Raw genomic sequence first — 454,140 nt, forward strand, 5'->3', positions numbered from 1 at the left:
CGCTATCGCGAGCAGGCTCGCTCCCACAGTTTTGATTTGTGTCTGACTCCCTATTTTCGCGAGGTTTCACCGGATGAGAATCCTCGGCATCATTTGCCTGCTCCTGACCCTCGGCGGTTGCAGTTCGCTGTTGTTCTACCCTGAGCCGGGCCAGATATTCACCCCGGAAAAAGCCAAGCTCGAATACCGCACCGTCACCCTGGTCACGGCGGATGGCTTGAAGCTCAACGCCTGGTGGCTGCCGGCCAAACCCGGCGTAGAGGTCAAAGGCACCGTCCTGCACCTGCACGGCAATGGCGGCAATCTGCCTATGCATTTGGGCGGGAGCTGGTGGCTGCCAAAAAACGGCTATCAAGTGCTGCTGGTCGACTATCGCGGTTATGGCTTGTCCGAAGGCAAACCGAGCCTGCCGGCGATCTATCAGGACATCGACGCCGCGTTCGCATGGCTGGACAAGGCGCCTGAAGTCAAAGGCAAGCCGCTGATCCTGCTCGGCCAAAGCCTCGGCGGTTCGATGGCGGTGCATTGGCTGGTGCAGCATCCCGAGCGGCAAAAACAGCTGAAAGCGCTGGTCCTCGACGGCGTGCCCGCGAGCTATCGCAGCGTCGGCCAATACGCGCTCAGCACTTCGTGGCTGACCTGGCCATTTCAGGTGCCGTTGTCGTGGCTGGTGCCGGACAGCGACAGTGCGATCAACTCGATGCCGCAACTCAACGGCGTGCCGAAACTGATCTTCCACAGCATCGACGATCCACTGGTGCCGCTGTCCAACGGCATCCGTCTGTATCAAACAGCGCCGCCACCGCGCGTGCTGCAACTGACCCGCGGCGGTCATGTGCAGACCTTCGGTGACCCGGTGTGGCGCCAGGTCATGCTGCGCTACCTCGACGATCCCGAGCACTTCAACGGCCTGCGCCGCCTCGGCGAAATCCCCAATTATCCGACACCCCCGAATTCTGAAGACGAGAGTCCGCAATGACTGAAGAACGTAACGCCATCCCGCTGATCATCACCGGTATCTGCAGCATCCTCGGCACCGTCGGGGCGCTGTGGTACTACGGCTATCTGCACTTCGCCAAACCCGAGGATGCGTTGCTGCTCAACGAATTCACCATGCTCAAGACTGTTCCGGGTGAGGATTACAAGGTTTCGCTGGACCCCGCGCCGCAAGTGGCGCAGTGCATTGATGGGGTGCTGGTGTTGTTCGATACCGAGCAGAAAGGTCTGACCGGTGTGTTGATCAACGCACAGAAAAAAGCCGTGCGCTGCATGGGCGAAGAAACCCCGCAGAAGCTTGAGCAGTGATTCTGCAGGACCAGCCCTCACCCTAACCCTCCCGAAACGTCGGACCGCCCAGAGGGAGAGGGGACTGACCGAGGTGTTCTTTCGCTATACGCCGACCTGATCCATCGCGTCGAACACAAACTCTGAAAGCGCCATAAATCGGCTCCCTCTCCCTCGGGAGAGGGCTGGGGTGAGGGGCCACCATTTCAGCCCGCACAAAAAAGCCCCGCCTGACTCAGTCAGGCGGGGCTTTCGCGTTACAGCAGTGCGCTTAGTTCGAGCTGACCGCCGAACGTGGCATCACTGGCTGGTTGTCGTTGGAAATGGTCACTTCCACACGACGGTTCATCGCACGGCCGGAAGCGCTGCCGTTCTCGGCAACCGGGTATTCCTTGCCGTAGCCTTGGGTGACGATGCGCGCTGGATCAACGCCCATTTTCACCAGTGCGGTGCGCACGGAGTTGGCGCGACGCTCGGACAGCGACTGGTTGTGGCTGGCGGTCCCGGTGCTGTCGGTGTAACCCTCGACGATCACTTTGCGATCCGGGTTTTCCTGAAGGAACTGCGCCAGTTTGTTGATGTTGACCAAACCGCTGGACTTGAGGTCAGCACGGTCGGTGGCGAACAGTACGTCACCGAAAGTCACCAGCGTACCGCGATCGGTCTGCTTGGCGTTCAGGCTGTCCTGCAGTTGTTTGATCTGCTGATCGCGAGCATCCAGACGCGCCTGGGCACGTTGGGCGGCGGCGTTCTTCAGGTTATTTTCCGCAGTGCGCAGGGCGATGGTCTGCTTGGCCACTTCCACACGCTGGTTGGTGAGGTAGGCCAGTTGGTCAACCTTGGCAGCGTCTTGCTTGTCCAGATAAGCCTTGTCGGCCTTGTCCAGGTAGTCGCTGGCGTCTTTGGTTTCCAGTGCTGCGACTTTGCTCGCCTGTGGGTTGGCTTGCAGGCCGGCGTAGTTGGTGCGCGCGTTTTCCAGATTCGGGTTAGGCGGAGTCGAGCAGGCAGCCAAGGCAACGCTTGCGGCGAGGAGAGCGGGGATCATCAGTTGCTTACGCATAATTTTCTTCCTTTCTATCGATAAGAGATTCAGCTTTGCGGTCGGGATGCGCGCTTACTGCACGGTGCGCTGACTTTCCTGACGCAGTTCCTGAACACCTTTCTGGGAATCCTTCACAGCCTGTTCGGCTTTAGCGGCCTGAGCCTTGCGTTCGGCGACGCGAGCGTCCCACTCGGCTTGCTCGGACAGGATGCGAGCTTCGTCATACTTCTTGTCGTGCATGGCGATTTCGGCTTGTTTCAGTTTGTCCTGTGCTTGCTTCATCTCAACGGCAGCGAACTCGGTACCGCCAGCGCTGACGGCGCTGTTCACCGCCGACTGGGTCACGGCGTATTGCTCGGTCGGTGGGTTACCGGCGCAACCGGCCAGTACGAAGCTGGTGCCGATGGCCAGAGCCGCCAGTTTCAGACCGCGCAGGTGGGTAAACGAGGTTTGGTTTTTCATGGTCTTCAACTCCATTAGGCATCTCCTGAAAACAACTGAATCCATCCTGGTCGAGGAGCCGAAAGCGTCGTGTGAAAGGCGTTTTTGAAACGCTCGTTCCAGGCGTGGTTACAGGTTCCGACCGGAGGCGTTTTTCAAAAGTTCAGAAAAGATGGCCTATCGCCAAAATAATTTTTGACCGAATGGACAAGGCTCTAGAGCGGGAACTTTGGCGGGATGAAGCGGTACGCGCGGAGTTTTCGGATCCCGAAAACACACTGATTTTGAACTGGAATACGATCTTTGTAGGAGTGAGCCTGCTCGCGATAGCGGTGTATCAGACAACAAAAATGTCGACTGAAAATCCGCCATCGCGAGCAGGCTCACTCCTACAGTTTGATCTGTGGAATGTCAGTGTTTTTGCTTGCCTGCTGCGGCCGAGAGGTCATGCAAATGCCGGCGCGAAAGGGCCAGAAAACGCGGCGTAGGCCCGACGTCTTCATACAGCGGATCACCTTCCTCATCGGTCGCCACCACCGTCGAACCCTTCACATACGGCAGGCTCGCTTCAAACTCTTCAAGCGCCGCGCCGATCAGTTCGCCAAGCAATTCTTCGACATGACGTTTGGGGTACATCTCGGTAATCGCTGCCAGACGCGCAGCAGCTTCAACGTCCAGATGAATCGCGTAGCCAGTGTCGGTCAGGCGACCCTTGGCGTTTTCTTCCCAATGCTGGGCGAGTTCACGAATTTTCATGATGACCTCATTTCGCGCCTGCTCATGGCAGGCCTGGGTGAGTGTCCGGCAGCGCCGGCGGCAAGCCGTTGTGCGGCTTACTGTTGAGACTAGCTTTCGCCCACAAGGTTTAACGTCCCTTGGTCGGATGCTTGTAAGAAGCGTCGTAGAGCGGCACTCTCTAGGTCATGCACTCGTTTCTAAGCCGTCCGGATTACTGCTGGGGAATTGCTGATGACCGATATTGATGCACGCTTGCGCGAAGACGTTCACCTGCTCGGAGAGCTGCTGGGCAACACCATTCGAGATCAGTACGGCGAGGCTTTCCTCGACAAGATCGAGCAGATTCGTAAGGGCGCCAAGGCCGATCGGCGTGGTTCTATGGACGCCGAACTGAGCGCCAGCCTCAATCAATTGAGCGAAGACGAATTGCTCCCCGTGGCGCGCGCGTTCAACCAGTTTCTCAACCTGGCGAACATCGCCGAGCAGTATCAGTTGATTCATCGTCGCGAGGAATCGCAGCCGGCGCCGTTCGAATCCCGCGTGCTGCCGGAATTGCTCGCGCGTTTGCGCAGTGAAGGCCACAGCGCCGAATCGCTGGCGCGGCAACTGGCGCGGCTGGAAATCGAACTTGTGTTGACCGCGCACCCGACCGAAGTGGCGCGGCGCACGCTGATCCAGAAGTACGACGCGATCGCCGGGCAACTCGCCGCGCAGGATCATCGCGACCTGACCAGCGCCGAACGCGAACAGATTCAAAACACCCTGCAACGGCTGATTGCAGAAGCCTGGCACACCGAAGAAATCCGCCGCACGCGCCCGACGCCAGTCGATGAAGCCAAATGGGGTTTCGCGGTCATCGAGCACTCACTGTGGCAGGCGATTCCCAACCATATGCGCAAGGCCGACAAGGCGTTGTATGAAGCGACCGGCCTGCGTCTGCCATTGGAAGCCGCGCCGATTCGCTTCGCCTCATGGATGGGTGGCGACCGTGATGGCAACCCCAACGTTACCGCTGCGGTGACTCGCGAAGTGTTGCTGCTGGCGCGCTGGATGGCCGCCGATTTGTACCTGCGTGATGTCGATCATTTGGCAGCCGAGCTGTCAATGCAACAGGCCAGCGACGCCCTCAAAGCCAAGGCCGGCGACAGCGCCGAACCGTATCGTGCGGTGCTCAAGCAACTGCGCGAACGCCTGCGCGCCACGCGCAATTGGGCACACGCTGCGCTGACTGCACCGACGCCAGCGCCGATAGACGTGCTGCACAACAACCGCGATCTGCTCGATCCGCTGGAGCTGTGCTTCAACTCGCTGCACGAGTGCGGCATGGGCGTGATCGCTGATGGTCCGTTGCTCGACTGCCTGCGTCGGGCGGTGACCTTCGGCCTGTTCCTTGTGCGTCTGGATGTGCGCCAGGACTCGTCACGCCATAGCTCGGCGATGACTGAAATCACCGATTACCTCGGCCTCGGTCGCTACGAAGACTGGGACGAAGAGCAGCGCATCACCTTTCTGACCCGCGAACTGAGCAATCGTCGGCCACTGCTGCCAGCGCATTTCAAACCGTCCGCTGACACCGCCGAAGTGCTCAACACCTGCAAGGAAATTGCCGCGGCGCCGGGCGCTTCGCTCGGTTCCTACGTGATCTCCATGGCCGGTGCAGCTTCCGATGTGCTCGCCGTGCAACTGCTGCTCAAAGAGTCTGGCGTGCTGCGGCCGATGCGCGTGGTGCCGTTGTTCGAAACCCTTGCCGACCTCGACAACGCCGGGCCGGTGATGGAGCGGCTGTTGCTGCTGCCGGGTTACCGTGCACGGCTGCAAGGCCCGCAGGAAGTGATGATCGGTTATTCCGACTCGGCCAAGGACGCTGGCACCACGGCGGCGGCCTGGGCGCAATATCGTGCGCAGGAACGCTTGGTGGAAATCTGCCGCGAGCAACAAGTCGAACTGCTGCTGTTCCACGGTCGCGGCGGCACCGTGGGCCGTGGCGGTGGTCCGGCGCATGCGGCGATTCTGTCGCAACCGCCGGGCTCGGTGGCCGGGCGTTTCCGCACCACTGAGCAGGGGGAAATGATTCGATTCAAATTCGGCCTGCCGGACATCGCCGAGCAAAACCTCAATCTGTATCTGGCGGCGGTGCTTGAAGCAACGCTGCTGCCTCCGCCGCCGCCGACACCAGAGTGGCGTCACTTGATGGACGAATTGGCCGCCGATGGCGTCAGCGCTTATCGCCAGGTCGTGCGGGAAAATCCGCAATTCGTCGAGTACTTCCGTCAGTCCACGCCAGAGCAGGAGTTGGGTCGCTTGCCACTGGGCAGTCGTCCGGCCAAACGCCGCGCCGGCGGGATCGAAAGTCTGCGGGCGATTCCGTGGATCTTCGGCTGGACACAAACGCGGCTAATGCTGCCGGCGTGGCTGGGGTGGGAGTCGGCGCTGAGCAAGGCGCTGGAGCGCGGTGAGGGCGAGTTGCTCGGGCAGATGCGCGAACAATGGCCGTTCTTCCGTACGCGTATCGACATGCTGGAAATGGTCCTGGCCAAGGCTGATGCGGATATTGCGCTGTCCTACGATCAGCGTCTGGTCGAGCCTGATCTGCTGCCGTTGGGCGCGCAGTTACGCGACCTATTGTCGCAGGCGTGCGCGGTGGTGCTCGGCCTGACTGGCCAGTCGCAACTGCTGGCACATAGCCCTGACACCCTTGAATTCATCCGCCTGCGCAACACCTACCTCGACCCGCTGCATCTATTGCAGGCCGAACTGCTGGCCCGTTCGCGGCAGCAGGATGTCGAGCAGGGCAGCCCGGTGGAACAGGCGTTGCTGGTGTCTGTGGCGGGGATTGCCGCTGGTTTGCGAAATACCGGCTAAGGTTTTTGTCGGGTGCGCGGTAGCCGGACGAAGACTTGGCTGTCGCGTTGCCTGACCGGCGAAAGTGCCGCGAGGCGACAGTTAATGATGGGGTTGCGACTTGGGTTACCGCGTCGCGAGGTCGCGGGGGGCGTCGGTTTCTCCGACTTTTGGCGTCTTGTGTGGGCGCAGCCTGCTGTGTATCTTGATCAGCCTTTGGCCGTTTATGCGGCCACGACCCGTATTTTCAGGATTCGTCCCAAGAGGCGAATCCTTTGTTTTGTAAAAGCTTTTTATAAAAAAATTGAGGAGCACATCTAATGCGCGTCATTCTGCTGGGAGCTCCCGGGGCCGGTAAAGGTACTCAGGCTAAGTTCATCACCGAAAAATTCGGCATTCCACAAATTTCCACCGGCGACATGCTGCGTGCAGCGGTCAAGGCCGGTACTCCACTGGGCGTTCAAGCCAAGAGCATCATGGATGCCGGCGGCCTGGTGTCGGATGACCTGATCATCGCACTGGTTCAGGACCGCATCGCTCAGCCAGACTGCGCCAACGGTTTCCTGTTCGACGGCTTCCCGCGCACCATTCCGCAGGCTGAAGCTCTGGTTTCTGCCGGCGTCGAACTGGATGCAGTGGTTGAAATCGCTGTTGAAGACGAAGAAATCGTTCAACGCATCGCCGGCCGTCGTGTTCACGAAGCCAGCGGCCGCGTTTACCACATCGTCTACAACCCGCCGAAAATCGCAGGCAAAGACGACATCACCGGCGAAGAGCTGGTACAGCGCAAGGACGACACCGAAGAAACCGTGCGTCATCGCCTGTCGGTCTACCATTCGCAGACCAAGCCGCTGGTGGATTTCTACCAGAAGCTGTCGGCTGCCAACGGCAAGCCAAAGTACAGCCACATCGAAGGCGTTGGTTCGGTTGATGCAATCACCACCAAGGTGCTGGCAGCGCTGAGCTGAAAAGTCTGATCGGCTGCATCATCCACGGCCCGCTTGCGGGCCGTAGTTGTTTATACTGACGCCCTTTTTCCCACACCTGTTTTGGAAACATCGATGAGCACCTTGCTGGCCCTGGACACCGCGACTGAAGCTTGCTCCGTTGCCTTGCTGCATGACGGCAAGGTCACGAGCCATTACGAGGTGATCCCGCGCCTGCACGCGCAGAAACTGCTGCCGATGATCCAGCAACTGCTGGCCGACGCCGGCACCACGTTGCAAGCGGTCGATGCGATTGCTTTTGGTCGCGGGCCTGGCGCGTTCACTGGTGTGCGGATTGCCATCGGTGTGGTGCAGGGTCTGGCGTTTGCGCTGGATCGTCCGGTATTGCCAGTGTCCAACCTGGCCGTGCTGGCGCAGCGGGCGTTGCGTGAGCACGGTGTGAGCCAGGTCGCGGCGGCCATCGATGCGCGGATGGATGAAGTGTATTGGGGCTGCTACCGCGAGACGGCGGGGGAGATGCGTCTGGTTGGTGCCGAAGCGGTGTTGCCGCCGGAAGTCGCGGCGCTGCCGGCCGATGCCAGTGGTGAGTGGTTCGGTGCTGGCACGGGTTGGAGTTATGCCGAGCGCATCGCGGTCAATCTGACCGGTTCCGATGCCGCCATGCTGCCCCACGCCGAAGACTTGCTGACCCTGGCGCGCTTCGCCTGGGAGCGCGGCGAGTCGATCCCGGCTGACGATGCGCAACCGGTTTACCTGCGCGATAAAGTCGCCACCCCGAAAGCCCGCTAACTCGTCACGAACCCTGTGGGAGCGAGCTTGCTCGCGAAGGCTTCTGGTCAGCCAATATCAATGTTGAATGTGCTGAACTCTTCGCGAGCAAGCTCGCTCCCACAGGGAATTAAGTCGCCCGCGAATCCGCCAATCGTCAGTTTCTAATCCCTCGCTTTAAACCTTTTGCGCTTTATGTGTTCTAGTTATCACTCGGCAGTTTGCTAAGTCGGTCAAGTGCCGCTAAATTGCCATCATCGATACCGAGCATGAAATTATGCGTATAGACGGCCTTTCCTCTCAGTCCTACCCCATCAAGCGCAAGCCTCGCAAAGGCCATGTGACTGTGGATGAGTCCGTCGATGACATCGACGGTGAGCTGGAATTTCCGACTGAAGAGCAACTGGCTGCCCGTGCTGCCGCCAAAGCCGCCGCGCAACGCCTGAGCAATCTGCCCGCCCGCCAACAAGACATGATTTACCACCGCGCCATGAGCAAAAGCGTAGCGATGGCCCTCGCCAGCTACCTGAGCACCGCCGGTTTTGTCGATTGGGATGCAGACGTGCTGGGCCTCGATCTGTATATCTGATGGGTCTGCCTTACTACCTCGGTTGTCCGTCCTGGAGCGAAAACGCCTGGCGCGAGTATCTGTACCCGGTAGACGCCAAAACCTCCGATTTCCTCGGTCTCTATTCCCAAGTGTTCAACGCCGTTGAAGGCAACACGACCTTCTACGCCAGCCCGTCGCCCGCCACGGTGCAGCGTTGGGCCGAGGTCATGCCCGAGCACTTCCGCTTCACCGCCAAATTCCCCGGCGACATCAGCCACAGTGGTGACCTGCGCGAGCAACTGACCGCCGCCGAAACATTTCTGCAATTACTCAAACCCCTCGGTGAGCGCGTCTCGCCGATGTGGTTGCAACTGTCGAAAAGCTTCACGCCGCAGCGGCTGCCGGAACTGGCGGCGTTTATTGATGCGCTGGATTGCCCGTTGGCGGTGGAAGTGCGCCATGAACAGTTCTTCGCCAAGGGCGAGAGCGAACGTCTGCTCAATCGCCTGCTGCTGGATCGTGGCGTTGAGCGCATCTGCCTCGACCCGCGTGCGCTGTTCAGTTGCCTGTCGACTGAATCTTCGGTAATCCACGCGCAATCGAAAAAGCCACGCGTGCCGACGCGCCCGGCGGCGTTCACCCAGTTCCCGCAAGTGCGTTTTATCGGCCATCCGGAACTGGAAGCCAACGACCCGTTCCTAGTGCCGTGGGTGGCGAAAATCGCCGAGTGGATCGAAGAGGGCCGCACGCCGTACATCTTCCTGCACACCGCCGATAACCTGCTGGCGGCGAAACTGGCGCAACGTTTTCACGCACAACTGATGCAACGTTTGCCTGGCCTGCCAGCGCTGCCTGCGCTATACAGAGAACCCGCCGCGGAGCAACTTGGCCTGCTCTGAAGCGGATTTTTTTCTGCCCAGGAGTCTGCCGATGGATGCCCAAGCCCGTAAAGCCCACGCCTTCAAAGCCCTGCATGACCAATCGGGGATTTTCGTGATTCCTAATCCGTGGGATGCGGGGTCGGCAAAAATGCTCGCCAGTCTTGGCTATCAGGCTTTGGCGACCACCAGTGCCGGTTATGCGTTTTCCCAAGGCAAGGCCGATGGCGCGTTGAGCCTTGATGAGACCTTGGCCAATGTCCGCGCGATTGTCGCTGCCACCGATTTGCCGGTAGCGGTGGATCTGGAAAACGGTTTCGCTGATGACCCGGCTGAATGCGCCAAGAGTCTGCTGCGTGCTGCCGAGGCCGGCGCTGTTGGTGGTTCGATTGAAGACGCCACGGGCCGCGCGGATGCGCCAATCTACTGCTTCGAACACGCTGTGGCGCGCATCGAGGCCGCTGTCGCTGCGGTGCGCACGCTACCTTTTCCCTTCATCCTCACCGCGCGGGCGGAAAACTACCTGCACGGTAATCCCGATCTCAACGACACCATTCGCCGCCTGCAGGCCTTCGCCGAGGCAGGGGCCGACGTGTTGTATGCGCCAGGTTTGCGCAGCGCCGAAGAAGTGCTGGCAGTGGTGCGTGCGGTGGCGCCGAAACCGGTCAATGTGCTGATGTCCGGCGGTTTGAAACTGACCGTGCAGGAGCTGCAAGAAATGGGCGTGCGGCGCATCAGTACTGGTTCGGCACTGGCGTTGGCGGCGTTCGGCGAATTCTTCCGTGCCGCTGAAGAAATCCAGCAATCCGGCACCTTCGGGTTTACCTCGCAGTCGATGCCGTACGCCAAAGCCAATCAATTCTTCAAAGGCTGAGCATGGGGCGGTGGATCGCGCTAACCGTGTTGCTGATCACTGGCGGCGCGTTGATCAGTGTGTGGCGCGGTTGGCTGGACGTGCCGCCGTCATGGAATCCATGGGCGCCACTGGACGTAAAAGCCGCGCCCAACTGGCTGACCGGCTACAAGCTGATGCGTTTGCGCAGTGATCCTGAACTCTGTGCCCAGGCGTTGAACAGCTCTGATCTGCGGGTCACGCGACAAGCCGATAGCCCGGACGCCAAGTGCCCGCTGATCGGTGCCTTGCGCGTACAGGGCGGTGAGGTGGCGTTGAGCAGCAGTTTCCTCGCCAGTTGTCCGCTGGCGGTGGCCTACGCGATGTTTGAACAGCACACGCTGCAACCTGCTGCACAATCCGTGTACGGGCAGAAGGTCGCACGCCTTGATCACCTCGGCAGCTTCGCCTGTCGCAATATCTACAATCGCGAAAGCGGCGCGCTCAGCCGCCATGCCAGTGCCGATGCGCTGGACATCGCCGGGTTTCGTCTCGCCGACGGCCGCAGCATCAGTGTGCTCAAGGACTGGCCGAAGCAAAATCAAGACGCACAATTTCTGCGTCAGGTGCGCGATGGCGCCTGCGAGGCGTTCAGTGTGGTCTTGGGGCCGGATTACAACACCGCCCACCGCAATCACTTTCATGTCGATGTCGGACGCTGGAGCGTGTGTCGCTGAGGCTTAGGCGGCGAGGCGCAGGTTCTGCAGAACGATCGGGCGGGCCCAGCCGTTATCAAAATCCAGTGCTTTCTGTTGCTCGACGATTTCTTCCGGCGGGAACGGCGGGTAAGGCTTCTGCAGCAGATCCAGATCGAACTCGGCAATCGGCAAGTACAGCGGCTTCTTCTGCGGGGCCGGGCCAGGCTCTGGAACGGGCTGACCATTGTTGATCACCACCGGGCGAACCCAACTGCTGTCGAAATCCTGCTGCGCCTGCTGAGCTTGCAGTTCTTCTGGCGGGAATGGCGGGAACGGCTTGTCCAGCAGTTCCATTTCGAATTCGGCGATCGGCAGGAACAGCGGCTCTGGCGGACGCACTTCGGTTTCCACCACATCGCACTCGCGCTGGCTGACGATGTGCGCGTGCAGCTCGCTGCCGATGGTCGGTTCTTCCGGGCTGCTCAGGTCAACCGGCGGAAATGTACCGCAGGCAGGCACCACTTCACTCGTCTGTTCGGCCATCGCTTGGGCAAAGAAATCCTGCCACAGGTGACTGACGCCGCTCAGTGCTTGAGTGTTGTGACGGCTAAAGTCGCCATGGGGCGAGATGTAGCCAATCGATGTGGGAAGAATGCCTGACATTTTTTTCGGTTGACGCTCAGCTCTGGCAAAATGCGCGTTGAATGAATTATCGGCGGTTTTTGCCGATCCTTGAATTTTTGAGCGTGTTTTCCATGATCGAGCAACCCGCGGCCTGCCGCATCCATGTCCAGGCCCTCGGCCCGACGTTTGAAGCGCAAGCCGAGCAGTGGGCCGAACGCCTCGGTCTGCCGCTTGCAGTGGCGGACGGCGAGTTCGCCTTGCAGGTCGGCGAGCAGGGTTTGCAGTTGCAACAGCTCGGCCCGGACGCACCGGGGCCGGTGCGGGTCGACTTTGTTGAGGGCGGCGCTGCGCATCGTCGGCTATACGGCGGCGGCAGCGGGCAGATGATCGCCAAGGCTGTCGGCATCGCCCAAGGCGTGCGCCCGCGGGTGCTGGATGCCACGGCGGGATTGGGCAAGGATGCGTTCGTGCTGGCCAGCCTCGGTTGCGAGATGAGCCTGATCGAGCGCCAGCCGCTGATTGGCGCGCTGCTGGAGGATGGCCTGGCGCGGGGCGCGGAAGATTTCGATGTCGCGCCGATCGTGGCGCGGATGAAATTGCTCAAGGGCAACTCCATCGAGGTCATGCAGAACTGGGAGGGTGAGGCGCCGCAGGTGATTTATCTCGATCCGATGTTTCCGCATCGCGAGAAGACTGCGTTGGTGAAGAAGGAAATGCGCCTGTTCCGGCCGTTGGTGGGCGATGATCCGGACGCGCCGGCGTTGCTCGAAGCCGCATTGGCGCTGGCGACGCACCGGGTGGTGGTCAAGCGACCGCGCAAGGCGCCGTGCATTGCGGGGCCGAAGCCGAGTCATGCGCTGGATGGCAAGTCCAGTCGATACGATATCTACCCGAAGAAAGCGCTCAAGCCTTAAACCGAGTTGCCCCCATTCGCGAGCAAGCTCGCTCCCACATTTGAAATGCATTCCAATGTGGGAGCGAGCTTGCTCGCGAAGGCGTCCCCTCAGACACCTTAAAAGTCAGGGCCTGTAAGCACGCATAAACAAAGCCACCACTTCCTGAATATGGCTCTCCGAAGCCTCTTCGCTCAATGGTTCACCACAGCCATATAACAAACGAAAATTCCCCGCGCCCTTGATCAGGCAGAAGAAATGCTCAGCAGCATTGCGCGGCAGATCGATGCTCAGCGCGCCGGTCTCGTGGATGCGCGTCAACAGCCGTTCCATGCCCTGCACCATGCGCTGCGGACCCGCCTCGAAGAAGATCAGCGACAGCTTCGGATCCTGACTGCCGAGCGCCATGATCAAACGGTGCAGATTCACCGATTCATCGCTGTTGATCAGGTGATGAAAGCCTCGCGCAATGTTCAGCAACACATTTTCGACGGCGATGCCTTCGGGCAATTCGAAGAACAGCGGCGGTAATTGCTCCTCGCATTTGGCCACCACGGCGGCGGAGAACAGCGTCTCCTTGTCGTTGAAATGGCTGTAGACCGTCAGCTTCGACACGCCGGCCTCGCTGGCGACCGCGTCCATGCTGGTGTTGGCGTAGCCATGACTCAGAAACAGAATTTTCGCCGCGTCGAGGATCGCTTGGCGCTTGGCCAGATCCTTGGGGCGGCCTGGGCCGTTTGGAGCTGAAAGATTGTTCGACATTCTTCGCTTTTAATACTGGACTGGTGAGTTTGCTATTAATAACATACCCGCCAGTATAATTATTCCAAGCACCATTAGCGAAAGGTCCGTCACCATGTTCCGCCATGCGTTGTCCCTCGCGTTGCCAGTGAGTCTGGCGTTCCTTTTGTCAGCATGCGGTCAGGAAGAGGCGACGCAAGTCGCCGTGCGACCAGCCATGGTGGTGCAGCCAGAGCCTTCGGCACAGGCGATGGAAAGTTATCCGGGCGAAGTGCGCGCCCGCTACGAACCGGATCTGGCATTCCGCATTGGCGGCAAAGTCAGCCGACGACTGGTCGATGAAGGTCAGCGCGTGAAGGCTGATCAGCCACTCGCCGAACTCGATCCGCAGGACGTGCGCCTGCAACTGGAAGCCACTCGCGCCCAGGTGGCTGCCGCCGAAGCCAATCTCAATCTGGTCCGCGCCGAACGTGATCGCTACAAGACCCTGATGGATCGGCAGATGGTCAGCCGCTCGGCCTACGACAATGCCGAAAACCTTTACCGCTCCGGTGAAGCCCGCCTTAAACAGATCAAAGCCGAATTCAACGTGTCGACCAATCAGGCCAGTTACGCGGTGCTGCGTGCGCCGCAGGATGGCGTGGTGGCTAAACGCTCGGTGGAAGTCGGCCAAGTGGTTGCCGCCGGACAGACTGTTTTCACTCTTGCCACTGATGGCGAGCGCGAAGTACTGATCAGCCTGCCGGAGCAGAGCTTCGGCCGCTTCAAGGTCGGTCAGCCTGTGACCGTCGAACTGTGGACACAGCAGAACCAGCGCTTCGCCGGGCAGATCCGCGAACTGTCGCCCTCCGCCGATCCACGCTCGCGCACTTTCGCTGCGCGCATTTCTTTCGTGAGCGGCAAAGTCCCGTCCGAACTGGGGCAGAGCGCCCGGGTGTTTGTGCAATCGGCCGATAGCGTTTCCCTCTCGGTGCCGCTCTCGGCACTCACCGCCGAAAACGGTGCGACCTACGTCTGGGTCGTCAGCGCCAACAACACCTTGAAGAAAACCCCGGTGCGCATCGGCCCGTTCGGCGAGAAAACCGTGCCGGTGCTCGAAGGCTTGAACGCCAGTGACTGGGTGGTGGCTGCTGGCGTGCATGTGTTGCTCGAAGGGCAGCAGGTGCGTCCGGTGGATCGCTCCAATCGCGTGGTCAATCTGGCGAACAAGGAGTAAGCCCCGATGCGCTTCAACCTTTCCGAATGGGCGCTGCGTAATCGCCAGATCGTACTGTTCCTGATGCTTTTGCTGGCCATCGTCGGTGCGTTGTCCTACACCAAACTCGGCCAGAGTGAAGACCCGCCGTTCACGTTCAAAGCCATGGTGATTCAGACCCGCTGGCCGGGGGCGACCGCGCAGGAAGTCTCGCGGCAGGTCACCGAGCGTATTGAAAAGAAACTGATGGAAACCGGTGAGTACGAGCGCATCGTGTCGTTCTCGCGCCCCGGCGAATCGCAGGTCACGTTCATTGCCCGCGACTCGATGCATTCCAAGCAAATCCCCGACCTCTGGTATCAGGTGCGCAAGAAGGTCAGTGATATTCGCCAGACCTTGCCGCCGGATATTCAGGGGCCGTTTTTCAACGATGAGTTCGGCACCACGTTCGGCAATATCTATGCGCTGACCGGGGACGGTTTCGATTACGCGGTGCTCAAGGATTACGCCGACCGCATCCAGATCCAGCTGCAACGGGTCAAGGATGTCGGCAAGGTCGACTTGCTCGGTTTGCAGGACGAGAAAATCTGGGTCGAACTGTCCAACGTCAAACTGGCGACCCTCGGCTTGCCGCTGGCGGCAGTGCAACAGGCGCTGCAAGAGCAGAACGCGGTCTCGACCGCCGGGTTCTTCGAAACCGGTAGCGAGCGCTTGCAGCTACGGGTCTCGGGGAATTTTCAGACGGTCGAGGAGATAAAGAACTTCCCGATCCGCGTCGGTGATCGCACGTTCCGCATCTCCGATGTCGCCGATGTGCGTCGCGGGTTCAACGATCCACCGGCGCCGCGCATGCGCTTCATGGGCGAAGATGCGATTGGTCTCGCGGTGGCGATGAAGGATGGCGGCGACATTCTGGTGCTGGGTAAAGCGCTGGAAGGCGAGTTCTCGCGCATCCAGAAAAACCTCCCGGCCGGCATGCAATTGCGCAAGGTTTCCGATCAGCCGGCGGCGGTGAAAACCGGAGTCGGCGAGTTCGTCCAGGTGCTGGTCGAGGCGCTGGCGATTGTCTTGCTGGTGAGCTTCTTCTCCCTCGGCGTGCGCACTGGCATGGTCGTGGCACTGACCATTCCACTGGTGCTGGCGATGACCTTCGCCTGCATGTATTACCTCGGCATCGGCCTGCACAAGATCTCCCTTGGCGCGTTGGTGCTGGCGCTGGGCTTGCTGGTGGATGACGCGATCATCGCCGTGGAAATGATGGCGATCAAAATGGAGCAGGGCTTTGACCGTATCCGCGCGGCGAGCTATGCCTGGACCAGTACCGCGTTCCCTATGCTCACCGGTACGTTGATCACCGCCGCCGGGTTTCTGCCGATTGCCACGGCGCAATCCGGCACTGGCGAATACACCCGTTCGATCTTCCAGGTGGTGACCATCGCCTTGCTCGCGTCCTGGGTGGCGGCGGTGATGTTCGTGCCGTATCTGGGGGAAAAACTCCTGCCGGATCTGGCGAAAATTCATGCGGCCAAACATGGTACCGCCGATGGTCAGGCTGATCCGTACGGCACGCCGTTTTATCAGCGCGTTCGGCGCTTGGTGGAGTGGTGCGTGGCGCACCGCAAGACCGTGATCGTGCTGACGGTGGGGCTGTTTATCGCCTCGGTGATGTTGTTCCGTTTCGTCCCGCAGCAGTTTTTCCCGGCTTCCAATCGACTGGAGTTGATGGTTGATCTGAAACTGGCTGAAGGCGCGTCGTTGGCCAATACCACTGGCGAGGTGAAACGTCTGGAGGCGATGCTCAAGGATCACGCCGGTATTGATAATTATGTGGCGTATGTCGGCACCGGATCGCCGCGCTTTTATCTGCCTTTGGATCAACAGTTGCCGGCGGCCAGTTTTGCGCAGTTTGTGGTGTTGGCGAAAACCATTGAGGAACGTGAAGCGCTGCGCAGTTGGTTGATCGAGACGCTTAACGAGCAATTCCCGGCCCTGCGTTCGCGGGTGACGCGTCTGGAGAACGGTCCTCCGGTTGGCTACCCGGTGCAGTTCCGCGTCACCGGTGAGCACATCGAAGAGGTTCGTGCGTTGGCGCGCAAGGTCGCGGCCAAGGTTCGCGAGAATCCGCATGTGGTCAATGTGCATCTGGATTGGGAAGAACCGAGCAAGGTCGTGTACCTGAACATCGATCAGGATCGCGCGCGAGCATTGGGTGTAAGCACGGCCAATCTGGCGAAATTCCTGCAGAGTTCGTTGACCGGGTCGAGTGTCAGTCAGTATCGCGAAGACAACGAATTGATCGAGATTCTGTTGCGCGGCACGGTGCATGAACGCACTGAATTGTCCTTGTTGCCGAGTCTGGCGGTGCCGACGGATAACGGCCGCAGTGTGGCGTTGTCGCAGATTGCCACGCTGGAATATGGCTTTGAGGAAGGGATTATCTGGCATCGCAATCGTCTGCCGAACGTGACCGTGCGTGCGGATATTTATGGCAAGGAGCAGCCGGCGACATTGGTGAAGCAGATCATGCCGACGCTGGATTCGATTCGCGCCGAGTTGCCCGATGGTTATCTGCTGGATGTCGGCGGTACGGTGGAGGATTCCGAGCGTGGGCAGAAGTCGGTGAATGCCGGGGTGCCGATGTTCATCGTGGTGGTGCTGACCTTGCTGATGGTGCAGTTGCGCAGTTTTTCGCGCACGGTGATGGTGTTTTTGACGGCGCCGCTGGGGTTGATCGGGGTGACGTTGTTTTTGATGGTGTTCCGTCAGCCGTTCGGGTTTGTGGCGATGCTGGGGACGATTGCGTTGTCCGGGATGATCATGCGCAATTCGGTGATTCTGGTGGATCAGATCGAGCAGGACATTGCTTCGGGGCTTAAGCCTTGGCAGGCGATTATCGAGGCTACGGTTCGACGCTTCAGGCCGATTGTGTTGACGGCGCTGGCGGCGGTGCTGGCGATGATTCCGTTGTCACGTAGTGTGTTTTTTGGGCCGATGGCGGTGGCGATCATGGGTGGGTTGATTGTTGCGACTGCGCTGACGCTGTTGTTTTTGCCGGCGTTGTATGCGGCTTGGTTCCGGGTGCGTAAGGGCGCTTGATTCTTTTGTGACGTGGCGGCCTTTGGGCCGACCATGTTCTTGGGGTTTTGGGTGTATATCCGTTTCTGCGGGTGCTGCCGCTGGCGGTTTCGCTCTTACAGCGAGTCCCTTTGGCAAACGCCCCAAAGGAACCAAAGGTCTTTGCCCTGACGTTCGGCCCGCTCGCTGGGGCTCGGGGTTCCTTCGCTCCGGGATCGATCCGGGCGCATCGCCTACGGTTTGCTTCGCTGCACCTCCTCTCGATGTGTTCGACTTCGTCGAACGGTCGCTGCGCTCCCACCCCCGGATCAATCCCTCCACTCAGCCTGCCGACGGGCCTTAAGATCAAAGGCTGCAGCCGAGCTAACGCTCATCCTGTTGAGTGGTGGGGAGCAGAAGCGATCTGCTCTCGCTTTTCTGTGGGAGTGAGCTTGCTCGCGAAGGCGGCCTGATAGCCGACCTGTTTTTGCAGATGTACGCAATCCAACTGTAGGAGCGAGCTTGCTCGCGAAGGCGGCCTGACAGCCGACCTGTTTTTTGCAGATGTACGCAATTCAACTGTAGGAGTGAGCCTGCTCGCGAAGGCGGCCTGACAGCCGACCAGGTTTTTGCAGATGTACGCAATCCAACTGTGGGAGCGAGCTTGCTCGCGAAGGCGGCCTGACAGCTGACCTGTTTTTTGCAGATGTACGCAATCCAACTGTGGGAGCGAGCCTGCTCGCGAAGGCGGCCTGATAGCCGACCTGTTTTCCGCAGATGTACCCCATCCGACTGTAGGAGTGAGCCTGCTCGCGAAAGCGGCCCGACATCCGACCTGTTTTCCGCAGGTGTACTCAATCCAAATGTAGGAGCGAGCCTGCTCGCGAAGGCGGCCTGATAGCCGACCTGTTTTTTGCAGATGTACGCAATTCAACTGTAGGAGTGAGCCTGCTCGCGATGGCGGCCTGACAGCCGACCTGTTTTTTGCAGATGTACGCAATCCAACTGTGGGAGCGAGCCTGCTCGCGAAGGCGGCCTGATAGCCGACCTGTTTTCCGCAGATGTACGCAATCCAACTGTAGGAGTGAGCCCGCTCGCGAAGGCGGCCTGACAGCCGACCAGGTTTTTGCAGATGTACGCAATCCAACTGTGGGAGCGAGCCTGCTCGCGAAGGCGGCCTGACAGCCGACCAGGTTTTTGCAGATGTACGCAATCCAACTGTGGGAGCGAGCCTGCTCGCGAAAGCGGCCCGACATCCGACCTGTTTTCCGCAGGTGTACTCAATCCAAATGTAGGAGCGAGCTTGCTCGCGAAGGCGGCCTGACAGCCGACCAGGTTTTTGCAGATGTACGCAATCCAACTGTAGGAGTGAGCCTGCTCGCGAAGGCGGCCTGACAGCCGACCAGGTTTTTGCAGATGTACGCAATCCAACTGTGGGAGCGAGCTTGCTCGCGAAGGCGGCCTGACAGCCGACCTGTTTTTTGCAGATGTACGCAATCCAACTGTGGGAGCGAGCTTGCTCGCGAAGGCGGCCTGACAGCTGACCTGTTTTTTGCAGATGTACGCAATCCAACTGTCGGAGTGAGCCTGCTCGCGAAGGCGGCCTGACAGCCGACCAGGTTTTTGCAGATGTACGCAATCCAACTGTGGGAGCGAGCTTGCTCGCGAAGGCGTTCTGAAATCCAACGATCCTCTGCCTGAATGCACCCAGTTCAAATTGTGGGAGCTGGCTTGCCAGCGATGACAGCACGTCAGTCGCTACCTGTCTGTCTGAATATCCATTGCTCGCTCTGCTCCCGCGACTTCCTACATCTTTTTCAGAAACCTCTGATATTGAGCCAGGGTGCCGCTAATGCTGTACTCAAGCCTCTGCTTTTCCAGAGTCCTTGAGTCCGCCTTGATGAAAAAGCCTCCATCCTTGAAGGGCCGATCCGACCCGGTGTTCGATTTGCTGGTGCGCCCGCCCCACAAGCATCGTCTGGCGGATTATCTTGCGCTGCTCAAGCCGCTCGATGATCAAGGGCGTTATCTGCCATTTGAAGCGTTGCGTTATCGCTGGGCGGCGGGGCTGGATGCCAAACTGTGTTGGGCGTTGGTCAAGAAGGCGCGGGCGGCCCAGTACATCGACCTTCTGCCGCTGGGCGAGCCGGTGCAGTGGGGCAAGTATCTGTTGACCCCTTTGGCACAGAAAACCATCTCCATCGTCGATCGGCAGGCCAGTACGGCCGCGCTGGAATTCATGACCAGCCAGATCGGCGAGCGGGCGCATTTCAGTTATCTGCTGAACGATCTGATCGAAGACGAGGCCATCGCCAGTAGTCAGTTGGAGGGCGCGGCGACCACCACGCGCGTAGCCAAGGACATGCTCAAGCAGCAGCGTCTGCCCCGTACTCCGGATGAACGCATGGTGATGGGTAATTACCGGATGATGAATTTTGCCTGGGAGAGACGTTACGAACCCATGAGCGTGGATCTGATCGCAGCGATTCATCGGGTGGGGGTCGAGGGCATTGATGACGAGCAGTATTCCCCCGGGGTGTTCAGGATCAATGACGAAGTGGTCGTTCAGGACGGGGCGGGCAACACCGTGCACCGACCACCACCTGCAGCAGGATTGGTATTGCGGCTGGAGCGACTGTCGCAGTGGGTCAACCTGCCCGACGGCTCACCGCAAGAGAAGAGCTATCTGCATCCGCTGATCAAGGCAATTACGCTGCACTTTGCCTTGGGTTACGAACATCCCTTTCGTGACGGCAACGGGCGGGTCGCAAGGGCGTTGTTTTACTGGTTCATGTTCAAGAACGAGTTTGCGGCGTTTCGCTACGTTGCGATCAGTTTGTTACTGCGTAATGCGCCGGTGAAATACGGGCGCTCATATCTGCATACAGAGGCGGATGAGCTGGATCTGACTTATTTCATCGAGTTCCAGTGTTCGGTCATTCAGCGAGCGGTGCTCGGGTTTACGGATGTTTATCGCGAGAGCGTGGCCTACGCCGAAGAGTTCGAGCGCTGGCTGACGAATTCTGGCTGCTTCGATCAGATGACGAAAAAACAACACGCGGTGTATCAGGCGGCAAAAAACGGGGTGGCGAAGGAGTTCACAGCGAGCAATGTGGCGGAAAATTTTGTTTGCTCGCACCGCGAGGCGGCTTTGGTTCTGAAGGGGCTGGACCAGTTACAGGTTTTTGAGAAAAAGAGGATGGGACGAGAGTGGGTGTTCTTTTTACGTAGTCCCTTACGTGGAGTGAAGCACGGGAGCGAGTGGATTCGCCCCCGTGCTCTGACTGCTTAGAGCGTGCCGAATACCTTCTTCGCCAAACTGGTCGCCGCAGCAGCCGGGTTCTGGCGAATGGTTTCTTCCTGTTTGCCGATCATCTCGAACAAGCCATTCAGCGCCTGCTCGGTCACGTAATTCTCAACGTTGGCACTCTTCGCATCGACAACGCCAAACGCAGCAGCCTGACCAGCGAACGAGTTGTACTTCTGTGCTACGCCAACCTTGTCGGTCGCCTGTTTGACGATCGGCAGGAACTTGGCGCGGATCTGTTCGCGGCTGGATTTGTCGAGGTATTGCGTGGCCGAGTCCTTGCCGCCGCTGAGGATGCCTTTGGCGTCTGCCACGCTCATTTTCTTCACGGCGTCGACGAGGATGGGCTGGGCTTGAGTTACAGCGCTTTCCGCCGCTTTGTTCATCGCGGTTTCCAGTTCTTCAACCTGAGCACCCATGCCGAAGGCTTTCATTTTGCTCGCGGCTTTGCCGAGTTTGCCCGGCAGTTCGATCTTCACGTCCGGGTTGTTGCTGAAGCCGCCGGGGGTGCCCAGTTGCTTGACGGCGATTTGTGCGCCTTGGGTCAGGGCATCCTTGAGGCCGCCGGTGGCGTCTGTTTGCGACAGGTCACTGAGCGACAGGGCCAGCGCGCTGGCGGAGATCATCAGGCCTGCGCACAGGCCGGCGAAGCGAAGGGTAGGGCGGAACATGGCGGCTTCCTTGTTGCAGAAAGTGAATTAACGAACGGCGTCGACGCGGATTTTCAGCGGCTGCGGGTCGTTGCCGTCGAGTTGCACGGCATGGTTTTCGGTGGTGATGAACATCAACTCACCGTTGACTTCAATGCGCGCGCTGACCGAGTAACGGTGGCCAGGTTTGATCTGCGCTGGATCGTAGCTCAAGTGGAAGGGCAGCGGCACCTGGCCTTTGACCGGACCTTTTTGCTCGTCCAGTACCACGGCTGGCGCATCTGCCAGCGAGACGTCTTGCAGGCTCACGCTGAGGGTCGCGCTCGGAGGCAGAGCGATGCGCTGCAGGTAGAACACTTCACCGTCGAGGCCGACCTTGCCGGCAGGTGTGGTCGACTGGCAGGCGCTGAGCAGTGTTGCGGCGGCGAGCAGAGTCAGTTTTTTCATGATGTTCTCCATTCAATTGTAGGAGCGAGCCTGCTCGCGATAGCGGTTTAGCATTCAACATTTCAGTTGTCTGACACTCCGTCTTCGCGAGCAAGCTCACTCCCACCAGGTTTGCATCAGGTCTCGGGTTGAGTGATGACCTGATCGGCAGCATCTTCACTGCGATGCAGCGCAACCTGGCGGATCGACAGTCGAATTTCCGCCGGCAACACGCGTTTGGCTGCACCTTCGGCAAGCTCGCCAAGCAGTTCGTGATAACTCAGTTTGCCGGCCTCGTCGCGGCGCAGCACGTCGAGGTCGAGCATTGTCTGGATGAAGTGACGGAACAGGCTCTTGTCGAAGAACTCCGGGGCATTCAAGCCATGGAGGATCGACAGGCGCTGGGCCATGACCGTGCAGAGGTCTTCCAGTTCTTCGGCGCTGATGCTGTTCTGGCCGCTGTTGAGCAGCAAGGACACGGTCATGTAGAAGCGCTGCAAGGTCTGGGCGATGCTCTTCGACAGCAGCGTCAGCAGCACGAAATGCCGCGAACTTGGTGCCGGACGCAGATAGACGTCTTTCTCGAAACGCAACAGGCCTTGTTCGACGAACGCTTCCAGCCACTGATCGACCACACCGTCCAGTTCGTCCAGCGTCCAGCGAATGAACAGCTCAGATTGCAGGTACGGATACAGCGCGCGGGTGTAGCGCAGGATCTGTTCGCGGCTCATGCGCGAAGCGCTCTGGAAGAAGCTCGCCAGCAGTGCAGGCAACGCGAAGATGTGCAGCACGTTGTTGCGGTAGTAGGTCATCAGGACGGCATTCTGCTCGTCCAGATAGAGAATCTTGCCCAGCGCATCGTTCTGCTCGGCGAGCAGGTCCATGTCTTTCACATGCTCGATCAGCGCACGGCCGTCGCCTTCCGGCAGCGTGGTGTGCGGCGAGTACGGGACTTTGCGCAGCAGCGCCAGATACAGATCCAGCACTCGCGCCATGGCGCGATCATCCAGCGCCAGACGCGTAGTCGACAGCAGTGCCAGCGCCACCAGGTTGACCGGGTTGATCGCCGCCGCTTCGTTCAAATGCTGCGCAACTTTTTCGCCGAGGCGATTGGTGGTCTCGTTGAGCCATGCCGGTTTGTACTGCGGGCCGAGTTCCTGCTGGCGCCAGTCCGGTTGCTCGGCGTCGAGGAACTCCGCCAGTTTGATCGGCTCACCGAAGTTCACCGCAACCTGACCGAAACGCTGCTTGAGCGCGCCGATGACTTTAAAAATGTCGAAGATCGATTCTTTCTTCTTGCTCGCGCCACGCAATTCGCCGAGGTAGGTGCGACCCTCCAGCACGCGCTCATAGCCGATGTACACCGGCACAAACACGATCGGCATCCGCGACGAACGCAGGAAGCTGCGCATCGTAATGGCGAGCATGCCGGTTTTCGGTTGCAGCATGCGGCCGGTGCGCGAGCGGCCACCCTCGACGAAGTATTCGACCGGGAAGCCTTTGGTGAACAGCGTGTGTAGATATTCGTTGAACACCGAGGTGTACAGCGGATTGCCCTTGAACGTGCGGCGCATGAAGAACGCACCGCCACGGCGCAGCAGGCTGCCGATCACCGGCATGTTCAGGTTGATCCCGGCGGCGATGTGCGGCGGGGTCAGGCCGTTGCGGAACAGCAGATATGAGAGCAGCAGGTAGTCGATGTGGCTGCGATGGCACGGCACGTAGATCACTTCGTGACCTTGCGCGACCTTCTGCACGCCTTCGATGTGGTTGACCTTGATGCCGTCGTAGATCTTGTTCCAGAACCAGCTCAGCACCACTTCGAGGAAGCGGATCGCGGTGTAGGTGTAGTCCGAGGCGATCTCGTTGCCATAGCGCAGGGCCTGAGCCTTGGCTTTTTCCGCGGAGATGTTTTCGCGCTCGGCTTCGTCGAGGATCGCTTGCTTGACCAGCGGCTGGTTGAGCAGGCCTTTGACGAGATTGCGGCGGTGGGAAATGTCCGGGCCGATCACCGCCGCTTTCAGATTGCGGAAGTGCACGCGCAGGATGCGCTGGGCCATGCGCACGGTGCGCTCGTGGCCCTTGTTGTGCTCGATCAATTCGCGCAGATGAATCGGCGCGGAGAACTGCACGCGAGTTTTACGCCCGAGGACGATGATGCTCAACAGGCGCCGCAGGCGCCCGGTAACCGCCCAGCTGTCGGCGAACAACAATTTCCAAGGACTGTTTTCGCTGTCCGGCGACTGGCCCCAGAACACGCTGACCGGAATGATCTGCGCGTCTTCGGCGGCGTTCTGCGTCAGGGCACTGACCAGTCGGGTCAGGGTCGGCGGTGCGCCGCGCTTGTCCTGGCGACCGAGCCAGTCCGGATCCGGCGTCAGGTAGAAAAACGCCGCCGGTTCGATCAGCGAACCCACCGACACCGGCAGCACCGGACGTGGCAGGCCGGCCTTGGTGCACTCGGTATCGACCACGGCCAGATCGGTCAGCGAAGGGTTTTGCAGGACGTAGAACACCGGACGACTGCGGTCGAGGTTGAGGGTGAGCGACGACTGGTTGATCGTTTCCGAGCGAACCCAGAGGTACAACAGTCGGCGCAAGGTGCCAAACACTAGACGGCGGAACGGGGAACGGGTCATACGGCTTCTGCGTGAGTGGATAAACCGAGCGGTTGCTCGGGAGGGCGACAGTTTGCCGTATTGGGCGAAAATCGGCAAAAAAGCGGCGAACTAATCTCCTGTTGAGACTTTCCGCACCTGTCATATACTCGGCGGTCTGTCGCCGGGGGCCTTTTATGGACGTCGGACGCAGGCTGACGTTCCGCAAAGGCTTTCCTGCGAAAAGCCTGTCCAATAATAAAAAAGGAGTATGAACAGATGGCAACACGTGAAACCGGCAACGTGAAGTGGTTCAACGACGCCAAGGGCTACGGCTTTATCCAGCGCGAAGACGGGGTGGACGTGTTCGTGCACTACCGCGCGATTCGCGGCGAAGGGCATCGGTCGCTGACTGAAGGCCAGCAGGTTGAATACGCAGTGATTACTGGCGAGAAGGGTTTGCAGGCTGAGGATGTTGTAGGCCTGTAACCTTGAAGATCAAAAGATCGCAGTCTACGGGTGTGCACATGACCCTGAAGGCGCTGCCGCAGGCTGCGATCTTTTTTGGGGCGAGAAAGTCCTGAACTCAATGCTGTATAAACAATCACCCTGTCAGTTATGACAGTAGACGTCTTTTTTCTCACGCTTACCTTCGCGGAACAAAATCCCTGTGAATCAGAGTTTCCAGGGCGTTGTCTGTTCGAGAGGAAAGCGGCCATGTGGAAGAGTGTTTCGATTTTTCTGATAATGGGAGTTGTTGGATGCTCGGTGCAACCCACTCCCTCAGAGGTTGCGCAACCCGGCTTCCGGGCAATGACGGTTCAGTCATCACCATCACAGAACGAAACTCAGAATACGTTTGACGCGCAATCTTCGATATTCAAAGTGGTTGAAGCGCCAGTCGGTGAGTTGAACGTCGACACGCTCGGCAGCGAAGCCAACGTCCAGGTCAGTTATCCGAGCCTGGCAGCGAAGGATACTGTCGGCGTGCGCCTGACCGGTGTGGCGTTGCGTGATGCGCCGATCCAGACCGTGTCCACCGCAGGCACGCTGACCTTCAAGTTGCCCAAAGCCTGGATCAGCGAAAACAAGGGTCGTACGTTCAACCTCACTTATACCTACAAGGTAGGTGGCGCGGGCAGTCTGATTACCTCGTCGCCACTGAGCATTCGCGTGGTCAGTGCTCAGGGCCAGAACGTATTCAAGGTGGTCGAAGCACCGACGGGTGAGTTGAACGTCGACACGCTCGGTACCGAAGCCAACGTCCAGGTCAGTTATCCGAGCCTGGCAGCGAAGGACACCGTCGGTGTACGCCTGACCGGTGTGGCGTTGCGTGATGCGCCGATCCAGACCGTGTCCACCGCAGGCACGCTGACCTTCAAGTTGCCCAAAGCCTGGATCAGCGAAAACAAGGGTCGTACGTTCAACCTCACTTATACCTACAAGGTAGGTGGCGCGGGCAGTCTGATTACCTCGTCGCCACTGAGCATTCGCGTGGTCAGTGCTCAGGGCCAGAACGTATTCAAAGTGGTCGAAGCACCGACGGGTGAGTTGAACGTCGACACGCTCGGCACCGAAGCCAACGTTCAGGTCAGTTATCCTAGCCTGGCAGCGAAAGATACTGTCGGCGTGCGCCTGACCGGTGTGGCGTTGCGTGATGCACCGATCCAGACCGTATCCACCGCAGGCACGCTGACCTTCAAGTTGCCCAAAGCCTGGATCACCGAAAACAAGGGTCGTACGTTTAACCTCACTTACACCTACAAGGTGGGTGGCGCGGGCAATCTGATTACCTCGTCAGCGCTGCCCGTGCGGGTAATCGGTACGGAGCCGGGAGGAGATGGGCAACGCGTTGCCAATGATCTCAATGCACAGTACGCCGATACGCGACAAAATTGCGGCAGTGCTTCGCTACCAGCGGCGTTGTGCTCGGGTGTCATATTGCGGGCGACGATCAACGGTACGGCTTATCGCGCCTGGAACCCCAGTCCGCTTTCGCAGCAGAATGGAGGAGTTTCATTTTTTTACTTGCGTAAAGATGCGCACTTCAAAGGATTTCCCTCCAACTATCCAAACACCAGTGGTTTCGTCTTTTTCCACTTCAGCAGCGCCCGGCGGGGAGTGTGGAAGTTCAGGTTCTATGCATTTTTCCCATAGACGGAGGCAGTGATATAAGGGGCGATCAGGGCTGTGGTGTATCCAGTAATTATCCGACGGTCAGTCGCTCATGCGAGCAGCAGGGAATTACCACTGCTGCAGGATGGCTCACCCATTACAACCAAGGACCCACAGGCTGGAAATACCAGCGGCAGTGTGGGTTCAATGTCCGACCCGGCCAGGGAACGCTTGCAGCCAATGCGTTTTATCAGGGAATACTGGCCATGAAGTTAATGGGGGCCGAGTCGTTCAACTCGTGGAATGAAATCCGTCTGGCGACATGGCCACAGAACATCCATACGACCATTCCAATCAAGGCATTCTTTTATACGAGTAATGGTTTGGCGGCTGCCCGGTTCAACCAGGAGGATTTTTACAAGTATTCCAGCAAGGCAATACCGATTATCAAGCTGACGATGCCCCGAACAACTGCCGATTCCGCACGGTTTGAATTCATAAAAGCCGATCAAGCGGTGGGCAACTGGAACTGAGGGAGCTATTCAGGGTGTAACTTGTAATTTCAAGGTCGAAAGATCGCTGTCCGAGACAGCGATCTTTTGCTTTCAGGCGGTTTTCCAGGTGATTTCTTCTTCACCGTCTGCGCTGATACGCATCCAGCGGTCCGCCGTCTCTTCACCTTCCTCTTCAACCCACGTCCCCGGCGCGCAACGCACTTCGACGTTTAGCGCAGCAAAGGCGGCGCGGGCGCAGGCGATGTCGTCGTCCCATGGGGTCTGGTCGCTTTCGAGGTACAGGCTGTTCCACTTGCCCACGGCTTTCGGCAGCCAGGTCACCGGCACGTTGCCGGCCGTGCATTTGTAAGTCTGGCCTTTCTGTACCCAGTCACTGCACGGGCCCAACGCTTCGCCCAGCCAGGCCGAAATGGCCTTGTGGTCGACGTCGGCGTCTTTCAGGTAAATCTCGATGTCCGGTTGGCGCATGGATGTCCTCACTGCGGGTCTGAAAAATCCATTCGCGGATTTAGCCGGCCCCGGGCACTCGCCCGAGACCAAAAGTTATTGAAGAACGAAATAATCGTAGCGCATCGACACGGTGGTCACGAACGGCTCGGCCTGTTCGATCACCGCCGCACGACGCTCGGCACTGGCGCGCCAGCCGTGAGGTGTCATCGCCAACAGGTTGGCGCGATCCTCAGGCTTGTCCAGCGTCAGCTTGAATTCCAGGGTTTCGCTGTGCGCCAGCGCCATGCCTTCCGGCACCAGGGCCAGATGCTTGTCGTCGGCGTATTCACGCACTTCGTCATAAAGACGTTCGCGCAACTCCATCAGGTGGCCGCTGGTCGGGCCGACTTTCATCAGACCGCCGCCGACACTGAGCAGACGCTTGGCTTCTTCCCAGTCCAGAGGACTGAAAACGCTGGCGAGAAACTGGCAACTGCCCGACGCCAACGGCACGCGGGCCATGCTGGCGATCAACCAGCTGATCGCCGGATTACGTTTGCAGGCACGTTTGACCGCTTCGCGGGAAATATCCAGTGCGTAGCCATCCGCGTTCGGCAAGGCCTCGGCGATCTGCGCGGTGTAGTAACCCTCGCCACAACCGATATCGACCCAGCGATCCGGCGCATAACTCGCCGCCAGCTCGGCCAGACGCTTGGCCACCGGCGCGTAATGCCCTGCGTTCAAGAAGTCCCGGCGTGCTTCGACCATGGCCTGGTTGTCGCCAGGATCACGGCTGTTCTTGTGCTGTACCGGCAACAGGTTCAGATAACCCTGTCGCGCACGGTCGAAGCGATGGCCGGCGGGGCAGACCACGCCGTTGTCCACTGTGTTCAGCGGTTCACTGCAGATGGGGCAAGCGAGCATCAGGCGAGCAACTTGATCAGGGTCTGGTAGTAGATCTCGGTCAGCACATCGAGATCGGCGGCCAGAACGCGTTCGTTGACCTGGTGAATGGTCGCGTTGACCGGGCCCAGTTCAACCACTTGCGTGCCCATGGTCGCGATGAAACGGCCGTCGGACGTTCCGCCGCTGGTGGACGCTTTAGTCTCACGACCGGTGATGTCCTTGATGCTCGCCGACACCGCGTCGAGCAGCGCGCCCGGTTCGGTGAGGAACGGCAGGCCGGACAGTGCCCAGTCGATGTGCCAGTCCAGATCGTGCTTGTCGAGAATATCGGCCACGCGTTTCTGCAGGCCTTCGACGGTCGATTCGGTGGAGAAGCGGAAGTTGAACACCGCCACCAGATCACCCGGAATCACGTTGGTCGCGCCAGTGCCGGAATTGACGTTGGAGATCTGGAAACTGGTCGGCGGGAAGAAATCGTTGCCATGATCCCAGTGCTCGGCGGCCAGTTCGGCCAGCGCCGGAGCAGCGAGGTGGATCGGATTCTTCGCCAGATGCGGATAGGCCACGTGACCCTGAATGCCTTTGACGGTGAGCTTGGCACCGAGCGAGCCGCGACGGCCGTTCTTCACCACGTCGCCAACCAAAGTGGTGCTCGATGGTTCCCCAACGATGCACCAGTCCAGACGCTCGTTACGCGCAGCAAGACGCTCGACCACAGCCTTGGTGCCGTGGTGCGCCGGGCCTTCTTCGTCGCTGGTGATCAGGAACGCGACCTTGCCCTTGTGGTTCGGGTAGTCAGCGACAAAGCGCTCGGCGGCGACGGTCATCGACGCCAGGCTGCCTTTCATGTCCGCCGCGCCACGGCCGCAGAGCATGCCGTGTTCGTCGATCAGCGCGTTGAACGGGTCGATCTGCCAAGCCGTGACCGGGCCGGTCGGCACCACGTCGGTGTGGCCGGCGAAGCACAGCACCGGGCCGTCGTTGTTGCCGTGGGTGGCCCAGAAGTTATCCACATCTTCGATGCGCATCGGCTCGAGATTGAAACCGGCATCGCCCAGGCGCTGCATCATCTGCTTCTGGCAATCGGCGTCGACCGGCGTCACGGACGGACGGCGGATCAGGTCGATGGCGAGTTGGAGGGTCGGCGAAAGGTCGGCGTGGGCCGTCATGGAAAACTCCGAAGATCATGAATGTGGGCGCGGACTAACCTACAGGAATTGGGTTCGGCCAATGAGCCGAACGCCGCCAAGCCCCGCAAAATGGCGGTTATCTTAAAGCAAAACGGCGACCATTGGCCGCCGTTTAGTGCTTCGATGAGGATTTAGACGACCGGCGCCGGTTCCGCTGCAGCCGCCGGTTTCGGCAGCGACGACAGGAACGCCATGATCAGCGCCGCCAGATACGGCAGCGACTGCACCAGCAACATCACCACCCAGAAACGCATGTCGTTGCTCGGCATGCCGTTGACCAGGAAGATCCCCAGCGCCGCGCCCCACAACAGCAGCATGATGAACAGCTCTTCGCGCGCTTCGGAAATCGCCACCCAGAAACCATGGTTGTCGGCGTTTTTCGGCGTGCGGAAGAACGGAATGCTGCTGGTGAAGAAGCCGTACAACACCGCTTTGGCGATGGTGTGCGATAACGCCAGCCCGGCCAGTGCCGCGCAAAACGCATCTTTCAGGTTCACGCCGACCGCGCGACGGTAGAGGAAGATGATCTTGCCGACCTTGAACACGAACAGCGCCAGTGGCGGGATCGCGAAGATCAGCAACGGCGGATCGACCCGCTGCGGCACGATGATCATCGCCGCCGACCACAACAGCGCGCCGACGGTGAAGAAGATGTTCATGCCGTCCGCGACCCACGGCAACCAGCCCGCGAGGAAGTGGTAACGCTGGCCACGGGTCAGCTCGGTGTCCTTGCCGCGCAACAGGCTGCCGGTGTGGCGCTTGATGATCTGAATCGCACCGTAGGCCCAGCGGAAACGCTGCTTCTTGAAGTCGATAAACGTATCCGGCATCAGGCCCTTGCCGTAGCTGTCGTGGTAATACGCCGCTGACAGGCCTTTCTCGAACACGCGCAGACCGAGTTCGGCGTCTTCACAGATGCACCAGTCAGCCCAGCCCAATTCTTCCAGCACCGAGCGGCGGGTCATGGTCATGGTGCCATGCTGGATGATCGCGTCACGGTCGTTACGAGTGACCATGCCGATATGGAAGAAGCCTTTGTATTCGGCGTAGCAGAGCTTCTTGAAGGTGCTTTCGTTCTGATCGCGATAATCCTGCGGCGACTGCACCACGGCGATTTTCGGGTCAGCGAAGTGCGGCACCATGTGCTTGAGCCAGTTCGGGTGCACGCAGTAATCGGAGTCGATTACCGCGATGACTTCGGCGTCCTTGGCCGTGTGCGGAATCAGGTAGTTCAGCGCGCCACCCTTGAAACCGGCCAGCGGCGAGACGTGGAAGAACTTGAAGCGTGGGCCGAGGGTTTCGCAGTAATCGCGCACCGGCTCCCACACCGCCGGATCCTTGGTGTTGTTGTCGATGATCAGGACTTCGTAGTCCGGATAATCGAGCGCGGCGAGGGCGTCGAGGGTCTGTTTGACCATGTCCGGCGGCTCGTTGTAGCACGGCACATGGATCGAGACTTTCGGGCGATAGCTGGAGTCGCCCTCGACCGGCAGGAACTCACGCCGCCGCTTGTGAATCCACACCGCTTCGGCCAGTTCATGCGCTTCGGTGAGCAAAACGATAAACACCCCGAGTGCACCCAGCGCCAAGAGGAAGCCGACGGTCAAACTGAACCACGTGCTGTATTGCAGGCTGTAGTCGTAACCGATCCACACCAGCACCGAACCACAGAGGAAGGCGATAAAGGTCAGGAAGATCCGCCCACGCTGACGCAATGCTGAGCCGTCGATCATCAGCAGGGTCAGCGACAACAGCGCCAGCACCACCGAACCGATCGCCAGTACGCGCCACTGCGGGATCGCGACCACCGGGCCTTCGAAGTTGAATTTCTGCTGACGCGCAGCGTTGAACACGCCCCAGTACGCGCCGACCGAGCCTTCGTCGCTGGCCTTCCATGGCTGGTCAAACGCCTCGATCACGAAGTAGTTGAAGCCTTGGCGGTTGAGCTTGTTGACCAGTGTGCGCAAGTAGATCGCCTGATCCGCCGGCGACGCATCGGCACCGCCACGCATGCGACCGTTGCTCGGCCAGCCGACCTCGGAGAGCAGCAGCGGTTTTTTCGGGAAGAGCTTTTTCAGATCGCGAGCGCGATCAAAAACGAACTGGCCGGCCTTGTCGACCGGAATGAACTCCCAGTACGGCAAAACGTGCGCAGCGATCAGGTCAACGTGTTTGGCCAGTTCCGGGTGTTCTTCCCAGACGTGCCATTGCTCGGAGGTGGTCACCGGCACTTTCACCGCTGCGCGCACGCGATCGAGCAGCACGCTCAGCTCTTGGGCGGTGATTTCCTTGCGGAAGATCGCTTCGTTACCGACCACCACGCGAACCACGCTGCGCGAGGTGTTGGCCAGTTCGATGGCACGGGTGATTTCCCGTTCGTTGCGTTCCTGATCCGGGCTGATCCAGATCCCCAGCGTCACGCGCAGGCCGAATTCTTCAGCCAGTTTCGGGATGTCTTGCAGCGAACCGTCGACCGAGTAGATGCGGATGTTATCCGTCAGCTTGCTCATGATCTCCAGGTCGCGGCGCATTTCGTCGTCAGTCGGGTACTGATCTTTTTGCGGATATTGTCCCTGCTGGAACGGCGAATAGGAGAAACCGGAGATCTGCTCCGGCCAGTTCGGCGCGGAAACCGGGCGATTGATCAGCGCCCAGAAACCGGTGAACAGGGCGGCGATTGCCAGAACCACCACCAGGTTGAGTCCAAATTTACGCGATGACATAGCTATTTCGGGTTCCAAAGGCTGTGGAACGGAGGATCGGTCGGCTATACGCCCGAGGGGCGCGCATCCTACACCGGCAGTTCGTAAGTCGTACATCAGACAGGGAAATGCCCGACATTGGGCAGCCGACTTTGACTTAAGTTCTTACACTTGTAGTTCGAAGCTTAAAACTTGTCGCTGTGTAGCCCTATAATGCGCGCCGGTTTTTGGGGTAATGGTCATGAGTACAGAAGATCCGCGGTTTGCAGGCATCGCCCGTTTGTATGGCATCGAAGGCATGGAGCGCTTGCGCGCGGCCCATGTGGCGATCGTCGGCGTCGGTGGCGTCGGTTCCTGGGCGGCGGAAGCCATGGCCCGTTGTGGCGTCGGCGAGATTTCGCTGTTCGACCTTGATGACGTTTGCGTCAGCAACGCCAACCGCCAGTTGCACGCACTGGACAGCACCGTCGGCAAGCCCAAGGTCGAAGTGATGGCCGAGCGTCTGCGCGGGATCAACCCGGATTGCACGGTGCACGCCGTGGCGGATTTCGTCACCCGCGACACCATGGCCGAATACATCACGCCGAACATCGACTGCGTGATCGACTGCATCGACGCGGTCAACGCCAAGGCTGCGCTGATTGCCTGGTGCAAGCGCCGCAAGATCCAGATCATCACTACCGGCGGTGCGGGCGGGCAGATCGATCCGACGCTGATTCAGGTGTGCGATCTCAACCGCACGTTCAACGACCCGTTGGCCTCGAAAGTGCGTTCGACGTTGCGTCGTGATTATGGTTTTTCGCGCACCGTGACCCGCCATTACAGCGTGCCGTGTGTGTTCTCCACGGAACAACTGCGCTACCCGAAACCGGATGGCAGCATTTGTTTGCAGAAGAGTTTTGTCGGTGACGGTGTGAAGCTCGACTGCGCCGGCGGATTTGGTGCGGTGATGATGGTGACGGCAACGTTCGGCATGGTTGCGGCGACCAAGGCTGTGGACAAGATTGTCGCAGGTGTGCGGCGCCCGGCTGACCGAGTCAAACCTCAGGTTTGATCGGTGAGGCCTTGATCGTTCCCACGCTCCGCGTGGGAATGCAGCCCGGGACGCTCCGCGTCCCATCCAGAGCCGAACGCGGAGCGTCCGATGAGGCATTCCCACGCAGAGCATGGGAACGATCAGTTAGCGCGCCAGATCATTCATCCGCTGGAGCACAGCATTGAGGCCATTACTGCGCGATGGCGATAGTTGTCGCGAAAGCCCTAGCTGATTGAACCAGTCTGGTAAGTCAACCTGCTGCAATTCAGCGGCCGACAAACCGTTAACCCGCAACAGCAACAACGCCACCAACCCACGAATCATCCGCGCATCGCTGCTGGCGCTGAATTGCCAGTGACCGTCGTGCAGTTCACCAACCAGCCAGACCTGACTCTCACAGCCATGCACCCGGTTAGCCTCGCACTTGTCGGCGTCACTTAGTGACGGCAAACGGTCACCAAACTGCATCAACAACCGCGCCCGTTGTTCCCAGCCCGCAGCATTCTGAAAAGTCTGCAGCGCCTCGGCGGCCTCGACCGGCAAACTCATCGCAACAACTCCAGCGCCTGATCCAGCGCTTCAAAGAAGCGTTCCAGATCCTCGGAATCGTTGTACAGCGCCAGCGACACCCGAATCGCCCCAGCCAGTTCGAAGCTTTTCAGCAGCGGCATCGCGCAGTGATGCCCGGCGCGCACCGCGATCCCTTGCTCGGTCAAAAGATGCGCGAGATCGGCGTTATGCACACCCTCGACAACAAAACTCGCCAGCGCCAATTGCGGCTTGCCGAGCAAACGAATGCCGTTACGGGCGGCGAGGCCACGCAGCAGATAGTCATGCAGCGCAGCCTCGTGGGCGGACACCGCGTCCTGATCCAGACCGGCCAGATAATCCAGCGTCGCGCCAAGGCCGATCACACTGGCAATCGGCGGCGTGCCCGCCTCGAAGCCCAGCGGCGCCGGGCGGAAACGCGCGTCGTGATAGTTGGCTTCCAGCACCATCTCACCGCCGAACTGCCAGGGCTTCAGTTGTTCAAGCGCAGCGTTGCGTCCGAACAGCACGCCGAGGCCATCGGGGCCGTACAGCTTGTGGCTGGAAAACACGTAGAAGTCGCAACCCAGCGCCTGCACGTCATGCCGACCATGCACCACGCCTTGCGCGCCATCGACCACGGTCAGCGCGTTGTGCGCCTTGGCCATGCCCAGCAACGCCGGCAATGGCTGCCACGAACCGAGCACGTTGGACAACTGACTGACCGCCAGCAAGCGCGTGCGCGGGCCGATCAGGTGCACAGCGGCAGCAAGGTCGATCAGACCGTCGGCATCCAGCGGCAGGATCACCAGTTTGAGACTTCGCCGTTGGGCCAGTTGCTGCCACGGCAGCAGGTTGGCGTGATGCTCCAGGGCGCTGATGACAATTTCATCGCCCGGGTGGAAAAGAGGTTCCAGGCCATACGCCAGGAGGTTCAGCGCACTGGTGGCGCCGTGGGTAAAGATGATTTGCCCACTGTCACCGGCATTCAGCCACTGGGCAACCTTCAGTCGACTGTCCTCGAACGCCTGCGTGGCATGAGCGCCGGGCAGGTGTTGCGCACGATGCACATTGGCCGCGCCGTTGGCGTAGTAATGCGTCAGTGCGTCGAGCAGGGCTTGGGGTTTTTGCGTGGTGGCGGCGTTGTCCAGATAGGTCTGGTCTTGCCGTTGCAGCGCGGCGATGGCCGGAAAATCGGCACGCCACGGGGAGGGAATCATCATGTGTATACGCCTGACCCTGTGGGAGCGAGCTTGCTCGCGAAGGCGTCCTTGAGGACGCCAAAAGCTTCGCGAGCAAGCTCGCTCCCGCAGGTTATCAATGTGCTGCTTAGTTGTGAGCGTGCAGCGCTTCGTTCAGTTCGATCGCCGATTTGTGGGTTTTGCACTCCACAGCACCGGTTTCCGAATTGCGACGGAACAGCAGGTCAGTCTGACCGGCCAGCTCACGCGCTTTCACAACTTTAACCAGATTGTTGTGTTCGTCCAGCAGGGCAACCTTGGTGCCGGCCGTCACGTACAGGCCCGACTCAACGGTGTTGCGGTCGCCCAACGGGATACCGATACCGGCGTTGGCGCCGATCAGGCAGCCTTCGCCGACCTTGATCACGATGTTGCCGCCGCCCGACAGGGTGCCCATGGTCGAGCAGCCGCCGCCCAGGTCCGAGCCCTTGCCAACGAATACGCCAGCGGAAACGCGGCCTTCGATCATGCCCGGGCCTTCGGTGCCGGCGTTGAAGTTGATGAAGCCTTCGTGCATCACGGTGGTGCCTTCGCCCACGTAAGCACCCAGACGCAGACGCGCGGCGTCGGCGATGCGCACGCCAGCCGGTACCACGTAGTCGGTCATTTTCGGGAACTTGTCTACCGAGAACACTTCCAGCAGCTCGCCACGCAGACGGGCCTCCAGTTGCATTTCCGCCAGTTCGCTCAGGTCGATGGCGCCTTGGCTGGTCCACGCGACGTTTGGCAGCAGCGGGAAGATCCCGGCCAGGCTCACGCCGTGCGGCTTGACCAGACGGTGCGACAGCAGATGCAGCTTGAGGTAAGCCTCAGGTGTCGAGGTCAGTTGCGCGTCTTCGGCCAGCAGGGTGGCGACCAGCGGCTTGTGGCTCTCGGCCAGACGGGTCAGCAGCTTGCCTTGTACGGCGTCGATGCCTTTCACGGCTTCAGCCAGTTGCGCAGCCTGTGCGGTGGTGAAGGTGATGGCCTGATTGCCTTCGGTGTAACCGAGGATCGGCGCAACGGCAGCGACCAGTTCGGCCGACGGATTGAGCAGTGGCTGGGCGTAGAACACTTCCAGCCAGGCGCCTTGACGGTTCTGAGTGCCGACACCAAAGGCGATGCTGAACAGGGAATTGGACATGTGAATACCTCTAGCAATAAGTGACGGGCTGCTTATTTGAGTGCGGCCGCGTAGATGTCTGGCTTGAAGCCAATCAGGGTTCGGTCACCGAGATCGAGCACCGGGCGCTTGATCATCGAGGGTTGAGCGAGCATCAGTTCGATGGCTTTCGACTGGTCGAGATCGGCTTTGCGTTCGTCGTCGAGTTTGCGAAAGGTCGTGCCTGCGCGGTTCAACACCGTTTGCCAGCCGTGTTCGTCACACCATTGGGTCAGGTGTTCACGGTCGATGCCGGCGGTTTTGTAATCGTGAAAGTCGTAGCTGACAGCGTGTTCATCGAGCCAGGTGCGCGCCTTCTTCATGGTGTCGCAGGCTTTGATGCCGAAAAGGTGCAACGTTTTACTTGAAACGGTCAAGGAATCGCCCCCTTTACAGGTGCTGGAGAAAAATGGTGTCGGATTATGCCATGACCGAACCGGTTCGCGGCGCCTCAGGTCGATTTGGTAATGCAAAACCCTGTGGGAGCGAGCTTGCTCGCGAAGAGGCCCTGTCAGTCAATATCTCTGTTCGATGAACGACCGCATTCGCGAGCAGGCTCGCTCCCACAATGGGCGTTGTTCCAGGCTGCGACATAGGTGCAACGGTCAGACGCATCCTAAGCGGCTAATATGGCAGTTCAACGCTGTCGATTGTCTGAGATTTCCGCTATATGCAAACTGCTTACACCGTCCTGATCCTGCTGATGCTGGTCAGCGTCTCGCGGCTGGTCGGACGGGTCATCCCGTTGCCGCTGCCATTGGTGCAGATCGCCGCCGGCGCCTTGCTCGCCTGGCCGACCCTGGGTCTGCACGTGGCCCTCGATCCCGAATTATTCCTGTTTCTGTTCCTGCCGCCCTTGTTGTTTTCCGATGGCTGGCGCATGCCCAAGCGTGAGTTCTGGCAACTGCGCGGGCCGATTCTGACACTGGCCGTCGGGCTGGTACTGTTTACCGTGGTCGGCGCCGGCTACTTCATTCATTGGCTGTTGCCGTCAATTCCGCTGCCGGTGGCCTTCGCCCTGGCGGCAGTGTTGTCGCCGACGGACGCTGTGGCGGTGTCGGCCATTTCACAAAACCGCTTGCCGACCCCGTTGATGCATATATTGCAGGGCGAGGCGCTGATGAACGATGCCTCCGGTCTGGTGACGTTCAAGTTCGCCCTGGTGGCGGCCATCACAGGCGTGTTCTCGCTGACCAATGCCAGCCTGACTTTCGTCCTGGTGGCGCTCGGCGGGTTGGCGGTCGGTGTGGCCTTGAGCTGGCTGGTCGGGCGCTTGCGGGCGTGGATGATTGCCTGTGGCTGGGATGATCCGGCGACGCACGTGGTGTTCATGTTGTTGCTGCCGTTCGCGGCTTATGTGTTGGCCGAGCGTCTTGGCGTCTCGGGCATTCTCTCGGCCGTGGCGGCGGGGATGATGCAGAGCTGGCTTGATCTGTTGCCTCGGCAGACCAGCACCCGCTTGCTCAATCGCAGCGTCTGGTCGCTGCTGGAGTTCGCTTTCAACGGTTTGATTTTCCTCCTGCTCGGCCTGCAGTTGCCGGACATCATCAAAGCCGTGGTCAATCACGAGCCGACGTTGTGGCCGACGTTGTTCTATCGCTGCCTCGATGTCGTGGCGATTTTTCTTGCGCTGGTGTTGTTGCGGTTTGTCTGGGTGCAGAGCATCTGGCGTCTATCGGTGCTGTTGCGACGCTTGCGCGGCAAGGGCGAGCTGACGCAAGTCCCGACCGCGCGCTCCTGCTGGCTGCTGACTGTCGGCGGTGTGCGCGGTGCAGTAACGCTGGCCGGCGTGATGTCGGTGCCGATGTTGATGGGGACGGACGCGTTTCCCGAGCGTGATCTGCTGATCTTCATCGCCGCCGGGGTGATTCTGCTGTCGCTGATTTCGGCATGCATCGCGCTGCCTCTGCTGTTGCGCGGCATCGAAAAAAGCCCGGACGACAAGCGGCGCCAGGAAGTGCGCGATGCCTGGCGCAAAACCGCGGAAGCGGCGATTCATGCGCTCGAGACAGAGGAAACCACTCCGCAGGACGCTGCTCAGGCCGCTTTGTCCGCCGAGTTGAAGGCGCGGATCATGTCCGAATATCGTCATCAACTGGATGTCTTCAACGATTCCGCCGAAGCGCAGGCCCTCGCGTTTCAGATGGATTTACTCGAGCGGCGCATGCGCCTGAAAGCGCTCAGGGCACAGCGTCTGGAACTCTATAGCCTCAGTCGTCATCACCAGATAGGTGATGACGTCCTCAGAGAAGTGTTGGCCGATCTGGATTTGAGTGAGGCCAATCTGGGGAAGGTCAAATAACCCAGCAAGAGTCCGCACCAGATGGCTGGTGCGGACTCTTGATGATTACTGCTGGCGAGTGATGAAGGCGCGAATCCGTTCGGCGGCTTCGACGCATTCGGCCAGGGGGGCAACCAGCGCCATGCGTACACGGCCTGCGCCCGGGTTGACGCCATCGACATCACGGGACAGATACGAACCCGGCACCACGGTCACGTGCTCTTGCTCAAACAGGTCGCGGCAGAATGCGGCGTCATCACCTTGCACGTTCGGCCACAGATAGAAGCTGCCATCCGGACGCTGCACGTCCATTACCGGGCTGAGGATCTCCAGCACCGCATCGAATTTCTCGCGGTACAGCGCACGGTTGGCGCGCACATGCACTTCGTCATTCCACGCGGCAACGCTGGCCAATTGCGTTTGTACCGGCATCGCGCAGCCGTGGTAGGTGCGATACAGCAGGAAGCCTTTGAGGATGTCGGCATCGCCGGCAACAAAGCCAGAGCGCAGGCCCGGCAGGTTGGAACGCTTGGAGAGGCTGTGGAATACCACGCAACGCTTGAAGTCCTTGCGACCCAGTTCGACACAAGCCGTCAGCAGGCCTGGCGGAGGGGTTTGTTCGTCGAAGTACAACTCGCTGTAGCACTCGTCGGCGGCGATCACGAAGTCGTATTCGTCGGCCAGGGCGATCAGTTTTTTCAGGGTGTCGACCGGGATCAGCGCGCCGGTCGGGTTGCCCGGCGAGCAGAGGAACAGGATCTGGCAACGTTTCCAGATGTCCGGCGAAACGGCATCGAAATCCGGGTTGAAGCCGTTCTCGTCCAGGCACGGCAAGTAATGCGGCTTGGCCCCGGCGAGGAACGCGGCGCCTTCGTAGATCTGGTAGAACGGGTTCGGGCTGACCACCAACGCATCATCGCCACGGTTGACCACGGTCTGGGTGAACGCGAACAGCGCTTCACGGGTGCCATTGACCGGCAACACGTTGCGCGCCGGATCGATCCAGCCGCTTGGTACGCCGAAACGACGCTCGCACCAGCCGGCGATGGCTTCGCGCAGGGCGGGGATACCGAGGGTGGTCGGGTAGACGGCCATCTGATCCAGACTGTTGGCCAGCGCTTCGGCGACAAAGCTTGGCGAGCGATGTTTCGGCTCGCCGATCGACAGGGCGATCGGGCGTTTGTCCGGGTTCGGGGTCACGGTGCCGAGCAGGGCGCGGAGCTTTTCGAACGGGTACGGCTGGAGCTGGTTCAGAGCGTTGTTCATTGGGGCTGGGTCTCGTGCAAAGCCATTTGAATCCGGGGCGCCATCAAATACTGAGGCGCGACAGTTTGATATCGGGTTCCTGATTGACGCTCAGTTGCTCAACGATCGCATCCTGCAAACGGCTGCACAGCAACGGGTCGGACAAGGGCTGGTTGTGGGCGTCGGTGATGAAGAAGACGTCCTCCACGCGCTCGCCGAGGGTCGCAATCTTGGCGTTCTGCAGCGACAGGTCGAACTCGAGGAAAATCCCGCCGATCCGTGCCAGCAGGCCCGGGCGATCAGGGGCGGTCAATTCCAGCACGGTCACCGGACGCTGCGCATCGTTGTGGATGGTGACCTGCGGCGCAAAGGCGAAATGCTTGAGCTGACGCGGCACGCGGCGCTGGATGATCGTCGGGTAATCGTCCGGGTTGCGCAGGGCTTCGGTCAGGCCTTCGCGGATCTGCTTGACCCGTGCCGGGTTGTCGCCGATGGATTCGCCTTCGTTGTCGAGCACAATGTAGGTGTCGAGGGTGAACTGGCTGCTCGAGGTGATGACCCGGGCGTCGTGAATGTTCAGGTTGAGCTGATCCATCGCCGCCACGGTCACGGCGAAAAAATCATGCTGGTCCGGTGCATAAATGAAGATCTGCGTGCCACCCTCGAACTCGCGCTGGGTGGTTTCCTTGATCAGTACGAGCGGCCCGCCATCGACCGGTTGCTGCAGGATCGCATCGCTGTGCCAGGCCACGTCGCCGGCGGTGTGGCGCAGGAAATAGTCATCGCCCAATTGCGCCCACAACTGCTCGACGTCGTCCGGGTCGGTGCCACCACGCACCAGAATATCCAGCGCGGCGCTTTGGGTCTGGCGGATCTGCTCTTCGCGGTCCACCGGGTTTTCCAGGCCACGGCGCAAGGCGCGCTTGGTCTCGGTGTAGAGCTGGCGCAACAGGCTGGCGCGCCACGAGTTCCACAGTGTCGGGTTGGTCGCGTTGATGTCGGCCACGGTCAGCACGTAGAGATAGTCGAGGCGGGTTTCATCGCCAACGGCCAGGGCAAAGTCGTGAATCACTTGCGGGTCGGACAAGTCCTTGCGCTGCGCGGTGGTCGACATCACCAGATGGTTCTGCACCAGCCAGACAATCAGACGGCTATCCCACACCGGCAACTGATGACGCTGGCAGAACGCCTCGGCATCGACTGCGCCGATCTCCGAGTGATCGCCATGCCGGCCTTTACCGATGTCGTGGTACAGGCCCGCCATGTAGATCAGTTCGGGCTTAGGCAGTTTGGCCATGAGTTTGGCGGCCAGCGGAAATTTCTCCGAGACCTGGGTGTACTGCAATTTGCGCAGGTGCTTGATCAGGTTAAGCGTGTGCGCATCGACCGTATAGATGTGGAACAGGTCGTGCTGCATCTGCCCGACGATAAAACCGAACTCTGGCAGATAACGCCCGAGAATGCCGTAACGGTTCATCCGGCGCAGGTTGCGGTGGATGCCGATCTTGCACTTGAACAGCTCGATGAACAGGCTGGTGTTACGGATATCGTTGCGGAAGTTGTCGTCGATCAGGTGACGGTTTTCCCGCAGCAGACGAATGGTATCGGCGCGCACACCTTTGATTTCCGGCTGCTGGGCCATCAGCACGAAGATCTCGAGCATGGCGAATGGCGTGCGGCGGAACACGTTGTCGTTGCGTGCCTCGATATAACCGTCGTGCAACTGGAAGCGTGAGTTGATCGGCTGCGGCGCAGCTTCGTCTTCCGGCGCGAGAATGACTTCCTCGAAGTGCTGGATGATCAGGTCGCTGAGCTGGGCAATGCTCATCACCACACGGAAATATTGCTGCATGAAGTTTTCGACGGCCTGTTTGGCGTCGTCGCCTTCAAAGCCGAGCAATCCGGCGATGGTGCGCTGATGATCGAACAGCAAGCGGTCTTCTGAGCGGCCCGCCAGCATGTGCAGGGCGTAGCGCACTTTCCAGAGGAATTCCTGAGAGGAGGCGAGCAGGGCGTTTTCGCTTTCGACCAGGAAGCCTTCGCCGGCGAGGGCGCGCAGGTTCAGGGTGCCGTATTGACGCCGGGCCACCCACAGAATCGTCTGGATATCCCGCAGGCCACCGGGCGAGCCTTTGACGTTGGGTTCCAGGTTGTATTCGGTGTCGTTGTATTTGTGGTGACGGGCTTTTTGCTCGGCGCGTTTGGCCAGGAAGAACTCTTTGGCCGGCCACATGTGCGCGGTGCTGGTGACATCGAGCATGCGCTGACGCAGACGCTCGGGACCGCAGATGGTGCGGCTCTCCATCAGGTTGGTGACGACGGTCAGGTCAGCACGGGCCTCTTCGGCGCATTCATCGACCGAGCGTACGCTCTGACCGACTTCCAGGCCGATGTCCCACAGCAGCGTCAGAAAACGCTCGATGGAGTCGCGGAAAACTTCGTGGTCGGCGCTGTCCAGCAGGATCAGCAGATCGATATCGGAATAAGGGTGCAGCTCACCGCGACCGTAGCCGCCGACCGCGACCAGCGCGATGTCGGCGTCTTCGCTCCAGTTGAACTGCTCCCAGGCCTTTTGCAGGATGTTGTCGACGAACCAGGCGCGGTCTTCGATCAGGCGGCGGATGTCGCGGCCATTGCGAAAACGCGTGTCGAGCACCTCGCGAGCCTGGCGGATCGCCTTCTTGAACGCCGCGATAGGACTCGCTTTCAGGGCCAGTTCAGCCTGGAACTGGCCGCGGTCGAAGAGTTCGGGATCCACCTGCGGCATCGATTGGCTTTCCTTCTATAAGGCTGGGAGCGTTGTGTGGATCAGGCCGAGACGCGCGGGATGGTGTCATCGGCGCGCAGGGTGAAGATCTCGTAGCCGGTGTCGGTGACCAGCAGGGTGTGTTCCCACTGTGCCGAGAGCTTGCGATCCTTGGTGATCGCGGTCCAGCCGTCGCCCAGTACTTTGGTGTCGGCCTTGCCTTGGTTGATCATCGGCTCGATGGTGAAGGTCATGCCGGCCTTCAGTTCCATGCCGGTGCCCGCGCGGCCGTAGTGGAGGATCTGCGGCTCTTCGTGGAAGACCTTGCCGATGCCGTGACCGCAGAACTCGCGAACCACGGAGAAGCCGTTCTTCTCGGCGTGCTTCTGGATCACTTCGCCGATGTCGCCGAGGCGGCAGCCGGGTTTGACGATCTCGATCGCCTTGTACATGCATTCCTGGGTGATCTGCGACAGACGCTCGGCCCAGACCGGCACTTCGCCGACGTGGAACATGCGGCTGGTGTCGCCGTGGTAACCGTCCTTGATCACGGTGACGTCGATATTCAGGGTGTCACCGTTTTTCAGCGGCTTGTCGTTCGGGATGCCATGGCAGACCACATGGTTGATCGAGGTGCAGATCGACTTCGGGTAGCCCTTGTAGTTGAGCGGGGCAGGGATGGCTTGCTGCACGTTGACGATGTAGTCGTGGCAGATCTGGTTCAGCTCATCGGTGGTGACGCCCGGTTTGACATGTTCGGCAATCATTTCCAGCACATCGGCGGCCAGTTTGCCGGCGACGCGCATGCCAGCGATGTCCTCGGGAGTTTTGAGGTTGACGGTCATACAGGCTCTCTCTGCGCTCGGCGGCGCTTGCTGATACGAATAGGGTGGCGAGTGTTCGATTGGCGACCCTGAAAAACGCGATTCTAACAGACGCACGGCGCAATTCAGCGCCCGCGTGCATCGCTTCTCTCTATACAATGGTGCGTTCGGGGCCGATTCCAAGGGGGCTGCGCCCATGTCCTTGGTGCGAATACAGATTCCGGGTTCCGTTTCTGCGCACCCTGTGGTATAAAATGCGCCGCTTTCCGGGGATACCCCGAAAAGCTTAAATCCACACACGTGTCGACACGATGACCTGGGTGCTTTTGGCTTTATGCCACTGGTTGGTCATTGGGATACGTGGAGGCCAAACCCGACTTATTAAGGAACTATCATGTCCCAAGTCAACATGCGCGATATGCTGAAGGCCGGTGTGCACTTCGGTCACCAAACCCGTTACTGGAATCCGAAAATGGGTAAGTACATTTTCGGCGCGCGTAACAAGATTCACATCATCAACCTTGAAAAAACCCTGCCAATGTTCAACGAAGCTCTGACTTTCGTAGAGCGTCTGGCCCAGGGCAAAAACAAGATTCTGTTCGTCGGCACCAAGCGTTCCGCTGGCAAGATCGTTGCTGAAGAAGCAGCACGTTGCGGTTCGCCGTACGTCGATCACCGCTGGTTGGGCGGCATGCTGACCAACTTCAAAACCATTCGTGCTTCCATCAAGCGTCTGCGTGACCTTGAAGTTCAAGCCGAAGACGGTACTTTCGCCAAGCTGACCAAGAAAGAAGCGCTGATGCGCTCCCGTGACTTGGAAAAGCTGGATCGTTCGCTGGGCGGCATCAAGGACATGGGCGGTCTGCCAGACGCACTGTTCGTGATCGACGTTGACCACGAGCGCATCGCGATCACCGAAGCCAACAAGCTGGGCATCCCGGTAATCGGCGTTGTCGACACCAACAGCAGCCCGGAAGGCGTTGACTACATCATCCCAGGCAACGATGACGCAATCCGCGCTATCCAGCTGTACATGGGTTCGATGGCTGACGCGGTGATCCGTGGTCGCAACAATGTTGCTGGCGGCACTGTAGAATTCGCAGCTGAAGAAACTCAGGCTGCAGCTGAGTAATTAACGCCCTGGCGTTGACTCAGTAAGCAAAAAGGGGGCTTGGCCCCCTTTTTGCCACCTCGAAAACCATTTGTCGGCGGCGCAGCTACAGCTCCTGTAACGTGCAGCAGCTACAAGGTGGGGCTCGGGACGAATTGAACGCCCGTTCGATCGGGTGGAATGGTTGAAAACCTATCCAAGAGGAATTTGAAAATGGCAGCAATTACTGCAGCGTTGGTTAAAGAACTGCGCGAGCGTACCGGCGAAGGCATGATGGACTGCAAGAAAGCCCTGGAAAAGGCTGACGGCGACATCGAAAAAGCCATTGATGACATGCGTGCTTCGGGCGCGATCAAGGCTGCGAAAAAGGCTGGCAACGTTGCCGCTGAAGGCGCAATCGCAATCAAGGACGACGGTAAAGCTGCCGTTATCCTGGAAGTGAACTCGCAGACCGACTTCCTGGCCCTGCAAGACGACTTCAAAAACTTCGTTGCTGCCAGCGTTGAAAAAGCCTTCGCTGACAAGCTGACCGACGCTGCTCCGCTGATCGCTTCGCAAGAAGCTGCTCGTGAAGCACTGGTTGCCAAAGTAGGCGAGAACGTCAACATCCGTCGTCTGACCCGTATCGAAGGCGACGTTGTAGGTTCGTACCTGCACGGCAACAAGATCGGTGTTGTTGTGGCTCTGAAAGGCGGTGACGTCGAGCTGGCCAAAGACATCGCGATGCACGTTGCTGCCAGCAACCCTGAGTTCCTGCTGCCTTCGCAAGTTTCGGCTGAAGCGATCGAGCGTGAAAAAGCTGTGTTCCTGCAGCTGAACGAAGAGAAGATCAAAGGCAAGCCAGAAAACATTGTTGAGAACATGGTCAAAGGCCGTATCAGCAAGTTCCTGGCAGAAGCAAGCCTGGTTGAGCAGGCGTTCGTCAAGAACCCTGAAATCAAGGTTGGCGAGCTGGCCAAGAAAGGCGGCGCAGAAATCGTTTCCTTCACTTACTACAAAGTAGGCGAAGGCATCGAGAAGCCGGTCGACAACTTCGCTGAAGAAGTTGCTGCCCAGCTGGCTGCCGCCAAGCAATAAGACGGTTTTTCAACTGTCGCCCGAAAGAGGCTGCCCGCTTACGCGCGCAGCCTCTTTTCAGATGGGGTTGCCAATTTTTAATTGGTTTCCACTTGGAACTGACTTACAAAGCCATGTTCCGATGGCGCTGAAGCAGCGCCAAGCTAGAGTGAACGCCAGCTGTAAACAGCTCGCAAAGAATTTTTAAATACGCCGCAGGAGAGATTCGCAATGGCTCAGCAGGGCAGTGGTTATCAGGCTCGCTATAAACGCATTCTACTCAAGCTTAGCGGCGAGGCCCTGATGGGCTCGGAAGAGTTCGGGATCGATCCAAAAGTGCTGGATCGGATGGCGCTGGAAGTCGGCCAACTGGTCGGCATCGGCGTGCAGGTCGGTCTGGTGATCGGTGGTGGCAACCTGTTCCGTGGCGAAGCGTTGAGCAAAGCCGGTATGGATCGGGTCACAGGCGACCACATGGGCATGCTGGCCACTGTGATGAACGCCCTGGCCATGCGCGATGCGCTGGAACGTGCCAATATCTCGGCCATCGTGATGTCGGCCATTTCCATGGTGGGCGTGACCGATCACTATGATCGCCGCAAAGCCATGCGTCACCTGAACTCCAAAGACGTCGTGATCTTCGCAGCCGGTACCGGTAATCCGTTCTTCACCACGGATTCCGCCGCCTGCCTGCGCGCAATCGAAATCGATGCCGACGTCGTGCTGAAAGCGACCAAGGTTGATGGCGTCTATACCGCAGACCCGTTCAAAGACCCGCATGCCGAGAAGTTCGATCATCTGACTTATGATGAAGTGCTGGATCGCAAGCTGGGCGTGATGGATCTGACCGCTATTTGCCTGTGCCGCGACCACAAGATGCCGCTGCGCGTATTCAACATGAACAAGCCCGGTGCCCTGCTGAACATCGTCCATGGCGGCGCTGAAGGCACCCTGATCGAGGAAGGTCAACAATGATCAACGAAATCAAAAAAGACGCTCAAGAGCGCATGCAGAAATCCCTGGACTCTCTGACCCACGCCTTTGGTCAGATTCGTACCGGCAAGGCTCACCCAAGCATTCTGGGTAGCGTGATGGTGCCGTACTACGGCGCAGACACCTCCATCACTCAAGTGGCGAACATCACCGTTAAGGACTCGCGTACCCTGCAAGTCGTTGCGTTCGAGCGCAACATGCTCGCCGCAGTCGACAAGGCAATCCAGAGCGCTGGCCTGAACCTCAACCCGACCAACCTGGGCGAGTTGTTGCTGATCTCCATGCCGGCCCTGACTGAAGAAACCCGCAAGGGCTTCACCAAGCAGGCGCGCAGTGCTGCCGAAGACGCGCGAGTTGCCGTGCGCAACATTCGTCGTGATGCCTTGGGTGAGCTGAAGAAGCTGGTCAAAGACAAAGAAATCAGCGAAGACGAAGAGCGTCGTGCTGCTGCCGATATTCAGAAAATCACCGACAAGGCTGAAGCTGATATCGACGCGGCTACCAAGCAAAAAGAAGCGGATCTGATGGCCGTATAAGGTTCGAGCTTTTAATGGACAAGACCAAGCAGACTGCGCCGTCCGCGGTGCCGCGCCATGTCGCGATCATCATGGATGGCAACAATCGCTGGGCGAAAAAACGCTTTATGCCGGGTGTCGCCGGGCATAAAGCGGGCGTGGATGCTGTGCGGGCCGTCATCGAGGTGTGCGCCGAGGCCAAGGTCGAGGTGCTCACCCTGTTCGCGTTTTCCAGTGAAAACTGGCAGCGCCCGGCCGATGAAGTCAGTGCCTTGATGGATCTGTTCTTCAAGGCATTGCGTCGTGAGGCCAAGCGCCTCAACGACAACAACATCAGCCTGCGCATCATCGGCGATCGTTCACGCTTTCATCCGGAGCTTCAGGCAGCAATGCGTGAAGCTGAAGCGATGACGGCCGGTGCCAACCGTTTCATCCTGCAGATCGCCGCCAATTATGGCGGTCAGTGGGATATTGCACAGGCTGCCCAGCGTCTGGCGCGTGAAGTCCAGGCCGGGCACCTGCGCCCGGAAGACATCACCCCGGATCTGTTGCAAACCTGTCTGGCGACCGGCGATCTGCCATTGCCGGACCTGTGCATCCGTACCGGTGGCGAACACCGCATCAGCAACTTCTTGCTGTGGCAACTGGCTTACGCCGAGTTGTACTTCTCCGACCTGTTCTGGCCGGACTTCAAACACGATGCCATGCGTAATGCGCTGGCCGATTTCGCTTCGCGCCAGCGTCGCTTCGGTAAAACGAGCGAACAGGTCGAAGCTGGAGCCCGGGTTTAATGCTTAAACAACGAATCATCACTGCGCTGATCCTGCTGCCGATCGCCTTGTGCGGTTTTTTCCTGCTCGAAGGTTCGGGTTTTGCCCTGTTCATCGGTCTGGTCGTGAGTCTGGGCGCCTGGGAATGGGCGCGTCTGGCGGGCTTTACCGCTCAATCGTTCCGCGTCGGGTATGCCGCGGTCGTCGCATTGATGTTGTTCGTCATGTATGTGCTGCCGGGCCTGGCACCTTGGGTGCTGGGGGCTTCGGTGCTCTGGTGGGCGGTGGCGACTTATCTGGTGCTGACATATCCGCGTTCCAGCGAGCATTGGTCCACGGCTGCCACCAAACTGGTCATTGGCTTGCTGATTCTGTTGCCGGCCTGGCAAGGTCTGGTGCAGATCAAGCAGTACCCGCTGGGTAACTGGCTGATCATGGCGGTGATGGTCTTGGTCTGGGGTGCCGATATTGGTGCTTACTTCTCCGGGCGCAAATTCGGCAAGCGCAAGCTCGCCCCGCAAGTCAGTCCGGGGAAAAGCTGGGAAGGCGTGTACGGTGGTCTGGTGCTGAGTCTGCTGATTACCGCCATTGTCGCGTTTGTCCGCGACTGGACCGTCGCCGAGTTGCTTAAAGGCTTGATTGGCGCTGCGCTGATCGTCTTCATCTCCGTGGTTGGCGATCTGACCGAAAGCATGTTCAAGCGTCAGTCCGGTATCAAGGACAGCAGTAATCTGCTGCCCGGTCATGGCGGCGTGCTTGATCGTATCGACAGTCTGACCGCGGCCATTCCGGTATTCGCCGTGCTGCTCTGGATGGCTGCACCGTGAGTCGCCCACAACAGATTACCGTTTTGGGTGCGACGGGCTCGATCGGCCTGAGCACGCTTGATGTCATTGCCCGTCATCCTGAGCGTTATCAGGTTTTCGCGTTGAGTGGTTTCACGCGTTTGAGCGAGCTTTTCGCCTTGTGCGTGCGCCACGTGCCGCAATTCGCTGTGGTGCCCGAGGCAGCTGCCGCGCGCAGTTTGCAGGACGATTTGCGTGCCGCCGGTTTGCCGACCCGCGTATTGGTAGGGGAAGAGGGCCTGTGTCAGGTTGCTGCTGCTCCGGAAGTCGATGCGGTGATGGCAGCAATCGTGGGTGCAGCAGGGCTGCGTCCGACCTTGGCGGCCGTTGAAGCAGGCAAGAAGATTCTTCTGGCCAATAAAGAGGCGCTGGTGATGTCCGGCGCCTTGTTCATGCAAGCGGTGCGCAAGAGCGGTTCAGTGCTGCTGCCGATCGACAGCGAACACAACGCGATTTTCCAGTGCATGCCACCGGATTTTGCTCGTGGATTGAGCTCGGTCGGTGTCCGTCGGATTTTACTCACAGCCTCTGGTGGTCCGTTCCGACAGACGCCCATGAGTGAATTGGCGCATGTTTCACCTGATCAGGCGTGTGCGCACCCGAACTGGTCCATGGGGCGCAAGATTTCGGTCGATTCGGCCAGCATGATGAATAAAGGTCTTGAGCTGATCGAGGCTTGTTGGTTGTTCGATGCAAAGCCTTCGCAGGTCGAGGTGGTGATTCACCCGCAGAGCGTGATTCACTCGCTGGTCGATTATGTCGACGGTTCGGTACTGGCGCAGTTGGGCAATCCCGATATGCGTACGCCGATTGCCAATGCCCTGGCCTGGCCGGAGCGCATTGATTCCGGTGTAGCACCACTGGATCTGTTCGCCGTCGCGCGTCTGGATTTCGAGGCGCCGGATGAAGAACGCTTCCCTTGCCTGCGTCTGGCGCGGCAAGCTGCCGAGGCTGGCGACAGCGCTCCGGCGATGCTCAATGCGGCCAATGAAGTGGCGGTGGCGGCGTTTCTCGACGGACGGGTCCGTTACCTGGAAATCGCGAGTATCATCGAGGAAGTCTTGAGCCTCGAGCCGGTTGTTGCATTGGCAGATCTCGAGGCCGTGTTTACGGCTGATGCCAAGGCGCGAGTCCTGGCTGAGCAATGGTTGAAGCGTCACGCTCGATAAAATTTGCAACACAATGGCTACACGCGGCACTGAACAGGATTGCGGAGAAAGTAGATGAGCGCGCTCTATATGATTGCCGGCACCCTGATCGCCTTGGGTGTGCTGGTCACCTTTCACGAATTCGGCCATTTCTGGGTCGCGCGTCGCTGTGGCGTCAAGGTTCTGCGCTTTTCCGTAGGCTTCGGCATGCCGTTGCTGCGCTGGCATGACAAGCAAGGCACCGAATTTGTAATCGCGGCGATACCGTTGGGTGGCTACGTCAAGATGCTCGATGAGCGCGAAGGCGAAGTGCCAGTCGATCAGCTTGACCAGTCATTCAACCGCAAATCCGTGCGTCAGCGTATCGCCATTGTTGCCGCCGGCCCGATTGCCAACTTCCTGTTGGCGTTGGTGTTCTTTTGGGTATTGGCCATGCTCGGCAGCGAGCAGATTCGCCCGGTCATTGGTGCAGTTGAATCCGGCAGTATCGCCGCCAGTGCCGGTTTGAACGCTGGTCAGGAAATTGTTGCTGTCGATGGTGAGCCGACTACCGGTTGGGCTGCCGTCAATCTGCAATTGGTCCGGCGCCTTGGTGAAAGCGGTTCCCTGCAGTTGCTGGTGCGCGAACAGGGCACGACTGTCGATTCGCCGCGTGAGCTGAAGCTGGATAACTGGCTCAAAGGCGCAGATGAGCCGGATCCGATCCGCTCCCTGGGGATTCGCCCGTGGCGCCCGGCCTTGCCGCCGGTACTCGCCGAACTTGATCCGAAAGGTCCGGCCCAGGCGGCCGGCCTGAAGACCGGCGATCGTCTGTTGGCGCTCGACGGTCAGGTGCTCAATGACTGGCAGCAAGTGGTTGATACGGTGCGTACGCGCCCTGATACCAAAATCATGCTGCGTATCGAGCGCGACAATGCTCAAATCGACGTCCCTGTGACCCTTGCAGCGCGCGGTGAAAGCAAATCGCCCAGCGGATATCTGGGGGCGGGCGTAAAAGCTGTCGACTGGCCACCGGAGATGATCCGCGAGGTCAGTTACGGGCCGTTGGCTGCAATTGGCGAGGGTGCCCGTCGCACTTGGACCATGAGCATTCTGACGCTCGATTCACTGAAGAAAATGCTGTTCGGCGAGCTCTCGGTAAAAAACTTGAGTGGACCGATAACCATTGCTAAAGTGGCGGGCGCTTCTGCCCAGTCGGGCGTCGCTGATTTCCTGAATTTCCTTGCTTATCTGAGTATTAGCCTGGGCGTTCTGAATTTGCTGCCCATTCCTGTACTGGATGGGGGGCATTTGTTGTTTTATCTGATCGAGTGGGCGCGTGGTCGCCCCTTGTCGGATCGGGTGCAAGGTTGGGGGATACAGATCGGTATCAGTTTGGTGGTCGGGGTGATGTTGCTTGCTCTGGTCAACGATCTGGGTCGTCTGTAACGCTTCGCTGAATTGCGAATCTGCCGCATTTTGCGGCAGTTTGTTTATTGCCAGTTGGAATAAGAAAGGACTTCATGAAACGTCTGCTGCTAACTGCGGTTCTCACCGTATTGATGATCGCCGAAGTTCACGCCGAGTCCTTCACTATCTCTGATATTCGCGTCAATGGCCTCCAGCGGGTCTCCGCGGGTAGCGTCTTTGGTGCCTTGCCGTTGAACGTCGGTGAGCAGGCGGATGATCGTCGCCTGGTGGAATCCACTCGTGCGTTGTTCAAAACCGGTTTCTTTCAAGATATCCAGCTGGGCCGCGAAGGCAACGTTCTGGTAATCACGGTCGTTGAACGCCCGTCGGTCGCCAGTATCGAGATCGAAGGCAACAAGGCGATCTCCACTGAAGACTTGATGAAAGGTCTCAAACAGTCCGGTCTGGCCGAAGGCGAGATCTTCCAGCGTGCCACCCTTGAGGGAGTGCGTAACGAACTGCAACGTCAGTACGTCGCGCAAGGTCGCTACTCGGCTACCGTTGATACCGAAGTGGTATCGCAGCCGCGTAACCGCGTGGGCCTGAAGGTGAAGATCAACGAAGGCACCGTTGCGGCCATTCAGCACATCAACGTGGTAGGCAACACGGTTTTCCCCGAGGAAGACCTGACCGACCTGTTCGAGTTGAAAACCACCAACTGGCTGTCGTTCTTCAAGAACGATGACAAGTACGCCCGTGAAAAACTGTCCGGTGACCTGGAGCGTCTGCGTTCCTACTACCTGGACCGTGGCTATATCAACATGGATATCGCTTCGACCCAGGTGTCCATCACCCCGGACAAGAAGCACGTCTACATCACTGTCAACGTCACTGAGGGCGAGAAGTACACCGTTCGTGACGTCAAGCTCAGTGGTGATCTGAAAGTCCCTGAAGATCAGGTCAAGTCCCTGCTGTTGGTGCAGAAGGGGCAGGTGTTCTCGCGCAAGCTGATGACTACCACATCCGAGCTGATCACCCGTCGTCTGGGTAATGAGGGTTACACCTTCGCCAACGTCAACGGCGTACCTCAGCCACACGATGATGATCACACTGTAGACATCCTGTTCGCTGTTGATCCGGGCAAGCGTGCCTACGTCAACCGCATCAACTTCCGTGGCAACACCAAGTCCGAAGACGAAGTGCTGCGTCGTGAAATGCGTCAGATGGAAGGCGGCTGGGCTTCGACTTACCTGATCGACCAGTCTAAAACCCGTCTTGAGCGTCTGGGCTTCTTTAAAGAAGTCAACGTTGAAACCCCGGCTGTTCCGGGTGTCGACGATCAGGTTGACGTGAACTACGCCGTCGAAGAACAGGCTTCCGGTTCGATTACCGCCAGCGTCGGTTTCGCCCAGAGTGCCGGTCTCATCCTTGGTGGTTCGATCACCCAGAACAACTTCCTCGGTACCGGTAACCGCGTCAGCGTTGGCCTGACCCGAAGCGAATACCAGAGCCGCTACAACTTCGGCTACGTTGACCCGTACTGGACCGCCGATGGCGTCAGCCTGGGTTACAACGCGTTCTATCGCACCACTGACTACAAAGACCTCGACGTCGACGTAGCAAGCTATGCGGTAGACAGCCTGGGTGCCGGCGTGAACGTTGGTTACCCGATCAGCGAAACTTCGCGTCTGACCTTCGGCCTGTCCGCTCAACAAGACACGATCAAGACCGGTACCTATACCGTTGACGAAATTTTCGACTTCGTTAACAAGGAAGGCGACAAGTACCTGAACTTCAAGGCGTCGGCCGGCTGGTCCGAATCGACCCTGAACAAAGGCGTGTTGCCGACCCGTGGCCGTTCCCAGAGCCTGACTCTGGAATCCACCATTCCTGGCAGTGACCTGTCGTTCTACAAACTTGATTACCGCGGTCAGCTGTTCCAGCCGATCAGCGAGAACTACACCCTGCGTCTGCACACCGAATTGGGTTATGGCGACGGTTACGGTTCGACCGACGGCTTGCCGTTCTATGAAAACTACTATGCTGGTGGTTTCAACTCGGTTCGTGGCTTCAAGGACAGTACCCTCGGCCCGCGCAGTACGCCGAGCCGTGGTACCAACCCGGGCACGCTGGCTGACCCGGACCAGGATCCACTGCCGTTCGGTGGTAACGTCCTGATCCAGGGTGGTGTCGAGGTTCTGTTCCCGCTGCCATTCGTAAAAGACCAGCGTTCCCTGCGCACTTCGGTATTCTGGGATGTGGGTAACGTATTTGACTCGCAGTGCAAGGACACTACCAATGCGAATGGCTCGACGTCGAACACCAAGTGTAACGACATCAGCCTGAGCAACATGGCCAGTTCCGTGGGTGTTGGCGTGACCTGGGTCACCGCACTGGGTCCTCTGAGCTTCGCGCTGGCCATGCCGGTCAAGAAGCCGGATGACGCTGATACTCAAGTGTTCCAATTCTCCCTCGGCCAGACGTTCTAAGCGTCTGACCCAAGATAACGACAATGGATTTTGTAGGAGTGCATCGTGCGTAAGTTGACTCAATTGGTTCTCCTGGCCTCCTTGATGGTGGCAGGCCCGGCATTTGCCGACATGAAAATTGCCGTTCTGAACTATCAGATGGCCTTGCTGGAATCCGACGCGGCGAAGAAATACGCCGTTGATGCCGAGAAGAAGTTCGGTCCGCAACTGACCAAGCTGAAGACGCTGGAAAGCAGCGCCAAGGGCATTCAGGACCGTCTGATGGCCGGTGGCGACAAAATGCAGCAAGGTGAGCGCGAGCGCCTGGAGCTGGAATTCAAGCAAAAGGCCCGTGACTTTCAGTTCCAGTCCAAGGAACTGAACGAAGCCAAAGCCGTTGCCGACCGCGAAATGCTCAAGCAACTGAAGCCGAAACTGGATAGCGCAGTGGAAGAAGTCATCAAGAAAGGTGGTTTTGACCTGGTGTTCGAGCGTGGCGCAGTGATCGATGTCAAGCCTCAGTACGACATCACGCGCCAGGTAATCGAGCGCATGAATCAGCTGAAGTAACCCATGACCGTGACTATCAAGCTCGGCCAGTTGGCCGAGTTCCTCGGCGCCACCCTGCGTGGCGACCCTGAGAAGCAAATTACTGGGCTAGCCACTTTGCAAGAGGCTGGCCCAGCTCAGTTGAGCTTTCTGGCAAATCCTCAATATCGCAAATACCTGACGGGCTCGCAGGCGGCAGCACTGTTGCTCAAAGAGGCCGACGCCGAAGGTTTTGCCGGTAATGCGTTGGTGGTGCCTGATCCTTACCTGGCGTACGCGCGCATCTCCCACCTGTTCGATCCGAAGCCAAAAGCCTCTGCGGGTATCCATCCGTCAGCGGTGATTGCGCCGGACGCGGTGGTTGATCCAAGCGTCAGCATCGGCCCCTTTGTGGTGATCGAAGCCGGTGCGCGAATTGGCGCGCAGGTGACACTGGGCGCACATTGCGTTGTTGGTGCCCGCAGCGAAATCGGTGAAGGCGGCTGGCTCGCCCCACGCGTGACGCTGTATCACGATGTGCGTATCGGCAAGCGTGTGGTGATCCAGTCCGGTGCCGTGCTTGGTGGTGAAGGCTTCGGCTTCGCCAACGAAAAAGGTATCTGGCAGAAGATCGCCCAGATCGGTGGCGTGACCATCGGCGACGATGTCGAGATTGGCGTGAATACCGCCATCGACCGCGGCGCGCTGGCCGATACCGTCATTGGCAATGGCGTGAAGCTCGACAACCAGATCCAGATCGCCCACAACGTTCAGGTCGGTGATCACACTGCTATGGCGGCCTGCGTCGGGATCTCCGGCAGCACCAAAATCGGCAAGCATTGCATGCTGGCCGGCGGTGTTGGCCTGGTGGGCCATATTGATATTTGCGACAACGTTTTCCTGACCGGGATGACCATGGTGACTCACTCGATTACCGAGCCGGGTGCCTATTCTTCCGGCACAGCCATGCAACCGGCGGCCGAATGGCGCAAAAGCGCGGCCCGCATCCGTCAGCTCGATGACATCGCGCGACGTTTGAAACAGCTGGAAAAGCGCGTAGGGGAAGTGACCCCTGACGGCAATGCTTCATCAGATGGCTGATACCATTTCCATATCAAGTGTGCACAGCCTCTAGACTGCCTCCTTGATTTGCTAGAGGAGTGCGCGTCAGTCGCGCTCCCAATCTTTACATAGGCTTCCCCCCGAAATGATGGACATCAACGAGATTCGCGAATACCTGCCTCACCGTTACCCGTTCCTGCTGGTGGATCGGGTGGTGGAACTGGACACTGAAGGCAAGCGCATTCGCGCCTACAAGAATGTCAGCATCAATGAGCCGTTCTTCAATGGTCACTTCCCGGCGCACCCGATCATGCCGGGCGTGCTGATCATCGAAGCGATGGCTCAGGCTGCCGGGATCCTCGGTTTCAAAATGCTTGATGTGAAGCCTGCCGACGGCACGCTGTATTACTTCGTCGGTTCCGACAAGCTGCGCTTCCGCCAGCCAGTATTGCCGGGCGACCAGTTGATCCTCGAAGCCAAGTTCATCAGCTGCAAGCGTCAGATCTGGAAGTTCGAATGCCAGGCTTCGGTCGATGGCAAGCCGGTCTGCTCGGCTGAAATCATCTGTGCGGAACGCAAGCTATGAGTTTGATTGACCCTCGCGCAATCATCGATCCGTCGGCCGTTCTGGCTGATGGCGTCGAGGTCGGCCCGTGGTCGATCATCGGCGCAGGTGTGGAAATCGGCGAGGGTACCGTGATCGGGCCGCATGTAATCCTCAAAGGCCCGACCCGCATCGGCAAGCACAATCGCATCTACCAGTTTTCCTCGGTAGGCGAAGACACGCCTGATCTGAAGTACAAGGGTGAAGAAACCCGCTTGGTGATCGGTGACCACAACGTCATCCGTGAAGGCGTGACCATTCACCGTGGCACCGTGCAAGACCGTTCGGAAACCACGCTGGGCGATCACAACCTGATCATGGCTTATGCCCACATCGGGCATGACAGCGTCATCGGCAATCACTGCATTCTGGTCAACAACACCGCGTTGGCCGGGCATGTGCACGTGGATGACTGGGCGATCCTTTCCGGATTCACCTTGGTTCACCAGTATTGCCACATCGGCGCTCACAGCTTTTCCGGTATGGGCACTGCGATCGGCAAGGACGTTCCTGCGTTCGTCACCGTGTTCGGCAACCCTGCCGAAGCGCGCAGCATGAACTTCGAAGGCATGCGCCGTCGCGGTTTCAGCGAAGACGCGATTCATACCCTGCGTCGCGCTTACAAAACCGTCTATCGCCAAGGTCTGACGGTTGAGCAGGCGCTGGCCGAACTGGCTGAACCTGCTGCGCAATACCCGGAAGTTGCGATATTCCGCGACTCCATCCAGTCGTCGACTCGCGGCATCACGCGCTGATCATGGCCAATCTGCGTATTGCGCTGGTGGCGGGTGAAGCTTCCGGTGACATTCTCGGTGCCGGCCTCATGCGCGCGCTCAAGGCTCAGCATCCGGCGGTCGATTTCATCGGCGTCGGTGGCCCGTTGATGCAGGCTGAAGGCCTGACTTCCTACTTTCCCATGGAGCGCTTGTCGGTCATGGGCCTGGTGGAAGTCCTCGGTCGTTTGCGCGAATTGCTCAAGCGCCGCAAAGACCTGATCGCGACGCTGATCGCCGAGAAGCCGGATGTGTTCATCGGCATCGACGCGCCGGACTTCAACCTCAATATCGAACTCAAGCTGCGTCAGGCCGGGATCAAGACCGTGCATTACGTCAGCCCGTCGGTGTGGGCGTGGCGGCAGAAGCGTGTGCTGAAGATTCGCGAAGGCTGCGACCTGATGCTGACGCTGCTGCCGTTCGAAGCAAAATTTTACGAAGAAAAGGGCGTGCCGGTGCGGTTCGTCGGCCACACGCTGGCCGATACCATTCCGCTGGAAGCTGATCGCGCTGCGGCGCGTGCCGAGCTGGGCCTGCCCGACGGCCCGCTGGTGGCGTTGATGCCCGGCAGTCGCGGCGGCGAAGTCTCCCGTCTGGGCGCGCTGTTCCTCGACACCGCCGAACGTCTGCGTGCGATGCACCCGGGTTTGCGCTTTGTCATCCCGTGCGCCAACCCTGAACGCCGCGCGCAACTTGAAGAGCTGCTCGCCGGGCGTGATCTGCCGGTGACCTTGCTCGACGGCAAATCCCATCTGGCCCTGGCAGCGTGCAATGCCGTGTTGATTGCCTCCGGCACCGCGACCCTCGAAGCGCTGTTGTACAAGCGGCCGATGGTGGTGGCGTACCGCTTGGCGCCGTTGACGTTCTGGATTCTCAAACGCATGGTCAAGAGCCCGTACGTGTCCTTGCCGAACCTGCTGGCCCAGCGCCTGCTGGTCCCGGAATTGTTGCAGGATGATGCGACAGTCGATGCGCTGGCACAGACCCTGTCGCCACTGATCGAAGGTGGCGAAGAACAGACCCGTGGTTTCGACGAGATCCACCGCACGTTGCGGCTGGATGCCTCCAATCAGGCGGCGGACGCCGTCCTTAACCTGATCGGTCAAACGCGATGAGCAAGACAAGCATGCAGATGGGCCTGGATTTCACCCTGGTCGCCGAAGTTGAAGAGCTGGTGGCCGGCGTTGATGAAGTCGGTCGTGGCCCGTTGTGCGGTGCGGTGGTGACGGCGGCGGTGATCCTCGATCCGAACCGGCCGATCCTCGGTCTCAACGACTCGAAGAAACTCACTGAGGCCAAGCGCGAAAAGCTTTACGACGAAATCATCGAAAAGTCCTTGAGCTGGTGTATTGCGCGCGCCGAAGTGGAAGAAATCGACGAGCTGAACATCTTGCACGCGACCATGCTGGCCATGCAGCGCGCCGTCGCCGGCCTGCACATTCAGCCGAAACTGGCGATGATCGACGGCAACCGCTGCCCGCAACTGCCGATGCGTGCCGAAGCGGTGGTGCAGGGCGACGGCAAGGTGCCGGCGATTGCTGCTGCGTCGATTCTGGCCAAAGTCAGTCGCGACCGCGAAATGGCTGCATTCGAATTGATCTATCCGGGTTACGGCATCGGCGGCCATAAAGGCTACCCGACGCCCGTTCATCTGGAAGCCTTGTCGCGTCTTGGCCCGACGCCGATTCACCGGCGCTCGTTCGCCCCGGTGCGTCTGGCTTACGAAGCGCTGGAAGGTCTGACGCAGGTTTAGTCGCAAGGCTGATGTTTTGTTCGAGGCCCGGTACAATCCGGGCCTTGTTGTCTCTATGTAACTGGACAGGATCACTATGCCGGCTTCATTCGTTCATCTACGCCTGCACACTGAATACTCCCTGGTCGACGGGCTGGTGCGGATCAAGCCGCTGGTCAAGGCACTGACGGCCATGAACATGCCGGCGGTCGCGGTCACCGACCAGAACAACATGTGTTCCCTGGTCAAATTCTACAAAAACACCATGGGCGCGGGCATCAAGCCGATCTGCGGCGCCGACCTGTGGCTGTCGAACAAGGACCCGGACGCACCGCTGAGCCGGCTCAGCCTGTTGGTGATGAACGCCAAGGGCTATCGCAACCTCACCGAGTTGATCTCGCGCGGCTTCATCGAAGGCCAGCGCAACGGAATGATCATCGTCGAGCGCGAGTGGGTTGCTGAAGCCAACGAAGGCCTGATCATGCTGTCCGCCGCCAAAGAAGGCGAGATCGGCATGGCCATGATCGGCGGCAACCCGGCTGAAGCTGAAGCCTTGGCGCGCGAATGGATGGCGGTATTCCCGGATCGTTTCTATCTGGAAATCCAGCGCACCAATCGCCCTAACGATGAAGAACAGCTGCACGGTGCCGTTGCACTCGCCGACAAGCTCGGCGCGCCGCTGGTGGCGACCAACGATGTGCGTTTCATCAAGCAGGAAGACTTCGCCGCCCACGAAACCCGCGTGTGCATCGGTGAGGGCCGTGCCCTCGACGATCCGCGGCGCTCGAAGAATTATAGCGATCAGCAATACCTGAAAAGCGCCGAGGAAATGATCGAGCTGTTCAGCGATATTCCCGACGCCATCGAAAACACCGTCGAAATCGCCAAGCGCTGCAATATCGAAGTGAAGCTGGGCACTCACTTCCTGCCTAACTTCCCGATTCCCGATGGCATGACCATCGACGAGTATTTCCGCAAAGTCTCCTTCGACGGTCTGGAAGAACGCTTGTCGGTGCTGCTGCCCAAGGACACCACCGAAGACTACGAAGCCAAGCGTCAGGTCTACGTCGACCGGCTGAATTTCGAGCTGGATATCATTATCCAGATGGGTTTCCCCGGTTACTTCCTGATCGTGATGGACTTTATCCAGTGGGCCAAGAACAACGGCGTGCCGGTAGGTCCGGGCCGTGGGTCGGGTGCCGGTTCATTGGTGGCTTATGTACAGAAGATCACCGACCTCGATCCGCTGGAATACGACCTGCTGTTCGAACGATTCCTTAACCCGGAACGGGTCTCCATGCCCGACTTCGACGTCGACTTCTGCATGGATGGTCGCGACCGCGTTATCGATTATGTGGCCGAAAAATACGGTCGCAACGCGGTAAGCCAGATCATCACCTTCGGTTCCATGGCGGCCAAGGCTGTGGTGCGTGACGTGGCGCGGGTGCAGGGCAAGTCCTACGGCCTGGCGGATCGTCTGTCGAAGATGATTCCGTTCGAAGTCGGCATGACCCTGGAAAAAGCCTACGAGCAGGAAGAAATCCTCCGTGACTTCATCAAGGTTGATGAAGAAGCTGCGGAAATCTGGGAAATGGCTCGCAAGCTCGAAGGCGTTGTGCGTAACGTTGGTAAACACGCCGGTGGTGTGGTTATTGCGCCGACCAAACTGACGGACTTCTCGCCAATCTATTGCGATGAAGCCGGTGACGGTCTGGTGACCCAGTTCGACAAGGACGACGTTGAAGCGGCTGGTCTGGTGAAGTTCGACTTCCTCGGTCTGCGGACCCTGACGATCATCGACTGGGCGCTGAAAACCATTAACCGCGACCGTGCCAAGGTCAACGAGCCGCCGCTGGATATCGCGTTTATCCCGCTGGACGACAAACCGACCTACTCGTTGTTGCAGAAAGCTGAAACCACCGCGGTGTTCCAGCTTGAATCGCGCGGCATGAAAGAGCTGATCAAAAAGCTCAAGCCCGACTGCCTGGAAGATCTGATCGCACTGGTGGCCCTGTTCCGTCCGGGCCCGCTGCAGTCCGGCATGGTGGACGACTTCATCAACCGTAAGCACGGCCGCGCCGAACTGGCGTATCCGCACTCGGATTACCAGTACGAGGGTTTGAAGCCGGTTCTGGCACCGACTTACGGCATCATTCTGTATCAGGAACAGGTGATGCAGATTGCTCAGGTCATGGCCGGTTACACCCTTGGCGGTGCAGACATGCTCCGTCGGGCGATGGGTAAGAAAAAACCCGAGGAAATGGCCAAGCAGCGCGGCGGTTTCATTGAAGGTTGCGCGACCAACAACATCGACGCCGACCTTGCCGGTAACATTTTCGACCTGGTAGAAAAATTCGCCGGTTACGGCTTCAACAAATCCCACTCCGCCGCCTACGGCCTGGTCTCGTACCAGACTGCGTGGCTGAAAGCCCACTACCCGGCGCCGTTCATGGCTGCGGTACTGTCGGCGGACATGCACAACACCGACAAGGTCGTGACCTTGATCGAGGAAGTGCGCACGATGAAGCTGCGCCTCGATGCGCCGGACGTGAACACTTCGGAGTTCAAGTTCACGGTGAACGACGACGGCCGCATCGTCTACGGCCTGGGCGCGATCAAAGGTGTTGGTGAAGGCCCGGTTGAGGCGATCACCGAGGCGCGTCAGGAAGGTCCGTTCAAGGATCTGTTCGACTTCTGCGCGCGGGTCGACCTCAAGCGCATCAACAAACGTACCCTCGACGGCTTGATCCGCAGCGGTGCGCTGGATCGTCTGGGGCCGTACTTCCATGACGAACAGAAGGCTTATCAGGCCAACATCGACCGCAACCGCGCCGTGCTGCTGGCAGCGATGGAAGAGGCGATCAAGGCGGCCGAGCAGACCGCGCGTACCCACGACTCTGGTCACGCCGACCTGTTTGGCGGGCTGTTTGTCGAGGAAGACGCCGACGTGTATGCGTCGCACCGCAAGGCCAAGGAGCTGACGCTTAAGGAGCGCCTCAAAGGTGAGAAAGACACCTTGGGCCTGTACCTGACCGGTCACCCGATCGACGAATACGAAGGCGAGATCCGCCGTTTCGCCCGTCAGCGCATCATCGACCTGAAGCCGGCGCGCGATACGCAAACCGTGGCGGGGATGATCATTGCCCTGCGGGTGATGAAGAACAAGAAGGGCGACAAGATGGGTTTCATCACCCTCGACGACCGTTCGGGGCGGATTGAGGCGTCGCTGTTTGCCGATGCGTTCCACTCTGCGCAGTCGTTGTTGCAGACCGACGCGATGGTGGTGGTCGAAGGCGAAGTCAGCAACGATGACTTCTCCGGTGGCCTGCGCCTGCGCGTCAAGCGGGTGATGAGCATGGAAGACGCGCGCACCAATCTCGCCGAAAGCCTGCGCCTGAAGCTGCAAACCCAGGATCTGAAAGGCGATCAGCTACGCTGGTTGGGGGATTTGCTCAAGCGTCATCGCGGCGCGTGCCCGATCACCATGGAGTACACCAGTCCGGATGCGAAGACCTTGCTGCAGTTCGGCGAGACCTGGCGGATTGATCCGGCGGATGCGTTGATTCAAGCCCTGCGTGACCAGTTCGGGCGAGACAACGTCTTCCTCCAATACCGTTGACCGGCAAGTGCCATCATGGCGCTTGCCCGCAACCTGAATTTTTAATCTCGACCTCAGCGCGCCTCTCCCTTAAGGTAGGGCGCGAATAGACAACCGGCCGGCCCAAGCTCATTTGGGACACGACCCAAGACGGACGCCTATGAACCCGAATTTTCTAGATTTCGAACAGCCGATCGCCGACCTGCAAGCCAAGATCGAAGAGTTGCGCTTGGTCGGTAATGACAATTCGCTGAATATCGGCGATGAGATCTCCCGCCTGCAGGACAAGAGCAAAACGCTGACCGAAGACATCTTCGGCAAGCTGACCAGCTGGCAGATCGCACGCCTGGCGCGTCACCCGAAACGCCCGTACACCCTCGACTACATCGAGCACATCTTCACCGAGTTCGACGAACTGCACGGCGACCGTCACTTCTCTGACGACGCGGCCATCGTTGGCGGTATCGCCCGTCTGGAAGACCAGCCGGTGATGATCATCGGTCACCAGAAGGGTCGTGAAGTCCGCGAGAAGGTGCGCCGTAACTTCGGCATGCCGCGTCCGGAAGGCTACCGCAAGGCTTGCCGTCTGATGGAGATGGCCGAGCGTTTCAAAATGCCGATCCTGACCTTCATCGACACCCCGGGTGCCTATCCTGGCATCGACGCTGAAGAGCGTAACCAGAGCGAAGCGATCGCCTGGAACCTGCGCGTGATGTCGCGCCTGAAGACCCCGATCATCGCCACCGTTATCGGTGAGGGTGGTTCCGGTGGTGCACTGGCCATTGGCGTCTGCGACCAGCTGAACATGCTGCAGTACTCGACCTACGCGGTAATCTCGCCGGAAGGTTGCGCTTCGATTCTGTGGAAAACCGCCGAAAAAGCGCCGGATGCTGCTGAAGCAATGGGCATCACTGCCGAGCGTCTGAAAGGCCTCGGCATTGTCGACAAGGTGATCAGCGAGCCTCTGGGCGGCGCCCACCGTGATCCGGCAGCTGCCGCTGCGTCGATCCGTGCCGAGCTGAGCTCGCAACTGGCGATGCTGAAGAAGTTCGATAACGAAGCGTTGCTGAAGCGCCGTTATGATCGACTGATGAGCTACGGTCTCTGATCGAACGCCGATTCAGCTGACAATGCAAAACACTGTGGGAGCGAGCTTGCTCGCGAAGGCGTTATAACAGGCAACGAAAATGTTGAATGTTGAACCGCTTTCGCGAGCAAGCTCGCTCCCACATTGGTTTCGGTGAAGGTGAAAAAATGAGTCAGCTCTCGATTGATTTGCCTTCCCGGTTATTACTGAGCCTTGAGCCTTGGCGCAACGCCACTCATTGGCGTATTGCATTCTCCGGTGGTCTCGATTCCACTGTTCTGCTGCATCTGCTCGCCTATCTCGCAAAATCCGAATCCCTCCCTCCACTCAGCGCTATTCATATTCACCACGGCCTCCAGGCTGCGGCTGACGCGTGGCCGCAGCATTGCCAGTCCGTGTGTGATGCGCTGGGAGTGCCGTTGCTGATCGAGCATGTGACGGTGCAACCAGGCGCGAGTCTGGAGCGGGCGGCGCGGGATGCGCGTTACGCCGTGTTCAGTGCGCTGACCCAAGCTAATGAGGCGTTAATCACTGGTCAGCACCGTGATGATCAGGCGGAAACACTGCTGTTCCGGCTGCTGCGTGGAGCGGGAGTGCGCGGATTGTCGGGAATGCCGCAGCAAAGGCCAGTGGGGCAGGGCATGTTGATTCGCCCGTTGCTGGATGTCACTCGAGCCGAGCTGGAACGTTACGCACAGGCTCACTCGTTAAGCTGGATCGAAGACCCGTCAAATCAGGATCGACAGTTCTCGCGCAATTACCTGCGCCATCAGGTTATGCCGGTGCTGAGCGAGCGCTGGCCGCAAGCGCAGGCGAACATGACCCGCAGCGCCGCGCATCTGCGTGAAGCTCAGGGGCTGCTCGATGAGTTGGCGCAGATCGATTTGGCGCAAGCCGCGACTGCTCATGATTATGAATGGCTGGTTTTACCGTCGCTGGAACTGGCGCCGCTCGCCGCACTGTCTGCTGCCCGGCAACGAAACGCGATCAGCCATTGGCTCGAACGCTTCACGCAACTGCCAGATACCGACCACTGGTCGGGTTGGAAAAATCTGTGCGATGCCGCTCACGATGCTTCACCGATATGGCGTCTGGCCGATGGCGAGCTTCATCGCAGTGCCGGTCGTCTGTGGTGGCTCAGCGGTCACTGGCTACGCACGCCGATGATCGGAGTCGAGTGGCAGAGCCCGGCGTCAGCGCTACGCTTGGCCGATAACGGACATGTCACGTTCAGCGGGCAGACTCCCGTCGGGCCTTTGCGCATTGCCTATCGTCAGGGCGGTGAAGTCATGCAGCTGGCGGATCGCGGCCACCGTGACCTCAAGCGCCTGCTCAATGAGCGCGCGGTCCCGGGCTTCATGCGTGGCAGATTGCCGCTGCTGTTTCGCGGCGATGAATTGCTCGCGGTGGCGAATCTGCCGGGACTTGATGGTCATGCACAGGATGGCTGGAAATTGCATTGGCTGCCAACAGACGAAGATCAAGGTTTGAGCTGAAAGGAGCATTCCGGTAGACTACGCTCCCTTCTTGATACAACTTCTGTGGATTCGCCTGAATTGCAGGAGTTGCCGATTACCAAGCAGTCTTTGCTGGGCGATTCCAAAAAATGTGTAGCGAGCAACGTACCGGTGTTTCACCTGCCGGTCTGTCCCAACGCGGCGGTTTTTTTGAAAGGTGCACTGTGATTAATGCAGGTGATCGGGGGCTTCGGCCTTCCTTCGCTTTCCCCGGCGGCTCGTACCGCTTTAACGCAGACTTCTAGGGTTTTTCATGACGCGCTACATATTCGTCACGGGCGGTGTTGTTTCTTCATTGGGGAAAGGCATTGCATCGGCTTCATTGGCAGCCATCCTGGAGGCGCGGGGACTTAAGGTCACCATGCTGAAGCTGGATCCGTACATCAACGTCGATCCGGGCACCATGAGCCCGTTCCAGCACGGTGAAGTGTTCGTCACCCACGACGGCGCCGAAACCGACCTGGACCTGGGGCACTACGAGCGGTTCATCCGCACGACCATGACCCAGAACAATAACTTCACCACCGGCCGTGTCTACGAGCACGTGCTGCGCAAAGAGCGCCGTGGTGACTACCTGGGTGCAACCATCCAGGTGATTCCGCACATCACCGACGAAATCAAGCGCCGCATCATCAAGGGTGCCGGTGACGCTGACGTGGCGATGGTTGAAATCGGTGGCACCGTCGGTGACATCGAGTCGCAACCGTTCCTCGAAGCCATCCGTCAACTGCGTTTCGAAGTCGGCGCCAAGCGCGCGATGCTGATGCACCTGACACTGGTGCCGTACATCGCCACCGCTGGCGAGACCAAAACCAAGCCAACCCAGCACTCGGTCAAAGAACTGCGTTCGATCGGCCTGCAGCCAGACGTGCTGGTCTGCCGTTCCGATCACCCGATCGACATCTCGTCGCGTCGCAAGATCGCTCAGTTCACCAACGTTGAAGAACGTGCGGTGATCGCGCTGGAAGACGCCGACACCATCTACAAGATCCCGGGCATCCTGCACTCGCAGGGTCTGGACGATTTCGTCGTTGAGCGTTTCGGTCTGCAATGCGGCAGCGCGGATCTGTCCGAGTGGGACGCAGTGGTTGACGCCAAGCTGAACCCGGAACACGAAGTGACCATCGCCATGGTCGGCAAGTACATGGAGCTGCTGGACGCCTACAAGTCGCTGATCGAAGCGATGAGTCACGCCGGCATCAGCAACCGCACCAAGGTCAACCTGCGTTACATCGATTCCGAAGACATCGAAAACCAGGGCACTGCGCTGCTCGAAGGTGTCGACGCGATCCTCGTACCGGGCGGCTTCGGTCTGCGCGGCGTGGAAGGCAAGATCACTGCCGTTCAGTACGCTCGCGAAAACAAGGTTCCATACCTGGGTATCTGCCTGGGCATGCAAGTGGCGGTCATCGAGTTCGCCCGTAACGTGATGGGCTGGAAAGACGCCAACTCCACCGAGTTCGATCGCGCCAGCGGTCATCCGGTGGTCGGTTTGATCACCGAGTGGGAAGACGCGACCGGTGCCGTTGAAGTACGTACCGAATCGTCCGATCTGGGCGGCACCATGCGCCTTGGCGCTCAGGACTGCCTGCTTGAAGCCGGTTCCAAGGTCCACGACTGCTACGGCAAGGACGTGATCGTCGAGCGTCACCGTCACCGTTACGAAGTGAACAACAACCTGCTGCCACAGCTGATCGAAGCGGGCCTGAAAATCTCCGGTCGCTCCGCTGATGCGGCGCTGGTTGAAGTGGTTGAAGCGGCCGATCACCCATGGTTCGTCGCTTGCCAGTTCCACCCTGAGTTCACCTCGACACCACGTGATGGCCATCCGCTGTTCAGCGGTTTTGTCAAAGCAGCGTTGGCTCAACACCAGAAGAAGGCGTAACCCCGATGGCACAGAAGATCATCCGCGTCGGCGACATCGAAATTGCCAACGACAAACCCATGGTGCTGTTCGGCGGCATGAACGTGCTGGAAAGCCGTGACATGGCCATGCAGGTTTGCGAAGAGTACGTAAAGGTCACCGAAAAACTCGGTATCCCTTACGTGTTCAAGGCCAGTTTCGACAAGGCTAACCGTTCTTCTGTGACCTCTTATCGCGGTCCTGGCCTGGAAGAGGGCATGCGCATCTTCCAGGACATCAAACAAGCCTTTGGCGTGCCGATCATCACCGACGTCCACGAGCCTGATCAGGCCGCGGTCGTCTCTGAGGTCTGCGACATCATTCAACTGCCGGCCTTCCTGTCGCGCCAGACCGATCTGGTCGTCGCGATGGCCAAGACCAATGCAGTGATCAACATCAAGAAAGCCCAGTTCCTCGCGCCTCAGGAAATGAAACACATCCTGAACAAGTGCGTGGAAGCGGGTAACGATCAATTGATCCTCTGCGAGCGTGGTTCGAGCTTCGGCTACAACAACCTCGTGGTCGACATGCTCGGCTTCGGCATCATGAAGCAGTTCGAGTACCCGGTATTCTTCGACGTGACCCATGCGCTGCAAATGCCGGGTGGTCGTGCCGACTCCGCCGGCGGTCGCCGTGCCCAGGTTCTGGATCTGGCCAAGGCGGGCATGAGCCAGTCGTTGGCAGGTCTGTTCCTCGAAGCGCATCCGGATCCGGACAACGCCAAATGCGATGGCCCTTGCGCCTTGCGTCTGGACAAACTGGAGCCATTTCTGGCCCAGCTCAAGGCTTTGGACGAACTGGTGAAGAGTTTTCCGACGGTAGAAACCGCGTAAACCTCAATTCTCCGGTAAAGTACCGCACGATTTGTCGCTCATGCCCTCGGGCATGAGCGTTATCGTCTGCAAGCCTGCCCGCTGCACACCCCTTGCCGACGGTAAAAAGATTTCCTCTAGCTGCGTCGTTTTCGTCAACTTTGGAGTGTTTACAACAATGGCAAAAATCGTCGACATCAAAGGTCGTGAAGTTCTCGACTCCCGTGGCAATCCCACCGTGGAAGCGGACGTGCTTCTCGACAACGGCATCATCGGCAGCGCTTGCGCGCCGTCCGGTGCATCCACTGGCTCGCGTGAAGCACTCGAGCTGCGTGATGGCGACAAGAGCCGTTACCTGGGCAAGGGCGTGCTCAAAGCGGTAGCCAACATCAACGGTCCGATCCGCGATCTGCTGCTGGGCACCGACCCAAGCGACCAGAAAGCCCTGGATCACGCGATGATCAAGCTCGACGGTACCGAAAACAAGGCAACCCTGGGCGCCAACGCCATCCTCGCCGTGTCCCTGGCTGCGGCCAAGGCTGCTGCGCAGGACCAGGACCTGCCGCTGTACGCACACATCGCTAACCTCAACGGTACTCCGGGTGTCTACTCGATGCCGGTGCCGATGATGAACATCATCAACGGTGGCGAGCACGCTGATAACAACGTCGACATCCAGGAATTCATGGTACAGCCGGTTGGCGCCAAGTCTTTCTCGGAAGGTCTGCGCATGGGCACCGAGATTTTCCATCACCTCAAAGCTGTGCTGAAGGCCCGTGGCCTGAGCACTGCCGTTGGCGACGAAGGCGGTTTCGCACCGAACCTGGCCTCCAACGAAGACGCGCTGAAAGTGATCTCCGAAGCAGTAGCCAACGCTGGTTACAAGCTGGGCACCGACGTGACCCTGGCCCTGGACTGCGCGGCCAGCGAATTCTACGAAGACGGCAAGTACAACCTGTCCGGCGAAGGTCAGGTGTTCACCGCTGAAGGTTTCGCCGATTACCTCAAAGGCCTGACCGAACGTTATCCGATCATCTCGATCGAAGACGGTCTGGACGAGTCCGACTGGGCTGGCTGGAAGATCCTCACCGACAAGATCGGCGAGAAGACTCAGCTGGTGGGCGACGACTTGTTCGTAACCAACACCAAGATCCTGAAAGAAGGCATCGATAAAAAGATCGCCAACTCGATCCTGATCAAGTTCAACCAGATCGGCACCCTGACCGAAACCCTGGAAGCCATCCAGATGGCCAAGGCTGCCGGTTACACCGCAGTGATCTCGCACCGTTCGGGCGAAACCGAAGATTCGACCATTGCCGACCTGGCTGTGGGCACCTCGGCTGGCCAGATCAAGACCGGTTCCCTGTGCCGTTCCGACCGCGTTTCCAAGTACAACCAACTGCTGCGTATCGAAGAGCAGTTGAATGGCAAGGCCAAGTACAACGGTCGCAGCGAGTTCCGCGGCTAAGTACAAATCGATGGAAGGACACCGGATTGTGTCGAAAAAGTCGTGACAGCGATGGATTTGCCACTAATCTGATGCCTTAACAGCACAAGCCTGGGTCTTCCAGGCTTCGTGCTATCAGATGCTTCAAAGTTTTGGCGTGGCTGTCTTTTTTCACTGGATACCTGATATTCGATGCGCAGTCCTTACTGGTTGTTTCTCGTTTTGCTCTTGCTACTGGCCGGTTTGCAGTACCGCCTGTGGGTGGGCAATGGCAGTCTGGCGCAAGTCGCCGAGCTGAATCAGCAGATAGCTGATCAACACGCCGAGAACGAAGGTTTGCTGGAGCGCAATCGCGTGATGGACGCTGAAGTCAGCGAGTTGAAAAAGGGCATGGAGACCGTTGAAGAGCGGGCTCGTCACGAACTGGGCATGGTCAAGGACGGCGAAACCCTTTACCAGTTGGCCCAATGATCAATTCCCTGCCGGCCTTCTGGGCCGTGATTCCTGCTGCGGGCATTGGTGCCCGAATGGCCGCGGACCGTCCCAAGCAATACCTGCAACTGGGCGGGCGCACAATTCTCGAACACAGCCTCGGCTGTTTCCTCGACCATCCAAGCCTCAAGGGGCTGGTGGTCAGTCTTGCTGTTGATGATCCTTATTGGCCGAACCTGGCGTGCGCGGGCGACTCGCGCATTCAGCGCGTTGAAGGCGGCGCGGAGCGTTCCGGCTCGGTGCTCAATGCTTTGCTGCACCTGCACGCGCAAGGTGCCGACGATGAAGATTGGGTGCTGGTGCACGATGCGGCACGGCCGAATCTGAGTCGCGAAGATCTCGACCAGTTACTCGATGAACTGGCGGATGATCCGGTCGGTGGTTTGCTCGCGGTGCCTGCGCGCGACACGTTGAAGCGGGTCGACAAGCACGGGCGCGTGGTTGAAACCGTGGATCGCAGCGTGATCTGGCAGGCGTACACCCCGCAGATGTTCCGCCTCGGTGCGTTGCATCGGGCGTTGGCCGACAGTCTGGTCGCGGATGCGCTGGTTACCGATGAAGCTTCGGCGATGGAGTGGGCTGGCCTGGCGCCGCGACTGATTGAAGGGCGGGCGGATAACCTCAAGGTGACCCGGCCGGAAGATCTGGAGTGGTTGCGTCAGCGTTGGGCTAACCGCCGCTGATTGCTGTGGCGCCTATTCCGCAGCCTTCGCGAGCAAGCTCGCTCCCACATTTGATTTGCGCCTGACACCAGATTTGCAGTCACTGCAGGTCCACTGTGGGAGCGAGCTTGCTCGCGAAGGCGGACGCATGAGCAACCCATCACTCAGCTTCGATACTCCGGCCGCTCAGCCAATCCTTCCTTGAGAAACTCCACCAACTTGCGCACCTTCGGCGACAAGTGCCGCTGTTGCGGGTACAGCGCCCACACCGCCGTATTTGGTGGCTGATGCGCCTCCAGCAACGAAATTAGCGCGCCGCTGTGCAAATGCTCCAGCACGTAATAATCCGGCAACTGACACAACCCCACCCCCTGTAACGCCGCATCCAGCACCGCTTGCCCGCTGTTGCAGCGCCAGTTGCCCTGCACCCGCTGGGAAAACTCCCGCCCGTTTTGCTCAAGCTGCCAGATGTCCGAGCTGCCAATCAGGCAATTGTGCCGACTCAATTCCGACAGGCTATGCGGGCGACCGTACCGCTCGACGTAGGACGGTGACGCGCACAGATACATTCGCCGTGGCGCCAGGCGTGTCGCGACCAACCGCGAGTCCTGCAAACGACCCAGGCGAATCGCCAGATCCAGACCTTCATGCACCAGATCAAGCTGGTGATTGCTCAATTCGATATCGATGCGCAGCTGTGGATAAAGGCCCATAAATCGCGTCACCAGCGGCACGATAAAACGTTCGCCGTACGCGACGGCGCAGGTCATGCGCAGCATGCCTTTCGGTTCACTGGTCAGATCGCCGACCGCTCGCAGGGCTTCTTCGCGACCGTCCTGCAAGCGCTGGCAGTGTTGCAGGAACGTCTGACCGGCTTCGGTCAGTGTCACTCGCCGCGTGCTGCGATAAAGCAGGCGCGTCTGAAGTCGCTCCTCTAACCGTACGATTTGGCGACTGATGTGCGAGGACGATACCCCGAGACGCTCAGCAGCGGCAGTGAACTGGCTGCATTCGGCAACGGCGACGAACTCGTCGATGCCTTCCCAGCGATTTTCGGACATCAGGATTATCCCTGTATGGCAATAATGTTTTGCTTTTGTCCGGATTATTCATCAGTTGGCGTTGAACTACACTGGTCGTCTGGTTTTTTATTCAATGGATTCACTGGAGAGTCAGCATGATCAAGTCGCGCGCCGCCGTTGCCTTCGAGGCCAAGAAGCCGCTGGAAATCGTAGAAGTCGATGTCGCCATGCCCAAGGCCGGTGAAGTGTTGTTGCGCGTGGTGGCTTCCGGGGTTTGCCACACGGATGCCTACACCCTGTCCGGTGCAGACCCGGAAGGCATCTTCCCGTCGATCCTCGGCCACGAAGGCGGCGCCATCGTCGAAGCGATCGGCGAAGGCGTGACCTCGGTTGCGGTGGGCGATCACGTCATTCCGCTGTACACCCCGGAATGCGGCCAGTGCAAATTCTGCAAGTCGGGCAAGACCAACCTGTGTCAAGCGATTCGCGCGACTCAGGGCAAGGGTTTGATGCCGGACGGCACTTCGCGTTTTTCCTACAAGGGCGAAACCATTTTCCACTACATGGGTACTTCGACGTTCTCGGAATACACCGTGTTACCGGAAATCTCCGTGGCCAAGATCTCCAAGGATGCGCCGCTCGAGAAGGTTTGCCTGCTGGGTTGCGGCGTGACCACCGGTATTGGCGCGGTGCTCAACACCGCCAAGGTCAAACCCGGTGACACCGTGGCCATCTTCGGTCTGGGCGGCATTGGTTTGTCCGCAGTCATTGGCGCGGTGAAAGCCAAGGCTGCGCGAATCATCGCCATTGACATCAACCCGGCCAAGTTCGAGATCGCCAAACAACTCGGCGCTACCGACTGCGTAAACCCGAAAGATTTCGATCGTCCGATTCAGGAAGTGATTGTCGACATGACCGATGGCGGCGTCGACTTCTCCTTCGAATGCATCGGCAACGTGCAACTGATGCGCGCCGCCCTTGAGTGCTGCCACAAAGGTTGGGGCGAGTCGGTGATCATCGGTGTGGCCGGTGCCGGCCAGGAAATCGCTACCCGTCCATTCCAGCTGGTGACTGGTCGCGTCTGGCGCGGTTCGGCATTCGGCGGCGTGCGCGGTCGTACCGAGTTGCCAAGCTATGTCGACATGGCTCAGAGCGGCGAGATTCCGCTGGATACTTTCATCACCCACACCATGGGCCTGGAAGACATCAACAAGGCCTTCGACCTGATGCACGAAGGCAAGAGCATCCGTACCGTCATTCATTTCTGATCAATCGTGGCGACATGGGCGCAAGTCTTGAAGGCTTGCGCTCATGACCGCGTAGGAGTCTTTACATGAGTCTGGAAAACATCTCCTGTCAGAAGAGTTTCGGCGGTTGGCACAAGCGTTATCGCCATCGCTCAGACTTGCTCGGTTGCGACATGGTGTTCGCCGTGTACCTGCCACCGCAGGCGGAGCAGGGCGGCAAGTTGCCGGTGCTGTACTGGTTGTCCGGCCTGACCTGCACCGACGAGAATTTCATGCAAAAGGCCGGCGCGATGCGCATGGCTGCCGAACTGGGTCTGATCATCGTTGCGCCGGACACCAGCCCCCGTGGGCCGGATGTGCCGGGTGATCCGGATGGCGCGTGGGATTTCGGCCTCGGTGCCGGTTTCTATCTGAATGCCACGCAGGAACCTTGGTCGCGCCACTATCGGATGCATGACTATGTCGTGCATGAGTTGCCTGCACTGGTCGAAGCGCATTTCCCGGCCTCGGACAAACGCAGCATCAGCGGTCACTCCATGGGCGGTCACGGTGCGCTGGTCTGCGCGCTGCGTAACCCGGGACGCTATCAATCGGTGTCGGCGTTCTCGCCAATCAACAACCCGATGGATTGCCCATGGGGTCAGAAAGCCTTTTCGCGCTACCTGGGCGAAGACCGTTCCAAATGGAAAGAGTGGGATGCCTGCGCACTGATTGCCGAGGCGGATGAAAAACTGCCGCTGCTGGTCGATCAAGGGGATCGCGATGACTTCCTCGCCACCCAGCTCAACCCCGAAGCTCTGCAACAAGCGGCAAAACAAGCGGGTCATCCGCTGACATTGCGCCTGCAACCGGGCTACGACCACAGCTATTTCTTCATCTCAAGCTTCATAGACGACCACTTGCAGCATCACGCACAAGCCCTTCGGGACTAATGCAGGTAGAATCACGCCCTGACAAAAATCGGGGCGTTTTTTTATGCGTATTGGCCACGGCTATGATGTGCACCGTTTCGCTGAAGGCGATTTCATTACTCTGGGCGGCGTGCGCATCGCACACAGCTTCGGGCTGCTCGCTCATTCCGACGGTGACGTCCTGCTGCACGCCTTGAGCGATGCCTTGCTCGGCGCCGCTGCGCTGGGTGATATCGGCAAGCATTTCCCGGACACCGACCCGCAATTCAAGGGCGCCGACAGCCGTGCGCTGCTGCGTCATGTGGTCGCGCTGATCCATGCCAAAGGCTGGAAAGTCGGCAATGTTGACAACACTATCGTTGCCCAAGCACCGAAAATGGCCCCGCATATCGAATCGATGCGCGCGCTGATCGCGGCGGATCTTCAAGTTGAGTTGGATCAAGTGAACGTGAAAGCTACCACCACCGAAAAGCTCGGCTTTGTCGGTCGCGAAGAAGGCATCGCCGTGCACTCCGTTGCCTTGTTGCTGCGCGCATGAACGAACTGCAATTGCTCGGCCCGCGGGCCTATGGTGAACCCCTCGGCACTGCGGTACTGAAAGCCATCGCTGAAGACTTTCAGGTCGATGAAGTCCTCGATATTCCGTTCAGCGGCGATGGCGAACATCTGTGGATCTGGGTCGAAAAACGCGGCCTGAACACTGAAGAAGCTGCGCGGCGTATCGCCAAGGCTGCCGGCGTGCCGTTGCGCACCGTCAGCTATGCCGGTCTCAAGGATCGTCAGGCGCTGACTCGCCAGTGGTTCAGCGTGCAATTGCCGGGCAAGGCCGATCCGGATCTGTCGGCGGCGGAAAACGACACGCTGAAGATTCTCAAGACCACTCGCCACAAACGCAAACTGCAACGCGGTGCGCATTCGGCCAACGGTTTCACCTTGCGTTTGACTCAGTTCGACGGCGACAAAGCGGCGATTGAGCAGCGCCTGCAGCTGATAGCCCAACAAGGCATCCCCAATTATTTCGGCGCCCAGCGTTTCGGCCACGACGGCGGCAACGTCGTTGACGCGCGTTCGTGGGCGGCGCGCAAGGCCTTGCCGGAACAACGCAATGTGCGTTCGCGCCTGCTCTCGACGGCGCGCAGTTTTCTCTTCAACAAGGTGCTCGCCGCACGAGTGGCCGATGGCACCTGGCAAAAAGCCCTGGTCGGCGACCTGCTCGCGTTCACCGACAGCCGCAGTTTTTTCCCGGCCGGTGAAGCCGAGTGCAGCGACCCGCGTCTGGCGATTCTTGACCTGCATCCGACCGGCCCGCAGTGGGGCGAGGGTGACTCGCCGACCGCAGGCGCTGTCCATGATCTGGAGCAGGGGATTGCTGCCGGTGAAGCAGAGCTGCGCGATTGGTTGATCAACGCCGGTATGAGCCACGAACGTCGCATCCTGCGGCTGCCCATTGGCGGGTTGACGTGGCATTATCCCCAGCCTGACATTCTGCAACTGGAATTCGTCCTCCCGGCCGGATGCTTCGCCACCGTATTGGTGCGCGAACTCGTTGATCTGGTGCCGGTGGGGCAGACGGACAGCCCATGCGTATTCTGATTTCTAACGACGATGGGGTAACCGCACCCGGTCTCGCCGCGCTTTATGCTGCGCTGGCGGATTACACCGAGTGCGTGGTTATCGCCCCGGAGCAGGACAAAAGCGGCGCCAGCAGTTCGCTGACGCTCGACCGTCCGCTGCACCCGCAATACCTGGCCAACGGCTTTATCAGCCTCAACGGCACTCCGACCGACTGCGTGCACCTGGGCCTCAACGGCTTGCTGGAGCGCGAGGCGGACATGGTGGTTTCCGGGATCAACCTCGGCGCCAATCTTGGCGATGACGTGCTGTATTCCGGGACAGTGGCGGCCGCCCTTGAGGGACGTTTTCTCGAGCGTCCGTCGTTCGCTTTTTCGCTGGTCTCGCGGCAGGTGGATAATCTGCCGACAGCGGCCTACTTTGCGCGCAAACTGGTCGAGGCCCATGCCGGGCTTGATCTGCCACCGCGCACGGTGCTCAACGTGAACATTCCCAATCTGCCGATCGACCATATTCGCGGTATTCAGTTGACCCGCCTCGGCCATCGCGCCCGTGCGGCGGCGCCGATGAAAGTGGTCGATCCGCGTGGCAAGGCCGGTTACTGGATTGCTGCAGCCGGCGACGCCGAAGACGGCGGCCCGGGCACGGACTTCCATGCGGTGATGCAGGGCTACGTTTCCATCACCCCGTTGCAGCTCGATCGAACCTTCAACGATGCGTTCAGAAGCCTCGATGGCTGGCTGGAGGGACTGCGCTGATGGCCCGTGAACATGAAGACAGGCTGCGCAGCGGGATCGGCATGACCTCTCAGCGTACCCGCGAGCGGCTGATCCAGCGCCTGTACGAAGAGGGCGTGTCCAACGCCAAGGTGCTGGAAGTGATCCGGCGTACGCCGCGTCACCTGTTCGTCGATGAAGCGCTGGCACACCGTGCTTATGAAGACACGGCGCTGCCGATCGGCAATAACCAGACGATTTCCCAGCCTTATATGGTGGCGCGCATGAGCGAGCTGCTGCTGGAGGCGGGCCCACTGGATAAGGTGCTGGAGATCGGCACCGGTTCCGGTTACCAGACGGCGGTGTTGTCACAACTGGTTGAGCGGGTGTTCTCGGTTGAGCGCATCAAGGTACTGCAGGATCGCGCCAAGGAACGTTTGGTTGAACTGAACCTGCGCAACGTGGTGTTCCGCTGGGGCGATGGTTGGGAAGGGTGGCCGGCGCTGGCACCTTATAACGGCATTATCGTCACCGCCGTGGCCACGGATGTACCGCAAGCCTTGCTTGATCAACTGGCTCCGGGCGGACGCATGGTGATTCCGGTAGGCTCCGGGGAAGTGCAGCAATTGTTGCTGATCGTGCGTGAGGAAAACGGCTTTTCCCGGCATGTTCTCGGGGCTGTCCGTTTTGTGCCGTTGCTCAATGGGCCACTGGCCTGAGCATTTGTTTACGCGTGCTGAATTCCTTTCGTTCGCCTCTGTCTTACTCGGGCAACGATGGTTTAAACGCAGCAGATTGTCAGATGGCAAACGTGTGCGTGAAGCGATTTCGCTTCATTAAAGGTAAAGCCGATCCGGCCCGTTATACTTGCGACACCTCATGCCGACATCCGGCATTCCACATTTTTCAGCCACCACAAAGGGAGCGGCGGGTGAGTCTCACAGTCATTGCGCAGCGTATGGGTAACACGAGCTTTCAGCGCCTGGTGACTGGCCTTGTCTTGAGCACCTTGCTGGTCGGTTGCTCCAGCACCAAATCGAGCAATGTGCGGGTGGTCGATCGCAACAACGCGGTGGCCCAGCGTCCTACGGTGACGACCGGACAGTATGTAGTCCGTCCGGGCGATACGATGTTTTCGATCGCATTTCGCTACGGCTGGGACTACAAAGCCCTCGCGGCCCGGAACAATATTCCTACGCCGTATACGATCCATCCGGGTCAGACGATTCGCTTCGACGGCCGCACCGGTTCAACGCCGACGGCGGTGGTGAGCAACAGCAGTTCTTCACCTTCTTCGTCGAGTAAAACCACGGTAATCCGGCGCCAGGCAAATGGCACCACGACCACTACAACCACCGGTTCTACGGGGGCTGTACCGTCCGTCGCCAACAAGCAAGCGCCCGCGCCGTTGCCTCCGGCAGGCCCAGCCCCGACCGGCTGGGGATGGCCATCTAATGGCATTCTGATTGGAAAATTCTCTTCAAACGGTAGTTTGAATAAAGGAATTGATATCGCCGGAGATTTGGGACAGCCTGTTTTAGCTGCGTCTGATGGGACGGTGGTATACGCCGGGAGTGGCTTAAGGGGCTACGGCGAATTAGTCATCATCAAACACAGCGAAACCTACGTCAGTGCCTACGGACATAACCGCAGGCTGTTGGTTCGGGAGGGACAGCAGGTCAAGGTCGGACAGACAATTGCCGAAATGGGGTCAACGGGTACAGACCGGGTGAAACTGCATTTTGAGATTCGCCGCCAAGGTAAACCTGTAGATCCGCTGCAGTTCCTGCCAAGACGTTGATTTGTAAGCCAGCCTGTTCCGTCGCGTAGAGGGGACAGGCTCCAGCGCTGCCAAGGATAAAGGCGTCGCTTGAGCTTGGGGTCGAACTCACCAAAGGACTATAACAATGGCTCTCAGTAAAGAAGTGCCGGAGTTTGACATCGACGATGAGGTTCTCCTTATGGAGACCGGCATCGATTCGGAATCTTCGATGTCGAATGATGAAGGGGCTGCTCCACCTTCCGTTCGTTCCAAATCCAAACACTCCGCTTCACTTAAACAACATAAGTACATCGACTACACGCGTGCACTTGATGCCACGCAGTTGTATCTCAACGAAATCGGCTTTTCCCCACTGCTCTCTCCGGAAGAAGAAGTTCATTTTGCGCGACTGTCGCAAAGTGGCGATCCGGCCGGACGCAAGCGCATGATTGAAAGTAACCTGCGGCTGGTGGTCAAAATCGCCCGGCGTTACGTCAATCGGGGGCTGTCGCTGCTGGATCTGATCGAAGAGGGCAACCTCGGATTGATCCGGGCGGTGGAAAAGTTCGATCCCGAGCGCGGCTTCCGCTTCTCGACCTACGCGACCTGGTGGATTCGTCAGACCATCGAGCGCGCGATCATGAATCAGACCCGGACCATCCGGTTGCCGATCCATGTGGTCAAGGAACTCAACGTGTACCTGCGGGCTGCACGGGAGCTGACGCAGAAGCTCGACCACGAACCTTCACCCGAAGAAATCGCCAACCTGCTGGAAAAACCGGTGGGTGAGGTCAAGCGCATGCTTGGCCTGAACGAGCGGGTTTCTTCGGTCGACGTCTCGCTGGGTCCGGATTCGGATAAAACCCTGCTGGACACCCTTACCGACGATCGTCCGACCGATCCTTGTGAACTGCTGCAGGATGACGACCTGTCGCAGAGCATCGATCAATGGCTGTCGGAGTTGACCGACAAGCAGCGCGAGGTGGTTGTACGCCGCTTCGGTCTGCGCGGCCACGAGAGCAGCACGCTGGAAGATGTAGGCCTGGAGATCGGCCTGACCCGGGAACGGGTGCGGCAGATCCAGGTAGAAGGCCTCAAGCGCCTTCGTGAAATCCTCGAGAAGAATGGCCTGTCGAGCGAGTCGCTGTTCCAGTAAGCGCCTCACACGCTCGCCCGCAAGAAGCCCCGACTGGTTCGGGGTTTTTTGTTGGCCTCGATTTTCTGGGCATTCCGCCGCTCTTTTTCATTGTCGGACGTACGGTTGGCATTTCCATCCTTTGTAGTCTCGGGGTGTAAGCCTTGGCTTACTCTCTCGTAAGTGTTCCCTATTTTTACAAGACGGCAGACGTCGATTACGGACATCGCCGTAATTTAACTTATTGTTTTATATGTTTATTTTTTAACATTAAGTGCTTATGACAATCTTTTTCGGCACCCGCAGCCGATTGCTCTTGTCAGGGAACTCTCTAGTATCGGGGCTGTGTCGACGGACAGACACGCCCTTCAAGGAAGAGGGGAACGGACATCGCAGGACGCGATTCATCAGGACGATGAAAAGGAATACAGGGAATAGGGAAAAAATGTGGGCGGGTCATACCGCCCCTTTTTTTGCCTGCAGAAAAGTAAAAAGGCCCGCGAGGGGCCTTTTCGTTCGAGCGCGGGGCTGATCAGCGCTCAAGGTCTTTGATCTTGCCTTTGACGCCATCCCACTCTTCGGCATCTGGCAGCGATTCTTTCTTCTCGGTGATGTTCGGCCAGATTTCAGCCAGCTCAACGTTGAGTTGAATGAATTCCTGCATCTCTTCCGGAACTTCGTCCTCGGAAAAAATAGCTACAGCCGGGCATTCCGGTTCGCACAGGGCGCAGTCGATGCACTCATCCGGGTGAATCACCAGGAAGTTCGGGCCTTCGTAAAAGCAGTCCACCGGACACACTTCTACGCAGTCGGTGTACTTGCACTTGATGCAGTTGTCGGTGACGACGAAGGTCATTTCTAATTTTCTCCTCAGGCGGCGGCAGCGTTGCCCCTTCACGGTTGGGGTCGCCAGGTTCGGGAGCGATACCTGCTGGCCAGGCTATTAGCCAGCAGCATCCCAAACCGCGCGAGATTCTAACAGCTTGAAGCCGTTTGCGTTATATCCGCTTCTTCAGTGCTTATATCCGGTTCTTCAGTGCATAGAGCATTTCGAGAGCTCGGCGCGGGGTCAGGTCATCCAGATCCAGTTTAGCCAGTTCATCGAGCACCGGGTGTGGCAGGCTGGCGAACATGTCGCTTTGCTGTGGCGTCGCCGGTTTGCCCTTGGCGGCAGGTTTCGGCGCTTCATGCGGCAAAGCGGTTTCTTCCAGTCGGCTCAAGTGCTCACGGGCACGCACGATCACTTCACTTGGCACACCAGCCAGTTGCGCCACCGCCAGACCGTAGCTCTGGCTGGCAGGTCCCGGCAGCACGTGGTGCAGGAAGACGATGCGTTCGTTATGCTCGGTCGCATTGAGGTGGACGTTGGCCACCAGTGGCTCGGCTTCCGGCAACACGGTCAGTTCGAAGTAGTGGGTGGCAAACAGCGTATACGCGCGCAGATGCGCCAGACGCTCGGCCGCCGCCCATGCCAGCGACAGACCGTCGAAGGTGCTGGTGCCGCGCCCGACTTCGTCCATCAGCACCAGGCTGCGCTCGGTAGCGTTGTGCAAGATGTTGGCGGTTTCGCTCATCTCGACCATGAAGGTCGAACGGCCACCGGCCAGGTCATCGCTGGAACCGATTCGAGTGAAGATGCGGTCGACCAGCGACAGTTCGCAACTGGCTGCGGGCACGAAGCTGCCAATGTGAGCGAGCAACACGATCAATGCGGTTTGGCGCATGTAGGTGGATTTACCACCCATGTTCGGGCCGGTGATCACCAGCATACGGGTGTTGTCATCCAGGCTCAGGTCGTTGGCCACGAACGGCGTGGTCAGCACTTGCTCGACCACCGGGTGACGACCCTGGGAGATGCGCATGCACGGCTCGCTGACGAAGCGCGGGCAGTTCAGGTCAAGATTCAGCGCACGCTCGGCGAGGTTGCTCAACACGTCCAGTTCGGCCAGCGCGCCGGCGGTGTCCTGCAGCGGTGGCAACTGGCTGATCAGGTCTTCCAGCAGCGCCTCGTAGAGCATCTTTTCGCGCGCCAAGGCACGGCTCTTGGCAGACAGGGCTTTGTCTTCGAACTCTTTCAATTCCGGCGTGATGAAGCGCTCGGCGCCTTTCAGGGTTTGCCGACGGATATAGTCCGCCGGTGCCGACTCGGCCTGCTTGCTCGGCAATTCGATGAAGTAGCCGTGAATGCGGTTGTAACCGACTTTCAGGTGGCTAAGACCGGTGCGAGCTTTCTCGCGGGCTTCGAGATCGATGAGGAACTGGCCGGCGTTTTCGCTCAGCGATTGCAGCTCGTCGAGTTCGCTGTCGTAACCGGTTTTCAGCACGCCGCCGTCACGGATCACCGCCGGCGGATTGTCGATGATGGCCTTTTCCAGCAGTGCCGCCAGTTCCGGGTAGGTGCTGGTGATGGTCGCCAGACATTGCAGGTGCGGTGCTTCCAGGTCAGTCATCGCCACTTGCAGTTCAGGCAGGGCACCGAGGGCGTCGCGCAAGCGAGCAAGGTCACGAGGACGTGCGTTACGCAGGCCGATCCGCGCGAGAATTCGCTCGATGTCGCCGATTTCCTTGAGCTGTGGTTGCAGCTTTTCGAAACGATAGCGATCGAGCAGGCACGTGATCGAGGTCTGGCGCGCCAGCAGTACGGTCAGATCGCGCAACGGACGGTTCAGCCAACGGGTCAGCAGACGGCTGCCCATGGCGGTCTGGCAGCGATCAACGACTGATTGCAGGGTGTTGTCGCGACCACCGGCCAGGTTGGTGTCGAGTTCGAGGTTGCGACGGCTTGCACCGTCCAGCACCACGGTGTCATCCAGACGTTCGTGGCGCAGGCTGCGCAGGTGGGGCAGGGCGGTGCGCTGGGTTTCCTTGGCGTAGGCCAACAGGCAACCCGCAGCGCCGATGGCCAGGGTCAGGTTCTCGCAGCCAAAACCCTTCAGGTCTTGGGTGGAGAACTGCTGGCAAAGGCTTTTCAGTGCTGAATCACGCTCGAAATCCCACGGCGCACGACGACTGACGCCACGGCGTTTTTCCGCTGGCAGATCCCTCGGCCAGTCATCTGGGATCAGCAACTCAACCGGGTTGATCCGCTCCAGTTCCGCCAGCAGGTTTTCCCAGCCTTTGATTTCCGACACGCTGAAACTGCCGCTGGTGATGTCCAGCACGGCAAGGCCGAACAGACGTTCGTCACCCAGCAGGGCTGCAATCAGGTTGTCGCGGCGTTCATCAAGCAGCGCTTCATCACTGACCGTACCCGGCGTGAGGATCCGTACGACCTGACGCTCAACCGGGCCTTTGCTGGTGGCCGGATCGCCGACCTGCTCACAAATCACCACGGACTCGCCAAGCTTCACCAGCTTCGCCAGATAGCCTTCCGCCGCGTGGTAAGGAATCCCACACATCGGAATCGCCTGCCCCGCCGACTGTCCGCGCGCGGTCAGGGTGATGTCGAGCAACTTGGCCGCCTTCTTCGCGTCTTCGTAGAAGATCTCGTAGAAGTCGCCCATGCGGTAGAACATCAACTGATCCGGGTGCTGATTCTTCAGGCGCCAGTACTGCTGCATCATCGGGGTGTGGTTTGAAAGGTCGGTCATACGCGGAGTTCAGCTCTACCTGTCTATTTGACAACTCATATCTGTCTAATGGTACAGGGAATTTTTCGGCATTGTTGCCGGCGGGCTCAGATAGCCCTGAACCAGGCTACCTCATGACACTTCAGTCAATAGGGGCGCGCGGTTAGTGCAGGAAAGAATAATTCCGCGAATCTTGTAAAGGGCGCTCTGGTGTATGATGCCAGCCTTTAAATGTGCGTCAGCGCTTGAAGACAGATATAAGGAAAATAGCATGGGATTTTTTGATGAATTTCCTCGATTTTATAAGACCAGCCAGACGAGCCCGTTTCCGGATCGCCTGAACTCCCGGTACCGAGCCATCATGGAACGAAACGCTGAACTCATTCGAGGGAAGAGAGTTCTGGATATTGCCAGCCATGACGGACGTTGGTCCTTTGCTTCCCTTCAGGCTGGGGCTGCACATGTCACCGGAATCGAGCCGCGCCAGGAATTGATTTCAAATGCTATAGAGACGTTCACCGAGTATGGGATCGATAGTTCTCGATATGAATTCCTGCAAGGTGACGTATTTGACCAGATCAAAGGCAAGACCTTTGACGTAGTTTTCTGTCTTGGTTTTTATTACCACACTATTCGCCATGCCGAGTTGTTCGACCTGATTGAACGAACCGGCGCAAAATTTGTTGTCATCGACACCGAAGTTACTCCTGTTTCCGAGGAACTGGCAGATCCAACCAATAACGATCCACGCGTGGTTTACGGCAACCCGTATGGCGTTCAGATGCTGCTTGATCAGGTAGATGATCAGCAGATGGCGTGGACTGATTCTCTTACTCGCAAGGGTTTCACCATCGTGGGAAGGCCTTCGCGCCAGGCAGTAAAATTCATGGCCAAGCATTTTGGTTATGAAACAGAGACGTTCAACTGGGAAGAGTATTTCCAGACCAACCCCGAGGCCAGAGTTTCTATGGTCGACTACTCGGAAGGTTGGAGGGACACATTCTTTTGTAAGCGATAAAATCCGATTTTTCAAAAGCCCGTCATTGAGCGGGCTTTTTTTCGCCAGCAGGACAGAGGAGTGGTCACAAAGCGGTGAGCCAAGTGTTGATAGGGAGTAGCTGAAAGCCGATGCTGAATGACTTGTGAGTGGTTACATAAGCGTTTTTGCATAAAATATTGATTTATGCATTAGCTATGCGATTTAGCATTTGTCTTCGCGAATAACTTCAAGCACTATGCGCGTTATGCAAAAACGCAACGTAGCCTCCGTCTTAAGAGCACTGCTCGACCAGCACGGGATCTCCCCCACGGAGCTCCACCGTCGCACCGGCGTGCCTCAATCCACTCTCTCGCGGATTCTCAGCGGGAAGATCGTCGATCCCTCGGATAAACACATTTCGAAGATCGCCGAGTACTTCGCCGTGAGCACCGATCAATTGCGCGGGCGCGCGGATGTCGCGCCGTCGGCCGGTGGCGCGCGTGATGACGTGCACGCGGAACTCAAGGACATAATGCTGTGGGACGACGATACGCCGGTCGATGATGACGAAGTATCGGTGCCGTTCCTTCGCGAGGTTGAATTGGCTGCTGGATCAGGAAGATTCGTCATCGAAGAGAGCGAGCGCTCTAGCCTGCGCTTCGGCAAGCGCAGCCTGCGCCATAACGGTGTGCAGTTCGACCAGGCCAAATGCGTGACAGTACGTGGCAACAGCATGTTGCCGGTGTTGCGTGATGGTGCCACCGTCGGCGTCAACGCCGGCAAGTGCGGCATCGGCGACATCATTGATGGCGACCTGTACGCGATCAATCACAACGGCCAGTTGCGCGTGAAGCAACTCTATCGCCTGCCGACCGGCATTCGTCTGCGCAGCTTCAATCGCGATGAACACCCGGACGAGGACTACAGCTTCCAGGAAATCCAGGAGGAGCAAATCGTCATCCTCGGTCACGTCTTCTGGTGGGGCATGTACGCCCGCTAACCCGACCCTTCTCAGATAAACCCGCCTCGCAGGCGGGTTTTTTTTCGCCTTGATGAAACCGCCAAACCCTTGAGTTGCGGGGCTTCCATGCATCTGCGCATTTCCTGTGCATAAATAAATGCATTTGCGCATTGACTGGATATGCATACATGCATATTCTTGCCACCAAGCCGCTCGACAAAGCGGCTGGCAAGAAAGCTCTTTAGTTCCACAAGAACAGGCAGCGATGAACCGGCCTCAACGGTTCAGAGGGTTGGCAACTGACCCGGGTGTGCAGCGTAAAGCACCAGAAGCAGTTATCCGGCGGGCAGGGACCGCGGTCGGAAAAACAATTTGAACGGACTCGTACCGCGCCAGTAGCGCCGAAAAGTCAGCTTCCTTCTTGAACACAGGATTTGAAGGAAGGCGAAGGAGCGCATTACTGAAAAGCCCGGCTTCAGCGCCGGGCTTTTTTGAATGCCTGCCTGGCTTCGATCTGATCGAGCCGCCAACCCCCAGGGGTTGTAAATCTAAAAAGGAGAAATGCATGAATCGATACGTTTTTATCGCACTGTTCAACCTGAAGGTTTATCAAATTCTGGATACCGATGAAGCGATGCCGTTGAACCCTCCAGATGGTGTGTGGGGAGAATGGGCGGATGCCACGGGTAACACGACAGTTCAGGTCGGATGGAATGCTTTCAGGGTCAGTGATCATTGGGAGTTTGTCGCGCCTACTTATGACCAGCTAGTGCGCGAAGGTCAGGTTATGGCGGCCATGCTGCTGGCAGACACGCAAAAATGGCTGCTGCTCAATCCATTTGATTACAAGGTGGATCTGGGCGTCGCAACGCCTGCCGAAGAAGCAGCGTTACTGGCTTTCAAGCAATACGTTGTCGCCGTGAGCGAATACAAAAATCAACCTGATTTCCCGTACACCATTACTTGGCCAGCGATCCCTTTCCCTTTCGTTTAAATCAGCTGTGCGGTTTTCCGGGCCGCATTACTGAAAAGCCCGGAGACTGCCGGGCTTTTTGGAATGCCTACCTCAAGAGATAACGATTGAACCCAACACAAATCACTCACCCCCGGGAGGCGTGACATGACAACCGAGCAACAAGCATTGGCCGATATGCCGATCTGGCTGGTCATCCTCCTTGCCGTCGTCGGCGGAGTTTCCGGCGAAATGTGGCGCGCCGACAAGGAAGGTGCCCGTGGCTGGTCACTGCTGCGACGCCTGGCCCTGCGCTCCGGCGCCTGCATGATCTGCGGCGTGTCGGCGATCATGCTGCTGTATGCCGCTGGACTTTCGATCTGGGCCGCCGGTGCGTTCGGTTGCCTGACAGCGATGGCTGGCGCCGACGTCGCCATCGGCTTGTACGAACGCTGGGCCGCCAAGCGCATCGGCGTCTGCGAAGTTCCGCCTCGCGACCAACCTTAACCAAAACCAATTTTCCGTGCCGCCATTTTGGCGGCAGGGTTTCGCGTGGACGATTGAAAAGGAGGTCATGTATGCCCACACCGATCCAGCAGCCGTCGCAACTGTTCACAGCCATCGCGACGACGCTGCGCAACACTGCCGGGCTCAACATCAATGTCGGCAATCACGATGATTTCACTGCACCGGGCGATCAGGCCTGGGTGTTGATCGACTTCGACCGGAATGGGGCGGGAGTACGTGGCGCTGACGGGCGAATTGCGCATGTCATGACGGTGTCCTTGCAAGTCATCCCGGCCCTTTCTGCCAGCGCATTTGCAGCATGCGATCTGATCGCTGTGCTGAAGAATTTGATCACCGACAATCGCTGGGGACTGCCTGGCGATCAATGTGATCTGCCGACCAATATCGATGGATTGCCGTCGTTGCTGACCCGCGCTGACCAGCAAATCAAAACCTGGACCCTGACGTTCAACCAGACCCTCTACCTCGGCCCGACCTTGCTCGATGATCCACTGGGCACACCGAAATTCGCCCGCACCTGGGAAGTCAGCAACATCGACGATCCAGACCAATACACCGCGCTGGAGGCCTGACCGATGTTCGACGCGTTATTGCGCATGCAACTGGGGCCGATCATCGAACGCCTGGCCGAAATGGAAGCGGAAATCGACGACCTGTACCGCCGCGCTGAAAGCTTCTGCCGCATCGGCATTTGCCAGACAGTCGATGCGGCGAGCAATACCTGCCAGGTCAGCCACGGTGGCTTGCTCACGCCAGCGATCAAGTTTTTCAACCCCAGCGCCGGCGCACAGAGTGAGTCGCGGATTCCGACCGTGGGTGAGCAGTGTCTGCTGTTCAACTACGGCAGCGGCGAAAGTGGCGCACAAAGTGTCGCCCTGTTCGGCCTGAACAGTGATCGCTTTCCACCCGTTTCGACTGTCCCCACGCTGACGCGACGGGTTCATGTCGACGGCAGCGAAAGCGGCTACGACGATGCCACGCACACCCTCCACTGGCAAAACGGCCCAGCGGCTTTCAGCGGTTCTCGCGAGTCGCTGGAACTGAGCATCGGCCCGGCACGACTGGCGATGACGCCACAACTGATCACCCTGCAACTGGGTGCCGTCGGCCTGACCATCGACCCTTCGGGCGTGCACTTCAGCGGTCCATTGGTCGATCACCAGGGCCGTGTCATCAGCCCCTGATTCAAGAGCCTCCACATGATCGGAATCGATAGAGACAGCGGGGCCACGGTCGACGACTGGCTGCAATTTGTGCAGCGCGCGACCCGGGCCCTGACCACACCGCTGGGCACCCGGCAAAAACGCCCGTTGTACGGATCGTTGATCCCCACGCTGCTGGGGCAGAACCTCGGTGACGACGTTCTGCTTCTGGCCCAGAGCCACGCGGCGCAAGCGTTCTACAACAAGCAAAACGGCATCGACGATTTTCAGCCACAAGTGATCGTCGCCAGCCGCCAGGGCGCCGGTCTGCGGCTGCGCTTCGCCGGCATCTGGAAAAACCGTCAACAAACCTTCGAGGTCGTGACATGAGCATGTTGATCCCCGGCCAGAACCAATTGGCCGAACCCGCGCTGATCACCGTTGAAGCCTTCGAAGACTTGCTCGCCGAGTTCAAGACTTTCGTCATCGAATACGTCGGTGTGCGTTCGCCGGACAGTGCCGCAAAACTCAAGACCAGCCTGGAAAACGAAAGCGAACTGCTGACCCTGGCGCTTGAGGCTTTCTGTGTTCGGCTGCAAACCCACGAACGCAAATACAACGCCCGCATCAAACAGATGCTGGCGTGGTGGGCGACGGGGAGCAACCTCGATGCGCGGCTAGCGGACATGGGCCTGGAGCGGCAGTTGCTTGATCCCGGCGACCCGGCGGCATTCCCGCCAGTGCCGGCGATTTATGAAAGCGACGACGATGCCCGCTTGCGTTATTACCTGGCGCCCCATGCGCCGGCAGCAGGTTCGCGGATGCAGTATCGCCGCGAAGTTTTCACCCTCGGCGAGCGTCCGACGGTGCATGTCGAATCCACTGAGGCAGGTGTGGTGAATGTCACTTACACCTTCAACCCGGACGGCCTCGCTGCACAGGTCAAGGATGGCAATGGTCGGCGCACCGCGCCGGGCGAAGTGCAGGTCACTGTGCTGTCCCGAGACGGTGATGGCGCGCCTTCCGCGACATTGCTTGACGGCGTTCGTCAGCACTTCGCGCGGCCTGATGTACGACCGGAAACCGACCTTGTCACGGTCAAGGCAGCCGATATTCAGCGCTACAAGATTCGCGTGGTCGCGAAGATAAATTCCGGCCCCGATTCGGGTCTGACCAAAGTCGCCGCACAGCAACAATTGCAGGCCTACGCTGACAGTTGCCATCGTCTTGAAGGCCGCGTTGATCCAAGCTGGATCGACTACACGCTGCACAGCGCCGGCGCTGTGCAACTGCAGATTCTCGAACCGCTGGCGCCGATCGTGACGACGGCGTTTCAAGCGCCGTACTGCACCGCAGTCGAAGTTGAGGTGCTGACGCTATGAGTGAGCCAACTCAGCGTCCGACGCTGCTGCCGGCCAACAGCTCGGCACTCGAACGAAGTCTGGATCTGGGCTTCGGCGCACTGCTTGATCGCATCGCGCCGCCGTTTCCCGAACTGATGAACCCGAGCGAAACGCCTGTCGCCTTTCTGCCTTATCTGGCAGCGGATCGTGGTGTCGCCGAATGGAGCACCGCCGCACCGGAAGCGGAAAAACGCCTGACCGTTGAACTGGCCTGGCCCACCGCGCGCCAGGCTGGCACCCGCAAGGCGTTGGAAAACGCCGCCAAGGGTTTGCAGTTAAGACCCGAGATCCGCGCCTGGTACGAACAGACACCGCCCGGTGCGCCGTACAGCTTTTCCGTACGAGCTTTTAGCGACCAGCCCTACAGCGAAGAAATCGACGCCCGTCTCGACCGACGTCTGGCGGATGCCAAGAGCGAACGCGATGTGCTGACGGTCTCGGTCGGCTTGAGCGCTTTCGGCAATCACGTCATCGCCGCCGCGACGTTCTGCGGTGAACTGACCACGGTTTATCCGGTGTTCATCGAAGGGCTCGAAACCTCGGGAGAGGCATTCATGGCTGCCGGCATGTACACCGTCGAAACATCCACAATTTATCCTCAGGGGGCCTGAATGGCTGACTATTACACCCTGCTCACCAACGCAGGGATTGCCTACGAAACGGCGTGCAAGGCCGCGGGCACGCCGATCAAGTTGACGCAGATTTCCGTCGGTGACGGCGGCGGCACGGTCTACAACCCGGCCGCGACCGCCACCGCGCTGAAACGCGAAGTCTGGCGCGGCCCGCTCAATGCGCTGTTCCAGGACGAGAAGAACCCGAGCTGGCTGCTCGCCGAAGTGACCATTCCGCCGGATGTCGGCGGTTGGTATGTACGAGAGGCCGGGTTGTGGACTGACACCGGGATTCTCTATGCCATCGTCAAATATCCGGAGTCGTTCAAACCGGTGTTGGCGACGTCGGGTTCGGGGAAAGAGTTCTACATTCGCTCGATTTTCGAGACCAGCAATGCTTCGCTGGTGACGTTGTTGATTGATGACACGGTGGTCAAAGCCACTCGTGCCTGGGTCATGAGTTATCTCGCCGAAGAACTCGGCAAGCTGGATGGTAAGCAGTCGGTGCGTGTTGCGGCATCCACCAACATCGTATTGAACGGTGCGCAGCAAATTGACGGTGTCGCAGTGATTGCTGGCGACCGCGTGCTTGTTGCGAACCAGACCCTGGCCAAGGACAACGGACTGTGGATCGTTGCCAATGGCGACTGGGTACGGGCGACCGATGCCAACAGTAACGCCAAGGTCACGCCGGGCCTGACGGTCATGGTCGAGGAGGGCACTGCGAACGGTGATTCGTTGTGGCACCTGACCACCAATGCGCCGGTCATCCTGGGCACCACCGCGCTGACGTTCAAGATGCTCGCCGGTCGCACCGGGATTGCTGCCGGGACTTACAAGAGTCTGACGGTGGATGAATATGGCCGGGCGACTGCGGGGGCCAACCCCAATACGTTGGCCGGGTTCGGGATCACTGATGCCCTTGGAATCAACGCAACGGCAGTCGCGGCTCGAAAGCTTGAAACGCCTCGGAGTATTTCCGTCTCCGGCGCGGCGAGCGGTAGCGCGTCGTTTGACGGATCGGCAAATGCCAACATATCCATAGCGCTTGCCGACTCAGGCGCTGCTGCCGGTACTTACACAAAGGTTACCGTTAACACTAAAGGTTTGGTGACAGGGGGAGCAGCACTTTCCGCGACAGACATCCCGTTACTTGACTGGTCGAAAATTGGCTCCGGCAAGCCGGCTACTCTCGCGGGTTACGGGATAACCGATGCCTACACCACAGCGGGTACCCAGGGCGTCGTCAATCAGGCCATTGCCGACTTCTCGACAACTAAAAACCTGGCCGCTCCGGCCTTTCTGAACGGGTTCTACGACGCAAACACTTCGCGCTACTGGACGGCGAACGGCAACTTGTATGTCTCCATCGACTTTGCCCGTGGAACTGCGATTGGTGGTCAATCAACTCTTTTGTGTGTTCTACCGCCCGGAGCAAGGCCTCGATTCAGATGTTGTGGCACCGGCGATTGGGTTACGTCGTCACCCTTGGCGTTTGGTTACCTCTCCTGGTCACTTGAAACCAACGGGAACCTCAGCATCGACCTGTCAGTGGGAGCGTCGGCTGGAGCTAGCGCCTACCAAGCTCAAATTCACCTCTGCACTCAACTAGCGTGAAGGCAAGCCATGTATTACATCCTCGATTCAAAAGGCGGATTTCTCTTCTCCGACGCCAGTAATAAAAATTACTCTGACTGGACGCTCATTCCACTTCCCCAGCCTTGCTGGAACCCGCGATTTACCGGAGCACGAGACAAGGAAACTGGGGAATGGACTGGCATGTGGGTGCAGGACGGAGAGCCAGTGCCAACCGCCGACGAGATTTGTTTGCGGATAGACACCTATGCTGACGAAATTCGGCGGCTCGTTGCCGGCGACCCATTGCGTGCAGTTGAGTATGAACGTGCTACTGCTGAGGCTCAGCAGTTCAAGGATGATGGCTATCCGGGTGATGCAGTGCCGCGCACGGTCGCTGCTTGGGCGATCACGGGTCGAACGCCACGTGAAGCCGCCGACAGCATGCTGGCTGAGGCCAGCCAATATGTGCAGGTATTAAACCTGATCCGCGAGAATCGCCTGCAGGCGAAGGAGCAGATCAAACAGAAGATCGCAGCGGGGGCCACTATGGAGGCCAAGCAGATTGCTGATGAAGCAATCATTGCGATTCAAGCAGCGGCTGCCGACGTTAGACCCGCAATAGGTTAACCATGAAGTCCTGGTGGTCTTTTCACGGGCCGCCCTAGATAGCGCAGCGCTCCAATAAGTGCCCCGAATTCGGGGTGTTTTTTTCTAACCCCAAAAGCACTCAACACCCGCCAAGCCCCTCCCCAAGAGGGGCTTTCCCGTTTATGGAGAAACGAAAAATGGCAACCCGCCAAACCTACACCGTGCTCGTCCCATTCCCCACCGGCGGTGGGCACTGGTCGAGCGTCGGTCAAGACCTTGATCTGCTCGACGTCGAGGCCAGTGCCTTGCACTTCGCCGGTCGACTGGAACTGAAAACCCCAACCACCCAGGCCAAAAAGGCCGCTGCCAAGAAGGCTGACTGACTATGGCTGAAGTTCTGAACTTCGAGCACAACGGCATTACCGTCAATGCCACCGAATCCCCCGAGGCCATGGGTGGCCTGGGTGACAACGTCATCGGTCTGGTCGGCACTGCGCCGAAAGCCGATCCGCTGATTCCGCGTAACGCGCCGTTCCGCATCAACAGCTTCACCACCCACGCGCTGCTCGATCCGACCGGTGCGGAAGAGGGCACCCTATACCACGCGGTCTACCAGATCCTCAAAGTGGTCAAGGTGCCGGTGTACGTGGTGATCGTCGAAGCGGGCGCGACTCCGGCCGACACCGTTAACAATGTGATCGGCGGCGTTGATCCACTGACTGGCCGCAAGCTCGGTCTGGCCGCGCTGGGCAGTGTCCCGGAAGACCTGACCATCATCGGTGCGCCGGGCTTCACCGGCACCAAAGCGGTGGCCAGCGAGTTCGCCTCGTTCGGCAAGCGCATCAAGGCCCGTGTGGTGCTGGACGGCAAGGACGCCTCGGTCGCCGATCAAGTGCTTTACAGCCAGGAGCTGGGCGGCGCCGACCTCGGTTTCGACCGTTGCCTGGTGGTGCACAACATGCCGGCGGTGTACTCGAAAGCGGCGAAGAAAAACGTCTTCCTGTCGCCTTCCAGCCTGGCGATTGCCGCGCTGGCTAAGGTCAAGCAGTGGGAGAGCCCGGGCAACCAGGTGACCTACGCTGAAGACGTTTCGCGGGTCGTTGAATACAACATCCTCGACACCTCCACCGAAGGCGATCTGCTCAACCGCTACGGCGTCAGCTACTACGCCCGCACCGTGCTCGGCGGCTTCTCGCTGCTGGGTAACCGCTCGATCACCGGCAAGTTCATCAGCTACGTCGGCCTTGAAGATGCGATCAGCCGCAAGCTGGTCAAGGCCGGCCAGAAAGCCATGGCCAAGAACCTCACCAAGTCGTTCATGGATCAAGAGGTCAAGCGCATCAACGATTGGCTGCAAACCCTGGTCGCCGACGAAACCATTCCTGGCGGCAGCGTGTATCTGCACCCGGAACTGAACAGCGTCGAGAAGTACAAGAACGGCACCTGGTACGTGGTCATCGACTACGGCCGCTACGCGCCGAACGAACACATGGTTTATCAACTCAACGCCCGCGATGAAATCATCGAGCAGTTCCTGGAGGACGTTCTCTAATGTTTACCAACCGCGTAAGACAGGCCATCGCGGCCACCCTGCAAGGCCTGCCGTTGTCGGCAACCGTTGAAGAATTCACCCCGCCGAAGATCGAATTCGACGTGGAAGAAATGCGTGGCGGCCGCTTCATCGTCGAAGAAATGGCCAAGGGCGGCAAAGCGCTCAACGCCAAGCTGACCCTGCAAGGCCTCGGCGCCGAAGTCATGCTCGCACTGGGTGTGAAGCTGGGCGACGACATCCTGCTGAACGTGCGTGAAGCCGGTCAGGATCAGGATGGCAACACCTGGTTCACCTATCACACCGTCGGCGGCAAGCTGAAATCCCTCGAAGAAACCGCAGTGAAAATGGGTGAAAAACCCAAGACCAACCTGGAGCTGTCCTGCCGCACCTACAACCGCCTGGAAAACGGCGTGCCGGTGATCGACATCGACGTGCGTACCCAGAAGTTCGCGCTCAACGGCGTCGACATCCTCGGTGATGCGCGGCGTGCGGTGCTGATGCCGTAACCCACGGCTCACAGGCAATCACAAAACCCTGTGGGAGCGAGCTTGCTCGCGAAAGCGGTCTGATGTTCAACATCGATGTTGACTGACCCGACGCCTTCGCGAGCAAGCTCGCTCCCACAGTGGATCTAAACGAATCACCAAGGAATTCATACATGTCGTGGATGCCACCCCAGCATGACCTGCTGTCGCCAATTACCGGCGACGACGGTTCGCAGATCGAAACGATCCAGCTCAAACCGCTGTTCTACGCCGCACAGAAAGAAGCGCTGGAACGCGCCGGCGATGACGAAGACGATCAGTTCTTCGAACTGGCCCTGCTCGCCACCGGCCTGTCGGTCAAGGAACTCGACCAGCTCAAGCGCCCGGACTACGTGAGCATCGCCCAGTACGTGCACGAGATGTCGACCCGTCCGGCGTCGTACTTTCTGGAGCAGGTCGAAGACGCGGAAATATCCGCCGATCCCGACCAAGTGCAACTGCTGCAACCGCTCGCCGTGACCGGCCGCACCGTGACCTCGCTGTCGCTGGAAATGCCGGCACTTCGCGCCACCAAAGTGATGAAGAAATTGAAAACGGCCAAGGAACGCGCCGAGTTCATCACCGCCCATTGCACCGGCCTGATGATCCCCGATCTGGCCCTGATGACCGTCCCGGACTGGACGCAATTGCAGGTGCGCATCGACGATTTTTTAAACCAGCCGGCGGCCTACTTTCGGAACGCGATATCGAAGTAATCCTCGATATCGTCCCGCTCATTTACCCGGTAAGTGAGGCGGAAATTCTCGAATGGGACGCCGAAAAGGCGTTGCGCCGCTACGACATAGCGATCACTCGCCTTGGCGTGAAACAGGAGTAGAGCGGCAATGGCAGAGATTAAATATGCGCTCACGTACGCCGGTGAGAGCGGCAATACAACAGGCGGATTTTCGGTGCCCGACAACCTCGGTAAACCGCTGCAGGATTTGAGTCTGACGCTAGCGTTGGCAAGCGTGGATATTCGTTTGCTGACCCAAGAGCAGATCAAGCTGCGGGAGCTACTGGTCACCCAGCAGTCGTTGTTCAAGGCCGGCGCAGCAGCCCCTGCTGCAAGCGCTGAGCCGAAGTCCAAACTCAAGGCCGAAATCGAGCAGCGTCCGCCGCCGAAAATCACTCAATCGGCAATGGCCAACGAAACGGCGCTGGTTGAATTGAATCAGGTGCTGCACCTGAGCAACGAATCGCTTCAGGCACTCTCGGAAACGAACCTGGAAATCGCCAGTGATAAACGGGTTGCCCCTAGTGGGTCTACTGGCGCGGATTTGCTGCAAGTGCAACTCGCAGCGCTGCGGTCCGGCATCAGTGATGGTCTGAAGGGCGAGCAGAAAAAGGAGGCATTACAGGACTTCTCTCGTGATGCCGCCATCAATGCCTCGGCCTTCAAGATCGATGTCAAGGCTGCTGGCGAGATGTTGGCGGGCTGGCGCACGGCTCTGAAGCTTGATCGGGTGCAGAGCCAGGATCTGGCAGACGCGACCAGCTACCTTGGCAACAGCGGCCTGAACGTCAAAACCGCTGACATCGGTTCCGTCGTTCAAAGTGCCGGGGAGGGCGCCAAAGCTGCAGGGATGACGCCCGAGCAAGTGGCTGCACTTGCGGCAGCATTTCTGAACAGTGGCGCTAACAAGACAGATGCCGCAGCGGCGCTGAAGAGTTTCACGACGGTTCTGGGTAAAGGTCAGTCCGCCTCATCGGCGCAGCGCTCGGCCTGGGCCGAAATGGGGCTGAACCCCGAGTCGCTGGCACGTGGGATGAGTGAAGATGCCCCCCAAACGATTAAGTTGGTTCTGGAAGAACTCAGGAAACAACCTGAAGAGAAACAGGCTTCACTGACAAAAACGCTGTTTGGCAACAATGATGCAATCCTCGAGTTGTTGAAGAAGCCTGAGGATGCTCAAACTGCGTTCAAACTGGTTTCTGACAAATCCCTGTATGCAACATCCAAACGCGGTGAGGATGCAGGCTCGGCGGCAGAAACCGCTGGGGCTTATGGCAATACATCGCAGGGGCGCTGGAATGCGCTGGATGCGAGTCTCAACAGGCTGTCCACGGCAGTCGGCAACTCATTGGCCCCGGTGACAGATGGCTTTGCCGTCGCGCTCACGGCGGTGGTCAATGGACTGAGTGCCGCAGCCGAAAGCTTCCCGTTCGTCACAGCTGCACTGACGTTGCTTGGGGCGGCTGCCACGCCGTTCGTAGCGGGCACATTGAAGACCGGTGTGTCTTCAGTGCTCGATGCGATTTCCACGAGGCTATTGCGACTGGCTGCAGCGCGTTTACCGTCCGAAATCGGCGATATGATCGACGGTGACGATGACGACAGTGGCGGTCGAAAAAAGAAGCGATCAGCTCGCGGGTCGGGTCAAGGCAAACGAGCCAAGCCACCTGCGAAAAGTGCTCAGCCCCGCACGCCAGCTGTGCGCCAAAGCCTGGGCAATCGCTTGCGCGGTGCAGCGCTCAAAGTCATGCCCGCCATCAAAAGCACGGCTGCCAAGGTCTTGCCCGCAGTGCGCAGCGCAGGTGCGAATGTCATGCCGATGCTGTCTCGGGCTATGCCTTTGGTGAGTAAAGTCGCTGCACCTTTGATGGTCGCCCATGCCGCATACACAGGCCTGAAAGGCTTGCGTGAAGGTGATGACAAAGCGGTGGGAAGCGCAAAAGGTGAGCTGGCGGGTACAGCTATTGGCGCGTTTCTCGGCTCGCTTATTCTTCCGGGTGTCGGTACGGCCATCGGGAGTGTCGTAGGTGGACTCGCAGGGTCCTACCTGGGGGAAAAACTCGCCAGTCCGCCCGCCGATAAACTCGCTGCGCCGGGAGAGGTCGCAAAGAATCTGGTCAACGCTCCCACCCAAAATCAAAACCAGCAAGTCACCTTCTCCCCACTGATCCAGGTCACCTGTCCGGCGCCGGACACTGCCGAGCAGATTCGTACAATCATCGGGCAGCAACTGAGTGGGCAATTCCACGGCCAGTTCTTGCCGCTGTTGACCAATAATCCGCTCGCCACCCGCCGTGACGCAGCCCTGACCGATGGAGTCGCCTGATGAAACAACAAATGGCACTGGGCAGTTTCATCTTCGGCCTCTCGCGCAACTTTGCGTATCACCAGTTGCTGCGCAAGTCCGATGGCGGCTGGTCCGAAATACAGATCCTCACCAGCAAACCCAAATCCAGTCAGACCGGCCAGAAGTCGGAAACCCTGACCATCACCGGCAAGTCGATGTACGCCGTGGCCATGGATCGGCTCGATGAATTGCGCGCCTTGCAGGCCCTGCGAATACCGCTGCCATTGATTGACGGCATAGGCCGCAACTGGGGTTTGTGGCGGATCAACAATGTTCAGGAAACCCAGACCCAGATCATCGATGACGGCACGGCGATGGTCGTCGATTGGGTCATCGAATTGGCGGAGTTCAATAATGCGTAAGGTTCGAAGCGTGGCCGGTGATTCGGTGAATCTGCTGCTCTATCGCGAAACCGGGCGCAGCGATGATTCTGCCGAAGAGGCCCTGTGGAAGCTCAATCCGACCCTCGCCGAGCATGGCCCGGTCCTGTCCGCAGGTGTCTGGGTGGTACTGCCGGAACTCGATACAAAACCCGCCGCGATCAACCCGCTCACAGCCTGGGATTAAGGAGGTTGCATGACACTGGGTTTTACCCCGGCGGTAGAAATCTACGGCTCAAACGCGGCGCTGCTCAATCAACGCCTGATCAGTTGGGAGCACATCGATGCCGCCGGGATCGAGTCTGATCAACTGACTCTGACCGTGGACCTTGAAGGCCTCGACGGGCTGCCGAACCTCGGAGGCCGAATCGGACTGAAGGTCGGCTACCGAGAAACCGAAATGGTCGACAAGGGCCAGTTCAAAGTGATACGGCTGACACCGACGCTGTTCCCGTTCCGCCTGACACTGGTGGCCACAGCTGCACCGTTCAGCAAGGATGACGAGACCGGTTTCAAGCAGCGCCGCACCGCCAGCCATGGTCCAACGACGCTCGGCGGACTGTTTCGCGAACTGGTGTCGCGGCATGGTTTCTCACCGCGAGTTGCCCCCGATGTGTCACTGATACGGATCGAGCACATCGACCAAACCAACGAAACCGACATGGGCTTTCTGACGCGGTTGGCGGCAAAGTACAACGTGGTCGCCAAACCGTACGATCAGATCTACGTGCTGGCGCGACCCGGTCAGACCAAATCACTGTCCGGCAAAGTGCTGGCGAACGTGATCCTGTCGGTGACCAGCAACAATCGGCCGGGTGATCACGCCTTTGTCAGCGCCACGCTGGAAGAGACCGCGCGGGCGCAGAATCAGGGCTGCATAACCCGCTGGCTGGATACTGCTACGGGTATTTTGCAAGAGGTCAAAACCGGGCTTTCGCCGTACAAGATCCTGCGCCAGCACCAACCCAGCGAAGCCGATGCCATCGCCGTGGGAGAAGGCGAAGTGCGCAAAATGCTCCGGCAAAAGTTCAAGGTGAAGATCACCTGCCCCGGCGATCCACGGCTGGCCGCCGAAGGCCTGGTGCTGCTCGATGACACCTGGCCGGACTTCATGCGCGGACGCTGGTCGATCGACAAGGTCACCGCCAGTGGCAATCGCGAGAACAGCTATCGCTGCCTGATCGATGCGTCGTGCCTCGACCCGAAAGCCGAAGCCAAAGACTGATTCCTCAATCTCACAGCGGTGAAGATCCCTGTGGGAGCGAGCTTGCTCGCGAATGCAATCTGACATTCAAAAGAGTCATCGACTGAAACACCGCTTTCGCGAGCAAGTCGAATCGTCGCACCGTCGCTCCCACAGGTTTTGCAGTGCGCTGCAGATCGCATTCATTCTGGAGTATCCCCATGAAGATCACCCCGATCCTCACGCAACTGCGTGGGCAATGCCCTGGCCTTGCCAATCACATTTCGGTGGGCCTCGATCTGGCCTTGCTGCAAGGCAACCCGGAACTGCCGACACCCTCGGCCCACGTGCTGCCAATCGCCGATCTGGCCAGCAACAGCACCACCCAAAACCTCACCACCCAACCGATCCGCGACCGCTTCGAAATCGTCCTGGTGCTTGACGCCACCGACGCTACAAAAGCGCTGGATCTGTTGCACGACCTGCGCGCCGAGTTGTGGCGCGCGCTGGTCGGTTTCAAACCAGATTCGACCTACAGCGCCATCGTTTACGACGGCGGCGAAATGGTCTCGATCAACAGCAGCCGCGCCTTTTACCGGCTGCGCTTTTTTGCCGAGTTCCAGCTCGGCCGCAATCTGCCGAGTCAGCCTGCGGAGAGTTGGCACGAACGCGAACTGGACGGTTTGTCGTCCTTTACCGGGGCCACCGTGCGGGTCGATGCGATCGACCCGGCCGACCCCAACCTGAAACGCCCGGGCCCCGATGGGCGCGTGGAAATGACTTTCTCTGGAGACGTAACCCCATGAGCAATCGCATCACCGTACTGCCGGCCGCTGGCCGTGTCGTACCGGACCCGGAGGCGGGCGATCTGCTGCCGGCCGAAGGCCGTGAAGTGCTGGACAGCGCCTGGTGGCGCCGACGTCTGGCCGACGGCGATATCACCCTCAAAACCGCACCAGCCAAACAAAAGGGAGCCAAATAATGGCGATCGGATTCAGCAACATCCCTGCGGACATTCGTGTACCGCTGTTCTATGCCGAAATGGACAACTCGGCCGCCAATAGCGCGAGTTCGACCCTGCGTCGTCTGATCGTCGCTCAGGTCAACGACAACATCGCGCCGACCGAGGTCGGCAAACTGGTGCTGGTGTCCAGCGTTGCGTTGGCGAAAAGCATCGGTGGCCAAGGCTCGATGCTCGCCTCGATGTACGAGACCTTCCGCAAGGCCGACCCGATCGGTGAGATCTGGTGCCTGCCGCTGCACAACACCGAAGGCGCGATCGCCAAAGGCGTGCTGACCCTGACCGGCACCGCCACTCAGGCCGGCGTGCTCAATCTGTATGTCGGCGGCGTGCGTGTGCAAGCCACCGTGGTCAACGGTGCCACCGCTGCCCAAGCGGCCACCGCCCTGGCGCAAAAAATCAACGCCACCGCCGACCTGCCGGTCAGCGCTGCCGCAGCCGAAGGTGTGGTCACCCTGAACGCCAAATGGACTGGCGACAGCGGCAACGACATCAGCCTGCAATTCAATCGCCTGGGCAAGAGCAACGGCGAAGAAACCCCGGCTGGCCTGACCACTGCAGTCACTGCCATGACCGGCGGTGCCGGTGTGCCGGATCAGGTTGAAGCCATTGCCGCGCTGGGTGACGAGCCGTTCGAATTCATCGCACTGCCATGGTCCGATCTGTCGACCCTCAACACCTGGCAAGCGGTCATGGATGACAGCACCGGTCGCTGGTCGTGGGCCAAGCAACTGTTCGGTCACGTCTACAGCGCCAAGCGCGGCACCGTCGGTACTCTGGTTGCCGCCGGCCAGGCGCGCAACGACCAGCACATGACCATTCAGGCGCTGGAACCGGGCGTTCCGCAACCGTTCTGGGTGCAAGCGGCGGCACTGGCTGCGCGCACTGCGGTGTTCATCTCTGCCGACGCCAGCCGTCCGACCCAGAGCGGCAGCCTGCCGGGCGTTGACCCGGCACCGGCGAGTGAGCGCTTCACCCTGACCGAGCGTCAGTCGCTGCTCAACTACGGCATCGCCACCGCGTACTACGAGGGCGGCTACGTGCGCATCCAGCGCTCGATCACCACCTACCAGAAAAACGCTTACGGTCAGGCCGACAACTCCTACCTGGACAGCGAAACCATGCACCAGTCGGCGTTCATCGTGCGCCGTCTGCAAAGCGTGATCACCAGCAAATACGGCCGGCACAAACTGGCTTCCGACGGCACCCGTTTCGGCGCCGGCCAGCCAATTGTCACCCCGGCGACCATTCGCGGCGAGCTGATCGCCCAGTACGCCAAGCTGGAACTCGAAGGCCACGTGGAGAACGCCGAGCTGTTTGCCGAGCACCTGATCGTCGAGCGCGACGTGCAGGACCCGAGCCGCGTGAACGTGCTGTTCCCGCCGGATTACATCAACGGTCTGCGCGTGTTCGCACTGCTCAACCAATTCCGTCTGCAGTACGACGACGCGGCTTGATCGCCGCGTTTGACCACCAGCATTCAGCCCACCGCGTGTGGGCTTTTTTATTCAAGGGAGTAACACCATGGGTCAACTGATTGCAGGCACCTGCTACGTCAAAGTCGACGGCGCACAACTGACCATCAATGGCGGCTGCGAAGCCCCGCTGATGGCGGTCAAACGCGAAACCGTCGTACCCGGCTTCTACAAGGAAACCGATATCGCGCCGTCGTTCAAAGTAACCGCGCTGCACACCGCCGACTTCCCGCTGAAGAAGCTGATTGAAGGCACCGACATTACCGTCACCTGCGAATTCAGCAACGGCAAAGTCTACGTACTGGCCGGCGCCTATCTGGTCGAAGAACCAGTCTCCAAAGGCGATGACGCCACCATCGAACTGAAATTCGAAGGCATCAAGGGGACCTGGCAATGAGCGGCGCCGTGAAGCTTCAGGTTGCGATCGAAGCTCACGGCGAGCCCCTGACCGAACTCGTCCTGCGCCGTCCGACGGTGCAGGAGGTGCGAGCGATCAAGGCGCTGCCGTACAAGATCGACAAGAGCGAAGAAGTCAGCCTCGACATGGACGTGGCGGCCAAATACATCGCCGTGTGCGCCGGTATTCCACCGTCGTCGGTCAACCAGTTGGATCTGGCTGACCTCAATGCGCTGAGCTGGGCCGTTGCGAGTTTTTTCATGAGTGCGGCGTCGGCGCCATCACCGACCTGATCGCCGTCGCCTATGACCTGGCCTGGTTCTGGAAGGTTGACCCCGAACAGATGATGGCCAGGCCACTGGATGTGCTCCGCGAATCGCTGGAGCACGCGCAACGGATCAATGCGATGCAGCAGGTGCAGTGATGGCAGACGAAGAGAAAAAAGTGAAAACGCCGGTGCTGATCACGGGCATCGATGAACTGTCGCCCAAACTCGGCGCCCTGCGAGTCAAGGTCGAGAGCTTCAAGAACAATCTCGAACAGACCGGCCTCGGTAAGCTGGACATCAGTGGCCTGTTCAAGGGCGGCAGCGTGATCACTCCGTTCGTGGACGGGATCAAATCGGCGGCGGCGTTTCAGGGCAAATTGACCGAAGTCAGCGACACGGCAAAAACCGTCGACCTGCCCGCTACGCCGAAAGCCGCTGCGCAAAACATGAACGTGTTCAGTGCATCGATGGAAAAGGTTTCGGCCGCCGTGGACGCGGCACTGGTGCCGGCGGTGGGCGCACTGGTGGTCGGGTTGGAACCGATGCTGACCCAGGTCGGCAGCCTGCTCGCCGACAACCCGAAACTGGTCGAAGGCCTGGCGGCGGGGGCGATTGCTTTCTCGGCGATGCAAACCGCCGTCACCGGCATGACCCAGGTGATGGACGTCATGAGCATGGTGCTCAAGACCAATCCGATCATGTTGATCGCGATGGGCATCGCGGTGGCGGCCGGTTTGATTTATGCCAACTGGACGCCGATCAGCGCTTTTTTCAAGGGCATGTGGGAGGGCGTGAAAAACATCGGTGTGAGTGCGATGGCAACGTTGCGCTCGATCCTCGATTGGCGACCGCTGGATGCACTGGCGGCGCTGTGGTCACCGGTCGCGGGATTTTTCTCCGGGATCTGGGACAAGGTCAAAGCGGTCACCGCGCCAGTGATCGACTTTTTCAAATCGGTGTTCTCGTGGACGCCCGCCGGCATGATCCTGGAAAACTGGGCGCCGCTGACCGGTCTGTTTTCGGCAATCTGGGACTTGCTCAAGGCCTTGAGTGTGCCGGTGATGGCGTTCCTCAAAGGTCTGTTCGACTGGACACCGTTGGGGATGATCATCAACAACTGGGGATCGATCACCGGCTTCTTCGCCTCGATCTGGACGGCGCTGCAACCGGCGGCGCAAGCCATCAAGGACTTCTTCGGCACGTTGTTCGACTATTCCCCTGTGGGCATGATCGTCAACAACTGGGGCAGTATCGTGGCCTTCTTCGAACCGGTCTGGGCCGCATTGCAAGCGTCGGCGCAGCAGATCAAAAGCTTCTTCCAGAGTCTGTTCGAATGGTCGCCGCTGGAACAGATCGCCATGTACTGGCAACCGATCAGCGAAGTGTTTTCGGCGCTGTGGGGCGTGGTGCAGGCGTTGGCCGCACCGGTACTCGAGTTTTTGCACAACATGTTCGAATGGACGCCGTTGGGGCAGATCATCAAAAACTGGGGGCCGATCACCGAGTGGTTCGGCGAGTTGTGGCAAAAACTGCAAACCGTGATTGCGCCGATCAAAGAGCTGTTCGACGGCGGCTTTGCCGGACTGATCGCCAAGGTCACCGGCAAGGTTGAAACGTTCACCGAAGCGCAACGCCAGACCAATGCCGAAGGCAAAGGGGAACTGGCACCCGCGTTCTTCGGAGCAACACCGCAAGCCACGGGTAACGGTGCACTGCAAAGTGGTTCGTTGCCACAGAGTTCTGGCGCACTGATTCAACAAAGCGCAATCAACAACCGCACGCAACTCGAAGGCGGCCTGACCGTGCGCTTCGAAAATGCGCCGGCAGGCCTGCGTACCGATCAACCGCAAACCAATCAACCAGGGCTGGCGCTGTCGTCGCGCATCGGCTATCGCTCGCTGTCGGCAGGAGGTTCCAATGAACTGGCGTGACCGTTTGTTGCCGGCATCCTTTCGTGGTGTCGGGTTCTGGATCGATCAGGCGAAAACCCCGGTCGGTCGCAAAGGTCAGTTGCACGAATACCCGCAACGCGACCTGCCGTATTTCGAGGATCTGGGCCAGCAGGCCAAGACTCACGACATCACGGCATTCATCATCGGCGCCGATTGCCTGGAGCAGCGCGACAAGCTGCTCAAGGCATTGGAAGCGGGCAATGGTGAGCTGGTGCACCCGTGGCTCGGGCGCCTGCAAGTCAAGGTCGGTGAGTGCGACATGACCCATACCCGCCAGGACGGCGGGCTGGTGACGTTCAGTCTGAAGTTCTACCCCGATCGGCCGTTGCCGTTTCCGACTGCCACCGTCAGTACGCAAAAAGTCCTGTTGGCCAAGGCTGATACGTTGCTGGGGTCAGCAGTGTCGCGTTTCGAAGAGGTCATTGTCCGGATTCAAGCGGCACGGATTGGCATTAACAATCTGCGAAACAGCCTGACCGGGGTGTTCGATGTGATTAAGGAACAGCTGAAACCACTGATCGCGCAATACAAGGAAATCACTGAACTGGTCAGAGCCGTCAAGGAGTTGCCCAAGGAAGTGGCGGCGGAGTTCAAGGGGTTGCTCGGCGATATCAAGGAGCTCAAGGCGTTCGCGAAGGAGGGCTACCGTGGCGTGATTGCCGACGTGTCCCAACAACTCGAAGCGATCCGCAAGGCTGATGCGCCGAAGATCACCACGGGCAAGGACACCAATGCGGCGGCGCAAGCCATGGCCGATCTGGTGCAGGACACTCTGATTGTCAAAGTGGCGCAATGGGTTGCCTCAATGCCGGTGGCGGCGAAACCGGTGAAGTTGCTGTCGACCCCTTCCTTGGATCAGCAGTCGAAGCAGCCGATTTCTCGACAGGAAGTACCGGCTACCGACGATTTGCAGGCGCTTCAAAAGGACTTGGTCGAGGCGCTCCAAATGGCCAAAAACAAAGCCGGTCCAGCGCACTATCAGGCTATCAGCGACGTGCAGGATGCTCTGGTGGCGCACCTCAAAGCCGTAGCGTCATCGGGGGTGCGTCTGGTCACCAAGTCGTTTCAGGAAAGTTTGCCGGCACTGGTAGTGGCTTACAAACAATTCAGTGATGCGACACGGGTGACCGAAGTGGTCCAGCGTAACGGAGCGACCAACCCGTTGTATCTGCCACCCAACGACGTGAAAGTCTCTCGGGAGTAGTCATGGACGTAATGGACAACCATGTCACGCTGACCGTCAACAACATGGAATACGGCGGCTGGAAAAGCGTGGAAATCACCGCTGATCTGGAGCGCCAGTTCCGCACCTTCAAACTCGACATCACCTGGCAGTGGCCAGGGCAGACGGTGGATCAGCGGATCAAACCGGGTGACCCCTGCGAAGTGAAAATCGGCCAGGACCTGGTGCTCACCGGCTATGTGTTCAAGACCCCGATCCGCTATGACGGACGCCAGATCAGCCTGAGCATCGAGGGCAGTTCCAAGACTCAGGATCTGGTCGATTGCGCTGCCAGGAACACGCCGAACCAGTGGCAGGAACAACCGCTGCTGAGCATTGTTCAGGCGCTGGCGATGGAGTACGGGCTGATGGTGGTCAATGAAATCCCCGAGACCGCGCGGCTGACCAAACACACGATTGTGCCGGGAGAAACGGTGTTTCAGTCGATCGACCGTTTGCTCTCGCTGCTGCGGGTGTTTTCCACCGATGACGAGCAGGGTCGGCTGGTGCTGGCCAAGCCGGGCAGCGGTGGGCGGGCCAGTGATGCGCTGGAGCTGGGCAAGAATATTTTGTCCGCCAGCGCGTCGATGGATCAGAGCCAGGTGTTTTCCGAATACCGGGTGATCGGCCAGCAGAAAGGTTCGGACAAGAAGAGCGGGGCGGCAGTCAGCGAGGTTGAATCCAGCGCGACCGATCTGAGCTTCAAACGTCGACGCACCACGATCATCAACGAGGGCACCGCGCTGACGTTCGAACTGGCCCAGCAGCGCGCCCTGTGGGAGAGCGCCACCCGTATGGGCCGGGCGCAGACCACCACCTATCAGGTGCAGGGCTGGCGCCAGTCCAACGGCGATCTGTGGCGCCATAACACGCTGGTCAAGGTCACGGATCCGGTGCTTGGATTTGATGGCGACATGCTGATTTCCAAAGTCACGTATTCGCTGTCGGCGCAAGGCTCGGTGACCACGCTGCAAGTGGCGCCGCCGCATACCTTCGATGCCAATCCGACACCCCCTAAGAAAACTTCAGCCTGACACCCGACCCTGTGGGAGCGAGCTTGCTCGCGAAGGCGTCAGATCAGACACCGCTCTGGTGCTTGTCAGGACGCTTTCGCGAGCAAGCTCGCTCCCACAGGGATCAGCGTCAACCTCACCACTTGAGGACAATTCATGAGCCTACTGACACGCCTGCTGGCGCGCGGCACTGTCGTGCTCGCCAATTCGGCATCCAAGCTGCAATCGCTGCAAATGCGCCTCACCGCCGGCGAAGTGAACGACGACATGGAGCATTTCGAACCCTACGGCTTCACCAGTAACCCGCTGGCCGGCGCCGAAGGTGTCGTCACTTTTCTCGGCGGCGACCGCTCCCACGCCATCGCGCTGGTCATCGCCGACCGCCGTTATCGCCTGCAATCGCTGGCGTCGGGCGAAGTGGCGATCTACACCGACGAAGGCGACAAAATTCACTTCAAGCGCGGGCGGATCATCGACATCGAAACCGCCACGCTGAACATCCGCGCCAGCAGCGCGGTGAACTTCGATACGCCGGTGATCAACCAGACCGGCAAGATCGTTTCCACCGGCGATCAGTTGGCCGGCGGCATCAGCCAGATCAAACACGTGCACGTCGGCGTACAGGCCGGCAGCGGCCAGACCGGCGCGCCGGCAGGAGGCAAGTGATGCTGATCAGCCCAAACCTCCACGCCGCGCTGACCCGCGCCGTACTCATCAGCCTGTTCACCTGGCGTCGCGCCGCCGATGACGACGCCCTCGACGACGAAGAACGTTTTGGCTGGTGGGGCGATACCTTTCCCACCGTCGCCGACGATCGCATCGGCTCGCGGCTGTGGCTGTTGCGCCGGATCAAGCTGACCCGACAAACGCAGATGGACGCCGAGTTCTACGCCCGCGAAGCCTTGCAATGGCTGATCGACGACGGCCACTGCAGCGCCATCGACATTATCAGCGAACGCCTCGACGCCCAGCGCCTGAACCTGCGCACGGTCCTGACCCTGGCCGACGGCGAACGTCTGGACATCAACCCCGATAACAGTTGGCAGGTGATCTATGCCGTTTGAAACCCCTTCGCTGCCGGTGCTGATCAAGCGCACCCAAAGCGACCTGGCCGGCGATTCGCTGCGCCAGTCCGATGCGCAAGTGCTGGCCCGTACCCTCGGTGGCGCGGCTTATGGTCTGTACGGTTATCTCGACTGGATTGCCGAGCAGATCCTGCCCGACAAGGCCGATGAGTCGACCCTGGAGCGCATCGCCGCACTTCGTTTGAACCAACCGCGCAAACCCGCGCAAGTCGCCACCGGCAGCGTCAGTTTTACCGCCACGGCCGGTGCCGTGCTGGATGTCGACACGTTGTTGCAAGCGAGCGATGGCCGCACCTACAAAGTCACCACCGCACGCACCACCGTCAATGGCAGCAACACCACTACCATCGCGGCGTTGGATGCCGGCAGCCTCGGTAATGCCGACGCCGGTCTGGCGCTGACACCGGTGCAACCGATTGCCGGCGTGGTCGGCACCAGTTTTGTGGTGTTGACACCGGGTCTCAGCGGCGGCGTGGCGCGGGAAAGTCTGGAGTCGCTGCGCTCGCGGGTGATTCGTTCCTACCGCGTGATTCCCCACGGTGGCTCGGCCAGTGACTACGAGACGTGGGCGCTGGAAGTGCCGGGCGTAACGCGCGCCTGGTGTCGTGGCGGCCTGCTCGGGCCAGGCACAGTGACGGTGTTCATCATGCGTGATGAAGACCCGCAACCGGTGCCCAACGATGAGCAATTGGCGGAGGTTCAGGACTACATCGAACCGCTGCGTCCGGTGACTGCGGAAGTGCACGTGCAGCGGCCGATTCAGGTGCCGGTGGTGTATCGCTTCAAGAGCGTCAACCCGGACACCACCGCCGTGCGTGCCGCCGTTGAAGCGCAATTGCGCGACCTGCACAACCGTGAGGCCGATCTGGGTGTGCCGTTGCTGATCAGCCATATCCGCGAAGCCATTAGCAGCGCTGGTGGTGAGTACGATCACACGCTGACCGCGCCGGCCGCTGACGTGCCTGCCGGGCAAAGCGAACTGCTCACCTTCGGAGGTTGCGTATGGGGGGCATAAGAACCGCCGCGCAATATCAGGCGCAGCTGCGCGCCTTGCTGCCCAGTGGCCCGGCGTGGGACCCGGAACGGGTGCCGGAACTGGAAGAAGTGCTGCAGGGCGTCGCCGTCGAACTGGCACGCCTCGACGCCCGCGCCGCCGACCTGCTCAACGAGATGGACCCGGCCGGCGTCAGCGAACTGGTGCCGGACTGGGAACGGGTGATGAACCTGCCCGACCCGTGCCTGGGCGCCACGCCACTGTTCGACGACCGCCGCCTCGCCGTCCGCCGTCGCTTGCTCGCGGTGGGCAGCCAGGCTGTCGGTTACTACATCGACATCGCCAAAAGCCAGGGCTACCCCAACGCCACCATCACCGAACTCGAAGCCCCACGCATGGGCCGCTCGCGTTTCGGCTCGGCGCACTGGGGCACGTGGGAGGCGCAGTTCATGTGGACGCTCAACACCGGCGGCCGCTTGCTGCTCGGCCGGCGTTTCGGCGCGAGCTATTGGGGCGAGCGCTTCGGCGTTAATCCGGGTTCGGCGCTGGAATGCCTCATCCACCGCAGTGCGCCGGCGCATACCAAGGTGCATATCAATTATGACTAGGGAGGAATGAGCCATGGATTATCCGAAGAGTGTGCCCAGCTCGGGTCTGGTGGATGGCCGGTTCGTCGATGAGAATCCGTTGACCGGCACGCCGGGATCGCTGATTCCGGCGACTTGGGGCAATGCGGTAACCGAGGAGTTGCTGACCGTGATTCGTGCGGCGGGACTGGTGCCCTCCGAGAGTGAGTCGAATCAATTGCTCAGGGCGCTCAAGAGCGTGCTATCGCAGGAAGCCTTGCCCTTCGCCGCGTTGGCATTTCCGACAGTGGCCACGGCGGATGGGCGCATTGCAGTGACCGCTGCCAGCGGCTCGGCGGGTGGCACCGTGTCGGTGCCGGGCGGTGTCCTGGTCAGTCTCTGCGAGGAAGTGACCCTTGGCACTGCGGCCCGCTCGCGTGCGTTGTTGACGCCAGTGTGGGTATCGCCTGCGCTTGACATCAACAGTACCTATTTTCTGCGAATGCAGGTGCGTGACGGGGCGCTGGTTTGCTACACGCAAAAAGGTGCGGATACCGATGCGATCCCGGCGTCGATGAAGGGTGGAACCGGTGTCAGTGGCGGTGGCTTCGATTCCACCTGCATCGACATGTTGATGGCCAGAATAGTGACTACGGCTGCCGGGACCTTGCCTACGCTGACGCTGTTGGCGAACAAGGCTCGCCTTGAGGCTGTTGGTGTCTGGTCTGGTGCCAATGGCAATTACTCGGTGACGTTGAATTGGGCGCGTAAACCCCGTGCCTACCTGGCCGGCATTTTTGACTTCGATGACAACGTCAAAACCGATTACGGCGTGATCAGTGAGGACACGGGCGTCAATTTCGTCGGAACACAGTTCATGCCGGCGGGAGGTTTTACTGATCGCTATATGGGCCGGGTGGCCATTGCTGCGTGGGCACAGAACCTGAGTGCCGCCGGCCGCATGAACGCCCGTGTCCGATGGGAGGTTTGACAATGAAAGCGATGATCGAAAATGGCGTGGTTACCGGTCTTGTGGCGGGTGATATCGATTGCGGTATTGCGGTGCCGGCAGGCACACCTGTTTGCGCCGGTTGGGTCTACAAGGACGACACCTTCAGTGCACCGGCCGATGATTCTGCGCCGCTAGAGGCTACCTCTAGTGTGGAGCGTCTGTGGCGTACGACAGCGCTGACCCAATCGGACTGGCTGGTGACCCGCCATCGCGACGAATTGGATGCCGGAGTTCAGACAAGTCTGAGCAGCAAGCAGTTTGCGAAGTTGCTGGCCCATCGTCAGGCCCTGCGCGATTGGCCCGGCGCCAACGATGCCGCTGACGCCGAATCGCGTCCGCAAGCACCCAAGTGGTTGGCGCGGATGTCCTGACGGCTGCTTGCAAACTTCTTCGCGCATTACCCAAGCCCACTTCAACGTGGGCTTTTTATTTTCAGAAAACAGACCGCGAACAGGTAGACGGAGAACGTTTTGCCGACGCCGGTCATTTGTCATTTCAAAGGAACGAACAACCTATGGATTATCCAAAAAGCGTCCCCAGCGTCGGACTGGTCGATGGCCGCTTCGTCGATGAAAACCCGGTGGCGGGTACGCCGGGGTCTTTGATTCCGGCGGTGTGGGGCAACAGTGTCACTGAAGAAATTTTGAGTGTGGTTACAGGGGGTGGGTTGGTGGCCTCAGAGGCGGATACTAGCCAATTATTCAAGGCGATTCAGTCGATCGTCAGCAACGCCAGCCCAATGCGTTCTGTGATTACTCGGGTTGGAGCGTCCAGGTCATTGACCACCGATGAGTTGGGCTTGGTTCTGATCGATGCCGGGGCCAGCGCACTGACCGTCAGTCTGCCTCCAGCCAATACCAGCTTGGGGGTGCGTGATGTCATTGTGCGGCGCGTCGATAACAGCGGTAACCGCTTGATCGTGAGAAGTGCAAGCGGTGATGCGATCAAGTTTCACACCCACCTAAATGCTTCCGGGTATCCGTTTCTCGTATTGATGGGAGCCGGTGACTGGTGGCATTTGCGCAGTGATACAGCGGGCAATTGGTGGCCAGTCGGTCGTCTGGATGGCTCTTCACTTGGGCACATAGCCTTTGAGACCACATTGGCTGTACTGCCCGGTGGCTATGCCGCGCTGAGTGGTTCCTTAATGAACCGCGCGGAATGGCCATGGCTTTGGGACCACGCGCAGCAGTCGGGGATGTTGCGTTCTGAAACCGATCGCGGCGGTGCGTGGACACCAGGAGACGGCGCCACGACTTTCCGCTTGCCAGAAGCCCGTGGTGAGTTTCTGCGCGTACTGGCCGAGGGCGGTCTGGTCGATACCGGTCGGGCGCCGGGGTCTTGGCAAAAAGGCTCTTTGGTTCAGGGCGACAATGGCATTGGCGACAATATTCTGTTCGCGACACACATCGGTACCCAGAAGACCCAGTTGGGTTTCGATATGGGTAACTACGCCGATTACGCGGGCGCTACCGTCAAATACATCACACCTTCAGAGCTGGTTTCTCCAATCTCGGATGCTGATTTGCTGAACCATGGAGGTATTACGCGCCCCCGCAACATCGCCTATCCCGGGCGCATCAAACTTATCTGAGGTACGTCATGTTCAATTATCTATTTGATGGCTCGGGCGCTCTGTCCGGCCCCGTCGAGTTTCCCGTTACGCCCGGAATCGGGATTCAGCTTCCCGCCAACGCCATCGAACTGATGTACGAGTTGCCCGAGTCGGAAGCCGGTCGCAGTTGGGCGCTCATCAACGGCGTACCCCGTGAAGTGATTGACCGCCGCGGTGTGGTTTATCGCAAGGACGGCGGCGCTCAACAAATCTGGACCGAACTGGGGGATTTGCCTGACAGCCTGACTGCACAGCGTTGGCCTGGCGAGTTCCATGTCTGGCGGGACAACGCTTGGGTGCTGGATGAGCAGACTCGCCTGGCGAGCGTCAGACAACAAAGCCGCGACTTGCGTGATGTCTTATTGCGCGACGCCGTCCTGCGCATCGCCCCGCTGCAATACGCCGAAGACATCGGCGATGCCAGCCATGACGAACAACTGCTGCTGATCGAATGGAAGCTCTACAGCGTAGAGCTGAACCGTATCGAAAAACAGATCGGTTTCCCCGACGAGATCACCTGGCCGGTCGCTCCCGGCGCAGCCGTAGCCAACTGATTCAGCGCAGGGAACAGTGCAATGGATTATCCAAAAAGTATTCCCGGAGTCGGGCTGGTCAACGGCGGCTTCGTCGATGAAAACCCGGTGGCGGGTACGCCGGGATCGTTGATCCCGGCCGAGTGGGGCAACAGCGTCACACAGGAAATTCTCAATGCGATCAAGGCGGCGGGGCTGACTCCCGATGAGACGAAAACCGATCAGTTGGCGACCGCGATCGGTGCTCTGGTCGACTTCACCAAACTGAGAAACACCCCGACGACCTTGAGTGGCTACGGCATCATCGACGCGGTCGGGCGGCTGCTGGCGGTCCGGCAGATCGAGACGGTCGGGATCACGGTTTACAAGCCCAACCCGAGGGCCAAACGGATTCGTGTACGGCTGGTCGGGGCGGGTGGATCGGGTGGTGGTTGTGCGCCTGTTGCCGCCAGTAATTTACGTATTGGCGGAGGAGGTGGTTCGGGTGCCTATGCGGAGAGTCTGTATGACGTGACTCCACAAATGCTTGCCGGCGTGCCTGTTTCGTTGGGTGCGGGTGGTGCGGTCGGCCCCACGATGGGGCTGGGCGGCGGCGGGGCCTCCTTCGGCTCATTCATGAGCGTGGCAGGCGGGGGCGGTGCACAGATCCTGAACATTGATACCTCAACTTCTGCCTCCGGGTATGTTCAAGGTGGCCTCGGTGGCCAAGACGCGGTGGGTGGCAATCTCGCCAATGCACGTGGCATCACCGGTGGCTACGCAATGTTCAACGCTAACTGGGGAATGCTCTCCGGAGGTGGAGCCGCGAGTCCGTTCGACGGAGGCGGTCCATACAAGGGCGTACACAATCCGGGAGTAACAGGCATCCGTGGCTCGGGAGGCAGCGGTTCATGCTCATCACATCTGACAAATTCCTTCGTGGGCGGTGCCGGCGGCAACGCCTTTTGTGAAATCTGGGAGTACGAATAATGGCCCGTTATGCACGAGTGGAAAATGGTGTCGCCGTGGAGCTGATCGATACCGGTGACTATGCGATCGCCCAACTGTTTGCCCCCGCTTTCGTCGAGACGATGGTGCAGGTGCCGGAGGGCATGCACGTTGATATCGGCGCGCCCCTCAGTGAACTGCGCCATGAGCTCGCGCCGTTACCGGTCATGGGCAATCCTGTCGTCATTCCTGAAACTGTCGTCGAGGAGCAAGAGCCTTTGACGGCAGCGCGAACGTGGCGTCATTCCAGTCTGTCGGCCACTGAATGGTGGGTGACGCGGCATCGCGACGAACAGGCGCTGGGGCGTGGGACGACGCTCAAGGCCGCGCAGTATCTGGAGTTGCTGGAGTACCGCCAGGCGCTGCGTGACTGGCCTGAGGCTAAAGGTTTCCCGACGGCGGTTTCTCGCCCGACAGCACCGCAATGGTGGGGCGCCAATGCGGATTGACTGGTCTCAGGCATTTTTAAACAAGGAGTTGAATCATGGATTATCCAAAGAGTGTTCCTAGCGCCGGGTTGGTAGATGGCAAGTTTGTCGATGAAGATTTACTGACGGGCAAGCCAGGGTCGTTGATTCCGGCCAGTTGGGGTAATGGTGTTACGCAAGAGTTGTTGACGGTCATCCAGAGCGCAGGGCTGACACCGACGGAGGCCGCCAATAATCAACTGCTCAGTGCGCTGCGCAGCAACAACCTGTTCGTCACGGCGCCGCAATTCAATCAAGGCAAAGCGGTTGCCACTACCGAGTTCGTCGCCCGCGCGGGTCTGCAGTTTTCCGGCTTCGTTTCTTACCCGACCAGCACTGTCCTGACCGTAGCCCACGTGGGGGGCGTGGCGAGTTTCGCCAGCGCAACGCCGATCACGGCAACGTTGCCCTCCATCAATGGCATTGCCCATGCCAGCACGCTACACGTGATCAATGCGGGCAACGGTGTTCTGACCATCAACCCCGCAGCAAACGAGCAAATTGAAACCTGCAACGGCACGTTCGGGTCGCTGAAACTCGGACTCGGCGACTCCGCATGCCTGATCAAACTGGCGAGCCAATGGCGGCTGTACGGAGGGTCGATCAGCGATCGTTATGCCACGGCCCATTCGGGCGTCTATGGCAACGTCGGTTACCAACGGTTTGCCAGCGGCAACATTGAGCAATGGGGTGTCGGCACAACTGATGCGAAGGGCGAAGTCGACGTTATTTTCCCAATCTCTTTTCCTACAGCCTTTTCTTCTCTGGTGGCCACTCATGCCGGCGGTGACGGGGCGATGGTCATCCTGATTGCGGGTTCTGGAAAGCAACAAGGCTGCAAGCTCAAGGTTCGTGATTACAGCGGCAGCGTCGCTGCGGGTTGGGGCATCAATTATTACGCAAAGGGCTATTGAATGAATCCGTTCAACGTTTTGTTCAGCGCCAGCACCCGGGGCGTTTATGTACCGGGTATCAACTCAACTGACATTCCCGACGATGTCATCGAGATTCCTCAGACTTACTGGATCTCGCTGCTGCAGCAATTGGCCGTTGCGGCAAAAGTGATCGGCGTGCGTGCGGATAACGGCTATCCGATTCTGGTCGATCCTGCGCCTCCTTCGGCCGATGAAGCGGCTGACGCCGAGCGCCGTTGGCGCACTGCGCAACTGGCCGCCACCGACGGGTTGGTGGCGCGTGATCGCGATGAGTTGGAAGACGGCGGCGGCACGACGCTGACCACAGAGCAATATGCCCAATTGCAGACGTATCGCCGTGAATTGCGCGACTGGCCGCAGGGTTCCTTTTTTCCGTTCGGCGAGCATCGGCCGGTAGCGCCGAAGTGGTTGGCTGCTGCGCTGTAAGTCATCAGGGAAGTTGAAATGGATTATCCAAAAAGCGCTCCCAGCGTCGGGCTGGTGAACGGCAAGTTCGTCAATGAAGATGTTGTCGCGGGATTGCCCGGATCGTTGATCCCGGCGACCTGGGGCAACAGCGTTACCGATGAATTGTTGAACGTCGTCAAATCTGCGGGTCTTGAACCAAACGAAACCGATGCGACGCAGCTATTGCAGGCGCTGAAAAAAATCAGTCAGGCCGGTGAAGGCAAGCATGCGACCGATATCGGCGCCGCCAATCTGTACATGGCCAACTACGTGCCGGTCATCACTACGTTGAAGGACGGTCTGGCGCTGCGCTTTACCGCTGGTAATGCCAACACTGGAGCCAGCACGTTCGCACCGAATGGCTTGCTGCCCAAGCCGTTATTGAGCCTTGGACAGAGTGCATTGCGGCCAGCGGAGATTGTCGGCAGCAGTGTGTGTTCGGTGGTGTACAGCGCGGCGCTGGACAGTTGGGTGCTGGTGTATGCGAGCGGTGGTAATGCTGCGAGCGGCCGGTTGTTGGGGGTAAAGACGTTTACCGTATCCGGCACCTATGAGCCGATAGCCGGGACGAAGCACGTTCTGGTCAAGGTTGTGGGCGGTGGTGGTGGAAGTGCGGGAGTCGGGGCGACCACAACTTCCCAATATGCAACCGTGGGTGGCGGCGCCTCCGGTAGTTATGCTGAAGCGTGGTTACCTTCCGAGGCGCTTGGTTCTCGTCAGGCTGTCACTGTGGGGGCTGGGGGAAGCGCGGGACAGGCCGCGGCGAATGCCGGGGGAGGAGGCACCAGCTCTTTCGGCTCGCTGGTTTCGGCTGCCGGTGGTGGAGGGTCGCCGTGGATTGGCTTTGTTGCGAACCAGGGGATGGGACTTTATACCGGAGGCTATCCCGGCCAGTCGGCCAGTGGAGGCAACATCGTCAACAACGCGGGAAACGCGGGCGCTCCCGAGATCTCTGTCAACGGCTCGACCCTTGCTGGGCACGGTGGCAGCTCGCCGTTGGGTGGAGGCGGTTTTGGCAACAGCGCAGCAGGCTCTCTGGCCGCACCAGGCTCCGGTTTCGGTTCCGGTGCGGGAGGAATTGCCAACGCACCCAGTCAACCTGGCAGACCTGGTGGCGCAGGTGCTTCAGGCGCCGTGATCATCTACGAGTACGCCTGATGAAAACCTACGCACGCATCGTCAACTGCACTGTGGTCGAACTGTTCTCCACCGAAGGCAATATGGCCGAGATGTTTCACCCGGATCTGCTTTGGGTCGACATCACTGAAATCACTCCAGCACCGCAAATCGACTGGACCGCCAACTTCGGCACCCTCGGTTGGGTGTTTGCATTACCCGAAGAACATACGCGGGACGGCACCCTGAAAACTCTGGCAAAAAAATGGCTGACAGGCATTAACCGTCAACCGTGATTCAATCGGGGCAATATCCAGGGAGGATCAAGCATTATGCAAATAACTGAAAGCAACCTTATCGACATCATGCCCAACGCCCGCTCCCAAGCGGGCGTTTTTGTTTCTGCACTCAACAGTGCCATGGCTCGCCGTCATATCGACTCGCCCAAACGCGTCGCGGCGTTCCTTGCGCAAGTCGGTCACGAGTCCGGGCAATTGCGCTATGTGCGCGAACTGGGCAACAACCAATACCTGAGCAAATACGACACCGGTACGTTGGCCTTGCGTCTGGGCAACACACCAGAGGCTGACGGCGACGGGCAAAAATACCGCGGACGCGGGTTGATCCAGATTACTGGCCGTTCGAATTACCGCCAGTGCAGCGTTGGCCTGTTCGGCGATGAACGTCTGTTGTCCCTGCCCGAACTGCTCGAACAGCCACAATGGGCCGCCGAGTCTGCGGCATGGTTCTGGGAACAGAACGGCTTGAACGAACTGGCTGATCGCGATCAGTTCAACACCATTACCCGTCGCATCAACGGCGGGTTGAACGGCCTGCAGGATCGTCTGGAAATCTGGGCGCGGGCGAGGGCGGTGCTATGCCAATCCCCTGGCGAATGATCGGCATCTTATTGCTGACCGCTGGTGCTTTTGCTGCGGCCTGGCAGTTTCAGGACTGGCGCTACGGCCGACAGTTGGCCGAGCAGGCCCGGTTAAACGCCGAAACCCTTAATCAACTGACGCAGACCGCCGCCACCGCGCAACAGGCCGAGCAGGATAAACGCCTGGCGCTGGAGCAGCGGCTCGCGACCAGCGAACAAACCCATTATCGAGCGCTGAGCGATGCCCAACGTGATCAGGATCGCCTGCGCGATCGTCTTGCCACTGCTGATGTGCGCCTGTCAGTCCTTCTCGACGCCAGCGACATCGCCCCAGGCTGCAACGTGCCAGCCACCGCCGGCGCCGGCCGCGTGGATCATGCAACCGTACGCGCCCGACTTGACCCGGCGCATGCTCAACGAATTATCGCCATCACCGACACCGGCGACCGTGGACTGATCGCCTTGCAGGCGTGTCAGGCGTATATCAGAGCGCTGGCGCCCGAACATTTTGAATGAGTCTGTGTATTGAAAGCGCAACCGGCTCGTGTACGGTGGAGGCATTCCACACGATCCGGAGCACGCCGTGAAAGAGATCACTCAACTGGCCGCCGACCTTGGCCGACGTCTGCAACTGCTCAATGCCCACGTCACCACCGCTGAATCCTGTACCGGTGGCGGGATTGCCGAAGCGATCACGCGTATCCCGGGCAGTTCGGCGTGGTTTGAGGCTGGCTACGTCACGTATTCCAACCGGCAGAAAACTCAGCAACTGAATGTGCCGGTCGAGCTGTTCGAAACAGTCGGGGCGGTCAGCCGCGAGGTGGTCGAGGCGATGGTACGTGGTGCCCAGGACAAAAGCCTGGCGCGATTTGCCGTAGCGGTCAGCGGTGTCGCCGGGCCGGACGGTGGCTCGCCGAACAAACCGGTCGGTACGGTGTGGCTGGCGTGGGGCGTTGGCGAGATGGTCACCACTGAGGTTCAGCACTTTCCCGGCAACCGCGATGAAGTCCGCCGACAAACGGTGAAGGCCGCGCTAGAGGGGCTCCTGCGACTAGCGGCACGAGAAATCGAAAATCAGGGGTAGGCGATCCGCGAACGCTGTGGAATAATACTGGCTACTTATACAGGTGTTGGCCGTCAGGCCTTATTGATTACGTGAGGACTTTAATGGACGACAACAAGAAGAAAGCCTTGGCTGCGGCCCTGGGTCAGATCGAACGTCAATTCGGTAAGGGTGCCGTGATGCGTATGGGCGATCAAGACCGTCAGGCGATCCCGGCTATCTCGACTGGCTCTCTGGGTCTGGACATCGCGCTCGGCATTGGCGGTCTGCCAAAAGGCCGTATCGTTGAAATCTACGGTCCTGAATCTTCCGGTAAAACCACGCTGACCTTGTCCGTGATCGCCCAGGCGCAAAAAGCCGGCGCGACCTGCGCATTCGTCGACGCCGAACACGCCCTCGATCCTGAATACGCCGGCAAGCTGGGCGTCAACGTCGACGACCTGCTGGTGTCCCAGCCGGACACCGGCGAACAGGCGCTGGAAATCACCGACATGCTGGTGCGCTCCAACGCTGTTGACGTGATCATCGTCGACTCCGTGGCAGCCCTGGTACCGAAGGCTGAAATCGAAGGCGAAATGGGTGACATGCACGTGGGCCTGCAAGCCCGTCTGATGTCCCAGGCGCTGCGTAAAATTACCGGTAACATCAAGAACGCCAACTGCCTGGTGATCTTCATCAACCAGATCCGTATGAAGATCGGCGTGATGTTCGGCAGCCCGGAAACCACTACCGGTGGTAACGCGCTGAAGTTCTACGCTTCGGTTCGTCTCGACATCCGCCGTACCGGCGCGGTGAAGGAAGGCGACGAAGTGGTCGGCAGCGAAACCCGCGTCAAGGTTGTGAAGAACAAGGTCGCTTCGCCGTTCCGTCAGGCCGAGTTCCAGATTCTTTACGGTAAAGGCATCTACCTCAATGGCGAGATGATCGACCTGGGCGTGCTGCACGGTTTCGTCGAGAAGTCCGGCGCCTGGTATGCCTACGAAGGCACCAAGATCGGTCAGGGCAAGGCCAACTCGGCCAAGTTCCTGGCGGACAATCCGGAAATCGCCGCGAAGCTCGAGAAGCAACTGCGTGACAAGCTGCTTACTCCAGCCGTGATCGACTCCAAGGCCTCAGCAGTCAAAGAGACTGAAGACGACCTGGCCGACGCTGACATCTGATTGCAGCGATGACCACTGCAGTACTCGATACCCTCGTCGCGGTGCGACGAACCGCCATGGACTTGCTCGCACGTCGCGAGCATGGTCGAGTCGAGCTGACGCGCAAATTGCGTCAGCGCGGCGCCGAGGCGCAGATGATCGAAACAGCCCTCGACCGTTTGACGGAAGAGGGGCTGCTTTCCGAAGCCCGTTACCTTGAAAGCTTTGTTTCCTACCGTGCCCGTTCCGGCTATGGCCCTCTGCGGATTCGCGAAGAGCTGAGCCAGCGCGGTTTGCAGCGCGCCGATATCGAACTCGCCCTGCGCGAAAGCGGTATCAGTTGGCAGGAGCAATTGCAGGAGACGTGGCAACGCAAGTTCTCCGGGCATTTACCGATTGATGCGAAAGAACGGGCCAAACAGGGCCGGTTCCTGGCCTATCGGGGGTTCTCGATGGAGATGATCAACCGCTTGTTCAGCGGTCGAGGGATGGACGATTAAACCGATTCAATAAAAACGGCCCGCTATGAAAATAGCGGGCCGTTTTTTTTTGCCCTCAAATTACCTTTGACGGTTCGCGGCTGCGTTGCGCTGTTTGCGGTTGGGAATCTGCCCAGTTTTCCGGTAGGTTGATGTAATCGATCAACTCCCTCAGACGCCCGTGAGTGCGCGCGTTGAAGGTGAAGGCCAGTCGCGCCAAATGGCTGAACTGCGCTTCATCGTGTTCCTCGCCGGCGTAGTCGTGCTGATGAAACTGGTCACTCAGGCACAGATCGGCGAATGCTTCCTGCATGTGCTCCAGCGCCTGATCGCTGAGTTTGTGATGCATGCGAATCACGAATTGGCGCTTGAGCCAGCGACTGGAGTGGAAGTTACTGTAGAACTGGTTGATCTGCTCCACCGCCTCGTCGACGCTGTAGACCAGTCGCATCAGTTTCATGTCGGTCGGCAGGATGTAGCGGTTGCTCTCCAGTTGCTGGCGGATAAAGTCCATCGCGCCCTGCCAGAACGTGCCGCCCGGCGCATCCAACAGCACCACCGGCACCAATGGACTTTTACCGGTCTGGATCAATGTCAGCACTTCCAGCGCTTCATCCAGCGTGCCGAAGCCACCGGGGCATAAAACCAGTGCGTCGGCCTCTTTGACGAAAAACAACTTGCGGGTAAAGAAGAAGTGGAACGGCAGCAGATTGCCGGTACCGTCCACCGTCGGGTTGGCATGCTGTTCGAAGGGCAGGGTGATATTGAAGCCAAGGCTGTGATCGCGGCCGGCACCTTCGTGCGCGGCGGCCATGATGCCGCCGCCAGCCCCGGTGATGACCATCATTCCCGAGCGGGTCAAGGCTGCACCGAGTTCGCGAGCCATCGCATACAACGGATGTTCGACCGGTGTGCGCGCCGAACCGAATACGGTGACTTTGCGTCGGCCCTTGAATTGCTCCAGTACCCGAAACGCCTGCTCCAGTTCGCGCAGGGCTTGCAAGGTGATCTTGGCGTTCCAGCGATTGTGGTCTTCCTGGGCCATGCGCAGCACGGTCAGGATCATGTCGCGGTAGATAGGGATATTCGGGCTGTTGGGTGAAACACGGTTGAGTTGTTCTTCGACCTTGCTGATGAGGTCGGGACCGCTTTCCTGAAAATGACGGCTCAAGAGGTCATTCGGTTGGTAAGGCATTCAACGTCTCCTTCTGCACAGGGCGTCGGCCCTGACGAGCGGCGTCAGTGCCGCGCTGCAAAAAACACACGATCGGCAGTTCCTTGCCTGCCGTTGAAAAAAGATCGGGAATACACTGAATCTAGACCCTCGCACGGATTTGCGCTGACTTGATCATTGCGCCGTAAAGTTTTGGCTGGCAATCGTTTATTGATTTTCCGCGCGTTGCTTCACCGCTCGTCCGAACGTGCGCCAAGCGGCAATCCCTCTGATTAACTAACGTACAGGCGCCGTACGACAGCTTTGCGTCAACGACCGTAGGCCAGGCGCATGCAATTCAAGGATTCGTGGGTGGCAAGGAGGCGGGACATATGGCCAGAGTGATTCTGGAGATCGATACGCAGTTGTATCGGATGTTGAAAGCGGCAGCCGAGACCAATCAACTCAGTCTCGAAGAGGAGTGCTGCCGGCGGTTGGCGGGCGGCGAGCGCCGTTCACACTATCTGCAGGCCTTGCTGGCCGAACTGCGCGCCGAGGATGAACAGCGGCGCGCCAATTCGCGATGATTACTTCTTCTTCGCTGGGGCGGCTTTCGGGCAATCCGATTCCTGGTAGCTGGCGGAGCCGATCGCTTTGTTGGTTTTCACTTCAGTGAAGTCGTAACGCATGATCGCACCCTTGGCCATCAGCTTGCGGAACGACGGGTTGTTGCACACCGAGGCGCCCAACTGGAAATACACGGCTTTAGGGTCAGCGCGCATTTTGTCGGCGTGGCTCTTCTGCACGCTCAGGTGGTTGATCAACTGCGTGCCTTCCACGGTGAAACCCTGATCAAGAATGTCTTCACTGATGGCGCGTGGCGTGCCGACGCTGCTTTGTGCGGCGACGTTGCGCAGCTCGCGGTTCAGATTCTGCTCACTCAGGGATGCAGCCTGAGCGGTGAAGGACGACGCCAGCAGAATGGCAGCGGTAGGAACGATAAGGCGCAGCATGAAACTCTCCTGATTCAGTGACTGGTGGTTCGACCAGCCCTGTGGCTGTGCGTTCAGTGGCGCCGGATTATAGGGGAGCCGGTCGGGACGGTACAGGTTTGCACTCGCCGCTCTGGTAAACTGCCGGCCTTTATAGCCTTGCCGAGTGCTGTGCGTGTCGAGTTTTCCTGCCGTAAGGCGTTGCCCGTGACCCATCATGCCCCCAACGCCGTAGCCCGCTTGCGCGATCAGCGCGAGGACGAGGGCATCAAGCCGATTCAGGCCCGTGGCTTTCGCTCCGAACGTTGCCGCGATTGCCGGGTGATCATCAGCCATTGCCTATGCGCCTGGCGACCTAGTGTCGAGACGCGGTCGGGCGTGTGCCTGATCATGACCGGCAAGGAAGTGTTCAAACCGAGCAACACCGGTTGGCTGATTGCCGACGTGGTACGCGATAACCATGCGTTTATCTGGTCGCGTACCGAGCCCGATCCGCAGATGCTGGCGCTGCTCAATGATCCGCAATGGCAACCGTACCTGGTGTTTCCCGGCGAATACGTGGAGCCGTCGCGAGTGACCAATACTGTCGCGATCGATAGCAGCAAGCGCCCGTTGTTCATTCTGCTGGATGCGACCTGGACCGAAGCGCGGAAGATTTTCCGCAAGAGCCCGTATTTCGATCGCTTGCCGATTCTCAGTCTGCTGCCCGATAAACTCTCGCGCTACCGCTTGCGCCGTTCAACCCGCAGTGAGCACCTGTGCACCGCCGAAGTCGCGGCGTTGTGCCTGGAGCTGGCCGGTGACAGCGATGCCGCCTCGGCGTTGGACGCCTATTTCGACGTGTTCAGCCAGCATTACCTCGGCGCCAAACAGCAACTGGACATGAATGAAGCGACGCCGGCCCACGCCGAGTTGTTGCCTTATATACGAAAGCCGCAGCCGGAGTTGGCCCAATAGTGGCCCATACTGTACAAGCCAGCGGCCGTGCTGCTTGACCACCCCGTCTTCGCTGGGCATGCTTGGCGCCGATTAGGGTGCGGCCAAGGTTTGAAACGCCGTGTTTGCTGATGATTGGCGTTGAACGTGCCCCTGTGGATATCGCTTGAAAGCGGCATCTTGAGTTGCTTTGGCCAGACCGGAATGCTCCGGGTCTGCCATCAAAAACAGGATCATTTGAAAAATGGCCACATACGACATCCTGATTGCCGATGATCACCCCCTGTTTCGCAGCGCCCTGCATCAAGCGGTGACGCTGGGCCTTGGCCCGGATGTACGGCTGGTGGAAGTGGCGAGCATCGCCGAGCTGGAAGCGCGTCTGACCGAAAAGGCTGATTGGGATCTGGTCCTGTTGGACTTGAACATGCCCGGCGCTTTCGGGTTTTCCGGGTTGGTCATGCTGCGCGGGCAGTATCCGCAGATTCCGGTGGTGATGGTTTCGGCGCAGGAAGAAGCTTCGGTGATGGTCAAATCCCGTGAGTTTGGCGCCAGTGGTTTTATTCCCAAGTCCAGCGACCTCAGCGTGATTCAGGAAGCAGTGCGCAAAGTGCTCGATGGCGATGTGTTCTGGCCGCCACAAGCGTTCGAGGCGGTCAGTGTTTCCGACGAAGCCAAAGCCGCCAGCGATGGCCTCGCCAGCCTGACGCCGCAGCAGTTTCGCGTGTTGACCATGGTCTGCGAAGGCCTGTTGAACAAGCAGATTGCCTATGAACTGAGCGTGTCGGAAGCGACCATCAAGGCCCACGTCACGGCGATCTTTCGCAAGCTGAATGTGCGCACTCGCACGCAAGCGGCTTTACTGCTGCAACAACTTGAGTCAATTCCGAGCCAATAATGGCTGGCGTCTTCACGCTTTTTTGACTTTTGTTGATCTAGCTTTCCCACTCCTTTTTGGTTGGTTTCTACTTTATGTCACCTTTCAAGGGCCAGACCGGCCTGAAACGTATCCTCAATGCCTCCGGTTACTCGCTGGATGGCCTGCGCGCAGCTTTCACTGGTGAAGCGGCGTTCCGCCAACTGGTACTGCTCAATGTGGTGCTGATTCCGCTGACGTTCTTCCTCAATGTCAGCCGTGTCGAACAAGCGCTGTTGATCGCTGTGTGCCTGTTGGCGCTGATCGTCGAGTTGCTGAATTCGGCGGTGGAAGCGGCCATCGACCGCATCTCGCTGGAACTGCACCCGCTGTCGAAGAACGCCAAGGACATGGGCAGCGCCGCACAATTCGTGGCATTGAGCATGATCGCGCTGGTGTGGGCAGTGATTCTGCTTTAAGCGATTGTCGGCAAAACGATCTCGTCGCTGCGCTGCACCCCGGCGGTGAAAGCGCGGCACAGATCGAGAAATTCGCGCATGGCAGAAGTCTGATATTTCTGTTTGTGCCAGATGAAGTAGAACTGTCGCGCCAGATCCAGATCCGGCGTTTCCACCGGCACCAGACTGCCGCGGCGGAACGCATCACGCAGCGCCAGCCGCGAGATGCAGCCAATCCCTAGTCCTGATTCCACCGCGCGTTTGATCGCTTCGGTGTGTTCCAGCTCCAGACGGATATTCAGTGCGCTACGATGGTGACGCATGGCCTGATCGAAGGTCAGCCGCGTGCCGGAACCCTGTTCACGCAGAATCCATGCCTCGCGAGTCAGTTCTTCCATGGTCGCGCTGCCGCGTTGGGCCAGCGGATGCTGCGGCGCGCAGAACACCACCAGCTCATCTTCAACCCAGCTCTGCACTTCGATGTCCGGGTGGCTACAATCGCCTTCGATTAGACCCAGATCAATTTCGTAGTGGGCGACTTGTTGCACGATATTGGCCGTGTTCTGTACGTGCAGCTTCACCTGGCTTTCCGGGTGGCGCTGCATGAAACTGCCGATCAGCAGGGTCGCCAGATAATTGCCGATGGTCAGCGTCGCGCCCACCGACAGCGAGCCGAAACCGGATTTGCCGTTGAGCAGGTCTTCGATTTCCTTGGCCTGATCGAGCAGGGCCACCGCTTGCGGCAAGAGCTGTTTGCCGAGGGCGTTGAGGCTCAGCCGTTTGCCTGCGCGGTCGAACAGCTGGCAGCTGGATTGGCGCTCGAGTTCGGTGATCGACGTGCTGGCGGCCGACTGCGAGAGGTTGAGCAGACCCGCAGCACGGGATACGCTTTCCTGCTGGGCGACGGCGACGAAGACTTGCAGTTGACGGAGAGTAAATCGCATATCGATATAACCGATAACCCTTATCTTAATAATCCAGTTAACAGATATTTTCGTCGCTATTAGAATGCGATGCAATTGCGCACCGTCGCCTTCAAAGCCAGCGCAGACCCAATCTCCAGGAGTCAAACGTACATGAGCAACATGAACCACGAGCGTGTCCTCAGTGTTCATCACTGGAACGACACTCTGTTCAGCTTCAAGTGCACCCGCGATCCGGGCCTGCGCTTCGAGAACGGTCAGTTCGTGATGATCGGCCTGCAACAGCCCAACGGCCGCCCGCTTATGCGCGCTTACTCGATCGCCAGTCCGAACTGGGAAGAGCATCTGGAGTTCTTCAGCATCAAGGTGCAGGACGGCCCGCTGACCTCGCAACTGCAGCACTTGAAGGAAGGCGACGAGATCATCATCTCGAAGAAGCCTACCGGCACCCTGGTTCTTGACGACCTGAACCCGGGCAAGCACTTGTACCTGCTGAGCACCGGCACCGGTCTGGCGCCGTTCATGAGCGTGATTCAGGACCCGGAAACCTACGAGCGCTTTGAAAAAGTGATCCTGGTTCACGGCGTACGCTACGTCAACGAAGTCGCCTACCGCGAATTCATCACCGAGCACCTGCCGCAGAACGAGTTCTTCGGCGAGGCGCTGCGTGACAAGCTGATCTACTACCCGACCGTGACCCGCGAGCCTTTCGAGAATCAGGGTCGCCTGACCGACCTGATGCGCAGCGGCAAGCTGTTCAGCGACATCGGCCTGCCACCGATCAACCCGCAGGACGACCGCGCGATGATCTGCGGTAGCCCGAGCATGCTCGACGAGACCAGCGAAGTGCTCGACAGCTTCGGCCTGAAGATCTCGGCGCGGATGCGCGAGCCGGGTGATTACCTGATCGAGCGTGCGTTCGTCGAGAAGTAAGCCCCCCTTAAAAAGCCCCCATTGCCTATGCAGGCAATGGGGGCTTTTTTATGCCCGAAACATTTCCTTCATGCCTGCCACGATCCATGTGGGTGCGGCCTCAGGCTGTGGCAGGAATCACTTCGAGCACGCGGATCTGCTCTGGCGTCGGGTAATGCCAGCGCACATCCAGATCCCAGAATTGCGCACCGTACTCGCGTTCAGGCGCCGGGGTTTGATAGGCCGGACGCGGATCCTGGGCCAGGCACTGTTCGATCAGCTCAACCAAAGGCTCGTCGAGGCGCTGAGCGTGTGTGTGCGCTTGTTTCAGTGCTGAGTCCTTCCACTGCACGTCAATCAACTGCGGCGCGGCGCTGGCGATACTGTTGGCGGCGTCGGGGATGATGTCGGCATAAGGCACGTAGGGTTTGATGTCGAGAACCGGCGTGCCGTCGAGCAAGTCAATCCCGGAGATGAACAACCGATTGGCTTCAACCTTGTCCAGTTTCACCACCGATTGGCCGATGCCGTTTGGTCGATGGGTGGCACGGGTGGCGAATACGCCCATGGATTTGTTGCCGCCCAGTCGCGGTGGGCGGACTTTCAGCCGTGGTTTGTCTTCCAGTGCCTGATGGAACAGAAACAGCAGCCAGACGTGACTGACCTGCTCCAGCCCTTGCACGGCGTCACCCTGATCGAACGGCGCCACCAGTTCCAGCACGCCACGGGCGGCGGGGGCCAGTTGCGGTTGACGGGGGATGGCGAATTTCTCCTTGAAGCAGGAGCGCACGAAGCCGATGGGGGAGACGCTGTAAGTCATGGTTTGCATTCGAAGCGTGGCAGGGTGGGCATGATAACCCGGTAGCCCTCAAGTCTGGTGGTACCAGGACCGGCCTCTTCGCGAGCAAGCTCGCTCCCACATTTGATCTATGGCGTGCACAAGATCCCTGTGGGAGCGAGCTTGCTCGCGAAGGCCGCGCCGCCGATCTACAGACTGAACCCACCATCCAGCGGAATAATATTCCCGGTCATATAGGCCCCAGCCGTACTCGCCAGACTGATCGCCAACGCCGCCATTTCCTCTTCACGCCCCCAACGCTTCATCGGAATCAGCGCGGTATCCTCGGCCAATGCCTGCTGGTCATTGCCAATATGCTGGGTCATCTTGCTCGGAAAGCGCCCCGGCGCAATCACGTTGACGTTGATGTGCTGGCTCACCAGTTCCCGCGCGAGAATCCGCGACAATTGATGCAGGGCGGCCTTACTTGGCCCGTAGGCATACGCCTGCTCGCCAAACGAAGAAATCCCCGCCACTGAACCGATGTTGATGATCCGTGCCGGGTTCGCCGCCGAACCCGCTTTGCGCAACAACGGTAGAAACTGCTGGATGCAACTGAACACCGACGTCACGTTGAGCTGCATGACTTTTTCCCAACCCTTGACCGGGTAGCTCTCCAGCGGCGCGCCCCAAGTAGTGCCGGCGTTGTTCACCAGAATATCCAGATGCGTGATCTGCTCGCCCAGGCGCGCGGCCAGTTCCTGCACGCCTTCTTCCGTCGCCAGATTCGCCGCCACGCCGTGACACTTGCCCAAGGCGCTGAGTTCTTCCGCGGTTTGATGGCAGGCTTCGGCGTCGCGCGAGCAGACATAGACGCGCGCGCCAGCCTCGACAAAGGCTTTGGCGATCATTTTGCCGATACCACGGGTGCCGCCGGTCACCAGAGCGGTGCGGCCTTGCAGGGAGAAATACGGGTGCATGGCGAGTCCTGAGTGCTAGGGATCAATACACCCTAGTCGTCAGCCGCGAAAAGCGGAGCCACTATTTTCAGAGGGAATGAGCGGTCATGCGTTGCGGCGGCGACCATCAGTCGCCACCGCAGAAGGGGATCAGGCCGGGCGAACGCGCAGGGTCAGCCCCTTGAGGAAGTTGCGCAGCAACTGGTCGCCGCACGGGCGGTAGTTGGTGTGGCCGACCTTGCGGAACAGCGCACTCAGCTCAGGCTTGGACACCGGGAACTCGGCGGCCTTGAGGATTGCGTGCATGTCGTCTTCTTTCAGTTCGAAGGCCACGCGCAGCTTTTTCAGGATGATGTTGTTGGTCACCGGCACTTCGATCGGCTGCGGCGGACGGCTTTCGTCCTTGCCACGCTTGAAGATCACCAGACCGTCGAGGAAGTGCGCGATGACTTCGTCCGGGCAGCGCACGAAACCTTCTTCGTCTTCTTCTTTCTTGTCGAGCCAGGTCACTACGTCGGCGAGCGCTACTTCCATGCCGCCGAGCTTGATGATTTCGACAACTTTCTTGTCGCTGATGTCGAGCATGTAGCGCACGCTGCGCAGTACGTCGTTATGAATCATGTGAGTAATCCTGATAAGCGTTGTGGGCAGCACGCGGGCGCGCCGCCGGAATGTGTGGCGGCAGTGGAAGTCTTAGAACTTCTCTTTGCCGGACAGGTAGCGCCATTGGCCAACCGGGACCTTGCCGATCGAGACGCCGCCGATGCGGATGCGACGGATGCCGATGACCTTCAGGCCCACCGCTTCGCAGAACTGGGCGATGATGCCGGGCTGCGGGTTTTTCATGGCGAAGCGCAGCCGGTTTTCGTTCTGCCAGCTGGCCTTGACTGGCGGCAGCTCCTTGCCCTTGTGGGTCAGGCCGTGCTGCAGGCGATTGAGGCCGTGGGCGACCATGTCTCCTTCAACTTCAACCACGTATTCCTGCTCGATCTTCGCGGCGTCGGCGGTGAGTTTGCGGAGGATTTTCCAGTCCTGAGTGAACACCAGCAGGCCGCTAGCCTTGGCTTGCAGGTCGGCGCTGGCGGTCAGGCGCAGGAAGTGCCCGCGCAACGGGCGCTTGCTGAATCGGTGTTCTTCGCTGAGGGTTTCGGCGCTCAGCGATTGCATGGCGGTCTCGACATCCATGCCAGCCGGCGCGTTGAGCAGGATGGTCACCGGCTCCGGTGCGGTGGCCTTGGCGTCCTTGTCGAGCTCGACCTTCTGGTCGCCGACCTTGAATTGCGGCTCGTCAATCACTTCGCCGTCCACGGTGACCCAGCCGCCCTCAATGAACAGCTCGGCCTCCCGGCGGGAGCAACCGACCAGTTCGATGAGGCGTTTGGAGAGGCGAATCGGGTCAGTCATGACAGGGCCGTAACAAAAAAGGGGTGGGCATTGTACCTGTGTGGCGCCGGTTAAGCCCGGTTCGATTTACAGGCGCTGAATTCAATGTGGGAGCGAGCTTGCTCGCGAAGGCGTCCTGCCAGTCTATGTGTGCAGTGACTGGTACACCGCATTCGCGAGCAAGCTCGCTCCCACAGGGGTTCCCTGGTGTATCAGCCGTTGCCTGAGCGTTGCTGATTTTGTCGCAGGCGCATGTGCAGCAACGGATACGGCTGGCCCATGCCATCCACCTCCGAACGGCCGATCACCTCAAAACCCTGCTTGAAGTAAAAGCCCAAGGCTTGTGGGTTCTGCTCGTTGACGTCGAGTTCATCGGCATTCAAGTGCTGCATCGCGTAGGTGAGCAGTTTCTTGCCCAAGCCCTGGCCACGATGTTCGGGATCGATGAACAGCATTTCAATCTTGCCCGCTGCAACTCCGGCAAATCCGGTGATGCGCTGGTTAGCATCCTTGGTGCAGATCAGCATTACTGCATCGAGATAGCGGGTGAGCACCAGATTGCGCAGCAGTTCGATATAGCTGTCCGGCAGAAAATCATGTGTCGCGCGAACCGAGGCCTCCCAGACCCGGGTCAGTTCCTGGTAATCGCTGAGTTTCGGCGTGTGGATGACCGAATGGTGACGCATGCCCGTCTGCCTCTTGTCCGTTTCAAGGGAGTCCGTCCCCCGCTAAACGATAGCCGTAAAAAAGCCCCGCATCTCGTAAAAAGAGCGGGGCTTTTTGTATTTTTTGCGGTGTCTGGCTGGCTGTTTCTGTCGCCAGCAAGAGCTCACCCCCTCACCCCAACCCTCTCCCCCAAGGGGGCGAGGGGGAAGGGAGCTGATCTCCGTGCTGTTCAAAGCCTGAGTTCGACTCGAACGTTCAGGTCGGTGCAGCTCGCAAGAACACATAGATCAGTCCCCTCTCCCTCCGGGAGAGGGTTAGGGTGAGGGGCTTTTGACGTTCAGATCAGATCTGCTCAGCCCACAGATCATATTCGTCAGCGTCAGTCACCTTGCACCAGACCTTGTCGCCAGGCTTCAAATTACTGCCGTTATCGATAAACACATTGCCATCGATTTCCGGGGCATCGAAGAAGCAGCGGCCAACCGCGCCTTGCTCGTCGACTTCATCGACCAGCACTTCAATCTCACGGCCGATGCGCATTTGCAGGCGGGCCGAGCTGATCGCCTGCTGGTGCGCCATAAAGCGATCCCAACGATCTTGCTTGACCTCGTCCGGCACCACTTCCAGATCCAGATCATTGGCCGGAGCGCCATCCACCGGCGAGTACTGGAAGCAGCCGACGCGGTCGAGCTGGGCTTCGGTCAGCCAGTTCAGCAGGTACTGGAAGTCTTCTTCGGTTTCGCCCGGGAAGCCGACGATGAAGGTCGAACGGATGATCAAATCCGGGCAGATTTCGCGCCAGTTCTTGATCCGCGCCAGGGTCTTGTCTTCGAACGCCGGGCGTTTCATCGACTTCAACACTTTCGGGCTGGCGTGCTGGAACGGGATGTCCAGGTACGGCAGGATCTTGCCGGCAGCCATCAGCGGGATCAGCTCGTCAACGTGCGGGTACGGGTAAACGTAGTGCAGGCGGACCCAGACGCCGAGGGTGCTCAGCGCTTCGCAGAGTTCGGTCATGCGGGTTTTCACCGGCGCGCCGTTCCAGAAGCCGGTGCGGTATTTCACGTCAACGCCGTAGGCGCTGGTGTCTTGCGAGATCACCAACAGCTCTTTAACGCCGGATTTGACCAGGCGCTGAGCTTCGTCGAGTACATCACCGACCGGACGGCTGACCAGTTTGCCGCGCATCGACGGGATGATGCAGAAGGAGCAGCTGTGGTTGCAGCCTTCGGAGATCTTCAGGTAGGCGTAGTGGCGCGGGGTCAGCTTGATGCCTTGCGGCGGCACCAGGTCGATCAGCGGGTTGTGATCTTTACGCGGCGGCACCACTTCGTGCACGGCGTTGACCACTTGCTCGTACTGCTGCGGACCGGTCACGGCCAGCACGCTCGGGTGCACGTCGCGGATATTGCCTTCTTCCACGCCCATGCAACCGGTGACGATCACCTTGCCGTTTTCCTTGATCGCTTCGCCGATCACTTCCAGCGACTCAGCCTTGGCCGAATCGATGAAACCGCAGGTATTGACCACGACCACGTCGGCGTCCTGATAGGTGGACACCACGTCATAGCCTTCCATACGCAGCTGGGTCAGGATGCGCTCGGAGTCGACCAGTGCTTTCGGGCAACCCAGAGATACAAAGCCAACCTTGGGATTGGCCGGCGCAGGAGTGGTGGACATGTCTAACCTCGGTATTTTGTGACATCGCTTTCTTGGTGCGAAAGCCGACGGATGGGCGCTTAGGGCGCGCCTCTGATCAAAAAGTGCGCAATTCTAGCGGTGAGGAGCGCACTTGACCAGCTTTATGCCGGGAAATACGACGAGTGCTGCGCTATGCTTCGCGCCGTTGAGCTTTACCAATTTTTTACAGTCAACAAAACGTCTGTAACAACAGGTAAAACAGCGCATGCTGCACCACAAAGCATAGTGCTTCATTCAAAGAAGCCGGTTCTGAGAAGTAGGAGTGTTGGATGGGTCAGGCAAGTAGTCATGCGGCAGGCGCCGAGGGTTCGGCAACCAAGCCGCTGAGCATGCTGGTCGCGGCAGTCGGGGTAGTTTACGGCGACATCGGCACCAGCCCGTTGTACACCCTCAAAGAAGTGTTTTCCGGTGGTTACGGCGTACCGGTCAATCACGACGGCGTGCTGGGCATTCTGTCGTTGATCTTCTGGTCGCTGATCTGGGTCGTGTCGATCAAATACATGATGTTCGTGCTACGCGCCGACAACCAGGGTGAGGGCGGCATCATGGCGCTCACCGCACTGGCCCGTCGCGCGGCCGGGCATCGCAAGAAGCTGCGGTCGTTGCTGGTGGTGTGCGGACTGATCGGTGCGGCGCTGTTTTACGGCGACAGCATGATCACCCCGGCGATTTCCGTGCTGTCGGCGATTGAAGGTCTGGGGCTGGCGTTTGAGGGTATCGACCATTGGGTGGTGCCGCTGTCGCTGGTGGTGCTGGTCGGGCTGTTCCTGATCCAGAGCCATGGCACAGCGCGGATCGGCATCTTGTTCGGGCCGATCATGGTCACCTGGTTCCTCGTCCTCGGCGCCCTCGGTGTGTATGGCATCAGCCACACGCCAGAAGTGCTGCATGCGCTGAATCCGGTCTGGGCCGTGCGTTTCTTCATGGTCCACACCGGCATGGGCGTGGCGATCCTCGGCGCCGTGGTGCTGGCCCTGACCGGTGCCGAAGCGCTGTACGCCGACATGGGCCACTTTGGTCGCAAGCCGATTGCCCGGGCGTGGTTCCTGCTGGTGCTGCCGGCGCTGGTGCTGAACTACTTCGGCCAGGGTGCCTTGCTGCTGGACAACCCGGAAGCGGCGCGTAACCCGTTCTATCTGCTGGCGCCGAGCTGGGCGCTGATTCCGCTGGTCGGACTGTCGACGCTGGCCACGGTGATCGCTTCGCAAGCGGTGATTTCCGGCGCGTTCTCCCTGACGCGTCAGGCGATTCAGCTCGGTTACATCCCGCGCATGTACATCCAGCACACCTCCAGCGATGAGCAGGGCCAGATTTACATCGGCGCGGTGAACTGGGCGCTGATGGTTGGCGTTGTGCTGCTGGTGCTGGGCTTCGAATCCTCCGGCGCACTGGCCTCGGCCTATGGCGTGGCAGTGACGGGCACCATGCTGATGACCACCATTCTGGTGTCGGCGGTTATGTTGCTGCTGTGGAAATGGCCACCGATCCTCGCCGTGCCGGTGCTGATCGGCTTCCTGTTGGTGGACGGTCTGTACTTCGCCGCCAACGTGCCGAAGATTGTGCAGGGCGGTGCATTCCCGGTGATCGCCGGTATCGCGCTGTTTGTGCTGATGACCACCTGGAAGCGCGGCAAACAACTGCTGGTCGATCGCCTCGACGAAGGCGCGCTACCGCTGCCGATCTTCATCAGCAGCATCCGCGTGCAACCGCCGCATCGGGTGCAGGGCACTGCGGTGTTCCTCACCGCGCGCTCCGACGCCGTGCCGCATGCACTGTTGCATAACCTGCTGCATAACCAGGTGTTGCATGAGCAAGTGGTATTGCTGACGGTGGTCTACGAAGACATCCCGCGCGTACCGCCATCGCGGCGCTTCGAAGTGGAAGCACACGGCGAAGGCTTCTTCCGGGTGATCCTGCACTTCGGCTTCACCGACGAGCCGGACGTGCCGCAGGCGCTGAAGCTGTGTCATCTGGATGATCTGGACTTCAGCCCGATGCGCACCACGTACTTCCTCAGCCGGGAAACGGTGATTGCCTCGAAGCTAGAGGGCATGGCGCGTTGGCGTGAAGCGTTGTTTGCGTTCATGTTGAAGAATGCCAACGGCAACTTGCGGTTCTTCAATCTGCCGCTGAACCGGGTGATTGAATTGGGGACGCAGGTGGAGATGTAAGCCAGGCCTCAAATTAAAGGCCCCCGTCAGCTTCAAGGCTGCCGGGGGCTTTTTTGTGCCCGCACATAAACTTCCAATCCACTGCAAATCCTATGTGGGAGCGAGCTTGCTCGCGAAGGCTGAGTGTCAGTCGAGACATATGGTGACTGATCCACCGCATTCGCGAGCAAGCTCGCTCCCACAAGGGTTCTGTGGTGTTAGTGGCTTTCAGGCAATTCTTCTTCGGACTCGGTCTTCGTCCGCGTAGGTCGTGGCATCAACGCCTGAATCACATCATCAATCAAGGCTTTGCCCATCACTGTCAGATAATGCGCGGCCCAGGCATGGCGGTCGGTGTCTTTGATGAAGGCTGCATCCTCGGCGAAGGATTTGGCGAGGGATAGCAGGTCGGAGGATTGGGACAAGGCATCGATGATCGGGATGCCGGCGCGGACGTTGAAGAACGCTTGATCCGAGTTGTAGAGGAAAGGGGTGAAGCCGATGGTTTTAAGATCAGGTGGATTGTTCATGGTCAGTTCCCTTGATTTCGAGAGCTGCCGCATCCGATACCAAGCGAATGGGTGACAGCTGTGCGCAGGTTGGTAAACCGGGGAATCAAGGAAACCGGCACGCCCGAAAGCGTCCCACGCACAGCTGCCATAACACAGGGACTCGGACGGGATTTCGCCTGAGTCGTGTCGGGTGCGCTGTTGCGCCTTATTCCACCGGGTTACCAAGCCCGATCGCTGAATGGGTCAGCGACGTCCGGAGAGTATCCCGTCGAAAAACAGCGCAATAGAGCGGCACAGCGCCCCAGCAAGAGTTTCGGAGTTTGCCTACAAGGTCTGTGGGCGTCATCTGATATTGCGAGACTGGAAGTAAACGATACTAAACGTCACGCACGAACTGACGTGTGCAAGGCATTCAGGTACGTATGACGGCATCAGCGGAACAAGAAGTACAGGATGAACCAGAGGAGCTTCGGATCGAAAAGAAGGCCAGTGAACGATTGCTCGTCTTTGATTTGGTCCGCGCAATCAGCCATGACGATATGCGGGCAAGGTATGCAGCGATTAGTGATCGACCCAAGGGCTTGACGACCCGACCTCGGCAGTGAGACAAGTGTCCACGTTTTATGGAATGTGGACACTTGAGGTTTTGAGCTAAATGAAGAGTCAAGACATTTTACTTTTGTTCAAAATGGCCAGTCTCCACGCTCAGGAAGAGAACCTCTTGGGGGAGATGGAGGCCGAATCGAATTCGGACAGGGTCGAAGAGCTGCTCAGGCCTTATGTCGTCAGCCGAATGACCGCAGGGGAGAGTGTGGGGAAGCCATTGGTCACGTATTCCACTGATGGGGAAGACGCAATCTTTCATCGCCGCGAATTCGACTCGCCTTTCGCTGATGGGTCAGGCTGGGAGGGATGGGCAGAACCAGCAGCTGATACACCTCTGACCAGTTGGAGTGATCGGTATTCTCTGCGTGCCCTGTCTGCCTCTCTCGGACTGAGCAAAAGCGAAGTCTCAAATGCTCTCGCCCGATGCCGGGAATCCGGATTGCTCATCCATGACTACGACACCGGCCTTGCCAAAGTGAACCGCCGGGAACTGCTGAAAATTACCGAGCACGCGCTGAAGTACTTCTTCCCGGTCAAGCCAGGCGCGATGGTTCGTGGCATACCGACGGGCTTTGCGGCACCTGCGCTGTCCAAAAGCATCAAGAGTGCGGGTGGTCTGATTCCGGTCTGGCCCGATGCGCATGGAACCGAGAGAGGCCAAGCGATAGCGCCACTTTACAAAACAGTGCCGGAAGCGGTGAAAAAAGACCGGATCCTTTACCACTATCTGGCACTCGCTGATGCAATCCGTCTGGGCGGTCCACGTGAGTGTGGTGTGGCAATCAGTATTCTGAAGGCAGGGATGGGGCTGAAATAACATGTCGTCAAACGCGGATCACAATTACGAGCTCATAGAGTTTGTGGCTGAGGGCTTGGGCGAGGCGTTTCTCGCCGAAGTTGCCTTTGTTGGCGGTTGCACAACAGCCATGCTGGTCACAGATACAGCCGTGCTGGACGACATTCGTTTCACTGATGACGTTGATCTTGTGATCGAGTTGGCCGGTATCAGCGCCTGGAACCAACTCACCGAACGGCTGGCCGTCAAGGGGTTCAAGATCACGGGGGAAGACGAGGTCAATTGTCGTTTTCGCTTCAATGACGTTGTCGTGGATGTCATGCCTTCCGACCCTGCAGTGCTCGGCTATGCCAACCGCTGGTTCGTCGAAGGGCTGGCGAGGGCGGATAAATTCACCCTGCCCAGCGGCACTGCCATCCAGATATTCCAGCCCGCGTATTTTCTCGCGACGAAACTGGAAGCTTTCGCTGGTCGGGGAAATGGTGATCCTTATCACAAGGATGTCGAGGACATGATCATCTTGATCGATGGTCGGCCTGAGCTGTTGGAGGAGGTGCGCCAGGCTGACAGCGACCTCAAGGCGTTCGTCACAGATGGAATCCACAAACTGATGGCGCTCGATGGGGTTGGCTACGTGATCGAAAGTTCAGGCTCGGTGCAGGCGAATCCGGGCAGAGGACAGATTATTCACAGGCGTATGAAAGCGCTGGCCAACGCATGAGATACCACTCCCGATCAATCACTGGGCGAGCCAGCAAGGCAAATAATGACTATGCCGGAGCGACCTGTGAGGGGGACGGTGGTTTTTTTGTCGTCACGGATGGCACTTCCAAGCGCGGCAGTGGACAGCTGGCTGAAAGCTTCGTAAGCGGCATGTTGGCGGCTCATTCCACACAGATGCAGCAGGGGAGCTATCCTGCAGAACCCGCAGCTGTTGAGCGTCTATTGGGTTCAATACTTGCGGATTTTCATGCGTCGTTGCCTGCTGGTCAGACGGGAGCCATCTGTTACCTGATTGGATTGGTCGCCCATGGCCGACTTACCGTTGCATACGAGGGAGACTGTTCATGCGGCATTGTGACGTTGGCGGGTGCCATCGAGTGGATTACGCCACCTCACTGCAAGGCCAATTGGCGGCGCGACCGTTCGCACTGTGAGTTGGCGCAAGACCCCGCGCGAAATTCGGTAACGCGATGCTTGAAGATCAATCGGGTCCCGAACCCTGACTTTGTTTGTTGTGCTCTGGACACTGTTGAGCGCTTGGTATTTGTCACTGATGGATTTTGGGCGGACTTGACGCAAGCGCAGCAAAGCAGTTTGTTGGCGGCGCCGGATAGCGACATTAGCGTTGGCGACGATGATGTCACGTGGATAGATGTTCAGCTTGGCCAGCAAGACTGACGAGTTGTCTGAAACCAGCGCAATTCCCTTGTAGGAGTGAGCCTGCTCGCGATAGCGGTGTGTCAGTTGGCAACTAGGTGGCTGACACTCCGCTATCGCGAGCAGGCTCACTCCTACAGGGGAATGGGTTCATCGTCCGAGATGTAAAAAGCCCCCGTAACTGTGAAGTTGCGGGGGCTTTTTTGTGGGCGTGGCTCAGATCACTCTTCGGCGACCGAGTCCTTGCTCTGACGCTTCTCGATCAAGTCCACCAAGCGCTTGGCCAGCGCCGGGTAGTTCTCGTCGAAGTGGTGGCCACCAGGCAGTTTCACTGCTTCGCCGACTGCAGTCTTGTCCGTGCAGCCACTTTCATCGGTCTCTTCTTCACCGTAGATGCACACAACCTTGGCCGCTGGCAGCTTGGCCATCTCCGGGCCGGTGGCGGCTTCTTTGCCGGCATTGCCCAGCCAGCCTTCGACTTCGATTTCGAAGCTGCCGGTGCGGGCGAAGGCCAGCAGGATGATCGCGTCTACACGCTGCTGCTCGGTGTCTGGCAGGCGGTTGTAGATCGCCGGCAACACGTCAGCGCCGAACGAGTAACCGGTGAGGATGAAGCGCTTGGTGCCCCATTTCTGCCGGTAGTGCTGCATCAGTTCGGTCAGGTCCAGCGCGCTTTGCTCCGGGCTCTTATGCTGCCAGTAGTAGCGCAGGGTGTCGATGCCGACCACCGGGTAGCCGATCTTGGCCATTTCACCGGCCACGTCGCGGTCGAGATCGCGCCAGCCGCCGTCACCGGAAAGGAACAGGGTCACGGTGTCCTTGGCTTGACCGGCCGGCACTTCAACCACCGGGATCGCCAGACCGCCGTTGGCCTTGTCGCCGCCGACGAGGATCTTGCGCAGTTCGTTGTTCAGCACTTGCGGCAGGTTGATGTCGTAGTCACTGATGCTGGTTTCGGCGTTCGGTTGATCGCGCACGAAACCTGCGCTGGCGTCGTCCGGGTTGTCGTTCCACGCCACCAGCCAGTGGCCGTGGGCGGCGGATTTCGGCAGCAGGTGGGTGCAGCCACCCTTTTCCAGCGCGAGGTCGACGGACACGGCTTGGGCTTTGTCATCTTTCTGTTCCGACAACCAGCGCCACGCCAATACGGCGCCCGGGCCAATGCCGCTGACCAAGGTAGCGGGGCCATTCAGTTCACGCAGACCCGATTGCAGGGCGCGGCTTTGCAGCAGGCAGTCCTTGGGCAGAATCACCTGAACGATCTGCGCCGAAGCGCTGCGGCTCAGGGTGGTCAGTTGTTTTTCACTGAGTTTCTGGTCGTCGTTGACCGCTATCAGGACCTGCGCCTTGGGCTTGGTGCCGGGGATGATGCGGGTCATGGCGGCGCCGTCGGCCGGGGTCAGCTGTTCGACGGTCGGTTCCGGTGCCGGGCGTTTCAGGTACCAGAAACCGCCGCCGGCAATCACGGCCAGCACGATCAGTGCGGCCAGGATGTACTTCAGGGAGCGTTGAATCATCAGCGTTTCACCAGTCCAGTCAAGCCGCCCGCGATCAGGGCAGCAGTGTCGGCCAGCGCCACCAACGGATCGAGTCCGGCGGGCACGGCCATATAACGGGGTTCCCAGTCAGGCTGGAACTTGTCTTTGAAGCGGCGCAAGCCTTGGAAGTTGTACAGCTGCTCACCACGGCGGAAAACCATCGAGCCCAGTCGCTGGGTCAGCGGTGCACCGCGCCGGGGTTGCAACCCCGACAACGGCACCATGCCCAGGCTGAAGCGCGCGTATCCGTGACTCTTATAGTGTTGAATCAGGCCGACCATCATGAATTCCATGGTCAGCTTGGGGGCGTCCGGGTGCGCACGCATCAGGTCGAGACTGGCCAGGTCATGGCTGTAAGTCTCGAGCAGGTTGGCGAATGCCACCGGGCGACCTTCGAAGCGAATCACCGCGATGCGGAAATGCTTCAGGTAATCGTCGCTGAAGCGGCCGAGGGAGAAGCCTTTCTCACGCACGTTCTTGCCGGTCAGCCACGCATCGGAAATCACTTTCAATTCGTCCATCGGCGCTTGGCCCGGTTCGTGGATTTCCAGCGACAGACCATCGCGGGTGCCACGGTTCCAGGTGTAGCGCAGGTCCTTCATCTCTTTGCCCTTGGCTTCCAGGTCAAAGCGAAGCAGATCGACCCGGGCTTCTTCGCCGAGTTTGATCGCGGTCAGGCCGATGTCCATGTAGTACGGCAGGTTCTCCGCGCGCACCTGGTAGAACACCGGGCGAGCGTGGTGAATGTCGCAGAGGTCGCGGAACTGCCAGATCATCTCGGCGCGCTGCTGGCCGGGGCCGATCGGGTCGTACAGCGCCACCAGGCTGCGGCCACGGCGTGCGTACATCAGGAACGCTTCGTCGTTCTGGTGAAACAGCAGCGCCTTGTCACCGGTCAGCGCGAGGCCACCGTCGGGTTGCGACGACGCCATCAGAATCTTCGCCGCGCGATCGAGCTCGTCAGGCGTCGGCAGGTGAATGACCGGGCGCGCGGTGCGCAGCAGCCAGGTCAGCGCGATGACCAGCAACAGCACGGCAGCGCCGAGCAGCGAGCGCAGGCCACGCGGGGCGTCAGCGTCGAGGGTGAACTGCCACCACAGTTGATGGCTGTACGGCACGTCCTGATAGGCGAACAGCAGCAGCCACGTCGAAGCACCCAGCACACAGAGGCTGGCTACCAGATACAGGGGGGAGAAGGGCAGTTCGGTCAGGCGGCTCGGGCGATAGAACGAGCGACGGAACACACCGAGCAGGGCTGCGGTGAGGGTCATCAGCGTCGCTTCTTCCCAGTCGAAACCTTTAAGCAGCGAGAGCAGGGCGCCGACCAGCAGCAGAATGGTGGTGAGCATCCACGCCGCCGACAAGCGCCGACGCAGGCCCTGAGCGAGCATCAGGCAGAGCACGCCGATCAGGCTGGCGCCGAAGTGCGAGGCGTCGACCAGACGATGCGGGATCAGAAAGCCGATGTGTTCCAGACGTGTATCGATCTCGGGCGTCGCACCAGAAAACAGCAGCACCACGCCGGACAGGAACACCAACACCGCCAGAATCGGTGCCGCCAGGCCGGACGCCGCGCGCATGGTCTGGGTTTGAAACAGGCGTTGGCCTTCGTTGATCAGCAGGAATACGCAGGCGACCAGCAGCGGCAGCACCACATAGATCAGGCGATACAGCAGCAGCGCCGCGGCCAGTGGTGCGGCACCTAGCGTGTCGGCGAAAGCGGCCAGCAGAATCGCTTCGAACACACCGACACCGCCGGGCACATGGCTGAGTACGCCGGCAGCCAATGCCAACAGGTACACCAGCAGGAATGCGCCGAACGGCGGCGCCTCCGGCAGCAATAGATAGAGGACAGTAGCGGCAGCGGCAACGTCGAGCGCGGTGATGATCAGTTGCAGGAACGTCAGGCGGCGGCCCGGCAGGCGCAGCGTGCGCCGGCCAACCCTGACCAGCAGGTTGTCGCGCAACGGTTGTTCCGGCAGGCGCCGACGGTAGATGCCGATAGCCAGTACTGCGCCAAGCGCCAGCACAACAGCGGCAACCGTGCCGAGCAGACCTTCGGACAAACCCAGGGCTTGAGAGGCAGCAGGCAGGTCGCTCAGCGTTGCCAGTGCAGCCAGCGGCGGCAAGGCGCAGCCCAGCGACAAACTGGCGAACAAGGTCATGTGCGCGACTTCCGACGCCCCCAGACCCAGTCGTGCATATAAACGGTAGCGAACCGAGCCACCGGACAGCAGTGACAGACCGATCGCATTACCAATCGCAAACGCGGTGAAGCCGCCCAGCGCCAATGTGCGCGGCGGCAAGGTCACGCCGGCATAGCGACTGGCCGACCATTCATAGCCAAGCAGAATAATGAAGCCGACCACGGTCGCACCGAAGGCGCCGAGCAAGGCGGGTTTCGGCACGTCAAGAATCGAGTCGTGCAACGCATCGAGATCGAGTTCGGCGAGCAGATGACGACAGGCAATCAGCGCAATGGCGAACAACAGCAAGGTGACCCCCAGCCCGATGGGCTGACGGTATTTGCTCAACCGATCCAGCAAGCGCAGGCGCTCGGGTTTGATCGGGTGTTCCGCTGTGACGGTGTCTTGTGGATCAGACGAGTTGGCGCGCATCAATCACCTCTTGGATTGTGCGCGACAGGATGGAGGTATCCAGCCAAGTTACCAATCCCTGTAGAAAAAAATAATCACAAAATACTACGCCTCTCACCGGGTATCGGCGAGGGCAGTTCCTGGATTGCAGAGGCCTTGCCTGCGACTCAAGCATAGTCGCAAGTGAGGACTTCTGAAGATCCCAAGCGGTTCACTGCACAGTGACAGATCATTGTTGCGAAAGGACTTTTTCAACAGATACAAAAAAGGCCACTCTTTCGAGTAGCCTTTTTTGATGTTTGGTTGCGGGAGCCGGATTTGAACCGACGACCTTCGGGTTATGAGCCCGACGAGCTACCAGACTGCTCCATCCCGCGTCTGTGTGGCGGCATTCTACAGGCGAACGGCGAGGTGTCAACCGCTAATCCCGTAAAGGGTCAAATAAGTGTGCATTCGCGTCAAACGGTCGCAGGTGGTGCGTTAAGTTTCGGAAATGCAAAGAATTCCTGTTTGGCGATCGCTTCTTTATAAAAAGAGGAAATCGACAAAACAGACGCGCACAAAAAAGGCCACTCTTTCGAGTAGCCTTTTTTGATGTTTGGTTGCGGGAGCCGGATTTGAACCGACGACCTTCGGGTTATGAGCCCGACGAGCTACCAGACTGCTCCATCCCGCGTCTGTGTGTCGGCATTCTACAGAGGAACGCAGGGGTGTCAACCCGCAATCTGGATAAAATCTGTTGAGGTTCAATCGGTTAGCGCTTTTTGTCGGGTGTTTTTCCTGCTGCAGGGCAGGTGGCGCAAGGCTTTCAGCTCTATTGGATGCCTCTCGTCGATTGATAAAATAAATTCAAAGGACATTTCCTACCGCCTAGAAAGAACATTCATACCACTGGTGCTATATACAGGTGTCAGTGAGATACTGCCGATCCGGCTCGCCACGTTTCCTTTTCTGACATGACTCAGCGAAAAATCATCCACATTGACTGCGACTGTTTCTACGCCGCCATCGAGATGCGCGATGACCCGCGTCTGGCCGGCAAGCCGTTGGCGGTGGGTGGCTCGGCGGACCGGCGCGGGGTGATCGCCACCTGCAATTACGAAGCGCGGGCCTATGGCGTGCGTTCGGCGATGGCTTCGGGACATGCTTTGAAGCTGTGCCCGGACCTGACCATCGTCAAGCCGCGCATGGACGCCTATCGCGAAGCGTCGAAAGAAATACACACGATCTTCAGCGATTACACCGACCTGATTGAACCGCTGTCGCTGGATGAGGCTTATCTGGATGTTTCCGATAGCGCGCATTTCGGCGGCAGTGCCACACGCATTGCCCAAGACATTCGCCGGCGGGTCTCCAATCAATTGCACATCACCGTGTCTGCGGGCGTGGCGCCGAACAAGTTTCTGGCAAAAATCGCCAGTGACTGGAAAAAGCCCAATGGACTGTTCGTTATTACGCCGGATCAGGTGGAGGAGTTTGTCAGCGGTTTGCCGGTGAGCAAGTTGCACGGCGTCGGCAAGGTCACCGCCGACAAGCTCGGCAAGCTGGGGATCGTCGACTGCCAGCACTTGCGCGAGTGGGACAAGCTGGCGCTGGTGCGCGAGTTCGGCAGTTTTGGCGAGCGACTGTGGAGTCTGGCCCGTGGGATCGATGATCGGTTGGTGCATAACGACAGCCGGCGTCAGTCGATCAGTGTGGAAAATACCTACGACGTTGATCTGCCGGATCTGCGCAGTTGCCTGGATAAATTGCCCGAACTGCTCGAAACCCTGAAAACCCGTATGGCGCGGATCGACAGCAGTTATCGGCCGGGCAAGCCGTTCGTCAAAGTGAAGTTTCATGATTTCACCCAGACCACACTGGAGCAGGCCGGGGCGGGGCGGGATCTGGGCAGTTATCAGTTGATGCTGACGCAGGCGTTTAATCGCGGCGGTAAACCGGTGCGGTTGTTGGGGGTTGGGGTAAGGCTGGAGGATTTGCGCGGCGGGTTTGAGCAGATGGAGTTGTTTGAGCGGTAGATTTGCGGTGTTTGTCAGGGCCTCTTCGCGAGCAGGCTCGCTCCCACATTGAAATGCGTTCCAATGTAGGAGTGAGCCTGCTCGCGATTGGCTTTAATTCGGTCCCGGATCCGCCACCAATCGCCCGGCATCCTTGGTCAAAGACTTGAGAAACTCGGTCTGCAACTCAGGATCGTTGCGCGTCAATTCGATCAGGCTTTGTTCCAGCTCGCTGGCTTCTTCTTCCAGACCCAGTTCCGACAGACGTTTGACCCGGTGCACCCACTGGCTCACTTCGTCGTCTTCCAGGTCGTCATAAATCAGCCCGTGCGCTTCCAGCAACTTGCCGCGCAGATGACTGCTGATCATCAGCGATGAGTCAGAGTGCACGTCATCCTTGGCGTCTTCGACGCTGATCTGCAGTTTGCCGACATGATTGAGGTCATTTTCGGCAAACGGACTGTCGAGCAGGTTCAGGCGCAGCACACCGTTACGATCAGTGGTCATGTCGAAGGTCTGTTTGCCAGCCTTGACCTGCACCGGGCGTTCGCTCCACGGCAGGCTCGAATACTCCGTACGCTTGTCGCGCTGGACTTCATCGATGCCGGCCAGGTTCTGTTGCGCACGACCGTTGGACTGCGCGTTCATGAACGGGTTGAGCCCGGCAAAACCATAGCTCAGCCAGTCCTTGGTGACGCTGTCCGGCAAGTTGCCGAGGGCGAACACATTGACCACGTTGGCGCCGATGCCGCCCACCACGGCTACCGCGCCCAGCGGAATCTCATAGATCTCCCGCCAAGGCTGGTAAGGCGTGTAGCGATCGTAGCGACGCGTCACTTCGAACTCGGTGACTTCGAAGGTCTTCTGCTCGTTGATCTTTACGCGTCGCTGCGGCAGCTCAAGCTCCTTAGGCTCACCGACATCGATCTGCAGGCTGTGGTCGAGCAATTTTCGCTCGACCCGCTCTTCGTGCTCGCTGCGTTGTGACATGTGATTGGCACAGCCGCTGACCAGCAGGGCACCGCACAGGGCGGTGCCACCGAGGCCTAAGGTGTTTCGCTTGAACATGACGTCTCTATCTGGTTTCAGCGGCGGATACGGGCCTGAAGGAAGGACACCACATCGGCGACCGGCAGCGCTTGCGCTTCCGGCTCGGTACGGCTCTTGTATTCCAGGTTGCCTTCGGCGAGGCCGCGGTCGCTGACCACGATCCGGTGTGGAATGCCGATCAGCTCCATGTCCGCGAACTTGATGCCCGGGCTGGTTTTCTTGTCGCGATCGTCCAGCAGCACTTCGAAGCCGGCAGCTGTCAGTTCGGCGTACAGCTTGTCGGTGGCTTCGCGCACCTGCTCGGTTTCATAGCGCAGCGGCACCAGAGCGATCTGGAACGGCGCCAAGGTGTCGCTCCAGATGATGCCGTTGGCGTCGTTGTTCTGCTCAATGGCCGCAGCCACCACGCGAGATACGCCGATGCCGTAGCAACCCATTTCCAGGGTGACTGGCTTGCCGTTCTCGCCCAGCACTTCGCACTTCATCGCCTTGCTGTACTTGTTGCCCAGCTGGAAGATGTGCCCGACTTCGATGCCGCGCTTGATTTCCAGCGTGCCTTTGCCGTCCGGGCTTGGGTCACCGGCGACCACGTTACGCAGGTCAGCGACGGTCGGAACCGGCAGGTCACGCTCCCAGTTCACGCCGAAGTAGTGCTTGTCGTCGATGTTCGCGCCGATACCGAAGTCGCTCATCAGCTCGACCGAACGGTCGATGATGATTGGCAGCGGCAGGTTGAGCGGGCCGAGCGAACCGGCGCCGGCGCCAATGGCGTCACGCAGTTCGGCATCGGTGGCCATGACCAGCGGGCTGGCCACGCCAGGTTGCTGGGCAGCCTTGATTTCGTTGAGTTCGTGGTCGCCGCGGATGACCAGCGCGATCAACTTGCCTTCTTCTTCGGCGCGCACGATCAGGGTCTTGATGGTCTTTTCAATCGGCAGATTGAATTTTTCCACCAGCGCCGCGATGGTTTTGGTGTCTGGCGTATCGACCAGGCGCAGCTCTTCGGTCGGAGCAGGGCGCGAAGTTTCGCGTGGCACCGCTTCGGCTTTTTCGATGTTCGCCGCGTAGTCGGAACCGTTGCTGAAGACGATGTCGTCTTCGCCGGACTCGGCCAGTACGTGGAATTCGTGCGAACCGGCGCCACCGATCGAACCGTTGTCGGCTTCAACCGGACGGAATTTCAGGCCCAAGCGGGTAAACACGTTGCAGTACGCTTGGTGCATGCGGTCATAGGTGACCTGCAGCGATGCCTGATCAGCGTGGAACGAGTAAGCATCTTTCATGATGAATTCACGGCCACGCATCAAGCCGAAGCGTGGGCGGATTTCGTCACGGAATTTGGTCTGGATCTGGTACAGGTTGATCGGCAGCTGTTTGTAGCTGCTCAACTCGTTGCGCATCAGATCGGTGATCACTTCTTCATGGGTCGGGCCCGCGCAGAAGTCGCGACCGTGGCGGTCTTTGATGCGCAGCAGCTCAGGGCCGTACTCTTCCCAGCGCCCCGATTCCTGCCACAGCTCGGCCGGTTGGGTGCTCGGCATCAACACTTCCAGAGAACCTGCAGCGTTCATCTCTTCGCGAACGATGGCTTCAACCTTGCGCATTACCCGCAGGCCCATGGGCAGCCAGGTGTACAGGCCGGAGGCGAGCTTGCGGATCATGCCGGCGCGCAGCATCAGCTGGTGGCTGATCACGACCGCGTCGGAAGGCGTTTCTTTCTGTGTGGCGAGCAAAAATTGACTGGTGCGCATGGTTGGCCGTTGTCGGTTGCTATGACTGGAAATGACTCCGCAGTGTACCGGCGAGTTTTGCCGACGTACAGGCGTGAGGTCAGTGGGGAGGCACGACGGCGGGATTCCTCCCGCCGTTGCCGAAACGTCTTACGATTCTTCTGCGACCGGTGTCGGCACAGGCTCGGGCGTTGGCGTCGGGCCTTGGCGGCGGCTCTCCTGGAACCAGTGCAGGGCGATCAACAGCAGAGTCGGCACACCGAGCAGGGCGGTGATCAGGAAGAAACTGTGGTAACCGAACTTCTCCACCAGAACCCCGGAATAGCCGCCCATCAGGCGCGGCAACAGCAGCATGATCGAGCTGAGCAGCGCGTATTGCGTGGCCGAGAACTTCAGGTTGGTCAGGCTCGACAGGTAGGCAACGAACGCCGACGTCGCCAGGCCGGAACTGAAGTTGTCGAGGGATATGGTCACCACCAGCATCTGCAGGTTCGGGCCCATGTCGGCGAGCATGACGAACAGCAGGTTGGTGGCTGCCGAGGCCGCGCCGCCGATGAACAGGATCGGCAGAATGCCGAAGCGCACGATCAGCAGGCCGCCCATGCCGGCGCCGACCAGCGTCATGATCAGGCCGAAGATCTTGCTGACACTGGCAATCTGATCCTTGGTAAAACCCTGGTCGATGTAGAACACGTTGGCCATGACGCCCATCACCGTGTCCGACATTCGATAAGTGGCGATCAGGCCGAGCAACAGCAGTGCCTGCCAGCGATAGCGCAGAATGAAGTCGTTGACCGGCGTCAGCACCGGGGCGAGGCCGCGACGGCCCATGGTCGACAGGCACAGACCGGTCAGCAGCGTATACAGAATGGCGCGCAGAAACGCGCGGTCTTCGAGCAGCAGGTCGAGCGGGCTCATGCCGCCGAACAGTACGCTGGCGAAATCAGTGTTGTAGAGCTGGGTGAACATCGCCGGTACCGAGACCAGCAACACGATCAGCACAAACACCGACATCAGTTGGTGCATGAAGGTGTAACGCCCGGCCTGCAACTGAGTGCGTAGCGGCACCGGTGGCTCGCGCATGAACAGCGTGGTCAGCAGCGCGGGAATCATCAGTGCACCGAACAGCGCGTAGGTGCCGGCCCAGGCCGAATGCTGATAGTTGAAGCCAGTGGAGCCGAAGCCCTCAGCGAAGAACAGCGCGCCAGCGGTGGCCAGCAGTGCAGCCACGCGATACCCGGACATATAGCTGGCGGCGAGGGCGGCTTGGCGGTTGTCTTCGGCGATTTCCAGGCGATAGGCGTCGACCGCGATGTCTTGGGTGGCGGAGGCGAAGGCGACGACAACCGCAATGGCGATCAACCAGGACAGGTGCTTTTGCGGGTCGCAGAAACCCATGCCGATCAAGCCGAGGATGACCAGGGCTTGTGAGAGCACCAGCCACGAACGGCGACGGCCAAGTTTGCCCAGCAACGGCAGGCGCCATTGGTCGAGCAGTGGTGACCAGACCCATTTGAACGCATAGGCCAGGCCGATCAGACTGGCGTAGCCAATGGTTTCACGGGCGACACCGGCTTCACGCAGCCAGACGGATAGCGTAGAGAACACCAGCATGTACGGCAGGCCGGCGGCGAAACCGAGCAACAACAGCACGAGCGTCGAAGGACTGGCATAAGCGGCTAGCGCGGCGCGCCAGGTTTTACGGGGCATGGGCTGAAGTCTGCCTCAAGATTGCGGAAACAAAGCGCGCACTCTAACCGCTGTGCTCTACCGGACGCCAGCCATGGCGCTGAATATCCACACGATTGTTCAGGACGGTGATGCCTTCCATGCGCAATCGAGCCCGTTGTTCATCGCCGGACGGGGTGCCCACCGGCAGGCTGATCCGACCGCCGGCGCCCAGCACACGGTGCCAGGGCAGCTTTGTATCGCTGGGTAACTGACTCAAGGTGCGGCCGACCCAGCGGGCGGCGCGCCCCAGCCCGGCCAGTTCAGCTAACTGACCATAACTGACGACTTTGCCTTCGGGCACTTGGGCGAGCGTCGAGTAGAGCGCCGTGCGTCGGATTTGCGCATCGTTTTCAACGCTGTCGAGCGGGTCTTTCACGTGCGCGGTTCCTGAGCATGAACAGTTTGATGGCTTTCAGAGTAATCGGTGATCGCGCAATTGAGAAATGAACTCATCGGAAATCGTCCGGTCAGTCCTTGTCAGGGTCTTATTCCTACGGATAATGCCGACCTTTTTTCGCAAACTTGAGCCTTCGATTTGCTTATGTTGTCCAGATCCCTGCTGTGCCTTGCTGTTTTCAGTGCGTCCACGCCCCTGCTTGCCGACACCGTCTGGTTGAAGAACGGTGACAAGTTGAGCGGCACCATCACCGTGTTCGATGGCGGCAAGCTGTTGATCCAGACCAAATACGCCGGTGCGGTCACCATTGACTGGAAAGAGGTCAAGACGCTGGACAGTGATCAGCACTTGCTGGTCAAACAGGATGCCTACAGCGGTGAAGTGTCCAAGTCGCTGACGGCTGCCGAAGATGGCAAGGTCACCCTGGCCAACGGTGAGGCGCCGAAAACCGTTGAGCTGGCGAGCATTCAGCAGATTCTCAAACCGAAACCGGTGGTCGAGGATCTGGTGTGGAAGGGCAATGTCGACCTGGCGCTGGATTATCAACGCGCCGAGAAAGACACTGATGACTACGATGTCGGCTTCAAGACCACAGCACGGCATGGGCGCTGGCGTCATACCGCCGAGGGTGAATACAACCGCGAAGTGCAGGACGACGAGACCACCACCGACAACTGGCGCGCCGAATACGCACTCGACCGCTTCCTGACCGATAAATGGTTTTGGCAAGGCCGTCTGAACTACAAGCGCGATCACATCGAAGAGCTGGCACGCCAGCGTGTGGTCGGTACCGGTCCTGGCTACCAGTTCTGGGACGACGAGTTGGGCGCGTTCTCGCTGGGCTCGCTGCTTAACCGCACCGACTACGAGTATCGCGATGGTAGCAAAGACAACTTCTATTCCGTCGCGATGAAGTGGGATTACAACCGTTACCTGATCGGCAAGAAAGTCGAGTTCTTCACCAACGGTGAAGTGGGCAAGCCGCTGTCCGGTGTCGCCGATTACGCGCTGGATGCTGAATTGGGGCTGCGCTACAAGGTCACCGACTGGGCGTCGCTCAACCTCAAGGCTGAACGCGACATCATCAGCGGCACCAACGATGCCGATCTGAACAAGACCCGTTATACCGCCGGGTTTGGCGTGGCCTGGTAAGGCACCCACAAAAAATCGCAGCCCTGGCAGGCTGCGATTTTTTTTGCCTGTACAAAACAGGCGCCCACAAAAAAGCCCCGCTTTTAAGGGCGGGGCTCTTTTCTAAAGAAGCTACAAGTTAGATAACTTGTACTTCTTCAGCTTGCATGCCTTTCTGACCGCGGGTAGCGATGAAAGAAACCTGTTGGCCTTCTTTCAGGCTTTTGAAGCCGTCGGATTGGATAGCTTTGAAGTGAACGAACAGGTCGTCACCGGATTGTGGAGTGATGAAGCCGAAGCCTTTTTCATCGTTGAACCACTTAACGGTACCGGTTTGGCGATTAGACATGGTGTAACTCCTTGAACAAAGATAACTGCGACTCAGGAAGAACCCTGGCCGAGACTGAGTGCAAAGAGCAGGAAAAATTCTTGTAGATGGTTGGATCGAAATTCAACATATCGTGTAGAGATTCTCAGTGACACAAGCAACACAGTGACGCCACCTTAACCCAGTTTCCGAGAAGTGCCAATGCTTCTTGCGAAGGTTTCTCTGTTTTCGGGATCGGCGGTGTGACGGTTCGTCGCCAAAGCCCGTATTTCATGGGTGTTCGGCGAGAATTGCACCGCGCACTTTGAACCCGGCGGCGCGCCCGGTAAGATGCCGGACAGAATTTTTCCACCTCGCTATTCAGGACACCCCGCCATGAGCATCAAATCGGACAAGTGGATTCGCCGCATGGCGCAGGAACAGGGCATGATCGAGCCGTTCGTCGAGCGCCAGATGCGCGGCAGCGATGACAGCCGAGTGATCTCCTACGGTGTATCGAGCTACGGCTACGACGTGCGCTGCACCAATCACTTCAAGGTGTTCACCAACATCAACTCGTCCATCGTCGACCCGAAAAACTTCGATCCGGGCAGCTTCGTCGACGTCCACAGCGATGTTTGCATCATTCCGCCGAACTCCTTCGCCCTGGCCAGCACCGTCGAATATTTCCGCATTCCGCGCAATGTGCTGACCATCTGCCTGGGTAAAAGCACCTACGCGCGTTGCGGCATCATCGTTAACGTCACGCCGCTTGAGCCTGAGTGGGAAGGCCACGTGACCCTGGAATTCTCCAACACCACCAACCTGCCGGCGAAAATCTACGCCAACGAAGGCGTGGCACAGATGCTGTTCCTCGAATCCGACGAGGAATGTGAAGTGTCCTACAAGGACCGTGGCGGCAAGTACCAGGGCCAGCGTGGCGTGACCTTGCCGCGCACCTGATCGGTCCATCCGACAGATCGCGGGAATTCTTTGGCGGGCAGACACTCTATGGGGTGTACTGCCCGTTTTTGCTTTCGGCAAAACGGGCCTTCGCCGAGGAGTGCCCTATGAAGATCGATCCGCAAATCACTGCCGAACTGGCAAGGCTCGAGCCCAATCAGATTGGCGTATTGGCCTGGTCCTTGTTGGCGCATCCGCCACTGAGCATGGCCGGCGGAATTCCCGGACAGCCCGATCCCGATACCCCCAACGAACAACCCACCGAGCCTGGCGAACCGACGCTTCCGGACGAGCCGCCACCGGCACCAGTTGCCTGATCTGCATTGACAACCAATGGCCAGTCAGATGAGGTCTGCAAAGACTTCAACTGACTGGCCATATTTCGTTATCGCCGATGACGAAAATCCTGCAACTCTCTTCGCGCTCGACCGCATAGCCGCCGGTGAAGGCGCCGAATGCCGGTAGCAGGCTGAGGCGTTCGCCGAGCCTGAAACACGCCAGGCGCAAGCTTTGCCGACCCTTGCCATGCAGCCGATAGACCGGGTGTACGTGACCCGCCAGCACGTGCCTTTCAGGGTGCGGATCAGGCTCGTGTTGCAAGGCGAATGGCCCGAGCAGCAGCGGTTCCGGCACCACCCGGATATTCAGCGATTCAGGTGGATCACCGGCGCGTTTGTCATGATTGCCGCGAATCAGTGTCATCGGCAGATCAGCGTGGCGCGCGCGCCATTGTGCCAGCGCGTCCAGCGTGCCTGGCGCATGAGAGCCGGGCCCGTGGAGGAAGTCACCGAGAAAGATCAATAACCGGCAGGGCAGCTTCGCCAGCAGCCGATCAATCACTGCGATATTGCTCGCCGTGGTGCCGTGCGGAACCGGTTGACCCAGACTGCGGTAAGCCGCCGCTTTGCCGAAATGCACATCGGCAATCAGCAGGACCTGTTGCGCGGGCCAGTACAGGGCTTTTTCCGGCAAAAGCCATAGTTCTTCGCCGGCCAGGCGTACCGGGTAGCCTGAACTCATGAGGATTTATCCTTGTCGGCGCTGTTCTCCAGATCACCAACCATTCGCCTGATGCGATCAGCGAGTTTTTCCGAACTCATGCTTTCGCGCATGCGCTCCACCAGCAGCGGGAAGCCCAGTGGTGTAGGACGTTTAACCTGATGCAAGTCCAGTTTCATCCCGTTGATCCGCTCCAATGTCTGTTCCAAGCGACGAATATCCAGTTCTTCTCGCAGGACTTCTTCCCCAGCCTGGGCCAGCAACAGATTATCTGCGTCGTATTGTTTGAACACTTCAAAAAACAGTCCGCTGGACGCCTGCACCTGTCGGGTGCTTTTCGGTGCGCCGGGGTAGCCGGCGAAGACCAGCCCGGCAATCCGCGCGATCTCGCGAAAACGGCGCAAGGCCAGTTCGCCTGCGTTCAGACTGGCCAGAACGTCCGCTAATAAATCATCGGCATTGAAGAGATCGGCATTCAAATACTCGGCCCAGTCGATCGGCGTGGCGCTGAGCAATTCCAGGCCGTAATCGTTCACCGCGATGGAAAACGTCACAGGCTGCCGTTGACTGACGCGCCATGCCAACAGGCTCGCCAGTCCCAGATGCACCTGGCGCCCGGCAAAGGGATAGAGGAAAAGGTGCCAGCCTTCGCGGGACTTCAGCACCTCGGCCAACAGGTTTTCGGTGGTGGGCAGTCCAGACCAGCGCATCTGCGTTTCCAGTAACGGCCGCAATGCGTGCATTTCCGGCCCGACAAACTCACCCTGCGCGGCCGCGCTGAAACGACTGACGACGGCGGCTGCGAGTTCATTGGAAAGCGGCATGCGCCCGCCATTCCAGCGCGGCACGGCGGCTTTTTTTGCGGTGCTGCGTTTGACGTAAGCGGTCATGTTTTCCACTCGCACCAACTCCAGCAAACGCCCGGCGAAGAGAAAACCGTCACCCGGTTTAAGCCGCGCGATGAAACCTTCCTCGACACTGCCCAACTGTTTGCCACCGCCGCCCTTGCTCCAGAATTTCAGATGGATGCTCGCGTCACTGACGATGGTGCCGATGCTCATGCGATGGCGCCGCGCCAATCGCGCATCCGGCACTCGCCAGACGCCGTGCTCGTCTGGCTCGACCCGGCGGTAATCCGGATAGGCTGTCAGAGACATCCCGCCATGGCGTACGAAAGCCAGCGCCCAGGCCCAGTCAGCAGTTGTCAGGTCACGATAAGCCCAGGCGCCACGGACTTCTTCGTACAGCTCATCGGGTAAAAATCCACCACCGAGGGCCATGCTGACCAAATGCTGGACCAGCACATCCAGCGGTTTGTGCGGTGACTGGCGTGGTTCGATACGCCGTCGTTCGACGGCATCACGGGCGGCAGCGGCTTCGATCAGCTCAAGGCTGTGAGTCGGCACCAGCGTTACTCGCGAGGTGCGTCCCGGCGCGTGGCCTGAACGACCGGCGCGTTGCATCAGGCGCGCGACGCCTTTGGCCGAGCCGATTTGCAGCACGCGCTCGACTGGCAGGAAATCCACGCCCAGATCCAGGCTCGAGGTGCAGACCACGGCTTTGAGGTGCCCGTCTTTCAAGGCCTGCTCGACCCAGTCGCGAGTCTCGCGAGACAGTGAACTGTGATGCAAAGCGATCAACCCGGCCCAATCGGGTCGCGCCTCCAGCAGTGCCTGATACCAGATTTCCGATTGCGCCCGGGTATTGGTGAACACCAAAGTGCTGGCGCAGGCCTCCAGTTCGGCGACCACTTGCGGCAGCATCTTCAGGCCGATGTGTCCGGCCCACGGAAAACGTTCAATCGCCGGTGGGAGGAGGGTGTCGACCTTCAGCGCTTTTTCGTTTTGCCCCTGAATGCTGATGCCGCCGCCCTGTGGGATCAGCACCTGTTCGGCGTGGGATTGATTACCGAGAGTGGCGGACACCCCCCAGACGATCAGTTCGGGTTGCCAATGCCGCAGGCGGGCGAGGGCCAGTTGCAGTTGCACGCCGCGCTTGTTACCGAGCAGTTCGTGCCATTCATCGACGACGATCATGCGCAGACTCGCCAGCGCCACCTGCGCATCGGCACGAGCAAGCAGTAAGGTCAGGCTTTCCGGGGTGGTGATCAGCGTGGTCGGCAGGCGCCGGCTCTGCCGGGCGCGTTCGCTGCTGCTGGTATCGCCGGTGCGCAGGCCGATGCTCCATGGGATCTGCAGGTCATCGACCGGTGTTTGCAGGGCGCGCGCAGTGTCGGCGGCGAGGGCGCGCATGGGGGTGATCCACAGCACGGTCAGTGGTTCGGCCGGTGGTTTGCGCTTGCGTGGGCTTTCAACAACAGCGGCGGGTTTGGCGAAGCGATTGAGCGCGGCAAACCACACCGCATAGGTTTTGCCGGCACCGGTGCTGGCGTGGAGCAGACCGGATTGGCCGTTTTTGACCGCCGCCCAGACCTGTTTCTGAAAGGCGAACGGCTTCCAGTTGCGGGCGCTGAACCAGATTTTTGCCAGGTCGGAGGATTTCGCCATGCGGGCTGCGCGCGCTCTGGAGGGGTTTTTCCAGAGACCACGGGGCGGGCGGACAAGTTTGATTTTTGTAGGCTGCGGAGGTCCACTGTGGGAGCGAGCTTGCTCGCGAAGGCGGCGGAACATTCAAAATCAATGTGACTGACAGAATGCTTTCGCGAGCAAGCTCGCTCCCACAGGGTTTTGCACTAATGGCTATTTGAGGTTGCCGCTGAGGAATTGTTTCAGGCGTTCGCTTTTAGGGTTGCCGAGTACATCCTCGGGCGCACCTTCTTCTTCCACCAGACCTTGGTGCAGGAACAACACCTGGCTGGAGACTTTGCGGGCGAAGCTCATTTCGTGGGTCACCATGATCATGGTCCGGCCTTCCTCGGCCAGCCCTTGAATCACCTTCAACACTTCACCGACCAATTCCGGATCGAGCGCCGAGGTCGGTTCATCAAACAGCATTACCTCCGGCTCCATCGCCAGCGCCCGGGCAATCGCCACGCGCTGTTGCTGACCGCCTGAGAGAAACGCCGGGTATTGATCGGCCACTCGTGCCGGCAGGCCAACCTTGTCCAGATAACGCCGCGCACGGTCGTCGGCTTCCTGTTTGCTGCAACCCAGCACCCGGCGCGGGGCCATGGTGATGTTTTCCAGCACGGTCATGTGGCTCCACAGGTTGAAGTGCTGGAACACCATCGCCAGCCGCGTGCGCAGGCGCTGCAGTTCATCGGCGTCGGCGACGTGCATGCCGTGGCGGTCGGTGACCATGCGGATCGCCTGGCCATCGAGGCTCATGGCGCCATCGTTGGGTTGTTCGAGAAAGTTGATGCAGCGCAAAAAGGTGCTTTTGCCCGAGCCGCTGGCGCCGATCAGGCTGATCACGTCGCCGGTCTTGGCCTTGAGCGAAACGCCTTTGAGCACCTGATGGTCGCCATAGCTTTTGTGCAGGCCTTCAACGGTCAGTTTGTACATGGGACAGACATCCTCAAGGCGAAAGTAGGTAGCCGCTGCGATAGGCTTCAGCGCCCGCGACGTGGGCGATAACCATGCCGGCAGTGGCCATGCGTCGCAGCGAGCGGGCGTACATCACGCCGGCGCTGGTGCAATGAACGGGGGTGACCCGATCGTGGATCGGGTCGATGATTTCGGCGATCTGTTGCCCGGCTTCGAGGTATTGACCCGCCGTGGCGGTGTAAACCAGCAGCCCGCCGACCGGGGTGGTCACCGGTTCCACACCGGCCAGCGGCGTAGCGGGGAACGGCAACGGTGGTTGCGATTTGGTCTCGCCGACAATCGCATCGGACTGGATCAGATAATCGATCAGCGCCTGGCAGTCGCGGCTGGCCAGCGGATGGGTGACATCGCCTTGACCGCGCAACTCGACGGTCACCGAGAAACTGCCCAGCGGAATCTCGAAGTGTTCGCCGAAGCGCTCCTTCAGTTGCCACCACAGCAGGGTGAAGCATTCGTCGAACGACTGACCGCCGGAGTCGGTGGCCAGCAAGCTCGCCTGAGCTTCGATGTAGCGCGCCAGCGGTTCGACCTGCGGCCACGCTTCGGGCGTGGTGTAAAGGTGCACCACCGATTCGAAATCACAGTGCAAGTCCAGCACCATGTCCGCGTCGCAGGCCAACCGTTGCAGAGTCAGACGCTGGGATTGCAGTTGCGTGCTGGCGGTCTGGCGGGCGAGCGCGTCGCGCAGATGTGTGCGGATCAGTTCGAGGTTGTGTTGCGGATCGTCGTTCAGCTTGCCTTCGATGGCGTTGCCGATCTCTTCGCTGAGATCGACGAACCAGCGGTTGAAGTTCTGCCCGCTCTCCAGTTCGTAGCGGCCCAACGGCACGTCCATCAGCACTTGTTCGAGGCCGACCGGGTTGGCCACCGGCACCAGCACGATTTGGCTGCGCAGGCGCCCGGCGGCTTCCAGCTCCGCGAGACGCTGCTTGAGGTGCCAGGCGACGAGCATGCCGGGCAGTTCATCGGCGTGCAGCGAGGACTGGATGTAAACCTTGCCCTTGGCCTGCTCCGGGCCGAAGTGGAAGCTGTGGATCTGTCGTGCGGTCCCCGGCAGCGGGGCCAGCAAGTCATGAATCAGGTGGCGCATTTTTTATCTCTTTTATTCCTGAACTGGGCCTAGTGAGTTGGCCCGAGGAAGGCCAGCCATCGGCGTTCGGCAAGGCGGAACAGGCCGACCAGCGCAAAGGTGATGGTCAGGTAGATCAACGCGGCGATGCCGAACGACTGAAAGGTCAGGAAGGTCGCCGAGTTGGCGTCCCGCGCAACTTTCAGGATGTCGGGGATGGTCGCGGTGAAGGCCACGGTGGTCGAGTGCAGCATCAGGATCACTTCGTTGCTGTAATACGGCAACGAACGGCGCAGCGCCGACGGCATGATCACGTAAGCATATAGTTTCCAGCCGGTCAGCCCGTAAGCCTTGGCCGCCTCGACTTCGCCGTGGTTCATGCTGCGAATCGCCCCGGCGAAAATCTCCGTGGTGTAGGCGCAAGTGTTCAGGGCAAAGGCGAGGATCGTGCAGTTCATCGCATCGCGAAAGAAACTGTCGAGCAGCGGCTGCGCACGCACGGCGGCCAGGCTGTAGATCCCGGTGTAGCAGATCAGCAGCTGGATATACAGCGGCGTGCCACGGAACAGGTAGGTGTAGAACTGCACCGGCCAGCGGATGTAGAAGTGGCTCGAGACGCGCGCGATCGACAGCGGAATCGACACCAGGAAACCGATGAAGATCGAGGCGCTGAGCAGCCACAGCGTCATCGCCAGCCCGGTAATGTTCTGGCCGTCGGTATAGAGGAAGGCGCGCCAGTATTCCTGCAGAAGTTCGATCATCGTACGGCCTCCCGGGCACCGGCGGCGTAGCGGCGTTCGAGCCAGCGCAGGATGAAGTTCGAGGCACTGGTGATCAGCAGATAGATCAACGCGGCGAGGACCAGGAAGTAGAACAGTTGATAAGTGCTTTTACCGGCGTCCTGCGCGGCTTTGACCAGGTCGGCGAGGCCGATGATCGACACCAGCGCGGTGGCCTTGAGCATCACCATCCAGTTGTTGCCGATGCCCGGCAGGGCGAAACGCATCATTTGCGGGAACACCACGAAGCGAAAGCGCTGGCCGCGTTTGAGGCCATACGCGGTGGCGGCTTCAACCTGACCGCGCGGCACGGCGAGGATCGCGCCACGGAAAGTTTCGGTGAAATACGCACCATAAATGAAGCCCAGCGTCAGCACCCCGGCGCTGAACGGGTTGATCTCGATGTATTCCCATTCCATGTAGTCAGTCAGGGACGTCAGCCAGGTTTGCAGGCTGTAGAAAATCAGCAGCATCAGCACCAGATCCGGCACCCCGCGAATCAGCGTGGTGTAGAGCTGGGCGGGCAGGCGCACCAGTTTAATTTTTGACAGTTTGGCGCTGGCGCCGAGCAGACCGAGCAACACGGCCACCAGTAGCGACAACGCCGACAATTTGATGGTCATCCAGGTGCCTTCCAACAGCAAAGGGCCGAAGCCCTTGAGGCTGAAGGCGGAGAGCCCCAGATTTTGTAAGAGGTTTTCGAACATAAATCAGCAACCTGAGCGGATGGAAAAGGCGCCCATCGAGGATGGGCGCCGGGGCATTATTTGCCGCTGTACAGATTCAGATCGCCAAAGTGTTTCTTTTGAATCTCGGCGTATTTGCCGTCATCGTGTAACGCTTTGATACCTTTATCTAAAAGCGCCTTCAGCTCAGTGTTACCTTTCTTAATACCGACAGCGGTTTTGGCTGGCAGCAATTCGTTGTCGACTGGCTTGCTGACGTCATAGTCGGCACCCTGTGGCGACTTCAAGAAGCCCAGTTCGGCTTGCAGCATGTCCTGAATACCGGCGTCGAGACGACCGGAGGTCAGGTCGGAGTACACCTGATCCTGATTCTGATAGGCCTGGGTTTTCACGCCGGCCTTGTCCAGCACGGCTTTGGCGTAGGCTTCCTGAATGGTGCCTTGCTCGTAGCCGACGGTTTTACCCTTCAGCGAAGCAACGTCGGCGGTGATGCCGGAGCCTTTTTTCGACACGTAAGCGGTCGGGCCGGAGAACAGTTCGCTGGAGAAGTCGATGACTTTTTCGCGAGCCGGGGTCACGGTCATCGACGAGATCACACCGTCGAATTTGTTGGCCTTGAGGCCCGGAATCATGCCGTCGAAGTCACTTTCGACCCACTTGCACTTGACCTTGAGTTCGGCGCAGATCGCGTTGCCCAGGTCGATGTCGAAGCCCACCAGGCTGCCGTCGGCCGCTTTCGACTCGAACGGTGCGTACGAAGGGTCAACGCCAAAGCGCAGCTCTTTGTATTCCTTGGCCAGCGCGGAGCCAGCGGCCATGCACAACGCCAGTGCAGAAAGGGTCAGCAATGCTTTTTTCATTATTCAATCCCTAAGAACCAATATGAGCGCTTGTGGCGCAGAATTATTGTTACTGGAACGCGTACGACCTATAGAAAGTAGCAATTTCCGAACCAGAGTCCCGAACAAGTGTTTTAAAAGGTGAGGAGAGCTACAAGATCAATGGATGAATGCACGAAAACGGGCGCGGCAGAAAGCGTGCACTGATTTGTGGCTTGTCGGGGACAGTCAAGCAGATCGCTGATCGTTCCCACGCTCTGCGTGGTAATGCAGCCCGGGACGCTCCGCGTCCCCTCCAAGGCCGAACGCGGAGCGTCCGTTGAGGCATTCCCACGCGGAGCGTGGGAATGATCAATGTCCCGGGAAAAGGGGTCAGGCCAGCAGATCCTGGAGGGTGGCCAGGCTATCGGCCTCATCCACGGTTTTATCCTGGCGCCAGCGCAGCATCCGCGGAAAACGTACCGCGATCCCGCTCTTGTGCCGCCGCGAAAGGGCGATGCCTTCGAAACCCAGTTCAAACACCAGGCTCGGTTTCACGCTGCTGACCGGGCCGAACTTTTCCACGGTGGTTTTGCGCACGATGCTATCGACCTTGCGCATTTCCTCATCGGTCAGCCCCGAATAGGCCTTGGCAAACGGCACCAGCGCGCGTTGGCTGGACTCGGGCGGGCCGTCCCACACGGCAAAGGTGTAATCGCTGTACAAACTGGCCCGCCGACCATGCCCGCGCTGGGCGTAAATCAGCACCGCATCGACGCTGAACGGATCGACTTTCCACTTCCACCACACGCCCATGTCCTTGGTGCGGCCAACCCCGTACAGCGAATCCCGCGCCTTGAGCATCATCCCTTCAACGCCCAGCCGCCGTGAGGCTTCGCGCTGGCGGGCGAGGTCGAGCCAGTCGCTGCCGGTCAGCACCGGCGAGGGTAAAAGTACCGGACTGTTACAGCGGGCGATGACCTCTTCCAGTTGCGCGCGGCGTTTGGCCTGCGGCTGATTGCGCCAGTCTTCGCCTTGCCATTCGAGCAGGTCGTAGGCGAGCACCACCACCGGCACGTCTTCAAGGATTTTCTTGTCGAGGGTCTTGCGGCCTATGCGTTGTTGCAGCAGGGCGAAGGACTGCACGGCTGGCGGTTCGGTCGATTGCGGATCAAAGGCGTCTTCGGTGCTCGGATGCGTGCTTTTCCACACGACGATTTCGCCGTCGATCACCGTGCCATCGGGCAAACCGTGTACCAGGACCTCCAGTTCGGGAAAACGCTCGGTCACCAGTTCCTCGCCCCGCGACCAGATCCAGAGTCGGCCCTCTCGCTTGACCACTTGGGCGCGGATGCCATCCCATTTCCATTCAATCTGCCAATCGCTGGGCGGGCCGATCAGCGTTTCAAATTCTTCCACCGGTTGCGACAAGGCGTGGGCCAGGAAGAACGGATACGGCTGACCACCCCGCTGAGCATGTTCATCGCTGGATTCAGGGGCAATCAGCTTCAGGTAACTGGCGGCGCTCGGCCGGTTGGACAGATCGGTGTAACCGACCAGACGCTGCGCCACACGCTTGCTGTCCAGCCCGGCCATCGAGGCCAAGGCCCGGGTGACCAGCAATTTCGAGACGCCGACGCGGAAACTGCCGGTGATCAATTTGATGCACAGCATCAGGCTTGATCGATCCAATTGCGCCCACAGGGCCGGCAGTTGCCGGTTCAGATATTCCGGTGCTTCACCGCGCAGTGGCAGCAGTTTGTCTTCGATCCACTCGGCGAGGCCAGCGTCGGAGCTGTGCGGGTTTTCTGCGAGTACCAGCGAAATGGTTTCCGCGAGGTCGCCGACCGCTTGATAGCTTTCCTCGAACAACCACGGTTCCAGGCCGGAGATCTCGACGGCGAGTTCGCGGAGAATTCTCACCGGCACCAGTTGCCGGGGCCGGCCACCGGAGAGAAAGTACACCGCCCATGCGGCGTCGTGCGGTTCGGCCTGGGCGAAGTAGGCTTGCATCGCCGCCAGTTTGGCGTTGCTCGAGGTGGTCGCGTCGAGTTCGGCGTACAGTTCGGCGAATGCTTTCATGCGGGCATCTCTGCGATGGTCGGTTCGGTGGCGAGGTGTTCTTCTTCGTCATCGCCGTATTCGGTGTTGAAACCCTGGGCATCCAGACCCTGTTCGCGCAGATGCCGCACCAGCACGCCGATCGAGCCGTGGGTGACCATCACCCGTTCCGCGCCGGTCTGCTCGATGGCCCAGAGCAGGCCGGGCCAGTCGGCGTGATCGGAGAGCACGAAACCACGATCGACACCGCGCCGCCGGCGGGTGCCGCGCAAACGCATCCAGCCACTGGCAAACGCGTCGCTGAACTCGCCAAATCGGCGCATCCAGCTGCTGCCTCCGGCCGAGGGCGGGGCGATGACCAGGGCCTGGCGCATGATCGGGTCGTTTTTTTTCACCTCTCCGGCGTAGATCGTCGGCGGCAAATACACGCCGGCCTCGCGGTAGACCCGATTCAGCGGTTCGACCGCACCGTGGCTGAGGATCGGACCGAGGCTTTCGTCGATGCCGTGGAGTATCCGTTGAGCCTTGCCGAACGAGTAACAGAACAACACGCTGGCCTTGCCGGCCGCGATGTTCGCTGCCCACCACTGATTGATCTCGCCGAACACCTGCGCTTGGGGCTGCCAGCGATAAATCGGCAGGCCGAAGGTCGATTCGGTGATGAAGGTGTGGCAGCGCACCGGTTCGAACGGGGCGCAGGTGCCGTCCGGTTCGATCTTGTAGTCGCCGGACGCGACCCAGACTTCGCCACCGTATTCCAGGCGCACTTGTGCAGAACCGAGCACGTGGCCGGCGGGGTGAAAACTCAGGGTGACACCGTGGTGCGTCAGGCGCTGGCCGTAGGCGAGGGTTTGCAGGTTGATGTCCTGCCCCAGACGCGCGCGTAAAATCCCTTCGCTGGCGCTGCTGGCGAGGTAGTGCTGATTGCCGGTACGGGCGTGATCGCCGTGGGCATGGGTAATCACCGAGCGCTCGACGGGGCGCCACGGGTCTATGTAGAAATCTCCGGCAGGGCAGTACAAACCCTCGGGGCGGGCGATAACAAGGTCCATGTCCTTACCAGAATGGGGGGCTTGTTAGCTATGAGGCTGACGCTGGGCTGGAAGTTCTATCGACTTTGAAGAGCAACCCTCACCCCAGCCCTCTCCCTGAGAGAGAGGGAGCCGACCGAGGTGTCTGGGAGAGCTACGCCGACGTGAAATACCGAGTCGAACACAGATTCTGGACCAGATCAAAAGCCCCTCACCCCAGCCCTCTCCCTGAGGGAGAGGGGGCCGACCGCGGTGTCTGGGAGAGCTACGCCGACGTGAAATACCGAGTCGAACACAGATTCTGGACCAGATCAAAAGCCCCTCACCCCAGCCCTCTCCCGGAGGGAGAGGGGGCCGACTGAGGTGTCTGGCCAGCTACATCGACCTGAAAGACCGAGTCGATTACGGATTCGGCAAGGCACGAACTGAGTTGATTCTGGATTCGGCAGTGCACGTTCAGGTCTGCGTATGACTCAAGCATCCCCCAATCAGTCCCCTCTCCCTCCGGGAGAGGGTTAGGGTGAGGGGCTTTTGATGTACAGCTATTTGCCGGGAGTAAGCGTCAGACGGGTCTTGCCGTAGACCCGGTCAAAGTTCTGCGGCTGCATCGGCAAGCCGATGTACTGCCCCTTCAGCCACGCATCGATGCCATTGAGGTAGTTCGGACTCACCGGATTACCCGACTGCCCCGTACCGTTCTGCCCCATCAGCGGTTCAGCCTGGCCGAAGTCGACGATGAAACGCATCGATGGCGCACGCGTCGTGGTGAAATCCTGACCCCAGGCGAACGCCGACGTGTTCAACGTGGTGTGATCGCCACCGGCCGCCAGTGGTCCGCGCACAGTCTGTCCATTGCTGTTCTTCCAGGCATAACTGTGCAGCTTGCCCCATTGCCAGGCGCGGTGATCGCCGCCCAACTGACTCTCGCCAGCGCTGATCGCCGCCGCGAAGCTACGGGCAAGAATCAGCGCTTTGTCTTCTTTCTGCGGCGTACGAATGTCATCCCAGAACGGACTGTCCTCACGTCCCAACAGATGGTCAGCCTGCGCCGCGTAAGACAGATCACCATTGGCGATAAACGCCTTCCACGCAGGACTCGATTCCGGACCGAGCTCATCGAGGAAGATCTGCTTCATGCTTTCTTGCAGGAACAGTTCGTAGATCGCCGCATCCGCCGAGGTCGGGCTGAGCTTGCCGTCGAACGCCATCAACCGCGTGAACGCTTCGCGCGCCTTGCTGCGATCCGCTTCCGGCAGGGCATCGATCGCCTGTTTCAGCGGCTGCTTCATGCCCGGTGCTTCGAAGACTTTCTTCAACTTGGCGGCGAAGGTGGTGGTCTGGTCGTACTGCATGGCGATCACGCTGCGGCTGTCGTGCTTGCTGCTGCCGGCCAGTTCCGCCAGACGTTCGCCGCGCTCCGGCGCTGCCCAGGAGTTCGACAGTTGCATGCCGTAGCCGTGAGGAATCACACGCTGGTTGGCGGTGCCGAGCCAGCCTTGCGCGGGATCCTGATCGTACGGATGCAGCATCGGGTCGGCGTAACCGTCCCAGTCGTAGCGACCTTCCCAGCCCGGCGACGGCAGCAAGCCTTCGCCTTCGCGGCGGTTGGGGAAACGCCCGGTGACCTGCCAACCGATGTTGCTCGCATCGGCGAACACCAGATTCAGGGCGATGGCGCGGATCTCGCGGCTCGCGTCGGAAGCGCGTTCAACGGTTTGCGCACGGGTCAGATCAAAAAACGCATCCAGCGACTTGTCGTCGGTGAAGCTCGGGGTCTGCAAGGCCAGGCCGAAACCGCTGCCTTGCGCGGCCGTCTGAGCACTGTTGAGCAATGCGCCGTGGCGGGTTTCGTACACCGCTTCGCGAATCGGCCGTTGGCCTTTGACGAAGTAGGTTTCGTTGCGCACGCCCAGCGGCTGCCATTTGCCGTTGACCTCGTAGGTCAGGCTGCTGCCCTGACGGCGAATTTTTTCCAGAAACAGATCCTGGTTGTCGCCGAGCACGCTGGTCATGCTCCACGCGACTTTGCCGTTGAAGCCGCCGAGGACCATCGGCAGACCGGCAACGGTGACGCCGGCGGCCTGATATTTCGGTGCGCGGATCTGCACGAAACTCCACAGCGAAGGCGCGGCCAGCGGCCCATGGGCGTCACTGGCCAGCAGGCTCTTGCCGCTGCGGCTGCGTTGCGGGGCGATCGCCCAGTTGTTCGAAGACGGGGTGCCGAGCAGGTTCAGCGCCGACAGTTGCTGGCTGGCGTTGCTCAGTTCGGTCAGGCCGGGAATTTGTCCGTTGAGCTTGAGCCCTTGCAGCTTGTCGGCCTCGGCCAGTGGCAGGTTTTCGTCAGGCGCGGACGGCGTCAGCCAGGCGAGTTTGTCGGTGGTGACGGTTTGCGCCAGCACCAGCGAGGAAATCTCTTCCGGCAGATTGGCTGACTGGCTGAAATTCAACAGGGCGAAAATCAGCGCCGAGTCTTCCGGCTTCCAATACTCAGGCTTGTAGCCGCTGGAGGCGAGGTCGCCCGGCAGCTTGTCGGCGTAGCGGAACAGGTAGGCGTTGACCCCTCGCGCATAGACTTCGAAGAAACGCTTGAGGCGAGGCGACGAGGCCTTGTACAGCTCGCCAGCGCTTTTCTTCAGATTGACCGCGCGCATGTAGCGGTCGGCGTCGAGCATTGACGCGCCGGACATTTCCGCCAGACGGCCCTGCGCCAACAGGCGCAAGGTCACCATCTGGTTGATGCGGTCGCTGGCGTGCACATAGCCGAGGCTGAACAGCGCGTCGTGGAAGGTGTTGCTCTCGATCAGCGGCATGCCCATGGCATTGCGACGTACCGACACGTTCTGCGCCAGACCCTTGAGCGGTTGCACGCCGGAGGTCGGCGGGAGGGTGTCCTGAGCATTCCAGGTCTGGCAACCGGACAGGCCCAAAACACCGGCCACTGCTGCGGCAACGCCGAACCGGGGAAGAAAATGTGTGAGGGCTGGCGAGGCCATGGCAAAGCTCCTGCGGGGGGTAGCGTCAGTAAAGGCGCTACGTTAGTGAGCAGGAGGTGGCCGCGCAAGCGGGGGCGGGGGTTATTTGCGTATTTCTGTCGAATGGAAAAGATTGCAGCCTGCGGCAGCTCCTATAGAAGCATGCATTCCTCTGTAGGAGATGCCGAAGGCTGCGATCTTTTGCCGTTCAATCAAGCCTTCGGTGGATTGATTTTCTGCACCAACGCGTAGGCCTTCACCGTCGCCGGGCGATCCTTGATGCGGTTGAACCAGCGCTGCACATGCGGGAAGTCTTCAAGGTTCTGGCTTTGCCATTTGTGCGAGACGATCCACGGATAGATCGCCATGTCGGCAATGCTGTATTCGCTGCCGGCGACGAATTCGTTATCAGCCAGTTGCTTGTTCAATACGCCATACAACCGCGCGGTCTCGTCGATGTAGCGCTTGATCGCGTAGGGGATTTTCTCCGGGGCGAACTGGCTGAAGTGGTGATTCTGCCCGGCCATCGGCCCCAGTCCGCCCATTTGCCAGAACAGCCATTGCAGCGCCGTTTGCCGACCGCGCAGGTCTTGGGGCAGAAATTTCCCGGTCTTCTCCGCCAGATACAAAAGAATCGCCCCGGATTCGAACAGCGACAACGGTTCGCCGCCATCGGCCGGTTCATGATCGACGATGGCCGGGATGCGGTTGTTCGGGGCGATTTTCAGAAAGTGTGGCTGAAACTGCTCACCCTGACCGATGTTGATCGGGTGCACGTTGTACGGCAGGCCGGCTTCTTCGAGGAACAGAGAGATCTTGTGGCCGTTGGGGGTGGTCCAGTAATACAGGTCGATCATGGAGAACTCCAAAGCAGAAATGGACTTGCGTGCGGACAGCAAACGCCGGCGTCAGGTCGTCCCGTGTGCGTTCGATAGCTTGCTTAGTAGGAAGAGGTGATGCTGAACTGCGCAGAATTCAATGACTCTGCATGAGAAAAATCGCCATGGAGCTTCAGGCCAACGCTGCACTGATCATCATCGACCAGCAAAAAGGCATCCTGCAGCCGCGTTTGGGGCGAAGGAATAATCCTCAGGCTGAGCAGCGAATCCTTGATCTGCTGGGGCTGTGGCGGCGTAGCACAAGGCCGGTGATTCATGTGCAGCATCTGTCGCGTGAACCGGATTCGGTGTTTTGGCCGGAGCAGGAAGGCGTGGAGTTTCAGGAGAGGTTTTTGCCGCAGGACGGCGAATGGCTGATTCAGAAACAGGTCCCGGATGCGTTTTGTGCCACCGAGTTAGAGGCGCGGTTGCGCGAGGCGGGGATCGGGCAATTGGTTATTGTCGGCGTGGCCACTAACAACTCCGTGGAATCGACGGCGCGCACGGCGGGGAATCTGGGGTTTGATGCGTGGGTGGCGGAGGATGCCTGTTTCACCTTCGACAAGGCCGATTATTTCGGCACATTGCGTACGGCGGACGAGGTGCACGGAATGTCGCTGGGGAATTTGCAGGGGGAGTATGCGACGGTAGTCAGTTCTGCACAGATTCTGGTGGCCGGCTGAAAAACTTCACCGTATGTGCCGGCCCCTTCGCGAGCAAGCTCGCTCCCACAGGGGAACGCATTGCAACTGAAGAAACCCGTTCAGGCGACGACGATGTTGGATGTGCCGGCCTCATCGCGAGCAGGCTCACTCCTACAGGGATTGCATTCCAACTGGAGGAACTCGATTGACTGTGGGAGCGAGCTTGCTCGCGAAGGCGGCAGGTCAGGCGAAGAGGGTCTTCGCCCCGGGCATCACGCCCCGTGGCACTTCTTGAATTTCTTGCCGTTGCCGCATGGGCACGGGTCGTTGCGGCCGACGTCTTTCAGGGCGTTGCGCACCGGTTCCTGGTGGGCGTGGCCGCAGTTCGGGCCGTGAACGTGGCCGTGGTCATGTTCGTGATGATGGTCATGATCGTGGTTGCAGTCAGGGCCATGGACATGAGGTTGCTGGGTCATCGGTGTTGCTCCGGAATTAAATCGGCGGGGATTATCACGCCATTGCGCTCAAGGTGCACGTAGTGAGCGATGAATAAACCGGTTTCCATCTCACCCTGCAAGCGATAGGGAATCTGTTGATTCGAGCTTTTCAGCATTTTCACCACATCTTTTACCCGGGGCCACAGGTTGGTGCGGATCGGCACTTTGAAGTAAGCACTGCGTTTTGGTCCGACCGTAAACCAGTGTTCATGCTCACCCTCGGCCAGCAGTATGTCGGCAAGATGAATACGGTATTCGAGGCCGCGCACGGTCAGGTCGCTATCGTTGGGGTTATCGACGCGAAAGTGCAGGATGAATTTCTGTTCAAGCAATTTGGCGCGCACCACTTCGACTTTCACCAGATGCACGGCGGGGTCGACGCTGTCATCGCTGAACCACGACGCGCAACCGCCGAGGTTCAGGATCAGCATCAAAAACAGAAAATGTAGTGTGCGCCAGCGACCGAGCATGGTTTTCTCCCTTTGCTGGCAGTCTAGCCGCTAAAAGATCGCAGCCTGCGGCAGCGCCTACAGGCGAAGCACAAATCCTGTGCAGGAGCTGCCGCAGGCTGCGATCTTTTGATCTTAAGCGCCGAAATATCCCGCACAGCACTTCTTGAACTTCTGCCCACTGGCGCACGGGCAACTGTCATTGCGCCCCAGCTTCAATTGCACCGTCGGATCAATGAAGTACCAGTGCCCGGCGTTCTGCACGAACGACGAACGCTCGCGATGGCTATGCTCGCCCTGACCGTCATGCCAGCGCGCGGTGAAGGTGACGAAAGCGTGTTCCGGCTGGCCGCCGAAGACTTCCGAGCTCTCGACTTCAAGGCCGAGCCAGGTGCTCTGCGCACTCCAGTCGGTGATCGATTGGCGATTGAGGCCCGCTTGCTGGGCGGGCAGGGTGGTCGCCACCAGATAGTCGATCAGCCCCAGCACATAGGCGCTGTAGCGCGAACGCATCAGCGCTTCGGCGCACGGTGCCGGATGGCCGTCGTGATAATGGCCGCAGCAGGCCTCCAGCAGATTGCCGCTGCCGCACGGGCAAATGGCTGTACTCATTGCATTACCACCAGTATTTCCCGAAGTTTTCCGGATTGGCCCAGAACCGTGAGTTGAGCCAGTCGGGGACTTGTTTGTATTCAAGCAGATCATAGGTGAACAGGGTCAGCACTTGATCGTCGCGTTGAAAACATTCACTGGCTTGCAGCGCCAGTGAATAGAAGTCGGTTTCCTGCCAGCCGCTGGCCGCCAGATCCGCCAGCACGGCGATGCGGCTGGCGTTGAGATTGCGAATCCCGCCCAACAAGTTCAGGCCATCGCGTTTGGGCAAATGTTCCAGGCAATCGACCACCAGCGCCAGATCGAAACGCTGTGCTGCCAGTTCGGCGGGCAATGCGCCCGGCGCCGCATGGGCGACGACGGTGTCTGGATGTGCCTCTTTAAAGGCGCTCAGGGCTGGAAATTCGCTGGCGCCGATCAGCAACAGCCGCGCCGGGGCGTAGCGATCCAGCAAAGCGGCCAATGCCTGTTGCGGCGTGCGGGAAGAAATGGCGACGTTCATCGAAGCTCCTCAATCAGACCGCCAAGACTAGCCTGCCTGACGGTGGCGGCAAAGCGCCCTGTTCCGCCCGTTTCGGGTAAATGTGCCGAAGTCCTGTGAACAGGCTCGCAAACAGCGGTGGCCTATTGCTGGCGGAGATTAAAACTCCGGTCTTTACTCCCTGAATCGGTTCTAAGCCGATCCCTCAGGAGAAAACCAGATGAGCATAGTTCGGACAGCATTACCTTTGATTCTGCTAACCAGTGTGTTGACTGGTTGCGCAGGTTTGCAGAAAACCGACTGGCCGACCTGTGCGGCGGTCGGTGGTGTCGTCGGTGCCGGTCTCGGCGCAACCGAAAGTTCGGCATGGGCCGGCTACGGTGCGTTGCTGGTCGGTGGCACGGCAGCGGCCTATTGCTGGGTTCACGGCGATGGCGACGAAGACGGCGATGGCGTGCCGGACAGTCGCGACAAGTGCCCGGGCACGCCTAAAGGCGTACAGGTCGACGCTGACGGTTGCCCTCCACCAGCGCCTGCACCCGTGGTCGAAGAAGCTGTAGTGGTCAAGGAAGAAACCATTGTTATCCGTGATGTGCACTTCCAGTTCGACAAAGCCACGCTGACCGGCCCTGACAAGCAAGTGCTCGACAAGGTCGCCACCCGCCTGAAACAGGAATCCTCGACGGCGCAACTGACTGTGACCGGTCACACCGACAGCGTGGGCAGCGATGCCTACAACAAGAAACTGTCGGATCGTCGTGCGCACTCGGTGGTGGAGTACCTGATCCAGCAGGGTGTGCCACGCGCCAGCTTCGTTTCGGTGTCCGGCATGGGTGAAAGCCAGCCAGTGGCCGATAACAAAACCGCTGACGGTCGCGCACAAAACCGTCGTACCGAAATCAAAATCCAGCGTTAAGCCCCTCTCGCATCCGCGGCTTGTGCAGTCGCGGATGCGGGTCTTTACTCCTGTGTAACCGGTATGGGCCGGTGACACAGGAGCTTTCACAATGACTGTTTTCTCAAGGTCCGTCTTGCCGGTGCTGCTGCTAGGCAGCTTGCTCACCGGTTGCGCCACCCACAGCGATGGCACTGCACCCCTCAATCAACGTACGTGGCCGATCTGCAGCCTTATCGGCGGGCTGGTCGGTGGCGGTCTTGGCGCCATTGAAAGTGGCGGCTGGGCCGGCGGCGGCGCAGCGCTGGGGATTCTTACCGGCGGACTGATCTGTTACGCCCAGGACGGCGATGAAGACGGCGACGGTGTATTCGACCGCCGCGACCGTTGCCCGGACACCCCGGAAAATACCCCGGTCGATCACCGTGGTTGCCCGTTGCCGCAATACCCGGTCACGGAAAAAGTGCCGGAGCCTGCACCGCAAACTGAAGTCATCACCCTCAGCGATGCCGGCAACGTGCTGTTCGATTTCGACAAATCCGACCTGACCCCGGCGGCGAAATCCCAGCTCGATACGCTGATGGACAAACTGCGCAATGCCGACGTGGTGAGCATCAAGGTCATTGGTCACACCGACAGCAAAGGTTCGGATGCGTACAACCAGGCCTTGTCGGAAAGGCGTGCAAGCAGTGTCGCCACGTATCTGCTGAGCCAAGGGCTGGCGCCCAACAAACTCACCAGTGAAGGTCGCGGTGAAAGCGAACCGGTTGCCGATAACGCCACCGATGAAGGTCGTGCGCAGAACCGGCGTGTGGAGTTGCACATCAATCGTTAGGACGCGTCTGTAGGGCGCAGCCTAGAGCTGCCGGGCGACGATCAGCGTCGTTTCGGCAGCCATTTGGCAGACGATCGAAGTTTTTTCATTTTCCCCTCTGGCTTATCCCCCGCAGAAGCCGTTACTGTGCGCCCAAAGAATAATTCGCAACACGGGGGAGCGTATGAAAGTGTTCTGGGGGCTGGGGCGATTGTTGACCCTGCTGTTCTGCTGCGTGGTACTGGCCAATCAGTTGGTGCCGTTCGTACATCCGTTGCATCTGCTGGTCAATCTGGCCGGCGGTCTGTTGTTGCTGATTCATCTATTCGAAGTGCTGCTGTGCAATCGCAGCCTCCAAGGTCGCCCGCACCCTTGGCGTGACCGTGGCCGCATCCTGCTGTTCGGCGTATTCCACCTGCAAACCATCCCGGCCCCGGCCGCTCCGGAGGCTTCTTCCCATGCGTAAACTCTGCTTGCTCGCTGCATTCATCAGCCCATTGGCCTGTGCCCAGGTGGTCAGCGTTGAAACCAATTCGCTGATGCGTTTGCCCAATACCGCCAGCACCTTGCAGCTGGAAAAACTCGAAGTGGCCGATTACGGCACGCTGTTGATTCCGGCGAACGTGACCGAGTTGAGTGTCGGTGAACTACGTCTTGGCCATGAAGCACGCATCGCGATCGTTCCGGGCGAGAACGCTTTGGACATGAAGGTCGTTCGCGCAGAGCTGAGCGATGGCAGCCAGATCACCGCGCGCGGGGCGCCGGGGACGTATGAAAAAGCTGCCCGTGCCGGACGTAATCTGAATCTGCAATTCAAGGCGTTGAGCGCGCCGCAGCTGTTGGTCGATGCCCGTGGCGGCACCGGTGCGCCGGGCTTTGTCGGCCTTGACGGCGGTAACGGCGAAGACCCGGGCTGCACTTATGGTTCGGCCGGGCATGGTTTTGATGGCAGCAACGGCAGTGATGGCCAACCGGGCGCTCCGGGTGCGCTGGTGCGGCTGGAAGTGCCGCGCGAGTTTCCGGCTGAGCTGATCAAGGTCAATGTCGCGGGCGGTGCGGGCGGACCAGCCGGTGTTGGCGGCAAGGCAGGCAAGGGCGGCAAGTCCAAGGGCTGCCTTGTGTATCGCGCCGATGGTGGCAAGAACGGCAAGGCCGGGGCGGATGGCCAGCCTGGGCCGGTGGGGGCGGCGGGTGCTGTGACCGTGCAGCGCCTGTAAAGGCAGACCCTCACCCCAGCCCTCCCGAAACGTCGGACCGCCCGTAGGGAGAGGGGGCCGACCGAGGTGACTCAGGCTATCCATCGACCTGAAAAACCGTGTCGATTATGGATTCAAAGCTAATCCTTCAGGTCGGCGTAACTCTTCAATATCCCCCATTCAGTCCCCTCTCCCTACGGGCGGTCCGACGTTTCGGGAGGGTTAGGGTGAGGGGCTTTTGATCTCAGTCCCCAATTTCAGAATATCGGCCGAGCCGCGGCAATCGCCACCAGCACCAGCCCGACAATCAGATTAAGCCCCACCACCCGGCGAATTCGCCCCAGCACCGCCGCACCCGCCGGCCAGTCCTTCGCCTCCACCACCGTACGCAGTTCAGGCAACATCAACCCCTGAATGCGGATAAACAGCGCCGTCATCACCACATACAAGCCCATCATCACCTGCACATACTTCGGCGCGGTCTCAAACCCGACCTGCTGCAAATGCAACATGCCCACGCCGCTGATGGGCAAAAGAATCACCGCGACCCAGACCCACCGAAAAAAACCTTGAAACACTTCCACCCACAAGGTCAGGCGGGCTGGGCCGTCGAGGGCCTTCACAGCCGCGGGGCGCAGGACCATCCAGGCGAAAAACATGCCGCCGACCCACACCAGGGCGGACAGCACATGCAGGGGGTAAACGAGGCTAAAAGGTGTCATTGGGGCACTCCGTTCTGCGCGGGATTAATTAGCGGGGTATGATAGCCGCCATCCGAAACCACTGAAAATTTATCCAGCGTTTTTTGCGCCCGACAATCCATGATCAGTACTGAACTCAAAACCACGATCCAGGGCGCCTATTCGCGTTTTCTAGAGGCCAAGAGCCTCAAACCGCGTTACGGCCAGCGCCTGATGATCGCTGAAATCGCCAAAGTCCTCGGGGATATCGACACCGACGACGAAGGCCGGCGCAGTGGCGACCCCGCGATTGTCGCGGTGGAAGCCGGCACCGGTACCGGCAAGACAGTGGCCTACAGCCTGGCCGCGATCCCCACCGCCAAACTGGCCGGCAAACGCTTGGTCATCGCCACTGCGACCGTGGCCCTGCAAGAGCAGATCGTCTACAAGGACTTGCCCGACCTGATGCGCAACAGCGGGCTGAACTTCAGCTTCGCTCTGGCCAAGGGCCGTGGCCGCTACATGTGCCTGTCCAAGCTCGACATGCTCTTGCAGGAAGGCCACGCACAAACCGCCACCGCGCAGCTGTTCGAAGAAGAAGGCTTCAAGATCGAGGTTGATGAGGCCAGTCAGAAGCTGTTCACCAGCATGATCGAAAAGCTCGCCGGGAATAAATGGGACGGCGACCGCGACAGCTGGCCGAATGCGCTGGAAGACGCTGACTGGGCGCGCCTGACCACCGATCACAGCCAGTGCACCAACCGCCATTGCCCGAACTTCGGCCAGTGCGCCTTCTACAAGGCCCGCGAAGGCATGGGCAAGGTCGACGTGATCGTCACCAACCACGACATGGTCCTGGCTGACCTGGCACTGGGCGGCGGCGCGGTGTTGCCGGATCCGCGCGACACCATTTACGTGTTCGACGAAGGCCATCACCTGCCGGACAAGGCCATCGGCCACTTCGCCCATTACACGCGCCTGCGTTCCACCGCCGACTGGCTGGAAACCACCGCGAAGAACCTGACCAAACTGCTGGCCCAGCATCCGCTGCCGGGCGATCTTGGCAAATTGATCGAACAAGTGCCGGAACTGGCGCGTGAGATCAAGGCTCAGCAACAGTTCATGTTCAGCGCCTGTGAGCAGGTCGCCGATTTCAAACCCGGCGAAGACGTCGAGGGTCGCGAACGGCCACGGCATCGCTTCGTCGCCGGGGTGATTCCCGAGCACATGCGCGAAATGGGCATCGAGCTGAAAAAAGGCTTTGCCCGTCTCAACGATCTGTTCACCCGTCTGACCGACCTGCTTAAGGAAGGCATGGACGGCGAGGTCAACATCGGCATCGCCAGCAATCAGGCTGAGGAATGGTATCCGCTGTTCGGCAGCCTGTTGTCGCGAGCCTCCGGCAACTGGGAGCTGTGGACTGCGTTCACCGCCGAAGACCCGGAAGACAGCCCGCCGATGGCGCGTTGGCTGACCCTGGCCGAAAGCGGTTCGCTGTTCGATATCGAGGTCAATGCCAGCCCGATCCTGGCGGCGGAAACCTTGCGCCGCAGCTTGTGGAACGTGGCTTACGGCTGCCTGGTGACCTCGGCGACCCTCACGGCGCTGGGCACTTTCGACCGCTTCCGCATGCGCGCCGGTCTGCCGAAAAAGGCCGTCACTGCTGTGGTGCCGAGCCCGTTCCATCACGCCGACGCCGGGGTATTGCGGGTGCCGGACCTGAAGGCCGATCCACGCGATGCCGCCGCACACACGGCAGCGATCATCCGTGAGTTGCCCGATCTGGTCGAAGGCTCGCGCGGCACCTTGGTGTTGTTCTCCTCGCGCAAACAGATGCAGGACGTGTTCGACGGTCTCGACCGCGACTGGCGCAAGCAAGTGTTCATTCAAGGCAACCTGTCGAAACAGGAAACCCTGAACAAGCACAAGGCGCGGGTCGATGGCGGTGATTCCAGCGTGCTGTTCGGTCTGGCCAGTTTCGCTGAAGGTGTCGACTTGCCGGGTGCGTACTGTGAACACGTGGTAATCGCCAAGATCCCGTTCTCGGTCCCGGACGATCCGGTTGAAGCGGCGTTGTCGGAATGGATCGAGGCCCGTGGCGGCAATCCGTTCATGGAAATCTCCGTGCCCGACGCTTCGCTGAAGCTGGTTCAGGCTTGCGGGCGTCTGCTGCGCACCGAAGAAGACCGCGGCACCATCACCTTGCTCGATCGGCGCCTGGTCACCCAGCGCTATGGCAAGGCGATCCTCAATGCGTTGCCTCCTTTCCGTCGTGAAATATCCTGAGACAACGGTGGGCAGTTTTGCCCGCCGTGTTGTCTATCTCTCTGCCATCGCTTTTCCATTGGCCATTGTTGGTCGTTAGGGAGAACTCCGTTCTTATGATCCGCCGTTCGTTGCCTGCCGTATTTGCCTTGATCTTCGCTGCCCCGTTGCTGGCAGCGCCCGCCGGTCAGCAGACCCTGTTCAACTTTGTCCGTCCTGCCGACGTGGTGAAAATCGCCACTGAAAACGCTGATCTGCCGCAAGCCAACGCCGAGCAAACGCCTGAGGGCGAAGTGCTGCGCCGGGTGACGTTCAACCCGGTGGCGCGCCCGACCTTGCGTCTGACGCCGCAGACCGGCGCTTGGGACTGGTCGCAGTCGGGCATGATGACCCTGCGATTGCAGAGCGCAATGGACTGGGCGGTGACGGTCTACGTACAGATCCAGAGCAACGACGGCCGCACCCTGGTCAGCCGCGTCGACCTGCCGGCCGGGCCTGCGCAAACCCTGTTGGTGCCGCTGGTCGCGTCGACACCGCTGAGTCAAGGCATGAAAGCCGGGCCGCCGATGCCGATGACGGTCGATGGTCAACGGATACTGCTCGCCAGCAGCAGCGGTGAGATCGACCGCAGCCAAGTGGTCTCGGTGAGCCTGTCGATGGATCAGCCGAAAGTCGCGCAGAGTTTGCTGCTGGAGCGTTTCGGTGTGCAGGACGGCGAATCGGTCACCCAGGCCGTTTACGGCAATCTGGTCGACGCCTACGGGCAATCGACGCGTAGCAAGTGGCCGGAAAAGATCAGCAACGACGAACAACTGAAATCCGCCGCCGCCAAGGAACAGCAACAACTGAAAATCTGGCTGGCCGAGCGTGAGAAGTCCTCGCTGGACAAATTTGGTGGCTGGAACAAAGGCCCGGCGTTCAAGGCCAGCGGTTTCTTCCGTACTGAAAAGCGTGATGGCCGCTGGTATCTGGTCACGCCTGAAGGTCATCCGTTTTACTCGCTGGGCGTGAACACCGTCAGCCCGCAGGTCAACCAGACCTACGTGGCCGGTCGTGAGTACATGTTTGAATCCCTGCCTAAACCTGATGAACCGTTGGCCAAGCATTTTGGCGAGGGTGACAACCGTGGCGGCAACGGTGTTGATCAGGGCCGGGGATACGGCAACGGGCGCTGGTACGACTTCTATGGCGCCAACCTGCAGCGCGTGTACGGTGAACCGTGCAAAGCCGACAGTGAGAGCAAGTCCGGAGTCGCCGAAGCGGCCAGGTCTGCCGCCGCTGAAACGGCCGCCGAGAAAGCCGCAGAACCTGTGTCTGTGGCTGCCGAGCCGAAGTCCGGCGTCGCTGAGGCAGCCAAAACTGAAACCGTACAAGCGACAGCGGAAAAGGCTGCTGAGCCGTGCAAGGCCACCATCGATGAGCAACAGTGGGCCAGCCACACGCTCGATCGCCTGCAAGCCTGGGGCTTCAACACGGTAGGTAACTGGAGTGCCGATTCGCTAAGTGATGCCGAGCGTGTGCCTTACACCTTGCCGCTGTCGATCGTCGGTGACTACACCAGCATCAGCACCGGCAGCGACTGGTGGGGTGGTATGCCGGATCCGTTTGATCCGCGTTTCGCCATGGCCACCGAGCGCGCCGTCGCCATCGCCGCCCGCGATCACCGCGACGATCCGTGGCTGATCGGCTACTACGCCGACAACGAACTGGCGTGGGCCGGTCCCGGCGATGATCCGAAATCCCGCTATGCGCTGGCTTATGGCACCCTGAAGATGACCACCGACGTACCGGCCAAACGTGCGTTCCTCAAGCAATTGCGCGACAAGTACCGCAATCAGGCGGGGCTGTCGAAGGCGTGGGGCATCGATCTGCCGGCGTGGGAATTGATGGAAGACCCGGGTTTCGTGCCTCCGCTGCCGAATCCCGAGCATCCGGAAATCGAGGCGGACTTCAAATATTTCCAGAAAGTCTTCGCCGACACTTACTTCAAAACTATCTCCGACTCGCTGAAATGGCATGCGCCGAACCAGTTGCTGCTTGGCGGTCGCTTCGCCATCAGCACGCCGGAAGCCGTGGCGTCCTGCGCGCAGTATTGCGATGTACTGAGCTTCAACATGTACACGCTGAAACCGCAGGACGGTTATGACTTTGCCGCCCTGGACGCTTTGGACAAACCGGTAATGATCACCGAATTCAACTTTGGCTCAGCGGATCGTGGCCCGTTCTGGGGCGGCGTCACGCAACTGGCCAAGGAAGACGATCGCGGCCCGGCCTACGCCAACTTCCTCAAACAAGCGCTGAGTGAACCGTCGATTGTTGGCGTGCATTGGTTCCAGTATCTGGACCAACCGGTAACCGGCCGTCTGCTTGATGGTGAGAACGGCCACTTCGGTCTGGTGGGAGTGACTGATCTGCCGTATCAGGGTTTTGTCGAGTCAGTGCGCAAGAGCAATTTGCAGGCGATTGATCAGTTGGGCAAAGAGGCTGAGAAAGCCCCTGAGCACGAAGCCGAAGGCGGCAGGAAAGGTGAGGCTGGCAAAGGTGCGGGAGCGGGGCACGCGGGTGGGCACTCGGGGAATGGTCATTAATCTGTGATGCGCTAAAAGATCGCAGCCTGCGATCTTTTGACTTGGCTTTTAACCGTCTGGCCCGCAGCTGTTCCCAAATCCCTCGAGGGCTGGAACAATGCGGGCCACTTTGTAGAGCGTTTTCGCGGGGGAGTTGCGGGTGCAGATTCAGGGACATTACGAGCTTCAGTTCGAAGCGGTGCGCGAAGCTTTCGCCGCACTGTTCGACGATCCCCAGGAACGCGGCGCAGCCCTGTGCATCAAGGTCGGTGGAGAAACCGTTCTCGACCTCTGGTCCGGCACTGCCGACAAGGATGGCACTGAGGCCTGGCACAGCGACACCATCGCCAACCTGTTCTCCTGCACCAAAACCTTCACTGCCGTCACCGCGCTGCAACTGGTCGGCGAAGGCAAGTTGCAATTGGATGTTCCGGTCGCCCGCTACTGGCCGGAATTCGCCGCTGCCGGCAAAGAATCCATCACCCTGCGCCAATTGCTCTGCCACCAGGCCGGTCTGCCGGCCCTGCGCGAGCTGCTGGCGCCGGAAGCGCTCTACGACTGGCAAACCATGGTCGACGCCCTTGCGGCAGAAGCGCCATGGTGGACGCCGGGCACCGGTCACGGTTATGCCGCGATCACTTATGGCTGGCTGATCGGTGAATTGCTGCGCCGTGCTGACGGTCGTGGGCCGGGTGAATCGATCGTCGCTCGTGTCGCCAAACCGTTGGGTCTGGATTTTCACGTCGGTCTGGCTGACGAAGAATTCCACCGGGTGGCGCATATCGCTCGCGGCAAGGGCAATGCTGGTGATGCTGCCGCGCAACGTCTGCTGCAAGTGACCATGCGCGAACCGACTGCCATGACCACCCGTGCTTTTACCAATCCGCCGTCGGTGCTGACCAGCACCAACAAACCTGAGTGGCGACGCATGCAGCAACCGGCGGCCAATGGCCACGGGAATGCGCGCAGTCTGGCCGGTTTCTACGCTGGGTTGCTCGACGGCAGCCTGCTCGAAAGCGACATGCTCGAAGAGCTGACCCGCGAACACAGCCTCGGCGAAGACAAGACTTTGTTGACCCAGACCCGTTTCGGTCTGGGCTGCATGCTTGATCAACCGGATGTGCCCAACGCCACTTACGGCCTTGGCCCACGGGCGTTCGGCCATCCGGGCGCGGGCGGTTCCATCGGTTTTGCTGACCCCGAGCATGATGTCGCGTTTGGTTTTGTGACAAATACCCTTGGGCCGTACGTCTTGATGGATCCGCGCGCGCAAAAGCTCGCGCGGGTGCTTGCCACTTGTCTGTAAAGTTCCATTCGGGATTCCAGGGCCGGAACCTCGAACGTTTTTTCGTTTCAAAGCGACTGTTTATCCGGGCGAAAGTGCTCTGATTTTTCATTACTTCATTTTGTGGATTTTCAATGTCATCTAAAAAGACCCTCGCCCTGGCCCTGTGTGTAGCGATCACCGGTTGTGCACAGACCCCGAAAAACGATGCGGACGGCGGCAGTTGGTGGCCGTTCGGTTCTTCCGACAAGGTGGCGGCCAAAGAACCCGCGCCGGCGCCTTTGAAACCGGCTGCTACCGCACCGGTTGCCAAATCTGAAAGCAGCAGCCCATGGTACTGGCCGTTCGGTTCCGATGATGAAGCGGCCAAGGCCGACATGAAGGCTGAAGTCGCCCCGGAAGCGAAAAAACCGGTCACCGTGGCCAAAGCTGAAGCCGACGCGGGTGGCAAATGGTGGTGGCCGTTCGGCGGCAAGGATCAACCCACCACCAAAGCCGTGCCGATGCCGGATCCGAAAGTGACCCAAGCCTGGCTCGACGATTACGAGCCGCGCCTGCGTGAAGCGGTCAAGGACAGCAATCTGCAACTCGAACGCCGTGAAAACGTGCTGGTCGTGACCGCGCCGGTGGAAGGCTCGTTCAACCCGGATCGTCCAGCCATGTTGCTGCCGGTCACCCTCGGCCCGTTCACCCGCGTGGCGAAAATCCTTGAAGCCGACCCGAAAACTGCCGTGCTGGTCCTTGGCCACAGCGATTCCAGTGGTGCCGCGCCTGCCAATATCAAACTGAGCCAGGAGCGTGCCCAGGCCATCGCCGCAATCTTCCGTCTCAGCGGCCTGCAGCGTGATCGCCTGATGCTGCGTGGCATGGGTTCCGAAGCACCGCGTGCGGCCAACGACAGTGTTGAAGGTCGTGCGTTGAATCGTCGTGTTGAACTGCTGGTGACCCCGCAGAACACCATGGTTGCCTTGCTGAGCAAGTACAACATGCCGGCACCGAAGCCAGTGACCCTGGTCGCGGCACAGGACGTCAAGCCAGTCGCCAAACCGGTCACTCCGGCTCCTGCCGCGAAAAAAGCCGCTGTACCGGCAACCAAAAAGGCTCCGGTAAAAAAAGCGGCTGCCAAGGCACCGGCCAAAAAAGCCCCGGCCAAGGCCCCAGCGAAAAAGACTGCTCCAGCCAAAGCCGCCGCGACCGACAAGAAAGTCGCCGCGACCGATACCACCAAGAAGTGATCCGCTAACGAAAAGGAATGCGCCATGACCCAGGCTCTGGCAGATATGCGTCGTGATTACACCCGGGATGGGCTGACAGAGGCGCAAGCCCCGGCTGAGCCATTTGCGTTGTTTCACCAGTGGTTTGCCGACGCGGTGAAAACCGAACAGGCGCCAGTGGAAGCCAACGCCATGACCCTGGCCACGGTCGACAAGGATGGGCGACCGCATTGCCGCATTCTGCTGCTCAAGGGCCTGGACGAGCAGGGCTTCACCTTCTTCACCAACTACGACAGCGCCAAGGGTCAGCATCTGGCGGCCAACCCGTTCGCCGCCATGACTTTCTTCTGGCCAACCCTCGAACGCCAGGTGCGCATCGAAGGGCGGGTGGTGAAGGTCACGCCTGCGGAGTCGGATGCGTATTATCAGGTGCGTCCGCTGGGCAGCCGTCTCGGTGCCTGGGCATCACCACAGAGCCGGGTGATCAACGGGCGCGGTGAACTGGAAGATTTGCTCGAGGCCACCGAGCAGCGTTTCTCCGACACTCAACCCGACTGTCCGGAACACTGGGGTGGTTACCGTTTGTTGCCTGAGCGCATCGAATTCTGGCAAGGCCGTCCGAGCCGTCTGCACGATCGCCTCAACTACCGTGTGCAGGGCGCCGACTGGATTCTTGAACGTCTGGCACCTTAAGCAGTCTACCGAGCGGGATAGCCTGCCGCAGCGGCCTCCAGCCACTTCGGCAGATCCCGGCGCTTGATCTTCTGCATCTGAGCATTCGCTAACTGTTCGAGCATGAAGGCACGTTTTCCTTCATCCTTGCCCGCCAGTGACAGCGCCAGGTCGCGATCCATCCAGCGCTTGATCCGCACGTACAACCACCAATGGAAGTACAAACCAGCGGCAGTGGTGACGACGATGATGAAGTAATCCATGAAAATCCTTGGTGTCCGTGGCGCGGAATCGGTAATTTGGCGCTACTGTTGGGAAACCTTGCAGGCGTCTGTACCGCGCCTGAATGAAAGCCAATTTATCCGGGCGGCGTCGTGACAGGCGTCAAGCCACGGAGTTTAATGAATATATGTTCCTTTGGAGTTGATGCTATGCGTAAGTCTGTTCTGCTGGTTGCTTCCTTTTCCACGATGGCGATGTTGCTTACCGGCTGCCAATCGAGCCTGACCGGTGACTCCTACTCCCGTGACGAAGCGCGTCGTGTGCAGACGATTCGCATGGGTACCATCGAATCCCTGCGTCCGGTGAAAATCGAAGGCACCAAGACCCCGATCGGCGGCGCTGCAGGCGCGGTGGTCGGCGGCGTCGGCGGCAGCGCGATCGGCGGCGGCAAGGGCAGCATCGTTGCTGCGGTTATCGGTGCGGTGGCGGGCGGTCTGATCGGTTCGGCGACTGAAGAAGGCCTGACCCGTACCCAAGGTGTGGAAATCACCGTGCGTGAAGACGATGGCAGCATGCGTGCCTATGTGCAGCAGGTGCAGGAGAACGAAGTGTTCCGCGTTGGCGAGCGCGTGCGCATCTCCACCGTTGGTGGGACCAGCCGCGTTTCGCACTAAGCGGAATTCAGGGTAAAGAAAACCCCGATCAGGTGACTGGTCGGGGTTTTTTGTTTTTTGCTTCCAATTCGGTAAGTCAGTAATCAGCACAGGTGCCCATGAAAAACTCCAAACCCTTCGGGAGGCTAACTTTGAGAAGAGTTTTCAGCGCAGTGACTTGATCTGTAGTCAATAGCAGCTCTCCGGGTTCCAATTCATTCAGGGGCTTAGACTCAATGAACTGTGCAACTTTTTCGTTCATCTCGCTATCTTGGATATACAGCTCGAATTGCAAAGAGTCATCTTGAACGTCATCAGGGTAAAAGCCGGTTATCGAAAGGTAGCGCATAAAGTTTCAATAGCCTGTTTGTCGGTATTAACTGTAGTCAAACGAAATTTGATAGTCGTTGGCACTCAGAATGATTTGATGTTGAAAGTACGGCTGAATGGTCGCACCCCACTTCTCGACGACGTTGAAGCTGCCATTATTGATGTTGCCCTCCACCGGAATGCCCAAGGCATTCAGTACTGATTCATCATCCCCCAGATCTTTTGACGACTCCTCGCCCTGCAATTGCAGGGTTGCTGTGTCGTACCATTCCAGTCTCAGTTCTAGCCCCATCTCTTCCTCACAGATATCTTTTTTTGATATTTTTTCGGGTGTTGAATGGGTGCCTACCAGTTGTTGCGGTATACGAACGATATCTGATAGTCGTAAGACGAATATTGAATGAAGTGCTGGAAGTACGGTTGAAGAATCTTTAACCAATCGGATTTAACATTAAATCCGCCATTATTTATGTTTCTGGCAGGCGACAGGCCTAACGCTTCAATTAGTGAGCAGTCCTCACCAAAATCTTTCGACAGCTCCTCTCCTTCACCCAGTTCGGTTTGCTTGTCATACCATTCAAGCCTGGCCTTCAGTCCCATGTAATCCTCATAAATATTTTTTGATATTTCGTTTCTTTTTGGGCGGATCTATCTGTTCGCCGGTCCTATGGTCGAAAGAGCCTAAATGGCTGCCATCGCTTGCGCGGTATGCCTCAAGTTCACCGTGCAGATAGTCCCATTCGTAGATTATCCGGCCTTTCGCGTTGATCCAGCGATCCCGAAGCCCTCCGTTGTATGGTGTTTTCTTTTTTGCTCTTCTCAAATCAGGAAAGGCTGTTATATCCACCGTTTCAGGAGCTGGGTGATAGGTATGACCCTCTTCGGCGGTACCTTTCGCAGCGCTGACAACAATGTAAATCGGTTTTACTCCCGACCCCACCGGAAAAACCAGAATGAAATCCCGGTACTCCGGCGGATAAACCGGATTCACCAGCATCCCATCCGCCGCTTTCGTCGGCGGATAAACCCAGATGTGCGGTGCCTGCGGTGCAGCCTCCAGCGCAGGAATGCCGAGGATGTCCGAGCCATTCACAGCCGGCGTCCAGATCAGTTCTACGCCTTCTCCCAAGTCAGCAATGAACTGGCTGTCGCGCAACTTGAACTGCACGACATCAACCATTTCCCAATCGCGATTCTTGCCGGTGTAGAAGCCATAGCCCTTCAGGCTGCCGTCGGCCTGCTGTTCGACCCTCAGCCGAACACGCGTTCGCGCCTGTTCAAGTCCACGCAGTTGCTCGTCGTTATAGAGTGCGCTGTCACCAAGGTTCGAGGGCATGAGCAGCGCTACCAGGGTCACCAATGGCGTGACCACTGCGGTGGATATAACTGTGGGCAGTGCTTTGAAAGCCGAACCCGTCAACGCAAAACTGCCGAAGCCTGCCGGGATGGCCGTTGCGCCGATTTTCTTGAGAGGCACTGCGCCGCTTTCATCGGCTTCACGCGCGCCCAGCAGAATCAGATCGCCGTAATCCTTCAGGCTGTCGGTCGGCACCATCCCCGAAGGACTGGAGTAATCGATAATCGCATCCGGCAATTTGCAGGACTTGGCAAATACGCAACCGGCACGCACGGGCTCGGCTTTCTTGACCGCCACCTCACGGCTGCGCTCGAAAGCCTCCTGCCGTGCCAGCATGGTGTCGTAAGCGTTTTGTCTGGCGTCGCGCTCGGCCAATTCCGTGGCCGTCATGTAGCGGTAGGTAACGTGATGCCCGTCGCCTTGCGGTGGGTTTTGAACCCGGGGGATGTCCTTGTTGCCAGCCACTGATCGTCCTTTCGTTCATCCATCGACAGCCCTTCGCAAAGGGCTGCGCAACGTTAACGAAGCAGGAAAATGGTGGCTGTAGGACGCGTCTCTAAAGACGTGGGATTGTTCGCTGTGTAACAGGAACGCAGGAAACTTGTGGCGAGGGAGCTTGCTCCCTCGCCAAAGAGGTTATATCGCTTGGGAGTTCTTGCGACTCGCCGCCGCCGTCACCGCATAACCAATCAACGCCGCCAGAATCGACCCGGTCAAAATTCCCATCCGGTCCATCCCGGCGTAATCACTCACACCCGGCTCAAACGCCAGTGAACCGACAAACAGGCTCATGGTGAAGCCAATGCCGCACAGGATCGCCACGCCCAGCACCTGACCCCAGTTGGCGCCTTGGGGCAGGGTGGCGATGCCAATCTTCACGGCCAGCCATGTCAGGCCGAATACACCGACGGTCTTGCCCAGCAGCAGGCCTACCGCAATGCCCATGGGCACGTGATGGGTGAAGCTTTCGACGGTTACACCGCTCAGTGAAAGGCCGGCGTTGGCGAAGGCGAACAGCGGCAGGATGCCGTAGGCCACCCATGGGTGCAGCGCATGTTCGAGGGTCAGCAACGGCGACGGCTCGGCGTTTTTCGTGCGCAATGGAATGCAGAAGGCCAACGTCACACCCGCCAGCGTGGCGTGCACACCGCTTTTGAGTACACAGACCCAGAGGATCAAGCCGATGATCATGTACGGCCCAAGCTTGACCACCCCGAGCCGGTTCATCGCCACCAGCGCCGCGATGCACGCTGCTGCAAGACCCAGCGACAGGGTCGACAGTTCGCCTGAGTAGAAGATCGCGATGATCACGATGGCGCCGAGGTCATCGATGATCGCCAGGGTCATCAGGAACAGTTTCAGCGACACCGGTACGCGCTTGCCGAGCAGGGCCAGCACGCCGAGGGCGAAGGCGATGTCGGTCGCGGTCGGGATCGCCCAGCCGTCGAGGGCCGCCGGATTATCGCGATTGAGGAACCAGTAGATCAGCGCTGGCACCAGCATGCCGCCGATCGCTGCGGCGCCGGGCAGGACGATCTGCGACGGTTTCGACAGCTGACCATCGAGGACTTCGCGCTTCACTTCCAGGCCGATGAGCAGGAAGAACATCGCCATCAGACCGTCATTGATCCACAGCAGCAGGGGTTTAGCGATTTTCAACGCACCGATCTGCGCCACCACCGGGGTGTCGAGCAGGCCGGTGTACAGCCACGACAGCGGCGAGTTGTTGATAATCAGGGCCAGGATGGCCGCGGCGATCAATAACAGACCGCTGGCAGCTTCCAACTGAAAGAAACGCGTGAAAGTGCTACGCAGAGGCAAGGTCGCTCTCCATCGATAAAGTCAAAAGGTGGGACACCCTAACCCGTACTGTTAGTTGTTAAAACAAAAGTTATATTCTTTTTTGTTATATGTCGTTACAAGGTGTCTGGCTCAAGCCATGCTGAGCCTAGCAGTTGCCTGACATATTGAGACTCAGCTGTATCTGTGCGCGCTATAGGATTTTTCCTAAGCTGATGAGTGAGCCTTTCTAACAGCTTCATCTCCTGCCGATTCAACGAGAACCATCACCATGAGCGACAACCGACAGTGGGCCCGCGAAGCCATCCGCATCATCGAGGCGGATTTTCAGCGCAGCGCCGACACCCACCTGATCCCTTTGCCGCTGCCGGGTTTTGCAGGCATCGAGTTGTACTTCAAGGATGAGTCGAGCCATCCGACCGGCAGCCTCAAGCATCGGCTGGCTCGTTCGCTGTTTCTCTATGCATTGTGTAACGGCTGGCTGAAACCTGGCGCGCCGGTGATCGAGGCGTCCAGCGGTTCGACGGCGATTTCCGAAGCGTATTTCGCGCGGATGCTCGGCCTGCCGTTTATTGCGGTGATGCCGGCGACCACGTCCAAAGAGAAGATCGCGCAGATCGCGTTCTACGGTGGCCAAAGTCATCTGGTGAAAGATCCGACGCAGATCTACGCCGAATCCGAGCGCCTGGCCCGCGAACATGGCGGCCACTTCATCGACCAGTTCACCTACGCCGAACGTGCCACTGACTGGCGCGCGAACAACAACATTGCCGAATCGATCTTCCAGCAGATGCGCTATGAGAAGCACCCGGAACCGAGCTGGCTGATTTCCAGCCCCGGCACCGGCGGCACCACCGCGACCCTGGGTCGTTATGTGCGCTATCGCCAGCATTGCACCCGCGTTTTGTGCGCCGATGCCGAGCGTTCGGTGTTCTTCGATTACTACCAAACGGGCGATGCGAGTTTGCGCCTGGACTGCGGTTCGCGCATTGAAGGCATTGGCCGGCCGCGCGTTGAGGCGTCGTTCCTGCCGAAGGTGATCGATGCAATGGTCAAAGTGCCGGATGCCTTGTCGCTGGCGGCCATGCACTATCTGGCGCAGCGTCTGGGACGGCATGTTGGCGGTTCGAGCGGGACCAATCTGATCGGTGCGTTGATGGCGGCGCAGCAGATGAAAGCGGCGGGGGAGTCGGGGTCTATCGTGGCGATTCTGTGCGATGGCGGCGAGCGGTATGCCGACACCTATTACGATCAGGATTGGCTGAAGGCGCAGGGGTATGAGTTGAGTGGGTTGATCGAAGCGGTGGCGGCGAGTGCCGAGCGGGGTGAGCCGCTGCCTGACTCAGTCCTGCGCGCCAATATCTGAAGAAACGCAAAAACCAATTTGGGAGCGAGCCTGCTCGCGAAGGCGTCATCTCATTCAACATCATCATTGACTGAAATAGCGCTTTCGCGAGCAGGCTCGCTCCCACAGGGTTTTGTGTTGAGTCAGCTAATGCTGATCAGGCTTCAAGGCCGAGGATGTCCCGCGCCACGGCTTCAGCAATGCGAATCCCGTCAACACCTGCCGACAGAATCCCGCCCGCATAACCCGCGCCTTCGCCCGCCGGGAACAAGCCCTTCACGTTCATGCTTTGCAGCGTTTCGTTACGGGTAATTCGCAGCGGCGAAGAGGTGCGCGTCTCGATCCCGGTCAACACCGCATCGTGCAGCGAGTAACCGCGAATCTGCTTCTCGAACGCCGGCAACGCTTCGCGGATCGCCTCAATGGCAAAATCCGGCAATGCCAAGGCCAGGTCACCCAGCGCCACGCCCGGTTTGTACGACGGCTCGACTTCGCCCAGTTCGGTCGAAGGAATGTCGTTGATGAAGTCGCCAACCAGTTGCGCCGGGGCTTTGTAATCGCTGCCGCCGAGAATAAAGGCGTGTGATTCCAGACGTTCCTGCAACTCGATCCCGGCCAGCGGGCCACCCGGGTAATCGACTTCCGGGGTGATGCCGACAACGATGCCGGAGTTGGCGTTGCGCTCGTTACGCGAATACTGGCTCATGCCGTTGGTGACCACGCGGTTCGGCTCGGAAGTCGCCGCGACCACTGTGCCGCCCGGGCACATGCAGAAGCTGTAGACCGAACGGCCGTTCTTGGCGTGGTGCACCAGCTTGTAGTCGGCGGCCCCGAGTTTCGGGTGGCCGGCGTACTTGCCCAGGCGCGCACGGTCGATCAGTGACTGCGGGTGCTCGATGCGGAAACCCACCGAAAACGGCTTGGCTTCCATGAACACACCACGGCTGTGGAGCATGCGGAAGGTGTCGCGGGCACTGTGGCCGAGGGCCAGAACCACGTGTTTCGAATGCAGGGTTTCGCCGCTCGCCAGTTGCACGCCGACCAGTTGGCCGTCTTCGATCAGCACGTCGCTGACGCGCTCCTGGAAACGCACTTCGCCGCCCAGTTCGCGGATCTGTTCGCGCATGTTTTCAACCATGCCGGTCAGACGGAACGTACCGATGTGCGGTTTGCTGACGTAGAGGATTTCCTCCGGCGCGCCGGCCTTGACGAATTCGTGCAGGACTTTGCGGCCAAGGAATTTCGGGTCCTTGATCTGGCTGTACAGCTTGCCGTCGGAGAATGTGCCCGCGCCGCCTTCGCCGAACTGCACGTTGGATTCGGGGTTGAGCACGCTTTTACGCCACAGGCCCCAGGTGTCCTTGGTGCGCTGACGGACTTCGGTGCCGCGTTCGAGAATGATCGGCTTGAAGCCCATCTGTGCCAGCAGCAGGCCGGCGAAGATCCCGCACGGACCGAAACCGACGACGATCGGGCGCTGGCTCAGGTCGCTTGGCGCTTCGCCGACGAATTTGTAGCTGACATCCGGCGCCACGTTGACGTTACGGTCGTCGGCGAACTTGCCCAACACTTTGGCCTCGTCGCGCACTTCGAGATCGATGGTGTAGATGAAGCACAGTTCGGAGGACTTTTTGCGCGCATCGTAGCTGCGCTTGAACAAGGTGAAATCGAGCAGATCATCGCTGGCGATGCCCAGGCGTTGCACGATGGCAACGCGCAGGTCTTCTTCGGGATGGTCGATTGGCAGCTTGAGTTCAGTGATTCGTAACATGGCGAGGATCCGGGTTCGCGGGGCGCACAACTGCGCCAGGGCGTTTGAAGGCCGCGATTATAAGCCGCAAAGGCCGGATCCGGTGAGGCTAAAACGCTCAGTCGTTGCGCGATCCGCCGAAATACCCGCAACCGCGCTGCACCTGGCCGTCGATGCGCAGTTCGGCGCTCATGTGCTGCACGCTGCCGGTGCTGCTGTCGACGCAGCGCTGCGGCGCGACCCACAACTCGATGCGCTGGTTATTGGCTTCGCTGCTCAGATTGAAGCGGCCGTCGCCCAGTTGTTCTTCAACATAGGGCACCGCGAGTGGCGGCTGGCCTGCGCGGTCGATGACCATGCCTTTGCCGCTGACTTTGACGTTCCATTCCGGGCCATGGCCGGCCGCGCGCAGGATCAGTTGTTTGAAGTTGGGATCATCGCACGCGGTGCCGGAGCGCTCGACGCGGTACAGCTGAGTCAGGTCGAGTCGATCGCCGGCAACTTTGCCGCGAACATCGGCAAACAGTTTGCCTTGCTCATCAGCCAGCGTTGCCGCTTCTTGCAGAATGCTGGTGCCACCAATGTCATTGACCACCAGTTGACGCTGCTCCTGGCACGGCTGGAACACCAGTTTGCCGTCGGCAGCGGTCAGTTGCCCCTGCATCCGCGTCTGCCCGACGTGCGAAGCACTTTCTCGCTGGCCATCGAGCAACTGGCAAGCGGCAAACAATGGCAGCAGGGCAATAACGACTAACGAACGGGCAACACGCATCTTCGGCTCTCCAGACAAGTGCCGCCACGTTACTGAGGCTGACTGCCGATCACAAGGTTTGTCTGGCCACTATTGAGTTGGGCATGGGGTCGCCGCATAGTCTGCGCTTGTCTGGTTTGATGGATCGAGGTGCGCTCAATGCAATGGAAGGTCGCGATACTGCTATTGGTAACGTCATGCGCTGGCACCAGCCAGGCTGCCGATCTTGATTTTTCCTCAGCGGCTGATTTCGCAAGGATGGAAATTCTGCTCAGGGATGATCAGGGCGCTCATCCGGACTTTGCTCAGCTTTCCGTTACCCTGACTCCCGAAGCGACCGCCCGGGCCAAGGCAATCAGTCGTGAGGCGCTGGGCCAGCCATTGAACCTGTCGATCAATGGCCAGCACATTTCAACAACTACAGTGCATTCGGAGCTTGGTGGGTTGCTCAGGATCGTGATGCCGCGACCTGTTGCCAAAAGCCTGTTACCGACTTTGATCGAGTAAATGAAGCTCAGCCCACGTGAAATGTCTGACCTGTCTGCAGGCCTTCCACACTCTTCGCGTAGGCCAGCGCCACATCCGCCGCAGGAACCGGCTTGTAACCACGGAAATACGGGGCGTAGCTACCCATGGCTTCCAGCAGTACGGTCGGGCTGATCGAGTTCACTCGCAGGCCGCGTGGCAGTTCGATGGCGGCGGCGCGCACGAAGCTGTCGAGGGCGCCGTTGACCAGCGCTGCCGAGGCGCCGCTGCGGATCGGATCATGGCTGAGCACTCCGGTGGTAAAAGTGAAGGAGCCGCCGTCATTGGCGAATTCGCGGCCGATCAGCAGCAGATTGACCTGGCCCATCAGTTTGTCTTTAAGCCCGAGGACGAAGCTGTCTTCAGTCATCTCGCCCAGTGGGGCGAAGGTCACGTTGCCGGCGGCGCACACCAAGGCATCGAACCTGCCAGTTTTTTCGAACAATTTGCGGATCGATGCGCTGTCGCTGATATCCACCTGCAAGTCACCGCTGGTGCGGCCAATGCGGATGACTTCATGGCGTTGCGACAGTTCTTTGTCCACCGCCGAACCAATGGTGCCGCCAGCGCCTATCAACAGAATCTTCATCGTGCCGTACCTCAAGTGATTGAACGAGGTTTCAGTCTAGAGTGGTTTTTTCTGTGGATAAGCGCGCTAATAGGCAACCTTTGGTTTTCAAATGGAAACAATCCATGAGCGAAATGGATGATCTGGCGGCGTTCGCAGTGTTGATCGAAGCGGGCAGTTTTACCCTGGCGGCGCAGCAGTTGGGCTGCAGCAAGGGTCAGTTGTCCAAACGCATCAGTCAGCTCGAAGCACAGTTTTCCGTGGTGCTGCTGCAACGCACTACCCGGCGCTTGAGCCTGACCGCCGCCGGCGCAGCATTGTTGCCGCAGGCCCAGGCTTTGGTCGTCCAGGTGGAAAGGGCGCGTCAGGCCTTGGCGCGGTTGAAGGACGATATGGCCGGACCGGTGCGCATGACGGTGCCGGTGTCGCTGGGCGAAACCTTCTTCGATGGTCTGCTGTTGGAGTTCTCGCACAAATACCCCGAGGTGCAGATCGAGCTGGAGTTGAATAACAGTTACCGCGATTTGTCTCGGGACGGCTTTGATCTGGCGATCCGCAGCGAAGTGGCCAACGACGAGCGACTCGTCGCCAAACCGTTACTGGCATGGCAGGAAATGACCTGCGCGAGCCCGGCTTACCTCGAGCGCTTCGGTGAACCGTTGACGCCGCAGGCACTGGCCGAGCATCGGTGCTTACTCAACAGCCACTACAGCGGGCGTGAGGAATGGCTTTATCACCAGCAGCATGAATTGCTGCGGGTGCGGGTGTCGGGACCGTTTGCCAGCAACCATTACAGCTTGCTGAAGAAAGCCGCGCTTAGCGGCGCCGGTATCGCACGACTGCCTTCCTACTTGCTGCAAGCGGAATTGGCTGACGGTCGATTGCGCTGGCTCCTGCGCGATTTTCAGACCCGGCGCATGCCGATGTACCTGGTGCATCCGTATCAGGGCGGACTGCCGAAGCGCACGCAAGTACTCGCTGACTATCTGATCGGCTGGTTCAAACGCAGCGGTGAGGCGCTGGATCGCCTTCAGCGCTGACTTCATTCTCCTGTGGGAGCGAGCCTGCTCGCGAAAGCGGTTTCACAGACACTTCATGTGTTGACTGAACTAACGCATTCGCGAGCAGGCTCGCTCCCACAAGGATTTTGTTTATTTTGCGAAATGGCGGGCGATCAGATGATCAATCGACAACTTGCCTGGCCCCGTCGCCATCAGGTACAGCAACACCGCCGCCCAGGTGCCGTGGGTCGGATAGGCATCGGGATACACAAACAGTTGAATGGTCAGGGTCATCCCCAACAGGGCCAACGCCGAAAAACGCGTAGCGAAGCCGATCAGAATCAGCAGCGGAAAAAAGTGCTCGGCGAACGCGGCCATGTGCGCGGCAATCTCTGGCGACAATAACGGCACGTGGTATTCGCTCTTGAACAACGGAATCGTCGAGTCGGCCAGACGTGGCCAGCCGAGTTGAAAAGTGCCGTCAATCAAATCAATGGCCAAACCTTCAACCTTGGTCTGTCCTGATTTCCAGAACACCGCGGCAATCGAGAAACGCGCAATGAACGCGATCAGGCTGTGGGGGATTTTTTCCAGCAGCGCAATGGCGCGGGTGATGAGCGTTTTCATGGCAGTTCCTTGTTATTCAAGTGGGTAATGGCGTTGTGCGCGATCAGCAAGCCAAGGGTTTGCGCGAGGTCGAACTTAGGGCTGTTTTCCGCCGCTTTCAGCAGTGGCTGGCCATCGATCAGGTTGCGGATAAACGTACTGGCGCCGGGGTCAACGGCAAACACTTCGACGTCCAGGCCATTGCGCAACACCAGCGCGTGTTGCCTTTGGTTGATGTCGATGCCCTCCAGTGTCGTGTCGTGTTGATGTGCGCCCCAGATCGCCACCACGGCATAGGTTGAGTCGAGCAGGTGCAGGGAGGGATGAAGGTCGAGGCGCAGCTCACTCAGCGTTTGCGCATCAGTCAGTGCTGCCGTGATTTCTTCTGGCCGGACGGGCAGGGCGTCGGCGGCGTGATAGGCGAGGGTGCGCAGGTGCTCAAGGCGCGCCACGTCGGCCAGATAAGGCACGCTGCCGGCCGGTTCAAACGCTGCAATGAAGTCCGCCAATTGTTCGCCGTAGCGGCTCATCAACCGACTTTGCGGCGGTTGCTGTTGTACGAAAACGGCCGCCATGGCGCGGAAGAATTCTTCGCCCACCAATTGCGCAACCACCGGATAGCTGTCGCCCAACGCATTGCTCAGCGAGCCCTGCACGTTGTTGCGATACACCGCGAAACGGCTCGCCGGATCAGCGCCGTTGGCACTGCACAGACCTTCGGGGCAGGGCAGCCGCGTGTCGATGAGCGCAGCCGCGAAAGCGCGTTGAGTGCTCATGTGCGGCCTCCGGCCTCGCGCAAAAGCGCATCAGCCTGTTGCGCCTCGGACAGCAGCACCGTGAACGCCGGCACTTGATTGTCGCGTTCGATCAATGTCGCCACCGGGCCGGTGCGCTGCAGCACTTGCCGGTACAAACCCCAGACGGCTTGATCGATCGGCGCGCCGTGATCATCGATCAGCAAACGGTCGCCGAGGCTGTCGCTATCTTCGGCAAACCCGGCCAGGTGAATCTCGCCGACCCTGTGCAGGGGCAGGGCATTGAGATACGCCAGCGGATCACGCCGATGGTTCACACAGGAAACGTAGACATTGTTGACGTCGAGCAATAGGCCACAGCCGCAGCGGCGAATGACCTCTGCGATGAAGTCTGCCTCATCGATCGTCGAGCGCTCGAACGCCAGATAGGTTGCCGGATTCTCCAGCAGCATGGGTCGTTGCAGGGTGTTCTGCACCTGATCGATATGTTCGCAGACGCGGTTCAGCGTCGGCGTGTCATAGGCCAGTGGCAGCAGGTCATTGAGAAACACCGGGCCGTGGCTCGACCAGGCCAGATGTTCGGAAAAGGATTGCGGTTGATAGCGCCGAATCAGTTCGGCGAGGCGCTTGAGGTGCTGTTCATCCAGCGGCCCTTCAGCACCGATGGACAAGCCGACACCGTGTAGCGACAGCGGGTACTGCTCGCGGATCAAGCCGAGAAAATGATGAAACGGACCGCCGGCCACCATGTAGTTTTCAGCGTGGACTTCGAAGAAGCCGATGTCCGGTGATGAGCCGAGCACTTCACGAAAGTGCCCGGTCTTGAGTCCCAGCCCGGCACGGGGCGGGAGCCCGGTGAGGGCTGCCTGAGTGCGGGGTTGGGCATGGTCATTGAGGGTGAGCATGATCGTCACTCAGGCAGTTCGCGGATCAGGACTTGGCTTTGAACGCTTCCATCTGACCGAAACCGGTCGGCGAGGTCTTGCTCTCGGTGGTGGCGCAGGTGCCTTTCGGAACGAGTTTCCAGGCGTTGGCCTGGTAGTCCGTTTTCGACGTGCCGGCACAAGTGGTGCCTGCGCCTGCGGCGCAATCGTTGTGACCTTTCATGGCCACGCCGAAGCATTTTTCCATGTCGTCGGCGGCGTGGGCGGTGGAGACGGCGGCGATGCTCAGGGCAGAACCGAGGGCCAGAACCAGGGCAGTGGCGGACAGGGTGCGAGTGGTAGCAGTCATGATGTTTCTCCAGTCTTGTTCAGGGTTTTTACAAGCGGATTGCGCTTGCTTACCCCACTAGAGAACGCTCACTGCGATGCGTTACAGCAACGCTCAAATCTTTTCCAAAAGAACCAACGCACGTCGCCGGTGGGAGCAGAGATAGCCCGAGGGAATTGAATAATGGTTATCGTGAACGGTTATTAAAAACTGTCATTTCTGACAGTTGGCAGGGTTTTTCGACTGAGTATATTGGGCTTGTGGCGGTACACATCAGGGAGAAAGACCATGAATTTGTCCGAATTGAAAAAGCTCGTGCAAGCCAGGATCGACGAGAAGGCCAACATCATCCTGGATGAAAAGGTTGTTAATGACGGCGCTGCATTTGGTGAACTGCAGATCTATTTTTGCCTGCGTCGCATTCTGAATAAAAAAGCCACTCTTGAAGATTTTGGTGTCTTGCACGCGGTGAGTGATTTGCTGCAGGCGACGGGCGTTATTTCTGCGAATCAGACGCTGGGCTCAAGAGTTGTCCCCTGATTCGGGATGTTTCCTCGCGGCAGGAACAGTCAATGAAAAGTGAGGTGTTGGAAATGGACGATTTAGAGCAACGTGTTAGAGCGTTAGTTGCTGATCATTTGAGAATCGATGAGGACCAAGTCAAAAATGAAAGCAGCTTTGTCGGCGATCTGGGGATGGACCCAGTGGGCCGGGTGGAATTGGTGAACCTGTTGGGGGAAGAGTTTGGTGTGTCGATCGAAGACTCTGTAGCCGAAACTTTTACAACGGTGCAGGACGCGATCGTTATTGTTGTACGTTATCTAAAAGCAAATCAATGATCAGTACAACACGGCAACCTGTTATGCCCTGTGGGGAACCGCCGAGGGTTGCTGCTCACAGGGGAATGCCAAGCACAAAAAAACGGCCCGAAGGCCGTTTTTTGTTGGCTGAAACACATCAACCGCCGAGGTACGCCTCGCGTACTTTCGGGTCGGTCAGCAGCGCTTCACCGGTGCCTTGCATGACCACACGGCCGTTCTCCAGAACGTAGGCGCGGTCAGCGATTTTCAGCGCCTGGTTGGCGTTCTGCTCGACCAGGAACACCGTCACACCATCCTTGCGCAGCATTTCGATGATGTCGAAAATCTGCTGGATGATGATCGGTGCCAGGCCCAGCGACGGCTCGTCAAGCAGCAGCAGTTTTGGCTTGCTCATCAGCGCGCGGCCGATGGCGAGCATTTGCTGTTCGCCGCCGGACATGGTGCCGCCGCGCTGGTTGAAGCGTTCTTTCAGGCGCGGGAACAGGCCAAGAACCTTGTCCATTTGTTCCTGATAGTCGCCCTTGTCGGTGAAGAAGCCGCCCATGGAGAGGTTTTCTTCAACGGTCAGACGGGCGAATACCCGACGACCTTCCGGCACCACCGCGATGCTCTTGCGCATGATCTGCGACGAGTCCTGGCCGACCAGTTCCTCACCCATGTAGCGGATGCTGCCGCTGTGCGCTTGCGGTGAACCGCAGAGCGTCATCAGCAGCGTGGACTTGCCGGCACCGTTGGCACCGATCAGGGTCACGATCTCGCCCTGACGGACTTCGACGTTGACGCTGTGCAGGGCCTGGATCTTGCCGTAGAAGGTGGAAACGTTTTCGAACTGCAGCATTTACGCTTCCCCCAGGTAGGCTTTGATCACTTCAGGATTGTCGCGGATCTGTTCCGGTGTGCCGTCGGCCAGAGGCGTGCCCTGGTTGATCACGACGATGTGGTCGGAAATGCTCATGACCAGTTTCATGTCGTGTTCGATCAGCAGCACGGTGACGTTGTGCTCTTCACGCAGCACGCCGATCAGCGCCTTGAGGTCTTCGGTTTCCTTCGGGTTCAGACCGGCCGCCGGTTCGTCGAGCATGAGGATCCGTGGACGGGTCATCATGCAGCGAGCGATTTCCAGACGCCGTTGCTGACCGTAGGCCAGGGTGCCGGCGGTACGGTTGGCGAACTCTTTGAGGTTGACCTTTTCCAGCCAGTACTCGGCAAATTCCATGGCCTCGCGCTCGCTTTTGCGGAACGCCGGGGTCTTGAACAGACCGGCCAGGAAGTTGGTGTTCAGGTGACGGTGCTGGGCGATCAACAGGTTTTCGACCGCCGTCATGTCCTTGAACAACCGCACGTTCTGGAAGGTGCGCACCACGCCTTTGAGGGCGATCTTGTGGCCCGGCAGGCCTTGGATCGGCTCGCCGTCCAGCAGGATGCTGCCGCCGGTGGGCTGATAGAAACCGGTCAGGCAGTTGAACACAGTGGTCTTGCCCGCACCGTTCGGCCCGATCAATGCAACCACCTGTTTCTCTTTGACGGTCAGGGCCACACCGTTGACCGCCAGCAAGCCGCCGAAGCGCATGCTCAGGTTTTCGACTTTAAGAATCTCGCGGCTCATTTTCGCAACTCCATGTGTGGGCGTTGCATCGGCAGCAGACCTTGTGGACGCCAGATCATCATCAACACCATCAGGGCGCCGAACATCAACATCCGGTACTCGCTGAACTCACGCATCATTTCCGGCAACAGGATCATCACCACGGCCGCGAGAATCACGCCCAGTTGCGAGCCCATGCCACCCAGCACGACGATGGCGAGGATGATCGCCGACTCGATGAAGGTGAACGACTCCGGCGTCACCAGACCCTGACGTGCAGCGAAGAAGCTACCGGCGAAACCGGCGAACGCAGCGCCGAGGGTGAAGGCGGACAGCTTGATGATCGTCGGATTCAGCCCCAGCGCACGGCAAGCGATTTCGTCTTCACGCAGCGCTTCCCATGCACGGCCGATCGGCATGCGCAGCAGGCGGTTGATGACGAACAGCGCCGCCAGCGCCAGCAACAGGGCAACGAGGTAGAGGAAGATCACCTTGTTGATCGAGTTGTATTGCAGGCCGAAATACTCGTGGAAGGTTTGCATGCCTTCCGCAGCTTTGCGTTCGAAGGTCAGACCGAAGAACGTCGGTTTCTCGATGTTGCTGATGCCGTTCGGACCGCCAGTGATGTCGGTCAGGTTACGCAGGAACAGACGGATGATCTCGCCGAAGCCGAGGGTTACGATCGCCAGATAGTCACCGCGCAAACGCAACACCGGGAAGCCCAGCAGGAAACCGAACGTCGCCGCCATCAGGCCGGCAATCGGCAGGCAGATCCAGAAGCTCAGGCCGTAGTAGTGCGACAGCAGCGCGTAGCTGTAGGCGCCGACGGCGTAGAAGCCGACGTAACCGAGGTCAAGCAGACCGGCCAGACCGACGACGATGTTCAGGCCGAGGCCGAGCATCACGTAGATCAGGATCAGCGTCGCGATGTCCACCGCGCCACGCGAGCCGAAGAACGGCCACACCAGCGCCACCAGAATCAGCGCAATGATGAAATAGCGCTGGGTGGTCGGCAGGGTCAGGAAGTTGCTGGCCTTGGCCGGAATCAGCGGCAAGCCCGGCGAGGATCGCCAGGCCTTGCTGATCTGCTGATTGAACAGCACGCGCAGGAACATCAGTACCGAGCAGATGGCGATGGTCGCCAGCACGGCCGGGCTGGTGTTGTGCACTTCCAGGTTGATGCCGACGATGGTCAGTTTCAAACCGAGTACCGGGTAGGCCACGGCCCACACCAGCAAAGCGCTGAACAGCGCCTGTTTAAGATTCCTAGTCATACTTTCTCAACCTCCGGACGGCCCAGAATGCCGGTCGGACGGAACAACAGCACCAGAACCAACAAGCCGAAAGCCACGACGTCCTTGTACTGGTCGCCGAAGATATCGGCACCAAAGGCTTCCGCCACCCCAAGCACCAGCCCGCCGAGCATGGCGCCGGGGATGCTGCCGATACCGCCCAGTACCGCTGCGGTGAAGGCTTTGAGGCCGACGAGGAAACCGGCGTTCGGGTTGATTACGCCGTACTGCATGCTCAGCAGCACAGCCGCAACGGCCGCCAGCGCGGCACCGATGACGAAGGTCAGGGCAATGATGTTGTTGGTGTTGATGCCGAGCAGGTTGGCCATCTTGATGTCTTCGGCGCAGGCGCGGCAGGCGCGACCCAGGCGAGAGCGGGAGATGAACAGGGTCAGGCCGAGCATGGCGATCAGGGTCACCACGAACACCACGATCTGCATGTAGGAAATCAGCACTTCTTGTGCGCCACCTGGGCCGAAGGCAATGTTGCCCGGAATCAGGTTGGGGATAGCTTTGTCCTTGGAGTCTTGCGCCAGCAGAACGGTGTTCTGCAGGAAGATCGACATACCGATCGCGGAAATCAGCGGGATCAGACGGTTGCTGCCGCGCAACGGGCGGTAGGCAATGCGTTCGATGCTGTAACCGTAGGAACTGGTGACGACGATGCTGGCGATAAACGCTGCGGTCATCAACAGCGGGACACTGTCGAGTCCCATCATGGTCAGCCCGGCGATGGCGATGAACGCCACGTAGGAACCGATCATGTACACCTCGCCGTGGGCGAAGTTGATCATTCCAATGATGCCGTAAACCATCGTGTAGCCGATGGCGATCAGGGCATACATGCTGCCAACGTTCAGGCCGTTAACCAGCTGTTGGAAGAAGTGATAGATGTCAGGCATTACAGCGCTCCTAAAAACCTGATACGCATTTCACTGGTGGAGTCATTTTCCCGCCCGGCCCCGTGGATCTTTATCCACTTCGAATCCGGGTTTTGCCAGCGAACCGCTGATGACGGTTTTGAGATTTTCAGGTGGGGAGACTGGCGGATCACGCCAGCGCGGCCCAATACATTCGTAAAACAAAGCCCACGGCACGCCGTGGGCTTTATTGGCAGTCAGTCAGGCAGCGCCTTACTGAGGCGACACTTCGGTTTTCGGCTTGCCGTTGTGCCACTCGTAGACCACGAATTTGAAGTCTTTCAAGTCGCCCTTGGCGTCGAAGCTCAGCTCGCCAGTAGGCGTCTTGAAGGTGCCGGCGTGAATGGCTTCAGCCACTTTCGCCGCGTCTTCGGACTTGGCTGCCTTGATGCCTTCGGCAATCACTTCAACCGCCGAGTAGGAAGGGAACACGAACGGGCCGCTCGGGTCTTCTTTCTTCGCCTTGAAAGCATCGGCCAGGGCAATGTTGGCTGGATCCTGGTCGAAGGATTTCGGCAGGGTCACCAGCAGGCCTTCGGCGGCGTCTTTGGCGATCTGGGTGATCGAGTCGTTACCCACGCCTTCCGGACCCATGAACTTGGCTTTCAGGCCTTTTTCCTGGGCTTGACGCAGAATCAGACCCAGCTCCGGGTGGTAGCCGCCGTAGTAAACGAAGTCGACGTTGGCTTGTTTGAGTTTGGCGATGATCGCCGAGAAGTCTTTGTCGCCGGCGTTGACGCCTTCGAACACGGCAACCTTGGTGCCTTTCTTCTCGAGGGTCGATTTCACGGCGGTGGCGATGCCTTCACCGTACTGCTGTTTGTCGTGCAGCACGCCAACGATTTTCGGTTTGACGTGATCGGCAATGTAGTTACCGGCGGCAGGGCCCTGGGCGCTGTCGAGACCGATGGTGCGGAAGATCATTTTGTAACCACGGGCGGTGATGTCCGGGCTGGTAGCAGCCGGGGTGATCATGATCACGCCTTCGTCTTCGTAGATGTCCGAAGCCGGTTGAGTGGAGCTGGAGCACAGGTGACCAACCACGAACTTGACGCCGTCGTTGACGACCTTGTTCGCGACCGCTACCGCTTGTTTCGGATCGCAGGCATCGTCGTATTCAACGGCTTCGAGCTTCTTGCCGTCGACGCCGCCCTTGGCGTTGATTTGCTCGATGGCCATTTTCGCGCCACTGAACTGCATGTCGCCGTACTGGGCTACAGGACCGGTTTTAGGACCGGCGATACCGATTTTGATGGTGTCAGCTGCGAACGAATGGCTGGCAACCCCGGCCAGAACCATAGCGGCAAACAGTTTGGAAATCTGCTTAGTAGCCTTAGTCATAGTGCTCCACTCTTACTGTTGTAATTTTTTTGAGTTCTGGCGCCGTAGCAGCAGAACCGGGTCAGATATCTTTGCGATACCCTCCGGAAATGCCCCCGGCAACTGTACCGGTACAGTGTAGAGCGCCGGTTGTCAGCCTGGGAAGCGGGCGCCGAGGGGCAAAACTTCGGGGTGTCGCATTTTTGAATGAAAAAGACAGAATTGCGGCGGGGCGTTCGTGGGCATATATCCCAATCAGCAGCATTCCCTGGCGTTCCTGCTCTTTTCGTTCGGTGCAGCCATTTGCAACCGGGTTTTGCTGACGGACCACCGACGTTATTATTCGCGTCGATTTCTTTTCCGGACAGCACCCATGAATCAAGAACCTAGCACCCTCTATGCCAAGCTGCTTGGTGAAACCGCATCTATTACCTGGAAAGAGTTGGAGCCGTTCTTCGCCAAGGGTGCCCTATTGTGGGTCGACCCTGCGCTGGATTTGATCGCCGCTGCCGAGGCCGTGGCGTCGGATGATGGCGAGAAAGTGGCTGCCTGGCTGGCCGAAGACAAGGTCGCCAAGCTCTCTGAAACGCGGGCGCTGGATCTTTTCGAACGTGATCCGTCGTTGTGGGCGGTGGTGGTTTCGCCGTGGATTATGATCCAGGAAAGGGCAGGCACTTCTGCTGCTGCACCTTGATGGTGCGAACGGTCATCAGCGAAAAGTGTGTAGCGGAGTAGCGTGATGGCACGTTGCCGTAGAGAAACGCCACAGGCGCGGGCGGGCTCACGGTGACGTAAACGTAACGGGAACAGTTTAGTAAGCAGCCTAACGGCTGCTTAATTGTTTCTGGATCTTGGAAAGGCCGAAATCTTCAGGGAATCGGCTGACCCCTTCGCGAGCAAGCTCGCTCCCACAGGGGAACGCATTCCAAATGTGGGAGCGAGCTTGCTCGCGAAGGGGGCGACTCGGTCGTGGATCAGACCGTGAATGATTTGCCGGTATGGTTATTGAGGGAAATAACCTTGGTCTTGCCAATCCGGTGACGATAGATCTCGCGCAAATACTTGATCGACTTCTTCACGCAATCACGCGACAAACGAATGTCGTTGATCGAGACAAACTTCTCTTTGTCGTTGATCAACTCGCGGTACTTCTTCTCGTACATCGGTTTTATCGCGTACCAGTTAGTGTCGAGGATCTTCGCCGGGTTCTCGAATTCGTTGAGCAGGTCGTCGATGCGGTCTTCGTCGAACTCTTCGTTGATGATGAAATCGAGGATCGAGTTGTCCAGGGTCTCGTCGAAACGGTACGGGTTCTTCGCGAAGCAGCGCTTGATGAACGCCACGATCAAGGTCAGGAAGTCATCCGACAGGCACGGGCTCTTGGCGATCAACGTGGTCAGCGAGAGGTTGGCCGAGGCGCCGATCACCAGTGCGTAACGCTTGAGCGTGGTATTCGGGAACAGGCTGTTGAGGTGAGTCTTCAACCGGTTCAGGTCCATGTACGACAGCTTGTAGTCTTTCGGCAACGAGACAATCGAGACCACCGACGAGCAGTTCTTGAAGAAGTGCAGGTCGTGCAGTGCGGCGGCGTCGTAGCCGGAATTCTTGTACTGCTCCAGCGAAGCGCGATAACGCTTGGACTCGATCGGCAACAGACTGATGCCTTCAATCGCCTGGGTCACTTTGTTGAAGTGCGGCAGGTCGATCGAGCGGAAGAAGAGGTCGTCGATGTTCAGGCGCTGCGGCTCTTTGTCGAACACCTTGAACTTGTCGCTGCTCGGCGGCGGGGTTTCCGGCACCACCGATTCGGCGTAGGCAATTGCCACCGGGCCAGCCAGACTCATGAACAGGTCGTTGGCGTCGAGGCGAATGGTTTCGCCGATGTCGATGCCGGCGCGGCGGAAGTAGTTCTGGTCGTAGTCCGTGGTGACGGCCTGCGCTGTCAGAATGTTGAAGATCTGCTGCGAGATGTACTGGTTGGCGTGCTTCTCCATCGCATTGACATCAATGTTCTGGATGTTGCCGTCATCGCTTTCTTCGGCGTAACGCATGATGTCGTTGGAGATCAGCATCATCGCGTTCCAAGGGCGGATACGGCCCATGACGCTGGCTTCGCTGCTGTCTTCATTGGCGAAGTTGTAGGAGAAATCCCATTCTTCCGAAAGGTATTTGCACAGCAGGCGACCGGCGTTGATGTGCAGCGCCTCGGACATTTCGCTGCGGTGATCGGAAATGTTCGGCAGCACGCAGATGCCGCTGGTGAAGATCGGTTCGAACACGAACGAATGCCCGCTCTTGCCGTCATGCTCATCCATCGGCTTGGTGTCGAACGTCTTGTTCATGTACGAGTGCTGCTGCGCCAGGCCGAATTCCGAGGCCATGCCGGAACCGGTACCGCCGCCGGCACTGAAGATCGAGAAATACAGGCGCGACTGGTTGGCCTTGATGCCGCAGCTGTCGATCAGGTACGAATGGATCATTTTCCAGTCAGGGCTGGAGAAACGCTGGGTGTCCTTGTTGAGGATGATCTTCGCCAGATACTGGCCGAGGATCGGCGCGTTACCGGCGCCACCGGCGTGGACTTCGGACAAGTCCATGATCTTCATTTTGCTGTAGTCGCGCAGGAAGCCGCTTTTCTCGCCCTTGCGCGAGAAACGGATGCGCCCGGCGATGTCCTTGTCGAGGTCGCCGAGCATCACCAGCGGTTCGACCAGGAACACCGGTTTGGTCGATTTGTTCGGGCCGATGCGCAGGTTGTTCTTGATCCACTGGGCCGGGCTGTAGCCCTTGTCGGCCAGACGCCGATCTGCCGCGCGGTCTTCGTTGTTGAATTCGTTGAGGTAAAACTTGCGCGCGTTGTACACCAGCTCCGCGACATCGAGCGCGATGTTGGAGCCGCAGCGACCGAGGCCGATCAGGCACACCGACGGGAATTCCTGATCGTTGTGCTGTTCGTTATCGCCTTCCAGGTGCGGCGGGCGCGGGAACACCAGATCACGCAAACCGTCGAGATTGTCGAGGATGCGGTCGGTATTGGTTTCGGTGAAGTACAGGTATTGCTGAGTCGACAGCGGGCGCGACGGCAGCAATGGCTTCGACGGTGACGGGCTGTTGGCGGCGGGGCTCAAAGTCAGATCGGATACCGCAGTGGCGGGATTGTTTTTAGAAGTCATTGTGCGCCATATACCTGGACTGGGTTGGCTCGCGGGCTTTTGCCTGCGAACCTCACGGAATAAGATCTCGCGTCTTTGTGCGCGAATTGAGCCCGAGCATCAGGTTTTTGGCCTGACTGTCGCTGGGGGGAATCCTTTCCTGATCGTTGATGAATCGGCCATTATTCGGCGATCTTTAATCGAAAAGAGGCAAAATGATGTCAACGCTACCTTCGTTGGGGTTCGCCGGAATCGGTCTGATGGGCCTGCCCATGTGCCGGCGTCTGTTGGCGGCGGGTTATCCGCTGACCGTGTGGAACCGCAACCCGGCCAAGTGCGGGCCATTGGTCGAGGCCGGCGCGCGACAGGTAGCGAGCCCCGCTGAACTGTGCGAACACGCCGACGTGGTGATGCTGTGTCTGGCCGACACGGCGGTGGTTCGCCAGGTGGTTTTTGGTGCTGAAGGTATCGCCGAAGGCGCGAAAAACGGCCAGTTGCTGGTGGACTTTTCCAGCCTTGAGCCGACCGCCACGCGCGAGATGGCCACAGAACTGGCGGAGAAAACCGGCATGGCCTGGCTGGATTCACCGGTGTCCGGCGGCGTGGTCGGTGCCGAGGCGGGCAGTCTGGCAATCATGGTCGGTGGTAACGCTGCGGATCTTGAGCGGGTGCGCTCGGTGTTGCTCAATCTCGGTCAGCGCGTCACGCACATGGGCGGCATCGGTGCGGGGCAGGTGACCAAGGCCTGCAATCAGATGATCGTCGCCTGCAACGCGCTGGTGATTGCCGAGGTGGTGGCGCTCGCCGAGCAAGCGGGGGTCGATGCGAGCCTGATCGCCGAAGCGCTGGCCGGTGGTTTTGCCGACTCCAAACCGTTGCAGATCCTCGCCCCGCAAATGGCTGACAGCCGTTTCGAACCGATCAAATGGCACGTGCGCACATTGCTCAAGGATCTCGACACCGCCGTCAAATTCTCCCGCGAACAGGGTTCGGCGACGCCGATCAGCGGATTGGCCGCACAACTGATGCGCCTGCATGGGGCGCAAGGCTATTTGGCGCAGGATCCAGCGACACTGGTGCAAATGTACCGCGCGCCAGAATCAGCGGATTGACCGTGTGTGAATGCTTGCGCTGATTGATTTCTTCCAGCACCGGGCGCAACTCGTCCAGCGGCACGGGGCGACTGAGCAGGTAACCCTGGATGAAATCGCAGCCCGAGCGTTCAAGGAATTCGTACTGCTCCAGACTTTCGACGCCTTCGGTCACCACCTGCAAGTGCAGAGTGTGGGCCATGACGATGATCGCCTGGACGATCTCCATGTCGGCGGTCGCCGTGGGAATGTCGAGGATAAACGAGCGGTCGATTTTCAGGGTGTTGAGCGGCAGGCGTTTGAGGTAGGCCAGCGAGGAATAACCGGTGCCGAAGTCGTCGATCGACAGTGAGACGCCAAGCGCGCGGATCTGTCTCAGCAATACCAGGGTGTTGGCAATGTTGCCCATCAACGCGTTTTCGGTGACTTCCAGTTCCAGCCGTCCCGGCGCCACCCCGGCGGTGCGTAATGCGCTTTCGATTTCCGTGGCCAGTTCTTCCCGGGCGAGGTTGAGCGGTGAGCAGTTCCAGGCAATTTTCAGTTCTTCGCAGCCATGCCGCGAGAGTTCGCCCAGATCCTTGCAGGCCCGGCGCAGCACCCAATTATCCAGCTCGGCAATCAGGCCGTTATTTTCAGCGATGGAGATAAAGCGATCCGGGGTCAGCAACCCGTGCAGTGGATGCTGCCAGCGGATCAGTGCTTCAAGCTTGGTGACGCGGCCGGTCTTCAGTTCGAAGATTGGTTGGTAATACAGCGTCAGGCCGTTTTCTTCGCGCAAAGCGTGGCGCAATTCTTCTTCCAGTTGCAGCTCGAAGCTGGCGCGGGTCTTGAGGTTGGAACTGAAAAAATGCAGGCCGTTGCGCCCCGCGCCTTTGGATTGATACAGCGCCAGATCCGCGTGTTTGAGCAATTCTTCGCAGGTGCTGCCATCCTCCGGAAACAGACTGATGCCGATGCTGGTGGTCATCACCATGCGGCGTCCGGCCAGTTCGATCGGCTCCTTCATCTTGAGCATGATGCGCTGGGCCATGTTGCGGGCTTCTTCGCGGTCACGCAGGTTGATGAGGATGCAGAACTCGTCGCCGCCGAAACGCGCGACCACGTCTTCATGGCTGCGCACCGAGCCTTTGATGTGCTGGGCGATGACTTTGAGCAGTTCGTCACCGGCGTCATGGCCGAGGCTGTCGTTGATCCGCTTGAAGTGGTCGATGTCGAGAAACATCACCGCGAGCATGCCGCCTTCGCTGGTTTTCTGGCTGAGTTTCTCGGCGAAGATCTGGTTGAAACCGCGCCGGTTGATCAGGTTGGTCAGTGCGTCGTAGTTGGCCGCTTGTTGCAGCGACATGCGCGCCTGATCGAGCTGGCTGAGCAGGGCGTTGACGCGGCGCAGGTCCTCTTCTTTGTTCTGCAGTTTCTTGTCGGCCAGCGCCGCACTGATCGCACTGCCAAGGATCAGCAGGATGATCAGCGCCACGGTCAGGCCCAGTTGCAGATGCCCGTTATCGCCGCCGCTCGCTGTCGGGCCTCCCTCGGGAAGAACCAGATCCAGCGCAGCCATGCCGGTGAAATGCATGCTGATGATGCCGGCGCCGAGAATCAGCGCAGCGCCGTACTTGAGCAAATGATGCGCCACGCCGCTGCCTTCGCTCAGATAGCGGGCCACCCACAGCGCGGCGAAACTGGCGCCGATGGCGATCGCCACAGACAGCGCGAACAGTCCTGGCTGATAGTAGGCGGTGGCGCTCGACTTCATCGCCGCCATGCCAACGTAATGCATGCCGGCGATGCCCAGGCCGATGACAAACGCGGTTTTCAAGCAATGCAACGCACTCGGCTGCGCTTCGCTCAAAGTTTGCATGGCCAGCCAAGAGGCGAGCAGGGCGATCAGCAACGAGAAAAGGGTGATGCCAAGGTCGTACTGAATGTCGATCGGTGTCTGGAAAGCCAGCATGCCGATAAAATGCATGGCCCAGATGCCGCCAGCCAGGCAGGTCGCGCCGATCCAGCGCCAGCTCCGCCGCGATCCCGGATCTTCGGCATTTACAACGCGCTCAGCCATATCCAGAGTGGCGAAACTGGCTGCGCAGGCGACCAGATACGCAACCATCACCAGGAGAGGGTTGTGACTGCAATCGAGGATGACCTGCCCGCTCTCCGGCAGCTCGGCAACAAACTGCAAACCAAGCCACTCCATAGCATGCCCCGTCTCTGAAGTCGTCCCGAGTGCGCGTTGAACGCAGTTGAATGTCAGGAGTATAGAGGCCGATTTCGGCGTGCAAGCGGTAGTGGCACATTGGCGCTAATGATTTTGGCATTAGCGTCATAGCGATTGGCGCTAAAAGCTTAAGCGATCTGTTCGAAAGGGATTTGCGCCCAATCGGGTTGCAGGGGCGGCAAGCCGAAACGCGCGCGGGCCTTATCGCAATCGACATTCTGCTCGCCGTTTTCCCATGACGACTCGAATTCGCGGCAGGGGCTGGAGCGCAGTTCATAAATCGAGCACTTCACCTCGCTGCCGACTTCACCGACCAACGCTGTGCAACGCGGCGATTTGCAGTCGGTGCCGTTCATCGCCACCCGGCTGGGGCTGATCTGTGTGACCAGTTCATCAGGCACCGTGCCGCCGGAAGATGCGCACTCACCCCAAAAGAAAGACACGCGAAAATGGGAACAGCAGGCACCGCAATTCAGACACGGACTGACTTCAGACATGGGCGAGGGTATCAAAGGGATTGATCGGGAGATCCGGACGGATCCGGCGGCCATTCTAGGCTTTGCCGCAGACTTGGGAAGGGGGGCAGGAAACTATTTTTTTGTGGCAAGGTTTTGCCGCAAAAGCCCCGGTTTTCGGGGGATTTCAGGCTTATCAAGGGCTTACGTTTCGTTACAGTGCCATGGGCCGATATCAGGCAGACGAATGATCACAGACAGCCTTTGCGCGGCTGACTAGATTGCAGGTTCCGGGCTCGGATGCGGTGGCAGTGAAGCCCTATAACAATAAAGAGACGGACCCATGCAGAACTCGACCCAAGCGGCGAATGCCTGGCGCATTCTGTTCCTGCTGTTCCTCGCCAACCTGTTCAACTTTTTCGACCGCACCATTCCGGCGATCATCATCGAGCCGATCCGCATGGAATGGCACCTCAGTGACTTTCAACTGGGCATCGTCGGAACCGCATTCACCATTGTTTACGCGATTGCCGGTCTGCCGCTGGGGCGGATGGCCGATACCGGTTCGCGCAGCAAGCTGATGGGCTGGGGCCTGGCAACGTGGAGTGCGCTGACGGCAGTCAACGGCTTGGTCGGCAGTTTCTGGAGCTTCCTGATCGTGCGCATGGGCATCGGCATCGGTGAAGCCAGTTATGCGCCGGCGGCCAACTCGCTGATCGGTGATTTGTTTCCGGCTCATCGTCGGGCGCGGGCGATGGGCATTTTCATGCTCGGTTTGCCGTTAGGGCTGCTGCTGGCGTTTTTCACCATCGGGGCGATGGTCAAGGCGTTCGACAGCTGGCGTGCGCCGTTCTTTATTGCCGCAGTACCAGGGCTGATCCTGGCGATTTTCATGTTCTTCATTAAAGAGCCGAAGCGCGGGGCGGCGGAAACCGTGCAGGTCTCGCAAGAAAAAGTCGACAAGCCGATCCGGCGGATTCTCGCAGTGCCGACTTTTCTCTGGCTGGTGATGGCCGGGTTGTGCTTCAACTTTGCCACGTATGCCTGTAACTCGTTTCTGGTGCCGATGCTGCAACGCTATTTCCTCATGCCGTTGCAGGAAGCGGCGGTGGCCACCGGAGTTATCGTTGGCGTGACCGGGCTGGTCGGCTTGACCCTGGGCGGCTGGATTGCCGACAAGATTCACCAGCGTGTGGCTAACGGGCGGCTGCTGTTTGCGGCGTTCAGTCTGATTATCTCGACCTTGTGCACGGCGTGGGCGCTGCATTCCGGGCGGATCGAGATTGGCGTGTTTGTCGCGGTGTTCAGTGTCGGCTGGCTGTTCGCCTACAACTTCTACACCTGCGTTTATACGGCGATTCAGGACGTGGTCGAACCGCGCCTGCGAGCGACGGCGATGGCGTTGTTCTTCGCCGGGTTGTATCTGCTGGGCGGCGGTCTTGGACCGGTGGTGGTAGGGGGCTTGTCGGATCATTTTGCGCACACGGCGATGCTGGCGGCTGGGGCGGAGCAGATGACCGAAGCGTTCAAGGCAGTCGGGCTGCATGATGCGATGTACCTGATTCCGGTGGCGCTGTTTTTGACCATGGTGTTTCTGTTTCTGGCGGCGCGGTGTTTTGTGCGCGATGCGCAGCGGATGAAGGAGGGGTTGGTGGCGGTGGTTGAGCCAGAAGTTGCAGCGGCGACGGCATGATGATCGTTCCCACGCTCTGCGTGGGAACGCAGCCCGGGACGCTCTGCGTCCCTTTCCGGAGCTGGAACGCGGAGCGTCCCCTGAGGCATTCCCACGCAGAGCGTGGGAACGATCTACGGCAAACAAAAAAGGCCCGCATCACTGTGGGCCTTGTTGTTTTCAGCGCTGGAGCAGGGCGGTTTAGCCCGCCACCAACACCCGAATCGCTTCCAGGCGCAACGCCGCTTTATCCAGCATCGCCAGACCCTGCTCACGTTGCGTGCGCAACGCATCCAGTTCGCTGTCACGTACGGTCGGGTTGACCGCTTGCAACGCGGTCAGGCGCGCCAGTTCTTCGTCGGTGTCGGCGGCCAGACGGCGGCGGGCCTCGGCCACGCGCTCGGCGTGACGCGGCGCGATCTTGTCTTCACCGGCGTTGATCCGTGGCGTCAGTTGATCGCGCTGGGCCTGGATGAACTTGTTGGCGCTGGCACGCGGCACGCTTTCCAGCTGATCGTTCAGTGTTTCGAACGATACCCGTGGCGACAGGTCGTTGCCGTTGGCGTCGAGCAGGCAGCGCAGGGCGGCCGGCGGCAGGTAACGACCCAGTTGCAGCGAACGCGGCGCGACCACTTCGCTGACGTAGAGCAGTTCCAGCAGTACGGTGCCCGGTTTCAACGCCTTGTTCTTGATCAACGCGACAGCGGTGTTGCCCATCGAACCGGACAGCACCAGATCCATGCCGCCCTGCACCATCGGGTGTTCCCAGGTGATGAACTGCATGTCTTCGCGCGACAGCGCCTGGTTGCGGTCGTAGGTGATGGTCACGCCTTCGTCGTCGCCCAGCGGGAAACTGGCGTCGAGCATTTTTTCGCTCGGCTTGAGGATCAGGGCGTTTTCCGAATGGTCTTCGCTGTCGATGCCGAACGCGTCGAACAGGGTTTCCATGTAGATCGGCAGGGCAAACTGATCGTCTTGCTCAAGGATGGCCTCGACCAGCGCTTCACCTTCGCCGGCACCGCCGGAGTTCAGCTCCAACAGACGGTCGCGGCCGGTGTGCAGCTCGGCTTCGAGACGCTCGCGCTCGGTGCGCGCTTCGTCAATCAGCGCTTGCCACTCGCTGTCGTCAGCTTCTTCGAGCAGCGGCAGCAGGCGCGGGCCGAACTGGTGCTGCAAGGCGTTGCCAGTCGGGCAGGTGTTGAGGAACGCGTTCAGCGCTTCGTGATACCACTGGAACAGGCGCTCTTGCGGGCTGGTTTCCAGGTACGGCACGTGCAGTTCGATGATGTGTTTCTGGCCGATCCGGTCGAGACGACCGATACGCTGCTCGAGCAGGTCCGGGTGCGACGGCAGATCGAACAGCACCAGGTGGTGCGCGAACTGAAAGTTACGACCTTCACTGCCGATTTCCGAGCAGATCAGCACTTGCGCGCCAAACTCTTCGTCGGCGAAGTAGGCGGCGGCGCGGTCACGCTCAAGGATGTTCATGCCTTCATGGAACACCGTGGCCGGAATGCCGGAACGCACGCGCAAGGCGTCTTCCAGATCCATCGCGGTTTCGGCGTGGGCGCAGATCACCAGCACTTTGGTGCGCTTGAGCATTTTCAACTGATCGATCAGCCATTCGACGCGCGGGTCGAATTTCCACCAACGCTCTTCTTCGCTGGCGTCCGGCTGGGCCTGGAAGCTGACTTCCGGGTACAGCTCGGCGTGTTCGCCCAGCGGCAGTTCGAGGTATTCGTCCGGGCATGGCAGCGGGTACGGGTGCAGTTTGCGCTCCGGGAAACCCTGCACGGCGGCGCGGGTATTACGGAACAGCACGCGGCCGGTGCCGTGGCGATCGAGCAGTTCACGCACGAGGCGCGCGCTGGCTTCGGTGTCGCCATCGTTGACAGCGGTCAGCAAGGCTTCGCCTTCGTTGCCGAGGAAACCCTGAATGGTTTTGTGCGCTTTGGCCGAGAGACGGCCCTTGTCGAGCAGTTCCTGAACGGCTTCGGCCACCGGGCGATAGTTCTCGCTCTCGGCGCGGAAGGCAGCCAGGTCATGGAAACGGTTCGGGTCGAGCAGGCGCAGACGGGCGAAGTGGCTGTCCTGGCCGAGTTGTTCCGGGGTGGCGGTGAGCAGCAGCACGCCCGGAATGACTTCGGCGAGTTGCTCGACCAGCGAATATTCCGCGCTGGCTTTCTCTTCGTGCCAGACCAGGTGGTGCGCTTCGTCGACCACCAGCAAATCCCAACCGGCCGCGAACAGTGCGTCCTGGGCCTTCTCGTCGTCGACCAGCCACTCCAGCGCAACCAGCGCCAGTTGGGTGTCTTCGAACGGGTTGGTGGCATCGCTTTCGATGAAACGCTCTTCGTCGAACAGCGCAACTTGCAGGTTGAAGCGGCGGCGCATTTCAACCAGCCACTGGTGCTGGAGGTTTTCCGGGACGAGGATCAGCACGCGGTTGGCGCGGCCCGAGAGCAGTTGGCGATGGATCACCAGACCGGCTTCGATGGTTTTACCCAGACCCACTTCGTCCGCCAGCAATACGCGCGGCGCGATACGGTCGGCGACTTCGCGAGCAATGTGTAATTGGTGCGCGATTGGCTGAGCGCGAACGCCACCCAGGCCCCAAAGCGACGATTGCAGTTGGCGGCTGGTGTGTTCGAGGGTGTTGTAACGCAGCGAGAACCACGCCAGCGGATCGATCTGGCCGGCGAACAGACGGTCGCTGGCCAGACGGAACTGAATGAAGTTCGACAGCTGGGTTTCCGGCAGGGTGACGGCTTCGTTCTGCCCGTTGAGACCGTGATAGACCATCAGCCCGTCGACGTCGTCGACTTGTTGCACGGTCATTTTCCAGCCTTCGAAGTGGGTGATGCTGTCACCCGGCGAGAACCGCACGCGGGTCAGGGGCGCATTCCGTAGCGCGTACTGGCGGGTTTCGCCAGTGGCCGGGTAAAGCACGGTCAACAAGCGGCCGTCCTGTGCCAGAACGGTGCCTAAACCAAGCTCTGCTTCGCTGTCACTGATCCAGCGTTGCCCCGGTTGATACTGCTGCGCCATGCTGCCTGACTCCCACCTTGAAAAAGCGGGCTATCTTAACGGAATGCAGGCTTCAGGGCCAAAGATTACTGGCGTAGGCGCTGCCGTAGGCTGCGATCTTTTGATCTTTGAGAACCCTTGAGGTTTGAGCTGTCTGATGAAGATCGCAGCCTTCGGCAGCTCCTGCACGTGCCAAGTGCGTCACAGATTTTCGACCAGTGGCTCAAGGCGCCTTTGCCGCAGCCGATAGCCTGCAGACAGGAGACCCTTTATATGTTGCCACCGATGCTCCCTCTGAGCGCTGTGCCGATCACTTCCCAGCAGGATCCGATCCGCCAGCGGCCGGACATTCCTCCGGTGGTGCCGGTGCAGGAAAGCTCCAACGAAAGCACGATCGATCTGCAAAAGCGCGATCCGGAAGAGGATCGTCTGCTGGCGCGTGAAGAACAACGCCGTCAGCAGGAGCGTGATCGACGCCGTCGCGAAGCCGACGAAGACCCGGAAGAACACCTGGCGGTGCCCGGTACCGAACTGAATGCCGACAATACCGTGCCGGTGGTGCCGCTGATGGAAGATCAGCCGCGTCAGGGCTTGTGGGTCGATATCGAGATTTGAGTCGCTGTACCGCGTGGGGCGCGCCGGCTGGTCAGCGCGCGTCTGAGGCTGCATTATTGGCGCAGTCCTGCCGCTGATGTGGCAGTTGTGATTCCTTCAAGTGATGTACTGACGCCATGAGCCAAGACGACAAACTGATTGACCTCAGCACTGAGCGCGCCAAGCGTGTGCATGACATTAAAGAGAAGCGCCTGAACGAGGTGCGCCAAGCGTTCGAGCAGGCTATGCCGCTGGGAAAAGCCAAGAAAAAGTCGAAAAACAAGCCGAAAAAGCGTTGATCTCCCCCTGCATCCGTTGATGCAGGTCAGTTATTTTCCCTCCTTTATCCCCCTTCGTTGCTGGTATTGATCCCGGTCAATTTGTGCGCCTGTGTGTTTGGTAACTTAGTCCCATCGCAGCAGAGCAGGGGCCAGGAGGCCAGTCATGTTTTTCGATAACGTGGTGTTTGCCGGGGTCCTGACTGTAGGGCTGATGGTTCTGTTTTTTGCAGGGTTTGGATTTTTTATCTGGAAGGATGCGAATAAGCGCAAGAAGTGATTCTTCTGGATTGATGAGCACGCAAGGCATTTTGGGGCGACTTCGGTTGCCCCTTTTTTTTGTGTCTTGGCGGCCTTTGGGCCGACCATGTTCTTGGGGTTCTGGGTGAATATCCGTTTTTGCGGGTGTTGCTGATTACGGTTCCGCCCTTACGGCGGGTCACCTTTTTCAAACGCCAAAAAGGTAACCCAAAAGGCTTGCTCCTGCGTTCGGCCCTCGCAGGCTCGGGTTCCTTCGCTCCGGGATCGATCCGGGCGCAGCGGCTCCGGTTTGCTTCGCTGCACCTCCTTCCGCTGTGTTTGGCTTCGCCAAACGGTCGCTGCGCTCCCACGCCCGGATCAATCCCTCCACTCAGCCTTCCGACGTCGCTTTACAGATCAAGATCAAGAGCAGGCGAGCTGACACTCGGCCTATTGAGTGGTGAAAAGCGGGTGTTCGGCTTTGGGTTTTTGGTGCTCTTGCCACTCACCCCAGCCCTCTCCCTAGGGAGAGAGAGCCGATGGTGGGCCTGTGAAAATTTGCGTTCAACTCGGACTTTCACGTCGGCGTAGCTCTGCCAAACACCACGGTCAGTCCCCTCTCCCTCCGGGAGAGGGCTAGGGTGAGGGGCTTGTGATCTGGCTTGTGATCTGGCTTGTGATCTGGCTTGTGATCTGGCTTGTGATCTAGCTTCGGCTCTTGATCTTTTGCCCCATCGGCAGGCCGAGCGTAGGTGTTCATCCGGGGGGAGGCGCGCAGCGCCGTGCGGCGTAGCCGCATACATCGAGAGGAGGTGCAGCGAAGCAAACCGTAGGCGATGCCCCCGGATGGACACCGTAGCGAGGGAACACTGAGCCTCAGCGAAGTGCCGTACGCCGGGGCAAAGCCTTTTGCTTACTTTTCGGCGTCTGGAAAAGTGAGTCGCTGTAAGAGCGAAACCGCCAGCGGCAGCACCCGCAGCAACGGATATGCCCCCAATCCCAATCCCAATCCCAAAACCCCAAACACAAAAAAAGGCGCGATCCTCTCGAATCGCGCCTTTCTCAAGTACCGCTATCTATCAACTACCCAGCGCCTTCGACGCCAGCCAGAACAACCCGGCCGACAGCGCCACAGTCGCCGGCAGGGTCAACACCCACGCCAACAGAATGGTACGCACAGTGCCACCCTGCAGGCCGCTCTTGTTAGCGACCATGGTGCCCGCCACGCCCGAAGACAGCACGTGAGTGGTCGACACCGGCAGGCTGAAGATATTGGCCATACCGATCAAACTGGCAGTAGTGATCTGCGCCGACATGCCCTGGGAATAGGTCATGCCCTGCTTGCCGATCTTCTCACCGATGGTCAGTACCACGCGTTTCCAGCCAACCATGGTGCCCAGGCCCAGGGCCAGTGCAACCGCCAGAATCACCCAGAACGGCGCGTATTCGGTGGTGGTGGTCAGGTCTTTGCGCAGCTTGTCGAGGTCAGCCTTTTCACGGGCTTCCAGGCCAGGCAGCTTGCCAACCTTCTTCGCGGTGTCGTCCAGGCAGAGCAGGTAACGACGCACTTCGATGCGGCTGTCGGACGACAGCGAATGGTAGTCCGCTACGCCTTTAAGCGTGTGCAGCAGGGCGCTGATGGTCGGTTCGGTCTGCTGCGGGTTGCAGCGGAATTTCTCCGGCAGGTCGCCTTCCACGCTCTTGCCCAAGGCCAGGAATTCACCCAGCGAATCGGCGTTGCGCTGGTAGAACTGGCTCAGGTGCAGGGTCGCGTCGCGAGTGCGTTCGATCTGATAGGTGGTGCTGTTCAGGTCGAGAACGAACTGCGCAGGCACGATACCGATCAGCACCAGCATGATCAGGCCGATGCCTTTCTGGCCATCGTTGGAGCCGTGCACGAAGCTCACGGCCATCGCCGAGATCACCAGAACCAGACGGTTCCAGAACGGTGGATGCTTCTTGTCGTCGATCTTGCGGCGTTGTTCCGGTGTCTTGTGCATCTTCGACAGCGGACGCCACCACTTCAGGCCGATCAGGATCAGCGCGGCGATCAGGAAGCCGGCCATTGGCGAGAACACCAGCGAGGCGCCGATGTCGATCGCTTTTTGCCAGTTCACGCCGTCGGCCAACGGAATGTCGTTGATCAGGGCGTTGGCCAGGCCGACACCGAGGATCGAGCCGATCAGGGTGTGCGAGCTGGAAGCCGGGATACCGAAGTACCAGGTGCCCAGGTTCCAGGCGATTGCCGCGGCGAGCAACGAGAACACCATCGCCAGGCCATGGCCGGTGTTCACATTGATCAGCAGCTCAACCGGCAGCAAATGGACAATGGCATACGCCACGCCAACGCCGCCCAGCAGCACGCCGAGGAAATTGAACACACCGGAGAAGAAGACCGCCAGGTGGGGCGGCATGGCTTTGGTGTAGATAACAGTGGCTACCGCGTTAGCGGTGTCATGAAATCCATTGATGAACTCGAAGGCGAGGACAAACGTCAGGGCGAGCAAGAGGCTCACAAGCACCCAAGCATCCAGTCCGCTGAATAAATCGATCATGAAGGTTTTCTGACCCGGTCGTAAGGGGGCGCGATTATGCCAGAAAAGACTGGGAATCGATCCCCTCCCTGCTCATCGGTTACACACTTCTTCGATTTAATTTGTTGCAACGCATGAAAACCAAGCGTGCTGCAGGGTTTTTCAAGTGCTTGATTTGCTTGATAAAAAGCTTGTTTTGCAAGCGAATTTACCGATGCGCAGACGTCTCAAACGCTTGTCTGAAATATCTCTGAAACCTGTAGGACGCCCGTTCTCAGTCAGTCAGACCGGATGATGGCCGCTGCCCGCGGGTAGCGGGCGCGCAAGGCATCGTCGTTCCACCGCGCTTGTAACCGGTGTGGACGCAAACCTTCAGAAGATCCGAAAAACGTCGCTCAAGGCTCTTCGGCTTTGAGTTCCTTTTCGATCTTTTCGATTTCTTGCTTGAAGACCTGATCCTGAACGGTAGGGCGTTTACGCCATGCTTTGCGTTCCGGTTCGGGCTGAGCGGCGTAGGTGGTGACTTCCCCGCCGTAAACTTCCTTGTAACGTTGTTCCTGGCGCTCAAGTTCCGCGCGCAGTTCGTCTTTCGTCACAGTGCTACCTGTATGAGTTGAGTTAAGTGTCTGGTGAAACGCACTGCAACGAATCGGTTGAACGGAGCCACCGCGAGTTCAACGCCCGGACAGGCATTGGTGTAAACGGTGGGGCGATCAAGACTTCCGTGTTACAGGCGGCTACGGCACCAGATAAAAACTGACGCAGCATCAGTTTCCTGTTTCAGCGAGCGCAGGCGTTGCATGAGTGATTCGCGTCAGGCGCTGGCCGGGCTGTTGGCGATGGACATCGCCGCAGCGGGTGACGACCTCCGCGATTAAAAACGAGGTGCCACTGAGCTGCATTATAGCGGTCGATTCAGGAATGACTATCTTTGCCAAGTTAAAAACGGTTCCGGATGTGTGATTGTTTTGTGACTCGCAACTTTTGTTACTAGTTGAAGTGCGTGTTGGCCCTTATTGGGTGGGTGATCTGTTTTTGGCGCCATTTAGTCGGACAACTAAAGCTGTGATTCTGATAATCGCAAAGTTTGGCTTGCCCTATAAATAGCTAGACGCCATCCCAACAGCTGATTGCGATTATCGGTCGACGGTTCGATAATCGCCCAATCTTGCAGCCCGACGCTTGTGCATTTGTCGGCGAGCCGCTTGTATAGCCCATTGATCCGTGCCGGATAAAAGGACAAGAAATGAACGATCAAATGCGCAACTCCTTCACCTCTGTGGCGCCGCCGATCGTCGCCTCGCCGGCCAAACGTATCCAGGCGCTGACCGGTGATCCGGACTTCATGACTTCGCTGGCTCGTGGTCTGGCGGTGGTGCAGGCGTTTCAGGAGCGCAAGCGCCATCTGACTATCGCCCAAATCAGCCACCGCACCGAGATTCCCCGCGCCGCCGTGCGTCGTTGCCTGCATACGCTGATCAAACTCGGCTACGCCACCACGGACGGTCGCACCTATTCCTTGCTGCCCAAAGTGCTGACACTTGGCCACGCCTATCTGTCGTCGACGCCGTTGGCAGTGTCCGCTCAGCCGTACCTCGACCGCATGAGCGAACAACTGCACGAAGCCTGCAACATGGCCACGCTGGAGGGCGACGACATTCTCTACATCGCCCGCTCGGCGACCACTCAGCGGCTGATTTCGGTGGACCTGTCGGTGGGCGGTCGCCTGCCAGCGTATTGCACGTCGATGGGGCGGATTCTGCTGGCAGCACTTGATGACACCTCGCTGCGTGAATACCTCGATCACGCCGAATTGGTCGCCAAGACCAGCCGCACGATTCACACCCCCGACGCGTTGCTCGAATGCCTGCAGGAAGTGCGGCAGCAAGGCTGGTGCATCGTCGATCAGGAACTGGAACAAGGTCTGCGTTCGATTGCCGTGCCGGTCTACGACGCTTCCGGCCAGGTGGTGGCAGCGCTCAACGTCAGCACCCACGCCGGTCGCGTCAGTCGTACCGAGCTGGAGCAGCGCTTCCTGCCGGGCCTGCTCAGCGCCAGTCGCGACCTCAGTGCGCAGTTGTTTGCCTGATGAAGTGTTCGATAAACGCACAGTGTTGCGTTTATCGAATTGACGCTAAAACCCTCGGATCATTAATGTCGCGGCAGCGTCATCCGGCGCTGATGTGAATGAGCCCGCCGGACTGCCGACTCCCATAATAATGACAAGAGGCAACTCACCATGCGCATGCTCTCCGACTGTCTCCGCCCCATCCGCTGTTGCCGGGTTCACCGCAACGCCTGATCCAGACCTTCTATTCTTGTGACCGTGCCGCTCTCTGGCCGGCCGCCGTTCGACTGCGTTTTTTGCGTGGAATAAAAATAATGAACCAGCCTCAGTCCGCTGTGGGTAACTGCCTCGACGTGCAGACCTTCATCAATGCCCAACCGATCTCGCGCTATCAGTGGCGCGTGGTGATTCTGTGTTTCCTGATTGTCTTTCTCGATGGCCTCGACACCGCCGCGATGGGGTTTATTGCCCCGGCGCTGTCGCAGGATTGGGGCATCGACCGGGCCAGCCTTGGCCCGGTGATGAGTGCCGCGCTGATCGGCATGGTCTTCGGAGCACTCGGCTCTGGCCCTTTGGCTGACCGCTTCGGGCGCAAAGTGGTACTCGTTGGCGCGGTGGTTCTGTTCGGTGCCTTCAGCCTGGCGTCGGCGTACAGCAGCAACGTTGAACAGCTACTGGTGCTGCGCTTCCTGACCGGTCTGGGACTGGGGGCGGGGATGCCGAATGCCACCACACTGCTCTCGGAATACACCCCGGAGCGCAAGAAATCGCTGCTGGTAACCAGCATGTTCTGCGGTTTCAACCTCGGTATGGCCGGTGGCGGGTTTATTTCCGCCAAGCTGATTCCGGCGTTCGGCTGGCACAGTCTGCTGCTGATCGGCGGGATCCTGCCGCTGATCCTCGCCGTGGTGCTGCTGTTCTGGTTGCCGGAGTCGGCGCGTTATCTGGTGGTGCGCAATCGTGGCACGGACAAAGTGCGCAAGACCCTGGCGCCGATCGACCCGGTCACCGTCGCTCAGGCCTCGAGCTTCAGCGTACCGGAACAGAAAACCGTCAAGGCGCGCAACGTGTTCGCGGTGATCTTCTCCGGCACTTACAGCACCGGCACCTTGCTGCTGTGGCTAACCTACTTCATGGGGCTGGTGATTGTTTATCTGCTGACCAGTTGGTTGCCGACGCTGATGCGTGACAGCGGTGCGAGCATGGAGCAAGCCGCATTTATTGGCGCGTTGTTCCAGTTCGGCGGGGTGTTGAGCGCGGTCGCTGTGGGATGGGCGATGGACCGCTTCAATCCGCACAAGGTCATCGGCATTTTCTACCTGTTGGCCGGGGTGTTTGCCTACGCGGTCGGGCAGAGCCTGGGCAACATTACCTTGCTGGCGACCTTGGTGCTGGTGGCGGGGATGTGCGTGAACGGCGCGCAATCGGCGATGCCGTCGCTGGCGGCGCGGTTTTATCCGACCCAAGGGCGGGCGACCGGGGTCTCGTGGATGCTGGGCATCGGCCGCTTTGGCGCGATTCTCGGGGCGTGGATGGGCGCAACGTTGCTGGGCTTGGGCTGGAATTTCGAGCAGGTGTTGACGGCGTTGGTGATTCCGGCGGCGTTGGCCACCACGGCGGTGGTGATCAAAGGCATGGTCAGTCATGCGGATGCGACCTGAGTATCAGCGCATGATCGTTCCCACGTTCTGCGTGGGAACGCCTCAATAGACGCTCTGCGTCTGCTTTGGGACGCGGAGCGTCCCGGGCTGCATTCCCACGCGGAGCGTGGGAACGATCAATCAAAACACGAACCGATAGGCTGACAACAATCTGTTCGATAAACGAACACTCAGTCGATTATCGGATTGTTTGGCCATTTCCCCAGGCTTAATCTGCAGTGACTCCGGCGCTGAACCTCGCGCCTTTTTATCACTGGCGATTCATTACAAAAACAGGAGCCCGCTCCATGGCTGAGATCCTTTCGCTGCACGACGCGGTGAAGCAATTCGTCAACGACGGTGACACCGTCGCACTCGAAGGCTTCACTCACCTGATCCCTACGGCAGCGGGTCATGAAATCATTCGTCAGGGCAAGAAAGATCTGACGCTGGTGCGGATGACGCCTGACCTGATCTACGACCAACTGATCGGCGCGGGTTGCGCACGCAAACTGATTTTCTCCTGGGGCGGCAACCCGGGTGTCGGTTCGCTGCACCGCCTGCGTGACGCGGTCGAGAAACAATGGCCGCATGCTCTCGAAATCGAAGAGCACAGCCATGCCGACCTGGCCAATGCCTACGTCGCTGGTGCATCCGGCCTGCCGTTCGCGGTGCTGCGTGCCTATGCCGGTTCCGACCTGCCGAAGGTCAACCCGCTGATCAAAACCGTGACCTGCCCGTTCACCGGTGAAGTGCTGGCGGCGGTGCCGTCGGTGCGCCCGGACGTGACCGTGATCCACGCACAGAAAGCTGACCGCCAGGGCAACGTGCTGCTGTGGGGCATCCTCGGTGTGCAGAAAGAAGCGGCACTGGCGGCCAAACGCTGCATCGTCACCGTGGAAGAGATTGTCGACGACCTCAACGCGCCGATGAACGCCTGCGTGCTGCCGACCTGGGCCTTGAGCGCGGTCTGCCACGTACCCGGCGGCGCACATCCGTCCTACGCCCACGGTTACACCGAGCGTGACAATCGTTTCTACCAGGCGTGGGATCCGATCGCCCGTGACCGTGAGACGTTTACCGCGTGGATCAACGAATACATCCATGGCTGCGCTGACTTCAGCGCGTTCCAGGCCAAGTTGGCCGCTGCTTCGGAGGCCAAGTAATGACTTACACCACCAATGAAATGATGACCGTCGCGGCGGCCCGTCGCCTGAAGAACGGGTCGGTGTGCTTCGTCGGTATCGGCCTGCCGTCGAAAGCCGCCAACCTCGCGCGCCTGACTTCTTCGCCGGACGTGGTGCTGATCTATGAATCGGGTCCGATTGGCGCCAAGCCGAGCGTGTTGCCGCTGTCCATTGGTGACGGCGAACTCGCTGAAACCGCTGACACCGTCGTACCGACCGGTGAGATTTTTCGCTATTGGTTGCAGGGCGGACGCATTGACGTTGGTTTCCTCGGTGCTGCGCAGGTCGACCGTTTCGGCAACATCAACACCACCGTGGTTGGCGATTACTTCTCGCCGAAAGTGCGTCTGCCGGGTGCCGGTGGCGCGCCGGAGATTGCCGGTTCGGCAAAAAGCGTGTTGATCATCCTTAAACAGTCGGCGCGTTCGTTTGTCGACAAGCTCGACTTCATCACCTCGGTTGGTCACGGCGAAGGCGGCGACTCGCGCAAACGTCTGGGCCTGCCGGGCGCCGGGCCGGTCGGGATCATCACCGACCTGTGCATCATGGAGCCGGAAGAAGGCACCCACGAATTCGTGGTCACCGCGCTGCACCCGGGCGTGACCCGCGAGCAAGTGGTCGCGGCCACCGGTTGGGCGATTCGTTTTGCCGAGCATGTTGAAAACACTGCTGAACCGACTGAAGTCGAACTGACCGCGCTGCGCGATCTCGAAGCGCGTACTGCCGCCGCCCACGGCCAGGCACCGGGAGAAGCATGATGCGTGACGTTTATATCTGCGACGCGATTCGCACCCCGATCGGCCGTTTCGGCGGCGGTATGTCCGCCGTCCGCGCCGATGACCTGGCCGCTGTGCCGATCAAGGCCCTGATGGAACGCAATCCATCGGTGGACTGGAATGCCATCGACGAAGTCTTCCTCGGTTGCGCCAACCAGGCCGGCGAAGACAACCGCAACGTTGCGCGTATGGCCCTGCTGCTGGCGGGCCTGCCGGAAAGCGTACCGGGCGTGACGCTCAATCGTCTTTGCGCTTCGGGCATGGACGCGATCGGCACCGCATTCCGCGCAATCGCCAGCGGCGAGATGGAGTTGGCAATTGCCGGCGGTGTCGAGTCGATGTCCCGCGCGCCGTTCGTGATGGGCAAGGCGGACGCGGCGTTTTCGCGCAACATGAAGCTGGAAGACACCACCATCGGCTGGCGTTTCATCAACCCGTTGATGAAGGCGCAGTATGGCGTCGATGCGATGCCACAGACGGCTGACAACGTCGCCGACGACTATAAAGTGTCGCGCGCCGATCAGGACGCTTTTGCCCTGCGCAGCCAGCAACGCACTGCTGTCGCGCAGGCTGCTGGTTACTTCGCCGAAGAAATTGTTGAAGTACGGATTGCCCACAAGAAGGGCGAAACCGTAGTCAGCCAGGACGAACATCCTCGTGCCGATACCACGATCGAAGCACTGACCAAGCTGAAGCCAGTCAACGGCCCGGACAAAACTGTTACCGCCGGTAATGCTTCCGGGGTCAACGACGGTGCTGCTGCACTGATTCTCGCCTCCGCCGACGCGGTGAAAAAACATGGCCTGACCGCCCGCGCCAAAGTGCTCGGCATGGCCAGCGCTGGTGTCGCACCTCGGGTGATGGGCATCGGCCCGGTGCCGGCGGTGCGCAAATTGATCGAGCGCCTGGGCGTCGCGGTCAGCGATTTCGACGTTATCGAACTCAACGAAGCGTTTGCCAGCCAGGGTTTGGCGGTGCTGCGCGAACTGGGTCTTGCCGATGACGCTGCGCAGGTCAACCCGAACGGCGGGGCGATTGCCCTTGGTCACCCGTTGGGCATGAGCGGTGCGCGTCTGGTGCTGACCGCACTGCATCAGTTGGAAAAGACCGGTGGCAAGAAAGGTCTGGCGACCATGTGTGTCGGTGTCGGCCAAGGTCTGGCCCTGGCCATCGAACGCGTCTGACGCAAGCCGTGACGAAATAGAACAGAGGAAAGCGACATGTCTGACAAGCCTGGTTACCGTCGTCCGCAGGAAGGCACTCAGCCTGAGTACCTGCACCCGACGTATCAATCCACCAACCTGCGCTCGCCGTCCAAGCCATTGGTGTTTCTGCCGCACTCGCTGTCGGAAATCACCGGGCCGACCATCGGCGCCGAGCGCGTGGGCGACACCGATAACGACCTGACCGCCCAGCATGCAGGCGAGCCGCAGGGCGAACGCATCATCATTCACGGGCGCGTGCTCGACGAAAACGGTCTGCCGGTGCCGGGGATTCTGGTGGAGATCTGGCAGGCCAACGCTGCCGGCCGCTATAACCACAAGCGCGACCTGCACGACGCGCCGCTGGACCCGAACTTCACCGGTACTGGCCGCACCGTCACCGACGCCGATGGCTGGTATCAGTTCCAGACCATCAAGCCCGGCGCCTACCCTTGGGGTAACCATCACAACGCCTGGCGCCCGGCGCATATCCACTTCTCGCTGTTCGGGCCGAGCATCCTCACGCGTCTGGTCACGCAAATGTATTTCCCGGGCGATCCGCTGCTGGCCTACGACCCGATCTACAACTGCGTGCCGGACACCTCGGCCAAGGAACGCCTGATCGCCAGTTTCGATCTGGAAAAAACCATTCCGTCCTACGCCCTCGGTTATCGCTGGGACATCGTGCTGCGCGGGCGTGAAGCCACGCCGATGGAGAAATAAGATGACGCTGACTGCGACCACGTCCCACACCGTCGGGCCGTACTACCACATCGGCCTGACCTGGCTGAACCGCGAAAACCTCACCGTCGAGCAAACCCTTGGCGAGCGCGTGGCAATTACCGGGCAAGTGGTGGATGGCAATGGCGATGTCGTCAACGACGCCATGCTCGAAGTCTGGCAGGCCAACGCTGCCGGCAAATACGACCACCCGGAAGACGAGCAGGACAAACCGCTCGATCCGCACTTTGAAGGTTTTGGCCGGGTGCCGGTGGACGCTGAAGGGCGCTTCCGTTTCACCACGATCAAACCGGGCACGGTTGAGGGCCTGAAAGGTTCGACCCAGGCGCCGCATCTGGTGGTGCTGGTGTTTGCCCGCGGGTTGGTGAAGCACTTGCTGACGCGGATCTACTTTGAGGGCGAGCCGGCCAACGTTGATGATCCATTGCTGGAATGTGTGCCGGCTGAACGTCGTAGTACGTTGCTGGCCAAGCAGGACGCCTCGGGTGTTTACCAGTGGAATGTGATTCTGCAGGGCACTGATGCCGAAACCGTGTTCTTCGATTATTAAAATCAAAAGATCACCGCCTGCGGCAGCTTCTACATGATCGTTCCCACGCTCTGCGTGGGAATGCCGCCATGGACGCTCCGCGTCCACTGTGACGCGGAGCGTCACCGGATGCGTTACCACGCGGAGCGTGGGAACGACCGATGTAGGATGTGGAACGGGACTGTTGCAAAGTATGTCTAGACTCTCACTGTCCCTATCGAGTGAAAAACAATGACAACGACCACCTCCCATTACACCGGCGAAGAGCGCAGCAAGCGCATCTTTGCCATTGTCGGCGCCTCGTCCGGCAACCTCGTCGAATGGTTCGACTTCTACGTCTACGCGTTCTGCGCGATTTATTTCGCCCCAGCGTTCTTCCCCTCCGACAACCCGACGGTGCAACTGGTCAATACCGCTGGCGTGTTCGCCGCCGGCTTCCTGATGCGCCCGATTGGTGGCTGGATTTTCGGCCGGGTCGCCGACAAGCACGGGCGCAAGAATTCGATGCTCATCTCGATTCTGATGATGTGCTTCGGCTCGTTGCTGATCGCCTGCTTGCCAACCTATAAGGACATCGGCGTCTGGGCACCGGTCCTGCTGTTGTTCGCGCGCTTGCTGCAAGGCCTGTCGGTCGGCGGCGAGTACGGCACCACCGCCACCTACATGAGCGAAGTTGCCCTCAAGGGCCAGCGCGGATTTTTCGCCTCGTTCCAGTACGTGACGCTGATCGGCGGGCAATTGCTGGCCGTGTCGCTGGTAGTAGTGCTGCAGCAATTTCTCACTGAAGACGATCTGCGTGCCTACGGCTGGCGGATTCCGTTTGTGGTCGGTGCGGTGGCGGCGCTGATTTCGCTGTTCCTGCGTCGCAGCTTGAAAGAAACCACCAACAAGGAAACCCGCGCGCACAAAGACGCTGGCAGCATCAGCGCACTGTTCCGCGATCACAAAGCCGCGTTCATCACCGTGCTCGGTTACACCGCCGGTGGTTCGCTGATTTTCTACACCTTCACTACCTACATGCAGAAGTACCTGGTCAACACCGCCGGCATGCACGCCAAGACCGCGAGCTACATCATGACCGGTGCGCTGTTCCTGTATATGTGCATGCAGCCGCTGTTCGGCATGCTTGCCGACAAGATCGGCCGACGTAACTCGATGCTCTGGTTCGGCGCGCTCGGTACGCTGTTCACCGTGCCGATTCTGTTGAGCCTGAAAAGCGTCAGCAGCCCGTTCCTCGCGTTTGTATTGATCACCGTGGCGCTGGCGATTGTCAGTTTCTACACCTCGATCAGCGGCCTGGTAAAAGCCGAAATGTTCCCGCCGGAAGTCCGCGCCCTCGGCGTCGGTCTCGCCTATGCGGTGGCGAACGCGATCTTCGGCGGTTCGGCGGAATTCGTCGCCCTGAGCCTGAAGAACATCGGCATGGAAAACTCCTTCTACTGGTACGTTACGGCCATGATGGCGATCGCCTTCCTGTTCAGTCTGCGCTTGCCGAAACAGGCGGCGTATTTGCACCACGATCTCTAACCCGAAGCGCGCGGGCCGTGATGGCCCGCGCCGGCAAGGACTTTTATGACTCAGCGACCGGGCAATCAATTGTTCGATGCCTATTTCACTGCCCGCGATATGCGTGAGGTGTTCTGCGATCAGGGCCGCGTGCAGGCCATGTTCGACTTCGAAGCCGCGTTGGCCCGGGCCGAGGCGCGGGTCGGGTTGATTCCAGCTTCCGCTGTGGCACCGATTGCGGCGGCATGCAGCGCTGGTCTGTATGACTTCGCGGCGCTGGGCGAGGCGATCGCCACGGCCGGCAATTCGGCGATTCCGCTGGTCAAGGCATTGGGCAAGCAGATTGCTGCCCGCGACGCTGAAGCCGAACGTTATGTGCATTTAGGCGCGACCAGTCAGGACGTGATGGATTCCGGGCTGGTGTTGCAATTGCGTCAGGCGCTTGAGTTGATCGAGAACGATCTCGCGCAACTCGCTGATTCCCTCGCGATCCAGGCGCAACGTCATGCGGCGACGCCGTTGGCCGGGCGCACGTGGCTGCAACATGCGACACCGGTAACCCTCGGCATGAAAATCGCCGGATGGCTGGGCGCGGTGACTCGCAGCCGTCAGCGCTTGCGTGAACTCAAGCCGCGTTTGCTGGTGCTGCAATTCGGTGGCGCTTCCGGAACCCTCGCCGCGTTGGGCGAACAGGCCTTGCCGATTGCCGAAGCGCTGGCTGAAGAACTGCAACTGACCTTGCCGGAACAGCCGTGGCACACCCAGCGTGATCGCGTGGTCGAGTTCGGCGCGGCGCTGGGTTTGATCGCCGGCAGCCTGGGCAAATTCGGCCGCGACATCAGCCTGTTGATGCAGACTGAAGCGGCTGAGGTGTTCGAGCCATCGGCACCGGGCAAGGGCGGTTCGTCAACCATGCCACACAAGCGCAATCCGGTCGGCGCGGCGGTGTTGATCGGCGCAGCGACGCGGGTGCCGGGTCTGGTCTCGACGCTGTTCAGTGCCATGCCCCAGGAGCACGAGCGCAGCCTCGGTCTGTGGCATGCCGAATGGGAAACGTTGCCGGAAATCTGCTGCCTCGTTTCCGGTTCGCTGCAACAGGCGCGATTGCTTGCCGACGGTCTGGAAGTCGACGCCGCACGCATGGCCCGCAACCTCGAATTGACTCAGGGGCTGGTGTTGGCCGAAGCCGTCAGCATTGTCCTCGCCCAGCGTGTCGGCCGCGACGCCGCGCATCACCTGCTCGAACAATGCTGCAAACGCGCGGTGGCCGAGCAGCGCCATTTACGCGCCGTGCTCGGTGACGAACCGCAAGTCACCGCCGAGTTGAGCAGCGCTGAACTCGATCAACTTTTGAACCCCGCCCATTACCTCGGCCAGGCGAAAACCTGGGTCGAGCGCGCGGTGGCCGAACACAACGCATTGTCTGACTGAAAGGAGAGGGCTGTGGCTTTCGTTCAACTCGCCGATGGCGAACTGCATTATCAAATCGAGGGCCCGGTCGATGCGCCGGTGCTGGTGCTCTCCAACTCGCTAGGCACTGATCTGCACATGTGGGACGCGCAGATGCCGGCGTTTACCGAGCATTTTCGCGTGCTGCGTTTCGATACCCGGGGCCACGGCAAATCGCTGGTGACGCCGGGGCCTTACAGCATCGAGCAGCTCGGTCACGACGTGCTCGGCTTGCTGGATGCGCTGCACATCGAGCGTGCGCATTTCTGCGGGCTGTCGATGGGAGGCCTGATCGGTCAGTGGCTGGGGATCAATGCCGGGCATCGGCTGCACAAGCTGATCGTCTGCAACACCGCGGCAAAGATCGGCGATCCGTCGGTGTGGAATCCACGCATCGAAACCGTGCTGCGTGACGGTGCGGCAGCGATGGTGGCCCTGCGTGATGCTTCGATTGCCCGCTGGTTTACCCCGGACTTTTCGGCGGCGCATCCGGCAGCGGCCAAGCAGATTACCGACATGCTCGCGGCGACGTCGCCGCAAGGTTATGCGGCTAACTGCGCAGCGGTGCGTGATGCCGATTTCCGTGAGCAACTGGCGTCGATCAACGTGCCGTTGCTGGTGATCGCCGGCACTGAAGATGCGGTGACACCGCCGGCCGGTGGGCATTTCATTCAGGAGCATGTACGCGGTGCCCAGTACGCCGAGTTCTATGCGGCGCATCTGTCAAACGTGCAGGCTGGCGCGGATTTCAGTGATCGTGTGTTAGCGTTTTTGCAGGCTAAGTGAGGAAGTTTTTGTGGACGAGAAACAACGTTACGACGACGGCATGCAAGTGCGCCGCGCGGTGCTGGGCGATGCCCATGTCGATCGCAGCCTGACCACGCTGACCGAGTTCAACTCGGAGTTTCAGGAAATGATTACCCGCCATGCCTGGGGCGATATCTGGACGCGACCGGGCTTGCCTCGGCACACGCGCAGTTTGATCACTATCGCCATGCTGATCGGCATGAACCGCGAGGGCGAACTGAAACTGCACCTGCGTGCGGCAGCCAATAACGGCGTGAGCCGGGGTGAGATCAAGGAAGTGATCATGCAGAGTGCGATTTACTGCGGGATTCCGGCGGCGAATGCCACTTTCCATCTGGCGGAGTCGGTGTGGGACGAGCTGGGTGTTGAATCCAGGGATTGATGGTGCCTGAGCTGACGTCTTCGCGAGCAGGCTCGCTCCCACAGGGAAATGCATTCCAATGTGGGAGCGAGCTTGCTCGCGAAGGGGGCAGACGCCGTTGCGCATCAATCAGCACAACTCATTCAAACCGTGGCAACAATAAATATCCGCTTGAACGCAAACAACGTATGCCCATCCCCCTCCTGCGGATAATGCTTATGCACCCGCATCAGGTAGTGATAGATAAACCGCGTCTGTTCCGCTGAATCCAGCGCCTGCATCACCGGCCGCAGCGCCGACACTTTTACCCAGTCATAAATTGGCGATTTGCCGTCAACCACCTGCAACTGCTCGGTCTCCCAGATATCCAGCGACGTGGTCATGGGCGCGAGCAAACGGTAGTAATCCTCCAGCGCCAACAACGGCCGCGCGGCCATGCGCTGGCGCAGTTCAGGTGTGCCCATTGGCGTGCCATCGGGGCCGCCATTTTCGAGAGTGTCGAGCATCAGCCGATACCACAGCGCATCGCGCCAGTCGGGCATGTGCGCCGCCAGACAGCCGCCCGGGTTGAGATAACCCAGCAGGTGCGGCAACAGCGTTTCATGGCCATCGATAAAGTGCAGCACGGCGGCGGCGAGCAGTAGATCTGCCGGTTGCTCCGGTTGCCAATCGAGCAGATCGCAGTGTTTCCACGATGCCCTGAGCGGCAGACAGCGCGCTTCTGCGAGCATCTGTGCCGAGCTGTCGATCCCCTGCAACTGCGCGCGCGGCCAGCGTTTGGCCAACAACTGCGTGGCAATGCCGGTGCCGCAGCCCAGGTCGTAAATGCGTTGAGGATTTGGCAGGTCAACACGGTCGAGCAACTCATTGACCGGGCGTTGCCTGAGACGGGAAAACTGCTGGTACGCCTTGGCGTCCCAGTCGGGTGTTGCAAGACGAGAGATCATTGAGGTGGTCCTCCGGTGATCGTTGGTGTCTTCCGATGACAACCTGGCTCCCAGCTTGAGGACCGACTACGACGACGGAAGCGGAAAGGTGAAGCACCTGACTCCTTCAGGTTTTGTCACTTTATCTGTCGGCCGGCAAAGTGCCACTTCTCCTGACCAGTGGCGCAGATTCAAATGTAGGAGTGAGCCTGCTCGCGATAGCAGTGTGTCAGTCACCTTAAATGTCACTGACACACCGCTATCGCGAGCAGGCTCACTCCTACAGTTTGAAAGCGGTGTTTAGAGGAGGCTGATCGGGTAGCTAACGATGAGGCGGTTCTCGTCGAACTCGTTATTGCTGAAGTCCCGGCGCATGGTCGAGTTGCGCCATCTGACGTTCAGATCCTTCAGCGCGCCGCTCTGCACGGTGTAGCCCAGTTCCGATTCGCGGCCCCATTCCTTGCCGTCGGTGATCGTCCCGGTGTGCACGTTGTCGCCGCTGATATAGCGGTTCATCAGCGTCAGGCCGGGGATGCCCAGCGCGACGAAGTTGTAGTCATGGCGTACTTGCCAGGAACGTTCCTGCGCGTTGTCGTAGCTGGCGTTGTAGCTGTCGTTGGCCAACGTGCCGCCGCTGGTGCCGTTGACGCGCATCCACGCGCTGTCGCCGGTGAGTTTCTGCAGGCCGACGTAGAAGGTGTTGCCGCCGTACTTCGCCGAGAACATCCCCGACCAGGTTTTGTTGTCGAGGTCGCCGGCGCGGGCGCTGCCATCGTCCTTGCCGTAGAAGAAGCCGAGGTTGGCGCCCAGCGTCCAGTCGCCCAGCGGCTGGCTGTGGATCAGGTTGACGTATTGCTGGCTGTAGATGTCCTTGAGTTCGGCGTTCCACAGGCCGATCTGTGTGCGTTTTTCGTTGAAAACGTATTCACCGCCCTGAAAGTTGAAGCGATCAGAGGTGAACGCCGCTTTGCCGGTCATCGACATGTCGCTCATGCTGCTGTCATCGCGCGGGCTGTTGGCGCGGAACTGGCCGCCGTAGAGGGTCAGGCCGTCGATTTCCTTCGAGGTGATCTGACCGCCGCGAAAGGTTTGCGGCAGCGAGCGGCCGTCGTCCGAACGCAGGATCGGCAGCACCGGCATCCACTCGCCGACCTTCACTTCGGTCTGCGAAAGCTTGGCTTTGAAAGCGACGTTGGTGCGACCGAAGTTGTCCGCCGGGCGGCCGTCGTGATCCAGCGGCAGCAACTGCGTGCCGCCGGTGCCTTTGCCGCCATCAAGCTTTACCGAATACAGGCCCAGCACGTCCATGCCGAAGCCGACGGTGCCTTGGGTGAAACCGGACTTGGCGTCGAGGATGAAGCTCTGCGTCCACTCTTCAGCCTTGCCCTGCGCTTTGGTCGGGTTGGTGAAGTTGCGGTTGATGTAGAAGTTGCGCAGGTTCAGGTTGACCTTGGCCCCTTCGATGAAACCGGCTTCTTCAGCCGCTGCGGGCAGCGCCGCGCCGGCCAGGGCCAGGGCGATCAGGCCGGGAATTGCGTAAGGCGCAGGGGAGTTTGTCATGGGCTCGGGTCTCTCTTGTTTTTTTTCAGGCGAACAGGTGCGCTGACACCGGTTTTCGGGGTGCAGACATGAAAAGTGTTCAGAGGTGAAACGACGGCAATCAGCCGGACGGGGCAGGGCGCGGGAGCATGGTGTCGAACCTGTTGTTATTGGTTTTGTGGAGCGAATGGTGCGGGGGGCGGATGTTTTGATTCAATTGGTAAAAGCGGGTTTTGGGCGATTATCGAACGCAAGATTCAGTTGGGTTTTATGGTGTCTGTGAGGGCCTCTTCGCGAGCAAGCTCGCTCCCACATTTGGAATGCGTTCCCCTGTGGGAGCGAGCTTGCTCGCGAAGGGGCCAGCCCAGACAACACACCTTTCTGCCAGGCAACAAAAAGCCCACCAATCGGTGGGCTCCTTGTAGTCAGCCGATGATCAGAACAACTTCATCTTCGGCGCTTCTTCTTTCAGCGGTTCGTTCTGCGCGGTTTGCGCATTCCAGCCACCGCCCAGAGCCTTGTACAGGTTGACCGCACTGGTCAGCTGCGCGAGGCGGTCGGTGATCAGCGCTTGTTGCGCACTGAACAGCTGACGCTGGGCATCGAGGAAGGTCAGGTTGCTGTCGACGCCGATGCGGTAACGACGTTCGGCCAGACGGTAGTAATCCTGGTTGGCCTGCACGAAGTCACGCTGCGCTTGCAGTTGCTCGGTGTAGGTCTGGCGTGCGGCGAGGCCGTCGGCGACTTCCTGGAAGGCCGTTTGAATGGACTTCTCGTAGTTCGCCACGCCAATGTCCTTCTGGATCTTGGCGGCGTCGAGGCTGGCGCGCAGGCTGCCGGCGTTGAAGATCGGCAGGTTGATCTGCGGCTGGAACAGCCACGTTCCCGAACCCCCCTTGAACAGGCCGGACAGATCCGGGCTCAGGCTGCCCGCGTTGGCGGTCAGGCTGATGCTCGGGAAGAACGCCGCACGGGCCGCGCCGATGTTGGCGTTGGCCGCTTTCAGGTTGTACTCGGCTTGCAGAATGTCCGGACGACGTTGCAGCAGGTCCGAAGGCAGACCGGCCGGCACGTCGCTGAGCAGGTCATCGGACAGCGGTTTGGCCGCTTGCAGATTGGCCGGGATACCGGTGCCGAGCAGCAGGGTCAGGCTGTTTTCGTCCTGCGCGACCTGGCGGGTGTAACGCGCCAGTTGTGCCCGGGCGTTTTCCACGGAAGTACGCGACTGCGCCAGATCCAGTGCCGAAGCCACACCGACTTCGTTGCTGCGGCTGGTCAGCTTGTAGCTTTCTTCGAAGGCACCGAGGGTGTCTTGGGTCAGCTTGAGCAGTTCCTTGTCCGCTTGCCAGGTCAGGTAAGCATTGGCGACGCTGGCGACCAGACTGATCTGGGTGCTGCGACGTGCTTCTTCAGTAGCGAAGTATTGTTGCAACGCTTGCTCGCTCAGGCTGCGAACCCGACCGAACAGATCGAGTTCGTAGGCGCTGATGCCGACGGTGGCCGAGTAGGAGCTGGTGATGCCCGCTTCACCGGTCTGCGAGGCACGGGCCGGAACCCGCTGACGGCTGCCGCTGGCATTGGCCGAGACCGCCGGGAACAGGTCGGCACGCTGGATGCGGTATTGAGCCGCATAGGCGTCGATGTTCAGCGCCGCGACACGCAGGTCGCGGTTGTTTTCCAGGGACACCTGGATCAGCTGTTGCAGCGCCGGGTCATGGAAAAACTGCTTCCAGCCCTGCTCGGCAGCGGCCTGCGCCGGTGCCTGGGCCGGCGAGTACGCCGGCCCCTGCGGGAACTGACCTGCGACCGGAGCCTCAGGCTGCTGATAGTCAGGTATCAGCGAGCAACCGCTCAGCACGAAGGCGGCGACTGCGATGGAGAGTAGCGACTTGCTCATTGGCCAGCCTCTTTAGGAGTTTCTTTAGTGTCATCCGGGTCGGCGATTTTACGCTGGCCCATGGACGAAACCGTAACGAAGAACAGGGGTACCCAGAAAATCGCGAGTACGGTGGCGGTGATCATACCGCCAATTACCACGGTGCCAATGGCGTGCTGGCTGCCTGAGCCGGCGCCTGTGGAAATTGCCAGAGGCACTACGCCGAGGATGAACGCCAGGGACGTCATGATGATCGGACGCAGACGCATGCGGCAAGCTTCGATGGCAGCGTCGCGCAGACTGGCGCCCTGTTCATGCAATTCCTTGGCGAACTCGACGATCAGAATGGCGTTTTTCGCTGCCAGACCGATGGTCGTCAACAGTCCCACCAGGAAGTACACGTCGTTGGACAGCCCGCGCAGACTGGTCGCCAGCAAGGCCCCGATGATCCCCAGCGGAACCACGAGCACCACTGCAATCGGAATCGACCAGCTCTCATAGAGAGCCGCCAGACACAGGAATACCATCAGCAGCGACAGCGCAAACAGTGCCGGCGCCTGCGAACCCGCCAGACGTTCTTCATAGGACAGCCCCGTCCAGGAGATGCCTACGCCTTTCGGCAGTTTCGCGGCAATGGCTTCGACCTCGGCCATGGCTTCACCCGTGGAGTAACCTGGAGCCGGGGCCCCGAGGATTTCCACCGCTTCCACACCGTTGTAGCGCGAGAGCTTCGGCGAACCGTAGATCCATTCGCCCTTGGCGAATGCCGAGAACGGAACCATGGTGCCGCTGGCGTTGCGTACGTACCACTTCTTCAAGTCTTCCGGTTTCATGCGCGAATCCGGCTGGCCTTGCACGTACACCTTCTTCACCCGACCACGGTCGATGAAGTCGTTGACGTAGCTACTGCCCAAAGCAATCGACAAGGTGTTGTTGATGTCGCTGATGGTAACGCCCAGGGCACTGGCCTTCTCGTCATCGATTTCGAGCTGGAATTGCGGCTCGTCATTCAAACCGTTCGGACGTACCTGCGACAACACTTTGCTTTGCGCCGCCATGCCGAGGAACTGGTTGCGTGCCTCCATCAATTTTTCATGACCGATACCGGCGCGGTCCTGCAGGAACACGTCGAAACCGGTGGCGTTACCCAACTCCAGCACTGCCGGCGGGGCGAAGGCGAACACCATCGCGTCGCGGAAGGTAAAGAAGTGCTGCTGGGCGCGAGCCGCCAGCTTGAACACGCTGTTGTCGGCGTTACGCTCATCCCAAGGCTTGAGCATGATGAATGCCATACCCGAGCTCTGACCACGGCCGGCGAAGTTGAAACCGGTCACGGTGAACACCGAGGCGACGGTGTCACCTTCACCGCCATCCTTGGTCGGACGCAGCAGGTATTCACGCATTTCATCCACGACTACCTGGGTGCGCTGGGCGCTGGAACCGGCCGGGGTCTGCACTTGAGCGAACAGTACGCCCTGGTCTTCTTCCGGCAGGAAAGAGGAGGGGATGCGCATGAACAACCAGATCATGCCGATCAGAATCAGCGCGTAGGCCAGCAGGTAAGGCACCTTCTGGCGCAGGATATTGCCGACGCCGCGCTCGTAGCTTTTGACGCTGCGATCGAAGTTGCGGTTGAACCAGCCGAAGAAGCCTTTTTTCGGAACGCCGTGCTCACCATGGGGAATAGGCTTGAGCATGGTCGCGCAGAGTGCCGGGGTGAAGATCAGCGCGACCAGCACCGACAGGGCCATGGCCGAGACGATGGTGATCGAGAACTGCTTGTAGATCACACCGGTCGAGCCACCGAAGAACGCCATTGGCAGCAGAACCGCCGACAATACCAAGGCGATACCGACCAGTGCGCCCTGGATCTGGCCCATGGATTTCTTGGTCGCTTCCTTCGGAGACAGGCCCTCCTCAGCCATGACTCGCTCGACGTTTTCCACCACGACGATGGCATCGTCCACCAGCAAACCGATGGCCAGTACCATGCCGAACATGGTCAGGGTGTTGATGCTGAAACCGGCGGCGGCGAGGATGCCGAACGTACCGAGCAATACCACCGGCACGGTCATCGTGGTGATGACGGTGGCGCGGAAGTTCTGCAGGAACAGGAACATCACCAGGAACACCAGCGCGATCGCTTCGACCAGCGTGTGAACCACACCTTTGATCGACTCGGTCACTACGGGGGTCGTGTCGTACGGGAACACCACTTCCATGCCTGGCGGGAAGAACGGCTTGAGGCTGTCGATGGTGGTGCGCAAGGCTTTGGCGGTATCGAGGGCGTTGGCGCCGTTGGCCAGTTTCACTGCCAGACCGGATGCCGGGCTGCCGTTGAACTGGGCACTGATGGCGTAGTTCTCGCCACCCAGGCCAACATCAGCCACATCTTTGAGGCGAACCTGCGAACCGTCCTTGTTGACCTTGAGCAGGATTTCCTTGAACTGCTCGGCCGTCTGCAGACGGGTCTTGCCGATGATCGTCGCGTTCAGCTGCTGGCCCTGTACGGCCGGCAAGCCGCCGAGCTGGCCGGACGAGACCTGGACGTTTTGCGCCGCGATGGCAGTCTTCACGTCGATCGGGGTCAGGTTGAAATTGTTCAGCTTGGCCGGGTCGAGCCAGATGCGCATCGCATACTGGGCACCGAAGACCTGGAAGTCACCGACGCCAGCAGTCCGCGAAATCGGATCCTGCATGTTCGACACGATGTAGTTGGACAAGTCGTCCTTGGTCATGCTGCCGTCACGCGAGACCACGCCGATGACCAGCAGGAAGTTTTTCACTGCCTTGGTCACGCGGATACCTTGTTGCTGCACTTCCTGCGGCAACAGCGGGGTGGCCAGGTTCAACTTGTTCTGAACCTGCACCTGCGCGGTGTCGGAGTTGGTGCCTTGCTCGAAGGTCGCGGTGATGGTCATGCTGCCGTCGGAGTTACTTTCCGAGGACACATAACGCAGGTTGTCGATACCGTTGAGCTGCTGTTCGATCACCTGGACCACGGTGTCCTGCACGGTTTGCGCCGAAGCGCCCGGGTAGGTCACGGAGATCGCAATGGCCGGCGGCGCAATGCTCGGGTACTGGTTGATCGGCAATTTCAGGATCGAAAGTGCCCCGACCAGCATGATCACCAAGGCAATTACCCAGGCGAAAATCGGACGGTCGATGAAGAATTTTGACATGGATTACTCCCCTTTGCCGCCGGCGGCTTTGTCAGCTGCCTGAGCGGGGGCCGGGTTCTTGGTGCCGACGTTGGTCGCTTCGGTCGGTTTGACCTCGACGCCCGGTTTGACGAATTGCAGCCCTTCGGTGATCAGGCGATCGCCGGCCTTCAAGCCGTCTTCGATCAGCCATTGGCTGCCGACGGTGCGACTGGCCTTCAACTGACGCAACTCGACTTTGTTGTCCGGGCCGACGACCAGTGCGGTCGGCGTGCCTTTGAGGTCACGGGTCACGCCTTGCTGCGGGGCGAGGATCGCGGCGCTGTTGACACCGGCCTGCAGCTGCGCGTGGACGAACATGCCTGGCAACAGGGTGTGATCCGGGTTCGGGAACACGGCGCGCAGGGTTACCGAACCGGTGGTCTGGTCGACCGACACTTCGGAGAATTCCAGCTTACCGTCGAGCTTGTATTGGCTGCCGTCTTCCAGAGTCAGCTTGACTGCGGCGGCGTTGTCACCAGCTTTCTGCAGACGACCGCTTTCCAGTTCGCGGCGCAGTTCCAGCAGTTCCACCGAGGACTGGGTGACATCAACGTAGATCGGGTCCAGTTGCTGGATCACGGCCATGGCGTCGGTTTGACCATTGCTCACCAAGGCACCTTCGGTGACCGAAGAGCGGCCGATACGACCGGAGATCGGCGCGTAAACCTTGGTGTAACGCACGTTGATCTGCGCGCTCTGCAGCGACGCTTCCGATTCCAGGCGGTTGGCCACGGCGGTGTCGTATTCCTGACGGCTCACGGCCTGCTCGTCGACCAGTTGCTTGTAGCGGTCGGAGATCGACTTGGTCGAACGCAGGTTGGCTTCGGCGCTTTTCAGGGTCGCTTCATAGACCGACGGATCGATCTGATACAGCTGCTGGCCGGCTTTGACATCGCCGCCTTCCTTGAACAGACGCTTGAGAATGATGCCGTTGACCTGCGGTCGAACTTCCGCGATGCGGTACGCACTGGTGCGGCCCGGCAGTTCGGAGGTGAGGGTAAACGCTTGTGGTTGCAGGGTGACGACGCCGACCTGAGGCGGTGGAGCGGCCGGTGCCGCTTCTTCCTTTTTACATCCGCTGAGCAGCGATGCCAGGGCGACGGCAGTGACCAGAGCGGTAACAGCTGGCTTGAATTGCATGAAGATCCTCGGGTCAGGCGCGCGAAAAGCGCACAAGAAGTGTGGAAGGGTAAAAATTGGGTACCGGGTGGATAAGTAGCTTGCTAAGGAATATACTTACGTTCATGGTTGTTTGTAAACACCTTTGCCACGTATCCACCCTGTTACAAAACTCGTCGCAAGGTTTGAAATTGTAGGCCGGGGAGCAGATCCGTGAGAGATCGCCCCCTCTTTATTCAGCGGATATTCAGCCATCCCTGAAACATCCTGTTTGAGGTTTTACTGTCATGGTCCGTCGTACCAAAGAGGAAGCTCAAGAAACCCGTAGCCAGATCCTGGAAGCGGCGGAGAAAGCCTTTTATGAAAGGGGCGTCGCTCGTACGACGCTGGCCGATATCGCGACAATGGCCGGGGTCACACGTGGTGCTATTTACTGGCATTTCAGTAACAAGGCCGATCTGGTCCAGGCCATGCTGGATTCGCTGCGTGAGCCGCTGGATGAATTGGCCAGGGCCAGCGAAAGTGAAGATGAACTCGATCCGTTGGGCTGCATGCGCCAACTGCTGATTCATTTGTTTCATCAAGTTGCGCTGGACCCGAAAACCCGGCGGATCAACGAAATTCTGTTTCATAAGTGCGAGTTCACCGATGAAATGTGCGATTTGCGCCAGCAGCGCCGGGACGTCAGTCTCGATTGCAACGAGCGCATCGCTCTGACGTTGCGTAATGCGGTCAATCGCGGCCAGTTGCCAGAAGATCTCGACACCGTCCGCGCGGCCATCAGTATTCACAGCTATATCGATGGCCTTCTGTATGGATGGCTTCTGGCGCCGGACAGCTTTGAGCTGCATGCCGAGGCTGAGCGTTGGGTCGATACAGGGTTGGACATGCTGCGCCTGAGCCCCAGCCTGCGCAAATGAAACAAAATGCGTAATTGACACCGCTTATGTCAATTGGCCTGCCTTTATATAGCTTCGCAGCGGGGGGAGTTTAAACGTAGCGAGCTACGCATTTTGTAGGGAATTTGTGTCTTCTGTGTGAATGAGTGTGAGCCGCTTGCCCTCACCCTAACCCTCTCCCAGAGGTAGAGGGGACTGACCGAGGTGTTCTTGCGAGATACACCGACCTGAGATATCCCGCCGAACTCAGGTTTCGAACATCCCCCAATCGGCTCCCTCTCCCTCGGGAGAGGGCTGGGGTGAGGGGCTACATACTCAGCCGCACAATCACTTTCCAGGCGAACACAAAAAAGCCCCCAACTCTCACAAGTCGGGGGCTTTCGCGTTTCTGGGTGATGCCTTACAGCGCCGGATAGTCGATATAACCGACCGGGCCTTTCGCGTAGAACAACTCCGGACGCGCATCATTCAACGGCGCATCCGCCTTCAAACGAGCCGGCAGATCCGGGTTGGCAATGAACGGCACACCAAATGCCACGGCATCAGCCTTGCCGCTGGCCAGCCATTCATTGGCGCTGTCCTTGGTGAATTTTTCGTTGGCAATGTACGGGCCGCCGAACGCTTCTTTCAATTGCGGGCCGAGGCTGTCGGCGCCTTCTTTCTCACGGGAGCAGATGAACGCGATGCCGCGTTTGCCCAGCTCACGAGCCACGTAAGTGAAGGTTTCCGCCAGGTTGTCGTCGCCCATGTCATGGGAGTCAGCGCGCGGTGCCAAGTGCACACCAACGCGACCAGCGCCCCAGACTTCGATCGCCGCATCTGTCACTTCCAGCAGCAGACGTGCACGGTTTTCCAGCGAGCCACCGTAGTTGTCGGTGCGCTGGTTGGTGCTGCTTTGCAGGAACTGGTCGAGCAGGTAACCGTTGGCGCCGTGGATTTCCACGCCGTCGAAACCGGCGGCTTTGGCGTTCTCGGCACCGGTGCGGTAAGCGTCGACGATGTCGGCGATTTCAGCGGTTTCCAGTGCACGCGGGGTTGGGTAGTCGGCCAGTGGGCGCACCAGGCTGACGTGACCTTTAGGCTGGATCGCGCTCGGTGCCACCGGCGCTTCACCGTTGAGGTACGACTCGTGGGAGATACGGCCCACGTGCCAGAGCTGCAGGAATATCTTGCCGCCAGCAGCGTGAATCGCTTTGGTCACGTTGGCCCAGCCACGCACTTGATCGTTGGACCAGATGCCCGGGGTGTCCGGGTAGCCGACGCCCATTGGCGTTACCGAAGTGGCTTCGCTGAGGATCAGGCCAGCGGACGCGCGCTGTACGTAGTATTCAGCCATCAGCGCGTTCGGTACGCGGCCTTCGTCGGCGCGGCAGCGGGTCAGTGGGGCCATGATGATGCGGTTGGCCAGCTCGACGTCGCCGAGTTTGATCGGATCAAAAATAGTTGCCATGTCTACAACCCTCGTAAGTGAAAGTTAATCAGTTGGTAGCAGGGGCCAGATCGGCATTGCCGTTCTGACGGAAAGTAATCAGGGTCACCAGCAAGGCGAGCACTGCCAGTGCGGCGGCTGCGAGCGGCACACTGGTCAGGCCGTAGCCGTGGGCGATGACGCTGCCGCCGACCCAGGCGCCGAGGGCGTTGCCGACGTTGAAGGCACCGATGTTCAGGGTCGAAACCAGGTTCGGTGCGGCTTTGCCGAAGGTCACCACGTTGACTTGCAGCGCCGGCACGGCGGCGAAACACGCGGTGGCCCAGAGGAACAGAGTGATTTCAGTCGGGATCAGCGCAACGCTGGTCCAGGTCAGCACGGTGGAAACCACGGCCATGGCGATGAACACGCCGATCAGCGTGGCGGCCATGCCCTTGTCGGCGAGTTTGCCGCCGATGATGTTGCCGACGGTCAGGCCCAGGCCGATCAGCATCAGCGTCCAGGTCACGCCACGGGGCGACACACCGGTGACTTCGCCGAGCAGCGGGGCGACGTAGGTGAACAGAGTGAAGACGGATGCGGCGAAGAGTGCAGTCATGCTCAGCGACAGCCAGATCCCGGCACCTTTGAGGGCGGCGAGTTCGGCGCGCATGTCGAGTTTTTCTTCGTCACGCTTGGCCGGCAGGAAGCGGATCAGGCCGATCAGCGCAATCACACCGATGACGGTCACCGCCCAGAAGGTCGAGCGCCAGCCGTATTGCTGACCCAGCGCAGTGCCCAGCGGCACACCGAGGACGTTGGCCAGGGTCAGACCGGTGAACATCAACGCCACCGCCGACGCTCGCTTGTTGGCCGGCACCAGATTGGCCGCCACCACCGAACCGATGCCGAAGAACGCACCGTGGCACAGCGCGGTGATCACCCGGGCAAACATCAGCACGTTGTAATCACTGGCAATCGCACACAGCAGGTTGCCGACAATAAAAATGCCCATCAACGCGACCAGTGCCGCTTTTCGCGGCAGTTTGGCGGTAGCCATGGCCATGAATGGCGCACCGATGGCCACGCCGAGGGCGTAACCGGTCACCAGCCAACCGGCGCCGGGGATCGACACACCGAGGTCGGCCGCCACATTGGGCAGCAGGCCCATGATGACGAATTCGGTGGTGCCGATGGCGAAGGCGCTCAAGGCGAGGATGAGTAGCGAGAGGGGCATGCAGGTTTCCTTGTCGGCTGGCTGACGTTAAGGGTCAGAGCTCTTTACTGAGGGTGCTGAGGAACGCCTGGATCACGTCCTCGTTACGTTTGAAAAAGTGCCATTGCCCGGCCTTCTGGCTGCTGATCAGGCCGGCGCGTTGCAACGTTGCGAGGTGTGCCGAAACAGTCGACTGCGACAGGCCGCAGCGCTGATCGATCTGCCCGGCGCAAATGCCGTACTCGTGGTTGTGCAACTGTTCCGGAAATTCGTTCTTCGGGTCTTTCAGCCAGTTGAGGATGTCTCGCCGTACTGGGTGCGCCAGGGCTTTTATTATTTCGTCGAGGTCGAGGTTCATGGCAGGGTGCTCACAATGTGTACAACGCTATATCGCGATGTGGCGAAATATAAATCGTTAGATCGCGATACACCAATATGCTTTTGATCTGACGTCAGCATAAATTGGTATATCGCGTTATAACGATACGATGGTGTATGGATTGCGGGTCGCAGTGCTAAGCTGCGCCCATGAACTATCTCGCACATTTACACCTCGGTGGCCAGCGCCCCGGGCAACTGCTCGGCAGTCTGTATGGCGATTTCGTCAAAGGTCGGCTGCAAGGGCAGTTTGCGCCGGAGGTCGAGGCGGCCATTCAACTGCATCGGCGGATTGACGTGTTTACCGATCGTCATCCGTTGGTGGACGTTGCGTTGGGGCGGTTTTCCGATACGAGGCGGCGTTATGCCGGGATCGTCCTCGACGTGTTTTTCGATCATTGCCTGGCCCGGGACTGGCGGTTGTATGCCGATCAGCCGCTGGAGGTTTTCACCGCTGATGTGTATCGGGTGCTGACCCGCGAACGGCAACTGCCCGAGCGATTGGCGAAGATCGCCCCGCACATGGTCGCCAATGACTGGTTGGGTTCGTATCAGGAATTTGAAGTGCTGGAGCAGGTGTTGCGCGGGATCTCGCGGCGGCTGAGCCGGCCGGAAGAGCTGGCGGGGGCGATGGAGGAATTGCGGCGGTTGTATGAGCCGCTGAGTGAAGACTTCCGCTTGTTCTACCCACAACTCCAGGACTTCGCACAAAATCCGTCAATGACATAAAACCAATGTGGGAGCGAGCTTGCTCGCGAAGGCGTCGTGTCAGCCAACATCAACTTTGAATGACATACCGCTTTCGCGAGCAAGCTCGCTCCCACAGGGGGGATGTGTGTTTTCAGGCTGCAATCAATTCGCCTGCGCGACGCGGTTCGGCCGGTTTCGCCACCTCACCAAACAACGCCTTCTGCACCGCCTGCTGTGCCTCGAATGCCAACGCCGCACGCTCACGCCCCTGACAGGCAATCGGCTTGAGCAGATGCACTTCGACATCGCCGCAATCATTGCTGAACAGGCGCATCAGGTGCGAGAGCAGATCATCGTCACCAATGAACGGCGCCAGCGCATCGATCTCGCCATCACGCAGATAACGGATCGCCACCGGTTGCAGCATCACCTCGGAATCAATCGCCGCCGCCAGCAAGCGACCATGAAAGGTACGCAGCGAGCGCCCATCGGTGGTGGTGCCTTCCGGGAACATCAGCAGGGCGTGGTCTGTTTGCATGTGACGGGTCATCTGCTTGCGGATCAACTGGCTGTCGCCCGAACCGCGACGGATGAACAGGCTGCCAGCCTTCGCCGCGAGCCAACCGGCCACTGGCCAGGTGCGCACTTCGGCCTTGGACAGAAACGACAGCGGCGTGAGCATGCCGAGCAGCGGAATGTCGGTCCACGACACATGATTGCTGACCCACAGCATCGGCTGTTTCGGCAGCTCACCGTGCACGGTCACGCGAAAGGGCAGGGCATTGCTCAGGCGCGCCATGAAAAAGCGCGACCAGCGCTGACGCCGTTCCATCGAATGCGCCAGGCCAATTCGTTCAAATACGCCAAAGACAGTGGCCATGGTCAAGCCCAGCGCTACCACCAGCAGCACCCGCGCGATCCGCGCGTACACGCGCAGCCGGCTCATCACACGGCCGCCTTGAAGTGCTTGGCGTAGCGCGGGCAGAGTTCGTCGCGCTTGAGCAGGATGAACACGTCGGCGACCTGGAAGTCTTCGTCCCAGCACGGCTCACCGCAGATCTTCGCGCCCAGGCGCATGTAGGCCTTGAGCAGCGGCGGCATTTCGGCGATCACGTTGGAAGGGATATCCAGCGTCGGCAGCGGATTTTTCGGTTCGGCGCGCAGGTGTTCGGTGCACAGATAGCGTTCACGCAAACGCTGCATGATCGCGTGGGCCTGGATGCCGCCGTCTTGCATCGGAATGCTCGCGCAACCCATCAAGTAGCTGTAACCGCCCTGATTCAATACTTCGGCCAATTCGCCCCACAACACCGCAATGGTGCCGCCGTTGCGATAGGCCGGGTCGACGCAGGTGCGACCGATTTCGAGGATCGGGCCTTGCAGATGCGTCAGGCCGTGCAGGCTGAATTCTTCTTCGCTGTAAAACTTGCCGAGGCTGCTGGCAGCGGTGTGATCGAGCAGACGCGTGGTCGCCACCAGACGGCCGGTGTTCAAGTCACGCACGCCGATGTGGCTGCAGTGAACATCATAATCATCCATGTCCAGACCCAGTTCCGCGCCTTTCAGTTTGGCGTTGAACTCGCCGCTGAAGACGTTGAAGCGCAAGGCCTGGGCTTGCTGCAAGGCCTCGGCGCCGATCAGGCGTTCGGCTTGCAGGCGGCGTTCATTGCCGGTGTCGCTGATGCGGGCGATCTGAGTCATGTGAATCTCCGTACGGGCCTTTAACCCGTCGTGGGTTGCAGCCGATCGACTTTCTTTATGCAGCCGTGTTGTGCAAAGTCAGGCTATGTAGCCCCGGTGTCATCGCCATGAACGTTCGGTGATGCTTATATGACAGCCCACAAGGAGCCTCTTATGCCCTGGCCAGATCTGCTGCACCGCCGTGAACGATTGCCCGCCGTTGCTGACCTGGCCGAGGGTTTCGCGACGTTGTTGCAGCAACTAGGCAACGTCACCCCATTCGAATTGGCGGTCGCGGGCGGGCGGCGGATGGCCACGCCGGGGCTGGCGTTTCTGGTCGGTTATCAGGCGGCATTGCGCATGTTGTGGCCGAGTGCACCGCTGAGCCTCGGTGCGTTGTGTGCGACCGAACAGCGCAGTTTGCGTCCGGCGGACATGCAGACACGGTTGACGGATTTACGTCTGAGCGGACGCAAGGATTTTGTCACCGCCGGCGATGCGGCGGACTGGTTGCTTATCGCCGCGCGCAGTGAAGAATCCGGTGAATCGCCGCGCCTGAGTCTGGCGGTGGTGTATCCCGGCGAACCCGGCGTGACCGTGGAGAAGCTGCCGGCGCTGCCGTTGATGCCTGACGTCAGCCATGGTCGGCTGCAGCTTGATAACGCGTTGTGCGAGTTGTTGGCCGGCGATGGTTGGGACGCTTACGTCAAACCGTTTCGTACGTTGGAAGATGTTTATGTACTCAGCGCGATGACCGCGTGGCTGTTTGGCGTCGGCCAGGACAGTGACTGGCCGCAGGCGCTGCAATTGCGCTTGCTGGCGCTGTTGGCCGGGTGTGCGGAGGCGAGTCGGCAACCGCCGAACAATCCCGCCGGGCATGTGTTGTTGGCTGGGTTGTTTGCGCAGTTTGAGGCGCTGGAGGGGGAAGTGAGTCAAGCGTTGGCTGACGGTCCGGCAGAGTGGGCGCAGATGTGGCAACGCGATCAAGGCGTGATGCAGTTGGCGGCGGGTGCTCGGGCCAAGCGTCTGGCCAAGGCTTTGGCGCAGGCTTGACTGGCCTCTTCGCGAGCAAGCTCGCTCCCACAGTTTGATGGCATTCCAACTGAAGGAACTCGGTCAACTGTGGGAGCGAGCCTGCTCGCGAAGGCGGCTTCAACATCCCCACACATCTGTCATCAACCCCGACTAATCTCAGCAGGTTCATTCCCAGAGCCCTCACCATGCGCAAAGGCCTGTCGCTGTTCCTGCTGCTGATCACCTTCACCGTTCAGGCCGAACAATGGCCCGGTGAAGCATGGCCAATCGGCACGACGATCACCGATACAGGAGCGCTGGAGAATTACGCCTTCCCACCCCGCGATGACAACACCCGCCAAGGCATCCGCACCGACGCCTTGCTGATCATCCGCGACGGCCAGATCATCTACGAACGCTACGCCGGCCCGACCACCGAACAAACCCCGCACCTGACCTGGTCGATCAGCAAAAGCCTGATGGCCACCGTCCTCGGTGTGGCGTACGGCGAAGGCCTGTTCAAACTCGAAGCCCCGGCCGTGCAGTTTTACCCGCCGCTGGAACAACACCCGGCCATCAAAATCGCCGACCTGCTGCACTGGGCCTCCGGTATCGACTGGCAGGAAGATTACGAATACGCGCCACTGAAATCCTCGGTGGTGGCGATGCTCTACACCCGCGGCCATCGCGACATGGCCGCGTTCACCGCCGATCACGATGCTTACGCCGAACCGGGGCAGGCCTTCCGTTATTCCAGCGGCGACAGCAACCTGCTCGCGGCGGCGTTGAAAAATATCGTCGGCCCGCAGCGTTATCCGGATTATCCGTGGACGGCGTTGTTCGAACCGTTGGGCATCCGCCACGCCGTGTGGGAGACCGATGCCAACGGCACGTTTGTCGCTTCCTCTTATGCCTACCTGACCGCGCGGGATCTGGCGCGGGTCGGTTTGCTGATGGCTTGTGACGGGCGCTGGCATGATCGGCAGTTATTGCCCAAGGAGTGGGTGGCGTTCAGCCGCACTCCCTTCGCCGGTTACAAAGCCCATCAGGACGAAGCCGTGCCCGGCGGCCAATGGTGGCTCAATCGTCCAGCCGATGGCGCTGAATCGCCATGGCCCGCTGCACCGCCCGACACGTTTGCCGCCCTCGGGCATTGGGGCCAGGCGCTCTACGTGATCCCCAGTGAAAAACTGCTGATCGTGCGTTACGCCGATGACCGCGACGGCAGCTACAGCCATAACGAACTGCTCAAACACGTGCTGAAGGCGGTGCGGCCATGAAGCGCTTATTCCTGTTAATGCTGGTCCTGCTGCTCGGCTGGATCGTCTACGAGCGCGAAAACCTGTGGGCCTTCCCCGACATCATCAGCGCCTACACCGCCAAGGAATACTGTTCCTGTCGTTATGTGATGAATAACGATGCCGAGTATTGCCGTGGCTATGTAAAACAATGGCTGCCGACCAGCGCATTCACCGATGACAGCACCAACAAAACCATCACGGTCAGCGGCATGGGCCGCAGCAATCGCGCCCAGTGGTTGAGCGAACGGCAAGGCTGTCGCCTGAATCCCTGAAAACACCCGATGGTTTTTTGTGGGAGCGAGCCTGCTCGCGAATGCAATAGCGGGCGCACCTTGTCTGTTGAGACAGATGACGTCTTCGCGAGCAGGCTCGCTCCCACCGGGTGTGATCTTCAGTTTGCAATAACAGCGTGTGCGGTTAAGGTTCGTGCAGGTTTATCAGCCCCACGAGTGTTCAATGTTCAACCGCTCTCTCTGTGCAACCCTGTCCAGTCTGCTGCTCGCCACCGTCGCATTGCCGGCGCAGGCCAATTGGTATCTGGACGGCGAGTCGTCGCGGCTGTCGTTTGTCAGCACGAAAAACACCCATATTTCCGAAGTGCAGCGCTTTCTGGTGCTGCACGGCAAGGTCGACCCCAACGGTCGCGCCGAAGTCGAAGTCGAGATGGATTCGATCAACAGTGGCATCCCGCTGCGTGACGAGCGCATGCGCAAGGAGCTGTTCCAGATCGAGCAATTCCCCGAAGCGACCATCACCACCCAGATCGACCTGCGCCCAATCAACGATCTGGCCCCCGGTGCGCAGCTGGAATTGCGTCTGCCGCTGACCGTCAACCTGCACGGCAAGCAACACGAATACCCCGCTGAGCTGCTGGCGACGCGCCTCGATGACCGGCGTTTTCAAGTGGTCACCCTGGAGCCGCTGGTGATCAACGCCGAGGATTTCGATCTCGTGCCGGGGCTGGAAAGCCTGCGCAAACTTGCCGACCTGTCGGCCATCAGTCTGTCGGTACCGGTGGGTGCGGTGCTGATTTTCACGGCGCGCTGACATGCGCGGTGCGGTGTTTCCGTGGCGCGATGGCAACCGGTTCGAACTGTTGATCGATGGCCCGCAATTCTTCCCGCGCATGCTTGAGCAGATTGCCGGCGCGCAGGAGCAGATCGAACTCGAGTTGTATCTGGTCGAGGCTGGCGCTTGCGCCGAAACCATCGTGCAAGCGCTGGTGCTGGCCGCCGAGCGTGGCGTGCGCGTGCGCTGCCTGTTCGATGATTACGGCAGCCTGGCGTTTACTCTCAATCTGCGCCAGCGCCTGACACACGCCGGCGTTGAACTACGTTTCTACAATCGGCTGAACTGGCGGCGCTGGGTCGGTAATTTCTATCGTGATCATCGCAAGTTGCTGCTGGTCGATCAGCGTCTGGCGGTGGTTGGCGGCACCGGTGTCACCGATGAGTTCTGGACACCGGGGCACGACACCAGCGAGTGGCACGAAGTGATGGTCGAGATCAGCGGCCCGCTGGTGATCGACTGGCAATTGCTGTTTGATCGCCAGTGGATCGCCAATCGCTATCGCCGCGCCTGGCGCCCGGCCGCGCATTTCGGCTTGCCACGGTTACCACGGGTGCCGGACAAGGGCGAGGGCATGGGCCGAGTGGCGTATGCCGACGCCCGCCAGCACCGCGACATTCTGCAGTCGTTGTTTCGAGCCTTGAACAGCGGGCAAAAACGCATCTGGATGGCTACGCCGTACTTCCTGCCAACGTGGAAAATCCGCCGCTCACTGCGCAAGGCAGCGGCGCGCGGAGTCGATGTGCGGCTACTGCTGACCGGGCCGCGCACCGATCACCCGTCAGTGCGTTACGCCGGGCATCGTTACTATCCGCGACTGCTCAAGGCCGGGGTGCAGATCTTCGAATATCAGCCGTGCTTCCTGCACTTGAAAATGGTGCTGGTTGACGATTGGGTGAGCATCGGTTCGTGCAACTTCGATCACTGGAACCTGCGCTTCAATCTGGAGGCAAATCTGGAGGCGTTGGATCCGTCGTTGACGGCAGCGGTGCAGGCGAGTTTTCTGAAGGACTTCGGGCTGAGTCAGCAGGTGAGTCTGGAAGAATGGCAGCGCCGGCCGTTGTGGCGGCGGGTGAAGCAGCGGGTGTGGGGCTGGGTGGATCGGGTGGTGGTCAACATTCTCGATCGCCGCGGATAACCGCTCACCTGATGATCGTTCCCACGCTCTGCGTGGGAATGCAGCCTGTGACGCTCCGCGTCACTGGACGCGGAGCGTCCCTTGAGGCATTCCCACGCGGAGCGTGGGAACGATCAGCCGAGCAAAAACCGGTTACAGCAATTCAAAGCTCTGCTGCGTCACGTCCTGCGAATCCAGGCCGATCTGCACGTTGAACTTGCCAGGCTCCGCCGCGTACTTGAGCTGGGCGTTGTAGAACTTCAGGTCATCCTCGCTGATGGTGAAGTGCACGACTTTCTGTTCACCGGCCTTGAGCATGATTTTCTGGAAGTTCTTCAGTTCTTTCACCGGACGAATCATCGAGCCGGTGACGTCCTGAATGTACAGCTGCACCACGGTTTCGCCGTCACGCTTGCCGGTGTTCTTGACCATGACGCTGGCGTCGAGTTTGCCGGTGGCGTTCAGGGTGGTCGACGACAGCGCCATGTCGCTGAGGGCGAATTGGGTGTAGCTCAGGCCATAACCGAACGGGAACAGCGGCCCGGTCGTGTCATCGAAATACTGCGAGGTGTAGTTGCCCGGTTTGCCCGGCGTGAACGGCCGGCCAATGCTCAGGTGGTTGTAGTAAGTCGGGATCTGGCCCACGGAGCGCGGGAAGGTCACCGGTAGTTTGCCCGACGGGTTGTAGTCGCCGAACAGCACGTCAGCGATGGCGTTACCGCCCTCGGTGCCGCTGAACCAGGTTTCCAGAATCGCGTCAGCCGACTGGTTCTCTTCGAGAAGGGTCAGTGGGCGGCCGTTCATCAACACCAGCACCAGCGGTTTGCCGGTAGCTTTCAGTGCGCGGATCAGCTCACGCTGGTTTTCCGGAATGTTCAGGTCGGTGCGGCTGGAGGATTCGTGGGACATGCCACGGGATTCGCCGACGGCGGCAACGATCACGTCAGCGTCCTTGGCGGCTTTCACCGCTTCGTCGATCAGCACGTTGGCCGGTCGCGGATCGTCGACCACTTCCGGCGCATCGAAGTTGAGGAAGTTCAGGTAGTCGAGCACCTTCTTGTCGCTGGTGATGTTGGCGCCACGGGCGTAGATCAGGTTCGCCTTGTCACCGATCACCGAGCTCATGCCATCGAACAGGGTCACCGATTGCGCAGGCTTACCCGCTGCGGCCCAGCTGCCCATCATGTCGATCGGTGCTTTGGCCAACGGACCGACCAGTGCGACTTTCGCGTCTTTCTTCAGCGGCAGGGTTTCGTTCTGGTTCTTCAACAAAACCAAGCTGCGACGCGCCACTTCACGGGCCTCGGCGCGGTGCAGACGGCTTTCGGCGTAGGTGTCGGCCGGATCGTCTTCAGCCTTGCCAATGCGCAGGTACGGGTCTTTGAACAGGCCCATGTCGTACTTGGCCGCGAGCACTTCACGCACGGCGTTGTCGATGTCTTTCTGTTCGATCTCGCCGGACTTGAGCAGCCCCGGCAGTTCTTTGCCGTACAGGGTGTCGTTCATGCTCATGTCGATACCGGCCTTGATCGCCAGCTTCGCCGCTTCACGACCGTCGCGGGCGACGCCGTGCTTGATCAGTTCGAAGATTGCGCCGTGGTCGCTAACCGCCAAGCCCTTGAAGCCCCAGTCTTTGCGCAGCAGATCATTCATCAGCCAGGTGTTGGCCGTGGCCGGAATGCCGTTGATCGAGTTCAACGCGACCATCACACCGCCGGCGCCGGCATCAATCGCGGCGCGGTACGGCGGCAGGTAATCCTGGTACATCTTCACCGGGCTCATGTCGACGGTGTTGTAGTCGCGACCGCCCTCGACCGCGCCGTACAGGGCGAAGTGCTTGACGCTGGCCATGATGCTGTCGGCCGCGCTCGGGGTGGCGCCCTGATAGGCGCGCACCATGACGCCGGCAATGCGTGAAGTCAGGTAGGTGTCTTCACCGAAGCCTTCGGAGCTGCGGCCCCAGCGCGGGTCGCGAGAGATGTCGACCATCGGCGCGAAGGTGATGTCGAGACTGTCGGCGGCGGCTTCCTTGGCGGCAACGCGCCCGGACTGGCCGATGGCGTCCATGTCCCAGCTCGAGGCGAGGGCCAGTGGAATCGGGAAAATCGTACGGTGACCGTGGATCACGTCGTACGCGAAAAACATCGGAATCTTCAGGCGACTGCGCATGGCAGCATCCTGCATCGGCCGGTTTTCCGGACGGGTGATCGAGTTGAACGTGCCGCCGATGTTGCCGGCGGCGATCTCTTTGCGGATCAGCTCACGGGGCATTTCCGGGCCGATGCTGATCAGGCGCAACTGGCCGATCTTCTCGTCGAGGGTCATTTGCTTCATCAGGTTGCTGATGAACGCGTCCTTGTTTTCCAGGGGTACCGGGGTCGTGGCGGCCAATACTTGATGACTGGCCAGGCTGACGAACAGACCCAGCAAACACAGCTTCTTCATGAATAGTTTTCTCAAGGGCCCAAGCGGCAATGCAACGCCGGCCAGCCAAAATTTAGGGAGCGACTATTGTTGTTCGGGTACAGGCTCAAAGAAACAGAGCCAAAAAACGGCAGCCGACACTTGGCCGCATGATCACGCAGGGCACTTTTTAGCCCATTGCCCCGTCGTAATCCAGCGACGCGGCCGATTATGCCCCAAGAGCCCGCTGAGAATGTTTCGCGCTCGGTTTTTATAATGATATGTGCCAAGGAGCATCACTGCGATGAATGTAAGCCCAACCAATCGCTCGCGTTTGCAGGTCGCCACACTGCTGGTGCTGGCCACGCTGTTGACCGCGTGCGGCATCAACAATATCCCAACCCTCGACGAACAGGCCAAAGCTGCATGGGGCCAGGTGCAGAACCAGTACCAGCGCCGCGCCGACCTGATCCCCAACCTGGTGGAAACGGTGAAGGGTTATGCCAAGCATGAAGAGGAAACCCTCACGGCAGTGATTGAGGCGCGGGCGAAAGCGACCTCGATTCAGGTCGACGCCAGCACCCTCGACAATCCCGAGAAACTCAAGCAATTCCAGCAGGCGCAGGACCAACTGACCGGCGCATTGAGCCGCCTGATGGTGGTTTCAGAGCGCTATCCGGACCTGAAAGCCAACCAGAACTTCCTTGCCCTGCAATCGCAGCTGGAAGGCACGGAAAACCGCATTGCCGTGGCTCGCCGCGATTTCATTCTGGCGGTGCAGAAATACAACACCGAGATCCGCACCTTCCCCGGTCGCCTCTGGCACAGCGTGATGTACAGCGATCTGCCGATCCGCGAAACCTTCGAAGCCACCACGCCCGGCGCGGAAAAGGCCCCGGAAGTGAAATTCTGATTCGAGGTTGTCCATGCGTGTGTTGAAAATGGGCCTGGTGCTGATGCTGTGGCTGTTCGCCGTCAGCGCCCGGGCCGAGTTGATGTTCCCGGCGCTGAGCGGGCGGGTGGTGGACGAAGCGCAGATGCTCGAGCCGTCGGTGCGCACGCAACTGAGCCAGCAGTTGCAGGCCCACGAACAGGCGACCGGCGAGCAGTTGGTCGTGGTCACGCTGCCGGATCTGCAAGGCACGACCATCGAGGACTTTGGCGTTCAACTCGGGCGTCATTGGGCGATTGGTCAAAAGGACAAGAACAACGGCGCGCTGCTGATCGTTGCCCGTGACGAGCGCAAACTGCGCATCGAAGTCGGTTATGGCCTGGAGGATCGGCTGACCGATGCGCAGACTTCAGTGATCATCCATCAAGTCATCACGCCTGCGTTCAAGAGCGGCAATTTCAGCAAAGGCATCAGCGACGGCGTGGCGGCGATGCTGGTGGTGCTGGGTGGCAATCCGCTCGATGAACCGTCGACGGTGTATGAATCCACCGGTGATCCGTCCGATGATTTCATCTCGCGGCATCCGGCATTGTTTGTGTTTTTGGTGATGTTGTTCATCCTGACGGTGTTTGTCTGCCAGATGCTCGGTATCCTGCCTGCCGGCCGGGGCGGCTCTGGAGGAGGGGGCGGCTTCGGCGGTGGTGGCGGATTTGGCGGCGGCGGTGGAGGTGGAGGCTTCAGCGGCGGCGGGGGCAGTTTCGGCGGCGGTGGTTCGTCCGGCGGCTGGTGATATCAGAAGAATAATGAGCAGGCACTTTTCAACATGGCACTACTGACCGAACACGAACAACGCAAAGTCGCCGAGGCGATTGCCCGGGTCGAGCGCGACACCGACGCCGAACTGGTGACGGTGCTGGCCGCGCGCGCTGATGACTACGCGTACATCCCGCTGCTGTGGGCGAGCCTGTTGGCACTGGTGGTGCCGGGCGTCGTGCACTACCTGACCGGCTGGCTGACCCTGCGCAGTCTGCTGTTGGTGCAGTGGGGCGCGTTTATCGTGCTGTGTCTGCTGTTTCGTTTGCCGAAAATCACCACTCATTTGATCCCGCGTCGCGTGCGCCACTGGCGCGCCTCGAATCTGGCGCGGCGGCAGTTTCTAGAGCAGAACCTGCACCACACCGTGGGCAGTACCGGCATGCTGATTTTTGTCTGCGAGGCGGAGCGGTATGTGGAGATTCTGGTGGATGAGGGGATTTCCAAGCGGCTGGATAACAAGAGTTGGGATGCGATTGTCGCGGCGTTTACCGAGCAGGTCAGGCAGGGGCGCACGCTGGAGGGATTTGTGACGTGTATCGAGGCGTGTGGGGAATTGCTGAAGGTGCATGTGCCGGTGACGCAGGTGAGGAATGAGTTGCCGAATCGGTTGGTGGTGTTGGCCTGATAGCCTAAAAGCCAAAGCCCCTCACCCCAACCCTCTCCCGGAGGGAGAGGGGGCCGACCGAGGTGTTCTGCGCTCGACATCGACCTGAAAGACCGAGGCGATTATGGATTCAAAACAAATCTTTCAAACTTGAGTTCGACTCGGTATTTCAGGTCGGCGTAGCTCGAGAAAACACCTCGGTCAGTCCCCTCTACCTCTGGGAGAGGGCTAGGGTGAGGGCCGCTTTAACCAACCGTTCGGTAAATAAGAGCGTGTCCCCAACCCCCATCCCCCCTAAAATACCCGCCATTCCCGATTCCGCCCGTCCGAGGCCGCTTTTTCATGTCCGTTACTGCCCCGTCCATCAAGCCTGCGCCCGATCACCACGCCCAGTTCATCGAGCTGCTGCAAGCCAGCCTCGAACAGAACGGCTTCATCAAACTGGTGCTGGCCAAATACGTCGGCGAAGAAGTGGATCTGCAGCGAGTCATCATCAAACCGGTGACGGTCAAGGCGCAGCCGAATCTGTCGTTCGTCTATCGCTACAAAACCCGCGACATCACCAAGAATCTGCCCTTGGCTGACGGCGTGGCGGCGATTGCCGAGCTGTTGCCGGTCTCTTTCAAAAATGCGCATTTACTCGCAGTCACTGATGAAGCCCAGCTCGAATACAGCAAAAAGGGCAAGAGCTCGCTGTTCAAGAGCAAACCTCAGCAATTGCGCGAAGCACCGTCCGCTGAGCACAACCGCGAGAAAAATCGCTTCCTCGAGTTGAGCCGACCGTTCCTCAAGGATCTGGGCGTAACCAATGCGCAACATGAGCTGATCCCGGCGATGTCACGCAAGTGGAAGCAGATCAACAAGTTCATCGAAGTGTTCAGCCATGCCCTGACCTCGTCGCCGCTGGCGCTGGACAAACCGGTGCGGGTGGCAGATTTCGGTTCGGGCAAGGGCTATCTGACGTTCGCCATTCACGATTACCTGCGCAACACCTTGAAGGCCGAGGGCGAGGTCACCGGCGTCGAGTTGCGTGAGGAAATGGTCAACCTGTGCAACGCCGCTGCTGCGAAACTCGATCACCCGGGGCTGGTGTTCAAGTGCGGTGACGTGCGCAGCGTGGCGCCGAGCGAACTGGACGTGATGATCGCCCTGCATGCCTGCGACATCGCTACCGATTACGCGATCCACACCGGCATCCGTTCCGGCGCGTCGATCATCATGTGCTCGCCGTGCTGCCACAAACAGATCCGCCTGCAGATCCAGAGTCCAGCGTTGCTCAAGCCGATGCTGCAATATGGTTTGCACCTGGGGCAGCAGGCGGAAATGGTCACCGACAGCTTGCGCGCGCTGTTCCTTGAGGCCTGCGGTTACGAGACCAAGGTGTTCGAATTCATCTCGCTGGATCACACCAACAAAAACAAAATGATTCTGGCGGTGAAGCGCGCCGAGCCGGTGGACCCGGCGCAGTTGTTGGTGAAGATTCAGGAGTTGAAAGACTTCTACAACATCAGCGAGCACTGCCTGGAAACCTTGCTGCGCGCGGATGGTTACCTGGCTTGACACTGACCCTGTGGGAGCGAGCCTGCTCGCGAAGGCGGACTGACAGTCAACAATGATATTGGCTGTTACGGACCCTTCGCGAGCAGGCTCGCTCCCACATTTGATTTCACCGCGGTTTTGCGGCCGAGCATGACGGTCGCAATCACACCACACGCAAACACCCAGGTAATCGGCTCGACATGTTCACCAAAGAACAGTGCCGAAAACGCGATGGTGAAGAAAATCTGCAATAACTGGATCTGACTGACCCGGGCGATGCCACCCATGGCCAGCCCGGCATACCAAGCGAAAAACCCAAGAAACTGCGAAAACAGCGCCACATACCCGAACGCCCACCAGGCCTTGGCCGACACCGCGCCCTGATGTTGCAGGGCCAGATACAGCACCGGCCCGATCAACAACGGCGTCGACAGCACCAGCGCCCAGCAGATCACCTGCCAGCCGCCCATCTCCTTGGCTAATCGACCGCCCTCGGCGTAACCCAAACCACCGACCGCAATCGCGCCGAGCATCAACAGATCACCCGCCTGAATACTGCCGGCACCGGTGTACAGCGCATATCCGAGCACCAATGCACTGCCCAGCGCCGCGCAGGCCCAGAAGGCTTTTGACGGACGTTCGTGGGACAGCCACGCGGCGTACAGCGCCACGCACAAAGGTTGCAGCCCATTGACCAGCGCACCGTGGGACGCCGGCAATGTCTGCATGGCCCAAGCCGACAACACCGGAAAACCCAGAATCACCCCGGCGATCACCAGGCTCAGGCCTTTGACTTGCTGCCACGTCGGCCATTTCTCGCGCCGCCACAAAAGCAGCAACGCCGCTGGAATCGCCGCGAACAACGCGCGGCCCAAACCGTTGAGCAATGGATGCAGTTCCTGCACCACGATGCGGGTGAAGGGCAGGGTAAGGCTGAAGATCACCACGCCGAGCAGGCCGAGGGCCATGCCGGTGTTTTCGCGCGAGGACATGAGGGGAGACCTGAACCGTAGGGCATTGGAAGGTGTCCTCATCTAGCCATAATCTGCGAATTTCGAGGTGTTACAGCTAGGCACGGACTTAGGCGTACAGTTTCAGGGCCTCTTCGCGAGCAGGCTCGCTCCCACAGGAGAATGCATTCCAAATGTGGGAGCGAGCTTGCTCGCGAAGAACGATGACACGGTCTGAGGTAGTAGCCGGTTGTTACCCGAGCCTCCGGATAAGGTCTACCTTGAATACTCCCAAGCATGTCCTCCAGAGGAGTCCTCCCCATGACCGCGAAAAAGATCCTGATGCTGGTCGGCGATTACGTCGAAGACTACGAAGTGATGGTGCCGTTCCAGGCCCTGCAAATGGTTGGTCACACCGTCCACGCCGTGTGCCCGGACAAGGTTGCCGGTAAAACCGTGCGCACTGCGATCCATGACTTTGAAGGCGATCAGACCTACAGCGAAAAGCCCGGTCACCTGTTCGCGCTCAACTTCGATTTCGCCAAGGTCAGCGAGGCCGATTACGACGCGCTGTTGATCCCCGGCGGTCGTGCCCCGGAATACTTGCGCCTCAACGAAAAAGTCCTCGATCTGGTGCGCGCCTTCGACAAGGCCGGCAAACCGATTGCCGCCGTCTGTCACGGCGCGCAATTGCTTGCGGCGGCGGGTGTACTTGAAGGGCGCGAATGCAGTGCCTATCCGGCCTGCGCGCCGGAAGTGCGACTGGCGGGCGGTACGTACATCGATATCCCGGTGACGGACGGCCACGTTCAAGGCAATCTGGCCACAGCCCCGGCATGGCCGGCGCATCCGAACTGGCTGGCCGGTTTCCTCGGCTTGCTCGGCACCAAAATCACCCTGTAACGAGGATCCGCCGATGTGCGAGCTCTACGTCAAGGCTGACCCGATTCTCTACGAATCACGCTCGCGTTCGCTGCGCATCTGCGGTGTGGTGACGACGTTGCGCCTGGAGAATCAGTTCTGGGACATCCTCAGCGAAATCGCCGAGGTCGACGGCATGACCACTAACCAACTGATCGCCAAGCTGTATGAAGAGGTGATGGATTATCGCGGGGAAGTTGTGAATTTTGCCTCGTTCCTGCGGGTGAGTTGTACGCGCTATCTGAGTCAGCGGCGGGTGAATGCGCCGGAGTTGTCGGTGGTGCGGGCGGTGGTGAAATAGCCGGCACCGAGCTGCCTCATTCGCGAGCAGGCTCGCTCCCACTTTCGAGCGCGTTCTGCAACTGGAATGCGCTCCAATGTGGGAGCGAGCTTGCTCGCGAAAGGGCCGGTCCAAGCGACAGATATTCAGGACTGGTCTTTACTCTGAAGCGCCAAACCTCTCAATCGCCAAGGAGAAACGCGCATGTCCGGATGGTACGAAATCAGTAAAAGCAGCAACGGCCAGTTCAGGTTCGTGCTGAAAGCGGCGAATGCCGAAACGATTCTGACCAGCGAGCTGTACACCACTCGCGCTGCGGCCGACGGCGGCATCGCTTCGGTGCAAACCAACAGCCCGTTGGAGGAGCGCTATGAGAAGAAGTCGACGAAGGACGGCCATCCGTACTTCAACCTGAAAGCGGCCAACCACCAGATCATCGGCAGCAGTGAATCGTATTCGTCGGAGGCGGCGTGCGATAAAGGCATTGCCAGTGTGAAGGCGAACGGACCGAGCAAAGTGATCAAGGACAAGACTTTGCCGGTGCTCTGACCTCACTTTCAAATCCACCAAAATCCCCTGTGGGAGCGAGCTTGCTCGCGAAAGCGGTCGTTTACTCAACATCAATGTTGACTGAACTGACGCCTTCGCGAGCAAGCTCGCTCCCACAGGTTTTTGTATATTACAGCGAGATCAGCGCAGGGTTTTCAGGATTGCTTGCAGCTGAGTCTGGCCCGCTTCACTCAGCGGAAATACCGGCAAACGTGGATCGCCCACCTCCAGCCCGGTGTGCTGCAACCCTGCCTTGATCGTCGCCGGCAAGCCACCCTTGAGGATGAAATCCAGCAGCGGCAACTGGCGGTAAAACAAATCCCGCGCGCGATCCAGATCACCGGCCATGGCGGCCTCGTACAAGTCCAGATTCAACTGCGGGATCAGGTTCGGCGCCGCCGTGCACCAGCCTTTCGCCCCGGCCGCAAACGCTTCCAGTGCCAGCGGATTGCAGCCGTTGTAGAACGGCACCTGACCTTCGCCGAGCAATTGCAGTTTGTGCATGCGCTGAATATCGCCGGTGCTCTCCTTGACCATGGTCACGTTTTCCACGCCTTTGACGATGCGCAAAATCAGCTCCACCGACATGTCAGTGCCGCTGGTGGCCGGGTTGTTGTAGAGCATGATCGGCACGCCGATGCGCTCGCCAATAGCGCGGTAGTGAGCGAAGATTTCCGCCTCGGTGAGCTTCCAGTACGAAGCCGGCAGCACCATTACCACATCGGCACCGTGACCTTCGGCGAAACGTGCGCGGCGCACGGCTTTGGCGGTGGTCAGGTCAGAGACGCTGACGATGGTTGGCACCCGTTTGGCGACGTGCTTGATGCTGAACTCGGCAACCTGATCCCACTCCGCATCGCTCAGATAAGCGCCTTCGCCAGTGCTGCCCAACGGCGCGATGGCGTGGACGCCGCTGTCGATCAGGCGATCGATCGATTGCCCGAGCGCTGGCAGGTCCAGCCCTTCGCCGTTGGCGCCGAACGGGGTGATGGTGTAGCCGATGATGCCGTGAATAGTGGACATGGGAATCTCTCCGTAACAGGTTTCAGTTCAGGCAATCGGCGTGTTGGCGCAGGTTCTGCCGGGCGTAGTAGTTGAAGGCGGCGGCGTGGCGTTTCGGCTTGGCGATCCAGTCGTGCGCCTCGCGGCCTAGCTCAGGGATGATCGGTTTGATCGTGCCCGCCGCCATCGCCAGCAGTTGTAGCTTGGCCGCGCGTTCGATCAATTGGGCGATGACACAGGCCTCTTCAATCGTTGTGCCGGTCGACAGTTGACCGTGGTGCGAAAGCACAATCGCGCGTTTGTCGCCCAGCGCGCCGGCAATCAGCTCACCTTCTTCATTGCCCACCGGCACACCCGGCCAGCCTTCAAGAAACGCGCAGTCGTCGTACAGCGGGCACAGGTCCATGTGGGAAATCTGCAGCGGCACTTCGAGCATCGACAACGCGGCAACGTGGGTCGGGTGGGTGTGGATGATGCAGTTCACGTCCGGCCGGGCGCGGTACACCCAGCTGTGGAAACGGTTGGCCGGGTTGGCCATGCCGTGGCCTTCAAGGACTTCCAGATCCTCGTTGACCAGCAGCAGATTACTCGCGGTGATTTCGTCGAAACCCAGCCCCAGTTGCTGCGTGTAATAGGTGCCGGGCTGCGGCCCACGGGCGGTAATTTGTCCGGCCAGACCGGAGTCGTGACCGTTCTCGAACAAAATCCGGCAGGTCAGGGCCAGCTTTTGCCGGTCCGTCCACGTATTATCCGCCAGGCTTTTTTGCATCTGTGTCAGCGCTTGCTTGACCAGTTGGTCTTTGGGTAGTGCTAATGTCTTGGCCATGTCTGTGTCCTTTGGGTGAGAGCAAATGACACGAAAGAGGCTATATGACACAAAGTGTCATTAGCAAGCACAAATCGTCGCTTCCTCCATGGAATAACTGCTGCGCATGTCTATCCGTTTGAAATTATTGAGAAAAAAACTTGGCGTAACCCTTGAGGCATTGGCCGAAAAATCCGGCATGACCAAGAGTTATCTGTCCAAAGTCGAACGTGGGCTCAACACGCCGTCAATTGCTGCCGCGTTGAAACTGGCGAAAGCGCTGAACGTCAAAGTCGAGGAGTTGTTCTCCGAAGACAACGTCAGCCTCGACAGCTACAGCCTGGTGCGCAGCCATGAGCGCCAGTCACTGGCGGCGAATGACCAGAGTCCCGGGTACGCCGTGTTGGCCCATCAGGTCAGCGAGCGCAGTCTGCTGCCGTTCATCATCTACCCGCCGAGCGAGTTCACTGACAAAACGTTCAAGGAGCATTTGGGCGAAGAGTTTCTGTTCGTCCACGAAGGGCAGGTCGAAGTGGATTTCATGAACGAGAAGGTGCTGCTGGAGCGTGGTGATGCGCTGCACTTCAATGCACACAAACCGCACCGGATCCGCTCGGTGGGGGAGGTGCAGGCGCAGTTGCTGGTGGTGGTGCACAGCACTGAAGAATGAGGTGTCAGCTAAAAGCTTCGCGAGCAAGCTCGCTCCCACAGTAGTCCGCGTTCCAATGTGGGAGCGAGCTTGCTCGCGAAGGCGTCGGCGCGGTCTACATCAAACCTCGACCGGCACCGACAACTTCGGATTGCCGAGCGCATGGCTCTTGGCATCAAAAAACCGCAACTCCACACCCGTGCCCTCAAACACCTGCGCGTAATGCCGCTTCTGATGCTGAACAAACGCCGCACTGCGCGGATAAATCGAGATCGCCACCACCTTCGGTTTCGCCAGGCGCAACGCCCGCACGATGTGCGCATCCTGCTCGCCTAACGCATGGCCAAAGATGCACAAACTGCCGCCATGCCTCAATAACTGCTGATAACAGAACGACAGATAATCCGAGCTGCGAATGGTCTTGAGTTTGTCCGCACTCGGCCCTTCGGTGACGAACAGCGGCACGTCATCCAGCGTCTTGATCGTGTTGTTGATGGCGAAGCTGCCGAGCAGCGTGCCCTCGGTTGAGGTCAGCTTGCGCGCGGTGCCATCCTGATTGCGCACCAGATGCAGACCACCGTGCAGGTACAACAGACGCGGTTTGTCGGTAGCCGTTTCGCTCAGATCAAAACTCGCATTGGCGCCGTTGAACAGATCGTCGATGGCGTCGCTTTGGTGTTGCAGCGCCCAGTAGTTGAGCAGGTCGTAATTGGTGGTGAACACGGTGCGATAGCGCGCCAGTTCTTCGTTCACCGTCGCCAGCGTCGAAGGCTTCACCAGTCGCCACGGAATGTGTACGGCGTGCACGGTGTTGATCAGCGCTTCCTTGATCGCGTAGTAGCGATTGCGCGGTGCCGCCGAGCTGACGGCCAACGCCTTATTGACCCGGCTGGTGGTTTTCAGTGCGCCGAGTACCTGCTCGAAACTGCGCGTTTGCATGGCGTCGAACACCGCCAGTTCCGACGGGCTGAGTGGTTTCTCCTCGACGGTTCGGGCGTTTTCGAACAGCGAGTCATAGCCGAAGTCATCCCAGACCGCACGACTGGCGCCATTGCCCACCAGCAGGCCGTTGAAGTCGCTGGTGGCGCGCAAGGCGTTCCAGTCTTCGAGAGTGGCGTCGACATCCAGAAAATCGGTCATTGCACAGGCGTCTCAAAACAAAGGGCTGATGGGCGGCGACTTTATCACGAGCGGGCATTGAGCCAGATCAACATCGGTCGTGACCGATCGGTCGATCCTGTGTGCATCCGCCGGATCGGCGCAGTCGATTCGGCCTCAGTCAGGAGATGCACGATGAGCAGCACCTTTTTCATTCCGGCGGTCAACATCATGGGCAGCGGCTGCCTCGACGAGGCCATGGTCGCGATCCGCAACTACGGTTTTCGCAAGGCGCTGATCGTCACTGACACAGGTTTGGCCAAGGCCGGCGTGGCGACCATGATCGCCGAGAAGCTGGCGATGCAGGACATCGACTCGGTGATTTTCGACGGCGCCAAACCGAACCCGAGCATCGCCAATGTCGAGTCGGGTCTGGGGTTGCTCAAGGAAAGTCGCTGCGATTTCGTCGTGTCGCTGGGCGGCGGTTCGCCGCACGACTGCGCCAAAGGCATTGCCCTGTGCGCGACCAATGGCGGGCAGATCCGCGATTACGAAGGCGTCGACCAATCGAGCAAGCCGCAACTGCCGCTGATCGCGATCAATACCACCGCCGGCACCGCCAGCGAAATGACCCGCTTCTGCATCATCACCGACGAATCGCGCCACGTGAAAATGGCCATCGTCGACCGTAATGTCACGCCGCTGCTGTCGGTCAACGACCCGGCGTTGATGCTCGCCATGCCCAAAGGCCTGACCGCCGCCACTGGCATGGATGCGCTGACCCACGCCATCGAGGCTTATGTCTCGACCGCCGCCAACCCGATCACCGACGCCTGTGCGCTGAAGGCCATGACCCTGATCAGCAACAACCTGCGCCTGGCCGTGCGCGACGGCGGTGATCTCGCCGCGCGGGAAAACATGGCTTACGCGCAGTTCCTCGCCGGCATGGCCTTCAACAATGCCTCGCTCGGTTACGTGCATGCGATGGCGCATCAGTTGGGCGGTTTCTACGACTTGCCCCATGGCGTGTGTAACGCCGTGCTGCTGCCCCACGTGCAGACCTTCAATGCGCTGGTGTGTGCCGAGCGGCTGACCGATGTGGCCCACGCCATGGGTGCGGATATTCGCGGTTTCAGTGCCGAAGAGGGCGCGCAGGCGGCGATCAACGCGATCCGCTGCCTGGCCAAAGATGTCGAGATTCCCGGAGGCTTGCGTGAACTCGGCGCCAAGCTCAGTGACATTCCGGTGCTCGCCACCAATGCCCTGAAAGACGCCTGCGGTTTGACCAATCCTCGGGCGGCGGATCAGCGCCAGATCGAGGAGATTTTTCGCAACGCGTTTTGATGGGCGCGGCAGGGTTAATTCTTGAAGGTCAGGTTTTGCCCTTGCCCTTGCCTTTAGCGATCACCGTAAACTTACGAACACGGACCCAGTCGGACAAATTCCCGTTGATGTTGTGAATGGCAGATATCCGGTGCGGTCCGGGAGGTAAGGGTTTTGTAATCTGTTTACTCCATTGCTTGAGGGAGTCGACGTCGGCTTTGGCAATCATCTCGCCGGTGTCCAGATCGATAATGCTAACGAAGCCTTCAGCTTTTGTGACATTTCCGGAAAAGACCGGAACAGCGCTTACCTGTGTTCCCTCTTTTGGTTCGACAATTACCGGGACGTCGATTGCTGGCTGCAGTAGCACGGTATACCTGCGTTCGTCACTCCAGTCTGACTTGATGCCTTCCCATGTCTGGTGGGCGCGAACCCCGTGCTGACCCGTCGACTGGGCACCGCTGATGCTGAACGCCCATCGTCCATTTGCACTGACCTGTCCTGCACCGAGTGAATGCGTATTTTCAATGTTCCAGACCTGCACCAGCGCACCCGGTATACCGCTGCCGAGAAACAGTGTTGCAACTCCCGTTTTCTGGCCCTCTTCGGGGTACGTGATGGTTGGGGGCGGGACAGGTTGCGTATTGGGCTTGTCGGGAGTGCTCATTGTTCTTCTCGTTTCAGGCTGAACTTGAATCGAGAGGCTGGCATGACCGGTTGCGTTTTGAACCTGTAAGAACTACCAGTTTTTTAGCCTTTTTTACTTGATCAGTAATTTCGTTTTCTTCTAAAAAACTGTCATTTCTGTCAGTTGTCTGGTGTGGCTGCTTCGGATCGAATGCTCTGACAGCGGGGTCGACTCCGATCGCCTTGAGGAGCACACGAACATGCCGAAAGCCAAAGCACGTAAAGCACGATCAGCCGGTGAGCTGGATCAGACCTTTGCCCATTCGGGCCTGCAAACACTGCGGTTTCCAGTCGCGCGCAAAACCATCGGGAAAAGTGTCGCAGTGCTGCCTTCGGGACACATCATGGTCAGTACGACCGTCATCGATGCATCGGGAGCCTCGCATTACGGCCTGACGCGATTGCTCGCGGATGGTCATCTCGATACCAGCTTCGGCGAGGGCGGGTACCTTCGCGGTCAGTTTGTCAGGGGGCGATTGTCACAAGGCGGGAATCTGCTCGTCGGTGAGAGCGGCGTATTCTGGTTGTGCGCAGTGCTTGCAGATGCAGCAGGCAAGCTTGAGCAAATCATCGCTCGATTCAAACCGGACGGTACGCTCGATCCCGAATTTGGTGATGGACAGACAGGCTACCGAGTCGTGCCGATGCGTATTCCCGTGCTGAACAATGCCACGGGCGGCCGCTTGATATTGGCGCACTCCACTCCAGCGAAAGCGCTGCCGGACAGATTGCTTTTCGTCACCTCTCAAGGGGGCAGCGGGTTATTGACGCGTTTTTTTCTGGATGGCAAGGATGACCCGGAGTTTGCAGGCAAAGGCTGGATTCACCTGACGCTTTCCGGTGTGGCGATCACGTTGCACGGGGTTACGCAGTTGGACGATGGGCAGATTCTGGTCCATGGCAAGACTGAAGTGACCAACCAGGGTTTGGTCATGGCTTACGAGCGTTCCGGGCAGGATGCTGAGTCGTTCGGCGAGAAAGGCACGCTGCTGCTGAATCTGCACAATGCCGGCGCACCGCTCGAAAGCTCGGTGAATCGCATCGTTGGGCAATCGGCACAGCGCCTGTTGTTGATCGGATCAGCCGTCGAGTCGTCTGCCGGGGAAAAGCGTCAGCATGGCTTCATCAGCGGGATCACTCGCGACGGTAGGCCTGATTCAGCGTTCAATCGCGGGACGCCAGTCCTTACCGTTGCCGCGCAGCCACTGGATCTGAAAAGCTGGAGCGCAGGATTCGCGCTGAATGACTCCCCCGGCTCGCCAATCGTCACGGTCGGGCAGACCTCGGACGGCGAACGACGCTTACTCACGGGCGGCTTTTTGGTCGATGGTGCCGTGGATCCGGCATTTGCTGTCGAAGGCGCCGCCGGTATCGAGTGGATTGCGCAGGACGCCTGTCTGCAGGGTTCGTCGGTGCTGGTGCTGGGGCAGCGAAATGAAGCCGCTCACCTGGTGCGATTGCTGACAGCGGCGAGCTGACGGGGCAGGTTCATCACATTTTCGGTGTGATTGAATTCCGGGCTATCCTGCCGACTCGGACGAACCCCAGTCAGCGAGCCCTCCATGCTGCAAAAAAGCCTGATCCGCCGCCTCGACCTGATCACCCTGCAACTGTTTGTCGCCGTGCACGAAGAGGGCACGCTGACCCGCGCGGCCTCGCGCGAAGCCATCGCGGTGTCGGCGGCGAGCAAGCGCCTGATGGAGCTGGAGGAGGCGCTGGGGATCAGCCTGTACGTGCGTCAGGCCAAGGGCATGACGCTGACCCCGGCCGGGGAAACGTTGCTGCATCATGCCCGGCAGATGCTGTTCAACGTCGAGAAAATGGGCCTGGAACTCGGCGAACACAGCCACGGTGTGCGGGGTTATGTGCGCATGCTGGCGAATCTGTCGGCGATCATTCAGTTTCTTCCCGAAGACTTGCGCGATTTTTCCGCGCGGCATCCGCAGGTCAAGACCGACCTTGAAGAGCGGCCCAGCGCCGGAGTGATTCAAGGCGTGCTCGATGGCGTGGCAGATCTCGGTATCTGTTCCAACGACAGCGACACCAAAGGCTTGCACAGCGTGTTGTACCGTCAGGACAAACTGCTGGTGGTGATGCTGCCGGAGCATCCGTTGGCCACGCGCGAGTCGGTGGCGTTCGCTGAAACGCTCGACAGCGACTACGTCGGATTGCATGCCGCCAGTTCAATAAACATGCGTACTCACGCGGCGGCGCGACAGGCCGGCAAAGTCCTGCGCATTCGCATTCATGTGCCGGGGTTCGATGCGGTGTGCCGGATGGTTCAGGCCAACATGGGCATCGGCATTCTGCCGCAGCGTGCTTATGAACTGTTTGGTCAGGCGCTGGGGTTGCACGCGGTGCCGTTGACGGATGACTGGTCGGATCGCGCGTTGATTGTGGTGGTGCGGGATGAGGCGCGGTTGTCGCCGGTGAGTCGGTTGTTGTTCGAGCATTTGCGGGGGCAGGGCGCATAGATCTCCAGTGAATGTTCCGGCCTCTTCGCGGGCAAGCCCGCTCCCACAGGGATTGGTGGCGGCTACAGATTCTGTGTTCAACACATATCCACTGTGGGAGCGAGCTTGCTCGCGAAGGCGGCCTTGAATCCACCACAAAACCCCCGAGCGTTCGCATTTCGCGAACGCCCATTGCCGAGACACGGCTGGATTGCCCGATCATCGTTCCTCTAGCCTTGGCGCATATTCCAAGAACAAGAGGTACCCCGCGATGACTGCCCCCTTGAGTGCGATCAAAGTGATCGAGATCGGCACCCTGATCGCCGCGCCGTTTGCCGCGCGCATGCTCGCCGAGTTCGGCGCCGAAGTGATCAAGATCGAAGCCATGGGTCAGGGCGACCCGCTGCGCAAATGGCGCAAGCTGCACGAAGGCACGTCGCTGTGGTGGTACCTGCAATCACGCAACAAGAAATCGCTGGCACTCAATCTGAAATCCGCCGAAGGCATCGAACTGGTCAAGCAACTGGCCAGCGACGCTGACGTGATCATCGAAAACCTGCGCCCCGGTGCGCTGGAGAAACTTGGCCTCGGTTGGGACGTGCTTCACGCGCTGAACCCCAATCTCACCCTCGTGCGCATTTCCGGCTATGGCCAGACCGGCCCGTACCGTGATCGTCCCGGCTTCGGCGCGATCGGTGAAGCGATGGGCGGCATTCGTTACACCACCGGCACCCCCGGTTCGCCACCGGCGCGGGTCGGCGTCAGCCTCGGTGATTCGCTGGCCTCATTGCACGCGGTGATTGGCGCGCTGATGTCGCTGTTGCGGGTCAAGACCGGGCAGGGCGGCGGACAGATCGTCGACGTGTCGCTGGCCGAAAGCGTGTTCAACGTCATGGAAAGTCTGGTGCCGGAATACGACATGCAGGGCCATGTCCGCGAACGCAGCGGCGGCGCGTTGCCGGGTATCGCACCGTCCAATACTTACCTGACGGCTGACGGGGCCTATGTGGTGATTGCCGGCAACAGCGACCCGATCTACAAGCGTCTGATGCACACCATTGGCCGCGAAGACCTGGCTGACGCAGAGGAATTCGCCCACAACGACGGTCGCGCCGCCAAGAGCGGGTTGCTCGACGCCGCCATCACCCACTGGACCAGCAGCCTGCCGATCGACGACGTGCTCGCGGCGCTGGAAGCGGCTGAAGTGCCGGCCGGGCGCATTTATTCGGTGGCCGACATCGTTGCCGATCCGCACTATCAGGCACGCGACATGCTGCTCAGTGCCGAGTTGCCCGGCGGTGCAACAGTGAAGATGCCCGGCATCGTCCCTAAACTCTCGGAAACCCCCGGCGGCGTGAACTGGTCGGGGCCAAAACTCGGCCAGCACACCGACGGTATTCTTGCCGGCCTCGGCCTGACTGAACTCGATATCGAACGCCTGAAAAGCCAAGGGGTGGTGCAATGATCACGGACTATTCGCAAACCCTGATCGTCCAGGAAGTCTCGCCGCGCGACGGTTTGCAGATCGAGCCGACCTGGGTGGAAACCGCTGACAAGATCGCCCTGATCGATCAGCTGTCACTGGCCGGTTTTAGCCGTATCGAGGCCGGTTCGTTCGTGTCGCCGAAAGCCATTCCGGCGCTGCGTGATGGCGAGCAAGTCTTCAGCGGCATTCAACGCCAGCCTGGGGTGATTTACGTCGCGCTGATTCCCAACCTCAAAGGTGCGCAGCGTGCACTGGAGGCGGGCGCCGATGAACTGAATCTGGTGATGTCCGCCAGCCAGACGCACAACATGGCCAATATGCGCATGCGCTGTGACGACTCGTTGGCGGCGTTCGGTGACATCGTTTCGTTCGCCAGCGGTTCCGGTGTGCGCCTCAACGGTAGCATCGCCACCACGTTCGGTTGTCCGTTCGAAGGTCAGATCGACGAGGACCGCGTGCTGCAGATCGTCGACGCGTATCAGGAACTCGGCATTGCCGGCATCACCCTCGCCGACACCACTGGCATGGCCAACCCGCGTCAGGTAGATCGCTTGGTGCGGCGGGTGTTGCAGCGGGTCTCGCCGGCCGATCTGACCCTGCATTTTCACAACACCCGGGGTCTGGGGCTGTGCAATGTGCTGGCGGCTTACGAGGTGGGCGCGCGGCGTTTCGATGCCGCACTCGGTGGCCTTGGTGGCTGCCCGTTTGCGCCAGGTGCGTCGGGCAATATCTGCACTGAAGACCTGGTGAACCTGTGCGATGAAATCGGCATTCACACCGGCATCGACTTGCCGCTGCTGCTGAAACTCTCGCGAGGTCTGCCGGATCTGTTGGGCCACGAAGTCCCCGGTCAACTGGCCAAGGCCGGACGCAACTGCGACCTGCACCCGATCCCCACTTGAACACCGCTATTCCCTGTGGGAGCGGGCTTGCCCGCGATGAGGGCGTCACATCCAACGTGGATTTCGACTGATCTGACGCCATCGCTGGCAAGCCAGCTCCCACAGAAAAACGCTCCACAGTGAGCGTCATAACCAGACAACAAAAACAATCGGACGCCCACCGGCAGTCCGTCTGGAGAAAAGCTATGAGCCTCAATGTAATGGAGGCGGGCGCGAGTCCGTCCGTCGATCACGACGCCGAAAAAGCCCTGGTCAGCAAAGTCGCCTGGCGCCTGATGCCGCTGATCATGGTCTGCTATCTGTTCGCTTTCTTCGACCGCATCAACATCAGCTTCGCCAAGTTCCAGTTGCAGACCGACCTGAGCCTGAGCGACACCGCTTACGGCCTCGGTGCCGGGCTGTTCGTGGTCGGTTACGTGCTGTTCGAAGTGCCGAGCAACATGATGCTGTACAAAGTTGGCGCACGGCGCTGGATTGCCCGAATCATGATGTCCTGGGGCGTGGCGACGGCAGCGATGGTGTTCGTCAACAGCGAATGGCAGTTCTACGCGCTGCGCTTTGTGATCGGCGCGATGGAAGCCGGGTTTGCCCCGGGCGTGCTGTATTACCTGACGCTGTGGTTCCCGCAGCACTTCCGTGGGCGCATCACCTCGATGCTGTTTCTGGCTTCGGCGTTTGCCGGTCTGGTTGGTGCGCCGTTCTCCGGGCTGGTGCTGGAACACCTCGACGGTGTTCTGCAAATGCGCGGCTGGCACTGGTTGTTCCTGCTCGGCGGCGTGCCGTGTATCGGCCTCGGTTTTCTGGTGCTGATGCTGCTCAAGGATCGCATCGAGGACGCGCACTGGCTAAGCGCTGACGAGAAGAAACTGCTGTCCAGCCGCATCGCCCAGCATGAACCGCACAAGAACGGCGGCTCGTTGCTCGCGGCGTTGAAGATTCCCGGATTTTTGACCTTGGGGCTGATCTATTTTCTGATCCAGGTCGCGTCCTACGGCTTGAACTTCTGGGCGCCACAGTTGATCCGCAGCGCCGGTACCGAGAGCCCGGTGATGATCGGTCTGCTGACGGCCATTCCGTACATTTGCGGGGCGATCAGCATGGTGGTGATCGGGCGTTTGTCGGATGCCACCGGTGAGCGGCGCAAGTTTGTCGCCGGGCTGGTCATCGTCGGCGCGATCGGATTTTTCAGTGCGGGAATTTTCGCCAGTCACACCACGTTTTTGATCGTTGCTCTTGGCTTGCTTGGCGCCGGGATCATCGCCTCGATTCCGAGCTTCTGGACGCTGCCACCGAAGTTGTTGGCCGGTGCTGGCGCTGGTGCAGCGGGCGGGATTGCGGTGATCAACACACTTGGGCAGTTTGGCGGGATCGTCAGCCCGGTGATGGTCGGACGGATCAAGGATTTGACCGGCAGCACCACGCCGGCGCTGTATGTCATTGGCGTGGCGGCGCTGATCGCTGCGGCACTGTTACTGTGGGCCTTGCCGCAGAAATTGCGCACGCTCGATAAGTTCTGAGATCTGCGGTGTCTGCAATGACGCCTTCGCGAGCAGGCTCGCTCCCACATGTGATCGCATTTCTCCAGTTGGAATTCGGCACCTGTGGGAGCGGGCCTGCTCGCGAAGACTGACTTCCAGACACTGAAAAATCACGGATTGGTTCCATCAGTTAACAGCCACCCCATTTTTCTCAAACACACGAATCAACACCACCCTGGCAATCGCCAACATCGCCCCAACACCCGCAACGCCGTCAACAACTTCTCGCTACCAAGCGGGAAATGCGCTTTGGTCTACTGATGATTCGGTTGAAAGGGCCGATACAGCAGGGGATAGTGCGCGGCTGAAAAAGTAATCAAGGAGCGGGAAGTGACAATGAAGTCTGGCTGGATCGGATGTGCGGCATTGTGCGGGTGGTTGCTGGCGGGGCAGGCATTGGCCGATTGCACGCCGGCGGTAGTGTCGGGGGATCTGGATTTTTCGGTTTGTAAGGATTGGCCGGCCTATCCAGGGCAGACCCTCAGCGCCACCGCCAGGTTCGAGCGAGCTTCCGATTATGTCGAGGGAAACTCGCACGGCTTTTACGATGTTGATTTGTCTGTATTACAGGATGGACGATCAGTTCCTCTCGCCACTTATCATCAAGCCGCTGCTTTCGAAACTGACGGCGTAGCCTTGGTGGAACTGGCACTCGATACTGCACGCTACAAACTTGCTGCCGATTTCCGTGCCTTCGGTATGCGTGCCCGTGTCACCAATGGATCCCGTCTTAATCCTTTGGAAGAGGTTCAACTCTCGCTTTACGTGAGAGAGGGCGCAACGTTGCGTCCAGTCCTGAGCCGGTTGCTAGTCTCGCAATACAGCGGCGAATGGAATGATGTTTGCGAAGGTGAACGCAGCGAAACTATCAGAACGGTGGAAGTCGCCAAAACAAGCTCCCATGGTTACGCGGATCTGATCGTCAAGACTCAGCAAACCGGCACAAGCAGCGTGGGCGACGCAGAGGCTTGTGAAGATAAAATCACCCATTACCCACCCGTTCTCACAACATTGCGTTATGACGGAAAGTCTTACGTCTTGCCGCAAGGCTTCAAAGGCCTTTAACCGGCCTGCTTAACACGACTCTTATCAAGGAAGAACAATGCTCACGCCCATCCGACTCCTTATCGCCCTCAGTATTCTGGTCCTCGCTCCTCAAGCCCAGGCCGCGTGCCAGACCAAAGACTTCGACGGCAAATCCCTGTCGCGCTGCAAAGTCTGGCCCGCCGTGCAGAATCAGGCGATCGCAGTCAAATCCACCTACCTTGCCGACGCCGGCGACGATGATGCCGGGGTGTTCGATCTGGATCTTTCGATCGTCAATGCGAGCACTTACAACACCGTCGCCACTTACCGTAAACCGGGGGCATACAACTCCGATGCCGTGCGCTTTGAGGATCTGCGCATCGACACCGCCCGTTATCGACTGGCGCCGGAGGTTCGGGCTTTCGGTCTGCGTTCAAAGTTCGCGCACAGTTCCCACGCCATTCCCTACGAGAAAACCGATCTGGCGCTGTATGTTCGCGAAGGCAATGAGTTGCGTCCGGTGCTGGAGGGCTTGGTGGTTGCCAAGAGCAACGGTGAGTTCATGAATGATTGCGAAGGCTACACAAAGACCATTCGCCGAACCGTCGAGATCGGCTCTTCCAGCCATCATGGTCTGGCCGATTTGATCGTCACCACCAACGGCAGCAAAATGAAAAACACGCAGTCGGGTAAAGAGTGCCTTTCCAAGACCACCCGCTTGAAGCAAAAACAGATCACCCTGACCTACGACGGCCAGCAATACATCGTCCCCGAAGACCTCAGAGGCTACTGACCCGATGCTCACCGGCCTCAACCACCTGACCCTCGCGGTCAGCGATTTGAATCGCAGCCTCGCCTTCTACCGTGATCTGCTGCAGTTGCGCGTCGAAGCCACGTGGGATGCCGGTGCCTACCTGTCGCTGCCGGGACTGTGGTTGTGCCTGTCGCTTGATCCGCTGCGTTCGAGTCAACCGTGCGCCGATTACACCCATTACGCTTTCAGCCTCAATGCAGCCGATTTCTCAACGTTCGTAGCAAAGCTAAAAGCGGCGAACGTGCGTGAATGGCGAGATAACCGCAGCGAAGGTGCATCGTTCTATTTCCTCGATCCCGATGGCCACAAGCTCGAAGCCCATGTCGGCGATCTCGCTTCACGGCTGTCGGCGTGTCGGCAAAAACCGTACGCCGGCATGCGTTTTTACGACGAGTCATGATCAGACACATTTGTCTGTTATAGACTGGCGGCCACGTGTTCTGGCGCTGCAGGTTTTCCATGACTTCATCGTTGCTAATGGCCGTGCTGGCCTCGGGTTTCATTTACGGCATTACGCCAGGGCCGGGTGTGCTAGCGGTGTTCGGCATCGGTGCAGCCCACGGGCGGCGGGCCGGGGCGGGGTTTCTTTGCGGGCATCTGCTCGGCGATGTGGTCTGGTGCAGCACCGCGCTGATCGCGATTGTCGGCGCCCGCGAGATCGGCAGCACCGCGTTTGATGTGCTCGGTGTGCTCAGCGGTGTGTACCTGTTCTGGCTCGGCTGGCGCGCGGTGCGCGCCCAGCGTCGCAGCGGTGACGAGCCGCAGGGCGCGGCGCGCAATCCGTTCTGGCACGGCATTCTGTTTGGTTTGACCAATCCCAAGGCCTATCCGGTGGCGGTCGCAACGTTCACCGCGCTGCTGTCGAGCCGTGCCGAACTGCTCAACTGGTCGATGCTGCCGGCGCTGATTGCGCTGAGTTTCCTCGGTGGCTTGCTGGCCTACGCTATTCTCATCGGCGTGGTCGGCGCGCAGCGGGTACGCACGCTGTATCAGCGCCACGAACTGTTGATCACCCGGCTGTGCGGCGTGATGTTTATCGGTTTCGCCATCAACGCGCTGATGCATGCGCTGCCGGGGCTGATGCCGAACAAGGCTTGAAAGTGAGTGCAGGGAGGCGCAATCACGAGGTCAGGGAAGGTTGATCAGTGCTGCATTACCCGGACACCCACGCTGAACCATGGAAAGCCGAAATTCCGCGCCGCTGGCGAGTTTTATCGATCTGTTGCTGGACGCCGTTTGCGCGGTCGACAAGCAGGGGCGCTTTGTTTTCGTCAGTGCCGCCTGCGAGCGTGTTTTCGGCTATTCGCCTGAAGAGTTGATCGGCCGGCAAATGATTGAGCTGGTGCACCCGGCGGATCGTCAGCGCACTCTCGCGGCTGCCAGCGAGATCATGGGCGGCGAACCCAAGCTCAACTTCGAAAACCGTTACTTGCGCAAGGATGGCAGCGTCGTGCATATCCTCTGGTCAGCGCGCTGGTCGGAAGTCGATCAACTGCGCATCGCCGTGGCGCGCGATATCACCGAGCGCAAGCAGGCCGAATCGCGCCAAGCTGCGCTCTATGCGATATCCGAAGCGGCCCATGCGGCTGAGGATCTGCTGGCGCTGTTCAAGCGTATTCATCTGATCATCGGCGAATGGCTGCCGGCGATGAATTTTTCCGTGGCGCTGTACGACGAGCACTGCGCACAACTGAATTTCCCCTATCACGTCGACGATGACGAATTGCAGCCCGAGCAACCGGGCACCGTCACCGGGCGGCTGTGCACGGAAGTTATCCGTAGCGGCCAGCCGATTCTTCTGACCCCGGACAGCCCGGATTCCCCAGCCGATTTCGCCGAACTGGTGGCCGGGCAGCACGCGCCGTGCTGGCTCGGCGTGCCGTTGAATTCGAAAAACGGCACCATCGGCGCCTTGATCGTCAAAAGCCTGCCCGGCGGCGAGCGCTACACCGAGCAAGACAAGGAACTGTTGCAATACGTCTGCGCCCAAGTCGCCACCGCCATCGAGCGCCAGCAACTGCACGCTCGCCTGCGACGCATGGCCCAATACGATCAACTGACGCAACTGCCCAACCGTGAATTGCTGCGTGATCGCCTGAAAGCCGCGTTGGCCGGCGCTCGCGAGCAATCCGGGCATATGGCCTTGTTATATGTCGACCTGGATCGCTTCAAACAGGTCAACGACACCTTCGGTCACGCGGTCGGCGACATGCTCCTGCAAACCGTGGCCAACCGCCTAAAAGGCTGCGTGCGGGAAACCGACACCGTGGCCAGAATTGGCGGCGATGAATTTGTCGTGCTGCTGCACAGCGTGCAGGTTTCGGAAGATGCTGACGGCGTGGCGGAAAAAATCCGACAGGTACTGGTACAACCAATGCGCCTCGATGGCCACAACCTGCACATCGAACCCAGCATCGGGGTCGCCCGCTATCCAGAGCACGGCAGGGAGGAACAGCAGTTGTTCCGCCATGCCGATCAGGCGATGTACGCCGCCAAACGCTTGAATCATCACGCGCTCAATGGCTGAAAAAGCGGCGCCGTTCGTCGCAGCGACTGCAATTTTTCTAAACCTTTGCCGGTCAGAAAATTCTCAATCTAGGCGGGCACCTGCTCGCCACGATCATTACCAAGAGGTAGAGAATCATGCCTAATTCAAGAAACTCGAACTCGGGAAACTTCGCCAACGATCGAACGAAGGCCTCTGAAGCAGGTCGCAAAGGTGGGAAAACCACCACAACGACTGTCGACAAAGAGCCAAAACCAGACATGGGCCGCAAGCCCGCTCAGAAATCGAAGTAGTCGGTGAAGGTAGTTTTGATTGAGAGGCGGGGGCGTAAGCTCCCGCTTGAATTTCGCTAGGAAGGAGGGCGCGACCATGAGCCGGATGGCCACCCGTGTACGCATTATGAGTTTTGCATCGCTGTTGGGTCTGTTTGCCAGCAGTGCTTTTGCCCAGTCGCCCGCCGATTTCATCAACGATGCCTCGGCCAAAGGCATGGCCGACATCGAGGCCAGTCGTCTGGCCCACAGCAAGGCCGAATCGAAAGAGGTCAAGGACTACACCATCGTCGTCATCAACGACCGCACAACGGCCAACCAGCATCTGGCGAAAATCGCCAAGAAGCTTGATCTGCCGGTCGCGCCTCGTGAAGAACTGGCCGACAAGGCCAAAGAACTGATGCCGCCAGTGACCGACGGCGCCTCCTTCGATCAGGCCTATGCCGCCAGTCAGGTCAAAGCCACCGAGGAGGCCATCGAGCAGATTCAGCAGGAAGCGCAGACCACCGACGTGCCGGAGATCAAAGCCTTCGCCGATGAGACACTGCCTAAACTGCAAAGCCATCTGGAGATGGCCCGCCAGTTACAGGCCAGTCGCTAACTGCAAAAGATCGCAGCCTTCGGTAGCTCCTACTCAATCCCTGTAGGAGCTGCCGAAGGCTGCGATCTTTTGCTTTCAATCCTCAACACTCATTTAAATCCTGCTTCGACTTACTCTTCTCGCCCAATCCCTCAAGATTGAATACCTCACTCTCGCCCAGCGAGCGGTAGTGTCTGCGCAACGCCTCCAACTGCTTCAAATCCAGCGCCTCCAGCCCGAGCATCGCGTTCTGCGCTTCTTTGGTCACCAACAGCAATTCATCGATTTTCAAATGAAGAATGTCGGTGTCGCGGTTCTGCGTGTTCTGAATCAGGAACACCATCAGGAAGGTGATGATGGTGGTTGAGGTGTTGATGATCAGTTGCCAGGTGTCGTTGTAATCAAAGATCGGCCCGCACAACCCCCACACTCCGATCAGGATCAATGCTCCCATAAAGGTCTTTGGACTGCCCGCCCACAAAGCGAGCTTCTGGGAAATCTTTGCGAATTTCATGGCCGTTTTCCTTATTGGGACGAGTCTTGAAATTCAGACATCTGCGGCTGGTGGAAAATTCTAATTACAAATCCGCCCACGTCACTGGACGTTGGTAGGGCAGGCAGACGCGCCAGATAGCGGTATCGTGACCAACCGCTGGAATGCCCCCGACAGGAGAACGCAATGAGTTGGTCCGCCAAGCAATACGTCGCTTTCGAAGATGAACGCACCCGCCCGGCCCGCGATCTGCTGGCGGCGATACCCGCGGCTGAAGCGCGAACAGTGGTCGATATCGGTTGCGGTCCCGGCAACTCCACGGAATTGCTGGTACAGCGTTTTCACGGGGCGAAGGTCAGCGGGCTGGACAGCTCGGCAGACATGATCGACGCGGCTCGCAAGCGCTTGCCGGATTTGCGCTTTGATGTCGCCGAGATTGATCAGTGGGCCGATGCCGGGCCGTTCGATGTGATCTTCGCCAACGCCGTGTTGCAGTGGGTGCCGGATCACGCGACGTTGCTGCCGGCGTTGGCCAGCAAGTTGTCCGCAGGTGGCAGCCTGGCGATCCAGATGCCGGACAATCTTAATGAACCATCCCATCGCTTGATGCGTGAAGTCGCCGCGAATGGTCCATGGGCGAGCAAGCTTTCAGGCGCTGCGGGGCAGCGTACCGACATGGCGAGTGCCAGCGATTATTTCTCGATGCTGCGGCCACACTGTGCGCGGGTCGATGTGTGGCGCACCACCTATCACCATCAGCTGTCTGGCGGGGCGGCGGGGGTGGTGGAGTGGTTCAAGGGCAGCGGGTTGATTCCGTTTTTGAGTCCGCTGACCGAGGCGGAAAAGGCGCAGTACCTGGAGCAGTATCTGGCGGAGGTTGAGAAGGCTTATCCGGCATTGGCGGATGGCTCGGTGTTGTTGCCATTTCCACGATTGTTTATCGTCGCGACGCGCTGAAATGAGCTGGACGTGTTGTTCGGCTGGAGATTTCGGGTGCGTTTTCGGACGGGCCCCTCACCCCAGCCCTCTCCCGAGGGAGAGGGAGCCGACCGGTGTTGTATTCGAAACCGGAGTTCGGCTCGATATTTCAGGTCGGCGTAACCCTAGAGAACAACTCGGTCAGTCCCCTCTCCCTTTGGGAGAGGGTTAGGGTGAGGGCTTCTGCACCGCCACCAACATCATCATCGGCCGCTCCCGCTCTTCTGCCAGCGCCGGTTGCGCCGCCACTTCAGCATCGCTCGGCCCCCATTCATTGACATGTCGAATCGTGAACCCTGCGTCGATCAGCGAATTGAGCAATGTCCCGACCGTACGATGCTGCTTGATCACTCCCTCGGCCAACCAGTTCGTAACCCGCTCACCCTCCAACTGATAGCTGTCCAGCGGCCAACGCTTGTTACCTTCACTATCCACCAACCAGCCCGGATTACGCGGCGCCATGAAGATTGGATGCTCAATGGAAAACACAAAGTGCGAACCCGGTTTCAGCGCCGTGTACAGGCGCGCAAACAGCCCCGGCAAATCCTTGATGTAATGCAGCGCCAGCGAGCTGTAAGCCAGATCGAAACTGCAAGCGGGCAGGTCGAGCTGTTCCAGGTCGGCGCGCTCATAACGAATGTTCGCCGCCGTCGTGGTCTCCCGCGCCCGCTCCAGCATCTTCTCCGAGACATCAAGTCCCAAGACACTGGCGGCGCCATTCTCAAGCGCCCAGCGACTGAACCAGCCATAACCGCAGCCCAGATCCACCACGTTCAGGCCGTGCATGGAGGGCAACAGCGCCTTGAGCGCTGGCCACTCCGGCGCCGCGTCGAGGCCGCCGATGGAACGGTTCATCTGGCTGTAGCCTTGAAAGAATTCGGGATCGTCGTAAATGTTTTGCGTCATGGTGAATGGCTCTTTTGAGTTCGATCGTCAGCGGCAAATTGGCCGCGATTGGAGTCCCTCTAAAGTGATGGCGCGTATTCGTCGATGGCCGCGCAGGGGGAGGGTGGTGGGTGATGAGGAAATGCTAGTTGGTCGGGTGGGAGGTGGAAACCGGTGGAGTGTTATGGATCTGTAATGTCGGGGAGATCGCTATATTTTATCGCCGCGTAAACGTCTTCCGAGCGAAGTGTTTAAAGGCGTGCAGTGTTACGTCCTGAAGCCTACAAATCCTTGCGCCGTTGCCTACCGCTACGCCAGAATCCGCCGGCTTGTGCGCCTTTGGGGCAGTCGGTAACTTGGTTCGCGTCACTGATTTCCAGTGATCGGGTTTAGTAGCCCGGCATCCTCAATCTAAATAGCTGCATGAGTACCACTCAGTCAGGCGAATGCCTGCACCTGATGGTGGCTGTGCGCATGGCGCCCTCGGGTGCGCCGGATTTGGATTGGGGTCCGGTCTACTAACTTGCGCACAGCTGCCACCCATCCGTTTAGTAGCGAGATCGGTTGCGGCCTTACGAAAAGGTCTCAATCCAATGTTCAAAGTTACGCCCAATCCGCCGGAAACCGATCCGGCATCCCCCTACGAATCACCCAACTCAAAGAAATTCCACGAAGCCGCCGAACGCGCCCTCGACCACTATCTAAGCCCCACGGCCAGAATCATGGGTTCCACTCACGAACCCGAACCGATGTACCTCGCCAACCCTGCCTACGACACCGAGTCTCTGCTGGCCAACGCCAGCGAAACCCTCGGCTCGGCCACCACCATGCTCAACAACTTCGCCGCGCTGCTCGACACCTCACACCGCAAGACTGCACTCGGCATCGCGCAGGTCGTCATGTTGGGGGAATTGGCGGTGAATCAGGCACTGGATAAGGTTGTGCCGGCGGGTTAACTCGATCGCCTTAAGAAGCCAAAGAAACCGGCCAATGAGTGCCGGTTTCTCAAGACTGCTACTTGGCAGCACGAACTCAGGCAAGTAGCCCGATGTTGTGGTCGATGCGTTGTTGAATGGTGTGCAAGGTTTCCTGGGTGATCACGCCTGGATACAAACTTTCAGCCATGGCTGAGAATCGGCTAGCTACCTCGCAAAATCGGTCAATGATGTCGGCGGCCGTAGCGGCGTTTACTTCAGCCTCCACTGCAAGGTTGAGCAGGTGTTCTCTTCCAATTTCCAAGGCTTCACCCATCACGTCCATCTGGTGATAGCCTCCCGGCCCCTCGCAGAAAGTGACGTCATAGGCCGGCGCTAATTTCCAGTCTCCGCCAGGCGACATGATGTAAGCAAAGTTCTTCGGATGGTCGTCTCGGTTATTGAATGCGACATTGAAGACGACCCGCTCAAACGCTACGGCTTTCTCTCGTACGTCATTGCTGCACTTATGAGTCGCACGCAAGAAGTTGACGTAGTCCAGCGCCCCTGGGGATCTGAAGTCCGCACCGGTAAAGGCTGCAAGACTCTGCATGGGCACCCGCAAGTCGTTTTGTCGGTCAAAGCGTTTGGTGGCAAAAGCGGCCATTCCTTCAGACAGGCTGAAATAACGAGTGTCAGGGGTTTGGATACCGCACAAGCGTAAACATTCGGCATAGACCATTTCGATGGCGCACACCTCGGGATGTTCTTGCTGAGCCGGAAACTTCACCAACCAGGCTTCGAAACCGGGAGTGGCAGCCGTAGTAAAGGCGTCAGTGTGCGGATCGCGATACACCAGCGCTTTGGGTCGGGCGCCCTGTGGAGAGCCTCCGACCAGTAGCAGCTTCTGGAGAAGCTCTCCACCTTTACCTTTGAGTACCTCCTGCACTTCGGATGCGAGCAAGTCGATGGGAACATGCATTTGCGTTTCCAGCGCCTCGGGTGCAACAGGTTCAAACGACATGGCCCCCATGGCATTGTTGCCAATGTAGGCTAGCCGCTCCAAGGGGCCTATGCGCGCGGGGTTGAGGCCTCGACGTTTGAACAATCGGTCCATCAGCAACATGCCCCAGCCATCTGGCAGCGAGTCATAAACCGGCCCAGGCAGTCCCAGCTGATGTGACGGGAAATCCCGGTTTAACCTGGCTCCCTGTAATGGAAGCCTCAAGGAGGAGAGTTCCAGCCCTCTGTTTTTTGCCTCATCGCTGTACTCAAACATGACCTGCGGGCGACCGGTCAGGGCTTTCGTCGAAGCAAGTGTGCCCCACCGCCAACGTTCCCCCCAGCCCTCGTAGTAGACGTCAACTTGTTCAAGCATTGTCGGCTTTCCTTTTGATGCGATGACGCTTGGCCGTTTTTTCGTAGCGAATGATATCGTCCAGAGTTTCGAGCCTTGGCAGAAACAACCCTTCGAGTTCCTTTTCGCGCCCGAGAACCATCGCCACTCGCACCATGTTGTCGAAACTCACATTACGACCGGCTTCAAGGTTTGACACCGTATTCGTCGCAATGCCCGCGCGAGCGGCCACGTCTGCCTGTGTCATCTCCAAAGCCAATCGTTCTGTGCGCAGGCGGTGGCAAATCCGTTTGACGATCTCGCTCGCGGTAGTGAGGCTTAAATCCAGCATGTCGTGTGTACCGTCGGCGTTCAGTTTTGATTGTCAGTACACAATATACTGTGGATTAAGCCTGAAAATATAATTTAACTCACAAGAAAATGTAATTAGGTTTAATGGTTAGGATAGGCCAGCACGGGTTGACGCGCCAAGGTTCAACCCTGCTGCAAAACTTTCAGAGCCGCCGACGCCAGAAAGCCCGAGCGGCTTTTCTCTTCCGGGTGATGCAACACATACTCATCAATGCGGTTGAGCAAGTGCCCCGGCAAAGTGATGTTGAGTTTCTGGGCTTTACCCAAGTACTTCACGACATCTATATCGACCACGGCCCATGCACATCCTGCGTACTTCGGATTAGCGACGTTCACGCCAAGTTTGCTCGCAGCCGGGATCGGCGCACCGTCCTCAGCCAAAATTTCGAAATGCCCCTCGATGGCTTCGCGAGCCATGGCGACGGCATCATCCAGATCATCGCCAGCCGAAAAGCAGCCCGGAATGTCCGGCACCTCCACGCCCCAGGCGTGTTCCTCATCACCTATTGAAATCGCAATCGGGTAGAGCATATTCGTTTCCTCCTTCGTGCCGATGACCTGAACAAGTCAGAGCAGCGCTTGTTGCAAAATACTGATGGCCGTTTTCTTCAACAGATTTTTCTTCGGATGCGGCACAGTGACCTGTCCAGGCTTGACTGGTTGTTTGAAGTGATGGTGGCTGCCTCTGACCCGCACTAAAGACCAACCGTCTGCGACGAGCTGGCCTATACCTACTTGGCTTTTGTGATCAACACTATAACCACCAAGTGGTCATTGTCCGTCATTCGGCTCAGAGGTTTGAATCCCCAAGGATTCAGAGTGTGTTGCAGGTTTTTGCATTGTTTCGAAATGCAGCATCGGATTTTTTCAGGCACAAAAAAACCGGCCATCAAGGCCGGTTTTTTCTGTTCCTGCATCCCCCGTCAAAAAACACAACGTGAGACAAAATTGAGTGGAGCGGGTAGAGGGAATCGAACCCTCGTCGGAAGCTTGGGAAGCTACTGTTCTACCATTAAACTATACCCGCTCAGAGCGGCTGACTTTGTACCAGACTCGGCCACGGATTTGAAGTTTTTCTTTTACTCATGAACGCTTTGAATCACTGAAAACGGTCAATCGCGGGCGAGCACTGCGGTGCGTAAAGCAAAATCCCAGCCCCACAGCCTCGCTCGCAACGACACCCTTTCAAATAGCCAATGCATGTTGATCCTGAACAAACGAGTAACGCGTTCGGCTGGTCTGCTGTGCCGGTTTCAGAAAGCCAAGCAAGGCGTTCTGGCTATCGCGGCAGGCCGCCTTGTGTTCCATGTCGAGGAAGTGCCCTGTGGCCTGCAGCGTGGTAAATGTGCTCTGCGCTACGTGGTTGCCGAACAGGCGTGCATCTTCGGCTGCGGTGTACTCGTCCCATTCGCCGTTTAGAAACAGCACTGGCACGTTGATCTTTTTCGCTGCATTCAGATAGCACTGCCGATCGCTGTGCAGCACGTCGCTGATGTGGAAGTGCATCTGCCCGTATTCGTGCTCGGCGAGGCTGCTGACGTGGCGATAGTTGAAGCGTTTGAACAACGACGGCAGGTGTTTGCCGATGGTGTTGTTGACCAGATGGCCGACGCGGTCGCCGTCGCGCTGGCCGAGGTAGTCGACACCGCGTTCGAGGTAATCGAGCATGTGCGCGTTGATCACTGGCGAGAACGAGCTGATCACCGCCCGTTCGATGCGCCGTGGCTGGTGGGCGAGGGCGACCAGGGTCGCGGCGCCGCCCCAGGAGAACGAGAGCACGTGTTCGGCGGCGAAGTGGTCGATCAGCTCGAGCAGAATCTGCCCTTCGACGTCCTTCGTCAGATGTTTCTCGTGGCGATTGTGGGCTTTTGACCGGCCCGCGTAGGGCTGGTCGTAGCAGACCACGTTGAATTGCGGGTGCAGGTTTTTCACAGTCTGTGCAAACGACGCAGTCGTGGCCATCGAGCCGTTGACCAGGATGATGGTCTTTTCTGCGGCGTCTGCGCGATAGAACTCCGTGTAAACCCGATACTGACCCTGTATATCCAGCACAGCGATTTCTGGCCTCATGTCATAAGACTCCTGGCAAGCAAGCGGGTATGCGCGCAAATAGAGATTGCACGAGCTTTGTGACAGGTAGGCATACGCCTGGAATTTGCTTGGCCCATGTCGATCCATGACTGCGGTCGACGGGTATTGTTATTGGCGGGCAGTCTGCCGGCTGAGGCGGAGCCTTGAAGGCTCTCTACCGGCAAAAAGTTTCTTGGATGTCTGTTGTGACTCATCGGTCACAATCTGGCCGACGTCCTGATTCAAGCAGGGGAGTAGGGATCGCGCAAGTGCCGTTGGTAAATTGTTCGACAACTTCTGCTGAGCGGTCGCGGGCTTAGAACAAATGGATCTCTTCGGTGCGCAAAGCGCGGTACTCGCCCGGTTTTAGCGCGTTATCGAGGTGTAGAAGGCCCATCGATTCGCGGTGCAGGCGCAGGACTTTGTTGTTGAAGAAACCAAACATGCGCTTCACCTGATGGTAGCGACCTTCGACGATGCTCAGCCGCGCCGAGCGTGGGCCGAGCAGCTCCAGGTGCGCCGGCTGCGTGGTCAGGTCTTCGAAGGCGAAGTAGATCCCCTCGGCAAAAGTACTCGCATAGTGCGCGCCAATCTCCTGCTCGGTCTCGACGTAGTAGACCTTTGGCAGTTTGGTCTGCGGCTGGGTCAAGCGGCGCGACCACGCGCCGTCGTTGGTGATCAGCATCAGGCCGGTGGTGTTGAAGTCCAGTCGTCCGGCGATGTGCAGGTCGTCCTTGTCCGGCTCATCGATCAGGTCGAGCACGGTGGGATGCTGCGGATCGCGGGTGGCGCTGACGCAGCCCGGCGGTTTGTGCAGCATGAAATAGCGTGCCGCTTTGCCGCTTTGCAGGACTTCGTCATCGACTTCGACACGGCTGAATTCCAGCACTTCGCTGTGCGGATCGCTGACGACTTTTCCGTCAATCCGCACGCGCTTTTCCACCAGCAACAGACGAACCTGCTGACGGTTGTAGCGGGGCAGGTTGCTGAGGAAACGGTCGACACGCATGTTCAGAGTTCAGTAAATGAAGGGGCGCGCATCTTACGGGATCGGCCGCTTGGCCGCTTGCAGTTGCGCCTCGACTTGCGCGCAACGCGGGCACAGGCAGGATTGGTTGCGCAGTTCTGGCGGCAGCGCTTCAAGCACGGCCGGATCGATGCTCACGCCATAGCACCAGCATTCGCGGTCGGCGGTGCGCGGGTCGGCCAGACTGCAGTCGTTGCGGGCGCCGCAGGCCGGGCAATGGTCGGGTTTAACGTCGGAATCAGGCATAAGTCGAGTGAGGCATTTCCACGCAGGTGCGGTTGCGGCCGGTTTGTTTGGCTCGGTACATCGCATGATCGGCCCGCGACAGCAGGCTGTGCAAGGTGTCATCGCGTTGCAGGGTGGTGGCGCCGATGCTCACCGTCAGATTGAGGCTGTGGCCGTCGTAGGCATATTCGTGTTGTTCGACGTGTTGGCGGATCTTTTCGGCAATTTTCTGACCGGTATCGCCGTCGGTGTCCTTCAGTAAAACGATAAATTCCTCACCACCCCAGCGGCAGACAATGTCGGCATGGCGCAGGCAACTTTGCAGATCGCGGGCGAAACCGATCAGCACCTGATCGCCGGCCATGTGCCCGTAGGTGTCGTTCAACACTTTGAAGTGATCGAGGTCGAGCAGCAACGCGGTTAAAGGTTTGGTCTCGCGTCGGGCTTCGTGCAGGGCCTGCGCGGCGAGAATATCGAAGCCTCGGCGGTTGGGCAGCTCGGTGAGGCTGTCGAGTATGGCCTGCGCCTGGATTTTGCTTTGGTAGCGCTTGATCACGCGGTTGAGCAGCGCCAGCACAATCAGCGTCACCAGCAGGCAGATCAGTAGATTCAGATACAGCGACTGGCGGATCTCACTCAGCGCGCCGTCTTCGCGTTTATCGACAAACAGATACCAGTTCAACTCAGGAATAAACCGCACGTTGAGAAAGTGCCCCTGGCCGTGGGCGGAGTATTCGTAGCTGCCGCTGTGCGGTTTCGGCAACTGGCTGACCAGGCTTTTCATGCTCTCCAGTTCACTCAGGCTCTGACCGATGTGCGCGCTTTCAGGCCCGCCTTCGGCGCCGGTCAGGACCAACCGGCCAAAGGTGTCGACGAAGTACACGCTGCGTTGATAGCGCTGTTGATACTTGTCGATCAGCTTGATCACCGCGTCCACGGTCAGACCGACCCCGGCCGCGCCGATGAAGCGGTTGTGGTAGTCGTAAACCTTGTAGTTGATGAAGAAGGTCAGGTTGTCCTTGTTGGCCAGATCCGGGTCGACGTTGATCTCGTACGGATCCTTCATGTCGCGCACGCGGAAGTACCAGGCGTCGCGCGGTTCATCGACCTTGACCTGCTTGAGCACGCCTTTGGCGTGGTAGTAGGTGTGGGTGCTGTTGGAGACGAAAAACGCGGTGTAGGCGCCGTAGTGGGTCATGACCTCGTCGAGGTAGCGGGTCATCTGCTCGGGGTTTTGTTCGCCGTTGACCACCCAGTCGCGCATGAAGGTGTCGCGGGACATCATCGAGGAAATCAGAATCGGCCGGACCAGGTCTTTCTGGATTTCCGAGTACACCGTATCGGACGTCAGCGGCAGTTCAGTGTTGACGATGTTGTCGCGGATCGACTCGCGGGAGGCGTAGTAGCTGAGCAACGACGTGGCGAGGAAACCGGCGCCGAGCAGGGCGATCAGCGTCAGGACCAGTGAGCGTTGCGAGTACAGGGGAGAACGAAGCGGCATGGCAGTTCCGTTGGCAGTGGCCCGATGGCGTGCATTCTAGTGGGATGGCCGGGAAAAGCCTGCGGGATTTATGCCTGAAATGGCGGGGGATATGACGTAGAGGGTGTGTCAGAAGGATAGCTCCCTCACCCCAGCCCTCTCCCGGAGGGAGAGGGAGCTAGATTGTGGTGATTTCAAAAAGTGTGTTCGGCTCGGTATCACCGAATGGCAACCACCTGACAAACACCTCGGTCAGTCCCCTCTCCCTCCGGGAGAGGGCTAGGGTGAGGGTTGGTTTCTGGATCAGTTCCAAGTTTCAAGATGCGCCCGCCATCCCACTCCCGGAGGGAGAGGGAGCTAGATTGTGGTGATTTCAAAAAGTGTGTTCGGCTCGGTATCACCGAATGGCAACCACCTGACAAACACCCCGGTCAGTCCCCTCTCCCTCCGGGAGAGGGCTAGGGTGAGGGTTGGTTTCTGGACCAGCTCCGAGTTTCAAGATGCGCCCGCCATCCCACTCCCGGAGGGAGAGGGAGCTAGATTGTGGTGATTTCAAAAAGTGTGTTCGGCTCGGTATCACCGAATGGCAACCACCTGACAAACACCTCGGTCAGTCCCCTCTCCCTCCGGGAGAGGGCTAGGGTGAGGGCTGGTTTCTGGATCAGTTCCGAGTCTCAAGATACGCCCGCCATCCCCCCAAATGGCTGATGTCCAGCGCACCCTCCAGACCATACGGCTCGCAGATAAACCCGCTCTCCCAACGTCCGTCCGCCAGTTGCACTTTGCCCAGTCCCAGCGGCGCCGGAATCCCGGTGAGGAACGAACCCAACTCACTGCTCGGCAATTCCCACACCTCCACCGCAATCGCCACACCGCCATCCTTGACCCGCACCATCCCCGGCCGCAATGGCGGGCCGCCGGCCAACGCATACAGTTGATAGTCCGGCGAACTCAATGTCGTTTCCAACAAGCGCCCACCTCGCTGAGTCAGTTGCCAATTCAACGCCAACCCTTGCAGATGCGCGCCACACACCACAATGCGTGCGCGATCATGACGTGCAACGTTCGCCGGTGTCGGCAGGTCGGAATCCAGCTGACGCTGCAGCGCATCGGCCACGCTCAGCAGGTATTGATCGGTGAACGCCCGGCCAAACAGCGTCACGCCCCACGGCAAACCGTTGGCCATGAACGCGCTCGGCACGGCGACGGCGGCGTAGTCGAGCAGGTTCATGAAGTTGGTGTAGTAACCCAGTTCGGAGTTGCGCAGCACCGGTTCGGCGTGCAGTTCGGCCAGCGTCACCGCACGGCCGATGGTCGGGCTCAGCACGCAGTCGAGGCCTTCGAGGGCCTTATCGCACAGGGCTTTCAGGGCTTGCAGCCGATACTGCGCACGGAAGATCTGCACGCCGCTCACCGCCGGGGCTTTCGCCAGCACGGCTCGAATCACCGGTAACACCGCTTCGGGATTCTGCTCCATCAACTCACCCGCCACGCTATAGCGCTCGGCAACCCACGGCCCTTCGTAAAGCAGGCGCGCGGCTTCAAGGAAGGGCGACAGATCCAGTTCGACCGCTTCGCCACCCAAGGCTTTGAGCCGGTCGATGGTATCGCCGAACAACAACGGGCCTTCGACGCAGCCGAAAAACTCAAGGTCCTGCGCGCGCGGCACGCCGAAACGAAACGCCCGTGGCGCACCAAACGCCGAGCCGTCATTCCACGATGGATTGCGGCGGCTGTATTCGTCGCGCGGATCTAGTTTGGCGGTCAGCGCCAGCAACTGACTGGCCTCACGCGCTGTGGCGGTGAACGTGGTCACGCAATCCAGCGTGCGGCAAGCCGGCAGCACGCCGGCCGTGGAGATCAGCCCTTTGCTCGCCTTCAACCCGACCAGATTGTTCAGCGCCGCCGGCACCCGACCGGAGCCTGCGGTGTCGGTGCCCAAGGCAAAACTCGCCACGCCCAATGCCACCGCCAGCGACGAACCGGCGCTGGAACCGCCGGACGGATATTCCGTCAGCACACTGTTCGGGCATGCGCCATAAGGCGAGCGGCTGCCATTGAGGCCCGTGGCAAATTGATCGAGATTGGTCTTGCCCAGTGGAATCGCGCCCAAGGCGATCAACTGCTCGACGATGGTCGCCGAGCGTTCCGGCACATAAGCAAAGTCCGGACACGCGGCGGTGGTCGCAATCCCCGCCAGATCAATGTTGTCTTTGATCGCAAACGGCACGCCGTACAGCGGCAGGTTGTCGAGGTCACGACCGTCGAGGGCGGCAAGATACGGCTCCAGTTCGGCGACGCTGAGCAGATGAATGAACAGGTGATAATCCGGGTTCAGCGCGGCGGCTTTTTCCCGTAGTTTCAGCAGCAGTTGACGCGGTGTGGTGTCGCCATTGCGATAGGCCTGGCGCAGTACATCGAGTTGCAGATTCATCAGTTGATCCTTATCCAATTGGCTTCAGTCGAGTGCCAGCACCACGACGCGTTGTCCGGCGCGCACTGCTGAACCGGGCTGCACGCGGATCTCGCGCACCACCCCGGCCAGCGGCGCGAGTACTGGGATCTCCATCTTCATCGACTCGAGAATCACCAGCACATCGCCCGCCGCGACACGGCTGCCGGCCTCGACCTGCACCTGCCAGAGATTGCCGGCAATGTGGCTGTCGACGCTGTGTTCACCGTCGGCCAGTGGCGCATCCTCGGTCGATTCCGGCACGGCTTCTTCGCTGTCGAAATGCGCCTGACCGCTGGCGATCCAGCGTTCGCGTTCGGCGTTGAAGGCACCCTGTTGCTGGGCACGAAAGGCACTGATGCCTTCGGCTTCGCGATTGAGAAAAGCCTGATAATCGGCAAGGTTGAGCTGGCTGTGTTCGATGTTGAGATCGAAACGCCCCAGCGGAAAATCGCGGCGGATGCGCAGCAGTTCTTCGGCGCTGACCGGGTAGAAACGAATCTGATCGAAGAAGCGCAGCAGCCACGGTTTGCCATCGAACGCAGCGACTTCGCGGTAGCGATTCCACATCTGCAAGGTGCGCCCGACAAACTGATAACCGCCGGGGCCTTCCATGCCGTACACACACATGTAGGCGCCGCCGATGCCCACCGAGTTTTCAGCGGTCCAGGTGCGTGCCGGGTTGTATTTGGTCGTCACCAAACGATGGCGCGGATCCAGCGGCGTGGCGACTGGCGCTCCGAGGTAAACGTCGCCAAGGCCCATCACTAGATAGCTGGCATCGAACACCGTGCGCTGTACTTCGTCGAGATTCGGCAGGTCGTTGATGCGGCGGATGAACTCCAGATTGCTCGGGCACCACGGCGCGTCCTTACGTACGGTGGTCATGTATTTCTCGATGGCCAACTGGCAAGCCGGGTCGTCCCAGGACAGCGGCAAATGCACGATGCGTGACGGTACTTGCAGGTCGCTGGCGGCACACACCGCGTCCCACTCGCCAGCGATGATGCCGAGCAGATCGGCCAGCGGCAGTTGCTCGGGCTGGTAGTGGATTTGCAGCGAGCGAATGCCGGGGGTGAGGTCGATCACGCCGTGCAGGGTTTTGTTTTCCAGTGCCTGCATCAGGGCGTGGGCGCGGAAGCGCAGAACCAGATTGAGTTCCGGCTCGCCGATTTCCAGCAACAGATGAGTATCCCCGGAGACCCGTGCAACAAGCCGCCGATCCCCCTGACCCAAATCCAGCACCACAGGCGACATCAAACCCTGTGGGAGCGAGCTTGCTCGCGAATGCGGTGTGTCAGACACATCAATGTTGACTGACACGGCCTTTTCGCGAGCAAGCTCGCTCCCACAGGGGAGATCCCATTTCAAGGCGAGATCGCGGGCGGTCTTGAGGTCGACAGGAATGAACTGGATTTTATCGCCCGCCTTGAGCTGCCCAAGCTGCCAAAGATCCGCTTCGATCACCGTCACCGGGCACACGAATCCGCCAAGGCTCGGGCCATCCGGGCCGAGGATCACCGGCATATCCCCGGTGAAATCCACCGCGCCAATGGCATACGGATTGTCGTGAATGTTCGACGGATGCAACCCCGCCTCGCCACCGTCGGCCCGCACCCATTCCGGCTTCGGCCCGATCAGCCGGACACCGGTGCGGCTGGAGTTGAAATGCACTTCCCACTGAGTTTGAAAAAAAGTGCTGATGTAGTTTTCAGTGAAGTATTCCGGTGCCGCGTGCGGGCCGTAGATCACGCGGATCTGCCGCACCGCCGGCAACGCGGTGATGTGCTGCTCGGCCAGTTGCTGACCCGCACTGCGGTCCTTCAGCGCAGCGATATGCAACACATCCCCGGCACGCAACGCCCGACCACCGTGCCCACCAAACTGACCCAGAGTGAAAGTACTTTTGCTGCCCAGGTAATCCGGCACCTGCAAGCCACCGCGCAGACACAGATAACTGCGTGCCCCGGCGCCGCTGATGCTGCCCAGATGCAACGTCGCGCCAGCGGGGATCAGCAACGTGGTGTTCATCGGCACGCTTTCCCCCTCAAGCGTCAGGCCAATCGGCGCCCCCGTCACCGCGACCACCGCCGCACAATTGAAGCGCAGCAAAGGTCCGCTCATGGTGATTTCCAGCGCCGCCGCACCTTCAGGATTGCCGAGCAGACGATTGCCCAGACGCAATGCACGGCTGTCCATCGGCCCCGACGGCGGCACACCGACCGCCCAGTAGCCGAGGCGACCGGGATAGTCCTGCACACTGGTTTGCGTGCCGGCGCTGAGCACTTCGAAAGTGTTGGCGCGATAGATCAGACCTTCCAGACAACGGGTCCACGGCTCACCGCTGGCGAATGGCGTGTCGAGCAAAATCTGCCGCAGGTAATCACGGTTGGTTTCCACACCGTACAACAGACTTTCGCCCAGCGCTTTATGCAGCTCGGCGCGCGCCTGTTCGCGAGTCGGCGCCCAGGTGATGACCTTGGCGATCATCGGGTCGAAGTACGGCGGGATCTCGCAACCGGCCTCGACCCAGGTATCGATGCGCAGTTGAATGCCGTTGGCCGGCGGAAACTCCACCGCCGTCAGCAGGCCCGGGCTCGGCTGGAAATCGCGCCCCGGATCTTCCGCATACAACCGCGCCTGAATCGCATGGCCCTCGGGTTGCAAACCACATATGAGTTCGCTCAGCGGCGGCAGCTCACCCGCCGCCAGCTCAACCATCCAGCGCACCAGATCGACGCCCCAGACTTGTTCAGTGACGCCGTGCTCGACCTGCAAACGCGTGTTCACTTCGAGAAAGTAAAAACGCTGCGCCTCGCTGTCGAAGACGAATTCCACGGTTCCGGCGCTGCGGTAGTTCACCGCTTTCGCCAGCTTGATCGCCGCTGCGCACAGCTCTTCGGCCATTCCGTCCGGCAGGTTCGGCGCCGGGGTTTCTTCGAGGACTTTCTGATTGCGCCGCTGCACCGAGCAGTCGCGCACGCCGAGGGCGATGACTTCACCGCGACCGTCACCGAACACCTGCACTTCCAGATGCCGGGCGCGCTGGATGTACTTCTCGATGAACACACCGGCGTCGCTGAAATTGTTCTGGCCGAGACGTTTTACCGCTTCGAAGGATTCGCTCAATTCACTGGCGCTGCGGCACACGCGCATGCCGATGCCGCCACCGCCGGCGGTGCTTTTCAGCATCACCGGGTAGCCGACCTGTTCGCCGGCAATCAGCGCGGCGTCGAGGCTGTCGAGCAGTTCGGTGCCTTCGAGCATGGGCACGCCGTGCTGTTTGGCCAGCGCACGGGCGGTGTGCTTGAGACCGAATACGCGCAGTTGTTCCGGCGTCGGGCCGATGAAAGCGATGTTGTGCGCTGCGCAGGCTTCGGCGAACGCGGCGTTCTCCGAGAGAAACCCGTAACCGGGATGGATCGCCGTGGCGCCGCTTTGCTTGGCGATGGCGAGAATTTTGTCGACCGCCAGATACGTGCCGGCAGCGGCGCCTTCACCGAGGCTGTGCGCTTCATCGGCGTGCAGAATGTGCAGGCTGGCGGCGTCGGCTTCGGAATACACGGCCACGCCTTTGACCTGCAGTGAAGCGAGGGTGCGCAGGATGCGGCAGGCGATGGCGCCACGGTTGGCGATGAGGACTTTTTCGAACATGGCATAACCCCTGAAGGGGAAGCGGGCCGTCCCGCCGTTTTTCGACAGACATCCGGGCCGTCCCGGATGAAAAAACACTTCAGATCACCACCGATCCCTTGTAGGAGTGAGCCTGCTCGCGATAGCGTCGGATCAGTCAAAACTGATGTGTCTGACCCACCGCTATCGCGAGCAGGCTCACTCCTACAATTGGGTCTGTGGTGGTTTCACTTTTTCAGGCACTGCCCGGAACGCGCCTGGCACAGTGCAAACAACCAACGGCGTAAACGGCGGATAGTCAGTTCCATACCAGTAGCTCCGCAGGTGTCGGGTTATAGGCGTTGCACGGGTTGTTCAACTGCGGGCAGTTGGAAATCAGCACGATCACGTCCATCTCCGCGCGTAAATCGACGTACTTGCCCGGCGCCGAAATCCCGTCCTCGAAGGTCAGCCCGCCATCCGCCGTCACCGGCACATTCATGAAGAAATTGATGTTCGGCCCGATGTCGCTTTTGCCCAGTCGCCCATCATGGGCACAAGCGCGCAGGTAGTTGTCGCGGCAGCTGTGCATGTAGCGTTTTTCCAGGGCGTAGCGCACGGTGTTGCTCTCTTGTGCACAGGCACCGCCGAGGGTGTCGTGGCGTCCGCAAGTGTCGGCGACGATGGTCAGCATCGCGTGGCCGAGGTTGGAATACAGCACGCTGCCGGTGCTCAGGTAGACGCTGTTCTGCCGACGCAAGGTGCGCTGCACGTCGTAGCGTTCCTTGGGATTGGCGAGGCTGTAGAACAACGTATCGATGGCCTGATTACCTTCCAGATCGAGGATGCGCAGGGTCTGGCCGGCCTTGACCTCCATCAGCCAGGGTTCACCGGCCGGGATCGTGGCGCGGTACACCGCTGTGTCGGGTTGGTGTTGCGAAGTGGCGATAGCAACTGACATGGCAGCGATCCTCAGGCGAACAAACGGTCGGTATTGATAAAGCCGCGCTCATTTTCGGGGCGCGAGGTGCGGCAGTGTTCGGCGACGCTGGCGTCGGCGTTCATCCAGCTCAGCTTCAGTGGTTTCGGTGCGTATTCCGGCGCCGGATCCATCGGGTGCTGCAGCGCAGTGAGCACCACCAGTGTGTCCATCGGCGCGTACAGTTCGATGTAATCGCCGGCCTTGGAATTGCCTTCGACGAAGTGGAAACGCCCGGCCTCGTCGACGTTGACGCGACTGAACAGATTGAGCGTCATCAATAGGTCGGAGAGGCCCAGGCCCCACTTGCCGAGTTCCACCAGCAGGTTGTCGGTACCGTTGCGGAAGAAGCCGTTGCGCAGTTCCTGATAGCGGCCCTGACCGTACTTCTGCGCGACTTCTTCGGCGCAGAGCACGCCGCCGAGGCTGTCGCTCCAGCCGCAGGTGTCGGTGGTGATCGCGGCGAGGACGCGGCCCATGTCCGAGTACAGGCAATGGCCACTGGTGAGCTTGGCGGTGTGTTGGCATTTGAGGCTGTCGGGCAGGGTTAGCCGTTCGGTTTTTTCATTGGCGTTGAGCAGGGTCAGGCTGACGTTGGCGCCGCCGCGCAGGTCGGTCAGGCGCAGCAATTGACCGCGCTTCAACACGAAAGAGCGATGGCCGCCGCCGGGAAGCATTTCTTCGGCGAAGGGTGGGAACAGTTGGGTCGAATCAGTCATCGGCTTATTCATCGGAGCAGTCCTCTCAAGCGGTGCGAAGGGCACCTGCCAGTGGCAACGGCAGGGCGTCGACGGCGGCGCGTTGGGCGCGGCGGTCGCTGTTCAAAGGGATGTCGTAGGTGATGCGCGCGCCATAGGCGCCGGGGGCGTGCGGGTCGAGGCGAACCTTGTCGAACACCAGCAGACGCGTGCCGAGGCTGAAGCCTTCGGACAGGTCATGGGTGACCATGAACACCGTCAGTTTGGTTTCGCGCCACAGCTCCAGCAGCAAGGCGTGCATGTCTTTGCGGATGCCCGGATCGAGCGCGCCGAACGGTTCGTCGAGCAGCAGCACGCGCGGTTTCATGATCAGTGCCTGGGCAATCGCCAGCCGTTGCTGCATGCCGCCGGACAGCTGCGCCGGGTACTTGTCCAGCGCATGGCCGAGGCCAACTTTATTCAGCAATGCTGCCGCTTGTTCGCGAGCTTCACGTTTGGCGCTGCCGAACAGCCGACCGAGCAATGGCGCACGCGGCAGTTCGAGGCCGAGGGCGACGTTGTCGAGCACGCTCAAATGCGGGAACACCGAGTAGCGCTGGAACACCACGCCACGGCTGGCATCCGGCTCGCTGGCGAGCGCTTGGCCGTCGAGCAGAATCTCGCCGCGACTCGCCGTTTCCTGGCCGAGCAGCAGACGCAGGAAGGTCGATTTGCCGCAACCGGACGCGCCGACCAAGGTGCAGAATTCACCTTCGTTGACGCTCAGGTTCAAGCCTTCCAGCACCACCTGATCGGCGTATTGCTGCCAGACGTTTTTCACGGTGATGAAGCTCATTTGGCCGCCCCCTCATACCAAGGGAATGCGCGACGGGTCAGGTATTTCAGGCCCCAATCCATCAGCCAGGCGAGGAGGGTGATCCACACCACATACGGCAGGATCACGTCCATCGCCAGATAACGCCGGACCAGAAAAATCCGGTAGCCGAGGCCGTCGGTGGAGGCGATCGCTTCGGCGGCAATCAGGAACAGCCATGCCGAACCGAGCATCAGCCGCAACGAGATCAACAAACGCGGCAACAGCTGCGGCAGCACTACGCGCAGCATCAACGTCCAGGTCGAGGCGCCGAGGGTCTGCGCCTTGATCAGCAGTTCGACGGGGATTTCCCGGGCACGCTGTTCAAGGTCGCGAGCGAGCGCCGGGGTGATGCCGATCACGATCAGCATGACCTTCGACAACTCGCCCAGACCGAACACGATGAACAGAATTGGCAGGATCGCCAGCGGTGGCACCATCGACAGCACTGTCAGCAGCGGCGACAACGGCGCACCGAACAGCGGCAACGTGCCGGCAGCGATGCCCAGGCACAGCCCGGCCAGCGCGGCGATGCCAAGGCCGATAGCCAGACGCCGCAGGCTGGAAGCCGTGTCCTGCCATAACAGGTAGTCACCGGTGCGACTGTCGGCATTGAAGGCCAGGCGTTTGACCGCGTCGGTCATCTGTACGGCGCTCGGCAGCAGTTTGTCGTTGGGGTTGTCCGCCAGGCGCTCGGCCGAGCCCATGAAGTAGGCGAACAGCAGCAGAGCGAACGGCAGGATCACCAACAACAGGCGACTCGGGCGATCCGGGTGGCGATTGATCAGGCGCATGGCCAAATCCTCCGTGGCTTACAGCTTGGCGTCGGCGGCCATCTGCACGTAGGTCGGATCGAAACGCAGCTTGAGGTTGCCGGTATCGCCACTGGTCACGCCGTTGGCGAAGGCCATGCCGACCGCGCTGGTGTCTTTCGCGCCTTCGCCGAGCAAGCCGTGCTGGAAGGAGAACTCGGCGACCTTGCGCATGGTTTCCGGCAGTTGTTTGCTGTTGGCGAAACTCAGCGCTTCGCTCGGGGTGGCGAACAGTTTGGTGGTGTCGAGTTGCGCCTGGAATCCGGCCAGATCGGTGCCCGAGGCCTTGGCCATGTGCTCCAGCGCAGTCTTGCTCGCGGCGTTCTTGGCGTTCATCAGTTCGACCACTTCGAACCACGCGCCGGTCAGTGCTTTGCCCAGCGCCGGGTTGTCTTTGAGCGTGGCGCTGTTGACCACCATCATGTCCATGATCTCGCCGGGAATCTGGCTGGAGTTGAACACTTCGGTCACCCCCGGTTTGGCCTTGATGTCCGAGAGCATCGGGTTCCAGGTAGTGACGGCGTTGACCTGTTCGGTGTTGAAAGCGGCGGAGATATCGGCGTCGGAAGTGTTGACCACTTTCAGGTCTTTTTCGGTCAGATCGACCGAGTCCAGCGCGCGAGCCAGCAGGTAGTGCGAGACCGACAGTTCGACCAGATTGACGTCCATGCCCTTGAGGTCGGCGACTTTTTTGCCGTCGCCCTTGAGGACGATGCCGTCGTTGCCGTTTGAGAAATCGCTGACGATCAGCGCGGTGCTGTCGACACCGCCGGCGGCCGGAATGGTCAGCGCATCCATGTTAGTCATGGTGCAACCGTCGAACTGGCCGGCGGTGTACTGGTTGATCGATTCGACGTAGTCGTTGAGCTGCACGACGTCGATCTTGATCCCGTATTTCTTCGCCCATTTGTCGACAATGCCCTGGCTGCCGGCGTATTCCCATGGCATCCAGCCAGCGTAAATCGTCCAGCAGACGCTGAAATGGTCTTTCTGTGCGGCGAAGGATTGGCTGCTGATGAGCGCGGCGAAGGCGGCGGCGAGCAGGGCGGGCAAACGTAGTCGGGTCATGGTGGATTCTCCAGTTGATCAAGGGCGGACAGGAAGGCAACGCGGCACCGCGAACGGTGGCTTGTCTCCCGGGCTTTTGTCCCGCCGTGTAACCTCAACTGGAGGTCGCCAACTCTCGGACCAGCCACTCGCGATTGCGAGCCGGAACCCTAGTCAGCCATTGCAAATTGTGGTGCCGCGAACCTGTGATGACTCCTGCACGGGTTTGCTAAAGCGAGACGCGTGCCAAGTTGCGTCAGGCGCTCTGGCACGGGCGCGCGGGTTGCCTAGGGTTGGTGGCGAAGCTGCTGGGGCGCTTTGAGTTGGTGCGCGGCTGCACCGTGATGCAGCGTGTTTGCCGCTGATCCGATGGTTTTGCGCTGTTGGCACTCGGTCTGGTTTTGCCAGTCAAAACAGATGTCAGCCGGTCTGTGCCGACTGCTGTCGCGGGTCTTTCAGGAGGCCGCCATGCTTATTCAAAAAACATTGCGAAGGGTGCTGCTGGGAGCGGTGCTCGGTTTGGGTCTGTCCGGTTGTTACTACTACGTCGGACCCTACGATGCTTATCCGTCTACCTACTACTATCCCGGCTATTACTCACCTTATTCCTACGGTGGTTATTACGCTCCGCGCTACTACGGCGGCGCGCGTTATTACCACGGTGGCTACGGCTATCGAGGCGGTTACGGACGGGGTTATCACGGCGGCGGATATCACGGTGGCCACCATTGATCAGCGGCTGAATGACAGCGTTTTCCAAATGAACAGGATTTCATCAATCACTTGTTTCAACTTGTTGCAGGAACGCACCAGATGCCGAAAACGCTGTCTGATTTTTCGACAGTCACCGATTAAATGACTGTCGCCTGCCAGCGTCGCTGGTGTGGCCAACCCGCGGTCCAGGAGGCCGCCATGTATAGACGAATTCTTCTACTTGCTGCGATGATGTTTTCCGTTGCCGGTTGCGTCCCGTACTCCTACGCGGACTCGTATTACAGCTCAGAGGTCTACACATCACCCGCACCGGCCTACTACAACTCTGGCGGCACGTATTACAACGGTGGCAGCACGTATTACGCGCAGCCTCGCTACTACCAGCCAGCCCCGCGGTATTACCAGCAACCGCGCTATTACCAATCGGCGCCGCGTTACTACCAGCCGGCTCCACGTTATTACGAAAGCCGTCGCTGGCACGACAACGATCGCGGGCGTTGGGATGGCCATCGTCGCGGCGGTTGGGATAACGATCACCGCGGTCGCGGCAACTACGACCGACACAGCGGGCGTGGCGACCATAACGGACGTGGCAACCGCTGGTAGATCCACGCAAATGAAAGCGGCGCAATTAGCGCCGCTTTTTTATGCCCGGGGAATATCGTCAGGATTAAGGCGCCACTGTACAGCACACCCACGGATCAATGGCCGTCGGCGCTTTGACGCCTCAACGGGCAGTCAGCGACCAGGGTCCTGTTTAACCGCTATATCAGGTACGGGCTGATAGAGCAGGCCGTAATCCATCAGTAATTCATCACCCTTGCTGATGTCCTCTAGCGCCACGTAGAACGTCAGGTTTTTTCCCGCGGCAATGGAAATGACGTTGTTCGACTTCCATGCCGGCTCATTGCCCAGTTGTGAGGTATTGATCAGGCTCAGGGTATTGCCCGTGTGCAGCCCACTCACCGAGCGATTGCCCGAGCGTGTGCCGAACAAGTAAGTCAGCACTGCCCGTGAACCTTGTTTGCGTATCTCCTGAAACAACGACGCATCTGATTCATGAAACTTGCCTGCGTACGGTCCTAGCACTTCAAATTTGGCAATATCGCGTCGTGCCCACACTGACGCGCCGCGATTGGGTCCACCGTCATCCAGAGCCGTGAACACTTCCAGAGTTTGATCAAACCGCGATTGATGCTGTCCTTCGGTACGCAACCAGTCTTTGATCGATTCCTTGATCTGGCTTGAAACGTTTTTTTTGCTTGCGTTATCGAGACCGTCAAGCAGGCCATTCCAGTGGGCGATACGGATGTCATCTATCGGCCCCTCTAATGCATGGGTCAAACTGAGCCTGGAGTTCTTTGGGTCCTGCAGGATTGGCAATGTGTTGTCGACCTGATGAGGCAATGACGAGGACTTTCCGGTTTCAACCTTGATTGCGACTGGCAGGATGTCCGAGGAGGGGCCGGGAGCCTGTGCTGAGTTTTGTGGTGTGTCGGCAGACTTCTTCGGCTGGGTCGGGTCGACAGATTCCTGTGCAGGCCGCTTTTGTCCCGAACTTGTCTCGATTTGTTGAGGCGCGGGAGACAATGTGGTGTTTCTCCCTGCATGTTCGAGACGCCGCACAGCGGTATCTTTTAAGAGCCCATTAGCTCTGACAAGTCGTCGCCAAGAGTTGGGGCTTAATCCGTGCTGGCGTACGAATTCTTCAACTGTGACTGTGTTGTCCGACTTCTCGAAGAGCATTTTCCACTGGCTTAGATGCTCATCTCTAATCGGGTTGTAAACTACGCCTGCCGCCCTGTTCAACATCGCTTCACCGGCAGGTGCCAGGCTTCCATTTTGCCGGACAACTCTTTTAAACAAACCCGGATGAAGGTGATGAAGACCGGCAAATCCCTCCATGGTCATTGCATCACGCGACGGTTGTGTCATGGCTTGCCAATCACGAATATGCGCACCGGTCACCTGATTGACGGGTGTGCCGGCGGGGCGTTCTCGCACGATCATGCCCGCGGCGCTCAACTGTCCGTCAGGCTCCACATAGTACGCAAAGGTTTTGCCGGATAGCCCTTTCTGGCGGGTAAAACCCTCGCGGGTAAGCGACAGCTGTTCTGCTCGCGGTAATGCTTCCCAAGCCAATAAGTGCTCAGCAGTAATTAACTCAATCCGCCGGCCTGGCACATGAGCCGGCAGGCTCGCACTTGCATCAGGTTTTTGGGGCGCGGAGGGGAGTAGTGCAACGTCGCCCTCTGTTGGATAGAGACGCTGCGCAGTCGCATCTCGTAAAGATCCATTAGCTCTTACTTGCGCATACCAAGAGGTTGGGCTAAATCCGTGTTGACTGACGAACTCCGCTGCCGTGACCAAATTATCCGGTTGCCCGAATTTCCGGCTCCACTCACGTAGATGATCATCGGTAATCGCGTTATAGGCCGTGCCGGTTGCCCTGTTCAATAGCGCTTTACCGGCAGGCCCCAAGCTGCCATTGCGCCGCACAAAGCTTTTGAACGTCACCGGATGAAGGTGATGATGACCGGCAAATCCCTCCATGGTCATTGCATCACGCGCTCGTTGCGTCATGTTTTGCCAATGATCGATATGCGTTTGGGTCACTTTATTGAAGGGGGTATTGGCGGGGCGGTTGCGCACAATCGCGCCCGTAGCACTCAGTTGGCCGTCAGGTTGCACGTAGTACTCAAACGTTGGCCGGGACAGGTTATGTTGCCGGGCAAAGTCTGCACGACTCGTGTTCCCCTGTCCGTTACGCGACACCGCCTCCCAATTCAGTAGATGCTCGGCAGTGATCTTCTCCACCGGTCCCCCCGGAACCCGCGCCGGTAAAAGGGCTGGCGTGGCAGCGACCGGCACGGCGGACGTCTGCCGAGCTTGATCAAGACGCTGCACAGTCTCATCTTTCAGGGCGCCATCAACTTTAACGTGATGTCTCCAAGAGTTCGGGTTGAGCCCGTGTTCACGTATGAACTCTTGCGGTGTGACCGAGTTGTCCGGTTTCTCGAACAACCCTTTCCACGTGCGTAAATGGTCATCGGTAAGCGCGTTGTAAGAGCTGCCGGCCGCCCTGTTCAGCAGCGTTTCACCCGGGGGCCCGAGCCCGTCGGCTCGCACATAAGTTTTGAACGAGATCGGATTAAGGTGGTGGTGGCCGGCAAATCCTTCCATGGTCATTGCGTCACGCGCCGGCTGTGTCATGGTTTGCCAATCACGGACATGTACATGAGTCACCTTGTTGAAAGGGGTGTTGGCGGGTCGGTTACGCATGAGCAAGCCGGCAGCGCTCAATTGCCCCTCGGGTTCTACGTAGTACGCAAAGGTTTTGGCCGACACTCCGTTCTGTCGCGCAAAGCCCCGAATGGTCAGCCTCTTCTGTTCCGCTTGCGGCAACGCCTCCCAGGCCCGCAAGTGATCCGCCGTGATCTGCCCCCCACCAAACAATCCCAGTCGTTGCCACTGATCACCCTGGAGATGCTGGACCAGCAGACTGGTTTGCCGGTTGTCGTGATACACCCGCGCACGCACGACGCCGTCTTCCGTGCGAGTGACTTGCCTGACCTCGTACACCGCCGTGGTACCGCTGCCATCGGTATGGCGTATGTGGGAGAGGTGTCCGTCGGCGGCAACATACACCCCTTGGCTGTTGCGAGAGAGCCCGGCGATTCTGGAATCGGGCACACTGTAGCGGCTGAACAGGGTATGGCTCAGTTCGTCCCACCCATCGATGTGTGCAGCGAGCACTTCTCCGGCGACCGCCTGGGTGGCGACAGCGAATTCCTCGAGCGGGCTGCCGTAAGGTCGCATCGTGTCGGCATCAAATGAATACCATTGACCGCTCTTCAGCACGGCCGCCCCCTCCACAGTCTGGCCAGTTACTTTTACGGTGCCCGTTGCCGCCGCGTCATACTGTTTGCTGAGCGCTTTCAAGACATCGTAACTGTCGGCGGTCCCCCTGAGCCGGTTGACGGCTTTGGCGCCTCTGGATAGCAGATAAAGGCCACCGGTGCCCACGAGTCTGGCCAGATCACTCAAGCCACCCACCGGGTTGAGCACATCAATGGTGGCGACACCGATGACATGGGCGGTCTTCAATGCCTTGGCGCCGGTGGACAGAGCAGTCCTGCCGATTCTGATCAGTTTCCCTGCCGTGGCGACGCCCGCCGTGAGAAAACCGAATACATCCACGGTGAGATCAAACACCGCCTCGCCGTAGTTGCCCTTCTGGAAATTGACAATGGCGGATCTGAAGGGGATCAAGTTCAACAAAAACTCACCCAGCGGTTTGGGCCGGTAATATTCGTCCATGGGGGTTTGCCCGCGTGCGAGCTCTTTGATTGCGAGGTCATCCAGATCCAGATGTTGCACAAAGGCGTCGGCAATCGCACGGGACCGCGCGCTGCTGAAACTGCTCACCAGTGATTCGCTTAAAGCGAGCTCGCGACCCAGTTCATTTGCCGCTTCACGGGGGACAAGCTCTTTGGTCGTGAAGTATTTGTTGGCCTCCCTTGATTCCTGTTGCTTTGCCTTGTGCAGCGCCGTCCGTTCAATCGTGTCTTTATTGATGTTGATTTCATACGCCTGGAACGTGCCGCTCAGCTCCGTCCTGATGAGCAGCCCGGGCTCGTTGGGGCAAGGGGTATGATTGAAAAATCCATCCGAGACAAATGAACCTTGTTGGAAAAAGCTGACTTTTCCAAACCCGAAGTTCTTTTTGTCTTCTAGTGGGAGCAGGGAGATCATGTGCCTGATCGTTGTATTGACGGCGGCCTTTTTATCCAGAATTGAGCGGGCGAACTGCCGGTCGAAGGCTTCCCGCACACCGAACGTCGGGTTGTTATTCAATGCCTCGAGTGGGAGGCGGGTATCACTTGATGCAAGTGGACGCGGATTCGGCAAGTCCATCATTGCGTAATCCAGAAGCGAATGGATGCCACTGAAACCCGTCTGTCCACTCTCGCCACGATACGTATCCGTGTGGAGAGCCTTGACTTCGAAAAGCGTGCCCAGATCGCTAAACCGCTCTATCAGCAGGGCCAGGGCAATGTCTTTTCGTGTCGGTAATGCTTTGTCCAGAATCCTGGCGGCAGCAAGCCGCTCTTCAAGCTCTTGGTTAAATGTCGCTCTTATCGTTTCGAGTTGTCCGTCGGTGTAGGCGTCATCGTTTCTTTTCAGGATGATTTCGTTGGTGACAGCCCAATCGCGTAATACGGCTGTCTGAATGCGTTGAGTCGATGCCGGGTCAGCCCGGCGAGCACTTTCAGCCTTGCTCATGACTTGGGCAAGCGTCAGTCCGGGGACTTTGCCAGGTGTTTGTGCCTCGATGGCCATTGCCGCCATGGTCAGGTTGGCCCAGGCCAGACTGCCAACTTTCACATTTCGGGGAATGTCTGCAATCAGAAACTGCGGTGCCGACCTGCCTAGCAAAAGGTAGGCGCCGGTTTTCGCCAGGGCAGCGCTGGTTCTGCCTTCACGGCTTAAGTGTTCGGCGAGGTCATCGATGACTGCAGATGCATGCCGGCCGCAATGTCGATTGCTGGCCAGATCGAAGCCAGCTGTCTTGTTGCGAAGGGGGGCGGTGATCGACTCAGGATCCATCTGCAGTGCGATCCCCGCCAGCAGGTAATCCATAACGCTGCTATCGCTGTCGATGCCTTGCATTCTCTGTTGCAGCGTTTTGCCCATCAGTTGCCCTTGCGGGGAGCGGAGCAGCGCGTCGAGCATCTTTGCAGGGTCGTCTGTCACGTTCTCGGGAATAGGGTGGTCATAACGCAAGAACTCCAGCACACCGCCCTTGATCTGCATCACCAGCGGCTGGTCGCCCAAATGGTGTGCATGGCTCATGGTGATCAGACGCAAGCGGCGTTGTTCGTCCGCACTCAGGGGAATGGGCCAGGACAACGCCCCACCCAAGTTAGCCAGGGGAGTTGCCGGGGAGTCGATGTCATCAGGTCCTGGCGTGGATTGATCGTCAGGGGAGAGCCGTTGAGTCTGCGAAGGTGTGAGTACGAGGGTGTTGCCCGTCATGAGACTGTCCATAGTCAAAGAGTCATCCTTGGAAGCGCGCAGGTTGGCGCTTCCAGCGTTCACGAGTGTAAAAACACTCCGTGAATAAACGCCATAAACCAAGTATGAGTCTTTGCGTACAGGTCAAATGAGCCCTGCGCCGCTTTTTATGCCCGTCGAAAAAGTCGCCCCGTTAGCCATCTCCTAGGGCATTCCCAGACACTTCCTACAGTTTCATTTCCTTGCATTTGTTAGCGTCTGTTCGTGCCGATCAAGGTGAGCAAAACTCAGTTCAACAGCGGCGAATAAAAGGACGATGCCGCTATGAAGCTTCTTGTGATTCACCAAAACTTTCCGGGCCAGTTCCGTCATGTGGTGCTGGCGGCGATTGACAGGCGTTATGAGGTTTTGGCGATAGGTCGGGATACGGCGCCGGGTATCGCTGGGGTGAAAATATATCGATACCGCGCTGCCAGCCGAGCACCGGGCGGTATTCACCCCTACCTGACCCGTTACGAACAAGCGGTGACTGATGGACAGAAGGTTTCTGAAATTCTGAGCCGGCTGAAACATTCGGGTTATCGGCCGGACGTGATTCTCGCTCATCCCGGATGGGGGGAAACGCTGTTCGTCAAGGATGTCTATCCTGACGCGCCGCTTATTCACTATTGCGAATATTACTATCGGGCGCAGGGCGCAGATTCCGGGTTCGACCCTGAATTCCCGCGAGCCACAAGAGAGTCATCAAGGCTGCGAGTGCTCAATTCGCTGCATCTTTTGAATCTTGAGCAATGTGACATTGCCATTGCGCCCACGCGGTGGCAGCGCAGTCTGTTTCCTGCAGCTTATCAGTCGGCCATTCGGGTTATTCACGAGGGCGTCATTCAAAGTTCCAGTTTGGCGAAAACTGGGGCCGTCAGGTTGCCCAATGGCGTCGAACTGAGAGCCGGGCAGCCGATCGTTACTTATGTCGCGAGGAATCTTGAGCCTTATCGCGGGTTTCACAGTTTTATGCGAGCGATCCCGCATATTCAAGCTGAGTGTCCCGATGCGCAGATAATCATAGTGGGCGGTGATGACGTCAGTTATGGGGGTAAGCCGGTTGGCTATGCAAATTGGCGCAGCAGGATGGAGGCAGAGGTAAGTTTCGATCATTCCACCGTTCATTTCACAGGGAAGCTTCCTTACCAGACTTATCGGGCAGTTCTGGACTGTTCAAAGGTTCATGTTTATTTGACGTATCCGTTTGTTATGTCGTGGTCGTTACTGGAGGCGATGGCGGCTGGGTGTGTGGTAGTAGCGTCGGATACGGCTCCGGTAAGGGAGGTGATCGTCGATGGTCACAATGGAATGCTGGTGGATTTCTTCGATCATCACGGTATCGCCAAACGTATTGCCAAGGTTCTTGATTCCGTTGATGAGTACGACTGCCTGCGCCGCGCTGCGAAGTTGACGGCGAGCAGATTTGATGTGGCGTACGGCACGAAACACTACTTTGAGGTATTTGAAAGCGCGATGTTCGGGCATCTCAAGAAACAGCCTACTCGTCAGTTTTAATGGAAGATTTGAAATGCTCCGGATGTCGCGTAAGCCATGGGTTAAATGTTTTAAGAAGTTGTTGAAATACGGCTTGTTTATTTATGCCTGTTATTGCGTGGTGGATTTTTATATCCGTGAAGAACAAGTCGCCGCGGCGATGGCAATCTATTACGCGGATCAGGAGGCCTGCCAAAAGAAGCTGGCGAGCATGAAGCAGGTGCCCATACTGGGCGGTAGCTATGTGGATAAGACTCTGGTCCCGGAGTTTTATGTGGGCATGCCTGAACTGGCGAATAAGAAAGCGTGCCTTGCCAATACGCTCAAGGGGCATTTCTGGTGGACCGGGACGGAGATACGGTCGTACCACGATCAGAGTGTAAAGCCGACTCCTGAAAGTTGGCGTCTTTATAAATTGACCGCCGGGCTTTATACAAAAAAAGAGACTACCGAGCCCCATGAGCGGGGCTATCGACACGTCAACTGGCCCGATGAGTTGATTGTGAAGTTGACTAATTATCCGGGGTTAGAGATTTGGCTGGATGCTCCGCCGCCGCATTTCAAGAATGTGGATTCCGTCAGAACGTTTGTCATTACTGGCTGGCCGCGGCGTGATGGCACCCCTCGGTTGATAGGCTGTGACGGTTTGATTCGCCCGGCTTCCGAGGAACAACTGACTGACGAGAAATTGGCAAGGTTCAGCAGATCAGAATTGGAAAATCTGGATTTTGGCAAGTTGAACTTTTTCTGCACTGTCAATCTGGATAGCTTTGACTTTGCTGGGGGGCACGGCAGCGTAGACCTCGGTCTATCGTCATTACGCGAAACACCTGAGATGCTCAAGTTTCTCAGTGATTATCTTTCACGCTCAGTTATTACAAGGAAGTAACAATGACTTATGTTTTTAGCGATATTGAAAAAACAGCGATCTTTAACGCAGCCAATATTTGCAAAGGTATGAGGCTTCTCTCAAAAAAAATTGAGTACGAGGCACTGGGAATAGCAGGGGCTAGCTGCGCTCCCCTGTATCAAACACTATTCGATATTATTGGCGGAAGAGTTTCTGAGGTTACCGTTGTCGATAATGAAGCGGGAAAAATTCTGAAAAGCGCCAGGCTCTGGCTTGCCGTGGCCATTGATGCCAACGGTGGAAACGGTGCCTACTCCGCCCTGATTCGCGGCTACACCTCGCGGCAAGGTGAACTGAGATTGAATAAAATCTTCAGTGAAAACCTGATGCAGCTGTCATCGAATCAGGTCGCCGCCAATTTCATCAATACCTTGATCGACGGATCCCTCGCGGGTCGGCTGGCACCCTGGACGGTTCCATCCATCAGCCAGATTGCAGAGATTGATGCCAGTGCGATCGGCAAGGCACTGTTTAGTGAGGCTTGCGGAGAGAAGGATACCGCCGTGAGCCATAACGCCGGCTGGTCAGGGACAGTCGGATTCAGCCTGTTGGGTGGAGCGCCGCCTTATGAAACCTGGAGATTGATCTCTGCGGGTGATGCGCAAGGGGAAGATGGCGGCCCGCCGACTCAAACAAAAGCCAACAGGCTCGATGACTATAAAAATATTCTGTTCGCCATCGATTCCTACAGTGTCGGCCTGCGAGCGGCGATCAGCAATTTCGGCGTCAATCCATTGCAAAGTCTGCTTTCCGTCGTGCCAGAGCAAATCAATATCGCGCTCGCCAGTGGCAGCCTCAATCCGCTGATTCAGCATGTAGTGAAAGGCACGCCGGTTTCCGTCGTAGTCGACCTGATATTGCGCTATGGCCAGAACGAATTCCTCGACATGTTCAAGCGCACCTACGACGGCGATTCAGCAGCGCCACCTACCACCGATGAAACCTTCGCCACCAACGCTTACGCATTCTTCTCGGCATTTTCACCGGAGCAGTCCCAAAGCATCGTCACCCGATCAATAGGTGAATACGGAAACGCCAACTCATGGGCAAAACTGGCTGGCGAGTCGACATCCATCGGCCCGGCGTTGCGCAATTCCCTGAAGCAACTCAGTGAAATCGTCATCGAGCGCGATGACGGTTACCCCGGACGCGGACTGGAACTCTACGATCCGCTGACCGGCGAAGGTTTCATCACCGCGCAATGGCTTGCCGATCGTGCGCAGATGTTGGCCCGGTTGATTGCCCGAACCCAGGGCTCGTTTGGAGAACACTCGCTGCAGAAGTTTTCCTACTCCGATCTCGCTTCAGCCAAACAGGCGCCGATGACCACCGGTGTGTTGAATCCGCTGGTCATGTTCGGCGATGACGGTGCGCGGTCTTTCGCGGGCGGTGCGAACACTGATCATCTGTATGGCGGCGCGGGCAATGACACGATCAACGGACTGGCAGGTCACGATGTCATCGAGGGTGGACGCGGCAACGACTTGCTTGCCGGAGGCGACGGCAATGATGCGCTGTACGGAATGGCCGGTGATGATGTTCTGGTCGGAGGAAAGGGTAACGACTCTTTGATCGGTGGCGAGGGCAGCGACCGCTATGAGTTTTCCAGCGGTGATGGCATCGATGAGATCTTCGACGCCAACGTAAATGGGCAGTTATGGATTAACGGCTCGCCGATTCCTTCACTCAAACGTCGCGCCCCTTTGAGCAATATCTGGTCGACCGAGGATCAGGCCATCACCCTGACCCTCATCGAAGAACTCACTGAACCCACCCTCAACATCAAATATGGCCTGAACGACCTCGTCGTTATCAAGAACTTCCGCCCCGGGATGCTTGGCATCCGACTTCCTGAACACCAAGACCATACGGTCTCTACTCCCGATCTGGTTCTCCAGGGCGACTGGAAAGCGAAAGATATCGACCCCAATGTTCCCGGTGATCAGTTCTCATACGATGAGTTGGGCAACGCCTTGCTATTGCCCAACGTAAAACAGAGAAACAAGGCCGATGTGCTCTACGGCTCTGCAAAAGACGACATCATTCTCGGACTTGGTGGATCAGACCGATTGTTCGGCAAGGACGGAAACGATCAGTTGTTTGGGGATAAACAGACGACGCTCGAAAAGGCCATGGCCGCTGGCGACGTTAAAGGGAAAACAGCTCGAGGTGATTGGCTTGATGGCGGGGCAGGCCACGATTTGCTCATCGGTACGGCATCCCAGGACGTGCTTCTGGGCGGTAACGATCGGGATACGCTGATTGGAGGTGCGGGAGATGACGTTTTATCAGGGGATGAAACGACCGGCGCGCTGGAGCAGAAATGGGGATTCAAACGCGTCGACGTTCTTATAGACGGTGGTGTCACCAGTCACCGAACTGTCTTTTCAAAGGCCTCCTTTAACAGTTCGACGCAGGGCGATAACGATGTTCTCTACGGTCAGGGCGGTCGCGATGTTCTCAATGGTGGATGGGGTGAGGATCTGCTTGATGGCGGAACTGAAGATGATCTTCTTGGAGGGGATGGCGGGGATGACACACTGGCCGGAGGAAGTGGTAACGACACATTAATGGGAGACAACCTCGATTGGGGCGGTGGACTGCAAAGCAAACACCATGGCAACGATGTATTGGACGGTGGCAGTGGCGATGATTGGCTCGCTGGTAACGGTGGAGCCGATGCGATTTATGGTGGCTCTGGCAATGACACTCTCCACGGGGATGACGATGTACTGAACGGCGTTGCCGGTGACGCCGCCCACTTTTTTGGAAATGACCTGCTGGACGGTGGTGCGGGAGACGACACACTTTTGGGGGGCGGGGCGGATGATCTGCTGTTCGGAGGTGAAGGTAACGACGCGCTGGCCGGGGACAATGCTGAGCATCCGGTTCGTTATCACGGTAATGATTTACTTGATGGTGGAGCGGGCGATGACACACTTCAGGGAATGGGTGGCTCCGATACTCTGATCGGCGGGGCAGGAGCTGACGCGATGGATGGCGATGTGTCCAACCTGCAGTCAGGTGGAATCAACAATGATTACCTTCAAGGCGATGAAGGAAACGATACCCTTCTGGGAGGCTTGGGCGCCGACACGCTTTATGGCGGCGCAGATGATGACATTTTATCCGGCGACTACGCGCAGACAGCCGAAGCCGAACATGGCGCAGATTATCTGGACGGTGGTTCAGGCAACGATACCTTGCTCGGCGGTGGTGGCAACGACACGTTATTGGGCGGGGAGGGTGTAGACCACCTTCGTGGGGATTCCGGCAATAACGTTTTTGATGGCGGGGCCGGTAACGACGTGCTGGAAGGCCATGACGGTGCTGATGTTTACTATTTCGGGGTGGGTGATGGTCTTGACGTTATCACCGATTCAGGTGGCAGCAATGTCATCAAGTTCGGTGCCGGGTTCTCTGCGGAAAGTTTGAAAGCCGACATTATTGATGTTTCCGTAGGCCGGGTATTGCGGCTGTTCAATGGCGCGGGCGACGCGATACTCATCAGGAGTCACGAGCAGTGGAAGGATTCCACATTCAGTTTCAGCGATGGCGTTGTACTTGGTTATGAGGATGTCCTGCGCAAAACATTGCCGTCGATAAAGGTGCCCGAGTCACCTGTACCGGAAGTTGTAACCGCCACAGGAATCCAGCAAAGCAAAGTTGATGACCCGGTTCTGCCAGACGATGTAACCATCGCGGCGCAACGCCCTGTGGCATCTGATCACTCCGTTGACTGGACTGAAAAATTCCTCGCGCAAATCAAATCCAGACGCTCCGCCCGCAAACACGCCACAGGTTTCACCTTGAGTGATCAAGGCGTCTGGGTTCGCAGTCATATCACGACTAGCGACACCGGTTACATCACTCACACCGAGCTGAGCGATGACAGCGTCGAAGCGGGAACACTGTCTGAAACGCCGCCATGGATGAAGGTTGATGCGGGGCATGCCGTGGTCAGTGAAAGGCAGTCGAAAACCACAACCCGTGTCGAACATAAACAGGTGAAAGCCGATGGGACGATAGCCTCTTCACGTCAGGCGCCTCGCTATTATCGATCCGGCTCGGCTACCGGCTTTTCATTCAATACGGGAGATGTATTGGTTGAAGACCGTAAGGAATCCGGCACGCTTGAGGGCTGGTACATCTATCCGGCAGCAAGCTTCGGTTCGGGGGAAACGGTGCCCAAGGCGTTTCGCTGGGATGTCACAACTGAAACGATCAAACGCAAAATCGTCCCAGGCGACGATGCCGGCGGGCGAGTCAACGTCGAAGTGGAAAACGTTTTCCACGGCGGCGCGGGAGACGATCTGATTGTCGCTTATGCAGGCTCCCCACTTGACTACGGCACTATCGGCGACAGAACACCGGGCGCGTTTTTATCCGCAGGTGCAGGTGACGATACCTTGCTGGGCTCCGAGGGCGCCGACTATCTGGTCAGCGGGGCAGGGGATGATTGGCTTTACGGTGAAGACGGTGCCGATACCTACATCGTGCAAGCGCACGCCGGAGCAACTACCACGATTGCGGATGTGCCGAACCCTGTTTTCCACCGAGCAGAAGTTGGCGCAGCGGGGTGGAAAGACGAGTACGGATTGATCGATCAGGACACTGTCGTCCTTCCAGCAGATGCGCAGTGCGATGCACTGCAATTGAGCTGGGGTGCTGCGCTGATAGAAACCACACATGTCGAGCTGGAACCCAACCCAGGTCGCGGGGCACACCGCAATCCGCCAAGAGCGAAAATGCTCCATCCGACACTCGATATCAATTGGGGTGGGATACAGAAAGTTCGCATCGTCTTGCCCCTCAATGGTGAACTCGAGGGGGCCGGGATTGAGCTCTTGAATTTCGCCGATGGGTCGGTCGTGAGTTTGAAACAACTCTTGGAGTCAAGTCAGCTAGGCCCTGCGCCCGAGACTTTTCATACGGGTGTAACCGTTAACAATTCAACGCGTTTTACGTCTCTGCGAGACGGACGGGCGCTGCCGTTAGTCGGTGGTCGAGGCAACGACACGATAAGCGGCGCGGGGGAAATCCGAGGCATGGAAGGGGATGACGTGCTCACGGGCAGCCCCGGTGATGATCTGCTGTTGGGTGGGCCGGGCAATGACACGCTAACCGGCGGCGCCGGAAATGATATCTACCGATACGATGGCCTCGGCAGGGACGTGATCATCAATCGCGGAGACGGCCTTGACGGGATCGACTTTTCCGAACGCAGGCTGACGATCGACAACTTGAAGTTTCACCGTGAGCGCGATGATCTGGTGATCGTGGTGGATTACGGCATGGCACCGAAAATCCGGGTTTCCAATCATTTTGCCGCAGGCGAAAGCGCTATCGGCTTCATAAGAGTCAGCGAAGGAACAGCGACTCAAGACTACAGCGCGATGCAGATTGCTGAACGTCTGCATCCTCTTCCGCCATTGAGGGATGTCGAAGACATTTTGATAAAGGGCGACGAAGAAGCGCAGCGGGCGATGACGGAGATCATTCAGTTTTACGAGCTGAATGTCTGAGTCTTATGGCGACCGATTGAGCCAGCTCGCGATGGGGATCCAGTCGTCATCGCGAGCATCGCGTCAGTTCAATACTGCGTCAGATCCGCCAACGGATGTCGGCCCTCCCAAACCTTGTGAAAGTGCGCCTCGACCACTGCATCCGGCACGTGATTGACGTCCGGCCAATGCCAGTGCGGCTTCTGATCCTTGTCGATCAACCGCGCGCGAACCCCTTCGCTGAATTCCGGATGCCGGCAGCAATTGAGACTCAGGGTGTATTCCATCTGAAAGACTTCGGCCAGCGACATATGGCGGGCGCGGATGATCTGTTCCCAGACCAGATGCGCGGTCAGTGGCGAGCCTTCGCTCATGGTTTTTGCTGCCCGCGCGATCAACGGATCGATGCTGTCGCGTTGCAGGCTGATGGCTTTCCAGGCGCAGGTCACGTCGCTGACGTCGAGCAGTTCGTCGATCTGCTGACGACGTGGCAACCACTGTGCCTCGGGCATCTGCGCCACGGCTTCCTGCTGCAGGGCCTTGAGCAGACTGTTGAGTTGCATGTCGGTCTGTTCCTGCCAATTCAGTTGCAGCAGGCCTTCGATCAGTTGCGGCTGTTGTTCGTCAAGCAGGAAGCGATCAGCCAGATCCAGATCGATCGCATCACGACCGTTCATGTGCGCACCGGTCAGGCCCAGAAACAAGCCGAGCTTGCCCGGCAGCCGTGCGAGAAACCAACTGGCGCCGACGTCCGGGTACAGACCAATGGTGATTTCCGGCATGGCCAAACGGCTGCTCGGTGTGACGATCCGCGTACTGGCGCCTTGCAACAGGCCCATGCCGCCGCCGAGCACGTAGCCATGGCCCCAGCAGATCAGCGGTTTTGGATAGGTGTGCAGGCTGTAATCCAGGCGGTATTCCGCGCCGAAAAACTGCGCGGCCAGCGGCGGGACTTCGCCGGGATGGGCGCGACAGGCCTCGACCAGGCTGCGCACCTCGCCGCCGGCGCAGAAGGCTTTGGCGCCGTTGCCGCGCAGCAGGACGCAGACGATTTGTGGATCCTTGGCCCAGGCGTTCAACTTGTCGCTGAGGGCGTTGATCATCGGCAGGGACAGCGCATTCAGCGATTTTTCAGCATCCAGGCTGGCGATACCGATGCGGGCGCCGTCGGTGCCGGTGAGTTCTTCGACGTGCAGATTCATCGTGACCTCGATCGGGAATTTGAACGATCAGTATGATCGTTGTGTGGGAAAGTGCCGGATCTGCATCAGATCATTTGACAAGCGTGGTCGGCTTTCCTAGGGTTCGCCCCATTGTTTTTGCCGGGTATGACCATGACTGCTGACGACCGTATCAAACTCGAACCGAGCTGGAAGGAGGCACTGCGTGCTGAGTTCGACCAGCCGTACATGGCAGAGTTGCGCCAGTTTCTGCAGCAGGAGCGGGCGGCCGGCAAGGAAATCTATCCGCCGGGACCGATGATTTTCAACGCGCTGAACTCGACGCCGCTGGATAAAGTGAAGGTGGTGATCCTCGGCCAGGACCCGTATCACGGCCCGGGCCAGGCCCACGGCTTGTGCTTCTCGGTGCAACCGGGCGTGCCGGCGCCGCCGTCGCTGGTCAATATCTATAAAGAGTTGAAGCGCGACCTGAACATCGATATTCCCAATCATGGCTACCTGCAGAGCTGGGCCGATCAGGGCGTGTTGATGATCAACACCACCATGACCGTCGAGCGTGCCAACGCCAATGCGCATAAAGACAAGGGCTGGCAGTTCTTCACTGATCGGATCATCGAGCTGGTCAGCGAGCGCCAGCCGCATCTGGTGTTCATGCTCTGGGGCGCGCACGCGCAGAGCAAGCAGAAGCTGATCGATGCGACCAAGCATCTGGTGCTGACGTCGGTGCATCCGTCACCATTGTCGGCATATCGCGGGTTCTTGGGTTGTGGACACTTCAGCCGGACCAACAAGTTTCTCGAGCAGAATGGCGAGACGCCGATCGAGTGGCGTTTGCCGCCGATTTGATCGGTTGGCTGAGCGGGCCCCTTCGCGAGCAAGCTCGCTCCCACATTGGTTTTGCGGCGTTCACATGACCAATGTGGGAGCGAGCTTGCTCGCGAAGAAGGCAACTCGGTCTTGCAGACTTACTCGGGATTACGATTCCAGTACTTGAACAACGGCTCCGCCAGAAACAGCACAAACAGCAACCGCATCACCTGCATCGCCGTCACCAACGGCACCGACAATTGCAGCGTCTCCGCCGTCAGACTCATCTCGGCAATCCCGCCGGGCATCATGCCCAGCGTCAGCGAACGCAGATCCAGATGGGTCAAAGCACTCAACCCCAACGCCGCCAGTGTCGCAATCAACATGGTCAACGCCGTGCCGATCAATGTCCGCCCCATGAATGAAGGCGCACGGCGGAAAAACTGCCGATTGAAGTGACAACCCAGACCGCTGCCAATCAACCACTGACCAATCTGACTGCCGCCATTGGGCAAACCAATGTGTAAATCCCAGCCAATGCTCGCCGCCGCACTCACCAGCAACGGTCCGAACAGCCACGGATTGGGTTGGCGCAAACGTTGCCAGAGCCACGCAAGCAAACCGCCCGCCGGAAACAGAATCGCCAGCCAGCGCCAATCGACGCTGCCAGCGTGGGAAATCGGTGTGCCGTCGCCGAGCAAATATTTGAACGCCGCCGGCACACACAGCACCACCACCAGCACCCGCAAACTTTGCCCCGCCGCGACGTGGCTGAGCATCGCGCCGTTACGGGCGCCGAGGTTGACCATCTCCCCGGAACCGCCGGGCATGCTCGAGAAAAACGCCGTGGCGCGGTCCTCGCCGGTGCGGCGCATCAGCCAGACGCCGACCACCGCCGACAAACTGGTGACCAGCGCACCGAAGAAGATCAAACCGAAATGACTGAGCACCTGCTCCATCACCACCGGGGTGAAGTGCAGGCCAATCCCGATGCCGACGATCCACTGACCGCACTTGCGGCCGCCAGGGATTTCCGTCAGTTGCCACGGGGTCAGGCAGCGCACGAGGATGATCGCCAGCAACGAGCCGACCATCCACGGCAGTGGCCAGCCGATCTGGCTGGCGAGGTAACCGCCAAGCAGACCGACCAGCGGGGTTCCCCACCAGGATTTCAGTGAGGCGCGATCAAACATCGGCAATGGCGCGGCGCGCGACCGAGCGTTTGCGCCAGATGCGGATGATCGGCATCAGCAGCATGATCGCCGTCAGCACCCAGACACCGAGGGTGATCGGGCTCGACCAGAGGATTTCCAGCGCACCGTTGGAGATCGACAGGGCGCGACGCAGGTTCTGCTCCATCAACTCACCGAGGATGAAGCCCAACAGCAGCGGCGACAGCGGGAAGTCCAGCTTGCGCAGGATGTAACCGAAGATGCCGATACCGATCATCAGGAACAGGTCGAACGTAGTGGCGTGCACCGCGTAGACGCCGATCCCGGTGATGATCGCGATCACTGGCACCAGTGCCCAGTTCGGCACGGCAAGGATGCGGGTGAAGATGCGGATCATCGGGATGTTGAGGATCACCAGCATGATGTTGGCGATGAACAACGAGGCGATCAGGCCCCAGACGATGTCCGGTTGTTGCTGGAACAGCAGCGGACCCGGGGTGATGTTGTACAGCGACAGGGCGCCGATCATCACCGCCGTGGTGCCCGAGCCGGGTACGCCGAGGGTCAGCATCGGCACCAGCGCACCGCAGGCTGCGCCGCCGATCGCGGTTTCCGGCGCGGCGAGGCCACGGGGGTCACCTTCACCGAACTTGCCGCTGGCGCCGGCCAGACGTTTTTCGGTCATATAGGCCACGGCACTGGCGAGGGTCGCGCCGGCACCCGGCAACACGCCCATGATGAAACCCAGCACGCCGCAACGGACGTTGACCACGAATACCGAGGCCGCTTCCTTGAAGTTGAACATCATCCGGCCGGTGGCTTTCACCGCTTCCTGGCCATGGTGGGTTTTTTCCAGCAGCAGGAGAATTTCGCTGATCGAGAACAGACCCAGCACCAACACGACGAACTGAATGCCGTCGGTCAGGTGAATGTTGTCGCCGGTGAAGCGGTACACACCGCTGTTGGCATCGATGCCGACCGTTGACAGGAACAGACCGATCAACGCGGCAATGAATGTTTTCAGCGGACGGTCACCGGCCATGCCGCCGAGACAGACGATCGCAAACACCATCAGCACAAAATATTCCGCGGGGCCAAAAGCAATCGCCCATTTCGCCAGCAACGGTGCGAAGAGGACCATGCCGCAGGTGGCAATGAACGCGCCTATGAACGAACTCCACGCCGACAGCGACAGCGCCACACCGGCCAGGCCTTTGCGGGCCATCGGGTAACCGTCGAGGGTGGTCATCACGGTGGAGGCTTCGCCTGGAATGTTCAGCAGGATCGAACTGATCCGGCCGCCGTATTCGCAGCCCAGGTACACCGCTGCCAGCAGGATCAGCGCCGACTCCGGTGGCAGGCCGAGGGCAAATGCGATCGGGATCAGCAATGCTACGCCGTTGATCGGGCCCAGGCCCGGCAACAGGCCGACGACGGTGCCGATCAGTGTGCCGCACAGCGCGGTCACCAGGTTGTACGGGCTCAGCGCGACGCCGAAACCCTGACCCAAATAGCCAAGAGTATCCATATCAGTTCTCCAGAACGCTGAGCAGGCCGAGAGGCAGCGGAACGTCCATTACACGGTCGAACAGCAGGTAAAGACCGATCGCCATCAGGCTGATGATCACCACACTCGGTAGCCAGCGGCCGCCGTACAGGCGAGCCATCGGAACGCCGGTGATGATGCTGGCGATGATGAAACCCAGGGGTTCGAACGTGCCGGCGAATACCAGCAGCAGGACGACGCAAGCGGCGATCTTGATCAGGGTTTCGCGATCCAGTGGCGGCTCGTCATCGCTGTGTTTGATCGGTGCCGGGCGGAACACCATGTACAGCAGCGCCGCGCCCATCAGGCCGAGCATCAGCAGAGGGAAGGCGCGCGGGCCCACCGGTTCGTAGGAAAAAGCCGCTTGGTACGGCCACGCCATCAGTGCCAGGCCGGCACAGACCAGCAACAGCACTGAGGCGAAAATGCGTTGAATAAGCATGGGAGCTCCTGTGCCGCGTCCCCATCACCGGGAACGCAGCCGCTAGACAGAGGCGATCACTGGATCAGGCCGAACTCTTTGGCCAGCACTTTGTAGTCCGCCACCTGCTTCTTCACGTAGGTGTCCAGTTCCGGGCCGGTCATGGCGAACGGGAACAGTTCACGCTGATCGCGCAGCTTGGCGAAATCCTCGGAGGCCAGCAGTTTGTCGAACGCGTCTTTCCACCAGGCGTAGTCTTCATCGCTGACTTTTGGCCCGAGGTAGAAGCCGCGTACCACTGGCCAGACAATGTCATAGCCTTGCTCGCGAGCGGTCGGGATGTCTTTCATCTCCGGCTCGTCGAGACGTTTGTCGGCGAACACCGCGAGCAGGCGCATGTCACCGCTCTGGATGTGCGGCATGGAGTCGGAGATGTCGGTGCTGCCGACCTGGATGTGACCACCGAGCAGGGCGGTAGCGATTTCGCCGCCACCTTCAAGCGCAACATAACGCAGGTCACGCGGGTTGATCCCGGCAGCCTTGGCGATCAGTGCAGTTTGCATCCAGTCCTGGCTGCCGACGGTGCCGCCGGAGCCGATCACCACGGAGCTTGGATCTTTCTTCAGTGCCTGAACGAGATCGTCGAGGGTCTTGTAGGGCGAATCGCTCTTCACCGCGATGGCGCCGTAGCTGGTGCCAACCGCTGCCAGCCAGCGCACGTTGGTCTCATCGAAGCGACCGAACTTGCCCTGAGCCAGGTTCAACAGCGAACCGCTCGACCACGCCACCAGCGTGCCGGCATCCGCCGGACGTTGCGCGACCACGGCGTTGTACGCCACCGCGCCGACACCGCCGGGCATGTAGGTCACGCGCATCGGTTTGGTCAGCAGTTTCTGGTTGACCAAGGCGCTCTGCGCCAGTTTGCAGGTCAGGTCGAAACCACCGCCGGGGGAGGCCGGGGCGATACATTCCGGACGTTTCGGCTCGGCCATCAGTTGGCCGGCAAACAGGATGCAACTGGCGGCCAGTGCAACTTTACGCAGTGACAGGTTCATTCGATTCTCCACGGGCATTGTTGTTATTCGACGTGTTTTTCACTTACGGGCATTTACCAAAGTGCAACGCTATAGCTCACCAGCAAACGCACTTCGTCTGCATCGCGAGCCGAATAGTTGGAGCGGTAAGTGGCATTACGCAAACGCACGGCGACATCCTTCAAGGCGCCGCTTTGTACTACATATTTGATCTCGGTGTTGCGTTCCCACTCTTTGCCTTCTTCACCGTTTTTGAGCTTGATGTTGTCACCGCTCAAGTAGCGGCTCATGAAGCTCAGGCCTGGAATGCCGAGTTTGGCGAAGTCGAAGTCGTAGCGAGCCTGCCAGGAGCGTTCTTCAGCTCCGGCGAAGTCGTTGATCTGCACGAAGTTGACCAGGTACGGGTCGCTGCCATCGACATAAGGGAAGGCGCTGTCGCCAGACATGTGCTGATAACCGGCGCTGAACTTGTGGCCGCTCAGCGCATAGCTGACCAGACCGTTGAGCGAGCGGTTGTCGATCTCGCCGCCACGGGCTGCGCCCTGATCATCACTGACGGCGAAACGCAGGTCAGTGGCAAACGTGCCGGGACCCATAGGTCGCGAGGCAACGAGGCCGAAGAAGTGCTGGTTGTAGACTTCGTCGAGTTGGGCGAAGTGGTAACTGCCGGTGATCTTGTCGGTGAACTTGTAGTCCACGCCGCCAAAATCGAAGTGCTTGCCAGCGGCGGTGCCGGCAAAACGGCTGTTCTTGTTGTTGAGGGCGATGTCCTCGAAATCGGTGCTGTCGCGATCCTTGGCTTTCTCCAGGCGGCCGCCGGTGAAGGTCAGGTTCTTGATCTCTTTGGAGGTCAGCAAGCCGCCTTCAAAGGTCTGCGGCAGGATGCGCCCGTCGTTCGGTTTGAGGATCGGCAGTTCAGGAATCAGGCTGCCGATTTTCAGCTCGGTGGCGGAAATTTTCACTTTGCCGGTCAGGCCGACTTTGGAGTATTCATCCGCCGCGCGCCCGTCATCATGGGTCGGCAGCAGGCCGGTACCGGTGCGGTCCGGGCTTGAATCAAGTTTGACCCCGAGCATGCCCAGCGCATCGACACCGAACCCCACGGTGCCGTCGGTGTAACCCGATTGCAGATTGAGCATGAATCCCTGAGCCCATTCGTCACGCTTGGACTGCTGAGCACTGCTGCCATCGCGAAAGTCGCGATTGAAATACATGTTGCGGGTTTCGAACGTGGCGCTGCTGTCGTCAATGAAGTCGGCAAAACTCAACGGCGAAAAACCGGCAAGAGCGGCGGCACTGGCAAGGGCGGTGTGGCTGAAACGGGAAGGGCGGACAGGCGTGGAGGCCTGAGGCTGCATGGACGGCATGCGGGTGTACTCCGTTTATTGTTCTTATTGGTCGAAAACGCTTCGAGGCGTTTTTCTTTACGCTGTGTGGCATCAGCGACGGCAGTTCGAACTGTCCGTGGGCCGACTCTAACCGGCTAACCTTTCACTAACCTTTCAGCTGACTTTCAAGGTTTTCGGGCTTCACAGCGGCGGTTGCGGCTGTAAACTCCGCGGCAAAGCGTGGCGTTGGCCATTCCTGAACGAGGTAAAAATCCATGCGTGTTCTGCTCGTCGAAGACCATCTGCAACTGGCCGAAAGCGTTGCACAGGCGCTCAAGAGCACCGGTCTGACCGTGGATGTGTTGCACGATGGCGTGGCTGCCGATCTGGCATTGGGCAGCGAGGAATACGCCGTAGCGATCCTCGATGTCGGCCTGCCGCGCATGGACGGTTTCGAGGTGCTCGCGCGTTTGCGCGCACGCGGCAAGAATCTGCCGGTGTTGATGCTGACGGCGCGCAGCGATGTGAAGGATCGCGTCCATGGCCTCAATCTGGGCGCCGACGATTACCTCGCCAAGCCTTTCGAGCTGACTGAGCTGGAAGCACGCGTCAAAGCCTTGCTGCGCCGCAGTGTCCTCGGTGGTGAACGCCAGCAGCGCTGCGGTGTGCTGGCCTACGACCTCGACACCCGGCGCTTCACCCTCGGCGAAGAGTTGCTGACGCTGACGTCCCGCGAACAAGCGGTGCTGGAAGCGCTGATCGCCCGGCCGGGGCGGGTGATGAGCAAGGAGCAACTGGCGTCCCAGGTGTTCGGCCTCGACGAAGAGGCCAGCCCCGATGCCATCGAAATCTACGTACACCGCTTGCGCAAGAAACTCGACGGCCAACCGGTGGCGATCGTGACGTTCCGTGGTCTGGGTTATCTGCTGGAAAGCCGCGATGCATAAGCCCAGCAGCCTGCGCTGGCGTTTGCTGTGGAACCTCGCATTGCTGCTGGTGGTGCTGATGCTCGCCAGCGGTTTGAGCGCGTACTGGAATGGTCGCGAAGCCGCCGACACCGCGTATGACCGCACGTTGCTGGCCTCGGCGCGGACCATCGCTGCGGGCCTGTCGCAGCGTGACGGCACACTGAGCGCCGATGTGCCCTACGTCGCACTCGATACCTTCGCTTACGACAGCGCCGGGCGGATTTACTATCAGGTCAACGATATCCATCAGAAGCTGATTTCCGGCTACGAAAACCTCCCCGGCCCTCCACCGGGGACGCCGCGAACGGACAGTTATCCCGCGTTGGCGCGCTTCTACAACGCCACCTACAACGGTCAGAACGTGCGCGTGGTCAGTCTGCTCAAGGCGGTGACGGAGCCGAACATGAATGGCATGGCGGAAATCCGCGTGGCCGAAACCGACGAAGCGCGGGTGAGCATGGCGCGCAGTCTGGCCGCCGATACCTTGCTGCGTTTGGGCATGTTGGCGATTGGCGCGTTGTTGCTGGTCTGGTTCGCGGTCAGTGCGGCACTGCGCCCATTGGAGCGCTTGCGCACGGCGGTGGAAGAGCGTCAGCCCGACGACTTGCGCCCGTTGCCATTGGTTGAAGTGCAACATGAACTGTGGCCGCTGGTGCGCGGGCTTAACCACTTCACCGAGCGCTTGCGTGGCCAGTTTGAGCGACAGGCGCAGTTCATTGCCGATGCCGCCCATGAGTTGCGTACGCCTTTGGCAGCGCTGAAGGCGCGGCTTGAGCTGGGCCTGCGTTCCAATGATGCCGAGGTCTGGCGTTCGACGCTGGAGTCCTCCGCACAAAGCACAGATCGCCTGACGCATCTGGCCAATCAGTTGCTGTCGCTGGCGCGGGTCGAAAACGGCGCCCGGGCGATTGCCGAGGGCGGCGCGCAGTTGCTCGATCTGAGTCAGTTGGCCCGAGAACTGGGCATGGCCATGGCGCCACTGGCGCACAAGCGCGGGGTGGCCCTGGCGCTCGAGGCGGACGAACCGGTGTGGCTGCGCGGTGAACCGACGTTGTTGAATGAGTTGCTGAGCAATCTGGTGGACAACGCTTTGGCGCACACGCCATCGGGCGGCAACGTGATTTTGCGGGTGACGGCGCCGGCGGTGCTGGAGGTTGAAGATGACGGCCCGGGGATTCCGCTGGAAGAGCGCGATCGGGTGTTCGAGCGCTTCTATCGGCGCAATCAGCAGGTGGCGGGTTCAGGCTTGGGCCTGGCGATTGTTGGCGAGATCTGCCGGGCGCATCTGGCGCAGATCACCTTGCATGATGGCGAGCAGGCGGGGTTGAAGGTGCGGGTCAGTTTTATCGCCGGCTGATTGTGGTGGTTTGCTGGCCCCTTCGCGAGCAAGCTCGCTCCCACTCTGGAATGCACTCCAATGTGGGAGCGAGCTTGCTCGCGAAGGTCGCGCCTCGGTTCCGGATCAATAAAACATCGTCCGCGACTCTTCCAGATCTTCACACAGCGCTTTGTTTTCCGGATCAATCCCAAGCTTTCTGAACGCCGGCACGCTCAGTGGATCAATCCGCGCAAACGGGTGGTCAGTGCCCTTGTGGCAATACAGGCTCGCCACCTGCACCAGATCGACATAGTCAATAGCAGTCGAGTCGCGCTTGAAGTCCTGATAGCGCCCCGGCAACTCCACCAATCGTTCCGGAAACTCCCACACGCGCAGCAACTTGTCGCCGAGCAACGGGTGAATATGGTCGATCACATGGTTGAGGCTGACCGGATCCGACAGCAGCTCATAGTGATCTTCGGCGTAAGTCAGAATCGGCAGTACCCCGATCTGATGCACCAGCCCGCCAAGGGCTGCCTGATCGGGCTTGAGTTGCGTGTAGCGGCGGCACAACGCGTAACTGACCCCGGCAATTTCCAGGCTCTTGCGCCAGACTTCGCGCATCTTCTGTTCGACCACTTCCGAGCGGGCGTGAAAGATCTGCTCCATCACCAGGCCGATGGCCAGGTTGCTGCTGTAGTTGATGCCCAACCGGGTGATGGCTGTGTGCAGGTCGGTGACTTCCTGAGCGGCGCGCAGCAGCGGGCTGTTGACCACTTTGATCAGGCGCGCCGACAGTGCCGTGTCACGGCCGATCACTTTGCTCAGGTCGCTGACGCTGATTTCCGGGTCTTCAGCGGCCTTGCGAATCTGCAGGGCCACTTCCGGCAACGTGGGCAGAACCAGGTCATCGTTATCGATGGCCGCAACCAAATCCTGTTGGACTTTTTCCGCCAGTTCGCTCATTTAAACTCTCTAGGGTGTTGCAACAAATGCTGCGATCAGCGCTGGATTTCGCGGTCGCGATCCAGTTCGTAGGGCAGGTCGAGCAGATGCAGCGCGGGACCTTCGAGGGTGCCCAGATGCAAATCACCGGCTTCGGCAGCTTCGGCCTGCAGCACCGCCAGGAGTTCAATGTTTTGTCCGGCCTTGGCGGCCAGCACCACTTCGCCGATGGCGCTGTTGTGGCTCGGCGCAAACAGTTGTGTGCCAGGTTCCGGCAAATCAGCAGCGTCCAGGCTCAAGCGGTACAGACGACGCTTGAGTTTGCCCAGGTACTGCATGCGCGCGACGATTTCCTGGCCGGTGTAGCAGCCTTTTTTGAAACTCACGCCGCCGACGGCCTGCAGGTTGAGCATCTGCGGGATGAACAGCTCGCGAGTGCTTGGCATGACCTGACCGATACCGGCGCGGATCTGGCCCAGCAGCCATTGATTCAGTTCGGCTTCAGGCAGGGCTTCGGACAATTTGGCTTTGATCGCGTCAGCCTGATCGGCCGGTGCCCAGAGTTCGGCGCGGTCGGGCGAGACGCGAATCGCGATCAGGCCATCGTGACGCACAACGCTGTCGGTTTCCGCCGGCAGGTCCAGACCAAGACCGATCAAGGCATTGTCGCCGTGCTCCAGGCCGAAGCGTACCCAGGCGGCGCTTTCGTCGGTCAGTTTCGATTTGGAGAACACCGCGTACTTTTTCAGGTCCGCCAGTTGCGGCTCCAGCAGCTCGCTGGCCATCGCCAGGACCACGCCGTCACCTTCGAGCAGAATGCGGAAGCTCGACTGCATCCGGCCTTTCTGTGTGCAACGAGCACCGAGGCTGGCGCGGCTGTCGCTCAGGTAATTGAGATTGCAGGTCAACTGGCCTTGCAGGAATTTTCCGGCATCCGCGCCGCGAACCGCGAGAACGCCTTCATGAGACAGGGTGCAGAAAAAAGCAGAATCGGCCATGGGTCTTCGCAGGGTAAATAGACTGGGGCACATCATAAGGGCGCGTTGGTGAAATGGGTAGTTGATAAAGGATCGGTGGTGCCCGACCAAAGCCGACTGTGCGACCCGCCTCGGCGCTGTATACTTGCCGCCAAATTTGAGGAGGGCTCCATGGTCGAACAAGTTGAACTGAATCGCCTCTTTTGGCACAGCCGTCGCGGCATGCTTGAGCTTGACGTGTTGCTGGTGCCGTTCGTGAAGGAGGTCTATGCAGACCTGAATCAGGTGGATCGCGATCTGTATGTCCGTCTGTTGACGTGTGAGGATCAGGACATGTTCGGTTGGTTCATGGAGCGCAGCGAGTCTGAAGATCCGGAGCTGCAGCGCATGGTTCGCATGATCCTGGACCGTGTCCAGCCCAAGTAACACGTTCGAATGCCGCTGGCATGCCTCACGGCAGTTGCTGGCGGCGTATCTGTTGGCCCAGGCGTTCGCACTGGGTTCGTTGTTCCTGCTTTCTATTCCACTCTGGGCAAGTTTGCTCGGGGCTTTTGGCTGTCTGCTTCATGGATATTGGGTGTTGCCTCGGCAGATTCTGCTAAATCACCCTCAGGCGTTTCGCGGATTGCGCCGGGACGCCGATGGCTGGCAGTTATGGAATCAGGCGGATGGCTGGCAAGCCGTGCAGTTGAGGCCGGACAGCCTGGCGCTGCCGTTGATCGTGGTGTTGCGTTTTCGTCTGCGTGGGGAATGGCGGGTCAGATCAATCTGTGTGCCACGGGACTCGCAGGCGGCGGATCTGCACCGGCGCCTGCGAGTGCGGCTCAAGTTCAGCCGGCGTAGGTGGGCGGCACCAGAATAGTGTCGAGTGCCTCAGGCAACAGGTCGGGATAGTCGAGGGTGTAATGCAGGCCGCGACTTTCCTTGCGCTCCATGGCTGAGCAAATCATCAGTTCGGCGACTTGTGCCAGGTTGCGCAGTTCGATCAGATCGCGACTGACCTTATAGTTGCTGTAGAACTCGTCGATTTCGTCCAGCAGCAGGCGCACACGGTGCTGCGCCCGTTGCAGGCGCTTGTTGGTGCGCACGATGCCGACGTAGTCCCACATGAACCGCCGCAGTTCATCCCAGTTGTGCGCGATGATCACGTCCTCGTCGGAGTCGGTGACCTGGCTGGCATCCCAGACGGGCAGGGCGCTTGGCGCGGCGACATCGTCCAGTTGCGCGAGAATGTCCGCCGCCGCCGAACGGGCATAGACGAAACATTCCAGCAGCGAATTACTGGCCATGCGGTTGGCGCCATGCAGGCCGGTGAAGCTGGTTTCGCCGATGGCATACAGCCCCGGCACATCGGTGCGACCGTTCTGATCGACCATCACGCCGCCACAGGTGTAATGCGCGGCCGGGACGACCGGGATCGGCTGTTTGGTGATGTCGATGCCGAATCCCAGGCAGCGCTCATAAACAGTCGGGAAGTGACTTTTAATGAACGCTTCGGGTTTGTGGCTGATGTCGAGATACACGCAGTCAACGCCCAAACGCTTCATTTCATGGTCGATGGCCCGGGCGACGATGTCACGCGGTGCCAGCTCGGCGCGCTTGTCGAAGCGGGACATGAAGCGTTCGCCATTGGGCAGCTTCAAATGGGCGCCTTCGCCGCGCAGGGCTTCGGTGATCAGAAAACTCTTGGCCTGCGGGTGATACAGGCAGGTCGGGTGGAACTGGTTGAACTCCAGGTTCGCCACCCGGCAACCCGAACGCCAGGCCATGGCGATGCCGTCACCGCAGGCGCCGTCGGGGTTACTGGTATAGAGATAGACCTTGGCAGCACCGCCCGAGGCCAGAATCACGAAGCGTGCACCGTAGGTGTCGACTTCGCCAGACTTGCGGTTGAGTACGTAGGCGCCGAGGCAGCGTTCGCCTTCCATGCCCAGGCGTCGTTCGGTGATCAGGTCGACGGCGACCCGCTGCTCCAGCAGTTCGATATTCGAACGCTCTTTGGCCTGGGCCAGGAGGGTTTTGAAGATGGCAGCGCCGGTGGCATCGGCCGCATGGATGATGCGGCGGTGACTGTGGCCACCTTCGCGGGTCAGGTGAAATTCGAATCCGCCGTCTTCAGTGCCGGACTGATCGTCGCGGGTGAAGGGCACGCCTTGGTCGATCAGCCACTGGATGGCCTCTCGGCTGTGCTCGACGGTGAAACGCACTGCGTCTTCGTGGCACAGACCGCCGCCGGCGTTCAGGGTGTCGTCGACGTGGGATTCGACAGTGTCGGTGTCATCCAGCACAGCTGCGACGCCGCCCTGGGCCCAATAGGTGGATCCGTTGGCGAGATCGCCTTTGCTCAATACGGCAATGCGCAAGTGACCCGGCAGGGTCAGCGCGAGACTCAAACCGGCAGCACCGCTGCCAATGACCAGAACATCATGTTGGAATTGTTGGCTCATTACAGGATTCCGCTCAAAGCGACCCGGGTCGGGGGTGGTGCAGGACTGCCGGATCGGCGAGTCAAGACAGCCACACAGCCCACTAGTATATAGAGGGGGGAGCGGCACAATAGCCGGGCCGATATGGCATTGTGAAACTACTGTGACCGAAAAAACCGTGTGCTTCGTCGGAAGTTTTTCTCACCCGTTTGGGGAAAAGACGACTGTATCGGTGCTGAAACAGCCTTTTTCTGCACAGGGTCGCCCAATGTCAGGTGGTGAAGGCTATAAATAATTGGAACTTTTGCCAAAGGCCCAAGATCAATAGTCGGTGCCAGAGATAAGGGACAGTGTCGGCTTCAGTGCGGAATCTGCGGTTGGATTCCTGCCGGCGAAACCGATGACAAGATTATTCGCGCAGCCGGTTTATCCCGAGCTGCGCTTTTCGTGCGTGCCAAATCAGAGCCCGCAGGAAACTTGCCTGGAGGGGGAGAACTTTTGCGAAAAGCCCGAGTCTATGTTTGCAAGTCTGGTCGTTTAGTTATGCAAGTCTCCTTCGGGCTTATCGAGGAGTGTTCATGCTAACCCAGGAAGAGGATCAGCAGCTGGTCGAGCGCGTTCAACGCGGCGACAAGCGAGCTTTCGATCTGTTGGTGCTGAAGTATCAGCACAAGATTCTCGGGTTGATCGTGCGTTTTGTGCACGACACCCATGAAGCCCAGGACGTGGCTCAGGAAGCCTTTATCAAGGCGTATCGAGCACTTGGAAACTTTCGCGGCGACAGTGCGTTTTATACGTGGCTGTACCGTATTGCCATTAACACGGCAAAGAATTACCTGGTTTCACGCGGCCGCCGGCCGCCGGATAGCGATGTAAGTTCCGAAGATGCAGAGTTCTACGATGGCGATCATGGCCTCAAGGATCTCGAGTCACCAGAACGTGCACTGCTGCGGGATGAGATCGAAGGCACTGTCCATCGAACCATTCAGCAACTGCCAGAGGATTTGCGTACGGCGTTAACTTTACGTGAATTCGATGGTCTGAGTTACGAGGACATTGCGAGCGTCATGCAATGTCCGGTGGGTACCGTGCGCTCCCGGATTTTCCGCGCCCGGGAGGCCATCGATAAAGCCCTGCAGCCGTTGTTGCAGGAAAACTGAGACAGCGGCGACAGCCAAGAGAGGAACGCCATGAGTCGTGAAGCCCTGCAGGAATCGCTGTCCGCAGTGATGGATAACGAAGCGGACGAACTGGAATTGCGTCGAGTGCTCAATGCACTGGATGATGTGGATACCCGTGAGACCTGGGCTCGTTACCAGATCGCTCGGGCAGCCATGCACAAGGATCTGCTGCTTCCACGTCTGGATATCGCTGCGGCAGTGTCTGCTGCACTGGAAGACGAAACGGCTCCGGCCAAAGTATCTCGCAGCCCATGGCGCAATCTTGGCCGTCTGGCTGTTGCAGCCTCGGTGACTGTTGCCGTTCTGGCCGGTGTTCGTCTGTACAACCAGGACGAAATCGCTGGTGTCGAACTGGCTCAGCAATCCAATCAGCCAACCCTGGCCACCCCACAGGTCAAAGGTCCGGCTGTTCTGGCAGGCTATAGTGAAAGTTCGGAAGCCACTGGCCCTATGGCCAACGGCGTACTGCAAGGTCAGCCAGGCTGGCATGATCAGCGTCTGCCAGGCTACCTGCGTCAGCACGCACAACAGGCCGCACTGAAAGGCACTGAAAGCGCGTTGCCATACGCACGTGCAGCAAGTCTGGAAAACCGTTAAGGAGGATCATGCGCGCCATACCTCTACTTTCGCTTCTGCTCAGTGGCTGGTTCATAGTTCCAGCCCACGCTGATGAGGCCCAGGACTGGTTGACCCGTCTGGGCCAGGCCGAGCAGCAGCAAAGCTTTCACGGCACTTTCGTATACGAGCGTAACGGTAGCTTTTCTACCCATAACATCTGGCATCGCGTCCAGAATGGCCAGGTTCGCGAGCGTTTACTCCAGCTCGACGGTTCGGCGCAGGAAGTCGTGCGCATTGATGGACACACTCAATGCGTCAGCGGCACCCTGATTGCCGGTCTGGGGGATTCCCCCAACTCAGCCGCTCGTCCTCTCGATCCGCAAAAGCTGAAAAACTGGTATGACCTTGCCGTCATCGGCAAATCGCGCGTGGCTGGGCGAGACGCAGTGATTGTATCGCTGACGCCTCGCGATCAGCATCGTTACGGTTTTGAATTGCATCTGGACAAGAAAACGGGTTTGCCGCTGAAGTCGTTGCTGCTGAACGACAAGGGGCAGTTGCTCGAACGCTTCCAGTTCACCAGTCTCGATACTGACGAAGTCCCGTCGGACAAAGATTTGCAGGCTGATGCCGACTGTAAAGCGATAACGCTCGACAGCGACAAGGCTTCGGCGGTCAAGACCGCTCAGGTCTGGCATTCGGACTGGCTGCCGCCGGGTTTTGAACTGACCAGCAGCACCTCGCACAAGGACCCGGAAACCAAGACTCAGGTCAACAGTTTGCTGTACGACGACGGCTTGGCACGTTTTTCGGTTTTCCTTGAGCCTTTGAACGGCGCAACCGTCACTGACACCCGCACGCAACTGGGTCCAACCGTTGCCGTTTCACGTCGCCTGACAACGCCTGAAGGCGAGATGATGGTCACCGTGGTTGGTGAAATTCCAATTGGCACTGCCGAACGAATTGCTCTGTCGATGCGAAATACCGATGGCACTGCAACCAGTAAGCAGTGAGCTGATTTCAGTCATTACCACGTCTTCATCGAGACGTAGATGAAATGTTTGCTGAGCATTTTCATTTGCAAATACCCCGAAAATTTTTTATAGGTCAGAGCCTCACGGCTCTGGCCTTGTTTGTTGTTGCCGGAACAAAAATGCCGGTCGGTGGTTTCCGGCGTTCCTTGCTCCATATCGCTTAACCCTGCTCGTCGTAACGGGAGCTGTATGTCGATACCAAGTTTGAAATCCTATCTCTCCATTTTCGCCACTGTGCTGTTGCTCGGTCAGGCGGTGCCTGCGGCGCAAGCGGCCGATCTGCCTGACTTCACCCAATTGGTCGAACAAGCTTCGCCAGCCGTGGTGAACATCAGTACCACGCAGAAACTGCCGGATCGCAAAGTGAACCAGCAGATGCCTGATCTGGAAGGCCTGCCGCCGATGCTGCGCGAGTTCTTCGAGCGCGGCATGCCGCCTCAGCAGCGTTCGCCGGGTGGTGGTGGTCGTCAGCGTGAAGCGCAGTCGCTGGGTTCGGGCTTCATTATCTCCCCGGATGGCTACATCCTGACCAATAACCACGTAATCGCCGATGCCGACGAGATCCTCGTCCGCCTCGCCGACCGCAGTGAAATGAAAGCCAAGCTGATCGGCACCGATCCACGCTCCGACGTGGCCTTGCTGAAAATCGAAGGCAAGGATCTGCCGGTGCTCAAACTCGGCAAATCCCAGGACTTGAAAGCCGGTCAGTGGGTCGTGGCAATCGGTTCGCCGTTTGGCTTCGACCATACCGTGACTCAAGGCATCGTCAGCGCCGTTGGCCGCAGCCTGCCGAACGAAAACTACGTGCCGTTCATTCAGACCGACGTGCCGATCAACCCAGGCAACTCCGGTGGTCCGCTGTTCAACCTGAACGGTGAAGTGGTCGGCATCAACTCGCAGATCTACACCCGTTCGGGTGGTTTCATGGGCGTGTCGTTCGCGATCCCGATCGACGTGGCGATGGATGTGTCCAATCAGCTGAAGAGCGGTGGCAAAGTCAGTCGCGGCTGGCTGGGCGTGGTCATCCAGGAAGTGAACAAGGATCTGGCCGAGTCGTTCGGTCTGGATAAACCGGCCGGCGCGCTGGTTGCCCAGATTCAGGATGACGGCCCGGCAGCCAAGGGCGGCCTGCAAGTCGGCGACGTGATCCTGAGCATGAACGGTCAGCCGATCGTCATGTCTGCTGATCTGCCGCATCTGGTCGGCGCACTGAAAGCTGGCGCCAAAGCCAATCTGGAAGTGATTCGTGAAGGCAAGCGCAAGAATGTCGAGCTGACCGTTGGCGCGATCCCTGACGAAGACAAAGAACTGGATGCACTGCCGAAGTCCGGCACTGAAAGCACCAGCAACCGCCTCGGTGTGTCGGTGGGCGAGCTGACCGCCGAGCAGAAGAAAACCTACGACCTCAAAGGTGGTGTGGTGATCAAGGAAGTGCAGGACGGTCCTGCGGCGCTGATTGGTCTGCAGCCAGGTGACGTGATCACGCACCTGAACAACCAAGCCATCGGCTCCACCAAGGAGTTCGGCGAGATCGCCAAGGCACTGCCGAAGAACCGTTCGGTGTCGATGCGCGTTCTGCGTCAAGGTCGTGCCAGCTTCATCACCTTCAAACTGGCTGAATAATCCAGCGCTAAGGTAAAAAAGAAACCGCCTCGAAAGAGGCGGTTTTTTTATGCCTGAAGCTTTTGTCTGGACGGCAGGAGGCTTAGCCCATCATGTCCTTGACCATCCGCTCCTGTTCCATCAGCTCACGCTGGCGGGCATCGATGCGTGAAGACAGCGGGAAGTTGCTGCCCGCCTTGCGCTTGGCAAAATCGAGTTGCTGGATCGCCTGGCGATAATCGCCAACCAGCGCGAAATACTCGGCCCGCGCCTGGTGCAGGCCAATGATGTTCCCCGACAAGCCACGGGTTTCGGCGACCTGATACCAGACATCCGGATCATCCGGGCGGGATTTGAGTAATGCTTCCAGCGCCTTCTCGGCATCCGGCGCGCGATTCTGTTTCAGCAGCAGATCCACTCGAACCTGATTCAGCGGATAGTTGCCCGGATATTGTGTAAGCATCCGGTCCACACGGGACTGTGCATCCGGCAAACGATTATTGGTGATGTCCAGATCGACTTGGGCGAGGTTGTAGATGATTTCGTTCGGCGATGTCGCCAGCAATTGCTTGAGATTCTCGCGCGCTTCATTCAACTGGCCACCCTTGATCTGCGCAATCGCCAGACCGTAGCGCGCCACATCGTTCTTCGGGTTTTCATCCAGCTGCGCACGGAAACGCTTGGCGCCCAGACCCGGGGTTTCTTCGTAGATCAACTGCACGCGCGCGCGGATCAATTGATAGCGCTTGGAGTCTTCAATGCCGCCCGGTTTGGCCTGTTCGGCACGGTTGCGGGTGTCGGCAATACGCGATTCGGTCACCGGGTGAGTCAGCAGGAATTCCGGTGGCTTGGCGTCGAAACGGTATTGACGCATCAGGCGTTCGAACATGGTCGGCATCGAGCGCGGGTCATACCCGGCCTTCTCCAGATTGAGAATGCCGATGCGGTCGGCTTCCTGTTCGTTCTGCCGGGAGAAGGTACGTTGCGACTGAATCGCCGCTGCCTGCGTACCGGCGATGGTCGCAATACCAGCGTCACCGCCACCGGCTGCGGCGATGACGATCCCGGCCAGCAGCGCGGCCATCATCGGCACCTGCATTCGTTGCGATGCCTCGACGCCACGCGCAAAGTGGCGTTGCGACAAGTGCGCCAGTTCGTGCGCCAGTACCGAAGCGTATTCACCTTCGGTCTGCGCATTGAGGAACAAACCGCCGTTGACCCCGACCACGCCGCCCGGCGCCGCAAAGGCGTTGAGCTGCGGGCTGTTGATCAGAATGAATTCAAGACGTCGGTCAGTGACTTGACTGGTCTCCACCAGCTTATAGACGCTGGACTCGACGTAGTCCTTGAGCTGCGGATCGTTGAGCTGTGAAACCTGGCTGCGCAACATCGCCAGCCAAGCGCGGCCAAGCTGGTATTCCTGTTGCGGCGAGACAATGGCAGAACTGGCGTCGCCGAGTGACGGCAGATCGTCGGCAAAGCCTGGTGAGGCGAGCAGGCAAGCGAGCGTCAGCAGGGTAGGGCGCAGAAAAGTCATGCACAAAGCCTTAGAAGACAAAGACCTTACTGTAGCCGGACACCGAAGCTGCGACCAGATATTCTAGGCAGCTCGAAGACCTGAACCGGAGTGACGCAATGACTGACGCTGTAGCCCATGACGTGGAACTGGACGCCAGTGGCCTGAATTGTCCGTTGCCGTTGCTCAAGGCGAAAATGGAGCTGAACAAGCTTCAGAGTGGCGCCGTCCTCAAGGTGATCGCCACCGATGCGGGCTCGCAACGCGACTTTCGCACCTTTGCCAAATTGGCCGGTCATACGCTGCTGCGCGAAGAAGACGAAGCAGGTGTTTACCGTTACTGGTTGAAAAAGGCCTGAAATCGACAGCGTTACAATCTAAGGATTATTGATGTTCAAAGTGTTACGCGACTGGATTCAGCGCTATTTCTCCGATGAGGAAGCGGTGGTGCTGGCGGTGCTGCTGGTTCTCGCCTTCACGGCCGTGCTCACCCTCGGCGGCATGCTCGCGCCGGTGTTGGCGGGGATGGTGCTGGCGTATCTCATGCAGGGCCTGGTGGTCACGATCGAGCGTCTGCGCGTGCCGGGTGGTGTGGCGGTAGGATTGGTGTTTGCGCTGTTCATGGGCGTGCTGATGCTGTTTATCCTTGTGGTGTTGCCGTTGCTCTGGCATCAGTTGATCACCCTGTTCAATGAGTTGCCGGGCATGCTCGCCAAATGGCAGTCGCTGCTGTTGCTGCTGCCGGAACGCTATCCGCACCTGGTGTCCGATGAGCAAGTGTTGCAGGCGATCGAGGCGGCGCGTGGCGAGATCGGCAAGTTCGGCCAGTGGGCGCTGACGTTCTCGCTGTCGAGTCTGCCGCTGCTGGTGAACATCATGATCTACCTGGTGCTGGTGCCGATTCTGGTGTTCTTCTTCCTCAAGGACCGGGTCATGATCGGCGAGTGGGTGCGTGGCTACTTGCCGCGTGAGCGCGCGCTGATCACTCGGGTTGCGCAGGAGATGAACCGGCAGATCGCCAACTATATTCGCGGCAAGGTCATCGAAATCGTGATTTGCGGCGGCGTGACCTACATCGCGTTTGTCGCCCTCGGACTCAACTATGCGGCGCTGCTGGCGTTGCTGGTCGGTGTGTCGGTGGTGGTGCCGTATGTGGGCGCGGTGGTGGTGACCGTGCCGGTGCTGCTGATTGCGCTGTTCCAGTGGGGCTGGAGCGATCAGTTCATTTATCTGATGGCGGTCTACGGGATCATTCAGACACTGGATGGCAATGTGCTGGTGCCGCTGTTGTTCTCGGAGGCGGTCAATTTGCACCCGGTGGCAATCATCTGTGCGGTGCTGTTGTTTGGCGGGTTGTGGGGATTTTGGGGCGTGTTCTTTGCGATCCCGCTGGCGACCCTGTTCAAGGCAGTGCTGGATGCGTGGCCGCGCAAGGAACCGGTGGTGGCGCCACTGCTCTAGTGGTTGATCCCGATTATTCGGTGAAGTCAGGGCCCATTCGCGAGCAAGCTCGCTCCCACACTGGATCTGTGGCGTTCACAAGTCCAATGTGGGAACGAGCTTGCTCGCGAAGGCGTCAATGAGGGCGACGCAAAGCCATCAGGCTTTATTCAAGTCCTGCGCAGCTGCCAAAACAGCATCCACATGCCCCGGCACTTTCACGCCACGCCATTCCTGACGCAGCACACCGTCCTTATCAATCAGAAACGTGCTGCGATCTACGCCCAGGTATTCCTTGCCGTACAGCTTCTTCAGCTTGATCACATCGAACAGTTGGCAGACGGCTTCGTCCTTGTCGCTGATCAGCTCGAACGGAAACTCCTGCTTGCACTTGAAGTTCTCGTGGGACTTCAGGCTGTCGCGGGAGATACCGAAAATCTCGGTATTGGCGGCCTTGAATGCGGCGTATTGATCACGAAAGCCCTGGCCTTCTGTGGTGCAACCCGGGGTGCTGTCCTTCGGATAGAAATAGATCACCACTTGCTTGCCCTTGAGGGCAGACAGGCTGACAGTCTGCCCGCTGGTGGCAGGTGCTGCGAAATCGGCAACCGGTTGGTCGATGACAACGGCCATGAAAGTTTCCTTACATTGGGTTCTGTGGGCGCCAAGGCTCGATCAGTGCGTCCAGGTTCATCGCGTCGGAGAAGTCGAGGAACTGGTCGCGCAGCCAGCTGATCTGGGTGCCGGCGGGCAGGGTCACGGTAAATGTGGCGTTGAGCATGGTGCCGCCGGTCTGCGGCGCCTGATACGTGTCGCAGGTCAGGTTTTCCAGTTCGACGTTGTGATCCATGAAGAACTGGCACAGCTCATTGATGATGTCCGGGCGATACGCCGAGCTGACATACGCCACGTACGGCAGGGCCTGCGGACGATTTTCCAGCGGTGCGCTGCGCACCACGTTGGCGGTGAAAGCGTGTTTCTTGGCCAGGCCCGGCAAGCTGCCTTCCAGGCGGGCGAGGGCATCCCAACTGCCGGAGACCTCGAGGACCAAAGCGCTGCACTCGCCGTGGCGAGTCAGGCGTGAAGTAACCACGGCGCAGCGATTTTCATGGCTGGCGCGGCACAGGACGTTAGTCAGCTCCATGGGGTTGGCGCCGAGGGCACTGATGACAAGGAATTGTTCGCGAACTGTGGGGGTGGACATGCAGCATTCCTAAAGCGATGAGCGGTCGGTAGGTTTAAGGGCGTTGGCCACCGGGGAGTGCCTGTTCTGGCTGTCCGTACAAAGAGGCCCGGCAAGCGCTCGCGGCTCGCTCCACTATAGCGGGAGCGCGTCGATGCGACGCAGGAACGGGGTCTGGGAGGCCGTAAAAGGAGGCTGGAACCCGGCGTACAAGCTGATCAGTACCGATCAAAGTCTGAAGGGTAGCGAAAAGCGGCGCCAAGGGGAATGGCGGCAGCGCAGTACTTCGCTTGTGCAAGCATCTTGGCGCCAGTACCATTACCGCTCTCTTTTTCCGGCAGGAGCGGTTTCATGATTGCGGGCAGTATGGTGGCACTGGTCACTCCCATGGATGCACAAGGGCGTCTTGACTGGGACAGCCTCAGCAAACTCGTGGACTTCCATCTCAAGAACGGCACCCATGCCATTGTCGCGGTCGGTACTACCGGCGAGTCGGCAACCCTTGATGTAGAAGAACACATCGCCGTCATCAAAGCCGTAGTCAAACAGGTTGCCGGGCGCATTCCGGTCATCGCCGGCACTGGCGCCAACTCGACCCGCGAAGCTGTCGAGCTGACCCGCAACGCCAAGGAAGCCGGTGCCGACGCCTGCCTGCTGGTGGTTCCGTACTACAACAAGCCGACTCAGGAAGGTCTGTACCAGCACTTCAAGCACATCGCTGAAGCGGTCGACATTCCGCAGATTCTCTACAACGTTCCTGGCCGCACCTCTTGCGACATGCAAGCCGAGACCGTGATCCGCCTGTCCACCGTGCCGAACATCATCGGTATCAAGGAAGCCACCGGCGACCTGAAGCGTGCCAAAGCAATCATCGATGGTGTGAGCAAGGATTTCATCGTGCTGTCCGGCGATGATCCGAGCGCCGTTGAGCTGATCCTGCTGGGCGGCAAAGGCAACATCTCGGTGACGGCGAACGTCGCGCCGCGCGAAATGGCCGATCTGTGCGAGGCTGCGCTCAAAGGCGACGCCGACACCGCACGGGCGATCAACGAAAAACTGATGCCACTGCACAAAGACCTGTTCATCGAAGCCAACCCGATTCCGGTGAAGTGGGCTTTGGTGGAAATGGGCCTGATGCACGAAGGCATCCGCTTGCCACTGACCTGGCTGAGCACACCTTGTCACGAAACGCTCCGCTCGGCCCTGCGCCAGTGCAGCGTCCTGGTTTAATTGAGGAAGTACAACGCATGAAGCGAATGGCCGGACTTTCCGCACTTGCCTTGATTATCTCCAGCACCAGCGGCTGCGGATGGGTCTGGGGGCCGGAAGGTTATTTCCGCGACCGTGGTAGCGATTACCTGCAAGCGCAACAGACTGCACCAATGCAACTGCCACCGGAAGTCAGCACTTCCAAGCGTCTGGATCCGCTGTTGCCGATCCCGCGTAACGTTGCTGATGACACCGAGAAGGGCGAATACATTGTGCCGCGTCCTCAGCCGCTGTCGGCCGTTGCCGATGCCAGCGATTACTCGCTGCAGAAGAGCGGTGACTCCCGCTGGGTCGTGGCCCAGCACCCACCGGCCGAAGTCTGGCCAGTGGCGGTGCAATTCTTCCAGGACAACGGTTTCCGTCTGGATGAACAGCGCCCGCAGACCGGTGAGTTCACTACCACCTGGCAGCATTCCGACGAACTGTCCGCGGCCATGGCCAAGCGCCTGAGCGCAGCCGGCATCGCCAGCGACAGCGAAACCCGTGTGCGTGTGCGGATCGAGCCGGGCGTGCAGCGCAACACCAGTGAAATCTACGTGGTCAGCGCCGAGCGTCCTGCCGGCAGCACGGCCGACGTGGCCTTCACCAACCGTTCGGTCAACACTGGCCTGGACGCAGCGCTGGTCGACGACATGCTCGCGAGCATGAGCCGGATCTCCGAGAAGGGCGGTTCGGTGTCGATGCTGGCCTCGCGTGATTTCGATACGCCAAGCCGTGTCAGCCTCAGCGAAGACGGCAGCGGCAACCCGGTGTTGAACGTCGGTAACGATCTGGATCGTGCCTGGTCGAGCGTTGGCCGTGCACTGGAACAAGGCGAATGGCGCGTTGAAGACATCAACCGTAGCCTGGGCCTGTACTACATCAACCTGGCCGAAAAAGCCGAGAAGAAAGACGACAAGCCTGGTTTCTTCAGCAGCCTGTTTGGCAGTGCGCCGAGCAAGGAAGAAGTTGAAGCCCGTGCCGAGCGTTATCAGGTTCGCCTGAGCAAGGTTGGCGAGAACATTCAGGTGACCGTCGAGAAAAACATCAACACCGTCGCGCCGGCTGAAGTGGCACGCAAAGTGTTGAGCGTGATTCAGGACAACCTGGGCTGATCAACCATGCGTTTTGCCGTTCTCGGCAGCGGTAGCCAAGGGAACGGCACGCTGATCGCCAGTGCTGATACGTATGTGCTGGTGGATTGTGGTTTTTCCCTGCGGGAAACCGAAAAACGCCTGTTGCGCCTGGGTGTGAACCCGGCGCAACTGAGCGCGATACTCGTAACCCACGAACATGCCGACCACGTGCATGGCGTGGGTTTACTGTCTCGGCGCTACAATCTACCGGTCTACCTCAGTCGCGGCACACTGCGCGGGATGCGCAAACCGATTGAACCCGCAGGCTTTCTGGCCGGCGGCGAGCAACTGCAGATCGGTGCACTGAGCATCAGGGTCATTGCCGTGGCCCATGATGCGCAGGAACCGACCCAGTACGTTTTCAGTGATCACCAGCAGCGGCGCTTCGGCCTGCTGACCGACCTGGGTTCCTACTGCGAGCGGGTGCTGGATGGTTATCGGGACCTCGATGCATTGATGATCGAGTCCAACCATTGTCGCGACATGCTGGCCCGTGGTCATTACCCGTACTTTCTCAAGCAGCGGGTGGGCGGCGAGCTGGGACATTTGAACAACCATCAGGCGGCATTCCTGGTGTCCGAGTTGGGCTGGCAGGGCTTGCAACACCTGGTCCTGGCCCATCTGAGCAGCAAGAACAACCTGCCGCAGCTGGCCCGGCAATGTTTTGTCGACACCCTCGGGTGCGACCCGGACTGGCTGCAACTGGCCGATCAAGATTCAGGGCTCGACTGGCGCCACATCGCCTAGCCCACCTACTTAGCAAGCGGAGCCCATCATGGAAAAACGTGAAGAACTCTACCGCGGCAAAGCCAAATCGGTTTACAAGACCGACGACGCTGACCGCTTGATCCTGCTGTTTCGCAACGACACCTCGGCGTTCGACGGCAAGCGCATCGAGCAGCTCGACCGCAAAGGCATGGTCAACAACAAGTTCAACGCCTTCATCATGCAGAAACTCGAAGCGGCCGGCGTACCGACCCAATTCGACAAACTGCTGGCCGACAACGAAGTGCTGGTCAAGAAGCTGGACATGATCCCGGTCGAGTGCGTCGTGCGTAACTACGCCGCTGGCAGCCTGGTCAAGCGTCTGGGCGTCGAAGAAGGCCTGAAGCTCAATCCTTACACCTTCGAGCTGTTCCTGAAGGACGACGCCAAGGGCGACCCGTTCATCAACGAATCCCACGTCGTGGCCTTCGGTTGGGGCACCGCCGAGCAACTGGCGCGCATGAAAGAACTGTCGCTCAAGGTCAACGAAGTCCTGACCAAGCTGTTCGATGACGCCGGCCTGCTGCTGGTCGACTTCAAGCTTGAATTCGGCGTGTTCAGCGACGGCTCCATCGTCCTCGGTGACGAGTTCAGCCCGGACGGCTGCCGTCTGTGGGACAAGGACACCAAGAAGAAGATGGACAAAGACCGCTTCCGTCAGGGCCTCGGTGACGTTATCGAAGCCTACGAAGAAGTCGCCAATCGTCTGGGTGTACCGCTTTAATCGACGCAAGCATCTGATAGCACGAAGAAAATTTCGAAAGAGGGTTTGCTTTCGGTAAAAGTGTTGTTATGATGCGCGCCGTTGGAGAGATGCCAGAGTGGCCGAATGGGACGGATTCGAAATCCGTTGTACCTTCACCGGTACCTAGGGTTCGAATCCCTATCTCTCCGCCATTACATAGAAAAAGCCCCGTAGATGAAAATCTACGGGGCTTTTTTCGTTTCTGCGAATCCAGTATTCGTGGCGATAGCGCTGAAGCGCGTCGTGCATGGTGAGGTCCTACGCAGAGAGGCAATTTAAGTAAACACAGCCTCTGCCGACATTAGAGACACAACGTTCACAGGACTCACCGACCCATTTAAAGCCGCGCTCGCAGAGTAGGGGCTGTCATTATTGGCCAGCGATCGGCCGCCAAATCACACCTGTCGTCGTTTATCCTCTGTCCAGTCATGAGGCCAGCGCTCTCACTGAAGTGGATACTTGCTCACCTCGGCCGTGAAAGGCGCATCCAGCGAGTTCCAGCCTCGCTCCCTATTTGAATTGGTTTGAATATGAAAATTCCACCATCAGCCCAAGGTGCTCACCGCGTTTCTGAACGTCAGTCCGTCAAGTCAGGCAGCAGCGCCGCACCCCACGTCGAAGACTGCGAAGTGCTGGTTGCGCAGCCGCCAGCGTTCGAGGATGGCGAGCCGCCAGTCGGCGTGGTTATCCATGCGTATTACCCCGAAGTGCTGAAAGATATTCTGCGTCGTTTGATTAAACAGACTGAACGCCTGCACCTCTACGTAACCTGCGTAGCCGGTCGTGAAGATGAGATCTGTGCTCAACTGACGGCCAGCACACTGAGTTTTTCGCTATACCGGGTGCCGAATCACGGCAGGGATGTTTTGCCGTTTCTGCGGGTGCTGCCGTTCTTGCGTGCCGATAACATCCGCATGCTGGTCAAGCTGCACACCAAGCGTTCGCTGCACTTGGGCGGGGAGATCGATTGGGGCGTTGAACTATTCGATGATCTGCTGGACCCGGTACGATTCAGTCGAGCGCTGGAACACCTGGCCGACCCGGTGCATGTGCCGATGCTGGGTCCTCAGCGATACCTGGTGCCAGTCACCCGATTCCTCAGCGAAAGCAACCGCGCGTTGCTTGTCACCCTGGCCGAGCGTGGCGGTATTGAGCCGCAGGGCATCAACGAAGCGGATTATTTTGCCGGCACCATGTTCTTTGCGCGCATTGAAGTGTTTGCGCCTTTGGAGCGGATTCAACTGACGGGCAGCGATTTCGAAGTTGAAAGTGGCCAGCTCGACGGCACCCTGGCACACACGTTAGAGCGTTTTTTCGGCGTTCTGGCGAATGTTGGCCGGCAGCAGCGCAATATCGACCTTTATCAGCGCTGGCTGGCGAGTCGGCAACTGGCCGCCGTCGAGGTCGAAGGTTTGCCCGCGCGACTGGCGAGCTGGCCGCGGCAACCGGATGTGTTGTTGGTGTTGACCGACACTACGGGTGATATCGGACTGTTGCGTTCGAGCCTGGAAAGCATTGATCGCCAGCTTTATCGGGCGGCGGCCATCGTGGTGCTCTCCAATGCCGAACCTGTAGGCGTGACGCCGGCCGATAATCTGGTCTGGCTGCCGTTGGCCGAATCGTGGCCGAGCCAGCTCAATGAACTGTTGCAGGAGATCGACGTTGACTGGTGGTACCTGTTGCGTGGCGGAGACGAACTGGATCCCCACGCGCTGCTTTTGCTCGCCGAAGGCATCGCGCTCAATCCCGGTGTCAGCGCATGCTACAGCGATGAAGACTCACTGACCGCTGAAGGCTGCCAGAGTCCGGTATTCAAGCCGGATTTGAATCTGGATATGTTGCGCAGTTATCCCTATGTCGGCCGCGCACTGGCTTTCAGTCGCGAGGCCGCGCTGTCTGCCGACGGCTTTGATCCAGCCTTCAGCGAACTGGCGCCCCATGATTTGCTTTTTCGGCTGATTGAAACTCACGGTCTGGGCACTGTCGGGCACCTCGCGGATGTGCTGGTGCATCAGGCCATCAATTTCCCTCAGTGGCTCGGTGAACCGCAAGTCATCGCGAACTCGGCAGCCATCGTCGGGGCGCACTTGCAGCGTCTGGGCGTGGCGCATGAGCTGCTGGCCGGACCTTTGCCAATGGCGAATCGTGTGGTCTACCAACATGCGGAACAGCCGCTGGTGTCGATCCTCATTCCCACCAAGGACTGCCTGCCGATGCTGCTGCGCTGCATCGAAAGCATCATGGAGAAAACCAGCTACACGAATTACGAACTGATCATCGTCGACAACAACAGCGAAACAGCCGAGGCCCGGGACTGGTTCAACGGTATGGAGCTGTTGAACAATCCCAAGGTGCGCATCCTGCGTTATCCGCACCCGTTCAACTATTCGGCGATCAATAATTTTGCGGCCAGTCATGCCCGCGGCGATTACCTGGTGCTGCTCAACAATGACACGGCGATCATTGATGGCGACTGGCTTGGTGCACTGCTCCATCACGCCCAGCGGCCGGAAGTGGGGATAGTGGGCGCCAAACTGTTATTCCTCGACGGGACTGTTCAGCATGCAGGTGTGGTACTCGGGTTGCGTGGTGTTGCAGACCACCCGTTTATCGGCGATTCAATGCAGTCCAACGGCTATCTTCACCGCTTGCATCTTGATCAGAACTACAGCGCGGTCACCGCCGCCTGCCTGATGATCAGCACCGAGCTGTACCAGCAAGTGGGGGGGATGGACGAGGTCGGCCTGGCCGTTTCCTTTAACGATGTGGATCTGTGCCTGAAAGTCGGCCAGGCTGGACGGCTGATTGTCTGGACACCCTATGCGCTGCTCGTTCACGAAGCCAGTGTGAGCCAGAACAACGTCGACACGACCAAGGAGGAAGCCAAGCGCAAACGGTTCAAGGGCGAACAGTCGGTGATGTACCAGCGTTGGCTTGCGCAAATCGCCAACGATCCGGCCTACAACCGCAACCTGACCCTGGAGGGCAGTGGCTTCTCCTCCAAATACCGCACCGACACTGATTGGCACCCGTTTGCCAGTCGTGAGTTGCCTCATGTGCTGTGTCACCCCCTCGATTCTTTCGGCAGCGGACACTACCGCGTGCGTCAGCCTTTCGCTGCCCTGAAAGCTGCGCAACTGATCGGCGGAACGGTGAGCGACGAGGGACTGCAACCGACAGAACTGGAGCGCATTGCGCCGGACACGATCATTTTCCAGGGACAGCACACAACGCCTCATCTGGAGTACATGCAGGACACCAAGGCATTCTCCAGGGCGTTCAAGATTTACGAGCTGGATGACTATATTCTTGACGTGCCCGCTGGCAACTTGAACCACGAATTGCTGCCCAAAGACATCACCAAACGCTTGAAGAAAGCCGTAGGGCTGTGCGATCGGTTGGTGGTGTCTACCGAGTCGCTGGCCAATGCGCTGAAGGGGTTCAACGCCGATATCCGGGTGATGGAAAACCGTCTGCCGAGCCATTGGTGGAGCGACCTGACCAGCCAGCGCCAACAAGGCCGCAAGCCTCGGGTTGGCTGGGCCGGCGGCTCGAGTCACAGCGCCGATCTGCAAGTCCTTGCCGAAGTGGTTCGTGCGCTGGAAGGAGAAGTTGAATGGGTATTCATGGGGATGTGCCCACCAGCACTGCGTCCCTATGTCCATGAGTTCCATAGGGGGGTGAGTATCGAAAAATACCCGCAAAGACTGGCTGAGCTGAACCTCGACCTGGCTTTGGCACCTCTGAAAGACAACTTTTTCAACGCCTGCAAAAGCAATTTGCGCTTGTTGGAGTATGGCGCCTGTGGTTTCCCCGTGATCTGTTCGGACATCCCTTGTTATCGGGGTGATTTCCCGGTGACGAGGGTCAGGAACCGTTCGCAAGACTGGATTGCCGCTATTCGCGAACATCTGGCTGAGCCCGATGCCAGCGCCAAGGTTGGAAACGCCCTGCGCAGCGTTGTACTCAATCAGTGGATGCTCAAGGACGAACATCTGTTGGCATGGCGAAACGCCTGGCTGGCGGACTGAACAAGAGGCCAGCGTTGCGCGCTGCTTCTTTAATGTCTTTCGATACAAGCCCGAAAAAAAGCCTCACAGCCTTAAAACTGTGGGGCTTTTTCATATCTGCAGGATCGTGCCGAGCGGCTAGATCTCCTTGACCGGCGTCTCCCCCTGCACAGCCTTGATCAACCCGATCACGTGCAAACAATCCGCCTTGTTCACATACGACTCGCCACTGGCGATGGTCTCGTGGTTACCCGCTCTCAGTCTCCAGCGCCATTGTCCTTTGCCGGTGCTCGGGGTGCCTCTGGATTGCCTGTAAATCTCGAAATACATTCAGTTCGCTCCATGCGATTCATTGTGCGACAGCCGGTGTGGCGCATGGTCGCAAGCCTAGCGCAGACGGTTTTTTTGGCTATCGGACATTTGTTTCCAATCGTTCGCGGATGTTTCTGAAGGACGTGGGCTAGAGCGCAGCAATAGGCCTGTGGATTGGCCAAAATGACGCCGTCTGATCCTTGCAACACCGTCGACGCTGCTGCTTAATACGGGACGGCTCATGGCGTCGAATATCGTTCGGCGACCGACAAACACTATAAGAAGAGCACTCCTTTGACTGAGCACGGAACGCAACAGGCCGGGCGGGTGACGTTATCGCTGGTGGTCCCCGTTTTTAACGAAGAGGACGGCCTCGACACGTTTCTGCGGCGCATCAATGAAGTCTTTCAGACGCAGGCGTTGATCGACCTTGAACTGGTATTCGTCAACGACGGCAGTACCGATGCCACGCTTGAGCGCCTGCTCGAACATCAGCGGGACGATGCGCGTCTGCGTATCGTCGATTTGAGTCGCAACTTCGGCAAAGAAGCAGCGTTGTCCGCCGGTTTGCAGATCGCGACCGGGCAAATCGTGGTGCCGATCGACGCTGATCTGCAGGACCCGCCCGAGGTCATTGTGCAGATGATCGAGCGTTGGCGAGAAGGTTTTGAAGTGGTGCTCGGTCACCGCATCAGCCGTCGCAGCGACACCTGGGCCAAGCAGACATCAGCGCACTGGTTCTACCGCCTGCACAACAAGATCGCTGAACAGCCTTTGCCCGAGAATGTCGGCGATTTTCGTCTGATGGATCGCTGCGTGGTTGATGCTTTGCTGACCCTGCCGGAGTCCCGGCGCTTCATGAAAGGCCTGTTCGCCTGGGTCGGCTTTCGCACCACTCACGTCGATTACGAGCGCCCGGAGCGCGTGGCGGGGCAGAGCAAGTTCAATGGCTGGCGCCTGTGGAACTTCGCGCTGGAAGGCATCACCAGTTTCAGCACTGAACCGTTGCGGATCTGGACGTATGTCGGCGCACTGGTGTCGCTGGTGTCATTTGCCTTCGCCATATTCATTGTCCTACGCACGCTGATTCACGGTATCGACATGCCCGGTTATGCCTCGCTGATGGTGGCCGTGACCTTTCTCGGTGGACTGCAATTGATCGGCATCGGTGTGCTCGGTGAGTACCTGGGCCGCACGTATATCGAATCCAAACGCCGGCCGGTTTTTCTGGTGCGTCGCGTCTATGACCCCAAGGACTGACACATGGATCTCAAGGAAACCGACATCCTCGGCGACGCCATCAACGAGCACTGGTATTACTGCTCCAAAGCCGCCGCCACCCGGCGTTTGCTGGGAAATGCACCCATCAGCCGAATCCTCGATGTCGGTGCCGGCTCGGGATTTTTCTCCCACCATTTGCTGACGCACACCGATGCACGCGAAGCATGGTGCGTGGATATCAGCTACCCCGCCGACTCCAGCGCGACGACCGCCGGCAAACCGGTGCACTACCGTCGCGGGATCGAAACCATCGAGGCCGATCTGGTGTTGCTGATGGACGTGCTGGAGCATGTCGATGATGACCTCGGTCTGCTCAAGATGTACGTCGACAAAGTGCCATCGGGCAGCCGGTTTCTGATGACGGTACCGGCATTCCAGTTCTTGTGGAGTGGCCACGATGACTTTCTTGAGCACAAGCGCCGTTACACCCTGGCGCAGTTCGAAACCCTGGCGCGTGATGCCGGTTTGACGGTGCAGCGCGGTGCCTATTATTTCGGCGCGGTGTTTCCGATTGCGGCGGCGTTGCGCTTGCTGCCGCAAGGCGCGCAAGCCCAGCCGCCGCGTTCGCAACTCAAGCGTCATCATCCGCTAGTGAACGGTGTTCTCAAGACGCTATGCAGTCTTGAACTGCCGTTGATGGGCATCAACCGTCTGGCCGGTTTGAGTGTTTTCGTGTTGGCGCAAAAACCGTGACCTCAACCGAAAAGTCAGCGCTGCTCCAGCGCGGTTTGCGCTTTGCTGTGACCGGTTTGTTTGTCACGGCTCTGCATGCGCTGGTGGCGGTGCTGTTCATCAACTTCATTACTGCGCAACCGCCGCTGGCCAACGGCGTGGCGTTCATCGTGGCGACGGTGATGTCCTACGTGATCAATACCACCTGGAGTTTCTCGGCACGTTTGCATGGCAGAACGTTACTGCGTTTTCTGCTGGTGTCGGCGTGCGGGTTTCTATTGGCGATGCTGGTCGCCTGGGTGGCGCAGATGGCCGGGCTGCACTATCTGCTGGGCATCGTTGCGGTGGCACTGACGATTCCAGCGTTCACCTTTGTCTTGCACAATTTCTGGACTTATCGATGAAGGCTTCACCAAACCATCCTGCGCTGGGCGTGTTGCCTTTACTGCTCGGCGTTCTGGCATTTTTCTGTGTGATCGGGCCGCAAGCGCTGGATCCGCAAAACATTGCCTGGCTGGAGCAGGGCGATCCGGCGACGCATTATCTGGGCTGGGAATATTTTCGCCATTCACCCTGGACCTTTCCGCTCGGACTCAACCCTTCCTATGGTCTGGAGCTGGGCAGTTCAATCATCTTTTCCGACTCCAATCCGCTGCTGGCGTTGCTGTTCAAACCGTTCAATGCGTGGTTGCCGGCGACCTTCCAGTATTTCGGTCTGTGGCTGCTGGCGTGTTTCGTGCTGCAAGCCTGGTTCGCCTGGAAACTGCTGGGGCTGATGACCGGCAATCCGCTGATTCGTTTGCTGGGTACCGGTTTGCTGGTGGTTTCACCGCCGATGTTTCTACGCATGGGCGGACACCTTTCCCTGTCCGGGCATTTTCTGATTCTGGCGGCGCTGTACCTCGCGTTGTTGCCGAACCTGGCTCGACGACGCCTGGCCTGGGGCGCGTTACTCGCGGTGACGGCGATGGTGCATGCGTACCTGCTGGCGATGGTGGCGCTGATCTGGGTAGCAGATCTGCTCGGCAAAACTTTCAGCCAACAACTGACTCGGCGTCAGGGGCTGCTTGAAGGCGTTTCGCTGTTTGCCGTGGTGAGTGTGTGTTGCTGGCAGGCCGGTTACTTCGCCATTGCCGACGGCGGGCAATCCGGCGGTTTCGGGTTGTACCGGATGAACCTGTTGTCGCCACTCGACCCAGCGGGCTGGTCGTTCATCTTGCCGGATCTGCCAAAAGCCAGCGGCGATTACGAAGGCTTTAATTATCCGGGGCTGGGTGTGCTGTTGCTGGTGCCGTTGGCGCTGATTGCCTTGCTGAGAAATCGCCAGCCGCTGAAGGATGAGCTTCGCGTTCGCCCTTGGCTGTTGCTGGCGTTGATCGGTTTATCGTTGTTTGCGCTATCGAACCAGATCGGTGTCGGCGCGCACACGTTCAGCTATCCGCTGCCGAAAATCGCCCTCAAACTGGCCAATATTTTTCGCGCGTCGGGGCGGATGTTCTGGCCCGTGTTGTACGCGCTCATCCTGATGGTGATGTTCCTGCTGGTACGCGGTTACCGGCCACGTATCGTCGTCGCGTTGTTGGCACTGGCATTGACGATACAGATTGTCGACACGCGCAACGGCTGGATGGGCTTGCGCAACAGCAAAATGATGACGCCCGCCGCAGAATGGCCAACGCCGATGCGTGATCCATTCTGGGTGAGTGCGGCGGCGCATTACCCGAACGTGCGCAGTCTGATGCCACAGAATCAGTCCGAACGCTGGCAAGTGATTGCCGATTTCGCTGCGACCCATGGTCTGAAAACCGACGCGGTCTATCTGGGACGCATGAGTTCAACAGCGCTGGATCAGGCTCGGCAGAAAACGCAGCACATGCTCGAATCAGGGCAATACGATGCCGACTCGTTGTACATCCTTGACGACTTCGTGCTGGCCGATGCCGCCAGATACGTCAACAGTGAAACGGATCTGCTGACCCGAGTGGATGGCCTGGTGGTGCTGGCGCCGGGCTGGAAGCGTTGTTCGCAGTGCCTGAGCGTGCCTGATGAAGGACGCCGAATGTCATCGCTGGCACTGATGCGTCCCGGTCAGGCGCTGTTCTTCAACTACTCCGCCCGGCAGTTGACCAGCGGTTGGTCGACCCCGGAAAACTGGGGTACATGGTCGGCGGGGCAGCAGGCGCAGGTCGACTTGCGGGTGTCACCCGAGGCGCGTTCGATTGCGCTGGAGGTCATGGCATTCGTTTTGCCGCAACACCCGGCACAGCGAGTGATTGTCAGTTTGAATGGCGAGCAGGTACTGAGCACGCGGCTGGTGCAACATCAGGATAATCATCTGGAGATCCCTATCAGTCCTGCGATCCGTCAGCATCTGGCAGACAATGATCGCCTGACGATCGAGCTGCAATTGCCCGACGCCATCAGCCCTGAACAACTGGGCATCAATGACGATTCACGGGTCATGGCGCTGGGCTTGAAACGCCTGACGGTGAACTGACGCAGCGTGGTGATGGACGCCGGGGCCCCGGCCTTTCTACACTGCCGGTATTCCGGGGGGCAGGGGGCAATGGATGAACCGCAATGAACTACGCAAGGCTGACATCAACCTGATGGTGGTGTTCGAGACCTTGATGCTCGAACGCAACGTGACCCGGGCGGCCGAGAAGCTGTTTCTCGGCCAGCCGACCATCAGCTCGGCGCTCAATCGCTTGCGCACCATGCTCAATGATCCGCTGTTCATCCGCGTCGGCCACCGCATGGAACCGACCGCCCGCGCCGAAGATATTTTCCGCCATCTCAAACCTGCGCTGGATTCGCTGTCGGTGGCGCTGAGCCTGACCCGCGATTTCGATCCGGCCGTGAGCACCATGACGTTTCGCATCGGTCTGTCCGATGACGTCGAATTCGGCCTGTTGCCGCCGCTGTTGCGTGCGCTGCGCCAGGAAGCGCCGAACGTGGTGTTTGTGGTGCAACACGTCGATTACTGGCGCATCCCCGATCTGCTCGCGGCGGGCGACATCACGGTCGGCATCAGCCAGACCCGAGGCTTGCCGGCCAATGCCAAGCGCAAACTGCTGCGGCACATTCAGCCGAGCATCCTGCGCGCCGACGCCAGTGATACACCGCTGACGCTGGATGAATATTGCGCGCGCCCCCATGTACTGGTTTCGCACACGGCCAACGTCAGTGGTTTTGCTGATGAGTGGCTGGCCGAACTCGGTCGTACTCGCCAAGTGGTGCTGTCGGTGCCGCAATACAGCGCGTTGCCGGCGCTGCTGGCGGGCACTGACTTGATTGCCAGTCTGCCGGATTACGCGGCGGCAGCCATGGCCACTTCCGGATTGCTGTTTAAGGAGCCGTTTCCGTTTAAAACACCGACGCTGGATTTGTCGATGGTCTGGCTCAGCCACGTCGACAGCGATCCGGCGGAGCGCTGGTTGCGCTCCAGGCTGGAGCAGTTCATGAGCGAGCGGCCACTGACGCCATCCTGAGCCATAACACACACTTTGTGGGAGCGAGCTTGCTCGCGAAAGCGGTGTATCAGGCACCTTAAGTGTCGCTGAACGATCGCATTCGTGAGCAAGCTCGCTCCCACATTGATATGTGAAAGTCCCCGGGAAGGTAGGGCAGAGCTGTGCTATATGTACGACCTTTCTGCCAACTGACTGGGGACCTGCAATGCCACACCTGCACATGGAATACACCGCCAACCTGCCGCAGTTGAACGCCGATGTCGCGTTGATGCGGCTCAACAACACCCTGGTGGGCTCTGGTCAGTTCGCGGCGGAGTTCGATATCAAAAGTCGTGCGGTGAAAGTCGAGACCTTCAAGGTCGGAACCGCCATGGCCGAGCGCGCCTTCGTCTATGTGAAGCTGGCGCTGCTCAGCGGGCGTTCGCCGCAGATCAAGAAGCAGTTGTCAGAGAGCCTGTTGGCAGTCTTGCAGGACCTGTGCGAATGGCCGGCCGGTGTCGAGGTGCAGCTGTGTGTCGAACTGGTCGACATGGATCGCGAGTCCTACAGCAAAACCGCGATTGGCGTGTAGGACTCAGGCCGCTTCGAGTTCGCTGCACACCTTGACCACCTGCTCGCGCAACCACAGATTGGCGCTGTCCTGATCAACGCTCTGGCTCCATTGCATGTCGAGGGTAAAGCCCGGCAAGCCATTTGGCGCCTCGCAGTGATTGAACACCGCCTCGTTGGTCAGTAAACGCTGGATACGGCGCGGCAGGGTGAGGATGAAGTCGGTCCCGGTGATCATTTTCAATGCCGCGCTGTAGCTGTTCGAGCGCGCGACGATCTGACGCTTCTGCGCCTGCCGCGCCAGCCAGCCATCGACCATGTTGGTGGTCGACGTCCATGGCGTCGGGAACACGTGCCGGCGTTCGGTAAAAGCCTGCAGGCTCAGGCGTGGCTCCAGTGGCGTGGCGCGTTTGTCGAAGACGCAGACCAGATCGTCCTCCAGCAGCATTTGTGATTTCAGGTCAGCGTGATGACGGTGGAAGTTGGGGCCGAAGCTGATCACCAGATCGAGGCTGCCGTCGCGCAGCTCATCCGCCGGGACATCGGTCTCGAACTTGTGCATGTTGACCATCACCGGCAAATCATCGAAATCGAAACGCTTCAGCAGGCGCGGCAGAATCAGTTGCTCGAAGTATTCCGGGGCGCAGATGTTGAAGGTGACGGCTTGTCGGGTCGGGTCGAACGTGGGGGCACCGGCGTGGCACAGGTTGATGCTTTCGAGGATCTTCTGCACATGCCCGTACATGGTGCTGGCCTTGTAGGTCGGACGCATGCCGGTGCGGGTGTTGATAAACAGTTCGTCTTCGAAACTGGTGCGCAGTTTTTTCAAACAGTAGCTGACCGTGGACTGGCTGACGAACAGGGTTTCTGACACATCGGTGACGCTGCTCTGCTCATAAACAGCGACAAACACCATGAGATCCTGCATGTCGAGCTTTCTAAGCAAGTTACTGTTCAGCATCCGTTCCGTCTCGCTGTGCTCCTTGCGCTGAATCCGCGCAAACGTGTGCGAATGATCCTAACGGAACGATGGTGCCAGGACAAAGCCCTGTAGGACGTTTCACAGTCAGTTGTGGGACAGAAAGTTTTAGTAACACGACGTCTCGGGGCAAACCGCAGAAAGATGGCCAGAGGCCTTTAGCCCGATCAGGAAAAGTGCCTCGCGTAATGCCGGGGATCGAAGCGCCATACCATCAACAGCATCACCACCATTACCGCGGTCAACGACCACCACGCCCACTCGAAGCTGCCCAGTTGATCGCGGATCATTCCAGCCATCAGCGGCGAGAGACCAGCAATCAGATAGCCAATGCCTTGCACAAATGCAGTCAGGCCACCGGCACGTTGCGGGTTGTCGAGATGATCAAGCGAGACAATCAGGCTCATCGGGAACAACCCGCCAATGCCCAGCCCCAACAGGCATGGCCACAGCAGGCTGAATTGTTGCGGGCTGAGGATCAGGCCGCAAAATCCGCCGATGATCAGAGCCAGTAGCGTCATCAGAATCACACGCCGATCCCGGCTGCGATTGGCGATAGCCGGAACCACCAGACCGGAAATTACCTCCATGGCCGTCAGCAAACCCAACAGCAGCCCGGCGTTCTGTTCGCTCCAGCCGTTTTCCACGTAGTACGGCGCGAGCCAGGCCAGCACGCAGGTATAGGACGCTGTCCCCAGACCAAAGAAGAGGGCCAGCAACCAGGCACGGGAATACTTGAAGAACGAATCCTTGCCGGCTGTCGCCGTCACCTTGGAGGACAGCTGGTTGCGTTGCGACCACCAGAACAGCAGCGCGATGAATGCCAGGATCGCCCAGATCGCCAAACCGCCGCGCCAGCTCCCGGTTTGCAGCATCACCAGCGGTGCGAACGAGGCCGCAATGGCCGCTCCACCCATGATCGACGTGACATATAAACCCATGCACAGCGCGACATTGTCGGCGAAGCGCGATTTGATCAGCGTCGGCATCAATGCCTGAATCAACGCAATGCCGACGCCAGCCAGCACCGCGCTGACGATCATTTCGGCTGCCGATTCGATAAACAGCCGCGACAGCGTCGCCAGGCCAATGATCAGCAAGGACAGCAACACCGTCCGTTGTTCGCCCAGCCGCTGACTGATGCCAATGCCGAAAAACATCGCCAGACCCATCGCCATCACTGGCAGCATGGTCAGCAGTGACGCGACGCTGAAACTCAGCGGGATGTCAGTGCGAATGGCCGACAGTAACGGACCGAGCGCCGCCATCGATGGACGCAGATTGAGGGCGACGAGCATGATCGCGAGCATCAACCAGACAGCGGGGCGAGCGGTAACGCGGACGTTTTCCATCATCAGACCTTTGGGTGGGGCAGATGATTAAGCGCGGAGCGGTCTGGTCCGGGCAAACCAGAAAACCCACAGCAGTATTTAAAAAGTCGATATTCCCACTCTCTGTGGGAGCGAGCCTGCTCGCGAAAGCGGATTGTCTGTCGGCAAAAGTGTTGAATGTGCCGGCCTCTTCGCGAGCAGACTCGCTCCCACAATGGACAGCCGTGCTGTTTTTCTGAATAAAACCCGAACCATTCTCAAATACGTCACCCGTTTCATCGCTTTGCCGAAAGCCAACTAATCGTTGGCGTCTTTTTCACAAAAAATTGATGGTTGCCTGCTTAAAGTTTCTCGTGCCTTGGTTAATGAAATTTTCACAATTGAAATTTCTGTCATTGACCGAGGCTCTTCTTTTCAGGAATCGCCCATTTCTATGTTGAAGTTAAAAGCCGTGCGCCCGGAATGGGTGACGTTGATTGCCAGCGCCTTTCTTTTAATTGGCTGCAATTTTGTCCTTTGGCAGCACCTGTTCGAGATCACCGCCGCCGATGGCAAGGGCATCGCCATGCGCGTGGCGTTCGGGGTGATGATCCTTGCGGCATTCAACATCGTGCTGACGCTTCTGGCATTCCGTCCGTTGCTCAAGCCGCTGTTGACCCTGATATTTCTGATCAGCGCCGGCGTGGCTTATTTCATGAGTCAATATGGCGTCATGATCGATGCCGGCATGTTTCGCAACTTTGCCGAAACCAATGCAACGGAAGTGCGTGATCTGCTCTCGTTGAAGTTGTTTGCTTATATTCTGTTGCTCGGTGTATTACCGTCCTGGTTGTTGTGGAAAGTGCCAGTCAACTATCGTCGATGGCACCGTGAGTTAATCAGCAAAGTTATTGTCGGTGTTGCTTCTGTGGCGGTGATTGGTGGGGTGGCGCTGGCCAACTATCAGGGCTTGTCATCGCTGTTTCGCAATCACCACGAAATTCGCTTGATGCTGGTGCCCAGTAATTACATCGGTGCTTCGGCGGGTTATCTACGTGAGCAAGTGGTCTCGGCGCGGCAGCCATTCATCAAGATCGGCGAGGACGCCGAGCGCAATCCGGATGTGAAGCTTCAACCGCGTAAATCGCTGACCGTGCTGGTGGTGGGTGAAAGTGCCCGGGCGGAGAACTTCGGCATCCTCGGTTACCACCGTGACACCACGCCGACACTCGATAAGGAAGCCGGCCTGATCGCTTTCACTGACGTGCATTCCTGCGGGACGGAAACGGCGGTATCGGTGCCGTGCATGTTCTCCAACATGGGCCGCAAGGATTATGACGCCAGCAAGGCGAAGAATGAGGAAGGCCTGCTCGATGTGCTCAAACGTGCCGGTATCGATGTCATCTGGCGTGACAACCAGTCCGGCTGCAAAGGCACTTGCGACCGGGTCACCCTGCAAGATGTCAGCAACCTGAAAGACCCGGCGCTGTGTGCCAACAGCGAGTGCCGCGACGAAATCCTCCTGCAAGGTCTGCAAAGTTTTATCGACCATCTGGACAAGGACACCGTGCTGGTTTTGCACCAGATGGGCAGTCACGGCCCGGAATACTTCAAGCGTTATCCCAAGGAATACGAGCACTTCACCCCGGTGTGTGAAAGTAACGCGCTGAACAATTGCAGCCGCGAAAGTATCGTCAACGGTTACGACAACACGCTGGTGTATACCGATCACGTGCTGTCGAGCCTGATCGATGTATTGCGCAGCAATCAGGACAAAGTTGATACCGCGATGTTGTACCTGTCGGACCACGGTGAGTCGCTTGGCGAGTACAACTTGTTCCTGCACGGTACGCCTTACATGTTGGCGCCAGAGCAACAAAAGCATGTAGCGATGCTGGCGTGGTTCTCCGATAACTATCAGAAGGCTTATTCGGTCGACACGCATTGCCTGCAAATGAGCCGCGACAAACCACTGAGCCAGGACAACCTGTTCCACTCGATGCTTGGCCTGCTCGAGGTCAGGAGCAAGGTCTATCAGCCGGGTCTGGACATGTTTGCCGGTTGCCGTGGTGCGGTGATCGACGGCGTACTCGCCAAGGACTGAGGCCAATCGGCTCCGTCGTTCTGATACGACGGGGCTTTCTGCTTCTTTTGTCAGACTATTCTTGCTCTCTGGCAGGACATTTCGTTACAGCTCTTGCCCTTCACAGGCGCGTAAATCGCCAGTGGCGATATATACTGCGCGCCATTCTTCAAGGGAGAGCCGTGTGGCCATCGATATTCACTGGATTCGCGACAACGAAAGCCTCGCGCAGTTTTGCGCCGAGTGGCAGCAGCTGCCGTTCGTTGCCCTCGACACCGAATTCATGCGGGTCGACACCTTCTACCCGATTGCCGGCCTGTTGCAGGTGGGCGACGGCAAACGCGCCTACCTGATCGATCCGCTGACCATCAATGCCTGGCAACCGCTGGCTGCGTTGCTGGAGAACCCGGCGGTACTCAAAGTCCTGCACGCCTGCAGCGAAGACCTCGAAGTGCTGTTGCGCCTGACCGGCAGCCTGCCGGCCCCGATGTTCGACACGCAACTGGCCGCCGCTTACCTGAACCTCGGTTTCTCGATGGGTTATTCGCGACTGGTGCAGGAAGTGCTCGGCATTGAACTGCCGAAGGGCGAGACCCGTTCCGACTGGTTGCAGCGTCCGTTGTCCGAGACGCAAATCAGCTACGCCGCCGAAGATGCGGTGCATCTGGCGGAGGTTTTCGTACAGCTGCGACCGAAACTGTCTGACGACAAATTCGCCTGGGTGCTGGAGGACGGCGCTGAGCTGGTCGCCAACCTGCGCCGTGAAACCGACCCGTACGAGGTCTATCGCGAGGCCAAACTGGCGTGGAAACTCTCGCGTGCGCAACTGGCGGTTCTGCGTGAACTGTGCGCCTGGCGGGAAAAGGAAGCCCGCGCCCGCGATCTGCCGCGCAACCGCATCGTCCGCGAACATTCGCTGTGGCCGCTGGCCCGCACGCAACCGGACAACCTCGCGGCGCTGGGCAAGATCGAAGACATGCACCCGCGTACCGTGCGTCAGGATGGCCAATTTCTGCTTGATCTGATCAAGCGCTCTGGCAGTGTGGGGCCTGATCAATGGCCGCCCGCCGTAGCGGAGCCATTGCCGATCGAAGCCGCCGCGTTGATCAAACAATTGCGCGCATTGGGCCAGGCTGAGGCCGAGCGCCTGGGCATTGCCCCGGAACTGATGCTGCGCAAGAAAACCCTCGAAGCCCTGGTCAAAAGCGGCTATCCCGAGGGTCCTTACCAATTGCCTGAGTCGTTGCGTGGCTGGCGCCGCGAACTCATGGGCCAGAAGCTGCTCGACAGCCTGGCCACCGCCGGAGAACAGCCTTGAAACGTATTTGTTCCATCTACCAAAGCTCCAAGCGCAGCGGCATGTACCTTTATGTGCTCAAAAGTGATGCGCTGGAGCGTGTGCCGGAAGCGCTGATGCTGGCGTTCGGCAAAGCGAAGCATTCCTTCGACCTGGTGCTGTCGCCTGAGCGCAAACTGGCCAGCGAGGACATCGTCGTGGTCCTGGAAAACCTCGACAAGCAGGGCTACCACCTGCAAATGCCGCCGGCCGAGGACGAGTACATCGAGCACTTGCCCGAAGAGTTGCTGCGACGCAACGACCCGGTCTGATCTGCGCGGCTCTGTTCTGAGTCTCGGTTTACCCTGGAACTGTTTTTACCGCGATGGCCGGCTTAATCCGGCGGCCGTCTGCACGGTTTGCGAAAGGTTTGAAGATGCGCGTTCTGATTGCCGAACACGACCACGCGATATACGCCCGGCTGCTGCGTCAGGCAGCACCCGAGCTTGAAGTACTGACCAGCGGCGACTCCGCCGAGCTGGCCCGTCAGGCCGCCGATTGTCCGGTGTGGCTGGGGCAGCCGGATTTGCTCGCGACTCTGTTGCGCCAGGGACACCAGCCACAATGGCTGCAATCGACCTGGGCCGGTATCACACCTTTGCTCGCTGACGGCTTGCGCCGCGATTACCGTTTGACCCGTGCAGTGGGGATTTTCGGTCAGGTGATGGCCGAGTATGTGCTGACCTACATTCTTGGCCATGAGCGCGAAGTGCTGGCGCGACTGGTCAGCCAGGTCGAGCGTAAATGGGACAACCGCAGCGGCCAGAGCCTGGTCGGGCGCAAAGTGCTGATCGTCGGCACCGGCGATATCGGCCAGAGTGTCGCGCAGTTCCTGCTGCCGTTCGGCATAGAGCTGTACGGGATTGCCAGCAGCGCCCGTGAGCAGGCGCCGTTTGTCGAGGTCGGTTCGATGGCTGATCTGCCGCGACTGGTGGGTGAAGTGGATTACGTGGTCAATCTGCTGCCGAACACCGAACACACCCACGATATCTACGACGCGGCGCTGTTCAAGCAATTCAAGCCAACCGGGTTGTTCATCAACGCCGGGCGCGGTGTCGCGGTGGTCGATGCCGACCTGGTGGAAGCGTTGAAGGAAGGCCATCTGGCGGGGGCGGTGATCGACGTTTGCCGTCAGGAACCACTGCCGCAACGCCATCCATTCTGGACCGCTTGGGGCTTGCTGCTGACCGGGCACAGTTCGGCGCCGACGTCACCGGCGTTGATGGTGCAGCTGTTTGTCGAGAACCTGAAGGCGTATCAAGCGGGTGAAGCGTTGCGCGGGGAAGTGGATTTCAACCGCGGCTACTGACACACCACAATCAATGTAGGAGTGAGCCTGCTCGCGATGGCGGTGTGTCAGACAGCATTAATGTCGACTGACACGGCCTCATCGCGAGCAGGCTCACTCCTACACTTGGTTTTGCGCTGTGGCTTAGAGGGTGAAGTCGCCTTCCGCCGCCAGTTCATTCAGCGGGCGGCGCGGGCTCGGCTCTTCACGGGCCTGCAGGTATTCAGCCAGCGTTGCCTTGTCACCGAGCTTGCCGACGGCAACGGCCGCATGCAGCGCATAACCTTCAGGAATGTTCAGCTCCTTGCGCGTCAGTTCCTGATCGAACCCGGCCATGCCGTGGGTGTGCCAGCCACTGAGGCTTGCTTGCAGCGCCAGATGGCCCCACGCCGAGCCGGTGTCGAAGGTATGCCACAGCGCCGGGGTTTCTTCAGTGGCGCCTGGTGCAGTGAAGGTGGTTTTCGAAATCACGATTACCAAGGCCGAGGCATGCTGCGCCCAGCTACGGTTGAATTCGTTGAGCAGACCCAGATAACGCTCCCAGTTTGGCGTATCGCGACGCGCATAGAGGAAACGCCAAGGCTGCGAGTTGTACGCCGAGGGCGCCCAGCGTGCGGCTTCGAAGAAGCTCAGCAGGGTTTCTTCCGGGATCGCTTCGCCAGTGAAGGCGCGCGGCGACCAGCGGTCGGTGAATTGCGGGTGAATGGCGTAATCGGCAACGCGTGGGTTGGCACTCATCAAGAGATTCCTTGCTACGTTTGAGTCAGGGATTTGAATGAAAACCCGGCGGGATCAGTTGCGCTGAGCGATGGGGTTTTCCGAGCCTGAGGGTTCACCACAATGCAACGCGGTCGAGCGTTAATGGCTTGCGGGCAAGGCTCCTTGCGACTGGCAAAGCTACGCGCCGCCACAAAAACTGACAAGCCCCGCGCAACCGGCAGTCGCCGGCGCTTGGCCCGCAAGGCCTTGGGCACTAGACTGGCGGCCTTTTCACCACCTGATGTTGATGCTTGAGCCATGGCCGCCAAAGTCGAACCGTTCTGGAAACGCAAAACCCTCGATCAACTCGATCACCAGGAATGGGAATCGCTGTGCGACGGCTGTGGGCTGTGCTGCCTGCAAAAGCTTGAGGATGAGGAGGACAACAGCGTTTATTACACGCGCATTGCCTGCAAACTGCTGGACCTGAAAACCTGCCAGTGCAGCGATTATCCGAACCGCATCAAGTTTGTCCCGGACTGCATCCAGCTCACCCCGGGGCAGGCCGAAGAGTTCAAATGGCTGCCGCCGACCTGCGGTTATCGACTGGTTAGCGAGGGCAAGGATCTACCGTTGTGGCACCACCTGGTCTGCGGCGATCGCGACGCGGTGCACCACGAGCGGATTTCCCAGTCCGGGCGCATGCTCGCCGAAGGCAGCGTGCCGGAGGATGACTGGGAAGATCACCTGATTTTCCGCGCGGGCTGATACCTGCTGATTCAAGCTTTACCAAGGAGTGCGTATGGCTGTCGGATTGCAGCGAGCGTTGATGATGGCGCTGCTGGCGCTAAGCGCCCCGGTGTGGGCGGCGAAGAAAGTCGATCTGGATTATCACGTGCGCCTGTTGCCGCAAAGCGATCAGGCCGAGGTGCGCCTGACCCTGGGCAAAGGCGAGGCGGTGCGCAGTCTCGATTTCGACCTTGGCGACGGCAGCCATTACAGCGACTTCAAGGCAGACGGCCAATGGCTGCTGACCCCCGGCAAAAACGCCCGGGGCGTCTGGCGCCCGACCAGTGACAAGGCCAGCCTGACTTACCGCGTGCGCATCAGCCACGGACGCAAGAACGGCAGTTTCGACACCCGCATGACCCCCAGCTGGGCATTGATGCGTGGCGATGAACTGGTGCCGCCAGCCAAACTCGATCAGCAGGACGGCACCGAACTGGTCGCGCGCCTGCAATTCGAATTGCCCGATGGCTGGAAAAGTATCGAAACCGCCTGGCCGCGTATCGGCAAGAACAAATTCCGCATCGACAACCCGTCACGCCTGTTTGATCGTCCGACGGGCTGGATGCTCGCCGGCCATCTCGGCAGCCGCCGTACGCGCCTGGGCGAAACCGAAGTCACCGTGGCTTCGCCGCAAGGGCAGGGCATGCGCCGGATGGACGTGCTGACCCTGCTTACGTTCGTCTGGCCGCAGGTGCAGGCGGTTTATCCACGCCATCCGGCTAAACTGTTGATCGTCGGTGCCAATGACCCGATGTGGCGCGGCAGCCTCGGCGCACATGAATCCATCTACGTGAACACGCGATTGCCGCTGGTCAGCGAAAGCGGCAACAGTGCGCTGGTGCGCGAGCTGGCGCAGGTGTTCGGGCGGATTAACGACGAGCAGCGCAGCGACTGGATCAGCGAGGGTTTTGCCGAGTATTACGCCATTGAACTGGTGCGCCGTGCCGGCGGCATGAGCGATGAACGTTATCAGGCGCTACAGACGAAGCTGGCCAGGGACGGCCAGAAAGTCACGACGTTGCGCGGCGAGCAGATCAGCCCGGCGCAGGTGGCGAAAGCGGTGGTGCTGTTGCAGGAGCTGGATGGCGAGATTCGCCTGAAGACACGCAACAAGCGCTCGCTGGATGATGTGTTGCGGGGGGCGATGCATTTGGGGACAGTGAGCACCAAGGAATTTGTGCAACTGGCCGAGAGCGTGCTCGGCGAGTCCTCGAAAGTCCTTGATACCGCGTTGCTTCAGTGACACCGCTATCGCGAGCAGGCTCACTCCTACAAGGGACCGTATTCCAAATGTAGGAGTGAGCCTGCTCGCGATAGGGCCTCTAACCCCACCGAAAATCTCGGATCAAACCCCGGCTTTCGGCGACTTCACCGAATCATTGCCGGTCACGGTGGCGGTGCTGGTCGCCGCCTCGGCATTGGCTTTCAGCTTGCTCAACTCTTCCCCGGCCCGTTCGATCTTCGCCCGCACATTGTTCATGTCCTGACGACTCTTCTCGATCAGGCTTTTCATCGAGCTGTGCCCGGTAATCCCGCGCGCCATGGCCACGCCGCCAATCGCCACCTGAATCAAACCGAACACACCGCCACGGCGCAGGCCCTTGCCGACCATGATCACGCCGCCCGCCAGCGAGCCGATGCGCTCCCAGCCTTCGACGTTCTGCTCGGAACGGCTCTGGAACGGGGTGGATTCGATACGTTCGACACGTTTGAGCTCGGTCATGATCTTTCTCCAGGCAATGAGTAATGGATAAACAAGCTGACTGCCGGAGCGGTCAGCTCGTTCCATCGGATCTGCGATGTTTCAGCGGAATTTGGGCCCGGAGCGGGTGTTCAAGCCCTTGGCCATGCGGTCGTAAAGCACGACGTTGACCGTGGCGGCGAGGTTCATGCAGCCGGTGGTCGGGATGTACACGACGTCTTCGCACCAGTCGCGGATCTCTTTGTCCAGCGAACCGTCTTCGGGGCCGAAGATATACAGGGCGCGATCCGGGTGGGTGTATTCCGGCAGCGGGCGGGCGCCTTCGACCAGTTCCACGGCGACGGGCACGCAGTTGAGCGGGAGGATCTTTTTCAGATCGTCGATACCGATCAGCGGGATGTCGTAGTGCACGCGTTTGGTGTCGGTGACGAAGTCGGCGGCGCGTTCATAACGCTTGCCGGTGTAGAACACCGACGCCACGCCGTAGCAGCCTGCGGCGCGCATCACCGAACCGACGTTTTCCGGTGATTTGGGGTTATACAAACCAATGCAGCTGTACCGTTTGTCTGCCACGAGCGGGGTGCCTTCGGGAAAAAGAGCGCGATTATACGGGGATTGAACGGTTGTGGTCAGATCATGGAATGGCGGTGCCTGAGCGGCCGCCTTCGCGAGCAAGCTCGCTCCCACACTGGATCGGTGTCATACACAAAACCACTGTGGGAGCGAGCTTGCTCGTGAAGGGGCCAGTCAGGCCAATGAAGAACTTTAATCTTCTTTCTTCATGAGGCCGGCGAGGGCAGCAAACGGGTTATGCGTCGCCTTGGCGATCTTCGGCGTGCTCAGCGAGCCTTCGCTGAAATACTGCTGGTCGGTATAGCGCGAGTGTTCGTTGTCGTGGCAATACAGGCACAACAGCTCCCAGTTCGAGCCGTCCTGCGGGTTGTTGTCGTGGTTGTGGTCGCGGTGGTGCACGGTCAGTTCGCTCAGGCGCTTGCCGGAAAACTCACGGGTACAGCGGCCACAGACGTGCGGGTACATCTTCAGGGCTTTGTCGCGGTAGCCCATTTCCTTGTCGCGCTGGTTGTCGGCGAGGATGCGATCCAGCTTCGACGTGTTGGTTGGGGTGGACGAACTCATGGGTTCACCTTTGTAAAAGACTGATGACGGTTATACGCAGAGTTTAGCTCAGCCCTTGAGCTTCTCGGCAATCCAGATCGTGTGGCGCGTGCCCTTGTTGCCGTGGGCGAAGACCTGGACTTCTTCGGCCTTGAAACCGGCCTTCTTCAATTTGTCGGAAAACAGCCGGTCGGCGCTGGCCGACCACACCGCTAGCACGCCTTTCGGGCGCAGGGCTTTGGCGCAGGCATTCAGACCAGCGGCGGAGTACAGCCAGCTGTTGGCTTTCTGGGTCAGGCCTTCGGGGCCGTTGTCGACGTCGAGCATGATTGCGTCGAAACCGTTCTGCTCACTTTGCAGGACCTTGGCCACGTCTTCCTGACGGATCACCGTGCGCGGATCCAGCAGCGGTCGACCGGACTTTTCGCCGAGCGGGCCACGGTTCCACTCGACCACGCCGGGGACCAGCTCCGCGACCACCACTTCGGCAGTCTTGCCCAGATGCTTGAGCGCGGAGGCGAGGGTGAACCCCATGCCCAGACCGCCGATCAGCACCCGCGAATTCGGCCGGCCAGCGACCTTGCGGCACGGAATTTCGGCCAGCGCATCTTCGGAACCGTGCATGCGCGTGTTCATCAATTGTCCGCCGTCGCCGCCCTGGATCTTGATGACAAAATCCTCGCCATACTCGAACAGGCACAGGGCACCGCCGCTTTCAGGGATCGGGGTGGTGTCGAGCAGAACGAAACGTTTCATGGAAATCTCTACAAGGGGGAAGGCAAGCAGGCCCGTTGGGAGTAGCCTGAGCGCAGACTAAGGCCAAACGGAGCCCTTGATGAAGCGCACCATTCTAACGGTCATTGCCCTGGCCGCGCTCTCGATTACTGCAGTGCAGGCGCAGCAGGTCGTTCCAGTCAGCCCGGCGCCGCAACCCGGCTCGCCTGGCACCGCTACACCGACACCGTATCCGCAGATCACGCCGATCAACATTCCCAAGTCTGGCGCTGGCAGTGGCAGCCCGCCGCTGGTGCCGATTGAAATGCCCAGCCCGCCGAGCAAGGATCAACCGGTGCCGGGCATTGAGCCAGGCGGCACCAAAGCGAAAAACCCCGGCGGTTAAACCTGTTGCGCCGCCAGTTGACCGTCGGCCATGCGCAGGCGTTTCGACAGCGAGACGGCGAGGGCGCGGATGATTTTCGCGGCGATCTTCGGCGCGTCGTTGAGCATTTTTTCCAGCGAGTCTTTGCCGAGGTTCAATAGCTGACAGTTTGTCGCCGCCACGCACGTTGCCGAGCGTCGTTCGCCATCGAGCACGGCCATTTCGCCGAAGGCCCGACCGCTGCGCAGGGTGGCCATGGTGATTACCTGGCCATCGGGGCCGGTTTTCTGCACGGCGACCTGGCCGGTGTGGAGGATGCACATGAAACTGCCGGCATCGCCCTCGCGGAAAATCGCCTCGCCTTCAGCCACGGTGCTGATGCTGAAGTAGCCGGAAGCGGCCGCAAAGTCGGCCAGCTGCAATTGATCGAACAGGCCACAGTCCATCAGCCAGTCGCGGATTTCGTTGTTCAGGAAGGTCGGTTCTGACATGTCGTCACGGTCTTTTTGTTTTCACTGTTTCAGGCTTCACACGATCCCTTGTAGGAGTGAGCCTGCTCGCGATAGCGGTCGGTCATTCAAATCATCTTTAACTGACATACCGTTATCGCGAGCAGGCTCACTCCTACTGGGGATCTGTGGGGTATCGGCCTCTTGGGTCTGCAATTAAGACCCAAGTGACCGACGGAGTTCCTCAGGCCAGACCCAGAACCTTGAAAACAAATGCGTATTCGAGTGCTACGTCACGTAATCCCTGATAACGCCCGCTCATCCCGCCATGCCCGGCGCCCAGTTCAGTCTTGAGCAGCAGCACGTTGTCGTCGGTTTTGGATGCACGCAGTTTCGCCACCCACTTGGCCGCTTCCCAGTACTGCACGCGGCTGTCGTTGTAACCGGCGATCACCAGCGTCGCTGGATAATCCTGCGCACTGACGTTTTCGTACGGCGCATAAGCCTTGATCCGCTCGTAAACCTCCGGCTCTTCGGGATTGCCCCACTCGTCGTACTCGGTAACGGTCAGCGGCAGTTCCGGGTCGAGCATGGTATTGAGCACATCGACGAACGGCACTTCAGCAATTGCCACGCCGAACAGATCCGGACGCTGGTTGAGCACCGCGCCAATCAGCAAACCACCCGCGCTGCCGCCGCTGATCGCCAGTTTATCGGCCGTGGTAATGCCGTTGAGGATCAGAAACTCGGCACAGGCAATGAAGTCGCTGAAGGTGTTGTGCTTGTGTTCCTGCTTGCCGGCGCGATACCAGGCCTCGCCCAATTCACCGCCGCCGCGCACATGCGCAATCGCGAAGGCCATGCCGCGATCCAGCAGACTCAGGCGGGCGTGGGAGAACCACGGATCAAGGCTCGAACCGTAAGCGCCGTAACCGTAGAGATACAGCGGCACGGCTTTGCCAACCATGTCGCGCTTCATCACCAGGCTGATCGGCACTTGCGTACCGTCCGGCGCAGTCGCCCACAGGCGTTGGCTGACGTAGGCATCGGCGTCGAACGGGCCGAGCACCGGGGTTTCTTTCAACACTGCTTGTTCGCCGCTGGCGAGGATCAGTTGGCGAACTTGCGCCGGACGGTTCAACGCCTCGTAGCGCAGGCGAATGCGGTCGCTCTCGAACTCCAGGCTGTTTTGCACATAGAGACTGTAGGCCGCGTCCGGCAATTGCACGCGATACGGCGCCAGACCGTGTGGGTGAACTTCTATGATCGGCAGGCCGCCCTCGCGCAGGCTCAGGGTCATGGCCTCGGTGTTGAGGCTGACGCCATCGAGCATCACCGTATCGCTGTGGGGGATCAGGTTCTGCCAGTCGGCTTCGGTCGGCGCGGTGCCGCTGTCCGGTGCCTGATACAGCGCGTAGTTGATGCCGTCACGGTTGGTGCGGATAAACCACGTCCACAGGCCATCGAGCAGGCCGTGATCGACATCATATTCATGATCCTCGACCCGCGGCGCCAGGCAAGTGAACGGCAGGTGCGGCTGGTGGGCGTCGAGCGCCCAGACTTCGCTGGTGGTCTTGCTGCCCAGCGACAACAGCAGTTGCTGCTCGGAACTGGAACGGTAGCAGTGCAGGAAGAAACGCCCGTCCGGCTCGTGGAAAACTTCTTCGGCAGCGGTGCCGTCGAGGCGGTAACGGAACAGCTTGTGTGGACGATGGGTGTCGTCGAGTACGCCGAAGAACAGGGTCAGGCTGTCGTTGGCCCAGGTCATGCTGCCGTCGCAGTCTTCGAATTCCAGTTCGCTGACTTTGTCGTTGGCCAGTTCCTTGACAAACAACGTGTAAATCTCATCGCCCGAAGCGTCGACGCTGTAGGCCAGACGCTGGTGATCCGGGCTGATACTGAATGCACCCAGCGAGAAGAAACCGCCGTTGGCCAGTACATTCGGGTCGAGCAGCAGTTGTTCGCGACTTTCATCGAGGCTCAGGCTGTCGTCCGCCGGACGCGGGCAGCGGTAATGCCGGGCGTATTCATCGCCCGCTGTGGTGCGCGTGTAATACAGGTAAGGGCCCCACGGTGAGGGCAGGGACAGGTCGGTTTCCAGAATCCTGCCCTTGATCTCTTCGAACAGGCTTTCACGCAGCTCGGCCTGATCGGCGGTTTGCGCTTCCTGGTAGGCGTTTTCGGCCTTGAGGTAATCGAGTACCGCGTCGGTGTCGCGCTCCTGCAGCCAGGCATACGGGTCGGCACCGGGCGCCTTGTGGGCAATCGGGGCACTGAGGACGTTGGCGGATTCGGGCATGAAAGGCTCTCGGACAATTTACGGAATAAGGGTTTTCGCGGATCTTGAAACCGCCGCAGCCCCCTGTGGGAGCGAGCTTGCTCGCGAAGGCGTCGTGTCAGATGACATTTGTTTCACTGACCCACCGCTTTCGCGAGCAAGCTCGCTCCCACAGGGTTTGCTGCTGGCCGTCTGGTATTGGGACAAGCCGCACGGGCGAAAAGTCGTTACTATAAGCGCCTCTTTGCCTGCCTTGCCATGGACACCATGACCGAGAACGACTATCTGATCGCCTGGGGCCTCTACGCCTTTGCTGCTGTGGGCTGCCTGTTGGTATGGATGCGCCTGACCACCTGGATGTGGCGCTGGTTGCGCGAACCGCTGCGCGTCTTGATGGCCGTGTTGCTGTTCAGCCCGACCATCATTGATCCGGTGAAAGCCAAAGTTGCGCCGTCCATCGCCATTACTGCGCTGGATCTGGCCTTCAAGGTCGGCAACAACGCCTGGCGAGCGATCTCCGATCTGTTCATGTACAGCATGATCGCTTTCGGCATCTACCTGATCTTTGTGCTGATCCGCTTTCCGATCGAACGGGCTTCCCGTGCGCGTCGTGAACAGGCAGAGGCCGCCAAAGCAGCTGCCCGCGCTGATGACCGCGACGACGATCAGCCGTTTGGCGGCGCCGGCGATGACCGCTATGGCCGTCCACCTCTGCCAAACAATCCGCAGCGTATGCGGGTCGAGCCGCGCCTGTAACCCGAGAGTCCGCACATGTGTGAATTACTGGGCATGAGTGCCAACGTGCCGACCGATATCGTGTTCAGCTTCACCGGCCTGATGCAGCGCGGCGGCCGCACCGGCCCGCACCGCGACGGCTGGGGCATCGCCTTTTATGAAGGCCGTGGCTTGCGTCTGTTTCAGGACCCGGCCGCGAGTTGCGAGTCGGAAGTCGCCAATCTGGTGCAGCGCTATCCGATCAAGAGTGAAGTGGTCATCGGCCACATCCGCCAGGCCAATGTCGGCAAGGTCTGCCTGTCCAACACCCACCCGTTCGTCCGTGAACTCTGGGGACGCAACTGGTGCTTTGCGCACAACGGCCAGCTCGCCGATTTCACCCCGATCAAAAGCTTCTACCGGCCGGTCGGCGATACCGACAGCGAAGCGGCGTTCTGCGATTTGCTTAACCGCGTGCGTGCAGCATTCCCGGAGCCGGTCGATATAGAAGCGCTGTTGCCGGATCTGGTCGCTGCGTGCGCCGAATATCGCAGCAAAGGCGTGTTCAACTGCCTGCTCAGCGATGGCGACTGGCTGTTCTGCTATTGCTCGACCAAACTCGCACAGATCACCCGCCGCGCCCCGTTCGGCCCGGCGCGCCTGAAAGATGTCGACGTGATCGTCGATTTCCAGGCGGAAACCACGCCCAACGACGTGGTCACCGTGATCGCCACCGAGCCTTTGACCGAAAACGAAACCTGGACCCGCTACGAACCGGGCCAATGGAGCCTGTGGCGACGCGGCGAATGCGTCAGTCAGGGCAAGACCGAATAAGGATTGCACCCCATGTTGCTCAGTTATGTACGGCTGGTGTTGTTTGCGGCGGGCCTGTTGATCGGTGTCCAGGTGCCAGGCTTCATCAACGATTACGCGAAACGCGTGGAGGCGCACCTGATCGAGGCGCAGACCGGCCTGCGCGGCTTTCAGGGCACCGCCGAGCAGTTTTTCAAGGGCGATATGCAGGCGCTGGTGGCGCATTACCGCGCCAGTGAAGACCCGGTATTTCGCAGCGATGCCGACAGCCTGAGCACCTTGCTCAGCCGTCAGATCGCGCTGGACAAGCAGTTCCAGGCGATGCAAGGCCCGTGGTACATCCGCTTTCTGCAAGTGGTGCTGGCCGCCGACCCGGACATTCGCAAGGAAACCTGGAATGGCTACAGCTACCAGATCCTGCTGACGCCGGAAGCGATGATCTGGGGCATGAGCGGCGCGTTGCTGCTGTCGTTCGGCATTGAATGCCTGTTCCGCTTGATCGACTGGGTCGTACTCGGTGGCCGGCGTCTGCGCCAGAGCCGGCCGATCGAAGACCGCGACGTGCGCGGTCTCTGAGATCAGCGCAGCAAGGATCGTTCCCACGCTCTGCGTGGGAATGCCTCAACGGACGCTCCGCGTTCGGCTTTTGGAAGGGACGCGGAGCGTCCCGGGCGGCATTCCCACGCGGAGCGTGGGAACGATCACGGTGTGAGGGTGATGTAACCATCACCGACTTTCTGCGCATACCCCGCCAACACTTGCTGACACAACGTCACAATCTCCTCGACCCACTCAACGCCCACCCGCCACGACACCACCACCTGCAAGTTCGGTGGCCGTTGATCAATCGCCAGCAAGGTCAATTCCCCTCGCGCCAGTTCCTCGGCCACCAACACGGGCGGCAGCACACCAATCCCGAATCCATCGCGCAACAACCGCGTGATCGCCGACACCGAATTCACGCAATTCAAGCGCGGCGCCGGCACGCCATTGGTCTGCATCAGCGCCAGAAGATCCTGATGCGGCCGGGAGTTTTTCGAGTAGGTAATGATCCGTTCCTGCGCCAGTTCGGTGAGGTCGGCGTAGTCGCGGTTGTAGATCGAATTACTGGCGACAATCCAGCCCAGCGGATGGCTGGCCAGCTCCAGGCTGCGCACGCTTTCATGACGGATCAGATCGGTTTGCAGAACGATGTCGAGAAAGCCTTTTTGCAGTTGATCGCAGAGGTTCAGCGAGGTATCCGCCACCAGCTCGATTTCCACCCGCGGATACAGATCGGTCATCTGCGCCACCAACGGGCTGAGCCAAGTGTGAATTACCGTGTCCATCACGCCGATGCGCACCCGGCCGACTTTGCTCGAGCGGGTTTCGATCGATTGCTTGAGCGCCGACATCGTGTCGAGCATTTGCTCGGCATATTCCAGCACTTTCAAGCCTTCGGGCGTCAGGCTGACACCGCGCGAATCGCGCAGAAACAGCTTCACCCCCAGCTCGCCTTCCAGCACCGCAATGCGGCTGGAGATCGACGCCTGAGTGGTGAACAGCTTGTCGGCGGTCAGGCGAAAACTCTTCAGTCGGGCGACCCAGACAAAGGTCTCGAGAAACTTCAGGTTCATGGGCAAGGCTCGGGTGACAAATTTTTCTTATGGCTAGGGCGGGTTTTTATTCGTTGGACGCAGCAGGGCCGCGCGACGAAAAATCGACGCATCCGGTTCCCACGATAGGCGTCGTCGGGGCTACGAACAAGACCAATAAAAAACCTGCGGAGATAAGCCATGCGTGCTCCCGACACCCTAGAAACATCCACGGCATCGGCGCGTCCGGGGCCGTTCGACTGGTATCGCAACATCAATCAGCAGGAGCGTCGCACGTTCTGGAGCTGCAAGATCGGCTACGGTCTGGACGGCATGGACACGCAGATGCTCAGCTTCGTCGTGCCGACACTGATCGCGATGTGGGGCATCACCACCGGCGAAGCAGGACTGATTCACACCAGCACATTGATCGCTTCGGCCATCGGCGGCTGGGTTGCGGGGATTCTCTCTGACCGCATCGGCCGTGTACGCACCTTGCAACTCACCGTGCTGTGGTTCGCCTTCTTCACCTTTCTCTGCGGCTTCGCGCAAAACTACGAACAACTGTTGATCGCACGTACCTTGATGGGCTTCGGTTTCGGCGGCGAGTGGACGGCCGGTGCAGTGCTGATCGGCGAGGTGATCCGCGCCAAGGACCGAGGCAAAGCGGTGGGCATGGTGCAATCCGGTTGGGCGCTGGGTTGGGGGCTGACGGCGATTTTGTATGCGCTGCTGTTCTCGGTGTTGCCGCCGGAAGACGCCTGGCGCGCCTTGTTCATCCTCGGCATCGTGCCGGCGATTTTTGTGATTTTCGTCCGTCGTCTGGTCAAGGATCCGGAGATATATCGCGAGGCCAAGGCCCAACAAACGCCGGAGACTCAGTCGAAGTTCTACGAGATCTTCGCCCCCGGCATGCTCTTCACCACGTTTCGCGCTTCACTGCTGACCACCGGCGCGCTGGGCGGCTATTACGCGATCACTTCCTGGCTGCCGACCTTCCTGAAAAACGAACGCGGCTTGAGCGTACTCGGCACCGGCGGCTATCTGGCCATGGTGATTGTCGGTTCCTACGTCGGCTATGTGATCAGCGCCTATCTGACTGATCTGTTGGGGCGGAAAAAGAACTTCATCCTCTTCGCTGTCGGTTCGTTCACCATCGTTCTGCTCTATACGCAACTGCCGGTGAGCAACGGCGTGATGCTATGGCTGGGCTTCCCGCTGGGCTTCTTTGCCTCGGGGATTTTCAGCGGCATGGGCGCATTTCTGACCGAGCTGTTCCCTACGCGAATTCGCGGTTCGGGGCAGGGCTTCTGCTACAACATCGGTCGGGCGCTGGCGGCATTGTTTCCGCTGCTGATCGGCCTGCTCAGCCAGAAGGTGCCGTTGAGCGTCGGCATTGGCGCCTTCGCGGCGGTGTCCTACGGCGTGGTGATTATCGCGGCACTGAGTCTGCCGGAAACCCGTGGCAAGCAACTCGATGCGCAGTAACTGATAACCTGCAAAGCAAAGTCCTACAGATAAAAAGACAAGCACCTACAGGAGTGTTCACCGTGAGCCGCCTGCTATTGAATTGCGACATCGGCGAGAGTTTCGGCAGCTGGACCATGGGTCTGGATGCCGAGGTCATGCCCTTCATCGATTGCGCCAACGTGGCCTGTGGTTTCCACGCCGGCGATCCGAGCATCATGCGCAAGACCGTCAGCCTGGCCCTGAGCCACGGTGTGCAAATCGGTGCACACCCGGCCTATCAGGATCTGGTCGGTTTCGGCCGTCGCTCCATGGCGTATTCGGCGCAAGAGCTGCAAGACATCCTGCATTATCAGATTGGCGCCCTCGATGGCATCTGCAAAGCCCAGGGCGGGCGTGTCAGTTACGTCAAACCCCACGGCGCGATGTACAACGACATGATGGCCAACCCGGCACAATTGCGTGCGGTGATTCAGGCGGTGGCCGCTTACGACCGCAGCCTGCCGCTGATGCTGATGGCCACCCGCGACAACGCCGCCGCGCAGCAGATCGGCGATGAGTATGGCGTGAACCTGTGGTTCGAAGCCTTCGCCGACCGTGCTTACGACAACGCCGGCAAACTGGTTTCACGACAATTGCCGGGCGCGGTGCATCACGACCCGGAAAAAATCATTGAACAAGCCCTGACCATTGCCCGTGGTGACAACCTCGCCGCCAGCGATGGCAGCGCCTTGCGCCTGCACGCCAACACCCTCTGCGTGCACGGTGATAACGCCAGTTCGGTGGCCGCCGTGCAGCGCATTCGCGAGGCCTTGAATCAGCAGAGTGCCTCATGAACCCAAGGATTGAAGTGGTGGCGCTGGATTGCCTGATGCTGCGTCTGTTCGATGAAATTGCCGAAGCCAACATGCCGTGGATGCTCGCTGCCAGTGAGCGTTTGCGCGGGGCATTCGGCGCGCAACTGATCGATCTGGTGCCGTCCTATACGACGTTGATGGTGCATTACGATCTGACTGCACTGAACCCGAGTCAGGCGCGGGAATTGATTGCCGAGGCGTTGATCGACCTGTCGCCGAATGCGCGAACTGGCGGTCAATGTCATGTGTTGCCGGTCTGGTATGACCTCAGCGTCGGGCCAGAATTGAGCCTGCTCGCCGAGCGTAGTGGGCTGGCAGTGGAGGAGGTGATCCGTCGTCACAGCGGACGTGAATATCAGGTATTCGCCCTGGGTTTCGCACCGGGGTTCGCCTTTATGGGGCTGGTCGAAGAGGTTCTGGCGGCGCCACGTCTTAACACGCCGCGCAAGAAAGTCGCTGCGGGCAGTGTCGGCATTGCCGAGCGCCAAACCGCTGCGTATCCCGTGGTCTCGCCCGGTGGCTGGAACCTGATCGGCCGCACCCCGGCGAAACTGTTCGATCGCACACGTGATGGCTACAGCCTGATGCAACCGGGCGACACCGTGCGATTCGAGGCGGTCAGTCATGCCGAGTTCATCAATCTGGGCGGCGATGACACACCACTGGAGGCGCTGGCATGAGCCGACTGAGGATTGAAGCGAGTACACCGCTGTGCCTGTTGCAGGACGCGGGCCGTTTCGGCGTACGGCATCTGGGCGTGACCCAGGGCGGCGCGGCAGACTGGTGTTCGATGAGTTGGGCCAACTGGCTGCTCGGCAATGGACTGGATGTGCCGGTGATCGAAATCACGCTTGGCGGCTTTGCCGTAGTCGCTGAAGACGATTGCTTGCTGGCGCTGGCCGGAGCTGATCTTGGCGCGCAGATTGAGGGTCAACCGCTGGCGCCGTGGCGCAGTTTCAAGTTGGGTAAAGGACAGAAGTTGCTGTTCACGCAACCGCTGCATGGTGCCCGGGCGTATCTGGCGGCGCCCGGCGGTTTCGACGCTCCGAAGGTCTTGGGCAGTAGTGCGACGGTGGTGCGCGAAGAACTCGGCGGACTCGATGGCATGGGCTTGCCGTTGGCCAAGGGTTCGACGCTGAGTTATCACGGGGAAGCGCGATTGGTTCGCGAAGTGCCATTGGCGTTGCGGCCGGATCTGAAATCGAATGCACCGCTGGATCTGGTACTCGGCGCGCAGATCGGCCAGTTCAGCGGACAGAGCCTGTTTGATGTGTTTAACACGACCTGGGCTGTGGACAGTCGCGCTGATCGCATGGGCATTCGCTTGTTGGGCAGCGCCTTGCACTATCAGGGACAACCGATGATTTCCGAAGGCATTCCGCTCGGTGCGGTGCAAGTGCCGCCGGACGGGCAGCCGATCGTCTTGCTCAATGATCGCCAGACCATTGGTGGATATCCACGCTTGGGGGCGTTGACGCCGTTGGCGCTGGCGCGGCTGGCGCAGCGTCTGCCGGGTGACAAGGTTAGGTTCACCCCGGTCATGCAGGAACGTGCATGGCACGACCATATCAACTACCTGAAGTCCTACTTGTAATTGTCCGTATTTCGGACTGAAGACCGAGACGTTTCCTGACGCTTTGGTAAGTCGCCCTACATCACGCGTCGAGAGGGTGTGGAACTATCGGTCTTCATCTTTTACAAGGAAGTTACAGATGCGTTTTATGAAAGTGATGGCCCAGTCAGAGGGCGAGTGTGCGAACCGTGTCGATGGGCACATTGTCGGTTTTTATGAGGATGTGGGCAGCGTGCCGGTTTATCGGGCGAGCATCGATCGTTTCTACAATGTGCAACGACTGGACGCCGAACATGCCGGTAATCAGGACATCGTTGCGCGTATCGAGACATTCATGTCCACCGCAACGGTCGACATGATGCGAATGTTTCACTGGAATCACCGCACAGAGGCAAGCGGTCAATCCATGGAACTGATTGCCGAGGGGGAAGGCTGCGAAACGGAGGCGATCCGGGTCAGGTTTCGTTTTCTGTCGCCAGAGGGCGAGATGAAGAGTGAAATGACCCTGAGTTCTGAAACGAATATTGAAAAAACTCGCAGGGTAGAGTTGGAAAACGGTGGGGTGAAAGTGGTCGCCAAAGGGAAAAAAAAACGTCGCGGGCAAAAAACTGCCTCAGTCGGGCCGGCGATTCAGGACACCGTTTTTATGGACAGGCTCTGCAAGACCTATCTCGCATCAGGTTGGTAAAACGGCCACCGATTCCGTACGGAATTGAGCGTTCCCACGCTCACGTGGGAACCCCTCTGGCCGTTATTTCGACAAAAACCGCATCCCTTCCTCAAGCCCGCGCAACGTCAACGGATACATCTGATCCTCGATCAGATCCCGCACGATATTGGTCGACGAGGTATAGCCCCAGGTGTCTTTCGGGTACGGATTGATCCAGATGAGCTTTTTGTACTTCTCCATGAAGCGCTGCATCCACACGTAACCCGGCTCTTCGTTCCAGTGCTCGACACTGCCGCCAGCCTGGGTGATTTCATACGGCGCCATGGCGGCGTCACCGATGAAGATCACTTTGTAGTCGGCGCCGTACTTGTGCAGCAGGTCCTGGGTCGAAGTGCGTTCCGAGGTGCGGCGCATATTGTTCTTCCACACCGATTCATAAATGAAGTTGTGGAAGTAGAAATACTCCAGATGCTTGAACTCAGTCTTGCAGGCCGAGAACAGTTCCTCGCAGATCTTCACGTGCGCGTCCATCGAGCCGCCGATGTCGAACAGCAACAACAACTTCACCGTGTTGCGCCGTTCCGGGCGCATCTGAATATTCAGCAGACCGGCGTCCTTGGCGGTGTGGTCGATGGTGCCGTCGATGTCCAGCTCTTCCGCTGCGCCTTGACGGGCGAATTTACGCAAGCGGCGCAGGGCGACTTTGATGTTGCGCGTGCCCAGTTCCACCGAGTCGTCGAGGTTCTTGTACTCGCGCTGATCCCAGACTTTCACGGCTTTGCCCTGGCGCTTGCCAGCATCGCCGACCCGAATGCCTTCCGGGTTGAAACCGCCGGAACCGAACGGGCTGGTGCCGCCGGTACCAATCCATTTGTTGCCGCCGGCGTGGCGCTCCTTCTGTTCTTCCAGGCGTTTCTTGAACTCTTCGATCAGTTTGTCGAGGCCGCCGAGGGACTGGATCTGCGCGCGTTCTTCGTCGCTTAATGAGCGCTCGAACTCCTTACGCAGCCAGTCTTCGGGAATCAATGCCTGCAAGTGATCGTCGAGCTTTTCCAGGCCATTGAAGTAGGCGCCGAACGCGCGGTCGAACTTGTCGAAATGGCGTTCGTCCTTCACCAGAATCGCCCGCGACAAGTAATAGAACTCGTCCATGTCGGCGAAGGTCACGCGCTGTTTCAGCGCGTTGATCAGGTCGAGCAGCTCACGCACCGACACCGGCACCTTGGCTGCACGCATTTCATTGAAGAGGTTGAGCAGCATAACGATGGCCCCTGCTTACAAGTGCTTAGCGAGAGCCGCGACGGCTCATGAACGCCAGGCGCTCAAGCAATTGCACGTCCTGTTCGTTCTTCACCAAAGCACCGGCCAGTGGCGGAATCGCCTTGGTTGGATCGCGCTCACGCAGCACCGCTTCGCCGATGTTGTCGGCCATCAGCAGCTTCAGCCAGTCCACCAGCTCCGAGGTCGACGGCTTCTTCTTCAGGCCCGGCACCTTGCGCACGTCGAAGAACACGTCCAGCGCTTCGCTGACCAGATCCTTCTTGATGTCCGGGTAGTGCACGTCGACGATTTTTTGCAGGGTAGTGCGGTCGGGGAAGGCAATGTAATGGAAGAAGCAGCGGCGCAGGAAGGCGTCCGGCAGCTCTTTCTCATTGTTGGAGGTAATGATGATGATCGGGCGTTTTTTCGCCTTGATGGTCTCGTCGATTTCGTAAACGTAGAACTCCATCTTGTCGAGTTCTTGCAGCAGGTCGTTGGGGAATTCGATGTCGGCCTTGTCGATTTCGTCGATCAGCAAAATGACCCGCTCCTCGGACTCGAAAGCCTCCCAGAGCTTGCCCTTCTTCAAGTAATTGCGCACGTCGTGGACTTTTTCGTTGCCCAATTGCGAGTCGCGCAGACGGCTGACCGCATCGTATTCGTAGAGACCCTGATGGGCCTTGGTGGTGGACTTGATGTGCCAGGTGATCAACTTGGCGCCGAACGATTCGGCCAGTTGCTCGGCGAGCATGGTCTTGCCGGTGCCCGGCTCGCCCTTGACCAGCAGTGGCCGTTCCAGGGTGATGGCGGCGTTGACTGCCAGCTTCAGGTCATCGGTGGCGACGTAGGCCTGGGTGCCTTCGAACTTCATCTGCTAATCCTCGAACGGTAACGCCGACCTGACGGGCAGGGCGGGGGCGAAATAATCGGATGCCCGACTATAACGCGCAGCCCGGTCGACTGTGAACGCAGACGGCTTATTCAGTCTCTGAATGGGGCGTCACATGTTGACTCAGTCTCGGCCGATGGCCAGTATTCAGGTATCGCCGATTTGGCGATAGCCTTCAGGATGTCCGCTGAATCTGTGGCGAGGGAGCTTGCTCCCGCTGGGCTGCGAAGCAGTCCCCATGTGCCTGGAGGCGCTGAATTGATGCTATCCACAAAACGACCACGCTTGGCGGCAGTTACTGCACTCTCTGATTGCCGGCTTGCACTGGACTTTGTTGATGGTCGAGCGCTGACACTCGATTTAAGTCGAGATATTCAAACGTGTAAGCAGTTGCAGCCTTTGCTTGATCCCCAAGTCTTTGCGACTGTCATCTTGGGCGATAAAGGTTGGACCGTTGAATGGCCGGCCCCGGATATTCAGATTGGCGCCGATACTCTATATCTGGATGCTTTTCCAGAAATGAACCCTAACCCGCATCCGGCTTCGGCCGCTCATACCGGGCGTTGAACGCCTGTATGAATCCATTGCGCAAAATCTGCAAAAACGCTTCGAATGCACTGATGTTTTGCTGATGCACGTTACCGCTGAGTTCGACCTTGGTGGCGAACTGGTTTTTCGCCTGGTTCTTCAGCACGGTTTCCGAGCCGCCGACGATGGCCTCCCAGACCGAGCGGAAGATGCTCTTGTTCTTGTTTTCCACGTCCTGCTGCCAGTTGAACACTTCGACGTCGCGCAGCAGGGGTTTGATGTAGCCGTTGACCTGCGCTTTTTTGGCTTGGGCTTCGATTACCACGTCACCGTGGCCTGCGTTGAAGTCGAACTTGCCGTAGGCCGAGGCGAAGTCGTTCATGCTCTTGAGTTCGATGTCTTTGGCGCGCAGGCGGAACTGGAAGTCTTCAAAATTGCTCAGCGGGTCGAAGGTGGCAGTGGTTTCCAGTGGCGCATGCCCGAGCAAAAGCGCTTTGCCTTCGAAACGCGCGTCACGTTTGCCCTGATTGTCGACCACGTTGGTCAGGTTGTAGATGCTGGCCTCGACGTTGGTGGCGTTCATATTGACCGGTGGCTTGGAGTTGAAATTGCGGAAAGTGATTTTGCCTTCGTGAATCTGGACCTCGTCGAGGGTAATCGGCAGCAATTTGCCCAGTTGTTCGCGCCAGTCAGTGCCTTGACCGGTTTGAGAGTTCTGCTTGTTGGCACCGCCGTCGACGAAGTTAATCTCAGGTTTGACGAATTTCACCTGGGCTACGACGGCATGGTCATACCACAGCGAATGCCAGCTGACCGCCAGATCGATCAGCGGTGCATTGACGAACGGTACCGGTACCTTGCCGTCGACCTTGACGATCTTCAGCCCATTGATCTTGTAGGCGCCGCGCCATAGGGCAAGGTCGACATCAGTGATCTGGCCCCGATAATCACCCATGTCCGCCAGCTTGCCGTTCAGGTAGTCGCGCACCATGTAGGGCAGGGCGATGTGCAGCGCGATCAGCAGCACAACGACGACGGCGAAAATCCCTAGTGGCCAACTGTAGCGACGCTTCATGACGGCAATTCCCTGACGATGTAAGCGATTGACTGTTACGTCGCGCAGACGTTCGACCCGACTGGACTGTGATGGGCAACAGGCATACCTTTGAAGGCTGAATTCAATGCTGCATAAGGACCCAGCCATGAGCCGTATTTTTGCTGACAACGCCCATTCCATCGGTAATACGCCGCTGGTGCAGATCAACCGCATAGCGCCGCGTGGCGTGACCATTCTGGCCAAGATCGAGGGGCGCAACCCCGGTTACTCGGTCAAGTGCCGGATTGGCGCCAACATGATCTGGGACGCCGAAAGCAGCGGCAAACTGAAGCCGGGCATGACCATTGTCGAACCGACATCGGGCAACACGGGGATCGGTCTGGCCTTTGTTGCCGCGGCCCGTGGGTACAAGTTGATGCTGACCATGCCGGCCTCGATGAGCATCGAACGCCGTAAAGTCCTCAAGGCTCTGGGCGCCGAACTGGTGTTGACCGAGCCGGCCAAGGGCATGAAAGGCGCAATCGAGAAGGCGGCCGAAATCGTTGCCAGCGATGCTGACAAGTACTTCATGCCATCGCAGTTCGATAATCCGGCCAACCCCGCCATTCACGAAAAGACCACCGGTCCGGAAATCTGGAACGACACTGACGGTGCCGTCGATGTACTGGTAGCGGGCGTCGGCACCGGCGGAACCATCACCGGCGTTTCGCGGTATATCAAGAATACCCAAGGCAAACCGATTCTGTCGGTGGCCGTGGAGCCGATGTCGTCGCCGGTGATCACCCAGGCGCTGGCGGGTGAAGAAATCAAACCGAGCCCGCACAAGATTCAGGGGATCGGTGCCGGCTTTGTGCCGAAGAACCTGGATCTGTCGATGGTCGACCGGGTCGAGCAGGTCACCGACGAAGAGTCCAAGGCCATGGCCCTGCGCTTGATGCAGGAAGAGGGGATTCTATGCGGCATCTCCTGCGGTGCAGCGATGGCAGTCGCGGTGCGTTTGGCGGAGACGCCGGAGATGCAGGGCAAGACTATCGTGGTGATTCTGCCGGACTCCGGCGAGCGTTATCTGTCGAGCATGCTGTTCAGCGATCTGTTCACTGAGCAGGAGACTCAGCAGTAATCCAGTTGATTCAGATCAGCCGGGGTTCAGGATCGTTATGCTAATAAATGCTTTGTTGCGCAATTCTTAACACTGAATCTTGTGTAAGGCGGGTTTTGCCCGGCGCCGGTAGTGTTTATCATGGCCGGCTGCCATGCCGGGTAAAGGGCATTGCGCAGCGTTGTCTTTATTCAAGGAGTCGTTGATGACCTTTTCGTTAGCCGCCAAGGTATTGGTGCTGCTGCTGTTCGTGGGCAGCATCCTCTATGTGCATTTGCGCGGCAAGGCGCGTTTGCCGGTTCTGCGCCAGTTCGTCAACCACTCGGCGCTGTTCGCTCCGTACAACGCCCTGATGTACCTGTTCTCCGGCGTGCCGTCCAAGCCGTACCTGGATCGCAGCAAATTTCCGGAACTGGACGTGCTGCGCGACAATTGGGAAACCATTCGCGACGAGGCCATGCACCTGTTCGATGAGGGTTATATTCGCGCGGCAGAAAAGAACAACGACGCCGGCTTCGGCTCGTTCTTCAAGAAGGGCTGGAAACGTTTCTACCTCAAGTGGTACGACAAGCCGCTGCCATCGGCCGAAACCCTGTGCCCGAAAACCGTGGCGCTGGTCAGTGCGATTCCCAACGTCAAAGGCGCGATGTTTGCGCTGTTGCCGGGTGGCAGCCACTTGAACCCGCATCGCGATCCGTTCGCCGGCTCGCTGCGTTATCACCTCGGCTTGTCGACGCCAAACTCCGACGATTGCCGGATCTTTGTCGATGGTCAGGTTTATGCCTGGCGTGACGGTGAAGACGTAATGTTCGACGAGACCTACGTGCATTGGGTCAAGAATGAAACCGACCAGACCCGCGTCATCCTGTTCTGCGACGTCGAGCGTCCGCTGAGCAACCGCCTCATGACCCGCATCAACCGCTCCATCAGCGCCTGGCTCGGCCGTGCCACTGCACCGCAGAACCTTGATGATGAACGCGTCGGCGGGATCAACCAGGCCTACGCCTGGAGCAAGAACTTCAGTGACAAGTTCAGTGGCGTGGTCAAGCAGTGGAAACGCCGTCATCCGAAAGCCTACCGCGTGATGCGTCCGGTGCTGGCGGTGGTGGTATTGACGTTGTTGGGGTATTGGCTGTTTGGCTGAGGCTGGATATTGTAGAAAAACCGCTCCTTGTGAGCGGTTTTTTTATGAAGAGAAGGTGAATGAGGCGCCAGCGAGGACGCCTCCTGGCTCTTCCGCGGCTGGATTCACCAATGCTTCTCTGATTCGGTGCAACTCCCGTTCAGATAACTTTGCGGAAGAGCGTTTTCTATCAGCTTTTATCGATCTGGCGCCTGGCGCCTTTTTTTCAACGGCAGCCTTCATGGTGCCTCCGGCATTGATCATTAAATGAGCAGTTGTCCGATACTAGTCTTACCAAATTAGCTTCACAAGCCTGCCCTCCGAATCGAATTCGAAACCCAGTTGCCGGTACAGGGAAATCACTCCAGGGAGAGGTTCCTGAATTTCAATTTGGGTACTGCCGATGATTCGCGCGAAGTGAGTCACGGCGGTCAAAGCAAATGTCGCTACTCGGCTTTTGAGAGGGTGATCGTTATCGGGCTTTCCTTCCAGGCGCACAATTTTCACTCGCAACCGGCTCTGATTAGGGTTTGCAAAGCAAAGTCCGCATAACTCCTGATCAAACCAGATTGCCAAATCGAAGCTCAGTGGTTCTTTGGCCTTCCACCTGACAACATCTTGCCAAGAGAAATGAGGATCAAACCACGCTTCATAGGCACTCAGCGCTTGAGCATCGATTGCTTCGAAACGAACTCTGGAGTGATCAACATCCACTATCCCTTGCAGCAACAAGTCTTTGTGCAGTTTTGCGAAAGTAACAGCAGCCTGTTGTCGAGCCTGTGATTTGTAGACCTGGTAGCGCAAATACGTCCGTTCCCTTGGCATGTGATCCTGTGCATTCCTTGTCCCCCATGGTTGGGTGTCTCGATTGCAATCCAGCCTATTCACCTTGCGGCCAACTGTCCTTGCTGGCCCTTTGTCCAAATCATTGCAATCCATGTCGCCCGCTGGTTATAGTCGGCGCTCGTGAGCCCCCATGGCTCACCTTCCAACACTTCAAAAAAGATCTGCGCCAATGCCTGCATCCCTCAGCAACGCGGTAGTCGATTCAGCGGTCAACGCTGGCGTCGTGCCGTGCGGGAATCAGCAGCCCAAGCAGATCAGTCATTACCCCCCACCTGTCAGTAGCACGCCGGTGTGCGCAGTCGTATCACCGCCGGGCGTTGGCGTTTCGGGCTGATCGGCAGTTTCTGCTGACCCCTGCGCCCGCCAGAAAAACCTACTGAATTTCAGCTTCGGCTGAGTTGGCTTCTTGCCTGACTACAGGTGGTATTCATGTTTGTCCTGTCGAAAAAATCCGCGCTCGCGGCCGCGTCCACGAGCCTGTTCGTTCTGCTGTGGAGCAGCGGCGCGATCTTCTCCAAATGGGGGCTGGCCCACGCGTCACCATTTGCCTTTCTGCTAATTCGCTTCGCGATTGCCTTGAGCGGCCTCTTGTTGTTGGCGCCGTTGCTCAAGCTGAAGCTGCCCAAGGGCGGCAAACCGATGATGTTTGCGATTGCCACGGGTGTGGTGTTGTTGGGGGCCTATCAGATCTTTTATCTACTGGCCTTGAACAGCAAAGTCACTCCGGGCGTGATGGCGACCATCATGGGCGTGCAGCCGATTCTCACCGTGGTGTTGATGGAGCGGCAGCGCTCGGCGAGCCGGATGTTTGGTCTGGCCTTGGGGCTGGCGGGGCTGATCATGGTGGTTTACCAAGGCATCAGCCTGGCCGGGATGTCCTGGGTGGGAATGGTGTTCGGGTTGCTGGCGCTGGCGAGTATGACGCTGGGCTCGATCATGCAGAAACGCATCACCGACAATCCTCTCGGTACGCTGCCGGTGCAGTACTTGGCCGGTCTGTTGTTATGCGGGATTTTCGTGCCGTTTCAGCCGTTCCACTTCGAGCACAGCACCGGTTTTATCGTGCCGGTGTTGTGGATGGGGCTGGTGGTGTCGGTGCTGGCGACGCTGTTGCTGTATCGGTTGATCGCGCGGGGCAATCTGGTCAATGTCACCAGTCTGTTCTACCTGGTGCCGGCGGTGACGGCAGTGATGGACTATCTGATTTTCGGCAATCGCCTGGCGGCGTTGAGTGTGCTGGGGATGCTGTTGATCATTGTCGGTCTGGCGTTTGTGTTCCGTAAAACCAGCTAACAGATCGTCAGGTGGCGGCTTTTAGGCCGCCGATCGCGAGCAGACTCACTCCTACAGGGGAGCGCATTCCAATTGTAGGCGTGAGCCTGCTCGCGATGGCCTTTTCGGCAACCGCACAAATTTATCGGGCCGGCGCCTCAGCCGGTTTCACCACCGCCGGCTTCAGCACCAGCCACAACGCCAACGCAATCAACACCCCGCCGTAGATATGCGCCATCGACAACGGCTCATCCAGCAGCAACGCCCCCCACAGCACGCCGAATGGCGGAATCATGAAGGTCACGGTCATCGACTTCACCGGCCCGATCGAGCTGAGCAGGCGGAAGTAAATGATGTAGGCAAACGCCGTGCAGCCAAGACCCAGGCCCAACAGCGACAGCCAGACATTCCAGCCGCCCCAACTGGCCGGCGGTGCGGTGATCACGCTATATCCAAACAACGGCAACAGAAACAGCGTCGCACCGAGCATGCTGCCCAGCGCCGACAGGCGACTGTCCAGACCACCGGCCTGATCCAGCCAGCGCCGCGCGAGGAAACCGGCGAAGCCATAGCAAGTGGTCGCGAGCAGGCAGGCGAGGGCGCCCATCAACAGTTGCAGATCGAACGCCACGGGACCGGCGCGGGTCAGCACGCCAACGCCGAACAGGCCGAGGAACACCCCACCCAGTTTGGCTGCGGTGAGTTTTTCACTGAAGAACAACCCGCCAATCAGCACGCCCATCAACGGCGTGGTGGCATTGAAAATCGCCGAGTAGCCGGCCGGTAACACCTGGGCCGCGACCGAATACAGCGTCGCCGGAATCCCCGAGTTGATCACACCCAGCAGCATCACGGTTTTCAGTTTGCCTTTGAAATCCCAGCGTACGCGCATCAGCCCGAGGATCACCAGCAGGCCAAGGGCCGCAATCGACACGCGAAAGAATCCGGTCGGGATCGTGCCGATCACCGGCGCAATAATGCGCATGAACAGAAAACTTGCGCCCCAGATGGCCGCCAGCGACAACATACGGAAAATATCGACAGGGCTCACGGCGGGTCTCCTTCCTTGATCGGGACGAGAGTGTTGCCGAGCGCCCTGCCGAAGGCAACCGCTAATCGGGCATGCAACTGTTCGTTCAGATCACAAAGCGTGTGACCAGGCCGTTCAAGTCGACGGCCAGACGCGACAGCTCCTGGCTTGCGGCCGAGGTCTGGGTGGCGCCAGCGGCGGTCTGGGTCGAGAGGTCGCGGATGGTCACCAGATTCTGATCGACCTCGCGAGCGACCAAGGCCTGTTGCTCGGCTGCACTGGCGATCACCAGATTGCGCTGGTTGATCTGCGAGATCGACGCGGTGATTTTCTCCAGCGCCTGACCTGCGCTGTTAGCCCGGCGCAGCGTCTGACCCGCCTGCTCGGCACTGCTCTGCAGCGCGCCCACGGTCGACCCCGTACCTTGCTGGATGCTGCTGATCATCAGCTCGATTTCTTCAGTGGAATTTTGCGTGCGTTGTGCCAGCGAGCGCACTTCATCGGCCACCACCGCGAAACCGCGCCCGGCTTCACCGGCGCGGGCCGCTTCGATCGCCGCATTGAGCGCCAGCAGGTTGGTCTGTCCGGCAATCCCGCGAATCACTTCCAGCACTTTGCTGATGTCCTGTGCCTGCGTGGCCAGGCCTTCGGCTTGTGCAGAGGCGCCCAGTACGGCGTCGACCAGTTCTTGAATCGAGCTGATGGTTTCGCTGACCTGCACATGGCCGTGCTTGCTGTCCTCGTTCGACGCGGCAGACGCCTCGGCGCTGGACACCGCGTTGGCCGCGACTTCGTCCACCGCGGTGCTCATCTCGGTCACTGCGGTGGCGGCTTGTTCGATCTGATCGTTCTGCTGTTGCAGGCCGCGAGTGCTTTGCTCCATCACCGAACTCATTTCCTCGGCCGCGGAAGCCAGCTGCTGCGCCGATTCGCTGATGCCGCGAATGGTCGAGCGCAGATTGCCCTGCATCTCGGCCAAGGCGTTGAGCAAATGCGCAGCCTCATCTTTACCGGTGCTGACGATCTCGCCGCTGAGGTCGCCGGCAGCAATGCGCCGCGCCACATTCAGGGCCTGATTGATCGGGGTGGTGATGCTGCGTGTCAGTTGCCAGGCCAGCAGCAGCGTGGCAATCAGGGCAACCACGATGATGGTCGCGACGATCCACAATGCCCGTTGGTACATCGCTGCGGCGGCATCGGCAGCGGCGTCGGCACCTTGCTGATTGAACGCGATCATCTGCTCGAGGGTTTTGTCGAGCAGCGTTCCCTGTGGTGCCAGTTCATTGTTAAGCCGCGTGTAGGCCTGTTCACTTTGCCCGGCGTCGATCTGGCCGATGATCTGTTCGAGAATGCTCATGTACTTGGCGGTGTTGGCATTCAAACCGTCGAGCATCAGCCGTTCTTCTTCGCTGGTGAGCAGGGCTTTGTGATCGGCGAGGCGCTTGAGCAGTTCTTCGCGCTGCGCCTTGATGAGGCCTTTGCTTCTGTCGCGCACAGCAGACTGGGTGCTGGTGATCAGGCGCAAGGATTCAAGACGGATGCTGGCGATGTTCGCCGCCGTGTCATGGATGCTCTCGATGCTCGGCATCCACGATTCTTCAATCACTGTTGCACTCTCGCGCAGGGTTTTCATCTGGCCCAGACCGAACAGGCCGACCACCACCAGCAGACCGGCCAAAACGGCAAAGCTCAAACTGGCGCGCAAACCTATGCGCAGATTCCGGATAGACATCAGTGTGCTCCTTGATCTTTGAGGGGGGAGGTCGTCCTCGTCAGCGAGGATCTTGTTATGAAGGGGGGAATGGTGGGCTGTATATCAAAGTGCCACTATTTTGGTAAGACCAATCTGGAAGCGTTGCCGTCGGTAAGTGCATTTGCAGTAAAGCCACGAGCTAGACGCGTTTGATCAGTATTGGATCCGAAGCCCAGAGAATTCGCGGCCTGGCGCAGGGCGGCCAGAAGGACCATCAAGGTGATTAACTGACCGAACGGTCGATTAAAAAAACTTTGCTAAAAACTGTGTCGCTGTACAACCCTGACGCGGATTTGGCAGAAATTGCACTTCACGCGCACACGCTTGCGTGGCTAAGCTCAGGCACAGATTTCCCCACGCACGCCGAGGTCTTATCTATGCCGCAGCAATGGCCAGCCACCGATATCGCCCGCATGATCCTCGATGGCTTTGACGATTACCGCGAGCATTTCCGGCGAATCACCGACGGCGCCCGGGAGCGCTTCGAGCAGGCGCGCTGGCAGGAGACGCAAACGGCGTCGGCGGCACGGATCAATCTCTACGAAGAAAAGGTCAGCGAAACCATCGCTCGCCTGCGCGAATACTTCGATGATGAAACGCTGATGAACGTCAGCTGCTGGCCGCTGGTGAAAAGTGCCTACATCAGCGTCATCGACCTGCGCTTCGATGATGAGTTGTCCGAGACCTGGTACAACTCGATTTTCTGCGGGCTGTTCAGCCACGACCTGATCAGCGACGGCTGCATGTTCATCCACACCACCCGCCCGAGCCTGCGCCGAGCCCGCGCCGCGCAAACCCGCACCTACAAACCGCAGGGGCAGTTGTCGGGGATGCTCGCGAGCATTTTTGCCGACTATCGCTTCAGCGAGGATTACGCCGATCTGCCGGGTGACCTGCGTCGCCTCGAAGCGCAACTGCGTGAGAACCTGCCGGACTGGGTGTGCAAGGATCCGGAGCTGAGCGTCGAGCTGTTTTCCTCGGTGTTGTACCGCAACAAGGGCGCCTATCTGGTTGGACGCATCTACACCCGCGACGAGCAATGGCCGCTGGTGATCCCGCTGTTGCATCGAGAGGGGCGCGGGATTCAGATCGACGCGTTGATCACCGACGAAGCCGATGTATCGATTATCTTCTCGTTCACCCGTTCGTATTTCATGGTCGATGTACCGGTGCCGGCGGAGTTCATCGGCTTCCTGCGGCGCATTCTGCCGGGCAAGCACATTGCCGAGCTGTACACCTCAATCGGCTTCTACAAGCACGGCAAGTCCGAGTTTTACCGCGCGCTGATCAATCACCTGGCCAACACCGATGATCAGTTCATCATGGCGCCGGGTGTGCGCGGCATGGTCATGAGCGTGTTTACGCTGCCGGGCTTCAACACCGTGTTCAAGATCATCAAGGACCGTTTCTCGCCGTCGAAAAACGTCGACCGCGCCACGGTGATCGAGAAGTACCGACTGGTGAAAAGCGTCGACCGGGTAGGGCGCATGGCTGATACCCAGGAGTTCGCCGATTTCCGTTTTCCGCTGAGCAAGTTTGATCCGGCGTGCCTGGAGGAGCTGCTGGAGGTGGCGCCGTCGACGGTGTCGGTCGAGGGCGACACGGTGTTGATCCGTCACTGCTGGACCGAGCGGCGGATGACCCCGCTCAACCTCTATCTGGAAAACGCCAACGATGCGCAGGTGCGTGAGGCGCTGGAGGATTACGGCTTGGCGATCAAGCAACTGGCGGCGGCGAACATCTTTCCCGGTGACATGCTGCTGAAGAACTTTGGCGTCACTCGCCACGGGCGCGTGGTGTTTTATGACTACGACGAAATCTGCTTCCTGACCGAAGCCAACTTCCGCCACATCCCGCAACCGCGCACACCGGAGGATGAAATGGCCTCGGAGCCGTGGTATTCGATCGGGCCGCTGGATGTCTTTCCCGAGGAGTTTCCGCCGTTTCTGTTTGCCGATTCGGGGCAGCGCAAGTTGTTCGATCAGTTGCATGGCGAGTTGTATAACGCAGATTACTGGAAGGGCTTGCAGGAGGCGATTCGGGCCGGGAAAGTCATTGATGTTTTCCCGTATCGGCGTAAAGGTCTCGATAACGAGTAGCTCTTTTAAAAAAACACCCTCACCCCAGCCCTCCCGAAACGTCGGACCGCCCGTAGGGAGAGGGGGCCGACCGAGGTGTCTTGCGCCAAACACCGACCTGAAAGAGCTTGGCGATTGTGGATTCGGTGATGCGCGTTCAGGTCGGCGAAGCTGGAAAAGTTGACTCGGTCGGTCCCCTCTCCCTTTGGGAGAGGGCTAGGGTGAGGGCAGCAATCCCCCTGACACGCCACAAATCCGCCAAATCTGCGACAATCCGCCCCCTGCATAAATAGACGACCGAATTGCCTACCCGATGACCGACGAATCGCCCTCCATCGACAAACTGCTGAAGAACCTCGATCACGCCATGCTCGCCGACCGTCACCGGCTGCGGCGGCAGTTGCTTGAGCTGCGCAAGAAACCCGACGAGGCCAAACTGGCCCAATGGGTGACGCGCATGCAGGCGTCCTGCGATCAGGTACTGGCCCGCCGTGCCAGCCTGCCGGTGATTCGTTACGACGACAGTTTGCCGATTGCGGCCAAGCGCGACGAGATCAAAAAGGCGCTGGAAAAACACCAGGTGCTGATCATCGCCGGCGAAACCGGCTCGGGTAAAACCACCCAGTTGCCAAAAATCTGTCTGGAAATCGGTCGCGGCCAGCACGGTCTGATCGGCCACACCCAACCGCGTCGAATCGCTGCACGCAGCGTCGCCAGCCGGGTCGCCGAAGAACTCGCTACGCCACTTGGTGCGCTGGTCGGCTATCAGGTGCGTTTCGAGGATCAAAGCGATTCCAACACTCTGATCAAGCTGATGACCGACGGTATTCTGCTGGCGGAAACCCAGAACGATCGCTACCTCGAACGCTACGACACGATCATCGTCGACGAAGCCCACGAACGCAGCCTCAACATCGACTTCCTGCTCGGCTACCTGAAAACCCTGCTGCCGCGTCGCCCGGACCTGAAAGTCATCATCACTTCGGCGACCATCGATCTGGAGCGCTTCTCCAAGCACTTCGACGATGCGCCAATTGTCGAAGTCTCCGGCCGCACCTTCCCGGTGGACACCTGGTATCGCCCGCTGACCCTGGAGCAGGACGAAGAGGGCAACCGCGTCGAGGATGACCTGACGGTGGATCAAGCGATCCTCGCGACCCTTGACGAAATCGCTGCTTACGAGCGCAGCGAACGCCGCAGTCCGGGAGACGTGCTGGTATTCCTGCCCGGCGAGCGCGAGATTCGCGACGCTGCCGACATGCTGCGCAAGGCGCAACTGAAACACACGGAAATCCTGCCGCTGTACGCGCGCTTGTCGCCGGCCGAACAACAGCGGATTTTCCAGTCGCACCCGGGCCGTCGCGTGGTGCTGGCGACCAACGTCGCCGAGACCTCGTTGACTGTGCCGGGCATTCGTTACGTGATCGACAGCGGCACCGCGCGCATCAGCCGCTACAGCTACCGTGCCAAGGTCCAGCGTCTGCCGATCGAGGCGATTTCCCAGGCCAGCGCCAACCAGCGTAAAGGTCGTTGCGGTCGGGTTGAGCCGGGCATTTGTATTCGGCTGTACAGCGAAGAAGATTTTAACGGGCGCCCGGAATTCACCGATCCAGAGATTCTGCGCACCAACCTCGCTGCCGTGATTCTGCAGATGCTGCATCTACGTCTCGGCGAGATCACCGCGTTCCCGTTTATCGAGCCGCCGGATGGCAAGGCGATCAGCGACGGTTTCAACCTGCTGCAAGAACTCTCGGCGGTTGACCGCAACAGTCAGCTGACGCCACTCGGTCGCCAACTGGCGCGCCTGCCGGTCGACCCGCGCATGGGCCGTATGCTGCTTGAGGCAGCCAAGCTCGGCAGTTTGCAGGAAGTGCTGATCGTCGCCAGTGCGATGTCGATTCAAGACCCGCGCGAGCGGCCGCCGGAGCGTCAGCAAGCTGCCGATCAGGCCCACGCGCAATGGAAGGACACCGATTCGGACTTCGCCGGACTGGTCAATCTGTGGCGCGGTTTTGAAGAGCAGCGCCAGGCGCTGACCGCCAGCCCGTTGCGTAACTGGTGCCGCAAGAACTTCCTCAACTATCTGCGTCTGCGCGAGTGGCGCGACTCGCATCGGCAGTTGAGCCTGATCTGCCGCGACATGCAGCTGAGCCTCAACAAGGAGCCGGCGGATTACCCGAAACTGCACAAAGCGGTGCTGGTCGGGTTGCTTAGCCAGATCGGTCAGAAAACCGAGGATGGCGATTACCTCGGCGCGCGTCAGCGACGTTTCTGGATTCATCCGTCGTCGGGCATCGGCAAGAAGCGCCCGCAGTGGCTGATGACCGCCGAACTGGTGGAAACCACCAAGCTTTATGCACGCATGGTCGCCAAGATCGACGCCGACTGGATCGAGCCGCTGGCCGGGCACCTGATCAAGAAAAACCACTTCGAACCGCATTGGGAAAAGAAGCGCGGCCAGGTCGTGGCCTACGAGCAGATCACTCTGTTCGGGCTGATCGTGGTCGGCCGCCGGCCGGTGCATTACGGTCCGGTGGATCCCGTGGTTTCTCGCGAGTTGTTCATTCGCGAAGGCTTGGTGCGTGGCGAGATTCAATCGAAAGCCAAGTGCCTGACCGCCAACCAACAGTTGCTCGAACAGCTCGACGAACTGGAAGCCAAGGCCCGTCGTCGCGACATTCTCGCGGATGAAGAAACCCTGTACGCGTTCTACGACGCGCGGTTGCCGGCGGAGATTCACCAGACCGCGACCTTCGACAGTTGGTACCGCATCAACAGCCAGAAGAATCCGCAGTTGTTGATCATGCGCGAAGAAGACGTGCTGGCCCGCGAAGCCAGTGAAGTCACCGCGCGGGATTACCCGGACACGCTGCACATCGGCGATCTGGAACTGGCGCTGACTTATCACTTCGAGCCCAATCATCCGCGCGACGGCGTGACCCTGCGCGTGCCGGCCCCGCTGTTGCCGATGCTGCCACCGGAACGCCTGGAATGGCTGGTGCCGGGGCTGATCGAGGCCAAGTGCATCGCCCTTGTGCGCAACCTGCCGAAGGCCTTGCGCAAGAACTTTGTGCCGGTACCGGACTTCATCAAAGCCGCGCTGCAACGCATGACCTTTGCCGAGGGTTCGTTGCCGCAAGCGCTCGGTCGCGAACTGCTGCGCATGACTGGCGCGCGGGTCAGTGACGAGGCGTGGGCCGAAGCCGAGCAAGGCGTTGAGGGGCATCTGCGGATGAACCTGGAAATTGTCGACGGCCAAGGCAAATTCCTCGGCGAAGGTCGCGATCTGGCCGAGCTGACCGCACGGTTTGCCGAAGCCAGTCAGGCCGCGCTGGCGGTGCCGCAGAGTGCGAAAAGTCAGCAACCGGTGGAGGCCAAGGTCTTCGCGCCGGTCGCGGAGAAGACTCAGCAGAAGATCGCCGGGCTGTCGATGACGGTATATCCGGCGCTGGTTGAAGAGGGCGGCACGGTCAAGGAAGGGCGCTTCTCGACCCCGGCCGAGGCCGAATTCCAGCATCGTCGCGCCTTGCAGCGGTTATTGATGCAGCAACTGGCGGAGCCGGCCAAGTTCCTGCGTGGCAAGTTGCCGGGGCAGACTGAGCTGGGCTTGCTCTATCGCGAGTTGGGCCGGGTTGATGCGCTGGTTGAAGATATTCTGCTGGCGAGCCTCGACAGCTGCATTCTCGAAGGCGAAGACCCGTTGCCCCGCGACGGCGCTGGTTTGGCGGCACTGGCCGAGCGCAAACGCGGCAACTGGACCGAGCACGCCGAGCGCGTGGCGCGCCTGACGCTGGAAATTCTCAAGCTGTGGCACGGCCTGCAAAAGCGCTTCAAGGGCAAGATCGATCTGGCCCAGGCCGTGGCGCTCAATGACATCAAGCAGCAAATCAACAATCTGGTGTATCCGGGGTTTGTCCGCGAAACGCCGATGCAGTGGCTTAAGGAGTTGCCGCGTTACCTGAAAGCGGTCGAGCAGCGCTTCGAAAAGCTCGGCGCGCAGGTGCAGAAGGATCGCGTCTGGAGCGGCGAACTCGCCGGCCTCTGGGGGCAATACCAGACTCGCGCGGCGAAACATGCTCAGGAAGGCAAACGCGATCCGCAGCTTGAGCTGTATCGCTGGTGGCTGGAGGAATACCGGGTGTCGCTGTTCGCCCAGCAGTTGGGGACGAAAGTACCGATTTCCGACAAACGCCTTAACAAGCAGTGGACCCAGGTCGAGTCCTGACCTAGAGGCATATGCAGTCCCTTGTAGGAGTGAGCCTGCTCGCGATTGCGGTGTGTCAGTCACCTTGCCACTGGCAGACAGACCGCAATCGCGAGCAGGCTCGCTCCCACATTGGGATTTGGGTTGTGCTTGAGAAAGGCGCCAAAACCCCGCGTTTATGGCAAACTTCGCCACCATAAACGCCGGTTTCGCGACCCAGAGCCTTCGCCCGGTTCGCGCGACGGAATAAAGCGATGCCAGGTTTGCGTCCCCCGGATGGGAATAGACCCTTTGTGTGTTGGTACGACGGTTCCAGCACTTTCTGCCTGAACAGATTAGAGAAACGACCATGCATAACGTCGTCATCAGCGGCACCGGCCTGTACACCCCGGCCAACAGCATCTCCAATGAAGAGCTGGTGCAGTCTTTCAACGCCTACGTCGCCCAGTTCAACGCCGACAACGCCGAGGCCATTGCCCGCGGCGAAGTCCAGGCCCTGACCGAATCCAGCGCCGCGTTCATCGAAAAAGCTTCAGGCATCAAGAGCCGCTTTGTCATGGACAAGGACGGCATCCTCGATCCGCAACGCATGGCCCCGCGTCTGCCGGAGCGTTCCAACGACGAATGGTCGGTGCTTTGCCAGATGGCTATCGGCGCTGCCGAACAGGCCCTGCAACGTGCCGGCAAAACTGCTGCCGACATCGACGGCGTGATCGTTGCCTGTTCCAACCTGCAGCGCGCCTACCCGGCCATCGCCATCGAAGTCCAGGAAGCCCTGGGCATTCAGGGTTTCGGTTTCGACATGAACGTGGCCTGCTCCTCGGCGACTTTCGGCATCCAGGCCGCCGCCAACAGCGTGCAACTGGGCCAGGCCCGGGCGATCCTGATGGTCAACCCGGAAGTCTGCACCGGTCACCTGAACTTCCGTGACCGCGACAGCCACTTCATCTTCGGCGATGCGGCGACTGCAGTGATCATCGAGCGCGCTGAGACCGCGACGTCCAAACACCAGTTCGATGTGGTCAGCACCAAGCTGCTGACCAAGTTCTCCAACAACATCCGCAACAACTTCGGTTTCCTCAACCGCGCGGCGGAAGAGGGCATTGGTGCCCGCGACAAACTGTTCGTGCAGGAAGGCCGCAAGGTGTTCAAGGATGTCTGCCCGATGGTTGCCGAGCTGATCGGCGAACATCTGCAAGAGAACCAGCTCAACGTCGGCGACGTGAAGCGCTTCTGGCTGCACCAGGCCAACCTGAGCATGAATCACCTGATCGTGCGCAAGTTGCTGGGTCGCGAAGCCACTGAAGAAGAAGCCCCGGTGATTCTCGACACCTACGCCAACACCAGCTCGGCGGGTTCTGTGATTGCTTTCCACAAGTATCAGGATGATCTGGCTGCCGGTTCGCTGGCGGTGTTGAGTTCGTTCGGTGCAGGCTATTCGATCGGTAGCGTGATTCTGCGCAAGCGTTGAAAATCGGTTTAATTTCCACCTGATCGCGCCGACCTTTCCTACATCCGAATCGGCTCAAACGCTGTAATTTTTCGGAAATGGCGGCAGGTGAAGACCTGCCGCTATCATTTTCGGAATCGGCACAAGGAGATTTTTGGATGGCGGCTGACGACACCCAACTGCTTGCGCGCCTGCTGGCGGGTGAGCAAAAGGCTTTCAAGGAACTGGTGACGACGTATCAGAGCGCTATGCGCGCCGTGGCGTATGCGATTGTCGGCCAGCGTCATGTCGAAGAAGTGGTGCAGGACGCCTGGTTGTCGGTGGTGCGCCACATCGCCAGCTTCGAAGGCCGCTCCAGTCTCAAGACCTGGCTGTTGACCATCACGGCCAACTCGGCCAAAAGCCGTTATAAACAAAATCGCCGGGAAGTGTTGATGGATGATCTGCCGTCACCCCATGGCACGATCGACGATGACCGCTTTTCTCCCGGTGACGGCCATTGGCTGGTTGCCCCGTTCGCCTGGCATCAGGACACCCCGGAAGCCTTGCTGACCGAAGGTGAATTGCGTGACTGTCTGGAGCACACTCTGCTGAACCTGTCGGAACTGCAAAGCAGCGTTTTGTTGTTGCGCGAACGCCAAGGGCTGGAGCTGGAGGAGATCTGTAATCTTCTGGAGATCTCGCTCTCCAATGTCCGTGTGCTGCTGCATCGTGCGCGGCTGAAAGTCTTCGCGACCGTGGAGCATTTTGAGGAGACAGGGGAATGCTGACCTGTAAGGAACAAGTGGCGCGCTCCAGCGATTATCTCGATGGCCAATTGAGCTTTCGTGAAAAACTGATGGTGCGCCATCACCTGATGTTTTGCCCGAACTGTCGGCGTTTCATTCGTCAGATGCGTTTGATGCAAGCGACCTTGAAGGCGATGCCGGAGAAACCGGAAGAGGGTGTGGACGCGCTGGCTGAGCGTCTGGCTACGCAGAGGCGGGACGATAGCCCGTAAAAACACAGCCCGGTGCAGCGCCAGCGAACGGATGATGGGGATCGCTGTAACTGCACCGGGCTGCAGGAAAATCAGCTTCGATCGGCAAATCGCAAGGGGAGCTGTGACTTGCGGCTTGTCGCTCGAAGCTTGTAGCTGTTTTCTTAGAACTTGGCTTCCGCGTCCAGCTGCAAGGTGTTGGCGTCAGCGTCACGCTGGGTACGGCTGGCGAAGTCAGCCTTGGTCAGGAAGTACGTGGCACCGATAGCGAAGTTCTTGTCGATGTCGTAACCGACCTTGAACTTGTGGCCACGGGAACCGGTGGTGCCGTTGGCGAAGTCGGAGTCGGTGAAAGCGCCGACTACGGCGTTGCGCTGCACGTCACGATAGTTGTAATCGAGGTTCAGGCCGAAGACTTTCGACTTGGCACCCAACAGCCACGCGGTGTCCTGATCGGTCACGGCATCGTTGTTCTTCACGTACTGACCGTAGAACGACAGTGGCATTGGCAGACCGCCGATGTCGACCTGGCTGAAGCCTTCATACAGACGGAATTCGTTGTTGGCCGAGTTGCCGTTGACCGCCAGTGCGCACGGTGTGGAAGTGCCGGTGCAGCGGCTGTCTTCGTCGTTCTGGTAGGCATAGACACTACCGCCCAGAGTCACTTTCAAGTTGTCGGTGATGTTGAAGCGGCTACCCAACTGGCCGGCGGTCAGACGCAGGTCGTGACGGAATTGCACGCCATCGCCATCGACGTTGTCCTTGAGGTTGTAGTTACCCAGGCTGCCGAACAGTTCGGCGCTGCTGCCCAACGGGTATTTGTAGGTAACGGCCAGACCTTCCGGGTTGATGTCGCTATCCCAGATCACGTCGCCCATGCTGACCCACGGCTGGAGCATCTTGCCGCCGATAATGTGCAGGTTCTTGATCTGGTCAGGGTGGTAGTCGATGTAGCCCAGATCCAGCCAGATCTGCTTCTTGTCGAAGTAGTTGTCCTGGTCCTGGTTGGTCGAACGGGCATCATCGCCGCCGCCGGTGGCGATACGGATACCGGTGTCGACTTGCGGGTTGATTTCGGTGTAGGCACCCAGACGGGCGCGGATGCGCTGACGGTCCTTGTCGCGGCCACCGTTGTTCGGTTCGCCGTCGATCTTGATGGTCTCCTGACGGATACGCACATCGCCCTTGAATTGGGTCTTGGCTGCCCAGGCGAGTTTCTGGTCGAAGACGCTTTGTTCGTTGGTTTTCTTCGCAACAGCGGCGACTTGTTCGTTGGTCTCTTGCTGCGCCTGCTGCGCGATTTGCTGAGCCTTCTGATCCTTGGCCAGTTCAGTTTGCAGTTCGATGTACTGCGCCTGGGAAATGGAACCGTTAGCCTTGAGCATGTCGAGCAGTTTGGCGTCGACTGCAGCACTGGCCGGAACACTCATGGCCAGCAACAAGCCACCGCACAGGGCCGCCGCAGTTTTCGTGGAAGCAAGACGCATAGCAATCTCCGAAGATGAGAGGGGATGGCACAACCATCCGGGGCACAACCGACGATTCGAGCGTCGGAAAACAGTGTCCGGGTAGAACCCGGCGCTCTAAAAACAGGCGCCAGTATCGCGATGGTTTATGACAGAGCAGTGGCACAGTGATGGCAGGTTGATGACGATATCGATTTGTCCTGAACTATTGATCTAGAGCGCTGTCGGCCGATTGCGGGTGTGCAATGCCACGCAATCGGCGATACTCGCCGGGCGCTGAAGTCTTGTTGTGGAGAGCTGTCGATGCCGTTGCAATGCCTGCAAAACCTGTCGCAAATCGCTCCGGCAACCTGGGATGCGCTGGTGCCTGAAAGCCAGCCATTTCTGCGCCACGCTTTTCTCAGTGCACTGGAAGACAGTGGCAGCGTTGGCCCTCACACCGGCTGGCAACCTGAGCATTTGCTGCATATTGAAGATGATCGACTGATCGCCGCACTGCCCAGTTATCGCAAGTGGCATTCCTACGGCGAGTACGTGTTCGATCATGGCTGGGCCGACGCCTGCGCCCGCGCCGGCATCGATTACTACCCCAAGCTGTTGAGCGCCGTGCCGTTCAGCCCGGTCAGCGGCCCGCGCTTGTTGGCGGCCAATGTCGAAGACGGTTTCGAGCTGCTCAAGAGCCTGCCCGGTTACCTGGAAATCGAAGGGCTTTCCAGCGCGCACATCAACTTCACGGATCCTTTCACCGACGCTGCAATGGCCGAGCAACCAGGCTGGCTGCAACGTATTGGCTGTCAATATCACTGGCAGAATCGCGGGTATCGCGACTTTCAGGATTTCCTCGACGTACTCAGTTCGCGCAAGCGCAAACAGATGCGCAAGGAACGCGAGCAAGTGGCGGGGCAGGGGTTTGAATTTGAATGGCTGGAGGGGCGCGAGCTGGACGAGGCGCAGTGGGATTTTGTCTACGCTTGTTACGCCAACACCTATGCGGTGCGGCGCCAGACGCCGTATCTGACGCGGGAGTTTTTCAGTCTGCTGGCCGAACGGATGCCCGAGGCGATTCGCGTGGTACTGGCCAAACAAGGCTCACGGCCGGTGGCGATGGCCTTCAGTCTGGTCGGTGGCGACAGTTTCTACGGGCGCTATTGGGGCTGTCTGGCAGAGTTTGATCGACTGCACTTTGAGACCTGTTTTTATCAGGGCATGGATTACGCGATCGCGCAGGGTTATCAGCGTTTCGATGCTGGCGCTCAGGGCGAGCACAAGTTGATTCGTGGCTTCGAGCCGGTGATCACCCATTCATGGCATTACTTGCGTCATCCGGGGTTGAAAGCGGCGGTTAAGGATTTCCTGAAACAGGAACGCGCCGGCGTCCTCGCTTATGCCGAAGAAGCGAAAACCGCGTTGCCTTATCGCCAAACCTAGATCCCTTGTGGGAGCGAGCTTGCTCGCGAAAGCGGTGTTGCAGTGACATGGATATCAGCTGACACACCGCCTTCGCGAGCAAGCTCGCTCCCACATTTGTTTTGTGTATGCCTTGGCTACTCTTCTTTGCCCAACCAGCGATAGATCCCGCCACCGACCACCGCGCCAATCAACGGTGCGACCCAGAACATCCATAACTGCGCAATTGCCCAGCCGCCGACCATCAGTGCCGGTCCCGTGCTACGGGCCGGGTTCACCGAGGTGTTGGTGACGGGAATCGAGATCAGGTGAATCAGCGTCAGGCCCAGGCCGATGGCGATCGGTGCCAGCCCCGGTGGTGCGCGTCTATCGGTCGCGCCCAGAATGATGATCACGAACATCGCCGTCATCACCAGCTCGGTCACAAACCCTGCCGCCATGGAATACTTCCCCGGCGAATGCTCACCATAACCATTGGAAGCGAGGCCTGCAGCGATATCGAAACCCTCCTTGCCGCTGGCGATATGCGCGATCAGCGCCGCCGCGAGAATCGCGCCAAGCACCTGCGCGATGATGTAGGCGGGCAACTCTTTGGCCGGAAACCGACCGCCGACGAACAGACCGACCGACACGGCCGGGTTTAGGTGACATCCGCTGATGTGACCGATGGCGAATGCCATGGTCAGCACCGTCAGACCAAACGCCAGGGCCACCCCCAGCACCCCGATTCCCAACGGTGAAGACGCGGCGATCACCGCGCTGCCGCAACCACCCAATACTAACCAGAACGTACCCAACAACTCAGTGACTGAACGTTTGAACAGAGACATGAGAGGCGTCCTTGATAGCCCTGCTATCGAGACTGCATCGAGTTGTGCATCCCTGCAGATTTACGACAGGTTTCGTACCGAAACCTTGGCTGAGTACAGCAGGCTTTCTGCGAATTTCCAGCAGCCACAAAAAAACCGCCAGCGCCCTTGGTTTGCGGGCTGTGGCGGCCTTGTGAGCTGTTGCATGTCCATTGTGGGAGCGAGCTTGCTCGCGAAAGCGGTGGATCAGCAACGCAAGTGGCGACTGATACGACGCTTTCGCGAGCAAGCTCGCTCCCACAGGGAAGTCCAGTGCATCAATCTATGCCGACAAACCCTCCGGTCTGGTGCGCCCAAAGTCGTGCATACAGACCGCGATGGGCCAACAGCTCGGCATGGGTGCCGCTCTCGGCAATCTTGCCGTTCTCCAGCACCACCAGCCGATCCATACGGGCAATGGTCGAGAGTCGGTGCGCAATCGCGATGACAGTTTTGCCCTGCATCAGGGTTTCCAGGCTTTCCTGGATCGCCGCCTCGACTTCCGAATCCAGTGCCGAGGTCGCTTCGTCCATGATCAGGATCGGCGCGTCCTTGAGCAACACTCGCGCAATCGCGATGCGCTGGCGTTGGCCGCCGGACAGTTTCACCCCGCGCTCACCGACGTGCGCGTCAAACCCGGTGCGCCCTTCGGCGTCCGACAGCAGCGGAATGAACTCATCGGCGCGCGCTTTGTGCACCGCGTCCCATAACTCGGCATCGGTCGCATCCGGTTTGCCGTACAGCAAGTTGTCGCGGATCGAACGGTGTAGCAGCGAGGTGTCCTGGGTGATCATGCCGATCCGTGCACGCAGGCTTTCCTGACCGACTTCGGCGATGTTCTGGCCATCAATCAGAATCCGCCCACCCTCGACGTCGTACAGGCGCAGCAATAGATTGACCAGCGTCGATTTGCCGGCGCCGGATGGCCCGATCAAACCGATTTTCTCACCCGGTTTGATATTCAGATTGAGATCGCCGATGATCCCGCGCTTCTTGCCGTAGTGAAAATCCACGTGCTCGAAACGCACTTCGCCACGGGCCACTTCCAGCGGTTTGGCTTGCTCGTGATCGGTGACGCTGACCGGTTGCGAAATGGTCTGTAAGCCGTCCTGGACCATGCCGATGTTTTCGAAAATGCCGGTGACCACCCACATGATCCAGCCGGACATGTTGACGATGCGAATCACCAGACCGGTTGCCAGGGCAATCGCCCCGACAGTGATCAGCGATTGCGTCCACAGCCACAAGGCCAGGCCTGTGGTGCCGACGATCAACAGGCCGTTCATGGTGGTAATGGCGATGTCCATGCTGGTCACAACGCGGCCCGCCAGTTGGGCTTTTTCGGTTTGTTCTTCGATTGCTTCGCGGGCGTATTGCTGCTCGTAATTGGTATGGGCGAACAACTTCAGGGTGGCGATATTGGTGTAACCATCGACGATCCGCCCCATCAGTTTGGAGCGTGCATCGGAGGACACCACCGAGCGCTCCTTGACCCGCGGCACGAAGTAACAGAGCGCGCCAATGTAAGCGGCGATCCACGTCAGCAACGGAATCATCAGGCGCCAGTCCGCCTCGGCGAACAGCACCAGCGAGCTGATCGCGTAGATCAGCACATGCCACAACGCATCCACTGCTTGCACCGCAGAGTCACGTAGCGAGTTGCCCGTCTGCATGATGCGTTGGGCGATACGACCAGCGAAGTCATTCTGGAAAAAGTTAAGGCTCTGCTTGAGCACGTAGCTGTGGTTCTGCCAGCGGATCATGCTGGTCATGCTCGGGCTCAGGGTCTGGTGCACCAGCAGGTCGTGCAGGCCGACAAAGACCGGGCGCAAGATCAGCGCGACCACGGCCATCCAGGCCAATTCCAGGCCATGCTCCTGAAAGAAATTCGGATTCGGTGCACCTTGGGCGAGGTCAATGATGCGACTGAGGTAGCTGAACAACGCCACTTCGATCAAGGCGCCGAACAGTCCGACGGTGAGCAGGGCGGCAAAACTCGGCCAGACCTGCTTCAGGTAATAGGTGTAGAAGGGCAGCACGCGATCCGGCGGGGATGCCGTGGGGGCGTCGCGGAACACGTCGATCAGTTGTTCGAAACGGCGATAGAGCATCAGATAACCGCCCGGGGAACGGGCTCTCCTTTTATCGGTGTGAGCGGCGCGCGGGATCAGGCCAGCGCCGCTCGATACGCCCTGTACAGCTTAGTCGATGACTTTGGCCGACTTGATGAAGACAGGGTCGGAAGGCACATTTTGCATGCCTTGTTTGGTGGTGGTCGGCGAGTTGACGATGATGTCAACGACGTCCATACCTTTGACCACTTTGCCGAATACTGCGTAGCCATCGCCCTGGTCGAGGAAGTCGTTGTCCTTGACGTTGATGAAGAACTGGCTGGTCGCCGAATCAGGTACGGAAGTGCGAGCCATGGACAAGGTGCCACGAACGTTAGCCAGACCGTTTTTGTGTTCGTTCTTGATTGGAGCCTTGGTTTCTTTCTGCTGCATCTGTTGAGTGAAACCACCGCCCTGGACCATAAAGCCCGGGATCACACGGTGGAAAATCGTGTTGTTGTAGAAGCCGCTGTTGACGTAATCGAGAAAGTTCTTGGTGCTGATCGGTGCCTTGACCGGATCCAGTTCGATTTCGATCTGGCCGTTGGTGGTGTCCAGCAGCACGTGCGGTGCCTTGGCTGGCGTGGCAGCCATCAGGTTGGCGGCAAACAGCACAGTACCAGCGGCGAGGGCGAGTTTTTTCAACATGGGTCAGTGATCCTGAGATTGAATATCGGCTGCGGCGAGAAACTCCAGCAGCGTTTGATTGAAACGTTCGGGTTGATCGAGCGGGGTGGCGTGGCGCGAATCGGCGATCACCACCAGCCGCGCATTCGGCAGCAGTTTTACATAGGTTTCTTTCAGTGCCACCGGTGTGTAGTCACGGTCGGCGCTGATGACGAGCGTTGGACAGGACACTCGGGAAAGTCGTTCCTGAACGCCCCAGCCAACAATCGCATCGAAGCTGGCGAGATAAGCACGTTTGTCGTTTTTTGCCCAGCGTTCGGCCATTTTCTGTCGCAGATCCGCCTGTTCCGGTTTCGGAAAAAGTTTACCGCCGAGGGCTTTGCCGATGGTCGCGAGGCTCAGCAGTCGCATCAGGCTCCAGCGTTTGAACCACTGCCAGTAGTCGTCGCGGCTGCGGATTTTGACCTCGGGCGCACTGTTGACGATGGTCAGGCTCTTGAGCTGGTCAGGATGATCGACGCCGAACTGGAAGCCGATCATGCCGCCCATCGACAGCCCGACGTAATGCACCGGGCCGAGGTTCAAGTGCTCGATCAACGCCAGCAGGTCGTTGCTGAAACCGGCGATGCTGTAGCGCTCGCGCGGTTTGTCCGAACGCCCGTGGCCCCGAACATCCGGGACGATCACCCGATAGTGCGCGGCCAGCGCCGGGATCTGCATTTCCCAATCCAGCGTGCTCGAACCGAGCCCGTGAACCAGCAGCAACGGCGTACCGTGGCCATATTCCTCGTAGTGCAGGTTGCAACCTTCGTGCTCGAAATACGCCATCGGTGAACTCCGTGTCAGGCTTGTTCAGGGGCGGCGAACGGTGCGTCCAGCGGCAAGGTGTCGAAGGTGCGCAGCAGTTCGATGAGGATTTGCGTGGCCGGGCCCAAGGGTTTGTCCTTGTTCGAATACAGATAGAAGCTGGAGTTGCGGTTACCGCCCCTGTCCAACGGTAGCAGCTTGAGCGAGCCATCCTTCAGCTCTCGTTCAATCATGTGGCGAGGCAGCCAGGCAAAACCGAGGCCGCTGCTGACGAACGTGGCCGCCGTGGCGAGGCTGCCAACGGTCCAGCGCTGTTCGGCGCCGAGCCAGCCGACATCCCGTGGTTGCTGGCGGCCGGAGTCGCGGATCACCACTTGCATCTGGGTTTCCAGATCCTGAAAGCTCAGCTCACGGTTGAGCCGGTGCAGCGGGTGATCGGGGTGGGCGACGGCGACGAATTCGACGTCGCTCAGTTCCGCACCAAGGTAACCGGGAATGCTCAGGCCGGTGATGGCCAGATCGGCCACGCCTTCGAGCAGCACTTCTTCGACACCCGACAACACTTCCTCACGCAAACGCACGCGGCAGCCGCGACTCTGCGGCATGAACGCGGTCAGCGCGCGGACGATGCGTGCACTCGGGTAAGCAGCGTCGACCACCAGCCGCACTTCGGCTTCCCAGCCTTGCTCCATGTGATGGGCGAGGTCTTCCAGTTGGCTGGCCTGTTTCACCAATTGTCGCGAACGACGCAGCAACACGCCGCCGGCTTCGGTGAGCACGGCTTTGCGCCCGTCGATCCGCAGCAACGGCACGCCGAGCTGGTCCTGCATGCGGGCGACGGTGTAACTCACCGACGATTGCGAACGGTGCAAGGCCTCGGCGGCCTGGGCGAATCCGCCGTGGTCGACCACGGCCTGCAATGTTCGCCATTGATCAAGGGTCACGCGGGGCGCTTTCATCAATAGCTCCTCTTGTCCTAAGCTGGCCGTCCCTCATGGAGACTGCCGAATGAAAAAATTCTGTTGTGTGCTGCTGGCGCTGCTTCCGCTGACTGCTTTTGCTTACCCGATCGATGTGCAGAAGGATCTCAACGGCATGAAGATCGATTACGAGACCTTCGACACCGATAACGACATCGGCTCCATCCGGGTGGCTAACTACGGTGACGTCGATGCGGCCTGCAAAGCGGTGTTCAGCAATGGCCCGGAAGCACCGCGCACCCGCACGATCGAGGTACCGGCCGGCAAACATAAAAACGCCACGGCCAAGTTCACCCGCGAGATCATCAAGCTGCGCATCAAACTGACCTGCACCCCGAAATAACGGTCGATCCCTTGTAGGAGTGAGCCTGCTCGCGATAGCGGTGTGTCAGATACATCTGTGTTAACTGACACACCGCTATCGCGAGCAGGCTCACTCCTACAAGGTGTGTGTCAGCATCTAAACGAATTATTCGATGCTTTGCAGCAATTATTTGCGCTTTTTCATCGATTCGACTCTGTTTAACCTTCACTCCATCGACCTACAACATTCTCGGATGGAGGCTACACACCATGTCCCGCGTTCTGATCATCGAAAGCAGCGCCCGCCAGCAAGACTCGGTTTCCCGTCAACTGACCCAGACTTTCATCAGTCAGTGGAAAGCAGCGCATCCCAACGATCAGATCACTGTGCGTGACCTCGCCGTGAACCCGGTGCCACACCTGGACAGCAATCTGTTGGGTGGCTGGATGAAGCCTGCCGATCAGCGCAACGCCAACGAGCAATCGTCGCTGGATCGTTCCAACGAATTGACCGATGAGTTGCTCGCCGCCGACGTACTGGTGATGGCCGCGCCGATGTACAACTTCGCCATCCCGAGCACCCTCAAGGCCTGGCTCGACCACGTGCTGCGTGCCGGCGTGACCTTCAAGTACACCGAAACCGGCCCCCAAGGCCTGCTCAGCGGCAAACGTGCCTACGTGCTCACCGCTCGCGGCGGCATCTACGCCGGCGGCCCGGCCGACCATCAGGAACCGTACCTGCGTCAGGTCATGGGCTTCATCGGCATCAACGACGTGACGTTCATTCACGCCGAGGGCATGAACCTCGGTGGCGACTTTCAGGAGAAGGGCCTGAATCAGGCCAATGCCAAGCTGTCCCAGGTCGCTTGATAGGTTAATCCCCAGATAATCGCCGATTGTTTAAGTGACCTGGCGCAACCCCTTCAAGGCTCTACGCGCATCGAACCTCCCTTTGCACTTGTTGCTCCTGAGTGCTGTAGCCCGATTGAACGCATTAGCGAGATCGGGCTTTTTTTTGTCTGCGATTTGATGAACAACGCAATTTCCCTTGTAGGAGTGAGCCTGCTCGCGATAGCGGTGTGTCAGTCAATGCTGATGTGTCTGAACAACCGCCATCGCGAGCAGGCTCACTCCTACAGGGGATTTGTGTTGTTCGAGGGTTCGCGGTCTGGCGCAAAAACCGCTATCGTCGCCGCCATTCAAATTAGGGGCGAGCATGGGCTATCTACTTTTTGTCACGCTGATCCAGGCGTTTTCCTTCAGTCTGATCGGCGAATACCTGGCCGGTCACGTCGACAGTTATTTCGCGGTGCTGGTGCGCGTGGTGCTGGCGGGGCTGGTGTTCATTCCGTTGACCCGCTGGCGCTCGGTCGAACCTTCGTTTATGCGCGGCATGCTGATGATCGGCGCCTTGCAGTTTGGCGTAACTTACGTCTGCCTCTACCTGAGCTTCCGCGTGCTGACGGTGCCGGAAGTGTTGCTGTTCACCATCCTCACGCCGCTGCACGTGACGTTGATCGAGGATGCGCTGAACCGACGCTTCAACCCGTGGGCGCTGATCGCCGCGTTAGTGGCGGTGGGCGGGGCGGCGGTGATTCGTTTCGACAGCATCAGCCCGGACTTCTTCATGGGCTTCCTGCTGCTGCAACTGGCCAACTTCACCTACGCCGCCGGGCAGGTGATGTACAAGCATCTGGTGGCGAAACACCCGAGCGATCTACCGCACTATCGGCGTTTCGGCTTCTTCTACCTCGGCGCGTTGGCGGTGGTGTTGCCGGCATTCCTGATGTTCGGCAAAGCCAATTTCCTCCCGGAAGCGCCGTTGCAGTGGGGCGTGTTGCTGTTCCTCGGCCTGGTCTCGACCGCGTTGGGCATGTACTGGTGGAACAAGGGCGCGTGCATGGTCAACGGCGGCACGTTGGCGGTGATGAACAACCTGCATGTGCCGGTGGGGTTGCTGCTGAATCTGCTGATCTGGAATCAGCATGAGGAACTTGGAAGATTGTTCCTCGGTGGCAGCGTCATCCTTGCCGCCGTATGGATCAGCCGACTGGGCATCCGAAAAAAACGGTCGCTGCATAACCCCTGTGGGAGCGAGCCTGCTCGCGAAGGCGCTGGGTCAGATAAGTATGGGTCGACTGACACATTGCATTCGCGAGCAGGCTCGCTCCCACATTTGATCTTTGGGTTACATGAGGTGTTTCTGTGGTTCGGGAATGCTCGCCGCGCCGAGCACCGCCGGCAGCAGGCCAGAGCGCAAATCCCCACCACTCGGCTGCTGATACAGACTCAGCCCGAACTCCGGCAACACCGCCAGCAGATAATCGAAAATATCGCCCTGAATCCGCTCGTAATCGGCCCACACCGTGGTGCGGGTGAAGCAGTAAATCTCCAGCGGAATACCCTGCGCCGTGGTCTGCATCTGCCGGACCATGCAGGTCATGTTCGGCTGAATCTCCGGATGACTCTTCAGATACGCCAGCGCATAGGCGCGGAACGTGCCGATGTTGGTCATGCGCCGACGGTTAGCCGACATCGCCGCGACATTGCCCTGCGCCTCGTTCCACGCCTTGAGTTCGGCTTTCTTGCGGCTCATGTAGTCGGTGAGCAGGTGCACCTGGGAGAGCTTTTCCTCTTCGTCATCGCGGATGAAACGCACACCGCTGGCGTCGATGAACAGGCTGCGCTTGATCCGCCGCCCGCCGGACTGCTGCATGCCGCGCCAGTTCTTGAACGACTCGGACATCAGCCGCCAGGTCGGGATCGAAACGATGGTCTTGTCGAAGTTCTGCACCTTGACCGTGTGCAGGGTGATGTCGACCACATCGCCGTCGGCGCCGACTTGTGGCATCTCGATCCAGTCACCCACGCGCAACATGTCGTTGCTGGTCAACTGCACACTGGCGACAAACGACAGCAGGGTGTCCTTGTAGACCAACAGAATCACCGCCGACATTGCACCCAGACCGGAGAGCAGCAACAGCGGCGAACGGTCGATCAATGTGGCGACGATGATGATCGCGCCGAACACGTACAAAACCATTTTTGCCAGCTGCACGTAGCCTTTGATCGAGCGCGTACGCGCATGTTCGGTACGCGCATAGATGTCGAGCAGGGCATTGAGCAGAGCGCTGACCGAGAGCAGCAGGAACAGAATGGTGAACGACAACGCGACGTTGCCGAGAAAGGTCATCGCGGTTTTGTTCAGTTCCGGCACCAGATGCAGGCCGAACTGGATGACCAGCGATGGCGTCATCTGCGCCACACGCTGAAACACCTTGTTATGGCGAAAGTCATTGATCCAGTGCAACGCCGGCTGGCGTCCGAGCATGCGGCTGGCGTGCAGGATCAGGTAACGCGCCACTCGTCCGAGCACCAGTGCGATGACCAATAGCACGGTCAGTGCGAGGCCAGCCTGCAAGAACGGATGCTGTTCGAGGGTGCCCCAGAGGTCTTGGGCGTTGTGCCAGAGCTGTTTGAAATCCATATGAGCAACGATTCTTCTGTAAGACGCGATGGGCGATTAGAGCATTTAAGACGCCGTGTATTACCGTTGAAGACAAATCGAGCAACAAAAAAGCCACTGATTACGTCCGTTTGTATAAAGAAACTCGGCCTGAGCGCTCGAAACCGGTAACCTATGCAGCTGTTTTTTTGCATATCTTCGAGGTAGCACCCGTGTTTTCCCAATTCGCCCTGCACGAACGCCTGCTTAAAGCTGTGGCCGAGCTGAAATTTGTCGAGCCAACGCCTGTGCAAGCCGCGGCCATCCCGCTGGCGCTCCAAGGGCGTGATCTGCGGGTGACGGCGCAAACCGGTAGCGGCAAAACCGCCGCTTTCGTACTGCCAATCCTCAATCGCCTGATCGGCCCGGCCAAGGTTCGCGTCAGCATCAAGACGCTGATCCTGCTGCCGACTCGCGAGCTGGCCCAGCAGACGCTGAAGGAAGTTGAGCGCTTTTCGCAGTTCACTTTCATCAAGTCCGGCCTGATCACCGGCGGTGAAGACTTCAAGGTCCAGGCCGCGATGCTGCGCAAAGTGCCGGACATCCTCATCGGCACCCCGGGCCGGATGATCGAGCAACTCAACGCCGGCAACCTCGACCTCAAAGAAGTCGAAGTGCTGGTGCTCGACGAAGCTGACCGCATGCTCGACATGGGCTTCGCCGAAGACGTACAGCGTCTGGTTGACGAATGCCCGAACCGTCAGCAGACCATGCTGTTCTCGGCCACCACCGGTGGTTCCGGCCTGCGCGAGATGATCGGCAAGGTACTGAACAACCCTGAGCACTTGCAGCTCAACGCGGTCAGCCAGCTGAACTCGACCACCCGTCAGCAGATCATCACCGCCGACCACAATCAGCACAAAGAGCAGATTGTGAACTGGCTGCTGGCCAACGAGACCTACCAGAAGGCCATCGTCTTCACCAACACCCGCGCCATGGCCGACCGCATCTACGGCCGCCTCGTGGCTCAGGAATACAAAGCGTTCGTGTTGCACGGCGAGAAAGACCAGAAGGATCGCAAACTGGCGATCGACCGTCTGAAGCAGGGCGGCGTGAAGATTCTGGTCGCCACCGACGTCGCGGCCCGTGGTCTGGACGTTGATGGCCTGGATCTGGTGATCAACTTCGACATGCCACGCAGCGGCGACGAATACGTGCACCGCATCGGCCGTACCGGTCGTGCCGGCAACGACGGTCTGGCGATCTCGTTGATCTGCCACGGCGACTGGAACCTGATGTCGAGCATCGAGCGCTACCTGAAGCAGAGCTTCGAGCGCCGCACCATCAAGGAAGTCAAAGGCACCTACGGCGGACCGAAAAAGGTCAAGGCCTCGGGCAAAGCCGTTGGTGTGAAGAAGAAAAAGACCGACGCCAAGGGTGACAAGAAGAAAACTGCCGCCAAGACGCCGACCAAGCGCAAGAGCGTCAATCGTCCGAAGCCTGACTCGTTGGTGAGCAGCGACGGCATGGCACCGCTCAAGCGTCGCAAGCCAGCAGAGCCTGCGGCTGAGTAAGGCGTTTCAAGCGTGCATAAAAAACCCGGACAGTGTCCGGGTTTTTTCGTCCATCAGTTGCCGAGCTGACCACTGGTGTCGGCATCAAAGCGCCGTTTGGCTTGATCGGCCGCCGGCTTCAATGCTGCGAGCAAGGCTGCCTCGCTGTACAACCGCGTGACCGCCAGCTCCTTCGGCGTCGGCTCGATCGGGATCAGCACGTCCTCACCGTCGGCGTGCAGCCAGATTGCGACAACGTGCAGTGCCGAGACAAACAGCACGCGCAGCTCAACGGTTTTACCCTGCAATTGCGGCGCTTGTTCCGCCAGTTTCAGCGCAGCCACCGTCGCGGCGGCGTGATCGCCGTGATTCAGCGAGGCGAACTCGACATGCCCGCGCACCTCGGCCAGTTGCGCATCGGCAATCGTCACGCCGTCGGCAAACACCAGGTAATGCCAGTCGCCGAGGCGGGCGTCTTTCAGACCTTTGCTTTGGCTCAGGTCTTCCAGATTCAGCGAGTAGCCGCGATAGGCCTCGCTGAGGCTGATCTTCGCAGGTGCTGCGTTGGCGAATTGGCGATTGGCGCCAAAGCCTTGGGTTTGCAGTGCCGCTTGCAGCGCCGGGCGCAAGGTCTGTACGCCGTTGGAAGGCGCCTTTGGATAAGTCAGTTGCATGATCTCGCCCTCCTAGTTTTTCACGGTGAAGTAAGTGTGGGTCCAGTTGCCGCCGCCGTTGTAGGCGCGGGGGAACGCGTTCAGCGCGCGGGTCGAATAGCCGTAGATGGAGTCTGCAACCAATACGTAATCGCCGTTGGTGCCGTAGATCGTCAGGAAGTGCGCACCACCGCCGTACCAGGCGCAGCGCAGTCCGACCGGGCGGCCCATGCTGATCTGGTTACGGATGGCCGACATCTGCAGCGAGCCCTGATTCATGCCGTTGTAGCTGCGAGTGGTTTGCAGAGCGGAATCCAGATAGCCGTAGACGTTGCACGGCCCCGGCTGATTGCAGCAATTGCGGTCCAGTTGGGTGCTGGCCACGCCGCACTGCGTCCAGTTGCCGGTGCCGTAATAGTTGCCGACCGAAGCGGACACGGCGGCCCAGCACCAGTTGGTCTGGGTCTGTTTCTGCATATTGAAGTTAAGGCTGCCAGCGGCGCGGGCGCTGAGCTGTTCAGCGGCTTCGACTTCGGCGAGTTGCGGGTCGCGCAGGTGACCGGCCAGGCACCTTGGCAGTGATTCGCCGGTGAATTGTGTTGCTGCTGTTGTTAACATTTTTCAATCCTCCATGAGTGAAAACAAGCGTCCAGCTTGTGTGGGTGTTGCGGTGTTGCCGAGCGATCGGTGTTCACGGGTTGCCATGTCATATGGCGGGTTCCGATCTCGTTGCTCGATGTAACCGTAGATGTGGATATGCGTTAATGCAAATAAATAAATGCATTAATGCATTTCCATAAGCAAAAGATCGCAGCCTTCGGCCGTTCCTACAGGGATCGATGTAGGAGCTGCCGCAAGCTGCGATCTTTTGATCTGGCTTTTAGCTTTCCGCTTTTTTCTCCGCCGTGCCCAACTCTTTCAACCGCTGATCAATCAACTGACATTTATCCGGCAGATCGGCACTGGCCGTGCCCAGATCCATCTTCTGCAACTCGGCGTTGATCTCCTTGGCCTTGGCCGGATTCTGTTCGGTGAGCTTGGCGACTTCCTTGGCCAGTTGTTCGCGCTTTTCGGTGGCTTCCTCCGGCGTGCAGGCCCAGACGGGCAGGGCGCAGGCCAAGGTGGCGGCGAGGGTGAGCTTGATCAGGGTTTTCATGGGCAGGCCTCAGTTCCGGTTAAGGCGGGTTAACCGGTTGAGCGGCGAAACTGGCGAAAAGTTCAGACTCTATGGGCGCGAGCAAGCTCCCTCCCACAAAAAGGCTTTCATTTACCGTGGCAGCAACTGGATTTTGTCGCTAGCTCATAGCGATCGTGATGCCGCACCCACTCCATGATCTCGTCTTCATTCCTGCCCTTGGGCGTGAGGTCGAGGTAGTTATAGGCGCCGACCAGCATGTCGAGACCGCGAGCGTAGGTCGAGTAGGTGTGGAAAATCTCCCCGGCCTCATCGCGATAAAACACACTCAACCCCGGCATTTCCTCCTCAGCACTGTCAGTCTTTTCGTAGTTGTACGTAGCCTTTCCCGTCGCGACATCCTCAGCCCGGGCACAAACGCCGAAGTCATAATTGAAGTCGCAACCCTCTGACGACACCCAGTCAAACTTCCAGCCCATCCGTTGTTTAAACGCCTGGAATTCGTTGAAGGGCGCATGGGACACAGCGACCACGGCGATGTCGTGATGGGCCAGATGCTGGTTAGCGCCATCAATGTGGTCACTGAGGAACGAGCAACCCTGACAACCTTCCTCCCAGTCCTTGGCAAACATGAAGTGGTAAACCACTAATTGACTGTTTTTGCCAAACAGGTCAGCCAATTTCAACTCGCCGTTCGGACCCTGGAAGTGGTAGTCCTTGTCGACCTTCACCCATGGTAAGGCTCGACGCTCGGCGCTGAGGCGATCGCGTTCTTTGGTGAAAGCTTTCTCATGGGCCAGATGCTGCTTACGGGCGGCGAGCCATTCTTCGCGCGATACCACCGGATGATTCTCAACGTTCATGATGATTTCTCCTGCGGGGTTGAAGCCTGTTTCAGACTAGTCGTTTAACCCTGCGCAGGATCGACAGACCGCCGGTCGGTCGCTGCGGGAAATGCGGCTGAACGGCTGCGAGCCACTCCGGTCACAACCTATGAACGCGCCATAAATCACGCGCACCGGAGGTTGTATCAGGATGACGAAATATAATTGGGATTTGATTGAACGCTTGCTGCATGAAGTGCAGAACAGTGCCGGCCACAGTTTTGCCCCTCGAGCCTACGCCGAAGACTATGCGGCGGCGAAAGCCAGCGCCGGCGAGCCGATCGAGAATCTGGATCATCTGAAAACGCTGGCCTGCGATTATGAACGGTTGCTGCTGTTGCGCGGCTACATCGCACCGCGTCCGGATGAGGAGGGCAGCACGGGAAACAATTTTGTTCTGACGCCTCGCGGTTCCAGCCTGCTGAGCCTGATCGACAGCAGTATTCCTGGCAACGATCACCCGCGTCAGGTGCTGGATGAGCAAGAGGATGCGCTGGCCGAGGCGACCTTTGAGGAAGTGGCGTCTAAAGCCCAGATCGCCTGAGTTTACGCAGATCCCCTGTAGGAGTGAGCCTGCTCGCGATAGCGGTCTTCCAGTGACATCAATGTTGACTGGAAACCGCTATCGCGAGCAGGCTCACTCCTACAATTGGATGTAGGTGTCTTCAGGTTTTTTGCGCGGCCTTGAGGCATTTGAGCTCGTTGAAGTCTTTGCGCACTCCTTCGATTTTCTTTAACAACCGCTGACGCTGTTGCGGCGTACTTTCGGCCATCAAGTCCACCGCCAGAGAGCGTCCCTGCGCTTCAGTTTCGGCGAAGGCCTTGCGGTAATCGGCTGTCCATAAACTCTCGCGATTGACCAGAAGCGTCTCGATTCTCTGTGGGAATTCGGGACTTTTGCGTTGTGCGACAGCTGCACTGAATTGCTTCTGCCAATGGGCGCGATTGGCGATCCATTGGGTGTACTGATCGCCCAGCGCGGTCGACCACGCCATGACCCGCTGTTCCTGGGTGGCGCTCAAGGGGCCGAGCCAGTCGTTCAGGCGTTTGACCATGCGCGCGCCACGTTCGGCAATTTGCTGATCAAGCGGTGGTTTCAGGTATTCCTGCTGACGCTTGCGCAAATCCTTGGCAAACGCGTCATTCATCTCGGCGACCTGTTTGTCATCCAGCCCTTGCAGCAACTCGATCGCCGACGGGGTGATCTCTCGAGCGGTTTCGGCAATGGCCTGCTTGGCTTCCGCAGTGCGCGCCTGTAACGCGGCATCGGTGACCTGATTGGATTCGACCATGGTCTGCAGGCGATCAAGCCAGTCCAGATAGCCCGGCAATTGCGTGGTGCAATGCCAGCTCAGGTGGTCCTTGAGGCGTTCGTTGAACCAGTCTTTCTGCTCGCCGTTCATGTCCAGATAGTCGCTGAGCGTCCATGGAATGATCACGTCGAGGTTGCGATAGGCCAGGCCGACACGGCTGCAGGCGCCGAGGGCGAGGGTGAAGATCAGTAGCGCGGCGATGTGTTTGAACCAGCGAGACATGGGCGAATCCTTGCGTGAGCCTGGCTTCGAGGAACTGATTCCTATGTGAACGCAGAATGAACCCGGCAGTTCAGCCAATCAATAGAACGCGCGCGCAGCCTTGAGGGTGACGAGGCCGTCGCACTCGCTGTTGTGCCCGGAGTAGGCCGAACAATCGCTGCCGCTGAGACTGGAGTCGCTGTAGATCAGATCGAGGTCGACGCCCATGAATGGTCGGGACAATTTCACCGACCAATCGGTAAAACTGCCGACATAACCACCGTCCACGGCCACTGGTGTGTTCAGTTGGTGGGTGGTGTATTTCATGCTGACGCCGATGCCGAATGGCTGGTTGCCGCCAAGATCGGCAAACAACGTGTTGTTCTGTTTATCCGGGTCATTGCTGAAGGCCACGCCGAAACGACTACCGAGCAAGGTCAGGCCACCGAACAGCTCCTGGCTGTCGAGAGTGTCTACCTTGGGATAGCTGTAGTGGATCATGCCGACTTCATAGCCGAGGGTCTGATCGAAAGGTTGTTTAAAACCGACGTAGGAGTCGATTTCGAGGTTCTTGCCCGGGGAGATGCCCATGCTCGGTGCGTACTGGCCGACATAGAGGCCGCTGTCGTGGCTCAGGTCGAGGCCGCCATGGAAGGAACCGACTGCCGCCGGTTTGACCAGGCCTTGAGCCATGCTGCGCGTGGGCGTGGTACCGAGTTTGAGATCGAAGTCGCCGAGTTCACGCTGGAAAATCTGCGCGTGCGCGGTCGAGCCAACTATCAGGCTTACGAGCAATAAACAGGAAGATTTGCGCATGCGTCACTCCATGAACAGCGAGTGCAGGAATGCGGGCCTGCTGAAACGCTTGATCTAGACGCGTGCAAGGATACCGGCGAATGATCGGCATTGAAGGCCGTTCGTCGATTCACAAGGAATTTTGTTTAAAAAGGAGGGAGGTTACGCGGTGCCAGTCCAGGCGCTTCAAAGCTCAAAGCGCCTCTGGACGGGTGTAAAACCGGTGTTACTTCTTGCCCAGGCTGATCTGCTTGGACGGGCCGAATGTCTGGCCACTGACGCCTTTGGCAATTTGCTGGATCTCGCCACCAGACTTGAGAAACGCTGCAATCTGATCGTTGATCGATTCGCTGGTTTCAACGGCTGGAGCTGGCTTTGCTTTGCTGGAGGATGCTTTTACACGCATGGCGGCCATTAACCTGTAGAAAAGTAACTCGGCCAGGCATCGTACAGGAATAACTTGACAATTGCTTGGTAAATATCCCCCGGAATAACCAACCGCATTGCTGCATTATTCTCGATCCAATATTCGAAATATCCGGCTAACCTGCTGTTTTAAATAACAACATCTATGTGCGCGTGCATTGAAATATTCAGTCATGAGCGTTCGTGCCTGTCTGACGAGCGGCACCTCGGCCCGGCTGCGCCCGAGGAAAATCAAGGTGTTGAACCGGTTTCACAAGCGTGCCGATCTGTCACCCGACGGCCACGATAAAAACGGGTAGAATGCCGCCCACGCAATGAGGGTACTGGAAATGGCTTTAGTCGGGCGTTACAACAGTTTGCAAGTGGTTAAACACACTAACTTCGGTTTATATCTGGATGGCGGTGCCGATGGCGAGATTCTTTTGCCTAATCGTTATATCCCGAAAGATATTCCGACCGAAGATGAAGATTGGCTCAACGTTTTTGTTTATCTGGACAGCGAAGACAAACTTCTCGCCACCACGGAAAAACCAAAAGTGCAGGTCGGCGAATTTGCCAGTCTGAAAGTCGTTGAAGTCAACAGCATCGGTGTGTTCCTCGATTGGGGGCTGCCGAAGGATCTGTTGCTGCCGTATTCCGAAGAGAAGCGCCAGATGACCGCCGGCGAATACTGCGTGGTGCATGTCTACCTCGACAAGCACACCCGCCGTATCACCGCCACTGCGCGACTGGATCGCTACCTCGACAAGACTCCGGCCAATTACAGTCAGGGTCAGGAAGTTGATCTGCTGGTTGCCGAAGCCACCGACATGGGCTTCAAGGCGATCATCAACAACAAGCACTGGGGTCTGATTCACAAGAATGAGATCTTCAAGTTCATGCGCGCCGGCATGCTTGAGAAGGGCTACATCAAGGAAGTGCGTGCCGACGGCAAGATCGCCCTGAGCCTGCAACCGGTTGGCCAGGAAGCTGCGAGCAGCCTGAACTCGAAGATCCTCGCCAAGTTGCGTGACAACAGCGGCACGTTGCCGGTCAGCGACAAGAGCGATCCAGCGTTGATCAGCAGCCTGTTTGGCGTCAGCAAAGGCAACTTCAAGAAGGCCATCGGCTCGCTGTACAAGGAAGGCAAGATCGTTATTCATGCTGATCGCATTGAACTAACCTGAGCCTTGGGTGGCCCATCTTGCATGGGACACACACGAGATCGGGTCGATGAAAAAAACGCTGATTGCCTACGTCGCCACACTGGTGATGTTTTTATTGCTCGATGGTATCTGGCTCGGCCTGTTGATGGCGCCGACCTATCGCGAACTGCTCGGCCCGCTGATGCTCGAAAAACCGCTGCTGATTCCTGCAGCGGTTTTTTATTGCCTGTATGTTTTTGGCTGCGTGGTGTTTGTGGTGCTGCCTGCGGCGACCTGGCAGTGGGCGGCGAAGCGGGGCGCGTTGTTGGGGCTGGTGGCTTATGGCACCTATGACCTGACCAATTGGGCGACGTTGCGTGGCTGGTCGGTGCAGGTGACGCTGATGGATTGGGCGTGGGGGACGTTTGCTACTGCTGTGGCTTGTAGCGTCGGGTTTTTGTTGGCTAAACGGTTTGGCATATCTGATCGGTAGTCTGGGTTGGCAATGCCGGCCTCTTCGCGAGCAGGCTCGCTCCCACAGGCGAACGCATTCCAAAGTGGGAGCGAGCTCGTTCGCGAATGACGGCGTAGCCGACAGCCATTCACCACTGGCGCCAATGAAGCACAAAATGTCTTTTCCAGACGGCTTTTTGCGCTCGAGTCATTGATAATCCTCGACACTGTTTTCTGACCATTGGATGGCCTGCCATGTTGTGTGTATTCGAGGTGTTGCGGTGAGTGTCGAGCGGCGCAATGCCGACAGTTTTGCCCTGCAAGTGATGATCGGCCTCTGCCTGATCTGGGGCGTGCAACAGGTGATGATCAAGTGGGCCGCAGCGGACATCGCACCGGTTATGCAAGCGGCGGGGCGCTCGGGAATTTCCGCGTTGCTGGTCGGTTTGCTGATCTGCTGGAAAGGCGGCTGGGATCAGGTCGGTACGACCTGGCGCGGTGGCTTACTGGCCGGTGCGCTGTTTGGTCTGGAGTTTTTTTTCATCGCCGAAGGCTTGCAACTGACCACTGCTGCGCACATGTCGGTGTTCCTCTACACCGCACCGATTTTCACCGCGTTGGGTGTGCACTTTCTGCTGGCCAGTGAGCGACTGCGGCCGCTGCAATGGCTTGGCATCCTGCTCGCCTTCATCGGCATCGCGATTGCCTTTGCCGGCGGTGTGTCGTGGGACAACCTCGACCGGCGCATGCTGCTCGGCGATGCCTTTGGCGTATTGGCTGGTGCCTGTTGGGGCGCGACCACGGTGGTAGTGCGCGCTTCGCGTCTGTCGGAAGCACCGGTGACGCTGACCCTGTTCTATCAATTGATCGTCGGCTTCATCGGGCTGCTCTTGATTGCGCTGTTCAGCGGCCAGATCACCCACGTCAGCCTGACCACCGTGGCGGTGGCCAGCGTGTTGTTCCAGGGCCTGGTGGTGTCGTTCTTCAGTTACCTGATCTGGTTCTGGCTGCTGCGCCGTTATCTGGCAGCCAACCTCGCGGTGTTTTCGTTCATGACGCCGCTGTTCGGCGTGACCTTTGGCGTGTTGCTGCTCGGCGAACAGTTGACTGTGAACTTCGTCGTTGGCGCTGTACTGGTGCTGTTCGGCATCACTTTTGTCAGCGCCGAGCAGTGGCTGCGTCGGCGTTTGCGCAAAGCGCTGGGCCAGCGCTAGTCGATTGCATCGCCAGACCGCCGGCAATCAACAATCCGCTGCCGGCGATTACCAATGCTGGCTGCAAACCGCCGCTGAAATGGCTGCTCAACGCCGCCAGCAACGGGCCGCTGAGTTGGCCGACGGCGAAGCACGCGGTGAGCATGCCGGCATTGCGTTGGGTGGCATGCGGCGCCAGTTCCCGCGAGCGTTGCATGACCAGTTGCATGCAGGCGAGGAACGGTGTGCCACAGAGGATCACGCCCAGTGCGAGGCCCAGGCCACTGCCGAGCAGGCAGGCAAAGACACCGGCCGCTTGCAGCCACAACGTCGCCATCAACCAGTGGCGCGTCGTTTCGGGATCGTGACGCCGTAGACTCACCAGCAACACGCCAAGCGCCGCGGCCAGACCGAAGCACGGCCAGAACAAGTCCGCCTGCCATTGTCCGTGAAATTGCCCAGTGGCCATCTGCGACAGGAAGGTCGCGGGAATGATGTAGCCGACGCCGTACAGCGCATAAATCACGGCCAGCCGCCCGATGCCGCGATTCGATGGATTGCCTGCCGCCACTGCAACCGCAGCCGTTGCGACGGGCTTAGGCAGCAGTCGCCAGACCCCCAGCATCATCACCAACGCAGCCGCTGCGTAAATCAGCCACAACGTCGCGGAAGTCTGGTTGAGCAGATGTGAGACCAGTGCCAACAATCCTGTCAGAAAAATCCCTAAACCCGGTCCGGCGAATACCAGTGCGCCCAAACGTGGACGACCCGCTGCCGCAGCCAACGGTTGGCTTAAAGTCGTGATCATCACCAGCACCCAGGCACTCGCCACCCCGGTGCCGAAGCGCAGCACCAGGTGCGACCAAAAACCATCGGCCCAGAACGATGCCAGGGTCAGCAGCACACACAGCCACAAGCCACCGTGCAGGCGCCGCTGAACCTGTTGCGGACGATGGGCGAACATCGCGTCCACCGCGCCGAGCAAGTAACCGAGGTAGTTGGCCGCTGCAATCAGACCAGCGGCTGTCAGGTCGATCTGACCTTCGCTGAGCAGGTGCGGCATTTGCGGGGTGAGAGCGAAACGTCCGATGCCCATGGCCATCATCAGGGCCACGAAGCAGGCAGATAAGCGAATAAGCGGCGACATGGTCGGGATTCCTTTGAAGGATCAATGACCGTCAGGCTAGGACTGATTGACTTTCTTTAAAATTGAATAATAGTGAGTAACTTGTTCTGTTCTGGAGAAAGGTTGTGGAATTCAGCCAACTACGGATCTTCCAGGCCGTGGCCGAGGAAGGTTCCATCACCCGCGCTGCGGAACGCCTGCACCGCGTGCCATCGAATCTATCGACCCGGCTCAAGCAACTGGAGGAGCAGCTCGGTGTCGAGTTATTCGTCCGTGAGCGTCAGCGTTTGCAACTGTCGCCTGCAGGAAAAGTCCTGCTGGACTACACCGGTAAACTCTTCGCCCTGCGCGATCAGGCCAGTGCGGCGGTGATGGGCGGCAAACCCGCCGGTGACTTCGCTCTGGGCACCATGTACAGCACGGCGGCGATTCATCTGCCGGCGCTGCTGGCGCAGTATCACAAGCGCTATCCAGCGGTGAATCTGCAAGTGCAGTCAGCACCGAGTGGCGAGTTGCTGGAGGGGTTGCTCACCGGGCGCCTTGATGCCGCGTTGGTCGACGGCCCGCTGGAACTCGCCGGGCTCGACGGCGTGCCGTTGTGCGAGGAGCGGTTGGTGTTGATCACTGAAATCGATCATCCGCCGGTGCGCAGCGCGCGGGATGTTGAAGGGCGTTCGGTGTTCACCTTTCGTCGCGGCTGTTCCTACCGCATGCGCCTGGAGGCGTGGTTTTCGCACTATCACGCGACTATGGGCCGGGCGATGGAGATCGAGTCGTATCAAGGCATGCTCGCCTGTGTAATTGCCGGCAGTGGCGTGGCGCTGATGTCGGAGTCGATGCTGGCCAGTCTGCCGGGGCGTGACAGCGTCGCGGTGCATCCATTGGCCGAGCCATTTGTGGGTGCGACAACGTGGCTCATGTGGCGCAAGGGCATGGTCGGCGCCAACCTCAATGCATGGATCGAGGTGCAGCAGGCTGTCTATCCTGCGGCTCAGATTGAAACCCGAGAAACAGCCTGAACCAATGGCGGCATATTCTGTTCAATTCAGTAACAGATCATTGCGGATTTGGCCGAGCATTACGTAGGACTTCGGACTATTATCAGTGCGAAGCGGCCTCAGAATTCCGGCCGCTCAGCACCACCCTGAAGGGGGCATGACGATGAAAGAGAAAATTCAAAACTGGCTGCACGACTTGGGTGTTGCCCTTGGCTTGATCGAACCGCCTCTGCAACCTGTCCCGATCCGCACCGATGACGAGCAGCGCCGCCGTCAACAACGGCGCCGGTAACGCCCCCGATCCGAGATCAAGGATTCAAGATCAAGAGATCGCAGTCTTCGGCAGCTCCTGCATTAGTCCGTGTAGGAGCTGCCGAAGGCTGCGATCTTTTGTTTTCAGTGCCGCCCGATTTCCAGCAAAAACCGGCTCAAGTCATTCGCGGTCTTCGCGGTCTTGAGCATGCGGTCTTCCTCGGCGGTAAACGCCGTCAGGCCGAATTCATCTTCCAGATGAAAGATCAGATCTTCTATATCGGCTTTCTCCAGGCCCAGTTGCACAAGGCTGGTGTTGTCGTTGAATTCGCGGGTTTCCAACAGACGCCGGATATATCGGTGCACGGCGGCACGCACGGCAGCTCTTCTCATGGCAGATATTTCTGATTGTTGTTGTGCTTGAGTGAAGCAGGCCTCAGACGTGGCCGCGCAACCACTCGTCAATCATCGAACGCAAATGCTCCCCGGAAAAACTGCCGAAGTGCCCGCCATGCACCGTGCGGATCGGCAACGCCTGCAAACGTCGCAGGCTGGCGGCGTAATCCTCAAGATTGGAGTGGTAGGCGTCTTCGATCAGCGGCCCGTCGTAAATGATGTCGCCGCTGAACAGCGTTTCAGTCGCCGCCTCATACAGGCTGATGCCGCCCGGCGAATGCCCCGGTGTATGCAGTACCTGCAGCGTGCGATTGCCCAGATCGAGCACATCACCGTCCTCGACAAACCCGGTCGCCGGCGCGGCTTTGACCCGGTATTCGGCGTAGCACAACGGGCAATCCGGATGCGCTTCGAACATGTCGTCGCCAACGAAAGCGCGGCTCAAGTCGTTTTCGCCATCCGGCGCGGCCAGAATGTCCGCTTCGGCCGGATGCACCAGCCGTTCAGCAAATTCGTGATGCCCGGCGATATGGTCGAAATGGCAATGACTGGCCACTGCCACCAGTGGCCGCTCGGTAATCCACGGCAACTGTTCGCGCAGGCTGACCAGTCCTGAGCCGCTGTCCAGCAGCAGGTCTTTGTCACGGCCCTGCACATGCCAGAGGTTGCAGCGGTAAAACGGGCGGATATACGGCTCGTGAATCAACCGAATGCCATCACTCAGGTGCTGCACTTCAAACCACTGATCACGAGAAACGATCTTCATCGGTACTTTTCTCCAAGCGTAAAAAAACGAGTGTGGCAACCGACGCCACACTCGTCGAAGAAAGCATCAAGTCGTTATGTTTCAGCTTAGATCGCGCGGGCCACCGAGACAGGACGGCGCGAGGCGAGGCTGACCACGACAAAACTCACCAGACCCACCGCCAGGCTGTAGTAGATCGGCGTATTGGCATCCAGACCGTCCTTGAACATGAACAGCAGTGCGGTGGCGAAGCCCAGGCCCATGCTGGCGATGGCGCCGGCGGTGGTTGCGCGTTTCCAGAATATCGCACCGATCAGCGGAACCAGCATGCCGCCGACCAACAGGTTGTAGGCGAGGGTGAGGGCGCTGATCACGTCATTTACCACCAGCGCGATACCCAGCACCACGACACCGGTCAGCAGGGTGAACAGGCGGTTGACGCCCAGGCTCGACTGTTTGCCGCCACGCAGTTTTGGCAGCAGGTCTTCAGTCAGCGTGGTGGCGGCGGCAAGGAGGCCAGCACTAGCGGTGGACATCATTGCCGCCAGTGCTGCAGCGATCACCAGGCCACGGATGCCGTCCGGCAGCGACAGTTTGACGATGGCGGCGAAGGCGTTGTTGACGTTGTCCAGATCCGGAATCAGCACGTGTGCAGCCATGCCGATCAGCGCGCAGGCCAGGCCGTAGACGATGCAGTAGATGCCGGCGATGCTGCCGGCGTATTGCGCGACTTTGGCGGTCTTGACGGTGAACACCCGTTGCCAGATGTCCTGACCGATCAGGATGCCGAAGAAGTAGATCATGAAGTAGGTGATGATCGTGTCCCAGCCGATGGTGGTGAAGCTGAAGGCAGTCGCCGGCAGTTTCAGCACCAGTTCGTCCCAACCGCCGACGCGGTACAGGCAGATCGGCAACAGGATGAACATCAGGCCCACGGTCTTGATGATGAACTGGACGATGTCGGTCAGGGTCAGCGACCACATACCGCCGATCGCCGAGTAGATCACCACTACGCCACCGCCGAGCAATACCGACACCCAGAATGGCAGGCCGAACAGCACTTGCAGGACGGTGCCGATCGCCAGGATCGAGGTCACGCCGATCATCAGTGCGTAGGCCAGCATGATCGCCGCGCTCGCCGAGCGGGCCATCGGGTTGTAGCGTTTTTCCAGGACCTGGGTAACGGTGTAGATCTTCAGTTTCAGCAGCGGTTTGGCGAGGAACAGGTTCAGCGCAACGATGCCGCAACCCAGAGCCGCGCACAGCCAGAAGCCGGAGATGCCATGCACGTAGCCCAGACGCACGGTGCCGACGGTCGACGCGCCACCCAGAACAGTCGCGGCCATGGTGCCCATGTACAAGCTTGGGCCGAGGTTACGACCGGCGACGAGAAAGTCCTCGTTGGTCTTGGCCTTGCGCATGCCGAAGTAGCCAAGCAAGAGCATGCCGGCGGCGTAGATGAGGACGACGAATAAATCCAAAGCCATGATGGCGTGTCTCCGATTGTCTTTTTTATGTGAGGCTGATTCGAATCTCCCTGTGGGAGCGAGCTTGCTCCGGGCGGCGATCCGACGAAGGCGGCGGCACATTCAAAAGTGATGTGACTGACAGATCGCTTTCGCGAGCAAGCTCGCTCCCACAGGGGGTAGGCGTTTACTCAGGCAGCTTGCGCTTTAGCCGACGACTCCCCGACTTGGCTGCGGGCATCCGTCGGGCCGAACACTTCGCGCGGTTCCGGGAACAGGCTCAGCAGCGTCAGGTACACCACCGAAGCCAGGCCCAGGGTCACCGGCAAACTGATGTCGATACCGCCGGCCATTTCACCCAACGGGCCAACGAACTGCCCCGGCAAATTGACGAAGCACAAACCAACCGCCGCGCTCGGGATCCATGCGCCCAGACCGCGCCAGTTCCAGCCGTGGCTGAACCAGTAGCGACCGCCCTGTTCGCCGCGCGTGAACACTTGCAGGTCATCCGGGCAGTAGAAGCCGCGACGCACCAAGAGGCCGATGATCATGATCACCATCCATGGCGTGGTGCAGGTGATGATCAGCACGGCGAAAGTCGACACGCTCTGCACCAGGTTGGCCGCGAAGCGCCCGATGAAGATGAAGGCAATCGACAGCACGCCGATCAGCAGCGTCGCTTTCACTCGCGACAGCACGCGGGGGAATACGCTGGACATGTCCAGCCCGGTGCCATACAGCGAGGTGGTGCCGGTGGACATGCCGCCGATCACCGCAATCAGGCACACCGGCAGGAAGAACCAGCTCGGCGACACCGCCAGCAAACCACCGACATAGTTGTTCGCCGCGATGTAGTCCGGCGCCTTGATCGCGACGATGGTCGCGGTGGCCAGGCCGAACAGGAACGGGATGAACGTGGCGATCTGCGACAGCACGACCGCTGCCATGATCCGTTGTTTGGAGGTGTCACGCGGGATGTAGCGCGACCAGTCGCCGAGGAACGCGCCGAAGGAAATCGGGTTGCTCATCGCCACCAGCGCAGCACCGATGAACGCGGCCCAGAAGCCCGGCTGACCTAGGCTCACCGTACCGGCGTAGTTCACATCGAAAGGACCGGCGAAGGCGAAGATGCCCAGCAGGAACAACAGGCTGGCGCTCCACACCGCGATCTTGTTCACCCACAGCAAAAAGCGGAAGCCGTAGATGCACACGGTCAGCACCAGAATTGCGAACAGACCGTAGGCCAGGCCCAGAGTCAGGTCGGTTTCCGGCAGACCGATCAGGCGTTTTGCACCGCCGATCAGCGCATCGCCCGAACTCCACACCGAGAGCGAGAAAAACGCGATAGCGGTCAACAGCGACAGGAACGAACCGACGATGCGCCCATGCACGCCGAAATGCGCACCCGACGACACGGCATTGTTGGTGCCGTTGAGCGGGCCGAACAGACCCATCGGCGCGAGGATCAGCGAGCCAAGCAGCACACCCGACACAATCGCCCAGACGCCGGCCTGAAAAGACAGACCGAACAGCACCGGGAAACTGCCGAGCACGGCGGTGGCAAAGGTATTCGAACCACCGAAGATCATCCGGAACAAGTCCGTCGGGCCTGCGCTGCGTTCGTGGTCCGGGATCTGTTCGACCCCGTGGGTTTCAATCTGCGTAAGGCTTTGGTCGTTGTTGTTGTTATTCATGATCTGCTCCGATCATAAAGGCGCGCTCATCGTGCGTGAGCGTCACCTGTCTTGGCTAAGGGGATGGCAGCCCTTCCGGCATTGCGGACAAATGTTCGTGGCAGGCCAGCCAATGGCCTTGTTGTTCTAGGCTCGACGCTTGTTTCTTGAAAACAATCGTCTCGCGCTCCTGGCTGAAGTGTTGCTCCCCTTGCATGCGCAGCTCGGTGGCCACGTCATGGATGAAAATCGCTACATCACCTTGCAGGCTGACGAAGGCGTTGCTCGACGTGCACGACAGCACCTCGAAGCCATCCTCGGCGCGCCAGCTGTCCCACAAGGCCTTATAGGCATCGCGCGACAGCAGCGGCTGTTCGAGGGTGTAGAAAACGAAACTCGCATCGGCGCTGAAGGCGCCGAAGTAAGCTTCGCGATCGTTACGGGCGAAGGCGGACACCAGATCGGCGGCCGCTTGCAGAACCTGATCACGTTCGTTCATGACCCGACCCTCAGCGATGGACCACGCCAGGCAGTACGCAGAGCATTTCGTACAGCAGGTTGGCGGCCAGCAGCGAGGTGTTGCCGGTGGTATCATAAGCGGGCGAGACTTCTACCAGATCGCAACCGATCAGGTCGAGGCCTTGGCAGCCGCGAACGATTTCAATCGCCTGAATGGTCGTCAGACCACCAATTTCCGGGGTGCCGGTGCCCGGTGCCCAGGCCGGATCGATGCCGTCGATGTCGAAGCTCAGATACACCGGACCGCCGCCGACTTTCTCGCGCACTTCGGCCATCAGTGGCGCCAGCGACTTGTGCCAGCACTCTTCGGCTTGTACGACGCGAAAGCCCTGATCGCGGCTCCAGTTGAAGTCATCAGCGGTGTAACCCTGCGCACGCAGACCAATTTGCACCACGCGGTCGCAGTCCAGAAGGCCTTCTTCGACGGCGCGACGGAAGGTCGTACCGTGGGCGATCTTCTCGCCGAACATGTGATCGTTGACGTCAGCGTGAGCATCGATGTGCACCAGACCGACCTTGCCGTGCTTTTTATGAATCGCCCGCAGGATCGGCAGGGTGATGGTGTGGTCGCCACCCAGGGTCATCGGGATCACGTTGTGCTCGAGGATGTTGTCGTAGGCTTCTTCGATGATGCGCACGGCGTCGAGCAGGTTGAAGGTGTTGATCGCCACGTCACCGATGTCGGCGACCGACAGCGAGTCGAATGGCGCCGCGCCGGTGGCCATGTTGTACGGGCGGATCATCACCGATTCGGTGCGGATGTCGCGTGGCCCGAAGCGGGTGCCGGGACGCAGCGAAGTACCGATGTCCAGGGGCACGCCAACAAAGGCAGCGTCCAGGCCGGCAGCGGTCGGTACATGGGGGAGTCGGAGCATGGTGGCGATGCCGCCGAAGCGCGGCATTTCGTTGCCGCCCAGTGGTTGGTGAAGAATCTTGTCCACGGGTAAGGCCTCATCGTCTTTGTTTTATTTATGTCGGCGCGCCGTGGAGCAGGGGAGCGGGCGCCGCTGTGGGGCCGATGATGCGAAATGTAGTGAGGGGAAAGAATCGCTACGGGCAAAAACTTAGTTCAGATTTTTCTAAACTAATGGCGGGGCTGGGATTAGACTTTGGCGGGTTCAAGATTGTGATCGGCTGGGGATTGCTGCCCTCACCCCAGCCCTCTCCCAGAGGTAGAGGGGGCCGACCGAGTTGTTGGCGGAATCTGCATCGACCTGAAAAATCGAGTCGAACTCAGGATTTGAAAGCCATGGAGATCAGCTCCCTCTCCCTCGGGGAGAGGGCTGGGGTGAGGGGCTTTTCCCACAGACACGCAGTTGCAAACCCCGGAGCAGACATGGCCAACGCTTTACCCGACCTGAAACTGTTGCGCATCTTCGTCAGCGTCGTCCGTCATCAGGGTTTCGCCAACGCCCAGCAGGAACTCAACCTGTCGACCTCGGCGATCAGCACCTACATGAGCCAGCTCGAAGCCGCGCTCGGCCTGGTGCTATGCCATCGCGGCCGCGGTGGGTTCAGCCTGACCAGCAAGGGTGAGCTGTTCCATCAGGAAACCCTGCGCCTGCTCGCCGAGCTCGAAGGTTTCGAGCAATACGCCGCTGCGCTCAAGGGCGAATTGCGTGGCACGCTCAACCTTGGCGTCATCGACTCTACCGTCAGCGACAAGGCACTGCCCTTCGCCGAAGCCATCGGCGCTTACAGTCAGGAACACCCGGCGGTGCATTTGCATTTGTCGGTGATGAGCCCGTACGAACTGCAACTCGGTGTGCAGGACAACCGTCTCGATCTGGCCATCGGTGCGTTTTCCACGCGCATGAGCGGTCTGGTCTACATGCCGCTGTACCGCGAGCAGCACTGGTTGTATTGCAGTAGCCGCCATCCGTTATTCAACGAGCGGCGGATTCCTGAGCAGGTCATCACTCAACAGCGCATGGTCGGACGCGGTTACTGGAGCCAGGCCGAGCTGGCCCGGCACGGCTTCAAACACAGCGCCGCCACCGTGGAAAGTATGGAAGCGCAGCTGATTCTGGTGCTGTCCGGCGCCTACATCGGTTACTTGCCGGAGCACTATGCTCAGGCTTGGGCCGACAAGGGTGACTTGCGTGTGTTGCTGCCGGCGACCTTCGGTTACCAGGCGCCGTTTTCGATGATCATGCGCCGCGGCCGTAGTCGCGAGCCGCTGATCCAGACCTTCCGTGATTTGCTTAAAGCACAGCTCAATCAGGCTTAAGAATGATGTCCAGACCTCAATGCCCGCGCTGCCTGCGCCCACAAACCCATTGCCTTTGCCCGCTGATCCCGAGCCTCGACAGTCGCACGCGGGTGTTGCTGTTGCAGCATCCGAGCGAGGTTAATCACGCGTTGAATACCGCGCGTCTGGCAGCGCTGGGGTTGAGCAATGCCGAGCTGATCGTCGGTGAGGTGTTCGAGGATTTGCCGACGCTGTTAAGCCGCCCGGGGTATCGGGCGCGGTTGTTGTTTCCGGCCGATGACGCGCAGCCGATGCAGGCTTACGGTGAGTCCGAGGAACCGTTGTTGCTGGTGGTGCCGGATGGCACCTGGCGCAAGGCGCGCAAGATGTTGCACCTCAATCCATTACTGGCGGCGCTGCCCCGGGTGACGCTGGCCGAGGGCGGGGTGTCGCGGTATCGCTTGCGCAAGGCACCGGGACCGGGAGCGTTGTCGACGATTGAGGCGATTGTGCAGGCGTTGCAAACGCTGGAGGCGCCGGCTTCATTCGAGCCTTTGCTCAAGCCGTTCGAGGCGTTGATCGAGGGGCAGATTGCGGCGATGGGGGCGGAGACCTTTCAGCGTAACCATGGCGACAAATGATCGTTCCCACGCTCTGCGTGGGAATGCATCCAGTGACGCTCTGCGTCACCGTCGTGAAGGGACGCGGAGCGTCCCGGGCGGCATTCCCACGCGGAGCGTGGGAACGATCATTGGCTAGCGCTCGCGCATCGCCTCGGTCCGCGCTTTCAGCACGGGTTTGAGCAGGTAATCCAAGACACTTTTCTCCCCGGTAATAATGTCCACCGTCGCCACCATCCCCGGAATAATCAGCAACGGTTTCACATCCCCGCCCAAATGGTTTTTATCGGTACGCACCTGAATCAGATAAAAGCTGTTGCCCTTGTCATCGGTAATCGTGTCCGCACCGATCAACTCCAGCTTGGCACTCAGCCCACCGTAAATCGTGTAGTCGTAGGCACTGAACTTGACCATGGCCTTCTGGCCCGGATGCAGGAACGCGACGTCCTGCGGCCGCACTTTGGCCTCGATCAGCAGGTTGTCTTCCAGCGGCACGATTTCGACCATGTCGCTGCCCGGCTGCACCACGCCGCCAATGGTGTTGACCTTCAATTGCTTGATCACCCCGTGCACCGGTGAAGTCACCGTAGTGCGGGTGACGCGGTCGTCGATGGCGATGCTGGTGGCGGTGATTTTCGACAGGTCGGTGCGTTTCTCGTTCAGCTCTTTCGCCGCTTCCGAACGGAAGGTTTGTTCCGACTCGTCGATCTTGCTGCGGATCTCGGCAATCGCCGATTCGGCGCGGGGGATAGCCAGCGTTGTCGCGTTCAATGAGCCTCGGATTTCTACCGCGCTGCGCTTGAGGCGGAGAATTTCCACGGGTGACACCGCCCCGGTTTTCACCAACGGTTCGGACATGTTCATTTCTTGCTGCAGCAACGCCAGACTGGAACTGAACTGGCCTTGCTTGGAGCGAAACTCGGCGAGTTCCTGGGTTTTCTGCCGCAGTTGTTCGCTGAGCGTGCGCTGCTCGCTGGCCAAGCGGCGCTGGCGTTGTTCGTACAGTGAGCGTTCGTCCTCGGCGACTTGCGGTGCCTTGGCGATCACCTCATCGGAGAGCTTGAACGGCCGGCCCTCGGCCTCCGCCGACAGTCGCTCGACCTGCGCGGTCAACGCATAACGATCGGCCTCGCTCTCACCCTTGTTCGAGCGAAAGCGTGTGTCATCCAGGCGCAGCAACGTGTCGCCCTTGTTCACCATTTGCCCTTCGCGGACGAAAATCTCGGTGACGATCCCGCCTTCAAGGTTCTGGATCACCTGCACCTTGCTCGATGGAATCGCCTTGCCTTCGCCCATGGTCACTTCTTCGAGCACGGCGAATTTGGCCCAGACCACTGCGCTGATCAGCAGCGCCGCCGCCAGCCACACGGTGATCCGCGACCAGCGCGGCGAATCCTGTAACGAGGCCCCGGCGGTTTCCGGCATGAATTCGGCTTCGGCGCTTTTGCCGAAACTGTCGAAGTAGCCGCGATCTTTGCTATCGGTGGAAGCAGACATGGGGCAACTCCTAAACCGCCGCCGAGCCGACACGGCCCTTGCGCAGTGCATCGATGACCGCTTCTTTCGGACCGTCGGCGACGACCCGGCCGTTGTCCAGCACCAGCAAGCGGTCCACCAGACTCAGCATTGAAGTGCGGTGGGTGACCAGCAGCAGTGTCTTGTCTTGCACCCAGCCGTGCAGCTTCTGCCGCAGTTGGTCTTCGCTGCTGTTGTCCATGGCACTGGTGGGTTCGTCGAGCAGCATGATCGGTGGATCGAGCAACAAGGATCGCGCGAGCAAAACGGCCTGACGTTGACCGCCGGAGAGCAATTGCCCGCGCTCGCCCACCGGCCGGTCGAAACCTTGCGGATGCTGGCGGGCAAGTTCGGTAACGCCGGTCAGTTCGGCGACTTCGAGCATCCGCGCATCGCTGATGTAACGTGCGCCGAGGGTCAGGTTGTCACGCAGGCTGCCGGCCAGCAGCGGCAGATCGTGAGCGACGTAGCCGATCTGCTGACGCAGGTCAGCAACATCGAGTTGGCGCAGGTCGAGGCCGTCGAGCAGCAGTTGGCCTTCCTCGGGTTCATAGAAACCCATGACCAAACGGGCCAAGGTACTTTTGCCCGAGCCGCTGCGGCCGATGATGCCGACCCGTTCACCAGGTTTCAGGCTGAACGAAACATTGCTCAGTGCCGGCGCATTCTGGCCGTTGTAATGAAAGGTCACGCCGCTGACGTCGAGTGCGCCTTGCAGTTGCGTGCGCTCCAGCGGCCGCTGCTTGCCGTCGCGTTCCTGCGGCAGGGCCATCAGCGCATCGGTGCTTTTCATGGTCAGTTGCGCTTGCTGATAGCGGGTGATCAACCCGGCAATCTGTCCCAGCGGCGCAAGCACGCGGCTGCCGAGCATGTAACTGGCAACCAGCGCACCGACGCTGAGGTTTCCAGCGATGATGCTGTAGACCCCGGCGACAATCGTCGCCATCCCCGAGAATTGTTGAATGAACAATGTGCCGTTAGTGGCCAGCGCCGACAGATTGCGCGCGTGGCTGTCGAGGCGGGTGAGGGCGCCGTGGGTGCTCTCCCATTTGTGCTGGCGCTCGCTTTCGGCGCTGCAAGCCTTGAGGGTTTCCAGGCCACCGAGGGTTTCGATCAGCACCGCCTGGCGTTCAGCGCCGAGGCTCAGGCTCTTTTGCACGGTGTCGCGAAGGCGCACCTGAATGATCATCGCGAAGATGATGGTGATCGGAAACGCCAGCAGCGGAATCACCACCAGCCAGCCGCCGAGCAGGCCGATCACCACCAGCATCAGCACGACGAAGGGCAGGTCGATCAGGCTGGTCAGGGTCACCGCTGTGAGGAATTCGCGCAGGCCCTGGAAGTCATGAATGCTCTGGGCGAAACCACCGATGGTCGCCGGCCGTGCCTTCATCGACATGCCGGTGATGCGTTCAAATAAAGTCGCGGAAAGGATCACATCGGTTTTCTTGCCGGCGGTGTCGAGCAGGTGCGCGCGAACTACCCGCAGGACCAGTTCGAACCCGGTGCCGATCAGCAAACCGATCGACAGCACCCACAAGGTCGAGGTGGCCTGATTCGGCACCACGCGGTCGTAGGTCTGCATGACGAACAGCGGCACCATCAGGCCTAAAAGGTTGATCAGGAAACTGGCGAGAATCGCATCGCTGTAGAGCCATTTCGACAGCTTCAGGGTGTCGCGAAACCATGCATGTACCCTTGGCACCAGCGGCGAGCGCAGGTCTTCGAGTTCGTGGCGCGGACGGGCGAACAAGGCCTGGCCGCTGTAGTGCTCGCTGAGCTCTTCGCGGCTGATCCATTGCTCGCCGCCATCGGCTTCGCTGGGCAGGATCAGCGCTTTGCCGTCGTCGCTGAAGCGCCGCAGAACAGCGGTGCGACCGTCGTTGAGCAGCAGCAGAATCGGCAGATTCAGTGCTGAGATGTCTTTCAGTTCACGGCGCAGAATCCGCGCCTGCAACCCGGCCCGGGCTGCTGCGCGGGGCAGCAGGTCCAGACTCAGGCGTTGCTTGTTCAGGGGCAACCCGGCACTCAGGCTGGCGCGGCTGACAGTCGCGCCATGCAGTTTGCAGAGGATCAACAGACCGTCGAGTAACGGATCATCGAAGCTCAGCCGCGGATCGATCCCGGTGTGGCCGGGTTCCATGCTGGTCATATTGATCGCCTCTGTTGAACGGGCAGGGGAATCCACACATTGATCGTTCCCACGCTCCGCGTGGGAATGCAGCCCGGGACGCTCCGCGTCCCAAAGCGGACGCAGAGCGTCCATTGAGGCATTCCCACGCAGAGCGTGGGAACGATCAACAGTGGACTTATTTCAGCTCGGGCAGGCGCGCTTCGTTTTTGACCTCGGTCGCAGCGATCGCATCGGCCGGCAGCACCACTCGTTGTTTGCTCAGCAACTGGCCCATGTTCGCCAGCACGCGGTACATCGAATACTCCTCGGTGTAGCGGATTTCGGTGTAGCGACGGTTGGCGTTGTAAAGCTCGTTCTCACTGTCGAGCAAGTCGAGCAGGGTGCGTTGGCCGAGGCCGAACTGATCCTGATACGCGGCGCGTACGCGTTTGGTGGTTTCCGCGTATTCGCGGGCGGTCGGGGTCTGTTTCTTCGCGTTCTGCATGGCGTTCCAGGCCAGGCGAATGTTCTCGTTGAGTTGACGCAGGGCGTTGTTGCGGATGTCCATCGCCTGGTTGATCTGGTGCGCATCGGAGGCCAGGCGCGCCTTGTCGCTGCCGCCTCGGAACAGGTTGTAGTTCATCACCACACCGACGCGCCATTCGTTGTCGTGGCCTTCATCGCCTTGCACGTTGTTGTTCGCGCCGACGGCCGCTTCCGCGTCGAAGCGTGGATAGAACGGCGACTTGGCGACTTCGTACTGGCTCTCGGCCGATTGCACGTCAGCCTGGGCGGACTTCAGATACGGGTTGTTGTCGACCATGCTCTGCTGGGCTTCACGCAATTCGGTCGGCAGTTCGCCACGGGTTGAGGCCGGGGTTTCCAGCTCATCGGGCATGCGCCCGACCACGCTGTAGAAGTTGGCTTCGGCGTCAGACAGATCGACTTCGGCGGTGTCGAGGTTGTTCTGTGCCAAGGCCTTACGAGCGACCGATTGATCGGAGTCAGCGGTGCTGCCGACGCCACGCTCGGTGCGCAGGCCAATCTGATCGTTGACCCGCAAGTGCGCCTGCAGGTTGTTGCGAGCCAGGGTCACCAGTTCGCGGCGCTTGAGCACTTCGAGGTAGACCTCGATGGTGCGCAGGGCCAGATCCTGGGCGGTGCCTTGCGCGTAGTACGCGCGCGAATTGGACACGCCTTTGGTGCGCTCGACTTCGTTGGCGGTGTTGAAACCGTCGAACAGCATCTGCCGCAGGCGCAGCTCGGACTGGGTGTAATTGAGGATTTCGGTGTGGTGATTGCCGAAGGCCCGGGTGTTGGTGTTGTCGCTGTAGCCACGGCCATAGGCGGCGTTCAAATCGACGGACGGATAGAAACCGCCCTTGGCGACTTTGACTTGTTCATCAGCCGACAGGCGGGCGTCCACGCGCGAGGCCAGTTCCGGGTGAGTGGCGATGGTGCTTTGAATCGCCTCGGTGAGGTTCATGGCCTGAGCTTGAGAAGTGCAAGCCATGGCCAGCAAAACCGCGCTGCAGAGGGGGGTTAGAACGCGCATGGGTGCATCTCCCTGAGTCCTGATGGTGTGTTACTGTCGCCAAATATTTGACGATATTTTTAGGTGTAGGCGTTTCACTCTTGTAACAACAGAGCTAAGAACATCCTGAAGCGTAGCTAAGAAAAAATTTTCATAAGGCTTATGCCGAAAAAAACTTATGCGCTTTGTAAAAACCGGCACATTGTTCAGCATGAAAGCCTTTGTTTTATGCGCTTTAGGGAGCGCAAAAAGGCTTGAGGAAAGTTCCATTCACTTTGCGACATACGGCGAAGTACTGCTGAAGGGGAGGGACGCGTAGCGGCTGATGGGCGACAGATTTTTGTCACTCGGGTGATTCACCACCGTTACGTAGCGTTAGTAGGCGTATGGCTTTGATCAGGATGCGGAAGTGCTTGATAGCACTGATGTTTCCGGAATAAGCCACCTGCGAAACGAACTGTTGAAGGTGCGAGCGTCGCCTCCAACAACCCGATTGAGCCATGGGCTGCTTCGCTTACCAGTGCCGACGGTGGTCGGCAGCGGAGGATTTCACATGGCAACGCTCATCGGGATAGTCACCAAAGTCATTGGCCAGGTTTTCGCCCAGTCAGCCGACGGCACTAAACGCGCACTGGTTAAGGGGGATCGCCTGTTTGCCGGCGATCAACTGATCACCGGCGCAGAAGGCGCCGTCGCCGTTCATCTGCAAAACGGCCAGGAACTGACCCTGGGCCGTGACAGCAGCCTGACCATGACTGGCCAATTGCTGGCCGATCAAGCGGCGCACGTGAATGCGCCAGAGGCGGTGACCCCGAGCGAAGCGCAACTGACTGACGTTGAGCAAATCCAGAAAGCCATCGCCGCCGGTGATGACCCGAGCAAAAACGCCGAAGCCACTGCCGCCGGCCCGAATGCCCCGGGCGGGGCACCGGGCGGGGCACCGGGTGAATTGGGCGGCGGCCACAGTTTTGTCTTGCTGACCGAAGTCGGCGGCCGGGTCGACCCGATCATCGGTTTCCCTACCGCCGGGTTCGGCGGTATTCCCGAATTCCCTGAAGAACGCCACAACGCGGTGATCGACAACGGCGACAACACCCCGGCAGTCGTGGTGCCGCCACCGGTCAACAATCCGGTAACCCTTACCGGCCTGGATGTGGCTGGTGGCGAACTCAATCTCAATGAAGCCAATCTGCCTGACGGCTCGGCGGCCAATCCTGGCGCCCTCACGCAAAGCGGCAGCTTCACTGTGTCGGCGCCGGACGGTCTGACCAGCCTGAGCATTGGCGGCATCAACCTGATCAACGGCGGCGTAGCGGTCGGGTTCCCGCAATCGATCACCACGCAACTGGGCAACACCCTGACCATCACCGGTTACAACCCGGCGACGGGCGTGGTCAGTTACAGCTACACCCTCAATGGCAATGAAAGCCACGCGGCCGGCGACGGCGCGAACAACCTCAGCGAACAGTTCACGGTGATTGCTGGTGACAGTAATGGCGACACCGCGACCGGCACGCTCGACGTCAACATCACCGACGACGTGCCGAAAGCCTTCGATGACAGCAATGGTACGGCTTCAGAGACTCAACTGACGCTGACCGGCAATGTGCTGACCAATGACGTGCAAGGTGCCGACCGTGTGCCCACCGGTCCCGTTACGCCAGGCACGTTCACCGGCACTTACGGCACCTTGGTACTCAACGCCAACGGCACCTACACCTACACGCTGAACACCAATGACGCTGACTTCAAAAATCTGCACGGTGGCGGTAATGGCACGGAAACCTTCGCCTACACCATCACCGATTCCGACGGGGATACCAGCACGGCGAATCTGGTGCTGCAGATCCACAACAACGACGATCCAGTGGTCATCAATGGCCTGAACGTCGAAGGCGGCGAGCTGACGGTCTACGAGAAAAATCTCACTGACGGCAGCGCACCGGATTCCACCGCGTTGACCCAAAGCGGCACGTTCACCATCACCGCACTCGATGGCGTCACGACGCTGACTGTGGGTGGCATTGCTGTCGTTACCAACGGTGTGGCCGCCGGTTTCCCGCAATCGGTCACTACGCCGCTGGGCAGCACGTTGACCATCACCGGTTTCAACGCTGCCACCGGCGTGGTCAGCTACAGCTACACCCTGGTCGACAACGAAGCGCACCCAACCGCCAACGGCGCGAACAATCTGCCAGAGCAGTTCGCCGTCACCGTGGTCGATGACAACGGCACCACCGCCAATGCCACCCTCGACGTGAACATCGTCGATGACCTGCCAAAAGCCGTGGATGACAGCAACGCCGGCACCGCGTCGGAAACCTTGCTGACTCTGTCCGGCAACGTTTTGACCAACGACGTGCAAGGCGCCGACCGCGTACCGACCGGGCCGGTAACCCCGGGCACTTTCACCGGGACCTACGGCACCTTGGTGCTCAACGCCAACGGCACGTACACCTACACGCTGAACACCAACGATGCCGATTTCAAAAACCTGCACGGCGGTGGCAATGGCACGGAAACCTTCGCCTACACCATCACCGATTCGGACGGTGATATCAGCACGGCGAATCTCGTTCTGCAGATCCATAACAATGACGATCCGGTGGTCATCAGCGGACTCGACGTCAATGGCGGCGAACTCACCGTTTACGAGAAAAATCTCACTGACGGGAGCGCACCGGATTCCACCGCGTTGACCCAAAGCGGCACGTTCACCATCACCGCGCTGGACGGCGTGACGACCCTGGCTGTCGGTGGCATCGCCGTCGTTACCAACGGCGTAGCGGCAGGTTTCCCGCAATCGGTCACGACGCCATTAGGCAGCACGTTGACCATCACCGGTTTCAACGCTGCCACCGGCGTGGTCAGCTACAGCTACACCCTGGTCGACAACGAAGCGCACCCAACCGCCAACGGTGCGAACAATCTGCCAGAGCAGTTCGCCGTCACCGTGGTCGATGACAACGGCACCACTGCCAACGCCACCCTCGATGTGAACATCGTCGATGACCTGCCAAAAGCCGTGGATGACAGCAACGCCGGCACCGCGTCGGAAACCTTGCTGACCCTGACTGGCAATGTCCTGACTAACGATGTGCAAGGCGCCGACCGCGTACCCACCGGGCCGGTAACCCCAGGCACTTTCACCGGGACTTACGGCACCTTGGTACTCAACGCCAACGGTACTTACACCTACACGCTGAACACCAATGACGCCGACTTCAAAAACCTGCACGGCGGTGGCAACGGTACCGAGACGTTCGCCTACACCATCACCGATTCCGACGGTGATACCAGCACGGCGAATCTCGTTCTGCAGATCCACAACAACGACGATCCGGTGATCATCAACGGCCTCGACGTGAATGGCGGTGAACTCACCGTCTACGAGAAAAACCTCAGCGACGGCAGCGCACCGGATTCCACCGCGTTGACCCAAAGCGGCACGTTCACCATCACCGCACTTGATGGCGTCACGACCCTGACTGTCGGTGGCATTGCTGTCGTTACCAATGGCGTAGCGGCAGGTTTCCCACAATCCGTAACCACTCCACTCGGCAGCACGCTGACCATCACCGGTTTCAACGCCACCACCGGCGTGGTCAGCTACAGCTACACCCTGGTCGACAACGAAGCCCACCCAACCGCCAACGGTGCGAACAATCTGCCTGAGCAGTTCGCCGTTACCGTAGTCGATGACAACGGCACCACCGCCAATGCCACCCTCGACGTGAACATCGTCGACGACTTGCCAAAAGCCGTGGATGACAGCAACGCCGGCACCGCCTCGGAAACCTTGCTGACTCTGACTGGCAACGTTTTGACCAACGACGTGCAAGGCGCCGACCGCGTACCGACCGGGCCGGTAACCCCGGGCACGTTCACCGGGACTTACGGCACCTTGGTGCTGAACGCCAACGGCACTTACACCTATACCCTCAACACCAATGACGCCGACTTCAAAAACCTGCACGGCGGTGGCAATGGCACGGAAACCTTCGCCTACACCATCACTGATTCGGATGGTGATACCAGCACTGCCAATCTGGTGCTGAACATCCACAACAACGACGATCAGGTCTACCTCAACGGCCTCGACGTCAACGGCGGCGAACTTACCGTCTACGAGAAAAACCTCAGTGACGGCACCAGCCCCGACACTCCCGCGTTGACCCAGAGCGGCACCTTCACCGTCACCGCCCTCGACGGTCTGCAAACCCTGACCGTGGGCGGCATCAACGTGGTCACCGGCGGCGTGGCCGCAGGCTTCCCGCAATCGATCGTCACGCCGCTCGGAAGCACGTTGACCATCACCGGTTACAACCCGACGACCGGTGTGGTGAGTTACAGCTACACCCTGGTCGACAACGAAACCCATCCGAACGCCAACGGCGCCAACAGCATCACCGAGAACTTCAACGTGGTGGCGACGGACACCGATGGCAGCACGGCCAGCGGCCAGATCAACGTAAACATCGTCGATGATCTGCCCAGCGCTCATCCTGATTCTGCTTCGGTGGCGGAGGGCGGCACGGTCAGCGGTAATGTGTTGGACAATGACATTGGCGGCGCCGACGGCCCGGCGGTGACCGGTGCAGTGGTCGGCGTGCGCGCAGGCGCCGACACCTCGACTTCGGCCATCGGCGGCCTCAACAGCAACATCAACGGCACCTACGGCTACCTGACCCTGGATGCCAATGGCAACGCGGTCTATCACAGCAACCCCAACGCGGTGAACGGCCCGGGCGCGGTGGATGTGTTCACCTATACCGTACGCGATTCCGACGGTGATGAAAGCACCACCACCATCACCATCGATGTCGCCAACAGCAAGCTGTACGCGACCAGCGACACCGACGTCACCGTTTACGAGAAAGCGCTGGACCTGACCAAGGACGGCGCAGATCTGGCGCCCGGTACGGTCACCGGCAGCGACCCGACCAGCACCGGCGAAACTGCGTCCGGCACCCTGGTCGGCGCGGTCACCGGCGCGGTCGGCGCGATCAGTTACGCGCTGGTTGGCAGTGCCACCGGCAACTACGGGCAGATCGTCCTCAACCCCAACGGGACTTACACCTACACCCTGACCTCACCGGCGAGCACCACGCCGCATGCCGACGACGGCGCCAACACCCTGAGCGAAACCTTTACCTATCAGGCCACTGATTCGCTGGGCAACGTTGTCACCAGCACCATCGTTGTCAGCATCGTCGATGACGTGCCCAAGGCGATGAACGATAGCAACGCCAACAGCGCCTCGGAAACGCAACTGACCCTGACCGGCAATGTCCTGACCAACGATGTGCAAGGCGCCGATGTGGTCGCGACCGGACCGAATGCCGGGCCGATCACCGCCGGCACGTTCACCGGCACTTACGGCACGCTGGTGCTCAACGCCAACGGCACGTACACCTACACGCTGAACCCCAACGATGCCGACTTCAAAAACCTGCACGGCGGTGGCAACGGCACCGAGACGTTCACCTACACGCTGACTGATGCCGACGGCGACACCAGCACCGCCAACCTGGTGCTGAACATCCACAACAACGACGATCCGGTGGTGCTCAACGGCCTCGACGTCAACGGCGGCGAGCTCACCGTCTTCGAGAAAAACCTCAGCGACGGCACCAGCCCCGACACTCCGGCACTGACCCAGAGCGGCACCTTCACCGTCACGGCGCTTGATGGTCTGCAAACCCTCACCGTCGGCGGCATTGCCGTGGTCACCAACGGTGTCGCCGCAGGCTTCCCGCAATCCGTCGTCTCGCCGCTGGGCAGCACCTTCACCGTCACCGGTTACAACCCAGCCACTGGCGTGGTCAGTTACAGCTACACCCTGGTCGACAACGAAGCCCATCCGACCGGCAACGGTGCCAACAGTCTCACCGAAAACTTCAACGTGGTGGCCACCGACACCGATGGCAGCACCGCCAGCGGCCAGATCAACGTCAACATCATCGATGACCTGCCGACCGCCAAACCCGACACCGGCTCGGTGGCGGAGGGTGGTACGGTCAACATCAGCGTGTTGGGCAATGACATCAGCGGTGCCGATGGCGCCGCCACTGTGGTCGGCGTGCGCGCCGGCAGCAACACCGGCACTTCGGCCATCGGCGGCCTCAACAGCAACATCAACGGCAACTTCGGTTACCTGACCCTCGATGCGGCGGGCAACGCCGTCTATCACAGCAACCCGAATTCGGTGAGCCCACCGGGCGCCACCGACACTTTCACCTACACCATTCGCGACAGCGACGGCGATGAAAGCACCACAACCATCACCGTCAACGTTGCCGACAGCAAGCTGGTGGCCTCGGTCGATCAGGACGTAACGGTCTATGAAAAAGCCCTCGACCTGACCAAGGACGGCCAGGATCTGGCCGCCGGTACGGTCACCGGCAGCGATCCGACCAACACCGGTGAAACCGCGACCGGCACGCTGGTCGGCGCAGTTACCGGCGGTACGGGCGCGATTACCTACACCTTGGTCGGCAGCGCCACCGGCAGCTACGGGCAGATCCAGCTCAACGCCGACGGCACCTACACCTACACGCTGACCTCGGCGCCGAAAACCTCGCCGAGCGCCAACGACGGGGCGAACACCCTGAGCGAAAGTTTCACCTACAAAGCCACCGATGCACTGGGCAACAGCACCACCAGCACCCTTGTGGTGAACATCGTCGATGACGTACCAAAAGCGGTGGCCTCGGATCGTTCGGTAGCGGCGGTGGAGATCGATTCCAACCTGCTCATCGTGCTCGATATCTCCGGCAGTATGGCCGACGCCTCCGGTGTGCCGGGCCTGTCGCGGCTGGACCTGGCCAAGCAGGCGATCAGTGCCTTGCTTGACAAGTACGATGACCTCGGCGATGTCAAAGTCCAGCTCGTCACCTTCAGCAGCAACGCCACTGACAGAACGTCGGTATGGGTCGATGTGGCGACCGCGAAGACGATTCTCGCCGGTCTGTCCGCGGGTGGCGGCACCAACTACGACGCCGCGGTGGCGGTCATGCAAACCGCGTTCAACACCTCGGGCAAACTCACCGGGGCACAGAACGTCGGTTACTTCTTCTCGGACGGCAAACCCAACGAGGGCGACATCAACGCCGCTGATGAAGCCGCGCTGAAAAACTTCCTCGATGCCAACAACATCAAGAACTACGCGATTGGCCTGGGCAGCGGCGTGAGTAACGCCAACCTTGATCCGCTGGCGTACGACGGCATCACCCACACCAACACCAACGCGGTGGTGGTAACCGATCTCAATCAGCTCAACTCGGTGCTGTCCGGCACCGTAGAAGGCGCGCCGGTCACCGGTTCGTTGCTGGGCGAGGGCGGTACCTTCGGCGCCGATGGCGGCTTCATCAAATCCATCGTCGTTGACGGCACCACTTACACCTACGATCCGAAGGCTCTCAGCGGCCAAGGCTCGTTGACCGCCACCGGTGGCGTCAACCATGGCACCTTCAATACCGTAAACAACACGTTGAGCATCGCCACCAACAACAGCGGCACCTTGGTGATCAACCTCGACACCGGCGACTACAGCTACACCTCGCAGAAAACCACGGCGGTGGTGATTACCGAGAACATCGGCTTCACCCTCAGCGACAACGACGGCGACCTCGCCAGCTCGACGCTGACCGTGAAAGTGATCCCCAACGCGCCACCCGTGGCGGTGGACGATCACGTCATCACCAACGTGTTGTCGAGCAACATCGTGGTGCCGGGCGAGTTGCTGCTTGCCAACGACACCGATCCGAATGGCGATACGCTCAACGCCACACCGACCACCTTCAATACTGGTTGGATAGCGAAGGGCGCGGACTTCACCGGCACCGGTGCGATCACGTTCAACGGCAACAGCAACACTGCTGCCAACCAGACCCTGGCCGATGTGCGCAATGCCTTCGCCGCCAACACCGCAGCGATGACCGCGGTGCTGGTGATCAGCGGCTACCTCGGCGCGGTGACCAACGCCAATGCCAACGATGAAGACCTGATCACGGTCAAACTGAAACAGGGCGAAACGCTGAACCTGGATCACAACCTGGCGGCCGGGCACGTCACTCTGGAGTATTCGCTCAACGGTGGCGCGTTTGTCGCGATTGCCGATGGCGGCACCATCACCGCCAGCGCCGATGGCACTTACCAGATCCACGTCACCAACATCAGCAATACCAGTGGCGGTAACCCGAATGCGGCGGAAAACTACCAACTGACCATGACAGTCAATTACGCCGGGGCCCACGATGTCACCCCGGACTTCCACGGCAGCTACACCGCCAACGACAACCACGGCGGCAGCGACACGGCCAACGTGACCATCAGCTATCAGGACGGCCACACCCTCACCGGCACCTCGGGGGATGACGTGCTGGTAGCCGGCACCGGCGACAACATCCTCAACGCGGGCGACGGCAACGATGTGCTCACCGCCGGTTCCGGCAACAACGAACTGCACGGCGGCGCCGGCAACGACTTGCTCTACAGCGGCCCGGGCAATGATCTGCTCGACGGCGGTACCGGCATCGACACCGCCAGCTACGCCCACGCCACCGCCGGGGTGACGGTCAACCTCGGTCTGCTCGGTGCGCAAAACACCGTCGGCGCGGGGACGGACACCCTGACCGGCATCGAAAACCTCGTCGGCTCGAACTTCAATGACACCCTGACCGGCGACAACAATAACAACGTGATCAACGGTGGCCTGGGTAACGACATCCTCAACGGTGGTGGCGGTGATGACCTGCTGATCGGCGGCATGGGCAATAACACCATGACCGGTGGCGCAGGGGCCGACACCTTCCAGTGGCTCAAGGGCAACAGCGGCCATGATCTGATCACCGACTTCACCCCCGGCACCGACAAGCTTGACCTGTCGCAACTGCTGCAAGGCGAGAACGGCACCACCGCCTCACTGGATGACTACCTGCACTTCACCGTCACCGGCAGTGGCGCCTCGCTGCTCACCAGCATCGACGTCAGCGCCATGGCCGGCGCCACGCCGAACCAGACGATTGATCTGGCCGGCGTCAACCTCGCCAGCCATTACGGTGTGACGCCAGGGGCGGGCGGCGTGGTTGCCGGCGGGCATGACACGGCGACGATCATCAGCGGGATGCTGAATGATCATTCGTTGAAGGTGGATACGGTTTGAACTGAGGGCTGAAACGACAAAACCCGCCGCCCCGTTCAACCGGGACGGCGGGTTTTTTCTGCCTCACGTGATCGTTCCCACGCTCTGCGTGGGAATGCAGCCCGGGACGCTCCGCGTCCCCTCCAGAGCCGAACGCAGAGCGTCCGAAGAGGCATTCCCACGCAGAGCGTGGGAACGATCGGTTGTCTGACCTACTGCGGCAACTCCAGATTATCCATCACCCGATTCACCGCCAGCTCCCCGAGCATGATCAATTGCGCGATACCCAGCAGCGTCCTGCGTTGCGACGCGGGTATGAGGTGGGCGAAGTCATGGGCGATGGTTCTGGCTGAGGCGAGTGTTTCGCTGGCATCGGCCAGCAGTTCCTCGTTTTTGAAGTCGGCGGTGACGGCGTACATCCGGCGGGTTTTACGGGGCGGCGGGGTGGAGCCGGGTGGGCAGAGATAGTGGTCGAGGGCGCGCTCGGCGGCGTCGTTGAGCTTTTTTGAATCGAGGGATTCGTAGGGGGAGGCGAGATCGGTTTCGGGCGGATTGGGTGTTGGTTTGATCATGGTGAAGCTCCTATAAGAGTGGAGCCGCCCAGAACTGTCGCTAAACAGGAAGGTGGCGGCTGTACGCAGGTTAGCGAACCGGTTATAGGCACCCGGCAGACCCGAGGGTCTCCCGCATACAGCCACCATAGCGTAGTTGCAGATATTGAATCTGCCACAAAGCATGGAGCGCTGATGCACCTATTACAGATTTGGGTCGCTAAACCCGATCGCTGACTCTTCAGCGACCGCACCACAATAGAACCCGCCCCCAAGGCGCACAAGCCGGCGGATTCTGGCGTAGCTGTAGGTAATTACGCAAGGCCGTGTAGCTTCGGAGAGTGTTTGCAGGTCTGGTTTAAACGTGGGTGTTTAAAGCCAAAAGATCGCAGCCTGCGGCAGCTTCTACAGAAGATCTTCATGTAGGAGCTGCCGCAGGCTGCGATCTTTTAGCGTTTCAGGATTTGCGCAGGGTCTTCTGCCGCAAAATATAAACCGTCACCAACACCGCGCTCGTCAACATGAACCCCCGCGCCCACGGCAACGGCACCAGGTAGCAGGAAAACAGAATGCTCGCCCACATCAGCCCGATCGCGTAGACCTTGCCCTTGAGTGGTATGCCGTTGCCATCGAGGTAATCGCGGATCCATGGCCCCAGCCGGGGATGCTCGATCAGCCATTGATAGAAACGCGGAGAGCTACGCGCGAAGCAGGCCGCGGCGAGCAGAAGGAAAGGGGTAGTGGGCAGGACGGGCAGGAAAATCCCGATCACCCCCAATGCTACGCTGAGCCAGCCGATGGCCAGCAGGAAATAGCGCAACATCAGGGGGCGGTTGCCTATGGGGTTGTCCATAGGCTGGATCTTAGTGGTGACGTGGCTTGAGGATCGCCGGTTTTTCGTCGGGCGCCTGGCACAGCAGGTACAGCGCGGTCAGGGCTTCCGGGATCTGCACGATCATGTCGTCCATCAGGTTGGCGTCCTTGGCGATGTCTTCGAATTCCGGCTGTTCGTCGAACAGGCCCGAACCGACCATGATCGGCAGGAGCATTTCGCTGACTTCTTCTTCGGCGGTTTCGAACCAGGCGGCTTCACGCAGGAACACGCCTTCCATGAAACCGATGCACCAGCCGCGCAGTTCGGAATCGTCCGGCTCGTCGCCCAGATCCAGATCGCATGGCAGCTCGAACTCTTCATCCGAGGCCAGTTGACGGGCGATGTGGGCCTTGAGGCCGATCAGGGTGGCTTCGATCTCTTCGCGCTGGGCGTCGCTGCTGTAATGCGGCTCTTCGGCGAACAAGGCGTCGATCCACTCACGCTCCGGTACGTCTTCAGCGCAGATCGACAGCGCGGTCAGGTAGCCGTGAGCGGCCACGTAATCCAGCGCCTCGTCATGCAGCTCGTCGGCGTCGAGGAAAACTTGCAGGCGGGTCAGTTGCTCAGCGAAGGACATTACGGGGCTACCTTGGGGAATAAACAATGCGGGAATTCTAGGCCTTCTTGCGCGCTCAAGCCAGCCGCATGGCAGATTTGCCGCAATTGCCGGGCCACATGCCAAACCTGTGGCAGGTTTATCAGTGTCTTATCAGCGGCACCCTGTGCAGGGGAGGGCTCGGGTATACTGCCGCGTTTTGCGATCCCTGCCCGCATTGCGGTTGTCGTGCAATGCGCTCTTACGTTTTGTTTAAGCAGCTCCGGCTGTTCTGAACCAGCCTGCGCAGGGATGTATCGGTAGATTTTTGGAGTTTTTATGCTCGAACAGGCTCAACGCGTCCTCAAGGACATCTTCGGCTACGACAGTTTCCGTGGCCGTCAGGGTGCAATCATTGAGCGCGTGGCCAGTGGCGGTGATGCGCTGGTGCTGATGCCTACCGGTGGCGGCAAGTCCCTGTGCTTTCAGGTGCCGGCGTTGTTGCGCGATGGCCTGGCGGTGGTAGTGTCGCCGCTGATTGCGCTGATGGACGATCAGGTCGCCACCCTCGAAGAGCTCGGTGTGGCCGCCGCCGCGCTGAACTCCACCCTGAGCGCTGAACAGCAGCGTGACCTCGCAGCGCGGATCAAGCGCGGCGAAGTGAAGATGTTGTATCTGGCGCCCGAGCGTCTGGTACAGCCGCGCATGCTGTCGTTCCTGCAAGGCTTGAACATTGCGTTGTTCGCCATTGACGAAGCGCATTGCGTGTCGCAGTGGGGCCACGATTTCCGTCCGGAATACCTGCAACTGGGCCAGTTGGCCGAGATGTTCCCCGATGTACCGCGTATCGCCCTGACCGCCACCGCCGACAAGCGCACCCGCGAAGAAATCGTCACCCGCCTGCATCTGCAGAATGCCGAGCGCTTCCTGTCGAGCTTCGACCGCCCGAACATCTTTTACCGCATCGTGCCCAAGGAGCAGCCGCGCAAGCAGTTGCTGGCGTTCCTCGCCGAGCGGCGCAGTGACGCCGGCATCGTCTATTGCCTGTCGCGCAAGAAAGTCGAGGAAGTCGCGGCATTCCTCAGCGAGCAGGGCTTCCCGGCGTTGCCGTATCACGCTGGTCTGCCCAATGATCTGCGCGCCTTCAATCAGAAGCGCTTCCTCAACGAGGAAGGCTTGATCATGGTCGCCACCGTGGCGTTCGGCATGGGCATCGACAAGCCCAACGTGCGTTTCGTCGCCCATCTCGATCTGCCGAAATCCCTTGAGGCGTATTACCAGGAAACCGGGCGCGGCGGCCGTGACGGTCTGCCGGCGGATGCGTGGATGGCCTACGGTCTGCAAGATGTGGTGATGCTCAAGCAGATGCTGCAAAACTCCGAAGGCGACGAGCGGCACAAGCGTCTGGAGCAACACAAGCTCGACGCCATGCTGTCGCTTTGTGAAGAGACCCGCTGCCGTCGACAGACCCTGCTGGCGTACTTCGATGAAGACATGCCTGAGCCATGCGGTCACTGCGACAACTGTGTCGATGGCGTGCAGACCTGGGACGCTACCGAACCTGCACGTCAGGCATTGTCGGCGATTTTCCGTACCGGTCAGCGTTATGGCGTCGGCCATCTGGTCGACGTGCTGCTGGGCAAGGACAACGAAAAAGTCCGCAGTTTCGGCCATCAGCATCTGTCGGTGTACGGCGTCGGCAAGGCATTGAGCGAAAGCGAGTGGCGCTCGCTGTTCCGGCAATTGGTCGCGCGCGGTCTGGCGGATGTCGACCACGAAGGCTATGGCGGTCTGCGTCTGAATGACAGTTGCCGGCCATTGCTCAAGGGCGAGGTCACGCTGGAGCTGCGCCGCGATCTCAAACCGCAGGTTACGGCCAAAACCGCCAGCAAGAGCCCAGCCAGCCAACTGGTGCGCGGCGAAGAGCGCGAACAGTGGGAAGCCTTGCGCGCCCTGCGGCGCAAGTTGGCCGAAGAGCATGGCGTGCCGCCGTACGTCATCTTCCCCGATTCCACGTTGTTGGAAATGCTCCGCAGCCAGCCGACCTCGCTGGCGGAAATGGCCCGGGTCAGCGGTGTCGGCGCACGCAAGCTGGAGCGCTACGGCGATGCCTTCCTCGAAGTGCTCGGTGGCGAGGCCGAGGCGCCGAAAGCGGTGGCCGACGTGCGCCACGAACTGATCACCCTGGCCCGCGCCGGCATGACGCCGCTGCAGATCGCCGGGCAGTTGCAGTGCTCGGAAAAGAACGTCTACACCATGCTCGCCGAGGCGATCGGCAAACAGCAGTTGTCGCTGGAACAGGCGCTGGATTTGCCTGAGGAGTTGATGGGTGAGGTGCAGGACGCGTTCCTCGATGGCGAGGGTGAGTTGCCGTCGGTCGCCGAAGTGGCGGAGCTGTTTGCCGGGCGTGTGCCGGAGGGCGTGCTGTATTGCGTGCGGGCTGCGTTGCAGTCTGAATTCGAGATGTAATTTGGCTCCGGCCCTCATCGGAACGCCGCCCGCCCAGCCCTCTCCCAGAGGGAGAGGGAGCCGACCGAGGTGTCTTGCGTCAGACATCGACCTGAAAAACCGAGTCGATTATGGATTCACCAAAGCACGTTCAAGTCGCTGAATATCTAAAGCATCCCCCATTCAGTCCCCTCTCCCTACGGGCGGTCCGACGTTTCGGGAGGGCTAGGGTGAGGGGCTCTCAAGATGTAACGATTCAGTACAGACCGCCACTTGCCTATAACTGCAGCTCATGCTTAGCTGGCTAATAATTAGATTTTCTTTATTTTCAGTCTAACCGTGAGTGTTTTATGCCGTTAACCGATCAACACCGCTTTGGCATGCAACTGGCCCAGATGTCCCGTGGCTGGCGTGCCGAACTGGACCGCCGACTGGCCGGACTGGGACTGTCCCAGGCGCGCTGGCTGGTGCTGCTGCACCTGGCGCGTTTTGAAGAGGCGCCGACCCAACGTGAGCTGGCGCAGAGCGTTGGTGTCGAAGGTCCGACCCTCGCTCGCTTGCTCGACAGTCTGGAAAGCCAGGGCCTGGTGCAACGCCAGTCCGTGATGGAAGACCGCCGGGCGAAAAAAATCGTCCTCTGTGCACCGGCCCTGCCACTGATCGAACAGATCGAAACCATTGCCACACAACTGCGTCACGAATTGTTCGAAGGCGTCGACGAGGCGGATTTGAAGGTGTGCATGCGGGTTCACGGGCACATTCTGGGCAACCTGGAAAAATCTTGAGGCACATCCACGTGCCGTATCTTTGAGAGATCGCGCTGAGCCGACTATAAGAACTACTGGGCAATATCGTGTTCGTACCGGATGTGCGAACGCATAGAAGTCGGTTTTGCTTATTTAAGGGATGCTCATGCTCGCAAGTCGGCACGTGGTACTGCGCGGTGGCGCCAAATGGCTGCTGGCCGCTGGCGTATTCAGCTATTCGGCCTGGTCGATGGCTGTGGGGCTGGGTGATATCACCGTTCATTCAGGTCTCAATCAGCCGCTCAAGGCCGATATCGCGTTGGTCGATGTTGGCGGGCTGACGCAAAACGATCTGACGGTGCGCCTGGCTACGGCGGATGAATTCGCCGAGGCCAGGGTCGAGCGGGTGTTCTTCCTCAACGACCTCAAGTTCATCCCGATCCTGCATGGCAATCGCCAGATGATCCGGGTCACGTCAAGCAAACCAGTCAACGAACCTTTTCTGAATTTCCTTGTGCAGCTCAATCAGCCCAATGGCCGTTTGCTGCGTGAGTACACGGTGTTGATCGACCCTCCGGGTTCGCCGGGTATCGTGCCGGCCACCGATGAACCGGATCCGCGTGCACAATCTTCCGCGTTTCCCAGTGTCGAGCCTGTTGTCGCAGCGCCGCAGGCCCCTCAGGCCAAACGCGATGCCGTGCCCGCGCCAGCGCCTGCAAATCCGCCCGCCGACGATGCACTGGCCGAGCAACTGGCTGCCAGTGTCTTGCTCAATCAGCAATTGCAAAAGAGCGTCGATGAACTGAACGCCAAACTGCAGACGCAGGATGTGCAGATTGCCGCTGGCAAGAAGCAGATTACTGAGCTGCAAACGCAATTGACCGAACTCAGGAAAGCCCCGCCACCGACCGAAGTCGCTCCGGCACCTGCCCCGGTTGTGGTACCTGTCGAGTCCACAGATGACGGTTTGAACTGGCCATTGTTCGGGGGCCTGTTGCTGTTGCTGGGGGCCTTGGCCGGTCTGTTTGTGCACCGTCGACGGCAACAGTCGCAACAGGCTGATCGACCGCTGCCACAGTTGCCGCAGGGCGATGAACCTGACGTTGCTGAAGTCGAAAGCGCAGAGTCTGTCAGGGCTCACACCTCAACCCAACACCGTGAAGAACCGGCAGCGGGCGATGTGCTGGAGGCGGTAGGAATCTATCTGGCCTACGGCCGCTTGGGCGAAGCTGCTGGGTTATTGCGCGACGCTTTGCACAAGGAGCCGGAGCGCACCGATATCGGTTTGCAGTTGCTCGAAGTCCTGGGACGCCAGGGTGACAGCGCCGCGTATGAACAGCAGGAAAGTCAGTTGTGTGAACAAGGCGTAGATGCCCAGACGTTACAGGACGTTCGTGTTCGACATCCGAAACTGGCGGGTGCCGCACCGTTGGCCGCGGCGGCGCCCGTCATTGCGCTGGCGCCTGCTGTCACGGCCCAACCGGCACCTGAAGATGATTTCGAGTTGAATCTGGGAGAGCTGTCGATGGATTCCAGTTGGGATCTGGAAGACAGCCGCACGGCCACTACTGAGCCAACGGCAGACACCTCGGCGCTGGGCTCCAGCCTGAAAATACTGCCGCAGGATTTTGAACTGCCGGAAGCGGCCGGCGAGGACGCCGAACTTGAGTGGATCCCTGAGCCGCACGCCGAGCCGCTGGATGAAGATTTTCTCAATGAGTTTGCCGATGCCGAGCCGTCTCTGGTGTTGCAACCGTTGGACTTGCACGCAACTGAGCCGCTACACGATGAAAACTCCGGAAAACTCGAACAGGCGCAGACCTGCATTGATGACGGTGACATCGACAGTGCGATTGCGCTGCTTAACGAGTTACTCAAGGAAGGCGATGAGCCGTTGAAGCAAACGGCGCGAACGTTGTTGGCGGGGATTCGCTAATACCCGATTGATTTGCGGTGGCGCTGATATCGTTTTCGCGAGCAGGCTCGCTCCCACAATTGGAATGCGTTCCCCTGTGGGAGCGAGCCTGCTCGCGAAGACGGATTGTCAGGCGACCTGATCAGAAGGTCTGGCCAAGGTTCAGATAAACCGCCTGCTCATTCGCATCATTCAACCCGTAACTGAAATTCAACGGCCCCAGCGGCGTGTCAAAACCAATGAACACGCTGGCGGCGTTGATGTAGCCACTGTCGAACTCATTGTCGTTGTTCCACGCCCGCCCACGCTCCAGCGAGGCGCCGGCATACAGCGGAAAGTCTAGCGGCAGATACGAGCGCGGCGTCAGCCGGCGGTAGTACACCGCGCGCATCAGGCTGACGTTCTGCCCGGAAATCGCGTCTTCACGGAACCCCGACAATTGCCGCGCGCCGCCGAGCAGGAAGCTCGACGTCACCACATTGGCATCGTCCAGCGTACGCCCGTAGCGCCCGCCGAGAATCAGCGTGTCCGGGCCACGGCTCATGGCTTTGTCGAGTTTGAATTCCCATTGTCGATAGCGCGTATCCGAACCCAGCCCCGGTTCGAACTGCATCAGCGTCAGGCTGACGTCCTTGCCTTCGTGAGGGAAGTAGACGTTATCCAGTGAGTCGTACGAATATTTCAGCGCATAGAAGCCTTCGTTGAAGTTTTCACTCGGCAGATCCTGATCACCAATGCGCACATCGGCCTTGCCCCAGGCCTCGCCGACACCGAACCGCACTTCGCCGTTGTTGCCGATCTGGCGACCGAAGTTAAGGCCGAAACCGTAGCGCTCGACGCGGTACTGTGCGATCGGATCGTTGTCGAGCACCGCTTCAACGTTCTGCGCCTCGAACGAGGCGTACGGTGCGACGAAGTAACGCGAGCCGACGTCCAGCGGTTGATAGAACTCGGTATACAGCTCTTGTTTATCGCCAATCTGCGCGCGGGTCAGCCATTCCGCGCCGAGGCGGTTGATGCCGTTGATGCGGTAACTGGCACCGAGGTTGAAGGCGCTATCGCCGCGCATGTCGTCGGACAGATTGAGACCGACCCGCAGGTAATCGGTACCGCTGCGCTTGCCCCGGGCACTGATCACCAGTGTGTGGTCCTGGCCCTTGTGCACCACGCGGTACTGCACTTGTTCGAAGTAGTCGAGGCCATACAAGGTGCCCATGTCCGAGTGCAATCGCCCCAGATCCAGCGGCTCGCCGATGTGCTGGCGGATGTAGTAGCGGATCACGTCGTCATCGACTTTCGAGTCGTTCTCGACGCGGATCGCCGTGATGATCGGCGTGCGCTGCCCCGGGGAACGGGCGGCAGCAAGTTCGGCGTCTTGGGATTCCTCGGGTTTGAGCACGGCGAGGCGCGCATCGAGGATGCGGGTCGCGCGGTAACCTGCGTCGATCATGTCCTGGGCTTTACCGAAATCGGTGACACCGTATGCGGCCAGCGCAGGCTGGATCAGCACATCGGAGGATTTCAGCGCGGCCAGTTGTTCTTCGGAATTACTGCGGGTCATCAGGGTGATCGACTGGTTCAGCACATCGACCACGGTGGTCAGTTGCTTGCGGTTGCGCAGCGGTGTGCCGATGTCGACGACGATGGCCACGTCAACGCCCATTTCCCGCGCGACATCCAGCGGGATATTGTCGGTCATACCGCCGTCCACCAACAGCCGGCCGTCGAGCTCGACCGGGGCGAACACCGCCGGGATCGACATGCTGGCGCGGATCACCTGAGGCAAGTGGCCTTTGCGGAACACCACTTTTTCGCCATTGGCAATGTCGGTGGCCACAGCGCGGAACGGGATCGGCAGTTTGTCGAAATCCCGGGTATCGCTGGTGTGGGCCAGCAGGCTTTCCAGCAGCAGCGCGAGGTTCTGCCCCTGAATCACACCCAGAGGCAGGCCGAGACTGCCGTCGTCGCGAAAGCTGAGCTTCTGTTTCACCAGAAAGTCGCGGTCATCCTGTTTGCGTCGAAACGGCACGTCCTCACGCGGCGGGGCGTCGGACAATGCGGCTTGCCAGTCGATGTTCAGCGCGAGTTTTTCCAGCTCATCGATCTTGTAGCCCGAGGCGTACAGCCCGCCGACCACCGCACCCATGCTGGTGCCGGCGATCGCATCGATTTTGATGCCTTGCTCTTCCAGGGCTTTGAGCACACCGATGTGCGCCAGACCACGCGCGGCGCCGCCGGACAGCACCAGGCCGACTTTCGGTCGCGGCGCCTCAGTGGCGTGAACAAAGACTGGAAGGAAACCAAGCAGCAGGCAGAACAGCAGACGGCGCATTGTGAGTCTCGGGGCAAGCGATAAAGCCGGCTATTATAGCGGCGCCCTCTGTCTCAGGAGTTTCAGCGAACATGACTGTCGCAAAAGCAGAAGTTGTCATCACCTATTGCACCCAATGCCAGTGGCTGCTGCGCGCGGCGTGGCTGGCGCAGGAACTGCTCAGCACCTTTGGCGATGACCTCGGCAAAGTGTCTCTGGTGCCCGGCACCGGCGGGGTATTTCACATCAGCTGCGACGGCGTGCAGATCTGGGAACGCAAGGCTGATGGCGGTTTTCCCGAGGCCAAGGTGTTGAAGCAGCGGGTTCGTGATCAGATCGATCCTGACCGCGACCTCGGTCACAACGACCGCACTCAGTGAGACGCAGCCTCGGCGGCGACGGTTTTCTTGTCGGCATGGCCGGACATCCGCGCTGACACGACGATGGCAACAATGATCAACGCACCGCCGATCAACATCTTCGACGTCGGGTTTTCATTGAACAACAGCCAGGCGACGGTGATGCCGTAGACTGGCTCCAGCGCAAACACTACCGCCGCCGTGCGCGCCTTGATCACCGCCAGGCTGGCGACGAACAGGCTGTGCGCGACGCCGGTACAGAACACCCCGAGCAGGGCGATCCACAGCCAGTCCAGTGCCCGCACCTCACTCAGTTGCGGCGCCGCCACCGGCAGCAGACACAGCGCTACCACCACGTTTTGACACAACGCCGCCTGCACTGCCGGGATGCGCCCGGAGCTGGCGCGGTTGGTCAGCGACAGTAGCGAGAACAGCAGCCCCGAAAGCACTGACCAGAGCAAGCCGATGGTCGCACCGCTGCCCAGGTCGAAGGCCGGGGTCACCAGAATCAGGCCAATGCTGACCAACACCACCAGCAGAATTTCATTGGCACGGATGCGTTCACGGAAAATCAGCCCTTCGAGAATCACAGTGAAGGCCGGGAAACTGGCAAAACCCAACGTCGCGATGGCGACACCGGCGATCTTCACAGACAGAAAGAAACTCACCCAGTGCCCGGCCAGCAACACGCCGCTGAGGGCGAGGCGGCGCCAGTCCACGGCCTGAAGTTTCTGCCAGCCTTGCTGGCTGGCGAAACGGGCGAAAAATGCCAGGGCGAGTACGGCGAAAGCCGCGCGTCCAAAGACGATCACAGCGGGGGACGCAGCAGCGAGTTTGCCGAACACACCCGTCAGGCCAAACATCAAAGCACCGATATGCAGAGCGCCGAGGGCGGTACGCGGAGTCATTGCAATCCTTAATCCAGACACGGTTTCTTGTGATTGATACGCTCTGCGTGGGAATGCCTCTAGGGACGCTCTGCGTCCAGTGACGCGGAGCGTCACCGGCTACATTCCCACGCAGAGCGCGGGAACGATCAATAAGTCCATTGAACCCTGTATCGGCCTACAAGTCTGTCGGCAGACTATCGTCGTTTGTCGCAGGAATCGCGCCGAAGCTGGCCGGGCGATGCGCTGAACTCACGTAGGATCGCGGCCGAGAAAGCGCTCTGCGAGCTGTAGCCGACGCGACTGGCAACTTCGCCGATCGGCAGGGCGGTGTCGCGGAGCATTTGCACGGCCAGATGCAGGCGTCGGCTGCGGATGTAATCCATCGGCGTCTGCCCGCATTCGGCCATGAACCGCGCATGCAGACGCGCGCTGGACAATCCTGCCACCCGTGCCAGATCGGCGACTTGCAGCGGATACGCGGCGTATTGCTCGATGTGCGCATCCAGTGCGGCATAGGGTAGGCGGCGAATGGCGTGTTCCGCAGGTTGCGCGTGATTCAGACTGGCCAGCAGCAACACCGCGCCTTGCTGGGCAATCAATGGATCGCTGACCGGACTGTTTGCCAGCCAGCTGACCAACTGACTTTGCCCCGAATCCAGCGACAAGCGCGCCGGTTGATCGAGCAGACGATGGCTGGCGTCGGCATGTTCGCCCAGTGAATCCGTCAGCCATTGGCCGTTCGGGATATCCAGTACCAGACAGCGGCTACCATTGGGACTGCCGCAGGCATGATGAGCGCCGGAAGGGATAACTACAAAACTCTGCTGACGCACCTGACTGCCACTGCCCTCGACCTCGAAATCCAGCGCACCGGACAGCCCGAACACCAATTGCGCGTGGTCGTGGCTGTGGGCGATCAAATCGTGGGTGTACTGGCGCAGGGTGAGGATCGGTCGCATGGCAGGTTGTCTCCGAAGTGGTCGTCAGTCTACACCGGCGCACACCGGATGCGTTGTCACAGGACTGACTCACGCTTGTCATGGTCGATTAACCGGGCGCGCGCACAGTGGCGAAAACATCGCAGAGGGTTGCCCATGACCAGCGCCGAGCTCGCCCGACCCAGTCGTAAACAACGGGTGCGAACCCTGTGGATCTCCGACGTGCACCTGGGCACGCGGGATTGCCAGGCCGAGCACTTGTCGCAATTTCTCAAGGGCTACCATGCCGACAAGATTTACCTGGTTGGCGACATCATTGACGGTTGGAAGCTACGCGGCGGCATGTACTGGCCGCAGGCGCATACCAACGTGATCCGCCGCTTGCTGACCATGAGCAAGCGCGGCACCGAGGTGATTTACGTCACCGGCAACCACGACGAATTCCTGCGTCGTTATTCGAAGCTGATTCTGGGCAATATCCAGTTGGTCGACGAAGCGGTGCATGTCACGGCGGATGGCCGGCATCTGCTGGTGATTCATGGCGATCAGTTCGATGTAATCACCCGTTATCACCGCTGGCTGGCCTTCCTTGGCGACTCCGCCTACGAATTCACTTTGACCCTCAATCGCTGGCTTAACCACTGGCGTGCCCGCTATGGCTACGGCTATTGGTCGCTGTCGGCGTACCTGAAACACAAGGTGAAGACCGCGGTGAGTTTCATCAGCGACTTTGAAGAAGCCATCGCCCATGAATGCGTGAAGCGCGAGTTGCATGGCGTGGTGTGCGGGCACATTCACCATGCCGAGATCCGCAAGGTCGGCGAGGTGGATTACCTCAATTGCGGCGATTGGGTGGAGTCGTGCACGGCGCTGATCGAACACTGGGATGGCACGATCGAGTTGTATCGGCTGGCGGATGCGCAGGCGCGGGAGGCGGAGCTGAAAGCGGCCAAAGTCGCCGAACTCGCCTAATGCTCTGGTGATTGAGAGGGCCTCATCGCGAGCAGGCTCACTCCTACAGGGGTACGCATTTCAACTGTAGGAGTGAGCCTGCTCGCGATGAACCGCGCAGCGGTTCCCGAGGATGATTACGCTGGCGAGTGTTGCTCCATCGCGGCCTTGTAAATCGAGTTCTTCGGCTGCGCAAACAACCGCTCCATCATCGGCTCGAAAAAACTCAACGGCAGCGTGTCATAGTCAGGATCAAACGCCGCCGCATCGTATTTGGCGCAAAATTCGGCCGTTGCCTGAAACTGCGGATGACCGGCGAACTGTTCACGCAGATGCCGATCCATGCCCAGGTGATGAAAAAAGTAATAACCCTGAAACACCCCGTGCTTCTCGACCATCCACACATTCTCGGCACTGACGAACGGCTTGAGTATCGCAGCGGCAATGTCCGGATGGTTGTACGAACCCAGGGTGTCGCCGATGTCATGCAGCAAGGCACAAACCACATATTCCTCGTCGCGCCCGTCACGAAAGGCACGGGTGGCGGTTTGCAGCGAGTGGGTCAGGCGATCCACCGGGAAGCCACCGAAATCGCCTTCCAGCAGTTTCAGGTGGGTCATGATCCGTGCGGGCAACTGTTTGGCATAGGCGCTGAAGTCGGCGGCGATGATCGCCCAATCTTCTTGGGTACCTTCCTTCATATGGGTGAAGCGGGCATTGGCATTCATTGGCTGACCCTCATTCAGAACGCCACGCGACCCAGAATCATGTCGCGGTACATGACGAAGTCGCCAAGCAGGCTGTACAGCGGATGCTGGAAAGTCGCCGGCCGGTTCTTTTCAAAGAAAAAGTGCCCGACCCAGGCGAAGCTGTAACCGGCCAGCGGCAAGGCCAATAGCAACAGCCAGGCGCCCTTGGCGATGGTCAGCGCGAGAATAAAAATCACCAGTGTCGTGCCGATGAAATGCAGGCGCCGGCAGGTACTGTTGCTGTGTTCGCTGAGGTAATACGGATAGAACTCAGCGAAGCTGTTGAAATGTTTGATGTTTTCCACGACCGCGTTCTCTGTGGTTATTGTTCTGGCGACGAGTTGTGCTGCGGGTAGCTTATTTGAGTCTAGAGTGATCATTGGCGTGGGCCAGTGACAATCGGCGCCACTTTAGTATCCTTCGCAAATCGGGCCGTAACATGCGGCCCATCATGTAAAAGAATAACGCCATGAGCGAACGAACGACTTCTGCAAGCTGGGCGATGGGGATTGTCAAAGCATTGGAGATGGACGGCCTGGATTGCCGGGTTCTGTTCAAACAACTGGGGCTCGATTACACGGCTCTGGATGATCCGGATGCGCGCTTCCCGCAAGATTCCATGACCCGTCTCTGGCAACGGGCGGTCGAGTTATCCGGCAACCCGGCGATCGGCCTGAACATGGGCAAGGTGGTGCGCCCGGCGTCTTTTCATGTCGCCGGCTACGCGTTGATGTCGAGCAATACCCTCGCCGAAGGCTTTCAACGGCTGGTGCGCTATCAGCGCATCATCGCCGAGAGCGCCGATCTGAGTTTCCGATTGCTTGATGACGGTTATGCGCTGATTCTGACCGTGCACGGTGACCATCTGCCGCCGACCCGGCAAAGCGCCGAAGCCTCGCTGGCCTGTGCGCTGGGCCTGTGCGGCTGGTTGACCGGACGCACGTTGCACCCGGTCAAAGTGCTGGTGCAGGGCGCCGAACCCGAGGACCTGGAACCCTACAAACAAGCCTTCCACGCGCCGCTGATGTTCAACGCGCCGTATGACGCGCTGATCTTCGAACGCGCCGACATGGAAGCGCCGCTGCCGACAGCCAACGAAGCGATGGCGCTGTTGCACGACCGCTTTGCCGGGGAATATCTGGCGCGGTTTTCCGAAAGCCGCGTGACCCACAAAGCGCGACAGGTGCTGTGCCGTTTGCTGCCGCAAGGTGAGCCGAAGCGCGATACTGTGGCGCAGACCCTGCATTTATCGCAGCGCACTTTGCAGCGCCGCTTGCAGGAGGAGGGCACCAGTTTTCAGCAGTTGCTCGATGACACCCGCCGCGAACTGGCCGAGCAGTATCTGGCGCAACCGAGCATGACGCTGCTGGAAATCGCTTATCTGTTGGGATTTGCCGACCCGAGCAACTTCTTTCGCGCGTTCCGCCGCTGGTTCGACACCACGCCCGGCGATTACCGGACGCGGTTGTTGCAGGCGCCGAGCGCGGTCAGTGACGCCAAAAGGCCGGAATACACAGTACAAACACCGTAATGATCTCCAGTCGGCCGAGCAGCATGCCGAACGACAGGATCCACTTGGCCGCGTCCGGCAGAGTGGCGAAGTTGCCCGCCGGGCCAATGGTCTCTCCCAGGCCTGGGCCGACCCCGGACACGGTGCTGGCAGCGCCGGTCAATGCGGTCATCCAGTCAACGCCCAGCAGCGACAGGAGCAGGGCGATCACGCAGATGGTGATGGCGAAGAAGAACGAAAAGGTCAGAATCGAACGGACGATCTCTTCGTCGAGACGGTGGCCGTTGTACTTCTGCTTGATCACCGCGCGCGGGTGAATCAGTTGATTAAGGTTGGCCTTGAGCAAGATGTAGGCGACCTGGAAACGGAAGATCTTGATCCCGCCCGCCGTCGACCCGGAACAACCACCGACAAAACCCAGATAGAAAAACAGCATCAGTGAGAAGTTACCCCACAGGCTGTAGTCGCCGAGGGCGAAACCGGTGGTGGTGACCACCGACGTCACGTTCAGCGCTACGTGACGTAGCGCCTCCAGCCAATGCAAATTGGTCGTCCACCAGTACCAGGTGCCGAGCACCAGCCAGGTCACCAGCAGCATACCGAGCAAACCCTGCACCTGCTGATCCTTGATCAGCGCCTTGCGGTTGCCGCGCAACGTCGCCACGTACAGGGTGAACGGCAGGCTGCCGAGAATCATGATGACGACTGCGACCCAGTACACCGCCGGTTGCGTCCACTTGGCCAGCGACTGGTCGGAGGTCGAGAACCCGCCGGTGGAAATCGCCGACATCGCGTGGTTGATCGCGTCGAACGGACTCATCCCGGCCCACCAGAACGCCAGGCTGCCAAGGATGGTGATGCCGACATACGCTGCCACAATCAGGCGCGCCACCATGTGCGAGCGCGGCATGACCTTCTCCGAGCGGTCCGAGGATTCGGTCTGGAACAGGCGCATGCCACCGATACGCAGCAGCGGCAGAATCGCCACCGCCATGCCGATAAAGCCGATGCCGCCGAGCCAGTGCAGCAGCGAGCGCCACATCAGAATGCCCGGTGACATGGTGTCGAGCCCGCTGAGTACGGTCGAGCCGGTCGCGGTGATGCCGGACATGCTTTCGAAAAACGAGTCGGTGTAGCTGATGTGCTGGGTCAGCAGAAACGGCAGCGCAGCAAAAATGCACACCACCAGCCAACTGCTGACCGTCAGCAGGTACATGTCGCGCGGGCGCAGGTGAATGTGTTCCGGGCGGCCAGGAATCACCAGCGCGAGGCCGGCTACAAAGGTGATCATGCTCGCCCAGAGGAACGACGGCAGATCACCGGTGCGCTCGAAAATCACTAGGGTGGCCATAGGCACGACCATGGCCACAGCCAGGGTGATCAGGAAGATGCCGATGATGAAACCAATGATCCGTAAGGTCGGCAACGCCATGAAGTCCGCTCGGGCTGATGTGGGAAGGGCGCCATTCTACCCGTGGGGCAGGGCATGTAAACCGGCATCCTGTTGGCAGATACAGCTAGAATAGCCGCACATATTTTTCAGGAGGTGGCCGATGCAGGCTCTCGACGCGTTGCTCAACCGTGTTTCCGTTCCACGACTGGTCGAACCGGCCCCCACTGCCGAGCAGCGCGAAGCCCTGTTTGGCGCCGCGTTGCGCGCGCCGGATCACGGGCATTTGCAGCCGTATCGCTTCCTGACGGTCGAAGGCGCGGCACGCGAGCAAATGGGCGAGTTGCTGGCGCAAGCTGCGCAAATGCAGGAAGGCGAAGTCACTGAAGCGATGATCGACAAGGCCCGTAACGGTCCGCTGCGTGCGCCGCTGGTGGTTGTGGTGATCGCCAAGTTGCAGGAACACGTCAAGTACCCGAAGGCCGAGCAGTTGCTGGCGGCCGGGTGTGCGGCGCACGGGATTTTGCTGGCGGCGTATGCGCAAGGGATTGGTGCGGTGTGGCGTACGGGTGATCTGGCTTATTCGCAGCACGTGGCCAAAGGTTTGGGCTTGGTTGAAGGTGAAGAAGTGATCGCGTTCTTGTACCTCGGCACGCCGCAGAAAGAACCGCGTGTGGCGGAGAAGGTTGATCTGGCTGAGTTTGTCAGCGCCTGGCCCGCCAACGCCTGAAGATCAAAAGCCCCTCACCCTAGCCCTCTCCCAGAGGGAGAGGGGACTGATTGGGGGATGCTGTAGAGGTACGCCGACCTGAAAGTGCTCGGCTGAATCCAGAGTCGATAACGGTTCCGATGCATTTCGAGTTCGGAGTCGATAACGGTTCCGATGCATTTCGAGTTCGGAGTCGATAACGGTTCCGATGCATTTCGAACCCAGAGTCGGCGACGATTCACGTGCCTTCCTGGCCCATAATCGACTCGGTGTTTCAGGTCGATGTCTGACGCAAGACACCTCGGTCGGCCCCCTCTCCCTCCGGGAGAGGGCTGGGGTGAGGGTAGCTTTTAGGCTCTTAAAGTTGCACCACCGCTCCGGGCACCAACGGCAATTCCAGACTGGCAATAAACCCACCCTGCGGATGATTGGCCAGCGTCAAACTCCCACCATGCCGCTCCGCCGCCCTTCGCGCAATCGCCAGGCCCAAACCGTGTCCCGCCGCCGTCTGTCCCGGCGCCCGGTAAAACGGCTCGCCCAACTGGCTCAAATGTTCAGCCTGCACCCCCGGCCCATGGTCGCGCACGCTCACGATGATTTTTTCACCCTGACGTGAAGCCTGCATTTCAATCGGCTGACCTTCCGGGTTGAAGCGCTGGGCGTTGCGCAGCAGGTTATCGACGGCGCGCTCAATCATGGTCGGCCAGCCTTTCAGATTCAGCTGCGGTTCGGCATCCAGACGCACGATCTGCTCGGGCGATCCCAGTTTTGCGTCCTTCTGCAAGAGGCCGAGCAACGCATTCAGATCCACCTCTTCAGCACTGGCGTTGTCGGCATCGACCCGCGCCAATACCAGAATTTCACTGATCAACGCTTCCAGCCGATCACACTCGCGCGTCAGGCGTGGCCAGAGTTTCTCGCGTTCTTCAGGGTTGGCGCGTTCGGCCAGGGCCAGGGCGATACGCAGCCGCGCCAACGGTGAGCGCAATTCGTGGGAAACGTCGCGCAACAGCTGTCGCTGGCTGCCAATCAGGCTTTGCAGGCGCGCGCCCATGCGGTTGAAATCGTTGGCCAGCACGCCAAATTCGTCGCGGCGGTTGGCCAGTTTCGCCAGGCTGTTCTGCTGATAAGTGGTCTGCCCGAGATCATGCACCGCGCCGCGCAAACGGCTGAGCGGGCGGGTGATGGAGAAGGTCACCAGCAGACTGAACAGGGTCAGCACCACCAGCGCAATCCCCAGCGCACTCAATGGCCAAAGCAGGCTTTCGCGGTGCCAAGAGTCGAGTTCCGGATGCGGGATGCGGTAGATGAACAGGTAGGTGTCACCGGTTTTTTCGCTGGTGAATTCATCGGTCAGACGTCGCCATGGCAGACGCCGGTCATCATTGTTCTGGCGGGCTTCGAACGCGGCTGCGCGGCGCGGGAAGGTGCCGCGAACCACCGGGTCGCCGGATTCGTTCAGTACCTGAACATCGATGTGATATTGGCGTTTGCGCTGTTCGAGGATGTCCTGGGCAGCTTCCTCGCCCTGGGCTTCGTAGGTTTGCGTCCATTCGCCGGCGAGGGTGTTGAGGCCCGGATGGCGACTGAGGATCCATGCGTCCTGGTTGAGCATGTGCCCGAGCAGAATGGACAGCCCGGCCACCAGAGCGATGGCCAGCCAGAAGCTCGCGAGAATACGCCAGAACAATGAACGCACAGAAAATCCTCAGAACAAACGCAAATCCCTGTAGGAGTGAGCCTGCTCGCGATAGCGGTGAGTCAGACAAGTATTCGTTGACTGACACACCGCTATCGCGAGCAGGCTCACTCCTACATTGGATCGGTGGAAAAAGACCCGGCGGTGTTTAGCCGTCGGGTCCGGGTCAGAGCATTATTGCGCCTTTTGCGCCTGTTGCGCTTTCCACGCCTTGAATTCGGCCCATTCGGCGCGACGCTCGGCCTGTTTTTTCTGGATCTCGTCGAATTTCTTCTGTTGATCCGGTTTCAACACGGCGCGAACATCCGTCTCGGCTTTCTTGTGGTTGGCGGCCATCTCGTCCTTCATGGCTTTCTGGTCAGCCGGCGAGAGTTTTTCCAGATACTTGTCGACCACTTGCTTACGCTCGTGCATCTGCTCGCCCATGATCTTGCGGATCTGTTCGCGCTGTTCGCGGGACAGGTCGAGTTGGCTGTACGGGCCTTTGCCGTGCATGCCGTGCATCTGACCGCCGTGGCGTGGGCCGTCGAGCGGGCCACCCATCGGGCCACCGTCTTGCGGCATGGCCATGGCGACGGTTGGCAGAGCGGCAGCGAACATCAGAGCGATAAGAGTCTTGCGCATGGTGTATCTCCTTGTCTCGTTCCCGGTACGTTCCGGATGAGTTCAGATTACGGAGATCAAGGTCAGCGGCGGTCAGCACTGCGTAAAGCTTCGGTAAAGACACTCGAGCGCTGACCTGACAAACACACCCTGTAGGAGTGAGCCTGCTCGCGATAACGGTGTATCGGGCAAGAACATGTCGACTGACACACTGCTATCGCGAGCAGGCTCACTCCTACAAGGGGGAGCCTCAGAGGCTGTAGTAGTAACCGCGGCTGCGCAGCGCGACGATGCGTGGGCGACCGTCGGGATGCGGGCCGATTTTCTTGCGCAGGTTGCTGACGTGCATGTCGAGGCTGCGGTCGTACAGGGTCAGCTTGCGGCCGAGGGCGATCTGCGCCAGTTCCTGTTTGTCCAGCGGCTCGCCGGGTTGCTTGAGCAGGGCTTCGAGCAGACGGCTTTCGGAAACGGTGAGGGTCAGTTCTTTCTCGTCGATGCTGACCACGCCGCGCACCGGACTGAAACTCAGATCGCCCAGCTCAAGCTGCGTCGAGACTGCCGCCGGATGGCTGCGGCGCAGTACGGCGCGCAGGCGGGCGGTCAGTTCTCGTGGGTCGCAGGGTTTGGCCAGATAATCGTCGGCGCCCAGTTCCAGACCGAGGATGCGATCCAGCGGCTCACCCCGGGCCGAAAGCATCAGCACCGGCAGATCGGCGTGGTCGTTGCGCAGTTGCTTGAGCAGTTCCAGACCGCTGCCATCGGGCAGCATCACATCCAGCACCACCGCCGCCGGGGCCGTTTCGGCCAACGCCTTGCGTGCACTCTGGCCATCGTGGCAGGCGCGCACATGGAAGCCTTCCTGGCTCAGCCAGCTACTCAGGAGTTCGCACAACTCCTGGTCATCATCAATCAGTAACAGCTCGCTCATGACTCACTCAATTTAGCCATTGCCGACGTTTTCGGCTTGCTCCACTGGCAAAGATACCGCAGAGCAGCGCCAATAGCGCTACTCCGGCGCCCGTGACGAACCATTGCTGCTGATCAGTCAGCAGACGCGGCAGCGGGCTGGCCTGGGCTTCCTTGAGTTGCAGCTTGAGACGCTGGTTCTCCTGGCGCAACCGGGCGAGCTGGGCGCTTTCACGGGTATTGTCGGCATTTTGCAGTTGTTTGCTCAGTTCTTCCCGTTGCTGCTCGCTGGCCTTGAGGCGCTGCTGCAACTCGGTGATCTGGCTGCCGGCGCTTAACGACAATGGCGTGGAATTGCCGCCTTCGGTGGTTTCCTCACCATGGGCGGGTGCCATGATCGACAACGTGACCAACATCAGACACAACGGACCCTTGCGCATCGCGACACCTGTTTCCAAATGGATATTGGGCAGGTTGTCGGCAGGCAAACGAGAATAATGAGCGATTGAGAGCAGCAAGAACCAGGAAGGTTCATTGCATGAGGCAGTGTCGCGAGTGATGAGGGGTAAATCCCCTCATCACCGGACGTTTAAGGCAGGACTTGCTTGAACGGCTTGACGACCACGTTGGCGTAGACACCCGCGGCGATGTACGGATCAGCATCGGCCCATGCCTGCGCAGCGCTCAGGGAGTCGAATTCGGCGACGATCAGGCTGCCGGTGAAACCCGCTGCGCCCGGATCATTGCTGTCGACGGCCGGGTGCGGGCCGGCCAATACGATGCGGCCTTCGCCCTTGAGCGCTTGCAGGCGTTCCAGATGCGCAGGGCGCGCGGCCAGGCGTGCTTCCAGTGAATTGGCGACGTCGGTGGCAATGATGGCGTAGAGCATGTCAGTCCTCGGTTTTTGGTGTTGTTGGGGTATCGGCATCGTGCAGATGACGCGACAGGTAAATGCCCTGTGCGACCAGGAATACCAAGGTCATGCCCAGGCTGCCGAACACCTTGAAGTCCACCCAGTAGCTCTGGAAGGTGAAGGCGACGAACAGGTTGGCAGCGCCGCAGAACAGGAAAAAGCCGATCCAGGCGATGTTCAGGCGGGTCCAGACCGGATCCGGAAGGCTCAGTGCGTGGCCCATGATGCGTTTGATCAGCAGGCGGTCACCGATGAAGTGGCTGCCGATGAAGGCGACGGCGAACAGCCAGTTGACCACCGGGGCTTTCCACTTGAGGAAGGTCTCGCTGTGGAAGGCCAGCGTCAGGCTGCCGAAAACCAGGCAGGCAATCAGGGTCAGCCATTGGCTCTTTTCCAGCTTGCGCTGTTTGATGAACAACGCGCCGTACACCACCAGGGAACTGATGATCAGCATCGCCGTGGCGCTGTAAATACCGCCTACAGTCATTTCATGGCCAGCGATGTCGACGACCCGTGGATCAAGTTTGTAAACGATGAAGAACAGCAGAAGCGGGATGAAATCGATGAATTGTTTCACAGTGAGAGCCAGAAGCTGGATGTGGCGGCATAATAACAAACATATGGGCGCGCGATAGCGCCAGCTGATTTGAGGTTACAACTCCCCGTGAATGTTGATTTGCATTGCCATAGCACGGCCTCCGATGGCGCCCTCGCGCCTGCGGTTCTGGTTGCGCGTGCGTTCGAGAACGGCGTGCGAGTCCTGGCGTTGACTGACCACGACACCCTCGAAGGCCTCGCCGAAGCGCGCACGGCCGCCAACGAATTGGGTATGCAACTGGTCAACGGCGTCGAATTGTCCTGCACCTGGGGCGGCGCGACGATTCATGTGTTGGGCTACGGTTTCGACGTCAACGCCACACCGTTGGTCGAAGCGATTGCCAGATTGCACGATGGGCGCTGGCTGCGGTCGGAAGAAATAAGCCGCAAACTCGCTCTCAAGGGTATGCCCGGTGCCCTCGAAGGTGCCCGGCAGGTCCAGCAGGAACTGGGTGACAGTGGCAACGCCCCGGCCCGTCCGCATTTCGCCGACTGGATGGTGCGTGAAGGTTTTGTAAAGGATCGCGCCGAGGCATTCCGCAAATGGCTCGGCGCCGGCAAGCTGGGTGATGTCAAGTTGCACTGGCCGACGCTGGAAGACACCGTTGGCACACTGCGTGCCGCCGGGGCCTGGGTCAGCCTCGCGCATCCGTGGCACTACGATTTCACCCGCAGCAAGCGCCGGAAGCTGATTGCCGACTATATTCAAGCAGGCGGGCATGCGATCGAGGTGGTCAATGGCCATCAGCCTGCGGAACAGGTCGGCAGCCTGGCAATCCTTGCCCGTGAGTTCGGTCTGCTGGTCAGCGCCGGCAGTGACTTCCATGGCCCTGGCGGCTGGTCAGAGATCGGCCAGTACCGGCCGGTTCCCGAGGACCTTCCACCCCTGTGGTGTCGGTTCAAACATGACACAGATATTGCCGCCGTCTGAACAGGTAGAAAATGTGAGTCAATTTTTCCAGATACATCCGGAAAACCCACAAGCGCGCCTGATAAAACAGGCGGTCGAAATCATCCGCAAAGGCGGGGTGGTGGTTTATCCAACGGATTCTTCCTACGCCATCGGCTGCCAGATCGGCGACAAGACCGCCATCGAGCGCGTGCGCCGTTTGCGTCAACTCGATGAAAAGCACAACTTCGCGCTGATCTGCAGCGACCTGTCGCAACTGGGCAACTACGCGAAGATCGACACCGGCACCTTCCGCATTCTCAAGGCGCATCTGCCGGGGCCTTACACCTTTATTCTCAACGCCACCCGCGAAGTGCCGCGTCTGTTGCTGCATCCGAAGAAGCGCACCATCGGTCTGCGTGTGCCCAGCCATCCGATCGCGCTGGCGCTGCTGGCCGAACTCGGCGAGCCGCTGATGAGCGTGACCCTGATCATGCCCGGCGACGAAGACCCGCTCAGCGATCCTTACGAAATGCGCCAACTGCTTGAACACCAAGTGGACTTGATCATCGACGGCGGTTTCGGCGGCATCAAAGCCTCCACCGTGATCGACCTGACCGGCGACGACCCTGAAGTGATCCGCGTTGGTTGCGGCGACCCCGCGCCGTTCATGGTCGAGGCCTGAATGTCCGCAGTGGAAACCGTTGTCGATCCCCAGGCTGGCGCTCAGCAGGAACTGCCGTTTGCCATGGTCTATGGCCAGGCAGTCATGGAGATGCCGCTGGACCTGTACATCCCGCCGGATGCGCTGGAAGTCTTCCTTGAAGCCTTCGAAGGCCCGCTCGACCTGCTGCTGTACCTGATCCGCAAACAGAACATCAACATCCTCGATATCCCGGTGGCGGAAATCACCCGCCAGTACATGGGTTATGTCGAGTTGATGCAGTCGGTGCGTCTGGAGCTGGCCGCCGAGTATCTGGTGATGGCCGCGATGCTCGCCGAGATCAAGTCGCGCATGCTTCTGCCGCGCGCTGAAACCGTCGAAGACGAAGAAGACGACCCGCGTGCCGAACTGATCCGCCGCTTGCAGGAATACGAGCGTTTCAAGGCGGCCGCCGAAGGCATCGACGGCTTGAGCCGCGTTGGCCGCGATGTGATCGTGCCCAAGCTCGACGCCCCGGAAGCCCGTGCACGCAAGCTGTTGCCCGACGTTGCGCTGGAAGAGATTTTGATGTGCATGGCCGAAGTGCTGCGCCGTGGCGATATGTTTGAAAGCCACCAGGTCAGCCGCGAAGCACTGTCCACCCGCGAGCGCATGAGCGATGTGCTGGAACGGCTCAAGGGCGGCGGTTTTGTGCCGTTCGTCGAGCTGTTCACCGCCGAAGAAGGGCGGCTGGGTGTGGTGGTGACCTTTATGGCGATCCTTGAACTGGTCAAGGAATCCTTGGTCGAGCTGGTGCAGAATGAGCCGTTCGCCGCGATCCACGTGCGAGCCCGAGCCGAATAACGAGTCGAAACATGAATCTGACTGAACCCCGCGAGCTGGCCCCCCTGCTTGAAGCCTTTCTGTTGGCCTCGGGAAAGCCGCAATCCCTTGAGCGCCTGTTTGAACTGTTTGAAGAAGGCGAACGGCCCGAGCCTGCGGTCTTCAAGAAAGCCCTGACCCTGCTGGGCAAGTCCTGCGAGGGCCGTGCTTTCGAGCTCAAGGAAGTCTCATCGGGCTATCGCTTGCAGATCCGCGAAAAGTTTTCGCCGTGGGTCGGCCGCTTGTGGGAAGAGCGCCCGCAGCGTTACTCCCGCGCCTTGCTCGAAACCATCGCGCTGATTGCCTACCGTCAGCCGATCACCCGTGGCGAGATCGAAGACGTGCGTGGCGTGGCGGTGAACAGCAATATCGTCAAGACCTTGCTGGAGCGCGAGTGGATTCGTGTTGTTGGTTACCGCGATGTGCCGGGCAAACCGGCGATGTTTGCCACCACCAAGATGTTTCTCGATCACTTCAACCTGAAGAACCTCG

429 protein-coding genes, 4 tRNA genes, 1 pseudogene and 1 riboswitch (1 of these 435 cut by a window edge) are annotated in these 454,140 nt (G+C 59.4%); of the genes and pseudogenes, 248 read left to right on the forward strand and 186 right to left on the reverse strand.

Annotated features, from left to right (window positions below):
* Positions 1-73 precede the first annotated feature (73 nt).
* Entirely contained in the window at positions 74-979 is a 906-nt protein-coding gene (locus AB4O01_RS25935) for an alpha/beta hydrolase (RefSeq protein ID WP_460089980.1), read from the forward strand.
* The gene (locus AB4O01_RS25940) at positions 976-1,305 is read left to right on the forward strand and encodes a hypothetical protein (protein ID WP_034154859.1); all 330 of its coding nucleotides are present in this window, start codon (positions 976-978) and stop codon (positions 1,303-1,305) included. Before AB4O01_RS25935 ends, AB4O01_RS25940 begins: the two co-directional genes overlap by 4 nt.
* A 250-nt stretch (positions 1,306-1,555) precedes the next feature.
* Here the strand turns inward: AB4O01_RS25940 and AB4O01_RS25945 are convergent, their stop codons facing one another.
* From AB4O01_RS25945 to AB4O01_RS25955, 3 genes are all read right to left on the reverse strand, one after another.
* Positions 1,556-2,344: an OmpA family protein gene (locus tag AB4O01_RS25945; protein WP_007908901.1), complete on the reverse strand. Its 789-nt coding sequence runs from the start codon at positions 2,342-2,344 to the stop codon at positions 1,556-1,558.
* A gap of 54 nt (positions 2,345-2,398) precedes the next feature.
* Positions 2,399-2,803, reverse strand: a complete 405-nt coding sequence (locus AB4O01_RS25950; protein WP_093436697.1) for a DUF4398 domain-containing protein — start codon at positions 2,801-2,803, stop codon at positions 2,399-2,401.
* A 375-nt stretch (positions 2,804-3,178) separates the two neighbouring features.
* Positions 3,179-3,523: a pilin assembly protein gene (locus tag AB4O01_RS25955; protein ID WP_093436693.1), complete on the reverse strand. Its 345-nt coding sequence runs from the start codon at positions 3,521-3,523 to the stop codon at positions 3,179-3,181.
* Between the two features lie 213 nt (positions 3,524-3,736).
* Between AB4O01_RS25955 and ppc the strand changes: the two genes are divergently transcribed.
* From ppc to AB4O01_RS25990, 7 genes are all read left to right on the forward strand, one after another.
* Positions 3,737-6,367, forward strand: a complete 2,631-nt coding sequence (gene ppc / locus AB4O01_RS25960) for a phosphoenolpyruvate carboxylase (protein WP_460089981.1) — start codon at positions 3,737-3,739, stop codon at positions 6,365-6,367.
* Positions 6,368-6,666: 299 nt separating this feature from the next.
* Positions 6,667-7,314: an adenylate kinase gene (gene adk, locus AB4O01_RS25965; RefSeq protein WP_093436683.1), complete on the forward strand. Its 648-nt coding sequence runs from the start codon at positions 6,667-6,669 to the stop codon at positions 7,312-7,314.
* Between the two features lie 93 nt (positions 7,315-7,407).
* Entirely contained in the window at positions 7,408-8,082 is a 675-nt protein-coding gene (gene tsaB / locus AB4O01_RS25970) for a tRNA (adenosine(37)-N6)-threonylcarbamoyltransferase complex dimerization subunit type 1 TsaB (protein WP_414926616.1), read from the forward strand.
* Positions 8,083-8,338: 256 nt separating this feature from the next.
* Positions 8,339-8,650, forward strand: a complete 312-nt coding sequence (locus AB4O01_RS25975) for a hypothetical protein (protein WP_093436677.1) — start codon at positions 8,339-8,341, stop codon at positions 8,648-8,650.
* Positions 8,650-9,510 carry a DUF72 domain-containing protein gene (locus AB4O01_RS25980; RefSeq protein WP_093436674.1) on the forward strand — a complete coding sequence of 287 codons (861 nt, stop codon included), beginning with the start codon at positions 8,650-8,652 and terminating at the stop codon, positions 9,508-9,510. The genes AB4O01_RS25975 and AB4O01_RS25980 overlap by 1 nt, the downstream gene beginning before the upstream one ends.
* A gap of 31 nt (positions 9,511-9,541) precedes the next feature.
* Positions 9,542-10,363, forward strand: coding sequence for an isocitrate lyase/PEP mutase family protein (locus AB4O01_RS25985; protein ID WP_460089983.1), 822 nt, complete (start codon positions 9,542-9,544; stop codon positions 10,361-10,363).
* A 2-nt stretch (positions 10,364-10,365) separates the two neighbouring features.
* The gene (locus AB4O01_RS25990) at positions 10,366-11,058 is read left to right on the forward strand and encodes an extensin-like domain-containing protein (protein WP_150792465.1); all 693 of its coding nucleotides are present in this window, start codon (positions 10,366-10,368) and stop codon (positions 11,056-11,058) included.
* A 3-nt stretch (positions 11,059-11,061) separates the two neighbouring features.
* Here AB4O01_RS25990 and AB4O01_RS25995 read toward each other — a convergent pair whose 3' ends face one another.
* Positions 11,062-11,682, reverse strand: a complete 621-nt coding sequence (locus AB4O01_RS25995) for an energy transducer TonB (protein ID WP_093436665.1) — start codon at positions 11,680-11,682, stop codon at positions 11,062-11,064.
* Between the two features lie 92 nt (positions 11,683-11,774).
* On the opposite strand from AB4O01_RS25995, the gene AB4O01_RS26000 reads away from it, so the two are divergent.
* Positions 11,775-12,557: a class I SAM-dependent methyltransferase gene (locus AB4O01_RS26000; protein WP_460089985.1), complete on the forward strand. Its 783-nt coding sequence runs from the start codon at positions 11,775-11,777 to the stop codon at positions 12,555-12,557.
* Positions 12,558-12,662: 105 nt separating this feature from the next.
* On the opposite strand, the gene AB4O01_RS26005 is transcribed toward AB4O01_RS26000, so the two are convergent.
* Positions 12,663-13,298 carry a TetR/AcrR family transcriptional regulator gene (locus AB4O01_RS26005; RefSeq protein ID WP_116254581.1) on the reverse strand — a complete coding sequence of 212 codons (636 nt, stop codon included), beginning with the start codon at positions 13,296-13,298 and terminating at the stop codon, positions 12,663-12,665.
* A gap of 94 nt (positions 13,299-13,392) precedes the next feature.
* Here AB4O01_RS26005 and AB4O01_RS26010 point away from each other — a divergent pair, with 94 nt between their 5' ends.
* From AB4O01_RS26010 to AB4O01_RS26020, 3 genes are all read left to right on the forward strand, one after another.
* Positions 13,393-14,493 (forward strand): efflux RND transporter periplasmic adaptor subunit, encoded by a 1,101-nt coding sequence (locus AB4O01_RS26010; protein ID WP_460089987.1) that lies wholly within the window; start codon positions 13,393-13,395, stop codon positions 14,491-14,493.
* 6 nt (positions 14,494-14,499) lie between these two features.
* Complete coding sequence (locus AB4O01_RS26015) at positions 14,500-17,568, forward strand: efflux RND transporter permease subunit (RefSeq protein ID WP_093436655.1); 3,069 nt, start codon at positions 14,500-14,502, stop codon at positions 17,566-17,568.
* 1,858 nt (positions 17,569-19,426) lie between these two features.
* Positions 19,427-20,818, forward strand: a complete 1,392-nt coding sequence (locus tag AB4O01_RS26020) for a Fic family protein (RefSeq protein WP_099758116.1) — start codon at positions 19,427-19,429, stop codon at positions 20,816-20,818.
* Here the strand turns inward: AB4O01_RS26020 and AB4O01_RS26025 are convergent.
* From AB4O01_RS26025 to plsB, 3 genes are all read right to left on the reverse strand, one after another.
* Positions 20,815-21,504, reverse strand: coding sequence for a DUF4197 domain-containing protein (locus AB4O01_RS26025; protein WP_460089988.1), 690 nt, complete (start codon positions 21,502-21,504; stop codon positions 20,815-20,817). The two genes, AB4O01_RS26020 and AB4O01_RS26025, sit on opposite strands and share 4 nt — an antisense overlap.
* Positions 21,505-21,531: 27 nt before the next feature.
* Positions 21,532-21,930: a YbaY family lipoprotein gene (locus AB4O01_RS26030; protein ID WP_093436640.1), complete on the reverse strand. Its 399-nt coding sequence runs from the start codon at positions 21,928-21,930 to the stop codon at positions 21,532-21,534.
* 116 nt (positions 21,931-22,046) lie between these two features.
* Positions 22,047-24,548, reverse strand: a complete 2,502-nt coding sequence (gene plsB / locus AB4O01_RS26035) for a glycerol-3-phosphate 1-O-acyltransferase PlsB (protein ID WP_460089989.1) — start codon at positions 24,546-24,548, stop codon at positions 22,047-22,049.
* A 237-nt stretch (positions 24,549-24,785) separates the two neighbouring features.
* Here plsB and AB4O01_RS26040 point away from each other — a divergent pair, with 237 nt between their 5' ends.
* From AB4O01_RS26040 to AB4O01_RS26050, 3 genes are all read left to right on the forward strand, one after another.
* The gene (locus tag AB4O01_RS26040; RefSeq protein ID WP_007908870.1) at positions 24,786-24,995 is read left to right on the forward strand and encodes a cold-shock protein; all 210 of its coding nucleotides are present in this window, start codon (positions 24,786-24,788) and stop codon (positions 24,993-24,995) included.
* Positions 24,996-25,391: 396 nt separating this feature from the next.
* Complete coding sequence (locus AB4O01_RS26045; RefSeq protein WP_460089990.1) at positions 25,392-26,663, forward strand: hypothetical protein; 1,272 nt, start codon at positions 25,392-25,394, stop codon at positions 26,661-26,663.
* Positions 26,630-27,154: a hypothetical protein gene (locus tag AB4O01_RS26050; protein WP_460089992.1), complete on the forward strand. Its 525-nt coding sequence runs from the start codon at positions 26,630-26,632 to the stop codon at positions 27,152-27,154. Before AB4O01_RS26045 ends, AB4O01_RS26050 begins: the two co-directional genes overlap by 34 nt.
* Before the next feature lie 72 nt (positions 27,155-27,226).
* Here the strand turns inward: AB4O01_RS26050 and AB4O01_RS26055 are convergent, their stop codons facing one another.
* The 4 genes from AB4O01_RS26055 to AB4O01_RS26070 all read right to left on the reverse strand — a co-directional run bounded on the left by AB4O01_RS26055 (position 27,227) and on the right by AB4O01_RS26070 (position 32,384).
* The gene (locus tag AB4O01_RS26055; RefSeq protein WP_093436628.1) at positions 27,227-27,604 is read right to left on the reverse strand and encodes a hypothetical protein; all 378 of its coding nucleotides are present in this window, start codon (positions 27,602-27,604) and stop codon (positions 27,227-27,229) included.
* A 75-nt stretch (positions 27,605-27,679) separates the two neighbouring features.
* Positions 27,680-28,489 carry a putative RNA methyltransferase gene (locus tag AB4O01_RS26060; RefSeq protein ID WP_460089993.1) on the reverse strand — a complete coding sequence of 270 codons (810 nt, stop codon included), beginning with the start codon at positions 28,487-28,489 and terminating at the stop codon, positions 27,680-27,682.
* Positions 28,489-29,640, reverse strand: a complete 1,152-nt coding sequence (gene dapE / locus AB4O01_RS26065; protein ID WP_093436622.1) for a succinyl-diaminopimelate desuccinylase — start codon at positions 29,638-29,640, stop codon at positions 28,489-28,491. The genes AB4O01_RS26060 and dapE overlap by 1 nt, the downstream gene beginning before the upstream one ends.
* Positions 29,641-29,792: 152 nt before the next feature.
* Positions 29,793-32,384 (reverse strand): glycosyltransferase, encoded by a 2,592-nt coding sequence (locus AB4O01_RS26070; protein ID WP_093436619.1) that lies wholly within the window; start codon positions 32,382-32,384, stop codon positions 29,793-29,795.
* A gap of 214 nt (positions 32,385-32,598) precedes the next feature.
* Between AB4O01_RS26070 and tcdA the strand changes: the two genes are divergently transcribed.
* The gene (tcdA, locus tag AB4O01_RS26075) at positions 32,599-33,417 is read left to right on the forward strand and encodes a tRNA cyclic N6-threonylcarbamoyladenosine(37) synthase TcdA (protein WP_166496615.1); all 819 of its coding nucleotides are present in this window, start codon (positions 32,599-32,601) and stop codon (positions 33,415-33,417) included.
* A 126-nt stretch (positions 33,418-33,543) separates the two neighbouring features.
* Here the strand turns inward: tcdA and AB4O01_RS26080 are convergent, their stop codons facing one another.
* From AB4O01_RS26080 to AB4O01_RS26095, 4 genes are all read right to left on the reverse strand, one after another.
* The gene (locus AB4O01_RS26080) at positions 33,544-33,948 is read right to left on the reverse strand and encodes a SufE family protein (RefSeq protein WP_460089995.1); all 405 of its coding nucleotides are present in this window, start codon (positions 33,946-33,948) and stop codon (positions 33,544-33,546) included.
* Positions 33,945-35,150 (reverse strand): aminotransferase class V-fold PLP-dependent enzyme, encoded by a 1,206-nt coding sequence (locus AB4O01_RS26085; RefSeq protein WP_460089996.1) that lies wholly within the window; start codon positions 35,148-35,150, stop codon positions 33,945-33,947. Before AB4O01_RS26085 ends, AB4O01_RS26080 begins: the two co-directional genes overlap by 4 nt.
* 106 nt (positions 35,151-35,256) lie before the next feature.
* Positions 35,257-36,291 (reverse strand): 2,3,4,5-tetrahydropyridine-2,6-dicarboxylate N-succinyltransferase, encoded by a 1,035-nt coding sequence (gene dapD, locus AB4O01_RS26090; RefSeq protein ID WP_003222105.1) that lies wholly within the window; start codon positions 36,289-36,291, stop codon positions 35,257-35,259.
* 32 nt (positions 36,292-36,323) lie between these two features.
* Positions 36,324-36,632, reverse strand: a complete 309-nt coding sequence (locus tag AB4O01_RS26095) for an arsenate reductase (RefSeq protein WP_042607053.1) — start codon at positions 36,630-36,632, stop codon at positions 36,324-36,326.
* 347 nt (positions 36,633-36,979) lie between these two features.
* Between AB4O01_RS26095 and AB4O01_RS26100 the strand changes: the two genes are divergently transcribed.
* Positions 36,980-38,611, forward strand: a complete 1,632-nt coding sequence (locus AB4O01_RS26100; protein WP_460089997.1) for a Na+/H+ antiporter — start codon at positions 36,980-36,982, stop codon at positions 38,609-38,611.
* Between the two features lie 45 nt (positions 38,612-38,656).
* Here the strand turns inward: AB4O01_RS26100 and dapC are convergent, their stop codons facing one another.
* Genes dapC through map form a run of 3 tightly spaced genes read right to left on the reverse strand, consistent with a single transcriptional unit; the run spans position 38,657 to position 43,426 of the window.
* Positions 38,657-39,856, reverse strand: a complete 1,200-nt coding sequence (gene dapC / locus AB4O01_RS26105) for a succinyldiaminopimelate transaminase (protein WP_093436601.1) — start codon at positions 39,854-39,856, stop codon at positions 38,657-38,659.
* Positions 39,857-39,899: 43 nt separating this feature from the next.
* Positions 39,900-42,602 (reverse strand): [protein-PII] uridylyltransferase, encoded by a 2,703-nt coding sequence (locus AB4O01_RS26110; protein WP_093436598.1) that lies wholly within the window; start codon positions 42,600-42,602, stop codon positions 39,900-39,902.
* 41 nt (positions 42,603-42,643) lie between these two features.
* Positions 42,644-43,426 (reverse strand): type I methionyl aminopeptidase, encoded by a 783-nt coding sequence (gene map / locus AB4O01_RS26115; protein WP_007908857.1) that lies wholly within the window; start codon positions 43,424-43,426, stop codon positions 42,644-42,646.
* A gap of 373 nt (positions 43,427-43,799) precedes the next feature.
* Between map and rpsB the strand changes: the two genes are divergently transcribed.
* From rpsB to ispD, 23 genes are all read left to right on the forward strand, one after another.
* Positions 43,800-44,537, forward strand: a complete 738-nt coding sequence (gene rpsB, locus AB4O01_RS26120) for a 30S ribosomal protein S2 (protein WP_003222119.1) — start codon at positions 43,800-43,802, stop codon at positions 44,535-44,537.
* A 192-nt stretch (positions 44,538-44,729) separates the two neighbouring features.
* Positions 44,730-45,593, forward strand: coding sequence for a translation elongation factor Ts (tsf, locus tag AB4O01_RS26125; RefSeq protein ID WP_093436595.1), 864 nt, complete (start codon positions 44,730-44,732; stop codon positions 45,591-45,593).
* A 210-nt stretch (positions 45,594-45,803) separates the two neighbouring features.
* A complete protein-coding gene (gene pyrH / locus AB4O01_RS26130) occupies positions 45,804-46,547 on the forward strand; it encodes a UMP kinase (protein ID WP_003222124.1) in 744 nt (247 codons plus the stop codon).
* Entirely contained in the window at positions 46,544-47,101 is a 558-nt protein-coding gene (frr, locus tag AB4O01_RS26135) for a ribosome recycling factor (RefSeq protein WP_034156333.1), read from the forward strand. Before pyrH ends, frr begins: the two co-directional genes overlap by 4 nt.
* Before the next feature lie 14 nt (positions 47,102-47,115).
* Complete coding sequence (gene uppS / locus AB4O01_RS26140) at positions 47,116-47,871, forward strand: polyprenyl diphosphate synthase (protein WP_007908854.1); 756 nt, start codon at positions 47,116-47,118, stop codon at positions 47,869-47,871.
* Positions 47,871-48,677: a phosphatidate cytidylyltransferase gene (locus AB4O01_RS26145; protein WP_093436592.1), complete on the forward strand. Its 807-nt coding sequence runs from the start codon at positions 47,871-47,873 to the stop codon at positions 48,675-48,677. Before uppS ends, AB4O01_RS26145 begins: the two co-directional genes overlap by 1 nt.
* Complete coding sequence (gene ispC, locus AB4O01_RS26150) at positions 48,674-49,864, forward strand: 1-deoxy-D-xylulose-5-phosphate reductoisomerase (protein WP_093436589.1); 1,191 nt, start codon at positions 48,674-48,676, stop codon at positions 49,862-49,864. Before AB4O01_RS26145 ends, ispC begins: the two co-directional genes overlap by 4 nt.
* A 54-nt stretch (positions 49,865-49,918) precedes the next feature.
* Positions 49,919-51,271, forward strand: a complete 1,353-nt coding sequence (gene rseP, locus AB4O01_RS26155) for a sigma E protease regulator RseP (protein WP_095050401.1) — start codon at positions 49,919-49,921, stop codon at positions 51,269-51,271.
* 74 nt (positions 51,272-51,345) lie between these two features.
* Positions 51,346-53,721 carry an outer membrane protein assembly factor BamA gene (bamA, locus tag AB4O01_RS26160; protein WP_093436583.1) on the forward strand — a complete coding sequence of 792 codons (2,376 nt, stop codon included), beginning with the start codon at positions 51,346-51,348 and terminating at the stop codon, positions 53,719-53,721.
* Positions 53,722-53,766: 45 nt separating this feature from the next.
* Positions 53,767-54,270 carry an OmpH/Skp family outer membrane protein gene (locus AB4O01_RS26165; RefSeq protein WP_007908849.1) on the forward strand — a complete coding sequence of 168 codons (504 nt, stop codon included), beginning with the start codon at positions 53,767-53,769 and terminating at the stop codon, positions 54,268-54,270.
* A gap of 3 nt (positions 54,271-54,273) precedes the next feature.
* Complete coding sequence (gene lpxD, locus AB4O01_RS26170; RefSeq protein WP_460089999.1) at positions 54,274-55,329, forward strand: UDP-3-O-(3-hydroxymyristoyl)glucosamine N-acyltransferase; 1,056 nt, start codon at positions 54,274-54,276, stop codon at positions 55,327-55,329.
* 106 nt (positions 55,330-55,435) lie between these two features.
* A complete protein-coding gene (gene fabZ, locus AB4O01_RS26175; protein WP_003222142.1) occupies positions 55,436-55,876 on the forward strand; it encodes a 3-hydroxyacyl-ACP dehydratase FabZ in 441 nt (146 codons plus the stop codon).
* Entirely contained in the window at positions 55,873-56,649 is a 777-nt protein-coding gene (gene lpxA, locus AB4O01_RS26180) for an acyl-ACP--UDP-N-acetylglucosamine O-acyltransferase (protein ID WP_038357910.1), read from the forward strand. Before fabZ ends, lpxA begins: the two co-directional genes overlap by 4 nt.
* Before the next feature lie 2 nt (positions 56,650-56,651).
* Positions 56,652-57,782, forward strand: a complete 1,131-nt coding sequence (gene lpxB / locus AB4O01_RS26185) for a lipid-A-disaccharide synthase (protein ID WP_099758128.1) — start codon at positions 56,652-56,654, stop codon at positions 57,780-57,782.
* An 11-nt stretch (positions 57,783-57,793) separates the two neighbouring features.
* Positions 57,794-58,420, forward strand: coding sequence for a ribonuclease HII (gene rnhB, locus AB4O01_RS26190; RefSeq protein ID WP_093436573.1), 627 nt, complete (start codon positions 57,794-57,796; stop codon positions 58,418-58,420).
* Positions 58,421-58,496: 76 nt separating this feature from the next.
* Positions 58,497-62,018, forward strand: coding sequence for a DNA polymerase III subunit alpha (dnaE, locus tag AB4O01_RS26195; RefSeq protein WP_038357916.1), 3,522 nt, complete (start codon positions 58,497-58,499; stop codon positions 62,016-62,018).
* A 139-nt stretch (positions 62,019-62,157) separates the two neighbouring features.
* Entirely contained in the window at positions 62,158-63,105 is a 948-nt protein-coding gene (locus tag AB4O01_RS26200; protein ID WP_108225216.1) for an acetyl-CoA carboxylase carboxyltransferase subunit alpha, read from the forward strand.
* 146 nt (positions 63,106-63,251) lie between these two features.
* The gene (gene tilS, locus AB4O01_RS26205; RefSeq protein WP_460090001.1) at positions 63,252-64,580 is read left to right on the forward strand and encodes a tRNA lysidine(34) synthetase TilS; all 1,329 of its coding nucleotides are present in this window, start codon (positions 63,252-63,254) and stop codon (positions 64,578-64,580) included.
* Between the two features lie 274 nt (positions 64,581-64,854).
* Entirely contained in the window at positions 64,855-66,486 is a 1,632-nt protein-coding gene (locus tag AB4O01_RS26210; RefSeq protein ID WP_093436570.1) for a CTP synthase, read from the forward strand.
* 5 nt (positions 66,487-66,491) lie between these two features.
* Complete coding sequence (kdsA, locus tag AB4O01_RS26215; protein WP_460090003.1) at positions 66,492-67,337, forward strand: 3-deoxy-8-phosphooctulonate synthase; 846 nt, start codon at positions 66,492-66,494, stop codon at positions 67,335-67,337.
* Positions 67,338-67,494: 157 nt separating this feature from the next.
* A complete protein-coding gene (gene eno, locus AB4O01_RS26220) occupies positions 67,495-68,784 on the forward strand; it encodes a phosphopyruvate hydratase (protein ID WP_093436567.1) in 1,290 nt (429 codons plus the stop codon).
* A 171-nt stretch (positions 68,785-68,955) separates the two neighbouring features.
* Positions 68,956-69,234, forward strand: coding sequence for a cell division protein FtsB (ftsB, locus tag AB4O01_RS26225; protein WP_007908838.1), 279 nt, complete (start codon positions 68,956-68,958; stop codon positions 69,232-69,234).
* Positions 69,231-69,938: a 2-C-methyl-D-erythritol 4-phosphate cytidylyltransferase gene (gene ispD, locus AB4O01_RS26230; RefSeq protein ID WP_093436564.1), complete on the forward strand. Its 708-nt coding sequence runs from the start codon at positions 69,231-69,233 to the stop codon at positions 69,936-69,938. Before ftsB ends, ispD begins: the two co-directional genes overlap by 4 nt.
* Positions 69,939-70,081: 143 nt before the next feature.
* Here ispD and AB4O01_RS26235 read toward each other — a convergent pair whose 3' ends face one another.
* Positions 70,082-70,978 (reverse strand): LysR family transcriptional regulator, encoded by an 897-nt coding sequence (locus AB4O01_RS26235; protein ID WP_460090005.1) that lies wholly within the window; start codon positions 70,976-70,978, stop codon positions 70,082-70,084.
* A 116-nt stretch (positions 70,979-71,094) separates the two neighbouring features.
* Here AB4O01_RS26235 and AB4O01_RS26240 point away from each other — a divergent pair, with 116 nt between their 5' ends.
* The 8 genes from AB4O01_RS26240 (at position 71,095) to rpoS (ending at position 78,303) form a co-directional block, all read left to right on the forward strand.
* A complete protein-coding gene (locus AB4O01_RS26240) occupies positions 71,095-72,207 on the forward strand; it encodes an S-(hydroxymethyl)glutathione dehydrogenase/class III alcohol dehydrogenase (protein WP_007908835.1) in 1,113 nt (370 codons plus the stop codon).
* A gap of 65 nt (positions 72,208-72,272) precedes the next feature.
* Positions 72,273-73,118, forward strand: coding sequence for an S-formylglutathione hydrolase (gene fghA / locus AB4O01_RS26245; protein ID WP_460090007.1), 846 nt, complete (start codon positions 72,273-72,275; stop codon positions 73,116-73,118).
* 43 nt (positions 73,119-73,161) lie between these two features.
* Positions 73,162-73,635, forward strand: coding sequence for a 2-C-methyl-D-erythritol 2,4-cyclodiphosphate synthase (gene ispF, locus AB4O01_RS26250; protein WP_034149878.1), 474 nt, complete (start codon positions 73,162-73,164; stop codon positions 73,633-73,635).
* Positions 73,632-74,690 (forward strand): tRNA pseudouridine(13) synthase TruD, encoded by a 1,059-nt coding sequence (gene truD, locus AB4O01_RS26255; RefSeq protein WP_460090008.1) that lies wholly within the window; start codon positions 73,632-73,634, stop codon positions 74,688-74,690. The genes ispF and truD overlap by 4 nt, the downstream gene beginning before the upstream one ends.
* Entirely contained in the window at positions 74,678-75,427 is a 750-nt protein-coding gene (gene surE, locus AB4O01_RS26260; protein WP_007908831.1) for a 5'/3'-nucleotidase SurE, read from the forward strand. The genes truD and surE overlap by 13 nt, the downstream gene beginning before the upstream one ends.
* 41 nt (positions 75,428-75,468) lie before the next feature.
* The gene (locus tag AB4O01_RS26265) at positions 75,469-76,104 is read left to right on the forward strand and encodes a protein-L-isoaspartate(D-aspartate) O-methyltransferase (protein ID WP_171057346.1); all 636 of its coding nucleotides are present in this window, start codon (positions 75,469-75,471) and stop codon (positions 76,102-76,104) included.
* A 212-nt stretch (positions 76,105-76,316) separates the two neighbouring features.
* Positions 76,317-77,186: a peptidoglycan DD-metalloendopeptidase family protein gene (locus tag AB4O01_RS26270; protein ID WP_093436549.1), complete on the forward strand. Its 870-nt coding sequence runs from the start codon at positions 76,317-76,319 to the stop codon at positions 77,184-77,186.
* A 106-nt stretch (positions 77,187-77,292) separates the two neighbouring features.
* Positions 77,293-78,303, forward strand: coding sequence for an RNA polymerase sigma factor RpoS (gene rpoS / locus AB4O01_RS26275; RefSeq protein WP_038357938.1), 1,011 nt, complete (start codon positions 77,293-77,295; stop codon positions 78,301-78,303).
* Between the two features lie 511 nt (positions 78,304-78,814).
* Here the strand turns inward: rpoS and fdxA are convergent.
* Both fdxA and mutS read right to left on the reverse strand, forming a co-directional pair.
* Positions 78,815-79,138, reverse strand: coding sequence for a ferredoxin FdxA (gene fdxA / locus AB4O01_RS26280; protein WP_007908827.1), 324 nt, complete (start codon positions 79,136-79,138; stop codon positions 78,815-78,817).
* A gap of 163 nt (positions 79,139-79,301) precedes the next feature.
* Positions 79,302-81,872, reverse strand: a complete 2,571-nt coding sequence (gene mutS / locus AB4O01_RS26285; protein WP_460090009.1) for a DNA mismatch repair protein MutS — start codon at positions 81,870-81,872, stop codon at positions 79,302-79,304.
* Between the two features lie 250 nt (positions 81,873-82,122).
* Between mutS and AB4O01_RS26290 the strand changes: the two genes are divergently transcribed.
* From AB4O01_RS26290 to recX, 46 genes are all read left to right on the forward strand, one after another.
* Positions 82,123-82,869 carry a class I SAM-dependent methyltransferase gene (locus AB4O01_RS26290; RefSeq protein ID WP_175559641.1) on the forward strand — a complete coding sequence of 249 codons (747 nt, stop codon included), beginning with the start codon at positions 82,123-82,125 and terminating at the stop codon, positions 82,867-82,869.
* Positions 82,870-83,095: 226 nt separating this feature from the next.
* Positions 83,096-83,830: a LexA family transcriptional regulator gene (locus tag AB4O01_RS26295; RefSeq protein ID WP_093436542.1), complete on the forward strand. Its 735-nt coding sequence runs from the start codon at positions 83,096-83,098 to the stop codon at positions 83,828-83,830.
* A 526-nt stretch (positions 83,831-84,356) separates the two neighbouring features.
* Complete coding sequence (locus AB4O01_RS26300) at positions 84,357-84,785, forward strand: tail fiber assembly protein (protein WP_460090010.1); 429 nt, start codon at positions 84,357-84,359, stop codon at positions 84,783-84,785.
* A 126-nt stretch (positions 84,786-84,911) separates the two neighbouring features.
* Entirely contained in the window at positions 84,912-85,250 is a 339-nt protein-coding gene (locus AB4O01_RS26305) for a phage holin family protein (protein ID WP_093436536.1), read from the forward strand.
* A gap of 71 nt (positions 85,251-85,321) precedes the next feature.
* Complete coding sequence (locus AB4O01_RS26310; RefSeq protein WP_093436533.1) at positions 85,322-85,843, forward strand: hypothetical protein; 522 nt, start codon at positions 85,322-85,324, stop codon at positions 85,841-85,843.
* A 3-nt stretch (positions 85,844-85,846) separates the two neighbouring features.
* Positions 85,847-86,455: a phage baseplate assembly protein V gene (locus AB4O01_RS26315; protein ID WP_460090011.1), complete on the forward strand. Its 609-nt coding sequence runs from the start codon at positions 85,847-85,849 to the stop codon at positions 86,453-86,455.
* Positions 86,456-86,470: 15 nt separating this feature from the next.
* Positions 86,471-86,803, forward strand: coding sequence for a phage baseplate protein (locus AB4O01_RS26320; RefSeq protein ID WP_093436526.1), 333 nt, complete (start codon positions 86,471-86,473; stop codon positions 86,801-86,803).
* On the forward strand, positions 86,800-87,795 hold the full coding sequence (locus AB4O01_RS26325) for a baseplate J/gp47 family protein (RefSeq protein ID WP_460090012.1): 996 nt from the start codon (positions 86,800-86,802) through the stop codon (positions 87,793-87,795). Before AB4O01_RS26320 ends, AB4O01_RS26325 begins: the two co-directional genes overlap by 4 nt.
* Entirely contained in the window at positions 87,792-88,427 is a 636-nt protein-coding gene (locus AB4O01_RS26330) for a phage tail protein I (protein WP_093436520.1), read from the forward strand. Before AB4O01_RS26325 ends, AB4O01_RS26330 begins: the two co-directional genes overlap by 4 nt.
* The gene (locus AB4O01_RS26335; protein WP_460090013.1) at positions 88,428-90,044 is read left to right on the forward strand and encodes a phage tail protein; all 1,617 of its coding nucleotides are present in this window, start codon (positions 88,428-88,430) and stop codon (positions 90,042-90,044) included.
* A 9-nt stretch (positions 90,045-90,053) separates the two neighbouring features.
* On the forward strand, positions 90,054-90,632 hold the full coding sequence (locus AB4O01_RS26340) for a hypothetical protein (RefSeq protein ID WP_147307368.1): 579 nt from the start codon (positions 90,054-90,056) through the stop codon (positions 90,630-90,632).
* 158 nt (positions 90,633-90,790) lie between these two features.
* Positions 90,791-90,976: a hypothetical protein gene (locus AB4O01_RS26345; RefSeq protein WP_122843259.1), complete on the forward strand. Its 186-nt coding sequence runs from the start codon at positions 90,791-90,793 to the stop codon at positions 90,974-90,976.
* A 2-nt stretch (positions 90,977-90,978) separates the two neighbouring features.
* Positions 90,979-92,145 carry a phage tail sheath protein gene (locus AB4O01_RS26350; RefSeq protein WP_242204863.1) on the forward strand — a complete coding sequence of 389 codons (1,167 nt, stop codon included), beginning with the start codon at positions 90,979-90,981 and terminating at the stop codon, positions 92,143-92,145.
* Positions 92,145-92,651 carry a phage major tail tube protein gene (locus tag AB4O01_RS26355; protein ID WP_460090015.1) on the forward strand — a complete coding sequence of 169 codons (507 nt, stop codon included), beginning with the start codon at positions 92,145-92,147 and terminating at the stop codon, positions 92,649-92,651. Before AB4O01_RS26350 ends, AB4O01_RS26355 begins: the two co-directional genes overlap by 1 nt.
* 152 nt (positions 92,652-92,803) lie before the next feature.
* Entirely contained in the window at positions 92,804-93,385 is a 582-nt protein-coding gene (locus AB4O01_RS26360) for a phage tail assembly protein (RefSeq protein WP_116254556.1), read from the forward strand.
* A gap of 129 nt (positions 93,386-93,514) precedes the next feature.
* Positions 93,515-95,731, forward strand: coding sequence for a phage tail tape measure protein (locus tag AB4O01_RS26365; protein ID WP_460090016.1), 2,217 nt, complete (start codon positions 93,515-93,517; stop codon positions 95,729-95,731).
* Positions 95,731-96,114, forward strand: a complete 384-nt coding sequence (locus AB4O01_RS26370) for a phage tail protein (protein ID WP_460090018.1) — start codon at positions 95,731-95,733, stop codon at positions 96,112-96,114. The genes AB4O01_RS26365 and AB4O01_RS26370 overlap by 1 nt, the downstream gene beginning before the upstream one ends.
* Positions 96,107-96,319 carry a tail protein X gene (locus AB4O01_RS26375; RefSeq protein WP_099758144.1) on the forward strand — a complete coding sequence of 71 codons (213 nt, stop codon included), beginning with the start codon at positions 96,107-96,109 and terminating at the stop codon, positions 96,317-96,319. The genes AB4O01_RS26370 and AB4O01_RS26375 overlap by 8 nt, the downstream gene beginning before the upstream one ends.
* Positions 96,320-96,328: 9 nt before the next feature.
* Entirely contained in the window at positions 96,329-97,357 is a 1,029-nt protein-coding gene (locus tag AB4O01_RS26380) for a phage late control D family protein (RefSeq protein WP_460090019.1), read from the forward strand.
* A gap of 179 nt (positions 97,358-97,536) precedes the next feature.
* Positions 97,537-98,121 (forward strand): phage tail terminator protein, encoded by a 585-nt coding sequence (locus AB4O01_RS26385; protein ID WP_093436499.1) that lies wholly within the window; start codon positions 97,537-97,539, stop codon positions 98,119-98,121.
* The gene (locus tag AB4O01_RS26390) at positions 98,118-98,297 is read left to right on the forward strand and encodes a DUF2635 domain-containing protein (protein WP_093436496.1); all 180 of its coding nucleotides are present in this window, start codon (positions 98,118-98,120) and stop codon (positions 98,295-98,297) included. Before AB4O01_RS26385 ends, AB4O01_RS26390 begins: the two co-directional genes overlap by 4 nt.
* Positions 98,297-99,793: a phage tail sheath subtilisin-like domain-containing protein gene (locus AB4O01_RS26395; protein WP_095050429.1), complete on the forward strand. Its 1,497-nt coding sequence runs from the start codon at positions 98,297-98,299 to the stop codon at positions 99,791-99,793. Before AB4O01_RS26390 ends, AB4O01_RS26395 begins: the two co-directional genes overlap by 1 nt.
* 67 nt (positions 99,794-99,860) lie before the next feature.
* Positions 99,861-100,208, forward strand: a complete 348-nt coding sequence (locus AB4O01_RS26400) for a phage tail tube protein (protein WP_007908779.1) — start codon at positions 99,861-99,863, stop codon at positions 100,206-100,208.
* Positions 100,205-100,501, forward strand: coding sequence for a phage tail assembly protein (locus AB4O01_RS26405; protein WP_007908778.1), 297 nt, complete (start codon positions 100,205-100,207; stop codon positions 100,499-100,501). Before AB4O01_RS26400 ends, AB4O01_RS26405 begins: the two co-directional genes overlap by 4 nt.
* Before the next feature lie 130 nt (positions 100,502-100,631).
* Positions 100,632-102,407: a phage tail tape measure protein gene (locus AB4O01_RS26410; protein ID WP_460090020.1), complete on the forward strand. Its 1,776-nt coding sequence runs from the start codon at positions 100,632-100,634 to the stop codon at positions 102,405-102,407.
* Positions 102,394-103,632, forward strand: a complete 1,239-nt coding sequence (locus AB4O01_RS26415) for a DNA circularization protein (RefSeq protein ID WP_093436487.1) — start codon at positions 102,394-102,396, stop codon at positions 103,630-103,632. Before AB4O01_RS26410 ends, AB4O01_RS26415 begins: the two co-directional genes overlap by 14 nt.
* Positions 103,633-103,634: 2 nt before the next feature.
* On the forward strand, positions 103,635-104,684 hold the full coding sequence (locus AB4O01_RS26420) for a phage baseplate assembly protein (RefSeq protein WP_460090021.1): 1,050 nt from the start codon (positions 103,635-103,637) through the stop codon (positions 104,682-104,684).
* Positions 104,685-104,819: 135 nt separating this feature from the next.
* A complete protein-coding gene (locus AB4O01_RS26425; RefSeq protein WP_093436481.1) occupies positions 104,820-105,329 on the forward strand; it encodes a phage baseplate assembly protein V in 510 nt (169 codons plus the stop codon).
* On the forward strand, positions 105,329-105,727 hold the full coding sequence (locus tag AB4O01_RS26430) for a phage GP46 family protein (RefSeq protein WP_460090022.1): 399 nt from the start codon (positions 105,329-105,331) through the stop codon (positions 105,725-105,727). Before AB4O01_RS26425 ends, AB4O01_RS26430 begins: the two co-directional genes overlap by 1 nt.
* The gene (locus AB4O01_RS26435) at positions 105,717-106,763 is read left to right on the forward strand and encodes a baseplate J/gp47 family protein (RefSeq protein WP_116254550.1); all 1,047 of its coding nucleotides are present in this window, start codon (positions 105,717-105,719) and stop codon (positions 106,761-106,763) included. Before AB4O01_RS26430 ends, AB4O01_RS26435 begins: the two co-directional genes overlap by 11 nt.
* Entirely contained in the window at positions 106,751-107,350 is a 600-nt protein-coding gene (locus tag AB4O01_RS26440; RefSeq protein WP_093436472.1) for a YmfQ family protein, read from the forward strand. Before AB4O01_RS26435 ends, AB4O01_RS26440 begins: the two co-directional genes overlap by 13 nt.
* Positions 107,351-107,363: 13 nt before the next feature.
* The gene (locus AB4O01_RS26445; protein WP_460090023.1) at positions 107,364-108,299 is read left to right on the forward strand and encodes a P1/P2 acidic ribosomal protein; all 936 of its coding nucleotides are present in this window, start codon (positions 107,364-107,366) and stop codon (positions 108,297-108,299) included.
* Positions 108,300-108,301: 2 nt separating this feature from the next.
* Positions 108,302-108,691: a hypothetical protein gene (locus AB4O01_RS26450; protein ID WP_460090024.1), complete on the forward strand. Its 390-nt coding sequence runs from the start codon at positions 108,302-108,304 to the stop codon at positions 108,689-108,691.
* A 143-nt stretch (positions 108,692-108,834) separates the two neighbouring features.
* Positions 108,835-109,914, forward strand: a complete 1,080-nt coding sequence (locus AB4O01_RS26455) for a phage tail protein (RefSeq protein WP_460090025.1) — start codon at positions 108,835-108,837, stop codon at positions 109,912-109,914.
* An 8-nt stretch (positions 109,915-109,922) separates the two neighbouring features.
* The gene (locus AB4O01_RS26460) at positions 109,923-110,489 is read left to right on the forward strand and encodes a tail fiber assembly protein (protein ID WP_460090026.1); all 567 of its coding nucleotides are present in this window, start codon (positions 109,923-109,925) and stop codon (positions 110,487-110,489) included.
* A 21-nt stretch (positions 110,490-110,510) separates the two neighbouring features.
* Entirely contained in the window at positions 110,511-111,437 is a 927-nt protein-coding gene (locus tag AB4O01_RS26465) for a glycine-rich domain-containing protein (RefSeq protein WP_460090027.1), read from the forward strand.
* Entirely contained in the window at positions 111,437-111,904 is a 468-nt protein-coding gene (locus tag AB4O01_RS26470) for a phage tail assembly chaperone (protein WP_460090028.1), read from the forward strand. Before AB4O01_RS26465 ends, AB4O01_RS26470 begins: the two co-directional genes overlap by 1 nt.
* A 35-nt stretch (positions 111,905-111,939) precedes the next feature.
* A complete protein-coding gene (locus AB4O01_RS26475; protein WP_093436451.1) occupies positions 111,940-112,836 on the forward strand; it encodes a gp53-like domain-containing protein in 897 nt (298 codons plus the stop codon).
* Positions 112,837-113,283 (forward strand): tail fiber assembly protein, encoded by a 447-nt coding sequence (locus AB4O01_RS26480; RefSeq protein ID WP_093436448.1) that lies wholly within the window; start codon positions 112,837-112,839, stop codon positions 113,281-113,283.
* An 18-nt stretch (positions 113,284-113,301) separates the two neighbouring features.
* On the forward strand, positions 113,302-114,462 hold the full coding sequence (locus AB4O01_RS26485; protein ID WP_460090029.1) for a glycine-rich domain-containing protein: 1,161 nt from the start codon (positions 113,302-113,304) through the stop codon (positions 114,460-114,462).
* Positions 114,462-114,716: a hypothetical protein gene (locus AB4O01_RS26490; RefSeq protein ID WP_460090031.1), complete on the forward strand. Its 255-nt coding sequence runs from the start codon at positions 114,462-114,464 to the stop codon at positions 114,714-114,716. Before AB4O01_RS26485 ends, AB4O01_RS26490 begins: the two co-directional genes overlap by 1 nt.
* 36 nt (positions 114,717-114,752) lie before the next feature.
* Positions 114,753-115,319 carry a glycoside hydrolase family 19 protein gene (locus AB4O01_RS26495; RefSeq protein ID WP_007908750.1) on the forward strand — a complete coding sequence of 189 codons (567 nt, stop codon included), beginning with the start codon at positions 114,753-114,755 and terminating at the stop codon, positions 115,317-115,319.
* Positions 115,298-115,816 carry a lysis system i-spanin subunit Rz gene (locus tag AB4O01_RS26500; protein ID WP_460090032.1) on the forward strand — a complete coding sequence of 173 codons (519 nt, stop codon included), beginning with the start codon at positions 115,298-115,300 and terminating at the stop codon, positions 115,814-115,816. The genes AB4O01_RS26495 and AB4O01_RS26500 overlap by 22 nt, the downstream gene beginning before the upstream one ends.
* A gap of 67 nt (positions 115,817-115,883) precedes the next feature.
* The gene (locus AB4O01_RS26505; RefSeq protein ID WP_460090033.1) at positions 115,884-116,384 is read left to right on the forward strand and encodes a CinA family protein; all 501 of its coding nucleotides are present in this window, start codon (positions 115,884-115,886) and stop codon (positions 116,382-116,384) included.
* A gap of 83 nt (positions 116,385-116,467) precedes the next feature.
* Positions 116,468-117,523 carry a recombinase RecA gene (gene recA / locus AB4O01_RS26510; protein WP_007908746.1) on the forward strand — a complete coding sequence of 352 codons (1,056 nt, stop codon included), beginning with the start codon at positions 116,468-116,470 and terminating at the stop codon, positions 117,521-117,523.
* An 8-nt stretch (positions 117,524-117,531) separates the two neighbouring features.
* On the forward strand, positions 117,532-118,002 hold the full coding sequence (gene recX / locus AB4O01_RS26515; protein WP_093436430.1) for a recombination regulator RecX: 471 nt from the start codon (positions 117,532-117,534) through the stop codon (positions 118,000-118,002).
* Between the two features lie 55 nt (positions 118,003-118,057).
* Here recX and AB4O01_RS26520 read toward each other — a convergent pair whose 3' ends face one another.
* Positions 118,058-119,176 (reverse strand): LOG family protein, encoded by a 1,119-nt coding sequence (locus AB4O01_RS26520; RefSeq protein WP_093436427.1) that lies wholly within the window; start codon positions 119,174-119,176, stop codon positions 118,058-118,060.
* A gap of 350 nt (positions 119,177-119,526) precedes the next feature.
* Here AB4O01_RS26520 and AB4O01_RS26525 point away from each other — a divergent pair, with 350 nt between their 5' ends.
* Positions 119,527-119,721, forward strand: coding sequence for a hypothetical protein (locus AB4O01_RS26525; RefSeq protein ID WP_077571372.1), 195 nt, complete (start codon positions 119,527-119,529; stop codon positions 119,719-119,721).
* Here the strand turns inward: AB4O01_RS26525 and AB4O01_RS26530 are convergent, their stop codons facing one another.
* Positions 119,722-120,147 (reverse strand): PA3611 family quorum-sensing-regulated virulence factor, encoded by a 426-nt coding sequence (locus AB4O01_RS26530; RefSeq protein ID WP_016985722.1) that lies wholly within the window; start codon positions 120,145-120,147, stop codon positions 119,722-119,724.
* Positions 120,148-120,333: 186 nt separating this feature from the next.
* Here AB4O01_RS26530 and AB4O01_RS26535 point away from each other — a divergent pair, with 186 nt between their 5' ends.
* Entirely contained in the window at positions 120,334-121,083 is a 750-nt protein-coding gene (locus AB4O01_RS26535) for a tRNA-uridine aminocarboxypropyltransferase (protein WP_099758165.1), read from the forward strand.
* Positions 121,084-121,155: 72 nt separating this feature from the next.
* On the opposite strand, the gene AB4O01_RS26540 is transcribed toward AB4O01_RS26535, so the two are convergent.
* Positions 121,156-121,314 (reverse strand): hypothetical protein, encoded by a 159-nt coding sequence (locus tag AB4O01_RS26540; RefSeq protein ID WP_156685511.1) that lies wholly within the window; start codon positions 121,312-121,314, stop codon positions 121,156-121,158.
* Here AB4O01_RS26540 and erdR point away from each other — a divergent pair.
* Both erdR and AB4O01_RS26550 read left to right on the forward strand, forming a co-directional pair.
* On the forward strand, positions 121,307-121,957 hold the full coding sequence (erdR, locus tag AB4O01_RS26545; protein ID WP_095119237.1) for a response regulator transcription factor ErdR: 651 nt from the start codon (positions 121,307-121,309) through the stop codon (positions 121,955-121,957). The two genes, AB4O01_RS26540 and erdR, sit on opposite strands and share 8 nt — an antisense overlap.
* A gap of 74 nt (positions 121,958-122,031) precedes the next feature.
* The gene (locus AB4O01_RS26550; protein WP_003222276.1) at positions 122,032-122,394 is read left to right on the forward strand and encodes a diacylglycerol kinase; all 363 of its coding nucleotides are present in this window, start codon (positions 122,032-122,034) and stop codon (positions 122,392-122,394) included.
* Here AB4O01_RS26550 and AB4O01_RS26555 read toward each other — a convergent pair.
* Positions 122,391-123,317: a LysR family transcriptional regulator gene (locus tag AB4O01_RS26555; RefSeq protein WP_093436421.1), complete on the reverse strand. Its 927-nt coding sequence runs from the start codon at positions 123,315-123,317 to the stop codon at positions 122,391-122,393. The two genes, AB4O01_RS26550 and AB4O01_RS26555, sit on opposite strands and share 4 nt — an antisense overlap.
* A 132-nt stretch (positions 123,318-123,449) precedes the next feature.
* On the opposite strand from AB4O01_RS26555, the gene fpr reads away from it, so the two are divergent.
* Positions 123,450-124,229 (forward strand): ferredoxin-NADP reductase, encoded by a 780-nt coding sequence (fpr, locus tag AB4O01_RS26560; protein ID WP_007908723.1) that lies wholly within the window; start codon positions 123,450-123,452, stop codon positions 124,227-124,229.
* Positions 124,230-124,329: 100 nt separating this feature from the next.
* On the opposite strand, the gene tsaA is transcribed toward fpr, so the two are convergent.
* The 6 genes from tsaA to rimO all read right to left on the reverse strand — a co-directional run bounded on the left by tsaA (position 124,330) and on the right by rimO (position 129,674).
* Entirely contained in the window at positions 124,330-125,028 is a 699-nt protein-coding gene (gene tsaA / locus AB4O01_RS26565; protein WP_116254537.1) for a tRNA (N6-threonylcarbamoyladenosine(37)-N6)-methyltransferase TrmO, read from the reverse strand.
* 167 nt (positions 125,029-125,195) lie between these two features.
* Positions 125,196-125,966 carry an SDR family oxidoreductase gene (locus AB4O01_RS26570; protein ID WP_093436415.1) on the reverse strand — a complete coding sequence of 257 codons (771 nt, stop codon included), beginning with the start codon at positions 125,964-125,966 and terminating at the stop codon, positions 125,196-125,198.
* 129 nt (positions 125,967-126,095) lie between these two features.
* Complete coding sequence (locus AB4O01_RS26575; protein ID WP_007908719.1) at positions 126,096-126,566, reverse strand: YehS family protein; 471 nt, start codon at positions 126,564-126,566, stop codon at positions 126,096-126,098.
* A gap of 72 nt (positions 126,567-126,638) precedes the next feature.
* The gene (locus tag AB4O01_RS26580; RefSeq protein WP_042704893.1) at positions 126,639-127,349 is read right to left on the reverse strand and encodes an rRNA pseudouridine synthase; all 711 of its coding nucleotides are present in this window, start codon (positions 127,347-127,349) and stop codon (positions 126,639-126,641) included.
* A gap of 191 nt (positions 127,350-127,540) precedes the next feature.
* The gene (locus AB4O01_RS26585) at positions 127,541-128,014 is read right to left on the reverse strand and encodes a GNAT family N-acetyltransferase (protein ID WP_093436409.1); all 474 of its coding nucleotides are present in this window, start codon (positions 128,012-128,014) and stop codon (positions 127,541-127,543) included.
* Positions 128,015-128,336: 322 nt separating this feature from the next.
* Positions 128,337-129,674 (reverse strand): 30S ribosomal protein S12 methylthiotransferase RimO, encoded by a 1,338-nt coding sequence (gene rimO / locus AB4O01_RS26590; protein ID WP_460090035.1) that lies wholly within the window; start codon positions 129,672-129,674, stop codon positions 128,337-128,339.
* Between the two features lie 350 nt (positions 129,675-130,024).
* Here rimO and AB4O01_RS26595 point away from each other — a divergent pair, with 350 nt between their 5' ends.
* Positions 130,025-131,866, forward strand: coding sequence for a potassium transporter Kup (locus AB4O01_RS26595; protein ID WP_460092317.1), 1,842 nt, complete (start codon positions 130,025-130,027; stop codon positions 131,864-131,866).
* A 197-nt stretch (positions 131,867-132,063) separates the two neighbouring features.
* On the opposite strand, the gene AB4O01_RS26600 is transcribed toward AB4O01_RS26595, so the two are convergent.
* Complete coding sequence (locus tag AB4O01_RS26600; protein ID WP_460090036.1) at positions 132,064-132,375, reverse strand: DUF3077 domain-containing protein; 312 nt, start codon at positions 132,373-132,375, stop codon at positions 132,064-132,066.
* Between the two features lie 637 nt (positions 132,376-133,012).
* On the opposite strand from AB4O01_RS26600, the gene AB4O01_RS26605 reads away from it, so the two are divergent.
* Genes AB4O01_RS26605 through AB4O01_RS26615 form a run of 3 tightly spaced genes read left to right on the forward strand, consistent with a single transcriptional unit; the run spans position 133,013 to position 135,160 of the window.
* On the forward strand, positions 133,013-133,780 hold the full coding sequence (locus AB4O01_RS26605) for a MarR family transcriptional regulator (RefSeq protein WP_460090038.1): 768 nt from the start codon (positions 133,013-133,015) through the stop codon (positions 133,778-133,780).
* 1 nt (position 133,781) lies between these two features.
* Positions 133,782-134,480, forward strand: a complete 699-nt coding sequence (locus AB4O01_RS26610; RefSeq protein WP_460090039.1) for a hypothetical protein — start codon at positions 133,782-133,784, stop codon at positions 134,478-134,480.
* Positions 134,477-135,160: a serine/threonine protein phosphatase gene (locus tag AB4O01_RS26615; RefSeq protein ID WP_460090040.1), complete on the forward strand. Its 684-nt coding sequence runs from the start codon at positions 134,477-134,479 to the stop codon at positions 135,158-135,160. Before AB4O01_RS26610 ends, AB4O01_RS26615 begins: the two co-directional genes overlap by 4 nt.
* A 200-nt stretch (positions 135,161-135,360) precedes the next feature.
* Here the strand turns inward: AB4O01_RS26615 and AB4O01_RS26620 are convergent, their stop codons facing one another.
* The 4 genes from AB4O01_RS26620 to AB4O01_RS26635 form a co-directional block, all read right to left on the reverse strand.
* Entirely contained in the window at positions 135,361-136,656 is a 1,296-nt protein-coding gene (locus AB4O01_RS26620; RefSeq protein ID WP_116254535.1) for an AcvB/VirJ family lysyl-phosphatidylglycerol hydrolase, read from the reverse strand.
* Entirely contained in the window at positions 136,656-139,295 is a 2,640-nt protein-coding gene (mprF, locus tag AB4O01_RS26625; RefSeq protein ID WP_093436385.1) for a bifunctional lysylphosphatidylglycerol flippase/synthetase MprF, read from the reverse strand. The genes AB4O01_RS26620 and mprF overlap by 1 nt, the downstream gene beginning before the upstream one ends.
* Positions 139,296-139,574: 279 nt before the next feature.
* Positions 139,575-139,651 (reverse strand) — tRNA-Met (locus AB4O01_RS26630).
* Positions 139,652-139,873: 222 nt separating this feature from the next.
* Positions 139,874-139,950, reverse strand: a tRNA-Met gene (locus AB4O01_RS26635).
* Positions 139,951-140,230: 280 nt separating this feature from the next.
* On the opposite strand from AB4O01_RS26635, the gene dinB reads away from it, so the two are divergent.
* Positions 140,231-141,292, forward strand: a complete 1,062-nt coding sequence (gene dinB / locus AB4O01_RS26640; RefSeq protein ID WP_095049107.1) for a DNA polymerase IV — start codon at positions 140,231-140,233, stop codon at positions 141,290-141,292.
* A gap of 93 nt (positions 141,293-141,385) precedes the next feature.
* Here the strand turns inward: dinB and AB4O01_RS26645 are convergent, their stop codons facing one another.
* The 4 genes from AB4O01_RS26645 to AB4O01_RS26660 all read right to left on the reverse strand — a co-directional run bounded on the left by AB4O01_RS26645 (position 141,386) and on the right by AB4O01_RS26660 (position 146,158).
* The gene (locus AB4O01_RS26645; protein WP_093436376.1) at positions 141,386-142,339 is read right to left on the reverse strand and encodes a hypothetical protein; all 954 of its coding nucleotides are present in this window, start codon (positions 142,337-142,339) and stop codon (positions 141,386-141,388) included.
* 17 nt (positions 142,340-142,356) lie between these two features.
* Positions 142,357-144,072: a proline--tRNA ligase gene (locus AB4O01_RS26650; protein WP_093436373.1), complete on the reverse strand. Its 1,716-nt coding sequence runs from the start codon at positions 144,070-144,072 to the stop codon at positions 142,357-142,359.
* A 129-nt stretch (positions 144,073-144,201) separates the two neighbouring features.
* Positions 144,202-145,761, reverse strand: coding sequence for an AmpG family muropeptide MFS transporter (locus AB4O01_RS26655; RefSeq protein ID WP_093436370.1), 1,560 nt, complete (start codon positions 145,759-145,761; stop codon positions 144,202-144,204).
* A gap of 43 nt (positions 145,762-145,804) precedes the next feature.
* Entirely contained in the window at positions 145,805-146,158 is a 354-nt protein-coding gene (locus AB4O01_RS26660; RefSeq protein ID WP_257357183.1) for an MGMT family protein, read from the reverse strand.
* A 165-nt stretch (positions 146,159-146,323) separates the two neighbouring features.
* On the opposite strand from AB4O01_RS26660, the gene AB4O01_RS26665 reads away from it, so the two are divergent.
* The gene (locus AB4O01_RS26665; RefSeq protein ID WP_093436364.1) at positions 146,324-147,331 is read left to right on the forward strand and encodes a DUF481 domain-containing protein; all 1,008 of its coding nucleotides are present in this window, start codon (positions 146,324-146,326) and stop codon (positions 147,329-147,331) included.
* 118 nt (positions 147,332-147,449) lie between these two features.
* Here the strand turns inward: AB4O01_RS26665 and AB4O01_RS26670 are convergent, their stop codons facing one another.
* On the reverse strand, positions 147,450-147,659 hold the full coding sequence (locus AB4O01_RS26670; RefSeq protein ID WP_002554837.1) for a cold-shock protein: 210 nt from the start codon (positions 147,657-147,659) through the stop codon (positions 147,450-147,452).
* Between the two features lie 354 nt (positions 147,660-148,013).
* Here AB4O01_RS26670 and dcd point away from each other — a divergent pair, with 354 nt between their 5' ends.
* Together dcd and AB4O01_RS26680 are read left to right on the forward strand one after the other, a co-directional pair.
* On the forward strand, positions 148,014-148,580 hold the full coding sequence (dcd, locus tag AB4O01_RS26675) for a dCTP deaminase (RefSeq protein ID WP_093436360.1): 567 nt from the start codon (positions 148,014-148,016) through the stop codon (positions 148,578-148,580).
* A gap of 107 nt (positions 148,581-148,687) precedes the next feature.
* Positions 148,688-148,897, forward strand: coding sequence for a hypothetical protein (locus tag AB4O01_RS26680; RefSeq protein ID WP_007918615.1), 210 nt, complete (start codon positions 148,688-148,690; stop codon positions 148,895-148,897).
* Between the two features lie 46 nt (positions 148,898-148,943).
* Here AB4O01_RS26680 and pdeM read toward each other — a convergent pair whose 3' ends face one another.
* The 11 genes from pdeM to AB4O01_RS26735 form a co-directional block, all read right to left on the reverse strand.
* Positions 148,944-149,600: a ligase-associated DNA damage response endonuclease PdeM gene (gene pdeM, locus AB4O01_RS26685; RefSeq protein ID WP_258709352.1), complete on the reverse strand. Its 657-nt coding sequence runs from the start codon at positions 149,598-149,600 to the stop codon at positions 148,944-148,946.
* Positions 149,597-152,086: a ligase-associated DNA damage response DEXH box helicase gene (locus AB4O01_RS26690; protein ID WP_460090042.1), complete on the reverse strand. Its 2,490-nt coding sequence runs from the start codon at positions 152,084-152,086 to the stop codon at positions 149,597-149,599. The genes pdeM and AB4O01_RS26690 overlap by 4 nt, the downstream gene beginning before the upstream one ends.
* Before the next feature lie 192 nt (positions 152,087-152,278).
* Positions 152,279-153,043, reverse strand: coding sequence for an ABC transporter ATP-binding protein (locus AB4O01_RS26695; RefSeq protein ID WP_034154958.1), 765 nt, complete (start codon positions 153,041-153,043; stop codon positions 152,279-152,281).
* A 13-nt stretch (positions 153,044-153,056) separates the two neighbouring features.
* Entirely contained in the window at positions 153,057-154,175 is a 1,119-nt protein-coding gene (locus tag AB4O01_RS26700; protein WP_099758172.1) for a succinylglutamate desuccinylase/aspartoacylase family protein, read from the reverse strand.
* A gap of 29 nt (positions 154,176-154,204) precedes the next feature.
* On the reverse strand, positions 154,205-154,915 hold the full coding sequence (locus AB4O01_RS26705) for an ABC transporter permease (protein ID WP_093436336.1): 711 nt from the start codon (positions 154,913-154,915) through the stop codon (positions 154,205-154,207).
* Positions 154,912-155,640, reverse strand: a complete 729-nt coding sequence (locus AB4O01_RS26710) for an ABC transporter permease (protein WP_093436331.1) — start codon at positions 155,638-155,640, stop codon at positions 154,912-154,914. Before AB4O01_RS26710 ends, AB4O01_RS26705 begins: the two co-directional genes overlap by 4 nt.
* Positions 155,641-155,696: 56 nt before the next feature.
* Positions 155,697-156,479, reverse strand: coding sequence for a transporter substrate-binding domain-containing protein (locus AB4O01_RS26715; protein WP_008083900.1), 783 nt, complete (start codon positions 156,477-156,479; stop codon positions 155,697-155,699).
* A 351-nt stretch (positions 156,480-156,830) separates the two neighbouring features.
* Positions 156,831-158,519, reverse strand: coding sequence for an ATP-dependent DNA ligase (locus AB4O01_RS26720; protein WP_460090044.1), 1,689 nt, complete (start codon positions 158,517-158,519; stop codon positions 156,831-156,833).
* Entirely contained in the window at positions 158,516-159,550 is a 1,035-nt protein-coding gene (locus tag AB4O01_RS26725; protein WP_460090046.1) for a ligase-associated DNA damage response exonuclease, read from the reverse strand. Before AB4O01_RS26725 ends, AB4O01_RS26720 begins: the two co-directional genes overlap by 4 nt.
* 521 nt (positions 159,551-160,071) lie before the next feature.
* Entirely contained in the window at positions 160,072-162,522 is a 2,451-nt protein-coding gene (locus AB4O01_RS26730; protein WP_460090047.1) for a penicillin acylase family protein, read from the reverse strand.
* Positions 162,523-162,713: 191 nt separating this feature from the next.
* Positions 162,714-163,358, reverse strand: coding sequence for a glutathione binding-like protein (locus AB4O01_RS26735; RefSeq protein ID WP_454564747.1), 645 nt, complete (start codon positions 163,356-163,358; stop codon positions 162,714-162,716).
* A gap of 146 nt (positions 163,359-163,504) precedes the next feature.
* On the opposite strand from AB4O01_RS26735, the gene AB4O01_RS26740 reads away from it, so the two are divergent.
* Positions 163,505-164,062, forward strand: coding sequence for a cysteine hydrolase family protein (locus AB4O01_RS26740; protein ID WP_460092319.1), 558 nt, complete (start codon positions 163,505-163,507; stop codon positions 164,060-164,062).
* A gap of 233 nt (positions 164,063-164,295) precedes the next feature.
* Here the strand turns inward: AB4O01_RS26740 and AB4O01_RS26745 are convergent, their stop codons facing one another.
* From AB4O01_RS26745 to AB4O01_RS26760, 4 genes are all read right to left on the reverse strand, one after another.
* The gene (locus tag AB4O01_RS26745) at positions 164,296-164,499 is read right to left on the reverse strand and encodes an SEC-C metal-binding domain-containing protein (RefSeq protein WP_034154967.1); all 204 of its coding nucleotides are present in this window, start codon (positions 164,497-164,499) and stop codon (positions 164,296-164,298) included.
* Entirely contained in the window at positions 164,496-164,990 is a 495-nt protein-coding gene (locus tag AB4O01_RS26750) for an LEA/WHy family protein (protein ID WP_093438814.1), read from the reverse strand. Before AB4O01_RS26750 ends, AB4O01_RS26745 begins: the two co-directional genes overlap by 4 nt.
* Before the next feature lie 114 nt (positions 164,991-165,104).
* On the reverse strand, positions 165,105-165,581 hold the full coding sequence (locus AB4O01_RS26755) for a YchJ family protein (RefSeq protein ID WP_095049121.1): 477 nt from the start codon (positions 165,579-165,581) through the stop codon (positions 165,105-165,107).
* 4 nt (positions 165,582-165,585) lie between these two features.
* Positions 165,586-166,083 (reverse strand): DUF6231 family protein, encoded by a 498-nt coding sequence (locus tag AB4O01_RS26760; protein WP_099758176.1) that lies wholly within the window; start codon positions 166,081-166,083, stop codon positions 165,586-165,588.
* 199 nt (positions 166,084-166,282) lie between these two features.
* On the opposite strand from AB4O01_RS26760, the gene AB4O01_RS26765 reads away from it, so the two are divergent.
* From AB4O01_RS26765 to AB4O01_RS26780, 4 genes are all read left to right on the forward strand, one after another.
* Positions 166,283-166,978 (forward strand): OmpA family protein, encoded by a 696-nt coding sequence (locus AB4O01_RS26765; RefSeq protein WP_093438801.1) that lies wholly within the window; start codon positions 166,283-166,285, stop codon positions 166,976-166,978.
* A gap of 91 nt (positions 166,979-167,069) precedes the next feature.
* Positions 167,070-167,792 carry an OmpA family protein gene (locus tag AB4O01_RS26770; RefSeq protein WP_099758177.1) on the forward strand — a complete coding sequence of 241 codons (723 nt, stop codon included), beginning with the start codon at positions 167,070-167,072 and terminating at the stop codon, positions 167,790-167,792.
* A gap of 163 nt (positions 167,793-167,955) precedes the next feature.
* Entirely contained in the window at positions 167,956-168,237 is a 282-nt protein-coding gene (locus AB4O01_RS26775; protein ID WP_093438792.1) for a DUF1145 domain-containing protein, read from the forward strand.
* Positions 168,230-168,988, forward strand: a complete 759-nt coding sequence (locus AB4O01_RS26780; RefSeq protein ID WP_099758178.1) for a hypothetical protein — start codon at positions 168,230-168,232, stop codon at positions 168,986-168,988. Before AB4O01_RS26775 ends, AB4O01_RS26780 begins: the two co-directional genes overlap by 8 nt.
* A gap of 236 nt (positions 168,989-169,224) precedes the next feature.
* Here AB4O01_RS26780 and AB4O01_RS26785 read toward each other — a convergent pair whose 3' ends face one another.
* The gene (locus tag AB4O01_RS26785; RefSeq protein WP_093438783.1) at positions 169,225-169,689 is read right to left on the reverse strand and encodes a CopD family protein; all 465 of its coding nucleotides are present in this window, start codon (positions 169,687-169,689) and stop codon (positions 169,225-169,227) included.
* A gap of 99 nt (positions 169,690-169,788) precedes the next feature.
* Between AB4O01_RS26785 and dinG the strand changes: the two genes are divergently transcribed.
* The 5 genes from dinG to pdxH all read left to right on the forward strand — a co-directional run bounded on the left by dinG (position 169,789) and on the right by pdxH (position 177,671).
* Positions 169,789-171,933, forward strand: coding sequence for an ATP-dependent DNA helicase DinG (gene dinG / locus AB4O01_RS26790; protein WP_007918588.1), 2,145 nt, complete (start codon positions 169,789-169,791; stop codon positions 171,931-171,933).
* Positions 171,934-172,028: 95 nt separating this feature from the next.
* A complete protein-coding gene (locus AB4O01_RS26795) occupies positions 172,029-174,500 on the forward strand; it encodes a beta-galactosidase (RefSeq protein WP_460090049.1) in 2,472 nt (823 codons plus the stop codon).
* A gap of 139 nt (positions 174,501-174,639) precedes the next feature.
* Complete coding sequence (locus AB4O01_RS26800) at positions 174,640-175,785, forward strand: serine hydrolase domain-containing protein (protein ID WP_093438768.1); 1,146 nt, start codon at positions 174,640-174,642, stop codon at positions 175,783-175,785.
* A 113-nt stretch (positions 175,786-175,898) separates the two neighbouring features.
* The gene (locus tag AB4O01_RS26805; protein ID WP_099758181.1) at positions 175,899-176,999 is read left to right on the forward strand and encodes an OmpA family protein; all 1,101 of its coding nucleotides are present in this window, start codon (positions 175,899-175,901) and stop codon (positions 176,997-176,999) included.
* A 24-nt stretch (positions 177,000-177,023) separates the two neighbouring features.
* Positions 177,024-177,671, forward strand: a complete 648-nt coding sequence (gene pdxH, locus AB4O01_RS26810; RefSeq protein WP_099758182.1) for a pyridoxamine 5'-phosphate oxidase — start codon at positions 177,024-177,026, stop codon at positions 177,669-177,671.
* A 5-nt stretch (positions 177,672-177,676) separates the two neighbouring features.
* Here the strand turns inward: pdxH and AB4O01_RS26815 are convergent, their stop codons facing one another.
* Complete coding sequence (locus tag AB4O01_RS26815) at positions 177,677-177,913, reverse strand: hypothetical protein (protein WP_093438753.1); 237 nt, start codon at positions 177,911-177,913, stop codon at positions 177,677-177,679.
* Between the two features lie 168 nt (positions 177,914-178,081).
* Between AB4O01_RS26815 and AB4O01_RS26820 the strand changes: the two genes are divergently transcribed.
* The gene (locus tag AB4O01_RS26820) at positions 178,082-178,546 is read left to right on the forward strand and encodes an outer membrane lipoprotein (RefSeq protein ID WP_007969461.1); all 465 of its coding nucleotides are present in this window, start codon (positions 178,082-178,084) and stop codon (positions 178,544-178,546) included.
* 76 nt (positions 178,547-178,622) lie between these two features.
* Here AB4O01_RS26820 and AB4O01_RS26825 read toward each other — a convergent pair whose 3' ends face one another.
* From AB4O01_RS26825 to nhaA, 5 genes are all read right to left on the reverse strand, one after another.
* Entirely contained in the window at positions 178,623-178,874 is a 252-nt protein-coding gene (locus AB4O01_RS26825) for a pyocin S6 family toxin immunity protein (RefSeq protein WP_460090050.1), read from the reverse strand.
* Between the two features lie 27 nt (positions 178,875-178,901).
* Positions 178,902-179,147 (reverse strand): colicin E3-like toxin immunity protein, encoded by a 246-nt coding sequence (locus AB4O01_RS26830; RefSeq protein WP_460090051.1) that lies wholly within the window; start codon positions 179,145-179,147, stop codon positions 178,902-178,904.
* A 53-nt stretch (positions 179,148-179,200) separates the two neighbouring features.
* Complete coding sequence (locus tag AB4O01_RS26835) at positions 179,201-179,455, reverse strand: colicin E3-like toxin immunity protein (protein WP_460090052.1); 255 nt, start codon at positions 179,453-179,455, stop codon at positions 179,201-179,203.
* 7 nt (positions 179,456-179,462) lie between these two features.
* Positions 179,463-180,677: an S-type pyocin domain-containing protein gene (locus tag AB4O01_RS26840; RefSeq protein WP_460090053.1), complete on the reverse strand. Its 1,215-nt coding sequence runs from the start codon at positions 180,675-180,677 to the stop codon at positions 179,463-179,465.
* 171 nt (positions 180,678-180,848) lie between these two features.
* Positions 180,849-182,033, reverse strand: coding sequence for a Na+/H+ antiporter NhaA (nhaA, locus tag AB4O01_RS26845; RefSeq protein WP_116254522.1), 1,185 nt, complete (start codon positions 182,031-182,033; stop codon positions 180,849-180,851).
* 250 nt (positions 182,034-182,283) lie between these two features.
* Between nhaA and AB4O01_RS26850 the strand changes: the two genes are divergently transcribed.
* A complete protein-coding gene (locus AB4O01_RS26850) occupies positions 182,284-183,378 on the forward strand; it encodes a PLP-dependent cysteine synthase family protein (protein WP_099758185.1) in 1,095 nt (364 codons plus the stop codon).
* A 136-nt stretch (positions 183,379-183,514) separates the two neighbouring features.
* Here the strand turns inward: AB4O01_RS26850 and AB4O01_RS26855 are convergent, their stop codons facing one another.
* Together AB4O01_RS26855 and AB4O01_RS26860 are read right to left on the reverse strand one after the other, a co-directional pair.
* Positions 183,515-185,128, reverse strand: coding sequence for an NAD(P)/FAD-dependent oxidoreductase (locus AB4O01_RS26855; protein WP_116254520.1), 1,614 nt, complete (start codon positions 185,126-185,128; stop codon positions 183,515-183,517).
* 97 nt (positions 185,129-185,225) lie between these two features.
* Positions 185,226-185,879 (reverse strand): COG3650 family protein, encoded by a 654-nt coding sequence (locus AB4O01_RS26860; RefSeq protein ID WP_099758187.1) that lies wholly within the window; start codon positions 185,877-185,879, stop codon positions 185,226-185,228.
* Between the two features lie 138 nt (positions 185,880-186,017).
* Between AB4O01_RS26860 and AB4O01_RS26865 the strand changes: the two genes are divergently transcribed.
* Positions 186,018-186,365, forward strand: a complete 348-nt coding sequence (locus AB4O01_RS26865) for a hypothetical protein (protein WP_257357226.1) — start codon at positions 186,018-186,020, stop codon at positions 186,363-186,365.
* Between the two features lie 7 nt (positions 186,366-186,372).
* Here AB4O01_RS26865 and AB4O01_RS26870 read toward each other — a convergent pair whose 3' ends face one another.
* Positions 186,373-186,972 (reverse strand): short chain dehydrogenase, encoded by a 600-nt coding sequence (locus AB4O01_RS26870; protein ID WP_460090055.1) that lies wholly within the window; start codon positions 186,970-186,972, stop codon positions 186,373-186,375.
* A 104-nt stretch (positions 186,973-187,076) separates the two neighbouring features.
* Between AB4O01_RS26870 and AB4O01_RS26875 the strand changes: the two genes are divergently transcribed.
* The gene (locus AB4O01_RS26875; RefSeq protein WP_116254518.1) at positions 187,077-187,991 is read left to right on the forward strand and encodes a LysR family transcriptional regulator; all 915 of its coding nucleotides are present in this window, start codon (positions 187,077-187,079) and stop codon (positions 187,989-187,991) included.
* A gap of 111 nt (positions 187,992-188,102) precedes the next feature.
* On the opposite strand, the gene AB4O01_RS26880 is transcribed toward AB4O01_RS26875, so the two are convergent.
* From AB4O01_RS26880 to AB4O01_RS26895, 4 genes are read right to left on the reverse strand one after another with little or no spacing between them, the layout of a single operon-like run.
* Positions 188,103-188,579 carry a DoxX family protein gene (locus AB4O01_RS26880; RefSeq protein WP_099758192.1) on the reverse strand — a complete coding sequence of 159 codons (477 nt, stop codon included), beginning with the start codon at positions 188,577-188,579 and terminating at the stop codon, positions 188,103-188,105.
* Positions 188,576-189,334 (reverse strand): HvfC/BufC N-terminal domain-containing protein, encoded by a 759-nt coding sequence (locus tag AB4O01_RS26885; RefSeq protein WP_460090056.1) that lies wholly within the window; start codon positions 189,332-189,334, stop codon positions 188,576-188,578. Before AB4O01_RS26885 ends, AB4O01_RS26880 begins: the two co-directional genes overlap by 4 nt.
* Positions 189,331-190,218 (reverse strand): MNIO family bufferin maturase, encoded by an 888-nt coding sequence (gene bufB / locus AB4O01_RS26890; RefSeq protein ID WP_460090057.1) that lies wholly within the window; start codon positions 190,216-190,218, stop codon positions 189,331-189,333. Before bufB ends, AB4O01_RS26885 begins: the two co-directional genes overlap by 4 nt.
* 25 nt (positions 190,219-190,243) lie before the next feature.
* Positions 190,244-190,546: a BufA1 family periplasmic bufferin-type metallophore gene (locus tag AB4O01_RS26895; RefSeq protein WP_460090058.1), complete on the reverse strand. Its 303-nt coding sequence runs from the start codon at positions 190,544-190,546 to the stop codon at positions 190,244-190,246.
* A gap of 267 nt (positions 190,547-190,813) precedes the next feature.
* On the opposite strand from AB4O01_RS26895, the gene AB4O01_RS26900 reads away from it, so the two are divergent.
* Entirely contained in the window at positions 190,814-191,065 is a 252-nt protein-coding gene (locus AB4O01_RS26900) for a hypothetical protein (RefSeq protein ID WP_460090059.1), read from the forward strand.
* Positions 191,066-191,097: 32 nt separating this feature from the next.
* Positions 191,098-191,364 carry an acyl carrier protein gene (locus tag AB4O01_RS26905; RefSeq protein WP_437182479.1) on the forward strand — a complete coding sequence of 89 codons (267 nt, stop codon included), beginning with the start codon at positions 191,098-191,100 and terminating at the stop codon, positions 191,362-191,364.
* Positions 191,365-191,482: 118 nt separating this feature from the next.
* Here the strand turns inward: AB4O01_RS26905 and AB4O01_RS26910 are convergent, their stop codons facing one another.
* The 5 genes from AB4O01_RS26910 to AB4O01_RS26930 form a co-directional block, all read right to left on the reverse strand.
* Positions 191,483-192,184 carry an ABC transporter ATP-binding protein gene (locus AB4O01_RS26910; protein ID WP_008082262.1) on the reverse strand — a complete coding sequence of 234 codons (702 nt, stop codon included), beginning with the start codon at positions 192,182-192,184 and terminating at the stop codon, positions 191,483-191,485.
* Positions 192,185-192,952, reverse strand: coding sequence for a high-affinity branched-chain amino acid ABC transporter ATP-binding protein LivG (livG, locus tag AB4O01_RS26915; protein WP_041478028.1), 768 nt, complete (start codon positions 192,950-192,952; stop codon positions 192,185-192,187).
* Positions 192,949-194,205 (reverse strand): high-affinity branched-chain amino acid ABC transporter permease LivM, encoded by a 1,257-nt coding sequence (locus AB4O01_RS26920; protein ID WP_093438700.1) that lies wholly within the window; start codon positions 194,203-194,205, stop codon positions 192,949-192,951. Before AB4O01_RS26920 ends, livG begins: the two co-directional genes overlap by 4 nt.
* Positions 194,202-195,125: a high-affinity branched-chain amino acid ABC transporter permease LivH gene (gene livH / locus AB4O01_RS26925; RefSeq protein WP_007918526.1), complete on the reverse strand. Its 924-nt coding sequence runs from the start codon at positions 195,123-195,125 to the stop codon at positions 194,202-194,204. Before livH ends, AB4O01_RS26920 begins: the two co-directional genes overlap by 4 nt.
* A 231-nt stretch (positions 195,126-195,356) precedes the next feature.
* Positions 195,357-196,484, reverse strand: coding sequence for a branched-chain amino acid ABC transporter substrate-binding protein (locus AB4O01_RS26930; protein WP_460090061.1), 1,128 nt, complete (start codon positions 196,482-196,484; stop codon positions 195,357-195,359).
* A 352-nt stretch (positions 196,485-196,836) separates the two neighbouring features.
* Between AB4O01_RS26930 and AB4O01_RS26935 the strand changes: the two genes are divergently transcribed.
* Complete coding sequence (locus AB4O01_RS26935) at positions 196,837-197,157, forward strand: DUF2288 domain-containing protein (protein ID WP_093438691.1); 321 nt, start codon at positions 196,837-196,839, stop codon at positions 197,155-197,157.
* A 280-nt stretch (positions 197,158-197,437) separates the two neighbouring features.
* Here the strand turns inward: AB4O01_RS26935 and AB4O01_RS26940 are convergent, their stop codons facing one another.
* The gene (locus AB4O01_RS26940; RefSeq protein ID WP_093438686.1) at positions 197,438-199,636 is read right to left on the reverse strand and encodes a hypothetical protein; all 2,199 of its coding nucleotides are present in this window, start codon (positions 199,634-199,636) and stop codon (positions 197,438-197,440) included.
* 194 nt (positions 199,637-199,830) lie between these two features.
* Here AB4O01_RS26940 and AB4O01_RS26945 point away from each other — a divergent pair, with 194 nt between their 5' ends.
* Positions 199,831-200,727 (forward strand): NAD(P)-dependent oxidoreductase, encoded by an 897-nt coding sequence (locus tag AB4O01_RS26945; protein WP_460090063.1) that lies wholly within the window; start codon positions 199,831-199,833, stop codon positions 200,725-200,727.
* On the opposite strand, the gene AB4O01_RS26950 is transcribed toward AB4O01_RS26945, so the two are convergent.
* Both AB4O01_RS26950 and AB4O01_RS26955 read right to left on the reverse strand, forming a co-directional pair.
* On the reverse strand, positions 200,618-202,900 hold the full coding sequence (locus AB4O01_RS26950) for a putative bifunctional diguanylate cyclase/phosphodiesterase (RefSeq protein ID WP_460090064.1): 2,283 nt from the start codon (positions 202,898-202,900) through the stop codon (positions 200,618-200,620). The two genes, AB4O01_RS26945 and AB4O01_RS26950, sit on opposite strands and share 110 nt — an antisense overlap.
* 149 nt (positions 202,901-203,049) lie before the next feature.
* Positions 203,050-203,418: a YkgJ family cysteine cluster protein gene (locus AB4O01_RS26955; protein ID WP_034155003.1), complete on the reverse strand. Its 369-nt coding sequence runs from the start codon at positions 203,416-203,418 to the stop codon at positions 203,050-203,052.
* A 301-nt stretch (positions 203,419-203,719) separates the two neighbouring features.
* On the opposite strand from AB4O01_RS26955, the gene AB4O01_RS26960 reads away from it, so the two are divergent.
* Positions 203,720-205,069 carry a spinster family MFS transporter gene (locus tag AB4O01_RS26960; protein ID WP_194933818.1) on the forward strand — a complete coding sequence of 450 codons (1,350 nt, stop codon included), beginning with the start codon at positions 203,720-203,722 and terminating at the stop codon, positions 205,067-205,069.
* Positions 205,070-205,249: 180 nt separating this feature from the next.
* On the opposite strand, the gene rapA is transcribed toward AB4O01_RS26960, so the two are convergent.
* Positions 205,250-208,096, reverse strand: a complete 2,847-nt coding sequence (gene rapA, locus AB4O01_RS26965; RefSeq protein WP_460090066.1) for an RNA polymerase-associated protein RapA — start codon at positions 208,094-208,096, stop codon at positions 205,250-205,252.
* A 252-nt stretch (positions 208,097-208,348) separates the two neighbouring features.
* On the opposite strand from rapA, the gene AB4O01_RS26970 reads away from it, so the two are divergent.
* The 3 genes from AB4O01_RS26970 (at position 208,349) to ccoM (ending at position 209,227) form a co-directional block, all read left to right on the forward strand.
* On the forward strand, positions 208,349-208,690 hold the full coding sequence (locus AB4O01_RS26970) for a hypothetical protein (protein ID WP_003222394.1): 342 nt from the start codon (positions 208,349-208,351) through the stop codon (positions 208,688-208,690).
* 116 nt (positions 208,691-208,806) lie between these two features.
* Positions 208,807-208,968 carry a hypothetical protein gene (locus AB4O01_RS26975; protein WP_007918490.1) on the forward strand — a complete coding sequence of 54 codons (162 nt, stop codon included), beginning with the start codon at positions 208,807-208,809 and terminating at the stop codon, positions 208,966-208,968.
* 145 nt (positions 208,969-209,113) lie between these two features.
* Positions 209,114-209,227, forward strand: coding sequence for a cytochrome c oxidase subunit CcoM (gene ccoM / locus AB4O01_RS26980; RefSeq protein ID WP_003222396.1), 114 nt, complete (start codon positions 209,114-209,116; stop codon positions 209,225-209,227).
* A gap of 1,039 nt (positions 209,228-210,266) precedes the next feature.
* Here the strand turns inward: ccoM and AB4O01_RS26985 are convergent.
* Positions 210,267-211,742: an inorganic phosphate transporter gene (locus AB4O01_RS26985; RefSeq protein ID WP_064119763.1), complete on the reverse strand. Its 1,476-nt coding sequence runs from the start codon at positions 211,740-211,742 to the stop codon at positions 210,267-210,269.
* Positions 211,743-212,116: 374 nt separating this feature from the next.
* Positions 212,117-212,317 carry a hypothetical protein gene (locus AB4O01_RS26990; RefSeq protein WP_008080067.1) on the reverse strand — a complete coding sequence of 67 codons (201 nt, stop codon included), beginning with the start codon at positions 212,315-212,317 and terminating at the stop codon, positions 212,117-212,119.
* A gap of 650 nt (positions 212,318-212,967) precedes the next feature.
* Between AB4O01_RS26990 and pcaR the strand changes: the two genes are divergently transcribed.
* The 11 genes from pcaR to pcaC all read left to right on the forward strand — a co-directional run bounded on the left by pcaR (position 212,968) and on the right by pcaC (position 224,008).
* On the forward strand, positions 212,968-213,810 hold the full coding sequence (gene pcaR / locus AB4O01_RS26995; RefSeq protein WP_007917109.1) for a pca regulon transcriptional regulator PcaR: 843 nt from the start codon (positions 212,968-212,970) through the stop codon (positions 213,808-213,810).
* 293 nt (positions 213,811-214,103) lie between these two features.
* Entirely contained in the window at positions 214,104-215,450 is a 1,347-nt protein-coding gene (locus tag AB4O01_RS27000) for a 4-hydroxybenzoate transporter PcaK (RefSeq protein ID WP_093438668.1), read from the forward strand.
* 287 nt (positions 215,451-215,737) lie between these two features.
* Positions 215,738-216,595 carry a CoA transferase subunit A gene (locus tag AB4O01_RS27005; protein WP_099758203.1) on the forward strand — a complete coding sequence of 286 codons (858 nt, stop codon included), beginning with the start codon at positions 215,738-215,740 and terminating at the stop codon, positions 216,593-216,595.
* Complete coding sequence (locus AB4O01_RS27010) at positions 216,595-217,374, forward strand: CoA-transferase subunit beta (RefSeq protein WP_064393051.1); 780 nt, start codon at positions 216,595-216,597, stop codon at positions 217,372-217,374. Before AB4O01_RS27005 ends, AB4O01_RS27010 begins: the two co-directional genes overlap by 1 nt.
* Positions 217,371-218,576 carry a 3-oxoadipyl-CoA thiolase gene (pcaF, locus tag AB4O01_RS27015; RefSeq protein ID WP_460090067.1) on the forward strand — a complete coding sequence of 402 codons (1,206 nt, stop codon included), beginning with the start codon at positions 217,371-217,373 and terminating at the stop codon, positions 218,574-218,576. Before AB4O01_RS27010 ends, pcaF begins: the two co-directional genes overlap by 4 nt.
* Before the next feature lie 36 nt (positions 218,577-218,612).
* Positions 218,613-219,317, forward strand: coding sequence for a protocatechuate 3,4-dioxygenase subunit beta (gene pcaH / locus AB4O01_RS27020; RefSeq protein ID WP_093438659.1), 705 nt, complete (start codon positions 218,613-218,615; stop codon positions 219,315-219,317).
* A 1-nt stretch (position 219,318) separates the two neighbouring features.
* The gene (gene pcaG, locus AB4O01_RS27025; protein WP_102902710.1) at positions 219,319-219,885 is read left to right on the forward strand and encodes a protocatechuate 3,4-dioxygenase subunit alpha; all 567 of its coding nucleotides are present in this window, start codon (positions 219,319-219,321) and stop codon (positions 219,883-219,885) included.
* Positions 219,886-220,095: 210 nt separating this feature from the next.
* Positions 220,096-221,391 carry an MFS family transporter gene (locus AB4O01_RS27030; protein WP_034153075.1) on the forward strand — a complete coding sequence of 432 codons (1,296 nt, stop codon included), beginning with the start codon at positions 220,096-220,098 and terminating at the stop codon, positions 221,389-221,391.
* 45 nt (positions 221,392-221,436) lie between these two features.
* Positions 221,437-222,801 (forward strand): 3-carboxy-cis,cis-muconate cycloisomerase, encoded by a 1,365-nt coding sequence (locus AB4O01_RS27035; RefSeq protein ID WP_460090069.1) that lies wholly within the window; start codon positions 221,437-221,439, stop codon positions 222,799-222,801.
* A gap of 12 nt (positions 222,802-222,813) precedes the next feature.
* Complete coding sequence (gene pcaD, locus AB4O01_RS27040; RefSeq protein ID WP_460090070.1) at positions 222,814-223,605, forward strand: 3-oxoadipate enol-lactonase; 792 nt, start codon at positions 222,814-222,816, stop codon at positions 223,603-223,605.
* A 10-nt stretch (positions 223,606-223,615) separates the two neighbouring features.
* Positions 223,616-224,008, forward strand: coding sequence for a 4-carboxymuconolactone decarboxylase (pcaC, locus tag AB4O01_RS27045; protein WP_007957838.1), 393 nt, complete (start codon positions 223,616-223,618; stop codon positions 224,006-224,008).
* Between the two features lie 122 nt (positions 224,009-224,130).
* Here the strand turns inward: pcaC and AB4O01_RS27050 are convergent, their stop codons facing one another.
* The 5 genes from AB4O01_RS27050 to emhA form a co-directional block, all read right to left on the reverse strand.
* A complete protein-coding gene (locus AB4O01_RS27050; protein ID WP_460090072.1) occupies positions 224,131-224,934 on the reverse strand; it encodes a methyltransferase domain-containing protein in 804 nt (267 codons plus the stop codon).
* 279 nt (positions 224,935-225,213) lie between these two features.
* The gene (locus AB4O01_RS27055) at positions 225,214-226,473 is read right to left on the reverse strand and encodes an OprD family porin (RefSeq protein WP_460090073.1); all 1,260 of its coding nucleotides are present in this window, start codon (positions 226,471-226,473) and stop codon (positions 225,214-225,216) included.
* A gap of 415 nt (positions 226,474-226,888) precedes the next feature.
* Positions 226,889-228,349, reverse strand: coding sequence for an efflux RND transporter outer membrane subunit EmhC (gene emhC / locus AB4O01_RS27060; protein ID WP_456023569.1), 1,461 nt, complete (start codon positions 228,347-228,349; stop codon positions 226,889-226,891).
* Positions 228,346-231,510 carry an efflux RND transporter permease subunit gene (locus AB4O01_RS27065; protein ID WP_460090075.1) on the reverse strand — a complete coding sequence of 1,055 codons (3,165 nt, stop codon included), beginning with the start codon at positions 231,508-231,510 and terminating at the stop codon, positions 228,346-228,348. Before AB4O01_RS27065 ends, emhC begins: the two co-directional genes overlap by 4 nt.
* A 3-nt stretch (positions 231,511-231,513) precedes the next feature.
* Positions 231,514-232,671 carry an efflux RND transporter periplasmic adaptor subunit EmhA gene (gene emhA / locus AB4O01_RS27070; RefSeq protein WP_460090076.1) on the reverse strand — a complete coding sequence of 386 codons (1,158 nt, stop codon included), beginning with the start codon at positions 232,669-232,671 and terminating at the stop codon, positions 231,514-231,516.
* 266 nt (positions 232,672-232,937) lie between these two features.
* On the opposite strand from emhA, the gene emhR reads away from it, so the two are divergent.
* Entirely contained in the window at positions 232,938-233,570 is a 633-nt protein-coding gene (gene emhR, locus AB4O01_RS27075) for an efflux system transcriptional repressor EmhR (RefSeq protein WP_093438619.1), read from the forward strand.
* Positions 233,571-233,949: 379 nt separating this feature from the next.
* Here the strand turns inward: emhR and AB4O01_RS27080 are convergent, their stop codons facing one another.
* The 3 genes from AB4O01_RS27080 to AB4O01_RS27090 are packed head-to-tail and all read right to left on the reverse strand — an operon-like array spanning position 233,950 to position 236,531.
* Positions 233,950-234,999, reverse strand: a complete 1,050-nt coding sequence (locus AB4O01_RS27080) for an alkene reductase (RefSeq protein WP_186623729.1) — start codon at positions 234,997-234,999, stop codon at positions 233,950-233,952.
* Positions 235,000-235,027: 28 nt separating this feature from the next.
* A complete protein-coding gene (locus AB4O01_RS27085; RefSeq protein ID WP_007917078.1) occupies positions 235,028-236,194 on the reverse strand; it encodes an MFS transporter in 1,167 nt (388 codons plus the stop codon).
* Between the two features lie 34 nt (positions 236,195-236,228).
* On the reverse strand, positions 236,229-236,531 hold the full coding sequence (locus tag AB4O01_RS27090; RefSeq protein WP_007917068.1) for an ArsR/SmtB family transcription factor: 303 nt from the start codon (positions 236,529-236,531) through the stop codon (positions 236,229-236,231).
* Positions 236,532-236,701: 170 nt separating this feature from the next.
* On the opposite strand from AB4O01_RS27090, the gene AB4O01_RS27095 reads away from it, so the two are divergent.
* A complete protein-coding gene (locus AB4O01_RS27095; protein ID WP_116254501.1) occupies positions 236,702-237,280 on the forward strand; it encodes an ACP phosphodiesterase in 579 nt (192 codons plus the stop codon).
* 112 nt (positions 237,281-237,392) lie between these two features.
* On the opposite strand, the gene AB4O01_RS27100 is transcribed toward AB4O01_RS27095, so the two are convergent.
* Positions 237,393-238,187: a lysophospholipid acyltransferase family protein gene (locus AB4O01_RS27100; protein WP_460090077.1), complete on the reverse strand. Its 795-nt coding sequence runs from the start codon at positions 238,185-238,187 to the stop codon at positions 237,393-237,395.
* Positions 238,187-238,942 (reverse strand): L-ornithine N(alpha)-acyltransferase, encoded by a 756-nt coding sequence (gene olsB / locus AB4O01_RS27105; protein ID WP_093438600.1) that lies wholly within the window; start codon positions 238,940-238,942, stop codon positions 238,187-238,189. The genes AB4O01_RS27100 and olsB overlap by 1 nt, the downstream gene beginning before the upstream one ends.
* 153 nt (positions 238,943-239,095) lie before the next feature.
* On the opposite strand from olsB, the gene AB4O01_RS27110 reads away from it, so the two are divergent.
* The 5 genes from AB4O01_RS27110 (at position 239,096) to AB4O01_RS27130 (ending at position 243,442) form a co-directional block, all read left to right on the forward strand.
* The gene (locus AB4O01_RS27110) at positions 239,096-239,974 is read left to right on the forward strand and encodes an acyl-CoA dehydrogenase middle domain-containing protein (RefSeq protein WP_460090078.1); all 879 of its coding nucleotides are present in this window, start codon (positions 239,096-239,098) and stop codon (positions 239,972-239,974) included.
* Positions 239,975-240,141: 167 nt separating this feature from the next.
* Positions 240,142-241,215 (forward strand): serine hydrolase domain-containing protein, encoded by a 1,074-nt coding sequence (locus AB4O01_RS27115; protein ID WP_460090079.1) that lies wholly within the window; start codon positions 240,142-240,144, stop codon positions 241,213-241,215.
* A complete protein-coding gene (locus AB4O01_RS27120; RefSeq protein ID WP_093438586.1) occupies positions 241,212-241,508 on the forward strand; it encodes an amidase in 297 nt (98 codons plus the stop codon). Before AB4O01_RS27115 ends, AB4O01_RS27120 begins: the two co-directional genes overlap by 4 nt.
* A 184-nt stretch (positions 241,509-241,692) precedes the next feature.
* Entirely contained in the window at positions 241,693-242,283 is a 591-nt protein-coding gene (locus AB4O01_RS27125; RefSeq protein ID WP_460090080.1) for a YceI family protein, read from the forward strand.
* A 1-nt stretch (position 242,284) separates the two neighbouring features.
* A complete protein-coding gene (locus AB4O01_RS27130) occupies positions 242,285-243,442 on the forward strand; it encodes a phospholipase D-like domain-containing protein (RefSeq protein ID WP_093438576.1) in 1,158 nt (385 codons plus the stop codon).
* Between the two features lie 132 nt (positions 243,443-243,574).
* On the opposite strand, the gene bglX is transcribed toward AB4O01_RS27130, so the two are convergent.
* A complete protein-coding gene (bglX, locus tag AB4O01_RS27135; RefSeq protein ID WP_116254497.1) occupies positions 243,575-245,866 on the reverse strand; it encodes a beta-glucosidase BglX in 2,292 nt (763 codons plus the stop codon).
* Between the two features lie 262 nt (positions 245,867-246,128).
* On the opposite strand from bglX, the gene AB4O01_RS27140 reads away from it, so the two are divergent.
* The 4 genes from AB4O01_RS27140 to AB4O01_RS27155 all read left to right on the forward strand — a co-directional run bounded on the left by AB4O01_RS27140 (position 246,129) and on the right by AB4O01_RS27155 (position 249,696).
* Positions 246,129-246,737, forward strand: coding sequence for a LemA family protein (locus AB4O01_RS27140; RefSeq protein WP_093438567.1), 609 nt, complete (start codon positions 246,129-246,131; stop codon positions 246,735-246,737).
* Between the two features lie 13 nt (positions 246,738-246,750).
* A complete protein-coding gene (locus AB4O01_RS27145; protein WP_460090081.1) occupies positions 246,751-247,506 on the forward strand; it encodes a TPM domain-containing protein in 756 nt (251 codons plus the stop codon).
* Between the two features lie 33 nt (positions 247,507-247,539).
* Complete coding sequence (locus AB4O01_RS27150; RefSeq protein ID WP_116254496.1) at positions 247,540-248,157, forward strand: TPM domain-containing protein; 618 nt, start codon at positions 247,540-247,542, stop codon at positions 248,155-248,157.
* 321 nt (positions 248,158-248,478) lie between these two features.
* Positions 248,479-249,696 (forward strand): class I SAM-dependent methyltransferase, encoded by a 1,218-nt coding sequence (locus AB4O01_RS27155; RefSeq protein WP_320337413.1) that lies wholly within the window; start codon positions 248,479-248,481, stop codon positions 249,694-249,696.
* Positions 249,697-249,761: 65 nt separating this feature from the next.
* Here AB4O01_RS27155 and AB4O01_RS27160 read toward each other — a convergent pair whose 3' ends face one another.
* Entirely contained in the window at positions 249,762-250,667 is a 906-nt protein-coding gene (locus tag AB4O01_RS27160) for a DMT family transporter (protein WP_077571479.1), read from the reverse strand.
* Between the two features lie 279 nt (positions 250,668-250,946).
* On the opposite strand from AB4O01_RS27160, the gene AB4O01_RS27165 reads away from it, so the two are divergent.
* From AB4O01_RS27165 to AB4O01_RS27175, 3 genes are all read left to right on the forward strand, one after another.
* The gene (locus AB4O01_RS27165) at positions 250,947-251,528 is read left to right on the forward strand and encodes a DJ-1/PfpI family protein (RefSeq protein ID WP_460090082.1); all 582 of its coding nucleotides are present in this window, start codon (positions 250,947-250,949) and stop codon (positions 251,526-251,528) included.
* A 13-nt stretch (positions 251,529-251,541) separates the two neighbouring features.
* A complete protein-coding gene (locus AB4O01_RS27170; protein ID WP_099758220.1) occupies positions 251,542-251,847 on the forward strand; it encodes a ribbon-helix-helix domain-containing protein in 306 nt (101 codons plus the stop codon).
* A gap of 183 nt (positions 251,848-252,030) precedes the next feature.
* Positions 252,031-252,375, forward strand: a complete 345-nt coding sequence (locus AB4O01_RS27175; protein ID WP_186623755.1) for a YegP family protein — start codon at positions 252,031-252,033, stop codon at positions 252,373-252,375.
* A 141-nt stretch (positions 252,376-252,516) separates the two neighbouring features.
* On the opposite strand, the gene AB4O01_RS27180 is transcribed toward AB4O01_RS27175, so the two are convergent.
* Positions 252,517-253,398: a dihydrodipicolinate synthase family protein gene (locus AB4O01_RS27180; RefSeq protein ID WP_460090083.1), complete on the reverse strand. Its 882-nt coding sequence runs from the start codon at positions 253,396-253,398 to the stop codon at positions 252,517-252,519.
* A 22-nt stretch (positions 253,399-253,420) separates the two neighbouring features.
* Positions 253,421-254,203: an aldolase gene (locus tag AB4O01_RS27185; protein ID WP_077571483.1), complete on the reverse strand. Its 783-nt coding sequence runs from the start codon at positions 254,201-254,203 to the stop codon at positions 253,421-253,423.
* 106 nt (positions 254,204-254,309) lie between these two features.
* Between AB4O01_RS27185 and AB4O01_RS27190 the strand changes: the two genes are divergently transcribed.
* A complete protein-coding gene (locus tag AB4O01_RS27190) occupies positions 254,310-254,852 on the forward strand; it encodes a helix-turn-helix domain-containing protein (RefSeq protein ID WP_320337411.1) in 543 nt (180 codons plus the stop codon).
* Between the two features lie 99 nt (positions 254,853-254,951).
* Here the strand turns inward: AB4O01_RS27190 and AB4O01_RS27195 are convergent, their stop codons facing one another.
* Complete coding sequence (locus AB4O01_RS27195; protein WP_460090085.1) at positions 254,952-255,971, reverse strand: DUF4917 family protein; 1,020 nt, start codon at positions 255,969-255,971, stop codon at positions 254,952-254,954.
* A gap of 153 nt (positions 255,972-256,124) precedes the next feature.
* Here AB4O01_RS27195 and yiaY point away from each other — a divergent pair, with 153 nt between their 5' ends.
* Positions 256,125-257,273 (forward strand): L-threonine dehydrogenase, encoded by a 1,149-nt coding sequence (gene yiaY / locus AB4O01_RS27200; RefSeq protein WP_460090086.1) that lies wholly within the window; start codon positions 256,125-256,127, stop codon positions 257,271-257,273.
* Between the two features lie 28 nt (positions 257,274-257,301).
* Here the strand turns inward: yiaY and AB4O01_RS27205 are convergent, their stop codons facing one another.
* The gene (locus AB4O01_RS27205; RefSeq protein ID WP_460090087.1) at positions 257,302-257,919 is read right to left on the reverse strand and encodes a hypothetical protein; all 618 of its coding nucleotides are present in this window, start codon (positions 257,917-257,919) and stop codon (positions 257,302-257,304) included.
* Between the two features lie 220 nt (positions 257,920-258,139).
* Between AB4O01_RS27205 and AB4O01_RS27210 the strand changes: the two genes are divergently transcribed.
* The 12 genes from AB4O01_RS27210 to AB4O01_RS27265 all read left to right on the forward strand — a co-directional run bounded on the left by AB4O01_RS27210 (position 258,140) and on the right by AB4O01_RS27265 (position 269,537).
* Positions 258,140-259,417: an NHL repeat-containing protein gene (locus AB4O01_RS27210; RefSeq protein ID WP_460090089.1), complete on the forward strand. Its 1,278-nt coding sequence runs from the start codon at positions 258,140-258,142 to the stop codon at positions 259,415-259,417.
* Between the two features lie 84 nt (positions 259,418-259,501).
* A complete protein-coding gene (locus AB4O01_RS27215) occupies positions 259,502-260,413 on the forward strand; it encodes a LysR family transcriptional regulator (protein ID WP_460090090.1) in 912 nt (303 codons plus the stop codon).
* A gap of 250 nt (positions 260,414-260,663) precedes the next feature.
* Positions 260,664-261,857 carry a CaiB/BaiF CoA transferase family protein gene (locus AB4O01_RS27220; RefSeq protein WP_186623769.1) on the forward strand — a complete coding sequence of 398 codons (1,194 nt, stop codon included), beginning with the start codon at positions 260,664-260,666 and terminating at the stop codon, positions 261,855-261,857.
* On the forward strand, positions 261,854-262,780 hold the full coding sequence (locus AB4O01_RS27225) for a hydroxymethylglutaryl-CoA lyase (RefSeq protein WP_186623771.1): 927 nt from the start codon (positions 261,854-261,856) through the stop codon (positions 262,778-262,780). The genes AB4O01_RS27220 and AB4O01_RS27225 overlap by 4 nt, the downstream gene beginning before the upstream one ends.
* A 185-nt stretch (positions 262,781-262,965) precedes the next feature.
* A complete protein-coding gene (locus AB4O01_RS27230; protein WP_186623773.1) occupies positions 262,966-264,297 on the forward strand; it encodes an MFS transporter in 1,332 nt (443 codons plus the stop codon).
* A gap of 357 nt (positions 264,298-264,654) precedes the next feature.
* Positions 264,655-265,383 carry a PA3715 family protein gene (locus AB4O01_RS27235; RefSeq protein ID WP_460090091.1) on the forward strand — a complete coding sequence of 243 codons (729 nt, stop codon included), beginning with the start codon at positions 264,655-264,657 and terminating at the stop codon, positions 265,381-265,383.
* Between the two features lie 37 nt (positions 265,384-265,420).
* Positions 265,421-266,137 (forward strand): PA3715 family protein, encoded by a 717-nt coding sequence (locus tag AB4O01_RS27240; protein ID WP_460090092.1) that lies wholly within the window; start codon positions 265,421-265,423, stop codon positions 266,135-266,137.
* 4 nt (positions 266,138-266,141) lie between these two features.
* Entirely contained in the window at positions 266,142-266,558 is a 417-nt protein-coding gene (gene fos, locus AB4O01_RS27245; protein ID WP_099758231.1) for a fosfomycin resistance glutathione transferase, read from the forward strand.
* A gap of 59 nt (positions 266,559-266,617) precedes the next feature.
* Positions 266,618-267,256: a LysE family translocator gene (locus tag AB4O01_RS27250; RefSeq protein ID WP_460090094.1), complete on the forward strand. Its 639-nt coding sequence runs from the start codon at positions 266,618-266,620 to the stop codon at positions 267,254-267,256.
* 79 nt (positions 267,257-267,335) lie between these two features.
* Entirely contained in the window at positions 267,336-268,685 is a 1,350-nt protein-coding gene (locus AB4O01_RS27255) for a sensor domain-containing protein (RefSeq protein WP_460090095.1), read from the forward strand.
* A gap of 116 nt (positions 268,686-268,801) precedes the next feature.
* Positions 268,802-268,957 (forward strand): KGG domain-containing protein, encoded by a 156-nt coding sequence (locus AB4O01_RS27260; protein WP_007911485.1) that lies wholly within the window; start codon positions 268,802-268,804, stop codon positions 268,955-268,957.
* A gap of 76 nt (positions 268,958-269,033) precedes the next feature.
* Positions 269,034-269,537 (forward strand): DUF4142 domain-containing protein, encoded by a 504-nt coding sequence (locus AB4O01_RS27265; protein ID WP_116254485.1) that lies wholly within the window; start codon positions 269,034-269,036, stop codon positions 269,535-269,537.
* Between the two features lie 82 nt (positions 269,538-269,619).
* On the opposite strand, the gene AB4O01_RS27270 is transcribed toward AB4O01_RS27265, so the two are convergent.
* Positions 269,620-270,030: a low affinity iron permease family protein gene (locus AB4O01_RS27270; protein ID WP_460090097.1), complete on the reverse strand. Its 411-nt coding sequence runs from the start codon at positions 270,028-270,030 to the stop codon at positions 269,620-269,622.
* Positions 270,031-270,195: 165 nt separating this feature from the next.
* Here AB4O01_RS27270 and tam point away from each other — a divergent pair, with 165 nt between their 5' ends.
* Complete coding sequence (tam, locus tag AB4O01_RS27275) at positions 270,196-270,966, forward strand: trans-aconitate 2-methyltransferase (RefSeq protein ID WP_186623799.1); 771 nt, start codon at positions 270,196-270,198, stop codon at positions 270,964-270,966.
* Positions 270,967-271,155: 189 nt separating this feature from the next.
* On the opposite strand, the gene AB4O01_RS27280 is transcribed toward tam, so the two are convergent.
* Positions 271,156-271,893: a class I SAM-dependent methyltransferase gene (locus tag AB4O01_RS27280; protein WP_460090098.1), complete on the reverse strand. Its 738-nt coding sequence runs from the start codon at positions 271,891-271,893 to the stop codon at positions 271,156-271,158.
* A gap of 572 nt (positions 271,894-272,465) precedes the next feature.
* Here AB4O01_RS27280 and AB4O01_RS27285 point away from each other — a divergent pair.
* Positions 272,466-272,828 carry a DUF6124 family protein gene (locus AB4O01_RS27285; RefSeq protein ID WP_093438463.1) on the forward strand — a complete coding sequence of 121 codons (363 nt, stop codon included), beginning with the start codon at positions 272,466-272,468 and terminating at the stop codon, positions 272,826-272,828.
* 76 nt (positions 272,829-272,904) lie between these two features.
* Here the strand turns inward: AB4O01_RS27285 and AB4O01_RS27290 are convergent, their stop codons facing one another.
* The 16 genes from AB4O01_RS27290 to AB4O01_RS27365 all read right to left on the reverse strand — a co-directional run bounded on the left by AB4O01_RS27290 (position 272,905) and on the right by AB4O01_RS27365 (position 289,770).
* Positions 272,905-274,164, reverse strand: a complete 1,260-nt coding sequence (locus AB4O01_RS27290) for a type II toxin-antitoxin system HipA family toxin (RefSeq protein ID WP_460090099.1) — start codon at positions 274,162-274,164, stop codon at positions 272,905-272,907.
* A complete protein-coding gene (locus AB4O01_RS27295) occupies positions 274,157-274,474 on the reverse strand; it encodes a helix-turn-helix domain-containing protein (protein ID WP_007911474.1) in 318 nt (105 codons plus the stop codon). Before AB4O01_RS27295 ends, AB4O01_RS27290 begins: the two co-directional genes overlap by 8 nt.
* A 143-nt stretch (positions 274,475-274,617) precedes the next feature.
* Positions 274,618-275,025, reverse strand: coding sequence for a type II toxin-antitoxin system HicB family antitoxin (locus AB4O01_RS27300; protein WP_137218087.1), 408 nt, complete (start codon positions 275,023-275,025; stop codon positions 274,618-274,620).
* Positions 275,026-275,061: 36 nt separating this feature from the next.
* The gene (locus AB4O01_RS27305; RefSeq protein WP_320337446.1) at positions 275,062-275,223 is read right to left on the reverse strand and encodes a type II toxin-antitoxin system HicA family toxin; all 162 of its coding nucleotides are present in this window, start codon (positions 275,221-275,223) and stop codon (positions 275,062-275,064) included.
* Between the two features lie 224 nt (positions 275,224-275,447).
* A tRNA-Gly gene (locus AB4O01_RS27310) sits at positions 275,448-275,521 on the reverse strand.
* Between the two features lie 158 nt (positions 275,522-275,679).
* Positions 275,680-276,564 (reverse strand): alpha/beta fold hydrolase, encoded by an 885-nt coding sequence (locus tag AB4O01_RS27315; protein ID WP_064119706.1) that lies wholly within the window; start codon positions 276,562-276,564, stop codon positions 275,680-275,682.
* Between the two features lie 316 nt (positions 276,565-276,880).
* Positions 276,881-277,573 carry a pseudouridine synthase gene (locus AB4O01_RS27320; RefSeq protein WP_116254479.1) on the reverse strand — a complete coding sequence of 231 codons (693 nt, stop codon included), beginning with the start codon at positions 277,571-277,573 and terminating at the stop codon, positions 276,881-276,883.
* A 33-nt stretch (positions 277,574-277,606) separates the two neighbouring features.
* Complete coding sequence (locus tag AB4O01_RS27325) at positions 277,607-277,837, reverse strand: cysteine-rich CWC family protein (RefSeq protein WP_064119704.1); 231 nt, start codon at positions 277,835-277,837, stop codon at positions 277,607-277,609.
* Positions 277,830-279,317 (reverse strand): sensor domain-containing diguanylate cyclase, encoded by a 1,488-nt coding sequence (locus tag AB4O01_RS27330; RefSeq protein WP_093438442.1) that lies wholly within the window; start codon positions 279,315-279,317, stop codon positions 277,830-277,832. Before AB4O01_RS27330 ends, AB4O01_RS27325 begins: the two co-directional genes overlap by 8 nt.
* Before the next feature lie 640 nt (positions 279,318-279,957).
* Entirely contained in the window at positions 279,958-281,730 is a 1,773-nt protein-coding gene (gene atzF, locus AB4O01_RS27335; protein ID WP_460090101.1) for an allophanate hydrolase, read from the reverse strand.
* A gap of 24 nt (positions 281,731-281,754) precedes the next feature.
* Complete coding sequence (gene uca, locus AB4O01_RS27340; RefSeq protein ID WP_460090102.1) at positions 281,755-285,402, reverse strand: urea carboxylase; 3,648 nt, start codon at positions 285,400-285,402, stop codon at positions 281,755-281,757.
* Positions 285,403-285,679: 277 nt separating this feature from the next.
* Entirely contained in the window at positions 285,680-286,321 is a 642-nt protein-coding gene (locus tag AB4O01_RS27345) for an urea amidolyase associated protein UAAP2 (protein ID WP_077571511.1), read from the reverse strand.
* Between the two features lie 11 nt (positions 286,322-286,332).
* Positions 286,333-287,058, reverse strand: coding sequence for an urea amidolyase associated protein UAAP1 (locus AB4O01_RS27350; protein ID WP_460092321.1), 726 nt, complete (start codon positions 287,056-287,058; stop codon positions 286,333-286,335).
* A gap of 25 nt (positions 287,059-287,083) precedes the next feature.
* Positions 287,084-287,872 (reverse strand): ABC transporter ATP-binding protein, encoded by a 789-nt coding sequence (locus AB4O01_RS27355; protein WP_077571512.1) that lies wholly within the window; start codon positions 287,870-287,872, stop codon positions 287,084-287,086.
* On the reverse strand, positions 287,869-288,684 hold the full coding sequence (locus AB4O01_RS27360; protein ID WP_077571513.1) for an ABC transporter permease: 816 nt from the start codon (positions 288,682-288,684) through the stop codon (positions 287,869-287,871). The genes AB4O01_RS27355 and AB4O01_RS27360 overlap by 4 nt, the downstream gene beginning before the upstream one ends.
* An 18-nt stretch (positions 288,685-288,702) precedes the next feature.
* Positions 288,703-289,770: a putative urea ABC transporter substrate-binding protein gene (locus tag AB4O01_RS27365; protein WP_093438419.1), complete on the reverse strand. Its 1,068-nt coding sequence runs from the start codon at positions 289,768-289,770 to the stop codon at positions 288,703-288,705.
* A 63-nt stretch (positions 289,771-289,833) separates the two neighbouring features.
* Positions 289,834-289,934, reverse strand: a riboswitch (guanidine-I (ykkC/yxkD leader).
* Between the two features lie 283 nt (positions 289,935-290,217).
* Here AB4O01_RS27365 and AB4O01_RS27370 point away from each other — a divergent pair.
* Positions 290,218-290,481, forward strand: coding sequence for a hypothetical protein (locus AB4O01_RS27370; RefSeq protein WP_460090105.1), 264 nt, complete (start codon positions 290,218-290,220; stop codon positions 290,479-290,481).
* Positions 290,482-290,661: 180 nt separating this feature from the next.
* Positions 290,662-291,069, forward strand: coding sequence for a hypothetical protein (locus tag AB4O01_RS27375; protein ID WP_460090106.1), 408 nt, complete (start codon positions 290,662-290,664; stop codon positions 291,067-291,069).
* A 132-nt stretch (positions 291,070-291,201) separates the two neighbouring features.
* Here the strand turns inward: AB4O01_RS27375 and AB4O01_RS27380 are convergent, their stop codons facing one another.
* Positions 291,202-296,502: an SET domain-containing protein-lysine N-methyltransferase gene (locus AB4O01_RS27380; protein WP_460090108.1), complete on the reverse strand. Its 5,301-nt coding sequence runs from the start codon at positions 296,500-296,502 to the stop codon at positions 291,202-291,204.
* Positions 296,503-296,805: 303 nt separating this feature from the next.
* On the opposite strand from AB4O01_RS27380, the gene AB4O01_RS27385 reads away from it, so the two are divergent.
* Genes AB4O01_RS27385 through AB4O01_RS27395 form a run of 3 tightly spaced genes read left to right on the forward strand, consistent with a single transcriptional unit; the run spans position 296,806 to position 304,452 of the window.
* A complete protein-coding gene (locus tag AB4O01_RS27385) occupies positions 296,806-298,038 on the forward strand; it encodes a glycosyltransferase family 4 protein (RefSeq protein ID WP_460090109.1) in 1,233 nt (410 codons plus the stop codon).
* A 13-nt stretch (positions 298,039-298,051) separates the two neighbouring features.
* Positions 298,052-298,906 (forward strand): hypothetical protein, encoded by an 855-nt coding sequence (locus tag AB4O01_RS27390; protein WP_460090111.1) that lies wholly within the window; start codon positions 298,052-298,054, stop codon positions 298,904-298,906.
* 2 nt (positions 298,907-298,908) lie between these two features.
* On the forward strand, positions 298,909-304,452 hold the full coding sequence (locus AB4O01_RS27395; protein ID WP_460090112.1) for a calcium-binding protein: 5,544 nt from the start codon (positions 298,909-298,911) through the stop codon (positions 304,450-304,452).
* Positions 304,453-304,520: 68 nt separating this feature from the next.
* Here the strand turns inward: AB4O01_RS27395 and AB4O01_RS27400 are convergent, their stop codons facing one another.
* On the reverse strand, positions 304,521-305,633 hold the full coding sequence (locus tag AB4O01_RS27400) for an enoyl-CoA hydratase/isomerase family protein (RefSeq protein WP_460090113.1): 1,113 nt from the start codon (positions 305,631-305,633) through the stop codon (positions 304,521-304,523).
* A gap of 132 nt (positions 305,634-305,765) precedes the next feature.
* Between AB4O01_RS27400 and ung the strand changes: the two genes are divergently transcribed.
* Positions 305,766-306,458 (forward strand): uracil-DNA glycosylase, encoded by a 693-nt coding sequence (gene ung, locus AB4O01_RS27405; RefSeq protein ID WP_007911441.1) that lies wholly within the window; start codon positions 305,766-305,768, stop codon positions 306,456-306,458.
* Positions 306,459-306,577: 119 nt separating this feature from the next.
* On the opposite strand, the gene AB4O01_RS27410 is transcribed toward ung, so the two are convergent.
* From AB4O01_RS27410 to AB4O01_RS27430, 5 genes are read right to left on the reverse strand one after another with little or no spacing between them, the layout of a single operon-like run.
* Positions 306,578-307,612 carry an AbrB family transcriptional regulator gene (locus AB4O01_RS27410; RefSeq protein ID WP_460090114.1) on the reverse strand — a complete coding sequence of 345 codons (1,035 nt, stop codon included), beginning with the start codon at positions 307,610-307,612 and terminating at the stop codon, positions 306,578-306,580.
* Positions 307,605-309,119, reverse strand: a complete 1,515-nt coding sequence (locus AB4O01_RS27415) for a tripartite tricarboxylate transporter permease (protein ID WP_016984709.1) — start codon at positions 309,117-309,119, stop codon at positions 307,605-307,607. The genes AB4O01_RS27410 and AB4O01_RS27415 overlap by 8 nt, the downstream gene beginning before the upstream one ends.
* Position 309,120: 1 nt before the next feature.
* Positions 309,121-309,579 carry a tripartite tricarboxylate transporter TctB family protein gene (locus tag AB4O01_RS27420; RefSeq protein ID WP_016984708.1) on the reverse strand — a complete coding sequence of 153 codons (459 nt, stop codon included), beginning with the start codon at positions 309,577-309,579 and terminating at the stop codon, positions 309,121-309,123.
* Positions 309,580-309,635: 56 nt separating this feature from the next.
* Entirely contained in the window at positions 309,636-310,613 is a 978-nt protein-coding gene (locus AB4O01_RS27425) for a Bug family tripartite tricarboxylate transporter substrate binding protein (RefSeq protein WP_016984707.1), read from the reverse strand.
* Positions 310,614-310,666: 53 nt separating this feature from the next.
* Positions 310,667-311,959 carry an OprD family porin gene (locus AB4O01_RS27430; protein WP_460090116.1) on the reverse strand — a complete coding sequence of 431 codons (1,293 nt, stop codon included), beginning with the start codon at positions 311,957-311,959 and terminating at the stop codon, positions 310,667-310,669.
* Positions 311,960-312,195: 236 nt separating this feature from the next.
* Between AB4O01_RS27430 and AB4O01_RS27435 the strand changes: the two genes are divergently transcribed.
* Both AB4O01_RS27435 and AB4O01_RS27440 read left to right on the forward strand, forming a co-directional pair.
* Positions 312,196-312,867: a response regulator gene (locus AB4O01_RS27435; protein WP_007911422.1), complete on the forward strand. Its 672-nt coding sequence runs from the start codon at positions 312,196-312,198 to the stop codon at positions 312,865-312,867.
* Entirely contained in the window at positions 312,860-314,245 is a 1,386-nt protein-coding gene (locus AB4O01_RS27440; protein ID WP_093438385.1) for a sensor histidine kinase, read from the forward strand. Before AB4O01_RS27435 ends, AB4O01_RS27440 begins: the two co-directional genes overlap by 8 nt.
* 105 nt (positions 314,246-314,350) lie before the next feature.
* Here the strand turns inward: AB4O01_RS27440 and AB4O01_RS27445 are convergent, their stop codons facing one another.
* Both AB4O01_RS27445 and ygfZ read right to left on the reverse strand, forming a co-directional pair.
* Positions 314,351-315,172 carry an HDOD domain-containing protein gene (locus AB4O01_RS27445; RefSeq protein ID WP_093438380.1) on the reverse strand — a complete coding sequence of 274 codons (822 nt, stop codon included), beginning with the start codon at positions 315,170-315,172 and terminating at the stop codon, positions 314,351-314,353.
* A gap of 35 nt (positions 315,173-315,207) precedes the next feature.
* Positions 315,208-316,149: a CAF17-like 4Fe-4S cluster assembly/insertion protein YgfZ gene (gene ygfZ, locus AB4O01_RS27450; protein WP_460090117.1), complete on the reverse strand. Its 942-nt coding sequence runs from the start codon at positions 316,147-316,149 to the stop codon at positions 315,208-315,210.
* Between the two features lie 150 nt (positions 316,150-316,299).
* Between ygfZ and AB4O01_RS27455 the strand changes: the two genes are divergently transcribed.
* Together AB4O01_RS27455 and AB4O01_RS27460 are read left to right on the forward strand one after the other, a co-directional pair.
* Complete coding sequence (locus AB4O01_RS27455; RefSeq protein ID WP_093438371.1) at positions 316,300-316,554, forward strand: FAD assembly factor SdhE; 255 nt, start codon at positions 316,300-316,302, stop codon at positions 316,552-316,554.
* Positions 316,538-316,990, forward strand: coding sequence for a protein YgfX (locus tag AB4O01_RS27460; protein ID WP_093438367.1), 453 nt, complete (start codon positions 316,538-316,540; stop codon positions 316,988-316,990). The genes AB4O01_RS27455 and AB4O01_RS27460 overlap by 17 nt, the downstream gene beginning before the upstream one ends.
* On the opposite strand, the gene nadB is transcribed toward AB4O01_RS27460, so the two are convergent.
* On the reverse strand, positions 316,959-318,575 hold the full coding sequence (gene nadB / locus AB4O01_RS27465; RefSeq protein WP_460090120.1) for an L-aspartate oxidase: 1,617 nt from the start codon (positions 318,573-318,575) through the stop codon (positions 316,959-316,961). The two genes, AB4O01_RS27460 and nadB, sit on opposite strands and share 32 nt — an antisense overlap.
* A 557-nt stretch (positions 318,576-319,132) precedes the next feature.
* Between nadB and rpoE the strand changes: the two genes are divergently transcribed.
* Genes rpoE through AB4O01_RS27480 form a run of 3 tightly spaced genes read left to right on the forward strand, consistent with a single transcriptional unit; the run spans position 319,133 to position 321,306 of the window.
* Positions 319,133-319,714, forward strand: coding sequence for an RNA polymerase sigma factor RpoE (gene rpoE, locus AB4O01_RS27470; RefSeq protein ID WP_003172477.1), 582 nt, complete (start codon positions 319,133-319,135; stop codon positions 319,712-319,714).
* A 30-nt stretch (positions 319,715-319,744) separates the two neighbouring features.
* Positions 319,745-320,332, forward strand: a complete 588-nt coding sequence (locus AB4O01_RS27475) for a sigma-E factor negative regulatory protein (RefSeq protein ID WP_034153146.1) — start codon at positions 319,745-319,747, stop codon at positions 320,330-320,332.
* Between the two features lie 8 nt (positions 320,333-320,340).
* Positions 320,341-321,306, forward strand: coding sequence for a MucB/RseB C-terminal domain-containing protein (locus AB4O01_RS27480; RefSeq protein WP_093438329.1), 966 nt, complete (start codon positions 320,341-320,343; stop codon positions 321,304-321,306).
* 14 nt (positions 321,307-321,320) lie between these two features.
* On the opposite strand, the gene AB4O01_RS27485 is transcribed toward AB4O01_RS27480, so the two are convergent.
* On the reverse strand, positions 321,321-321,482 hold the full coding sequence (locus tag AB4O01_RS27485; protein ID WP_175559653.1) for a hypothetical protein: 162 nt from the start codon (positions 321,480-321,482) through the stop codon (positions 321,321-321,323).
* 34 nt (positions 321,483-321,516) lie between these two features.
* On the opposite strand from AB4O01_RS27485, the gene AB4O01_RS27490 reads away from it, so the two are divergent.
* The gene (locus AB4O01_RS27490; protein WP_034153148.1) at positions 321,517-322,950 is read left to right on the forward strand and encodes a DegQ family serine endoprotease; all 1,434 of its coding nucleotides are present in this window, start codon (positions 321,517-321,519) and stop codon (positions 322,948-322,950) included.
* A gap of 82 nt (positions 322,951-323,032) precedes the next feature.
* Here AB4O01_RS27490 and AB4O01_RS27495 read toward each other — a convergent pair whose 3' ends face one another.
* Positions 323,033-324,466, reverse strand: coding sequence for a M48 family metalloprotease (locus AB4O01_RS27495; RefSeq protein WP_034153149.1), 1,434 nt, complete (start codon positions 324,464-324,466; stop codon positions 323,033-323,035).
* A 98-nt stretch (positions 324,467-324,564) separates the two neighbouring features.
* Here AB4O01_RS27495 and AB4O01_RS27500 point away from each other — a divergent pair, with 98 nt between their 5' ends.
* Positions 324,565-324,804, forward strand: a complete 240-nt coding sequence (locus AB4O01_RS27500) for a sulfurtransferase TusA family protein (protein WP_007911399.1) — start codon at positions 324,565-324,567, stop codon at positions 324,802-324,804.
* A 31-nt stretch (positions 324,805-324,835) separates the two neighbouring features.
* Positions 324,836-325,906: an AI-2E family transporter gene (locus AB4O01_RS27505; protein ID WP_093438320.1), complete on the forward strand. Its 1,071-nt coding sequence runs from the start codon at positions 324,836-324,838 to the stop codon at positions 325,904-325,906.
* 138 nt (positions 325,907-326,044) lie between these two features.
* On the opposite strand, the gene AB4O01_RS27510 is transcribed toward AB4O01_RS27505, so the two are convergent.
* Positions 326,045-326,518, reverse strand: coding sequence for a peroxiredoxin (locus tag AB4O01_RS27510; protein WP_093438315.1), 474 nt, complete (start codon positions 326,516-326,518; stop codon positions 326,045-326,047).
* A 10-nt stretch (positions 326,519-326,528) separates the two neighbouring features.
* On the reverse strand, positions 326,529-327,089 hold the full coding sequence (locus AB4O01_RS27515) for a glycine cleavage system transcriptional repressor (protein WP_034153153.1): 561 nt from the start codon (positions 327,087-327,089) through the stop codon (positions 326,529-326,531).
* A gap of 330 nt (positions 327,090-327,419) precedes the next feature.
* Here AB4O01_RS27515 and dapA point away from each other — a divergent pair, with 330 nt between their 5' ends.
* From dapA to AB4O01_RS27545, 6 genes are all read left to right on the forward strand, one after another.
* Positions 327,420-328,298, forward strand: a complete 879-nt coding sequence (gene dapA / locus AB4O01_RS27520; RefSeq protein WP_257357392.1) for a 4-hydroxy-tetrahydrodipicolinate synthase — start codon at positions 327,420-327,422, stop codon at positions 328,296-328,298.
* A 17-nt stretch (positions 328,299-328,315) separates the two neighbouring features.
* Complete coding sequence (bamC, locus tag AB4O01_RS27525) at positions 328,316-329,431, forward strand: outer membrane protein assembly factor BamC (RefSeq protein ID WP_093438304.1); 1,116 nt, start codon at positions 328,316-328,318, stop codon at positions 329,429-329,431.
* A gap of 6 nt (positions 329,432-329,437) precedes the next feature.
* On the forward strand, positions 329,438-330,199 hold the full coding sequence (locus AB4O01_RS27530; protein WP_460090123.1) for an MBL fold metallo-hydrolase: 762 nt from the start codon (positions 329,438-329,440) through the stop codon (positions 330,197-330,199).
* A gap of 28 nt (positions 330,200-330,227) precedes the next feature.
* Positions 330,228-330,941, forward strand: coding sequence for a phosphoribosylaminoimidazolesuccinocarboxamide synthase (gene purC, locus AB4O01_RS27535; RefSeq protein WP_093438296.1), 714 nt, complete (start codon positions 330,228-330,230; stop codon positions 330,939-330,941).
* Positions 330,942-331,024: 83 nt separating this feature from the next.
* Positions 331,025-331,114: transfer RNA gene (locus tag AB4O01_RS27540), tRNA-Ser, on the forward strand.
* A gap of 378 nt (positions 331,115-331,492) precedes the next feature.
* On the forward strand, positions 331,493-334,993 hold the full coding sequence (locus AB4O01_RS27545) for a glycosyltransferase (protein WP_460090124.1): 3,501 nt from the start codon (positions 331,493-331,495) through the stop codon (positions 334,991-334,993).
* A gap of 117 nt (positions 334,994-335,110) precedes the next feature.
* Here the strand turns inward: AB4O01_RS27545 and AB4O01_RS27550 are convergent, their stop codons facing one another.
* On the reverse strand, positions 335,111-335,302 hold the full coding sequence (locus AB4O01_RS27550; protein ID WP_016984684.1) for a YegP family protein: 192 nt from the start codon (positions 335,300-335,302) through the stop codon (positions 335,111-335,113).
* Between the two features lie 276 nt (positions 335,303-335,578).
* Between AB4O01_RS27550 and AB4O01_RS27555 the strand changes: the two genes are divergently transcribed.
* The 6 genes from AB4O01_RS27555 (at position 335,579) to AB4O01_RS27580 (ending at position 341,281) form a co-directional block, all read left to right on the forward strand.
* Entirely contained in the window at positions 335,579-336,544 is a 966-nt protein-coding gene (locus tag AB4O01_RS27555; RefSeq protein WP_460090125.1) for a glycosyltransferase family 2 protein, read from the forward strand.
* Positions 336,545-336,547: 3 nt separating this feature from the next.
* The gene (locus AB4O01_RS27560; protein ID WP_093438280.1) at positions 336,548-337,258 is read left to right on the forward strand and encodes a class I SAM-dependent methyltransferase; all 711 of its coding nucleotides are present in this window, start codon (positions 336,548-336,550) and stop codon (positions 337,256-337,258) included.
* Positions 337,255-337,641, forward strand: a complete 387-nt coding sequence (locus AB4O01_RS27565; protein ID WP_093438275.1) for a GtrA family protein — start codon at positions 337,255-337,257, stop codon at positions 337,639-337,641. Before AB4O01_RS27560 ends, AB4O01_RS27565 begins: the two co-directional genes overlap by 4 nt.
* Entirely contained in the window at positions 337,638-339,734 is a 2,097-nt protein-coding gene (locus AB4O01_RS27570; protein ID WP_460090127.1) for a DUF6311 domain-containing protein, read from the forward strand. Before AB4O01_RS27565 ends, AB4O01_RS27570 begins: the two co-directional genes overlap by 4 nt.
* Positions 339,735-339,807: 73 nt before the next feature.
* On the forward strand, positions 339,808-340,728 hold the full coding sequence (locus AB4O01_RS27575) for a LysR substrate-binding domain-containing protein (RefSeq protein ID WP_093438267.1): 921 nt from the start codon (positions 339,808-339,810) through the stop codon (positions 340,726-340,728).
* A 187-nt stretch (positions 340,729-340,915) separates the two neighbouring features.
* On the forward strand, positions 340,916-341,281 hold the full coding sequence (locus AB4O01_RS27580) for a 5-carboxymethyl-2-hydroxymuconate Delta-isomerase (RefSeq protein ID WP_093438263.1): 366 nt from the start codon (positions 340,916-340,918) through the stop codon (positions 341,279-341,281).
* A 3-nt stretch (positions 341,282-341,284) separates the two neighbouring features.
* On the opposite strand, the gene AB4O01_RS27585 is transcribed toward AB4O01_RS27580, so the two are convergent.
* Together AB4O01_RS27585 and AB4O01_RS27590 are read right to left on the reverse strand one after the other, a co-directional pair.
* Positions 341,285-342,220: a LysR family transcriptional regulator gene (locus tag AB4O01_RS27585; RefSeq protein WP_093438259.1), complete on the reverse strand. Its 936-nt coding sequence runs from the start codon at positions 342,218-342,220 to the stop codon at positions 341,285-341,287.
* A gap of 185 nt (positions 342,221-342,405) precedes the next feature.
* Positions 342,406-343,590: a cyanate transporter gene (locus AB4O01_RS27590; RefSeq protein WP_460090128.1), complete on the reverse strand. Its 1,185-nt coding sequence runs from the start codon at positions 343,588-343,590 to the stop codon at positions 342,406-342,408.
* A gap of 412 nt (positions 343,591-344,002) precedes the next feature.
* Here AB4O01_RS27590 and AB4O01_RS27595 point away from each other — a divergent pair, with 412 nt between their 5' ends.
* The 4 genes from AB4O01_RS27595 (at position 344,003) to AB4O01_RS27610 (ending at position 348,276) form a co-directional block, all read left to right on the forward strand.
* Positions 344,003-345,652, forward strand: a complete 1,650-nt coding sequence (locus AB4O01_RS27595; protein ID WP_093438249.1) for a phosphoethanolamine transferase — start codon at positions 344,003-344,005, stop codon at positions 345,650-345,652.
* 163 nt (positions 345,653-345,815) lie between these two features.
* Positions 345,816-346,949: a ribonuclease D gene (gene rnd, locus AB4O01_RS27600; RefSeq protein ID WP_093438244.1), complete on the forward strand. Its 1,134-nt coding sequence runs from the start codon at positions 345,816-345,818 to the stop codon at positions 346,947-346,949.
* Positions 346,946-347,239 (forward strand): YcgL domain-containing protein, encoded by a 294-nt coding sequence (locus AB4O01_RS27605; protein ID WP_194933713.1) that lies wholly within the window; start codon positions 346,946-346,948, stop codon positions 347,237-347,239. Before rnd ends, AB4O01_RS27605 begins: the two co-directional genes overlap by 4 nt.
* A gap of 104 nt (positions 347,240-347,343) precedes the next feature.
* Complete coding sequence (locus tag AB4O01_RS27610; RefSeq protein ID WP_034153168.1) at positions 347,344-348,276, forward strand: D-2-hydroxyacid dehydrogenase; 933 nt, start codon at positions 347,344-347,346, stop codon at positions 348,274-348,276.
* A gap of 123 nt (positions 348,277-348,399) precedes the next feature.
* On the opposite strand, the gene AB4O01_RS27615 is transcribed toward AB4O01_RS27610, so the two are convergent.
* Positions 348,400-348,993: a nitroreductase family protein gene (locus AB4O01_RS27615; protein WP_186622705.1), complete on the reverse strand. Its 594-nt coding sequence runs from the start codon at positions 348,991-348,993 to the stop codon at positions 348,400-348,402.
* Positions 348,994-349,272: 279 nt separating this feature from the next.
* On the opposite strand from AB4O01_RS27615, the gene AB4O01_RS27620 reads away from it, so the two are divergent.
* Both AB4O01_RS27620 and AB4O01_RS27625 read left to right on the forward strand, forming a co-directional pair.
* The gene (locus AB4O01_RS27620; protein WP_093438229.1) at positions 349,273-349,722 is read left to right on the forward strand and encodes a YcgN family cysteine cluster protein; all 450 of its coding nucleotides are present in this window, start codon (positions 349,273-349,275) and stop codon (positions 349,720-349,722) included.
* Between the two features lie 34 nt (positions 349,723-349,756).
* Positions 349,757-350,986, forward strand: a complete 1,230-nt coding sequence (locus AB4O01_RS27625) for a hypothetical protein (protein ID WP_460090129.1) — start codon at positions 349,757-349,759, stop codon at positions 350,984-350,986.
* 102 nt (positions 350,987-351,088) lie between these two features.
* Here AB4O01_RS27625 and AB4O01_RS27630 read toward each other — a convergent pair whose 3' ends face one another.
* From AB4O01_RS27630 to AB4O01_RS27645, 4 genes are all read right to left on the reverse strand, one after another.
* Positions 351,089-351,466: a YgaP family membrane protein gene (locus AB4O01_RS27630; protein WP_093438222.1), complete on the reverse strand. Its 378-nt coding sequence runs from the start codon at positions 351,464-351,466 to the stop codon at positions 351,089-351,091.
* A gap of 81 nt (positions 351,467-351,547) precedes the next feature.
* Positions 351,548-352,018, reverse strand: a complete 471-nt coding sequence (locus AB4O01_RS27635) for an RNA methyltransferase (protein WP_007911337.1) — start codon at positions 352,016-352,018, stop codon at positions 351,548-351,550.
* Between the two features lie 192 nt (positions 352,019-352,210).
* The gene (locus tag AB4O01_RS27640) at positions 352,211-352,582 is read right to left on the reverse strand and encodes a YajD family HNH nuclease (RefSeq protein WP_007911336.1); all 372 of its coding nucleotides are present in this window, start codon (positions 352,580-352,582) and stop codon (positions 352,211-352,213) included.
* Between the two features lie 48 nt (positions 352,583-352,630).
* Positions 352,631-353,317 carry a spermidine synthase gene (locus AB4O01_RS27645; protein WP_186622708.1) on the reverse strand — a complete coding sequence of 229 codons (687 nt, stop codon included), beginning with the start codon at positions 353,315-353,317 and terminating at the stop codon, positions 352,631-352,633.
* 79 nt (positions 353,318-353,396) lie between these two features.
* Between AB4O01_RS27645 and AB4O01_RS27650 the strand changes: the two genes are divergently transcribed.
* Positions 353,397-353,681 carry a hypothetical protein gene (locus tag AB4O01_RS27650; protein ID WP_093438214.1) on the forward strand — a complete coding sequence of 95 codons (285 nt, stop codon included), beginning with the start codon at positions 353,397-353,399 and terminating at the stop codon, positions 353,679-353,681.
* Here AB4O01_RS27650 and AB4O01_RS27655 read toward each other — a convergent pair.
* A complete protein-coding gene (locus tag AB4O01_RS27655) occupies positions 353,678-354,151 on the reverse strand; it encodes a cyclic nucleotide-binding domain-containing protein (protein WP_034153174.1) in 474 nt (157 codons plus the stop codon). The genes AB4O01_RS27650 and AB4O01_RS27655 overlap by 4 nt on opposite strands.
* 202 nt (positions 354,152-354,353) lie before the next feature.
* Positions 354,354-356,408 carry a S9 family peptidase gene (locus tag AB4O01_RS27660; RefSeq protein WP_460090130.1) on the reverse strand — a complete coding sequence of 685 codons (2,055 nt, stop codon included), beginning with the start codon at positions 356,406-356,408 and terminating at the stop codon, positions 354,354-354,356.
* A 237-nt stretch (positions 356,409-356,645) separates the two neighbouring features.
* Between AB4O01_RS27660 and AB4O01_RS27665 the strand changes: the two genes are divergently transcribed.
* Genes AB4O01_RS27665 through AB4O01_RS27675 form a run of 3 tightly spaced genes read left to right on the forward strand, consistent with a single transcriptional unit; the run spans position 356,646 to position 358,490 of the window.
* The gene (locus AB4O01_RS27665) at positions 356,646-357,143 is read left to right on the forward strand and encodes a hypothetical protein (protein ID WP_034153176.1); all 498 of its coding nucleotides are present in this window, start codon (positions 356,646-356,648) and stop codon (positions 357,141-357,143) included.
* Between the two features lie 15 nt (positions 357,144-357,158).
* Positions 357,159-357,935, forward strand: coding sequence for a class II glutamine amidotransferase (locus AB4O01_RS27670; RefSeq protein ID WP_008085906.1), 777 nt, complete (start codon positions 357,159-357,161; stop codon positions 357,933-357,935).
* Positions 357,936-357,947: 12 nt separating this feature from the next.
* Entirely contained in the window at positions 357,948-358,490 is a 543-nt protein-coding gene (locus AB4O01_RS27675; protein WP_007911321.1) for a DUF2937 family protein, read from the forward strand.
* Between the two features lie 125 nt (positions 358,491-358,615).
* On the opposite strand, the gene AB4O01_RS27680 is transcribed toward AB4O01_RS27675, so the two are convergent.
* Positions 358,616-359,530, reverse strand: coding sequence for a LysR family transcriptional regulator (locus AB4O01_RS27680; RefSeq protein WP_460090132.1), 915 nt, complete (start codon positions 359,528-359,530; stop codon positions 358,616-358,618).
* A gap of 159 nt (positions 359,531-359,689) precedes the next feature.
* Here AB4O01_RS27680 and AB4O01_RS27685 point away from each other — a divergent pair, with 159 nt between their 5' ends.
* The 5 genes from AB4O01_RS27685 to AB4O01_RS27705 all read left to right on the forward strand — a co-directional run bounded on the left by AB4O01_RS27685 (position 359,690) and on the right by AB4O01_RS27705 (position 364,073).
* On the forward strand, positions 359,690-360,976 hold the full coding sequence (locus AB4O01_RS27685; RefSeq protein WP_099758275.1) for an MFS transporter: 1,287 nt from the start codon (positions 359,690-359,692) through the stop codon (positions 360,974-360,976).
* 62 nt (positions 360,977-361,038) lie between these two features.
* Positions 361,039-361,791 carry a 5-oxoprolinase subunit PxpA gene (locus AB4O01_RS27690; protein ID WP_460090133.1) on the forward strand — a complete coding sequence of 251 codons (753 nt, stop codon included), beginning with the start codon at positions 361,039-361,041 and terminating at the stop codon, positions 361,789-361,791.
* Complete coding sequence (locus AB4O01_RS27695; protein WP_460090134.1) at positions 361,788-362,492, forward strand: 5-oxoprolinase subunit B family protein; 705 nt, start codon at positions 361,788-361,790, stop codon at positions 362,490-362,492. The genes AB4O01_RS27690 and AB4O01_RS27695 overlap by 4 nt, the downstream gene beginning before the upstream one ends.
* A complete protein-coding gene (locus tag AB4O01_RS27700; RefSeq protein ID WP_460090136.1) occupies positions 362,489-363,406 on the forward strand; it encodes a 5-oxoprolinase subunit C family protein in 918 nt (305 codons plus the stop codon). The genes AB4O01_RS27695 and AB4O01_RS27700 overlap by 4 nt, the downstream gene beginning before the upstream one ends.
* 118 nt (positions 363,407-363,524) lie before the next feature.
* The gene (locus tag AB4O01_RS27705; RefSeq protein ID WP_460090137.1) at positions 363,525-364,073 is read left to right on the forward strand and encodes a hypothetical protein; all 549 of its coding nucleotides are present in this window, start codon (positions 363,525-363,527) and stop codon (positions 364,071-364,073) included.
* A gap of 63 nt (positions 364,074-364,136) precedes the next feature.
* On the opposite strand, the gene AB4O01_RS27710 is transcribed toward AB4O01_RS27705, so the two are convergent.
* A complete protein-coding gene (locus AB4O01_RS27710) occupies positions 364,137-365,315 on the reverse strand; it encodes a vWA domain-containing protein (RefSeq protein WP_016771218.1) in 1,179 nt (392 codons plus the stop codon).
* Positions 365,316-365,340: 25 nt separating this feature from the next.
* Positions 365,341-366,186 (reverse strand): AAA family ATPase, encoded by an 846-nt coding sequence (locus tag AB4O01_RS27715; RefSeq protein ID WP_025110627.1) that lies wholly within the window; start codon positions 366,184-366,186, stop codon positions 365,341-365,343.
* Between the two features lie 279 nt (positions 366,187-366,465).
* Between AB4O01_RS27715 and AB4O01_RS27720 the strand changes: the two genes are divergently transcribed.
* A complete protein-coding gene (locus tag AB4O01_RS27720) occupies positions 366,466-366,771 on the forward strand; it encodes a DUF2442 domain-containing protein (protein WP_186622724.1) in 306 nt (101 codons plus the stop codon).
* Here AB4O01_RS27720 and AB4O01_RS27725 read toward each other — a convergent pair.
* Positions 366,731-367,807 (reverse strand): DUF748 domain-containing protein, encoded by a 1,077-nt coding sequence (locus AB4O01_RS27725; RefSeq protein WP_186622727.1) that lies wholly within the window; start codon positions 367,805-367,807, stop codon positions 366,731-366,733. The two genes, AB4O01_RS27720 and AB4O01_RS27725, sit on opposite strands and share 41 nt — an antisense overlap.
* A 127-nt stretch (positions 367,808-367,934) precedes the next feature.
* Here AB4O01_RS27725 and cysK point away from each other — a divergent pair, with 127 nt between their 5' ends.
* The gene (gene cysK / locus AB4O01_RS27730) at positions 367,935-368,909 is read left to right on the forward strand and encodes a cysteine synthase A (RefSeq protein WP_095049267.1); all 975 of its coding nucleotides are present in this window, start codon (positions 367,935-367,937) and stop codon (positions 368,907-368,909) included.
* 184 nt (positions 368,910-369,093) lie between these two features.
* Positions 369,094-370,032 (forward strand): aspartyl/asparaginyl beta-hydroxylase domain-containing protein, encoded by a 939-nt coding sequence (locus AB4O01_RS27735; RefSeq protein ID WP_093438167.1) that lies wholly within the window; start codon positions 369,094-369,096, stop codon positions 370,030-370,032.
* A 270-nt stretch (positions 370,033-370,302) separates the two neighbouring features.
* Here the strand turns inward: AB4O01_RS27735 and AB4O01_RS27740 are convergent, their stop codons facing one another.
* Entirely contained in the window at positions 370,303-370,836 is a 534-nt protein-coding gene (locus tag AB4O01_RS27740) for a hypothetical protein (RefSeq protein WP_460092323.1), read from the reverse strand.
* Between the two features lie 450 nt (positions 370,837-371,286).
* Between AB4O01_RS27740 and AB4O01_RS27745 the strand changes: the two genes are divergently transcribed.
* Entirely contained in the window at positions 371,287-372,150 is an 864-nt protein-coding gene (locus tag AB4O01_RS27745) for a DMT family transporter (RefSeq protein ID WP_460090139.1), read from the forward strand.
* Positions 372,151-372,271: 121 nt separating this feature from the next.
* Here AB4O01_RS27745 and AB4O01_RS27750 read toward each other — a convergent pair whose 3' ends face one another.
* Both AB4O01_RS27750 and AB4O01_RS27755 read right to left on the reverse strand, forming a co-directional pair.
* The gene (locus AB4O01_RS27750; RefSeq protein WP_093438149.1) at positions 372,272-373,180 is read right to left on the reverse strand and encodes a DMT family transporter; all 909 of its coding nucleotides are present in this window, start codon (positions 373,178-373,180) and stop codon (positions 372,272-372,274) included.
* Between the two features lie 85 nt (positions 373,181-373,265).
* Positions 373,266-374,891 carry a methyl-accepting chemotaxis protein gene (locus tag AB4O01_RS27755; protein WP_093438144.1) on the reverse strand — a complete coding sequence of 542 codons (1,626 nt, stop codon included), beginning with the start codon at positions 374,889-374,891 and terminating at the stop codon, positions 373,266-373,268.
* Positions 374,892-375,289: 398 nt separating this feature from the next.
* On the opposite strand from AB4O01_RS27755, the gene aceK reads away from it, so the two are divergent.
* From aceK to AB4O01_RS27780, 5 genes are all read left to right on the forward strand, one after another.
* A complete protein-coding gene (gene aceK, locus AB4O01_RS27760; protein WP_099758286.1) occupies positions 375,290-377,011 on the forward strand; it encodes a bifunctional isocitrate dehydrogenase kinase/phosphatase in 1,722 nt (573 codons plus the stop codon).
* A gap of 292 nt (positions 377,012-377,303) precedes the next feature.
* Positions 377,304-381,215 (forward strand): ATP-dependent RNA helicase HrpA, encoded by a 3,912-nt coding sequence (gene hrpA / locus AB4O01_RS27765; RefSeq protein WP_460090142.1) that lies wholly within the window; start codon positions 377,304-377,306, stop codon positions 381,213-381,215.
* Between the two features lie 328 nt (positions 381,216-381,543).
* A complete protein-coding gene (locus tag AB4O01_RS27770) occupies positions 381,544-382,665 on the forward strand; it encodes a beta-ketoacyl-ACP synthase III (RefSeq protein WP_093438130.1) in 1,122 nt (373 codons plus the stop codon).
* A 137-nt stretch (positions 382,666-382,802) separates the two neighbouring features.
* Positions 382,803-383,414 carry an RNA polymerase sigma factor gene (locus tag AB4O01_RS27775; protein WP_093438125.1) on the forward strand — a complete coding sequence of 204 codons (612 nt, stop codon included), beginning with the start codon at positions 382,803-382,805 and terminating at the stop codon, positions 383,412-383,414.
* Positions 383,408-383,644 (forward strand): anti-sigma factor family protein, encoded by a 237-nt coding sequence (locus tag AB4O01_RS27780; RefSeq protein ID WP_093438121.1) that lies wholly within the window; start codon positions 383,408-383,410, stop codon positions 383,642-383,644. Before AB4O01_RS27775 ends, AB4O01_RS27780 begins: the two co-directional genes overlap by 7 nt.
* A gap of 143 nt (positions 383,645-383,787) precedes the next feature.
* Here AB4O01_RS27780 and AB4O01_RS27785 read toward each other — a convergent pair whose 3' ends face one another.
* Positions 383,788-385,110 carry a putative porin gene (locus tag AB4O01_RS27785; RefSeq protein WP_007914428.1) on the reverse strand — a complete coding sequence of 441 codons (1,323 nt, stop codon included), beginning with the start codon at positions 385,108-385,110 and terminating at the stop codon, positions 383,788-383,790.
* A gap of 282 nt (positions 385,111-385,392) precedes the next feature.
* On the opposite strand from AB4O01_RS27785, the gene AB4O01_RS27790 reads away from it, so the two are divergent.
* Entirely contained in the window at positions 385,393-386,517 is a 1,125-nt protein-coding gene (locus tag AB4O01_RS27790) for a GNAT family N-acetyltransferase (RefSeq protein WP_460090143.1), read from the forward strand.
* Between the two features lie 116 nt (positions 386,518-386,633).
* Here the strand turns inward: AB4O01_RS27790 and aqpZ are convergent, their stop codons facing one another.
* The 5 genes from aqpZ to AB4O01_RS27815 form a co-directional block, all read right to left on the reverse strand.
* The gene (gene aqpZ, locus AB4O01_RS27795) at positions 386,634-387,326 is read right to left on the reverse strand and encodes an aquaporin Z (protein WP_093438113.1); all 693 of its coding nucleotides are present in this window, start codon (positions 387,324-387,326) and stop codon (positions 386,634-386,636) included.
* A gap of 296 nt (positions 387,327-387,622) precedes the next feature.
* Positions 387,623-389,455 (reverse strand): ABC transporter ATP-binding protein, encoded by a 1,833-nt coding sequence (locus AB4O01_RS27800; RefSeq protein WP_093438109.1) that lies wholly within the window; start codon positions 389,453-389,455, stop codon positions 387,623-387,625.
* A 90-nt stretch (positions 389,456-389,545) separates the two neighbouring features.
* Positions 389,546-390,103: a peptidylprolyl isomerase gene (locus AB4O01_RS27805; RefSeq protein WP_034153204.1), complete on the reverse strand. Its 558-nt coding sequence runs from the start codon at positions 390,101-390,103 to the stop codon at positions 389,546-389,548.
* Between the two features lie 3 nt (positions 390,104-390,106).
* Positions 390,107-390,910, reverse strand: coding sequence for an alpha/beta fold hydrolase (locus AB4O01_RS27810; RefSeq protein WP_460090144.1), 804 nt, complete (start codon positions 390,908-390,910; stop codon positions 390,107-390,109).
* 14 nt (positions 390,911-390,924) lie between these two features.
* Positions 390,925-391,848 (reverse strand): LysR family transcriptional regulator, encoded by a 924-nt coding sequence (locus AB4O01_RS27815; protein ID WP_007914443.1) that lies wholly within the window; start codon positions 391,846-391,848, stop codon positions 390,925-390,927.
* 49 nt (positions 391,849-391,897) lie between these two features.
* Between AB4O01_RS27815 and AB4O01_RS27820 the strand changes: the two genes are divergently transcribed.
* The 3 genes and pseudogenes from AB4O01_RS27820 to AB4O01_RS27830 all read left to right on the forward strand — a co-directional run.
* On the forward strand, positions 391,898-392,212 hold the full coding sequence (locus AB4O01_RS27820; RefSeq protein ID WP_095049282.1) for a 3-phosphoglycerate kinase: 315 nt from the start codon (positions 391,898-391,900) through the stop codon (positions 392,210-392,212).
* A 230-nt stretch (positions 392,213-392,442) separates the two neighbouring features.
* Entirely contained in the window at positions 392,443-393,042 is a 600-nt protein-coding gene (locus tag AB4O01_RS27825) for an FMN-dependent NADH-azoreductase (RefSeq protein WP_099758291.1), read from the forward strand.
* Between the two features lie 346 nt (positions 393,043-393,388).
* Positions 393,389-394,252 (forward strand): annotated as a pseudogene (locus AB4O01_RS27830) (carboxylate/amino acid/amine transporter); the annotation flags it as partial.
* A gap of 108 nt (positions 394,253-394,360) precedes the next feature.
* Here AB4O01_RS27830 and AB4O01_RS27835 read toward each other — a convergent pair.
* Positions 394,361-395,659: a mechanosensitive ion channel family protein gene (locus AB4O01_RS27835; protein WP_093438086.1), complete on the reverse strand. Its 1,299-nt coding sequence runs from the start codon at positions 395,657-395,659 to the stop codon at positions 394,361-394,363.
* Between the two features lie 191 nt (positions 395,660-395,850).
* Here AB4O01_RS27835 and AB4O01_RS27840 point away from each other — a divergent pair, with 191 nt between their 5' ends.
* Positions 395,851-397,191, forward strand: a complete 1,341-nt coding sequence (locus tag AB4O01_RS27840) for a DEAD/DEAH box helicase (protein ID WP_038358505.1) — start codon at positions 395,851-395,853, stop codon at positions 397,189-397,191.
* Between the two features lie 53 nt (positions 397,192-397,244).
* On the opposite strand, the gene AB4O01_RS27845 is transcribed toward AB4O01_RS27840, so the two are convergent.
* From AB4O01_RS27845 to AB4O01_RS27860, 4 genes are all read right to left on the reverse strand, one after another.
* Entirely contained in the window at positions 397,245-397,844 is a 600-nt protein-coding gene (locus AB4O01_RS27845; protein WP_460090146.1) for a hypothetical protein, read from the reverse strand.
* Positions 397,845-397,856: 12 nt separating this feature from the next.
* Complete coding sequence (locus AB4O01_RS27850; RefSeq protein WP_460090148.1) at positions 397,857-398,441, reverse strand: papain-like cysteine protease family protein; 585 nt, start codon at positions 398,439-398,441, stop codon at positions 397,857-397,859.
* A gap of 262 nt (positions 398,442-398,703) precedes the next feature.
* On the reverse strand, positions 398,704-398,979 hold the full coding sequence (locus AB4O01_RS27855) for a hypothetical protein (protein WP_093438074.1): 276 nt from the start codon (positions 398,977-398,979) through the stop codon (positions 398,704-398,706).
* Positions 398,980-399,086: 107 nt separating this feature from the next.
* A complete protein-coding gene (locus AB4O01_RS27860) occupies positions 399,087-399,821 on the reverse strand; it encodes a DUF899 domain-containing protein (RefSeq protein ID WP_460090149.1) in 735 nt (244 codons plus the stop codon).
* A gap of 172 nt (positions 399,822-399,993) precedes the next feature.
* Between AB4O01_RS27860 and AB4O01_RS27865 the strand changes: the two genes are divergently transcribed.
* A complete protein-coding gene (locus tag AB4O01_RS27865) occupies positions 399,994-400,386 on the forward strand; it encodes a transcriptional regulator (protein ID WP_093438066.1) in 393 nt (130 codons plus the stop codon).
* Positions 400,387-400,507: 121 nt separating this feature from the next.
* On the opposite strand, the gene AB4O01_RS27870 is transcribed toward AB4O01_RS27865, so the two are convergent.
* The 3 genes from AB4O01_RS27870 to AB4O01_RS27880 all read right to left on the reverse strand — a co-directional run bounded on the left by AB4O01_RS27870 (position 400,508) and on the right by AB4O01_RS27880 (position 402,566).
* Positions 400,508-401,377: a DUF6279 family lipoprotein gene (locus tag AB4O01_RS27870; RefSeq protein ID WP_099758295.1), complete on the reverse strand. Its 870-nt coding sequence runs from the start codon at positions 401,375-401,377 to the stop codon at positions 400,508-400,510.
* 78 nt (positions 401,378-401,455) lie between these two features.
* Positions 401,456-402,172 (reverse strand): TorF family putative porin, encoded by a 717-nt coding sequence (locus AB4O01_RS27875; RefSeq protein WP_093438058.1) that lies wholly within the window; start codon positions 402,170-402,172, stop codon positions 401,456-401,458.
* A 205-nt stretch (positions 402,173-402,377) separates the two neighbouring features.
* Positions 402,378-402,566 carry a hypothetical protein gene (locus AB4O01_RS27880; protein ID WP_170844885.1) on the reverse strand — a complete coding sequence of 63 codons (189 nt, stop codon included), beginning with the start codon at positions 402,564-402,566 and terminating at the stop codon, positions 402,378-402,380.
* Positions 402,567-402,906: 340 nt separating this feature from the next.
* On the opposite strand from AB4O01_RS27880, the gene AB4O01_RS27885 reads away from it, so the two are divergent.
* The 3 genes from AB4O01_RS27885 (at position 402,907) to AB4O01_RS27895 (ending at position 405,368) form a co-directional block, all read left to right on the forward strand.
* A complete protein-coding gene (locus AB4O01_RS27885; RefSeq protein WP_093438054.1) occupies positions 402,907-403,743 on the forward strand; it encodes a CvfB family protein in 837 nt (278 codons plus the stop codon).
* A gap of 46 nt (positions 403,744-403,789) precedes the next feature.
* Positions 403,790-404,194 (forward strand): DUF2177 family protein, encoded by a 405-nt coding sequence (locus AB4O01_RS27890; RefSeq protein ID WP_099758296.1) that lies wholly within the window; start codon positions 403,790-403,792, stop codon positions 404,192-404,194.
* Between the two features lie 241 nt (positions 404,195-404,435).
* Complete coding sequence (locus AB4O01_RS27895; RefSeq protein ID WP_460090150.1) at positions 404,436-405,368, forward strand: DMT family transporter; 933 nt, start codon at positions 404,436-404,438, stop codon at positions 405,366-405,368.
* On the opposite strand, the gene AB4O01_RS27900 is transcribed toward AB4O01_RS27895, so the two are convergent.
* Positions 405,313-406,494, reverse strand: coding sequence for an MFS transporter (locus AB4O01_RS27900; protein WP_099758298.1), 1,182 nt, complete (start codon positions 406,492-406,494; stop codon positions 405,313-405,315). The two genes, AB4O01_RS27895 and AB4O01_RS27900, sit on opposite strands and share 56 nt — an antisense overlap.
* 104 nt (positions 406,495-406,598) lie before the next feature.
* Here AB4O01_RS27900 and ptrR point away from each other — a divergent pair, with 104 nt between their 5' ends.
* Both ptrR and AB4O01_RS27910 read left to right on the forward strand, forming a co-directional pair.
* Complete coding sequence (gene ptrR / locus AB4O01_RS27905) at positions 406,599-407,492, forward strand: putrescine utilization regulator PtrR (protein ID WP_095125552.1); 894 nt, start codon at positions 406,599-406,601, stop codon at positions 407,490-407,492.
* 142 nt (positions 407,493-407,634) lie between these two features.
* Entirely contained in the window at positions 407,635-407,763 is a 129-nt protein-coding gene (locus tag AB4O01_RS27910; RefSeq protein ID WP_007914492.1) for a PA1414 family protein, read from the forward strand.
* A 104-nt stretch (positions 407,764-407,867) separates the two neighbouring features.
* Here AB4O01_RS27910 and AB4O01_RS27915 read toward each other — a convergent pair whose 3' ends face one another.
* From AB4O01_RS27915 to speB, 6 genes are all read right to left on the reverse strand, one after another.
* Positions 407,868-408,116: a phosphopantetheine-containing protein gene (locus AB4O01_RS27915; protein WP_034153223.1), complete on the reverse strand. Its 249-nt coding sequence runs from the start codon at positions 408,114-408,116 to the stop codon at positions 407,868-407,870.
* Between the two features lie 43 nt (positions 408,117-408,159).
* Positions 408,160-408,885 carry an MBL fold metallo-hydrolase gene (locus AB4O01_RS27920; protein ID WP_093438035.1) on the reverse strand — a complete coding sequence of 242 codons (726 nt, stop codon included), beginning with the start codon at positions 408,883-408,885 and terminating at the stop codon, positions 408,160-408,162.
* 86 nt (positions 408,886-408,971) lie between these two features.
* Positions 408,972-410,351 (reverse strand): sodium:solute symporter family protein, encoded by a 1,380-nt coding sequence (locus AB4O01_RS27925; protein ID WP_320337362.1) that lies wholly within the window; start codon positions 410,349-410,351, stop codon positions 408,972-408,974.
* 170 nt (positions 410,352-410,521) lie between these two features.
* On the reverse strand, positions 410,522-412,024 hold the full coding sequence (locus tag AB4O01_RS27930; protein ID WP_099758302.1) for a purine-cytosine permease family protein: 1,503 nt from the start codon (positions 412,022-412,024) through the stop codon (positions 410,522-410,524).
* A gap of 55 nt (positions 412,025-412,079) precedes the next feature.
* Positions 412,080-412,502 carry a YybH family protein gene (locus AB4O01_RS27935; protein WP_460090152.1) on the reverse strand — a complete coding sequence of 141 codons (423 nt, stop codon included), beginning with the start codon at positions 412,500-412,502 and terminating at the stop codon, positions 412,080-412,082.
* A gap of 10 nt (positions 412,503-412,512) precedes the next feature.
* Positions 412,513-413,463, reverse strand: coding sequence for an agmatinase (speB, locus tag AB4O01_RS27940; RefSeq protein ID WP_003222717.1), 951 nt, complete (start codon positions 413,461-413,463; stop codon positions 412,513-412,515).
* 395 nt (positions 413,464-413,858) lie between these two features.
* Between speB and AB4O01_RS27945 the strand changes: the two genes are divergently transcribed.
* A complete protein-coding gene (locus AB4O01_RS27945; RefSeq protein WP_007956593.1) occupies positions 413,859-414,752 on the forward strand; it encodes a LysR family transcriptional regulator in 894 nt (297 codons plus the stop codon).
* 5 nt (positions 414,753-414,757) lie between these two features.
* Positions 414,758-415,354, forward strand: coding sequence for a tRNA-uridine aminocarboxypropyltransferase (locus AB4O01_RS27950; protein WP_460090153.1), 597 nt, complete (start codon positions 414,758-414,760; stop codon positions 415,352-415,354).
* A gap of 114 nt (positions 415,355-415,468) precedes the next feature.
* On the opposite strand, the gene AB4O01_RS27955 is transcribed toward AB4O01_RS27950, so the two are convergent.
* From AB4O01_RS27955 to AB4O01_RS27965, 3 genes are all read right to left on the reverse strand, one after another.
* On the reverse strand, positions 415,469-416,830 hold the full coding sequence (locus tag AB4O01_RS27955; RefSeq protein ID WP_108225937.1) for an HlyD family type I secretion periplasmic adaptor subunit: 1,362 nt from the start codon (positions 416,828-416,830) through the stop codon (positions 415,469-415,471).
* A 10-nt stretch (positions 416,831-416,840) separates the two neighbouring features.
* Positions 416,841-419,000 (reverse strand): type I secretion system permease/ATPase, encoded by a 2,160-nt coding sequence (locus AB4O01_RS27960; RefSeq protein WP_460090154.1) that lies wholly within the window; start codon positions 418,998-419,000, stop codon positions 416,841-416,843.
* A 157-nt stretch (positions 419,001-419,157) separates the two neighbouring features.
* A complete protein-coding gene (locus AB4O01_RS27965) occupies positions 419,158-420,516 on the reverse strand; it encodes a TolC family outer membrane protein (RefSeq protein WP_093438007.1) in 1,359 nt (452 codons plus the stop codon).
* Positions 420,517-421,048: 532 nt separating this feature from the next.
* On the opposite strand from AB4O01_RS27965, the gene AB4O01_RS27970 reads away from it, so the two are divergent.
* Positions 421,049-429,661 (forward strand): retention module-containing protein, encoded by an 8,613-nt coding sequence (locus tag AB4O01_RS27970; RefSeq protein WP_460090155.1) that lies wholly within the window; start codon positions 421,049-421,051, stop codon positions 429,659-429,661.
* A gap of 191 nt (positions 429,662-429,852) precedes the next feature.
* On the opposite strand, the gene AB4O01_RS27975 is transcribed toward AB4O01_RS27970, so the two are convergent.
* From AB4O01_RS27975 to AB4O01_RS27985, 3 genes are all read right to left on the reverse strand, one after another.
* Positions 429,853-430,212 (reverse strand): DUF6124 family protein, encoded by a 360-nt coding sequence (locus AB4O01_RS27975; RefSeq protein WP_008083868.1) that lies wholly within the window; start codon positions 430,210-430,212, stop codon positions 429,853-429,855.
* A gap of 436 nt (positions 430,213-430,648) precedes the next feature.
* Positions 430,649-431,044 carry a YbaN family protein gene (locus AB4O01_RS27980; protein ID WP_460090156.1) on the reverse strand — a complete coding sequence of 132 codons (396 nt, stop codon included), beginning with the start codon at positions 431,042-431,044 and terminating at the stop codon, positions 430,649-430,651.
* Between the two features lie 10 nt (positions 431,045-431,054).
* Complete coding sequence (locus AB4O01_RS27985) at positions 431,055-431,642, reverse strand: UPF0149 family protein (protein ID WP_099758311.1); 588 nt, start codon at positions 431,640-431,642, stop codon at positions 431,055-431,057.
* Between the two features lie 297 nt (positions 431,643-431,939).
* On the opposite strand from AB4O01_RS27985, the gene recQ reads away from it, so the two are divergent.
* The 3 genes from recQ (at position 431,940) to AB4O01_RS28000 (ending at position 436,730) form a co-directional block, all read left to right on the forward strand.
* A complete protein-coding gene (gene recQ / locus AB4O01_RS27990; protein WP_186624436.1) occupies positions 431,940-434,069 on the forward strand; it encodes a DNA helicase RecQ in 2,130 nt (709 codons plus the stop codon).
* A gap of 329 nt (positions 434,070-434,398) precedes the next feature.
* Entirely contained in the window at positions 434,399-434,833 is a 435-nt protein-coding gene (locus AB4O01_RS27995; protein WP_016984207.1) for a MarR family transcriptional regulator, read from the forward strand.
* Positions 434,834-434,960: 127 nt separating this feature from the next.
* Positions 434,961-436,730, forward strand: coding sequence for a FimV/HubP family polar landmark protein (locus AB4O01_RS28000; RefSeq protein WP_460090158.1), 1,770 nt, complete (start codon positions 434,961-434,963; stop codon positions 436,728-436,730).
* 121 nt (positions 436,731-436,851) lie between these two features.
* Here the strand turns inward: AB4O01_RS28000 and AB4O01_RS28005 are convergent, their stop codons facing one another.
* Positions 436,852-439,041: a patatin-like phospholipase family protein gene (locus AB4O01_RS28005; RefSeq protein WP_460090159.1), complete on the reverse strand. Its 2,190-nt coding sequence runs from the start codon at positions 439,039-439,041 to the stop codon at positions 436,852-436,854.
* Positions 439,042-439,112: 71 nt separating this feature from the next.
* On the opposite strand from AB4O01_RS28005, the gene AB4O01_RS28010 reads away from it, so the two are divergent.
* Complete coding sequence (locus tag AB4O01_RS28010) at positions 439,113-439,400, forward strand: Rdx family protein (RefSeq protein ID WP_108225929.1); 288 nt, start codon at positions 439,113-439,115, stop codon at positions 439,398-439,400.
* Here the strand turns inward: AB4O01_RS28010 and AB4O01_RS28015 are convergent.
* Entirely contained in the window at positions 439,394-440,287 is an 894-nt protein-coding gene (locus AB4O01_RS28015; RefSeq protein ID WP_320337202.1) for a DMT family transporter, read from the reverse strand. The genes AB4O01_RS28010 and AB4O01_RS28015 overlap by 7 nt on opposite strands.
* A gap of 176 nt (positions 440,288-440,463) precedes the next feature.
* Positions 440,464-441,228: an AraC family transcriptional regulator gene (locus AB4O01_RS28020; RefSeq protein ID WP_093442629.1), complete on the reverse strand. Its 765-nt coding sequence runs from the start codon at positions 441,226-441,228 to the stop codon at positions 440,464-440,466.
* 135 nt (positions 441,229-441,363) lie between these two features.
* Here AB4O01_RS28020 and AB4O01_RS28025 point away from each other — a divergent pair, with 135 nt between their 5' ends.
* Positions 441,364-442,179: a UDP-2,3-diacylglucosamine diphosphatase gene (locus AB4O01_RS28025; RefSeq protein WP_007919701.1), complete on the forward strand. Its 816-nt coding sequence runs from the start codon at positions 441,364-441,366 to the stop codon at positions 442,177-442,179.
* Between the two features lie 116 nt (positions 442,180-442,295).
* On the opposite strand, the gene AB4O01_RS28030 is transcribed toward AB4O01_RS28025, so the two are convergent.
* Together AB4O01_RS28030 and AB4O01_RS28035 are read right to left on the reverse strand one after the other, a co-directional pair.
* Positions 442,296-442,886, reverse strand: coding sequence for an HD domain-containing protein (locus AB4O01_RS28030; RefSeq protein WP_460090160.1), 591 nt, complete (start codon positions 442,884-442,886; stop codon positions 442,296-442,298).
* A gap of 14 nt (positions 442,887-442,900) precedes the next feature.
* Positions 442,901-443,212, reverse strand: a complete 312-nt coding sequence (locus tag AB4O01_RS28035; protein WP_093442638.1) for an Mpo1-like protein — start codon at positions 443,210-443,212, stop codon at positions 442,901-442,903.
* 164 nt (positions 443,213-443,376) lie between these two features.
* On the opposite strand from AB4O01_RS28035, the gene AB4O01_RS28040 reads away from it, so the two are divergent.
* Complete coding sequence (locus AB4O01_RS28040) at positions 443,377-444,438, forward strand: AraC family transcriptional regulator (RefSeq protein WP_218189349.1); 1,062 nt, start codon at positions 443,377-443,379, stop codon at positions 444,436-444,438.
* Here the strand turns inward: AB4O01_RS28040 and AB4O01_RS28045 are convergent.
* On the reverse strand, positions 444,395-445,849 hold the full coding sequence (locus tag AB4O01_RS28045; RefSeq protein WP_460090161.1) for a TrkH family potassium uptake protein: 1,455 nt from the start codon (positions 445,847-445,849) through the stop codon (positions 444,395-444,397). The two genes, AB4O01_RS28040 and AB4O01_RS28045, sit on opposite strands and share 44 nt — an antisense overlap.
* A 121-nt stretch (positions 445,850-445,970) precedes the next feature.
* On the opposite strand from AB4O01_RS28045, the gene AB4O01_RS28050 reads away from it, so the two are divergent.
* Positions 445,971-446,537: a nitroreductase family protein gene (locus AB4O01_RS28050; protein ID WP_460090162.1), complete on the forward strand. Its 567-nt coding sequence runs from the start codon at positions 445,971-445,973 to the stop codon at positions 446,535-446,537.
* A gap of 337 nt (positions 446,538-446,874) precedes the next feature.
* Here the strand turns inward: AB4O01_RS28050 and AB4O01_RS28055 are convergent, their stop codons facing one another.
* The 6 genes from AB4O01_RS28055 to AB4O01_RS28080 all read right to left on the reverse strand — a co-directional run bounded on the left by AB4O01_RS28055 (position 446,875) and on the right by AB4O01_RS28080 (position 451,214).
* Complete coding sequence (locus tag AB4O01_RS28055; RefSeq protein ID WP_093439518.1) at positions 446,875-448,215, reverse strand: sensor histidine kinase; 1,341 nt, start codon at positions 448,213-448,215, stop codon at positions 446,875-446,877.
* Positions 448,216-448,389: 174 nt separating this feature from the next.
* Positions 448,390-448,839, reverse strand: a complete 450-nt coding sequence (locus AB4O01_RS28060; protein ID WP_016987938.1) for a Spy/CpxP family protein refolding chaperone — start codon at positions 448,837-448,839, stop codon at positions 448,390-448,392.
* 229 nt (positions 448,840-449,068) lie between these two features.
* The gene (locus AB4O01_RS28065) at positions 449,069-449,746 is read right to left on the reverse strand and encodes a response regulator transcription factor (RefSeq protein WP_093439526.1); all 678 of its coding nucleotides are present in this window, start codon (positions 449,744-449,746) and stop codon (positions 449,069-449,071) included.
* A 7-nt stretch (positions 449,747-449,753) separates the two neighbouring features.
* Entirely contained in the window at positions 449,754-450,164 is a 411-nt protein-coding gene (locus AB4O01_RS28070; RefSeq protein ID WP_099758320.1) for a translation initiation factor 2, read from the reverse strand.
* 149 nt (positions 450,165-450,313) lie between these two features.
* Positions 450,314-450,613, reverse strand: a complete 300-nt coding sequence (locus AB4O01_RS28075; protein ID WP_007919677.1) for a YciI family protein — start codon at positions 450,611-450,613, stop codon at positions 450,314-450,316.
* Position 450,614: 1 nt separating this feature from the next.
* A complete protein-coding gene (locus AB4O01_RS28080) occupies positions 450,615-451,214 on the reverse strand; it encodes a septation protein A (protein WP_460090164.1) in 600 nt (199 codons plus the stop codon).
* Between the two features lie 87 nt (positions 451,215-451,301).
* On the opposite strand from AB4O01_RS28080, the gene AB4O01_RS28085 reads away from it, so the two are divergent.
* The 4 genes from AB4O01_RS28085 to scpB form a co-directional block, all read left to right on the forward strand.
* Positions 451,302-452,165, forward strand: a complete 864-nt coding sequence (locus tag AB4O01_RS28085) for a PHP domain-containing protein (RefSeq protein WP_093439532.1) — start codon at positions 451,302-451,304, stop codon at positions 452,163-452,165.
* Between the two features lie 13 nt (positions 452,166-452,178).
* On the forward strand, positions 452,179-452,808 hold the full coding sequence (locus tag AB4O01_RS28090; RefSeq protein ID WP_093440143.1) for an L-threonylcarbamoyladenylate synthase: 630 nt from the start codon (positions 452,179-452,181) through the stop codon (positions 452,806-452,808).
* A 123-nt stretch (positions 452,809-452,931) separates the two neighbouring features.
* Positions 452,932-453,630 (forward strand): segregation and condensation protein A, encoded by a 699-nt coding sequence (locus tag AB4O01_RS28095; RefSeq protein ID WP_172828192.1) that lies wholly within the window; start codon positions 452,932-452,934, stop codon positions 453,628-453,630.
* 11 nt (positions 453,631-453,641) lie between these two features.
* Positions 453,642-454,140, forward strand: the 5' portion of a protein-coding gene (gene scpB, locus AB4O01_RS28100) for an SMC-Scp complex subunit ScpB (RefSeq protein WP_093439535.1). The gene runs 488 nt beyond the window's last position; 499 of the gene's 987 nt are visible here — the first part of the coding sequence; its start codon is at positions 453,642-453,644; its stop codon lies off the right edge, out of view.

It is taken from the genome of Pseudomonas sp. S2_E02 (genome assembly GCF_054668355.1).

Excerpts from the sequence above, each read along its gene's own strand:
- AB4O01_RS25935 (WP_460089980.1), top strand. The coding sequence starts at position 74 with ATGAGAATCCTCGGCATCATTTGCCTGCTCCTGACCCTCGGCGGTTGC.
- AB4O01_RS25940 (WP_034154859.1), top strand. The coding sequence starts at position 976 with ATGACTGAAGAACGTAACGCCATCCCGCTGATCATCACCGGTATCTGC.
- AB4O01_RS25945 (WP_007908901.1), bottom strand. The coding sequence starts at position 2,344 with ATGCGTAAGCAACTGATGATCCCCGCTCTCCTCGCCGCAAGCGTTGCC.
- AB4O01_RS25950 (WP_093436697.1), bottom strand. The coding sequence starts at position 2,803 with ATGGAGTTGAAGACCATGAAAAACCAAACCTCGTTTACCCACCTGCGC.
- AB4O01_RS25955 (WP_093436693.1), bottom strand. The coding sequence starts at position 3,523 with ATGAAAATTCGTGAACTCGCCCAGCATTGGGAAGAAAACGCCAAGGGT.
- ppc (WP_460089981.1), top strand. The coding sequence starts at position 3,737 with ATGACCGATATTGATGCACGCTTGCGCGAAGACGTTCACCTGCTCGGA.
- adk (WP_093436683.1), top strand. The coding sequence starts at position 6,667 with ATGCGCGTCATTCTGCTGGGAGCTCCCGGGGCCGGTAAAGGTACTCAG.
- tsaB (WP_414926616.1), top strand. The coding sequence starts at position 7,408 with ATGAGCACCTTGCTGGCCCTGGACACCGCGACTGAAGCTTGCTCCGTT.
- AB4O01_RS25975 (WP_093436677.1), top strand. The coding sequence starts at position 8,339 with ATGCGTATAGACGGCCTTTCCTCTCAGTCCTACCCCATCAAGCGCAAG.
- AB4O01_RS25980 (WP_093436674.1), top strand. The coding sequence starts at position 8,650 with ATGGGTCTGCCTTACTACCTCGGTTGTCCGTCCTGGAGCGAAAACGCC.
- AB4O01_RS25985 (WP_460089983.1), top strand. The coding sequence starts at position 9,542 with ATGGATGCCCAAGCCCGTAAAGCCCACGCCTTCAAAGCCCTGCATGAC.
- AB4O01_RS25990 (WP_150792465.1), top strand. The coding sequence starts at position 10,366 with ATGGGGCGGTGGATCGCGCTAACCGTGTTGCTGATCACTGGCGGCGCG.
- AB4O01_RS25995 (WP_093436665.1), bottom strand. The coding sequence starts at position 11,682 with ATGTCAGGCATTCTTCCCACATCGATTGGCTACATCTCGCCCCATGGC.
- AB4O01_RS26000 (WP_460089985.1), top strand. The coding sequence starts at position 11,775 with ATGATCGAGCAACCCGCGGCCTGCCGCATCCATGTCCAGGCCCTCGGC.
- AB4O01_RS26005 (WP_116254581.1), bottom strand. The coding sequence starts at position 13,298 with ATGTCGAACAATCTTTCAGCTCCAAACGGCCCAGGCCGCCCCAAGGAT.
- AB4O01_RS26010 (WP_460089987.1), top strand. The coding sequence starts at position 13,393 with ATGTTCCGCCATGCGTTGTCCCTCGCGTTGCCAGTGAGTCTGGCGTTC.
- AB4O01_RS26015 (WP_093436655.1), top strand. The coding sequence starts at position 14,500 with ATGCGCTTCAACCTTTCCGAATGGGCGCTGCGTAATCGCCAGATCGTA.
- AB4O01_RS26020 (WP_099758116.1), top strand. The coding sequence starts at position 19,427 with ATGAAAAAGCCTCCATCCTTGAAGGGCCGATCCGACCCGGTGTTCGAT.
- AB4O01_RS26025 (WP_460089988.1), bottom strand. The coding sequence starts at position 21,504 with ATGTTCCGCCCTACCCTTCGCTTCGCCGGCCTGTGCGCAGGCCTGATG.
- AB4O01_RS26030 (WP_093436640.1), bottom strand. The coding sequence starts at position 21,930 with ATGAAAAAACTGACTCTGCTCGCCGCCGCAACACTGCTCAGCGCCTGC.
- plsB (WP_460089989.1), bottom strand. The coding sequence starts at position 24,548 with ATGACCCGTTCCCCGTTCCGCCGTCTAGTGTTTGGCACCTTGCGCCGA.
- AB4O01_RS26040 (WP_007908870.1), top strand. The coding sequence starts at position 24,786 with ATGGCAACACGTGAAACCGGCAACGTGAAGTGGTTCAACGACGCCAAG.
- AB4O01_RS26055 (WP_093436628.1), bottom strand. The coding sequence starts at position 27,604 with ATGCGCCAACCGGACATCGAGATTTACCTGAAAGACGCCGACGTCGAC.
- AB4O01_RS26060 (WP_460089993.1), bottom strand. The coding sequence starts at position 28,489 with ATGCTCGCTTGCCCCATCTGCAGTGAACCGCTGAACACAGTGGACAAC.
- dapE (WP_093436622.1), bottom strand. The coding sequence starts at position 29,640 with ATGACGGCCCACGCCGACCTTTCGCCGACCCTCCAACTCGCCATCGAC.
- AB4O01_RS26070 (WP_093436619.1), bottom strand. The coding sequence starts at position 32,384 with ATGTCATCGCGTAAATTTGGACTCAACCTGGTGGTGGTTCTGGCAATC.
- tcdA (WP_166496615.1), top strand. The coding sequence starts at position 32,599 with ATGGTCATGAGTACAGAAGATCCGCGGTTTGCAGGCATCGCCCGTTTG.
- AB4O01_RS26080 (WP_460089995.1), bottom strand. The coding sequence starts at position 33,948 with ATGAGTTTGCCGGTCGAGGCCGCCGAGGCGCTGCAGACTTTTCAGAAT.
- AB4O01_RS26085 (WP_460089996.1), bottom strand. The coding sequence starts at position 35,150 with ATGATGATTCCCTCCCCGTGGCGTGCCGATTTTCCGGCCATCGCCGCG.
- dapD (WP_003222105.1), bottom strand. The coding sequence starts at position 36,291 with ATGTCCAATTCCCTGTTCAGCATCGCCTTTGGTGTCGGCACTCAGAAC.
- AB4O01_RS26095 (WP_042607053.1), bottom strand. The coding sequence starts at position 36,632 with ATGAAGAAGGCGCGCACCTGGCTCGATGAACACGCTGTCAGCTACGAC.
- AB4O01_RS26100 (WP_460089997.1), top strand. The coding sequence starts at position 36,980 with ATGCAAACTGCTTACACCGTCCTGATCCTGCTGATGCTGGTCAGCGTC.
- dapC (WP_093436601.1), bottom strand. The coding sequence starts at position 39,856 with ATGAACAACGCTCTGAACCAGCTCCAGCCGTACCCGTTCGAAAAGCTC.
- AB4O01_RS26110 (WP_093436598.1), bottom strand. The coding sequence starts at position 42,602 with ATGCCGCAGGTGGATCCCGAACTCTTCGACCGCGGCCAGTTCCAGGCT.
- map (WP_007908857.1), bottom strand. The coding sequence starts at position 43,426 with ATGACCGTCAACCTCAAAACTCCCGAGGACATCGCTGGCATGCGCGTC.
- rpsB (WP_003222119.1), top strand. The coding sequence starts at position 43,800 with ATGTCCCAAGTCAACATGCGCGATATGCTGAAGGCCGGTGTGCACTTC.
- tsf (WP_093436595.1), top strand. The coding sequence starts at position 44,730 with ATGGCAGCAATTACTGCAGCGTTGGTTAAAGAACTGCGCGAGCGTACC.
- pyrH (WP_003222124.1), top strand. The coding sequence starts at position 45,804 with ATGGCTCAGCAGGGCAGTGGTTATCAGGCTCGCTATAAACGCATTCTA.
- frr (WP_034156333.1), top strand. The coding sequence starts at position 46,544 with ATGATCAACGAAATCAAAAAAGACGCTCAAGAGCGCATGCAGAAATCC.
- uppS (WP_007908854.1), top strand. The coding sequence starts at position 47,116 with ATGGACAAGACCAAGCAGACTGCGCCGTCCGCGGTGCCGCGCCATGTC.
- AB4O01_RS26145 (WP_093436592.1), top strand. The coding sequence starts at position 47,871 with ATGCTTAAACAACGAATCATCACTGCGCTGATCCTGCTGCCGATCGCC.
- rseP (WP_095050401.1), top strand. The coding sequence starts at position 49,919 with ATGAGCGCGCTCTATATGATTGCCGGCACCCTGATCGCCTTGGGTGTG.
- bamA (WP_093436583.1), top strand. The coding sequence starts at position 51,346 with ATGAAACGTCTGCTGCTAACTGCGGTTCTCACCGTATTGATGATCGCC.
- lpxD (WP_460089999.1), top strand. The coding sequence starts at position 54,274 with ATGACCGTGACTATCAAGCTCGGCCAGTTGGCCGAGTTCCTCGGCGCC.
- fabZ (WP_003222142.1), top strand. The coding sequence starts at position 55,436 with ATGATGGACATCAACGAGATTCGCGAATACCTGCCTCACCGTTACCCG.
- lpxA (WP_038357910.1), top strand. The coding sequence starts at position 55,873 with ATGAGTTTGATTGACCCTCGCGCAATCATCGATCCGTCGGCCGTTCTG.
- lpxB (WP_099758128.1), top strand. The coding sequence starts at position 56,652 with ATGGCCAATCTGCGTATTGCGCTGGTGGCGGGTGAAGCTTCCGGTGAC.
- rnhB (WP_093436573.1), top strand. The coding sequence starts at position 57,794 with ATGCAGATGGGCCTGGATTTCACCCTGGTCGCCGAAGTTGAAGAGCTG.
- dnaE (WP_038357916.1), top strand. The coding sequence starts at position 58,497 with ATGCCGGCTTCATTCGTTCATCTACGCCTGCACACTGAATACTCCCTG.
- AB4O01_RS26200 (WP_108225216.1), top strand. The coding sequence starts at position 62,158 with ATGAACCCGAATTTTCTAGATTTCGAACAGCCGATCGCCGACCTGCAA.
- tilS (WP_460090001.1), top strand. The coding sequence starts at position 63,252 with ATGAGTCAGCTCTCGATTGATTTGCCTTCCCGGTTATTACTGAGCCTT.
- AB4O01_RS26210 (WP_093436570.1), top strand. The coding sequence starts at position 64,855 with ATGACGCGCTACATATTCGTCACGGGCGGTGTTGTTTCTTCATTGGGG.
- kdsA (WP_460090003.1), top strand. The coding sequence starts at position 66,492 with ATGGCACAGAAGATCATCCGCGTCGGCGACATCGAAATTGCCAACGAC.
- eno (WP_093436567.1), top strand. The coding sequence starts at position 67,495 with ATGGCAAAAATCGTCGACATCAAAGGTCGTGAAGTTCTCGACTCCCGT.
- ftsB (WP_007908838.1), top strand. The coding sequence starts at position 68,956 with ATGCGCAGTCCTTACTGGTTGTTTCTCGTTTTGCTCTTGCTACTGGCC.
- ispD (WP_093436564.1), top strand. The coding sequence starts at position 69,231 with ATGATCAATTCCCTGCCGGCCTTCTGGGCCGTGATTCCTGCTGCGGGC.
- AB4O01_RS26235 (WP_460090005.1), bottom strand. The coding sequence starts at position 70,978 with ATGTCCGAAAATCGCTGGGAAGGCATCGACGAGTTCGTCGCCGTTGCC.
- AB4O01_RS26240 (WP_007908835.1), top strand. The coding sequence starts at position 71,095 with ATGATCAAGTCGCGCGCCGCCGTTGCCTTCGAGGCCAAGAAGCCGCTG.
- fghA (WP_460090007.1), top strand. The coding sequence starts at position 72,273 with ATGAGTCTGGAAAACATCTCCTGTCAGAAGAGTTTCGGCGGTTGGCAC.
- ispF (WP_034149878.1), top strand. The coding sequence starts at position 73,162 with ATGCGTATTGGCCACGGCTATGATGTGCACCGTTTCGCTGAAGGCGAT.
- truD (WP_460090008.1), top strand. The coding sequence starts at position 73,632 with ATGAACGAACTGCAATTGCTCGGCCCGCGGGCCTATGGTGAACCCCTC.
- surE (WP_007908831.1), top strand. The coding sequence starts at position 74,678 with ATGCGTATTCTGATTTCTAACGACGATGGGGTAACCGCACCCGGTCTC.
- AB4O01_RS26265 (WP_171057346.1), top strand. The coding sequence starts at position 75,469 with ATGACCTCTCAGCGTACCCGCGAGCGGCTGATCCAGCGCCTGTACGAA.
- rpoS (WP_038357938.1), top strand. The coding sequence starts at position 77,293 with ATGGCTCTCAGTAAAGAAGTGCCGGAGTTTGACATCGACGATGAGGTT.
- fdxA (WP_007908827.1), bottom strand. The coding sequence starts at position 79,138 with ATGACCTTCGTCGTCACCGACAACTGCATCAAGTGCAAGTACACCGAC.
- mutS (WP_460090009.1), bottom strand. The coding sequence starts at position 81,872 with ATGACCGACCTTTCAAACCACACCCCGATGATGCAGCAGTACTGGCGC.
- AB4O01_RS26290 (WP_175559641.1), top strand. The coding sequence starts at position 82,123 with ATGGGATTTTTTGATGAATTTCCTCGATTTTATAAGACCAGCCAGACG.
- AB4O01_RS26295 (WP_093436542.1), top strand. The coding sequence starts at position 83,096 with ATGCAAAAACGCAACGTAGCCTCCGTCTTAAGAGCACTGCTCGACCAG.
- AB4O01_RS26300 (WP_460090010.1), top strand. The coding sequence starts at position 84,357 with ATGAATCGATACGTTTTTATCGCACTGTTCAACCTGAAGGTTTATCAA.
- AB4O01_RS26305 (WP_093436536.1), top strand. The coding sequence starts at position 84,912 with ATGACAACCGAGCAACAAGCATTGGCCGATATGCCGATCTGGCTGGTC.
- AB4O01_RS26310 (WP_093436533.1), top strand. The coding sequence starts at position 85,322 with ATGCCCACACCGATCCAGCAGCCGTCGCAACTGTTCACAGCCATCGCG.
- AB4O01_RS26315 (WP_460090011.1), top strand. The coding sequence starts at position 85,847 with ATGTTCGACGCGTTATTGCGCATGCAACTGGGGCCGATCATCGAACGC.
- AB4O01_RS26320 (WP_093436526.1), top strand. The coding sequence starts at position 86,471 with ATGATCGGAATCGATAGAGACAGCGGGGCCACGGTCGACGACTGGCTG.
- AB4O01_RS26325 (WP_460090012.1), top strand. The coding sequence starts at position 86,800 with ATGAGCATGTTGATCCCCGGCCAGAACCAATTGGCCGAACCCGCGCTG.
- AB4O01_RS26330 (WP_093436520.1), top strand. The coding sequence starts at position 87,792 with ATGAGTGAGCCAACTCAGCGTCCGACGCTGCTGCCGGCCAACAGCTCG.
- AB4O01_RS26335 (WP_460090013.1), top strand. The coding sequence starts at position 88,428 with ATGGCTGACTATTACACCCTGCTCACCAACGCAGGGATTGCCTACGAA.
- AB4O01_RS26340 (WP_147307368.1), top strand. The coding sequence starts at position 90,054 with ATGTATTACATCCTCGATTCAAAAGGCGGATTTCTCTTCTCCGACGCC.
- AB4O01_RS26345 (WP_122843259.1), top strand. The coding sequence starts at position 90,791 with ATGGCAACCCGCCAAACCTACACCGTGCTCGTCCCATTCCCCACCGGC.
- AB4O01_RS26350 (WP_242204863.1), top strand. The coding sequence starts at position 90,979 with ATGGCTGAAGTTCTGAACTTCGAGCACAACGGCATTACCGTCAATGCC.
- AB4O01_RS26355 (WP_460090015.1), top strand. The coding sequence starts at position 92,145 with ATGTTTACCAACCGCGTAAGACAGGCCATCGCGGCCACCCTGCAAGGC.
- AB4O01_RS26360 (WP_116254556.1), top strand. The coding sequence starts at position 92,804 with ATGTCGTGGATGCCACCCCAGCATGACCTGCTGTCGCCAATTACCGGC.
- AB4O01_RS26365 (WP_460090016.1), top strand. The coding sequence starts at position 93,515 with ATGGCAGAGATTAAATATGCGCTCACGTACGCCGGTGAGAGCGGCAAT.
- AB4O01_RS26370 (WP_460090018.1), top strand. The coding sequence starts at position 95,731 with ATGAAACAACAAATGGCACTGGGCAGTTTCATCTTCGGCCTCTCGCGC.
- AB4O01_RS26375 (WP_099758144.1), top strand. The coding sequence starts at position 96,107 with ATGCGTAAGGTTCGAAGCGTGGCCGGTGATTCGGTGAATCTGCTGCTC.
- AB4O01_RS26380 (WP_460090019.1), top strand. The coding sequence starts at position 96,329 with ATGACACTGGGTTTTACCCCGGCGGTAGAAATCTACGGCTCAAACGCG.
- AB4O01_RS26385 (WP_093436499.1), top strand. The coding sequence starts at position 97,537 with ATGAAGATCACCCCGATCCTCACGCAACTGCGTGGGCAATGCCCTGGC.
- AB4O01_RS26390 (WP_093436496.1), top strand. The coding sequence starts at position 98,118 with ATGAGCAATCGCATCACCGTACTGCCGGCCGCTGGCCGTGTCGTACCG.
- AB4O01_RS26395 (WP_095050429.1), top strand. The coding sequence starts at position 98,297 with ATGGCGATCGGATTCAGCAACATCCCTGCGGACATTCGTGTACCGCTG.
- AB4O01_RS26400 (WP_007908779.1), top strand. The coding sequence starts at position 99,861 with ATGGGTCAACTGATTGCAGGCACCTGCTACGTCAAAGTCGACGGCGCA.
- AB4O01_RS26405 (WP_007908778.1), top strand. The coding sequence starts at position 100,205 with ATGAGCGGCGCCGTGAAGCTTCAGGTTGCGATCGAAGCTCACGGCGAG.
- AB4O01_RS26410 (WP_460090020.1), top strand. The coding sequence starts at position 100,632 with ATGGCAGACGAAGAGAAAAAAGTGAAAACGCCGGTGCTGATCACGGGC.
- AB4O01_RS26415 (WP_093436487.1), top strand. The coding sequence starts at position 102,394 with ATGAACTGGCGTGACCGTTTGTTGCCGGCATCCTTTCGTGGTGTCGGG.
- AB4O01_RS26420 (WP_460090021.1), top strand. The coding sequence starts at position 103,635 with ATGGACGTAATGGACAACCATGTCACGCTGACCGTCAACAACATGGAA.
- AB4O01_RS26425 (WP_093436481.1), top strand. The coding sequence starts at position 104,820 with ATGAGCCTACTGACACGCCTGCTGGCGCGCGGCACTGTCGTGCTCGCC.
- AB4O01_RS26430 (WP_460090022.1), top strand. The coding sequence starts at position 105,329 with ATGCTGATCAGCCCAAACCTCCACGCCGCGCTGACCCGCGCCGTACTC.
- AB4O01_RS26435 (WP_116254550.1), top strand. The coding sequence starts at position 105,717 with ATGCCGTTTGAAACCCCTTCGCTGCCGGTGCTGATCAAGCGCACCCAA.
- AB4O01_RS26440 (WP_093436472.1), top strand. The coding sequence starts at position 106,751 with ATGGGGGGCATAAGAACCGCCGCGCAATATCAGGCGCAGCTGCGCGCC.
- AB4O01_RS26445 (WP_460090023.1), top strand. The coding sequence starts at position 107,364 with ATGGATTATCCGAAGAGTGTGCCCAGCTCGGGTCTGGTGGATGGCCGG.
- AB4O01_RS26450 (WP_460090024.1), top strand. The coding sequence starts at position 108,302 with ATGAAAGCGATGATCGAAAATGGCGTGGTTACCGGTCTTGTGGCGGGT.
- AB4O01_RS26455 (WP_460090025.1), top strand. The coding sequence starts at position 108,835 with ATGGATTATCCAAAAAGCGTCCCCAGCGTCGGACTGGTCGATGGCCGC.
- AB4O01_RS26460 (WP_460090026.1), top strand. The coding sequence starts at position 109,923 with ATGTTCAATTATCTATTTGATGGCTCGGGCGCTCTGTCCGGCCCCGTC.
- AB4O01_RS26465 (WP_460090027.1), top strand. The coding sequence starts at position 110,511 with ATGGATTATCCAAAAAGTATTCCCGGAGTCGGGCTGGTCAACGGCGGC.
- AB4O01_RS26470 (WP_460090028.1), top strand. The coding sequence starts at position 111,437 with ATGGCCCGTTATGCACGAGTGGAAAATGGTGTCGCCGTGGAGCTGATC.
- AB4O01_RS26475 (WP_093436451.1), top strand. The coding sequence starts at position 111,940 with ATGGATTATCCAAAGAGTGTTCCTAGCGCCGGGTTGGTAGATGGCAAG.
- AB4O01_RS26480 (WP_093436448.1), top strand. The coding sequence starts at position 112,837 with ATGAATCCGTTCAACGTTTTGTTCAGCGCCAGCACCCGGGGCGTTTAT.
- AB4O01_RS26485 (WP_460090029.1), top strand. The coding sequence starts at position 113,302 with ATGGATTATCCAAAAAGCGCTCCCAGCGTCGGGCTGGTGAACGGCAAG.
- AB4O01_RS26490 (WP_460090031.1), top strand. The coding sequence starts at position 114,462 with ATGAAAACCTACGCACGCATCGTCAACTGCACTGTGGTCGAACTGTTC.
- AB4O01_RS26495 (WP_007908750.1), top strand. The coding sequence starts at position 114,753 with ATGCAAATAACTGAAAGCAACCTTATCGACATCATGCCCAACGCCCGC.
- AB4O01_RS26500 (WP_460090032.1), top strand. The coding sequence starts at position 115,298 with ATGCCAATCCCCTGGCGAATGATCGGCATCTTATTGCTGACCGCTGGT.
- recA (WP_007908746.1), top strand. The coding sequence starts at position 116,468 with ATGGACGACAACAAGAAGAAAGCCTTGGCTGCGGCCCTGGGTCAGATC.
- recX (WP_093436430.1), top strand. The coding sequence starts at position 117,532 with ATGACCACTGCAGTACTCGATACCCTCGTCGCGGTGCGACGAACCGCC.
- AB4O01_RS26520 (WP_093436427.1), bottom strand. The coding sequence starts at position 119,176 with ATGCCTTACCAACCGAATGACCTCTTGAGCCGTCATTTTCAGGAAAGC.
- AB4O01_RS26525 (WP_077571372.1), top strand. The coding sequence starts at position 119,527 with ATGGCCAGAGTGATTCTGGAGATCGATACGCAGTTGTATCGGATGTTG.
- AB4O01_RS26530 (WP_016985722.1), bottom strand. The coding sequence starts at position 120,147 with ATGCTGCGCCTTATCGTTCCTACCGCTGCCATTCTGCTGGCGTCGTCC.
- erdR (WP_095119237.1), top strand. The coding sequence starts at position 121,307 with ATGGCCACATACGACATCCTGATTGCCGATGATCACCCCCTGTTTCGC.
- AB4O01_RS26550 (WP_003222276.1), top strand. The coding sequence starts at position 122,032 with ATGTCACCTTTCAAGGGCCAGACCGGCCTGAAACGTATCCTCAATGCC.
- AB4O01_RS26555 (WP_093436421.1), bottom strand. The coding sequence starts at position 123,317 with ATGCGATTTACTCTCCGTCAACTGCAAGTCTTCGTCGCCGTCGCCCAG.
- fpr (WP_007908723.1), top strand. The coding sequence starts at position 123,450 with ATGAGCAACATGAACCACGAGCGTGTCCTCAGTGTTCATCACTGGAAC.
- tsaA (WP_116254537.1), bottom strand. The coding sequence starts at position 125,028 with ATGACTTACAGCGTCTCCCCCATCGGCTTCGTGCGCTCCTGCTTCAAG.
- AB4O01_RS26570 (WP_093436415.1), bottom strand. The coding sequence starts at position 125,966 with ATGCACCCGTATTTCTCCCTGCAAGGCCGCACCGCTCTGGTGACCGGC.
- AB4O01_RS26575 (WP_007908719.1), bottom strand. The coding sequence starts at position 126,566 with ATGATTCATAACGACGTACTGCGCAGCGTGCGCTACATGCTCGACATC.
- AB4O01_RS26580 (WP_042704893.1), bottom strand. The coding sequence starts at position 127,349 with ATGACTGACCCGATTCGCCTCTCCAAACGCCTCATCGAACTGGTCGGT.
- AB4O01_RS26585 (WP_093436409.1), bottom strand. The coding sequence starts at position 128,014 with ATGCGTCACCATTCGGTCATCCACACGCCGAAACTCAGCGATTACCAG.
- rimO (WP_460090035.1), bottom strand. The coding sequence starts at position 129,674 with ATGTCCACCACTCCTGCGCCGGCCAATCCCAAGGTTGGCTTTGTATCT.
- AB4O01_RS26595 (WP_460092317.1), top strand. The coding sequence starts at position 130,025 with ATGCTGGTCGCGGCAGTCGGGGTAGTTTACGGCGACATCGGCACCAGC.
- AB4O01_RS26600 (WP_460090036.1), bottom strand. The coding sequence starts at position 132,375 with ATGAACAATCCACCTGATCTTAAAACCATCGGCTTCACCCCTTTCCTC.
- AB4O01_RS26605 (WP_460090038.1), top strand. The coding sequence starts at position 133,013 with ATGAAGAGTCAAGACATTTTACTTTTGTTCAAAATGGCCAGTCTCCAC.
- AB4O01_RS26610 (WP_460090039.1), top strand. The coding sequence starts at position 133,782 with ATGTCGTCAAACGCGGATCACAATTACGAGCTCATAGAGTTTGTGGCT.
- AB4O01_RS26615 (WP_460090040.1), top strand. The coding sequence starts at position 134,477 with ATGAGATACCACTCCCGATCAATCACTGGGCGAGCCAGCAAGGCAAAT.
- AB4O01_RS26620 (WP_116254535.1), bottom strand. The coding sequence starts at position 136,656 with ATGATTCAACGCTCCCTGAAGTACATCCTGGCCGCACTGATCGTGCTG.
- mprF (WP_093436385.1), bottom strand. The coding sequence starts at position 139,295 with ATGCGCGCCAACTCGTCTGATCCACAAGACACCGTCACAGCGGAACAC.
- dinB (WP_095049107.1), top strand. The coding sequence starts at position 140,231 with ATGACTCAGCGAAAAATCATCCACATTGACTGCGACTGTTTCTACGCC.
- AB4O01_RS26645 (WP_093436376.1), bottom strand. The coding sequence starts at position 142,339 with ATGTTCAAGCGAAACACCTTAGGCCTCGGTGGCACCGCCCTGTGCGGT.
- AB4O01_RS26650 (WP_093436373.1), bottom strand. The coding sequence starts at position 144,072 with ATGCGCACCAGTCAATTTTTGCTCGCCACACAGAAAGAAACGCCTTCC.
- AB4O01_RS26655 (WP_093436370.1), bottom strand. The coding sequence starts at position 145,761 with ATGCCCCGTAAAACCTGGCGCGCCGCGCTAGCCGCTTATGCCAGTCCT.
- AB4O01_RS26665 (WP_093436364.1), top strand. The coding sequence starts at position 146,324 with ATGTTGTCCAGATCCCTGCTGTGCCTTGCTGTTTTCAGTGCGTCCACG.
- AB4O01_RS26670 (WP_002554837.1), bottom strand. The coding sequence starts at position 147,659 with ATGTCTAATCGCCAAACCGGTACCGTTAAGTGGTTCAACGATGAAAAA.
- dcd (WP_093436360.1), top strand. The coding sequence starts at position 148,014 with ATGAGCATCAAATCGGACAAGTGGATTCGCCGCATGGCGCAGGAACAG.
- AB4O01_RS26680 (WP_007918615.1), top strand. The coding sequence starts at position 148,688 with ATGAAGATCGATCCGCAAATCACTGCCGAACTGGCAAGGCTCGAGCCC.
- pdeM (WP_258709352.1), bottom strand. The coding sequence starts at position 149,600 with ATGAGTTCAGGCTACCCGGTACGCCTGGCCGGCGAAGAACTATGGCTT.
- AB4O01_RS26690 (WP_460090042.1), bottom strand. The coding sequence starts at position 152,086 with ATGGCGAAATCCTCCGACCTGGCAAAAATCTGGTTCAGCGCCCGCAAC.
- AB4O01_RS26695 (WP_034154958.1), bottom strand. The coding sequence starts at position 153,043 with ATGTACAAACTGACCGTTGAAGGCCTGCACAAAAGCTATGGCGACCAT.
- AB4O01_RS26700 (WP_099758172.1), bottom strand. The coding sequence starts at position 154,175 with ATGCGCCACCTGATTCATGACTTGCTGGCCCCGCTGCCGGGGACCGCA.
- AB4O01_RS26705 (WP_093436336.1), bottom strand. The coding sequence starts at position 154,915 with ATGATCGAACTTCTGCAGGAATACTGGCGCGCCTTCCTCTATACCGAC.
- AB4O01_RS26710 (WP_093436331.1), bottom strand. The coding sequence starts at position 155,640 with ATGTTCGAAAACCTCTTACAAAATCTGGGGCTCTCCGCCTTCAGCCTC.
- AB4O01_RS26715 (WP_008083900.1), bottom strand. The coding sequence starts at position 156,479 with ATGAAAAAAGCATTGCTGACCCTTTCTGCACTGGCGTTGTGCATGGCC.
- AB4O01_RS26720 (WP_460090044.1), bottom strand. The coding sequence starts at position 158,519 with ATGAAAGCATTCGCCGAACTGTACGCCGAACTCGACGCGACCACCTCG.
- AB4O01_RS26725 (WP_460090046.1), bottom strand. The coding sequence starts at position 159,550 with ATGGACCTTGTTATCGCCCGCCCCGAGGGTTTGTACTGCCCTGCCGGA.
- AB4O01_RS26730 (WP_460090047.1), bottom strand. The coding sequence starts at position 162,522 with ATGGCCTCGCCAGCCCTCACACATTTTCTTCCCCGGTTCGGCGTTGCC.
- AB4O01_RS26735 (WP_454564747.1), bottom strand. The coding sequence starts at position 163,358 with ATGATCGACCTGTATTACTGGACCACCCCCAACGGCCACAAGATCTCT.
- AB4O01_RS26740 (WP_460092319.1), top strand. The coding sequence starts at position 163,505 with ATGGAGCTTCAGGCCAACGCTGCACTGATCATCATCGACCAGCAAAAA.
- AB4O01_RS26745 (WP_034154967.1), bottom strand. The coding sequence starts at position 164,499 with ATGACCCAGCAACCTCATGTCCATGGCCCTGACTGCAACCACGATCAT.
- AB4O01_RS26750 (WP_093438814.1), bottom strand. The coding sequence starts at position 164,990 with ATGCTCGGTCGCTGGCGCACACTACATTTTCTGTTTTTGATGCTGATC.
- AB4O01_RS26755 (WP_095049121.1), bottom strand. The coding sequence starts at position 165,581 with ATGAGTACAGCCATTTGCCCGTGCGGCAGCGGCAATCTGCTGGAGGCC.
- AB4O01_RS26760 (WP_099758176.1), bottom strand. The coding sequence starts at position 166,083 with ATGAACGTCGCCATTTCTTCCCGCACGCCGCAACAGGCATTGGCCGCT.
- AB4O01_RS26765 (WP_093438801.1), top strand. The coding sequence starts at position 166,283 with ATGAGCATAGTTCGGACAGCATTACCTTTGATTCTGCTAACCAGTGTG.
- AB4O01_RS26770 (WP_099758177.1), top strand. The coding sequence starts at position 167,070 with ATGACTGTTTTCTCAAGGTCCGTCTTGCCGGTGCTGCTGCTAGGCAGC.
- AB4O01_RS26775 (WP_093438792.1), top strand. The coding sequence starts at position 167,956 with ATGAAAGTGTTCTGGGGGCTGGGGCGATTGTTGACCCTGCTGTTCTGC.
- AB4O01_RS26780 (WP_099758178.1), top strand. The coding sequence starts at position 168,230 with ATGCGTAAACTCTGCTTGCTCGCTGCATTCATCAGCCCATTGGCCTGT.
- AB4O01_RS26785 (WP_093438783.1), bottom strand. The coding sequence starts at position 169,689 with ATGACACCTTTTAGCCTCGTTTACCCCCTGCATGTGCTGTCCGCCCTG.
- dinG (WP_007918588.1), top strand. The coding sequence starts at position 169,789 with ATGATCAGTACTGAACTCAAAACCACGATCCAGGGCGCCTATTCGCGT.
- AB4O01_RS26795 (WP_460090049.1), top strand. The coding sequence starts at position 172,029 with ATGATCCGCCGTTCGTTGCCTGCCGTATTTGCCTTGATCTTCGCTGCC.
- AB4O01_RS26805 (WP_099758181.1), top strand. The coding sequence starts at position 175,899 with ATGTCATCTAAAAAGACCCTCGCCCTGGCCCTGTGTGTAGCGATCACC.
- pdxH (WP_099758182.1), top strand. The coding sequence starts at position 177,024 with ATGACCCAGGCTCTGGCAGATATGCGTCGTGATTACACCCGGGATGGG.
- AB4O01_RS26815 (WP_093438753.1), bottom strand. The coding sequence starts at position 177,913 with ATGGATTACTTCATCATCGTCGTCACCACTGCCGCTGGTTTGTACTTC.
- AB4O01_RS26820 (WP_007969461.1), top strand. The coding sequence starts at position 178,082 with ATGCGTAAGTCTGTTCTGCTGGTTGCTTCCTTTTCCACGATGGCGATG.
- AB4O01_RS26825 (WP_460090050.1), bottom strand. The coding sequence starts at position 178,874 with ATGCGCTACCTTTCGATAACCGGCTTTTACCCTGATGACGTTCAAGAT.
- AB4O01_RS26830 (WP_460090051.1), bottom strand. The coding sequence starts at position 179,147 with ATGGGGCTAGAACTGAGACTGGAATGGTACGACACAGCAACCCTGCAA.
- AB4O01_RS26835 (WP_460090052.1), bottom strand. The coding sequence starts at position 179,455 with ATGGGACTGAAGGCCAGGCTTGAATGGTATGACAAGCAAACCGAACTG.
- AB4O01_RS26850 (WP_099758185.1), top strand. The coding sequence starts at position 182,284 with ATGAGCGACAACCGACAGTGGGCCCGCGAAGCCATCCGCATCATCGAG.
- AB4O01_RS26855 (WP_116254520.1), bottom strand. The coding sequence starts at position 185,128 with ATGTTACGAATCACTGAACTCAAGCTGCCAATCGACCATCCCGAAGAA.
- AB4O01_RS26860 (WP_099758187.1), bottom strand. The coding sequence starts at position 185,879 with ATGCGTGTTGCCCGTTCGTTAGTCGTTATTGCCCTGCTGCCATTGTTT.
- AB4O01_RS26865 (WP_257357226.1), top strand. The coding sequence starts at position 186,018 with ATGCAATGGAAGGTCGCGATACTGCTATTGGTAACGTCATGCGCTGGC.
- AB4O01_RS26870 (WP_460090055.1), bottom strand. The coding sequence starts at position 186,972 with ATGAAGATTCTGTTGATAGGCGCTGGCGGCACCATTGGTTCGGCGGTG.
- AB4O01_RS26875 (WP_116254518.1), top strand. The coding sequence starts at position 187,077 with ATGAGCGAAATGGATGATCTGGCGGCGTTCGCAGTGTTGATCGAAGCG.
- AB4O01_RS26880 (WP_099758192.1), bottom strand. The coding sequence starts at position 188,579 with ATGAAAACGCTCATCACCCGCGCCATTGCGCTGCTGGAAAAAATCCCC.
- AB4O01_RS26885 (WP_460090056.1), bottom strand. The coding sequence starts at position 189,334 with ATGAGCACTCAACGCGCTTTCGCGGCTGCGCTCATCGACACGCGGCTG.
- bufB (WP_460090057.1), bottom strand. The coding sequence starts at position 190,218 with ATGCTCACCCTCAATGACCATGCCCAACCCCGCACTCAGGCAGCCCTC.
- AB4O01_RS26895 (WP_460090058.1), bottom strand. The coding sequence starts at position 190,546 with ATGACTGCTACCACTCGCACCCTGTCCGCCACTGCCCTGGTTCTGGCC.
- AB4O01_RS26900 (WP_460090059.1), top strand. The coding sequence starts at position 190,814 with ATGAATTTGTCCGAATTGAAAAAGCTCGTGCAAGCCAGGATCGACGAG.
- AB4O01_RS26905 (WP_437182479.1), top strand. The coding sequence starts at position 191,098 with ATGAAAAGTGAGGTGTTGGAAATGGACGATTTAGAGCAACGTGTTAGA.
- AB4O01_RS26910 (WP_008082262.1), bottom strand. The coding sequence starts at position 192,184 with ATGCTGCAGTTCGAAAACGTTTCCACCTTCTACGGCAAGATCCAGGCC.
- livG (WP_041478028.1), bottom strand. The coding sequence starts at position 192,952 with ATGAGCCGCGAGATTCTTAAAGTCGAAAACCTGAGCATGCGCTTCGGC.
- AB4O01_RS26920 (WP_093438700.1), bottom strand. The coding sequence starts at position 194,205 with ATGACTAGGAATCTTAAACAGGCGCTGTTCAGCGCTTTGCTGGTGTGG.
- livH (WP_007918526.1), bottom strand. The coding sequence starts at position 195,125 with ATGCCTGACATCTATCACTTCTTCCAACAGCTGGTTAACGGCCTGAAC.
- AB4O01_RS26930 (WP_460090061.1), bottom strand. The coding sequence starts at position 196,484 with ATGACTAAGGCTACTAAGCAGATTTCCAAACTGTTTGCCGCTATGGTT.
- AB4O01_RS26935 (WP_093438691.1), top strand. The coding sequence starts at position 196,837 with ATGAATCAAGAACCTAGCACCCTCTATGCCAAGCTGCTTGGTGAAACC.
- AB4O01_RS26940 (WP_093438686.1), bottom strand. The coding sequence starts at position 199,636 with ATGACTTCTAAAAACAATCCCGCCACTGCGGTATCCGATCTGACTTTG.
- AB4O01_RS26945 (WP_460090063.1), top strand. The coding sequence starts at position 199,831 with ATGATGTCAACGCTACCTTCGTTGGGGTTCGCCGGAATCGGTCTGATG.
- AB4O01_RS26950 (WP_460090064.1), bottom strand. The coding sequence starts at position 202,900 with ATGGAGTGGCTTGGTTTGCAGTTTGTTGCCGAGCTGCCGGAGAGCGGG.
- AB4O01_RS26955 (WP_034155003.1), bottom strand. The coding sequence starts at position 203,418 with ATGTCTGAAGTCAGTCCGTGTCTGAATTGCGGTGCCTGCTGTTCCCAT.
- AB4O01_RS26960 (WP_194933818.1), top strand. The coding sequence starts at position 203,720 with ATGCAGAACTCGACCCAAGCGGCGAATGCCTGGCGCATTCTGTTCCTG.
- rapA (WP_460090066.1), bottom strand. The coding sequence starts at position 208,096 with ATGGCGCAGCAGTATCAACCGGGGCAACGCTGGATCAGTGACAGCGAA.
- AB4O01_RS26970 (WP_003222394.1), top strand. The coding sequence starts at position 208,349 with ATGTTGCCACCGATGCTCCCTCTGAGCGCTGTGCCGATCACTTCCCAG.
- AB4O01_RS26975 (WP_007918490.1), top strand. The coding sequence starts at position 208,807 with ATGAGCCAAGACGACAAACTGATTGACCTCAGCACTGAGCGCGCCAAG.
- ccoM (WP_003222396.1), top strand. The coding sequence starts at position 209,114 with ATGTTTTTCGATAACGTGGTGTTTGCCGGGGTCCTGACTGTAGGGCTG.
- AB4O01_RS26985 (WP_064119763.1), bottom strand. The coding sequence starts at position 211,742 with ATGATCGATTTATTCAGCGGACTGGATGCTTGGGTGCTTGTGAGCCTC.
- pcaR (WP_007917109.1), top strand. The coding sequence starts at position 212,968 with ATGAACGATCAAATGCGCAACTCCTTCACCTCTGTGGCGCCGCCGATC.
- AB4O01_RS27000 (WP_093438668.1), top strand. The coding sequence starts at position 214,104 with ATGAACCAGCCTCAGTCCGCTGTGGGTAACTGCCTCGACGTGCAGACC.
- AB4O01_RS27005 (WP_099758203.1), top strand. The coding sequence starts at position 215,738 with ATGGCTGAGATCCTTTCGCTGCACGACGCGGTGAAGCAATTCGTCAAC.
- AB4O01_RS27010 (WP_064393051.1), top strand. The coding sequence starts at position 216,595 with ATGACTTACACCACCAATGAAATGATGACCGTCGCGGCGGCCCGTCGC.
- pcaF (WP_460090067.1), top strand. The coding sequence starts at position 217,371 with ATGATGCGTGACGTTTATATCTGCGACGCGATTCGCACCCCGATCGGC.
- pcaH (WP_093438659.1), top strand. The coding sequence starts at position 218,613 with ATGTCTGACAAGCCTGGTTACCGTCGTCCGCAGGAAGGCACTCAGCCT.
- pcaG (WP_102902710.1), top strand. The coding sequence starts at position 219,319 with ATGACGCTGACTGCGACCACGTCCCACACCGTCGGGCCGTACTACCAC.
- AB4O01_RS27030 (WP_034153075.1), top strand. The coding sequence starts at position 220,096 with ATGACAACGACCACCTCCCATTACACCGGCGAAGAGCGCAGCAAGCGC.
- AB4O01_RS27035 (WP_460090069.1), top strand. The coding sequence starts at position 221,437 with ATGACTCAGCGACCGGGCAATCAATTGTTCGATGCCTATTTCACTGCC.
- AB4O01_RS27050 (WP_460090072.1), bottom strand. The coding sequence starts at position 224,934 with ATGATCTCTCGTCTTGCAACACCCGACTGGGACGCCAAGGCGTACCAG.
- AB4O01_RS27055 (WP_460090073.1), bottom strand. The coding sequence starts at position 226,473 with ATGACAAACTCCCCTGCGCCTTACGCAATTCCCGGCCTGATCGCCCTG.
- emhC (WP_456023569.1), bottom strand. The coding sequence starts at position 228,349 with ATGAGCAAGTCGCTACTCTCCATCGCAGTCGCCGCCTTCGTGCTGAGC.
- AB4O01_RS27065 (WP_460090075.1), bottom strand. The coding sequence starts at position 231,510 with ATGTCAAAATTCTTCATCGACCGTCCGATTTTCGCCTGGGTAATTGCC.
- emhA (WP_460090076.1), bottom strand. The coding sequence starts at position 232,671 with ATGCAATTCAAGCCAGCTGTTACCGCTCTGGTCACTGCCGTCGCCCTG.
- emhR (WP_093438619.1), top strand. The coding sequence starts at position 232,938 with ATGGTCCGTCGTACCAAAGAGGAAGCTCAAGAAACCCGTAGCCAGATC.
- AB4O01_RS27080 (WP_186623729.1), bottom strand. The coding sequence starts at position 234,999 with ATGGCAACTATTTTTGATCCGATCAAACTCGGCGACGTCGAGCTGGCC.
- AB4O01_RS27085 (WP_007917078.1), bottom strand. The coding sequence starts at position 236,194 with ATGCCCCTCTCGCTACTCATCCTCGCCTTGAGCGCCTTCGCCATCGGC.
- AB4O01_RS27090 (WP_007917068.1), bottom strand. The coding sequence starts at position 236,531 with ATGAACCTCGACCTCGACGAAATAATAAAAGCCCTGGCGCACCCAGTA.
- AB4O01_RS27095 (WP_116254501.1), top strand. The coding sequence starts at position 236,702 with ATGAACTATCTCGCACATTTACACCTCGGTGGCCAGCGCCCCGGGCAA.
- AB4O01_RS27100 (WP_460090077.1), bottom strand. The coding sequence starts at position 238,187 with ATGAGCCGGCTGCGCGTGTACGCGCGGATCGCGCGGGTGCTGCTGGTG.
- olsB (WP_093438600.1), bottom strand. The coding sequence starts at position 238,942 with ATGACTCAGATCGCCCGCATCAGCGACACCGGCAATGAACGCCGCCTG.
- AB4O01_RS27110 (WP_460090078.1), top strand. The coding sequence starts at position 239,096 with ATGCCCTGGCCAGATCTGCTGCACCGCCGTGAACGATTGCCCGCCGTT.
- AB4O01_RS27115 (WP_460090079.1), top strand. The coding sequence starts at position 240,142 with ATGCGCAAAGGCCTGTCGCTGTTCCTGCTGCTGATCACCTTCACCGTT.
- AB4O01_RS27120 (WP_093438586.1), top strand. The coding sequence starts at position 241,212 with ATGAAGCGCTTATTCCTGTTAATGCTGGTCCTGCTGCTCGGCTGGATC.
- AB4O01_RS27125 (WP_460090080.1), top strand. The coding sequence starts at position 241,693 with ATGTTCAACCGCTCTCTCTGTGCAACCCTGTCCAGTCTGCTGCTCGCC.
- AB4O01_RS27130 (WP_093438576.1), top strand. The coding sequence starts at position 242,285 with ATGCGCGGTGCGGTGTTTCCGTGGCGCGATGGCAACCGGTTCGAACTG.
- bglX (WP_116254497.1), bottom strand. The coding sequence starts at position 245,866 with ATGAAGAAGCTGTGTTTGCTGGGTCTGTTCGTCAGCCTGGCCAGTCAT.
- AB4O01_RS27140 (WP_093438567.1), top strand. The coding sequence starts at position 246,129 with ATGAATGTAAGCCCAACCAATCGCTCGCGTTTGCAGGTCGCCACACTG.
- AB4O01_RS27145 (WP_460090081.1), top strand. The coding sequence starts at position 246,751 with ATGCGTGTGTTGAAAATGGGCCTGGTGCTGATGCTGTGGCTGTTCGCC.
- AB4O01_RS27150 (WP_116254496.1), top strand. The coding sequence starts at position 247,540 with ATGGCACTACTGACCGAACACGAACAACGCAAAGTCGCCGAGGCGATT.
- AB4O01_RS27155 (WP_320337413.1), top strand. The coding sequence starts at position 248,479 with ATGTCCGTTACTGCCCCGTCCATCAAGCCTGCGCCCGATCACCACGCC.
- AB4O01_RS27160 (WP_077571479.1), bottom strand. The coding sequence starts at position 250,667 with ATGTCCTCGCGCGAAAACACCGGCATGGCCCTCGGCCTGCTCGGCGTG.
- AB4O01_RS27165 (WP_460090082.1), top strand. The coding sequence starts at position 250,947 with ATGACCGCGAAAAAGATCCTGATGCTGGTCGGCGATTACGTCGAAGAC.
- AB4O01_RS27170 (WP_099758220.1), top strand. The coding sequence starts at position 251,542 with ATGTGCGAGCTCTACGTCAAGGCTGACCCGATTCTCTACGAATCACGC.
- AB4O01_RS27175 (WP_186623755.1), top strand. The coding sequence starts at position 252,031 with ATGTCCGGATGGTACGAAATCAGTAAAAGCAGCAACGGCCAGTTCAGG.
- AB4O01_RS27180 (WP_460090083.1), bottom strand. The coding sequence starts at position 253,398 with ATGTCCACTATTCACGGCATCATCGGCTACACCATCACCCCGTTCGGC.
- AB4O01_RS27185 (WP_077571483.1), bottom strand. The coding sequence starts at position 254,203 with ATGGCCAAGACATTAGCACTACCCAAAGACCAACTGGTCAAGCAAGCG.
- AB4O01_RS27190 (WP_320337411.1), top strand. The coding sequence starts at position 254,310 with ATGTCTATCCGTTTGAAATTATTGAGAAAAAAACTTGGCGTAACCCTT.
- AB4O01_RS27195 (WP_460090085.1), bottom strand. The coding sequence starts at position 255,971 with ATGACCGATTTTCTGGATGTCGACGCCACTCTCGAAGACTGGAACGCC.
- yiaY (WP_460090086.1), top strand. The coding sequence starts at position 256,125 with ATGAGCAGCACCTTTTTCATTCCGGCGGTCAACATCATGGGCAGCGGC.
- AB4O01_RS27205 (WP_460090087.1), bottom strand. The coding sequence starts at position 257,919 with ATGAGCACTCCCGACAAGCCCAATACGCAACCTGTCCCGCCCCCAACC.
- AB4O01_RS27210 (WP_460090089.1), top strand. The coding sequence starts at position 258,140 with ATGCCGAAAGCCAAAGCACGTAAAGCACGATCAGCCGGTGAGCTGGAT.
- AB4O01_RS27215 (WP_460090090.1), top strand. The coding sequence starts at position 259,502 with ATGCTGCAAAAAAGCCTGATCCGCCGCCTCGACCTGATCACCCTGCAA.
- AB4O01_RS27220 (WP_186623769.1), top strand. The coding sequence starts at position 260,664 with ATGACTGCCCCCTTGAGTGCGATCAAAGTGATCGAGATCGGCACCCTG.
- AB4O01_RS27225 (WP_186623771.1), top strand. The coding sequence starts at position 261,854 with ATGATCACGGACTATTCGCAAACCCTGATCGTCCAGGAAGTCTCGCCG.
- AB4O01_RS27230 (WP_186623773.1), top strand. The coding sequence starts at position 262,966 with ATGAGCCTCAATGTAATGGAGGCGGGCGCGAGTCCGTCCGTCGATCAC.
- AB4O01_RS27235 (WP_460090091.1), top strand. The coding sequence starts at position 264,655 with ATGAAGTCTGGCTGGATCGGATGTGCGGCATTGTGCGGGTGGTTGCTG.
- AB4O01_RS27240 (WP_460090092.1), top strand. The coding sequence starts at position 265,421 with ATGCTCACGCCCATCCGACTCCTTATCGCCCTCAGTATTCTGGTCCTC.
- fos (WP_099758231.1), top strand. The coding sequence starts at position 266,142 with ATGCTCACCGGCCTCAACCACCTGACCCTCGCGGTCAGCGATTTGAAT.
- AB4O01_RS27250 (WP_460090094.1), top strand. The coding sequence starts at position 266,618 with ATGACTTCATCGTTGCTAATGGCCGTGCTGGCCTCGGGTTTCATTTAC.
- AB4O01_RS27255 (WP_460090095.1), top strand. The coding sequence starts at position 267,336 with ATGGAAAGCCGAAATTCCGCGCCGCTGGCGAGTTTTATCGATCTGTTG.
- AB4O01_RS27260 (WP_007911485.1), top strand. The coding sequence starts at position 268,802 with ATGCCTAATTCAAGAAACTCGAACTCGGGAAACTTCGCCAACGATCGA.
- AB4O01_RS27265 (WP_116254485.1), top strand. The coding sequence starts at position 269,034 with ATGAGCCGGATGGCCACCCGTGTACGCATTATGAGTTTTGCATCGCTG.
- AB4O01_RS27270 (WP_460090097.1), bottom strand. The coding sequence starts at position 270,030 with ATGAAATTCGCAAAGATTTCCCAGAAGCTCGCTTTGTGGGCGGGCAGT.
- tam (WP_186623799.1), top strand. The coding sequence starts at position 270,196 with ATGAGTTGGTCCGCCAAGCAATACGTCGCTTTCGAAGATGAACGCACC.
- AB4O01_RS27280 (WP_460090098.1), bottom strand. The coding sequence starts at position 271,893 with ATGACGCAAAACATTTACGACGATCCCGAATTCTTTCAAGGCTACAGC.
- AB4O01_RS27285 (WP_093438463.1), top strand. The coding sequence starts at position 272,466 with ATGTTCAAAGTTACGCCCAATCCGCCGGAAACCGATCCGGCATCCCCC.
- AB4O01_RS27290 (WP_460090099.1), bottom strand. The coding sequence starts at position 274,164 with ATGCTTGAACAAGTTGACGTCTACTACGAGGGCTGGGGGGAACGTTGG.
- AB4O01_RS27295 (WP_007911474.1), bottom strand. The coding sequence starts at position 274,474 with ATGCTGGATTTAAGCCTCACTACCGCGAGCGAGATCGTCAAACGGATT.
- AB4O01_RS27300 (WP_137218087.1), bottom strand. The coding sequence starts at position 275,025 with ATGCTCTACCCGATTGCGATTTCAATAGGTGATGAGGAACACGCCTGG.
- AB4O01_RS27315 (WP_064119706.1), bottom strand. The coding sequence starts at position 276,564 with ATGAGGCCAGAAATCGCTGTGCTGGATATACAGGGTCAGTATCGGGTT.
- AB4O01_RS27320 (WP_116254479.1), bottom strand. The coding sequence starts at position 277,573 with ATGCGTGTCGACCGTTTCCTCAGCAACCTGCCCCGCTACAACCGTCAG.
- AB4O01_RS27325 (WP_064119704.1), bottom strand. The coding sequence starts at position 277,837 with ATGCCTGATTCCGACGTTAAACCCGACCATTGCCCGGCCTGCGGCGCC.
- AB4O01_RS27330 (WP_093438442.1), bottom strand. The coding sequence starts at position 279,317 with ATGCCGCTTCGTTCTCCCCTGTACTCGCAACGCTCACTGGTCCTGACG.
- atzF (WP_460090101.1), bottom strand. The coding sequence starts at position 281,730 with ATGAATCTGCAACTCGATGTACTGCGCCAGGCCTATCGCAATGGCGAC.
- uca (WP_460090102.1), bottom strand. The coding sequence starts at position 285,402 with ATGTTCGAAAAAGTCCTCATCGCCAACCGTGGCGCCATCGCCTGCCGC.
- AB4O01_RS27345 (WP_077571511.1), bottom strand. The coding sequence starts at position 286,321 with ATGTCAGTTGCTATCGCCACTTCGCAACACCAACCCGACACAGCGGTG.
- AB4O01_RS27350 (WP_460092321.1), bottom strand. The coding sequence starts at position 287,058 with ATGACTGATTCGACCCAACTGTTCCCACCCTTCGCCGAAGAAATGCTT.
- AB4O01_RS27355 (WP_077571512.1), bottom strand. The coding sequence starts at position 287,872 with ATGAGCTTCATCACCGTGAAAAACGTCTGGCAGCAATACGCCGATCAG.
- AB4O01_RS27360 (WP_077571513.1), bottom strand. The coding sequence starts at position 288,684 with ATGCGCCTGATCAATCGCCACCCGGATCGCCCGAGTCGCCTGTTGTTG.
- AB4O01_RS27365 (WP_093438419.1), bottom strand. The coding sequence starts at position 289,770 with ATGACCCGACTACGTTTGCCCGCCCTGCTCGCCGCCGCCTTCGCCGCG.
- AB4O01_RS27370 (WP_460090105.1), top strand. The coding sequence starts at position 290,218 with ATGCTTATTCAAAAAACATTGCGAAGGGTGCTGCTGGGAGCGGTGCTC.
- AB4O01_RS27375 (WP_460090106.1), top strand. The coding sequence starts at position 290,662 with ATGTATAGACGAATTCTTCTACTTGCTGCGATGATGTTTTCCGTTGCC.
- AB4O01_RS27380 (WP_460090108.1), bottom strand. The coding sequence starts at position 296,502 with ATGACGGGCAACACCCTCGTACTCACACCTTCGCAGACTCAACGGCTC.
- AB4O01_RS27385 (WP_460090109.1), top strand. The coding sequence starts at position 296,806 with ATGAAGCTTCTTGTGATTCACCAAAACTTTCCGGGCCAGTTCCGTCAT.
- AB4O01_RS27390 (WP_460090111.1), top strand. The coding sequence starts at position 298,052 with ATGCTCCGGATGTCGCGTAAGCCATGGGTTAAATGTTTTAAGAAGTTG.
- AB4O01_RS27395 (WP_460090112.1), top strand. The coding sequence starts at position 298,909 with ATGACTTATGTTTTTAGCGATATTGAAAAAACAGCGATCTTTAACGCA.
- AB4O01_RS27400 (WP_460090113.1), bottom strand. The coding sequence starts at position 305,633 with ATGAATCTGCACGTCGAAGAACTCACCGGCACCGACGGCGCCCGCATC.
- ung (WP_007911441.1), top strand. The coding sequence starts at position 305,766 with ATGACTGCTGACGACCGTATCAAACTCGAACCGAGCTGGAAGGAGGCA.
- AB4O01_RS27410 (WP_460090114.1), bottom strand. The coding sequence starts at position 307,612 with ATGTTTGATCGCGCCTCACTGAAATCCTGGTGGGGAACCCCGCTGGTC.
- AB4O01_RS27415 (WP_016984709.1), bottom strand. The coding sequence starts at position 309,119 with ATGGATACTCTTGGCTATTTGGGTCAGGGTTTCGGCGTCGCGCTGAGC.
- AB4O01_RS27420 (WP_016984708.1), bottom strand. The coding sequence starts at position 309,579 with ATGCTTATTCAACGCATTTTCGCCTCAGTGCTGTTGCTGGTCTGTGCC.
- AB4O01_RS27425 (WP_016984707.1), bottom strand. The coding sequence starts at position 310,613 with ATGAACCTGTCACTGCGTAAAGTTGCACTGGCCGCCAGTTGCATCCTG.
- AB4O01_RS27430 (WP_460090116.1), bottom strand. The coding sequence starts at position 311,959 with ATGCCGTCCATGCAGCCTCAGGCCTCCACGCCTGTCCGCCCTTCCCGT.
- AB4O01_RS27435 (WP_007911422.1), top strand. The coding sequence starts at position 312,196 with ATGCGTGTTCTGCTCGTCGAAGACCATCTGCAACTGGCCGAAAGCGTT.
- AB4O01_RS27440 (WP_093438385.1), top strand. The coding sequence starts at position 312,860 with ATGCATAAGCCCAGCAGCCTGCGCTGGCGTTTGCTGTGGAACCTCGCA.
- AB4O01_RS27445 (WP_093438380.1), bottom strand. The coding sequence starts at position 315,172 with ATGAGCGAACTGGCGGAAAAAGTCCAACAGGATTTGGTTGCGGCCATC.
- ygfZ (WP_460090117.1), bottom strand. The coding sequence starts at position 316,149 with ATGGCCGATTCTGCTTTTTTCTGCACCCTGTCTCATGAAGGCGTTCTC.
- AB4O01_RS27455 (WP_093438371.1), top strand. The coding sequence starts at position 316,300 with ATGGTCGAACAAGTTGAACTGAATCGCCTCTTTTGGCACAGCCGTCGC.
- nadB (WP_460090120.1), bottom strand. The coding sequence starts at position 318,575 with ATGAGCCAACAATTCCAACATGATGTTCTGGTCATTGGCAGCGGTGCT.
- rpoE (WP_003172477.1), top strand. The coding sequence starts at position 319,133 with ATGCTAACCCAGGAAGAGGATCAGCAGCTGGTCGAGCGCGTTCAACGC.
- AB4O01_RS27475 (WP_034153146.1), top strand. The coding sequence starts at position 319,745 with ATGAGTCGTGAAGCCCTGCAGGAATCGCTGTCCGCAGTGATGGATAAC.
- AB4O01_RS27480 (WP_093438329.1), top strand. The coding sequence starts at position 320,341 with ATGCGCGCCATACCTCTACTTTCGCTTCTGCTCAGTGGCTGGTTCATA.
- AB4O01_RS27485 (WP_175559653.1), bottom strand. The coding sequence starts at position 321,482 with ATGGAGCAAGGAACGCCGGAAACCACCGACCGGCATTTTTGTTCCGGC.
- AB4O01_RS27490 (WP_034153148.1), top strand. The coding sequence starts at position 321,517 with ATGTCGATACCAAGTTTGAAATCCTATCTCTCCATTTTCGCCACTGTG.
- AB4O01_RS27495 (WP_034153149.1), bottom strand. The coding sequence starts at position 324,466 with ATGACTTTTCTGCGCCCTACCCTGCTGACGCTCGCTTGCCTGCTCGCC.
- AB4O01_RS27500 (WP_007911399.1), top strand. The coding sequence starts at position 324,565 with ATGACTGACGCTGTAGCCCATGACGTGGAACTGGACGCCAGTGGCCTG.
- AB4O01_RS27505 (WP_093438320.1), top strand. The coding sequence starts at position 324,836 with ATGTTCAAAGTGTTACGCGACTGGATTCAGCGCTATTTCTCCGATGAG.
- AB4O01_RS27510 (WP_093438315.1), bottom strand. The coding sequence starts at position 326,518 with ATGGCCGTTGTCATCGACCAACCGGTTGCCGATTTCGCAGCACCTGCC.
- AB4O01_RS27515 (WP_034153153.1), bottom strand. The coding sequence starts at position 327,089 with ATGTCCACCCCCACAGTTCGCGAACAATTCCTTGTCATCAGTGCCCTC.
- dapA (WP_257357392.1), top strand. The coding sequence starts at position 327,420 with ATGATTGCGGGCAGTATGGTGGCACTGGTCACTCCCATGGATGCACAA.
- bamC (WP_093438304.1), top strand. The coding sequence starts at position 328,316 with ATGAAGCGAATGGCCGGACTTTCCGCACTTGCCTTGATTATCTCCAGC.
- AB4O01_RS27530 (WP_460090123.1), top strand. The coding sequence starts at position 329,438 with ATGCGTTTTGCCGTTCTCGGCAGCGGTAGCCAAGGGAACGGCACGCTG.
- purC (WP_093438296.1), top strand. The coding sequence starts at position 330,228 with ATGGAAAAACGTGAAGAACTCTACCGCGGCAAAGCCAAATCGGTTTAC.
- AB4O01_RS27545 (WP_460090124.1), top strand. The coding sequence starts at position 331,493 with ATGAAAATTCCACCATCAGCCCAAGGTGCTCACCGCGTTTCTGAACGT.
- AB4O01_RS27550 (WP_016984684.1), bottom strand. The coding sequence starts at position 335,302 with ATGTATTTCGAGATTTACAGGCAATCCAGAGGCACCCCGAGCACCGGC.
- AB4O01_RS27560 (WP_093438280.1), top strand. The coding sequence starts at position 336,548 with ATGGATCTCAAGGAAACCGACATCCTCGGCGACGCCATCAACGAGCAC.
- AB4O01_RS27570 (WP_460090127.1), top strand. The coding sequence starts at position 337,638 with ATGAAGGCTTCACCAAACCATCCTGCGCTGGGCGTGTTGCCTTTACTG.
- AB4O01_RS27575 (WP_093438267.1), top strand. The coding sequence starts at position 339,808 with ATGAACCGCAATGAACTACGCAAGGCTGACATCAACCTGATGGTGGTG.
- AB4O01_RS27580 (WP_093438263.1), top strand. The coding sequence starts at position 340,916 with ATGCCACACCTGCACATGGAATACACCGCCAACCTGCCGCAGTTGAAC.
- AB4O01_RS27585 (WP_093438259.1), bottom strand. The coding sequence starts at position 342,220 with ATGCTGAACAGTAACTTGCTTAGAAAGCTCGACATGCAGGATCTCATG.
- AB4O01_RS27590 (WP_460090128.1), bottom strand. The coding sequence starts at position 343,590 with ATGGAAAACGTCCGCGTTACCGCTCGCCCCGCTGTCTGGTTGATGCTC.
- AB4O01_RS27595 (WP_093438249.1), top strand. The coding sequence starts at position 344,003 with ATGTTGAAGTTAAAAGCCGTGCGCCCGGAATGGGTGACGTTGATTGCC.
- AB4O01_RS27610 (WP_034153168.1), top strand. The coding sequence starts at position 347,344 with ATGCGCGTTCTGATTGCCGAACACGACCACGCGATATACGCCCGGCTG.
- AB4O01_RS27615 (WP_186622705.1), bottom strand. The coding sequence starts at position 348,993 with ATGAGTGCCAACCCACGCGTTGCCGATTACGCCATTCACCCGCAATTC.
- AB4O01_RS27620 (WP_093438229.1), top strand. The coding sequence starts at position 349,273 with ATGGCCGCCAAAGTCGAACCGTTCTGGAAACGCAAAACCCTCGATCAA.
- AB4O01_RS27625 (WP_460090129.1), top strand. The coding sequence starts at position 349,757 with ATGGCTGTCGGATTGCAGCGAGCGTTGATGATGGCGCTGCTGGCGCTA.
- AB4O01_RS27630 (WP_093438222.1), bottom strand. The coding sequence starts at position 351,466 with ATGACCGAGCTCAAACGTGTCGAACGTATCGAATCCACCCCGTTCCAG.
- AB4O01_RS27640 (WP_007911336.1), bottom strand. The coding sequence starts at position 352,582 with ATGAGTTCGTCCACCCCAACCAACACGTCGAAGCTGGATCGCATCCTC.
- AB4O01_RS27645 (WP_186622708.1), bottom strand. The coding sequence starts at position 353,317 with ATGAAACGTTTCGTTCTGCTCGACACCACCCCGATCCCTGAAAGCGGC.
- AB4O01_RS27650 (WP_093438214.1), top strand. The coding sequence starts at position 353,397 with ATGAAGCGCACCATTCTAACGGTCATTGCCCTGGCCGCGCTCTCGATT.
- AB4O01_RS27655 (WP_034153174.1), bottom strand. The coding sequence starts at position 354,151 with ATGTCAGAACCGACCTTCCTGAACAACGAAATCCGCGACTGGCTGATG.
- AB4O01_RS27660 (WP_460090130.1), bottom strand. The coding sequence starts at position 356,408 with ATGCCCGAATCCGCCAACGTCCTCAGTGCCCCGATTGCCCACAAGGCG.
- AB4O01_RS27665 (WP_034153176.1), top strand. The coding sequence starts at position 356,646 with ATGGACACCATGACCGAGAACGACTATCTGATCGCCTGGGGCCTCTAC.
- AB4O01_RS27670 (WP_008085906.1), top strand. The coding sequence starts at position 357,159 with ATGTGTGAATTACTGGGCATGAGTGCCAACGTGCCGACCGATATCGTG.
- AB4O01_RS27675 (WP_007911321.1), top strand. The coding sequence starts at position 357,948 with ATGTTGCTCAGTTATGTACGGCTGGTGTTGTTTGCGGCGGGCCTGTTG.
- AB4O01_RS27680 (WP_460090132.1), bottom strand. The coding sequence starts at position 359,530 with ATGAACCTGAAGTTTCTCGAGACCTTTGTCTGGGTCGCCCGACTGAAG.
- AB4O01_RS27685 (WP_099758275.1), top strand. The coding sequence starts at position 359,690 with ATGCGTGCTCCCGACACCCTAGAAACATCCACGGCATCGGCGCGTCCG.
- AB4O01_RS27695 (WP_460090134.1), top strand. The coding sequence starts at position 361,788 with ATGAACCCAAGGATTGAAGTGGTGGCGCTGGATTGCCTGATGCTGCGT.
- AB4O01_RS27700 (WP_460090136.1), top strand. The coding sequence starts at position 362,489 with ATGAGCCGACTGAGGATTGAAGCGAGTACACCGCTGTGCCTGTTGCAG.
- AB4O01_RS27705 (WP_460090137.1), top strand. The coding sequence starts at position 363,525 with ATGCGTTTTATGAAAGTGATGGCCCAGTCAGAGGGCGAGTGTGCGAAC.
- AB4O01_RS27710 (WP_016771218.1), bottom strand. The coding sequence starts at position 365,315 with ATGCTGCTCAACCTCTTCAATGAAATGCGTGCAGCCAAGGTGCCGGTG.
- AB4O01_RS27715 (WP_025110627.1), bottom strand. The coding sequence starts at position 366,186 with ATGAAGTTCGAAGGCACCCAGGCCTACGTCGCCACCGATGACCTGAAG.
- AB4O01_RS27720 (WP_186622724.1), top strand. The coding sequence starts at position 366,466 with ATGCTATCCACAAAACGACCACGCTTGGCGGCAGTTACTGCACTCTCT.
- AB4O01_RS27725 (WP_186622727.1), bottom strand. The coding sequence starts at position 367,807 with ATGAAGCGTCGCTACAGTTGGCCACTAGGGATTTTCGCCGTCGTCGTT.
- cysK (WP_095049267.1), top strand. The coding sequence starts at position 367,935 with ATGAGCCGTATTTTTGCTGACAACGCCCATTCCATCGGTAATACGCCG.
- AB4O01_RS27735 (WP_093438167.1), top strand. The coding sequence starts at position 369,094 with ATGACCTTTTCGTTAGCCGCCAAGGTATTGGTGCTGCTGCTGTTCGTG.
- AB4O01_RS27740 (WP_460092323.1), bottom strand. The coding sequence starts at position 370,836 with ATGCCAAGGGAACGGACGTATTTGCGCTACCAGGTCTACAAATCACAG.
- AB4O01_RS27745 (WP_460090139.1), top strand. The coding sequence starts at position 371,287 with ATGTTTGTCCTGTCGAAAAAATCCGCGCTCGCGGCCGCGTCCACGAGC.
- AB4O01_RS27755 (WP_093438144.1), bottom strand. The coding sequence starts at position 374,891 with ATGTCTATCCGGAATCTGCGCATAGGTTTGCGCGCCAGTTTGAGCTTT.
- aceK (WP_099758286.1), top strand. The coding sequence starts at position 375,290 with ATGCCGCAGCAATGGCCAGCCACCGATATCGCCCGCATGATCCTCGAT.
- hrpA (WP_460090142.1), top strand. The coding sequence starts at position 377,304 with ATGACCGACGAATCGCCCTCCATCGACAAACTGCTGAAGAACCTCGAT.
- AB4O01_RS27770 (WP_093438130.1), top strand. The coding sequence starts at position 381,544 with ATGCATAACGTCGTCATCAGCGGCACCGGCCTGTACACCCCGGCCAAC.
- AB4O01_RS27775 (WP_093438125.1), top strand. The coding sequence starts at position 382,803 with ATGGCGGCTGACGACACCCAACTGCTTGCGCGCCTGCTGGCGGGTGAG.
- AB4O01_RS27780 (WP_093438121.1), top strand. The coding sequence starts at position 383,408 with ATGCTGACCTGTAAGGAACAAGTGGCGCGCTCCAGCGATTATCTCGAT.
- AB4O01_RS27785 (WP_007914428.1), bottom strand. The coding sequence starts at position 385,110 with ATGCGTCTTGCTTCCACGAAAACTGCGGCGGCCCTGTGCGGTGGCTTG.
- AB4O01_RS27790 (WP_460090143.1), top strand. The coding sequence starts at position 385,393 with ATGCCGTTGCAATGCCTGCAAAACCTGTCGCAAATCGCTCCGGCAACC.
- aqpZ (WP_093438113.1), bottom strand. The coding sequence starts at position 387,326 with ATGTCTCTGTTCAAACGTTCAGTCACTGAGTTGTTGGGTACGTTCTGG.
- AB4O01_RS27800 (WP_093438109.1), bottom strand. The coding sequence starts at position 389,455 with ATGCTCTATCGCCGTTTCGAACAACTGATCGACGTGTTCCGCGACGCC.
- AB4O01_RS27805 (WP_034153204.1), bottom strand. The coding sequence starts at position 390,103 with ATGTTGAAAAAACTCGCCCTCGCCGCTGGTACTGTGCTGTTTGCCGCC.
- AB4O01_RS27810 (WP_460090144.1), bottom strand. The coding sequence starts at position 390,910 with ATGGCGTATTTCGAGCACGAAGGTTGCAACCTGCACTACGAGGAATAT.
- AB4O01_RS27815 (WP_007914443.1), bottom strand. The coding sequence starts at position 391,848 with ATGAAAGCGCCCCGCGTGACCCTTGATCAATGGCGAACATTGCAGGCC.
- AB4O01_RS27820 (WP_095049282.1), top strand. The coding sequence starts at position 391,898 with ATGAAAAAATTCTGTTGTGTGCTGCTGGCGCTGCTTCCGCTGACTGCT.
- AB4O01_RS27825 (WP_099758291.1), top strand. The coding sequence starts at position 392,443 with ATGTCCCGCGTTCTGATCATCGAAAGCAGCGCCCGCCAGCAAGACTCG.
- AB4O01_RS27835 (WP_093438086.1), bottom strand. The coding sequence starts at position 395,659 with ATGGATTTCAAACAGCTCTGGCACAACGCCCAAGACCTCTGGGGCACC.
- AB4O01_RS27845 (WP_460090146.1), bottom strand. The coding sequence starts at position 397,844 with ATGCAACTGACTTATCCAAAGGCGCCTTCCAACGGCGTACAGACCTTG.
- AB4O01_RS27850 (WP_460090148.1), bottom strand. The coding sequence starts at position 398,441 with ATGTTAACAACAGCAGCAACACAATTCACCGGCGAATCACTGCCAAGG.
- AB4O01_RS27855 (WP_093438074.1), bottom strand. The coding sequence starts at position 398,979 with ATGAAAACCCTGATCAAGCTCACCCTCGCCGCCACCTTGGCCTGCGCC.
- AB4O01_RS27860 (WP_460090149.1), bottom strand. The coding sequence starts at position 399,821 with ATGAACGTTGAGAATCATCCGGTGGTATCGCGCGAAGAATGGCTCGCC.
- AB4O01_RS27865 (WP_093438066.1), top strand. The coding sequence starts at position 399,994 with ATGACGAAATATAATTGGGATTTGATTGAACGCTTGCTGCATGAAGTG.
- AB4O01_RS27870 (WP_099758295.1), bottom strand. The coding sequence starts at position 401,377 with ATGTCTCGCTGGTTCAAACACATCGCCGCGCTACTGATCTTCACCCTC.
- AB4O01_RS27875 (WP_093438058.1), bottom strand. The coding sequence starts at position 402,172 with ATGCGCAAATCTTCCTGTTTATTGCTCGTAAGCCTGATAGTTGGCTCG.
- AB4O01_RS27880 (WP_170844885.1), bottom strand. The coding sequence starts at position 402,566 with ATGGCCGCCATGCGTGTAAAAGCATCCTCCAGCAAAGCAAAGCCAGCT.
- AB4O01_RS27885 (WP_093438054.1), top strand. The coding sequence starts at position 402,907 with ATGGCTTTAGTCGGGCGTTACAACAGTTTGCAAGTGGTTAAACACACT.
- AB4O01_RS27890 (WP_099758296.1), top strand. The coding sequence starts at position 403,790 with ATGAAAAAAACGCTGATTGCCTACGTCGCCACACTGGTGATGTTTTTA.
- AB4O01_RS27900 (WP_099758298.1), bottom strand. The coding sequence starts at position 406,494 with ATGTCGCCGCTTATTCGCTTATCTGCCTGCTTCGTGGCCCTGATGATG.
- AB4O01_RS27910 (WP_007914492.1), top strand. The coding sequence starts at position 407,635 with ATGAAAGAGAAAATTCAAAACTGGCTGCACGACTTGGGTGTTGCCCTT.
- AB4O01_RS27915 (WP_034153223.1), bottom strand. The coding sequence starts at position 408,116 with ATGAGAAGAGCTGCCGTGCGTGCCGCCGTGCACCGATATATCCGGCGT.
- AB4O01_RS27920 (WP_093438035.1), bottom strand. The coding sequence starts at position 408,885 with ATGAAGATCGTTTCTCGTGATCAGTGGTTTGAAGTGCAGCACCTGAGT.
- AB4O01_RS27925 (WP_320337362.1), bottom strand. The coding sequence starts at position 410,351 with ATGGCTTTGGATTTATTCGTCGTCCTCATCTACGCCGCCGGCATGCTC.
- AB4O01_RS27930 (WP_099758302.1), bottom strand. The coding sequence starts at position 412,024 with ATGAATAACAACAACAACGACCAAAGCCTTACGCAGATTGAAACCCAC.
- AB4O01_RS27935 (WP_460090152.1), bottom strand. The coding sequence starts at position 412,502 with ATGAACGAACGTGATCAGGTTCTGCAAGCGGCCGCCGATCTGGTGTCC.
- AB4O01_RS27945 (WP_007956593.1), top strand. The coding sequence starts at position 413,859 with ATGGCCAACGCTTTACCCGACCTGAAACTGTTGCGCATCTTCGTCAGC.
- AB4O01_RS27950 (WP_460090153.1), top strand. The coding sequence starts at position 414,758 with ATGTCCAGACCTCAATGCCCGCGCTGCCTGCGCCCACAAACCCATTGC.
- AB4O01_RS27955 (WP_108225937.1), bottom strand. The coding sequence starts at position 416,830 with ATGTCTGCTTCCACCGATAGCAAAGATCGCGGCTACTTCGACAGTTTC.
- AB4O01_RS27960 (WP_460090154.1), bottom strand. The coding sequence starts at position 419,000 with ATGACCAGCATGGAACCCGGCCACACCGGGATCGATCCGCGGCTGAGC.
- AB4O01_RS27965 (WP_093438007.1), bottom strand. The coding sequence starts at position 420,516 with ATGCGCGTTCTAACCCCCCTCTGCAGCGCGGTTTTGCTGGCCATGGCT.
- AB4O01_RS27970 (WP_460090155.1), top strand. The coding sequence starts at position 421,049 with ATGGCAACGCTCATCGGGATAGTCACCAAAGTCATTGGCCAGGTTTTC.
- AB4O01_RS27975 (WP_008083868.1), bottom strand. The coding sequence starts at position 430,212 with ATGATCAAACCAACACCCAATCCGCCCGAAACCGATCTCGCCTCCCCC.
- AB4O01_RS27980 (WP_460090156.1), bottom strand. The coding sequence starts at position 431,044 with ATGGACAACCCCATAGGCAACCGCCCCCTGATGTTGCGCTATTTCCTG.
- AB4O01_RS27985 (WP_099758311.1), bottom strand. The coding sequence starts at position 431,642 with ATGTCCTTCGCTGAGCAACTGACCCGCCTGCAAGTTTTCCTCGACGCC.
- recQ (WP_186624436.1), top strand. The coding sequence starts at position 431,940 with ATGCTCGAACAGGCTCAACGCGTCCTCAAGGACATCTTCGGCTACGAC.
- AB4O01_RS27995 (WP_016984207.1), top strand. The coding sequence starts at position 434,399 with ATGCCGTTAACCGATCAACACCGCTTTGGCATGCAACTGGCCCAGATG.
- AB4O01_RS28000 (WP_460090158.1), top strand. The coding sequence starts at position 434,961 with ATGCTCGCAAGTCGGCACGTGGTACTGCGCGGTGGCGCCAAATGGCTG.
- AB4O01_RS28005 (WP_460090159.1), bottom strand. The coding sequence starts at position 439,041 with ATGCGCCGTCTGCTGTTCTGCCTGCTGCTTGGTTTCCTTCCAGTCTTT.
- AB4O01_RS28010 (WP_108225929.1), top strand. The coding sequence starts at position 439,113 with ATGACTGTCGCAAAAGCAGAAGTTGTCATCACCTATTGCACCCAATGC.
- AB4O01_RS28015 (WP_320337202.1), bottom strand. The coding sequence starts at position 440,287 with ATGACTCCGCGTACCGCCCTCGGCGCTCTGCATATCGGTGCTTTGATG.
- AB4O01_RS28020 (WP_093442629.1), bottom strand. The coding sequence starts at position 441,228 with ATGCGACCGATCCTCACCCTGCGCCAGTACACCCACGATTTGATCGCC.
- AB4O01_RS28025 (WP_007919701.1), top strand. The coding sequence starts at position 441,364 with ATGACCAGCGCCGAGCTCGCCCGACCCAGTCGTAAACAACGGGTGCGA.
- AB4O01_RS28030 (WP_460090160.1), bottom strand. The coding sequence starts at position 442,886 with ATGAATGCCAATGCCCGCTTCACCCATATGAAGGAAGGTACCCAAGAA.
- AB4O01_RS28040 (WP_218189349.1), top strand. The coding sequence starts at position 443,377 with ATGAGCGAACGAACGACTTCTGCAAGCTGGGCGATGGGGATTGTCAAA.
- AB4O01_RS28045 (WP_460090161.1), bottom strand. The coding sequence starts at position 445,849 with ATGGCGTTGCCGACCTTACGGATCATTGGTTTCATCATCGGCATCTTC.
- AB4O01_RS28050 (WP_460090162.1), top strand. The coding sequence starts at position 445,971 with ATGCAGGCTCTCGACGCGTTGCTCAACCGTGTTTCCGTTCCACGACTG.
- AB4O01_RS28060 (WP_016987938.1), bottom strand. The coding sequence starts at position 448,839 with ATGCGCAAGACTCTTATCGCTCTGATGTTCGCTGCCGCTCTGCCAACC.
- AB4O01_RS28065 (WP_093439526.1), bottom strand. The coding sequence starts at position 449,746 with ATGAGCGAGCTGTTACTGATTGATGATGACCAGGAGTTGTGCGAACTC.
- AB4O01_RS28070 (WP_099758320.1), bottom strand. The coding sequence starts at position 450,164 with ATGCGCAAGGGTCCGTTGTGTCTGATGTTGGTCACGTTGTCGATCATG.
- AB4O01_RS28075 (WP_007919677.1), bottom strand. The coding sequence starts at position 450,613 with ATGCTCTACGCCATCATTGCCACCGACGTCGCCAATTCACTGGAAGCA.